At 69.9% G+C, this 454,119-nt stretch carries 456 protein-coding genes, 1 tRNA gene, 8 pseudogenes and 1 riboswitch (2 of these 466 only partly in view); of the genes and pseudogenes, 247 read left to right on the forward strand and 218 right to left on the reverse strand.

All coding sequences use genetic code 11. The features are described from left to right. Both EDD33_RS07590 and EDD33_RS07595 read right to left on the reverse strand, forming a co-directional pair. A protein-coding gene (locus EDD33_RS07590) for a catalase (RefSeq protein ID WP_123389806.1) crosses the window boundary here: on the reverse strand, positions 1-324 show its beginning. 1,224 nt of this gene lie to the left of the window's left edge; the window shows 324 of its 1,548 coding nt (coding positions 1-324); it begins with the start codon at positions 322-324; its stop codon lies beyond the left edge, outside the window. A 121-nt stretch (positions 325-445) separates the two neighbouring features. Then, the gene (locus EDD33_RS07595) at positions 446-973 is read right to left on the reverse strand and encodes a YbhB/YbcL family Raf kinase inhibitor-like protein (protein ID WP_123393161.1); all 528 of its coding nucleotides are present in this window, start codon (positions 971-973) and stop codon (positions 446-448) included. Positions 974-1,041: 68 nt separating this feature from the next. Between EDD33_RS07595 and cobA the strand changes: the two genes are divergently transcribed. Together cobA and EDD33_RS07605 are read left to right on the forward strand one after the other, a co-directional pair. Continuing rightward, complete coding sequence (cobA, locus tag EDD33_RS07600; RefSeq protein WP_246003421.1) at positions 1,042-2,340, forward strand: uroporphyrinogen-III C-methyltransferase; 1,299 nt, start codon at positions 1,042-1,044, stop codon at positions 2,338-2,340. Next, positions 2,341-3,150, forward strand: coding sequence for a TrmH family RNA methyltransferase (locus tag EDD33_RS07605; protein WP_123389810.1), 810 nt, complete (start codon positions 2,341-2,343; stop codon positions 3,148-3,150). It abuts the gene before it with no gap. A gap of 63 nt (positions 3,151-3,213) precedes the next feature. Here EDD33_RS07605 and EDD33_RS07610 read toward each other — a convergent pair whose 3' ends face one another. After that, entirely contained in the window at positions 3,214-4,188 is a 975-nt protein-coding gene (locus tag EDD33_RS07610) for a threonine ammonia-lyase (RefSeq protein ID WP_211332457.1), read from the reverse strand. An 84-nt stretch (positions 4,189-4,272) separates the two neighbouring features. On the opposite strand from EDD33_RS07610, the gene EDD33_RS07615 reads away from it, so the two are divergent. Then, positions 4,273-5,217, forward strand: coding sequence for a LysR family transcriptional regulator (locus EDD33_RS07615; protein ID WP_123389812.1), 945 nt, complete (start codon positions 4,273-4,275; stop codon positions 5,215-5,217). Here the strand turns inward: EDD33_RS07615 and def are convergent. After that, positions 5,166-5,786, reverse strand: coding sequence for a peptide deformylase (gene def / locus EDD33_RS07620; protein ID WP_123389813.1), 621 nt, complete (start codon positions 5,784-5,786; stop codon positions 5,166-5,168). The genes EDD33_RS07615 and def overlap by 52 nt on opposite strands. A 78-nt stretch (positions 5,787-5,864) precedes the next feature. Here def and EDD33_RS07625 point away from each other — a divergent pair, with 78 nt between their 5' ends. The 4 genes from EDD33_RS07625 to EDD33_RS07640 all read left to right on the forward strand — a co-directional run bounded on the left by EDD33_RS07625 (position 5,865) and on the right by EDD33_RS07640 (position 10,561). Next, positions 5,865-7,262, forward strand: coding sequence for an acyl-CoA dehydrogenase family protein (locus EDD33_RS07625; protein WP_123389815.1), 1,398 nt, complete (start codon positions 5,865-5,867; stop codon positions 7,260-7,262). A 67-nt stretch (positions 7,263-7,329) separates the two neighbouring features. Further along, on the forward strand, positions 7,330-8,544 hold the full coding sequence (locus EDD33_RS07630) for an acyl-CoA dehydrogenase family protein (protein WP_123389817.1): 1,215 nt from the start codon (positions 7,330-7,332) through the stop codon (positions 8,542-8,544). A gap of 35 nt (positions 8,545-8,579) precedes the next feature. After that, positions 8,580-9,215, forward strand: a complete 636-nt coding sequence (locus EDD33_RS07635; RefSeq protein WP_123389819.1) for a hypothetical protein — start codon at positions 8,580-8,582, stop codon at positions 9,213-9,215. After that, positions 9,212-10,561 (forward strand): DUF2252 domain-containing protein, encoded by a 1,350-nt coding sequence (locus tag EDD33_RS07640; RefSeq protein WP_246003422.1) that lies wholly within the window; start codon positions 9,212-9,214, stop codon positions 10,559-10,561. The genes EDD33_RS07635 and EDD33_RS07640 overlap by 4 nt, the downstream gene beginning before the upstream one ends. 18 nt (positions 10,562-10,579) lie before the next feature. On the opposite strand, the gene galK is transcribed toward EDD33_RS07640, so the two are convergent. Continuing rightward, the gene (galK, locus tag EDD33_RS07645) at positions 10,580-11,671 is read right to left on the reverse strand and encodes a galactokinase (RefSeq protein ID WP_123389821.1); all 1,092 of its coding nucleotides are present in this window, start codon (positions 11,669-11,671) and stop codon (positions 10,580-10,582) included. Between the two features lie 60 nt (positions 11,672-11,731). Here galK and EDD33_RS07650 point away from each other — a divergent pair, with 60 nt between their 5' ends. The 3 genes from EDD33_RS07650 (at position 11,732) to EDD33_RS07660 (ending at position 14,183) form a co-directional block, all read left to right on the forward strand. Next, entirely contained in the window at positions 11,732-13,174 is a 1,443-nt protein-coding gene (locus EDD33_RS07650) for a GuaB1 family IMP dehydrogenase-related protein (RefSeq protein ID WP_123393167.1), read from the forward strand. Between the two features lie 54 nt (positions 13,175-13,228). Then, positions 13,229-13,313 (forward strand) — tRNA-Leu (locus tag EDD33_RS07655). A 192-nt stretch (positions 13,314-13,505) separates the two neighbouring features. After that, the gene (locus tag EDD33_RS07660) at positions 13,506-14,183 is read left to right on the forward strand and encodes an AMIN-like domain-containing (lipo)protein (RefSeq protein WP_123389826.1); all 678 of its coding nucleotides are present in this window, start codon (positions 13,506-13,508) and stop codon (positions 14,181-14,183) included. Positions 14,184-14,192: 9 nt separating this feature from the next. Here the strand turns inward: EDD33_RS07660 and EDD33_RS07665 are convergent, their stop codons facing one another. Continuing rightward, a complete protein-coding gene (locus EDD33_RS07665; protein WP_211332458.1) occupies positions 14,193-14,855 on the reverse strand; it encodes a M23 family metallopeptidase in 663 nt (220 codons plus the stop codon). Between the two features lie 465 nt (positions 14,856-15,320). On the opposite strand from EDD33_RS07665, the gene EDD33_RS07670 reads away from it, so the two are divergent. After that, positions 15,321-15,683, forward strand: coding sequence for a hypothetical protein (locus EDD33_RS07670; protein ID WP_123389828.1), 363 nt, complete (start codon positions 15,321-15,323; stop codon positions 15,681-15,683). 25 nt (positions 15,684-15,708) lie between these two features. Further along, positions 15,709-17,037 (forward strand): M20/M25/M40 family metallo-hydrolase, encoded by a 1,329-nt coding sequence (locus EDD33_RS07675; protein ID WP_123389833.1) that lies wholly within the window; start codon positions 15,709-15,711, stop codon positions 17,035-17,037. Positions 17,038-17,143: 106 nt separating this feature from the next. Here the strand turns inward: EDD33_RS07675 and EDD33_RS07680 are convergent, their stop codons facing one another. Continuing rightward, positions 17,144-17,380: a DUF5703 family protein gene (locus EDD33_RS07680; RefSeq protein WP_425463843.1), complete on the reverse strand. Its 237-nt coding sequence runs from the start codon at positions 17,378-17,380 to the stop codon at positions 17,144-17,146. Continuing rightward, entirely contained in the window at positions 17,377-18,345 is a 969-nt protein-coding gene (locus tag EDD33_RS07685) for an aldo/keto reductase (RefSeq protein ID WP_123389834.1), read from the reverse strand. The genes EDD33_RS07680 and EDD33_RS07685 overlap by 4 nt, the downstream gene beginning before the upstream one ends. 93 nt (positions 18,346-18,438) lie before the next feature. On the opposite strand from EDD33_RS07685, the gene EDD33_RS07690 reads away from it, so the two are divergent. Next, entirely contained in the window at positions 18,439-19,263 is an 825-nt protein-coding gene (locus EDD33_RS07690; RefSeq protein ID WP_123389836.1) for an undecaprenyl-diphosphate phosphatase, read from the forward strand. 57 nt (positions 19,264-19,320) lie between these two features. On the opposite strand, the gene corA is transcribed toward EDD33_RS07690, so the two are convergent. Then, positions 19,321-20,295: a magnesium/cobalt transporter CorA gene (gene corA, locus EDD33_RS07695; RefSeq protein WP_123389838.1), complete on the reverse strand. Its 975-nt coding sequence runs from the start codon at positions 20,293-20,295 to the stop codon at positions 19,321-19,323. A 31-nt stretch (positions 20,296-20,326) separates the two neighbouring features. Between corA and EDD33_RS07700 the strand changes: the two genes are divergently transcribed. The 4 genes from EDD33_RS07700 to mshC are packed head-to-tail and all read left to right on the forward strand — an operon-like array spanning position 20,327 to position 23,746. Beyond that, positions 20,327-21,034 (forward strand): MSMEG_4193 family putative phosphomutase, encoded by a 708-nt coding sequence (locus tag EDD33_RS07700; RefSeq protein WP_123389840.1) that lies wholly within the window; start codon positions 20,327-20,329, stop codon positions 21,032-21,034. 9 nt (positions 21,035-21,043) lie between these two features. Continuing rightward, positions 21,044-21,634 carry a DUF3090 family protein gene (locus EDD33_RS07705; RefSeq protein ID WP_123389841.1) on the forward strand — a complete coding sequence of 197 codons (591 nt, stop codon included), beginning with the start codon at positions 21,044-21,046 and terminating at the stop codon, positions 21,632-21,634. A 22-nt stretch (positions 21,635-21,656) separates the two neighbouring features. Next, positions 21,657-22,460 (forward strand): SCO1664 family protein, encoded by an 804-nt coding sequence (locus EDD33_RS07710; protein WP_123389843.1) that lies wholly within the window; start codon positions 21,657-21,659, stop codon positions 22,458-22,460. 23 nt (positions 22,461-22,483) lie between these two features. Next, a complete protein-coding gene (gene mshC, locus EDD33_RS07715; protein WP_123389845.1) occupies positions 22,484-23,746 on the forward strand; it encodes a cysteine--1-D-myo-inosityl 2-amino-2-deoxy-alpha-D-glucopyranoside ligase in 1,263 nt (420 codons plus the stop codon). Positions 23,747-23,968: 222 nt separating this feature from the next. Here the strand turns inward: mshC and EDD33_RS07720 are convergent, their stop codons facing one another. Continuing rightward, on the reverse strand, positions 23,969-24,817 hold the full coding sequence (locus tag EDD33_RS07720) for a PAC2 family protein (protein ID WP_123389846.1): 849 nt from the start codon (positions 24,815-24,817) through the stop codon (positions 23,969-23,971). Between the two features lie 136 nt (positions 24,818-24,953). Between EDD33_RS07720 and metH the strand changes: the two genes are divergently transcribed. Together metH and EDD33_RS07730 are read left to right on the forward strand one after the other, a co-directional pair. After that, on the forward strand, positions 24,954-28,640 hold the full coding sequence (gene metH / locus EDD33_RS07725; RefSeq protein WP_246003652.1) for a methionine synthase: 3,687 nt from the start codon (positions 24,954-24,956) through the stop codon (positions 28,638-28,640). 43 nt (positions 28,641-28,683) lie between these two features. After that, a pseudogene (locus EDD33_RS07730) lies at positions 28,684-29,151 on the forward strand (HAD family hydrolase); the annotation flags it as partial. A 3-nt stretch (positions 29,152-29,154) separates the two neighbouring features. Here EDD33_RS07730 and EDD33_RS07735 read toward each other — a convergent pair. Continuing rightward, positions 29,155-30,150 (reverse strand): RecB family exonuclease, encoded by a 996-nt coding sequence (locus tag EDD33_RS07735; RefSeq protein ID WP_425463844.1) that lies wholly within the window; start codon positions 30,148-30,150, stop codon positions 29,155-29,157. A 55-nt stretch (positions 30,151-30,205) separates the two neighbouring features. Between EDD33_RS07735 and EDD33_RS07740 the strand changes: the two genes are divergently transcribed. From EDD33_RS07740 to EDD33_RS07810, 15 genes are all read left to right on the forward strand, one after another. After that, positions 30,206-31,339, forward strand: coding sequence for a site-2 protease family protein (locus EDD33_RS07740; protein WP_123389850.1), 1,134 nt, complete (start codon positions 30,206-30,208; stop codon positions 31,337-31,339). A 23-nt stretch (positions 31,340-31,362) separates the two neighbouring features. Continuing rightward, positions 31,363-32,343, forward strand: a complete 981-nt coding sequence (locus tag EDD33_RS07745) for a tRNA (adenine-N1)-methyltransferase (RefSeq protein ID WP_123393174.1) — start codon at positions 31,363-31,365, stop codon at positions 32,341-32,343. 102 nt (positions 32,344-32,445) lie between these two features. Next, on the forward strand, positions 32,446-34,188 hold the full coding sequence (gene arc, locus EDD33_RS07750) for a proteasome ATPase (RefSeq protein WP_123393175.1): 1,743 nt from the start codon (positions 32,446-32,448) through the stop codon (positions 34,186-34,188). 81 nt (positions 34,189-34,269) lie between these two features. After that, positions 34,270-35,778 carry a depupylase/deamidase Dop gene (dop, locus tag EDD33_RS07755; RefSeq protein ID WP_342773603.1) on the forward strand — a complete coding sequence of 503 codons (1,509 nt, stop codon included), beginning with the start codon at positions 34,270-34,272 and terminating at the stop codon, positions 35,776-35,778. Between the two features lie 71 nt (positions 35,779-35,849). Continuing rightward, positions 35,850-36,050 carry a ubiquitin-like protein Pup gene (locus EDD33_RS07760; RefSeq protein WP_056539985.1) on the forward strand — a complete coding sequence of 67 codons (201 nt, stop codon included), beginning with the start codon at positions 35,850-35,852 and terminating at the stop codon, positions 36,048-36,050. Positions 36,051-36,056: 6 nt separating this feature from the next. Continuing rightward, a complete protein-coding gene (prcB, locus tag EDD33_RS07765; protein ID WP_123389852.1) occupies positions 36,057-36,887 on the forward strand; it encodes a proteasome subunit beta in 831 nt (276 codons plus the stop codon). Positions 36,888-36,899: 12 nt separating this feature from the next. After that, on the forward strand, positions 36,900-37,733 hold the full coding sequence (gene prcA, locus EDD33_RS07770) for a proteasome subunit alpha (protein WP_123389853.1): 834 nt from the start codon (positions 36,900-36,902) through the stop codon (positions 37,731-37,733). Positions 37,734-37,767: 34 nt separating this feature from the next. Next, a complete protein-coding gene (gene pafA / locus EDD33_RS07775; RefSeq protein ID WP_123389855.1) occupies positions 37,768-39,129 on the forward strand; it encodes a Pup--protein ligase in 1,362 nt (453 codons plus the stop codon). Then, on the forward strand, positions 39,126-40,076 hold the full coding sequence (locus tag EDD33_RS07780) for an FKBP-type peptidyl-prolyl cis-trans isomerase (RefSeq protein ID WP_123389857.1): 951 nt from the start codon (positions 39,126-39,128) through the stop codon (positions 40,074-40,076). Before pafA ends, EDD33_RS07780 begins: the two co-directional genes overlap by 4 nt. A 10-nt stretch (positions 40,077-40,086) precedes the next feature. Beyond that, positions 40,087-41,058 (forward strand): helix-turn-helix transcriptional regulator, encoded by a 972-nt coding sequence (locus EDD33_RS07785; RefSeq protein ID WP_123389858.1) that lies wholly within the window; start codon positions 40,087-40,089, stop codon positions 41,056-41,058. Continuing rightward, positions 41,055-42,026: a helix-turn-helix transcriptional regulator gene (locus EDD33_RS07790; RefSeq protein ID WP_123389860.1), complete on the forward strand. Its 972-nt coding sequence runs from the start codon at positions 41,055-41,057 to the stop codon at positions 42,024-42,026. The genes EDD33_RS07785 and EDD33_RS07790 overlap by 4 nt, the downstream gene beginning before the upstream one ends. 96 nt (positions 42,027-42,122) lie before the next feature. Beyond that, positions 42,123-42,431, forward strand: a complete 309-nt coding sequence (locus EDD33_RS07795; RefSeq protein ID WP_246003424.1) for a twin-arginine translocase TatA/TatE family subunit — start codon at positions 42,123-42,125, stop codon at positions 42,429-42,431. Positions 42,432-42,444: 13 nt separating this feature from the next. Next, positions 42,445-43,284, forward strand: a complete 840-nt coding sequence (gene tatC, locus EDD33_RS07800; RefSeq protein WP_246003425.1) for a twin-arginine translocase subunit TatC — start codon at positions 42,445-42,447, stop codon at positions 43,282-43,284. Between the two features lie 45 nt (positions 43,285-43,329). Continuing rightward, on the forward strand, positions 43,330-44,208 hold the full coding sequence (locus EDD33_RS07805; RefSeq protein WP_123389862.1) for a diacylglycerol kinase: 879 nt from the start codon (positions 43,330-43,332) through the stop codon (positions 44,206-44,208). Next, on the forward strand, positions 44,205-47,045 hold the full coding sequence (locus EDD33_RS07810; protein WP_123389864.1) for a DEAD/DEAH box helicase: 2,841 nt from the start codon (positions 44,205-44,207) through the stop codon (positions 47,043-47,045). Before EDD33_RS07805 ends, EDD33_RS07810 begins: the two co-directional genes overlap by 4 nt. On the opposite strand, the gene EDD33_RS07815 is transcribed toward EDD33_RS07810, so the two are convergent. Continuing rightward, positions 47,042-47,983, reverse strand: a complete 942-nt coding sequence (locus tag EDD33_RS07815) for an NAD(P)/FAD-dependent oxidoreductase (protein WP_123393180.1) — start codon at positions 47,981-47,983, stop codon at positions 47,042-47,044. The two genes, EDD33_RS07810 and EDD33_RS07815, sit on opposite strands and share 4 nt — an antisense overlap. Positions 47,984-48,072: 89 nt before the next feature. Between EDD33_RS07815 and EDD33_RS07820 the strand changes: the two genes are divergently transcribed. Next, positions 48,073-48,666 carry a helix-turn-helix domain-containing protein gene (locus tag EDD33_RS07820; protein WP_123389866.1) on the forward strand — a complete coding sequence of 198 codons (594 nt, stop codon included), beginning with the start codon at positions 48,073-48,075 and terminating at the stop codon, positions 48,664-48,666. Between the two features lie 16 nt (positions 48,667-48,682). Here the strand turns inward: EDD33_RS07820 and EDD33_RS07825 are convergent, their stop codons facing one another. After that, a complete protein-coding gene (locus EDD33_RS07825) occupies positions 48,683-49,642 on the reverse strand; it encodes a 5'-3' exonuclease (RefSeq protein ID WP_246003426.1) in 960 nt (319 codons plus the stop codon). Positions 49,643-49,720: 78 nt separating this feature from the next. Here EDD33_RS07825 and EDD33_RS07830 point away from each other — a divergent pair, with 78 nt between their 5' ends. Further along, entirely contained in the window at positions 49,721-50,158 is a 438-nt protein-coding gene (locus tag EDD33_RS07830) for an Lrp/AsnC family transcriptional regulator (protein ID WP_123389868.1), read from the forward strand. On the opposite strand, the gene EDD33_RS07835 is transcribed toward EDD33_RS07830, so the two are convergent. Both EDD33_RS07835 and EDD33_RS07840 read right to left on the reverse strand, forming a co-directional pair. Beyond that, positions 50,155-50,634: a VOC family protein gene (locus EDD33_RS07835; protein ID WP_123389869.1), complete on the reverse strand. Its 480-nt coding sequence runs from the start codon at positions 50,632-50,634 to the stop codon at positions 50,155-50,157. The genes EDD33_RS07830 and EDD33_RS07835 overlap by 4 nt on opposite strands. Before the next feature lie 60 nt (positions 50,635-50,694). Continuing rightward, complete coding sequence (locus EDD33_RS07840) at positions 50,695-51,948, reverse strand: GAF domain-containing protein (protein ID WP_123389871.1); 1,254 nt, start codon at positions 51,946-51,948, stop codon at positions 50,695-50,697. A 110-nt stretch (positions 51,949-52,058) separates the two neighbouring features. Here EDD33_RS07840 and EDD33_RS07845 point away from each other — a divergent pair, with 110 nt between their 5' ends. Then, on the forward strand, positions 52,059-53,927 hold the full coding sequence (locus EDD33_RS07845) for an NAD(P)/FAD-dependent oxidoreductase (protein ID WP_123389873.1): 1,869 nt from the start codon (positions 52,059-52,061) through the stop codon (positions 53,925-53,927). Between the two features lie 113 nt (positions 53,928-54,040). Here the strand turns inward: EDD33_RS07845 and EDD33_RS07850 are convergent, their stop codons facing one another. Both EDD33_RS07850 and EDD33_RS07855 read right to left on the reverse strand, forming a co-directional pair. Beyond that, on the reverse strand, positions 54,041-54,766 hold the full coding sequence (locus tag EDD33_RS07850; protein ID WP_123389874.1) for a carbon-nitrogen hydrolase family protein: 726 nt from the start codon (positions 54,764-54,766) through the stop codon (positions 54,041-54,043). Between the two features lie 56 nt (positions 54,767-54,822). Further along, entirely contained in the window at positions 54,823-55,824 is a 1,002-nt protein-coding gene (locus tag EDD33_RS07855) for a DNA topoisomerase IB (RefSeq protein WP_123389876.1), read from the reverse strand. 31 nt (positions 55,825-55,855) lie between these two features. Between EDD33_RS07855 and EDD33_RS07860 the strand changes: the two genes are divergently transcribed. Continuing rightward, on the forward strand, positions 55,856-56,326 hold the full coding sequence (locus tag EDD33_RS07860) for an SRPBCC family protein (RefSeq protein ID WP_123389878.1): 471 nt from the start codon (positions 55,856-55,858) through the stop codon (positions 56,324-56,326). Between the two features lie 31 nt (positions 56,327-56,357). Here the strand turns inward: EDD33_RS07860 and EDD33_RS07865 are convergent, their stop codons facing one another. Beyond that, the gene (locus EDD33_RS07865; protein WP_123389880.1) at positions 56,358-57,758 is read right to left on the reverse strand and encodes a KamA family radical SAM protein; all 1,401 of its coding nucleotides are present in this window, start codon (positions 57,756-57,758) and stop codon (positions 56,358-56,360) included. Positions 57,759-57,859: 101 nt separating this feature from the next. Between EDD33_RS07865 and kdd the strand changes: the two genes are divergently transcribed. The 6 genes from kdd to EDD33_RS07895 all read left to right on the forward strand — a co-directional run bounded on the left by kdd (position 57,860) and on the right by EDD33_RS07895 (position 63,536). Next, positions 57,860-58,894 carry an L-erythro-3,5-diaminohexanoate dehydrogenase gene (kdd, locus tag EDD33_RS07870; RefSeq protein WP_123389881.1) on the forward strand — a complete coding sequence of 345 codons (1,035 nt, stop codon included), beginning with the start codon at positions 57,860-57,862 and terminating at the stop codon, positions 58,892-58,894. Further along, positions 58,894-60,483 (forward strand): lysine 5,6-aminomutase subunit alpha, encoded by a 1,590-nt coding sequence (kamD, locus tag EDD33_RS07875; RefSeq protein ID WP_123389882.1) that lies wholly within the window; start codon positions 58,894-58,896, stop codon positions 60,481-60,483. Before kdd ends, kamD begins: the two co-directional genes overlap by 1 nt. Further along, entirely contained in the window at positions 60,480-61,274 is a 795-nt protein-coding gene (gene kamE, locus EDD33_RS07880; protein WP_246003427.1) for a lysine 5,6-aminomutase subunit beta, read from the forward strand. The genes kamD and kamE overlap by 4 nt, the downstream gene beginning before the upstream one ends. Further along, positions 61,271-61,708, forward strand: coding sequence for a 3-aminobutyryl-CoA ammonia lyase (kal, locus tag EDD33_RS07885; protein ID WP_123389884.1), 438 nt, complete (start codon positions 61,271-61,273; stop codon positions 61,706-61,708). The genes kamE and kal overlap by 4 nt, the downstream gene beginning before the upstream one ends. 474 nt (positions 61,709-62,182) lie before the next feature. Continuing rightward, entirely contained in the window at positions 62,183-62,941 is a 759-nt protein-coding gene (locus tag EDD33_RS07890) for a polyprenol monophosphomannose synthase (RefSeq protein WP_123389886.1), read from the forward strand. A 7-nt stretch (positions 62,942-62,948) separates the two neighbouring features. Continuing rightward, positions 62,949-63,536, forward strand: a complete 588-nt coding sequence (locus EDD33_RS07895) for an FxsA family protein (protein ID WP_211332459.1) — start codon at positions 62,949-62,951, stop codon at positions 63,534-63,536. A gap of 32 nt (positions 63,537-63,568) precedes the next feature. On the opposite strand, the gene EDD33_RS07900 is transcribed toward EDD33_RS07895, so the two are convergent. The 4 genes from EDD33_RS07900 to EDD33_RS07915 form a co-directional block, all read right to left on the reverse strand. Next, positions 63,569-63,958: an RNA polymerase-binding protein RbpA gene (locus EDD33_RS07900; protein WP_056539052.1), complete on the reverse strand. Its 390-nt coding sequence runs from the start codon at positions 63,956-63,958 to the stop codon at positions 63,569-63,571. Positions 63,959-64,232: 274 nt separating this feature from the next. Further along, positions 64,233-65,615 (reverse strand): MFS transporter, encoded by a 1,383-nt coding sequence (locus EDD33_RS07905; RefSeq protein WP_123389887.1) that lies wholly within the window; start codon positions 65,613-65,615, stop codon positions 64,233-64,235. Continuing rightward, positions 65,612-66,430: a glycerophosphodiester phosphodiesterase family protein gene (locus EDD33_RS07910; protein ID WP_123389889.1), complete on the reverse strand. Its 819-nt coding sequence runs from the start codon at positions 66,428-66,430 to the stop codon at positions 65,612-65,614. Before EDD33_RS07910 ends, EDD33_RS07905 begins: the two co-directional genes overlap by 4 nt. Positions 66,431-66,499: 69 nt before the next feature. Continuing rightward, the gene (locus tag EDD33_RS07915) at positions 66,500-68,137 is read right to left on the reverse strand and encodes an ABC-F family ATP-binding cassette domain-containing protein (protein WP_123389891.1); all 1,638 of its coding nucleotides are present in this window, start codon (positions 68,135-68,137) and stop codon (positions 66,500-66,502) included. Between the two features lie 123 nt (positions 68,138-68,260). Between EDD33_RS07915 and EDD33_RS19910 the strand changes: the two genes are divergently transcribed. After that, entirely contained in the window at positions 68,261-68,398 is a 138-nt protein-coding gene (locus EDD33_RS19910) for a hypothetical protein (protein WP_170169727.1), read from the forward strand. A 6-nt stretch (positions 68,399-68,404) separates the two neighbouring features. Here the strand turns inward: EDD33_RS19910 and EDD33_RS07920 are convergent, their stop codons facing one another. Both EDD33_RS07920 and EDD33_RS07925 read right to left on the reverse strand, forming a co-directional pair. Then, complete coding sequence (locus tag EDD33_RS07920; protein ID WP_123389892.1) at positions 68,405-68,806, reverse strand: hypothetical protein; 402 nt, start codon at positions 68,804-68,806, stop codon at positions 68,405-68,407. Between the two features lie 335 nt (positions 68,807-69,141). Further along, the gene (locus EDD33_RS07925; RefSeq protein ID WP_123393183.1) at positions 69,142-70,668 is read right to left on the reverse strand and encodes a helix-turn-helix domain-containing protein; all 1,527 of its coding nucleotides are present in this window, start codon (positions 70,666-70,668) and stop codon (positions 69,142-69,144) included. A gap of 270 nt (positions 70,669-70,938) precedes the next feature. Here EDD33_RS07925 and EDD33_RS07930 point away from each other — a divergent pair, with 270 nt between their 5' ends. The 5 genes from EDD33_RS07930 to EDD33_RS07950 all read left to right on the forward strand — a co-directional run bounded on the left by EDD33_RS07930 (position 70,939) and on the right by EDD33_RS07950 (position 75,589). Continuing rightward, a complete protein-coding gene (locus tag EDD33_RS07930) occupies positions 70,939-71,994 on the forward strand; it encodes a TerC family protein (protein ID WP_246003429.1) in 1,056 nt (351 codons plus the stop codon). A gap of 25 nt (positions 71,995-72,019) precedes the next feature. Beyond that, positions 72,020-73,840, forward strand: coding sequence for an alkaline phosphatase D family protein (locus tag EDD33_RS07935; protein ID WP_123389894.1), 1,821 nt, complete (start codon positions 72,020-72,022; stop codon positions 73,838-73,840). A gap of 43 nt (positions 73,841-73,883) precedes the next feature. Then, positions 73,884-74,276, forward strand: a complete 393-nt coding sequence (locus tag EDD33_RS07940) for a DUF5709 domain-containing protein (RefSeq protein ID WP_246003430.1) — start codon at positions 73,884-73,886, stop codon at positions 74,274-74,276. Positions 74,277-74,372: 96 nt separating this feature from the next. After that, positions 74,373-74,663, forward strand: coding sequence for a YiaA/YiaB family inner membrane protein (locus EDD33_RS07945; protein ID WP_123389897.1), 291 nt, complete (start codon positions 74,373-74,375; stop codon positions 74,661-74,663). A gap of 44 nt (positions 74,664-74,707) precedes the next feature. Beyond that, on the forward strand, positions 74,708-75,589 hold the full coding sequence (locus EDD33_RS07950) for an aldo/keto reductase (RefSeq protein ID WP_123389899.1): 882 nt from the start codon (positions 74,708-74,710) through the stop codon (positions 75,587-75,589). A gap of 131 nt (positions 75,590-75,720) precedes the next feature. Here EDD33_RS07950 and EDD33_RS07955 read toward each other — a convergent pair whose 3' ends face one another. After that, complete coding sequence (locus tag EDD33_RS07955) at positions 75,721-76,803, reverse strand: alpha/beta fold hydrolase (protein ID WP_123389900.1); 1,083 nt, start codon at positions 76,801-76,803, stop codon at positions 75,721-75,723. A 181-nt stretch (positions 76,804-76,984) separates the two neighbouring features. Between EDD33_RS07955 and EDD33_RS07960 the strand changes: the two genes are divergently transcribed. The 3 genes from EDD33_RS07960 (at position 76,985) to EDD33_RS07970 (ending at position 78,944) form a co-directional block, all read left to right on the forward strand. Continuing rightward, positions 76,985-77,866, forward strand: coding sequence for an endonuclease/exonuclease/phosphatase family protein (locus EDD33_RS07960; RefSeq protein ID WP_123389902.1), 882 nt, complete (start codon positions 76,985-76,987; stop codon positions 77,864-77,866). Further along, positions 77,863-78,345 carry a GNAT family N-acetyltransferase gene (locus EDD33_RS07965; RefSeq protein WP_123389904.1) on the forward strand — a complete coding sequence of 161 codons (483 nt, stop codon included), beginning with the start codon at positions 77,863-77,865 and terminating at the stop codon, positions 78,343-78,345. Before EDD33_RS07960 ends, EDD33_RS07965 begins: the two co-directional genes overlap by 4 nt. 119 nt (positions 78,346-78,464) lie before the next feature. Next, positions 78,465-78,944 (forward strand): tetratricopeptide repeat protein, encoded by a 480-nt coding sequence (locus EDD33_RS07970; RefSeq protein WP_123389906.1) that lies wholly within the window; start codon positions 78,465-78,467, stop codon positions 78,942-78,944. A gap of 3 nt (positions 78,945-78,947) precedes the next feature. Here the strand turns inward: EDD33_RS07970 and EDD33_RS07975 are convergent, their stop codons facing one another. Both EDD33_RS07975 and EDD33_RS20280 read right to left on the reverse strand, forming a co-directional pair. Further along, on the reverse strand, positions 78,948-79,592 hold the full coding sequence (locus EDD33_RS07975; protein WP_123389907.1) for a hypothetical protein: 645 nt from the start codon (positions 79,590-79,592) through the stop codon (positions 78,948-78,950). Continuing rightward, a complete protein-coding gene (locus EDD33_RS20280; protein ID WP_211332461.1) occupies positions 79,589-80,035 on the reverse strand; it encodes a MarR family winged helix-turn-helix transcriptional regulator in 447 nt (148 codons plus the stop codon). The genes EDD33_RS07975 and EDD33_RS20280 overlap by 4 nt, the downstream gene beginning before the upstream one ends. A 160-nt stretch (positions 80,036-80,195) precedes the next feature. Between EDD33_RS20280 and EDD33_RS19915 the strand changes: the two genes are divergently transcribed. After that, positions 80,196-80,873, forward strand: a complete 678-nt coding sequence (locus EDD33_RS19915; RefSeq protein WP_170169728.1) for a hypothetical protein — start codon at positions 80,196-80,198, stop codon at positions 80,871-80,873. Here EDD33_RS19915 and EDD33_RS07990 read toward each other — a convergent pair. After that, positions 80,870-81,247, reverse strand: coding sequence for a DUF2695 domain-containing protein (locus EDD33_RS07990; protein ID WP_148076960.1), 378 nt, complete (start codon positions 81,245-81,247; stop codon positions 80,870-80,872). The genes EDD33_RS19915 and EDD33_RS07990 overlap by 4 nt on opposite strands. A gap of 151 nt (positions 81,248-81,398) precedes the next feature. Here EDD33_RS07990 and EDD33_RS07995 point away from each other — a divergent pair, with 151 nt between their 5' ends. From EDD33_RS07995 to EDD33_RS08015, 5 genes are read left to right on the forward strand one after another with little or no spacing between them, the layout of a single operon-like run. After that, positions 81,399-82,241, forward strand: coding sequence for a YhjD/YihY/BrkB family envelope integrity protein (locus EDD33_RS07995; RefSeq protein WP_211332462.1), 843 nt, complete (start codon positions 81,399-81,401; stop codon positions 82,239-82,241). Continuing rightward, the gene (locus tag EDD33_RS08000; RefSeq protein WP_123389913.1) at positions 82,238-82,939 is read left to right on the forward strand and encodes a monooxygenase; all 702 of its coding nucleotides are present in this window, start codon (positions 82,238-82,240) and stop codon (positions 82,937-82,939) included. The genes EDD33_RS07995 and EDD33_RS08000 overlap by 4 nt, the downstream gene beginning before the upstream one ends. Beyond that, a complete protein-coding gene (locus EDD33_RS08005) occupies positions 82,936-83,754 on the forward strand; it encodes a carotenoid biosynthesis protein (protein WP_211332463.1) in 819 nt (272 codons plus the stop codon). Before EDD33_RS08000 ends, EDD33_RS08005 begins: the two co-directional genes overlap by 4 nt. Then, the gene (locus EDD33_RS08010) at positions 83,751-84,875 is read left to right on the forward strand and encodes a glycosyltransferase family 2 protein (protein WP_211332464.1); all 1,125 of its coding nucleotides are present in this window, start codon (positions 83,751-83,753) and stop codon (positions 84,873-84,875) included. The genes EDD33_RS08005 and EDD33_RS08010 overlap by 4 nt, the downstream gene beginning before the upstream one ends. After that, entirely contained in the window at positions 84,872-86,377 is a 1,506-nt protein-coding gene (locus EDD33_RS08015; protein WP_123389914.1) for a phytoene desaturase family protein, read from the forward strand. The genes EDD33_RS08010 and EDD33_RS08015 overlap by 4 nt, the downstream gene beginning before the upstream one ends. Here the strand turns inward: EDD33_RS08015 and EDD33_RS08020 are convergent. After that, the gene (locus EDD33_RS08020) at positions 86,374-87,093 is read right to left on the reverse strand and encodes a CDP-alcohol phosphatidyltransferase family protein (RefSeq protein ID WP_123393187.1); all 720 of its coding nucleotides are present in this window, start codon (positions 87,091-87,093) and stop codon (positions 86,374-86,376) included. The genes EDD33_RS08015 and EDD33_RS08020 overlap by 4 nt on opposite strands. A 162-nt stretch (positions 87,094-87,255) precedes the next feature. Between EDD33_RS08020 and EDD33_RS08025 the strand changes: the two genes are divergently transcribed. Further along, positions 87,256-87,582, forward strand: a complete 327-nt coding sequence (locus tag EDD33_RS08025; RefSeq protein ID WP_123389916.1) for a hypothetical protein — start codon at positions 87,256-87,258, stop codon at positions 87,580-87,582. A 21-nt stretch (positions 87,583-87,603) separates the two neighbouring features. On the opposite strand, the gene rraA is transcribed toward EDD33_RS08025, so the two are convergent. Continuing rightward, positions 87,604-88,095, reverse strand: a complete 492-nt coding sequence (gene rraA / locus EDD33_RS08030; RefSeq protein WP_123389918.1) for a ribonuclease E activity regulator RraA — start codon at positions 88,093-88,095, stop codon at positions 87,604-87,606. 62 nt (positions 88,096-88,157) lie between these two features. On the opposite strand from rraA, the gene EDD33_RS08035 reads away from it, so the two are divergent. The 3 genes from EDD33_RS08035 to EDD33_RS08045 are packed head-to-tail and all read left to right on the forward strand — an operon-like array spanning position 88,158 to position 90,979. Then, on the forward strand, positions 88,158-88,634 hold the full coding sequence (locus tag EDD33_RS08035) for an MOSC domain-containing protein (RefSeq protein ID WP_211332465.1): 477 nt from the start codon (positions 88,158-88,160) through the stop codon (positions 88,632-88,634). Then, positions 88,631-89,701 (forward strand): hypothetical protein, encoded by a 1,071-nt coding sequence (locus tag EDD33_RS08040; protein ID WP_123389920.1) that lies wholly within the window; start codon positions 88,631-88,633, stop codon positions 89,699-89,701. The genes EDD33_RS08035 and EDD33_RS08040 overlap by 4 nt, the downstream gene beginning before the upstream one ends. Before the next feature lie 9 nt (positions 89,702-89,710). Further along, positions 89,711-90,979, forward strand: coding sequence for a competence/damage-inducible protein A (locus EDD33_RS08045; RefSeq protein WP_123389922.1), 1,269 nt, complete (start codon positions 89,711-89,713; stop codon positions 90,977-90,979). A 12-nt stretch (positions 90,980-90,991) separates the two neighbouring features. On the opposite strand, the gene EDD33_RS08050 is transcribed toward EDD33_RS08045, so the two are convergent. The 4 genes from EDD33_RS08050 to EDD33_RS08065 all read right to left on the reverse strand — a co-directional run bounded on the left by EDD33_RS08050 (position 90,992) and on the right by EDD33_RS08065 (position 94,008). Then, positions 90,992-91,321: a TraR/DksA family transcriptional regulator gene (locus EDD33_RS08050; RefSeq protein WP_123389924.1), complete on the reverse strand. Its 330-nt coding sequence runs from the start codon at positions 91,319-91,321 to the stop codon at positions 90,992-90,994. A gap of 30 nt (positions 91,322-91,351) precedes the next feature. Continuing rightward, positions 91,352-92,563 (reverse strand): formaldehyde dehydrogenase, glutathione-independent, encoded by a 1,212-nt coding sequence (fdhA, locus tag EDD33_RS08055; protein ID WP_123389926.1) that lies wholly within the window; start codon positions 92,561-92,563, stop codon positions 91,352-91,354. Between the two features lie 132 nt (positions 92,564-92,695). Next, entirely contained in the window at positions 92,696-93,412 is a 717-nt protein-coding gene (locus EDD33_RS08060; protein WP_123389928.1) for an ANTAR domain-containing protein, read from the reverse strand. Between the two features lie 197 nt (positions 93,413-93,609). Next, entirely contained in the window at positions 93,610-94,008 is a 399-nt protein-coding gene (locus tag EDD33_RS08065) for a hypothetical protein (RefSeq protein WP_211332466.1), read from the reverse strand. An 84-nt stretch (positions 94,009-94,092) separates the two neighbouring features. Between EDD33_RS08065 and EDD33_RS08070 the strand changes: the two genes are divergently transcribed. The 5 genes from EDD33_RS08070 (at position 94,093) to EDD33_RS08090 (ending at position 98,084) form a co-directional block, all read left to right on the forward strand. Then, positions 94,093-94,461 carry a hypothetical protein gene (locus EDD33_RS08070; protein ID WP_056539130.1) on the forward strand — a complete coding sequence of 123 codons (369 nt, stop codon included), beginning with the start codon at positions 94,093-94,095 and terminating at the stop codon, positions 94,459-94,461. Between the two features lie 137 nt (positions 94,462-94,598). After that, positions 94,599-95,453, forward strand: a complete 855-nt coding sequence (locus EDD33_RS08075; RefSeq protein WP_123389930.1) for an SDR family oxidoreductase — start codon at positions 94,599-94,601, stop codon at positions 95,451-95,453. Further along, positions 95,450-96,226 carry an SAM-dependent methyltransferase gene (locus EDD33_RS08080; RefSeq protein WP_123389931.1) on the forward strand — a complete coding sequence of 259 codons (777 nt, stop codon included), beginning with the start codon at positions 95,450-95,452 and terminating at the stop codon, positions 96,224-96,226. The genes EDD33_RS08075 and EDD33_RS08080 overlap by 4 nt, the downstream gene beginning before the upstream one ends. Before the next feature lie 81 nt (positions 96,227-96,307). Continuing rightward, positions 96,308-97,021, forward strand: coding sequence for a peptidylprolyl isomerase (locus EDD33_RS08085; protein WP_123389933.1), 714 nt, complete (start codon positions 96,308-96,310; stop codon positions 97,019-97,021). Between the two features lie 52 nt (positions 97,022-97,073). After that, positions 97,074-98,084 (forward strand): aldo/keto reductase family protein, encoded by a 1,011-nt coding sequence (locus EDD33_RS08090; RefSeq protein ID WP_123389935.1) that lies wholly within the window; start codon positions 97,074-97,076, stop codon positions 98,082-98,084. Positions 98,085-98,102: 18 nt separating this feature from the next. Here EDD33_RS08090 and EDD33_RS08095 read toward each other — a convergent pair whose 3' ends face one another. Next, positions 98,103-98,873 carry a hypothetical protein gene (locus EDD33_RS08095; protein ID WP_123389937.1) on the reverse strand — a complete coding sequence of 257 codons (771 nt, stop codon included), beginning with the start codon at positions 98,871-98,873 and terminating at the stop codon, positions 98,103-98,105. Between the two features lie 87 nt (positions 98,874-98,960). Between EDD33_RS08095 and EDD33_RS08100 the strand changes: the two genes are divergently transcribed. The 5 genes from EDD33_RS08100 to EDD33_RS08120 all read left to right on the forward strand — a co-directional run bounded on the left by EDD33_RS08100 (position 98,961) and on the right by EDD33_RS08120 (position 107,003). Further along, positions 98,961-99,797 (forward strand): formate dehydrogenase accessory sulfurtransferase FdhD, encoded by an 837-nt coding sequence (locus EDD33_RS08100; RefSeq protein ID WP_246003431.1) that lies wholly within the window; start codon positions 98,961-98,963, stop codon positions 99,795-99,797. Positions 99,798-99,867: 70 nt separating this feature from the next. Further along, positions 99,868-101,028 carry an exonuclease SbcCD subunit D gene (locus tag EDD33_RS08105; protein ID WP_123389939.1) on the forward strand — a complete coding sequence of 387 codons (1,161 nt, stop codon included), beginning with the start codon at positions 99,868-99,870 and terminating at the stop codon, positions 101,026-101,028. After that, positions 101,025-104,048: an AAA family ATPase gene (locus tag EDD33_RS08110; protein WP_123389940.1), complete on the forward strand. Its 3,024-nt coding sequence runs from the start codon at positions 101,025-101,027 to the stop codon at positions 104,046-104,048. Before EDD33_RS08105 ends, EDD33_RS08110 begins: the two co-directional genes overlap by 4 nt. Positions 104,049-104,112: 64 nt before the next feature. Further along, a complete protein-coding gene (locus EDD33_RS08115; protein ID WP_123393190.1) occupies positions 104,113-105,627 on the forward strand; it encodes a TldD/PmbA family protein in 1,515 nt (504 codons plus the stop codon). Beyond that, positions 105,627-107,003, forward strand: a complete 1,377-nt coding sequence (locus EDD33_RS08120) for a metallopeptidase TldD-related protein (protein WP_211332467.1) — start codon at positions 105,627-105,629, stop codon at positions 107,001-107,003. The genes EDD33_RS08115 and EDD33_RS08120 overlap by 1 nt, the downstream gene beginning before the upstream one ends. 19 nt (positions 107,004-107,022) lie before the next feature. On the opposite strand, the gene EDD33_RS08125 is transcribed toward EDD33_RS08120, so the two are convergent. From EDD33_RS08125 to EDD33_RS08195, 16 genes are all read right to left on the reverse strand, one after another. After that, positions 107,023-107,472 (reverse strand): DUF3817 domain-containing protein, encoded by a 450-nt coding sequence (locus tag EDD33_RS08125; RefSeq protein ID WP_123389942.1) that lies wholly within the window; start codon positions 107,470-107,472, stop codon positions 107,023-107,025. A 20-nt stretch (positions 107,473-107,492) separates the two neighbouring features. Then, positions 107,493-108,797 (reverse strand): serine hydrolase domain-containing protein, encoded by a 1,305-nt coding sequence (locus EDD33_RS08130; protein ID WP_170169729.1) that lies wholly within the window; start codon positions 108,795-108,797, stop codon positions 107,493-107,495. Next, positions 108,794-111,667, reverse strand: coding sequence for an aminomethyl-transferring glycine dehydrogenase (gcvP, locus tag EDD33_RS08135; RefSeq protein WP_123389945.1), 2,874 nt, complete (start codon positions 111,665-111,667; stop codon positions 108,794-108,796). The genes EDD33_RS08130 and gcvP overlap by 4 nt, the downstream gene beginning before the upstream one ends. An 88-nt stretch (positions 111,668-111,755) precedes the next feature. After that, positions 111,756-111,848, reverse strand: a riboswitch (glycine riboswitch). Positions 111,849-111,928: 80 nt separating this feature from the next. Next, positions 111,929-112,552: a MerR family transcriptional regulator gene (locus tag EDD33_RS08140; RefSeq protein WP_123389947.1), complete on the reverse strand. Its 624-nt coding sequence runs from the start codon at positions 112,550-112,552 to the stop codon at positions 111,929-111,931. Positions 112,553-112,774: 222 nt separating this feature from the next. Then, on the reverse strand, positions 112,775-113,248 hold the full coding sequence (locus EDD33_RS08145; protein WP_056539160.1) for a bifunctional nuclease family protein: 474 nt from the start codon (positions 113,246-113,248) through the stop codon (positions 112,775-112,777). Between the two features lie 25 nt (positions 113,249-113,273). Further along, positions 113,274-113,996, reverse strand: a complete 723-nt coding sequence (gene ftsR / locus EDD33_RS08150; protein WP_123389948.1) for a transcriptional regulator FtsR — start codon at positions 113,994-113,996, stop codon at positions 113,274-113,276. Positions 113,997-114,000: 4 nt separating this feature from the next. After that, on the reverse strand, positions 114,001-114,555 hold the full coding sequence (locus EDD33_RS08155) for a double zinc ribbon and FHA domain-containing protein (RefSeq protein WP_123389950.1): 555 nt from the start codon (positions 114,553-114,555) through the stop codon (positions 114,001-114,003). 232 nt (positions 114,556-114,787) lie between these two features. Further along, positions 114,788-115,171, reverse strand: a complete 384-nt coding sequence (gcvH, locus tag EDD33_RS08160) for a glycine cleavage system protein GcvH (RefSeq protein ID WP_123389953.1) — start codon at positions 115,169-115,171, stop codon at positions 114,788-114,790. A gap of 47 nt (positions 115,172-115,218) precedes the next feature. Continuing rightward, positions 115,219-115,995, reverse strand: coding sequence for a DUF881 domain-containing protein (locus tag EDD33_RS08165; RefSeq protein ID WP_123389955.1), 777 nt, complete (start codon positions 115,993-115,995; stop codon positions 115,219-115,221). Continuing rightward, a complete protein-coding gene (locus EDD33_RS08170) occupies positions 115,988-116,320 on the reverse strand; it encodes a small basic family protein (RefSeq protein ID WP_056539177.1) in 333 nt (110 codons plus the stop codon). The genes EDD33_RS08165 and EDD33_RS08170 overlap by 8 nt, the downstream gene beginning before the upstream one ends. Continuing rightward, entirely contained in the window at positions 116,317-117,222 is a 906-nt protein-coding gene (locus tag EDD33_RS08175; RefSeq protein ID WP_123389957.1) for a DUF881 domain-containing protein, read from the reverse strand. Before EDD33_RS08175 ends, EDD33_RS08170 begins: the two co-directional genes overlap by 4 nt. After that, positions 117,222-117,833: a cardiolipin synthase ClsA gene (clsA, locus tag EDD33_RS08180; protein ID WP_281274135.1), complete on the reverse strand. Its 612-nt coding sequence runs from the start codon at positions 117,831-117,833 to the stop codon at positions 117,222-117,224. The genes EDD33_RS08175 and clsA overlap by 1 nt, the downstream gene beginning before the upstream one ends. A 50-nt stretch (positions 117,834-117,883) precedes the next feature. Continuing rightward, a complete protein-coding gene (locus tag EDD33_RS20500) occupies positions 117,884-118,027 on the reverse strand; it encodes a hypothetical protein (protein ID WP_246003432.1) in 144 nt (47 codons plus the stop codon). Between the two features lie 166 nt (positions 118,028-118,193). Then, a complete protein-coding gene (locus EDD33_RS08185; protein ID WP_123389960.1) occupies positions 118,194-119,384 on the reverse strand; it encodes a 4-hydroxybenzoate 3-monooxygenase in 1,191 nt (396 codons plus the stop codon). Between the two features lie 104 nt (positions 119,385-119,488). Continuing rightward, on the reverse strand, positions 119,489-120,250 hold the full coding sequence (locus EDD33_RS08190; RefSeq protein WP_123389962.1) for an IclR family transcriptional regulator: 762 nt from the start codon (positions 120,248-120,250) through the stop codon (positions 119,489-119,491). A 39-nt stretch (positions 120,251-120,289) separates the two neighbouring features. Further along, on the reverse strand, positions 120,290-121,549 hold the full coding sequence (locus EDD33_RS08195) for an MFS transporter (protein WP_123389963.1): 1,260 nt from the start codon (positions 121,547-121,549) through the stop codon (positions 120,290-120,292). A 102-nt stretch (positions 121,550-121,651) separates the two neighbouring features. Here EDD33_RS08195 and pcaH point away from each other — a divergent pair, with 102 nt between their 5' ends. The 7 genes from pcaH to EDD33_RS08230 are packed head-to-tail and all read left to right on the forward strand — an operon-like array spanning position 121,652 to position 128,024. After that, positions 121,652-122,437, forward strand: a complete 786-nt coding sequence (pcaH, locus tag EDD33_RS08200) for a protocatechuate 3,4-dioxygenase subunit beta (protein WP_123389965.1) — start codon at positions 121,652-121,654, stop codon at positions 122,435-122,437. Further along, positions 122,434-123,006 (forward strand): protocatechuate 3,4-dioxygenase subunit alpha, encoded by a 573-nt coding sequence (pcaG, locus tag EDD33_RS08205; protein ID WP_123389967.1) that lies wholly within the window; start codon positions 122,434-122,436, stop codon positions 123,004-123,006. Before pcaH ends, pcaG begins: the two co-directional genes overlap by 4 nt. Next, positions 123,006-124,250: a lyase family protein gene (locus tag EDD33_RS08210; protein ID WP_123389968.1), complete on the forward strand. Its 1,245-nt coding sequence runs from the start codon at positions 123,006-123,008 to the stop codon at positions 124,248-124,250. The genes pcaG and EDD33_RS08210 overlap by 1 nt, the downstream gene beginning before the upstream one ends. Beyond that, the gene (pcaDC, locus tag EDD33_RS08215; protein WP_123389970.1) at positions 124,251-125,507 is read left to right on the forward strand and encodes a bifunctional 3-oxoadipate enol-lactonase/4-carboxymuconolactone decarboxylase PcaDC; all 1,257 of its coding nucleotides are present in this window, start codon (positions 124,251-124,253) and stop codon (positions 125,505-125,507) included. Further along, positions 125,504-126,703 (forward strand): thiolase family protein, encoded by a 1,200-nt coding sequence (locus EDD33_RS08220; RefSeq protein WP_123389972.1) that lies wholly within the window; start codon positions 125,504-125,506, stop codon positions 126,701-126,703. Before pcaDC ends, EDD33_RS08220 begins: the two co-directional genes overlap by 4 nt. Further along, positions 126,700-127,377 carry a 3-oxoacid CoA-transferase subunit A gene (locus tag EDD33_RS08225; protein ID WP_123389973.1) on the forward strand — a complete coding sequence of 226 codons (678 nt, stop codon included), beginning with the start codon at positions 126,700-126,702 and terminating at the stop codon, positions 127,375-127,377. Before EDD33_RS08220 ends, EDD33_RS08225 begins: the two co-directional genes overlap by 4 nt. A gap of 8 nt (positions 127,378-127,385) precedes the next feature. Then, complete coding sequence (locus EDD33_RS08230) at positions 127,386-128,024, forward strand: 3-oxoacid CoA-transferase subunit B (protein ID WP_211332468.1); 639 nt, start codon at positions 127,386-127,388, stop codon at positions 128,022-128,024. 83 nt (positions 128,025-128,107) lie between these two features. Here the strand turns inward: EDD33_RS08230 and EDD33_RS08235 are convergent, their stop codons facing one another. The 3 genes from EDD33_RS08235 to EDD33_RS08245 all read right to left on the reverse strand — a co-directional run bounded on the left by EDD33_RS08235 (position 128,108) and on the right by EDD33_RS08245 (position 132,310). Then, positions 128,108-128,971 carry an NAD(P)-dependent oxidoreductase gene (locus EDD33_RS08235; RefSeq protein ID WP_123389975.1) on the reverse strand — a complete coding sequence of 288 codons (864 nt, stop codon included), beginning with the start codon at positions 128,969-128,971 and terminating at the stop codon, positions 128,108-128,110. A 236-nt stretch (positions 128,972-129,207) separates the two neighbouring features. Further along, on the reverse strand, positions 129,208-130,209 hold the full coding sequence (gene fgd, locus EDD33_RS08240) for a glucose-6-phosphate dehydrogenase (coenzyme-F420) (RefSeq protein WP_123389976.1): 1,002 nt from the start codon (positions 130,207-130,209) through the stop codon (positions 129,208-129,210). 4 nt (positions 130,210-130,213) lie between these two features. After that, on the reverse strand, positions 130,214-132,310 hold the full coding sequence (locus EDD33_RS08245; protein ID WP_123389978.1) for a PAS domain-containing sensor histidine kinase: 2,097 nt from the start codon (positions 132,308-132,310) through the stop codon (positions 130,214-130,216). A 195-nt stretch (positions 132,311-132,505) separates the two neighbouring features. Here EDD33_RS08245 and EDD33_RS08250 point away from each other — a divergent pair, with 195 nt between their 5' ends. Then, the gene (locus EDD33_RS08250) at positions 132,506-132,796 is read left to right on the forward strand and encodes a DUF1330 domain-containing protein (protein ID WP_056539215.1); all 291 of its coding nucleotides are present in this window, start codon (positions 132,506-132,508) and stop codon (positions 132,794-132,796) included. 142 nt (positions 132,797-132,938) lie between these two features. On the opposite strand, the gene EDD33_RS08255 is transcribed toward EDD33_RS08250, so the two are convergent. Together EDD33_RS08255 and EDD33_RS08260 are read right to left on the reverse strand one after the other, a co-directional pair. Further along, positions 132,939-134,126, reverse strand: coding sequence for a cobalamin B12-binding domain-containing protein (locus EDD33_RS08255; protein WP_148076961.1), 1,188 nt, complete (start codon positions 134,124-134,126; stop codon positions 132,939-132,941). Positions 134,127-134,165: 39 nt separating this feature from the next. Beyond that, positions 134,166-135,011 carry an endonuclease/exonuclease/phosphatase family protein gene (locus EDD33_RS08260; protein ID WP_170169730.1) on the reverse strand — a complete coding sequence of 282 codons (846 nt, stop codon included), beginning with the start codon at positions 135,009-135,011 and terminating at the stop codon, positions 134,166-134,168. Between the two features lie 65 nt (positions 135,012-135,076). On the opposite strand from EDD33_RS08260, the gene EDD33_RS08265 reads away from it, so the two are divergent. Together EDD33_RS08265 and EDD33_RS08270 are read left to right on the forward strand one after the other, a co-directional pair. After that, on the forward strand, positions 135,077-136,045 hold the full coding sequence (locus EDD33_RS08265; protein ID WP_123389983.1) for a WcbI family polysaccharide biosynthesis putative acetyltransferase: 969 nt from the start codon (positions 135,077-135,079) through the stop codon (positions 136,043-136,045). Between the two features lie 51 nt (positions 136,046-136,096). Further along, positions 136,097-136,978, forward strand: a complete 882-nt coding sequence (locus EDD33_RS08270) for an ATP-grasp domain-containing protein (RefSeq protein WP_123389984.1) — start codon at positions 136,097-136,099, stop codon at positions 136,976-136,978. 21 nt (positions 136,979-136,999) lie between these two features. On the opposite strand, the gene EDD33_RS08275 is transcribed toward EDD33_RS08270, so the two are convergent. Next, positions 137,000-139,234 (reverse strand): SpoIIE family protein phosphatase, encoded by a 2,235-nt coding sequence (locus EDD33_RS08275; RefSeq protein ID WP_123389986.1) that lies wholly within the window; start codon positions 139,232-139,234, stop codon positions 137,000-137,002. A 190-nt stretch (positions 139,235-139,424) separates the two neighbouring features. On the opposite strand from EDD33_RS08275, the gene EDD33_RS08280 reads away from it, so the two are divergent. After that, positions 139,425-140,618, forward strand: a complete 1,194-nt coding sequence (locus EDD33_RS08280; protein WP_246003433.1) for an SPL family radical SAM protein — start codon at positions 139,425-139,427, stop codon at positions 140,616-140,618. A gap of 31 nt (positions 140,619-140,649) precedes the next feature. On the opposite strand, the gene EDD33_RS08285 is transcribed toward EDD33_RS08280, so the two are convergent. The 5 genes from EDD33_RS08285 to chvE form a co-directional block, all read right to left on the reverse strand. Then, the gene (locus EDD33_RS08285; RefSeq protein ID WP_148076962.1) at positions 140,650-142,452 is read right to left on the reverse strand and encodes a hypothetical protein; all 1,803 of its coding nucleotides are present in this window, start codon (positions 142,450-142,452) and stop codon (positions 140,650-140,652) included. 49 nt (positions 142,453-142,501) lie between these two features. Continuing rightward, entirely contained in the window at positions 142,502-143,614 is a 1,113-nt protein-coding gene (locus EDD33_RS08290; protein WP_211332469.1) for a LacI family DNA-binding transcriptional regulator, read from the reverse strand. Next, positions 143,611-144,885 carry a multiple monosaccharide ABC transporter permease gene (gene mmsB / locus EDD33_RS08295; RefSeq protein WP_123389990.1) on the reverse strand — a complete coding sequence of 425 codons (1,275 nt, stop codon included), beginning with the start codon at positions 144,883-144,885 and terminating at the stop codon, positions 143,611-143,613. Before mmsB ends, EDD33_RS08290 begins: the two co-directional genes overlap by 4 nt. Then, on the reverse strand, positions 144,882-146,468 hold the full coding sequence (gene mmsA, locus EDD33_RS08300; protein ID WP_123389991.1) for a multiple monosaccharide ABC transporter ATP-binding protein: 1,587 nt from the start codon (positions 146,466-146,468) through the stop codon (positions 144,882-144,884). Before mmsA ends, mmsB begins: the two co-directional genes overlap by 4 nt. A gap of 64 nt (positions 146,469-146,532) precedes the next feature. Next, entirely contained in the window at positions 146,533-147,606 is a 1,074-nt protein-coding gene (gene chvE / locus EDD33_RS08305) for a multiple monosaccharide ABC transporter substrate-binding protein (protein ID WP_123389998.1), read from the reverse strand. Between the two features lie 322 nt (positions 147,607-147,928). Here chvE and EDD33_RS08310 point away from each other — a divergent pair, with 322 nt between their 5' ends. Then, complete coding sequence (locus EDD33_RS08310; protein ID WP_123390000.1) at positions 147,929-149,401, forward strand: MFS transporter; 1,473 nt, start codon at positions 147,929-147,931, stop codon at positions 149,399-149,401. Positions 149,402-149,428: 27 nt separating this feature from the next. After that, positions 149,429-149,983 (forward strand): universal stress protein, encoded by a 555-nt coding sequence (locus EDD33_RS08315; protein WP_123390002.1) that lies wholly within the window; start codon positions 149,429-149,431, stop codon positions 149,981-149,983. Between the two features lie 5 nt (positions 149,984-149,988). Here EDD33_RS08315 and recQ read toward each other — a convergent pair whose 3' ends face one another. Next, positions 149,989-151,833, reverse strand: coding sequence for a DNA helicase RecQ (gene recQ / locus EDD33_RS08320; protein WP_123390004.1), 1,845 nt, complete (start codon positions 151,831-151,833; stop codon positions 149,989-149,991). 53 nt (positions 151,834-151,886) lie between these two features. Between recQ and EDD33_RS08325 the strand changes: the two genes are divergently transcribed. After that, the gene (locus EDD33_RS08325) at positions 151,887-153,110 is read left to right on the forward strand and encodes an FAD-binding domain-containing protein (RefSeq protein ID WP_123390006.1); all 1,224 of its coding nucleotides are present in this window, start codon (positions 151,887-151,889) and stop codon (positions 153,108-153,110) included. Positions 153,111-153,134: 24 nt separating this feature from the next. Here EDD33_RS08325 and EDD33_RS08330 read toward each other — a convergent pair whose 3' ends face one another. Continuing rightward, positions 153,135-154,697, reverse strand: coding sequence for an FAD-binding oxidoreductase (locus tag EDD33_RS08330; protein ID WP_123390008.1), 1,563 nt, complete (start codon positions 154,695-154,697; stop codon positions 153,135-153,137). Positions 154,698-154,714: 17 nt separating this feature from the next. Here EDD33_RS08330 and EDD33_RS08335 point away from each other — a divergent pair, with 17 nt between their 5' ends. Next, the gene (locus EDD33_RS08335; protein ID WP_123390010.1) at positions 154,715-155,296 is read left to right on the forward strand and encodes a TetR/AcrR family transcriptional regulator; all 582 of its coding nucleotides are present in this window, start codon (positions 154,715-154,717) and stop codon (positions 155,294-155,296) included. Then, a complete protein-coding gene (locus EDD33_RS08340) occupies positions 155,293-156,861 on the forward strand; it encodes a glycerol-3-phosphate dehydrogenase/oxidase (protein WP_123390012.1) in 1,569 nt (522 codons plus the stop codon). Before EDD33_RS08335 ends, EDD33_RS08340 begins: the two co-directional genes overlap by 4 nt. Here the strand turns inward: EDD33_RS08340 and EDD33_RS20285 are convergent. From EDD33_RS20285 to EDD33_RS08370, 5 genes are all read right to left on the reverse strand, one after another. Continuing rightward, positions 156,822-157,763 (reverse strand): helix-turn-helix domain-containing protein, encoded by a 942-nt coding sequence (locus EDD33_RS20285; protein ID WP_211332470.1) that lies wholly within the window; start codon positions 157,761-157,763, stop codon positions 156,822-156,824. The two genes, EDD33_RS08340 and EDD33_RS20285, sit on opposite strands and share 40 nt — an antisense overlap. Continuing rightward, on the reverse strand, positions 157,760-158,494 hold the full coding sequence (locus EDD33_RS08355) for a GAF and ANTAR domain-containing protein (RefSeq protein ID WP_123390013.1): 735 nt from the start codon (positions 158,492-158,494) through the stop codon (positions 157,760-157,762). Before EDD33_RS08355 ends, EDD33_RS20285 begins: the two co-directional genes overlap by 4 nt. A 158-nt stretch (positions 158,495-158,652) precedes the next feature. Then, on the reverse strand, positions 158,653-159,708 hold the full coding sequence (locus EDD33_RS08360) for an FAD-binding oxidoreductase (RefSeq protein WP_123390015.1): 1,056 nt from the start codon (positions 159,706-159,708) through the stop codon (positions 158,653-158,655). Beyond that, the gene (locus EDD33_RS08365; protein WP_123390017.1) at positions 159,705-160,976 is read right to left on the reverse strand and encodes an aromatic ring-hydroxylating oxygenase subunit alpha; all 1,272 of its coding nucleotides are present in this window, start codon (positions 160,974-160,976) and stop codon (positions 159,705-159,707) included. Before EDD33_RS08365 ends, EDD33_RS08360 begins: the two co-directional genes overlap by 4 nt. Positions 160,977-160,998: 22 nt before the next feature. Continuing rightward, complete coding sequence (locus tag EDD33_RS08370) at positions 160,999-163,035, reverse strand: oxidoreductase (protein WP_123390018.1); 2,037 nt, start codon at positions 163,033-163,035, stop codon at positions 160,999-161,001. 73 nt (positions 163,036-163,108) lie between these two features. Between EDD33_RS08370 and EDD33_RS08375 the strand changes: the two genes are divergently transcribed. Beyond that, a complete protein-coding gene (locus tag EDD33_RS08375) occupies positions 163,109-164,011 on the forward strand; it encodes a LysR family transcriptional regulator (RefSeq protein ID WP_123390020.1) in 903 nt (300 codons plus the stop codon). Here the strand turns inward: EDD33_RS08375 and EDD33_RS08380 are convergent. Both EDD33_RS08380 and EDD33_RS08385 read right to left on the reverse strand, forming a co-directional pair. Further along, the gene (locus EDD33_RS08380; protein WP_211332471.1) at positions 164,008-165,090 is read right to left on the reverse strand and encodes a zinc-binding dehydrogenase; all 1,083 of its coding nucleotides are present in this window, start codon (positions 165,088-165,090) and stop codon (positions 164,008-164,010) included. The genes EDD33_RS08375 and EDD33_RS08380 overlap by 4 nt on opposite strands. Positions 165,091-165,228: 138 nt before the next feature. After that, positions 165,229-165,690, reverse strand: coding sequence for an SRPBCC family protein (locus tag EDD33_RS08385; RefSeq protein ID WP_123390024.1), 462 nt, complete (start codon positions 165,688-165,690; stop codon positions 165,229-165,231). Between the two features lie 97 nt (positions 165,691-165,787). Here EDD33_RS08385 and EDD33_RS08390 point away from each other — a divergent pair, with 97 nt between their 5' ends. From EDD33_RS08390 to EDD33_RS08405, 4 genes are all read left to right on the forward strand, one after another. Then, positions 165,788-166,318: a hypothetical protein gene (locus tag EDD33_RS08390; protein WP_123390025.1), complete on the forward strand. Its 531-nt coding sequence runs from the start codon at positions 165,788-165,790 to the stop codon at positions 166,316-166,318. Between the two features lie 395 nt (positions 166,319-166,713). Then, positions 166,714-168,069 (forward strand): acyltransferase family protein, encoded by a 1,356-nt coding sequence (locus EDD33_RS08395; RefSeq protein ID WP_170169732.1) that lies wholly within the window; start codon positions 166,714-166,716, stop codon positions 168,067-168,069. Then, positions 168,066-169,055, forward strand: a complete 990-nt coding sequence (locus tag EDD33_RS08400; protein WP_148076963.1) for an Acg family FMN-binding oxidoreductase — start codon at positions 168,066-168,068, stop codon at positions 169,053-169,055. Before EDD33_RS08395 ends, EDD33_RS08400 begins: the two co-directional genes overlap by 4 nt. 55 nt (positions 169,056-169,110) lie before the next feature. Further along, on the forward strand, positions 169,111-169,422 hold the full coding sequence (locus tag EDD33_RS08405) for a hypothetical protein (RefSeq protein WP_123390032.1): 312 nt from the start codon (positions 169,111-169,113) through the stop codon (positions 169,420-169,422). 395 nt (positions 169,423-169,817) lie between these two features. Here the strand turns inward: EDD33_RS08405 and EDD33_RS08410 are convergent, their stop codons facing one another. Continuing rightward, entirely contained in the window at positions 169,818-170,759 is a 942-nt protein-coding gene (locus EDD33_RS08410; RefSeq protein ID WP_123390033.1) for a universal stress protein, read from the reverse strand. A 300-nt stretch (positions 170,760-171,059) separates the two neighbouring features. Here EDD33_RS08410 and EDD33_RS08415 point away from each other — a divergent pair, with 300 nt between their 5' ends. Further along, on the forward strand, positions 171,060-172,100 hold the full coding sequence (locus tag EDD33_RS08415) for an alcohol dehydrogenase catalytic domain-containing protein (protein WP_123390035.1): 1,041 nt from the start codon (positions 171,060-171,062) through the stop codon (positions 172,098-172,100). A gap of 22 nt (positions 172,101-172,122) precedes the next feature. Here EDD33_RS08415 and EDD33_RS08420 read toward each other — a convergent pair whose 3' ends face one another. Together EDD33_RS08420 and EDD33_RS19920 are read right to left on the reverse strand one after the other, a co-directional pair. Further along, positions 172,123-172,833 carry a hypothetical protein gene (locus EDD33_RS08420; RefSeq protein ID WP_148076964.1) on the reverse strand — a complete coding sequence of 237 codons (711 nt, stop codon included), beginning with the start codon at positions 172,831-172,833 and terminating at the stop codon, positions 172,123-172,125. Positions 172,834-172,844: 11 nt separating this feature from the next. Beyond that, entirely contained in the window at positions 172,845-173,048 is a 204-nt protein-coding gene (locus tag EDD33_RS19920; protein ID WP_170169733.1) for a hypothetical protein, read from the reverse strand. Between the two features lie 310 nt (positions 173,049-173,358). On the opposite strand from EDD33_RS19920, the gene EDD33_RS08425 reads away from it, so the two are divergent. Further along, positions 173,359-174,249: a universal stress protein gene (locus EDD33_RS08425; RefSeq protein ID WP_170169734.1), complete on the forward strand. Its 891-nt coding sequence runs from the start codon at positions 173,359-173,361 to the stop codon at positions 174,247-174,249. Positions 174,250-174,349: 100 nt separating this feature from the next. Here the strand turns inward: EDD33_RS08425 and EDD33_RS08430 are convergent, their stop codons facing one another. Together EDD33_RS08430 and EDD33_RS08435 are read right to left on the reverse strand one after the other, a co-directional pair. Further along, entirely contained in the window at positions 174,350-175,996 is a 1,647-nt protein-coding gene (locus EDD33_RS08430; RefSeq protein WP_123390040.1) for a sensor histidine kinase, read from the reverse strand. Then, on the reverse strand, positions 175,993-176,658 hold the full coding sequence (locus EDD33_RS08435; protein WP_123390042.1) for a response regulator: 666 nt from the start codon (positions 176,656-176,658) through the stop codon (positions 175,993-175,995). Before EDD33_RS08435 ends, EDD33_RS08430 begins: the two co-directional genes overlap by 4 nt. A gap of 139 nt (positions 176,659-176,797) precedes the next feature. On the opposite strand from EDD33_RS08435, the gene EDD33_RS20675 reads away from it, so the two are divergent. Both EDD33_RS20675 and EDD33_RS08440 read left to right on the forward strand, forming a co-directional pair. Next, positions 176,798-176,920 (forward strand): hypothetical protein, encoded by a 123-nt coding sequence (locus EDD33_RS20675; RefSeq protein WP_281274137.1) that lies wholly within the window; start codon positions 176,798-176,800, stop codon positions 176,918-176,920. Next, positions 176,917-177,888 carry an Acg family FMN-binding oxidoreductase gene (locus EDD33_RS08440; RefSeq protein WP_123390044.1) on the forward strand — a complete coding sequence of 324 codons (972 nt, stop codon included), beginning with the start codon at positions 176,917-176,919 and terminating at the stop codon, positions 177,886-177,888. Before EDD33_RS20675 ends, EDD33_RS08440 begins: the two co-directional genes overlap by 4 nt. Here EDD33_RS08440 and EDD33_RS08445 read toward each other — a convergent pair. Further along, positions 177,885-178,850, reverse strand: coding sequence for a universal stress protein (locus EDD33_RS08445; RefSeq protein ID WP_123390046.1), 966 nt, complete (start codon positions 178,848-178,850; stop codon positions 177,885-177,887). The two genes, EDD33_RS08440 and EDD33_RS08445, sit on opposite strands and share 4 nt — an antisense overlap. Before the next feature lie 28 nt (positions 178,851-178,878). Continuing rightward, the gene (locus EDD33_RS08450; RefSeq protein WP_123390048.1) at positions 178,879-179,796 is read right to left on the reverse strand and encodes a universal stress protein; all 918 of its coding nucleotides are present in this window, start codon (positions 179,794-179,796) and stop codon (positions 178,879-178,881) included. A 444-nt stretch (positions 179,797-180,240) separates the two neighbouring features. Here EDD33_RS08450 and EDD33_RS19925 point away from each other — a divergent pair, with 444 nt between their 5' ends. Further along, on the forward strand, positions 180,241-180,684 hold the full coding sequence (locus EDD33_RS19925) for a DUF308 domain-containing protein (RefSeq protein ID WP_170169735.1): 444 nt from the start codon (positions 180,241-180,243) through the stop codon (positions 180,682-180,684). On the opposite strand, the gene EDD33_RS08460 is transcribed toward EDD33_RS19925, so the two are convergent. Then, a complete protein-coding gene (locus tag EDD33_RS08460) occupies positions 180,656-181,060 on the reverse strand; it encodes a pyridoxamine 5'-phosphate oxidase family protein (protein ID WP_123390049.1) in 405 nt (134 codons plus the stop codon). The two genes, EDD33_RS19925 and EDD33_RS08460, sit on opposite strands and share 29 nt — an antisense overlap. Positions 181,061-181,369: 309 nt before the next feature. On the opposite strand from EDD33_RS08460, the gene EDD33_RS20290 reads away from it, so the two are divergent. From EDD33_RS20290 to EDD33_RS08495, 7 genes and pseudogenes are all read left to right on the forward strand, one after another. Further along, positions 181,370-182,362: a hypothetical protein gene (locus tag EDD33_RS20290; protein ID WP_211332472.1), complete on the forward strand. Its 993-nt coding sequence runs from the start codon at positions 181,370-181,372 to the stop codon at positions 182,360-182,362. Next, entirely contained in the window at positions 182,359-182,796 is a 438-nt protein-coding gene (locus EDD33_RS08470) for a pyridoxamine 5'-phosphate oxidase family protein (RefSeq protein WP_170169736.1), read from the forward strand. The genes EDD33_RS20290 and EDD33_RS08470 overlap by 4 nt, the downstream gene beginning before the upstream one ends. Positions 182,797-182,986: 190 nt before the next feature. Beyond that, on the forward strand, positions 182,987-183,880 hold the full coding sequence (locus EDD33_RS08475) for an ABC transporter ATP-binding protein (RefSeq protein ID WP_123390052.1): 894 nt from the start codon (positions 182,987-182,989) through the stop codon (positions 183,878-183,880). Next, a complete protein-coding gene (locus EDD33_RS08480; RefSeq protein ID WP_211332473.1) occupies positions 183,877-184,677 on the forward strand; it encodes an ABC transporter permease in 801 nt (266 codons plus the stop codon). The genes EDD33_RS08475 and EDD33_RS08480 overlap by 4 nt, the downstream gene beginning before the upstream one ends. A gap of 1 nt (position 184,678) precedes the next feature. Next, positions 184,679-185,203 carry a flavodoxin family protein gene (locus tag EDD33_RS08485; RefSeq protein WP_211332474.1) on the forward strand — a complete coding sequence of 175 codons (525 nt, stop codon included), beginning with the start codon at positions 184,679-184,681 and terminating at the stop codon, positions 185,201-185,203. 144 nt (positions 185,204-185,347) lie between these two features. Then, positions 185,348-185,548: pseudogene (locus EDD33_RS20805) on the forward strand (DUF6629 family protein); the annotation flags it as partial. Between the two features lie 153 nt (positions 185,549-185,701). Beyond that, entirely contained in the window at positions 185,702-186,292 is a 591-nt protein-coding gene (locus EDD33_RS08495) for a hypothetical protein (protein ID WP_148076965.1), read from the forward strand. A 62-nt stretch (positions 186,293-186,354) separates the two neighbouring features. Here EDD33_RS08495 and EDD33_RS08500 read toward each other — a convergent pair whose 3' ends face one another. Then, the gene (locus EDD33_RS08500; protein WP_170169737.1) at positions 186,355-187,005 is read right to left on the reverse strand and encodes a response regulator transcription factor; all 651 of its coding nucleotides are present in this window, start codon (positions 187,003-187,005) and stop codon (positions 186,355-186,357) included. 211 nt (positions 187,006-187,216) lie between these two features. Continuing rightward, positions 187,217-189,274, reverse strand: coding sequence for an ATP-binding protein (locus tag EDD33_RS08505; RefSeq protein WP_123390060.1), 2,058 nt, complete (start codon positions 189,272-189,274; stop codon positions 187,217-187,219). A gap of 392 nt (positions 189,275-189,666) precedes the next feature. Between EDD33_RS08505 and EDD33_RS19645 the strand changes: the two genes are divergently transcribed. Both EDD33_RS19645 and EDD33_RS08515 read left to right on the forward strand, forming a co-directional pair. Beyond that, complete coding sequence (locus EDD33_RS19645) at positions 189,667-189,873, forward strand: hypothetical protein (protein WP_148076966.1); 207 nt, start codon at positions 189,667-189,669, stop codon at positions 189,871-189,873. A gap of 801 nt (positions 189,874-190,674) precedes the next feature. Continuing rightward, positions 190,675-191,013: a VOC family protein gene (locus EDD33_RS08515; RefSeq protein ID WP_123390064.1), complete on the forward strand. Its 339-nt coding sequence runs from the start codon at positions 190,675-190,677 to the stop codon at positions 191,011-191,013. A gap of 710 nt (positions 191,014-191,723) precedes the next feature. On the opposite strand, the gene EDD33_RS08520 is transcribed toward EDD33_RS08515, so the two are convergent. Next, positions 191,724-192,866, reverse strand: coding sequence for a TDT family transporter (locus tag EDD33_RS08520; RefSeq protein ID WP_123390065.1), 1,143 nt, complete (start codon positions 192,864-192,866; stop codon positions 191,724-191,726). Positions 192,867-192,958: 92 nt separating this feature from the next. Here EDD33_RS08520 and EDD33_RS08525 point away from each other — a divergent pair, with 92 nt between their 5' ends. From EDD33_RS08525 to EDD33_RS08570, 9 genes are all read left to right on the forward strand, one after another. Next, positions 192,959-193,885, forward strand: coding sequence for a LysR family transcriptional regulator (locus EDD33_RS08525; protein WP_123390067.1), 927 nt, complete (start codon positions 192,959-192,961; stop codon positions 193,883-193,885). Between the two features lie 151 nt (positions 193,886-194,036). Beyond that, positions 194,037-194,597 (forward strand): uracil-DNA glycosylase, encoded by a 561-nt coding sequence (locus tag EDD33_RS08530; protein ID WP_123390069.1) that lies wholly within the window; start codon positions 194,037-194,039, stop codon positions 194,595-194,597. A 71-nt stretch (positions 194,598-194,668) separates the two neighbouring features. Next, positions 194,669-195,322, forward strand: a complete 654-nt coding sequence (locus EDD33_RS20295; RefSeq protein ID WP_211332476.1) for an alpha/beta fold hydrolase — start codon at positions 194,669-194,671, stop codon at positions 195,320-195,322. A 130-nt stretch (positions 195,323-195,452) separates the two neighbouring features. Continuing rightward, on the forward strand, positions 195,453-195,944 hold the full coding sequence (locus EDD33_RS08540) for a sigma-70 family RNA polymerase sigma factor (protein WP_281274138.1): 492 nt from the start codon (positions 195,453-195,455) through the stop codon (positions 195,942-195,944). Continuing rightward, complete coding sequence (locus EDD33_RS08545) at positions 195,941-196,594, forward strand: anti-sigma factor family protein (RefSeq protein ID WP_123390070.1); 654 nt, start codon at positions 195,941-195,943, stop codon at positions 196,592-196,594. The genes EDD33_RS08540 and EDD33_RS08545 overlap by 4 nt, the downstream gene beginning before the upstream one ends. A gap of 58 nt (positions 196,595-196,652) precedes the next feature. Beyond that, positions 196,653-197,345 (forward strand): hypothetical protein, encoded by a 693-nt coding sequence (locus tag EDD33_RS08550; RefSeq protein ID WP_123390072.1) that lies wholly within the window; start codon positions 196,653-196,655, stop codon positions 197,343-197,345. A 2,723-nt stretch (positions 197,346-200,068) separates the two neighbouring features. After that, the gene (locus tag EDD33_RS08560; RefSeq protein ID WP_148076967.1) at positions 200,069-200,614 is read left to right on the forward strand and encodes a hypothetical protein; all 546 of its coding nucleotides are present in this window, start codon (positions 200,069-200,071) and stop codon (positions 200,612-200,614) included. 24 nt (positions 200,615-200,638) lie between these two features. Next, a complete protein-coding gene (locus EDD33_RS08565) occupies positions 200,639-201,232 on the forward strand; it encodes a hypothetical protein (protein WP_123390077.1) in 594 nt (197 codons plus the stop codon). Between the two features lie 129 nt (positions 201,233-201,361). Then, positions 201,362-202,087, forward strand: a complete 726-nt coding sequence (locus tag EDD33_RS08570) for a class I SAM-dependent methyltransferase (protein ID WP_123393202.1) — start codon at positions 201,362-201,364, stop codon at positions 202,085-202,087. Positions 202,088-202,276: 189 nt separating this feature from the next. Here the strand turns inward: EDD33_RS08570 and EDD33_RS08575 are convergent, their stop codons facing one another. Next, complete coding sequence (locus EDD33_RS08575) at positions 202,277-202,741, reverse strand: NUDIX hydrolase (RefSeq protein WP_170169738.1); 465 nt, start codon at positions 202,739-202,741, stop codon at positions 202,277-202,279. Between the two features lie 15 nt (positions 202,742-202,756). Here EDD33_RS08575 and EDD33_RS08580 point away from each other — a divergent pair, with 15 nt between their 5' ends. The 8 genes and pseudogenes from EDD33_RS08580 to EDD33_RS19660 all read left to right on the forward strand — a co-directional run bounded on the left by EDD33_RS08580 (position 202,757) and on the right by EDD33_RS19660 (position 206,389). Further along, positions 202,757-203,317 carry a DUF1707 SHOCT-like domain-containing protein gene (locus tag EDD33_RS08580; protein ID WP_123393203.1) on the forward strand — a complete coding sequence of 187 codons (561 nt, stop codon included), beginning with the start codon at positions 202,757-202,759 and terminating at the stop codon, positions 203,315-203,317. Between the two features lie 143 nt (positions 203,318-203,460). Further along, entirely contained in the window at positions 203,461-203,739 is a 279-nt protein-coding gene (locus EDD33_RS19650; RefSeq protein ID WP_148076969.1) for a hypothetical protein, read from the forward strand. A gap of 86 nt (positions 203,740-203,825) precedes the next feature. After that, positions 203,826-204,173 (forward strand): hypothetical protein, encoded by a 348-nt coding sequence (locus tag EDD33_RS08590; RefSeq protein WP_123390082.1) that lies wholly within the window; start codon positions 203,826-203,828, stop codon positions 204,171-204,173. A gap of 78 nt (positions 204,174-204,251) precedes the next feature. Continuing rightward, a pseudogene (locus tag EDD33_RS20810) lies at positions 204,252-204,716 on the forward strand (helix-turn-helix domain-containing protein); the annotation flags it as partial. Between the two features lie 174 nt (positions 204,717-204,890). Next, positions 204,891-205,226, forward strand: a complete 336-nt coding sequence (locus tag EDD33_RS20505; RefSeq protein WP_246003434.1) for a hypothetical protein — start codon at positions 204,891-204,893, stop codon at positions 205,224-205,226. Between the two features lie 77 nt (positions 205,227-205,303). After that, a complete protein-coding gene (locus EDD33_RS08600) occupies positions 205,304-205,609 on the forward strand; it encodes a hypothetical protein (RefSeq protein ID WP_123390086.1) in 306 nt (101 codons plus the stop codon). A gap of 127 nt (positions 205,610-205,736) precedes the next feature. Continuing rightward, positions 205,737-206,042, forward strand: a complete 306-nt coding sequence (locus EDD33_RS19655; RefSeq protein WP_148076970.1) for a hypothetical protein — start codon at positions 205,737-205,739, stop codon at positions 206,040-206,042. A gap of 107 nt (positions 206,043-206,149) precedes the next feature. Beyond that, the gene (locus EDD33_RS19660) at positions 206,150-206,389 is read left to right on the forward strand and encodes a hypothetical protein (protein ID WP_148076971.1); all 240 of its coding nucleotides are present in this window, start codon (positions 206,150-206,152) and stop codon (positions 206,387-206,389) included. A 50-nt stretch (positions 206,390-206,439) separates the two neighbouring features. On the opposite strand, the gene EDD33_RS08605 is transcribed toward EDD33_RS19660, so the two are convergent. Continuing rightward, on the reverse strand, positions 206,440-206,859 hold the full coding sequence (locus EDD33_RS08605) for a hypothetical protein (RefSeq protein ID WP_148076972.1): 420 nt from the start codon (positions 206,857-206,859) through the stop codon (positions 206,440-206,442). A 263-nt stretch (positions 206,860-207,122) separates the two neighbouring features. Here EDD33_RS08605 and EDD33_RS08610 point away from each other — a divergent pair, with 263 nt between their 5' ends. After that, positions 207,123-207,407, forward strand: coding sequence for a hypothetical protein (locus EDD33_RS08610; RefSeq protein WP_123390090.1), 285 nt, complete (start codon positions 207,123-207,125; stop codon positions 207,405-207,407). Positions 207,408-207,500: 93 nt separating this feature from the next. Then, complete coding sequence (locus tag EDD33_RS08615) at positions 207,501-208,034, forward strand: hypothetical protein (RefSeq protein ID WP_148076973.1); 534 nt, start codon at positions 207,501-207,503, stop codon at positions 208,032-208,034. 418 nt (positions 208,035-208,452) lie between these two features. Here the strand turns inward: EDD33_RS08615 and EDD33_RS08620 are convergent, their stop codons facing one another. Continuing rightward, positions 208,453-208,887 (reverse strand): hypothetical protein, encoded by a 435-nt coding sequence (locus EDD33_RS08620; RefSeq protein WP_148076974.1) that lies wholly within the window; start codon positions 208,885-208,887, stop codon positions 208,453-208,455. A gap of 215 nt (positions 208,888-209,102) precedes the next feature. On the opposite strand from EDD33_RS08620, the gene EDD33_RS08625 reads away from it, so the two are divergent. From EDD33_RS08625 to EDD33_RS08635, 3 genes are all read left to right on the forward strand, one after another. Continuing rightward, positions 209,103-209,432 (forward strand): hypothetical protein, encoded by a 330-nt coding sequence (locus EDD33_RS08625; RefSeq protein WP_123390097.1) that lies wholly within the window; start codon positions 209,103-209,105, stop codon positions 209,430-209,432. Positions 209,433-209,497: 65 nt separating this feature from the next. Continuing rightward, positions 209,498-209,908 (forward strand): hypothetical protein, encoded by a 411-nt coding sequence (locus EDD33_RS08630; protein ID WP_148076975.1) that lies wholly within the window; start codon positions 209,498-209,500, stop codon positions 209,906-209,908. Positions 209,909-209,997: 89 nt separating this feature from the next. Then, on the forward strand, positions 209,998-210,330 hold the full coding sequence (locus EDD33_RS08635; RefSeq protein ID WP_148076976.1) for a hypothetical protein: 333 nt from the start codon (positions 209,998-210,000) through the stop codon (positions 210,328-210,330). A 261-nt stretch (positions 210,331-210,591) separates the two neighbouring features. Here EDD33_RS08635 and EDD33_RS20815 read toward each other — a convergent pair whose 3' ends face one another. Together EDD33_RS20815 and EDD33_RS08645 are read right to left on the reverse strand one after the other, a co-directional pair. Next, on the reverse strand, positions 210,592-210,921 hold the full coding sequence (locus EDD33_RS20815; protein ID WP_123390104.1) for a ribonuclease E inhibitor RraB: 330 nt from the start codon (positions 210,919-210,921) through the stop codon (positions 210,592-210,594). Between the two features lie 563 nt (positions 210,922-211,484). Then, positions 211,485-211,805 (reverse strand): hypothetical protein, encoded by a 321-nt coding sequence (locus EDD33_RS08645; protein ID WP_123390106.1) that lies wholly within the window; start codon positions 211,803-211,805, stop codon positions 211,485-211,487. Between the two features lie 289 nt (positions 211,806-212,094). Here EDD33_RS08645 and EDD33_RS19930 point away from each other — a divergent pair, with 289 nt between their 5' ends. The 6 genes from EDD33_RS19930 to EDD33_RS08675 all read left to right on the forward strand — a co-directional run bounded on the left by EDD33_RS19930 (position 212,095) and on the right by EDD33_RS08675 (position 217,111). After that, entirely contained in the window at positions 212,095-212,778 is a 684-nt protein-coding gene (locus EDD33_RS19930; RefSeq protein ID WP_170169740.1) for a hypothetical protein, read from the forward strand. 23 nt (positions 212,779-212,801) lie between these two features. Then, positions 212,802-213,338 carry an RNA polymerase sigma factor gene (locus EDD33_RS08650; RefSeq protein WP_211332477.1) on the forward strand — a complete coding sequence of 179 codons (537 nt, stop codon included), beginning with the start codon at positions 212,802-212,804 and terminating at the stop codon, positions 213,336-213,338. A 288-nt stretch (positions 213,339-213,626) separates the two neighbouring features. Beyond that, on the forward strand, positions 213,627-214,211 hold the full coding sequence (locus EDD33_RS08655; protein ID WP_123393204.1) for an RNA polymerase sigma factor: 585 nt from the start codon (positions 213,627-213,629) through the stop codon (positions 214,209-214,211). After that, the gene (locus EDD33_RS08660; RefSeq protein ID WP_123390111.1) at positions 214,204-215,040 is read left to right on the forward strand and encodes a hypothetical protein; all 837 of its coding nucleotides are present in this window, start codon (positions 214,204-214,206) and stop codon (positions 215,038-215,040) included. The genes EDD33_RS08655 and EDD33_RS08660 overlap by 8 nt, the downstream gene beginning before the upstream one ends. A 771-nt stretch (positions 215,041-215,811) precedes the next feature. Then, positions 215,812-216,471, forward strand: a complete 660-nt coding sequence (locus EDD33_RS08670; RefSeq protein ID WP_123390115.1) for a M15 family metallopeptidase — start codon at positions 215,812-215,814, stop codon at positions 216,469-216,471. A gap of 91 nt (positions 216,472-216,562) precedes the next feature. Further along, complete coding sequence (locus tag EDD33_RS08675) at positions 216,563-217,111, forward strand: GNAT family N-acetyltransferase (protein ID WP_123390118.1); 549 nt, start codon at positions 216,563-216,565, stop codon at positions 217,109-217,111. A 153-nt stretch (positions 217,112-217,264) separates the two neighbouring features. Here the strand turns inward: EDD33_RS08675 and EDD33_RS20820 are convergent, their stop codons facing one another. Together EDD33_RS20820 and EDD33_RS19665 are read right to left on the reverse strand one after the other, a co-directional pair. Next, on the reverse strand, positions 217,265-217,648 hold the full coding sequence (locus EDD33_RS20820; RefSeq protein ID WP_425463845.1) for a GNAT family N-acetyltransferase: 384 nt from the start codon (positions 217,646-217,648) through the stop codon (positions 217,265-217,267). Between the two features lie 12 nt (positions 217,649-217,660). Beyond that, positions 217,661-217,990 (reverse strand): hypothetical protein, encoded by a 330-nt coding sequence (locus EDD33_RS19665; RefSeq protein ID WP_148076977.1) that lies wholly within the window; start codon positions 217,988-217,990, stop codon positions 217,661-217,663. 373 nt (positions 217,991-218,363) lie between these two features. Between EDD33_RS19665 and EDD33_RS08685 the strand changes: the two genes are divergently transcribed. Continuing rightward, entirely contained in the window at positions 218,364-218,801 is a 438-nt protein-coding gene (locus tag EDD33_RS08685; protein ID WP_148076978.1) for a hypothetical protein, read from the forward strand. Positions 218,802-218,858: 57 nt separating this feature from the next. Here the strand turns inward: EDD33_RS08685 and EDD33_RS08690 are convergent, their stop codons facing one another. Then, the gene (locus EDD33_RS08690; protein WP_123390124.1) at positions 218,859-219,845 is read right to left on the reverse strand and encodes a hypothetical protein; all 987 of its coding nucleotides are present in this window, start codon (positions 219,843-219,845) and stop codon (positions 218,859-218,861) included. Between the two features lie 298 nt (positions 219,846-220,143). After that, entirely contained in the window at positions 220,144-221,256 is a 1,113-nt protein-coding gene (locus EDD33_RS08695) for a hypothetical protein (protein ID WP_123390127.1), read from the reverse strand. 507 nt (positions 221,257-221,763) lie between these two features. Between EDD33_RS08695 and EDD33_RS19670 the strand changes: the two genes are divergently transcribed. The 5 genes from EDD33_RS19670 to EDD33_RS08720 all read left to right on the forward strand — a co-directional run bounded on the left by EDD33_RS19670 (position 221,764) and on the right by EDD33_RS08720 (position 225,318). Then, positions 221,764-222,414 carry a hypothetical protein gene (locus EDD33_RS19670; RefSeq protein WP_148076979.1) on the forward strand — a complete coding sequence of 217 codons (651 nt, stop codon included), beginning with the start codon at positions 221,764-221,766 and terminating at the stop codon, positions 222,412-222,414. Next, positions 222,402-222,599, forward strand: a complete 198-nt coding sequence (locus EDD33_RS19675; RefSeq protein ID WP_148076980.1) for a hypothetical protein — start codon at positions 222,402-222,404, stop codon at positions 222,597-222,599. Before EDD33_RS19670 ends, EDD33_RS19675 begins: the two co-directional genes overlap by 13 nt. A gap of 109 nt (positions 222,600-222,708) precedes the next feature. After that, the gene (locus EDD33_RS08705; RefSeq protein ID WP_123390130.1) at positions 222,709-223,242 is read left to right on the forward strand and encodes a hypothetical protein; all 534 of its coding nucleotides are present in this window, start codon (positions 222,709-222,711) and stop codon (positions 223,240-223,242) included. 456 nt (positions 223,243-223,698) lie between these two features. Further along, positions 223,699-224,583, forward strand: a complete 885-nt coding sequence (locus EDD33_RS08715; protein ID WP_148076981.1) for a hypothetical protein — start codon at positions 223,699-223,701, stop codon at positions 224,581-224,583. Between the two features lie 204 nt (positions 224,584-224,787). Continuing rightward, positions 224,788-225,318: a hypothetical protein gene (locus tag EDD33_RS08720; protein WP_123390136.1), complete on the forward strand. Its 531-nt coding sequence runs from the start codon at positions 224,788-224,790 to the stop codon at positions 225,316-225,318. Between the two features lie 926 nt (positions 225,319-226,244). Here the strand turns inward: EDD33_RS08720 and EDD33_RS08725 are convergent. From EDD33_RS08725 to EDD33_RS08765, 9 genes are all read right to left on the reverse strand, one after another. Next, complete coding sequence (locus EDD33_RS08725; protein WP_211332479.1) at positions 226,245-226,931, reverse strand: DUF4396 domain-containing protein; 687 nt, start codon at positions 226,929-226,931, stop codon at positions 226,245-226,247. Between the two features lie 219 nt (positions 226,932-227,150). Further along, the gene (locus tag EDD33_RS08730; protein WP_148076982.1) at positions 227,151-227,675 is read right to left on the reverse strand and encodes a hypothetical protein; all 525 of its coding nucleotides are present in this window, start codon (positions 227,673-227,675) and stop codon (positions 227,151-227,153) included. A gap of 259 nt (positions 227,676-227,934) precedes the next feature. Beyond that, positions 227,935-228,120, reverse strand: coding sequence for a hypothetical protein (locus EDD33_RS08735; RefSeq protein ID WP_148076983.1), 186 nt, complete (start codon positions 228,118-228,120; stop codon positions 227,935-227,937). 85 nt (positions 228,121-228,205) lie between these two features. After that, the gene (locus EDD33_RS08740) at positions 228,206-229,807 is read right to left on the reverse strand and encodes a signal peptidase I (RefSeq protein WP_123390145.1); all 1,602 of its coding nucleotides are present in this window, start codon (positions 229,805-229,807) and stop codon (positions 228,206-228,208) included. Positions 229,808-229,869: 62 nt separating this feature from the next. Next, positions 229,870-230,484 (reverse strand): TasA family protein, encoded by a 615-nt coding sequence (locus EDD33_RS08745; RefSeq protein WP_123390147.1) that lies wholly within the window; start codon positions 230,482-230,484, stop codon positions 229,870-229,872. 612 nt (positions 230,485-231,096) lie between these two features. Next, a complete protein-coding gene (locus tag EDD33_RS08750; protein WP_123390149.1) occupies positions 231,097-231,318 on the reverse strand; it encodes a hypothetical protein in 222 nt (73 codons plus the stop codon). Beyond that, the gene (locus EDD33_RS08755) at positions 231,315-231,863 is read right to left on the reverse strand and encodes a hypothetical protein (RefSeq protein WP_148076984.1); all 549 of its coding nucleotides are present in this window, start codon (positions 231,861-231,863) and stop codon (positions 231,315-231,317) included. Before EDD33_RS08755 ends, EDD33_RS08750 begins: the two co-directional genes overlap by 4 nt. A 98-nt stretch (positions 231,864-231,961) precedes the next feature. After that, on the reverse strand, positions 231,962-232,885 hold the full coding sequence (locus EDD33_RS08760; RefSeq protein WP_123390153.1) for an ABC transporter ATP-binding protein: 924 nt from the start codon (positions 232,883-232,885) through the stop codon (positions 231,962-231,964). Then, a complete protein-coding gene (locus EDD33_RS08765) occupies positions 232,876-233,178 on the reverse strand; it encodes a carboxymuconolactone decarboxylase family protein (protein WP_246003435.1) in 303 nt (100 codons plus the stop codon). Before EDD33_RS08765 ends, EDD33_RS08760 begins: the two co-directional genes overlap by 10 nt. A 99-nt stretch (positions 233,179-233,277) precedes the next feature. Here EDD33_RS08765 and EDD33_RS20825 point away from each other — a divergent pair, with 99 nt between their 5' ends. Together EDD33_RS20825 and EDD33_RS20305 are read left to right on the forward strand one after the other, a co-directional pair. Next, entirely contained in the window at positions 233,278-233,745 is a 468-nt protein-coding gene (locus EDD33_RS20825) for a sigma factor (RefSeq protein ID WP_211332481.1), read from the forward strand. Positions 233,746-233,771: 26 nt separating this feature from the next. Continuing rightward, on the forward strand, positions 233,772-234,296 hold the full coding sequence (locus EDD33_RS20305; protein ID WP_211332482.1) for a sigma factor-like helix-turn-helix DNA-binding protein: 525 nt from the start codon (positions 233,772-233,774) through the stop codon (positions 234,294-234,296). 100 nt (positions 234,297-234,396) lie between these two features. On the opposite strand, the gene EDD33_RS08775 is transcribed toward EDD33_RS20305, so the two are convergent. Continuing rightward, on the reverse strand, positions 234,397-234,972 hold the full coding sequence (locus EDD33_RS08775; protein ID WP_123393205.1) for a helix-turn-helix domain-containing protein: 576 nt from the start codon (positions 234,970-234,972) through the stop codon (positions 234,397-234,399). Between the two features lie 226 nt (positions 234,973-235,198). On the opposite strand from EDD33_RS08775, the gene EDD33_RS08780 reads away from it, so the two are divergent. The 3 genes from EDD33_RS08780 (at position 235,199) to EDD33_RS08790 (ending at position 237,501) form a co-directional block, all read left to right on the forward strand. Next, positions 235,199-235,729, forward strand: coding sequence for an SAM-dependent methyltransferase (locus EDD33_RS08780; protein WP_123390155.1), 531 nt, complete (start codon positions 235,199-235,201; stop codon positions 235,727-235,729). Positions 235,730-235,782: 53 nt separating this feature from the next. Then, positions 235,783-236,310, forward strand: a complete 528-nt coding sequence (locus EDD33_RS08785) for a DinB family protein (protein ID WP_123390157.1) — start codon at positions 235,783-235,785, stop codon at positions 236,308-236,310. Between the two features lie 411 nt (positions 236,311-236,721). Beyond that, the gene (locus tag EDD33_RS08790; RefSeq protein WP_211332483.1) at positions 236,722-237,501 is read left to right on the forward strand and encodes an alpha/beta fold hydrolase; all 780 of its coding nucleotides are present in this window, start codon (positions 236,722-236,724) and stop codon (positions 237,499-237,501) included. Positions 237,502-237,731: 230 nt separating this feature from the next. Here the strand turns inward: EDD33_RS08790 and EDD33_RS08795 are convergent, their stop codons facing one another. The 6 genes and pseudogenes from EDD33_RS08795 to EDD33_RS20510 all read right to left on the reverse strand — a co-directional run. Beyond that, the gene (locus EDD33_RS08795) at positions 237,732-238,343 is read right to left on the reverse strand and encodes a TetR/AcrR family transcriptional regulator (protein WP_123390159.1); all 612 of its coding nucleotides are present in this window, start codon (positions 238,341-238,343) and stop codon (positions 237,732-237,734) included. Between the two features lie 774 nt (positions 238,344-239,117). Then, positions 239,118-240,035 (reverse strand): SDR family oxidoreductase, encoded by a 918-nt coding sequence (locus tag EDD33_RS08800; RefSeq protein ID WP_170169743.1) that lies wholly within the window; start codon positions 240,033-240,035, stop codon positions 239,118-239,120. 208 nt (positions 240,036-240,243) lie between these two features. Continuing rightward, complete coding sequence (locus tag EDD33_RS08805) at positions 240,244-241,614, reverse strand: MFS transporter (RefSeq protein WP_246003654.1); 1,371 nt, start codon at positions 241,612-241,614, stop codon at positions 240,244-240,246. Between the two features lie 337 nt (positions 241,615-241,951). After that, positions 241,952-243,490, reverse strand: a complete 1,539-nt coding sequence (locus tag EDD33_RS08810) for an aldehyde dehydrogenase family protein (RefSeq protein WP_123390166.1) — start codon at positions 243,488-243,490, stop codon at positions 241,952-241,954. Between the two features lie 123 nt (positions 243,491-243,613). After that, the gene (locus EDD33_RS08815; protein WP_123390168.1) at positions 243,614-244,186 is read right to left on the reverse strand and encodes a TetR/AcrR family transcriptional regulator; all 573 of its coding nucleotides are present in this window, start codon (positions 244,184-244,186) and stop codon (positions 243,614-243,616) included. A gap of 28 nt (positions 244,187-244,214) precedes the next feature. Continuing rightward, a pseudogene (locus tag EDD33_RS20510) lies at positions 244,215-244,481 on the reverse strand (recombinase family protein); the annotation flags it as partial. Between the two features lie 388 nt (positions 244,482-244,869). Here EDD33_RS20510 and EDD33_RS08825 point away from each other — a divergent pair. Together EDD33_RS08825 and EDD33_RS08830 are read left to right on the forward strand one after the other, a co-directional pair. Further along, entirely contained in the window at positions 244,870-245,097 is a 228-nt protein-coding gene (locus EDD33_RS08825) for a DUF2188 domain-containing protein (RefSeq protein WP_123393206.1), read from the forward strand. 644 nt (positions 245,098-245,741) lie between these two features. Next, positions 245,742-246,524: a helix-turn-helix transcriptional regulator gene (locus EDD33_RS08830; RefSeq protein ID WP_246003655.1), complete on the forward strand. Its 783-nt coding sequence runs from the start codon at positions 245,742-245,744 to the stop codon at positions 246,522-246,524. A 167-nt stretch (positions 246,525-246,691) separates the two neighbouring features. On the opposite strand, the gene EDD33_RS08835 is transcribed toward EDD33_RS08830, so the two are convergent. From EDD33_RS08835 to EDD33_RS08850, 3 genes are all read right to left on the reverse strand, one after another. Continuing rightward, positions 246,692-247,063: a hypothetical protein gene (locus tag EDD33_RS08835; protein WP_123390172.1), complete on the reverse strand. Its 372-nt coding sequence runs from the start codon at positions 247,061-247,063 to the stop codon at positions 246,692-246,694. Positions 247,064-247,916: 853 nt separating this feature from the next. Then, entirely contained in the window at positions 247,917-248,357 is a 441-nt protein-coding gene (locus tag EDD33_RS08845) for a hypothetical protein (RefSeq protein WP_148076986.1), read from the reverse strand. Positions 248,358-249,512: 1,155 nt separating this feature from the next. After that, complete coding sequence (locus tag EDD33_RS08850) at positions 249,513-250,379, reverse strand: sigma-70 family RNA polymerase sigma factor (RefSeq protein ID WP_123390177.1); 867 nt, start codon at positions 250,377-250,379, stop codon at positions 249,513-249,515. An 844-nt stretch (positions 250,380-251,223) separates the two neighbouring features. Between EDD33_RS08850 and EDD33_RS08855 the strand changes: the two genes are divergently transcribed. Continuing rightward, the gene (locus EDD33_RS08855; protein WP_123390179.1) at positions 251,224-252,282 is read left to right on the forward strand and encodes a Fic family protein; all 1,059 of its coding nucleotides are present in this window, start codon (positions 251,224-251,226) and stop codon (positions 252,280-252,282) included. Positions 252,283-254,524: 2,242 nt separating this feature from the next. Then, on the forward strand, positions 254,525-254,887 hold the full coding sequence (locus EDD33_RS20830) for a PAS domain-containing protein (protein WP_123390181.1): 363 nt from the start codon (positions 254,525-254,527) through the stop codon (positions 254,885-254,887). 139 nt (positions 254,888-255,026) lie between these two features. On the opposite strand, the gene EDD33_RS19935 is transcribed toward EDD33_RS20830, so the two are convergent. The 16 genes from EDD33_RS19935 to EDD33_RS08935 all read right to left on the reverse strand — a co-directional run bounded on the left by EDD33_RS19935 (position 255,027) and on the right by EDD33_RS08935 (position 266,203). Then, positions 255,027-255,179, reverse strand: a complete 153-nt coding sequence (locus tag EDD33_RS19935) for a hypothetical protein (protein ID WP_170169746.1) — start codon at positions 255,177-255,179, stop codon at positions 255,027-255,029. Between the two features lies 1 nt (position 255,180). Further along, positions 255,181-255,711, reverse strand: coding sequence for a hypothetical protein (locus EDD33_RS08865; RefSeq protein ID WP_123390183.1), 531 nt, complete (start codon positions 255,709-255,711; stop codon positions 255,181-255,183). Positions 255,712-255,715: 4 nt separating this feature from the next. Continuing rightward, positions 255,716-255,991, reverse strand: coding sequence for a SinR family protein (locus tag EDD33_RS08870; RefSeq protein WP_123390185.1), 276 nt, complete (start codon positions 255,989-255,991; stop codon positions 255,716-255,718). Between the two features lie 71 nt (positions 255,992-256,062). Then, positions 256,063-256,530, reverse strand: a complete 468-nt coding sequence (locus EDD33_RS08875; protein ID WP_123390187.1) for a hypothetical protein — start codon at positions 256,528-256,530, stop codon at positions 256,063-256,065. After that, the gene (locus EDD33_RS08880) at positions 256,530-257,486 is read right to left on the reverse strand and encodes a caspase family protein (protein ID WP_123390190.1); all 957 of its coding nucleotides are present in this window, start codon (positions 257,484-257,486) and stop codon (positions 256,530-256,532) included. Before EDD33_RS08880 ends, EDD33_RS08875 begins: the two co-directional genes overlap by 1 nt. After that, positions 257,483-257,866 carry a TIR domain-containing protein gene (locus tag EDD33_RS08885; protein WP_123390192.1) on the reverse strand — a complete coding sequence of 128 codons (384 nt, stop codon included), beginning with the start codon at positions 257,864-257,866 and terminating at the stop codon, positions 257,483-257,485. Before EDD33_RS08885 ends, EDD33_RS08880 begins: the two co-directional genes overlap by 4 nt. Positions 257,867-257,970: 104 nt before the next feature. Then, on the reverse strand, positions 257,971-258,366 hold the full coding sequence (locus EDD33_RS08890; RefSeq protein WP_123390194.1) for a TIR domain-containing protein: 396 nt from the start codon (positions 258,364-258,366) through the stop codon (positions 257,971-257,973). A 350-nt stretch (positions 258,367-258,716) separates the two neighbouring features. After that, on the reverse strand, positions 258,717-259,337 hold the full coding sequence (locus tag EDD33_RS08895; RefSeq protein ID WP_148076987.1) for a hypothetical protein: 621 nt from the start codon (positions 259,335-259,337) through the stop codon (positions 258,717-258,719). Positions 259,338-259,461: 124 nt separating this feature from the next. After that, the gene (locus tag EDD33_RS08900; RefSeq protein WP_123390198.1) at positions 259,462-260,607 is read right to left on the reverse strand and encodes a CHAT domain-containing protein; all 1,146 of its coding nucleotides are present in this window, start codon (positions 260,605-260,607) and stop codon (positions 259,462-259,464) included. Positions 260,608-260,612: 5 nt separating this feature from the next. Next, a complete protein-coding gene (locus EDD33_RS08905) occupies positions 260,613-260,852 on the reverse strand; it encodes a DUF2188 domain-containing protein (RefSeq protein ID WP_123390200.1) in 240 nt (79 codons plus the stop codon). Positions 260,853-260,869: 17 nt separating this feature from the next. Then, positions 260,870-262,237 carry a Dyp-type peroxidase gene (locus EDD33_RS08910; protein WP_123390203.1) on the reverse strand — a complete coding sequence of 456 codons (1,368 nt, stop codon included), beginning with the start codon at positions 262,235-262,237 and terminating at the stop codon, positions 260,870-260,872. A 409-nt stretch (positions 262,238-262,646) separates the two neighbouring features. Then, a complete protein-coding gene (locus tag EDD33_RS08915; RefSeq protein ID WP_123390205.1) occupies positions 262,647-263,153 on the reverse strand; it encodes an ImmA/IrrE family metallo-endopeptidase in 507 nt (168 codons plus the stop codon). Beyond that, complete coding sequence (locus EDD33_RS08920) at positions 263,150-263,530, reverse strand: helix-turn-helix transcriptional regulator (RefSeq protein WP_123390207.1); 381 nt, start codon at positions 263,528-263,530, stop codon at positions 263,150-263,152. The genes EDD33_RS08915 and EDD33_RS08920 overlap by 4 nt, the downstream gene beginning before the upstream one ends. A 261-nt stretch (positions 263,531-263,791) precedes the next feature. Further along, the gene (locus tag EDD33_RS20835) at positions 263,792-264,391 is read right to left on the reverse strand and encodes a nucleotidyltransferase domain-containing protein (RefSeq protein ID WP_123390209.1); all 600 of its coding nucleotides are present in this window, start codon (positions 264,389-264,391) and stop codon (positions 263,792-263,794) included. 59 nt (positions 264,392-264,450) lie between these two features. Continuing rightward, positions 264,451-265,311: an HIRAN domain-containing protein gene (locus tag EDD33_RS08930; RefSeq protein ID WP_246003656.1), complete on the reverse strand. Its 861-nt coding sequence runs from the start codon at positions 265,309-265,311 to the stop codon at positions 264,451-264,453. A 328-nt stretch (positions 265,312-265,639) separates the two neighbouring features. Continuing rightward, a complete protein-coding gene (locus tag EDD33_RS08935; protein WP_123393207.1) occupies positions 265,640-266,203 on the reverse strand; it encodes a GNAT family N-acetyltransferase in 564 nt (187 codons plus the stop codon). A 98-nt stretch (positions 266,204-266,301) separates the two neighbouring features. Here EDD33_RS08935 and EDD33_RS20840 point away from each other — a divergent pair, with 98 nt between their 5' ends. Then, entirely contained in the window at positions 266,302-266,775 is a 474-nt protein-coding gene (locus EDD33_RS20840; protein ID WP_211332485.1) for a GNAT family N-acetyltransferase, read from the forward strand. A gap of 432 nt (positions 266,776-267,207) precedes the next feature. Here EDD33_RS20840 and EDD33_RS08945 read toward each other — a convergent pair whose 3' ends face one another. From EDD33_RS08945 to EDD33_RS08960, 4 genes are all read right to left on the reverse strand, one after another. Then, the gene (locus EDD33_RS08945) at positions 267,208-267,762 is read right to left on the reverse strand and encodes a P-loop NTPase family protein (RefSeq protein ID WP_123390212.1); all 555 of its coding nucleotides are present in this window, start codon (positions 267,760-267,762) and stop codon (positions 267,208-267,210) included. A gap of 69 nt (positions 267,763-267,831) precedes the next feature. Further along, the gene (locus EDD33_RS08950) at positions 267,832-268,299 is read right to left on the reverse strand and encodes a hypothetical protein (RefSeq protein ID WP_123390214.1); all 468 of its coding nucleotides are present in this window, start codon (positions 268,297-268,299) and stop codon (positions 267,832-267,834) included. A gap of 232 nt (positions 268,300-268,531) precedes the next feature. Continuing rightward, positions 268,532-269,395: a PHP domain-containing protein gene (locus EDD33_RS08955; RefSeq protein WP_211332486.1), complete on the reverse strand. Its 864-nt coding sequence runs from the start codon at positions 269,393-269,395 to the stop codon at positions 268,532-268,534. A gap of 298 nt (positions 269,396-269,693) precedes the next feature. Continuing rightward, positions 269,694-270,254, reverse strand: coding sequence for a hypothetical protein (locus EDD33_RS08960; RefSeq protein ID WP_148076988.1), 561 nt, complete (start codon positions 270,252-270,254; stop codon positions 269,694-269,696). Between the two features lie 394 nt (positions 270,255-270,648). On the opposite strand from EDD33_RS08960, the gene EDD33_RS08965 reads away from it, so the two are divergent. Both EDD33_RS08965 and EDD33_RS08970 read left to right on the forward strand, forming a co-directional pair. Then, positions 270,649-270,990, forward strand: a complete 342-nt coding sequence (locus tag EDD33_RS08965; RefSeq protein WP_211332487.1) for a hypothetical protein — start codon at positions 270,649-270,651, stop codon at positions 270,988-270,990. Between the two features lie 245 nt (positions 270,991-271,235). Beyond that, a complete protein-coding gene (locus tag EDD33_RS08970) occupies positions 271,236-271,427 on the forward strand; it encodes a hypothetical protein (RefSeq protein ID WP_123390222.1) in 192 nt (63 codons plus the stop codon). Positions 271,428-271,482: 55 nt separating this feature from the next. Here the strand turns inward: EDD33_RS08970 and EDD33_RS19680 are convergent, their stop codons facing one another. The 3 genes from EDD33_RS19680 to EDD33_RS19685 form a co-directional block, all read right to left on the reverse strand. Beyond that, a complete protein-coding gene (locus tag EDD33_RS19680; protein ID WP_148076989.1) occupies positions 271,483-271,866 on the reverse strand; it encodes a hypothetical protein in 384 nt (127 codons plus the stop codon). A gap of 180 nt (positions 271,867-272,046) precedes the next feature. Further along, complete coding sequence (locus EDD33_RS08975) at positions 272,047-272,634, reverse strand: hypothetical protein (RefSeq protein ID WP_148076990.1); 588 nt, start codon at positions 272,632-272,634, stop codon at positions 272,047-272,049. A 198-nt stretch (positions 272,635-272,832) separates the two neighbouring features. Further along, the gene (locus EDD33_RS19685; RefSeq protein ID WP_148076991.1) at positions 272,833-273,219 is read right to left on the reverse strand and encodes a DUF6578 domain-containing protein; all 387 of its coding nucleotides are present in this window, start codon (positions 273,217-273,219) and stop codon (positions 272,833-272,835) included. Positions 273,220-273,694: 475 nt separating this feature from the next. Here EDD33_RS19685 and EDD33_RS08980 point away from each other — a divergent pair, with 475 nt between their 5' ends. Continuing rightward, positions 273,695-274,336, forward strand: coding sequence for a CPCC family cysteine-rich protein (locus EDD33_RS08980; protein ID WP_123390226.1), 642 nt, complete (start codon positions 273,695-273,697; stop codon positions 274,334-274,336). A 50-nt stretch (positions 274,337-274,386) separates the two neighbouring features. Here the strand turns inward: EDD33_RS08980 and EDD33_RS19690 are convergent, their stop codons facing one another. From EDD33_RS19690 to EDD33_RS08990, 3 genes are all read right to left on the reverse strand, one after another. After that, positions 274,387-274,893, reverse strand: a complete 507-nt coding sequence (locus EDD33_RS19690; RefSeq protein WP_148076992.1) for a hypothetical protein — start codon at positions 274,891-274,893, stop codon at positions 274,387-274,389. Positions 274,894-275,110: 217 nt separating this feature from the next. Continuing rightward, on the reverse strand, positions 275,111-275,788 hold the full coding sequence (locus EDD33_RS08985; RefSeq protein WP_211332488.1) for a hypothetical protein: 678 nt from the start codon (positions 275,786-275,788) through the stop codon (positions 275,111-275,113). 116 nt (positions 275,789-275,904) lie between these two features. Continuing rightward, a complete protein-coding gene (locus EDD33_RS08990) occupies positions 275,905-276,465 on the reverse strand; it encodes a hypothetical protein (RefSeq protein WP_148076993.1) in 561 nt (186 codons plus the stop codon). A 366-nt stretch (positions 276,466-276,831) separates the two neighbouring features. Here EDD33_RS08990 and EDD33_RS08995 point away from each other — a divergent pair, with 366 nt between their 5' ends. From EDD33_RS08995 to EDD33_RS19695, 5 genes are all read left to right on the forward strand, one after another. After that, on the forward strand, positions 276,832-277,167 hold the full coding sequence (locus EDD33_RS08995) for a hypothetical protein (protein WP_148076994.1): 336 nt from the start codon (positions 276,832-276,834) through the stop codon (positions 277,165-277,167). Positions 277,168-277,293: 126 nt separating this feature from the next. Further along, the gene (locus EDD33_RS20845; protein ID WP_425463860.1) at positions 277,294-277,809 is read left to right on the forward strand and encodes a GNAT family N-acetyltransferase; all 516 of its coding nucleotides are present in this window, start codon (positions 277,294-277,296) and stop codon (positions 277,807-277,809) included. Between the two features lie 150 nt (positions 277,810-277,959). Then, a complete protein-coding gene (locus tag EDD33_RS09005) occupies positions 277,960-278,295 on the forward strand; it encodes a histone-like nucleoid-structuring protein Lsr2 (protein WP_123390234.1) in 336 nt (111 codons plus the stop codon). Between the two features lie 585 nt (positions 278,296-278,880). Continuing rightward, positions 278,881-279,768 carry a DUF4184 family protein gene (locus tag EDD33_RS20850; protein ID WP_425463846.1) on the forward strand — a complete coding sequence of 296 codons (888 nt, stop codon included), beginning with the start codon at positions 278,881-278,883 and terminating at the stop codon, positions 279,766-279,768. A gap of 45 nt (positions 279,769-279,813) precedes the next feature. Further along, positions 279,814-280,188 carry a hypothetical protein gene (locus EDD33_RS19695; protein ID WP_148076995.1) on the forward strand — a complete coding sequence of 125 codons (375 nt, stop codon included), beginning with the start codon at positions 279,814-279,816 and terminating at the stop codon, positions 280,186-280,188. On the opposite strand, the gene EDD33_RS09015 is transcribed toward EDD33_RS19695, so the two are convergent. Both EDD33_RS09015 and EDD33_RS09020 read right to left on the reverse strand, forming a co-directional pair. After that, positions 280,185-280,889, reverse strand: coding sequence for a DUF6226 family protein (locus EDD33_RS09015; RefSeq protein ID WP_123390236.1), 705 nt, complete (start codon positions 280,887-280,889; stop codon positions 280,185-280,187). The genes EDD33_RS19695 and EDD33_RS09015 overlap by 4 nt on opposite strands. Positions 280,890-280,946: 57 nt before the next feature. Further along, positions 280,947-281,534, reverse strand: coding sequence for a PASTA domain-containing protein (locus EDD33_RS09020; RefSeq protein ID WP_123390238.1), 588 nt, complete (start codon positions 281,532-281,534; stop codon positions 280,947-280,949). 301 nt (positions 281,535-281,835) lie between these two features. Between EDD33_RS09020 and EDD33_RS09025 the strand changes: the two genes are divergently transcribed. The 4 genes from EDD33_RS09025 (at position 281,836) to EDD33_RS09040 (ending at position 284,612) form a co-directional block, all read left to right on the forward strand. After that, positions 281,836-282,513, forward strand: coding sequence for a hypothetical protein (locus tag EDD33_RS09025; protein WP_123390241.1), 678 nt, complete (start codon positions 281,836-281,838; stop codon positions 282,511-282,513). Between the two features lie 404 nt (positions 282,514-282,917). Further along, positions 282,918-283,196, forward strand: coding sequence for a DNA gyrase subunit A (locus EDD33_RS09030; protein WP_148076996.1), 279 nt, complete (start codon positions 282,918-282,920; stop codon positions 283,194-283,196). A gap of 274 nt (positions 283,197-283,470) precedes the next feature. Next, positions 283,471-284,145 carry a DUF1707 SHOCT-like domain-containing protein gene (locus EDD33_RS20855; RefSeq protein WP_425463861.1) on the forward strand — a complete coding sequence of 225 codons (675 nt, stop codon included), beginning with the start codon at positions 283,471-283,473 and terminating at the stop codon, positions 284,143-284,145. Next, a complete protein-coding gene (locus EDD33_RS09040) occupies positions 284,142-284,612 on the forward strand; it encodes a hypothetical protein (RefSeq protein ID WP_148076997.1) in 471 nt (156 codons plus the stop codon). Before EDD33_RS20855 ends, EDD33_RS09040 begins: the two co-directional genes overlap by 4 nt. A gap of 96 nt (positions 284,613-284,708) precedes the next feature. On the opposite strand, the gene EDD33_RS20680 is transcribed toward EDD33_RS09040, so the two are convergent. Next, positions 284,709-284,960: a helix-turn-helix domain-containing protein gene (locus EDD33_RS20680; protein ID WP_281274139.1), complete on the reverse strand. Its 252-nt coding sequence runs from the start codon at positions 284,958-284,960 to the stop codon at positions 284,709-284,711. Positions 284,961-285,360: 400 nt separating this feature from the next. Here EDD33_RS20680 and EDD33_RS19700 point away from each other — a divergent pair, with 400 nt between their 5' ends. The 6 genes from EDD33_RS19700 to EDD33_RS19705 all read left to right on the forward strand — a co-directional run bounded on the left by EDD33_RS19700 (position 285,361) and on the right by EDD33_RS19705 (position 290,300). After that, complete coding sequence (locus EDD33_RS19700) at positions 285,361-286,164, forward strand: hypothetical protein (protein WP_148076998.1); 804 nt, start codon at positions 285,361-285,363, stop codon at positions 286,162-286,164. A gap of 135 nt (positions 286,165-286,299) precedes the next feature. Beyond that, positions 286,300-286,743: a hypothetical protein gene (locus EDD33_RS09055; protein ID WP_148076999.1), complete on the forward strand. Its 444-nt coding sequence runs from the start codon at positions 286,300-286,302 to the stop codon at positions 286,741-286,743. Between the two features lie 2 nt (positions 286,744-286,745). Next, the gene (locus EDD33_RS09060) at positions 286,746-287,798 is read left to right on the forward strand and encodes a hypothetical protein (RefSeq protein WP_148077000.1); all 1,053 of its coding nucleotides are present in this window, start codon (positions 286,746-286,748) and stop codon (positions 287,796-287,798) included. Beyond that, positions 287,795-289,228, forward strand: a complete 1,434-nt coding sequence (locus EDD33_RS09065) for a lipase family protein (protein ID WP_123390260.1) — start codon at positions 287,795-287,797, stop codon at positions 289,226-289,228. Before EDD33_RS09060 ends, EDD33_RS09065 begins: the two co-directional genes overlap by 4 nt. A 16-nt stretch (positions 289,229-289,244) precedes the next feature. After that, on the forward strand, positions 289,245-289,682 hold the full coding sequence (locus EDD33_RS09070; RefSeq protein WP_123390262.1) for a hypothetical protein: 438 nt from the start codon (positions 289,245-289,247) through the stop codon (positions 289,680-289,682). A gap of 183 nt (positions 289,683-289,865) precedes the next feature. Next, entirely contained in the window at positions 289,866-290,300 is a 435-nt protein-coding gene (locus tag EDD33_RS19705) for a hypothetical protein (RefSeq protein ID WP_148077001.1), read from the forward strand. 629 nt (positions 290,301-290,929) lie between these two features. Here EDD33_RS19705 and EDD33_RS19940 read toward each other — a convergent pair. Both EDD33_RS19940 and EDD33_RS09085 read right to left on the reverse strand, forming a co-directional pair. Further along, a complete protein-coding gene (locus tag EDD33_RS19940; protein WP_170169748.1) occupies positions 290,930-291,094 on the reverse strand; it encodes a hypothetical protein in 165 nt (54 codons plus the stop codon). A 342-nt stretch (positions 291,095-291,436) separates the two neighbouring features. Further along, a complete protein-coding gene (locus EDD33_RS09085; RefSeq protein WP_123390266.1) occupies positions 291,437-292,234 on the reverse strand; it encodes a MafI2 family immunity protein in 798 nt (265 codons plus the stop codon). 1,190 nt (positions 292,235-293,424) lie between these two features. On the opposite strand from EDD33_RS09085, the gene EDD33_RS09090 reads away from it, so the two are divergent. The 8 genes from EDD33_RS09090 (at position 293,425) to EDD33_RS09125 (ending at position 300,993) form a co-directional block, all read left to right on the forward strand. Next, positions 293,425-294,066, forward strand: a complete 642-nt coding sequence (locus EDD33_RS09090; protein ID WP_148077002.1) for a hypothetical protein — start codon at positions 293,425-293,427, stop codon at positions 294,064-294,066. A 316-nt stretch (positions 294,067-294,382) separates the two neighbouring features. Further along, positions 294,383-295,384 carry an IS481 family transposase gene (locus EDD33_RS09095; RefSeq protein ID WP_123390269.1) on the forward strand — a complete coding sequence of 334 codons (1,002 nt, stop codon included), beginning with the start codon at positions 294,383-294,385 and terminating at the stop codon, positions 295,382-295,384. Between the two features lie 88 nt (positions 295,385-295,472). After that, positions 295,473-295,919, forward strand: a complete 447-nt coding sequence (locus EDD33_RS09100; RefSeq protein WP_148077003.1) for a hypothetical protein — start codon at positions 295,473-295,475, stop codon at positions 295,917-295,919. Further along, on the forward strand, positions 295,916-296,557 hold the full coding sequence (locus EDD33_RS09105) for a hypothetical protein (RefSeq protein ID WP_123390272.1): 642 nt from the start codon (positions 295,916-295,918) through the stop codon (positions 296,555-296,557). Before EDD33_RS09100 ends, EDD33_RS09105 begins: the two co-directional genes overlap by 4 nt. Then, positions 296,554-298,269 (forward strand): DDE-type integrase/transposase/recombinase, encoded by a 1,716-nt coding sequence (locus EDD33_RS09110; RefSeq protein WP_123390274.1) that lies wholly within the window; start codon positions 296,554-296,556, stop codon positions 298,267-298,269. The genes EDD33_RS09105 and EDD33_RS09110 overlap by 4 nt, the downstream gene beginning before the upstream one ends. Then, on the forward strand, positions 298,269-299,033 hold the full coding sequence (locus tag EDD33_RS09115) for an AAA family ATPase (RefSeq protein ID WP_148077004.1): 765 nt from the start codon (positions 298,269-298,271) through the stop codon (positions 299,031-299,033). Before EDD33_RS09110 ends, EDD33_RS09115 begins: the two co-directional genes overlap by 1 nt. After that, a complete protein-coding gene (locus EDD33_RS09120) occupies positions 299,030-300,304 on the forward strand; it encodes a hypothetical protein (RefSeq protein ID WP_123390277.1) in 1,275 nt (424 codons plus the stop codon). The genes EDD33_RS09115 and EDD33_RS09120 overlap by 4 nt, the downstream gene beginning before the upstream one ends. Then, the gene (locus tag EDD33_RS09125; RefSeq protein WP_123390279.1) at positions 300,301-300,993 is read left to right on the forward strand and encodes a helix-turn-helix domain-containing protein; all 693 of its coding nucleotides are present in this window, start codon (positions 300,301-300,303) and stop codon (positions 300,991-300,993) included. The genes EDD33_RS09120 and EDD33_RS09125 overlap by 4 nt, the downstream gene beginning before the upstream one ends. Positions 300,994-302,049: 1,056 nt before the next feature. Here EDD33_RS09125 and EDD33_RS09130 read toward each other — a convergent pair. Then, the gene (locus EDD33_RS09130; RefSeq protein ID WP_148077006.1) at positions 302,050-302,826 is read right to left on the reverse strand and encodes a hypothetical protein; all 777 of its coding nucleotides are present in this window, start codon (positions 302,824-302,826) and stop codon (positions 302,050-302,052) included. A gap of 1,122 nt (positions 302,827-303,948) precedes the next feature. Here EDD33_RS09130 and EDD33_RS09135 point away from each other — a divergent pair. Further along, positions 303,949-304,266: a response regulator transcription factor gene (locus EDD33_RS09135; RefSeq protein WP_246003438.1), complete on the forward strand. Its 318-nt coding sequence runs from the start codon at positions 303,949-303,951 to the stop codon at positions 304,264-304,266. A gap of 587 nt (positions 304,267-304,853) precedes the next feature. Here the strand turns inward: EDD33_RS09135 and EDD33_RS09140 are convergent. Beyond that, a complete protein-coding gene (locus tag EDD33_RS09140) occupies positions 304,854-305,744 on the reverse strand; it encodes an SDR family NAD(P)-dependent oxidoreductase (RefSeq protein ID WP_246003439.1) in 891 nt (296 codons plus the stop codon). Next, a complete protein-coding gene (locus tag EDD33_RS09145; protein WP_123390285.1) occupies positions 305,741-306,925 on the reverse strand; it encodes a zinc-dependent alcohol dehydrogenase in 1,185 nt (394 codons plus the stop codon). The genes EDD33_RS09140 and EDD33_RS09145 overlap by 4 nt, the downstream gene beginning before the upstream one ends. Positions 306,926-307,406: 481 nt before the next feature. On the opposite strand from EDD33_RS09145, the gene EDD33_RS09150 reads away from it, so the two are divergent. From EDD33_RS09150 to EDD33_RS20685, 4 genes are all read left to right on the forward strand, one after another. Then, positions 307,407-307,949 (forward strand): DJ-1/PfpI family protein, encoded by a 543-nt coding sequence (locus EDD33_RS09150; protein WP_170169749.1) that lies wholly within the window; start codon positions 307,407-307,409, stop codon positions 307,947-307,949. Positions 307,950-308,387: 438 nt separating this feature from the next. Further along, the gene (locus EDD33_RS09155; protein WP_148077007.1) at positions 308,388-310,463 is read left to right on the forward strand and encodes an ATP-binding protein; all 2,076 of its coding nucleotides are present in this window, start codon (positions 308,388-308,390) and stop codon (positions 310,461-310,463) included. Positions 310,464-310,927: 464 nt separating this feature from the next. Continuing rightward, complete coding sequence (locus EDD33_RS09160) at positions 310,928-311,326, forward strand: response regulator transcription factor (RefSeq protein ID WP_170169750.1); 399 nt, start codon at positions 310,928-310,930, stop codon at positions 311,324-311,326. Positions 311,327-311,795: 469 nt separating this feature from the next. Continuing rightward, entirely contained in the window at positions 311,796-312,479 is a 684-nt protein-coding gene (locus tag EDD33_RS20685) for a TetR/AcrR family transcriptional regulator (RefSeq protein ID WP_123390293.1), read from the forward strand. Between the two features lie 152 nt (positions 312,480-312,631). Here EDD33_RS20685 and EDD33_RS09170 read toward each other — a convergent pair whose 3' ends face one another. The 3 genes from EDD33_RS09170 to EDD33_RS09180 form a co-directional block, all read right to left on the reverse strand. Then, positions 312,632-313,045 carry a DUF1761 family protein gene (locus tag EDD33_RS09170; protein ID WP_123390295.1) on the reverse strand — a complete coding sequence of 138 codons (414 nt, stop codon included), beginning with the start codon at positions 313,043-313,045 and terminating at the stop codon, positions 312,632-312,634. Positions 313,046-313,150: 105 nt separating this feature from the next. Beyond that, positions 313,151-313,594 (reverse strand): VOC family protein, encoded by a 444-nt coding sequence (locus EDD33_RS09175; protein ID WP_123390297.1) that lies wholly within the window; start codon positions 313,592-313,594, stop codon positions 313,151-313,153. 621 nt (positions 313,595-314,215) lie between these two features. Then, the gene (locus tag EDD33_RS09180; protein ID WP_170169751.1) at positions 314,216-315,613 is read right to left on the reverse strand and encodes a wax ester/triacylglycerol synthase family O-acyltransferase; all 1,398 of its coding nucleotides are present in this window, start codon (positions 315,611-315,613) and stop codon (positions 314,216-314,218) included. A 273-nt stretch (positions 315,614-315,886) separates the two neighbouring features. On the opposite strand from EDD33_RS09180, the gene EDD33_RS20525 reads away from it, so the two are divergent. Then, positions 315,887-316,141 (forward strand): ANTAR domain-containing protein, encoded by a 255-nt coding sequence (locus tag EDD33_RS20525; protein ID WP_246003440.1) that lies wholly within the window; start codon positions 315,887-315,889, stop codon positions 316,139-316,141. Between the two features lie 66 nt (positions 316,142-316,207). On the opposite strand, the pseudogene EDD33_RS20860 reads toward EDD33_RS20525, so the two are convergent. The 3 genes and pseudogenes from EDD33_RS20860 to EDD33_RS09200 all read right to left on the reverse strand — a co-directional run. Further along, positions 316,208-316,735, reverse strand: a pseudogene (locus EDD33_RS20860) (hypothetical protein); the annotation flags it as partial. A gap of 258 nt (positions 316,736-316,993) precedes the next feature. After that, complete coding sequence (locus EDD33_RS09195) at positions 316,994-318,022, reverse strand: CU044_5270 family protein (RefSeq protein ID WP_148077008.1); 1,029 nt, start codon at positions 318,020-318,022, stop codon at positions 316,994-316,996. Further along, entirely contained in the window at positions 318,019-318,651 is a 633-nt protein-coding gene (locus EDD33_RS09200; RefSeq protein WP_123390306.1) for an RNA polymerase sigma factor, read from the reverse strand. Before EDD33_RS09200 ends, EDD33_RS09195 begins: the two co-directional genes overlap by 4 nt. 1,845 nt (positions 318,652-320,496) lie before the next feature. Between EDD33_RS09200 and EDD33_RS09205 the strand changes: the two genes are divergently transcribed. Further along, on the forward strand, positions 320,497-321,216 hold the full coding sequence (locus EDD33_RS09205; protein ID WP_123390308.1) for a GAF and ANTAR domain-containing protein: 720 nt from the start codon (positions 320,497-320,499) through the stop codon (positions 321,214-321,216). 1,525 nt (positions 321,217-322,741) lie between these two features. Then, the gene (locus EDD33_RS19715) at positions 322,742-322,969 is read left to right on the forward strand and encodes a hypothetical protein (protein WP_148077009.1); all 228 of its coding nucleotides are present in this window, start codon (positions 322,742-322,744) and stop codon (positions 322,967-322,969) included. Between the two features lie 694 nt (positions 322,970-323,663). Here EDD33_RS19715 and EDD33_RS09210 read toward each other — a convergent pair. From EDD33_RS09210 to EDD33_RS09225, 4 genes are all read right to left on the reverse strand, one after another. Further along, positions 323,664-324,395 (reverse strand): hypothetical protein, encoded by a 732-nt coding sequence (locus tag EDD33_RS09210; protein ID WP_123390309.1) that lies wholly within the window; start codon positions 324,393-324,395, stop codon positions 323,664-323,666. Next, positions 324,392-325,279, reverse strand: a complete 888-nt coding sequence (locus tag EDD33_RS09215) for a YsnF/AvaK domain-containing protein (protein ID WP_123390311.1) — start codon at positions 325,277-325,279, stop codon at positions 324,392-324,394. The genes EDD33_RS09210 and EDD33_RS09215 overlap by 4 nt, the downstream gene beginning before the upstream one ends. A gap of 56 nt (positions 325,280-325,335) precedes the next feature. Then, positions 325,336-326,172, reverse strand: a complete 837-nt coding sequence (locus EDD33_RS09220) for a mechanosensitive ion channel family protein (RefSeq protein WP_123390313.1) — start codon at positions 326,170-326,172, stop codon at positions 325,336-325,338. A gap of 797 nt (positions 326,173-326,969) precedes the next feature. Then, a complete protein-coding gene (locus EDD33_RS09225; protein ID WP_170169753.1) occupies positions 326,970-327,674 on the reverse strand; it encodes an NAD(P)-dependent oxidoreductase in 705 nt (234 codons plus the stop codon). Positions 327,675-327,968: 294 nt separating this feature from the next. Here EDD33_RS09225 and EDD33_RS09230 point away from each other — a divergent pair, with 294 nt between their 5' ends. Next, positions 327,969-328,463, forward strand: a complete 495-nt coding sequence (locus tag EDD33_RS09230; protein ID WP_170169754.1) for a MarR family winged helix-turn-helix transcriptional regulator — start codon at positions 327,969-327,971, stop codon at positions 328,461-328,463. Positions 328,464-328,641: 178 nt separating this feature from the next. Here the strand turns inward: EDD33_RS09230 and EDD33_RS09235 are convergent, their stop codons facing one another. After that, a complete protein-coding gene (locus EDD33_RS09235; RefSeq protein ID WP_123390318.1) occupies positions 328,642-329,499 on the reverse strand; it encodes an NAD(P)H-binding protein in 858 nt (285 codons plus the stop codon). An 85-nt stretch (positions 329,500-329,584) separates the two neighbouring features. Here EDD33_RS09235 and EDD33_RS09240 point away from each other — a divergent pair, with 85 nt between their 5' ends. Both EDD33_RS09240 and EDD33_RS20865 read left to right on the forward strand, forming a co-directional pair. After that, positions 329,585-330,310: a TetR/AcrR family transcriptional regulator gene (locus EDD33_RS09240; protein ID WP_123390320.1), complete on the forward strand. Its 726-nt coding sequence runs from the start codon at positions 329,585-329,587 to the stop codon at positions 330,308-330,310. Between the two features lie 195 nt (positions 330,311-330,505). After that, positions 330,506-331,195, forward strand: a complete 690-nt coding sequence (locus EDD33_RS20865) for a dimethylsulfonioproprionate lyase family protein (protein WP_425463862.1) — start codon at positions 330,506-330,508, stop codon at positions 331,193-331,195. A gap of 155 nt (positions 331,196-331,350) precedes the next feature. Here EDD33_RS20865 and EDD33_RS09250 read toward each other — a convergent pair whose 3' ends face one another. From EDD33_RS09250 to EDD33_RS09260, 3 genes are all read right to left on the reverse strand, one after another. Beyond that, on the reverse strand, positions 331,351-333,174 hold the full coding sequence (locus EDD33_RS09250) for a sensor histidine kinase (protein ID WP_170169755.1): 1,824 nt from the start codon (positions 333,172-333,174) through the stop codon (positions 331,351-331,353). A 263-nt stretch (positions 333,175-333,437) separates the two neighbouring features. After that, positions 333,438-335,915 carry an ATP-binding protein gene (locus tag EDD33_RS09255; RefSeq protein WP_123390325.1) on the reverse strand — a complete coding sequence of 826 codons (2,478 nt, stop codon included), beginning with the start codon at positions 335,913-335,915 and terminating at the stop codon, positions 333,438-333,440. 373 nt (positions 335,916-336,288) lie between these two features. Beyond that, positions 336,289-338,388 (reverse strand): MMPL family transporter, encoded by a 2,100-nt coding sequence (locus EDD33_RS09260; RefSeq protein ID WP_123390327.1) that lies wholly within the window; start codon positions 338,386-338,388, stop codon positions 336,289-336,291. Positions 338,389-339,806: 1,418 nt separating this feature from the next. Between EDD33_RS09260 and EDD33_RS09265 the strand changes: the two genes are divergently transcribed. Beyond that, entirely contained in the window at positions 339,807-340,946 is a 1,140-nt protein-coding gene (locus EDD33_RS09265) for a globin domain-containing protein (protein ID WP_342773654.1), read from the forward strand. A gap of 785 nt (positions 340,947-341,731) precedes the next feature. After that, a complete protein-coding gene (locus EDD33_RS09270) occupies positions 341,732-342,577 on the forward strand; it encodes a sigma-70 family RNA polymerase sigma factor (protein ID WP_123390330.1) in 846 nt (281 codons plus the stop codon). A 951-nt stretch (positions 342,578-343,528) separates the two neighbouring features. Here EDD33_RS09270 and EDD33_RS19720 read toward each other — a convergent pair. The 9 genes and pseudogenes from EDD33_RS19720 to EDD33_RS20875 form a co-directional block, all read right to left on the reverse strand. After that, a complete protein-coding gene (locus EDD33_RS19720) occupies positions 343,529-343,723 on the reverse strand; it encodes a hypothetical protein (protein WP_211332490.1) in 195 nt (64 codons plus the stop codon). Beyond that, positions 343,720-344,016 (reverse strand): annotated as a pseudogene (locus tag EDD33_RS09280) (PAS domain-containing protein); the annotation flags it as partial. The gene EDD33_RS19720 and the pseudogene EDD33_RS09280, both read right to left, overlap by 4 nt. Before the next feature lie 885 nt (positions 344,017-344,901). Next, on the reverse strand, positions 344,902-345,708 hold the full coding sequence (locus tag EDD33_RS09290; protein ID WP_211332491.1) for a hypothetical protein: 807 nt from the start codon (positions 345,706-345,708) through the stop codon (positions 344,902-344,904). Next, positions 345,705-345,845, reverse strand: a pseudogene (locus EDD33_RS09295) (DUF2382 domain-containing protein); the annotation flags it as partial. The pseudogene EDD33_RS09295 and the gene EDD33_RS09290, both read right to left, overlap by 4 nt. A 569-nt stretch (positions 345,846-346,414) precedes the next feature. Further along, positions 346,415-346,738 carry a hypothetical protein gene (locus EDD33_RS20925; RefSeq protein WP_123390340.1) on the reverse strand — a complete coding sequence of 108 codons (324 nt, stop codon included), beginning with the start codon at positions 346,736-346,738 and terminating at the stop codon, positions 346,415-346,417. Between the two features lie 585 nt (positions 346,739-347,323). Beyond that, on the reverse strand, positions 347,324-347,527 hold the full coding sequence (locus EDD33_RS19725; protein ID WP_148077012.1) for a hypothetical protein: 204 nt from the start codon (positions 347,525-347,527) through the stop codon (positions 347,324-347,326). A gap of 120 nt (positions 347,528-347,647) precedes the next feature. After that, the gene (locus tag EDD33_RS09305) at positions 347,648-348,064 is read right to left on the reverse strand and encodes a hypothetical protein (RefSeq protein ID WP_123390342.1); all 417 of its coding nucleotides are present in this window, start codon (positions 348,062-348,064) and stop codon (positions 347,648-347,650) included. Between the two features lie 115 nt (positions 348,065-348,179). Next, positions 348,180-348,389, reverse strand: coding sequence for a DUF5063 domain-containing protein (locus tag EDD33_RS20870; RefSeq protein WP_425463863.1), 210 nt, complete (start codon positions 348,387-348,389; stop codon positions 348,180-348,182). After that, positions 348,340-348,675 (reverse strand): annotated as a pseudogene (locus EDD33_RS20875) (DUF5063 domain-containing protein); the annotation flags it as partial. The gene EDD33_RS20870 and the pseudogene EDD33_RS20875, both read right to left, overlap by 50 nt. A 60-nt stretch (positions 348,676-348,735) precedes the next feature. On the opposite strand from EDD33_RS20875, the gene EDD33_RS09315 reads away from it, so the two are divergent. From EDD33_RS09315 to EDD33_RS19950, 5 genes are all read left to right on the forward strand, one after another. After that, positions 348,736-349,347, forward strand: coding sequence for a hypothetical protein (locus EDD33_RS09315; RefSeq protein WP_148077013.1), 612 nt, complete (start codon positions 348,736-348,738; stop codon positions 349,345-349,347). An 837-nt stretch (positions 349,348-350,184) separates the two neighbouring features. Then, positions 350,185-350,697, forward strand: coding sequence for a hypothetical protein (locus EDD33_RS09320; protein WP_148077014.1), 513 nt, complete (start codon positions 350,185-350,187; stop codon positions 350,695-350,697). Positions 350,698-350,944: 247 nt separating this feature from the next. Further along, entirely contained in the window at positions 350,945-351,520 is a 576-nt protein-coding gene (locus tag EDD33_RS09325) for a TlpA disulfide reductase family protein (RefSeq protein WP_123390349.1), read from the forward strand. After that, the gene (locus tag EDD33_RS09330) at positions 351,517-352,287 is read left to right on the forward strand and encodes a cytochrome c biogenesis CcdA family protein (protein ID WP_211332492.1); all 771 of its coding nucleotides are present in this window, start codon (positions 351,517-351,519) and stop codon (positions 352,285-352,287) included. The genes EDD33_RS09325 and EDD33_RS09330 overlap by 4 nt, the downstream gene beginning before the upstream one ends. Before the next feature lie 374 nt (positions 352,288-352,661). Then, positions 352,662-353,072, forward strand: coding sequence for a TlpA family protein disulfide reductase (locus tag EDD33_RS19950; RefSeq protein ID WP_170169757.1), 411 nt, complete (start codon positions 352,662-352,664; stop codon positions 353,070-353,072). Between the two features lie 686 nt (positions 353,073-353,758). Here the strand turns inward: EDD33_RS19950 and EDD33_RS09340 are convergent. Further along, on the reverse strand, positions 353,759-354,163 hold the full coding sequence (locus tag EDD33_RS09340) for a hypothetical protein (RefSeq protein WP_148077015.1): 405 nt from the start codon (positions 354,161-354,163) through the stop codon (positions 353,759-353,761). Positions 354,164-354,296: 133 nt separating this feature from the next. Between EDD33_RS09340 and EDD33_RS09345 the strand changes: the two genes are divergently transcribed. The 5 genes from EDD33_RS09345 to EDD33_RS09365 all read left to right on the forward strand — a co-directional run bounded on the left by EDD33_RS09345 (position 354,297) and on the right by EDD33_RS09365 (position 357,530). Beyond that, a complete protein-coding gene (locus tag EDD33_RS09345) occupies positions 354,297-354,770 on the forward strand; it encodes a DUF6584 family protein (RefSeq protein WP_123390352.1) in 474 nt (157 codons plus the stop codon). A gap of 240 nt (positions 354,771-355,010) precedes the next feature. Next, positions 355,011-355,448 (forward strand): hypothetical protein, encoded by a 438-nt coding sequence (locus EDD33_RS09350; RefSeq protein ID WP_123390354.1) that lies wholly within the window; start codon positions 355,011-355,013, stop codon positions 355,446-355,448. Positions 355,449-355,518: 70 nt separating this feature from the next. Next, positions 355,519-356,127, forward strand: coding sequence for a hypothetical protein (locus EDD33_RS19730; protein WP_148077016.1), 609 nt, complete (start codon positions 355,519-355,521; stop codon positions 356,125-356,127). 319 nt (positions 356,128-356,446) lie between these two features. Then, positions 356,447-356,725: a hypothetical protein gene (locus tag EDD33_RS09360; RefSeq protein ID WP_148077017.1), complete on the forward strand. Its 279-nt coding sequence runs from the start codon at positions 356,447-356,449 to the stop codon at positions 356,723-356,725. A gap of 145 nt (positions 356,726-356,870) precedes the next feature. Further along, positions 356,871-357,530 (forward strand): M15 family metallopeptidase, encoded by a 660-nt coding sequence (locus tag EDD33_RS09365; RefSeq protein ID WP_211332493.1) that lies wholly within the window; start codon positions 356,871-356,873, stop codon positions 357,528-357,530. Positions 357,531-357,662: 132 nt separating this feature from the next. Here EDD33_RS09365 and EDD33_RS09370 read toward each other — a convergent pair whose 3' ends face one another. Together EDD33_RS09370 and EDD33_RS19735 are read right to left on the reverse strand one after the other, a co-directional pair. Further along, positions 357,663-358,751 (reverse strand): protein kinase family protein, encoded by a 1,089-nt coding sequence (locus EDD33_RS09370; RefSeq protein WP_211332494.1) that lies wholly within the window; start codon positions 358,749-358,751, stop codon positions 357,663-357,665. 409 nt (positions 358,752-359,160) lie between these two features. Continuing rightward, on the reverse strand, positions 359,161-359,985 hold the full coding sequence (locus EDD33_RS19735) for a PASTA domain-containing protein (RefSeq protein ID WP_148077018.1): 825 nt from the start codon (positions 359,983-359,985) through the stop codon (positions 359,161-359,163). Between the two features lie 526 nt (positions 359,986-360,511). Between EDD33_RS19735 and EDD33_RS09380 the strand changes: the two genes are divergently transcribed. The 5 genes from EDD33_RS09380 to EDD33_RS09400 all read left to right on the forward strand — a co-directional run bounded on the left by EDD33_RS09380 (position 360,512) and on the right by EDD33_RS09400 (position 363,265). Next, on the forward strand, positions 360,512-360,694 hold the full coding sequence (locus tag EDD33_RS09380) for a hypothetical protein (RefSeq protein ID WP_123390363.1): 183 nt from the start codon (positions 360,512-360,514) through the stop codon (positions 360,692-360,694). A 211-nt stretch (positions 360,695-360,905) separates the two neighbouring features. After that, positions 360,906-361,448 (forward strand): acetate and sugar kinases/Hsc70/actin family protein, encoded by a 543-nt coding sequence (locus EDD33_RS09385; RefSeq protein WP_148077019.1) that lies wholly within the window; start codon positions 360,906-360,908, stop codon positions 361,446-361,448. A 24-nt stretch (positions 361,449-361,472) separates the two neighbouring features. After that, positions 361,473-362,093: a hypothetical protein gene (locus EDD33_RS09390; protein WP_123390366.1), complete on the forward strand. Its 621-nt coding sequence runs from the start codon at positions 361,473-361,475 to the stop codon at positions 362,091-362,093. Between the two features lie 78 nt (positions 362,094-362,171). Next, the gene (locus EDD33_RS09395; protein ID WP_123390368.1) at positions 362,172-362,714 is read left to right on the forward strand and encodes a GNAT family N-acetyltransferase; all 543 of its coding nucleotides are present in this window, start codon (positions 362,172-362,174) and stop codon (positions 362,712-362,714) included. Positions 362,715-362,821: 107 nt separating this feature from the next. Further along, entirely contained in the window at positions 362,822-363,265 is a 444-nt protein-coding gene (locus EDD33_RS09400; protein ID WP_123390370.1) for a DUF1707 SHOCT-like domain-containing protein, read from the forward strand. Between the two features lie 43 nt (positions 363,266-363,308). Here the strand turns inward: EDD33_RS09400 and EDD33_RS09405 are convergent, their stop codons facing one another. Next, complete coding sequence (locus EDD33_RS09405; RefSeq protein ID WP_246003441.1) at positions 363,309-363,767, reverse strand: GNAT family N-acetyltransferase; 459 nt, start codon at positions 363,765-363,767, stop codon at positions 363,309-363,311. Positions 363,768-363,873: 106 nt separating this feature from the next. Here EDD33_RS09405 and EDD33_RS19955 point away from each other — a divergent pair, with 106 nt between their 5' ends. Beyond that, positions 363,874-364,155 (forward strand): hypothetical protein, encoded by a 282-nt coding sequence (locus EDD33_RS19955; RefSeq protein ID WP_170169656.1) that lies wholly within the window; start codon positions 363,874-363,876, stop codon positions 364,153-364,155. An 80-nt stretch (positions 364,156-364,235) separates the two neighbouring features. Continuing rightward, the gene (locus EDD33_RS19740; RefSeq protein WP_148077020.1) at positions 364,236-364,520 is read left to right on the forward strand and encodes a hypothetical protein; all 285 of its coding nucleotides are present in this window, start codon (positions 364,236-364,238) and stop codon (positions 364,518-364,520) included. Here EDD33_RS19740 and EDD33_RS09415 read toward each other — a convergent pair. Next, positions 364,491-364,814 carry a WXG100 family type VII secretion target gene (locus EDD33_RS09415; protein ID WP_170169758.1) on the reverse strand — a complete coding sequence of 108 codons (324 nt, stop codon included), beginning with the start codon at positions 364,812-364,814 and terminating at the stop codon, positions 364,491-364,493. The two genes, EDD33_RS19740 and EDD33_RS09415, sit on opposite strands and share 30 nt — an antisense overlap. Before the next feature lie 144 nt (positions 364,815-364,958). Next, positions 364,959-365,693, reverse strand: coding sequence for an alpha/beta fold hydrolase (locus EDD33_RS09420; protein ID WP_246003660.1), 735 nt, complete (start codon positions 365,691-365,693; stop codon positions 364,959-364,961). Between the two features lie 286 nt (positions 365,694-365,979). Between EDD33_RS09420 and EDD33_RS19960 the strand changes: the two genes are divergently transcribed. Together EDD33_RS19960 and EDD33_RS09425 are read left to right on the forward strand one after the other, a co-directional pair. After that, positions 365,980-366,117, forward strand: a complete 138-nt coding sequence (locus tag EDD33_RS19960) for a hypothetical protein (RefSeq protein ID WP_170169760.1) — start codon at positions 365,980-365,982, stop codon at positions 366,115-366,117. Positions 366,118-366,250: 133 nt separating this feature from the next. After that, on the forward strand, positions 366,251-366,781 hold the full coding sequence (locus EDD33_RS09425; protein ID WP_123390377.1) for a hypothetical protein: 531 nt from the start codon (positions 366,251-366,253) through the stop codon (positions 366,779-366,781). Between the two features lie 127 nt (positions 366,782-366,908). On the opposite strand, the gene soxR is transcribed toward EDD33_RS09425, so the two are convergent. After that, positions 366,909-367,364, reverse strand: a complete 456-nt coding sequence (soxR, locus tag EDD33_RS09430) for a redox-sensitive transcriptional activator SoxR (RefSeq protein ID WP_123390379.1) — start codon at positions 367,362-367,364, stop codon at positions 366,909-366,911. Positions 367,365-367,418: 54 nt separating this feature from the next. Between soxR and EDD33_RS09435 the strand changes: the two genes are divergently transcribed. The 6 genes from EDD33_RS09435 to EDD33_RS09455 all read left to right on the forward strand — a co-directional run bounded on the left by EDD33_RS09435 (position 367,419) and on the right by EDD33_RS09455 (position 371,608). Then, positions 367,419-368,447, forward strand: coding sequence for a questin oxidase family protein (locus EDD33_RS09435; protein ID WP_123390381.1), 1,029 nt, complete (start codon positions 367,419-367,421; stop codon positions 368,445-368,447). 500 nt (positions 368,448-368,947) lie between these two features. Then, complete coding sequence (locus EDD33_RS09440) at positions 368,948-369,187, forward strand: hypothetical protein (protein WP_148077021.1); 240 nt, start codon at positions 368,948-368,950, stop codon at positions 369,185-369,187. Between the two features lie 68 nt (positions 369,188-369,255). Next, positions 369,256-370,011, forward strand: a complete 756-nt coding sequence (locus EDD33_RS19965) for a hypothetical protein (RefSeq protein WP_170169761.1) — start codon at positions 369,256-369,258, stop codon at positions 370,009-370,011. After that, positions 370,008-370,568 carry an RNA polymerase sigma factor gene (locus tag EDD33_RS20880; RefSeq protein WP_170169762.1) on the forward strand — a complete coding sequence of 187 codons (561 nt, stop codon included), beginning with the start codon at positions 370,008-370,010 and terminating at the stop codon, positions 370,566-370,568. Before EDD33_RS19965 ends, EDD33_RS20880 begins: the two co-directional genes overlap by 4 nt. Positions 370,569-370,984: 416 nt before the next feature. After that, complete coding sequence (locus EDD33_RS19970; RefSeq protein ID WP_170169763.1) at positions 370,985-371,149, forward strand: hypothetical protein; 165 nt, start codon at positions 370,985-370,987, stop codon at positions 371,147-371,149. A gap of 255 nt (positions 371,150-371,404) precedes the next feature. After that, positions 371,405-371,608, forward strand: a complete 204-nt coding sequence (locus EDD33_RS09455; protein WP_123390388.1) for a hypothetical protein — start codon at positions 371,405-371,407, stop codon at positions 371,606-371,608. Between the two features lie 740 nt (positions 371,609-372,348). Here EDD33_RS09455 and EDD33_RS19745 read toward each other — a convergent pair. The 3 genes from EDD33_RS19745 to EDD33_RS09465 form a co-directional block, all read right to left on the reverse strand. Then, positions 372,349-372,714, reverse strand: a complete 366-nt coding sequence (locus EDD33_RS19745; RefSeq protein WP_148077022.1) for a hypothetical protein — start codon at positions 372,712-372,714, stop codon at positions 372,349-372,351. Between the two features lie 703 nt (positions 372,715-373,417). Then, positions 373,418-373,807 carry a hypothetical protein gene (locus EDD33_RS19750; protein WP_148077023.1) on the reverse strand — a complete coding sequence of 130 codons (390 nt, stop codon included), beginning with the start codon at positions 373,805-373,807 and terminating at the stop codon, positions 373,418-373,420. Positions 373,808-373,961: 154 nt separating this feature from the next. After that, positions 373,962-374,411 carry a hypothetical protein gene (locus EDD33_RS09465; protein ID WP_123390392.1) on the reverse strand — a complete coding sequence of 150 codons (450 nt, stop codon included), beginning with the start codon at positions 374,409-374,411 and terminating at the stop codon, positions 373,962-373,964. 239 nt (positions 374,412-374,650) lie between these two features. Between EDD33_RS09465 and EDD33_RS09470 the strand changes: the two genes are divergently transcribed. Next, on the forward strand, positions 374,651-374,971 hold the full coding sequence (locus tag EDD33_RS09470; protein ID WP_148077024.1) for a hypothetical protein: 321 nt from the start codon (positions 374,651-374,653) through the stop codon (positions 374,969-374,971). 671 nt (positions 374,972-375,642) lie between these two features. After that, the gene (locus EDD33_RS09475; protein ID WP_148077025.1) at positions 375,643-376,101 is read left to right on the forward strand and encodes a hypothetical protein; all 459 of its coding nucleotides are present in this window, start codon (positions 375,643-375,645) and stop codon (positions 376,099-376,101) included. A 359-nt stretch (positions 376,102-376,460) separates the two neighbouring features. On the opposite strand, the gene EDD33_RS09480 is transcribed toward EDD33_RS09475, so the two are convergent. The 5 genes from EDD33_RS09480 to EDD33_RS09500 all read right to left on the reverse strand — a co-directional run bounded on the left by EDD33_RS09480 (position 376,461) and on the right by EDD33_RS09500 (position 380,828). Then, positions 376,461-376,877 (reverse strand): hypothetical protein, encoded by a 417-nt coding sequence (locus EDD33_RS09480; RefSeq protein ID WP_123390397.1) that lies wholly within the window; start codon positions 376,875-376,877, stop codon positions 376,461-376,463. A 720-nt stretch (positions 376,878-377,597) separates the two neighbouring features. After that, the gene (locus EDD33_RS09485; protein ID WP_211332495.1) at positions 377,598-378,014 is read right to left on the reverse strand and encodes a GNAT family N-acetyltransferase; all 417 of its coding nucleotides are present in this window, start codon (positions 378,012-378,014) and stop codon (positions 377,598-377,600) included. Positions 378,015-378,089: 75 nt separating this feature from the next. Next, positions 378,090-378,509 (reverse strand): hypothetical protein, encoded by a 420-nt coding sequence (locus EDD33_RS09490; protein ID WP_148077026.1) that lies wholly within the window; start codon positions 378,507-378,509, stop codon positions 378,090-378,092. Positions 378,510-379,233: 724 nt separating this feature from the next. Beyond that, positions 379,234-380,532 (reverse strand): hypothetical protein, encoded by a 1,299-nt coding sequence (locus EDD33_RS09495; RefSeq protein WP_123390402.1) that lies wholly within the window; start codon positions 380,530-380,532, stop codon positions 379,234-379,236. After that, positions 380,529-380,828, reverse strand: coding sequence for a hypothetical protein (locus tag EDD33_RS09500; RefSeq protein WP_123390404.1), 300 nt, complete (start codon positions 380,826-380,828; stop codon positions 380,529-380,531). The genes EDD33_RS09495 and EDD33_RS09500 overlap by 4 nt, the downstream gene beginning before the upstream one ends. Positions 380,829-381,423: 595 nt before the next feature. Between EDD33_RS09500 and mobF the strand changes: the two genes are divergently transcribed. After that, the gene (gene mobF / locus EDD33_RS09510) at positions 381,424-386,823 is read left to right on the forward strand and encodes a MobF family relaxase (protein ID WP_170169764.1); all 5,400 of its coding nucleotides are present in this window, start codon (positions 381,424-381,426) and stop codon (positions 386,821-386,823) included. Between the two features lie 139 nt (positions 386,824-386,962). After that, positions 386,963-387,790: a nuclease-related domain-containing protein gene (locus tag EDD33_RS09515; protein ID WP_170169765.1), complete on the forward strand. Its 828-nt coding sequence runs from the start codon at positions 386,963-386,965 to the stop codon at positions 387,788-387,790. Here the strand turns inward: EDD33_RS09515 and EDD33_RS09520 are convergent. After that, positions 387,787-388,092, reverse strand: coding sequence for a hypothetical protein (locus EDD33_RS09520; RefSeq protein WP_123390411.1), 306 nt, complete (start codon positions 388,090-388,092; stop codon positions 387,787-387,789). The genes EDD33_RS09515 and EDD33_RS09520 overlap by 4 nt on opposite strands. A gap of 202 nt (positions 388,093-388,294) precedes the next feature. Beyond that, complete coding sequence (locus tag EDD33_RS09525; protein WP_246003442.1) at positions 388,295-388,672, reverse strand: VOC family protein; 378 nt, start codon at positions 388,670-388,672, stop codon at positions 388,295-388,297. A 488-nt stretch (positions 388,673-389,160) separates the two neighbouring features. Here EDD33_RS09525 and EDD33_RS09530 point away from each other — a divergent pair, with 488 nt between their 5' ends. The 6 genes from EDD33_RS09530 to EDD33_RS09555 all read left to right on the forward strand — a co-directional run bounded on the left by EDD33_RS09530 (position 389,161) and on the right by EDD33_RS09555 (position 395,219). Beyond that, positions 389,161-390,120: an ABC transporter ATP-binding protein gene (locus EDD33_RS09530; protein WP_123390414.1), complete on the forward strand. Its 960-nt coding sequence runs from the start codon at positions 389,161-389,163 to the stop codon at positions 390,118-390,120. Then, positions 390,117-390,929 carry an ABC transporter permease gene (locus EDD33_RS09535; protein WP_246003443.1) on the forward strand — a complete coding sequence of 271 codons (813 nt, stop codon included), beginning with the start codon at positions 390,117-390,119 and terminating at the stop codon, positions 390,927-390,929. The genes EDD33_RS09530 and EDD33_RS09535 overlap by 4 nt, the downstream gene beginning before the upstream one ends. Further along, complete coding sequence (locus EDD33_RS09540; RefSeq protein ID WP_246003444.1) at positions 390,926-392,011, forward strand: sensor histidine kinase; 1,086 nt, start codon at positions 390,926-390,928, stop codon at positions 392,009-392,011. Before EDD33_RS09535 ends, EDD33_RS09540 begins: the two co-directional genes overlap by 4 nt. Continuing rightward, complete coding sequence (locus tag EDD33_RS09545) at positions 392,005-392,622, forward strand: response regulator transcription factor (protein ID WP_425463847.1); 618 nt, start codon at positions 392,005-392,007, stop codon at positions 392,620-392,622. Before EDD33_RS09540 ends, EDD33_RS09545 begins: the two co-directional genes overlap by 7 nt. Positions 392,623-393,106: 484 nt before the next feature. After that, a complete protein-coding gene (locus EDD33_RS09550; RefSeq protein ID WP_170169766.1) occupies positions 393,107-393,778 on the forward strand; it encodes an ANTAR domain-containing protein in 672 nt (223 codons plus the stop codon). Positions 393,779-394,286: 508 nt separating this feature from the next. Beyond that, positions 394,287-395,219 (forward strand): NAD-dependent epimerase/dehydratase family protein, encoded by a 933-nt coding sequence (locus tag EDD33_RS09555; protein ID WP_281274141.1) that lies wholly within the window; start codon positions 394,287-394,289, stop codon positions 395,217-395,219. A gap of 635 nt (positions 395,220-395,854) precedes the next feature. Here the strand turns inward: EDD33_RS09555 and EDD33_RS09560 are convergent. The 6 genes from EDD33_RS09560 to EDD33_RS09585 form a co-directional block, all read right to left on the reverse strand. After that, positions 395,855-396,310, reverse strand: a complete 456-nt coding sequence (locus tag EDD33_RS09560) for a hypothetical protein (RefSeq protein ID WP_148077027.1) — start codon at positions 396,308-396,310, stop codon at positions 395,855-395,857. 248 nt (positions 396,311-396,558) lie between these two features. After that, a complete protein-coding gene (locus tag EDD33_RS09565; protein ID WP_148077028.1) occupies positions 396,559-397,524 on the reverse strand; it encodes a hypothetical protein in 966 nt (321 codons plus the stop codon). Positions 397,525-398,320: 796 nt separating this feature from the next. After that, entirely contained in the window at positions 398,321-398,899 is a 579-nt protein-coding gene (locus tag EDD33_RS19755; RefSeq protein WP_148077029.1) for a hypothetical protein, read from the reverse strand. Between the two features lie 501 nt (positions 398,900-399,400). Next, positions 399,401-401,047, reverse strand: a complete 1,647-nt coding sequence (locus tag EDD33_RS09575; protein ID WP_123390427.1) for a S1 family peptidase — start codon at positions 401,045-401,047, stop codon at positions 399,401-399,403. 5 nt (positions 401,048-401,052) lie between these two features. Beyond that, on the reverse strand, positions 401,053-401,355 hold the full coding sequence (locus tag EDD33_RS09580) for a trypco2 family protein (RefSeq protein WP_123390428.1): 303 nt from the start codon (positions 401,353-401,355) through the stop codon (positions 401,053-401,055). Between the two features lie 447 nt (positions 401,356-401,802). Next, a complete protein-coding gene (locus EDD33_RS09585) occupies positions 401,803-402,573 on the reverse strand; it encodes a MerR family transcriptional regulator (RefSeq protein ID WP_123390430.1) in 771 nt (256 codons plus the stop codon). 55 nt (positions 402,574-402,628) lie between these two features. Between EDD33_RS09585 and EDD33_RS09590 the strand changes: the two genes are divergently transcribed. Then, the gene (locus EDD33_RS09590; RefSeq protein ID WP_123390432.1) at positions 402,629-404,275 is read left to right on the forward strand and encodes an amidohydrolase family protein; all 1,647 of its coding nucleotides are present in this window, start codon (positions 402,629-402,631) and stop codon (positions 404,273-404,275) included. A 27-nt stretch (positions 404,276-404,302) separates the two neighbouring features. On the opposite strand, the gene EDD33_RS09595 is transcribed toward EDD33_RS09590, so the two are convergent. Together EDD33_RS09595 and EDD33_RS09600 are read right to left on the reverse strand one after the other, a co-directional pair. Further along, on the reverse strand, positions 404,303-404,872 hold the full coding sequence (locus EDD33_RS09595; protein ID WP_123390433.1) for a GNAT family N-acetyltransferase: 570 nt from the start codon (positions 404,870-404,872) through the stop codon (positions 404,303-404,305). A gap of 234 nt (positions 404,873-405,106) precedes the next feature. Continuing rightward, the gene (locus EDD33_RS09600) at positions 405,107-405,649 is read right to left on the reverse strand and encodes a TetR/AcrR family transcriptional regulator (protein ID WP_123390435.1); all 543 of its coding nucleotides are present in this window, start codon (positions 405,647-405,649) and stop codon (positions 405,107-405,109) included. 55 nt (positions 405,650-405,704) lie between these two features. Between EDD33_RS09600 and EDD33_RS09605 the strand changes: the two genes are divergently transcribed. After that, entirely contained in the window at positions 405,705-406,529 is an 825-nt protein-coding gene (locus EDD33_RS09605) for an SDR family NAD(P)-dependent oxidoreductase (RefSeq protein WP_123390437.1), read from the forward strand. 263 nt (positions 406,530-406,792) lie between these two features. Here EDD33_RS09605 and EDD33_RS19975 read toward each other — a convergent pair whose 3' ends face one another. Then, entirely contained in the window at positions 406,793-407,305 is a 513-nt protein-coding gene (locus EDD33_RS19975; RefSeq protein WP_170169767.1) for a hypothetical protein, read from the reverse strand. Between the two features lie 186 nt (positions 407,306-407,491). Between EDD33_RS19975 and EDD33_RS09615 the strand changes: the two genes are divergently transcribed. Next, on the forward strand, positions 407,492-408,028 hold the full coding sequence (locus EDD33_RS09615; protein WP_123390438.1) for a hypothetical protein: 537 nt from the start codon (positions 407,492-407,494) through the stop codon (positions 408,026-408,028). 294 nt (positions 408,029-408,322) lie between these two features. On the opposite strand, the gene EDD33_RS09620 is transcribed toward EDD33_RS09615, so the two are convergent. Both EDD33_RS09620 and EDD33_RS09625 read right to left on the reverse strand, forming a co-directional pair. Continuing rightward, complete coding sequence (locus EDD33_RS09620) at positions 408,323-409,261, reverse strand: SDR family NAD(P)-dependent oxidoreductase (protein WP_123390440.1); 939 nt, start codon at positions 409,259-409,261, stop codon at positions 408,323-408,325. Further along, a complete protein-coding gene (locus EDD33_RS09625; protein ID WP_123390442.1) occupies positions 409,258-409,944 on the reverse strand; it encodes an NAD(P)H-binding protein in 687 nt (228 codons plus the stop codon). Before EDD33_RS09625 ends, EDD33_RS09620 begins: the two co-directional genes overlap by 4 nt. Before the next feature lie 11 nt (positions 409,945-409,955). Between EDD33_RS09625 and EDD33_RS09630 the strand changes: the two genes are divergently transcribed. Beyond that, on the forward strand, positions 409,956-410,531 hold the full coding sequence (locus tag EDD33_RS09630; RefSeq protein ID WP_148077030.1) for a TetR/AcrR family transcriptional regulator: 576 nt from the start codon (positions 409,956-409,958) through the stop codon (positions 410,529-410,531). A 57-nt stretch (positions 410,532-410,588) separates the two neighbouring features. Here EDD33_RS09630 and EDD33_RS09635 read toward each other — a convergent pair whose 3' ends face one another. Further along, positions 410,589-411,341, reverse strand: coding sequence for an SDR family oxidoreductase (locus tag EDD33_RS09635; RefSeq protein ID WP_123390446.1), 753 nt, complete (start codon positions 411,339-411,341; stop codon positions 410,589-410,591). A gap of 386 nt (positions 411,342-411,727) precedes the next feature. Further along, entirely contained in the window at positions 411,728-412,684 is a 957-nt protein-coding gene (locus EDD33_RS09640; RefSeq protein WP_170169769.1) for a helix-turn-helix transcriptional regulator, read from the reverse strand. 152 nt (positions 412,685-412,836) lie between these two features. Between EDD33_RS09640 and EDD33_RS09645 the strand changes: the two genes are divergently transcribed. Further along, positions 412,837-413,238: a RidA family protein gene (locus EDD33_RS09645; RefSeq protein WP_123390449.1), complete on the forward strand. Its 402-nt coding sequence runs from the start codon at positions 412,837-412,839 to the stop codon at positions 413,236-413,238. 153 nt (positions 413,239-413,391) lie between these two features. Here EDD33_RS09645 and EDD33_RS09650 read toward each other — a convergent pair whose 3' ends face one another. Further along, entirely contained in the window at positions 413,392-414,645 is a 1,254-nt protein-coding gene (locus EDD33_RS09650; protein WP_123390451.1) for a methyltransferase, read from the reverse strand. Between the two features lie 405 nt (positions 414,646-415,050). Here EDD33_RS09650 and EDD33_RS09655 point away from each other — a divergent pair, with 405 nt between their 5' ends. Continuing rightward, a complete protein-coding gene (locus tag EDD33_RS09655) occupies positions 415,051-415,554 on the forward strand; it encodes a toll/interleukin-1 receptor domain-containing protein (protein WP_211332496.1) in 504 nt (167 codons plus the stop codon). A gap of 334 nt (positions 415,555-415,888) precedes the next feature. On the opposite strand, the gene EDD33_RS09660 is transcribed toward EDD33_RS09655, so the two are convergent. The 3 genes from EDD33_RS09660 to EDD33_RS09670 are packed head-to-tail and all read right to left on the reverse strand — an operon-like array spanning position 415,889 to position 420,027. After that, positions 415,889-416,302, reverse strand: a complete 414-nt coding sequence (locus EDD33_RS09660; protein ID WP_123390453.1) for a VOC family protein — start codon at positions 416,300-416,302, stop codon at positions 415,889-415,891. A gap of 9 nt (positions 416,303-416,311) precedes the next feature. Next, the gene (locus tag EDD33_RS09665; protein ID WP_123390455.1) at positions 416,312-418,597 is read right to left on the reverse strand and encodes an ATP-binding cassette domain-containing protein; all 2,286 of its coding nucleotides are present in this window, start codon (positions 418,595-418,597) and stop codon (positions 416,312-416,314) included. Then, entirely contained in the window at positions 418,594-420,027 is a 1,434-nt protein-coding gene (locus tag EDD33_RS09670) for an MFS transporter (RefSeq protein ID WP_211332497.1), read from the reverse strand. Before EDD33_RS09670 ends, EDD33_RS09665 begins: the two co-directional genes overlap by 4 nt. Positions 420,028-420,175: 148 nt before the next feature. Between EDD33_RS09670 and EDD33_RS09675 the strand changes: the two genes are divergently transcribed. Next, positions 420,176-421,207 (forward strand): helix-turn-helix transcriptional regulator, encoded by a 1,032-nt coding sequence (locus EDD33_RS09675; protein ID WP_123390458.1) that lies wholly within the window; start codon positions 420,176-420,178, stop codon positions 421,205-421,207. A gap of 116 nt (positions 421,208-421,323) precedes the next feature. On the opposite strand, the gene EDD33_RS09680 is transcribed toward EDD33_RS09675, so the two are convergent. Further along, on the reverse strand, positions 421,324-421,938 hold the full coding sequence (locus EDD33_RS09680) for a recombinase family protein (RefSeq protein ID WP_010834964.1): 615 nt from the start codon (positions 421,936-421,938) through the stop codon (positions 421,324-421,326). A 164-nt stretch (positions 421,939-422,102) separates the two neighbouring features. Between EDD33_RS09680 and EDD33_RS09685 the strand changes: the two genes are divergently transcribed. Together EDD33_RS09685 and EDD33_RS09690 are read left to right on the forward strand one after the other, a co-directional pair. Further along, positions 422,103-422,336, forward strand: coding sequence for a ribbon-helix-helix protein, CopG family (locus EDD33_RS09685; RefSeq protein ID WP_010834965.1), 234 nt, complete (start codon positions 422,103-422,105; stop codon positions 422,334-422,336). Further along, complete coding sequence (locus EDD33_RS09690; RefSeq protein ID WP_010834966.1) at positions 422,333-422,575, forward strand: hypothetical protein; 243 nt, start codon at positions 422,333-422,335, stop codon at positions 422,573-422,575. The genes EDD33_RS09685 and EDD33_RS09690 overlap by 4 nt, the downstream gene beginning before the upstream one ends. A gap of 302 nt (positions 422,576-422,877) precedes the next feature. Here the strand turns inward: EDD33_RS09690 and EDD33_RS19760 are convergent, their stop codons facing one another. The 4 genes from EDD33_RS19760 to EDD33_RS09710 all read right to left on the reverse strand — a co-directional run bounded on the left by EDD33_RS19760 (position 422,878) and on the right by EDD33_RS09710 (position 425,945). Then, positions 422,878-423,357, reverse strand: a complete 480-nt coding sequence (locus tag EDD33_RS19760) for a hypothetical protein (protein WP_148077032.1) — start codon at positions 423,355-423,357, stop codon at positions 422,878-422,880. Between the two features lie 314 nt (positions 423,358-423,671). Then, on the reverse strand, positions 423,672-424,124 hold the full coding sequence (locus tag EDD33_RS09700; protein WP_123390462.1) for a GNAT family N-acetyltransferase: 453 nt from the start codon (positions 424,122-424,124) through the stop codon (positions 423,672-423,674). A 176-nt stretch (positions 424,125-424,300) separates the two neighbouring features. Beyond that, positions 424,301-424,519 (reverse strand): VOC family protein, encoded by a 219-nt coding sequence (locus tag EDD33_RS20885; RefSeq protein ID WP_211332675.1) that lies wholly within the window; start codon positions 424,517-424,519, stop codon positions 424,301-424,303. 172 nt (positions 424,520-424,691) lie between these two features. Further along, the gene (locus EDD33_RS09710; RefSeq protein WP_123390464.1) at positions 424,692-425,945 is read right to left on the reverse strand and encodes a methyltransferase; all 1,254 of its coding nucleotides are present in this window, start codon (positions 425,943-425,945) and stop codon (positions 424,692-424,694) included. Between the two features lie 257 nt (positions 425,946-426,202). On the opposite strand from EDD33_RS09710, the gene EDD33_RS09715 reads away from it, so the two are divergent. The 7 genes from EDD33_RS09715 (at position 426,203) to EDD33_RS09740 (ending at position 431,272) form a co-directional block, all read left to right on the forward strand. Further along, complete coding sequence (locus tag EDD33_RS09715; RefSeq protein WP_123390466.1) at positions 426,203-426,655, forward strand: MerR family transcriptional regulator; 453 nt, start codon at positions 426,203-426,205, stop codon at positions 426,653-426,655. Then, positions 426,582-427,058: a VOC family protein gene (locus tag EDD33_RS09720; RefSeq protein ID WP_170169770.1), complete on the forward strand. Its 477-nt coding sequence runs from the start codon at positions 426,582-426,584 to the stop codon at positions 427,056-427,058. The genes EDD33_RS09715 and EDD33_RS09720 overlap by 74 nt, the downstream gene beginning before the upstream one ends. Before the next feature lie 2 nt (positions 427,059-427,060). Next, the gene (locus EDD33_RS09725; RefSeq protein WP_211332498.1) at positions 427,061-427,966 is read left to right on the forward strand and encodes an arginase family protein; all 906 of its coding nucleotides are present in this window, start codon (positions 427,061-427,063) and stop codon (positions 427,964-427,966) included. A gap of 93 nt (positions 427,967-428,059) precedes the next feature. Continuing rightward, positions 428,060-428,884 carry an alpha/beta fold hydrolase gene (locus tag EDD33_RS09730; protein ID WP_123390469.1) on the forward strand — a complete coding sequence of 275 codons (825 nt, stop codon included), beginning with the start codon at positions 428,060-428,062 and terminating at the stop codon, positions 428,882-428,884. A 319-nt stretch (positions 428,885-429,203) separates the two neighbouring features. Further along, positions 429,204-429,983 (forward strand): hypothetical protein, encoded by a 780-nt coding sequence (locus EDD33_RS09735; protein WP_148077033.1) that lies wholly within the window; start codon positions 429,204-429,206, stop codon positions 429,981-429,983. Between the two features lie 894 nt (positions 429,984-430,877). Further along, on the forward strand, positions 430,878-431,036 hold the full coding sequence (locus EDD33_RS20890; RefSeq protein ID WP_425463848.1) for a DUF6994 family protein: 159 nt from the start codon (positions 430,878-430,880) through the stop codon (positions 431,034-431,036). 23 nt (positions 431,037-431,059) lie between these two features. After that, a complete protein-coding gene (locus tag EDD33_RS09740; RefSeq protein WP_123390472.1) occupies positions 431,060-431,272 on the forward strand; it encodes a hypothetical protein in 213 nt (70 codons plus the stop codon). A 211-nt stretch (positions 431,273-431,483) separates the two neighbouring features. Here the strand turns inward: EDD33_RS09740 and EDD33_RS09745 are convergent, their stop codons facing one another. The 4 genes from EDD33_RS09745 to EDD33_RS09760 form a co-directional block, all read right to left on the reverse strand. Next, positions 431,484-431,924 (reverse strand): hypothetical protein, encoded by a 441-nt coding sequence (locus EDD33_RS09745; RefSeq protein ID WP_123390474.1) that lies wholly within the window; start codon positions 431,922-431,924, stop codon positions 431,484-431,486. Between the two features lie 73 nt (positions 431,925-431,997). After that, positions 431,998-432,912, reverse strand: coding sequence for a tyrosine-type recombinase/integrase (locus EDD33_RS09750; protein ID WP_123390476.1), 915 nt, complete (start codon positions 432,910-432,912; stop codon positions 431,998-432,000). A 1,239-nt stretch (positions 432,913-434,151) separates the two neighbouring features. Beyond that, positions 434,152-434,919 carry a molybdate ABC transporter substrate-binding protein gene (gene modA / locus EDD33_RS09755; protein WP_246003662.1) on the reverse strand — a complete coding sequence of 256 codons (768 nt, stop codon included), beginning with the start codon at positions 434,917-434,919 and terminating at the stop codon, positions 434,152-434,154. Between the two features lie 160 nt (positions 434,920-435,079). Next, positions 435,080-435,691: a DUF1294 domain-containing protein gene (locus tag EDD33_RS09760; RefSeq protein ID WP_123390478.1), complete on the reverse strand. Its 612-nt coding sequence runs from the start codon at positions 435,689-435,691 to the stop codon at positions 435,080-435,082. 156 nt (positions 435,692-435,847) lie between these two features. Between EDD33_RS09760 and EDD33_RS09765 the strand changes: the two genes are divergently transcribed. Next, a complete protein-coding gene (locus EDD33_RS09765; protein ID WP_123390480.1) occupies positions 435,848-437,293 on the forward strand; it encodes a competence protein CoiA family protein in 1,446 nt (481 codons plus the stop codon). A gap of 193 nt (positions 437,294-437,486) precedes the next feature. Here the strand turns inward: EDD33_RS09765 and EDD33_RS09770 are convergent, their stop codons facing one another. Further along, positions 437,487-438,359 carry a tyrosine-type recombinase/integrase gene (locus EDD33_RS09770; RefSeq protein ID WP_170169772.1) on the reverse strand — a complete coding sequence of 291 codons (873 nt, stop codon included), beginning with the start codon at positions 438,357-438,359 and terminating at the stop codon, positions 437,487-437,489. Positions 438,360-438,876: 517 nt separating this feature from the next. Between EDD33_RS09770 and EDD33_RS09775 the strand changes: the two genes are divergently transcribed. Genes EDD33_RS09775 through EDD33_RS09790 form a run of 4 tightly spaced genes read left to right on the forward strand, consistent with a single transcriptional unit; the run spans position 438,877 to position 444,699 of the window. Then, entirely contained in the window at positions 438,877-440,487 is a 1,611-nt protein-coding gene (locus EDD33_RS09775; RefSeq protein WP_123390484.1) for an HAD family hydrolase, read from the forward strand. Further along, a complete protein-coding gene (locus EDD33_RS09780; protein ID WP_123390486.1) occupies positions 440,484-441,605 on the forward strand; it encodes a phosphoribosyltransferase-like protein in 1,122 nt (373 codons plus the stop codon). Before EDD33_RS09775 ends, EDD33_RS09780 begins: the two co-directional genes overlap by 4 nt. Continuing rightward, entirely contained in the window at positions 441,605-443,575 is a 1,971-nt protein-coding gene (locus EDD33_RS09785) for an ORC-CDC6 family AAA ATPase (protein ID WP_123390488.1), read from the forward strand. Before EDD33_RS09780 ends, EDD33_RS09785 begins: the two co-directional genes overlap by 1 nt. Beyond that, positions 443,572-444,699, forward strand: a complete 1,128-nt coding sequence (locus tag EDD33_RS09790) for a hypothetical protein (RefSeq protein ID WP_123390490.1) — start codon at positions 443,572-443,574, stop codon at positions 444,697-444,699. The genes EDD33_RS09785 and EDD33_RS09790 overlap by 4 nt, the downstream gene beginning before the upstream one ends. Here the strand turns inward: EDD33_RS09790 and EDD33_RS20895 are convergent. From EDD33_RS20895 to EDD33_RS09830, 7 genes are all read right to left on the reverse strand, one after another. Continuing rightward, complete coding sequence (locus EDD33_RS20895; RefSeq protein WP_123390492.1) at positions 444,668-445,690, reverse strand: PfkB family carbohydrate kinase; 1,023 nt, start codon at positions 445,688-445,690, stop codon at positions 444,668-444,670. The two genes, EDD33_RS09790 and EDD33_RS20895, sit on opposite strands and share 32 nt — an antisense overlap. 855 nt (positions 445,691-446,545) lie before the next feature. After that, positions 446,546-447,847 (reverse strand): type IV secretory system conjugative DNA transfer family protein, encoded by a 1,302-nt coding sequence (locus EDD33_RS09805; RefSeq protein ID WP_246003446.1) that lies wholly within the window; start codon positions 447,845-447,847, stop codon positions 446,546-446,548. Positions 447,848-447,918: 71 nt separating this feature from the next. Beyond that, on the reverse strand, positions 447,919-448,350 hold the full coding sequence (locus EDD33_RS09810; RefSeq protein ID WP_148077036.1) for a hypothetical protein: 432 nt from the start codon (positions 448,348-448,350) through the stop codon (positions 447,919-447,921). Positions 448,351-448,486: 136 nt separating this feature from the next. Next, a complete protein-coding gene (locus EDD33_RS09815) occupies positions 448,487-450,322 on the reverse strand; it encodes a M23 family metallopeptidase (RefSeq protein ID WP_211332499.1) in 1,836 nt (611 codons plus the stop codon). Then, positions 450,319-451,662 (reverse strand): ATP-binding protein, encoded by a 1,344-nt coding sequence (locus EDD33_RS09820; RefSeq protein ID WP_246003447.1) that lies wholly within the window; start codon positions 451,660-451,662, stop codon positions 450,319-450,321. Before EDD33_RS09820 ends, EDD33_RS09815 begins: the two co-directional genes overlap by 4 nt. A 167-nt stretch (positions 451,663-451,829) precedes the next feature. Beyond that, positions 451,830-453,353 carry an SCO6880 family protein gene (locus tag EDD33_RS09825; RefSeq protein ID WP_123390502.1) on the reverse strand — a complete coding sequence of 508 codons (1,524 nt, stop codon included), beginning with the start codon at positions 453,351-453,353 and terminating at the stop codon, positions 451,830-451,832. Then, positions 453,350-454,119 carry the end of a hypothetical protein gene (locus EDD33_RS09830; RefSeq protein ID WP_123390504.1) on the reverse strand. 781 nt of this gene lie beyond the right edge of the window, so 770 of the gene's 1,551 nt are visible here — the last part of the coding sequence; its start codon lies off the right edge, out of view; its stop codon occupies positions 453,350-453,352. Before EDD33_RS09830 ends, EDD33_RS09825 begins: the two co-directional genes overlap by 4 nt.

Below are 454,119 nucleotides of genomic sequence, written 5' to 3' on the forward strand. Positions count from 1 at the left end.
GGTGTCGGGGGAGCCCTGCTCGCCGGCGACGGTGGAGAAGCGGGCCAGCATGTCGGTGGTGACACCGGGCTGGAACAGCGCCGCCTTGGTGTACGCCGAGACGTCCTCGGTCGTCTCGAAGGTGCCGAACGCACCCGAGCCCTTGGCGTGGACGTTGCGCTCCGGGACGCGCTCACGGTTGAAGTGCGCCATCTGGTTGATGAAGTGGTGGTCGTTGAGCAGGATCGGGCCGGTGTCGCCGACGGTCAGCGAGTTCTTCTCGCTGGGTGCCGGGGCACCCGACTCGGTCGTGGAACCGCCATGGGGGCGGGTGGTGTCACTCATCGGGGTCCTCCAAGGACGGGCTGCGTCGAACGGTGAGAGGGGGTGGGCCGCGAGGGCCGCACTCCAGCCGGGTACCCCGAACCGGCAGGTCCGTTCAGCCGGACCCGCCGGTTCTCGGGGCTCAGTGCTGGTAGGTGCCGGTCAGGATCGCGCGGCCGGCGGTCTTGAAGGCCAGGTTGAAGCTGACCACCGCAGGGCTGGCGCCGGCGTCCACGCCGAGCTGCTCCTCGGTCACGGCGTGCACCACGAAGTAGTAGCGGTGGACCTGGTCGCCCTCGGGCGGGGCCGCCCCGGTGAAGGCCAGCGTGCCGACGTCGTTGCGGCACATGAAGGCGCCGCCCGGCAGGGACGCCCCCTCGGCGCCGGCGCCGGTGTCCAGCGAGGTGGTGTCGGCCGGGAGGTCGACGAGCACCCAGTGCCAGAAGCCCGACGGGGTCGGGGCGTCGGGGTCGAAGCAGGTCACGGTGAAGCTGCGGGTGCCCTCGGGGGCGCCGCTCCAGCTCAGCTGCGGCGAGGTGTCGCCGGCGGCGGCCACCTGGGCGTCGGCCAACGGCTGGCCGTCGGTCACGTCCTCGCTGGTGACGGTGAAGGAGGGCACGCTCGGGAGCAGCTCGTAGGGGTCGGGGTGCACGGGTCGGTCCAGGCTCATGGGCCCGAACATAGTCCGCACGGTGGCGGGGGTCGGGTCGAACGACGGGACGCCTCACAATGGTGTGCGTGAACGGCACCGTCACTCCTCCGACCAGCCCACCGGCCGACCGTCCGACGTACGCCGTGGGGCTGCGGCTCGCAGGCCGGCGCGTGCTCGTCGTCGGGGGCGGCAACGTCGCGCAGCGCCGGGTCCCGACGCTGATCGCGGCCGGGGCCGACGTCCGCCTGGTCTCGCCGGAGGTCACCCCGGCGATCGAGGGGCTCGTGGGGTCGGGGGAGATCACCTGGTCCGAGCGCGGTTTCGACGACGGCGATCTCGACGGGGCGTGGTACGTCCTGGCCGCCACCGACGACGCGGCCGTCAACGCCCGGGTCTGCGAGCTCGCCGAGGAGCAGCGGCTGTGGTGCGTGCGCGCCGACGACGCGGAGGAGGGCACCGCCTTCACCCCGGCCGTGGGCACCCACGACGGCGACCTCGTCGCCGTGATGGCCAGCACCGCGGCCGACCGCGACCCCCGCCACCACGCCGCCCTGCGCGACGAAATCGTCGCCGCGATGCGGCAGGGCGCCGTGGCCGCCCGCCACCACCGCGAGCGGGTGCCCGGGGTGGTGCTCGTCGGCGGCGGACCGGGCGACCCCGAGCTGGTCACCATCGCCGGTCGCAAGGCGCTGATGGACGCCGACGTCGTCGTCGCCGACCGACTGGCGCCGCGCGAGCTGCTGGCCGAGCTGCCCGCGAGCACCCGCATCGTCGACGTCGCCAAGCTGCCCCGCGGCCGCTCCGCCCTGCAGGAGGAGATCAACCGGGTCATCGTCGAGGAGGCCCTGGCAGGTCGCCGGGTGGCGCGCTTCAAGGGCGGCGACAACTTCGTCTTCGGCCGCGGCTACGAGGAGATCCAGGCCTGCGAGGCCGCCGGCGTACCGGTCACGGTGATCCCCGGCATCAGCAGCCCGATCGCGGTCCCCGCCATCGCGGGCATCCCGGTCACCCACCGCGGCGTCACCCACGAGTTCACCGTGGTCAGCGGCCACCTGCCCCCCGGCCACCCCGAGTCGCTCGTCAACTGGGAGGCGCTGGCCCGCCTCACCGGCACCGTCGTGCTGATGATGGCGGTGGAGAACGCCCCCCACATCGCGGCGGCGCTGCTCGAGGGGGGACGCCCCGCCGGCACCCCCGTGGCGGTGGTCTGCGACGGCTCGATGCCGACCGAGCGCACCGTGCTCTCGACGCTCGGCGGGCTCGCCGAGACGCTCACGGCCGAGCGGGTGCGCCCGCCGGCGATCATCGTGGTCGGCGACGTGGTCGCGGTGGCGCGGCCCCAGCACTTCGAGGGCCACCTGCTCCCGGGCACGCAGGACGCCTGAGTGGCCTCCTTCACCGAGGTCACGGACCCTGCCGACCCGGTGCTGGCCGACTACCGCCACCTGCGCGACGTACAGCTGCGCCAGTCGATCGAGGCCGAGCACGGGCTGTTCCTCGCCGAGGGCGAGAAGGTCGTGCGCCGTGCCGTGGAGGCCGGCTACGAGCCCCGGTCCTTCCTGATGGCACCGCGGTGGCTCGACGGCCTGGCCGACGTGCTGGAGCAGACCGACGCGCCCTGCTACGTCGCCCCGGAGGCGCTGACCGAGGAGGTCACCGGCTTCCACGTCCACCGCGGCGCGCTGGCCTCGCTGCACCGACGGCCACTGCCGAGCGTCGCCGAGGTCCTCGCCGGCGCCCGCACCGTGGCGGTGCTCGAGGACGTCACCGACCACACCAACGTCGGCGCGGTGCTCCGCAGCGCGGCCGCGCTCGGGATCGACGCGGTGCTGCTGGCCCCCCGGTGCGCCGACCCGCTCTACCGCCGCGCCGTCAAGGTCGCGATGGGGGCGGTGTTCAAGGTCCCGTGGACCCGCCTGCCCGACTGGTACGACGCCCTCCCGCAGCTGCACGACGCGGGGTTCACCACCGTGGCGCTGACGCTGGCCGACGACGCGGTCGAGCTCGAGGCGGCCGTCGCCGGGCTCGACCGGGTGGCGCTGGTGCTCGGCTCGGAGGGGCACGGCCTGTCGGCGCGCTGGCAGGAGGCGGCCGACGTCCGGGCCGTGGTGCCGATGCGGGCGGGCGTGGACTCCCTCAACGTCGCGGCCGCGGCCGCGGTGGCCTGCTACGTCACCGTCCGCCGATCGGGGTAGTCCGAGACGTTCGGCACCCCCAGAGACCTCCGGCGCGGTGCCGAACGTCTCGGACTACGCGGATCAGCCGCGCGCCAGGGAGGCCAGCTCCTCGAGGGAGGCGTTGCCGCCGCTGACGACGATCGCGGAGACGGCCGGGGCCGCGGGGCGGGCCAGGAGCGCCGCGAGCGACGCGGCGCCGGCGCCCTCGGCGAGGGTGTGGGCGTCGGTGGCCAGCACGCGGGCGGCGGCGTCGATCTGGTCGTCGGTGACCAGGACGAAGTCGTCGAGTCCGGCCGCCAGCACCGACTGCGGCAGCGCGTAGCCCGCGCAGGTCGCCAGCCCGGCGACGCGGGTGCGGCAGTCGGCGCTGACGAGCGAGCCGCTGCGCCAGGAGTCGTGGGCGGCCGGGGCGGCGGCGGACTGCACCCCGACGACGCGGCAGTCGGGCGCGAGCGCGTCACGGACCAGGCAGGCGCCGGCCGCGCTGGTGCCGCTGCCGATCGGCACGAACAGCACCTCGAGGTCGGGATGGACGCGGAACAGCTCGAGGTGCAGCGTGGCGTGGCCCAGCACGATCGCCGGGTCGTCGCCGGGGGAGACCCAGCGCAGCCCGTCGCGCTCGGCGAGCTCGCGGGCGTGGGCGGCCGAGGCGCCCAGGTCGGGGCCGTGGACGACCACCTCGGCGCCCAGCGCGGCCACCGCGTCGCGCTTGACGGCCGGGGCGGAGGTCGGCATCACGACGACCGCGCGGGTGCCGGCCAGCCGGGCGGCGTACGCCGTGGACTGGGCGTGGTTGCCGGTCGAGGCGGTGACCAGGCCGCGGCGTACCTCCGAGGGCGTCAGCGACGCGGCGAGGTTGACCCCACCGCGCACCTTGAAGGCGCCGGTCGGCTGCACGTTCTCGTGCTTGACCACCACGCGGCCGCCGACCCGTCGGTCCAGCACGGGGTAGGACCACGAGGGCGTGGCCGGCAGGTGGCGGGCGACCACCTCGGCGGCACGCAGGACACCGTCGAGGTCGAGCGTCGAGGGGGTCAGCAGCGGGGTCGGGGTCACCGGTCCAGTCTCGGCCGTCGGATACCGATCGGTCCAATAGACCTGATTACCGCGAATCATCGCTGGTGTCGATACGATGTCCCGGTGCTGGACGTACGCCGCCTCGAGGCGCTGCTCGCCGTGGCCCGGACCGGGTCGGTCTCCCGGGCGGCCGAGGAGCTGCACTACGGCCAGCCGACGGTCTCCCACCACCTGCGGCGCCTCGAGGCCGAGACCGGCGCGGTGCTGCTGCAGCGGGTCGGTCGCGGCGTCCGCCTCACCGCCGAGGGGCGGCGCCTCGCGGACCGTGCCGAGGAGCTGCTGGGGCTGCTGCAGCGTGCCGAGACCGAGCTGGCCGACGCCACCACGCTGCGTCACGGCCGGGTGCGGCTCGCCGCGTTCCCCTCGGCGACGGCGACGCTGGTGCCGCGGCTGCTGGCCGCGCTGGCCGACGAGGCGCCCGGGCTGGTGCTGGAGCTGACCGAGGCCGAGCCCCCGGAGGGGATCGCCATGCTGCGCACGGGCGAGGCCGACCTGGCGCTCGCCTTCAGCTACCCCGACCGCGAGGAGGACCCCCAGCTCACGGTCACCGAGCTCCTCGACGACCCGCTGTTCCTGGTCACCGACGCCGCGCGGGCGCCGGAGGGCGCCCTCCGCGACCTGGGGGCGTACGCCGCGGCGCGCTGGGTCACCGGCTGCGAGCGCTGCCGCAGCGAGCTGCTCGTGCTGTGCGAGGCGGCGGGCTTCGAGCCGGACGTGGTGTTCGCGACCGACGACTACGTCGCCGTGCAGGCCATGGTGGCCGCCGGGCTCGGGGTCAGCCTGCTGCCGGGGCTGGCGCTGCGGGCCCACCGCCACCCAGGGGTGGTGGTCACGCCCGTGCCGGACGCCCACCGCCGGATCCACGTGCTCGGCTACGGCCAGCCGCCGCTCCCGCCGGCCGTGGCCCGGGTGGTCGCCGTGCTGGCGGCCGTGGCCCGCGGATCGGCGAGGTCGGCTCAGTCCGCGTCGGACGCCGGCGAGGCCACGGCCGGCCAGCCCTCGGGGTAGTCGGCCGCCTCGGCCTCCATCTGCTTGCGCAGCCGCTTGCGCGCCTTGGCCGCCACCCGGTCGCCGAACACGGTGCCCAGCGTGTGGTCGGTCTCGTGCTGCAGGCAGCGCGCGAGCAGGCCGTCGCCCTCGTAGGAGACCTCCGTGCCGTCCAAGCCGGTGCCGGTCACCCGCGCCCAGTCGGGGCGGGGGCACTCGACGAACGCGCCGGGGTAGGACAGGCAGCCCTCGTCACCGTCGTCGAGCCGGCGGTCACGTCCCACCGGCAGGGCGACCTCGGGGTTGCACACCACGCCGCGGTGGATGACGCCGTCCTCGTCGGGGCAGTCGAAGACGAAGACCGCGAGGTCCACCCCGATCTGGCACGCGGCCAGCCCGACGCCGTCGGCGGCGTACATGGTGGCGGTCATGTCGGCCACGAGCCGCGCCAGGTCCTCGTCGTGGGCCGTGACGGGCCGCTGCCGCCGGTGCATCACGTCGGTGCCCCAGCGGGTGATCGGGCGGACGGTGCCGCCGGTCGGCAGCTCCGCCGACGTGGGGGCGACGGGGAGATCGCTGGTGTCACGCATGGGCGGGATCCTATGCGTGAGCCGCGACACGACAGGAAGGTGTGGCGCACTGTGTAACTCCTAGTTACATTGGGTGTCATGGCTTCCTCGAAGGACTCCGCGACCCACCGGACCACCGCCCGACTGCCGTGGACGCTGCTGCGCACCGGCGGCCGCCACGGCCTCGCCGAGGGGGAGACCCGCGACCCGATCGGCCTGGCCGTCGCCGCGCTCAACCGGCTCGCCTCCTCCGAGCTGCTCGACTCGCTCGGCCTGCGCAAGGCCAGCGAGCAGACCGTCTACCGCGTGACCAGCGCCGGCTTCCGCACCGCCGGCACGGTGGGCCGCCAGTTCGCCCGGGCCGGCAAGGCCACCCGCGGCCAGCGGGTGCCGGCCGCCGCCTCGACCGGCCAGTTCGACCTGACGCCGGGCGAGGACGAGCAGATGCTCGCCGACGTCGTGGCCGAGTTCGCCGAGGAGGTCGTCCGCCCGGCCGCCTCGGCGGCCAACGAGGAGTGCGCCGCACCCGAGGAGCTGCTCAAGGCGACCCTCGAGATCGGGCTGCCGATCCTGGGCGTGCCGGAGGAGCTCGGCGGCATCGCCACCGAGCGCTCGACCGTGGCCGGCGTGCTCGTCCACGAGGCGCTCGCCAAGGGCGACATGGGCCTGGCCGTCGCGGCCCTGGCTCCCGGTGCCGTGGCCACGGCGCTCTCGCTCTACGGCACCGACGAGCAGCAGGCGACCTACCTCCCGGCCTTCACCGGTGACGAGGTCCCGGCCGCCGCGCTGGCGCTGGCCGAGCCCACCGCCCTCTACGACGCCATGGCCCCCGCCACGACGGCCGAGCGCCGCGGCGGCAGGATCGTCCTCAACGGCGTCAAGTCCGGCGTCGTGCGCGGCGCCGACGCCGAGCTGTTCGTCCTCAGCGCCACCCTCGACGGCGAGGCGCGGCTGTTCCTCGTCGAGTCCCGCACCGAGGGCATCACCATCGAGTCCGACCCCTCCATGGGGCTGCGCGCCGCGAGCCTCTCGCGGCTGCTGCTCGACGACGTCGAGGTGGAGGAGATCGCCCTCCTCGGCGACGCGGCCGACCACGCCGCCTGCGTGCGCGCCTCCCGGCTGGCCTGGTGCGCCCTGGCCGTGGGCACCGCCCAGGCGGTGCTCGACTACGTCACCCCCTACGTCAAGGAGCGCCAGGCGTTCGGCGAGCCGATCGCCCACCGGCAGTCGGTGGCCTTCATGGTCGCCAACATCGCCATCGAGCTCCAGGGCATGCGGCTGGTCACCTGGCGCGCCGCGAGCCGGGTCGCGCAGGGCAGGACGGCCGAGCGCGAGGTGGCGCTCGCCCGCAAGCTCTGCACCGAGCACGGCATGCGCATCGGCCTGGACGGCGTCCAGCTGCTCGGTGGCCACGGCTTCGTCAAGGAGCACCCCGTCGAGCGGTGGTACCGCGACCTGCGTGCCATCGGCGTGATGGAAGGAGCGGTGCTGGTCTGAGGCCCCGCCGCCCCCGACCAGCCGACCGCCCCGCTCGCCGACCACCCCAGGACACCAGGAGAACCCCGTGATCAACCTCGAGACCCCCAAGAAGGTCCGCCCCCTCATCGACCAGGCCCACCAGGTCGCGATGAACATGCTCCGGCCGATCTCGCGCAAGTACGACGAGGGCGAGCACCAGTACCCCAAGGAGCTGGACATGCTGGCCGCGATGATCGACGGCATCAGCGAGTCCGGGGCCACCGGCGGCGCGGGTGCGGCCGGCGTACGACGCGACGAGAAGCCCCAGGAGAAGAAGGGCAACAAGAACGGCGCCAACCTGGCCTCCGTGCTCTCCGTCATGGAGATGTGCTGGGGCGACGTCGGCCTGCTGCTCTCGATGCCCCGCCAGGGGTTGGGCAACTCCGCCATCGCCTCGGTCGCGGACGACGAGCAGCAGGAGCGGTTCGCCGGCACCTGGGCCGCGATGGCCATCACCGAGCCCGGCGTCGGGTCCGACTCCGCCAACATCACCACCACGGCGGTCAAGGACGGCGACGAGTACGTCATCAACGGCGAGAAGATCTACGTCACCTCCGGCGAGCGCGCCGACAGCGTCGTGGTGTGGGCGACGCTCGACAAGTCGCTCGGCCGCGCCGCGATCAAGTCGTTCGTGGTGCAGAAGGGCACGCCGGGCATGCGGGTGGAGCGCCTCGAGCACAAGCTCGGCATCCGCGCGTCCGACACCGCGGTCATCATGTTCGAGGACTGCCGCGTCCCGGCCGCCAACCTGCTCGGCTCGCCCGAGGTGGACACCAAGCAGGGCTTCGCGGGCGCCATGGCGACCTTCGACAACACCCGCCCGCTGGTCGCCGCCATGGCCGTGGGCTGCGCCCGCGCCTCGCTCGACCTGACTCGCAGCATCCTGGCCGACGCCGGGGTCGAGGTCGACTACGACAAGCCGGTCTGGCTGCAGCCCGCTGCGGCGGCGACCTTCCTGCAGCTCGAGGCCGAGTGGGAGTCCGCCTACCTGCTGACGCTGGAGTCGGCGTGGATGGCCGACAACCGCAAGCCCAACTCCAAGGAGGCCTCGATGGCCAAGGCCAAGGCCGGCCGGATGGGCTCCGAGGTCACGCTGCGCTGCGTCGAGCTGGCCGGCACCCTGGGCTACTCCGAGGCCGAGCTGCTCGAGAAGTGGGGCCGCGACTCCAAGATCCTCGACATCTTCGAGGGCACCCAGCAGATCCAGCAGCTGATCGTGGCCCGCCGCGTGCTGGGTCTCACCTCCGCGCAGCTGAAGTAGCGACCGAGCAGCCCCCGACGGGGAACGGGAGCGGCATGAAGCTCTACGCCGACCTCCCGCTCCGTCGTGCCCGCCAGGTCGTGGGCGACGTCCTCGTCCTGGTGTGGGTGTGGGTCTGGATCCAGGTGGCGGGCTCGGTGCGCGACGCCACGCTGGAGCTGGCCGGGCCGGGGCGCCGCATCGACGCCTCCGCGACGGACCTCGCCGGTCGGCTGCGCGACGCCGGCGACACCGTCTCGGGCCTGCCGCTGGTGGGCGACGAGGTCCGCAGCCCCTTCGACGGTGCCGGGGGAGCGGCCGAGGGCATCGCGGGCGCGGGCCGTGACCAGGTCGCCGCGGTGGAGTCGCTCGCCCACTGGCTGGGGATCACCGTGGCGGTCGTGCCGATCCTGCTCGTGCTGCTGCTCTGGCTGCCCGGCCGGGTCCGCTTCGTACGCCGCGCCACCGCCGGGCAGCGGTTCCTCGACGCCCGCGCCGACCTCGACCTGTTCGCGCTGCGGGCGATGGCCCACCAGCCGCTGCACGTCCTCGCCCGCGTCGACGACGACCCCGCGGGGGCGTGGCGCCGCGGCGACGCCGACGTCGTCGACCGACTGGCCCGGCTCGAGCTGAGGTCGGTGGGGCTGAAACCGCCGGTCGGCGGGGCGAGGGGTGGCAGGGTGGACGCGTGACCGACGCCACCACCGACGCCCGCGCCGACGAGCCCTCGGACCCCCAGGCCCGCACCGACCTCATCGTCTCGGTGTTCAAGGACGCCTTCGCCCCGCTGATGAAGGCCGACCCCCAGGCGTTCCGCTTCAAGTACCGCAAGATGGCGGCCAGCCCGCACGCCTTCTACCGCGGCTCCGCCTGCCTGTTCTACGCCGACATGACCGGCGTGGACGACGAGTGGATCGACGAGCGCACCGGTGCGATCTGGATCCACGGCGACCTGCACGTGGAGAACTTCGGCACCTACCTCAACTCTGACGGCCGGCTCGTGTTCGACATCAACGACTTCGACGAGGCCTACATCGGCCACTACACGTGGGACCTGCGTCGGTTCGCCGCCAGCCTGGCCCTGATGGCGTGGCAGAAGGCGCTGCCGGCCGCCGACGTCGAGGCGCTCGTACGCCGCTTCCTGCGCGGCTACCTCTCCCAGGTCGACCACTACGCCTCCACCGCGGACGACGAGGACTTCGCGCTGCACCTGGCCAACACCGAGGGCCCGATCCTCAACGCCCTGCTGAGCGCCCGCGCCATCAAGCGGGCCGACCTGCTCGACGGCATGACCCACATCGAGGAGGGGGTGCGGGTGTTCACGCCCGACCACTCGATCCGGATGCTGCCCGACGCCGAGCGCGCGGCCGTCGAGGCGGCGTTCGCGGCGTACCTCGAGACGATCCCGGCCTCCAAGCGCTTCGACCGCTCGCTGTTCTACGACCTGCGCGACGCGGTGGGCAAGTCGGGCTTCGGCATCGGCAGCGCCGGGCTCCCGGCGTACAACCTGCTGGTGGAGGGCTACAGCCAGGCGCTCGACAACGACGTCGTGCTGTCGATGAAACAGGCCAACGTCCCCGCGCTGAGCCGGTTCCAGGACTCCGCGACCATCGAGGGCTACTTCGAGCACGAGGGCCACCGCACGGTGGTCAGCCAGCGTGCGCTGCAGGTGCACACCGATCCGTTGCTGGGTCACACCGAGATGGGCGGCACCGGCTACGTCGTCTCGGAGATCTCGCCCTACGAGGTCGACCTCGACTGGGACGACATCACCGAGCCCGACGACATCGCCGCCGTCGTGGAGCTGCTCGGCCGGGCGACGGCCAAGATCCACTGCGCCTCGGACGAGGACAGCGACCAGGACCTCGTCGACTTCCAGGTCGAGGAGGCCATCGTGGCCTCGTTGAAGGGCCGCCGGCGCGCGTTCGCCGACCACCTCGTGGAGTTCGCCGTGACCTACGCCGAGACGGTGCGCACCGACCACGCGCTGTTCGTCGATGCCTTCCGCAGCGGCCAGATCGGCGTCGCCGCGACCTGAGGCGTCGACCCGGGGTCCTCAGCGGACGTGGGCGCCGGGTCCGGGGGAGGCGTCGATGAAGTCCGGCGGGGTCCAGCCGCGGAGCACGAACGCATGGGTGAGCGCCGAGCGCACGGCGGTGAGCCGCTCGACCGGGACCAGCGCGATCGCGGAGCCGCCGAACCCGCCCCCGGTCATCCGGGCCCCGAGGGCACCGGCCTCGCGGGCCACCTCGACCGCGACGTCGAGCTCCTCGCAGGAGACCTCGTAGTCGTCGCGCAGCGAGGCGTGCGAGGCGTCCAGCAGCGGACCCAGCAGGTCCCAGCGGTCGGCGCGCAGCGCCTCCACGAAGGCGTCGACGCGACGGACCTCGGAGACGACGTGGCGGGCGCGGCGCAGCAGCGGCTCCTCGAGCCCGGCCTGCTCCAGCGCGGCGGGGGAGGCCTCGGCCAGGGTGGTCACCCCGAGGAGGCGCGCGGCCTCCCACGCCTGGTCGCGGCGCGCCTCGTAGCCGCCGTCGGTGAGCTCGTGGCTGACCCGGGTGTCGATCACCAGCACCCCGAGGTCGTGGGAGGCGGGGTCGAAGCGCACCTGCTCGCGGGCACCGCTGCCGAAGTCGAGCAGCAGCGCGTGGTGCTCCTCGGCGTGCACCGAGACCGCCTGGTCGAGGCCACCGGTCGGGGCCCCGACCGTCTCGGACTCCGCGCGGACGCTCGCCTGCTCCAGCTGCTCGGGGGTGCGGCCGAGGTCGAGCAATGCGTCCACGGCGTACGCCACGCTGCACTCCAGCGCCGCGGAGCTCGACAACCCGGCGCCGATGGGCACGTCGCTGCTGATGGCCACGTCGAGGCCCTGGGTGACGTCCAGCGCGAGCACCACGCCGGCGACGTACCTCACCCAGCCGGGGGCGTCGTCGAGGGCGTCGACCCGGCCCTCCCAGGCCTCGTCGCGGCTGGTGACACGCAACCGGTCGTCGTCGCGCCGCCCGACGCGGGCCGTGGTGGCCTGCCGCAGCGCGAACGGCAGGCAGCGACCGCCGTTGTAGTCGACGTGCTCGCCGATCAGGTTGACGCGGCCGGGGGCGACCCCCGTGGTCGTGGCGGACGGGGCGGCGGGCTCGTGGTCGGGCACCGGGTCACCCTAGGGCGGACCCCGGCGCGTGGTCGGGGGCGGCGCGTAGATTGCGTGACCGTGCGCTTCCTCGACGACCACCGCCCGCCGTACGACCTGACCTACGACGACGTCTTCATGGTGCCGGCCCGCTCCGCGGTCGCCAGCCGCTACGACGTCGACCTGGCCCAACGGCCCGGCGACGGGACCGGCACCACCGTGCCGCTCGTGGTCGCCAACATGACGGCCGTCGCGGGGCGCCGGATGGCCGAGACCGTGGCGCGGCGCGGCGGTCTCGTCGTCGTGCCCCAGGACGTCCCGCTCGACGTCGTGGCCGACGTGGTCGGCTGGGTCAAGGAGCGGCACACGGTCTTCGAGACCCCCATCGTGCTCGACCCGCACCACACCGTGAGCGACGCGCTGGCGTTGCTGCCCAAGCGCGCGCACCGGGCGGCGGTCGTGCTCGAGGGCGGTCGCCCCGTCGGCGTCGTGACCGAGGCCGACTGCCTCGGGGTCGACCGCTTCACCCAGGTCGCCGACGTGATGACCACCGACATGACGACGCTCGAGGCGACCATGGAGCCGCGGGAGGCCTTCGACGTCCTGCACGCCTCACGGCACCGGCTCGCCCCGGCCGTCGACGACGACGGCACGCTGGTCGGCATCCTGACCCGCACCGGCGCGCTGCGCTCGACGATCTACGCCCCGGCCGTCGACGCGCAGGGACGGCTGCGCATCGCGGCGGCGGTCGGCGTCAACGGCGACGTGGCCGGCAAGGCCGCGCGGCTGCTCGAGCTGGGCGTCGACACCCTCGTGGTCGACACCGCCCACGGCCACCAGGAGCGGATGCTCGAGGCGTTGCGCGCCGTGCGCGCGCTCGGCCCCGGCGTGCCGGTCGTGGCGGGCAACGTGGTCTCGGCCGACGGGGTCCGCGACCTCGTCGAGGCCGGGGCCGACATCGTCAAGGTCGGCGTCGGCCCCGGCGCCATGTGCACGACCCGGATGATGACCGGTGTGGGGCGCCCGCAGCTGAGCGCGGTGCTCGAGTGCGCCACGGCCGCTCGTGAGCTGGGCAAGCACGTGTGGGCCGACGGTGGTGTGCGCCACCCCCGTGACGTGGCGCTGGCCCTGGCCGCCGGCGCCTCGCAGGTGATGGTGGGCTCGTGGTTCGCGGGCACCCACGAGTCGCCCGGTGACCTCCACGTCGGCGCCGACGGCCGCGCCTACAAGGAGAGCTTCGGCATGGCCTCGGCCCGCGCCGTGGCCAACCGCACCTCGACCGAGACCGCGTTCGACCGTGCCCGCAAGGGTCTCTACGAGGAGGGCATCTCCTCCTCGCGGATGTTCCTCGACCCGGTCCGGCCGGGCGTGGAGGACCTCGTCGACGAGATCTGCTCGGGCGTCCGCTCCGCAGCGACCTACGCCGGGGCCCACGACCTCGCCGAGCTGCACGACCGCGCGGTGCTCGGCGTGCAGTCCGCTGCCGGCTTCGCCGAGGGCCGGCCGCTGCCCGGAGGCTGGTGAGGGGGTGCCCGATTGGTCGCCGGCCCCGGCACCTTGGTAGTGTTCCCCTCGCTCGTCCGGGTGGCGGAATAGGCAGACGCGCTAGCTTGAGGTGCTAGTCCCCGTATAGGGGGTGGGGGTTCAAGTCCCCCCTCGGACACACACAGAAGGGCCCCGCTCCGCGGGGCCCTTCGTCGTGCCACGGGTCGCTCTGTCAGCGGTGGGGCGCCTCCGGAGCACAACGACCGTGCTCACGGGAACGGGCGGGAACGAGGTACGACGGGGCGTCGCGACCGCCCGGCCCGGCTCGGTGCGCTAGTTTCCGCGGACCGGAACCCACTCGGAGGCACCCATGCGCAGGTCCACGGCAGCACCCGCCCTGATCGGCCTCGTGCTGCTCGTCGGGACCGCCGGCTGCGGCGGCGACGGGTCGCCGGCCTCGGAGCCGTCGGGCTCGTCCTCTCCCGGTGCGTCCGCCTCGGCATCGGACTCTGCCTCGGACTCCGCGTCCGACTCCCCGTCGGGGACGACCTCGCCGACGCCGTCCGGGACCTCCTCGACCTCGGGCGCCCCCGCGACCACCCCGTCCTTCCCGGCGGACGTCCGTCCCGACGAGGGCGGCCAGGGCGAGGGCAACGGGCTCGGGGTCACGAACGTGCGCGTCGGGCGGCAGGACGGCTTCGACCGCGTCGTCTTCGACCTCGGCGGCACCGGCACCCCCGGCTGGCGGGTGGCCTACGTCGCCCGGCCGGTCCAGGACGGGTCCGGCGAGCCGGTGCGGCTCCGGGGCTCGGCGTACCTCCAGGTCGACCTCCGCGGGATGGGGATGCCCTTCGACACCGGCGTCCCGGAGTTCGGCGACAGCAGCACCCGCGTCGACGGCACCGGCGGCATCGCCCAGGTCGCCCCCGGCTCGGTCTTCGAGGGACAGCAGCAGGCGTTCATCGGCCTCACCGGCTCCCGGCGTCCGTTCCGCGCCTTCGCGCTGACCGACCCCACCCGCGTCGTGGTCGACGTCCGCCGCGACTAGCCACCGCCGCTAGGCAGCAAGCCCCCGGTCGCGCAGCCACTGGTCGGGGTCGACCGGGGCGTCGCCCGTGGGGTGCACCTCGAGGTGGAGGTGGGGCCCGGTCACGTTGCCGGTGGAGCCGACCCGACCGATCGGGGTGCCGGGGCCGACGCGCTGGCCCGGCTCGGCGACGAAGGCGCTCTGGTGGCAGTACCAGAGCTCGGTGCCGTCGTCGAGGCGCACGACCGTCTTGTTGCCGAAGGCGCCGTCGGACTCGGCCGAGACCACCGTGCCGGGACCGATCGCGACCAGCGGTGTGCCCTCGGGTGCGGCGAAGTCGAGACCGGTGTGGCTGCTGGACCACAGCGAGCTGGAGGCACCGAACCGCCCGGTGAGGTGGTACGCCGCGACGGGGAGCTGCCACGGCGGGGGCTTCTCCTCCAGCTCGGTGCCGCCCACCACCCGGGCGGGCGGCACCAGCGCCGCCAGGCCGGCGGGGGAGAGGGCGGGCTCGCCGACGCGCGTGCGGTCGGCGGCGCGGAGGACGGCCTCGGTGCCGGCGTCGCGGCCGGCAGCGTCCTCGGTGGCGGCGACGGCGGAGCCGGGTGCGGCGAGGAGCAGCAGGGAGGGGATCGCCAACGGCAGCACGAACAGACGTCGTCGCGACCCGGGCATGACGGAGATCAGGGGCATGGTGAGGGGGTGACACCTCGAGGCGCCGCGGTGGACGGGTGGGCGGCCGAGTCCGCCTGCCGTGGTGGCCCGCGTGGTCGGGGCGCACCGCTGCTCGTGGGAGGAGTCCTGAGGTCGGGGTCACCGCGGCCCGCACGAGCAGGTGGGGCGCATCTCGGGCGCGCGGCTCTGGTCTGGTGCGACGCCGGCGCACGGGGCGTCCGGACCACCCGTACGGGTGCGTCGCCCGTCCAGTGAGACAGGTCGGGTCCGCAGGCGCAAACCGGGATGTCGGCCCCGTCACACGATCCGGAGCGGCCCACGCTCAGCGGGTGAGCAAGGTCACCGGAGCGCAGCGGGTCCCACCCGGGCTTTCCTTCCCGGGCCCCGGGGATGCAAACGTCGACACACCTGCGGGCTAGACAGGTGGAGGGCGCGCGCGTCGCAGGCTGGGCGTCGGTCCGGGTGCCGCTTAGCCTCGACCCCATGGACGACACGCACGCCCCGACCGTGGGGGCCGGCATCGGCAGCACCGCCCTCGGGCGGCTGCAGCTGCGCGTCCCCGACGACGGCGGCTTCGAGGACGTCGTCGTCGAGCGTCGGTGGCCCGACATGGTCGCCGCGCGGGCGTGGTGCGAGCGCACCATCGCGCGGTCGAGCGCCGGCACCACCGTGATGGAGGTGCAGGTCTTCGAGGAGTCGTGGCGGCACGCCAAGTCGTGGGAGACCACGAGGCACCGCCCGGTCGCCGAGGTGCTGCAGCTCGCCGTCGTCGCGGCCGACGGCTCGCTGCGCTGGGCCGAGCCCCGGTCGATGACGCCGCGCGCCGGCGCCCGTCACCTGCTCTGACCCCGCCTGGGGCACGATGGGGCGCATGACGACCCCCGCCTCGGACCCGAGTCCCGCGTCGACGTACGACCCCGCCGCCGAGGTCGTGGAGATCTGCCGCGACCTGATCCGGATGGACACCACCAACTACGGCGACGGCGAGGGGCCGGGGGAGCGCAAGGCCGCCGAGCACGTCGCCTCGCTGCTCGAGGACGTCGGCATCACCACCGAGCTGTGGGAGGCCGAGAGCGGCCGCACCAACGTGCTGGCCCGGTGGGGCGGCGACCAGGGGGAGCCGATGCTCCTGCACGGCCACCTGGACGTGGTGCCGGCGAACGCCGACGACTGGCAGGTCCACCCCTTCAGCGGCGAGGTCCAGGACGGCCAGGTCTGGGGCCGTGGCGCGGTGGACATGAAGGACTTCGACGCGATGCTGCTCTCCACCGTCCGGGCACGGGCCGCGGCGGGCCAGGTGCCCTCCCGGCCGCTGGTGCTCGCGTTCACCGCCGACGAGGAGGCCGGCGGCCACCTCGGGGCCGGTCCGCTCGTGGAGGCCAAGCGGGAGTGGTTCGAGGGCTGCACCTACGCCGTGGGCGAGGTCGGCGGGTTCTCCACCACCGTGCGCGGCCGCCGCCTCTACCTCGTCGAGGCCGCCGAGAAGGGGATGGCCTGGATGCGGCTCACCGCGACCGGCAACGCCGGCCACGGCTCGATGCGGCACCCCGACAACGCCGTCACCCACCTCGCCGAGGCGGTCGCCCGCATCGGCCGCCACCCGTGGCCGGTGACGCTGACCCCCACCATGCAGGTGCTGATGGCGGTCGTCGGCGAGCTCGCCGGGGTGGAGGCCACGCCCGAGAACGCCGAGGAGCTGGTCGAGGAGTTCGGGAGCGCGTCACGGATGCTCGCCGCGGTGCTGAAGCACACCACCAACCCGACGATGCTCGAGGCCGGCTACAAGGTCAACGTCGTGCCCGGCCAGGCCACCGCCCGCATCGACGGCCGCTTCCTGCCCGGCCACCAGGAGGACTTCGTCGCCACGCTCCACGAGCTGGCCGGTCCCCACGTCGAGGTCACCTTCGACAGCCTGCAGGCCGGCCTGGAGACGTCGTACGACGGATCGGTGGCCGAGGCGATGACCGCCTCCCTGCTCGAGGAGGACCCGGACGCCCTCGTGGCGCCCTACCTGATGAGCGGCGGCACCGACGCCAAGCACTTCACCAAGCTGGGCATGCGCGCCTACGGCTTCGCGCCGCTGCGCCTGCCCGAGGACCTCGACTTCACCGGGCTCTTCCACGGGGTCGACGAGCGGGTGCCGGTCGACGCGCTGGAGTTCGGGGCGCGGGTCTTCGACAGGTTTCTCGGCAAGCTCTGAGCCCCGGCACGCTCTGAGCCCTCGGCAAGCTCTGAGACCCTCGGCACGCCCTGAGGCCCTCGGCACGCTCCGGGCCCCCGACGGGTCGGACCGGCGGGCCCGCGCCTCAGACGAAGACGGTGCGCTGCCGGATGATCCGGCGGCGCAGCAGCACCCGGCGGGTGCCGTCGTGCTTGATCTGCACCCGATCCAGCTCCCAGCCGCCGTGCTCGGCACGCTCGACGAGCATCCGGGTGACGGCGGTGCGGGAGTGCTCGCGGGAGATCAGCAGCTTCTCGAACTCGTACTCCACGCCCGGGCGGAGCGCGCGGTGCTGCATCCGGCGGGCCTTGGCCGACGTCATCTGGTGGTCTCCTCCTCGGGTGTGGACGACACGTCCTCGAGCGCGGTGACGATCTCGGCGGGGAGGGTGCACTCCTCGACGCCGAGGGCGTCGCGCAGCTGGGCCGCGGTGCGGGCCCCCACCACCGGCGCCACGACGCCGGGGCGGTCCCGCACCCACGTCAACGCCACCTCCAGCGGAGTCCATCCCAGTCCGTCGGCCGCCTTGACGACGGCCTCGACCACGCGCGCCGAGCGCTCGTCGAGGTAGCGGCCCACGAAGCCGCCGAAGTGCGGCGAGGCGGCCCGGGAGTCCGCCGGGGTGCCGCCGCGGTACTTGCCCGTGAGCACCCCCCGGCCCAGCGGTGACCAGGGCAGCAGCCCCAGGCCCAGCGCCTGCGCCGCCGGCACGACCTCGGCCTCCACGGCGCGGTTGAGCAGGGAGTACTCCACCTGGTGGGCGGCCAGCACCGCCCGCCCCGGCACGGCACGCTGCCAGGTCGCGGCCTGGGCGGACTGCCACCCGGAGTAGTTGCTGATCCCGACGTACGCCGTCCGGCCGGTCGTCACGGCCAGGTCGAGCGCCGCGAGCGTCTCCTCCAGCGGCACCCGGTCGCTCCAGGTGTGCACCTGCCAGAGGTCGACGTGGTCCACGCCGAGCCGGGCCAGGGAGGCGTCGAGCGAGGCGAGCAGGTGGCGGCGGGAGACGTCGACGTAGCGCTCGCCGCGCCGACGGCCGACCCCGGCCTTGGTCGCGATGACCACGTCGTCGCGGGCCACCACGTCGCCGACCAGGCGGCCCAGCAGCCGCTCGGAGTCGCCGTCGGTGTAGCCGGCGGCGGTGTCGACCAGGGTCCCGCCGGCGCCGGTGAAGGCCGCGAGCTGCTCGCGGGCCTCGTGCTCGTCGGTGTCCCGGCCCCAGGTCATCGTCCCCAGGGCGAGCCGGGAGACCGAGAGCCCGGTCTGCCCGACGTACCGCGTCCGCATGCCCGCACGCTATCCAGGCCGCCCGCGCAGCCGGTCCGCGGCTCGCCGGGCGGGGTCGGGTGAGGTGCGGCTGGACGTTCCTAGACTGCTCCGGTGCTCGATCTCCTCAAGGCCGTCGTCCTGGGCCTCATCCAGGGACTCACCGAGTTCCTGCCCGTCTCCAGCAGCGCCCACCTCCGGATCTTCCCGGAGTGGTTCGGCTGGGGCGACCCCGGAGCCGCGTTCACCGCGGTGATCCAGATCGGCACCGAGCTGGCGGTGCTCATCTACTTCCGCAAGGACATCTGGCGCATCGCCAGCACCTGGGTGCGGTCGCTGTTCCGGCCCGAGTACCGCGGCCACGCCGACGCCCGGATGGGGTGGTACGTCATCGTCGGCTCGCTGCCGATCGTGCTGCTCGGCATCGCGCTCAAGGACGTGATCGAGCGCGACTTCCGCAACCTGTGGATCATCGCCGCCGCGCTGATCGTCATGGGCGTGATCCTCGGCGTCGCCGACCGGACCGCCACCCAGAGCCGCGAGCTCAAGCAGATCGGTCTCAAGCACGCGCTGCTGCTCGGCGGTGCGCAGGCGCTGGCGCTGGTGCCGGGGGTCTCGCGCTCCGGCGCGACGATCTCGATGGGGCTGTTCCTCGGCCTGACCCGTGAGGCGGCGACCCGGTTCGCGTTCCTGCTGGCCATCCCCGCGGTCGTCGGCGCCGGGCTGTTCGAGCTCAAGGAGATCCCCGACGGCGAGAACACCTACGGCTGGGGCCCCACCATCGTGGCGACCATCGTGTCCTTCGTCGTCGGGTACGCCGCGATCGCGTGGCTGCTGCGCTACGTCTCGACCCGGTCCTACGCGCCGTTCGTGGTCTACCGGATCGCGCTGGGCCTGCTCACCATGGGCCTGCTCGCCGCCGGGGTCCTCAGCGCCTGACCGCTGTCCGCCCCGGCCGCGCCGACCCCGGCCGCGCCGACCCCGGCCGCGCCGGGCTCACAGCCAGCCGGAGCGCTTGCTGATCAGGAACACGGTCAGCGAGCTCAGCAGCATCAGCCCGAGCGCCCACGGGTAGCCGTAGAGCCAGTGCAGCTCGGGCATGCGGTCGAAGTTCATGCCGTAGATGCCCGCCACCAGGGTGGGCGCCGCGATCAGGCCGATGGCGGCCGAGATGCGACGGGTGTCGTCGTTCTGCTGGATCGAGATCTGCGCCAGGTGCGCGTCGAAGGCCGTGGAGAGCAGCGAGTCGAGGGTGTCGATGGTGTCGGCCACCCGCGCGAGGTGGTCGGCGACGTCGCGGAAGTAGGGGCCGGCCTCGGTGTGGACGCCGTTGCCGGTGGCGAACCGGTTCATCGGCTCGCGCAGCGGCAGCACCGCCCGGCGCATCTCGGCGAGCTCGCGCTTGAGCACGTAGATCCGGGCGCTGTCGTTGGTGCGGGTGTCGGAGAACACCGACTCCTCGACCTCGTCGACGTCCTCCTGCAGCGAGTTGGCGACGTCCTCGTAGCGGTCGACCACGTCGTCGCAGACGGCGTACAGCACCGCGGAGGGGCCGTGGACCAGCACGTGGCTGTTGGCCTCGAGGCGGCGCCGTGCCTCGGTCAGCGACGCGCCCTCGCCGTGACGGACGGTGACGATGAAGCCGGGTCCGACGAACAGGCTGATCTCCCCGGTCTCGACGGCGTCCTGCGCGTCGACGTACCAGAGCGTCTTGAGCACGACGAACATCGAGTCGGCGTAGCGCTCGACCTTGGGTCGCTGGTGCGCCGAGAGCGCGTCCTCCACGGCCAGCTCGTGCAGGCCGTAGAGCTCCGCCACCCGGGCCAGCTCCTCGCCGGTCGGGTCGTGCAGCCCCACCCAGGTGAAGTCCTGAGGCTCCGAGACGCTGCCGCGCACGGCGGTCAGGTCGCCCGGCTCGCAGCCCAGCTCGACCCGCCTGCCGTCGCGGTAGAGGGCGTTGTCGACGATCACCCGAGCAAGATACGACGGCTACGCTCCGGGCATGGCAACGGTGATCCTGGCGCGTCACGGGCGGACGGCGGCGAACGCGACCGGGGTGCTCGCCGGACGCACGCCGGGGGTCCACCTCGACGACACCGGGAAGCAGCAGGCGCAGCGCGCGGCCGAGCGGCTCGCGGGCCTGACGTTCGCCGGCGTGGTGAGCAGCCCGCTGCAGCGGTGCCGCGAGACCGCCCGGCTGCTGGCGCCCGACCTCCGGCCGGTCACCGAGCAGCGGCTCTCGGAGTGCGACTACGGCGAGTGGACCGGCCGGGAGCTGAAGACGCTGGCCAAGGAGAAGCTCTGGCGCACCGTCCAGGCCCAGCCGTCGGCCGCGCGGTTCCCGGGCGGCGAGTCGCTGCAGGAGATGTCGGCGCGGGCCGTGGCCGCGGTCCGCGAGCGCGACGCGGCGTACGACGCGGAGGCCGGAGGCGACGCGGTCTGGCTGGCCGTCTCGCACGGCGACGTCATCAAGGCCGTGCTGGCCGACGCGCTCGGGATGCACCTGGACGCCTTCCAGCGCATCATGGTCGACCCGGCGAGTCTGTCGGTGGTGCGCTACACCCCCGAGCGGGCCTTCGTGGTGACGATGAACTCCAGCTCGGGCCCGCTGGGTCACCTGGCCCCGCCGCCAGGGCGTAAGCGGCGGCGCAGCTCGGACGCGGCGGTCGGCGGGGGAGCGGGCCCCGAGGCCGCTTCCGCGACGTCCTAGAGTCGAGCCATGCCCGTCGTCCACAGCTTCGACCCGCCCGACCGCTTCGTGCCGGGGACGGTCGGTGAGCCCGGGTCGCGCACGTTCTTCCTGCAGGCCCGGTCGGGCGCCCAGCTGACCTCGGTGTCGCTGGAGAAGCAGCAGGTGCAGATCCTCGGCGAGCGCATCGCCGAGCTGCTCGACGAGCTGATCGCGACCGCCGAGCCCCGCGACACGGTGCCCGCCGTGACCCCGGTGTCGATGATCGACAACGACCCGCTCGAGCAGCCCATCGAGGAGGAGTTCCGCGCCGGCACCATCACGCTGTCGTGGGACGCCGACGACGAGCGGGTGGTCGTCGAGGTCTTCCCGGTGGCCGAGGTCGAGATCGAGGTGCCGGTCGAGGCGGCCGAGCAGGAGCTGATCGACCTGCCCATCGAGGAGCCCGAGCCCGACGAGCTGCTGCTGGTGCGGATGACGGCCGCCATGGCCCGGGCGTTCGCCGCCCGCGCCGAGTCGGTCGTCGCCGCCGGTCGGGCCCCGTGCCCGCTGTGCGGTGGCCCGCTCGACCCCGAGGGGCACCTGTGCCCGCGGGCCAACGGCTACCGCCGCAGCGCCTGACCGCACCCGCATGGACCCCGCCATGGAACCCGCGCCCGGACCCGTCGCCGACGAGGCGCTGCTCGAGGCCGAGCTGCACGTGCAGGGCCGGATCATGCCGGCCTCCAACCAGACCTTCCTGGCCACGCTCGGAGAGGACGGTCCGCGGTGCGTCTACAAGCCCGTGTCCGGCGAGCGGCCGCTGTGGGACTTCCCGCACGGCACCCTGGCCGAGCGGGAGTACGCCGCCTGGGTGGTCTCGGACCACCTCGGCTGGGACGTCGTGCCGCCCACCGTGCTGCGTGAGGGACCCGTCGGCCGCGGCATGGTGCAGCTGTGGCGCGAGCCCGTGGCCGGTCCCGACGACGTGCCCGACACCGTCGACGTGGTCCCCGAGGGCATCGTGCCGCGCGGCTGGCTGCACGTCCTGGACGCCTCCGGCCCCCAGGACGAGCCGGTGATGCTGATCCACGAGGACACCGCGCCGCTGCGCCGGATGGCGGTCTTCGACGTCGTCACCAACAACACCGACCGCAAGGGCGGCCACGTCCTGGCCATGGCCGACGGGCACCGCCACGGCGTCGACCACGGCGTCTGCTTCCACCACGAGGACAAGCTCCGCACCGTGCTGTGGGGCTGGGCCGGCCAGGCGTTGACCGACGAGGAGCGCGACGGCGTCGAGGACGTCCTGCTCGGCCTCCACGGCGAGCTCCGGGAACGGCTCGAGGAGCTGCTCGCCGTCCACGAGGTCGACGCGGCCGCCCGCCGCTGCGAGCGGCTGCTGCGCGCCGGGAGCTTCCCGGTGCCGGCCGGAGGGTGGCCCTCCATCCCCTGGCCGCCGTTCTGAGCCGACCACATACCCTTCGGTCCATGCGTGCGTGGACCTCACCCGGACCGGGACAGCTGCCGGCGGGGGCCCGTGGCCCGGAGGTCGCGGTGCACGACAGTGCGACCGGCGGGCTGCGCCCGAGCGTCCCGGAGTCGGGGACGGCGCGGCTCTACGTCTGCGGCATCACGCCGTACGACGCGACGCACCTCGGCCACGCCGCGACCTACGTCGCCTTCGACCTGCTCCAGCGCGCCTGGCGCTCGGCGGGCCACGACGTGCGCTACGTGCAGAACGTCACCGACGTGGACGACCCGCTGCTCGAGCGGGCCACCGCGACCGGCGAGGACTGGACGGCGCTCGCCGAGCGCGAGACCGAGCTGTTCCGCACCGACATGGAGGCGCTGCGGGTGCTGCCGCCCGACGCCTACGTCGGTGCGGTGGAGGCGATCCCGCTCGTGCTCGAGATGGTGGAGCGGCTGCAGGGTCTCGGGGCGACCTACGAGGTCGACGTCGACGGGCCGGGGGAGGACCTCTACTTCCGCGTCACCGACGACCCGCGCTTCGGCACCGTGTCGGGCTGGTCGCGCGAGCAGATGCTGGAGGTCTTCGCCGAGCGCGGCGGCGACCCCGGGCGCCCGGGCAAGCAGGACCCCCTCGACTGCCTGCTGTGGCAGGCCGAGCGCGCCGGCGAGCCCGCGTGGGACAGCGCCCTGGGCCGCGGCCGACCCGGCTGGCACGTGGAGTGCTCGGCCATCGCCCGTCACCACCTCGACACCGCCACCCACGGTCCGATCGACGTGCAGGGCGGTGGCAGCGACCTCGTCTTCCCCCACCACGAGATGAGCGCCTCGGAGGCCCAGGTCGCCGACGGCGGCACCGCCTTCGCGCACGCCTACGTCCACGCCGGCATGGTCGGCCTGGACGGCGCGAAGATGTCGAAGTCCCAGGGCAACCTGGTGCTGGTCTCGAGGCTGCGCGAGTCGGGGCTGGACCCGATGGTGGTCCGGCTGCTGCTGCTCGGCCACCACTACCGCAGCGACTGGATGTGGGACGCCGCCGACGTCGACACGGCCCAGGCCCGGCTCGACGCCTGGCGCTCCGCGGCCTCCCAGTCGGCGGGCGCCCCGACCGGCCCGGTCGTCGAGGACGTCCTGGCCCGCCTGGCCGACGACCTCGACGCCCCCGCCGCCCTCGCGGTCGTCGACTCCTGGGCCGAGGCCACGCTGGCCGGCGAGGAGTCCGAGCCGGGCGCCGGCGAGGCGGTCAGGTCCCTGGTCGACGCGGCCCTCGGCGTACGCCTCTAGCCGCCGACCGGGCACTTCTGCTCACCCAGGACCCGCCGACCGGGCACTTCTGCTCACGCAGGACCCGCCGACCGGGCACTTCTGCTCACGCAGGAGACGCCGACCGGGCACTTCTGCCGACGTACGCCGGGGACCGGCCAGCACCACTGCCCGCTCGGCGGTGTGAGACCGCGCAGAACTGCCCGCTCGGCGGTGTGCGAGCGCGCAGAACTGCCCGGTCGGCTACTCGGGCTTGTCGCGCCGCTTGAGGTAGCGCTCGAACTCCCGGGCGATGGCCTCGCCGCTCGCCTCGGGGAGGTCGGCGGCGTCCTGGCTCTCCTCGAGGTTGCGGACGTACTCCGCGACGTCCTCGTCCTCCTCCGCGAGCTCGGCGACGCCGCGCTCCCAGGCGCGGGCGTCCTCGGGCAGGTCGCCGAGCGGGATGCCGGTCTCCAGCAGGTCCTCGACCTGGCTGAGCAGGGCGAGCGTGGCCTTGGGGCAGGGCGGCTGCGGGAGGTAGTGCGGCACCGCGGCCCAGAACGACACGGCCGCGATGTCCAGGCGCTGGCAGGCGTCCTGGAAGACGCCGACGATCCCGGTCGGCCCCTCGTACGTCGCCGGCTCGAGCTTCAGCCGGTCCTCGAGGTCCAGCTCCGTGGCCGTGCCGCTGACCTGGATCGGGCGGGTGTGGGGCGTCTCGGCCAGCAGCGCGCCGAGCGTGGCGACCAGGCCGACACCGAGGTCGTCGGCGGCCGCGAGCAGCTCGGCGCAGAACTGCCGCCACCGCATGTTGGGCTCGATGCCGCGCAGCAGCACCACGTCGCGGGCCGAGCCCGGCGGCCGGGCGACGTAGAGCTGGGTGGAGGGCCAGGTGATGTGGCGCATCCCCTCGTCGTTGGTGGCGATCAGGGGACGGTTGACCTGGAAGTCGTAGAACTCCTCGGGATCGATGACCGAGACCACCTGCGCGTCCCAGACCTCGATGAGGTGGTCGACGACGCCCGTGGCCGCGCCCGCGGCGTCGTTCCAGCCCTCGAAGGCGGCGATCAGCACGGGGTCCACCAGAGGCGGGACGGACTCGATCTCGATCATCGCCCAACCCTAGTGGGGGGCCTGCGGTGTCAGGATGCGACGCTGCGCCACGCCGGGTCGCGTCCCTCCGTACTCTTGTCAGGTGACACCCACGACGCACCACCGCCCGGACTGCACCGACGCGCTGACGACCGCGATGCGTGAGCGGATCCTGGTCATCGACGGCGCCATGGGCACCGCCATCCAGCGCGACCGCCCCGACGAGGCGGGCTACCGCGGCGAGCGCTTCGCCGACTGGCACCTCGACGTCCAGGGCAACAACGACCTGCTCAGCATCACCGCGCCCGAGATCGTCCGCGCGATCCACGAGGAGTACCTCGAGTCCGGCGCGGACCTCATCGAGACCAACACCTTCAACGCCAACGCGATCTCGCTCTCCGACTACGACATGTCCGAGCTGGCCTACGAGCTGTGCTTCGAGTCCGCCCGGCTCGCCCGCGAGGCCTGCGACGCGGTCACCGCACGCACCCCCGAGCGACCGCGCTACGTCGCCGGCGCGCTCGGTCCCACCAGCCGGACCGCCTCGATCAGCCCCGACGTCAACGACCCCGGCGCCCGCAACGTGACCTTCGAGCAGCTGGTCGCGGCGTACGTCGAGGCGACGCACGGCCTGCTCGACGGCGGCAGCGACGTGCTGGTGATCGAGACGATCTTCGACACCCTCAACGCCAAGGCCGCGATCTTCGCCGTCGAGACCGTCTTCGAGGAGCTCGGCCGTCGCTGGCCGGTCATCGTCTCGGGGACCATCACCGACGCCTCGGGCCGCACCCTGTCGGGCCAGACCACCGAGGCGTTCTGGAACTCGGTCCGCCACGCCCGCCCGATCCTGGTCGGCCTCAACTGCGCGCTGGGTGCGCGCGAGATGCGGCCGTTCCTGGCCGAGCTGTCCCGCGTGGCCGACACCTTCGTGCACGCCTACCCCAACGCCGGCCTGCCCAACGCCTTCGGGGAGTACGACGAGGCCGCCGCCGAGACCGCCGCGATCATCGAGGAGTTCGCCGAGGCCGGCCTTGTCAACCTGGTGGGCGGCTGCTGCGGCACCACCCCCGACCACATCGCCGCGATCGCGGGCGCCGTCGAGGGCAGGACCCCGCGGACCTGGGAGCCGGTCAAGCCGGCGATGCGCCTCTCCGGCCTGGAGCCGTTCACCGTCGACGCGGACTCGCTGTTCGTCAACGTCGGCGAGCGCACCAACATCACCGGGTCGGCGAAGTTCCGCAACCTGATCAAGGACAACGACTACGACGCCGCCCTGGCCGTCGCCGTCCAGCAGGTCGAGAACGGCGCACAGGTCATCGACGTCAACATGGACGAGGGCATGATCGACGGGGTCGCGGCGATGGACCGCTTCCTCAAGCTGGTCGCCAGCGAGCCCGACATCAGCCGGGTGCCGGTGATGGTCGACTCCTCCAAGTGGGAGGTCATCGAGACCGGCCTGCGCTGCGTGCAGGGCAAGGCGATCGTGAACTCCATCTCCATGAAGGAGGGGGAGGAGCCGTTCCGCGAGCACGCCCGGCTGTGCCGCAAGTACGGCGCCGCCGTCGTCGTGATGGCCTTCGACGAGGACGGCCAGGCCGCCGACCTCCAGAGCCGCAAGCGGATCTGTGCCCGTGCCTACAAGATCCTGGTCGAGGAGGAGGGCTTCCCGGCCGAGGACGTCATCTTCGACCCGAACGTCTTCGCCCTCGCGACCGGCATCGAGGAGCACGCGGCGTACGGCATCGACTTCATCGAGGCCACCCGCTGGATCAAGGAGAACCTCCCCGGGGCCAAGGTCTCGGGCGGCATCTCCAACGTGTCGTTCTCCTTCCGCGGCAACAACCCGGTCCGCGAGGCCATCCACGCGGTGTTCCTCTTCCACGCGATCCGCGCCGGTCTCGACATGGGCATCGTCAACGCGGGCGCCCTGGTGGTCTACGACCAGGTCGACGCCGAGCTGCGCACGCGCATCGAGGACGTCGTGCTCAACCGTCGGCCCGACGCCGCCGAGCGGCTGCTCGAGGTCGCCGAGGCCCACCGCGGCAGCGGCGAGCAGGCGGAGGCCGCGGTGCTGGAGTGGCGCTCGCTGCCGGTGGGGGAGCGGATCACCCACGCCCTGGTCAAGGGCATCGACGCCCACGTCACCGAGGACACCGAGGAGCTGCGGGCGGAGATCTCGGCCCGGGGCGGCCGCCCGATCGAGGTCATCGAGGGTCCGCTGATGGACGGCATGAACGTCGTCGGCGACCTCTTCGGCGCGGGCAAGATGTTCCTGCCCCAGGTGGTGAAGTCCGCGCGCGTGATGAAGAAGGCCGTGGCCTACCTGATCCCGTTCATCGAGGCCGAGAAGCAGCCGGGCGACGCGGAGACCAAGAAGGGCACCATCGTCATGGCGACGGTGAAGGGCGACGTCCACGACATCGGCAAGAACATCGTGGGCGTGGTGCTGCAGTGCAACAACTACGAGGTGATCGACCTCGGCGTGATGGTGCCGGCGCAGAAGATCCTCGACAAGGCCCGCGAGGTCGACGCCGACCTGATCGGGCTGTCCGGACTCATCACGCCCTCGCTGGACGAGATGGTCACCTTCGCCACCGAGATGCAGCGCCAGGGCTTCACCATCCCGCTGCTCATCGGCGGCGCCACCACCTCGCGCGCCCACACCGCGGTCAAGGTGACCCCGCGCTACGAGGGCCCCGTGCTGTGGGTCAAGGACGCCTCCCGCTCGGTGCCCGTCGCCGCGGCACTGCTCTCGGAGGACCGGCGGGGCAAGCTGCTCGCCGACACCGAGGCCGACTACGCCTCGCTGCGCGAGCGCCACGCCAACAAGCAGGACCGCAAGCTGGTCTCGATCGACACCGCCCGCGAGCGTCGTACGCCGGTGGAGTGGGACGGCTACGTCCCGCCCGCCCCCGCCATGACCGCCGACGGGGCGCCGCGCACGCGGGTCTTCGAGGACTACGACCTCGCCGAGCTGCGGGACTACATCGACTGGCAGCCGTTCTTCAACGCCTGGGAGATGAAGGGTCGCTTCCCCGACATCCTCAACAACCCCGCCACCGGCGAGGTCGCGCGCAAGCTCTACGACGACGCCCAGGAGATGCTCGACCGGATGATCGCGGAGAGGTGGGTGACTGCCAACGGGGTGGTCGGCTTCTTCCCGGCGGCCTCCGACGGCGACGACGTCGTGGTCTACGCCGACGACGCCCGCTCCGAGGTGCTGACCGTACTGCACCACCTGCGCCAGCAGGGCGAGCACCGCGAGGGCGTGCCCAACCGGTCCCTCGCCGACTACGTCGCCCCGCTGGGGAGCGGGCTGGCCGACCACGTCGGCGCCTTCGCCGTCACGGCCGGCCTGGGCAGCCAGGACCGGGTCGCGGCGTTCAAGGAGGAGCACGACGACTACAACGCGATCCTCCTCGAGTCGCTGGCCGACCGGTTGGCCGAGGCGTTCGCCGAGCGGATGCACGAGCGGGTCCGCACCGAGCTGTGGGGCTACGCGCCCGACGAGCAGCTCGACAACGACGCCCTGCTCAAGGAGCAGTACGCCGGCGTCCGCCCCGCCCCCGGCTACCCCGCCTGCCCCGAGCACACCGAGAAGCAGACGCTGTGGGAGCTGCTCGACGTCGAGAAGACGACCGGGATCACGCTGACCGAGTCGATGGCCATGTGGCCGGGCGCCGCGGTGAGCGGGTGGTACTTCTCGCACCCGCAGAGCCAGTACTTCGTGGTCGGTCGGCTCGGACGTGACCAGGTCGCGTCGTACGCCGAGCGCAAGGGCTGGTCGCTCGTGGAGGCCGAGAAGTGGCTCTCGGCCAACCTCGGCTACGACCCCGAGGACTAGCGCCGTGGCCCCGCCCTCCTTGCCGGCGGCCGTGCTGTGGGACATGGACGGCACCCTGGTCGACACCGAGCCCTACTGGATGCGGTGCGAGCACGCCCTGGCGGCGAAGTACGGCGGCCGCTGGTCCACCGAGGACGCCCTCGCCGTCGTCGGGGGCGACCTCGTGGACTCCGCGACCTACATGCGCGAGCACATGGGCATCGACCGGACGCCGGCCCAGATCGTGGAGGAGCTGCTCGACGGTGTCGTCGAGCTGGTCCAGCAGGAGGTGCCGTGGCGCCCGGGGGCACGCGAGCTCCTCGCCGACCTCGGGACGGCAGGCGTTCCCTGCGCGCTGGTGACGATGTCCTACCGCCGGTTCGCGGAGCCGGTCGTCGGCGCCCTCCCGGCCGGGTCGTTCGCCGCGCTCGTCCTCGGTGACGAGGTCAACCGCGGCAAGCCCCACCCCGAGCCCTACCTCCGGGGGGCCGAGCTGCTGGGCGTGGCCCCGGAGCGCACCGTCGCCATCGAGGACTCACCCACGGGCGCCGCCTCCGCCGAGGCTGCCGGGTGCCGGGTCCTGGTCGTGCCCCACCACGTGGACGTCCCCGACGGACCCCGCCGGGTGCGGCGCGACACCCTGGCCGGGCTGACCCCGGTAGACCTCGGCGCCCTGCTCGACGGCCACGTCGTCCGCTGAGGCGACCGGCAACGGGGGAGGGGTGCCGCCCCACGCGGGGCAGAGCTCCCGGAAGGAGCACCACGAGCAGGCGCGGCTGCGCTGCGGCTGCCAGTCCCCGCTCTCGCGGGCCTCGCGCACGGCCTCCCACACCGCCTGCACCAACCGCTCGGTGAACAGCAGGTCGGCCTCGTCGGGGGCGTAGGTCACCGTCTCGGCGGCAGCGAGGTAGACCAGCCGCAGCTCCCGCGGCACCACGCCGCGGCTGCGCCACAGCACCAGGGCGTAGAAGCGCAGCTGGAACAGCGCCCGGGCCTCGAAGCCGGGGGCGGGGGCCCGGCCGGTCTTGTAGTCGACGACCCGGAGCGCGCCGTCGGGCGCGACGTCGAGCCGGTCGACGAAGCCACGCAGCAGCAGCCGCGAGCCCAGCAGCGCCTCGACGTAGAGCTCGCGCTCGGCCGGCTCGAGCCGACGGGGGTCCTCCAGCTCGAAGTAGGCCCGCACCGCGGCACGGCACTGCTCGCGCCAGGCCTGCGCCGGCACCTCGGCCTCGTCGGGGAACAGCGTGGCCAGCTCGGGCTCGCCCTCGAGCACCGCCGACCACGCCGGGTCGACCAGCGCCAGGGCGGCCTCGGGGGTGCGCTGCTGCGCGGGGAGGTCGAACAGGTCCTCGAGCACCTTGTGCACCACGGTGCCGCGGACCGCCTCCGGTGAGGGCGCCTCGGGCAGCCGGTCCACGGTGCGGAAGCGGTAGAGCAGCGGACAGGTGCGGAAGTCGGCGGCGCGGCTGGGCGAGAGCGACCCCACGACGAGCTCGCCGTCGACGGGGGTCCCGATCCGCGTGGTGTCCACGGTGGCCACCGTAGGCGGCGGGTCCGACATCGGGGCGGCACGCTAGCGTTGGGGCGTGAGCGCCCCCTCGTCCCACCCTCCCGGCACGCTGCGGGTCGGGCGGGTCGCCGGTGTCGACGTGCTCGTCCGGTCGTCGTGGCTGATCGTCGCGCTCCTGATCTCGCTGCTCCTGGCCCCCCGGGTCGAGCAGGTCCAGCCCGGCCTGGGGGCGCTGAAGTACGTCGCCGGCCTGGCCTTCGCGGTGCTGCTCTACCTCTCGGTGCTGCTCCACGAGATCTCGCACGCCGTGGTGGCCCAGCGGTTCGGCCTGGGCGTCCGCTCGATCACGCTGCACTTCCTGGGCGGTGCCACCGAGATTGACTCCGAGTCGCGCACGCCCGTGCAGGAGTTCACGATCGCCGTGGTCGGCCCGCTGACCTCGATCGCGGTCGGGCTGGTGGCGCTCGTGGCCGCCCCGTTCACGCCCGAGGGGCTGCTGCGGCTGGCTGTCGAGGGCCTCGCCGGCGCCAACCTCGTCGTCGGGGTGCTCAACCTCGTCCCCGGACTGCCGCTCGACGGCGGTCGCGTGCTCCGCGCGCTGGTCTGGAAGGTCTCGGGCAACATGCACCGCGGCACCGTCGCCGCTGCCTGGGGCGGCCGGGTGGCTGCCTTGCTGGTGCTGCTGTGGCCGGCGCTGGCACGCGAGCTGCTCGGCATCCGGACCGACGTCCTCGACTACGTCATGGCCTTCATCATCGCGACCTTCCTGTGGTCGGGGTCGACCGCGTCGCTGGTCAGCGCACGGGTGCGCCGCCGCCTCCCCGCCCTGCAGGCCCGCCCGCTGGCCCGCCGCATGGTCGCCGTGCCCGACGACGTCACCGTCGCCGAGGCCGTGCGCCGCGCCCAGGAGGCGGGCGCCGGCGGCATCGTGGTCCACGACCGCGACCACCGGCTGTCCGCCGTGGTCAGCGAGAAGGCGCTCGGCGCGACCCCCGAGGAGCGCCGCCCCTGGGTGCCCGTCACCTCGGTGTCGCGGACCCTCGAGGCCGGTCTCGTGCTGCCCGTCGAGCTGGTCGGCGAGGACCTCGTCCGCGCCATGTCCCGCACCCCCGCCGAGGAGTACGTCCTCGTCGAGACCGGGGGAGATGTCTACGGCGTCCTGGCCACCGCCGACGTCGACCGTGCCTTCGAGGAGAGCGCCCGCACGTGACCCAGCAGACCCCGACCGATCCCATCCCGGCCCCCACCGCGGCCCCCGACCACGACTGGTCCGGCGTCCGTCGTGGCCCTCTCGCCCCCGGCGAGTGGGTGCGGCTCGTCGACGGCAAGGGCCGCCGCCACAACATCTGCCTCGAGGCCGGCAAGACCTTCCACACCAACAAGGGCGGCCTGCTCCACGACGACATGATCGGCCGCGACGAGGGCTTCACCCTGACCTCGACCAACGGCGGCCAGTACCTCGTCTTCCGCCCGCTGCTCAGCGAGTTCGTGGTCTCGATGCCCCGCGGCGCGGCCGTGGTCTACCCCAAGGACGCGGCCCAGATCGTGGCCATGGCCGACATCTTCCCCGGTGCCCACGTCGTCGAGGCGGGGGCCGGGTCGGGCGCCCTGACCTGCTCGCTGCTGCGTGCGGTCGGGCCGACCGGGCGGCTGAGCTCCTTCGAGCGGCGCGAGGAGTTCGCGGCCGTCGCCCAGCGCAACGTCCGCCAGTTCTTCGGCGCCCCCGAGGGCGTCGACCACCCCGCGTGGCAGCTCACGGTGGGCGACCTCGTCGAGGAGCTCGGCCGGCTCGAGGCCCCCGGCACCGTCGACCGCATCGTCCTCGACATGCTCGCGCCGTGGGAGTGCGTCGACGCGGTCGCCGAGGCGCTGGTGCCCGGCGGCATCGTCGTGGCGTACGTCGCGACCACCACCCAGCTCGGCCGGGTCGTGGAGACGCTCCGCGCGCACGGCGAGTTCACCGAGCCGCAGCCCTGGGAGACCCTGGTCCGCGACTGGCACGTCGAGGGGCTGGCGGTGCGCCCCGGCCACAAGATGAACGGCCACACCGGCTTCCTGGTCACCGCCCGCCGGATGGCCCGCGGCGAGAGCGCCCCGCAGAAGAAGCGGCGCCCGGCTCCCGGTGCCTACGGCGTCGACTACGACGGTCCCCGACCCTCGGGCCTCGACCCCACCCTCGTCGGGCCCGACCCGGAGTCGATCCCCGGCTCCTGAGTCACGACTCGGTATCCGTCCGGGGCAGGCGCGTCGTACCCCTTGTCGGCGCGCGGCGGCACAGTAGGGTCGAGATCCAGGACCCTCACGGAGGTGGTCGCGGTGCCCGAGCCGATCGATGGCAGCCCCAGCGCAGCCCAGCTGCGCAACCAGGTCGCGTTCCTCGAGGCCGAGGTGGTGGACCTCCGGCGCCGCCTGCACGACGCCCCCGGCAGCAGCCGCGCCCTCGACCAGCGGCTCCTCGACACCCAGCGCTCGCTGGCCGCGGTGACCTCGCAGAACGAGCGGCTCGCCCAGACGTTGCGCGAGGCACGCGACCAGATCCTCACCCTCAAGGAGGAGGTCGACCGGCTCGCCCAGCCGCCGACCGGGTTCGGCACCTTCCTGCAGCGCAACGACGACGACTCCGTCGACGTGTTCACCGGTGGTCGCAAGCTGCGCGTCACCGTCAGCCCCGGGGTCGAGCTCGACGAGCTCACCCGTGGCCAGGAGGTCATGCTCAACGAGGCCCTCAACGTCGTCGCCGCGCTCGAGTTCGAGCAGGTCGGCGAGGTCGTGATGTTCAAGGAGCTGCTCGCCGACGGCGAGCGCGTCCTGGTGATCGCCAACGCCGACGAGGAGCGTGTCGTGCGGCTGGCGCAGCCGCTGCGCGAGACCACGCTGCGCGCCGGTGACTCGCTGCTGCTCGACGGCAGGTCCGGCTACGTCTACGAGAAGGTGCCCAAGTCCGAGGTGGAGGAGCTCGTCCTCGAGGAGGTGCCCGACATCGACTACTCCGACATCGGCGGCCTGTTCGGGCAGATCGAGACCATCCGCGACGCGGTGGAGCTGCCCTACCTGCACCCCGACCTGTTCGTGGAGCACGAGCTCAAGCCGCCCAAGGGCGTGCTGCTCTACGGCCCCCCCGGCTGCGGCAAGACGCTGATCGCCAAGGCGGTCGCCAACAGCCTGGCCAAGAAGGTCGCGGCCAAGACGGGGCAGGAGGGCAAGTCCTACTTCCTCAACATCAAGGGCCCCGAGCTGCTCAACAAGTACGTCGGCGAGACCGAGCGCCACATCCGGCTGGTCTTCCAGCGGGCGCGCGAGAAGGCCTCCGAGGGCACGCCGGTGATCGTGTTCTTCGACGAGATGGACTCGCTGTTCCGCACCCGTGGCTCGGGTGTCTCCTCCGACGTGGAGAACACCATCGTCCCGCAGCTGCTCAGCGAGATCGACGGCGTCGAGCTGCTCGAGAACGTCCTGGTCATCGGCGCCTCCAACCGCGAGGACATGATCGACCCCGCGATCCTGCGGCCTGGGCGCCTCGACGTGAAGATCAAGATCGAGCGCCCCGACGCCGAGTCGGCCCGTGACATCTTCTCCAAGTACCTCACCGCGCGGCTGCCGCTGCACGCCGACGACCTCGCCGAGTTCTCCGGCGACCGCGACGCCTGCGTGGCCGGCATGATCCGGGCGACGGTCGAGCGGATGTACACCGAGACCGAGGAGAACCGCTTCCTCGAGGTGACCTACGCCAACGGCGACAAGGAGGTCCTCTACTTCAAGGACTTCAACTCCGGCGCGATGATCCAGAACATCGTCGACCGCGCCAAGAAGATGGCCATCAAGGACCTCCTCGACCTCGACCAGCGCGGCCTGCGCGTGCAGCACCTGCTGCAGGCCTGCGTCGACGAGTTCAAGGAGAACGAGGACCTGCCCAACACCACCAACCCCGACGACTGGGCACGGATCTCGGGCAAGAAGGGCGAGCGGATCGTGTTCATCCGCACGCTCATCACCGGCAAGCAGGGCACCGAGCCCGGCCGGTCCATCGACACGGTCAACAACACCGGCCAGTACCTCTGAGCCGCCGGGACGCCGCACTGCACCAGCTCACCCGCCCGGGGGGCCGCGGCGGGGTCCCGCCCTGCCCGTAGGCTCGACGACGTGAGCGTGCGCCGGGTCATGGGGACCGAGACCGAGTTCGGGATCTCGGTCCAGGGACATCCCCAGGCCAACCCCATGGTGGCCAGCACCCGGCTGGTCAACGCCTACGCCGGGGCGACGCTCACGGCCCGGCGGGCGCGCTGGGACTTCGAGGAGGAGTCGCCGCTGCGCGACGCGCGTGGCTTCGACATGTCGCGCGAGGTGGCCGATCCCAGCCAGCTCACCGACGAGGACCTCGGCCTGGCCAACATCATCCTGACCAACGGCGCCCGGCTCTACGTCGACCACGCCCACCCGGAGTACTCCTCGCCCGAGTGCACCAACCCGATGGACGGCGTGCTGTGGGACAAGGCGGGGGAGCTGGTGGCGCTGGACGCCGCTCGGTTCGCCTCCAACGGTGGCGAGGGCGACCTGCTGCTCTACAAGAACAACACCGACGGCAAGGGCGCCAGCTACGGCGCCCACGAGAACTACCTCGTCCGCCGCAGCACGCCCTTCGGCGACATCGTGCGCCACCTCACCCCGTTCTTCGTCAGCCGGCAGGTGCTGTGCGGCGCCGGACGCGTCGGCACCGGACAGGACGGCCGCGGCGAGGGCTTCCAGCTGAGCCAGCGTGCCGACTTCTTCGAGGTCGAGGTGGGTCTGGAGACCACGCTGAAGCGGCCCATCATCAACACCCGCGACGAGCCCCACGCGGACCCCGAGAAGTACCGCCGGCTCCACGTCATCCTCGGCGACGCCAACCTGGCCGAGACCTCGACCTACCTCAAGCTCGGCACCACCGCGATGGTGCTCTCCATGATCGAGGACCGGTTCGTCACCCCCGACCTGCGGGTCAGCCGGCCGGTGGCCTCGCTGAAGGCCGTCTCCCACGACCCCGGGCTGACCCACCTGCTCGAGGTGGGCGACGGGCGCCGGATGACCGCGGTGCAGCTGCAGTGGGAGTACCTCCACCTCGCCCACCGCTACGTCCAGGAGCGCCGCGGCGGCCAGCCCGACCAGCCCACCAAGGACCTGCTCGCCTGCTGGGAGCGGGTGCTCACCAGCTTGGAGCGCGACCCCTTCGAGCTCGCCGACGAGCTGGACTGGGTGGCCAAGCTCAAGCTGCTGCAGTCCTACCGCGACCGCGACGGCCTGGCCTGGTCGCACGCCAAGCTGCACCTGATCGACCTGCAGTACGCCGACCTGCGCCCCGAGAAGGGGCTCTACCACCGGCTGGTGCGGCTGGGCCGGATGAAGCGCCTGACCGACGACGCGCAGGTCGAGCGGGCGATGCACGAGCCGCCGCTGGACACCCGCGCCTACTTCCGGGGCCGCTGCCTGGCGCAGTACCCCGACGAGATCGCCGCCGCCTCGTGGGACTCGGTCATCTTCGACCTCGCGGGCCACGAGTCGCTCCAGCGCGTGCCCACGCTCGACCCGCTGCGGGGGAGCAAGGCCCACGTCGGGGCGCTGCTCGACGAGCACGACACGGCGCTCGGCCTGTTCGAGGCCCTCACCGCGAGGTGAGGTGGATAGGGTCGACCCACCCGCACGTCAGGCCCGCACGACAGGCACCGGACACCGACCAGGAGGTCGTCATGGCGCAGGAGCACAAGCAGCCCCGCAGGTCCCACGAGGAGGAGGAGCCGGTCGACGCGCCGGCCCCCGCCGAGAGCGCCACCGAGCGCAAGGACAAGCTCGACGACGACATCGACGCGATCCTCGAGGACATCGACGACGTGCTGGAGACCAACGCCGAGGACTTCGTGAAGTCCTTCATCCAGAAGGGCGGTCAGTGAGGCTCGATGACTGACGCCCGACTGCCCGACGCGTTCCTCACGCCCGGCACCTCCTCCTTCAGCGACTTCCTGGCCTCGGTCTCCCCGGACCTGCTGCCCTCGCGGCGGGTGCTGCCCCCCGGCGACGCCGCCGCGCTCGCGCCGCACGGCACCACGATCGTCGCGGCGACCTTCCCCGGTGGCGTCGTCATCGCCGGCGACCGTCGCGCGACCATGGGCAACGTCATCGCCCAGCGCGACATCGAGAAGGTCTTCCCGGCCGACGAGTACTCCGCGGTCGGGATCGCCGGCACCGCGGGCCTCGCGGTCGAGATGGTGCGGCTGTTCCAGACCGAGCTCGAGCACTACGAGAAGATCGAGGGCACCACGCTCTCGATGGACGGCAAGGCCAACCGGCTCTCGGCGCTGATCCGCAACAACCTCGGCATGGCGATGCAGGGCCTGGCCGTCGTCCCGCTCTTCGCCGGCTACGACCTGAGCCAGGAGATCGGGCGGATCTTCTCCTACGACGTCACCGGCGGCCGCTACGAGGAGACCGCGTTCCACTCGGTCGGCTCCGGCTCGGTCTTCGCCCGCGGGGCGCTGAAGAAGCTCTACCGCGACGACCTCGACCAGGGCGGCACCGTCACCGCGGTCGTCCAGGCGCTGTACGACGCCGCCGACGACGACTCCGCGACCGGGGGGCCCGACCTGTTCCGCAGGATCTTCCCGATCGTCAGCGTCATCACCGCCGAGGGCCACACCCGGCTCGGCCAGGACGAGGTGGCGGCCGTGGCCGACGCGGTCGTGGCCAGCCGGATGCAGCGCCCCGACGGCCCGTCCGCCCCCCTGACCTAGGAGAGCCCCCGCATGAGCATGCCGTTCTACGTCTCGCCCGAGCAGCTGATGAAGGACCGGGCGGACTTCGCGCGCAAGGGCATCGCGCGCGGCCGCTCGGTCGCGGTGGTGCGCTACACCGACGGGCTGCTGTTCGTCTCCGAGAACCCCTCGGCGGCACTGCACAAGGTGAGCGAGCTCTACGACCGCATCGCCTTCGCCGCGGTCGGCCGCTACAACGAGTTCGAGAACCTCCGCATCGCCGGGGTCCGGCTGGCCGACATGCGCGGCTACTCCTACGACCGGCGCGACGTCACCGGCCGGGGCCTGGCCAACGCCTACGCCCAGACCCTGGGCACGATCTTCTCCTCGGGCGGCGAGAAGCCCTACGAGATCGAGATCTTCGTGGCCGAGGTCGGCGACGGGGCCGCCGACGACCAGGTCTTCCGGCTCACCTTCGACGGCCAGGTCGTGGAGGAGAAGGACCACGCCGTGATGGGCGGGGCGGCCGACTCGGTCACCTCCTACCTGCGCGAGCGCTACCGCCTCGGGCTGTCGCGCGACGAGGCGCTGCGCCTCGCCGTGGCGGCGCTGGGCCACAACGACAGCGCCGACCGCACCATCCCGCCCGAGGACCTCGAGGTCGCGGTCCTCGACCGCACCCGCACCCAGGAGCGGAAGTTCAAGCGGCTGCTGCCCGCGGTGCTGCGCGACGTGCTGGGGCAGGGGCCGGGGGACATGCCGGGGGACGCGCCGGGGGCCACGCCGGGCGAGTCGCCGAGCGGTCCCGAGCCCACCGCACCCGCCGCGCCCGCCCGCACCGACCCGTCGGTCTCGCCCGGCGAGGAACCGCCCGTCGCGCCCTGACGCCAACTCCCCACCTCCCCTCTAGGGTGGGCACGTGGACCGGCGAATCTTCGGGATCGAGAACGAGTACGGCGTCACGTGCACGTTCAAGGGGCAGCGTCGCCTCTCGCCCGACGAGGTCGCCCGTTACCTGTTCCGCAAGGTGGTCAGCTGGGGCCGGTCGAGCAACGTCTTCCTGGCCAACGGGGCCCGGCTCTACCTCGACGTCGGCAGCCACCCGGAGTACGCCACGCCCGAGTGCGACGACATCGTCGACCTGGTGACCCACGACAAGGCCGGTGAGCGGGTCCTCGAGGGCCTGCTGGTCGACGCCGAGCAGCGGTTGCGCGACGAGGGCATCTCGGGCGACGTCTACCTGTTCAAGAACAACACCGACTCCGCCGGCAACTCCTACGGCTGCCACGAGAACTACCTGGTCAGCCGGCACGGTGAGTTCAGCCGCCTGGCCGACGTGCTGATCCCGTTCCTGGTGACGCGGCAGATCCTGGTCGGCGCCGGCAAGGTGACCCAGACGCCGCGGGGCGCGTCGTACTCCGTGAGCCAGCGGGCCGAGCACATCTGGGAGGGCGTCTCCAGCGCCACCACCCGCTCGCGCCCGATCATCAACACCCGTGACGAGCCCCACGCCGACGCCGAGCGGTTCCGGCGGCTCCACGTGATCGTGGGCGACTCCAACATGAGCGAGACCACGACGCTGCTCAAGGTGGCCTCCTGCGACCTGGTGCTGAGGATGATCGAGGAGGGCGTGGTGATGCGCGACCTCACCATGGAGAACCCCATCCGCGCGATCCGCGAGATCTCCCACGACATGACCGGCCGGCGCAAGGTCCGGCTGGCCAACGGCCGCGAGGCCAGCGTCCTGGACATCCAGGGGGAGTACCTCGCCCGGGTCCGCGACTTCGTCGACCGCCGCGAGCTGCGCACCCCGGTCATCGAGCAGGTCCTCGACCTGTGGGAGCGCGGCCTCAAGGCCGTCGACTCCGGTGACCTGTCGCTGGTCGACCGCGAGATCGACTGGGTCATCAAGTGGAAGCTGATCGAGCGCTACCGCGCGGCCCACGGGCTGCCGCTCGGCCACCCGCGGGTGGCCCAGCTCGACCTCGCCTACCACGACATCCACCGCGACCGCGGCCTCTACTACCTGCTGGAGAAGCGGGGTGCGGTCAAGCGCGTGACCGACGACCTCGCGATCTTCCGCGCCAAGTCGGTGCCGCCCCAGACCACCCGCGCCCGGCTGCGCGGGAGCTTCATCAAGAAGGCCCAGGAACGACGCCGTGACTTCACCGTCGACTGGGTGCACCTCAAGCTGAACGACCAGGCCCAGCGCACGGTGCTCTGCAAGGACCCCTTCCGGGCCCACGACGAGCGCGTCGAACGACTGATCGAGGGAATGTGACCCCTGCACGACGAGCCGCAGCGCTGCTGTGCGCCCTGACCCTGACCGTGAGCGCCTGCGGGAGCTCGGAGCAGAAGGAGGAGGAGGAGTCGACCGACCTGCGGTCGCAGGTCGACGTCTCCGGCGACTTCGGGAAGGCACCCGAGGTCGACTTCACCGCTCCCTTGGAGGTCGGTGAGAGCGCCAGCTGGACCACCGAGAAGGGGGACGGCGACCCCATCGGCCAGGCCTCCACCGCCGTGCTCCAGCTGACGCTGCTCGACGGCCGCACCGGCAAGAAGGCCATCAGCACCTTCGACAAGGGCCAGACGCCGCTCCAGGTCAGCCTCACCGAGCAGTTCCTGCCCTCGCTGGCCGAGGCGCTGGTCGGCGCTCGCGCCGGCAGCCGCGTGGTGGTCGCCTCCACGCCCGAGGACGCCTACGGCGCCGGGGGCTCGCCGCAGATCGGCATCAAGGGCGGCGACCCGGTCGTGATGGTGGCCGACGTGCTCGCCACCGACCCCACCGACGTGCTCGACGGCCCCACGGGCGACGAGGTCGAGCCGCCCGCCGGCAGCCCGACGCTGGTCGAGCGCGACGGCGTGCCCACCGGCTTCGAGGTGCCCGCGAAGGCCAAGAAGCCCACCGAGGTGCAGGTCGTGCCGCTCCGCGCGGGCACCGGCGACGCGGTCGAGGACCCCGACCGGGTCACCGTGAACTACCTCGGCGCGGTCTGGAAGGGCGAGAAGCCCTTCGACCAGTCCTACGACAAGGACCCGACGACGTTCTCGATCGGTCTCGGCGCGGTCATCACGTGCTGGGACGAGGGCCTGGTGGGCCAGAAGGAGGGCGCCCGCGTGATGCTGGTCTGCCCGCCCGACACGGCGTACGGCAACACCGCGCAGGGCGAGGACATCCCCGCCCGCTCGACGCTGGTCTTCGTCATCGACGTGCTCGGCGTGGGCTGACGCGACGACCATGGTGGCGGAGAAGGCCGAGCGGCTGCTCAACCTGGTGATCCTGCTGCTGGTGGCGCGCAACTACACCACCAAGGAGCAGATCCGGGCGCTCATGGAGCCCTACCGGACCAGCAGCAACGAGGCCTTCGACCGGATGTTCGAGCGCGACAAGGACGAGCTCCGCGCGCTGGGGATCCCGCTCGAGACCGGCTACGTCGACAAGTTCTTCGAGGACGAGCAGGGCTACCGCATCAAGCGCGACGCCTTCGAGCTGCCCGCCGTCGACTTCACCGCCGACGAGGTCGCGGTGCTGGGCCTGGCGGCCCGGGTCTGGCGCCACGCCGGCCTCGCGGCCGCGACCTCCGACGCCCTGGTCAAGCTCCAGGCCGCGGGGCTGCGCTTCGACCGCGAGCAGCTCGAGCAGGTGCAGCCCACCCTGGCCGCCGAGGAGCCGGCCTTCGAGGCGATGTGGCGGGCCACCTCCGAGCGCGTGCCGGTGCGCTTCGACCACCGCCGCGCCGGGGAGCAGGAGGTCCGGACACGCCACCTGCAGCCGTGGGGCGTCGTGACCGCCCAGGGGCGCTGGTACGTCGTGGGCCAGGACGTCGACCGGGGGGAGCCGCGGATGTTCCGGCTCAGCCGGATCTCCTCCGAGGTGGTCGCCGAGGGCGACCCCGGCAGCTACACCGTCCCCGACGGGGTCGACCTGCGCGCCCTGTCCGGCGCCCTGGTGCGCCCCCAGCCCGAGCACCGCGCGCGTGTCCTGGCCCGGGCGGGCGCCGCCGTCGGCCTGCGCCGCCGGGCCGAGGTCACCGCCACCGGGGTGACCGGCCCCGACGGGTCGCTCGGCTGGGACCAGCTCGAGGTGCCCTTCGGGTCCACCGACGACGTGGCCGGCGAGCTCCTCGGGTACGCCGACGCGGTCGTCGTCGAGGAGCCCGCCGAGCTGCGCCACCTGGTCCGTGAGCGGCTGCAGGGGCTGGCCTCGTGAGCAGCGCCCGTGACCAGGTCTCCCGGCTGCTGGCGCTGGTGCCCTACCTGCAGCGCCGCGACGACGTCTCGCTGGCCGAGGTGGCCTCCGACTTCGGGGTCACCGCCGAGCAGATCCGGCGCGACCTGCGGGTGCTGTGGATGTGCGGCCTGCCGGGGCTCACCCCCGACAAGATGATCGACGTCGACATGGAGGCGATCGAGGACGACCCCGAGGGGGTGGTCCGCATCGACAACGCCGACTTCCTCTCCCGCCCGGTCCGGCTGGGCAGCTCCGAGGCGGCCGCGCTGATCGTGGCGCTGCGGGCGCTGCGCGAGGGCAGCCCCGCCGCCTCCCACGACGCCGTCGACCGGGTGCTGGCCAAGCTCGAGGAAGCCACCACGGTGGGGGCCACCCCGCCGGCCGTGGCGGTGCACCTCGCGGACGACGGCCGCTCCGCCACGCACGCCAGGCTGCTGGAGGAGGCGATCGCCGGCGACCGGCAGGCCCGGCTGGGCTACTACGTGCCGACCCGCGACGAGACCACCGACCGGCTCGTCGACCCCATCGCCCTGCTGACCCGCGACGGTCACGACTACCTCGACGCGTGGTGCCGCACGGTCGACGACCGCCGGCTGTTCCGCCTCGACCGGGTCGAGTCGGTCGAGGTGGTGGACCAGCCGCGCGGGCACCGCCGGTTGCCCCCGCGCGACCTCTCGGGCAGCCTGTTCGAGCCCGGTCCCGGCGACCTGGAGGCGGTGCTGCACCTCGAGCGGCACGCCCGCTGGGTGGCCGACTACTACCCGGTCGACTCCGTCGAGGAGCTGGGGGAGGGACGGCTGGCCGTCCGGCTGCGGGTCAACGACCCGCGCTGGCTGGTGCGCCTGGCGCTGCGGCTCGGACCGGCCGCCCGGGTCGTGGAGCCCGCCGGGTTGCGCGAGGAGGTCCGTCGTACGGCGGCCTCGGCGCTGTCGCTCTACGACGCCTGAGCGCCTCCGCCAGGGGTCGACGCCCTCCTGACCTGCACAGCCGCCGTACGTCGGGTTGACGGCTCGCGTTCACCTTCGCGGCGTACAGTGAGGTTCATGAGTGCTGCTGTGGTGACCCCCATGATCGCCGGGCTCGGCCCGACCGAGCTGATCATCATCGTCGGGATCATCGTCCTGCTCTTCGGCGCCTCCAAGCTGCCGGAGCTCGCGCGCGGCAGCGGTCGTGCGCTGCGGATCTTCAAGGCCGAGACCAAGGGCCTGATGGACGACGACGACAAGACCGACGCCCAGCGCGAGATCGACGCCCGCGCCGCCGAGGCCGACGCGCGGCGCGACGCGGACTTCGACGCCCAGCACCCGGTGCGGCGCACCGACGACCCGGGCACCCCCGGGTCCCCCCGCTGACGCAGCCGCTGCGTTGTCCGTCGTCACCGGGGTCCTCGGCCTCTTCAGCGGCAAGCCCCGCAACCCCGTCGGGGAGGGCGGCCGGATGGCCCTCGCCGACCACTTCCGCGAGCTGCGCGCGCGGATCATGCGGGTCGCCCTCTACCTCGTCCTCGGCACGGTCGTCGCGCTGTTCTTCTACGACACGCTCTTCCAGCTGATCCTCGACCCCTACAACCAGGCCCGCGAGCTGCTGGGCCAGGAGACGCAGACGCAGGCCGTGATCAGCGGCGTCGGCACCCCGCTGCTGCTGCAGCTGAAGATCTGCGCCGTGGCGGGCGTGGTGGCCACCTCGCCGCTGTGGCTCTACGAGATCTGGGCCTTCATCGTCCCCGGCCTGCACTCGCAGGAGAAGCGCTGGACCCGGCTGTTCGCCGTGGTCGCGGGACCGCTGTTCATCGCGGGCGTGGCCATGGGCTACTACGTGCTGCCCAAGGGCATCGCCACGCTGATCGGGTTCACGCCCGACGGGCTGACCCAGCTGACCGACTTCGGCGACTTCTACAGCTTCATCACCCGGATGCTGCTGGTCTTCGGCATCGCCTTCGAGATCCCGCTGTTCGTGGTGCTGCTCAACCTGGCCGGCGTGGTCTCCGGTCGGGCGCTGGGGCGCCACCGGCCGTGGATCATCGTCGGCACCTTCGTCTTCGCCGCCGTCGCGACACCGTCCACCGACCCCTTCTCGATGCTGATGCTCGCCATCCCGATGCTGCTGCTGCTGCTCGTCTCGGAGGTGATCGCCCGCCTCATCGACCGACGTCGCGGCCGCTTCGCCCACGAGGAGTGGGACGACGACACCGCCTCGCCGCTGTAGCCGGCGTGAGCCTCCGGTGCTGCCCCTGCGACTAGGGTCGGACACGTGTCCCGCCGCATCGCCCTGCTCATCAACCCGAGCTCCGGACGCGGCCAGGGGATGCGGATCGCCGCCGAGGCCGTGCCCCGGCTGCGCGACGCGGGCCACGAGGTCGAGGACCTGCGCGGACGCGACGCCGACGAGGCCCGCGACCTCGTCCACGACTGCGTCGAGCGCGGGATCGACACCGTCGCGGTGGTGGGTGGGGACGGCATGGTCCACGTCGCGATCCAGGCCCTGGCGGGGTCGGGGACGCGGCTCGGGCTGCTCCCGGCGGGCACCGGCAACGACGTCGCCCGCTACCTCGACGTGCCCCGTGGTGACACCGCCGCCGCCGTCGACGTCGTGATCGGCGGCCGCGAGCGCACCATCGACCTGGCGCGGGCGGGAGCGACGTACTTCCTGACGGTGCTGGCCGCGGGCTTCGACGCCGTGGTCAACGAGCGCGCCAACCGGATGCGGCGGCCCCGCGGCCAGATGCGCTACAACCTCGCCACCCTGGCCGAGCTGCGGACGCTGCGCCCGATCGACTACGTGCTCGAGCTCGACGGCGAGGAGCAACGGCTCGCCGCCACCGTGGTGGCGGTCGGCAACGGACCGTCCTTCGGCGGCGGGCTGCGGATCACCGAGGGTGCCGAGCTCGACGACGGCCTGCTCGACGTCGTGGTCATCGAGCCGCTGAGCCGGCGCGAGCTGGTGCGGACCTACCCGAAGCTGTTCCGGGGCACCCACGTGCACCACCCGGGCTACCACCACCACCGGGTGCGCTCGGTGACGGTCGCGGCGGCCGGCATCACGGCGTACGCCGACGGCGAGCGGATCGGTCCGCTCCCGCTGACCGTGGACGTGGTCCCGGCGGCGTTGCGGGTACTGGTGGGCCGATGAGCAGCCGCCCCGACCGTCCCAGCGCCGCCGAGCGCTACTCCCGCTTCCGGGCCCACCAGGAGCACCCCATGCTGGCCGACTTCGCCTCCCGCCAGGCCTTCGCGCTCGACGACTTCCAGCTGCGGGCCTGCCGCGAGCTCGAGGACGGCCGCTCGGTCCTGGTGGCCGCGCCCACCGGGTCGGGCAAGACCATCGTCGGCGAGTTCGCGGTGCACCTGGCGCTGGAGTCGGGTCGCAAGGCGTTCTACACCACCCCGATCAAGGCGCTGTCGAACCAGAAGTTCCACGACCTCTCGATGCGCTACGGACCGGAGAACGTCGGCCTGCTCACCGGTGACAACAGCATCAACGGCGAGGCCCCGGTCGTCGTGATGACCACCGAGGTCCTCCGCAACATGCTGTACGCCGGTTCGCGGACCCTCGAGACGCTCGGGTTCGTCGTCATGGACGAGGTGCACTACCTCGCCGACCGGATCCGCGGCGCGGTGTGGGAGGAGGTGATCATCCACCTGCCCGAGTCGGTGGCGGTCGCCTCGCTGTCGGCCACCGTCAGCAACGCCGAGGAGTTCGGCGAGTGGCTGGGCACCGTGCGTGGCGAGACCACCACGATCGTCGAGGAGCGCCGGCCGGTGCCGCTCTACCAGCACGTCATCGCCGGGCGACGGATGTACGACCTGTTCGCCGACGAGGAGACCGCCGACCCCACCCGCGACCGACAACCCCGGGTCAACCCGCAGCTGGAGAAGCTGGCCCGCGACGACTGGGCCCGCGGCCGGATGAAGGACCGCCGTGCCCCGCGCGGCGGCAAGCGCCCGCAGTCGGGCGCGAACGGCGCCCGCGGCGCCTGGACCCCGACGCGCGCCCAGGTGGTGGAGCAGCTCGACCGGGCCGGTCTGCTGCCGGCGATCGTGTTCATCTTCAGCCGGATCGGCTGCGACGCCGCGGTGCAGCAGTGCCTCGAGGCCAACTTGCGGCTGACCAGCCCCGCCGAGCGCGAGGAGATCTACGCGTTCGTGGAGGAGCGTTGCGCCGACCTGCCCGACGAGGACCTGCAGGCCCTGGGCTACCACGAGTTCCTCGACGGCCTCACCCGCGGCATCGCCGCCCACCACGCGGGGATGCTGCCGAAGTTCAAGGAGTGCGTGGAGGAGCTGTTCCTGCGGGGGCTGTGCCGCGTGGTCTTCGCGACCGAGACCCTGGCGCTGGGCATCAACATGCCGGCCCGCTCGGTGGTCATCGAGAAGCTGTCGAAGTGGAACGGAGAGACCCACGCCGACCTGTCGCCGGGGGAGTACACCCAGCTGACCGGTCGCGCCGGACGCCGCGGCATCGACGTCGAGGGCCACGGCGTCGTGCTGTGGCAGCAGGGGCTCGACCCGTCTGCGGTCGCCGGTCTGGCCTCCACGCGCACCTATCCGCTGCGGTCGAGCTTCCGGCCGTCGTACAACATGGCGGTCAACCTGGTGCACCAGTTCGGCCGCGACCGGGCGCGCGAGCTGCTGGAGTCCTCCTTCGCGCAGTTCCAGGCCGACAAGGCCGTCGTCGGGCTCGCCCGCCAGCTGCGCAAGAGCGACGACGCGCTGGCGGGGTACGCCGACGCCGCCGCCTGCGACCGCGGCGACTTCATGGAGTACGCCGGGCTGCGCCACCAGCTCTCCGACACCGAGCGCGACCTCGCCAAGTCACGTCGCTTCGACCGCCGCCAGGAGGTGCTGGACTCCCTGGAGGCGCTGCGCCCCGGCGACGTCATCGAGGTGCCGAGCGGCCGGTTCGCCGGTCTCGCGGTCGTCATCGACCCCGGCACCCGCGCCGACCGCGACGGGCCGCGTCCCTACGTGCTGACCTCCGACCGGCACGCCCGTCGGCTCAGCCTGACCGACTTCGCGACCCCGGTCGGGTCGATCACGCGGTTGAAGATCCCGCGCAGCTTCAACGGTCGCAACCCGCAGTCGCGGCGCGACCTGGCCAACGCGCTCAAGGAGCGCACCCACGGGTTCGCGCCGCCCCCGCCGGGCCAGGACGGCAGGTCCGGCACCGGCTCGTCGCGCTCGGGCAACGGCCGCTCCAGCACCGGCCGCTCGGGCATGGAGGACAGCCGGATCGAGGACCTGCGTCGCCGGTTGCGGGCCCACCCCTGCCACGAGTGCCCCGACCGCGAGGACCACGCCCGGTGGGCCGAGCGGTGGTTCAAGCTCGAGCGCGACTCGGCCACGCTGCGCCGCCGGATCGAGCAGCGCACCAACACCATCGCCCGTCGCTTCGACCGCGTCTGCGAGGTGCTGGCGACGCTCGGCTACCTCGAGGGCGAGGGCACCGACCTGGCCGTGACCGAGCGCGGCCGCACCCTGATGCGGATCTACAACGAGATGGACCTGCTCACCGCCGAGTCGCTGCGCGCCGGGCTGTGGGACGGCCTCGACGCCTCCGAGCTGGCCGCCGTGCTCTCGACCCTGGTCTACGAGTCGCGCCGGCCCGACGACGCGGCCACCCCGCGGCTGCCCGCCTCCGGCCCGGTCCGCGAGGTGCTGGCCGAGATGGTCTCGACCTGGTCCGACCTCGATGCCTTGGAGCGCGAGCACCACCTCGACCAGCTGCACGAGCCCGACCTGGGCTTCGTGTGGGCGGCGTGGCGCTGGGCCGAGGGCGACGAGCTCGACGACATCCTGCGGGTCACCGACCTCTCCGCCGGCGACTTCGTGCGGTGGGTCAAGCAGCTGCTCGACCTCGCCGACCAGGTCGCCGACGCCGCCGGGTCCGGTGCGCTGCGGACGACCGCCCGCGAGGCCGCCGGCCGGCTGCGTCGCGGGGTCGTGGCCTACTCCTCGGTCAGCAGCTAGGCCGGGAGGAGCGCGGCGAGCTCCGCCTCGATCAGCTCGGCGTGGATCATGGCGCCGGCGGTGGTGCCGGCCGCACCGCTGGCGCCGACCTGGGCGGTCAGGTCCGCGACGTTGCCGGCCAGGAAGACGCCCTCGACGCTGGTGCGCCCGGTCGGGTCGGCCGGGTAGTGCTCACCCATGCCCGTCGGGTGGGCGACCGGGTCCAGACCGACGGCGTCGAGCACGGCCGAGCGCGCCACCATCCGCGGGGCCACCACCACGGCGTCGAGCGACAGCTGCGTCCCGTCCTCCAGCCGTACGCCGGACAGCCGACCCGGCTCGCCCTCCAGCGCCCTCACCCGCCCGGTCACCACCGTCACGCCGGCGGCCGCCAGCCGCGGCAGGTCGGCCTCGGCCGGCGGGACCTCGTGGGCGAGCAGCACCACCCGGTCGGAGAGGCGGCTGAACATGACCGCCTGGTGCACCGCCATCGGACCGGTGGCCAGCACGCCGATGCGCTGGTCGCGCACCTCCCAGCCGTGGCAGAACGGGCAGTGCAGCACCTGCTGGACCCACCGCTCGGCCAGGCCCGGCACGTCGGGCAGCTCGTCCACCAGGCCCGTCGTCACCAGCAGCCGACGCCCGGTCACGGCAGTCCCGTCCTCGAGCTCCACCTCGAAGCCGGCTGGGGTGCGACGGGCGCCGACGGCGCGGCCGCGGCGTACCTCCCCGCCGTAGGTCTCCAGGTCGGCCCGTCCCTGCGCCAGCAGCTCCAGGGGCGAGCCGCCCTCGCGTCCCAGGAGGTTGTGCACCCCGTCGGCCGGCGCGTTGCGCGGAGCGCCCGCGTCGACCACCAGCACCCGCCGGCGCGACCGCGCCAGGGCGATCGCCCCGCTCAGCCCGGCGGCACCCCCGCCGACCACCACCACGTCGTAGCCGTCGTCCTGCTGCGCTGCCATGTCGTCCTCCTCGTCGTCCGGTGCCACCACCGTGCGCGGGATGGCCGACGATCGGCAAGTCCTGTTGCCGGTATGGCAAGATCTCCACCATGGACGAGCTCGACACGGTGCTGGACTCCGTCGGACCCCGGCTGCGGGCGCTGCGGCTGGAGGCCGAGCTGACCCTCGCCGACCTGGCCACCACGACCGGCATCTCTGTCAGCACGCTGTCGCGGCTGGAGTCCGGTGGGCGCCGCCCCACGCTGGAGCTGCTGCTCCCGCTCGCCCGCGCCCACGGCCTGGCCCTGGACGACCTGGTCGGGGCCGACGGCGCCGCCGATCCACGGGTCCCGCAGCGCGCGGTCACCCGCGGGGGCATGACGATGGTGCCGCTGAGCCGGCGGGCGGGCGGGCTGCAGGCCTACAAGCTCACCATCCCCCCGGGGCGACGCCGCCGGCAGCCGGACCCGCAGACCCACGAGGGCTACGAGTGGCTCTACGTGCTCGACGGCCGGCTGCGGATGGTGCTGGGGGACCACGACGTGGTGCTCGAGCCGGGCGAGGTCGCGGAGTTCGACACCCGGCTGCCGCACTGGTTCGGCGGCGCGGACGAGCGGCGGGTCGAGTTCCTGTCGATCTTCGGGCGCGAGGGCGAGCGGATGCACACGCGGGCCCGCTCGACCGACCGTCGGCAGGACGACTGACGGCGTCGACCGCGGCTCAGGCGCGGGCGGCCAGCACCTCGCGCAGCCGCTCGACCGGGCTCGTCAGGCCCCACTGCTCCGCGATCGCCTCGAGCATCTCGGGATCGGCGGGGGAGGCGGGCAGAGCGAGGTCCGGGCCGCCGAGGTCGAGGTCGCGCACGACGGCGACCACACGGGGAGCGACCTCGAGGTAGTCCAGCGCGGCCGTGACCTTGCCGCGCGGTCCGGGGCCCATCTTGGCGTCGGGGTCGGCGCCCTCGGGGTCGGTGGCGGCGGCGAGGATCGCGTCGAGGTCCCCGAAGCGGCCGAGCAGCACGGCCGCGGTCTTGTCGCCGATGCCGGCCACGCCGGGCAGGCCGTCGGAGGAGTCGCCGCGCAGGGTGGCGAAGGCGGCGTACTGGGCGGCCTCGACGCCGTAGCGCTCGCGGACCCATGCCTCGTCGACCCGCTCGTGCCTGCCCACGCCCCGTGCGGTGTAGAGCACCCGCACCTCCTGCTCGTCGTCGACGAGCTGGAAGAGGTCGCGGTCGCCGGTCACGACGTCGACGGGCATCCCGGCCCCGGTCGCCAGCGTCCCGATGACGTCGTCGGCCTCGTGGTGGTCGGCACCCACGACCGCGATCCCGAAGGCCTGTAGCACGGCCTCGATGATCGGCACCTGCTTCTCCAGCGGGTCGGGCACCTCCTCGACGTCGGGGTCGGTCTGGCGCTCGGCGACCACGCGGTGGGCCTTGTAGGTGGGGATCAGGTCGACCCGCCACTGCGGTCGCCAGTCGTTGTCCCAGCAGCACGCCAGGTGGGTGGGCTCGTAGTCGGCCACCAGCCGGCTGATGAAGTCGAGCAGGCCGCGCACGGCGTTGACCGGTGTGCCGTCCGGCGCGGTCACCGAGTCGGGCACGCCGAAGAAGGCCCGGAAGTAGAGCGACGCGGTGTCGAGGAGCATCAGGCGCTGCGGAGCGGGCTGCGTGGCGGGCATGGGCGCAGCCTAGGGGCGACCGGGGACGGCGACCCGGTCCGGCGCTCCCGGGCCGGTCCGGCCGCTAGGGTCTCCCGCGTGGAGAACAAGGACCGGCAGATCCTGCGGCTGCTCGCCGACGACGGCCGGATGTCCTACACCGACCTCGGCCGGGCCACGGGCCTGTCGACCAGCGCCGTGCACCAGCGCGTCAAGCGGCTCGAGGAGCGCGGCCTGATCCTGGGGTACGGCGCGACGATCGACCACGCCGCCGCGGGCAAGCCGCTGACGGCGTTCGTCAGCATCACCCCGATCGACGTCTCGCGGCCCGACGACTACCCCGAGAAGCTCCGGGGCGTCGAGGAGATCGAGTCGTGCTGGTCGGTGGCCGGCGAGGAGTCCTACATCCTCAAGGTACGCGTGGCCACGCCCGCCGACCTCGAGGACCTGCTCGCCCGGGTGCGCGCCGCGGCCCACGTCTCGACGCGCACCACGATCGTGCTCTCGACGCCCTTCGAGAACCGCGCGACCCACTAGTCGCCCCGGACCGCGGCCTCGAGGTCGGCGATCGAGAACGGGACGCCGTCCAGCGTCATGAAGTAGGCCACCGCGCGCGGTGCCACCTCGGGGTCGCCCAGGTGGTCGTCGAGCGCGGCGGGGTAGACCTGCCAGGCGAAGCCGAAGCGGTCCGAGAGCCAGCCGCAGGGGCCCGCCTTGCCGCCGTCGGTCAGGCCGGCCCAGAGGCGGTCGATCTCGTCCTGGGTGTCGCACGGCACCGCCAGTGAGACCGCCTCGTTGGGCTCGAAGCGGGTGTCGCCGCCGTTGATGGCGGTGTAGGGCTGGCCCTGGAGCTCGAAGACGACGGCCATCGTCTGACCGGCCAGGTCGCCGGCCTCCTCGCCGTACGGCGTCGAGGAGACGATGCGGGAGTCGGGGAAGAGCGAGACCCAGTGGTCGACGGCCTCCTGGATCCGGCCGTCGTTGATCCACAGGTTGACGTTGACAGGTCGCATGGCGGGCTCCTCGGGGTGGTGGGGGTTCTCAGCGGGACAGACCGCAGCAGGACCCCGGACTCATCGGCGCGCCCCGGGCAGGCGGCGTACGACGGGCGCGCTGGACCCCGGCAGCGCCGGCGTGCCGTCGTCGGGCAACCGCAGCGTGGCCTCGACGCCGGGGGAGAGGCGGTAGGGGCCGGAGAGCACGACGCCCCCGAGCAGCCGTCGCAGCCGTGACAGCTCGGCACGCACCGTGACCACGCGGCTGGCGTCGTCGAAGAGGTCGGTGGCCAGGTCGGCGGCGGAGCGGCCGCCGGGCCCGGCGGTGAGCAGCGCCAGCAGGATCTCGGCGTGGCGCGGGGAGAGCCGGCGCGACCAGTCGCCGCTGGGGGAGGACACCTCGAGCAGCGGGGTGGCCCGCAGGTCGAGCACCAGGCGGCTGGTGCCGGCGGCGCCCCCGCCGAGCCGCAGCAGCCAGCCGCCGGCCAGCGGCTCGGCCACCGCCTCGCCCAGGGTCGGCAGCCACAGTCGTCCCCCGGCCAGGTCGTGGGGCAGCGCGACGCGTTCGGGCGCCCGGGAGCCGACGGCCGCGGCCAGGTGACCGAACCGGTCGACCGCCAGCACGTCGCCGCTCACCCCCGCCAGCACCGGCGCCGCGACGGCACGCAGCCGGTCGAGGTCGCTGCGGTGCTGCTCGACCACCTCGAGGCTGGTCATCCGCGCCGCGAGCTCCACCAGGGCCAGCTCGGCCGGGTGCATCCCGCGCGAGGGCCCGCTCACGTCGACCACGCCGAGCACGCGCCCCGACCAGGGGTCGCGGATCGGGGCCGCGGCGCAGCCCCAGCGGGTGTGGGACTCCACGAAGTGCTCGGGACCCTGGATGTGGACCCCCTCGCCGAGCACCAGGCAGGTGCCGATCGCATTGGTGCCGACGTTGCCCTCGGTCCAGGCGGAGCCGCCGACGAAGCCGAGGTCGTCCGCGGCACGGCGTACGCCCGAGGAGCCGGCTCGCCACAGCACGCGCCCCTCGGGGTCGGCCACCACCACCATCTGGCCCGCGTCGATGACCGAGGCCAGCGTCTGCGCCAGCCGGGGGACGTAGGCCGCGAGCCCGCTCTCGGCGCGTCGCCGCTCCAGCTCGGCGCCCCCGAGCGGGGCGATGTCCGGCGCGGAGCCGGGCTCGAGACCGCACGCGGCGACCCGGCGCCACGACGCCGCCACCGGACCGCGCGGAGCGGGGACCGGCCCAGGGCTCCCGCCCAGCGCTCCCTCGCGCAGGCGCTGGAGCCCCACCAGGTCGGCCCGCTCGGGACGGTCAGGACGCTGCCGCACGGGTCCTCCGAGGCGAGCCGGTCGGGTGGGTGCAACGTGCTGCAACCCTGTCGCCGGGGGGCTGCGGCCGTGTGTGCTCGGTCACACCAGCCTAGGCGAAGGAGACGTACATGACCCAGGCCCCCGAGCGGGAGACCACCGCGAGCGACCCCACCACCCGGCAGGACGAGCAGCCAGGGCCCCCCGGTGCGCAGGAGCGCACCGAGCGGTGGCTGGCCGCGTTCGAGGAGGCGCTCGCCGCGCGCGACGTGGAGCGGGCCGCGAGCCTGTTCGCGGCCGACAGCTACTGGCGTGACCTGGTCGCGTTCACCTGGAACCTCCACACCGCCGAGGGCCGGCAGGAGATCGGGGCCATGCTCGGCGACGTGCTGGACGGGGTCGACCCGAGCGGGTTCGGCACCGAGGAGCCGGCCGACGAGGCCGACGGCGTGGTCACCGCGTGGATCCGCTTCGAGACCGCCGTGGGCCGCGGTCGCGGTCTGGTGCGGCTGAAGCAGGAGGACGGCGAGGACCGGGCCTGGACGCTGCTGACCACCCTCTACGAGCTCAAGGGCCACGAGGAGCCGCGTGGCACCCACCGCCCGATGGGCGCCGAGCACGGCGCCAACAAGCAGCGCACCACCTGGAAGGAGCAGCGCCAGCAGGAGTCGGAGAGCCTGGGCAGCACGACCCAGCCCTACGTGCTCGTCGTCGGCGGCGGCCAGGGCGGCATCGCGCTGGGCGCACGGCTGCGCCAGCTCGGCGTGCCGAGCCTGGTGATCGACAAGTACCCGCGACCCGGCGACCAGTGGCGCGGCCGCTACAAGAGCCTGTGCCTGCACGACCCGGTCTGGTACGACCACCTGCCCTACCTGAAGTTCCCCGACAACTGGCCGGTCTTCGCCCCCAAGGACAAGATCGGCGACTGGCTGGAGTCCTACACGCGGATCATGGAGGTGCCGTACTGGTCGAGCACCACCGCGACCAGCGCCACCTGGTCCGCCGACGCGGGCGAGTGGACCGTCGAGGTCGAGCGCGAGGGCAAGCCGCTGACGCTGCGACCCACGCACCTCGTCTTCGCCACCGGCATGTCGGGCAAGGCCAACGTGCCGGAGATCCCCGGCGCCGAGACCTTCCGCGGCGACGTGCACCACTCCTCGGCCCACCCCGGCCCCGACGCGTACGCCGGGAAGAAGGCCGTCGTCATCGGCAGCAACAACTCCGCCTTCGACATCTGCGGCGCGCTGTGGGAGAACGACGTCGACGTCACGATGGTGCAGCGCTCCTCCACCCACATCGTCAAGAGCGACAGCCTGATGGAGTTCGGGCTCGGCGACCTCTACTCCGAGCGGGCGCTCGAGGCGGGGATGACCACCGAGAAGGCCGACATGGTCTTCGCCTCGCTGCCCTACCGGATCATGCACGAGTTCCAGATCCCGGCGTACGAGGCGATGGCGGAGAAGGACAAGGACTTCTACGACCGGCTCGAGGCCGCCGGCTTCCGCCACGACTGGGGTGACGACGGCTCGGGGCTGTTCATGAAGTACCTCCGCCGCGGCTCGGGCTACTACATCGACGTCGGCGCCGCCGAGCTCGTCGCGGACGGCCTGGTCAAGCTCGCCCACGGCCAGGTCACCCACCTGACCGAGGACGCCGTCGTGCTCGAGGACGGCACCGAGCTGCCCGCCGACGTCGTGGTGCTGGCCACCGGCTACGGCTCGATGAACGGCTGGGTGGCCGACCTCGTCGACGCCGAGACCGCCGACCGGCTCGGCAAGGTGTGGGGCCTGGGCTCGGACACCACCAAGGACCCCGGGCCCTGGGAGGGCGAGCAGCGCAACATGTGGAAGCCGACCCAGGTCGAGAACCTGTGGATGCACGGCGGCAACCTCCACCAGTCGCGCCACTACTCCCTCTACCTCGCGCTGCAGCTCAAGGCGCGCTTCGAGGAGATCCCCACCCCCGTCCACGGGTTGGCGGAGGTGCACCACACGGGGTGAGGGGGCGACCTCGTCCGGCGGCGGTCGGTGGCGGTCTCCCGAGGTCGCTCGGGAACCGTCGCTGTGCCGGAGCTGTGATCCCGGCGGAGCGTCGGTTTCTCCGGCGCAGCGGGTCAGCCGGCGCCGCGGCCGAGCCCGGCGAGCGTCGCCCGGGCGATCGCGCCCGGCTCGGCGTCGACCTCGTCGAGGACGGTGCCGTCGGCGGCGTGCACCCCCGAGTGGCCGGCGGTCGCGGGGTACGACGGACCGCCCGGCCCGGCGCAGCTCGCGAACACCACCGGGGCCCCGGTCGCCCGGGCGATGCGTACGGCGCGGGCCCGCTGCTCGTCGAGCTCGTCGGGCTGGTGCACCAGCCCGGCGACGTAGAGGTCGGGCCCGACGGCGGCGACGTCGCGCACGTGCGCGGCCACTCCGGTGTCCCTGCAGATGCCCAGGGCGACCCGGTGACCATCGACCACGGTGACCGCGGCGCCCGGACCCGGGGCGAAGCGCCGCGCCTCGGCCCCGCCGAGGTGGGTCTTGAGGTACGCCACGCCCACGCCGTCCGCGTCGACGCGCAGGGTGGCGACGTGCTCGACGCCGGCGGCCGTCCGCACCGGCGCCCCGACGAGCGCGACCGTGCCGACCCCGGCGCAGGCCTCGACGAGCGGGAGCAGCGCCGGGTCGTCCACGTCGACGGGGTCGGCCTCCAGGTCGTAGCCGGTCAGCGACAGCTCGGGGAACGCGACGAGGCGGGCGCCGGCACGGCGTACGGCCTCGGCGTGGGTGGCGACGTTGGCGCAGACGTCGCGCACGGCGACCGGAGGCTGGCAGGCGGCGACGGTCAGCGGGTCGAGCACTGCCCCATCATCGCCGTACGCCGGGCCGGGCCGCCGGCACACCACCCACCCCACCCCTACCGCAGCAGCTCCAGCACCGCCGCCTCGAGGGCGCGCTGCTTGGCGGCGGGGGAGCGGTGGCGCTTGCGCACCAGCTCGGGGTCGATGGTGGTGCCGTTCTCGTAGAGGTCGATGACGCGGGGGTCGATGTAGGAGCTCTTGGCGATGGTGGGGGTGTTGCCGAGGTACTCCGAGACCTCGAGCACCGCCGACTTGACGGCCCGCTGCCGCGACCTCCTGGTGTCGCCGGGCTCCTCGGAGGCGGCCAGGGAGGCTGCTGCCAGCACGGTGGCGTGCCAGGTGCGGAAGTCCTTGGCGGTGAGGTCCTCCAGCAGGCCGGAGAGGTAGGTGTTCACGGCCGTGCTGTCGAGGTCCTTCCAGGCCTTCTCGAGCTGGTAGGCGAGCAGCCGCTCGGTGCCGCCGCGTCGGCGACGGAGGCTGTCGAGGGCGTCGAGGATGTCGGGGTCGTCGATCTCGATGCTGTGCTCGATGCCGGACTTGCCCACGAACCGGAAGTGGAGCACGTCGCCCTGGCGCCGGACGTGGCGCTTCTCCAGCGTGGTGAGGCCGAAGGAGCCGTTGGTGTCGGCGTAGATGTCGCTCCCGACGCGGAAGTAGCCGAGGTCGAGCAGGCGTACGGCGACCGCGTCGGCCCGCTCCAGCGGCATCCCCTCCAGGCCGAGGTCGCGCGTGATCGCCCGCCGGGCGGCGGGCAGCTGCTCGGCCGCGCGCAGCACCCGGTCGAACTTGAGCTTGTCGCGCTTGACCCGCCAGTCGGGGTGGTACTGGTACTGCCGGCGGCCGGCGTCGTCGGTCCCGACGGCCTGGATGTGGCCCTGGGGCCACGGGCAGATCCAGACGTCCTTCCAGGCCGGGGGGATGGCCAGCGACTTCAGCCGCTGCACCTCCTCGGGGTCGGTGATCCGCACCCCGTCCTTGTCGAAGAAGGTCCAGCCCTTGCCCGCCCGGCGACGGGTCCCGCCGCGGGTGCTCGGGTAGACGGTGCGCAGACGTGGCATGGACCCTGTGTTCCCCCGCTAGCGTCGCCTCATGCCGCCCGTGACCTTCACCCAGAGCGCGACCTTCGCCACCTCGCCCGCCCGCGCCTTCGCGACCGTCCTCCCCGCGCCGCTGCCGGGCCTGTTCGACCGCCGGTACGTCGCCCTGCCACGCATCCGCGAGGTCCGTGACCAGGTCGGGGAATGGGCCGAGCCGGGCCAGACCCGCACCATCGTGCTCGCCGACGGGAGCAGGATGCACGAGCGGCTGGTCGGCGTCGAGGCGCCGGGCCACTTCGACTACGAGCTCAGCGGCCTGACCGGGCCGCTGGCACTCCTCGCGCGCCGGGTCGAGGGCCGCTGGGCGTTCGAGGCGGCCGGTGGCGGCACCCGCGTCACCTGGAGCTGGCAGGTGCACCCGCGCAGCCCGCTGGTGCGTCCGGCCGTGCTCGCGCTGCGCGTGATGTGGGCCGGCTACGCCCGGCTGGGGCTGCAGCGGGTCGGCCAGCTCCTGGCCGACTGACCCGCCGCCGACCGACCCGCCTCGGTGCGCCTCAGACCGACGCCCCCTGGCGGGTCCACCACGCCTGCCCCTCGGCGGGCAGGGTGTGGATCGGGTCGAAGTAGGAGTAGGTGCGGGTCAGTGCCTCGGGGTCCTCGGCCTCGATCGAGGTCCGGTAGTTCTTGGTCCACTCCGAGATGCCCCGGACCTGGTCGTAGGACGCGACCTGGTGGACCCAGCGCTTGCCCACGAACGGCACGTCGCACACGATCCGCGGCGTCGCGAAGCCGGGCAGGTAGCCCATGACGTGGTGCTGCAGCCGCTGCGCGTCCGCGACCGAGACCCGCCAGTGCTCCGAGGCCGGGATCATGTCGCACATGTAGAAGTAGTAGGGCAGGATCTGCGCGCCGTCGAGCAGCCGGAAGCACAGGTCGAGCAACGCGTGCGGGTCGGCGTTGACGCCGTCGAGCAGCACGCCCTGGTTGCGCACGTCGCGCACGCCGGCCTCGAACATCGCCCGCGTCGCGTCGGCGACCAGCGGGGTGACCGAGTTGGCGTGGTTGACGTGGGTGTGGATCGCCAGCGACACCCCGCGGGCGCGGGCCAGCGTGGCGACCCTCTCCATGCCCCGGCGTACGTCGTCCTGGAGCCAGTGCTGGGGCAGGCCCATCAGCGCCTTGGTGGCCAGCCGGATGTCGCGGACGTTGTCGACCGCGAGGACCTGGGTGAGGAACTCCTCGAGCCGCGCCCACGGCATGTTGGCGACGTCGCCGCCGGAGACGACCACGTCGCGCACCGACGGGGTGCGCCGGAGGTAGTCGAGCATCTCGGCGTGGCGGTCGACCGGCTTGCCGAGGAACTTCAGCTTCTCGACCGCCGGGGTGGAGTTGCCGACGAGGTCCATGCGGGTGCAGTGGCCGCAGTACTGCGGGCAGGTGGGCAGCAGCTCGGCCAGCACCTTGGTGGGGTAGCGGTGGGTCAGGCCCTCCACGGCCCACATGTCGTGCTCGTGCAGCGAGTCGCGGCTGGCGTGGGGGTGCGAGGGCCAGTCCGTGCGGCGGTCGGAGAACACCGGGATCATGTAGTGCCGCACCGGGTCGGCGTAGAAGGCCTCGGTCAACGACCCGGGCCCGGCCGGCTCGAGGTGCGGCGCCATCGTGTTCATCATCTGCGGCGGGACGAGCATCGACATCGTCGCCCGCTCGGCCTGGTCGCGCTCGAGGTCGGCGTAGAACCGCTCGTCCACGAGGTCGCCGAGCAGGGTCCGCAGCTGGCGCAGGTTCTTGACGCAGTGCGAGCGCTGCCACTGCGCGCTCTCCCACTCCGCCCGGGTGACGTCCCTCCAGCCCGGGAAGCGCGTCCAGTCGGGCTCGACGAGCTCCACGCGCTGGTAGGGGTAGGGCTGACCGGTCTGCTGCTCGACCAGGCTCGCGATCGACGTCGAGATGCTCATGCCAGGAAGTATGGACACGATCCTTTCGGTGTCGCAAACACATCGCCGTAAGATCTACTGTTTTCCTAGCGCGCGACAGGAAGGTGTGTGGAGTGGGACAGATGACGGGCGACCCGACCGGGCTGCACCGGGTGCTCGAGCCGGTCGGGGTGCTGCCGCAGGCGGCCACGCGGCTCGACACCGACCCGGTGCTGCGGCACGACGAGGTGCGGGTGCGGGTCGAGCGGCTCAACCTCGACGCCGCGTCCTTGCGCCAGCTGCACGAGAAGCACGGCGGCGACGGGGACGGCGTACGCCGTGAGGTGCTGGAGATCGTCCGCACCCGCGGCAAGATGCACAACCCCGTCACCGGCTCCGGCGGCATGCTCGTGGGCACCGTCGAGGAGGTCGCCGCGGGGTCACCGCTCGGGCTGCACGTCGGCGACCGGGTCGCCACCCTGGTCTCGCTGACGCTGACGCCGCTCGTCCTGACCGACGACCTGGCCGGCTGGGACGGGCTGGGGGAGCAGGTGCCCGCCGACGGGTACGCCGTGCTGTTCGGTCGCAGCATCGCCGCGCGGCTGCCCGAGGACCTGTCGCCCGAGCTGGCGCTGTCGGTGATGGACGTCTGCGGCGCCCCGGCGCTGGTGGAGCGGCACGTCGCGACGTACGACGCCCCGACGGTCGTCGTGGTCGGTGGGGCCGGGAAGTCCGGGTCGCTGTGCCTGGCGGCCGCCCGTCGTGCGGGCGCCTCCCGCGTCGTCGCCGTCGTGCCGCACGACGCCGAGGCCGCGCTGCTGCGCGAGGGCGGCGTGGGCGAGGGCCTGGCCGACGCGGTGGTGGTCTGCGACGCCCGCGACCCGGTCGCGCTGCGCGACGCGGTGAGCGCCGCCGGCGGCCCGGCCGAGGTCACCGTCGTCTGCGTCGACGTGCCCGGCTGCGAGGGCGGTGCGATCCTGGCCACCGCCGCCGGCGGCACGGTGGTGTTCTTCTCGATGGCGACGTCGTTCAGCGCGGCCGCGCTCGGAGCCGAGGGACTGGCCGCCGACGTCACCATGCTGGTCGGCAACGGCTACGTGCCCGGTCACGCCGACCTGGCGCTGGAGATCGTGCGCAGCACCCCCGCGGTGCGCGCCCTGTTCGAGAGGCGGTTCTGATGGCCCCCACCACGCTCCCGACCCACCGGCCCAAGCTCGACCTCGACCCGCGGACCGTGGCGCAGGCGCGGGCCCTCGCGGCGCGGGTGGGCGGCCCCATCGTCGACCTCGCCCGCCGCCACACCACGCTGTCGGTGGAGCGGGCCACGCTGCGCCTGGCCGGGCTGGGCGGCGCGGACCCCGACGGCGTGCCCTGGGTCAACCTGCTGGCCGACGCGGTGCGCGCCGACGTCGACCTGGCGCACGGCCTCGCGCTCCCCGTGTGGGACGCGCTGGCCCGGGGCGAGGCCGAGGACCCGCTCACCCTGGCCCAGAAGGCGGCGGCCGGCTCGGTGCGGTTCCGGCTGCCCGACGGCGACGCGGCGCGGACCGCCCGGTCGGGGGCCCGGGCCGCGGTCGGCGGCGGCATCGCGCGGATCGACCTACGCCGGGCGGAGCGCGAGCGGCTGATCAGCGAGATCGGCGACGCCCCCCGGCAGCCCTGGATCTACCTGATCGTCGCGACCGGCGACATCTACGAGGACATCCCGCAGGCGCAGCAGGCCGCCCGCGAGGGGGCCGACGTGATCGCGGTGATCCGCTCCACGGGCCAGTCGCTGCTCGACTACGTGCCCGAGGGTGCGACCCGCGACGGGTTCGCCGGCACCTACGCCACGCAGGAGAACTTCCGGCTGATGCGGGCGGCGCTCGACGAGACCGGTCGCGAGCTGGGCCGCTACATCAGGCTCACCAACTACGCCAGCGGCCTCTGCATGCCCGAGATCGCGGCGCTGGCGGGCCTGGAGCGGCTCGACATGATGCTGAACGACTCGATGTACGGCATCCTCTTCCGCGACATCAATCCGGTGCGCACCTTCGTGGACCAGCGCTTCAGCCGGCAGGTGCACGCCCGCGCCGGCATCATCATCAACACCGGCGAGGACAACTACCTCACCACCGCCGACGCGGTCGAGGCGGCGCACACCGTCACCACCAGCCAGCTGCTCAACGAGTACTTCGCCCACGAGGCCGGCCTCGAGGACTGGCAGCTCGGCCTGGGGCACGCGTTCGAGATCGACCCCGAGGTGCCGGACTCGTTCCGCCTCGAGCTCGCCCACGCGCTGCTGGCGCGCGAGCTGTTCCCCGACGCGCCGCTGAAGTGGATGCCGCCCACCCGGCACATGACCGGTGACGTCTTCCGCGGCTACCTGCTGGACGGCTTCTTCAACCTCGCCGGGGCGCTGACCGGGCAGGGCATCCTGCTCGTCGGGATGATGACCGAGGCGGTGGTGACGCCGTGGCTCTCCGACCGCGACCTCGCGCTGCAGAACGTCCGCTACGTCATGGACGCCGCCGGTCGGCTGGCCGAGGACTTCCACCCTGCCCCCGACGGCGTCATCGCCGAGCGGGCGCGGACGGTGCTGGGGGAGTCCATCGACCTGCTGACCCGCATCGCCGAGCGCGACCGGGGGCTGCTCGACGCCATCGCCGACGGCACCTTCGGGCTGATGAAGCGGCCCCCGGACGGCGGCCGCGGCCTGGACGGCGTGGCCGAGCACAGCGACGCCTACCACAACCCGGCGACCGAGATCCTCCAGGAGGACGCATGACCGACATGGTCTCGACGGGCTCGACCGGTGCGGTCGCCCCGACCGAGGAGAAGCGGCTGCTGCGGCCGTACGGCGACACCACCGGCGACGGGATGGTGCAGCTGTCCTTCACGCTGCCGATGCCGCACTCCAAGGTGGCCGAAGGGGCTGCGGCCCAGCTGGCCAACAAGATGGGCATGGACCCGGCGCTGGTCGTGCACGCGCGGCCGATGGGAGCGGCGTACACCTTCTTCGTCGTCTACGGCCGGGTCCACCACCTCGTCGACCCCAGCCAGGTCGAGGTGGTCGAGCGCGACTACGACCTGCTCACCCCGAAGGAGGTCAACGCCGCGGTCAAGGCCGGTCTGCGCCGTCGCCTGACCGTCGTCGGGGCGTGCATCGGGACCGACGCGCACACCGTCGGGATCGACGCGATCCTCAACATCAAGGGCTTCGCCGGCGAGAAGGGCCTGGAGTACTACCGCGAGCTCAAGGTGGTGAACCTCGGTGCGCAGGTCTCGGTCCCGCAGCTGGTCGAGCGGGCGGTGCAGGAACGGGCCGACGCGGTGCTGGTCTCCCAGGTGGTCACCCAGCGCGACGCCCACCTGCTCAACACCCGCGAGATGTCGGCGGCCTTCCGCGAGGCGTTCCCGCCGGCCCGGCGGCCGCTGCTGGTGGTCGGGGGCCCGCGCTTCGACGAGAAGATGGCCGCGGAGCTCGGGGTCGACCGCGTCTTCTCGCGCGGCACCACCCCGGGTGAGGTCGCGAGCTTCCTGGTGCACCGCCTGGTCCCGACGGCGGTGGCCTCGTGAGCGCCGGCGCGCAGGACCAGCGGGACCAGCGGGACCCGCGGCTGGGCACCGAGGCGGTGCACCGCCGCTACGTCTCGCACGCCGAGGCGCACTACGCCGGCGCGCTGGTCGACGGCGCCTGGGGCCTGGGGCTGTTCGGCGACGTCGCGACCGAGCTGTGCATCCACACCGATGGCGACGAGGGCCTCTTCGCCTCCTACGACGACGTCCAGTTCCGCAGCCCGGTGCGCGCCGGTGACGTCGTGGAGGCCCGCGGCAGGGTGACCCGGGTGGGCCGCCGGTCGCGGCGCATCGAGTTCACGCTCCTGGTCGTCGCGCGCGGGGAGGCCACGCCGGAGCGGGACTCCGCGGCCCGCGTGCTCGTGGAGCCGCTGGTGGCCACCACGGCGGTCGGCACGGTGGTCGTGCCGCCGCCTCCCGGGCCTCACGTCTAGACCGCCACGGCGTGTCCATCCCGACACGCCGGAGCGACCGAATAATCGGTGGAGATCTGTCGTATCCGGGTACGGCTGCCTGACCTGCGGTTTCGAGGCTCTGTGACTGGTCAGCCGCTGGTTGACAGTGCACGGTGCCCCCCGGCAGGGTCGTCGAAGTTTCTCCGGGCAGCACGTCCGCACCACACGAGCGACTGATGCATCCGAGGGCCATCTCGCCAAGATGGGCCGGAGGCTGCACATGGCGGGTCGACCGGCGTGGTGGTGGACGGGAGGACGCGGGGGGAGCGAGTCGACCAGTAGACAACGCTCGTGACGCTGGCACCCGGTCAGCGCGCGGACGGTCCGAAGGTCCTCGTCGTTCCCCCCGTCCTGCCCCTCCTGCAGCGGCGGCCGGGCGGCCGATAGGTTCGGCCGGTGAGCGCAGCACCCCGTGACGACCGCCCCGCCCCCCTCGGCCGGGGTCGGGTCGTCATGGTCGTGCCGACCTACGACGAGGCCGCCAACATCGTGCCGCTGCTGCAGCGGCTCCGGGCCGCGCAGCCCGGCGTCGACGTGCTCGTCGTCGACGACGGCTCACCCGACGGCACCGGCCGGCTCGCCGAGGAGTACGCCGCCGCGGACGCCGCCGTGAGCGTGCTGCACCGCACCGAGAAGCAGGGCCTGGGTGCGGCCTACCTCCACGGGTTCCGGGTGGCCCTGGAGCGCGGCTACGACGTGGTCGGCGAGATGGACGCCGACGGCTCGCACCAGCCCGAGCAGCTCGGGCGCCTGCTGGAGGCGCTGCCGGGCGCCGACCTCGTGATCGGGTCGCGGTGGGTGCCGGGCGGGTCGATCGTCAACTGGCCGCGTCACCGCGAGCTGCTCTCGCGCGGCGGCAACCTCTACACCCGCACCCTGCTCGGCATCGAGGTGCGCGACGCGACCGCCGGCTTCCGGTTGTTCCGCCGCTCGACGCTCGAGCGGATCCGCCTGGAGGAGACCGCCTCGCTGGGCTACGTCTTCCAGACCGACCTGGCCCACCGCACGCTGCGGGCGGGCCTGCGAGTGCGCGAGGTCCCGATCGAGTTCGTGGAGCGGGTGCGGGGCGAGTCGAAGATGAGCGGTGCGGTCGCGGCCGAGTCGCTGCGTCGCATCACGACCTGGGGCCTGGAGGAGCGCGGCCGACAGCTCCGCGCCGGCGTACGCCGCCTACGGGCACGCGCGGAACAGCGCCGGGGGACCGCACGTTAGGAGGGTCATGAGCGCCCCCACGCCCCCGGCCCGTCGACGCCGCTTCCCCTGGTGGCTGCTGGGGGTGGCCTTCGTCGTGGTGCCGCTGGTGGAGATCTGGACGATCATCCAGGTGGGCCAGGTCATCGGGGCCTGGTGGACCCTGGGTCTGCTGGTGCTGAGCGGCGTGGTCGGCTCCTGGCTGGTCAAGCGCGAGGGCGCCCGCACGATGCGCGCCTTCCGCGACGCGCTGTCCGCCGGTCGGATGCCGCACCGCGAGCTGGCCGACGGCATCCTGATCCTGGTGGGCGGCACCCTGATGCTGACTCCGGGGTTCGTCTCCGACGTGCTGGGGATCCTGATGATCCTCCCCGTCACCCGTCCGCTGGGACGCACCGTGCTCGCCGGCGCCATCAGCCGACGGCTGGTGGCCTCGGGTGGCCCCGGGCTCGCCGGTGGCGGCGCCGGCTTCGGGTTCGGGGCCGGCTTCGGCACGGGTGCGGGCACCGGCTCCGGCACGCGGCCGGGCTCCGCGGGGACGGGGTCGGCCGACGACCCCCGGACACGACGACGCCCCGGACCAGGTGACGTGGTCCGGGGCGAGGTCGTGGACTGAGCGCGGATCCCGGAGGGATCCCACGCCGGTCCTCAGGCCTTGGCGGCGCGCTTCTTGCGGGCGTTGGGCCGGTGCAGGTGTGCCGGACCGATCTGACCACCGCGGAGCAGGTCGATCCGCTCGGCCAGGATGTCCTCGAGCTCCTTCTCGGAGCGGCGCTCGAGCAGCATGTCCCAGTGGGTGCGGGCGGGCTTCTCGGCCTTGACCTCGGGCTCGATGCCGGAGGTGGCGCGGGCCTCGGCGCCGCAGCGCGGGCACTCCCACAGTGCCGGGATGTCGGCCTCGACGGACATCGTGATCTCGAAGTCGTGGCCCTGCGAGCAGAGGTAGCCCACCTGCTGCCGGGCGGCGAACTCGATGCCGCGCTCGTCCTCGAAGCTCTGGCCGCCCAGACGGGCTCCTCGCAGCGTGCGCTCTCCCACGTGTCCTTCAACGGTGTGCACTGCCGGGTCGCGGCGGTGGCTGACGATCTGTGCTCGGACGGCGCGCAACCGCTGCTGGGCGGCGCGTCAGGCCCGGATGGGCCGAGGTCCTCGATGCTCGGACGCCTGGGGCATCACGTCCGGCACAACGAACGACGTTGGACGAGCATTCCCCATCGGTCCCGGTTTCACACCATCCGCAGGCCCCGTAGCGGCACGGATCACGCGATCTGGCCCCCATGGACTAGGCCACCGGGGGCGACGGGTGGTCGGGTCAGATGGTGCTGGGCACCCGGTTGCCGGCCTCGCGGATCCCGCGTGCCGGGTCGAGGCGGAGCAGGAAGAACGCTCCCAGCACGAAGAAGACGATCAGCGCGAGGATCGCGGGACGGTATGACCCGGTCACCTGGAACACCACGCCGAATAGCAGCGTGCCGAACCACGAGGTGCCCCGCTCCGCGGCGTTGTAGAGGCTGAAGTAGGCGCCCTCGCGCCCCCGGGGGATGAGCAGGCTGAAGAACGAGCGGGACAGCGCTTGGGTGCCGCCCATCACCACGCCGATCGCGACCGCCACCGCGAGGAACAGGCCGATGTTGCCCGCGGGCAGGAGCAGCGCCGCGACCACGATCGCCATCCAGGCGAAGGTGCCCCACAGGATCAGCCGGTAGGCGCCGTGGCGCGCGGCGAGCCGACCGAAGAACAGCGCTCCACCGAAGGCGACGAACTGGATCAGCAGGATGGTCGCGATCAGCACCGAGGTCTCGAACCCGAGCTGCTTCTGGCCGTAGGTGGACGCGGCGTAGATGACGGTCTGGATGCCGTCGTTGTAGAAGACGTAGGCCAGCAGGAAGGTCAGCGTCATCGGGTAGGAGCGCATGTCCTTGAACGTGTCGACGAGCTGGCCGAAGCTGCGTCGCAGCACCCCGCCCTCGACCGGCACCACGTCGAGCGGCGCGTGGTCGCGCAGCCGGACGAACGGGATGATCGTGAACCCGGCCCACCACACCGCCGCGGAGAGCAGCGAGAGGCGCACCGCGGTCTCGGTGTCGAGGCCGAAGGTGCCCGGCAGCAGCACCAGCACCAGGTTGAGCAGCAGCAGCACGCCGCCCCCGAGGTAGCCGAAGGCCCAGCCGCGCGAGGAGACGTGGTCGCGCTCCTCCTCGGTGGAGATGTCGACCAGGATCGCGTAGTAGCTCACCATGGCGCAGCCGGCGAGCACGCTGCTCGCCACGACCGCCACCGCGCCCAGCTGCCAGTTGTCGCCCTCCATGAAGAACAGCAGCGAGGCGAACGCGGCGCCGGCCCAGGCGAAGAACGCCATGTGACGCTTCTTGTGGGCCGAGCGGTCCACCCACGCGCCCACCACCGGCAGCACGAAGGCCCCGGCGATGGTGGCGAAGCTGGTCAGGTAGCTCGGCAGCGATCCCGCGGCCAGGTCCAGCCCGAGCACGCTGACGGTGCGGCTGCAGGTCTCGTCGGCGTCGGTGCAGCCGGCGGCACGGCCGGCCACGGTGATCATGTAGGGACCGAAGAGCACGCTCAGCACGGTCGTGTAGTAGGCCGAGTTGGCCCAGTCGTACCAGTTCCACGCCCGCTGCTGGCGGCGCCGGTCGATCGGGGAGAGGTCGGCGATGCCGACCGGGGCGGGGCTGCTCATGCGGGGTCCCTCCAGGCGCCTCGGCGCCGCAGCACGTCCCGACAGACGTCGGTGCGGTCGGTGATCAGTCCGTCGACCCCGAGGTCGAGCAGCTCCTCCATCTCGGGCGCCTCGTCCACGGTCCAGACGTGCACCTGGGCGCCGGCGGCGTGCGCGCGGCGTACGAACCCCCGGGTGACGACCGGCACCGGACCGCGACGGTGGGGCACCTGCAGCGCCGCCACCCGGCCACGGGTGAGCAGCCGCGCCAGGCGACCCGAGACGGTGCCCGCGAAGACCGCCACCTCGGCCGGGGAGGCCGACGTGGCGACCCGGCCGTGGGTCAGCGCTCGGAAGCGGTCGAGACGGCGCTGGCCGAAGGAGCCGATGCAGACGCGGTCGTGGGCGCCCGTGTGCTCGATCAGCTCGACCAGGGGCCCGACGGCACCCGCGGACTTGAGGTCGATGTTGAAGCGGGCACCGGGCAGCTCCTCGAGGAGCTCGGCCATCCGGGGGACGGCGTGCTCGCCCCCGATGCGCGCCCGGGCGACCTGGTCGGCCCGCAGCCGGTCGAGCCGGCCGGTGCCGTCGGTGACCCGGTCGAGGACGGCGTCGTGGAAGGCCAGCAGGGTGCCGTCGCTGGTCGCGTGCACGTCGGTCTCGAGGTAGGTGTAGCCCAGCGCGGTGGCGTGGCGGAACGCGTGGAGGGAATTCTCGGCCCCCGGGATCTCGGGGTGGCCGACGCCGCCGCGGTGCGCCATCGCGATCACGGCGCCGCCCGCCCGGCCCTCGTCGAGGTAGGGGTACCCCGTGGGCGGCGGCAGGGGGTGGCTCACGGGGGAAGTATGGGCGGGCACCAGGTCATCGTGCCGCGTGCAACGCCGCCGGCACATCCGCCGGCGTACTCAGCCGACCGAGACCCGACCGGCCTCGACGTGCCAGCGCTCGTCGAGCCGCACCGTGTCGAGCAGCCGGCGGTCGTGGGTGACGAGCAGCATCGCCCCCTCGTAGGACTCCAGCGCCTGCTCGAGCTGCTCGATCGCCGGCAGGTCGAGGTGGTTGGTGGGCTCGTCGAGCACCAGCAGGTTGACGCCGCGGGCCTGCAGCAGCGCCATCGCCGCCCGGGTGCGCTCGCCGGGGGAGAGGCGGCCGACCGGGCTGGTGACCTGGTCGGCCTTCAGGCCGAACTTGGCGAGCAGTGTGCGGACCTCGGCGGGCGGCAGCTGCGGCAGCACCGCCTCGAAGGCCTCGCCCAGCGGGAGCAGCTCGTCCAGGCCGGTGCGGGCCTGGTCGATCTCGCCGGTCGCGACCGACGCGCCCAGGCTCGCGCGGCCGGTCGTGGGCTCCAGGCGACCGAGCAGCAGCCGGAGCAGCGTGGTCTTGCCGGCGCCGTTGGGGCCAGTGACGCCGATCCGCATCCCCGCGCCGACCTGGAGCGAGACCGGACCGAGGGTGAAGGTCCCGAGGGTGGCGGTCGCCGCGTCGAGGGTGGCCACGACCGAGCTGGAGCGGGCCGCCCGGCCGACGGTGAACTGCAGGACCCACTCCTTGCGCGGCTCCTCGACCTCCTCCATGCGGGCGATCCGCGACTCCATCTGGCGCACCTTCTGCGCCTGCTTCTCCGAGGACTCGACACTCGCCCTGCGACGGATCTTGTCGTTGTCGGGCGCCTTCTTGATCGCGTTGCGCACCCCCTGGGAGCTCCACTCGCGCTGCGTGCGGGCCCGCCCGACGAGGTCGGCCTTCTTGTCGGCGAACTCCTCGTAGGCCTCGCGGGCGTGACGTCGCGCGGTGGCCCGCTCTTCCAGGTAGGCGTCGTAGCCGCCGTCGTACACCGCGACCTGGTGCTGGGCGAGGTCCAGCTCGACCACGCGCGTCACCACCCGCGAGAGGAACTCGCGGTCGTGGGAGACGAGCACCACGCCCGACCGCAGGCCGTGCACGAACGCCTCGAGCCGTTCCAGGCCGGCGAGGTCGAGGTCGTTGGTCGGCTCGTCCAGCAGCACCAGGTCGAACCGGCTCAGCAGCAGCGCCGCCAGCGCCGCCCGCGCAGCCTGGCCGCCGGACAACGAGGTCATCAGCGCCTCCGGACCCACCTCGAGCCCGAGGTCGGCCAGCAGGGGCGGGATCCGCTCGTCGAGGTCGGCGGCACCGCTGGCCAGCCAGTGGTCCAGGGCCCGGGCGTAGGCGTCCTCGGCCTCGCGGGTGCCCTCGCCCAGCGCCTCGGCGGCACGCTCCATGGCCTCCGTCGCGGGGGCGGCGCCGGTGCGGCGGCCGACGTAGGCCGCGACGGTCTCGCCGGGCACCCGCTCGTGCTCCTGGGGCAGCCAGCCGACGAACGCGTCGGCCGGGGCGGTCGAGAGGCTGCCGCCGAGCGGCTCGAGGTCACCGGCCAGCATCCGCAGCAGCGTGGTCTTCCCGGCCCCGTTGGCCCCCACGACGCCGACGACGTCGCCCGGCGCCACGGTCAGGTCGAGGTGCTCGAACAGCGTGCGGTGCGCGTGGCCCCCGGCGAGGTCCTTGGCGACGAGGTGGGCACTCACCGGGCGAGCGTAGTGGGGGTGGTGCGGTGCGTCGTACGAGGTCGTCGTCCGGGCGACGAGGACGTATGACGCGTCACGGGTCCGCATCGGATCGGAGGCGCTGCGGTCGGGTACCGGCCCAGCATGAAGCTGATGCGCACCGCCGCCATGATCGGGATCGCCAAGAAGGTCTACGACGAGGCCCAGAAGCCGGAGAACCAGGCCAAGATCCAGGTTGCCGTCCAGCGGCTGCGTGACCGGAAGCAGCCGCGCCGCCACTGAGCCTCTTCAGGAGGGCGCAGCCTCGCCACCGGTGACGTCGGCCACCTTCTCCTGGCTGGTCCTGCTCCGGCAGGCGATGGCCCACCCGTTCCCGTACACGAAGAAGGCGTAGTCGGCCTTGCGACCCGTGATGGGGTTGATCACCTCTCCGGCGAGGTAGGCGTCGCGCGCCTGGTCATCCTCGAACTCACTGATCCGCAGCTTGCCGTACGCCGACTCACAGGCCCGCGTGTAGCTGGCGTGGCGGTCGGCCTGGCGGCCGGGGAAGACCGTGCCGCCGACGCACCGCGTCATGTCCGTGAGCTCCGCCTCGGAGAACCGGGGCTTGCTGCCGCACGCACCCAGCGCCAAGCACGCGAGGACCATCACCGCGACGCTGCCCGAGCGGCGATGCGTGATGTGCCACATGGGGTCATCGTTCCTGATCGAGGCTGCTGTGAGGCGGGAGTCCTGAGGGAGTCGGGTCGGCAGCACCGAGCTCCCAGGGCCGGGACGTCATACGAGGTGGTCGCTTGGACGGCCGGCTCGTATGACGTCCCACTGAGCGACGGACGAGGTGGTCGCTTGGACGACCAGGTCGTATGACGCGCCGGGGTCTCGACGGACCTGAGTGGCACCGGCGCCCGAACAACGATCAGTTCGGCCATCACGGGGTGAACCTCAGGCGGTCCGACGTCGTCGGGCGGGCGAACTGATCGTCGTTCGGGTCGCGCAGCGCGATGGTCTCGACCGGCCCGGGCGACCTACAGGTCGTGGAAGGTCTCGATCTGGGCGCCGAGCTCGTTGAGACGCTCGGCGAGGCCCTCGTAGCCACGGTGGATGACGTACGTCGAGCGCAGCACCGAGGTGCCCTTGCTCGCCAGCATGGCCAGCAGGATCACCACGGCCGGACGCAGCGCCGGGGGACAGACGACCTCGGTGCCCGACCAGCGGGTCGGTCCCTCGATCATCACGCGGTGGGGGTCCATCAGGGTGACCTTGCCGCCGAGCTTGTTGAGCTCGGTGAGGTAGATCGCGCGGTTCTCGTAGACCCAGTCGTGCAGCATCGTCTGGCCCTGCGCCACGGCCGCGATCACGGCGAAGAACGGCAGGTTGTCGATGTTGAGGCCCGGGAACGGCATCGGGTGGATCTTGTCGAGCGGCGCGTGCAGCACGGAGTGGTGGGTGGTGAGGTCGGCGAGGCGGGTGCGGCCGTTGGCCGCGACGTACTCCTCGGACAGGGTGTAGCGGAACCCCATCTCCTCCAGCACCGACAGCTCGATCTCGAGGAACTCGATCGGGACCCGCTTCACGGTGATCTCGGAGTCGGTGACGATGGCGGCGGCGAGCAGCGACATCGCTTCGATCGGGTCCTCGCTGGGGGAGTAGTCGACGTCCACGTCGATCTCGGTGCAGCCGGTGACGGTCAGCGTGGTGGTGCCGATGCCCTCGACGACGACGCCGAGCTTCTGCAGGTAGAAGCAGAGGTCCTGGACCATGTAGTTGGACGAGGCGTTGCGGATGACCGTGGTCGAGTCGCACAGCGCCGCGGCCATGAGGGCGTTCTCGGTGACGGTGTCGCCGCGCTCGGTGAGCACGATCGGGCGCCGCGGGGTGATGCCGGGGGAGACGGTGGCGTGGTAGCTGCCCTCGGTCGCCTTGACCTGCAGGCCGAAGGGCCGCAGCGCGGTCATGTGGGGCTCGACGGTGCGGGTGCCGAGCGAGCAGCCGCCGGCGTACGGCAGCTCGAAGTCGCTCATCCGGTGCATCAGCGGGCCGAGGAACATGATGATCGAGCGCGTGCGCCGGGCCGCGACCTCGTCGATCGAGGCCAGGTCGAGGTTGGCGGGCGGGATGATCTCGAGGTCGTTCTCGGCGTTGAGCCAGCGCGTCCTCACGCCGAGGCTGTCGAGCACCTCGAGCAGCCGGTTGACCTCCTCGATCCGCGCCACGCGGCGCAGCGTGGTGCGGCCCCGGTTGAGCAGCGCGGCGCACAGCAGCGCGACCCCGGCGTTCTTGGAGGTCTTGACCTCGATGGAGCCGCGGAGCGTGGTGGGGCCCTGGACCCGCAGGTGGGTGGGGCCCTGCCCGAGGTTCATCAGGGGCTGGTCGAGCGCCTCGCCGATGCGGGCGAGCATGTCGAGCGAGAGGTTCTGGTGGCCGCGCTCGATGCGGTTGACGGCGCTTTGGCTGGTGCCCAGCTCCTCCGCCAGCTGCTGCTGCGTCCAGCCGCGGTGCTTGCGGGCGTCGCGGATCAGGTTGCCGATGCGCTTCAGGTAGTCCTCAGTCACGCCCGGCACGCTATCTCAGATATGAGATAGGTCGGGCCACGCCGAGCGGGGGCGTGTCGGCGGGATCACGTCGCAGCTCCGGTCGGCGGTCGACCACGTCGCGGGCAGGGTGCCCGGTCGGCCGGTAGGATCACCGTCGAGGGGAGTACCCCACCAAGTCGCGCTCGGTCAGTACGGGACCACAGGTCCTCCGGCCGCGAGCCCGCCGGCAGCAGTCGGTCGGGTGGGGGAGACCTCAGGCCGTCACACCTGACCTGAGGAGATCCTCCTGTGCTGATCCCGCACGCCGCCGCATCCGGCGGCCTCGAGACCATCGGGACGCCCACGCTGTGGGCCGCCACCATCGGCGCCGTCGTCGCCCTGCTGGCGCTCGACTTCGTCCTCACCCGCAAGCCCCACGCCGTGTCCATGAAGGAGGCGGTCGGGTGGTCGGTGTTCTACGTCGCGCTGCCGCTCACCTTCGGCGCCTGGATCTGGTCGCAGTACGGCCAGGGCACCGGGGTGGAGTACCTCACCGGCTACCTCGTCGAGAAGTCGCTGAGCGTCGACAACCTGTTCGTCTTCATGCTGCTGCTGACCGCCTTCGCAGTGCCCAAGGAGCTGCAGCAGCGGGTGCTGCTCTACGGCATCATCGGCGCCCTGGTGCTGCGCGGCATCTTCATCGCGCTCGGCGCCGCCGCGCTCAACAGCTTCGACGCCGCCTTCCTCGTCTTCGGCGCGATCCTCCTGCTCACCGGCCTCAAGCTCCTCAAGGACGCCCTGAGCGACGAGGAGCACGAGATGGACGTCGACCAGATCAAGAGCGTCAGGTTCGTACGCCGGTTCATGCCGGTCACCACGGACTACGAGGGTCCCAAGATGCTCGGGCGCATCGACGGCAAGCGGGCGCTGACGCCGTTCGCGCTGGTCACCATCGCCGTGCTCGCCACCGACATCGTCTTCGCGGTCGACTCGGTGCCGGCCGTCTACGGCATCACCGGCGACCCCTACCTCGTCTTCGCCACCAACGCCTTCGCCCTGCTCGGCCTGCGGGCGCTCTACTTCGTCCTCGAGGCGGCGCTGAGCAAGCTGGTGCACCTCTCCTTCGGCCTCGCCGCGATCCTGTTCTTCATCGGCGCCAAGCTGGTCCTGCACTGGGGCCACCTGACCTGGCCCAGCGTCCCGGAGATCCCGACGGTGGCCTCGCTGTTCGTGATCGTGGGCATCCTGGCGATCACCACCGTGACGAGCCTGATGGCCTCCAAGAAGGCCGAGGCGCGGGCCGCGCAGGAGGGGCGGGACGGGTCCACCGACGACGCGTCGGAGGAGTCCAGCCTGTCGCGGTGACCGGCCACGGAGCAGGATGGTCGCCATGACTCCTGGGAGGGAGGAGGCGCGTCCTGACGCTGCCTCCGCACACGCGCCCGCCGGCGACCGGCAGCGGCCCGAGCTCGTGCTCGGGCCGCTGCTGCGGTTCGTCGACCACACCGAGGCCGCCGTCTGGGTGGAGACCGACCGTGCCTGCACCGTCCGCGTCACCGCTGGCGCGGCCGGGGGAGAGGCCCGCACGTTCGGCGTGCACGGCCACCACTACGCGCTCGTCGAGGTCGGCGGCCTCGAGCCCGGCACCGTCACGGCGTACGACGTGGAGCTGGTCGTCGACGGCGAGCCGACCCGCGTCTGGCCGCCGGAGCGCCACGTCGCGGTCGGTCCGACCGAGGACAGCGCGGCCGACGCGACCGAGCTCGACCTGCCGGCGTCGGTGATCAGCACGCTGCGGCCGGGCAAGCCGCCGCGGATCGCCTTCGGGTCCTGCCGCACCAGCGTCAGCCACGACCGTGCGGGCAACGCCACCCACGGCGTCGACGCGATGCGCGCCTACGCCCTGGCCATGGCCGGCCTGACCTCCGACGAGCAGCTGCGCTGGCCCGACCTGGTGGTCTTCCTCGGCGACCAGGTCTACGCCGACGAGACCACCGAGGCGATGCGGGAGTTCATCTCCTCGCGGCGCGACATCGACGAGCCGCCGGGCACCGAGCTGCAGGACTACGAGGAGTACGCCCACCTCTACCGGCTGGCGTGGAGCGACCCGGCCAACCGCTGGCTGCTCTCGACGCTGCCGAGCCTGATGATCTTCGACGACCACGACGTCCGCGACGACTGGAACACCTCCCACGCCTGGCGCCAGCAGATGGAGCAGACCGAGTGGTGGCACGGCCGCATCGTGGCCGGGCTCGCGTCGTACTGGGTCTACCAGCACGTCGGCAACCTCTCGGCCGAGGCCCGCGGCAAGGACGAGATCTGGCAGCACGTCACGGCGTACGGCGGGCCGGGGGAGCTCGACCTGAGCAGCGTCCTGGACGGCTTCGCCGAGCGCGTGGACGCCGAGCCGGAGACCTACCGGTGGAGCTATGCCCGCGACATCGAGGGCAGCCGCCTGGTCGTGGTCGACTCGCGCGCCGCGCGCGTGCTCGAGGCCGACGACCGGGCCCTGCTCGACGACGGCGAGCTGGCCTGGCTCGACGAGCAGCTGCAGGGCGACGTCGACCACCTGTTCGTCGGCACGTCGCTGCCCTGGCTGCTGCCGCCGGGCCTGCAGCACCTGGAGGCGTTCAGCGAGGCGCTGGCCGGCGGCGCCTGGGGCAGGCGCGGGGCGAAGGCGGGCGAGTGGGCCCGCCAGACCGTCGACCTCGAGCACTGGGGCGCCTTCCAGGAGACCTTCCGCAGCGTCGCCGAGATGGTCGTGCAGGTGGCGACGGGGGAGCGTGGCCGCGCTCCGCGCACGGTCACGTTCCTGTCCGGCGACGTGCACCACAGCTACGTCTCCGAGGTGACCCGCCTCGCCGACGGCGACACGCGGCGGCTGCAGAGCCGGGTGCTCCAGCTCGTGTGCTCGCCGATCCGCAACCCGCTGCCGCGCTCGATGAGGTACGCCACCGCGGTGCTGTCCTACGGGGTCGCGGGCGTGCTCGGCCGGCTGGCGAGCCGGTCGGCCCACGTCGAGGAGCCGCCGTTCCGCTGGGAGCGGCTGCGCGGTCCCTGGTTCGACAACAACCTCGCGGTGGCCGAGGTGACCGAGGAGGGGCTGCTGCTGTCGTGGTCCAAGGGCGAGGTCGACGGGGGCGACGAGCACCTGCCGGTGCTGACCCGCGTGTGCGACGTACGCCTGGACGCGCCGGCCGTCGCGCGCTGACACCCCGACGGCCCGGCTGTGGGGCTCGGCTAGGTTCGGGGGCATGAGTGGCATGAGCGAGGACCAGCTGCAACCCGAGGACTCCCTGGACGACCGCGGCACCGAGGACGTGCTCGACGAGGGCTACAGCCCGCCGGAGCGCGAGCCCGACCACCTCAAGCACCCCGAGGGCGGCGAGTCGCTCGAGGAGCGCCTCGACGACGAGGAGCCCGAGGTCTGGGAGGACGCCGAGACCGAGGCGCAGGCCGGTCCGGACGACATCGTCGACGGCGACGTCGGGGGAGAGGTCGGCGGCGAGCGCACCGGTCGGCTGATGGCTCCCGACGAGGGCGCTCACGCGGACGTCGACAAGGACCTGACCGCCGAGGACGAGGGCATCGACGGCGCCGGGGCCTCGGCCGAGGAAGCCGCGATGCACACGATCGACGACGTCTAGGCCCCCTCACGCACGACCCCGCGGGCGGGTACTCAGCATCGACCTGAGTACCCGCCCGCTCGTGCGCCCGGCTGCTGGCGCGGGAGGCTCCTGGACATGAGCCGATCCGTCAGCGCCCCGTCCACCACGACCGCCTTCTACGCCCAGTCGGGCATCGCCTTCGCCGTCGCCCTGGCCGCCGTCACCCTGGGGATCTGGAACCTGCCGGTCGGCGTGTGGGAGCGCTCGTTCCTCGCGGTCGGCACGCTCTTCCTGGTGACCGCCACGTTCACGCTCGCCAAGTGCGTGCGCGACGCCCAGGAGACCTCGCAGGTCGTGCACCGCCTCGACCAGGCGCGCGTGGACAAGATCCTCGCCGAGCACGACCCGTTCTCCGCCCCCGTCTGAGTCCTGCAGGTGTGGCCGCGCGCCCCGGGGGAACTGGACCTCTCGTGAAGACACGAGAGATCGGAAACGAGACCACCGGACGCATCCAGGTCGGTGCGATCGGGCTGGGCCTGATGACCTTCGACCAGTCCGGCGCGCAGCCGCGGCAGCAGCTCCTCGACACCGTCACCGCGGCGCTCGACGCGGGGGTGACGCTGTTCGACACCGCCGACGCCTACGGCTACGGCGACGACGGCTCCGACGCCCAGGGCCAGAACGAGCGGCTCGTCGCCGGGCTGCTCGACGAGCTCGGGGTGCGCGACCGGGTGCTGCTCGCCACCAAGGGCGGCCACGTCCGCGGCGAGGGTGGCTCCTGGGACACCGACTCCTCCCGCGACCACCTGGTCGGCGCCGTCGACGCGTCGCTGGGGCGGCTCGGGGTCGAGCAGATCGCGCTGTGGCAGCACCACCGGCCCGACCCCGACGTCGCCTACGACGAGGTCGTGGCCACGCTGAAGGAGATCGCGGACTCCGGCAAGGTCCGCATGGTCGGGCTCTCCAACGCCGACCCCGACCAGATCCGGCTGGCCCACTCGGTGCTGGGGGACCACCTCGTGAGCGTGCAGAACCAGTTCTCACCCAAGTTCCGCTCCAGCCGCCCCGAGATCCAGGTCTGCGAGGAGCTCGGCCTGGCCTTCCTGCCCTGGAGCCCGCTGGGTGGGCTGGCCGACGCCAAGGAGCTGGCCGAGAAGCACCCGGCCTTCGCCGAGATCGCCGACGCCCGCGGGGTCAGCGCCCAGCAGGTCGCGCTGGCGTGGGAGCTGGCGCAGTCCGACTGCGTCATCCCGATCCCGGGGGCCAAGCGGCCGTCGTCGGTCACCGACTCGGCCGCCGCGGCCGACCTCGAGCTGAGCGCCGAGGAGCTCGCCCGGCTCGACGCCGACTGACCAGGCTCAGCCGCGACCGAACACCTGCACCCAGGAGGAGCCGTAGCGGCTGCCCGGGACCACGGCCAGACCGACGCCGAGGTCCCGGGAGCCGCCGGCCATGAGGTTGCGGCAGTGCCCCTCGTGGGGGACTACCCCACGTCGGTGGCGAGCAGCTCGCGCAGGTGCTGGTCGACCTCGTCGAGGTAGGACGGCTCGAACCCGAACAGGCCGAAGTGGCCGGCGATGCTGTGCAGCACCCGCAGCTCGGCGCCGGGGGTGAGCTGCTGCTCGGCCTCGCAGTCGCGGGGCGGGAAGAACATGTCCTCGTCGATCGGCATCACGAACACCGTCGCGGTGATCCGCCCCAGGGCGGCCTCGAGGTCACCGCCGGTGTGGCGGGCGACGTCGCCGCGCTGCCACTTCCAGCCCATGCTCAGCAACGCGTTGGGGTCCATCATCCCGAACAGCAGCCGGGTGAAGTTCTGCTGGAACTCCTCGAAGGTCTCCCACCCGAGGCCCTCCACGACCGGCGGGATGCCCTTCCAGAAGCCGCTGCGCCAGAACTCCGTCGACAGGCCCATGATCGCCCAGATGTCGGCGTGGCGCGCCAGCCCGGCGGCCACGTCGGTGTGAGCGGCGTACTCCCCGCCGTTCCAGCCCGGGTCGGAGGTGATCGCGTCCATGAGCGTCTGCGTGAACAAGGTGTCGTGGGGCGTGTTCTGGGCGGTGCCCGCGATCGGCGCGGCCCGCAGGACCTTGTCGGGGTAGCGCACCGCCCACTCCCAGGTCTGCTGGGCGCCCATCGAGCCGCCGACCACCAGGGCGAGCCGCTCGATCCCGAAGTGCTCGCGCAGGAGCTGCTCCTGGGCACGGACGTCGTCGCCGATCCGGACGTGGGGGAACCTCGACATCGCGATCGACGGGTCGTCGGTGGTGTGGGGCGAGGTGGAGAGGCCGTTGCCGATCTGGTTGACCACGACGATGAAGTACTTCTCGGGGTCCAGCGCGCGGCCGGCGCCGAGGTAGACCTGCCACCAGGTGGCGTGGGTGCCGGAGAACCACGTCGGGACCAGGATCGCGTTGCCCCTGTCGGCGTCGAGCTCGCCGTACGTCGCGACGGCCAGCTGGAGGTCGTCGATGACGCCGCCCTCCTCGAGCTCGAAGCGACCGAGCCCGACGAGCTCGTAGTCACCCTGCATCTGAGCGGTGTAGAAGGGGTTCTCGAGCGGCACGTGAGCCTCCAGGGATGACGTGGCGTGACCCGTGCCACACCGGGATGCCAACCTACTCAGGTCTCCCTCGGACGGCACCTGTCCGGACGGCGGGGGAGCCGGGAGTCTCGGAACGGCGGTCAGGACGCCGGTCGGTGGCCTACGGTGATGTCCGATTCGCCCAGATCCCGAGGTGTCCCCCATGAGTCGTCCCACCGCCACCCGCCGCCGCCGCGGCACCACCCTGCTCGCGCTGGCCCTGGCCGGCGCCGTCGCGGGGGTGCTTCCCGCGGGGGCCCAGGCCGCCGACCGCGGCGACACCGCTGACGCCGCGGCGCCCCGCACCACGGCCAGCGGGACGCTGCGGGTGGCGCACGCCAACCTGAAGTTCAAGATGTCCGGGGCGCAGTTCGCCGCCGACCTGGCCCAGGTCGTCTCCTCGCGGCCCGACGTGGTCTCGCTCAACGAGGTCAGCCGTCGGACGCCGGCACAGCTCGCGACGCGCGGCTACGCCTCGTTCATGCCGCGCGAGAAGGGCAACGGCAACGCCGTGCTGTGGCGCACCGACCGCTTCACGCGGGTCGCGGGCGGCTATCGCGTGCTGGTCGAGAAGGGCCCGCTGAAGTACGACGCCAACCGCCTCGCGACCTGGGCGGTGCTGCGCTCCACCACGGGGGGAGAGGTCTCGCTGGTCTCGACCCACCACATGCAGAACCCCGCCAAGTTCGGACCCGACAAGCCGCTGCGTCAGCGGCTCTACGCCCAGGGCATGCAGCGCATCGACGCCCTGGTCACCGAGCTGTCCCGGCGTGGGCCGGTGTTCGTCGCCGGTGACTTCAACAGCCAGTTCCGCCACGACGACGCCTGGGGCCCGCGTCGGACCCTGGCGCCGGCCGGGCTGGTCTCGGCCATGGAGACCCGCGGCGTCGTGCCCACGCACGACGGAGGCGGCGTCATCGACTACGTCTTCGCCCCGCGGGCCACGACCACCGCGACGGCCCAGCGAGTGACCTCGCTGCGCAGCGACCACAAGCTCATCGTCAACGACTTCCGGTTCGCCGCCCCGACGACGCGCGGACGGTGATCCGGGGACGCCTCGAGGCCGACCTCGACCCGCTGGTCGAGGTCCTCGGCACGTTGCGCCTGCCGACCCCGGGAGCATCGGCCCGCGGACGTCGGGACTGGCTGGTGGCCGGCGAGGTCGAGCTCGCCTGGGTCTTCGACCAGGCGCCGGTCACGGTGGTGCCCACACGCCGGGTCGTCGGTCACGTCGAGGTCCACCGGCCGGCGCGCGCCACGGCGGCGGCGTACGTCGTCGACGGCGGGGCTCCCGACGACGACCTGCGGGAGATCGGCCGGTTGTTCGTGGCGCCCGGGCCGCACCACGACGGCATCGCCCGGTTCCTGCTGCGCGAGTCCGTGGCCCACGTGCGCCGGCTCGGCGCCAGCGTCGTGCTCGACCTGCGTGACAACGTGTCGTTGACGCGGTCGGTCGTCGAGCGGCACGGGTTCGTGCCCGCCGAGGCGCCAGGAGGGGTCGGGAGCCGCTACCGGCTCCCCTGAGGCGTCCCCATGTGTCGCCGATAAGCGACATTATGTCAACTACTGGGCACTCACCGCGGCTGCCGGCCCGGAATGTCCTCCCCCCGTCCTCTGTTGGCGGGAGCGAGAGGAGCACCACCATGGACCACGACCAGCAGCACCCCACGCCCGACGACCACGACGCGACCCCGGAGCTGCGCGTCCCGGCGCTCGTCTTCCCGGGACAGCTGGCCGACCCGGCGTCGGCCCACCGGCTGGCCTGGGACCTGCTGGAGCGGCGCGCCCCGCGGGAGGCGCTGGAGGTGCTGGACGCCGCGCTCGCCCAGGACGAGGACAACGTCGGCCTCCGCACCCTGCGGGCGTGGGCCTACCTGATCCAGGCACGCCTGGGCCACGCCGAGGCCGAGCTGCGCTGGCTGGTGGCGGCCGACCCCTCCGACGAGTGGGCCCGGCACGCGCTGGGACGCAGCCTGGAGCGGCAGTCGCGCTACGCCGACGCGCTGCCCCACCTGCGGCTGGCCGCCGCGATGACCGGTGACCCCGAGCACGAGACGGCCGTGCTGCGCGTGGAGCGGCGGCTCGCCGAGACCGGCGCCACGTCGTACGACGCGCTGCGCTGAGCCCTACCCGCGCTCGTGGGCGGCGGCCACGAAGCCGTCCGGGTCGTCGGCCCACAGCCGCACCCCGTCGACCTCGGCCGTACGCCGGCCCGGCAGCCGGACCGTGGTCGGCCGGTCGAGCACGACCTCGACGTTGGTCTCCTGGGAGACGGCCACGACCATCACCCTGCTCCCCTGGTCCTGCACCACCCGGGACGGCTTGTCGGCGTAGGACCGCTTGCGCCGGGTCACCCGCGCGACGACGTCGGCGGGCAGGTGCACGTCGAGCTCCAGGCCGTCGCGGACGGTGACGCCGGCGGGGCCGACGACGTGCGGCCGGACCCGGTGGCTGCACATGAGCCCGACCATCCACACCAGCCCCCAGATGCCGACGACGAGGAACGGGACCCGCACCCACGGCCAGCGGTGGACCAGCACGTCGACGACGACGAGCTCGACGGCGGAGACCACGACGAACGCGACCAGGAGCACGCGGGTGGGCGCGTCGTAGCGGAAGCCGCTCGCCCCCGGCGCGACGGCCGGACGGCGGAGCAGCACCCGCACGATGCTGTCGTACATCCGGACCTCGAGCACCAGCGCGCGCCAGGCCAGCCCCAGGACGCGCGCCCCCAGGCCGGTCGGTCGGCCCGAGGTCTCGACGGCGCTCACGACACCGCTCCCCTCTCGGTCTCGACCAGCTCCTGGAGCCGGGTCGCGACGGCGTCGAGGCCTCGCTCGAACGCGGCCCGGTCCTCCGGCGCGACGGCCTCGCGCAGCGCCGCCTCGGCCACGGCGTGCTCGACCTGCATCCGTGCCATCAGCTCGCCGGCGGTCGGCGTCAGCTCGAGCAGCACGGCCCGGCGGTCGGTCGGGTGCGGCGTGCGGACCACGTGGCCGCTCCCCTCCAGGGCGTCCACCAGCGCCGAGACGTTGCGGGCACTGACCTCGAGCGCCGCCGCGACCTGCTGCTGGGTCGACGGGCCGGTGGTCTGGAGCACCCACAGCACCGCGACGCGGGCCTCGGTGAGCGGCGTGCCGTCGAAGGCCCGGGCCATGTCCTGGCGCAGCAGGTGGGTCACCAGCAGCAGGGTGTCGAAGAGACCGCGGGACATGTCGTTACACTAGCACATAGTGAACACAGGTAACGGTTGTGTCTGGTCCTCCTGTGTGACCTCGACGGCGCAGCCGCGCCCGCCGAGACAGGCCCGCATCTCGCTGCGGGCGGCGCGCAGGTCTGCAAGGGTGCCTCCACCACCACACTCGGGAGCACAAATGGGCCTTCACCAGCAGCTGCGACGTCCGACGGCCCTCGGGCTCACCGCGGCCTTCCTCCTCGCCGTGACCGGGTGCGGCGGGGGCGAGGCCGGCGCCGAGGGTGCGGACGCCTCGGCCTCCTCGTCGCCCTCCTCGTCGCCGTCCACCGAACCGTCGTCCTCCGCGTCGTCCGGGTCCGGCCCCTCCGACGAGGACCTGGGAGCCGTGGTGGCCGCCGAGCCGGAAGACCTGGTCTGGGACGTCGGCACGGTGCCGGCGGACTGGCGGAAGATGTCCACCGAGACGGGCACCGCGCAGTGGCAGGTCGCCCCCGGGTGCCTGCTGACCCTCCAGCAGCCCGGCGGACTGCGCGAGACCACCCCCACCCAGGAGCAGATCGTCCGCGGCACCGTCGACCGCATCGCGCAGCAGTCCAAGGTGGGGGTCGAGCCGGGCACGGTGCGCCGCGCACAGTTCCCGGTGACGAGCAACGTCGAGGGCACCAGCCAGTCCGCCGCCGTCTCGGTGCTCGACTTCCGGGCTCCCAAGGGCGTGCAGGGGCGCGTCCTGGCCCACCGAGCAGGCGAGTTCGCCCTGATCCTGATCGCCGTCTGCGGGCGCGAGGCCTTCCCGCAGGCCGACAAGGCGGAGTTCGCACCGTTCGTGCGCCAGCTGACCATCAAGGCGACCTACTAGCCCGGCGTCACCGGGCGGCTGCCCGGCCGGACTCGCTGCCAGTGGCGGCACGGCCGGCCCGACGTACGACGCACCCCGGCGCAGGGCGGCATCCGGTCGGGCCGGGACAGCTCGTCGGTGTGCACGTCGCGCACCAGCTGCTCGCGCACGAGCGTCCAGCGCACCCCGGTCACCACGCAGTCGCACTCCCCCGCCGCGCTGAGCCGCCGGACGGCGCCGGTCGCCGGCGGGACCCGCACGTGCACGAACCGCTCCAGCCAGCGCGGGGTGCCGTCGCACCCGAGCCCGGCGACGGCCCGCGCCGCGAAGCACAGCACGCACTCCCCCTCCTGGGGGTCGAGCACGTGCTGCGCCCCGGGCCCGTCGTCAACCACGGCCCAGGTCTACCGGGGAGCACCGACAACGGGCCTCGACGGGCAGACGGCGAGGTGACGAGGTGGCCACGGTCACCCTCCCGGGTGGGTCCGCATCCTGGACGACCGGGTACAGGCCACGCATGTCAGCAGCCTGCGCCTCCCCTCTCGGGTGAGGGCCTCCTGGTCGGCGGAGCTGCGTGCCCTGGTCTCGGGGGTGCGCCGCGCGCTCTCGGGACGTGACCTCGCCGCCGCGTCCGCGACGCTGACCTACTTCTCCGGGATCGCCGTCGTGCCCTGGCTGCTGCTCGGCGTCTGGACGCAGACCTGGTGGTACGGCGACGCCGACGCCGCCACGCGGCTCTCCCGTCTCGACGTGCTGGTGCCGCCGGACATGGGCGGCCGCGCGCCGTACGACGCCCTGGTCACCGCCGGCACCGGGGTGGGCCTGATCGGTGCGCTGGTCCTGCTGTTCCCGGCCTCCTTCTACGGCGAGGGCGTACGCCGCGCCTGCCTCGCCGTCGAGCCGCGCGAGGACTCCTGGACCGGCTGGCGCGCCCGCCTCGCCATGACCGCGACCGTCGTGGCGGTGCCGGTCCTGGCCTGGGCCTGGTTCGCGGTCGGTGGTGCGCTGCGGCCGTTCGCCCCCGGTGCCGGCGGCGGTGGCGCGGCCGACCTGGTGCTCCGGGTCGTGCTGGGCTTCACCGCCACCTGGCTGGCGCTCGCCGTGGTCCTGACCTGGGTCTTCCGGGCCGTCGCGCCGGGCCGCCCGCGCTGGTGGGTGGCCCTGGTCGGCGGCCTGGCCACGGGCTCGTTCCTCGCCGGGTTCCTCCAGGGGTTCTGGCTGTTCCTGTCGATCCCGATCGACGTGGGCCTGCCGTTCGCCGGCCTCGGGGTCGTCGGCGGGGTCGTGGCCGTGGGGCTGTGGCTCTACGTCCTCCACGTCTTCCTGCTGGTCGGGTGGACCACCACGCGGGTGCTCGACGACCGGGTCGGACGGGCGGTGGCGTCGTGAGCGTCGTCGAGCTCCGCCTCTGGGGCACCGACCGCACCGGCCCCGCGCTGCTGCGGATGGCCACGGGCCGCCGCCGGCTCCGCGGCGTGCCGGGGCTGTCCTTCGCCAAGCTGCTCGGCACCGGCCACGGCCGCACCTTCACGCCGGGCGACGCCGACCCGCACCACTGGGGCCTGCTCAGCGTCTGGGACGACGGCACCGACCTCGACGCCACCCCGTCCGCGCACCGCGACGTGGTCGCGGCCTGGACGGCGGCGAGCCACGAGCAGCTGGTGGTGCGGATGCGGCCGCTGGCCAGCCGTGGCCGGTGGTCGGGCCGGGAGCCGTTCGCACCCGCCGGGGACGCCCCGGCGTACGACGGATCCGCGTACGACGGGCCGGTGGCGGTGCTGACGCGTGCCCGCCTGCGGCCGAGCCGGGCGGTGTCGTTCTGGCGCGCCGTACCTCCGGTCGTGCCCGACCTGCACGACGCCGCCGGCCTGCGGCTGGCGGTCGGCATCGGCGAGGCCCCGGTCGCGCTGCAGGGCACCTTCTCGCTGTGGGACTCCCCCGCCGACGTGGTCCGCTACGCCCACGGCAGCGCGGCCCACCGCGACGTGGTGCGGCGCACCCGCCCCGAGCGCTGGTACGCCGAGGAGCTGTTCGCCCGCCTCGCGGTGACCTCGGTGACCGGGACCCACCGGGGGGTGGCGCCGTGAGCGTCGTACGCCTGCATCCCGAGCGGCTCCACCTCCGCGCTCCGCGCCGCCGGCAGCTGCCGTGGCTGCTCGCCGGGCTCGGCATCCTGTCGCAGGTGATGTTCCCGCTCACCGGCGGCGGCACGCTGCCGCTGACGGTCGCGGCCGTGGTGTTCCTGGCCGGTGCGTCGGTCGCCCACGCCTGGGTGACCCGCGGCGGCGCCACGGCGGTGGCCCTGCTCGGCACCGCGGGCGGCCTCGGCCTGCTCGCGGAGGCGGTGGGGGTGAGCACCGGCTACCCGTTCGGCGGCTACGACTACACCGGCACGCTCGGCGCCGAGGTGCTGGGCGTCCCCGTGCTGGTGCCGCTCGCCTGGACGATGATGGCGTGGCCGGCGCTGGTGGTCGCGCGTGTCCTGGTGCCCTCGCCCCGAGGCCTGCCGGGCCGGCTGGCCACGGTCGCGGTCGCGGCCTGGGCGCTGACGGCCTGGGACGTCTTCCTCGACCCGCAGATGGTCGACGCGGGCCACTGGGCGTGGGACTCGCCCGTGCCGCACCTGCCGGGCGTCGAGGGGATCCCGCTGACCAACTTCGCCGGCTGGCTGCTCGTGGCGGCCGTGATCACCGGGGTGCTCGACCTGGTGCTGCCCCGCGACCGGCGACCGGCGCTGCGACGCGACGCGGTCCCGCTGACCGTCTACCTGTGGACCTACTTCTCCTCGGTGATGGCCAACGCCGTGTTCTTCGGCCGACCGACCGTGGCGCTCGTCGGCGCGCTGGTGATGGGTGTGGTCGCGGTCCCGCTGACCCGGCGGCTGCTGCGGGAGAGACGGTGACGCACGCCCTCGTGCGTGCCGGCACCGTCCTCTCGCTGGCCTCGCTCACCCTGACGGTCGACAACCTGCGCCGGCTGCGCGTACCGCTGGAGACGGCCCGCCCGAGCCCGGAGGCGCTCGCCGTGCTGCTGCCGGTGCGCGACGAGGTCGCGGTGGTGGAGCGGTGCGTCGAGCACCTGCTGGCCGCCGCGGGCCGCTGGCCCGGACCCGTGCGCCTGCTCGTCCTCGACGACGGCTCCACCGACGGCACCGCCGCGGTGCTCGCTCGCCTCGCGCGCACCCACGACGGGCTCGAGGTGCTGACCGGCGAGGCCCCTCCCCCGGGCTGGCTGGGCAAGCCGTGGGCGTGCCACCAGCTCGCCGAGCGGGCGCTGGCGGGCGACGCGCAGGTGCTCGCGTTCGTCGACGCCGACGTCACGGTGGAGCCGCACGCGCTGACCGCCTCGGTGGCGCTGCTGCGGGCCGCGGGCCTCGACCTGGTCTGCCCCTATCCGCGTCAGGACGCCCGCACCCCGACCGAGCGGCTGGTGCAGCCGCTGCTGCAGTGGTCGTGGGCCAGCACGCTGCCGCTCGCGGCCGCCGAGCGCTCGCGGCGTCCCTCGACCGCGGTCGCCAACGGCCAGCTGCTCGTCGTCGACGCCGGCGCCTACCGCCGGCTCGGCGGCCACGCCGCGGTGCGCGGCGAGGTGCTCGAGGACCTCGCGGTCGCGCGGGCCCTCAAGCGCGTCGGCGGCCGGGGCACCGTCGTCGACGGCACCGGTGTCGCGTCCTGTCGGATGTACGACGGCTGGCCGGCCCTGCGCCGCGGCTACACCAAGTCGCTGTGGGCGGCGTTCGGCTCCCCGACCGGCGCCGGGCTCGCCCAGGGCGCCCTGCTGCTGGCCCACGTCGTGCCCGCGGTGGCGGCGCTCGGCGGCTCCCGCGCCGGCCTCCTGGGGTACGCCGCGAGCGTCGCCTCCCGCGTGCTCGTCGCCCGTCGCACCGGCGGTCGCGCGTGGCCCGACGCCCTCGCCCACCCGGCCTCCGTGGCCACCCTCGCGGGCCTGACCGCCGACTCGTTCGCGGCCCGTCGCGGCGGCCGGCTGCGCTGGAAGGGCCGCGACGTCGAGGTGCGCCCGTGAGCCGCGTCGTCGTGGTCGGGGCCGGCGTCGGCGGCCTCGCCGCCGCCGTGCGGCTGGCCGCGCAGGGCCACGACGTCACCGTGCTGGAGCAGGCCGAGGAGGTCGGCGGCAAGCTCGGCACCCACGTCCACGACGGGTTCACCTTCGACACGGGGCCGTCCCTGCTGACGCTGCCGCACGTGCTGGAGGAGCTGTTCGCCGCGACCGGTGCGCCGCTCGAGGACCTCCTGCCCGTGCAGCGGCTCGACGTCGCCTGCCGCTACCGCTTCCCCGACGGCACCGAGGTCGACCTGCCCGGCGACGCCGGCGCCGTGCCGGCCGCGCTCGACGCCGCGCTCGGCCCCGGTCGCGGGGCGCAGTGGGCGGCGCTGATGGGGCGCGCCGGGCGGGTCTGGGACCTCACCCACGGGCCGTTCCTGGAGTCGCCCGTCGGTCCCGCCGACCTGCTGCGGCTCGCCCGCGACCCGCGCGACGTCGCCACCGTCGCACCCTGGCGGTCGCTGCGCGGGCTGGGCGCGACCTACCTCACCGACCCGCGGCTGCGGCTGCTGCTCGACCGCTACGCGACCTACACCGGGTCCGACCCGCGGCGCGCCCCGGCGGCGCTGCTGACGGTGCCGTGGGCCGAGCAGGCCTTCGGCTCGTGGTACGTCCCCGGCGGTCTGGGCCGGATCGCGGTCGCCCTGACCGACCGGCTCGAGCTGCTCGGCGGTCGGCTGCGCACGGGTGCCCGCGTCGCGGAGGTGCTGGTCACCGACGGCCGGGCGGGCGGCGTACGGCTGGAGGGCGGTCCCGGAGCAGCGGAGGTCGTCCCCGCCGACGTCGTGGTCGCCAACGCCGACGCGACGCGGCTCTACGGCGAGCTGCTGCCGGGACGGGCCGGTCGGCGCGGACGCCGCCGGCTGCGGCGTACGGCTCCCTCGCTCGCGGGCTTCGCGCTGCTGCTCGCCCTCGACGACGCGCCGCCCGACCAGCCGCACCACCGGGTGCTGTTCGCCGAGGACTACGACGCGGAGTTCGACGCCGTCTTCGGTCGGCACGGGCCGCCGCGGCCCGCGCACCGGCCGACGGTCTACGTCAGCGCGCCCGAGGACCCTGCGGTGGTGCCGCACCCCGGCGCCGGCGCGTGGTTCGTGCTGGTCAACGCGCCACGCCACGACCCGGCGGGCGGGGTCGACTGGGACACCCCCGGCCTGGCCGAGGAGCACGCCGAGCACGTGCTGGAGGTGATGGCCGACCGCGGCCTCGACGTCCGCGGCCGGGTCACCCACCGGACCGTGCTGACGCCCGCGGAGCTCGAGCGGCGGACGCTGACCGCCGGCGGCTCGATCTACGGCACGTCGAGCAACGGCGCCCGGGCGGCGTTCCTGCGGCCGGCCAACCGCTCCCCCGTGCCGGGCCTGTTCCTGGTGGGCGGGTCCTCGCACCCCGGCGGCGGGCTGCCGCTCGTGGTGATGTCGGCGCGGATCGTGGCCGACCTGGTCGGGCCGGCCGCGCCCTAGGCGACCAGCGCCCGGCGTACGGCCCGGACGAGCACCGCGAGCCCCACCAGCGCCAGCGCCAGCGAGATCGCGGCCAGCAGCGTCACCACGGCGGCCCCGTCGACCGCCGGCAGCAGGTCCACCCCGGCGGCGCGGGCTGCCAGCACGACGAGGTGCACCAGCACGGCCAGCACCGCCACGATCACCCGCGACGGCCGCTCCCACACCGTGACCGCACCGGGGCCGGTCATCCCGGCGACCTGGGCCGAGGACCGCACCGACTCCAGCAGCAGCGTCACGGCCCCGACCAGCGCGACCAGCCAGAGCGGGGCCCCGAGCACGACCAGCACGCCCAGGAGCAGCAGGTCGGAGACGCGGTCGGCGGCCGGGTCGAGCACCCGGCCCCACGCCGACGCCGCGCCGGTCTGCGCCGCCAGCGCGCCGTCGACCCCGTCGAGGACGGCGGCGAGGAGCACCGCGACCAGGGCCAGGGCCGGCCACGCGTCGGGCAGCGCGGCGAGCAGCGGCGCCAGCGTCGAGACCGCGACACCGGCCAGGGTGACCGCGTCGGGGCTCGTGCCGCGCCGGGCCAGCGGGCGGGCGCACCGGTGCACCAGCCGCACCCAGCCCGCGACCCAGACCGAGCCGCGGGGGTCCAGGCCGTCGTGCAGGCCCGACCAGAGGTCGTACGCCGCCTCGTCGTCGGCGCGCCCGTGGTGATCGCCGGTCCCGGTCATCGTCTGCTCCTCCGCGTCCGGGTCGGCAGCATCCATCCCCCGACGACGGGACGGGCGGGTCCCCGCCATCGTCGCGTCGCGGGGTGGCGATCGCCGGACGTGCCCGCGCTCCCGGCACTACCCTCCGCTCGACACGTCCGCAGCTCGCTCCCGGGGGGAACCTTGACCAGGTCCAAGAAGCTCGCCATCGCCGCCGTCCTCATCGTGCTGGGGGTGATCCTCATGGTGATGCCCACCCCGGGCGAGCCCGAGGTGGAGTGCGCCGACCCCGGTGGCCCGACGTCGGGCTTCACCGACGAGGACCAGGGTGGCTGCCCGATCTCGATCGAGAGCTTCCGGGAGTACACCGAGTGGAGCTCGGGGCCCCGCTGGGACAACATCGCCGGCCTGGTGCTCGTCGTCCTGGGCCTCGGCTACGGCGGCGTGGCCCTGATCCGCAAGCCCAAGCGGGCGACCGAGCCCGACCCGGCCGGGGACGCCCGGGTCTGAGCCTCGGTCGCACCGTGGCGGTCAGGAGCCCGGCAGCACCACGACGCCGTCGTCGTCGCTGACCAGCTCGGCGCCGGGCACGAAGTCGACGCCGCCGAAGGAGACCACGACGTCGCGCTCGCCGATCCCGTCCTTGGCGCTCTTGCGCGGGTTGGAGCCCAGCGCCTTGACGCCCAGGTCGAGCTCGCGCAGCGCGGCGACGTCGCGGACGGGGCCGTTGATGACCACGCCGCTCCAGCCGTGGGAGACCGCCGAGGCGGCGATCAGGTCACCCATCAGGGCGGTGTGCAGCGAGCCGCCGCCGTCGACGACGAGCACCCGGCCGTCCCCCGGCTCGTTGAGCGCCTGCTTGACCAGGGCGTTGTCCTGGTGGCACCGGACGGTGGCGATCGGGCCGCCGAAGACCGGGCGGCCGCCGTACTGCCGCAGCTGCAGGTCGCAGGACTGCAGTGCCTCGCCGTGCCGGTCCACCAGGTCGGCGGTCGCCTCGGGCGTCCTGTCGGTGTCGCTCATCGCTCCCACTCCCTGCCGCCTCGTGGACGGCTTCCTCATCGGTCCTGCCTAGTCTCGTCCGCGTGGACGCCCCCAGCATCCCCGACGACCCCCGGCCGACGGTGCTCGCCCTGCACGTCGCCCCCGAGCGGCACGCGCCGGTCCGGGCGGTGACCGAGGTCGTGGCCGAGGCCGGCGCGGGTCTGGTGGGCGACCGGTTCCACGGCACCCGGCACCGCCACGTGAGCCTGCAGTCGGCCACCGACCTCGACGCGGCCGCGGACGAGCTCGGCCGCCCGGTCGAGCCGGGCGGCACCCGGCGCAACGTGACGCTCTCGCACGGCGAGGTGCCGACCGAGCCGGGCGCGCGGGTGCGCATCGGCGACGTCGAGCTCGAAGTGGTGCGGCTCGCGGCCCCGTGCCGGCTGATGGAGGACTCGCTCGGTCCCGGCGGTCGTACGGCGCTGCGCCGCCGCGGCGGGTCGGTGCTGCGGGTGCTGCACGGCGGCACCATCCGCGTGGGCGACCCCGTCGACCTACCCGTCATGCTGGCCCGGTGACGGACCCGGAGACCGACCCCGCAGCCCTGGCCGACCGCCTGCTCGACGCCCAGGTGGCGTGGGCGCTGGGCGAGCTGACCGGAGAGCGCTTCGCCGCCGTCGTCGCCGAGGACGTCGACCGGGTGCTCGAGGTGGCGGCCACGCTGCGGCTGGGCGACGTCGTGGCGCACGACGACCTGGTCGCGGTGGCGCAGCGGCTCGCGCGCGACGTCGTCACCAGCCCGGTCGTGCTCGGTCTCACCGAGCCCGAGGCCGGCGAGGTGCACCGCACGCTGCTGGCGGAGGAGGCGACGCTCGGCGAGGTCGTCGACCGCGCCGACGTCGAGGCGCTGGTGCAGCGGGTGGTGGCGATGCACGACGTGCGCGACCGCGTCCTGGACGGGCTGGTGGAGAGTCCCGCCACCGCCCAGCTCACCGCGCGGCTGGTGAGCCGGATCGTCACCGACGTGCTCACCCAGCAGCGCTCGCGGGCCGAGAAGGTGCCCGGCGTCTCCTCGCTGCTCTCGCTCGGGAGTGGCGCGGTGTCCCGGGTGGGCAAGGTCGGCGTGGGCGACTACCAGCTCGACAAGCTGCTCGGCGACGCCGTGGGGGCGGGCGCGCAGTTCACCATGCGGCGCACGACCGCCATCGTGCGCGAGGTGGTCACCGACGCCGTCCTCCAGGAGGTGGCGCTGGAGCTGTTCGACCTCCAGGCCGGGACCCCGGTCGGCGAGCTGGTCGCCGTCGTCGAGGAGGAGGACGTGGTCGACCTCGCCACCCGGGGCCGGGCCGTCCTCGACGGGCTGCTGGACCGCGGGGCCGGCGCCGCCCTCGCCGACCGGCTCGTGGGCGCCACCGTTGCGCGCTTCCTGGACGAGCACGCCACCACCGACCTCGCCACCCTGCTCGACGACCTCGGGGTGGGGCGCGACCACCTCGTCGAGCTGGTCCGCACGCTGGCGCCGCCGGTGCTCGCCGCCGCCCGCGAGTCCGGGGTCCTGGAGCACGCGGTGCGCGAGCGGCTCGCGCCGTTCTGGTCGTCCGCCGAGGTCCGCGCGGTGCTCGGCGCCGCGGGGGGTCCTGCCTAGGATCGCGGCATGGTCGCGCGCGCAGGCATCGTCGTCACCGGCACCGAGGTCCTGACCGGGCGGGTGACCGACCGCAACGGTCCGTGGCTGGCCGAGGAGCTGCGTCGTCGCGGCGTCGACGTCGGCCAGGTCGTGGTCGTCGGCGACCGACCCGAGGACCTGCGCTCCGCGCTGGAGCTGCTGCTCGCGCGGCACGACCTGGTGCTGACAACCGGCGGCCTCGGCCCCACGGCCGACGACCTCACCGCCGAGGTCGTCGCCGAGGTCCAGGGCCGCACCCCGCGCCTGGTGCCCGAGCTGGAGACCGAGATCGCCGAGATCGTGGAGCGGCTCTCCGCCGGCCGGGGCTGGCGCCGCGACCCCGAGGCCACCGCCGCCGGGGTCCGCAAGCAGGCCATGGTGCCCGAGGGCGCCAGCGTGCTCGCCCCCGTCGGCACCGCCCCCGGCCTCGTGGTGCCGCCCGCGTCCGGCACCGGCGCCCCGGTCGTGGTGCTGCCCGGTCCCCCGCCGGAGCTGCAGGGGATGTGGCAGGACGCCCTCGCCGACGCCCACGTGCAGCGCGCGCTGGCCGGCCGCGAGGAGCTGCGGCAGAACACGGTCCGCCTCTGGGGCACACCGGAGTCCGAGCTCGCCGCGACCCTGCGCCGCCACGACGACGAGCTGGTCGGGCTCGAGGTCACCACCTGCCTGCGCCAGGGCGAGCTCGAGGTCGTCTCCCGCTACGCCCCCGCCGCCGCGCCCGCCCAGGAGGCGCTGCTGGCCGCGCTGCGCGCCGACTTCCCGGACACGCTGTTCTCGCCCGAGGGCGAGACGGTCGACGAGCTGGTCGCCACCGGGCTGCTCGACCGGGGCTGGACGATCGGCACGGCGGAGTCCTGCACGGCCGGGCTGCTGGCGGGTCGGCTCGCCGACCGGCCCGGCTCCTCGGCGTACCTCCTGGGTGGGCTGGTGACCTACGCCGACCACGTCAAGCACGACCTGCTCGACGTGCCCCAGGAGCTCCTGGACACCGTCGGCGCGGTCAGCGCCGAGGTCGCCCGCGCCATGGCCGACGGAGCCCGCGCCCGGCTCGGCACCGACGTCGGCGTGGGCATCACCGGCGTGGCCGGCCCCGGCGGCGGCACGCCGGACAAGCCGGTCGGCCTCGTCCACCTCTGCGTCACCACCGCCGACCGGGTGCTCCCCCTGCGCGTGCAGCTCGGCGGGGACCGGGCCGCCGTGCGCGAGCGCACCGTCGTCGTCGCCCTCCACCTGCTGCGCGAGCTGCTCGTGTCCTGAGGGGCCCGACGGTCAGGCGTGGGCGACGCAGCGGCGGGCGGTGGGGCGGGCCTGGAGGCGGGCGGGGGCGACCGGCTCGTCGCACACCTCGCAGCGGCCGTAGGCGCCGGCGTGGAGACGGGCCACGGCGGCGTCGACCTCGTCGAGGTGGTGCTCGGCCTGGCGCACGAGGGCCACCGTCTGCGAGCGCTCGAAGGCGATGGTGTGTCCCTCGGGGTCGTGCTCGTCGTCGGCGTTGGTGTCCCGGCTGGCGTCGACGACCCCGGCGAAGTCCTCGCGCAGCGCCGCCAGGCGGGCGAGCGTCTCCGCCCGCTCGGCGGCGAGGAGCTCACGGGGGTCCACGGGCGCGAGCCTACGGACCCCCGTGGGTCCTCAGGCGACCATGCCGTGCGGGTCGATGACGTACTTCGTCGCGGCGCCGGCGTCGAACTCCTGGTAGCCGCGGGGCGCGTCGTCGAGACCGATCGTCTGGGCGTTGACCGCCTTCGCGACGTGCGCCTTGTCGGCCAGGATGAGGTTCATCAGCTGGCGGTTGTACTTCTTCACCGGGCACTGACCGGTGACGAAGGCGTGCGACTTGGCCCAGCCGAGGCCGAGCTTGACCCCGATCTGGCCCTCCTTGGCGGCGTCGTCGACGGCCCCCGGGTCACCGGTGACGTAGAGGCCGGGGATGCCCAGCGAGGCGCCGGCGCGCGAGATCGTCATGATGTCGTTGAGCACGGTCGCGGGCGCCTCGGCGGCCCCCTCGCCGTGGCCGCGGGCCTCGAACCCGACCGCGTCGACGGCGGCGTCGACCTCCGGCTCGCCCAGGACCTGCTCGATGAGGTCGGTCAGGCTCGCGCCCTGGCTGAGGTCGACGGTCTCGCAGCCGAAGCTCTGCGCCTGGGTGAGGCGGTCGGCGTTCATGTCGCCGACGATGACCACGGACGCCCCCAGCAGCTGGGCGGCGTGGGCGGCGGCGAGGCCGACCGGGCCGGCTCCGGCGACGTAGACCGTGGAGCCGGTGGTCACGCCGGCGGTGTAGGCGCCGTGGTAGCCGGTCGGGAAGATGTCGGAGAGCATCGTCAGGTCGAGGATCTTCTCCAGCGCCTGGTCGCGGTCGGGGAAGCGGAGCAGGTTGAAGTCGGCGTACGGGATCAGGACGTACTCCGCCTGGCCACCCACCCAGCCCCCCATGTCGACGTAGCCGTACGCCGCGCCCGCGCGGGCCGGGTTGACGTTGAGGCAGATGCCGGTCTTGCCCTCGAAGCACATCCGGCAGCGGCCGCAGGCGATGTTGAACGGCACCGAGCAGATGTCGCCCTCCTTGACGAAGAGCACGTCGTCGCCCACCTCGACCACCTCGCCGGTGATCTCGTGGCCCAGCGACTGGCCCACCGGGGCCGTCGTACGACCTCGCACCATGTGCTGGTCGGACCCGCAGATGTTGGTGGTGACCAGCTTGAGGATCACCGCGTGCGGGGCGGCCTGCTTGATGCCGAAGTGGTCCGCGACCTCCTTGGGGATCTCCAGCTTGGGGTAGTCCACCGTCTCGACGGCGACCTCCCCGGGGCCCTTGTAGACGACCACACGGTTTCCGGACATGTGCACTTCCCATCTGCTCCCCGGCGAGCGGGAGCGGCAGGTCGGACGTGCGTGACGGACGTCACGCGACGTCCCCACACAAGCACCCCCACCCTGGGCCGACAAGGCCGGATCCGGCTGCCGGCAGGCGCACTAGTTGGCGACGCTGTCCTCGACGTCACCCGCGGTGAGGCCGGCCCCCGGCCCCACGACGTCGTCCGCCGGCCCGACCGGGGCCCGTGTCGCCGCGCGGCGGAGGCGACGGGCCACGGTCTCGACCAGCTCCATCATCGGCGGCACCTGACCGTCCCGGGGGGTGCCCGCCGTCATCGCGCGCGAGACGTGCTCGGCCAGGTCGTTGATCTTGACGTTGAAGCCGTTGGACTGCTTGCGCAGGATCGCGAACGCGGTGACCTCGTCGATGCGGTAGCTGGCCATCAGCGCGCCCTTGACCTGCTCGATGGCACGCCGGTGCCGCGTGGCGCCGTCGACGGCGTCACGCGTCACGGCGCGGACCTCGGCGGTGACGTCGATCGACCAGCCGTCGAGCGCCACGGGACGGCCGTCGTCGTCGTGCCGGACGTCGCCGAGGAAGGCGAACACCCGCTCGCCACGGGAGCGGGTCGTCAGCCGGGCCTGGCCCGACATGGCGACGCCCTCCTCGACGGACCGCTGCACCGTGGCACCGATGGACTCGCTGTCGTCGGGGTGCAGGTGCACGAGGACGTCGGCGACGTCGCCGTGCTCCCCCAGGTCGATGTCCCACATCGCCCGGAGGTCCGCGTCGAACGTCCACTGGCCGGTGCGGAAGTCGTAGGCCCACCGGCCGAACGCCTCGGGGGTCGCCCCGCCACTGTCCCTCGTGCTCACACGTGCCTCTCGTCCGCGGACCTCAGCTGCTGGGAGGCCGCACTTCCGGACCGATCAGCCCGCCGACACCGGTGGTGCGTGGGCTGCCCGCGACCGATTCTGCCCTGTGCCCGAGGGCCGAGGGAAGCAGGGGCCGGACCCGGGAGCCGGACCCGGACGACTCGTGGGCAAATGTCGCTTACGCCGTAAGGTCTCCGTCAGCCGGCGCGAGCCGCCGCGAGCGCGGCGGCGAGGGCGGTCGGGTCGGCCACCGTGAGGGTGACGCCCGGGTGGCGCAGCCGGCCGGTCGGCTCGATGCCGGGGACCGGGGTCGCCAGCTGCAGGCACAGCGCGCGGTCGCCGTTGGTGGCGAAGGTGATGCCGCGGTCGCTGAAGGACAGGTGGGGCGGGCCGACGGTCTTGAGGAACGCGAAGTCGCCGGTCTCCTCCCAGCCGGTGACGTTGGCGAGCGGCGTGCGCAGGGACCACGGGCCGAAGCGGACCTCGAGGCGCTCGTCGACCAGCCGGACCGACGTCGTGCGCGGGGTGATCCCGAGCGGGAGCGCGACGAGGCGGTAGGGGCGGGTGAAGGCGAAGTCGAAGCGGGTCGGGGTCACCTCCTCACCCTCGCAGGTGGCCCGCACGTCGACGCCACCCCGGCAGGTGAGCCGGGACGCCCAGGGGCTGCGTAGGTTCTGCCCATGAGGTACTCCAAGCTGCTCTCGTCCCTGACCGCGGCGTACGGCGCCTTCGCGCTCGCCAAGCCGCGCCACCTCGCGGACGGCATCGAGGCCCCGGCGCTGCAGGCTCCGGCGTACGACCGGATGGCCTACACCTACGCCGGGCGCGACCTGTCGATCTCCGGCGTGGCGCTCGCGTCGTCCAACCCCTCGGTGGTCACCGCGATGATGGTGCTGCGGATCCTGGGCGACCTCTCCGACGCCGCGATCCTGGCCACCGGCACCCACGACTCCAAGGTCCAGGGCAAGGTCCTGGGCGTGACGCTCGGCTGGGCCGCGCTCAACACGGCCGCGCTGGTCGCCGACCGTCGCGCGCTCCGCTCGCGCTAGCGCGTCCGCTCAGCGCTTGCGGGCCAGCAGCATCCGCACCAGGAACGCGACGACCAGCACGACGACGATGATCAGCAGGATTCTTCCCATGCCCGCATGCTAGGGCCCGGCGTCCCGGGCCCTCTAGCCTGCGGGTCGTGAGCCCCTCCTCGACCTCGCCCTCCCGGCCCACCTCGCTGGTCACCGGCGCCTCCTCCGGCATCGGGCTGGCCGTCGCCCGCCTGCTGGTCGAGCGCGGCCACCGCGTCGTCGGCACCAGCCGCGACCCGGACCGGCTGTCGGCGCAGGACCGGGTGCCGGGGGTGGAGTACCGCGCGCTCGACCTCGACGACCTCGACGCCGTCGGGCGCTTCGCCGCCGGGCTGCTCGCGGACGGCGTGGAGGTCGACGTGCTGGTCAACAACGCCGGCGAGTCGCAGTGCGGCGCCCTCGAGGAGCTCCCCCTGCCCGAGGTCGAGCACCTGTTCCGCGTCAACGTGCTGGGGCCGGTGCACCTCACCCAGCTGCTGGTGCCGGGCATGCGGGAGCGCGGCCGCGGGCGGGTGGTGATGGTCGGCTCGATGCTGGCGACCTTCCCGCTGGCCTACCGCTCCTCCTACGTGGCCACCAAGGCGGCCATCAAGGGGTTCGCCGAGGCGGCGCGCTTCGAGCTGAGCCCGCACGGCGTGTGGCTGACGACCGTCGAGCCCGGGTCGGTCGCGACCGGGATCAGCGGGCGTCGCACCGTCCACTCCCAGGAGTCCGGCCCGTACGCCGCCGGCCTGCGGCAGATGCTGCACCGGCTCGACGCCGCCGAGCGCGACGGGGTGTCCGCGGCGCGGGTGGCGGCCACGGTGCTGCGGGCCGTGGAGGCCGATCCACCGGCTCCGACGTACGCCGTGGGGAGCGGAGCGCCGGCCGTGCACGTGCTCAGGCGCGCGCTCCCCGGCTCCGTCGTCGAGCGCGTCGTGGCCCGTCGGTTCGGCCTCGGCCAGCACGGGGTGCGCGGGTGAGCGGCGAGCCCGTGCTGCCGCCGCTGTGGCAGGACCTGGAGTTCCTGAGCCCGGTCTCCGACGCCCGCGCCGACGACCTGGCGGCCTGGGTGGCCGCGGGACTGGTCGACGGCGGCACCGTCCTCGACGTCGGCTGCGGCTGGGCCGAGCTGCTGCTGCGCGTGCTCGAGGCGGCCCCGCGGGCGCGCGGCGTCGGGGTCGACCTCGACGCCGACCGGGTCGCGGAGGGCCGGAGCCGGGCCTCGGCGCGGGGGCTGGGTGACCGGGTCGACCTCGTCGCCGGCCCGGGCCGCGAGGTCGCCCCCGGACCGGTCGAGGCGCTGCTGGTGCTGGGGTCCAGCCAGGTCTGGGGCCCGGACGTCGAGGAGGGCCTGCCGCTGGACTACGCCGCCGCGCTGCGGGCCATGCGCGGGCACGTGGTCCCCGGCGCGCGGGTCCTCTACGCCGAGGCGGTGTGGTCGGCTCCCCCGACCCCCGCCGCGGTCGCACCGCTGTCGGGCCGCGACGACGAGTTCCTCGCCCCGGCCGCGCTGGCCGCCCTCGTCGCCGACCACGGCTTCTCGGTCCGGTCCGTCGAAGAGGCCGACCTCGAGGAGTGGGACGCCTTCGAGTCCGGCTTCGTCGCCCGGCAGGAGCGCTGGCTCGCCGCGCACCCCGCCGACCACCCGGGCGCCGTGGAGGTCGCCGCCGCGGCGCACTCCCAGCGCACGGCGTACGCCGAGGGCTACCGCGGCGTGCTCGGGTTCGCCTTCCTGCGGCTCGTCGCGGTCTGAGACCCGGCCGCCGGCCCGACCGACACGCCCCGCGGCGGGGCCTCACCGACCTCTCAGGCTCGCTGGCTAGCATCCGCGGCGATGACTTCCCCACGCCGCTCGCTCGCCGCCCTGTCCGCCCCCCTGCTCGTCGCGCTGGCCGTCCTGGCCGGGTGCGGGAGCGAGGAGACCACGACCCCCAGCTCGGCCGACCGGGGGCAGTGCTCCTACCCCGACTCCGCCTCCCCCGTGGAGACGAAGACGGTGGACAAGCCCCCGGCCGACCCGCCGGCCGACGAGCCCTCGCAGGTGACCATCGCCACCGACCGCGGTGACGTCAAGGTCAGCCTCGACCCCGACAAGGCGCCCTGCACGGTCAACTCGTTCCTGTCGCTGGCCGACCAGGGCTACTTCGACGACACGCCGTGCCACCGCCTCACCACCGGCGGCCTGAACGTGCTGCAGTGCGGCGACCCGAGCGGCACCGGCCAGGGGGGCCCGGGCTACTCCTTCGCCGACGAGCCGACCGAGGACGATCCCCGGCTGCAGCCCTGCCTCGGCCAGGTCGACCAGACGACCGGCACCGAGGTCTGCACCTACCCCGCCGGCACGCTCGCGATGGCCAACGCCGGGCCGGACACCAACGGGTCGCAGTTCTTCCTGGTCTACGCCGACTCGCCGCTGCCCGCGGCGTACACCCCCTTCGGCCGGATGAGCGCCGCCGGCGTCGAGGTCGTCAAGAAGGTCGCCGCCCAGGGCGTCGCCGCCGACGGGACGGCGCCGAAGCAGTCGGTGACGATCGAGTCGGTGGAGTAGCCCGTCGCCCGCGCGTGGTTCTGGGCGTGGGTCCGGTCGTAGGGTCGAGGTCATGGAATTCCGCTACCTCGGCCACTCCGGCCTGAAGATCTCCGAGATCACCTACGGCAACTGGCTCACCCACGGCTCCCAGGTCGAGAACGACGTCGCCACGCAGTGCGTGCGCGCCGCGCTCGACGAGGGCATCAGCACCTTCGACACCGCCGACGTCTACGCCAACACCGCCGCCGAGACGGTGCTCGGCGAGGCCCTCAAGGGCGAGCGCCGCGAGTCGCTCGAGATCTTCACCAAGGTCTACTTCCCGACCGGTCCCCGCGGCAAGAACGACACCGGGCTGTCCCGCAAGCACATCCTGGAGTCCATCGAGGGCTCGCTGACCCGCCTGCAGACCGACTACGTCGACCTCTACCAGGCCCACCGCTACGACACCGAGACGCCGCTCGAGGAGACGATGCAGGCGTTCGCCGACGTCGTCCGTCAGGGCAAGGCGCTCTACATCGGTGTCAGCGAGTGGACCGCCGAGCAGCTCCGCGAGGGCCACGCGCTGGCCAAGGAGCTGGGGGTCCAGCTGATCTCCTCGCAGCCGCAGTACTCCATGCTCTGGCGCGTCATCGAGGACGAGGTCGTGCCCACCAGCCGCGAGCTCGGCATCTCCCAGATCGTGTGGTCGCCCATCGCCCAGGGCGTGCTGACCGGGAAGTACAAGCCCGGCCAGGCCCCGCCCGAGGGCTCCCGCGCCGCCGACGAGAAGGGCGGCGCCGACATGATCAAGCGGTTCATGAACGACGACACCCTCACCCGGGTGCAGGACCTGCAGCCCGTCGCCGACGAGCTCGACCTGAGCATGGCGCAGCTGGCCGTCGCCTGGGTGCTGCAGAACGACAACGTCGCCGCCGCGCTGGTCGGGGCCTCGCGCCCCGAGCAGGTCACCGAGAACGTCCGTGCGGCCGGGGTGAGGATCCCCGCCGAGCTGATGACGCGCATCGACGAGGTCCTGGGCGACCTGCCCGAGACCGACGGCGCCAAGACGGCCGAGGGCATGCCCCAGCAGCGCCTGGCCTGATCGGCGACCGCCGGTCCGTCAGGACCGGCAGTCCGCCAGCACCTCGGCACGGGCCAGCTCCGGGAACCGCTTCCGGAGCTGGCCCGGCAGCACGTTGTCGGCGATCTCCTCGCTCCCGGTGCGCTCGGCACGACCGGCGGTGACGGCGTACGTCGTGCGACGCACGTCCCAGGTGAACATCACCCCGGCCGGCTCGTGGGCGACCGCCTCGGTCACCGCGATCCCGTCGCCGGTGCAGGTCACCGAGACCGGCGCGGGCGGGGTGTCGGTGGCCACGAACGGCACCACCGGGTTGCCGTCGGGGTCCACGAGCTCGGCGAGGGCGCCGTCGGCCGCGGCGTACACCCTCGTCCGGGTGCCGCCGCGCGGGTGCTGCTGCTCGGTGACGAGCAGGTCGGCGTCCGTGCCCGTCAGCCGTACGCCGAACCCGGCCGTCACCGGCAGGCCGTCGTCCACCGGGGCGACCAGGAAGCCGTCCGCCAGCTCGGCGAACACCGTGCTCGGGCAGCCCGCGGCGTCCGGAGCGGTCACCCGCACCTGGTCGGCGCCGCCGTCCCCGTCGAGGTCGGCGCGTGCCAGGGCGGTGGCGTCGCGGACCGCGCCGTCACGCGCGCCGCACTCCCCCACCCGCGGCGACGCGGTCGCGACGGAGGGCCGCGACGGTGACGGCGAGTCCGAGCCCGACGAGCCGGCCCCCGCGCCACCCGCGTCCTGCGCGGGTGACGAGCCGCAGCCCGCCAGCACGGCGAGGACGACGGCGGTGACGGTGGGGGCCAGGAGGTGCCTCATGACCGTGTGACGCACGTACCTCCCGCGTGGTTCCACCATGGGTCCACCGTAGGCGCCGCGCTTCGCGGGCCCCCATAGAGTCGGGGGGTGAGCATCCTGGGTCAGCGCCGCCGACGTCCCGGACCCTCGGTCCGCGACCGGGTCACCGAGTTCCGCGACGGCGCCCGGCTCGTCCACGAGGACCGCGTCGTCACCGAGGAGCCGCTCGAGCTGCGCGTGGGGTGGCCCGGGTCCCCGGCGCAGCGCGTCGCGGTGACGATGCGCACGCCCGGCCACGACTTCGAGCTCGCGGCCGGCTGGCTGGTGCACGAGGGCGTCACCGTGCCCGAGGAGGTCCGCGCCGTCCGCTACTGCACCGACGAGACGCTGGGCGACCTCGAGGAGTTCAACGTCGTCACCGTCGACCTCGCCACCGCGCCGCGCACGATGCCCGCGGCCCGCATGGTCTCCTCGGCCTGCGGCGTCTGCGGCACCGACACCGTGCAGGACGTGCTCTCGCGCGCCGAGGCGGTGCCGCCGGTCTCGCTGTCGGCCGCCACCGTGCTGGCCCTGCCCGACCGGCTCCGCGAGGAGCAGCCGGGCTTCGAGCGCACCGGCGGCATCCACGCCGCCGGGCTCTTCGAGGCCGACGGCACGGCCGTGGTCGTCCGCGAGGACGTCGGGCGCCACAACGCCGTGGACAAGGCCGTGGGCTCCCGGATCCTGGGCCGGGCCCCCGTGCCCCCGGTGCTGGTGCTGAGCGGGCGGATCGGCTTCGAGCTGGTGCAGAAGGCCGTCGTCTCCGGCGTCGGCGCCCTCGTCGCGGTGGGAGCGCCCACCTCGTTGGCGGTCTCGCTGGCCCGCGAGGCCGACCTCGTGCTCGTGGGCTTCACCCGCGGGCAGCGCTTCGTGGCGTACGCCGGCGCCGACCGCATCACCGACTGATCCGTCACCTCCCGCCCCCTCCCCGGCGTGGGGGCCGAGGGCTGTCGGTGCTCGCTCCTAGCGTGGAGCCATGCGACTGCTCCACACCTCCGACTGGCACCTCGGCCGGTCCTTCCACGGGGAGGGACTGATCGCCGCGCAGGCCGCGCACGTCGACCACCTCGTCGAGACGGTGGTCCAGCAGCGCGTCGACGCGGTCCTGGTGGCGGGCGACGTCTACGACCGCGCCCTCCCGTCCGTCGACGCCGTGGCGCTGGCCGACGAGGCCTTCCACCGCCTCGCCGCCACCGGCGCCCGGGTGGTGGTGACGAGCGGCAACCACGACTCCGCCCGGCGGCTCGGGTTCAACTCCCGGCTGGTCGACCTGGCGGGCGTCCACCTGCGCACCTCGCTGGACCGGGTCGGCGAGCCCGTGGTGCTGGAGGACGAGCACGGCCCCGTCGCCGTCCACGGCCTGCCCTACCTCGACCCCGACGTCGCCCGGGTGGCGTGGGACCTGCCGTCCCGGTCGCACGCCGCAGCGCTGGGCCACGCGCTGGGCCGGGTGCGCGCCGACCTGGCGACCCGCCCCCGCGGGACCCGCTCGGTGGTGCTGGCGCACGCGTTCGTGACGGGGGGCGAGCCCAGCGACAGCGAGCGCGACATCGCGGTGGGAGGCGTCTCCTCGGTGGCGGCCGAGCTGTTCTCCGACCTCGACTACGTCGCCCTGGGCCACCTCCACGGCCGGGCCACGCTGAGCGACTCGGTCCGCTACAGCGGGTCCCCGATCGCCTACTCCTTCTCCGAGGCCCGCCACCGCAAGGGCAGCTGGCTGGTCGACCTGGGGGCGAGCGGCGTGGAGGCGTGCGAGTTCGTCGACGCCCCGGTCGCGCGCTCCCTGGCGCGACTCTCCGGCACCATCGAGGACCTCCTGCTTGACCCCGCCCTGGCGGTGCACGAGGGGTCGTGGGTCCAGGCCACGCTGACCGACGCCCGCCGGCCGGTGCGGGCGATGGAGCGGCTGCGCGCCCGGTTCCCGCACGCCCTGGCGCTGCGCTTCGCGCCCGAGGGCGGTGAGCAGCCGGTCCAGCGCACGCCCGTGGAGGGACGGACCGGCCACGCGGTCGCGCTCGACTTCGTCGACCACGTCCGGGGCGAGGGCGCGAGCGCCGAGGAGTCCGCACTCCTGCGCGAGGCGTTCGAGTGCTGCGGCGGGGACCGTGACCTGGTCCGCGAGGCGGGTGCGTCGTGAGGCTCCACGAGCTCGAGGTGACCGCCTTCGGCCCGTTCGTGGACACGGTCGCCGTGGACTTCGACGCGCTCTCCGACGCGGGCCTGTTCCTGCTCACCGGCGCCACCGGGGCCGGCAAGACCAGCGTCCTCGACGCGGTCTGCTTCGGCCTCTACGGCGAGGTGCCCGGCGAGCGCCACAGCGCCCGTCACCTGCGCAGCGACCAGGCCGCGCCCGACACCGAGCCGCGGGTGGTGCTGCGCTTCAGCGTGGGGGGCCGCACCTTCCGCACCACCCGCTCCCCCGCGTGGGACCGGCCGCGGCGCCGTGGCGAGGGCACCCGACGGATCCAGGCCCACGTCGTGGCGGAGGAGCTGCGCGAGGGCACCTGGACGGCCCTGACCACCCGCCTCGACGAGGCCGGGCTGCTCGTGACCGACCTGCTGGGGATGACCGTCGCGCAGTTCACCCAGGTGGCGATGCTGCCGCAGGGCCGCTTCCAGGCCTTCCTGCGCGCCGGGTCCGCGGAGCGCCACGACGTCCTGCAGCGGCTCTTCCGCACCCGCCGCTTCGAGGACGTGGAGCGGTGGCTGGTGGAGCGGCGCAGCACGCTGCGGCGCGAGTCGACGCGGGGCCACGACGCGGTGCGCGACCTGCTCGGACGCGTCGAGGAGGCCACCGAGGTCGCCGTGCCCGACGACTGGGCCCTCGACGACCTCGAGACGCTGGCCGGGCTCGTCGAGGCCGGCCGGCTCGGGACCTGGCTGACCGAGGTGGGGGCCGGGCTGTCCGTGGCGGCCGAGGCCCAGGGTGAGCGGCTCGTCGCCGTCGACGCCACCGCCCGGGCCGCCCGCGACCTGCTCGACGTCGAGCGTTCGGCCGCGTCCCACCGGGCCCGCGCGGCCCGGGCCCAGCAGCAGCTGGCGGCGCTGGAGTCCGAGCGCCCCCGCGACGACAGCGACCGCGCCGCCCTCGCCGACCACCGCCGGGCCGAGCCGTTGCTGCCCCTGTTGCGCCGGGTCGGCGCGGCCGGCCGCGAGGCGGAGCGGACGACCCGGGCCGCGGAGCGGCACCGTGCGGCCGCGGTGGCGCTGCTCGGCGACCGCGCACCCGAGCCCACCCCCTCCCACCTCACGACGGCCGTGCACGAGTGGCGGGAGGCGGCCGCCGAGGCGCGGGCCCGTCTTCCCCAGGAGCAGGAGCTGCGGGCCGCGCGGGATCGTCTCGCCGACCTCTCCGCGCGGTGCGAGCGCACCCGCGCCGAGCACGCGCAGGCCCTGGTCCGTCTCGAGGAGGCCGAGCGCACCGCCGCCGCGCAGGAGGTCACCCGACGCGACCTCGAGGCCGCCGCCGCCTCCCTCGAGGTGGACGCGGCCACGGAGGCCGGCGCGGCGCGGGTCCTGGCCGCCGCCGAGGAGCACGACGAGGTCGCCGCCGAGCTCGCCGGAGCACGCGAGCGGCTGACCGCCGCCACGGCCACGGCACAGGACCTGCGCGAGCACTACCTCGACCTCCGCGAGCAGCGCATCTCCGGGATGGCGGCCGAGCTCGCCACGGGTCTCGCCGTCGGCTGCTCGTGCCCGGTCTGCGGCAGCGCCGAGCACCCCTCCCCCGCCCGTGCCACCACCACGGTCGGCCGCGGCGACGAGGAGGCTGCCCGCCAGACGCACGAGACGGCCGACTTCACCCGCCAGGCGCTGGCCGAGTCGGTCGCGACGCTGTCCGCGCGGCTGACCTCACTGGCCGCGACCAGCGGCGGCCGCTCGGTGGCGGCGTGCCGCGCCGACCTCGCCGACGCGACGTCCCGGCACCGCTCCAGCCGGACGGCCGCCCGGGGGCTGCGCTCGCTCGACGACGCCCGCGACGCCCGGCAGGCCTCGCTCACCCGGTCGACCGCCGAGGTCGCGTCGCTCGAGGTCCGCGTCGCGGAGCGCGACCGCGAGCACGACCAGGCCCGTGACCGGGTGCAGCACCTCGCGGCCGACCTCGACGACTGGCTGGGCCGGCACGACGCCGCCGGGTCCGACGTGGCCACCCTCGTCGACCGTCTCGAGGCCGGGGTGCGGACCCTCGTCGCCGCCACCACGGCCACCGAGGAGCACCACCGTGCTGCCGCGTCCCTCGACGCTGCCCGGGCCGAGGCCCGGGAGGCGGCGGCCGGGGCCGGCTTCGCCGACGGCGTCGCGGTGGGCGAGGCCCTGCTCCCCGAGGCGCGGGTGGCCGAGGTCGAGGAGCGGTGGCAGCGCCGGGAGCGGACCCGCGCCGAGGCCGAGGCGGTGCTGGCCGACGAGCAGGTCCGTGCCGCGGTCGCCACCCCGGCACGCGACGTGGTCGAGCTGCAGCGCGAGGTCGACCACGCCGAGCGGGTGCGTGACCACGTGGTGGCCGCCCGGCGTCACGCGCTCGGGCGCTGCGACCGGCTGGAGGAGCTCCGCACCTCGCTCGACCACGCGCTGGGGGCCTGGGAGCCCGTCCGGCGATCCCACCAGGTGACCGCCCGGCTGGCGTCGCTGGTCGAGGGGACGAGCCTGGACAACCGGTGGCGGATGCGGCTCTCGGCGTACGTCCTCTCCGAGCGGCTGCGGCAGGTCGTCGCCGCCGCCAACGAACGCCTCGCGGCGATGACCGACCAGCGGTTCACCCTGGAGCAGGTCGACGAGAAGGGCGCGGGCGAGCGTCGTGGCGGCCTGAGCCTGCGGGTGCGCGACGACTGGAGCGGCACGCGCCGTGACCCGGCGACCCTGTCGGGCGGCGAGACGTTCGTGGTCTCGCTCGCGCTCGCGCTCGGGCTGGCCGACACGGTCAGCCACGAGGCCGGCGGCACCGCGCTCGACACGCTGTTCATCGACGAGGGCTTCGGGTCGCTGGACGCCGAGACCCTCGACGGCGTCATGGACACCCTCGACCAGCTGCGCGACGGCGGCCGCGTCGTCGGACTGGTCAGCCACGTCGCCGAGCTGCGCACCCGGGTGCCCAGCCAGCTCGAGGTCTCCAAGGCCCGGCACGGCTCCTCGCTGCGGCCGGTCCTCGACCTCGGTTGATCCACCGCCGAGGTCGGGCCCCGCCCGGCCGACGCTGTCGGTCCGCCGCACTAGGGTGCTCGGCATGGCCGACGTCGACCCCAGCTTCCTCGCCCTGCCGCTCCAGCGGCTCGCCCAGGTGGCCCTCGGTCGGGCCCGTGACTTCGGCGTCACCCACGCCGACTTCCGGCTCGAGCGCAACCGGCTGCAGCACCTCTCGGTCCGCGACGGACAGCTCGAGGGCGCTCAGGACAGCGAGGACCTCGGCTTCGCGGTGAGGGTCCTGCTCGACGGGGCGTGGGGGTTCGCCTCGGGGGTGGGCCTGACCGACGACGAGGCCGTCCGGGTCGCGGAGACCGCCGTCACGGTCGCCCGGGTGGCGGCCAAGATGACGACCGTCCCGGTGCAGCTGGCGCCCGAGCCCGTCCACCGCGACGTCACCTGGGTCTCGGCCTACGACGTCAACCCGCTCGACGTGCCGCTGGCCGACAAGGTGGCGCTGCTCGGCGGCTGGACCCGTGAGCTCGTCGCCGGGGGGGCCGACCACGCCGCCGGCATGCTGCAGCAGGTCCAGGAGAACAAGTTCTACGCCGACCTCGCCGGGTCCTCCATCACCCAGCAGCGGGTCTGGCTGGAGCCGGTGCTGGAGGCCTACGCCTCCGACCCCGCGACCGGGGCCTTCGACTCGATGGCCTCGACCTGCCCGCCCTTCGGCGCCGGCTGGGAGGCGCTGACCGACGGCTCCTGGGACTTCGACACCGAGCGGGCCGAGCTGCCGGGCCTGCTGCGGGCCAAGCTCGCCGCACCGAGCGTCGAGCCGGGTCGCTACGACCTCGTCATCGACGCCAACAACCTGATGCTGACCATCCACGAGTCGGTGGGTCACGCCACCGAGCTCGACCGGGCGCTGGGCTACGAGGCCAGCTACGCCGGCACCTCCTTCGCCACCCCCGACCACCTCGGCACGCTGCAGTACGGCTCGCCCGCCATGCACGTGACCGGCGACCGCACCGCGCGCCGCGGCCTGGCCACCGTGGGCTTCGACGACGAGGGCGTCGAGGGCCAGTCGTGGGACATCGTGCGTGACGGGGTGCTGGTGGGCTACCAGCTCGACCGGTCGATGGCGCACACCTACGGCGCCGCGCTCAACGGTGGACGCTCCAACGGCTGCGCCTACGCCGACTCCCCCGGACACGTGCCGATCCAGCGGATGGCCAACGTGTCGCTGCAGCCCGACCCCGACGGCCCCGACACCGCGGGCCTGATCGGGCGGGTGGAGCGCGGCATCCACGTGGTCGGCCACAAGTCGTGGTCGATCGACATGCAGCGCTACAACTTCCAGTTCACCGGCCAGCGGTTCTACGCCATCGAGGACGGCGAGCTGAAGGGCCAGCTGCGCGACGTCGCCTACCAGGCGACCACCACCGACTTCTGGGGCTCCCTGGAGGCCGTCGGCGGACCGCAGACCTACGTGCTGGGCGGTGTCCTGAACTGCGGCAAGGCCCAGCCCGGCCAGTCCGCCCCGGTCAGCCACGGCACCCCGTCGGCGCTGTTCCGCGACGTCAACGTCCTCAACACCTCCGAGGAGGGCACGGCCTGATGACCGTCCGACCCCAGCAGCTCGTCGAGCACGCGCTCGAGACCAGCACCAGCGACGCCTGCGTGGTGATCGTCGAGGACTCCACCAGCGCCAACCTGCGGTGGGCCAACAACACGCTCACCACCAACGGGGTGATGCGCTCGACCGACGTCACCGTGGTCGCCTTCGCCGGTGGCGGCAACGCCTCGGTCAGCGGCACCGCCGCGACGACCGCCCAGGTCGCCGCGCTCGTCGAGGCCGCCGACCGCGCCGCCGCCCTCGCCGGCGAGGCCGAGGACCGCGCCGAGCTGGTGGCCGGCGCGGCCGCGGCCGACTTCGACGACGCCCCGGCCGAGACCTCGATCGCGGTCTTCGACGAGGTGGCGGGCCAGCTCGGCGAGGAGTTCCGACGGGCCGAGGCCGAGCAGCGCATCCTCTACGGCTTCGTCTTCCACGAGATGACCACGACCTACGTCGGGTCCTCCACCGGGCTGCGGCTGCGTCACGTGCAGCCCACCGGTCACTACGGCTGCACCGGCAAGGACGCCGCCCTCACCGCCAGCGCCTGGGTGGGCGGCGCCACCCGCGACTTCAGCGACGTCTCGGCCACCCGCATGGCCGAGGACCTCGCCACCCGGCTCGGCTGGGCGTCGCGTCGGCTCGACCTGCCCGCCGGCCGCTACGACACCGTGCTGCCGCCGACGGCGGTGGCCGACCTGATGATCGACGCCTACTGGAGCGCCGGGGCCCGCACCGCGGTCGACGGCCAGAGCGTGTTCTCCCGACCGGGCGGCGGCGCGCGCTTCGGCGAGCAGGTCGTGTCCCCCGGCGTGCGCCTCGCCTCCGACCCGACGTACGCTGGCCTCGAGTGCGCGCCGTTCGCGCTGGCCGGGGCGTCGTCGGACCGCACCAGCGTCTACGACAACGGTCTAGCGCTGGCCCCGACGGCGTGGCTCGACGACGGCCGGCTGACCGCGCTGCAGCAGACCCGTCGCACCGCGGCCGAGACCGGGCAGCCGGCCACCCCGCCGATCGACAACCTGGTGCTGGAGGTCGACGGCAGCACCGGCTCCGACCTCGACCTGGCCGCCGGGATGGACGACGGGCTGCTGCTGACCTGCCTGTGGTACATCCGCGAGGTCGACCCGCAGACGATGCTGCTCACCGGGCTGACCCGCGACGGCGTCTACAAGGTCGAGGGCGGCGAGATCGTCGGCGCGGTCAACAACTTCCGCTGGAACGAGAGCCCGGTCGACCTGCTGCGCCGGTTCAGCCACGCGGGCACCACCGTGCCGGCGTTCTCCCGGGAGTGGGGCGAGGACATGTTCTCCCGCACCGCGATGCCGGCGCTGCGGGTGCCCGACTTCAACATGAGCTCGGTCAGCCAGGCGCTCTGACGACCCGGCACGACCAGGCTCAGCCGACCCACTGCGTCGGCGGACCGACGGCCAGCAGGCCGCCGAAGACCAGCACGAGCCCGACGAGCACGACCACGCCCGCCACCACCGGCGCCCGCAGCGCGGCTGCGGCCACCCGCTCGACCCGCCCGTGCCACGGTTGCGTCCGCAGCCGCCACCGCGGTGCCAGCGTGCCGTCGACGTGGCGCTCGAACGGCACCGTGGCGTAGGGCACGAACGCCGCAGCCAGGCCCAGCGCGACCCGGCCGAGCGACCAGCGGGCGTCGACGCCGACCAGGACGGTGGTGACGCAGTAGGCCAGGAAGACGAACCCGTGCAGCCCGCCCCCGATCCTCACCCCCAGCTCGGTGACGTCGAGGACGTACTTGAGCACCATCCCCGCCAGCAGCAGGGTCCAGGTCACCGCCTCGGCCAGGGCCAGGGTGCGGAAGGTGCGGCGGGGCGTCATCGGGGCTCCTCGTCGGACGGTCAGGGACCGTCGGGGTAGGGGGTGCGGGTGTAGACGAAGGTCGCGCACGCGAGGTGGTCGGGCGTCCCGTCCTCGCGTCGTACGACGTGCAGGGTCTCGCCGTGGTGGTAGCCGGCCGTCCCCACCACCCGGTCGTCGTGCTGCTCGAACTGCTCGGCGAGCGCCAGGCCGCGGGCCAGGTCGCGCCACTCCAGCCGCTCGTCGTGCCAGCGCACCTCGTAGGCGGAGTTGCCCCAGTACCAGGTGCCGAGCAGCTCGGCGGCCCAGCGCGGCACCCGCTCGGCGGGCCGCCAGGGTGCGACGGGTCCCGGGGTGTGGTCGCCGAGCAGCGCCCGGGCCAGCTCGGGACCGGAGAACCCGGTGGTGGCGTTGGTCAGCGCTGCGACACCGGTGCGGTGCACCGGGTCGACGAGCAGCACCGCCTGGAACCCCGGCATCGAGCCGGTGTGGCCCGCCAGCACTCCCCCGGCGTAGGGGAAGGTGCGCACGCCCAGGCCGTAGTCGCTGGCCGGCGGCACCGGCTGCCGCATGGCACGCAGGGTGTCGGCGGCGAGCACGTCGGGGTGACCCTCGACGAGGAACCGGCCGAGGCGGGAGAGGTCGGCCAACGTGCTCCAGGCCTGGCCGGCCGGGGCCATCGCCCCGGTGTCGTGCGCGGGCTCGGGGGTCAGCGTGCCGGCGAGGTGGTGCACCGAGAGCCCGGGCGCGGCGTCCGCCTCGGGGGCGTACGACGTGCGCCGCATCCCCAACGGCACGAGGACCTGCTCCTCGACGAGCGCCCACCAGAGGCGGTCGTGCACCCGGACGAGCACCTCCCCGAGCAACCCGTAGCCCAGGTTGGAGTAGTGGTGGTGCTCACCGGGAGCGAACACCGCCGCGCTGCCGTCGTTGGCCGCGAGCAGCTGCTCGGCGGTGCCACCCGGCGACCGCTCCCACCACGGGCCGGCAGGCTCGCTCTGCATCCCGGCGGTGTGCGAGAGCAGCGCACGCAGCGACCGGTCGGCGTACGCCCCGGACTCGGGCACGAACCGGCCCAGCGGGTCGTCGAGCGAGAGCAGCCCGGCCTCGTGCGCCCGCACCACGAGCACGGCCGTGAGGGTCTTGGTGATCGACCCGATGCGGTACTGCCGGTCGACCGACGCGCCGTCACCGGCAGCGCCGGTCCACGCGGTCCAGGGCTCCTCGGAGCCGCCCAGCACCGCAGCCACCACGGTGGGCAGCCGGCGCTCGGCCTGGTAGCGGTCGAGCACCGCCTGGAAGTGGCCGGTCCGGACGTCCGGACCGGCCGCCTCCGCGCGCGTCACTCGAAGGCCTCCAGCGGCGGGCAGGAGCAGGCGAGGTTGCGGTCGCCGTAGGCCTGGTCGATCCGGCTCACCGGCGGCCAGTACTTGTCGGGGTCCGGGCCGGTCGGGAACAGCGCGACCTCGGCGGAGTACGCCCGGTCGCCCTCGGAGGCCAGGACCGCCGCCGCGGTGTGCGGCGCGCCGCGCAGCGGGGAGTCCTCGGGCGTCCACTCCCCCGCCTCGACCCGGGCGATCTCGCCCCGGATGGCGATCATGGCGTCGCAGAACCGGTCGAGCTCGGCGAGGTCCTCGCTCTCGGTCGGCTCGACCATCAGGGTGCCGGCGACCGGGAAGCTCATGGTCGGGGCGTGGAAGCCGTAGTCGACCAGCCGCTTGGCCACGTCGTCGATGGTGACGCCACTGGCCTTGGTGATGCCGCGGACGTCGAGGATGCACTCGTGCGCGACGTGGGAGTGGTGGCCGCGGTAGAGCACCGGGAAGTGGTCCTCGAGCCGCGAGGCGACGTAGTTGGCCGCCAGCACCGCCACCGCGGTGGCGTGGGTGAGCCCCTCGGCGCCCATCATCCGCACGTAGGCCCACGAGATCGGCAGGATCCCGGCCGAGCCGTACGGCGCGGCGCTGATCGGGCCGATGCCGTCGCGACGCTCGGCGACGGGGTGGGCCGGGTGGCTGGGCAGGTACGGCGCCAGGTGGGCGCGCACGCCGACCGGACCCACGCCCGGGCCGCCACCGCCGTGGGGGATGCAGAAGGTCTTGTGCAGGTTGAGGTGGGACACGTCGCCGCCGAACTCGCCCGGCTTGGCGTAGCCGAGGAGCGCGTTGAGGTTGGCACCGTCGACGTAGACCTGGCCGCCCGCCTCGTGCACGACCTCGCACAGCTCGGAGATGGTGTCCTCGTAGGCGCCGTGGGTCGAGGGGTAGGTGACCATGATCGCGGCCAGGTCGTCGCGGTGCGCCTCGCACTGCGCCCGGAGGTCGTCCATGTCGACCGCGCCGTCGGCGGCCGACTTCACCACGACCACCCGCATGCCGGCCATCACGGCCGAGGCCGCGTTGGTGCCGTGGGCCGAGGACGGGATCAGGCAGACGTCGCGCTCGCCGTGGCCGCCGGCCTGGTGGTAGCCGCGGATCGCCATCAGCCCGGCCAGCTCGCCCTGCGAGCCGGCGTTGGGCTGGATCGACACCTCGTCGTAGCCGGTGACGGCCGCGAGCCAGCCCTCGAGCTGGTCGATGAGGCGGTGGTAGCCGCGGGCGTCCTCGGCCGGTGCGAACGGGTGCAGGTCGGCGAACCCGGGCAGGCTCACCGGCTCCATCTCGGTGGTCGCGTTGAGCTTCATGGTGCACGAGCCCAGCGGGATCATGCCGCGGTCGAGCGCGTAGTCGCGGGCCGAGAGACGCCGCAGGTAGCGCAGCATCGAGGTCTCGGAGCGGTGGCTGTGGAACACCTCGTGGGTCAGGAAGTCGGTCTCGCGCAGCAGCGCGTGCGGGAGCGCGGTGCCCGGGGTGGCGTCGCCGACCGAGCCCGCTGCGTCGGTCGCGACCCCGAACGCGCCGAGCACGCGGTCGAGCACGGCCGCGTCGGTCACCTCGGAGGTCGAGAGCCCGACGTGGTCGGCGTCGACGTGACGCACGTGCACGCCCGCCTCGCGGGCGGCGGCCACGACCTCGGCGGCCCGGCCCGGCACCGTCGCCAGGACGGTGTCGAAGAACTCGGCGTGCACGACCTCGACGCCGCCCTCGCGCAGCGCGTCGGCCAGGGCCACGGCCTGGGCGTGGACCGACCGGGCGATCGAGCGCAGCCCGTCGGGACCGTGGTGCACGGCGTACATCGCGGCGACGACGGCGAGCAGCACCTGCGCCGTGCAGATGTTGGAGGTCGCCCGGTCGCGGCGGATGTGCTGCTCCCGGGTCTGCAGCGCCAGGCGGTACGCCGGCCGGCCGGCCGCGTCGACCGAGACGCCGACCAACCGCCCGGGCAGGTGGCGCTCCAGCCCCTCGCGCACGGCCATGAAGCCGGCGTGCGGGCCGCCGTAGAACAGCGGGACGCCGAAGCGCTGGGACGACCCGACGGCGACGTCGGCGCCGAGCTCGCCCGGCGACTCCAGCAGCGTCAGCGCCAGCAGGTCGGCGGCGACCACGGCCAGCGCGCCGCGCTCGTGGGCGGCCTCGATGACCGGCCGGGGGTCGAGCACGCGGCCCGAGGCGCCGGGGTACTGCACCAGCACCCCCGACAGCTCCCCGTCGGGCAGGCCCTGCGCCAGGTCGGCGACGACGACCTCGAGGTTCATCGCGGCGGCGCGGGTCTGCACCACGGCGATGGTCTGCGGCAGGGCGTCGGCGTCGACGACGAAGGGCCCGCTGGCCTTGCGGTCGGCGCGGCGCACGAGCGTCATCGCCTCGGCGGCGGCGGTGCCCTCGTCGAGCAGCGAGGCGTTGGACGTCTTCAGCCCGGTGAGGTCGGCCACCACGGTCTGGAAGTTGATCAGCGCCTCGAGCCGGCCCTGGCTGATCTCGGGCTGGTAGGGCGTGTAGGCGGTGTACCAGGAGGGGTCCTCCAGCACGTTGCGGCGTACGACGGGCGGTGTGACCGTGCCGTGGTAGCCCAGCCCGATCATCGGCACGAGCGGGTTGTTCTCGGCCGCGATCTCGCGCAGCTCGCGGGCCGTGTCGGCCTCGGAGGCAGCGGGCGGGAGGTCGAGCGCCCCGGCGCGGATGCGCGCGGGCACGGCGTCGTCCATCAGCGCCTCGAGGCTGCTGACGCCGAGCGCCTTGAGCATCTCGGTCAGCTGCTGGTCGTCGGGCCCGACGTGGCGCTCGGCGAAGGGCCGGGGACGCAGCAGGTCGGTGAGGGTCTCGCGGTGCTCTGACATCTCGCTCCAGTCGTGAGGCGGCTCATCGGGTGGTGGTGAGTGCGCCTCCCCCCAGTCGGGCCCCGGTCGATCGGGTCCCTCCTGGGTGCCAGCCCGTGCGGTCCTGGTGCCTGAGAGCTTGGTGGGAGGAGTTGCCCCTTCGGCGCCCCGGTGGACCCGGGGACTCTCCCGCACGGGATATGTCAGCAGCGCCAAAATACCAGGCCCCGACGCGCACTCGGTGCGCGTCGGGGCCTGGGCGGACGGGGTGGTGTCCGAAGGTCAGCCGGTCTGGCGGGCCTTGCGGCGCTGCGCGAGCTCGTCGGCGGCGGTGTCCTCGACGCTCTCCTCGGCGGCGGTGCGCTCCGAGGGCAGCTCGGCGAGCGAGCCCTCGATCTCGCGCCACACTCCCCCGATGGCGATGCCGAAGACGCCCTGGCCACCCTGCAGCAGGTCGATGACCTCGTCGTTGCTGGTGCACTCGTAGACGCTGGCGCCGTCGCTCATCAGGGTGACGCGGGTCAGGTCGTCGGTGCCGCGGGCGCGCAGGTGCGAGACCGCGGTGCGGATCTGCTGCAGCGAGATGCCGGCGTCGAGCAGCCGCTTGATGATCTTGAGGATCAGGATGTCGCGGAAGCTGTAGAGCCGCTGCGTGCCCGAGCCGGTGGCGCCGCGGACGGTGGGCTCGACGAGGCCGGTGCGGGCCCAGTAGTCGAGCTGGCGGTAGGTGATGCCGGCCGCGTTGCACGCGGTGGGGCCGCGGTAGCCGAGGTCCTTGTCGAGCGTGGAGACGTCGTCGTCGAAGAGGAGGCCCTGCTCGGTGGCGTCGAGCGCCGCCTCGAGGGCTGCCTGCTCGGCCTGCTGGTCGTGACCTGCGGTCGAACCGCCGTCTGACGTCGTGCCCACTGCTACCTCCGGAGTCCGGCTCCGCACGTCGTAGCTCCGGGGGGTGGGGCCGGCCGGTCGTCCGTCCCGGTGCGGGACAGGAGTTGCAGCCGTGGAGTTACAGCGAAGACAGTCCCGAAGGTAGACCTCGGCTCGAGGGTTGGTCAAAGACTCCGGCGGCGTGTCGGGAGCAAGTCTCAAGTTGAGGTTGAAGGTGAGACCTGGGTCCGGGAAGGCCGTGAGTCAGGCCTGGCCCTGCTCGAAGTCCTCGGGGGTGACGTGGTCGAGGAACTCGCGGAACTTCTCGACCTCGTCCTCCTGCTCGTCCGGCACCAGGATGCCGGCCTCGTCGAGCAGCTCCTCGGCGCACACGATCCGCGACCCGGTGCGCAGCGCCAGGGCGATCGAGTCGGACGGACGGGCCGAGACCTCGACACCGGAGGTGAGCACGAGGGTGGCGTAGAAGACGTTGTCCTGCATCTCGGTGATGCGGATCTCGTCGACCTCGTTGCCGGTCGCCTGGAGCACGTCGCGCAGCAGGTCGTGGGTCAGCGGCCGCGGCGGCACGACGCCCTGCTGGGCGAACGCGATCGCGGTGGCCTCCACCGCCCCGATCCAGATCGGGAGGTAGCGCTCGCCGTCGGTCTCCCTGAGCAGGACGATGGGTGTGTTGGACGGCATCTCGACCCTGACCCCGACTACCTCGACCTCGCGCACCAGGTCACCCTAGCGCCCGAGGTGGTCAGCGCAGGGAGCGGAGCCCGGCCTTGACCAGCGCCGCGTGGAAGCGGACCGAGAGCACCGCCAGCTCGTCCATCGTCTGGTGCGCACGACCCTCCGCGCCGGCCTCGCGGCTGCGGCGGATCGGGGAGACCACCTGCTCGACCAGGCCGATCTCGCGGTCGGCCGAGGTCTTGAAGGCGCGCAGGTGCCGCGGCTCCAGGCCGTACGCCGCCAGCTCGCCCGCGACCTTGGCGATCACCAGAGCGTCGGCGTCATAGTGCTTGGAGCCGGTGCGGGGCCTGACCAGGCCGAAGGTCTCGAGCTGGTCGAGCAGCTCCTCGGTGATGTCGGCGGTCTTGACCAGCTCGCGCCGGGAGATGCGTACGTCGTGCTGGTTGCCCAGCAGCGACTCCACGCCCGGCGCCGGGTTGGCCAGCAGGCCCACCGGGATGCTGGGCGAGCCGCCGGGGGCGGGAGGCTCCAGCCCGCGGTCGAGCGCGTCGAGGTGCTCGCGGATCACCTTGAGCGGCAGGTAGTGCTCGCGCTGCGCCCGGATGATATAGCGCAGCTTCTCCATGTCGTCGGTGGAGTACTTGCGGTAGCCCGAGGGCGTCCGCTCGGGCTCGACCAGGCCCTCGTTCTCCAGGTGCCGGATCTTCGACTCCTTGATGTCGACGTCCGGGAACTCCGCCTTGAGGTCGGCGACCGCCTGACCGATCGTGATGCGGGCCGTCTGCCGCACGGGGTCAGCCGACCCGGGTGTCGCCGGCGTCGCTGGCGAAGAAGATGAGCCGGAACTTGCCGATCCGGACCTCGTCGCCGTTCTGGAGCAGCGCGTCGTCGACCCGGTCGCCGTTGAGGTAGGTGCCGTTGAGGCTGCCCACGTCGTGCACCCGGAAGCCGTCGCCGGTCCGGCGGAACTCCACGTGGCGCCGCGAGACGGTGATGTCGTCGAGGAAGATCTCGCTCTCCGGGTGCCGACCGACGGTGGAGAGGTCGCGGTCGAGCAGGTAGCGCGACCCGGCCCCGGCGCCGCGCTGGACCACCAGCAGGGCGCTGCCCGCGGGGAGCGCGTCGACCGCAGCGGCGTCGGCCGGCGCCAGCGAGCCGCGCTCGTCGGCGTCGGGCTTGGGCGTCGGACCGCCGAAGGTGATCGTCTGCGTCGAGTCGTGCGCGACCGGCTCCGCTCCGGCGGGGCCGGAGGGGGCAGGCGCGGCAGCACCGGCCAGCGGCGTGCCGCACTGCGAGCAGAACCGCGCGTTGGAGGAGTTCTCGCTCCCGCACTGCGAGCAGAAGGGCATGTCGTCGGTCTCCAGTCCGTCGTGCTCGCCCGGGGCGAGCGTCCGTGGTCCTGCCAGGTGCCAGGTCTCGGCCCCCGTGACAACCCTGAAGCGTCACTGGAGGGTCAAGGTTGGGCCCAACCTACCAGCGCCGCCCGTGTCCGCCACCGCCCGCGGCGCGCCTCGAGAGACACGCCGGGGACCGGTCCGGACCAGGCTGGCCCAGGCCGGACGCAGGCCGGACGCGGGGCCGTCAGCCCTCGAGCGTCTCCTGGTAGGCGGCCGCGTCCATGAGGTCGGCCGCGCCGGTGTCGTCGGCGCGGATCTCGAACAGCCAGCCCTCGCCGTAGGGATCGGTGTTGACCAGCTCGGGGGTGGCGTCCAGCGCCTCGTTGCGGGCCACGACCTCGCCACCGAGCGGGGCGTAGACCTCACTGACCGACTTGGTGGACTCCAGCTCCCCCACCACCGCGCCGGCGGTGACGGTCTCGCCCACCTCGGGCAGCTGCACGAAGACGATGTCGCCGAGCGCGTCCTGGGCGTACTCGGTGATGCCGACGCGGACCGAGCCGTCGCTCTGGCCGGGCTCGCGGAGCCACTCGTGCTCGGAGGTGTACTTCAGGTCATCGGGGTACAACGCTGCTCCTCGGGAGGCGACGTGGGTGAGCCGTGTGACCCAGGACCCTACTGCCCGGGCACCGGCTCGGCGTAGCGGGGAGCGGCGGGACGCAGGGTCACGCTGACCTCGACCTCGTCGACCTTCTGGACCCGCACGCTGCCGCCGTCGTCCTCGACGTCGTCGATGAACCCGTCGGAGAAGCTGAGGGCCCCGGCGAGGGTGTCGGGGCTGCCGATCGCGTCGATGACGTACGGCGCACCGAGCACCACCCCGTCGACCCGGATCCCGGCGTCGTCGTCCTCGAAGCTGGTCTGCGCGACCACCCGGACCTGGTCGTTGATCTCGACGGCCTCGACCCCGGCGTTGCGCAGCTCCTCGATGCCGTCGAGGAGGTGGTTGAGGTTGAGCGTGCCGCGGGGGTCCTCGACGGTGATCCGGATGCCGGGCCCGGTCGCGGCCGTGGTGCCGGCCAGCACGCCGAGCGTGGCGATCTCGGTGCGGGCCTGCTCGACGGCGGCGCTGCGGCGCTCCGAGGAGCTGTTGAGCCGGTCGCGGGTCTCCTCCAACGAGGAGATGTCGCGCTCGGCCCGCCGCGAGGCGGCCTGGAGCCCGTTGAGGGCCTGCACCAGCTCGGCCTCGCGGAGGCCGTCGTAGTCGTCGTCCTGCCCGGCCACCCGCACCTGCGTGACCGCGGCGAAGCCGAGCAGACCCACGAGCACCCCCGCGATGGCCTGGCCGCGGCTGGGCCGGCGCAGCGAGCCGAGCAGCCGGTCGCGCCCGGTCTGCGGCCGGGCGGGCTGCTCGGTCCCGGACCGGGTGCGGCCGGGCTGCTCCTCAGGCATGGAAGAGGTGGCGCCGGATGGCGGCGACGTTGGAGAAGATCCGGATGCCGAGCACGACCACGACGCCGGTCGAGAGCTGGGCGCCGACGCCGAGCTGGTCGCCGAGGAAGACGATGACGGCCGCGATCAGCACGTTGCTGACGAACGAGATCACGAACACCTTGTCGTCGAAGATGCCGTCGAGGAAGGCACGGAAGGCGCCGAACACGGCGTCGAGCGCGGCCACCACGGCGATCGGCAGGTAGGGCTCGAAGGCCAGGGGTACGTCGGGGGTGAGCCACAGCCCGAGCAGGACCCCCACGACGAGTCCGAGGATCGCGATCACGGGGTTCCCTCCTGTCCGGCACGGTCACGCGCCTGCGCGACCTGGTCCACGTAGCGCAGCGTCACCTCGCTGGCGGGCAGCCGCAGGTCGTCCCGCGGCGTGATGGTCAGCTGCAGGCCCACCTGGCGCTCGAGGTCCAACCATGCCTGACCGCTCGTGGTCTCGGCGAACCGCGCGGGCAGCGTGTCGGGGTTGCCCACCACCTGCAGGACGTACGGCGCCCGCAGCGACCGCGCGTTGACGGTGATGGCACCCCCGGCGACCCGGATCGTGCTCAGGTTGGTCAACCGCTGGCCGTTGATCGCGATCGCCTCGGCCCCGGCCTCCCAGAAGCCGTTGACCAGCCGCTGCAGGTCGCTGTCGAGCACGGTGGTGCGGTCGGTGGTGCTGCCGGGCGCGTCGTCGGCGACCACCCGGACGCCCGGCCCGGTGACGGCGAGCGTGCCCGCACGCGCCCCGAGGGACTGGATCCGGTTGCGGATGCCGGTGGCGGACTCGTCGGAGGCGAGCTGGCGGGCCTGCAGCCGGTCGGTCTCGCGCTGCAGCGCGGCGAGCCGCACCCGCTCGGTCTCCAGCTGCTCACGGGCGCGGGAGACCTGGCCCGCGAGCTCGCGGCGGTCGCGGTCGTCGGCGGCGGCGCTGCGGGAGTTCTGCACCCCGGCGGCGACCACGAGCACCGCGACGCACGCGACGGCCACGGCGCCGAGGGGGCCGACGCGTCGGCGGCGCGCCGGGGTGTCGTCACCGCCCGCAGCGCGGGCGGCCCGGTCGCGCTCGGCGACGAAGGCGTAGTCCTCGTCGACGGCGTGCGCGGTGAGGTAGTCGAGCAGCCCCATGGTCGCCTGGGGCGGCAGCCGGGCGGGCTCGGCGGCGGGGGCGGGGTCGGGGCGTCGCTGTGACATCACGGCTCCGAGAGGCTGGGTGCCCGGCGGCCGCGGTCGGCCATCAGCAGCCGGACCTGCCAGGCGTAGAGCAGGCCCGCCCACCAGTACAGGCCCATCCCCCAGATCGCGAAGGCCCACCCGAAGACCAGGGACAGCGTGGCGACCGGACCCTCCCCGTCACCGAGGAACAGCAGCGGGAAGGCGTAGAGCAGCGCCGCGGTGGCGGCCTTGCCGAGGTAGTGCACCGGGAGCGCGGAGTAGCCCCGGGTGCGCAGGAACGGCACCAGGCACCACAGGAAGGCGTCGCGTGCGGGCAGGATGATCGCCACCCACCACGGGATGATGTCGCGGTAGAGCAGCCCCACGACCGCAGCCAGGATGTAGAGCCGGTCGGCGACGGGGTCGAGGATCTCGCCCAGCTTGGAGGTCTGGTCGAGCTTGCGGGCGAGGTAGCCGTCGAGCCAGTCCGAGAAGCCCGAGACCATGAGCACCACGAGGGCCCAGACGTCGGCCTCGGGACCGATGACCAGCCACAGGAACAGCGGGACGCCGGCCAGCCGCACCATGCTGATGATGTTCGGCAGCGTCCACACTGCCGAGGTGTGCGCGCCACTGGGCTGCCGGGCCACCGCGATGCCTCCTGACGGGTCGTCGGAGGTCACCCTAGCGACGGGGTCGTTCAGTTCAGGCAGCAGCCGCACCGCGGGCAGTGGGCGCGTCGTACGCCGCTCAGCTCCTGCCCGCAGCCGCAGACCAGCGGGCGCGCGTCGGCGGCGCCCGTGGTGGTGGTCGGCGCGTACAGCGCCATCTCGGTGGTGATCATCGTCGGTGCCCCTCGTCGGTTCCTTCCGCACCATGGAACGCCCGACATGTGGACCCGGCACGCGCAACACGCCGATCTAGTCCGAACGTGCTAGACGAAAGGACCGGGTGGTGTGGACCACCCGGTCCCGTCGGTCCCCGTGGTGGGACGGCGGGGCGCGGGGGGTTCAGCCGCGGGGCCAACCGGTGTAGCCCTCGGCGAGGTAGGTCGACCCGGCGGTCGAGGCCACCAGCGAGGTCAGCTCGCCCTCCTGCCGGCGTACGTCGAAGTCGCTGGCCTCGGGCAGCCGGTGCAGCATCGTGGTCATCCAGTAGGAGAAGTGCTGCGCCTTCCAGACCCGCTCCAGCGCGCGCTCGCCGTAGGCGTCGAGCAGCCCGAGGTCCTGCTTGCCCAGCGCCCGCTCGACCTCCTCGGCCAGCACCCGCACGTCGGCCAGGGCGAGGTTGAGCCCCTTGGCACCGGTCGGCGGGACGGTGTGCGCCGCGTCGCCGGCGAGCAGGAGGCGGCCGTGGCGCATCGGCTCCTGCACGAAGCTGCGGAAGGGCAGCACGGTCTTGGAGGTGATCGGCCCCTGGCGCAGGGTGTAGCCGTTGGCGCCGACCCGGGTCTGCAGCTCCTCCCAGATCCGGTCGTCGCTCCACTGCTCGACGTCCTCGTCGGCGTCGCACTGGAAGTACATCCGCTGCAGGGTCTCGGTGCGCTGGCTGATCAGCGCGAACCCGCGGTCGGAGTGGTTGTAGATCAGCTCCGGAGCGCTGGGCGGGGCCTCGGCCAGGATGCCGAACCAGGCGTAGGGGTACTCGCGGAAGAACTGCCGCCGCTCCCCCGCCGGCACCGACCCGCGGCAGACGCCGCGGGACCCGTCGGCCCCGACCAGCAGCTCGCAGCGCACCTCGTGGCCCACCCCGTCGGCGTCGGTGAACCGCAGCAGCGGCTCCTCGCCGGTGAGGTCGTGCACCGACACGTCGGTGACGCCGAAGCGGACGTCCCCGCCGTCGCGCTCCCGGGCGTCGGCGAGGTCGACGAAGACGTCGGTCTGGGGGTAGAGCTGCGCGGCCGCCCCGACCAGGGCCTCGAAGTCGATCCGGTGGCCGGCGCCGGCGAAGGCGAGCTCGATGCCGCCGTGGCGGTAGCCGTCGCGCAGCACCCGGTCGGAGACGCCGGTCTCCACCAGCATCCGCACGCTGTCCTGCTCGAGGATGCCGGCGCGGTGGGTCTGCTCGATCTCGCGGCGGGTCCGCACGTCGACGACGACCGACTCGATGCCGGACAGCGCGATCAGGTGGGACAGCATCAGGCCGGCGGGGCCTCCGCCGACGATGCCGACGCGGGTGCGGGTCAGCTGGGTCTGGGCCATGGGACCGAGCCTGCCGGGCCGGCGTGACCGCGACCACACCCCGCTTCCGCTCACCGGAACCCAGGTCGGGCCCCGGCCGTCCGGGCCGTCCGGGCCGTCCGGGCTCAGCCCGGGCCCGCGGCGGCGAGCGACCGACCGACGCCGTGGGCGGCCACCTGCAGCGCCGCCACCAGCCGCGGGGCGTCCGTGCGCAGGCTGGGCACGACGATGCCGAGCGCGGCCACCACCGCGCCACCGGCTCGCACCGGCACGGCGACCGAGCAGGCCCCCAGGCTCATCTCCTCGCTGGTGGTGGCGTGGTCCTCCTCCAGGACCCGCCGCAGCTGGCGCTGCAGGACGCCGGGCTGGCTCACGGTGTACGGCGTGATCCGGGTCAGCCCGGAGAGCACCTCCTGCTGCACGGCCGGCGGCGCGTGGGCGAGGAGCACCTTGCCGACCCCGGTCGCGTGCAGCGGCAGACGGGAGCCGATGGTGCTGACGACCGGCACCGAGGCGTTGCCGGAGAGGCGGTCGACGTAGAGCACCTGGACGCCGTCGCGGACCGCCAGGTGGACGGTGGCGTGGGTCGCGCCGTAGAGGTCGTGCAGGTGCGGCGAGGCGACGTCGCGCAGCCCGGTCTGCACGGGCGCGAGCATGCCGACGTCCCACAGCCGACGCCCGATGACGTAGTCCCCGGACGTGGTGCGCCGCAGCGCGCCCCAGGCGACGAGCTCGCCCACCAACCGGTGCGCGGTCGCCACCGGCAGCCCGGCCCGGGCGGCCAGGTCGGTCAGGGTCAGCCGTCGGTGGCGCTCGTCGAAGGCCCCCACCAGCGCCAGCGCACGGCCGGTGACGCTCGCCCCGGGCGTCGCGCTGTTCCCCGCCATGTCGGCCATCCTCCCACTGGGCGGAAGCCGGTGGGTCGCTCAGGCCGCGACGGCCTCCTCGCGACGGAGGTGAGCGGGGACGGTGGCCAGGGCGCCGACGGCGAGCAGGGCGGCGACAGCGAAGGCGTAGAAGCCCCACGGGTAGGCAATGCCGGCGGTGACCAGGGCGCCGCCGAGGAAGGGGCCCACGATGGCGCCGATGCGACCGACCCCGGCGGCCAGGCCGAGGGCGGTGCCGCGGATCTCCGGCGGGTAGAGGTGGCCCACGAAGGCGTAGACGAGCACCTGGGCGCTGAACACGAAGATGCCGGCCAGCAGCACCGCGCCGTACACCACGAGGGTGCTGTCCATCCGGATCGACAGCAGCGCGAGGAACACCGCGGCGAGGCCGAACCACAGCAGCACGGTGGGCTTGTTGCCGCGCGAGTCCGAGATGCCGCCGGCCACGAGGAGGCCGATCACGGCCCCGACGTTGAGCACGAGCAGCAGGCCGGTGCCGGCCTCGATGGAGTAGCCCGCCTCGCCCATGATCGTGGGCAGCCAGGTGTTGAGCCCGTAGACGAGCAGCAGGCCCATGAAGGACGCGACCCACAGCCCGATGCTCACCGCAAGGTAGCGGCCGCGGACGACGTCGCCGCTGCGGACCGCCACGGTGCCGCGCCCGGCGTCGCGGTCGGCCACGGCGCGCAGGTAGGTCTCGGACTCGGGGAGCTTGAGCCACATCACCGGCAGCGTCGCCAGGCCGAGCAGGCCGCCGACGACGAACATCGCGCGCCAGCCGAGCGGCTCGATGAGCACGAGGGCCAGCAGGGCGGTCAGCACGGCGCCGACGTGGTAGCCGGTCATCATCCGGGTGACGGCGGTGCCGCCGCGCCCCCGGGGAGCGTGCTCGGTCATGAAGGCCAGCGCGGTCGGCAGGCAGGCGCCGAGGCCCAGCCCGGCGAGGAAGCGCAGCGCGATGAACTGCGTGGTGTCCTGGGCGACCGCGATCGCCAGGGTGAGCACCGAGAACAGCGCGATGCACCCGATCAGCGTCACCCGGCGGCCCACCCGGTCGGTCAGCGGACCGACCGCGACGGCGCCGATCCCGACCCCGACCAGCCCCAGGGTGGAGGCGGCGGTGAGCGAGGAGGCGGTGAAGCCGAGGTCGCCGCTCGCCTTGAGGGTGGGGATGACCGCGCCGAGGACGACGAGGTCGAAGCCGTCGAGGGCGACGGCGATCCAGCAGAGCCAGACCGGCCAGAGGTCGCGCCCGGTGCTGGACGAGGACGCGGGGTCGTGGTGGGACGAGGCGCTCATGGGGTGACCGTGGCAGCCGGACGTGACGGCAGCCACATCACGATTCCGCCCAGCGGAAGGCGGGGGGCCGGCCCCGTCGGGCTCCTCCCCTACGTTGCAGGGGTGACGACCTCCACCACCGACACCGCACCGGACGCCGCCGCTGCCACCCAGGCCTCGATCGACGCCGAGATCGCCGGCATCCGCGAGGAGTACGACGCGGCGGGGCGCGAGGAGACGCGCCCCCGCCTCGACTACCCGCCCTACCGGTCGAGCCTGCTGCGCCACCCCACCAAGGACCTCCACCACGCCGACCCCGAGGGCGTCGAGCTCGTCGCCCCCGTCTTCGGCCACCGCGACGTCGGGACGACCGAGGCCGACCTGACCATCCAGCACGGCGGCGACCCGGTCGGCGAGCGGATGGTCGTCACCGGGCGCGTGCTCGACGCCGACGGCCGGCCGGTGCGCCACCAGCTCGTCGAGGTGTGGCAGGCCAACGCGGCCGGGCGCTACATTCACCAGCGCGACCAGCACCCCGCCCCGGTCGACCCCCACTTCACCGGGGTCGGGCGCTGCCTGACCGACGCCGAGGGCACCTACCGCTTCACCACCGTCAAGCCCGGTCCCTACCCGTGGAAGAACCACCGCAACGCCTGGCGCCCGGCGCACATCCACTTCTCGTTGTTCGGGACGGAGTTCACGCAGCGGATGATCACGCAGATGTACTTCCCCGGCGACCCGCTGTTCGCGCTCGACCCGATCTACCAGGCGATCGTCGACCCCCGCGCGCGCGAGCGGCTGGTCGCGGCGTACGACCACGACGTGACGCAGCACGAGTGGGCCACCGGCTACCGCTGGGACATCGTGCTCACCGGCACGCACCGCACCCCGATGGAGGCCGAGCAGTGAGCGACCCCACCTCCCCCCGGGTGGCGACACCCGGCCAGACCATCGGACCGTTCTTCGGCTACGCCCTGCCCGTCGAGGGCGGCGAACAGCTGGTCCCGGCACAGCACCCGGGCGCCGTACGCCTGCGCGGCACGGTGTACGACGGCCACGGCGACCCGGTCCCGGACGCGCTGGTCGAGATCTGGCAGGCCGACGCCGACGGTCGCACCCCGACCGCCGAGGGCTCGCTGCGGCGCGACCCGTTCGAGTTCACCGGCTTCGGCCGTACGCCGGTCGACCCGGCCGGCCGCTACACCTTCACCACCGTCGCGCCGGGTGCGACCGCCCCCGGCCGGGCCCCCTTCGTGGCGATGACGGTCTTCGCCCGCGGCCTGCTCGACCGGCTGCTGACCCGCGTCTACCTGCCGCTCGACGAGGCGGTGCTGGCCGCCGACCCGTTCCTGGCCGGTGTCCCGGAGGACCGGCGGCACACCCTGGTGGCGACGCGGGACGAGCACGGCTTCGTCTTCGACGTCCGGCTCCAGGGCGAGGACGAGACGGTGTTCCTGAGCCACGGGTCCCCCGCCTGATGGCGGACCTGCTGTGGCCCGGTGACGAGCGGGCGGGCGAGGTCTTCACCGACGCCGCCCTGCTGCACGGCCTGGTCGCGGTGGAGCAGGCGTGGCTCGACGTGCTCGTCGACCGCGGCATCGCCCCGTCCGCGGCCCGCCGCGACCTCACCTCGTTGGTCACCTCCGCCGACGTCACCCTGGTCGCCTCGCGCGCGGAGTCCAGCGGCAACCCGCTGGTGCCGCTGCTGACCCTGCTGCGCGAGCGGGGCGGCCGCCCCGTGGCCGACCCCGGCCGCTGGCTGCACCGGGGGCTCACCAGCCAGGACGTCGTCGACACCGCGCTCGTCCTCGGCGCCCGCGCCGCGACACGGGAGCTGCTGGGGTCGCTCGACCGCCAGGTCAGCGCGCTCGCGACGCTGGCCGAGCGGCACCGCGACGACCTCATGGCCGGACGCACCCTGACCCAGCACGCCGTCCCCCTCACCTTCGGGCTCAAGGCGGCCCAGTGGCTGCGCGGCGTGCTCGACGCCCGCGACGCCCTGCGCGGCCTGCGCTTCCCGGTGCAGGTCGGCGGCGCCGCAGGCACCCTGGCCGCGGTGGCCGAGATCGCGGGCGGTCCCGACGCCGCCCTGGCCACGGTCGCCGACGTCGCCCGGTCGCTCGGCCTGGAGCCGTCGCCGCCCTGGCACACCGTCCGCACCCCCTTCACGGCGTACGCCGACGCCCTGGTCCGCACCACCGACGCGCTGGGCCACGTCGCCAACGACGTGCTGGTGCTGGCCCGCCCCGAGGTCGGGGAGCTCGCCGAGCCGGCCGTCGCCGGGCGGGGCGGGTCCTCGACGATGCCGCAGAAGGCCAACCCCGTGCTCAGCGTGCTCGTGCGCCGCGCCGCGCTGGCCGCCCCGGCCCTGGGGGCCCAGCTCCACCTGGCCGCCGCCGAGGCGGTCGACGAGCGGCCCGACGGCGGCTGGCACACCGAGTGGGCGACGCTGGCCACGCTGTCGCGCCGCACGCTCGTCGCCGCCTCGCAGGCCGCCGAGCTGCTCGAGGGCCTCCACGTCGACACCGGCGCGATGAGCGCCCTGGTCGCGCAGCGGTCCTCCGCGCTGCTGGCCGAGCGCCGCAGCATGCGCGAGCTCACCGCGCCCCCCGTGGGCTCCACCCGGCCCCGGCCCGAGGACGACTTCGACCCGGCGCACTACCTGGGTGCCACCGCGAGCATCATCGACGGCGTGCTCGCCCGCGCCCGTGAGGAGAACTAGATGGACGCCCCCACCGTGACCGCCGCCCGGCTGACCGGCGCCGCCCACCGCGAGCGGCTCCCGCTGCTGGTGCTGGGTCCCTCGCTCGGCACCTCGGCGGCGACGCTGTGGACCGGCTGCGCCCGCGCCGGGTTGACCGAGGTCTTCGACGTGCTGGCCTGGGACCTCCCCGGCCACGGCTACAACCACTCCGTGCCCGAGCAGCCGTTCACGGTCGCCGACCTCGCCGCCGGCGTGCTCCGGGTCGTCGAGGACGTGCTGGAGCAGCGCGGCGAGCTGGGCGGCCACTTCGCCTACGCCGGTGACTCGGTCGGCGGCGCGGTCGGCCTGCAGCTGCTGCTCGACCACCCCGACCGGCTCACCGCGGCGGTGCTGCTCTGCACCGGGGCACAGATCGGCGAGCCCGCGATGTGGGAGGGCCGGGTGGGCCAGGTCAGCGTCTCCGGGACCGCCGTGATGGTGGCGGGGTCGGCCGAGCGCTGGTTCGCCCCGGGCTTCCTCGAGCGTTCCCCCGAGACCGGGTCGGCGCTGCTCCATGCCCTGGCCGAGGCCGACGATCGGGGGTACGCCCTGGTCTGCCAGGCGCTGGCCGGGTTCGACGTACGCCAGCGGCTGGCCGAGGTCACCGCGCCCGTCCTCGCGGTCGCCGGCGTCCACGACGTCGCCACGCCCCCGGCCAAGCTCCAGGAGATCGCCGGTGGCGTCCGCGACGGCCGCTACGTCGAGCTCGCCGACACCGCACACCTCGCCCCGGCCGAGCAGCCCGAGCGGGTCGCGGCCCTGATCCGCGAGCACGTCCTCGGCGAGCAGCCGGCCCCGCCGACCGACGCTGTCGACGACGGCGGCGACGACGGGCGCTACGCCGCCGGCATGGTCGTGCGCCGGGAGGTGCTCGGCGACGCCCACGTCGACCGCGCCACCGCGGCCACGAACGACTTCACGGCCGACTTCCAGCGCTTCATCACCGAGTACGCCTGGGGCGGGGTGTGGACCCGCCCGGGCCTGGACCGCCGCAGCCGCTCGATGATCACCCTCACCGCCCTGGTCGCCCGGGGTCACCACGAGGAGCTCGCGATGCACGTGCGGGCCGCGATCACCAACGGCCTCACCGTCGCCGAGATCCGCGAGGTGCTCCTGCAGAGCGCGATCTACTGCGGCGTCCCCGACGCCAACTCCGCCTTCCGCGTCGCGCAGCAGGTCCTCACCGACCTCGGCGTCGACACCACCGACCTGGCCCCCACCGGAGGAACCCGATGAGCACCCCCACCCACGCCTACGTCTACGACGCGGTCCGCACCCCGTTCGGCAAGTTCGGCGGCGCGTACGCCGGCACCCGGCCCGACGACCTCGCCGCCACCGTCCTGCGGGCGGTGCTCGACCGCTCCCCCGACCTCGACCCCGCGGCGGTCGACGAGGTCGTGCTCGGCAACGCCAACGGCGCCGGCGAGGAGAACCGCAACGTCGCCCGGATGGCCATCCTGCTGGCCGGGCTCCCGGTCTCGGTGCCGGGCGTGACCGTCAATCGGCTCTGCGGCTCCTCGCTCGACGCGGCCATGATCGGCTCCCGCCAGGTCGAGACCGGCGACGCCGAGGTCGTGCTGACCGGCGGCGTGGAGTCGATGACCCGGGCGCCCTGGGTGCTGCCCAAGCCCGGTCGCGCCTTCCCCGCCGGCAACCTCGAGGCCGTCTCGACCGCACTGGGCTGGCGGTTCGTCAACCCCGAGATGCCCGAGGAGTGGACGGTCTCGCTGGGCGAGGCCAACGAGCAGCTGGTCGAGCGGTTCGGCATCTCGCGCGAGCGGCAGGACGAGTTCGCCGTCTCCTCGCACCACCGCGCCCACCAGGCGTGGGAGGACGGCTTCTACGACGACCTCACCGTCGTGGTCGAGGGCAGCGACCTGCGCCGCGACGAGGGCGTGCGGGCGTCGGCGAGCGTCGACTCGCTGGCGAAGCTGCGCCCGTCGTTCCGCAAGGACGGCACCATCACCCCGGGCAACGCCTCCCCCCTCTCCGACGGGGCCTCCGCGGTGCTGCTCGGCAGCGAGGCCGCCGCCACCGGGCTCGGTCGCGACCCGCTCGCGCGGATCGCCGGCCGGGCCGCCCACGCCCTGGAGCCGCAGGCGTTCGGCTACGCCCCCGTCGAGGCGGCCGAGAAGGCGCTCGCCCGGGCCGGCATCGGTTGGGCCGACGTCGGCGCGGTCGAGCTCAACGAGGCCTTCGCGGTGCAGTCGCTGGCGTGCCTGGACGCCTGGAAGGTCGACCCCGAGATCGTCAACACCCGCGGCGGCGCCATCGCCGTGGGCCACCCGCTCGGTGCCTCCGGCGGCCGGATCCTCGGCACGCTGGCCAAGGTGCTGCGCGAGGAGGGTCGTCGCTGGGGCGTGGCCGCGATCTGCATCGGTGTCGGCCAGGGCCTGGCCGTGGTGCTGGAGAACCCCGGGGCGGCGTCGTGACCGACGTCCTCGAGGCGACCGACGCGCTCGCGGCCGCCGACGCCGCGGTGGCCGACGTGCCGGACGGTGCGACCGTGCTCATCGGTGGCTTCGGCGCGGCGGGCCAGCCGGTCGAGCTGATCGACGCCCTGCGCCGCCGCGGCGCCCGCGACCTGACCGTGGTCAACAACAACGCCGGCAACGGCGACACCGGGCTGGCCGCGCTGCTGGCCTCCGGCGCCGTGCGCAAGATGGTGTGCTCGTTCCCCCGCCAGAGCGACTCGTGGGTCTTCGACGACCTCTACCGCGCAGGGGAGATCGAGCTCGAGGTCGTGCCGCAGGGCAACCTCGCCGAGCGGATGCGCGCGGCCGGGGCCGGGATCGGCGCGTTCTTCTCCCCCACCGGTGTCGGCACGCCGCTGGCCGAGGGCAAGGAGGAGCGCACCATCGACGGTCGCCGCTACGTGCTCGAGCTGCCGATCCGAGGTGACTACGCCCTGGTCAAGGCCCACGTCGCCGACCGGGCGGGCAACCTCGTCTACCGCAAGACCGCGCGCAACTTCGGGCCGGTGATGGCCACCGCGGCCGCCACCACGGTCGTGCAGGTCAGCAAGGTCGTGGAGACCGGCGCGCTCGACCCGGAGGTCGTCGTGACCCCCGGCATCTATGTCGACCGGGTGGTGGTGACCCCGTGACCGATCCCGTGAGCACGTCCGAACCGCTGACCAAGGACCAGATCGCGGCGATGATCGCCGACGACATCCCGACCGGCGCGTTCGTCAACCTCGGCATCGGCCAGCCCACGCTGGTCGCCGACCACCTCGACCTCGAGCGCGGCGTGGTCCTGCACACCGAGAACGGCATGCTCGGCATGGGCCGGGCGGCGGTCGGCGACGAGGTCGACCCCGACCTGATCAACGCCGGCAAGATCCCCGTCGTGGAGACGCCGGGGGCGTCGTACTTCCACCACGCCGACTCCTTCGCGATGATGCGCGGCGGCCACCTCGACGTCTGCGTCCTCGGCGCCTTCCAGGTCGCGGTCAACGGCGACCTCGCCAACTGGCACACCGGCGCGCCCGACGCGATCCCGGCCGTCGGCGGCGCGATGGACCTCGCCATCGGCGCCAAGGACGTGTTCGTGATGATGACGCTCTTCGGCAAGGACGGTGCGTCCAAGCTGGTGCGCGAGTGCACCTACCCGCTCACCGGCGTCGCCTGCGTCAGCCGGGTCTACACCGACCACGGCGTCTTCGAGATCACGGCGGACGGCGTACGGCTGCGGCAGGCGTACGGCGCGACCCTCGAGGAGCTCGAGGGCCGCACCGGGTTGAGCCTGGCCTAGCGCGACCGGGCAGTTCTGCTCAGTCAGGGCCCGCCGACCGGGCAGTTCTGCTCAGCCAGGGTCCGCCGACCGGGCAGTTGTGCTCAGTGCGCGGCGTACGTCGCGGCCATGTCCTCGTCGCCGTGGCCGGCCTCGACCGCGCGGACGAGGTGGTCCCGGATGCCCGGGATGGCAGCGAGGTCGACCCCGGCGCCCTCGGCGGCGGCGAGGATCAGCTCGACGTCCTTGACCGCACCGGACAGCGCGAACGCCGGCTCGTAGCTGCCGGCGAGCATGGCCTTGCCCTTGACCTGGACGTACGGCGCGTCCATCGCCCCGCCGCTGACCGCCTCGAGGAACAGCGCCGGGTCGAGCCCGAGCTCGCGGGTCAGTGCGAGCGAGTCGGCGACGCCCTCGAGCACGGTGACGACCCAGGCGTTGGCGGCCAGCTTGAGCCGGCTGCCGCCGCCGGGCTCCTCGCCCACCCACACGGTGCGGCTGCCGATGGCGTCGAGCACGGGCGCCACGCGAGGGCGTACGTCGGACGGGCCGGCCGCCAGCACCACCAGCGCACCGTCCTCGGCCGGCTGCTTGGTGCCGAGCACCGGGGCGTCGACCAGGGTGACGCCGAGGTCGGCCGCCAGCGCCACGACGCGGTCGGAGCCGTCGACACCGATGGTGCTCTGCTGCACCCAGATCGTGTCCGGGCCGAGGTGGCCGCGGGCCCGCTCCATGGTCTCGAGCACGCTGTCCGCGTCGTACAGCATGGTAAGGACGACGTCCGCCCCCGCGACCGCCGAGGCGACGTCGTCGGCGACCTCGGCCACGTCGGCCAGCGGCTCCGCCTTGTCGCGGCTGCGGTTCCACACCGTGAGCGGCAGGCCGGCGGCGGCGAGGTTGCGCGCCATCCCGGCACCCATCGTGCCGGTGCCGAGCAGGGTGACGGACGGGGTGGTGCTGCTGGACATGGGGGTCCTCTCGGGCGGGTCGGGCGGTCAGGGGTCACGTACCCCGCGGCGCCCGGCACAACTGCCCGGTCGGCGTCCCCGGGACGAGCAGAAGTGCCCGGTCGGCGGCCCTGGGGCGAGCAGAGCTGCCCGGTCGGCGGCCCTGGGACGAGCAGAAGGGCCCGGTCGGCGGCCCCGGGGCGAGCAGAGCTGCCCGGTCGGCGCTGCCGGGACGAGCAGACGTGCCCGGTCGGGGGCTATAGGGCGCGGAGGCGGGGCAGCACATCGCGGCCGAAGTCGCGCAGGAAGGTCTCCTGGTCGTGGCCGGGGGCGTGGAAGACGAGGTGCTCGAAGCCGGCCTCGAGGTAGGGACGGACGTCCTCGACGACGGCGTCCGGGTCGGTCTCGACGATCCACCGCTGGGCGACCTGCTCGATCGGCAGCTCGTCGGCGACGCGGGCCATCTCGACCGGGTCGTCGACGCCGTGCTTCTGCTCGGGGGTCAGCGACAGCGGGGCCCAGAAGCGGCAGTTCTCCAGCGCCTGCTCGCGGGTGGCGGCGTAGGAGAGCTTGATCTCGATCGTGCGGTCGATGCTCGCCGGATCGCGGTCGCCCGCCTCGGCGCCGGCGAGGACGGCCGGGAGCAGCTTGTCGGTGTAGAGCTCCATCCCCTTGCCGCTGGTGCAGATGAAGCCGTCGCCGGCGCGGCCGGCGTACTTCGCCACGACGGGTCCGCCGGCGGCGACGTAGACGGGCACGCCGCCCTCGGGCCGGTCGTAGACCGTCGCGTCGACGGTGCGGTAGTAGTCGCCGTCGAAGCTGACCCGCTCCCCCGCCCACAGGGCGCGCATCAGCCGCACCGACTCGCGCAGCCGCGCGAAGCGCTCCTTGAACTCCGGCCACTCGGCACCCGAGACGGCCGTCTCGTTGAGCGCCTCGCCCGTGCCGACGCCGAGGACGACGCGGTCGGGGTAGAGCGAGCCCAGCGTGCCGAACGCCTGCGCCAGCACCGCGGGGTTGTAGCGGAACGTCGGGGTGAGGACCGAGGTGCCCATCACGATCCGCTCGGTGCGCTCGCCGAGCGCGGCCAGCAGCGAGAGAGCGAACGGGGCGTGGCCGTCGACGTGGCGCCACGGCTGGAAGTGGTCGGAGACCATGACGCTGTCGAGCCCCACCTCCTCGGCGAGGACACCGAGCTCCACGAGCTGACGGGGGTCGAACTGCTCCGCCGAGGCCTTGTAACCGATGCGCACGCTCACGCGGTCACTGTGCCAGAACCTCCCCCGTGGACGGCAGCGGCAGCCAGAGCCGGAGCCGGGTGCCGCCCTCGGGGCCGGCCCCGACCTCGAGGTCGCCCCCGGCCACCGTGGCGCGGTCACGCATGCCCGCCAGGCCGAGGTGCCCCGGACGCGACTCGTCGTGCCCGGGCGCGATGCCGCGGCCGTCGTCGAGGACGCTCACCGCGACCCCGTGCTCGTCGGTGCGCACCTCGACGTGCACGTGGGAGGCCTCGGCGTGCTTGCGCACGTTGACCAGGGCCTCCTTCGCCACGCGGTACGCCGTGACCCGGGTCGCCTCCGGCAGGGATGTGGCGCCGTGCCCGTCGACGGTCCAGCCCACCCCCACCTCCCCCAGGACGTAGGACGCGGCCTCCTCCAGCGCCGTCACCAGGTCCGTACGCCGGGCCGGCGACTCGAGGTCGAAGAGCAGGTGCCGCAACCGGCCGGTCGCCCCCGCCACGGTCTCCTGGACGGTCTCGAGCGAGCGGCGCTGGTCGTCGTCGAGGAGCTCGGCGAGCTGGCGCTCCAGCAGCCCGAGCCGCAGCTGCACCGCGGCCAGCGCCTGCACCGAGTCGTCGTGCACGTCGGCGGCGATCCGGGCCCGCTCGTCGTCCTGCACCTCGACCAGGCGGGTGAGCAGCTCCTGGCGCTCGTCGGCGAGCTGCTGCAGCCGCTGCTCCGCCTGGTCCATGTCGGTGACGTCGCGCTGGATGCTGCCGAGGGCGAACGCCGTGCCGGTGGCGGGGCTGCGCATCACGAAGCTGTGGCTGAGCACCGGCACCGGCGGCCGGCCCGCCTGGTGCCGCAGCCAGGTGCGCGACTCGAAGTGGCCGGAGGACCGCAGCTGCGGCATCGCCACCGACCGCGTCCGCTCGAGCTCCTCGTCGGGCCGGAACGCCTCGTAGCCCATCCCGCGCACGTCGGCGTCCGCGGAGATCCCGGTCAGCTCGCGCCCGGCCGGGTTGAGGTAGAGCAGCCGACCGTCGAGGCCTGCGATGGCGATGAAGTCGTCGGAGGCCTCCACCAGCGCCGCGAACCGCTGTCGCTCCAGGGCGCTGGAGCCCAGCATGGTGTCGGTCTCCTGCTGGTCCTCCCGCAGCGTCAGCAGGCCCCGGCCCATCGCCACCACGACGGCGCTCGTCAGCAGCACCTGGGCGACGGCCGACGGGCGGTCGTCGACGAGCCCGACGACCAGCAGCCCCACCAGCGAGAAGACGGCGAGCGCGGCGGTCCAGGCGATCCCGGGGGCGGTGATGGACCGCGTCAGCTGGTCCGGCTCCTCGGCCGCACCCGGCTCGGGACGCTCCTGCAGGGCGGCCGCGGAGGACCAGGGGGCGAGGCAGACGAGCGCGGTCCCGACGTACGCCAGGGCGGAGACGGGGGTCCCGGGACGCCACACCCCCTCGTTGACCATCAGCAGGTAGGTCACGTCGACCGCGGCCGAGACCACGATGCCACTCAGCAGCACCAGGTCGGGACGCTCCGCGCGGCAGCCGGCGGCCACCAGGGCGGCGACGAGGACGAGCGCCACGACGTCGAGCAGCGGGTAGGCGAGGTTGACGCCCACGGCGGCCGGCGGCGTGCCGGGGGCGTCGGCGGCGCGCAGCACCGGCACGACGACGGCCAGGGCCAGGCCCGCGGCCGCCAGCGCCCCGACGAGCCCGTCGAGCAGGAGGAGCCGGGAGAGCGCGAGCGCGCGACCGTGGCGGGCGCGCGAGGCGAGCGCCACCAGCAGCAGCAGCGCGCTGGTGATCCAGAACCCGTCGCTGACCGAGGGGTACGGGATCGGCTGCTGCGTGCGGACCACGCTGAAGAAGAGCAGGAAGGCGATGCTGCGGGCCGTCATCGCGGCCGCCACCAGTCCCCACAGCAGCCGGTCGCGGCGCACCAGCAGCGGACGCAGCACCACCAGGGCCGCCATCAGGACGTACGCCGTGCCCTGCAGCCAGCCGTCGACCGGCACCCAGAAGCCGGGCCGGGACCGCACACCCGGCACGGTGGTGACGGCGAAGACGACACCGACCAGGACGACGCCGGTGATCAGCACGCGCACTGCGAGGGGACGGCGTACGACGGACACGGGACCCCCCTCGTGATCGTGCCCGTCCCGCGCGCGACCGCCCGGGACGTCGGCCCACGATATACGTCCCGCGGCACGGCGCACCCGGCTCAGCCGCGCGCGCTCCCGGTGCGCCGAGCACGAGGACGAGCAGCCCCGGCCCGGTGAGCGGGCCCACCCGGTCCCGCTCCCGCCGCCGTCCGACAGGATGGCGGCATGACTGCCTACTGGATCAGCGTCTACCAGGAGATCACCGACGAGGCCAAGCTGGCGGCGTACGCCGAGCTGGCGGGGCCCGCCATCCGCGAGGCCGGCGGCCGCTTCATCGCCCGGGGCATGCCCGAGGAGGTCTACGAGGCCGGCCGGATGACCCGCACCGTGCTGGTGGAGTTCCCCTCCGTCGAGGTCGCCCGCGAGGCCCACGACAGCCCGGCCTACCAGGAGGCCCTGGCCGCCCTCGACGGCGGCGCCGTGCGCGACCTGCGGATCGTCCCCGGGGTGGAGTAGGGGACCTGGGTCGGCCCCTGCGCGCCGGCTGTTTCCCAAGGTCGCTGGGGACTCAGCCACTGCGCCGGAGCAACGATCCCGGCACTGCACCAGGCTCCCCGGCGCAGCGGGCTCTCGGTCCGCTCGACCGACGGCAGACCCCTCAGCCCCGCGGTGGTGCCAACCGGTCGATGAGCTCGTCGGCGGTGAGCTGCATCTGCGCGGCGAGGAGGTCGAGGGCGCCCTCCACGTTGCGCTCGTCGAACTCGTAGCGGCGCACCAGCTCGGCCAGCGCGCGCTCGCGGCGCGTGGCGCGGGACCCGTCGTCGTCGGTGGGAGGCGCCGCGGGGACGGCCCAGTCGCGGCACAGGGCGATCGCCTCGGCGGGGCCGGCAGCCCAGCCGTCGGCGCCCAGCGTCCGGGCCAGGTCGGGCTTGGCGTCGACGGCACGCCCACCGAGGACCACGCGTACGCCGCGGCACGCGGCGTCGGCGCGCAGCAGCGCGATCGTCTCCCGGGCGGGCGCCAGGCTGGCGGGCAGCGTCACCGACAGCGCGACCACCTGGGGTCGGACCGTGGCCACGAAGGCGACGAGGTCGGGCCCGGGCACGCCGGCGCCGAGGAACTCGGTCTCCCAGCCCTCGTTCTGCAGCAGCTCGCACAGCATCCGCAGGCCGAGGTCGTGCCCCTCCGAGCCGACGGCCGAGGCCACCAGGCGCGAGGTGACGCGGCCCGAGACCTGGTCGCCGGGGGTGGACACGAGCGCGAGGCAGGTCTGGGTGACCGCGCTGATGAAGTGCTCCTGGGCGATGGTGATCAGCCCCGCCTGCCACAGCCGGCCGACCTCGACCTGGGCGGGCTGGAGGATGCCGAGCGTGATCTCGGCGGCGCTGGCACCGCGGCGCAGCGCCTGCTCGACCACGCCGACCGCCGGGGTGCGGCGCAGCGTCAGCGCCGCCCGGAGGTAGGCCGCGGCTCCCGCGGGCAGGTCCGGCGTCGAGGCGGCAGGGGGGTCGGCGACCAGGTGGGCGACCTCGCCGTGCAGCAGGCGGACCCGGCTCGTCGCCGGTGGGGTGAGGTGGGGTCCGAGGGCGCTGACCACCGCGCGACGCACGTCCAGCGCCCCGAGGTCGAGACCGAGCCCGCGCAGCCGCGCGTCCTCCCAGCGCACCTGCTCGGCGAGCAGCTCCGGCGCCCCGAGCTCGAGCGCGGTGGTGAGCGCGTCCACGTGCAGCCCGACCAGCTCGAGCAGCTGCACGTCGGTGCCGCCCAGGCCGGCGGCGACGTCGCGGGCGAGGTCGGCACGCGGCACCGCCCGGATCTCGGCGACCGCTCCCGCCACTCCTGTCACACGGGCATCGTAGGCAGGTGGGTGGAGCCGTGCAGGGGTTCAGCCGAACCGCTGCTCGCCACCCGTGCGGTGCACCTCGGCGGCCACGCCGAGGTGGTCCGACCCGCCCAGGCGCGGGGTGCCCCGCTCGCGCAGCGCCAGCGGCGCCCCGCCGGCGTCGAGCAGCACGTGGTCGAGCCGCCGCCGCGGGTGGTGCGAGGGGTACGTCGGCGCCGACCCCGAGCCAGGCAGGCCGCTCACCCGACCCGGCGCCCGACCGGCGAGGTTGAGGTCACCCAGCAGCACCAGCGGGCGCGGCAGGTCGGCGGCCCACGCCAGCAGCGTGCGGAGCTGCCGGCGCGCCTGCCAGGGTGCGAAGGACAGGTGGGTGGTGACGACCGTGACCGGACCCGCCGGTCCGTCGACCTCGGCGGCGAGCGCGACGCGCGGCTCGTCGGGCACCCAGAGCACCCGCCGGCCGGCCCCCGGCGGGAGCGGCACCGGGATCCGCAGCCGCGACGGCGCCAGGTGCAGCTCGTGCGTGGCGCGCACGGTCAGCCGGGAGTGCAGCGCGACGCCGTACGACGGAGCCGCCGGGTCGGGTCCCGGGGCCGGGCGGACGCCGACGAGGGACCCGGGCTCCCCGTGCACGGCCGCTGCGAAGGTCGACGACCACGCCGTCCCGTCGGCCGCGAGGGCCGCTCCCAGCTCGCCGGTCTGGTCGGCCCCGCCGGAGCGCGGCAGCCGGTGGTCGACCTCCTGCACCGCCCACACGTCGGCGTCGATCCTGTGCTGGGCCTCGGCGACCGCGTCCGCCCACCGCGTGTGGTCGATCCGACCCCGTCGGTCGCGTCCGGACGCGGCGTTGGCCGTCACCACGCGCAGCACCGTCCCGTCACCGACCACCCCCGCATCCTCGCCGCCGCCCACCGGGCCGTCCGGGGCGGGGCGTCCCGGGACAGACTGGGTGCGTGACCACCACCTGGCCCGACGCCTCCCCTCCCCTGGTCCGTCGGCCCGCGGCCGAGGAGGAGCACTACCGCGACTTCCTGACCGGGCCGGGCGACGAGCGGCGCCCGGTGCTCGTGGTCACGGGCAACTGCCAGGCCGAGTCGCTGCGGCTGCTCCTCGACGGCGACGACGTGCGCACGGTGCGGCTCCCGCCGCTGCACGACGTGCGGCCCCACGAGGTCGAGCCGCTGCACCGCTGGCTCGCCCGCACCGACCTGCTCGTGGCCCAGCCCGTGCGCGCCGACTACCGCGGCCTGCCGCTGGGCACCGAGCAGCAGGTGGCCCGGCTACCGGGCACGGCCGTGGTCGCACCGGTGCCGATCGTCCGCTACGCCGGGCTGCACCCCTGGCACCTCGTGATGCACCCGCCGGGCCTCGCCGACCCCGAGCCGCCGGTCGTGGCCTACCACGACGTCCGGCTCGTGGCCGAGGCCGCGTGGCGCCGCGCCGGCGGCACCGCCCCGCAACCCGGGCCCACCGCACCGGCCCGGGTCCTGGCGGTCGCCGCCGCGTCGGTCGCCGAGCTGGCGCGACGGGAGGCCGCCGCGGGCGCGGTCCCGGTCAGCGACCTGCTGGAGCACCCCGCCGGCGACACCGTCCGCACCGTCAACCACCCGGGCAACCGGCTGCTCGAGCCGGTGGCGGCCCGGGTGCGGACCGCCCTCGGCCTGGAGCCACGGGCCACGACCGTCACCCGGCCGCTCCTCACCTCCGTCGTCGCTCCCCTGGAGCCGGCCGTGGTCGCGGCGCACGGGCTCGCCGACGAGCCCCGTCCCGACTGGCGCGTCGGCGGGACCCCGGTCACCGCCGCGGCCGTCGCCACGGCCCAGCTCGCGTGGTACGCCGCCCGCCCCGACGTCCTCGACCTGGCCCTCGCCCGCTCCGCCGAGGTGCGCGCGCTGCTGGGGCTGCCGGGCCCCGACGACTGAGCCACCCCCGGTGGCTCGCGCCCGTCGGTGGCACCTGGCACGCTGCGCTGCGTGATCGAGCGACTGGCGTGGGTGACGACACGGGGCGCGCGCGGCCGCGACGAGGACGAGCCGCTGGTGCTGCCGGCGCTGGCACGTGCCGGGGTCGCGGTCGACGTCGTCGACTGGGACGACCCGCACGTCGACTGGGCGGCCTACGACCGCGCCGTGCTGCGCTCGGCCTGGGACTACCCCGACCGCCTCGCGGAGTTCCTGCCGTGGCTCGACCGGGTGGCCGCGGCGACCGACCTGGTCAACCCGCCGGCCACGGTGCGGTGGAGCCTCGACAAGCACTACCTGCGCGACCTCGACGCGGCCGGGGTCCCGATCACGCCGACGACGTTCCTGCTCCCCGGCGAGCAGGCCGACCTGACCCACCTGGCCCAGGGCGACTTCGTGGTGAAGCCGGCCGTGGGCGCGGGCAGCCGCGACACCGCCACCTACGGCCCCGAGCACCACGACGTCGCGCTCGCCCACGTCGCCCGGCTGCACGCCGCGGACCGGGCGGTGCTGGTGCAGCCGTTCCTGGCCTCGGTGGCCACCGACGGCGAGTGGCCGCTGGTCTACCTGCAGGGGCACTTCAGCCACGCCGCCAGCAAGCGCGTGGCGGTGCCGCGGGCCGGCGCGGTCGAGGACCTGTTCGCCGAGGAGACCAACGCCCCGCACGACGCCGAGCCCGCCCAGGTGGCGGTGGGCGACGCCGCGATGGAGGTGGTGACCGGGCTGCTCGGCACCCCGGCCTACGCCCGCGTCGACGTCGTGCGCGACGACGACGGCGGCTGCTGCGTGCTCGAGGTCGAGCTCGTCGAGCCCTCCCTGTTCCTGCCGTACGCCGAGCCGGCCGCCGTCGACCGGCTCGTCGGCGCCCTGGTCGGAGGCCCGAGGAGTCGGTGACACCGCGTCGGCCGGACGGGGTCAGGCCCGGACGTCGGCCCAGACGGTCTTGCCCTCGCCGCGGGGCTCGACGCCCCACTCCGTCGACAGCGCCCCCACGACCAGCAGGCCGCGGCCGCCCGTCGCGTCGGAGTCGACCGCCCGCGGCCGCGGCACCTTGGACAGCGAGTCGGTCACCATCACCCGCACGGCGCCCTCGTGGCGGCGCAGCTCCAGCCGCGCCGGGCCCTCGGTGTGCACCAGCGCGTTCGTCACCAGCTCGGTGATCAGCAGCGACACGACGTCGTCGAGGTGCAGCAGGCCCCACCGGACCAGGGTGCGGCGGCCGAAGCCCCGGGCCGTGGCCACCTCGGGCACGGTCGCGACGTGCAGCTCCTCGCGCCGGTAGCTCGCGGCCGGGCCGGCGTACTCGCAGGCCAGCACGGCGACGTCGTCGCGCGCCCGCACCCCCACCCGGGCGAGCACGTCGTCGACGTCGTCCTCCAGGCGCTCCTGGCGGGCTGCGCTCGTCACGTCGCCGTCGCGGGCCGCGGCCGTGGTGCCGTCGCCGCTGCCGGTCGTGGCCACCTCGCGGAGCAGGGCGGCCACTCCCTCGTCGACGTCCTCGCCGGGCACCTCGACCAGCCCGTCGGTGTAGAGCAGCAGCCGGTCGCCCGCCCCGAGGTGGAGCTCGGTGGTGGGCCACTCCCACTCGGGCAGCACCCCGAGCGGGATGCCGCCGTCCCCCTCGACCTCGACGACCTCGCCGTCGGCGCGCCACAGCAGCGGCAGCGTGTGGCCTGCCCGCACCACCGTCACGTGGCCGGTGGCGGGCTCGATGCGCACCAGGCAGCAGGTGGCGATCGCGTCGGTGCGCAGCGTCTCCATCACCCGGTTGACGCGGGCCAGCGCGACGTGGGGCGGGTGGCTCTCGACCAGGTAGGCGTTGAGCGCCACGCGCAGCTGTCCCATCACCGCGGCCGCGCCGATGCTGTGGCCCTGGACGTCGCCGATCACGAGCACGACCGCCCCGTCGGGGGTGGCGATCACGTCGTACCAGTCACCGCCGACCTCGGCGTCGACCGCCGACGGCACGTAGCGCACCGCCACCGCCAGCGACTCCACGTCGGGCAGCGCCAGGGGCAGCAGCGAGCGCTGCAGCGTCTGCGAGACCGAGATGGCGTACGCCGCGCTGTCGCGCAGGGCGGCCTGGGCCGCGGCCTCGGAGTCGCGCAGCTCGACCTGCAGCAGCGCCAGGGAGAGCTGCTCCACCGCGCTGCGCAGCCAGTCGAGCTCGACGGCGTCGAAGACCCGCGGCTCGCGCCACGCCAGCGCCAGCACACCGAGCGTCCGCTCCCCCACCACGAGCGGGAGCAGCACCGAGGCCTCCATGCCCGTCACCGCCGCCCCGACCCGGGGGAAGCGGGCCGCCAGGTCGGCCACCGACTCGTGCACCAGGGGCCGCCGCTCGGCGGCGCACACGGCCACCGGGTTGTCGCCCTCCGCGGGGAACTCCGCGTGCTGGGGCCGCTGCGGCGCCTCGGTCGCCCCGCGAGCCGGGGCGACGCTGACGCCGGCCGCGGCGCGGTAGACCGACCCCTCGCGGAGGTAGACCCCGACGCGACTGGCCCCCAACGGACCGACCAGCGTGTCGACGACGGCGAGCAGGACCTGGTCCCGGTCGTCGGCCCGGGCCAGGCGCGAGGTGATCGTCTGCAGCAGGGCGAGCCGCTCGGCGGCCTGCTCGGCCTCCCGCCGCGCCAGCTGCTCCTGGGCGTAGGACCGGGCGTTCTCGACGGCCACCGCCGCCTGGGTCGCGACCAGCCGCACCACGTCCTCGCTGCGCTCGTCGAACGCGGCGACCTCGGGGTGGCCGAACAGGAGCGCGCCGATGACCTCGCCCGAGCGGGCCACGACCGGGGTGCCGAGGTAGCTGCGCAACGGCCGGCGGCCGCGGCGCACGGCGTCGGGCAGGTCGTCGCCGACGTCGTCCAGGCGCACCGTCTCCCGCCCCGCGAAGGTGGCGGAGAAGAGCTCGACCAGCCGGGGCACCGGCAGGTGCGCGAACTCCTGCGGGCCCACGCCCGAGGCGACCCGCAGCCCGCCGCGCGTCGCCCCGTCGTCGGAGGAGTGGTAGAAGAACGCGCCGAAACGGGCCGCGGAGAGCCGGGTGCCGGCGTCGGTCACCGACTGCAGCACGCGGTCGAGGTCGAGGTCGGAGGTGATGGCCTCGGTCATCTCGACGAAGACGTGGAGGTCGTCCAGGATCCGCTGCACCCTCGCCCCCACCCCGTGTCTCGCAGCGTCGGGCGCTCGCCCCCGCACGAGGAGCCTAGGTGCTGCCTTGCACCCGCGCGGCGTCCCGGGCCCACCACGCCGCGGGTGTGAGACACCCCCTCCCCCAGACCGCCACGAACCGGACACCCGGCTCGCCGACCGGACCCGACCGATCGGGTACGGGCGGGGCGTGAGCCCCACCGAGCAGCCGGACGTCGACCTGGACCGGCCCCTGGCCCCCGACGCCGAGCCCCGGCCCCACAGCGCCAGCGGCGAGGGCACCGCGGAGCGGGACCTCGCCGAGCTCGCTCCGCCCGCCCGGTCGGCCCGCCGCTGGACGCCGAAGCGGGTGGTGGTGACGCCGGCCGCCCTCGACGAGCCGCACGGCCAGCGGATCGTCGCCCGGGTCGAGGCGCTCGGCATCGAGGTCGAGCGGCTCACCGCCAACCGGCTGACCGGGGTCCGGGGCGAGACCGACCGCGAGACCTACGCCCGCGCCAAGTCCACCCTCGCCGTCGTGGTCAGCCCGCCGAGCAAGCGTCGGCTGCAGCCCATCTCCCCCAGCGCCGACTGGCGGGTCGACCTGGCCGAGGGCTGCCCGGCACACTGCCAGTACTGCTACCTCGCCGGCTCGCTGTCCGGCCCGCCGGTCACCCGGGTGTACGCCGACCTCGACGACATCCTGGCCAACCTCACGTCGTACGCCGGGACGGGCGAGGTGACCAGCCGGTCGGCGGCGCGCCGCCACGAGGGCACCACCTTCGAGGCCTCCTGCTACAGCGACCCGCTGGCGCTGGACCACCTGACCGGCAGCTGGCAGCGGGCGGTGGAGCACTTCGGCGCGTGGGACGCCCCGGTGCAGCTGCGGTGGACCACCAAGTTCGCCGACGTCGACCGGTTCGTCGCCCTGGACCACCGCGGCCGGACCCGGGTGCGGTTCAGCGTCAACTGCCTGCCGGTGACCCGCCGCTGGGAGGGCGGGACCAGCACGCTCGAGCAGCGCCTGGACGCCGTGCGCCGGCTCGCGCTGGCGGACTACCCGGTGGGGCTGACCATCGCCCCGATCATGCCGCTGGAGGACTGGCGCGACCACTACGGCGAGCTGCTCGAGCTGGTCGGCCGGGCGGTCGACGACGTGGCCGACCTCGACCTGACCGCCGAGCTGATCACCCACCGGTTCACCGCCGGCAGCAAGGAGGTGCTGACCGGGTGGTACCCCCGCACCACCCTGGAGATGGACGAGGCGCGCCGCTCGGTCAAGCGCGGCAAGTTCGGCACCACCAAGCACGTCTACCCGCGCGAGGTGATGGCCGAGCTCCGGGGGTGGTTCACCACCGCGCTCGCCGAACGGGTGCCGGCCTGCCGCGTCCTGTACTGGACCTGACCCCCGGGGCCCGGTCCCGGGACCCGACGGGTCAGCGGGTGCCGCGGACCGAGAAGCGCTTCACCCCGCCCACGACCCGGTCGGCGTCGGCCCGGGCCGTGCGCGCCCGGCGCGCCGCCCCGCGAGCGTCGAACTGCAGCGAGGCGACCACCTCGTCGTTGGCGGGCGCGGTGGTCAGGCTCCGCAGGAGCGCGGGGAAGGTCGCCGCCGAGGGGGCCGGGCCGTCCTCGTCGAAGAACTCCTCCTCGTCCTCGAAGAACTCCTCCGAGCCGTAGAGGTCCGACCCCCCGCCGCGGACGACCAGGACGCCGGTGCGGCCGGCGGTGCGGGTCGGCACGGTCACGCTGGTGCGGACCACGCGCGGCTCGCCCTCCCGCGAGGTGAGGGTGACGCGCAGCCGCAGGGTGCTGCCCTGCCTGAGGCCCTTGCCGCGGCTGGGCAGGGCGACCCACGACGTGCCGCGGCGGTACTGCACCGTGGCGACCCGGTAGGTCTCGTAGGTGTCCTCCACCGTGGTCGCGGCGTCGACGCCGGTGATCCGGACGACCTCGCCGGGGTTGTCCTGCAGCGCGAGCAGGTCCATGGCCAGGGCGGAGGCGGTGGTGGCGGAGATGTCGGCCGGGTCGGCGTAGCGGTTGGACCGGGTGTAGGTGAACGGCGACCCGTCCTTGCGGGTGCCCCTGACCGTCCACCGCGTGGACGCCTGCCCCCCGCCGACGCGGTCGAGCACGCGGTCCTGGGCGGCGACGGTGTTGCTGAACGCCAGCTCGGGGATGAGCGAGCCGACGGTGACGTGGGTGAGCGCCGTGCGCGCGTCGGCCCCCTGGGTGGCGGTGGTCCGCACGTCGTAGCGCGTGGGGAGCCCGCCGGCCCGCCCGCGGATGCCGGCCAGCCGGTCGCGGTCCACGGTGCCGACCGGCGCCCCGAGGTTGGCGACCTTGAACCCGCCGAAGACCGAGTCGTCCTGGATGTGGGTCGCGGTGGCTCCGTGCATGCTGAGCGTGCTGGCCCCGGTGAAGTTCATCGGGTGGCCGAAGCCCACCACCTCGCCGTCGCACACGGCGGTGGCGGTGCCGACGGCGGCCGCGGTCAGGGTGCCGTGGGCCATCGACGCGGCCAGGTTGCCGCCCGCCGTGACCGGGACCTGCTCCCCCGACGGCGCTCCGGCCGAGGTGTCCGCGAGGTGCACGCCCTGGCTGTTCAGGGCCGGTGCGAGGCTGCGGACCCGCTCGGCGCCGAGGCCCGAGAGACCGACGGGCACGCGCATCCGACGCATCGCGGTGGCGCCGGTGGCGGCCCCCGCCCGGGCGACCGAGCGCTGCAGGGAGGTGGTGAGCGGCGCGACGGTGCGCGGCGCCGAGGTCGCGGACCGCGACGGGGAGAACAGGCGGTACATCTCCTCGGCCGGGGTGACGCCGGCGACGGTCGACGGTCCGGTGCCCAGGCTGTAGGCGACGGCGCCGATGAGGCGGCCGTCGGCGGCGTACACCGGCGAGCCGGACATGCCGCTCCAGATGCCGGCGCGGTCCACGGCCGCGGAGTGCAGGTCGACCAGGACCATGTCGACGTCGGACGTGATGCCGTCCTCGAGGACGCCGAGCACGGTGCCGGCGAAGGCCTCGGGCGCGGTGCCGCTGGTGACCGTGCGCCCGGTGACGGCGTCGCCCCTGGTCAGCCCGGCGACGGGGAACGCGGCCGGGCACTCCTCCGGTGCCGCGACCGGATCGGCCTGCGCCGCGGGGCCGGAGAGTCCCACCCCGGCCAGCGCGGCGGACGCCGCGGCGCCCAGCGCCACCCACCTGGTCCACGTCCTGCGGTCCGGCGTCGTGGTCATGGGTCCCCCCGAGATGCGTGCCGGGCCCCGTGGTCCGGCGGTCTCGCGATCATCGATCAGGCACGGGCTCCGCGCACGCACCGACGGCGACGACGTGGCGGTGGACCAGTCCACCTGCCGACGGTGGCGGGGGCGCGGTGCTGCGGCGTACGACGACCTCGGGCGCCATCGCGGGGAGCCGGGCCATCGGGCTGCCCTCGACCTCGCTGCGCAGCGCGGCCACGACCCGGCGCCCGACCTCGTCGAAGTCGTGGCGCACGGTGGTGAGCGGCGGCACGAGGTACGCCGCCTCCGGGACGTCGTCGAACCCGACGACGCTGAGGTCCTCGGGCACCCGCCGACCACGCTCGCCGGCCGCACGGAGCACCCCGACGGCCATCTGGTCGTTGGCGACCACGACCGCGGTGGTCGCCGGATCGGCCAGCAGCCGGCGACCGGCGTGGAAGCCGCTGGCGGCGGTCCAGTCCCCCGCCTCCACCGGACCGGGGCCGAGCCCCCGCGCGTCGAGGGCCCCGGCCCACCCGTCGCGGCGCTGCCGGGCCTGGGTCGCCTCCAGCGGCCCGCTCACGTGGCCGACCACGACGTGGCCGAGGTCGAGCAGGTGCTCGGTGGCCCGACGAGACGCCAGCACCTGGTCGAGGCCGAGCCCGGGACGCCCCAGCGGCATCGCGCCGGCCACGACGACCACGGGCACCCCGGGCCGCTGCGCGAGGACGACCTCGGCCGTCGGGTCGTCGGCGGCCACCACCACGATGCCGTCCACGCCGCTGCTGAGCAGGTCGTCGAACGAGGCGGCGAGGAGGGCGGGCGTGATCGCGGGGAGGCTGCGGGTGAGCGTCTGGTAGCCCGCCTCGGCGACGCGCAGCTCCAGCGACTGCCGCACCCCCGCCGGTCCCCACAGCCCGGTGATGAGCGAGACGATCCCCACCGACCGCGACCGGTTGGTGGCCAGCCGGCGGGCGGCGAAGTTGGGGCGGTAGCCCAGCCGCCCGATCGCGTCCCGGACCCGGGTGCGGGTCTGCGCGCTGACGTGCGGGTGGTCGTTGACCACGCGGGAGACCGTCTGGTCCGAGACGCCGGCGGCCCGGGCGACGTCGGCCAGGGTGACCTCGCGCGGGCGCCGGGCGCCGGCGTTCCCGGGCGGGACGCCGGCCCGGCTCACGGCGTGCGCGCGGCCGACCCGCCCACCCGCTGCTTCTCCAGCTCCTCGGTCAGCTCGTCGGGGGGCGGCGGGGCGACGGAGGTGTCCTCGGCGCCGGCGCCGCCGCCGACCGAGGTGCGCTTCTTGTTCCACACGTCGAAGGCGACGGCGGCGAGCAGCACCAGCCCCTTGACCGCCTGCTGCCAGTCGATCGAGACGCCCATCAGCGACATGCCGTTGTTGAGCACGCCCATCACGAAGCCGCCGATGATCGCGCCGGCGACCGTCCCGACGCCGCCGGTGACCGCGGCGCCTCCGATGAAGGCGGCGGCGATCGCGTCGAGCTCGAAGTTGACGCCCGCCTTGGGGTTGGCGGCGGTCAGCCGGGCCGCGAACACCATGCCCGCGAGCGCCGCGAGCATGCCCATGTTGGTCATCACCAGGAAGTCGATGCGCTTGGTCCGCACACCCGACATCGTGGCCGCGTCGACGTTGCCGCCCACGGCGTAGACGTGGCGCCCGATGATCGTGCGCTGCATCACGAAGCCGTAGACCCCGATCAGCACCACCAGGATCAGGCCGACGACCGGGAGGCCGCGGTACTGCGCGAGCACGTAGCAGAGCCCGACGACCACGACCGCGATGGCGACCAGCTTGGCCAGGAACAGCGCCGGGGGCAGCACCTCGAGCTTGTAGTGCACCGCCGAGCGGCGCTTGCGCACCTCGAGCACGACCAGCCAGGCGGTCAGCAGCACGCCCAGGACGAGGGTGAGGTTGTGCAGGCCGGTGTCGGGGCCGACCTCGGGCAGGAAGCCGTTGCCCATCCGCTCGAAGCCCTGCGGCAGCCCGCCGACGGTCGCGCCCTGGAGCACGACCAGCGTCAGGCCGCGGAACAGCAGCATGCTGGCCAGCGTCACGATGAAGGCCGGGATCCCGACGTACGCCACCCAGAAGCCGTGCCAGGCACCGATGAGCGCTCCGACGCCGAGGCAGAGCACCACGGCGAGGAACCACGGCACGTCGTAGCGGGTCATCATGATCGCCGCCAGCGCGCCGACGAAGGCCGCCACCGACCCGACCGAGAGGTCGATGTGGCGGGCCACGATCACGAGCACCATGCCGATCGCGAGGATCAGGATGTAGGAGTTCTGGGTGATCAGGTTGGTCACGTTGAGCGGGCGCAGCAGCACGCCGTCGGTGGTGAACCAGAACAGCGTGACGATCGAGACCAGCGCGATGACCATGCCGTACTGGCGCAGGTTGCCGCGCAGGATGCGGGTGAGCGAGCTCATGGGGCTACTTCCTTCGAGGGCTCGCCCGGGCCGGTGCCCGTCGGAGCCAGGGTGGTGCCGGTCATGTGGCGCATGACCTGCTCGGCGTCGTACTCACCGGTGGGGCCGCGGCGCACCTCGCCGGTGAGGCGGCCCTCGGCGAGGGTGTAGATCCGGTCGCACAGCCCGAACAGCTCGGGCAGCTCCGAGGAGATGACCAGGACGGCCCGGCCCTGTGCGGCCAACGCGTGGATGACGGTGTAGATCTCGTACTTCGCCCCGACGTCGATGCCACGGGTGGGCTCGTCGAGGATCAGCACCTGCGGGTCGGTGTGCATCCACTTGCCCAGCACGACCTTCTGCTGGTTGCCGCCCGAGAGCGTCGCGACGCCCTGGTCGACCGAGGACGCCTTGATGTTCAGGGTGCGGCGGTAGTGCTCGGCGACCTCCACCTCCTTGCCCTCGTCCACCGTCAGCCCGCGGCGCAGGCTGCCGAGCGAGGCCGAGACCACGGAGCGCTTGATGTCGTCGAGCAGGTTGAGCCCGAGGCCCTTGCGGTCCTCGCTGACGTAGGCGATGCCGGCCGAGATCGCGTCCGGGACCGAGCGCAGCTCCAGCTCCTCGCCGTCCAGGAGCAGGGTGCCGGTGGTGCTGCTGCCGTAGGAGCGGCCGAAGACGCTGCGGGCCAGCTCGGTGCGACCCGAGCCCATCAGCCCAGCGATGCCCACGATCTCGCCCCGGCGCACGGTGAGGTCGGCGCCGCGGATCACGGCGCGGCTGCGGTCGAGCGGGTGGGCGACCGTCCAGTCGCGCAGCTCCAGGCGCACCTCCCCGACGTCGGGGGTGCGGTCGGGGAAGCGGTGGTCGAGGTCGCGCCCGACCATGCCGCGGATGATCCGGTCCTCGTCGACGCTGTCCTCGGCGACGCCCAGCGTCTCGATGGAGCGGCCGTCGCGGATGATCGTGATGTCGTCGGCCACGGCTGCGATCTCGCCCAGCTTGTGGCTGATCATGATGCAGGTGACGCCCTTGGACTGCAGGTCGCGCAGCAGGTCGAGCAGGTGCGCGGCGTCGTCGTCGTTGAGGGCGGCCGTCGGCTCGTCGAGGATGAGCAGGCGGACCCGCTTGGAGAGCGCCTTGGCGATCTCCACCAGCTGCTGCTTGCCGACGCCGAGGTGCTTGACCTGGGTCAGGGGGTTCTCCACCAGGCCGACCCGGGCGAGCAGCTCGACGGCCTCGCTGTGGGCGCGGTCCCAGGAGATGATCCCCCGGCGGCTGGTCTCGTTGCCGAGGAAGATGTTCTCGGCGATGGAGAGCTCGGGGATGAGGGCGAGCTCCTGGTGGATGATCACCACGCCCGCGGCCTCGGAGTCGCGGATGCCCTTGAAGGCCACCTCCTCGCCGTCGAGCAGGATGGTGCCGTCGTAGCTGCCGTGGGGGTAGACCCCGCTCAGCACCTTCATCAGCGTCGACTTGCCGGCGCCGTTCTCGCCGCAGATGGCGTGCACGGTGCCCCGCCCGACGCGCAGGTCGACGCGGTCGAGCGCCTTGACGCCGGGGAACTGCTTGGTGATGCCGCGCATCTCCAGGATCGGTGCGTCCATCCCGGGTCCTCTCCGGTCGGTGGGGCCGGTGGCCGGTCACAGGAGTGACCGGCCACCGGCGGGGTCACTTCAGCTCGTCGGCGGTGTAGTAGCCGGAGTCGACCAGCACCTTCGTCACGTCGTCCTTGGTGACGGGCTGGGGCTCGAGCAGGTAGGACGGGACGACCTTGTTGCCGTTGTCGTAGGTCTCGTCGTCGTTGGTCTCCGGCTCGTCGCCGGACTGGATCGACTTGACCATGTCCACGGTGACCTTCGCGAGCTCGCGGGTGTCCTTGAAGATCGTGGAGTACTGCTCGTCGGCCACGATGGACTTGACCGAGGCCAGCTCGGCGTCCTGGCCGGTCACCACGGGCAGCGGCTTGTCGCCCGAGCCGTAGCCGTTGGCCTTGAGCGCGGCGATGATGCCGAGCGAGAGGCCGTCGTACGGCGAGAGGACGCCCTGGACGTCCTTCTGCGTGTAGCTGCGGGTGAGGATGTCCTCCATGCGCTTCTGGGCGGTGGCGGGGTCCCAGCGCAGCGTGGCGGCCTGCTCGAAGTCGGTCTGGCCCGAGACGACCACCAGGTCGCCCGCGTCGATGGCCGGCTGCAGCTTGGACATCGCGCCCTTCCAGAAGAAGGTCGCGTTGTTGTCGTCGGGCGAGCCGGCGAACAGCTCGACGTTGTAGGGGCCCTTGCCGGACGCCTCGAGCCCCGCGAGCAGCGACTCGGCCTGCAGCACGCCGACCTGCTCGTTGTCGAAGGTCGTGTAGTAGTCGACGGCGTCGGTGTCGCGGATCAGCCGGTCGTAGGAGATGACGGGGATGTCGGAGTCGGCCGCGGTCTGCAGCACGTCGCCGAGGGCGGTGCCGTCGATCGCCGCGACGATGAGCACCTCGCTGCCCTTGGTCACCATGTTCTCGACCTGGGAGACCTGGGTGGGGATGTCGTCCTCGGCGTACTGCAGGTCGACCTGGTAGCCCGCGTCCTCGAGCTGCTTCTTGATGTTGTTGCCGTCCGCGATCCAGCGCTCGGAGGACTTGGTCGGCATGGCGACACCGACGGTGCCCTTGTCGCCGTCGCCGCTGCCACCGCCGCTCCCGCAGGCGGCGAGGGTGAGGCTGAGGGCGGCGACGGCCATCGTCGCGACTGTCTTGCGCATGGGTTCTCCTGATCGGGTGAGGGCACGACGCCGCGTCGGGCCGTGGGGTGGTGGCGCGTCCGACGGGCGGCTGATCAGGCCGCACCGTCGGCGCCGGTGCTCGCGCGGACACCACGGCCCGCGGGGTGGTGGGGCCGTCGGAGCGGTGTGATAGCGCTAACACGAGAGAGTGTGTTAGCGCTCACATCCGAAGTCAAGCACCCCCGTCGCGAAAAGTGGCGCGTCCTCTCCGCGATAGTTGTTTGTGACCACGGTCACCCGGGTAAGGAGGCGTCGTCACGCCCGGCCCGGGGCGCGATCCCCCGTGAGAGAGAACCTGCCCATGTCCAGTCACACGACCGCGCCCGAGCGGCCGATCAAGAGCCTGATCCCCTCCCGCATGCACGACATGCCGTGGTCGCGGTTCCACTGGATGGTCGTCTTCGGTCTGGGCACCGCCTGGATCCTCGACGGGCTCGAGGTGCAGATCGTGGCCGCCGGCGGCTTCGAGAAGTCGCTCAGCATGAGCGCGGCCGACGTCGGCCTCGCCGGCACGGTCTACCTCCTCGGCGAGGTGGTCGGCGCGCTGGTCTTCGGCCGGATGACCGACACCCTGGGCCGCAAGAAGATGTTCACGCTGACCCTCGCGGTCTACCTCGTCGGTGCCGCCCTGGCCGGTCTCGCCCCGACCATGGAGCTGTTCCTGGTCTGCCGCTTCATCTCCGGCATGGGCATCGGCGGCGAGTACTCCGCGGTCAACTCCGCGATCGACGAGCTGATCCCCGGCAAGCACCGCGGCCGGGTCGACCTCGCGATCAACGGCACCTACTGGCTCGGCGCGGCCCTGGGGGCGCTCGCCAGCTCGATCCTGCTGGACACCGATCGGTTCGCGGAGAACCTCGGCTGGCGGATCGCCTTCTTCATCGGCCCGGTCCTGGGTCTGGCGATCATCTACCTGCGGCGCCACATCCCCGAGAGCCCGCGCTGGATGCTGACGCACGGTCGCGCCGAGGAGGCGGAGCAGATCGTCTCCGGCATCGAGCAGTCGGTGCGCGACGGCGGCCGGGAGCTCCCCCACCACGACGACTCCGAGGCCCGCTGGATCAAGGCCGGCAAGGGGCTCACGGGCAAGCAGCTGAGCTACGTGTTCTTCAAGCTTTACCCCACCCGCACCGTGCTCGGGCTGTCGCTGATGATCACGCAGAGCTTCCTCTACAACGCCATCTTCTTCACCTACGCGCTGGTGCTGAAGAACTTCTACGACCTGAGCGCCTCGCAGGCCGCGCTGTTCTTCTTCCCCTTCGCGATCGGCAACCTGCTCGGTCCGCTCCTGCTGGGCCCGCTGTTCGACACCGTGGGCAGGCGCAAGATGATCGGCGGCTGCTACGCCGGCAGCGGCATCGTGCTGGGCATCTCGGCCTTCCTCTTCCAGGCCGACGCCCTCACCGCGGTCACCCACACGGCGTTCTGGTGCGTCGCGTTCTTCTTCGCCTCCGCCGGGGCCTCGGCCGGCTACCTCACCGTCTCCGAGACCTTCCCGCAGGAGGTGCGCGGCCAGGCAATCTCCTACTTCTTCTGCATCGCCCAGCTCTTCGGCGCCCTGGGCCCCGTCCTGTACGGCGCCCTGATCGGTGACGGCACCGACCGCACGCCGATGTTCTGGGGCTACCTGCTCGCGACCGGCGTGATGCTCTTCGGTGCGCTGGTCGCCGCCGTGTGGGGCGTCGACGCCGAGGGCAAGTCACTGGAGGAGATCGCGCCGCCCCTCACCGAGTTCGACGAGGACGGCAACCAGAAGACCCTCCTCCCGGTCTGAGCCACCACCCACCTACAGGAGCACGACATGGACGAGCAGCAGCAGCCCTACACCGTCGTCGTCGGCGTCAGCGCGACGTCGAAGTCACCCACGGCGCTGGTGTGGGCCCGGGCCCAGGCCGAGGCCAACGACGGGCGGCTCGTCGCCGTCCGCGTCTACCAGCCCACCCACGTCCCGGGCGCTCCGTCCGGCACCGCGTCGCGGATCCCCCACGACCCGGCCGCACTGCACGCCCAGCAGCAGACGGCGCTGGAGCGCGACGTCGCCGAGGTGCTCGGGGCCGACCACACGGCCGAGCTCCGGGTGGTGCGGGGCGGCAAGCGCCGCGGCCTCCTGGAGCAGGCGCAGGACGCGGACCTGCTGGTCATCGACGCCCCACGGACCGCGTCGATGTCGCCGTTGCTGGCGCACCGGATCGTGTACGCCGCCTCCTGCCCCGTCGTGGTGATGCCCCCGTCGATCTCGGGGGCGCCCGAGTCGGCGCTGTCGCGCTCGGCCAAGGCCGTCGGCCGCGCCGCCCTCCGCTCGGCCGGCACGAGCGGCCGGCCGGGCTACCGCCCTCCGGCGGGCCCGATCGACTAGGGACCTCAGCCGGCCAGCACCTCGAGCAGGGCGTCGCCCCACTTCTCCAGCTTGCCGGCGCCGATGCCGGAGATGCCGCCCAGCGCCGCCTTGTCGGCGGGCACCTCCGCGGCGACCTGGCGCAGCGTGGCGTCGTGGAAGACGACGTACGCCGGGAGCCCGGCCTCCTTGGCCGTGACCGCCCGCCAGCCGCGCAGCCGCTCGAAGCGGGCCTCGCCCGCGGCGTCGAGCGGGGTGGCGTCAGCCGCCGCGCGACTGCCGCCACCGGAGCGTCGGCGGGTCGCCCGGGGCGCCTCGGTGCGCAGCGGCACCTGCCGGCCGGCGCGGAGCACCTCGTCGGAGCCCGGCGTCAGCTCCAGCGTGCCGTAGCCGTCGGCGGAGACGGCCAGCAACCGCCGGGCGAGCAGCTGTCGCACCACGCCCCGCCAGCCGGCGGCGTCGAGCTCGGTGCCGATGCCGAAGACGGTGAGGTCGGTGTGGCCGAGCTGGGTCACGCGCGGCGTGGCGTTGCCCAGCAGGATGTCGACGACGTGGCCCGCGCCGTAGCGCTGGCCGCGCTGGTGCAGCCGCACCACGGCCGAGAGCACCTTCTGCGCGGCGACCGTGCCGTCCCAGGTCTGCGGCGGGGTGGTGCAGGTGTCGCAGTTGCCGCACGGGCCCGACTCCTGCCCGAAGTAGGCCAGCAGCTGGACGCGGCGGCACTCCACGGTCTCGCACAGCGCGAGCATCGCGTCGAGGTTCTGGCCCAGGCGCCGGCGGTGGGCGGCGTCGCCCTCGGAGGTGTCGATCATGCGCCGCTGCTGGACGACGTCGGCCAGCCCGTAGGCCAGCCACGCGGTGGCCGAAGCGCCGTCGCGGCCCGCCCGGCCGGTCTCCTGGTAGTAGCCCTCGACGGACTTGGGCAGGTCGAGGTGGGCCACGAACCGCACGTCGGGCTTGTCGATGCCCATGCCGAACGCGATGGTCGCGGTCATCACGAGGCCGGGCTCGCGCAGGAAGCGCGCCTGGTGCTCGGCGCGGACCGAGGCGTCGAGCCCCGCGTGGTAGGGCAGCGCGGTGATGCCGTTCTTGACCAGGAAGGCGGCAGTCTCCTCCACCGACCTGCGCGAGAGGCAGTAGACGATGCCGGCGTCGCCCGCGTGCTCGGTGCGCAGCAGCTCGAGCAGCTGGGCGCGCGGGTTGTCCTTGGGCACGATGCGGTACTCGATGTTGGGGCGGTCGAAGCCGGCCACGAAGGTCCGCGCCGCGCCCAGGTGCAGCCGCTCGACGATGTCGGCGGCCGTCGCCTGCGTCGCCGTCGCGGTCAGCGCGATCCGCGGGACGCCGGGCCACCGGTCGCCGAGCACGGCGAGCTGGAGGTAGTCGGGCCGGAAGTCGTGGCCCCACGAGGAGACGCAGTGCGCCTCGTCGATGGCGAAGAGCGCGATCTCGCCGCGGTCGAGCAGCTGGAGCGTCGAGGGCACCGAGAGCCGCTCGGGGGCGAGGTAGAGCAGGTCGAGCTCGCCGCCGACGTAGGCCGCCTCGACCCGGCGCCGCTCCTCGAGGTCCTGCGTGGAGTTGAGGTAGGCCGCCCGGACGCCGAGCGCGGCGAGGGCGTCGACCTGGTCCTGCATCAGCGCGATCAGCGGCGAGACCACCACGCCGGTGCCGGGACGGACCAGCGCCGGCACCTGGTAGCACAGCGACTTGCCGCCGCCGGTCGGCATCAGCACCAGGGCGTCTCCCCCGGCCACCACGGTGTCGATGACGGCCGCCTGCTCCCCGCGGAACTCGGGGTAGCCGAAGACGGTGCGCAGCGTCTCCAGCGGGCTGGTCGGGGCCGCAGCCGTCACGTCGCGCACGGGAGCCATCCTGCCCGACGCCACCGACCACCCCGTCGCGACCCGGCTGGCAGTCTGGGCGGGTGCCCTCCCTGCCCCCGCTGCCGGACGTCGACGACACCGGGGCGGTGGTGGCCTGGGTCTCCGAGCACCTCGGCGACCTGGCCCTGGAGGGACCCGACGGGATCCGTCCCGGCGGCCACCGGGGTGGCCAGGCCGCGGCCGACCTCGCGCTCGCGACCCTCGACGTGGCCGGCTACGCCCGGTCGCGGTCCACGGTGCTGCCCGAGTCGCGCCGCGGGGCGACCCGGCTCTCGCCGTACGTCCGGCACGGGCTGCTGAGCCTGCCCGAGGTCTGGGGCGCCGTGGGCGACGCCCCGTCCTCGGACCGTCGCCGCTACCGCGACGAGCTGATGTGGCAGGAGTTCGCGCGCCACCTCTACGCCGGCACCGGCGCGGCGCTGGCCGAGCCGCTGCGCTACCACCCGCCCCACCCGGCGAGCCCGCCCGCGTGGGAGGAGCAGATGGCCTGCACGTCGTGGCTGCGCGAGGAGCTCGAGGGCCAGGGCTGGCTGGTCAACCAGACCCGGATGTGGTGGGCCTCCCACTGGACCGTCCGGCACGGTCGCGACTGGCGCGAGGGCGAGGACGACTTCTTCCGCCACCTGCTCGACGGGTCGCGCGCCGCCAACCGGCTCGGCTGGCAGTGGACCGTCGGCTCCGGCACCGGCAAGCCCTACGGCTTCAGCCGGTGGCAGGTGGAGAAGCGCGCGCCGCAGCTGTGCCGCTCCTGCCCGCTGCGCGACGCCTGCCCGGTCCAGGGCTGGCCCGACGCCGAGCGCGGGCCGCGCGTCGAGGGCGCAGCGGCAGGCACCGCCGAGGGCCCCGGGGCCGGCCCCGACGCACCGTCCCGCTCCGGCGACCCGGCGGCGGTCTGGCTCACCGCGGAGTCGCTGGGCGACGCAGATCCGGCGCTGGCCGCGCACCCCGACCTCCCCGTCGTCTTCGTGTACGACGAGCCGCTGCTGCGCTCGCTGCGCCTGTCCGGCAAGCGCCTGGTGTTCCTGGCCGAGTGCCTCGCCGACCTGGCCGAGCGCCGCGAGGTCGACGTGCGCCGGGGGCGGGTGGGCGAGGAGCTGGCCGGCACCGCCGTCGCCGCGACCTTCGCCCCGGTGCCGGGCTTCACCCGTCGCTCGGCCGCGGTCGAGGTCGCCGACCTCCACCCGTGGCCGTGGCTGGTCCGTCCGGCCGGGCAGCGGCTCACCTCCTACAGCGCCTGGCGCAAGGGCGTGTCCCTCCGGGCGTGAGACGGATCAGCCGCCGGGTGGACCTCAGGGCACCATCACACCCGGGTTGAGGACGCCGGTGGGGTCGAGGGCCGCCTTGACCGCGCGCAGCACCGTCACGCCGACCGGGCCGACCTCGCGGGCCAGCCAGGGGCGGTGGTCGGTGCCCACGGCGTGGTGGTGGGTGATGGTGCCGCCCGCGGCGAGGACGGCGTCGCTGGCCGCAGCCTTGGCGGCGAGCCACCGACCCAGCGGGTCCTCGCCCTGCCGCGCCGCGACGGTGAAGTAGAGCGAGCACCCGGTCTCGTAGACGTGGGAGACGTGGCACAGCACGAGCGTCCCCTCACCCAGGCCGTCCTGGAGCGCCTCGGTCACCGCGTCGCGGAGCCGGTCGACCCCGCTCCAGAACGTCGCCGTCTCGAGGGTCTCGACCAGGACGCCGGCATCGAGCATCGAGTCCCGGAGGTAGGGCGCCGCGAAGCGCCCCTCGCGCCAGTGCCGGCCGCGCTTCTCGCCCAGCGGCGACCCACCCGCCGCGGCCAGCGCCTCGGCGACCTCGGCCCGCCGTCGCTCCACCGCGTCGCCCTCGTGGCCGACCACCATCAGGCACCCCGACACCCCCTCGCCGCCCACGTCGGACTGGCTGGCGAGGTTGAGCGCGGTCTCGGTCTCGTCGGAGAGCCGGACGATCGTCGGCAGCAGCTGGTGCTGCGCCAGGTGCCGCACCGCCTCCCGGCCGGCGGCGAAGGACTCGAACCGCCAGGCCTCGTGGACCTGCTCGGCCGGACGCGCACGGACCCGGACCGTGACCTCGGTGATCACGCCGAACGCCCCCTCCGAGCCCAGCAGCAGCTGCCGCAGGTCGGGGCCGGCCGCGCTGGCGGGGGCGGCCCCCGCGACGATCTCCCCGACCGGTGTGGCGGCCCGCAGACCCACCACCATCTGGTCGAAGCGTCCGAAGCCCGCGCTGTTCTGGCCGCTGCTGCGCGTCGCGGCGAAGCCACCGATGCTCGCGTGCTCGAAGGACTGCGGGAAGTGGCCGAGGGTGAGGCCGTGCTCGGCCAGCGCCGCCTCGGCCTCGGGGCCGCGCATCCCCGGCTGCAGGGTGGCGGTCATCGAGACCGGGTCGACCGCGAGCAGGCCGTCCAGCCGCGCGAGGTCGAGGCTGACCACGCCGGCGTACCCCTCACGGGTGGCGACGAGACCGCCGGTGACGGACGTGCCGCCACCGAACGGGACCACCGCGACGTGGTGCTCGCGCGCCCAGGCGAGCACCGCGACGACCTCGTCGTGGGACCCGGGGCGCACCACGGCGTCGGGGGCGTCGGACAGGTCGCCGGCGCGGGCGCGCAGCAGGTCGGGCGTCGACTTCCCCCGGGTCCGCGACCGGCGGGTGCCCTCGTCGGTGTGCACGTGGGCGGTCCCGACGGCTCCGGCCAGGGACGCCAGCAGCTCCTCCGCCAGGCCCGGCCCGGGCAGCACCACCCGGTCGACGGCCGGGGTCGGCACGGCCCCGAAGGCGGCGTCGACCAGGGCCTGGGTGGCCTCGGACAGGGGGCCGGCGAGGCGGGGGTCGCCCCAGCGCTGCGGGTGCATCTCTCGGGTCATGCGTTACATTGTGACACATGTCGTCTGTCAGTAACATCGACCGCGTGCTCGACGCCGCCCGCGAGGTCATCCTGACCGTCGGTCTGCGCCGCGCCACCCTGACCGACGTCGCCCGCCGGGCCGGGGTCTCGCGGATGACGGTCTACCGCGCCTTCCCCGACATGCAGGCGATCCTCGCCGAGCTGATGACCCGCGAGTGGGTCGCCGAGATCGACCCGGCGTCCGACGCCGTCGAGGCCGGCGGCGAGGGACCCGCGGACGTGCTCGCCCGCCGCTTCGCCGCCGCCGTCCGGGCGCTGCGCGAGAACCCGCTGTTCCGCCGCATCGTCGACGTCGACCCCGACCAGCTGCTCCCCTACCTGGTCGACCGTCGCGGCCGCTCCCAGGACCTGGTGCTCGACCTGGTGGCCGCGCGCATCTCCTCGGCCCAGGCCACCGGTGAGGTCCGGGACGGCGACCCGACGCTGCTGGCCCGGTCCCTGGTGCTCGCCGCGCACGGCTTCGCACTGTCGGCGCGCACCATGACCACCGACGGCGTGGCCGCGGCCGACCTCGACGCCGAGCTGGTGCAGCTCGTGCGTCGCTACCTCGCACCGTGACCGGCCCCGGCGCGCGTGGGCCCGCCCGGGTCCGGCCCGGACTGGCAGGCGCCCCCGACCGGGTCGACCTGCTCGTGGTCGGCCTCGGCGTGACCGGGGCCGGGGTCGCCCTCGACGCCGCGACGCGGGGGCTCACGGTCCTGGCGGTGGACGCCCACGACCTGGCCTTCGGCACCTCGCGCTGGTCGAGCAAGCTCGTCCACGGGGGGCTGCGCTACCTCGCGCACGGGCAGCTCGGCGTCGCCCGCGAGAGCGCCGTCGAGCGCGGGGTCCTGATGGAGACCACCGCGCCCCACCTCACCCGCTCCCTGCCGATGCTGCTGCCCCTGACCGGTGGGGTGTCGAGGCGGCAGGCCACGCTGGCGGCCGCCGGGCTCCGGGCCGGGGACGCCCTCCGGGCCGTCGCCGGCACGAGCGCGACGACCCTGCCCCGCACCCGCCGCGTCACGCGTGACCGGGCGCTGGACCTCGCCCCGGCGCTGCGGCGCTCAGGCCTGCGCGGCGCACTGCTGGGGTGGGACGGGCAGCTGGAGGACGACGCCCGGCTCGTCACCTGCCTCGCCCGCACCGCCGTCGCCCACGGCGCGGTCGTCCGGACCCGGGCCCGGGTGGTGTCGGCGACCGGCACCGGGGCGGTGCTGCGCGACGAGCGGAACGGCGAGGTCCACCGGGTGAGCGCCCGCGCCGTCGTGAACGCCACCGGCGTCTGGGCGGGTTCGGTGAGCCCGGAGGTCCGGCTCAAGCCCTCCCGCGGCACGCACCTGGTGCTGCGCTCCGCCACCCTGCCCGGCCTCGCCTCGGCCCTCACCGTGCCCGTGCCGGGCACGACCAGCCGCTTCGTGCTCGTCCTGCCCCAGCCCGACGGCACCGTCCACGTCGGGCTCACCGACGAGGAGACCGACGGCCCGCTCCCCGACGTGCCCGAGCCCAGCGAGGGCGAGGTCGACTTCCTGCTCGACGTGGTGAGCACCGTCCTGGAGGTGCCGGTGGGCCGCGCCGACGTCGTGGGGGCGTACGCCGGCCTGCGACCGCTGCTCGACGCCGACGGCGCCACCGCCGACCTGTCGCGCCGGCACGCGGTGCTGACCTCACCCACGGGCGTCGTGACCGTGGTGGGCGGCAAGCTCACCACCTACCGGCGGATGGCCGAGGACGCCGTGGACGCCGTGGGACTCGCCACCGCGCCGTGCCGCACCCGGACCCTCCCCCTGCTCGGGGCCGCGTCACGGGCAGACCTGGCGCGGCTCGACGCCCCGCCCCGGCTCGTGCGCCGCTTCGGCACCGAGGCCGCGTTTGTCCTCGCCGACGCCGTCGAGGTCACCGGTCTCGGGGAGGCCGAGCTGCTCGCCCCGGGACCCCAGGCGGTGACGCTGGCCGAGCTCGTCTTCGGGGTCACCCACGAGGGCGCGGCCGACGTCGACGACCTGCTGGACCGGCGTACGCGCGTGGGGCTGGTGCCCGAGGACCGGGCCCGCGCGCTGCCGATGGCCCAGCGGGCGCTCCTGCTCGCGCGCCGCGAGCAGGGTCAGGCCCCGCCCACCGGGGATCCCGGCCCGACCTCGTGAGGGGCGCGGCTGTCGCGTGGGGTCGGGCACGGACGCTCGGCGTGCAGCGCCGCGGCCGCCTCGCGCGCGGCCAGGGCCACACCCGCAGCGCGTGACTCGGTGCCCCGCCTGGTGCGGTCGGCGGCGGCGTTCGCGGTGACGAGCAGCTCGCGGGCCGCGCGGGCGCCCTCGTCGGCGTAGACCACCTCGGCGGCCGCCGTCGTGCGCGCCGTGCGGGCCGCGGTGTCGGCCACCGCGGCCGCCACCACCACGGCGGCGCGGGCCACGTCGCGGGTCGTCCGCTCGGCCGCGCTCCGCGCCTGGGCGGCCAGGACCCCCAGCCGCTCCCCGTCGGGGTCCTCGCCCGCGGCGACCCGGGCGTCGAGGGCCGCCCCCGCCGCAGCCGCGACCTGCGAGGCGGCGACGTCGGCCCGGACCCGGACCCGGGTGGCGGTGCGCAGCGCGTCTCGCGCGACGGTCCGGGCCGCCGCCTCGGCGGCGAACGCCCGGGCAGCGGCAGCCCGCTCGGCCGCCGCGGCGGCCCGCTCGGCGGCGTCCCGGGCCTCGGCGCGGAGCAGCTCCACGGCGAGGGCGGCGCCGCGGGCCTCCACCTCGAGGGCGACGGCCACGGCCTCGGCGACGACGGCCGCGGCCAGCGACTCGGTCGACGGCCACCAGGCCGTGGTGTCGGCGGGGTCCTGGCGGGCGTGGTCCTGGCGGGCGGGGTCCGGGCGCTCGTAGGCGCCGGAGCGGATCGCCATGACGTCGGAGCTGCGGAACCGGTGGTGCCCACCCGGCGTGCGGACGGAGGCGAGCCTGCCGGCCCTGACCCAACGGGCGACGGTCTTGCGGTCGACGTGGAGCAGGGCCGCCGCGGCACCCGGCGTCAGCAGCTCCGGGCCGAGCCGATCCCGATCCGTCATGACGGGCTCCCTCCACGTCCGGATTGCTCCACGCGGGGTCGCGTCGTCCGGGCCCGACGGTCGACCTCGCCGACCAGGTCGGTGGCGACCGCACGGACCTTGGTGTTGCCGTGCGACGACGTCCGCCACAGGAACGCCTCGGCCGCCTGCTCGGGGAGGTCATATCGCTCCATCAGGATGCCGATCGCCTGCCCGATCAGCTGCCGGCTGGCCACGGCCTGGTTGAGCGACTCGACCTGGCGCGCCGTGCCCAGGGCCAGCGACGCGTGGGTGGCGAAGAAGGCCGCCACGGCCACGTCCTCGACGCTGATGTCGTCGCTGGTGGTGGAGTAGAGGTTCAGGCCACCGATGGTGCCGTGGTCGTCGAGGTGGAGCCGCACCCCCAGCTGCGAGCGCAGCCCGAGCGCCAGCGCCCCGGGCAGGTAGCGGGGCCAGCGCTCGTCGCCCGCGATGCGCGGCGCGGGGACGACGTCGTCGCCGTCCATGCTCGCCACGCACGGCCCCTCGTGGAGGGAGTACTGCAGGTCGTCGAGCTCGAGCACCAGGGCACTCGTCGAGGCGCGCGTGACGATCCGTCCGTCCCTCTCCACGGTCGAGACCCCGATGTGGTCGAAGGTGGGGAGCGCCTCGACGGCGCTGCGCACGATCACCTCGAGGGTGTCGTCGACCGTGGCGGGACGGTGCATCTGCTGGGCGGCGTGCGCGATGGAGCGCGCCATGGTGGTGTCCACGAGGGACCCCGTCTCTGAACGTCGTGCCTCACGAAGGGGCGGGGACACAGAGAGGCGTTCGCGGACGAGGCCCTGCGATCCGTCCCGAGGGACCCGGATCGGGAACCGTCGGTACTCCTGGTCACCCTACGCGCACCCGGCTGCGGGACCCGACGACCTCAGGCGTCGAGCACGACGTCCTCGCAGGGGGTCGAGCAGCACAGCAGGGTCTTGCCCTGGGCGACCTCACGCGGGCGGATGCCGCCCTGGTGCTCCATCTCGACGCGTCCGGACAGGACCTGGGTCGTGCAGGTCCCGCAGACGCCCTCCTGGCACGACGACGGCAGCGTGATCCCGGCGGCGGCGGCCGCCGAGAGCAGCGGGGTGCCCTCGCCGCAGCGGAAGGACCGACCGCTGCGGCGCAGCTCCACGGCGTACGTCGTCCCGGTGGAGGTCCCGGCGACCGGCGCCGGCGCGTCCGCGAACGAGAACGACTCCTCGTGGCACCGCGCCGGGTCGGCCCCGGCCTCGGCCAGCAGGTCGCGCACGGCCGCCATGTAGGGCGCCGGTCCGCACGTGAGGACCTCGCGCTCGGCGAGGTCGGGGGCCGCGGCGCGCAGCTGCTCCAGGCAGACGCGCCCGCGCGGACCGGTCCACGTCTCGTCCGCGGCGTCGGTCTCGCACACGACCACCACCCGGACCCCGGGGTGCTCGGCCTCGATGGTGCGCAGCTCCTCGCGGAAGACGATGTCGGCCGGCGTCCGCGCGTGGTGCACCAGGACGACGTCGACGTCCGCTCGGTCGGCGTGGACGGTGCGCAGCATCGACATGAGCGGCGTGATGCCGCTGCCCGCGGTGAGGAAGAGGTAGCGCGCGGCGGGGTGGTGGGTGGTGCTGAACCGCCCCAGCGGCCCGTCGGCGAGCACGCTGTCACCCACCCGCAGGTGGTCGTGGAGCCAGTTCGACACCGGACCGCCCGGCACCCGCTTGACGGTGATCGTCAGCTCCTCGGCGCGCCGCGGCGAGGAGGAGATGGTGTAGCAGCGGCTGAGCGGCTCCCCGGCGACCGGCACGGTCAGCGTGAGGTGCTGCCCCGGCTCGAAGTCGTACGCCGCGGGCACGGCGGGCCGGAGCACGAAGCTGCGCACGTCGTGGGTGACGTCGACGACGCACGTGCACAGCAGGGGCCCCGCGGTGCCGGACCCGGTCTCGGGACGGCTGATGGTGGCGGTCATCGGGCCAGGTGCTCCTTCGTGCGATCGAGGTACCAGCTGGTGAAGGCGTCGACCTGGTACTCGCTGGCGGCGTACGGGCCGGGGAGGTAGGCCGGGCTGCTGACGCCCTGCTGGGCGCGGGCACAGAAGGCGCTGTCCTGCTCGTTGGTCTCGCGCCACACGTGGGTGAGGTGCTCGACGTCGTAGTCGACGCCCTCCTCGGCGTCCTCGTGCACCAGCCAGGTGGTGCGCACCAGCGTCCGGTCGGCCGAGATCGGCAGCACGCTGAACGTCACGGCGTGGTCGGCGAGGAAGTGGAACCACGCGTTGGGCTGGGTGTGCAGCGAGAGCCGGCCGAGCCGCGGGCTGTCGAGGTCGCCGAGCAGGCGCCTGCTCGCCGAGCGGCCGTCGAGGGTGTAGGACTCGCCGGCGCCGTCGAGCGCCTCGCGCTGCACCCGGAAGGCCGAGACCCGGTCCTGGAGGTCCTCCACCGCGCGGTAGGGCATCCCCCGCTCCTCGCAGGCCCGCTCCAGCTCGGCCTCGGCGCGCAGGTAGCGCTCGTGGGCGGGTCGCAGCCGCGCGGGGATCGCGTCCTCGGCGTACCCGTAGGTGGGGAAGAAGGTGCAGATCAGCTCGGGGTGGCCGCCCTCGCAGTGGTAGCACTCGCGGTTGTTCTCCATCACCAGCTTCCAGTTGGCCTCCTCGACCAGGTCGACCTGGGCGGCGACCTTGGTGCGGTGCAGCTGGTGCGGCAGGAGGTACGGCGCGACGACGGCGGCCACCTCGTCGAAGTCGGTCGGCGGCTCCGGAGCCAGGCAGACGAACACCAGTCCGGCGACCACCCGCAGGTGCACCGACCGCAGCCCGAAGCAGCTCTTGTCGAAGCCGGCCGGCTGGTCGCCCGCGTGCAGCAACGAGCCGTCGGAGGCGTAGGTCCAGCGGTGGTAGCCGCAGACGATGTTGCCGACCGAGCCGGCGCGCTCGTCGAGGATGCGGGCGCCGCGGTGCCGGCAGACGTTGTGGAAGGCCCGCACGACCTCGTCGTCGTCGCGGACCACGATCACCGACCAGCTGCCCACCTCGACGGTGAGGAAGTCGCCCGGCTCGCGCAGCTCGGCCTCGGTGGCGACGAAGAGCCAGGTGTGGGCCAGGACGCCCGCGACGTCGGCGTCGAAGACGGCGGGGCTGGTGTAGAAGGGCGAGGCCAGCGGCCGGCCGGGCTCGCGCGCGGCCACGAGGGCGGCCAGGTCGAGCCGGTCGGCCCCGGTGGCCGGGACGGTGGTGGTCATCGGGTGCTCCTCTCGGTGGGTCTCAGACGGCCGAGCAGAGCCGCAGCGCGTCGTACACCGCGGCGTGGATGTTGCGGCTGGTGACGGCGTCGCCGATGCGGAACAGCTGGAACGCCCCGGCCGCACCGGGGGCGACAGGCTGCGGGCGCACGCCCAGCAGGGCGGGGTGGTCGACGGCCCCGCGGTTGCTCGAGAGCGGCACCAGCTCGTGGTAGAGCTCGTCGTTGGGCAGCGTGCCGTGCTCGACGACGACGTGGTCGACGTGGCGCTCGACGACGACGTCGGTGTAGTCGCTGCCGAGCCGCGCGACGAGCCCACCCCCCTCCCGTCGTACGCCGACCAGCCGGCGCGCGAGCGTGAGGGTGACGTCGTGCTCGGCGAAGGCCCGGAGGTAGGCCGGGGAGTTCATGCTGCCGACGTCGGGGGCCAGCATCCGCTCGGGCGTGACCAGCTCGACGACCGCGCCCCGTGTGGCCAGCAGCTCGGTCGCGTCCAGGGCGGGCTCGGCGCCGTGGTCGTCGTAGACCAGCACCCGTCCCTGCGGGTGGACCGCGCCGGACATGACGTCCCAGGTGTCGAGCACGAGGTGCTCGCCCTCGCCGCCGAACGTCGGGTCGGGCAGGCCGCCCGTGGCCACCACCACGACGTCCGGCTCCTCGGCCAGGACCGTCGCGACGTCGGCCCAGGTGCCGCAGCGCAGGTCGACGCCGTGGTGCTTGGCCTCGGAGACGCGCCAGTCGACGATGCCGATCAGGTCGCGCCGTCGCACCGAGGCCGAGGCGAGCCGCACCTGGCCGCCCGGGTGGTCCGAGGCCTCCAGCAACACCACCTCGTGGCCCCGCTCGCCGAGCACGCGCGCCGCCTCCAGACCGGCCGGACCGGCGCCGACCACGACCGCCCGCCGACGCCGGGGGGCCGCCGGCTGCACGTGCAGCAGCGTCCGCTCGCGACCGGTGGCGGCGTTGTGGATGCACGTGGCCTCGCCGGACCGGTAGATCGCGTCCAGGCAGTAGTTGGCGCCGACGCAGGGCCGGATCCGGTCCTCCTCGCCGGCCGCGACCTTGGCGACCAGGTGGGGGTCGGCCATCTGCGGGCGGGTCATGCCCACCAGGTCGAGCAGGCCCTCGCGGATCGCGTGGCGGGCGGTGGCGACGTCGGAGATCCGTGCGGCGTGCATCACCGGGACGCTGGTGGCACGGCGGATCTCGCCGGCGAAGTCGAGGAAGGGGGCGCTCGGGGTGCCCATCGAGGGGATCACCCGGGCCAGGGTCGCGTCGCTGCCGATGCTCCCGCGGATCACGCTGAGGAAGTCGACGCCGTCGTCGACGTACAGGCCCAGGGCGCGCAGCGCCTCCTCGCGCCCGAGCCCGTCGGCCGCGTCCTCGTCCATCGACATCCGCAGCCCGATGACGAAGTCCGGCCCGACCGCCGCGCGCACCGCCTGCACGACGCGCCGCGGGAACGCCGTCCGCTCCTCGAAGCCGCCGCCGAACGGGTCCTGGTCACGGTTGGTCGCCGGTGAGTGGAAGGCGTCGAAGAGGTGACCGTAGGACTGCAGCTCGATGCCGTCGAGCCCCGCGTCCCGGCAGCGCTGGGCGGCGCTCGCGTAGTCGGCGACGATCCGGTCGAGGTCCCACGCCTCGGCGACCTTGGGGACGCTGCGGTGGGCGGGCTCGCGCAGCGGCGAGGGGTGGACCAGGGGCAGCCAGTCCCCCGTGAAGTTGCTGGTGCGCCGCCCCAGGTGGGTCACCTGGCACATCACCGCGGCGCCCGCCTCGTGGACGTCGTCGGCGAGGCGCCGCAGCCACGGCACGATCTCGTCGCGGTAGAGCAGCAGGTTGCCGAACGCCGGCGGGCTGTCCGGCGAGACCACGGCGGACCCGCCGATCATGGTCAGGCCGACCCCGCCGACGGCCTTCTCGCGGTGGTAGAGGCGGTAGCGGTCCTTGGGCATCCCGTCCTCGGCGTACGCCGGTTCGTGGGAGGTGCTGACCACGCGGTTGCGCAGCGTCACGTGCTTGAGCCGGAACGGCTGGAGCAGCGGGTCGTGGGACGGCACGGTGCCAGTCTGGGAGCCGACCGGGGCCGGCGACCAGGCCGGGAAACTGCACCGGTTCGTGCAGAATCCCTGCATGATCGATCGCCGCCTGCAGGTGCTCCGGATGGTAGCCGCGTGCGGCACCGTCACCGGCGCCGCCGAGGCGCTGCACTACACCCCCTCGGCGGTCTCCCAGCAGCTGCGGTCGCTGAGCAGGGACCTCGGGGTGGAGCTCGTGGTCCAGGACGGGCGCCGGATCCGGTTGACCCCGGCCGCCCGGGTCCTGGTCGAGCGTTCCGACGACCTGTTCTCGGCCTGGGAGGAGGTCCGCGGCGACGTGGGCGCCGCGGACACCGGCGGCGTCGGCACGCTCCGGCTGTGCGGGTTCTCCACCGCGGCGTCGTCGCTGCTGCCGCAGGTGGCCCTGGCCGTCCGCGCCGTCCGCCCCCGCAGCCGGGTGCGCATCATCGAGGCCGACCCCGAGGAGTGCTTCGACCTGCTGCTGGCCGACGAGGCCGACGTGGCGGTGGTGGTGGCCACCGCCGCCGTCCCGGCCAGCACCGACCCCCGCTTCGAGCAGCACCACCTGCTGGAGGACCCCCTGGACCTGCTCGTGGCCACGACGCACCGGCTGGCCGGCGCGGAGTCCGTCCACCTCGGCGACCTGGCGCAGGAGACCTGGATCATGGACCGACCCGGTCGGCCCTACCACCAGCTGCTGCAGGCCGCCTGCGTCGCGGCGGGCTTCTCCCCCGCCGCCGCCCACGTCGCGACCGAGTGGGACACCGGCGCGGCCCTGGTCGCCGCCGGCCTCGGGGTCTCCCTCGTCCCGCGCCTGGCCCACCTCCCCGCCGACCACGCCGTGGTCCGGATCCCGCTGCGCGGCGCCCCGGCGCCCTCGCGCCACATCCTCACCGGGGTGCGCCGCGGCAGCTCGCGGCAGCCGCTGATCGCGCTCGCGCTCGCCGAGCTGGCCGCACGCGCCCGGGCGCGCTAGGGAACCACCACGAGCTTGCCGACGTGTCGTCGCAGGGCCAGGTCGCGCTGCGCCTGCGCCACGTCCTCCAGGGCGTACGTCGCCGCGACCACCGGACGCACCCGGCCCGACCTCGCCATCGCCACCAACCGGTCGAAGATCGCGGGCGTGTGCATCGTGGAGCCCACCAGCGAGCGGTTCGCGAGGTAGAGCCGACGCACGTCGAGGTGGACCTCCCACCCGTCCAGGGCGCCGGCCACCACCCACCGCCCACCCGGTCGCAGCAGCTCCAGGCCCTCGGCGACGAGCGGCCCCGCCACGACGTCGACCACGGCGTCGACACCTCCGGGAGCCGCCACGGCCGCGTCCTGGACCACCCGCCCCCGGCTGCGGTCCACCACCACGTCGGCACCGGCCGCACGGACGTCGTCCGCCTTGGTGCCGCTGCACACCGCCACCACCCGTGCCCCGAGGGACCGCGCGAGCTGCACGGCCGCCAGGCCCACGCCACCCGAGGCACCCGTGACCAGGACCGTCGTGCCCTCGCGGACTCCCCCGCGCTCGACCATCCCCAGCGCCGTCCCGTAGGCGATCGGCAGGCAGGCCAGCTCCACGTCGCTGAGCGGCGACCCGTCGACCCGGTGTGCTCGCGTGGCCGGCACCACGACGTGCTCGGCGAAGCCGCCGTCCCGCTCGCTGCCGAGGACGTCGGCGGGGCGGGCGTCGTCCTCGGGACCGTCGTACTCCGCCGGGTCCACGAGGACCCGCGACCCCACCAGACCCTCGTCGGCCGGGTCGCCGACCGCGACGACCGTGCCCGCGACGTCACCCCCCTGGATGCGGGGGAAGTCCAGCGGCCCGAGCCAGCCCGCGGCCCCGTCCGAGCCGTAGGCGCCCTCGCGCGTCCAGATGTCGGTGTTGTTGCACCCCGCGGCCCCGACGCGCACGACGACCTCGCCCGGCCGCGGCCCCGGGACCGGGACGCGCCGCAGCTCGATCGCGTCCAGCCCCCCGTGGCGCGTCGTCACCATCGCGCGCATCGACGACGGGAGGGTGGACGGCGACGGCCGCCCGGGGGACACCGCGCCTGGTCCGGTCATGCCCGCAGCCTGGCAGGCGTGGGCCCCGGTCCGCACCAGGGCGACCGCCTCGGCCGGTGCCAGCGCCTGGGGCTCGACCCGCAGGTGGCGCTCGTCCGGTGGCTCGGCGCACGGCGCCGGGCGCGTGCCGGACGCAGCTCAGCGACCGACGGCCTCCTCGAGGCGTACCAGGGTGTCGTCGAGCTGCTGCTCGGTGACGAGGGGGAACCCGATCTTGTCGAGCAGGGCCTTGTCGGTCACGTGCGACCAGTCGTAGGTGTGACGCACGAGGGTCGCGTCCGAGCCCTGGGCCTCCAGCTCCCACATCCACTCCCACCCGGGGGGCTCCTGACCGGCGGGCGCCGTACGCCAGGCGAGCAGCTTGTTGGGGTCGAAGCCCGTCACGTGGTTCTCGGTCCGGTACTCCCCTCCCATGTGGTCGCCGGCCATGTTCATGGTGAACACCTCGCCCGATCCCTGGATCCGGTTCGACTTCTCCACCGACCGGACGAAACCCGAACCGTCGAGCTCCACGTGACGCTCGGGGTTGGAGAGCACCTCGAAGATCTGCGCGCTCGGGGCGTTGATGGTGCGTTCGACGACGATCTTGGTCTCTGACATGGGCCGACCCTTGCTCGCCGTTCACGGCGATTCAAGGCCGCATCGGGCAACGGTGAGGTGGCAGGGTGTCGGCCAGCACGAACGGGGAGGTGCGCGCATGTCGAGATCTCGCCTGGTCGACCTCGCCCACGACGTGCAGAGGCTGCCCTACCGGTGGCCGGCGCCGCCCGACGCTGCCAGCACGGAGCGTGCCGGCGCCGGCACGTGCGCCGGCAAGCACGCGCTGCTGGCTCAGCGCCTGGCCTCGGTGGGTCTCGTGAGTGGCCCGCTCGTCGTCGTGGGTCCGCTGGCACCTCCGATCTGGCCCGACCTGGTCGGAGAGGCGGACGGCCTCCTCGAGGTGCACGAGTGCCTCACCGTCGTCACGCCGTGGGCAGGCCCCGTGACCGTCGACGTCACCTGGCACCCTGCTGCCGTCGCGGCCGGGTTGCCAGGACTGGCGCCCGACTGGGACGGCTCGAGCGACACCCCGACAGCCGTCGCACCGGTCGGCCCTGGTCACGCCGTGGACCGCACGTCGCTGCGCGGCGCCAAGGAGAAGCTGCGCGAGCGCCTGTACAGCCGCGAGGAGAGGGCGCGTCGCGATCGCATCCTCCGCGAGATCGCGGCCCGCGCGCTCCGGCTCTGAGGCCGTCCGCCCGCACGCGGCACGCCCTGAGCCGCGTCTCCGCAGGCCGTGCGGGTGCACCGGTCGGGCCGGCAGGACGTGACCCTGCGACCCCGTGTCGAGTCCGGGCGGCGTCGGCTCCCCGCGGACCCGAGCCCGAGCCCGAGCCCGAGCCCACTGGACGATGACACGCGTGGTCAGCGTCTCAGCGAGACCGACGGCGTCGTGACCGGGCGATCCGGCCGGTGCCCGCGCGGAACACCGGCCCAGGGCACGAGGTCCGACCGTCGTCGTCCGGTCGCCCCCGTCGACGTGACCTTGGGCCCTGGCACGTCGACCCGGCACCCGGTGGGCTGGGCGGGCCGTCACACGGCGTCGCGTGGGAGGTGGGTGCCATCAGCTCGCCCCCAGGACGTGTGCCCTCCCGCAACCGCACCGTCGACCTGGTCCGTGTCGGCTCGATCCTGGTCGTCGTGGCCGGGCACTGGCTGATGCAGGGCCTGTGGGTGGACGAGACCCACCACCTGCACCGCCGTGGCCTCCTCGAGCTGGCGACCTGGACGCACCCCCTGACCTGGCTCCTGCAGGTGATGCCACTGGTCTTCCTCGTCGGCGGCTTCGCCAACGGCACGTCCTGGTCGTCCGCCCGCTCCCGGGGAGTCCCGTACGGCGCCTGGTTGGCCCACCGCGCCGCGCGCCTGACCCGGCCGATGGTGCAGCTGATCCTCGCGTGGGCGGGCGTCGTGGCCCTCGCGCCGGTCCTCTCGCTGCCGGCGGACTGGGTGCGCGTCGCCGCTCGTGCCGCGCTGGTGCCCACCTGGTTCCTGGCGGTCTACCTGGTCGTCGTCGCCCTCACCCCCCTCTGTCTCGCGGCGTGGGACCGCTGGCGATGGCGCTCCGTGCTCGGTCTCGCTGCCGGGGCCGCCGTGCTGGACCTCGTCGGCGTCGTCACCGGGCACACCTGGTGGAGCGCCCCCAACGTCGCGCTCGTCTGGCTCGGCTGCCACCAGCTGGGCCTGGCCTGGCGCGAGGGCCGCGTCCCACGGCCGCGGGTCCTGGCGCTGGCCCTCGCGGGATGCGCGGGCCTGCTGCTGGTGCTCGTCACCTGGGGCCCGTACGCCGTGTCGATGGTCGGCCTGCGCGGCTTCGGCACGGACAACACGGTGCCGCCCCACGTCACGCTGCTGCTCCTGGGCACGGCGCAGGCGTGCCTGGTCCTGCTCGCCGATCCCTGGCTCGACCGTGCCTGCTCGCACCCGTTGGTATGGGTCTGCGTGGTCGCCGTCGAGACGCGCGCCATGACCGTCTACCTGTGGCACATGACCGCCCTGGGCCTGGTGGCCGGCGCCTCCGTGGCCTCGGGCGGCCTCGGGCTGGGCCCGAGGCCGGACAGTGCGGCGTGGTGGTGGTCCCGGCCTGCCTGGATCCTCGCCCTCGCCGCGACTACCGCCGTGCTCGTGGCTGCCACCGGGCGGTGGGAGACCCCACTGCCACCGGCGACGACCCGACGGGTGGCACCGGCGCTGCCGTGGGCGGCCATCGTCGTGGCCAGTGCATGCCTGGGGCTGCTGGCACGGGAGGTGCCCACCGAGCGACCCTGGCTGGCGGCCGCGCTGCTGCTCGGTCCGGTGCTCGCCCACCAGGCCCTGCACGGCGCCGCGGGACGAGACCCGCGTGGACGCTCGCACCACCGGGACGGGTCGGGGGTCCTCGACCCACGGGACTCCGGTCCCTCCCCGAGAACCCCGCCGCGGTCCACGCTCGCACCATGAGCCCACCCACGTCGTCGGTGACGCACGAGCTGGTCCGCACAGCCTGCCTCGCACCCAGCGTCCACAACTCGCAACCGTGGTCCTGGCGGATCCCCGCCCCGGACGTCGTCGAGCTCTACGCCGACCGGTCACGTCAGCTCGCCGACACCGACCCCCTGGGTCGTGAGCTGCGGCTCAGCTGCGGTGCGGCACTGCACCACCTCACGGTGGCGGCTCGCGCGTTCGGGTTCGAGCCCCACGTCGAGGTGGTGCTGGAGGCAGACCGGTCCACCGATCTCCTGGCCCGGACGTCCCTGGTCCCGGCCCAGGCGACCGAGACCGACGTGACGCTGCTCGCAGCGCTCGAGAACCGGGTGACCGACCGTCGCGCCTTCACCGACTGGGAGGTGCCCCTCCCGCGGCTCGTGCACCTCGCGGACGAGACGACGCCCTGGGGTGCGCACGCGCGCGTCCTCCACGAGACGGGCGAGGTGCAGCGGACCGAGGCACTGCTGGAGGAGGCCCGACGCGGCCTCCTCACCGACACGACCCTGGGGGCGGAGCAGCAGGCGTGGCTCGACCGAGGCCCCCACGACGGCGTTCCGAGCGACAGCGCACGCCCGCGGCAGCGCGACGCCGACCCCGCCCGGCCCACCCGCTTCGACCGGTGGACCGTGCCTCCCCATGCGTCCTCACCGGGTGGAGCACCGGAGCCCGAGCAGGGCCGCCTGCTGGGTGTGTACACCGCCGCCGACGACCCGCTCGCCTGGTTGCGGTCGGGCATGGCCTTGAGTGCCGTGTGGCTCGAGGCGACGCGACAGGGTCTGGCTGTCGCACCGCAGACCCACGCGCTCGAGCAGCCCCGGCTGCGCTCGCAGCTGCGTCACGACGTCTTCGACGACCTCGGGTGGCCCCAGGTCGTGCTGCGGGTCGGATGGCCGCAGTCGCGTCACCACCTGCTCCCCCACACCCCCCGGCGCCCGCTGTCCGAGGTCGTGCGTGCCTGAGCCACCGGGCCAGAGGTCCCTGGTGAGCCCCGCGGCACGACGCCACAGTGGAGCGATGGCCGACCCCGTCCGTCGCGTCGCTCGCGATCCGGTGACGCGCGCCCGAGGGCACCGCGCCGCGCTGCGGGCCCTGGCCACCCGGCTGTCCGAGGAGTACGCCGACGTGGCCACGCCCGGCCGGGTCGTCGCGGCGGCCCACCGGGCCGACCGGGCGTGCCGCGCCTCGGGAGATGGCGGTCTCGCTGACGTCGAGGAGCGCCTGCGCACGCTCCTGGACGCGTTGCGGAGTCGACGGGACCTCCTCCCCCGGGTCCGTCTCCCCGCGCCCGTGGTGCCCCACCCGCGGCGCGCCACCCCGGACCCGTGAGCGCACCTGGTCCTGCGCCCTCGCGCACGCCCGTCGCTCCACCGGCCCGGTGGCCGACCTCCGTCGTGCTGCTCGTCCTGGTCGCCCAGGACCGCTCGGACCCGCTGGTCGGGCGCGAGCTGGCTGCGCATGCGCGGCACGACGGGCTCGTCGTACGGGCGCACCGCCGCCGCGAGGACGTCCCGGCGGGGCCGGTCGGTGTCGAGCACGGACGCAGACCCCCACGGCTCGAGGCGAGCGTCCCACGTCGCGGCGATCCGCGGGCTCGCGTCCGACACCGTCCCGGCGGCGCTCACCAGGGTCCGTCCCGCCACCCGACGACGAGACCCACCCCCGCGCGACGTAGGTGGGCCAGGCTGAAGTCCAGGAAGCCCGGGTCCACGGGCTTCTTCGGCTCAGGACGTGGCGGCCGGGGACGGAGCGTCACGCCGCTGCCCGCGCGTGCGACGACCGGGCACGCCCACGGGCACCACCATCACCGGCCACGACGCGTGCTCGACCACGTGCACCGACGTGGAGCCGGCACCCCGCGCCAGCTGCCGCGGGAGCGACCGCTGGTGACCGCCGACGACGACGAGATCGGGCTCGCCGTCCAGGGCCACCAGTGCCGCCCGCACGGACCCGGTCCTCACCTGCGTGCTGACGACCACGTCGGGGTAGGTCTGGGCGAGGCCTGCCACGGCCTCGGCCAGCGCGAGGCTCGCCTGCTCGCGACTCTCGTGCCGGCCCGCGACCAGCTCCTCGCGCGAGAGCGCGAAGGCTGCGTCCTCGACGCAGTGCACGACGGTCAGCGCACGGCCGGTCAGGTCCGCCTGTCGCCAGGCGGCCGCGAGGACCGGCTGTGACTCCTGCGCCGCGTCGGCCGCGACGACGATCCCGCCCGCGTGCCCGGCGGACGTGCCCGGGCGGTGGACCACGACGGGGCAGCTCGCGTGCTTGACGAGCGTGACTCCGACCGACCCGAGGACGAAGCTGCGCAGGGGGCCGCGCCCGTGCGTGCCCACGACGACCAGTGCGGCCTCCTCCGACCGTCGCAGGAGCGCCTGACCGGCGTTGTCCAGCTCGTAGTCGGTGTCCACCTCCACCCGAGGTGCGACCTGGGCGACCAGCGCGCGCCCCGCCTCGAGGATCGCGGTGCCCTCCCGTCGGAGCAGGGCCTGGACCTCGACCGAGCTGACGACCGATGCATCGCCGAACGCGGCGCTCACGCTCGCGGCGTGCACCAGGGTCAGGCGCCGGCCCTCGAGCGACGCCTGGCCCGCGGCCCAGCGCAGGGCGTGCGTGGCCGACTCCGACCCGTCCAGGCCGACGACGACCGGTCCTCGTTGCATGCTCATGGTTCCCCGTCCTCTCGCGCGGCGACGTCGCCACCTCCCGTCCAGGGTGCGGCGGAGACGGCGCGGACGGCAGGGCGTGGCGTCCTGACCCGTCGGGACGAACGGCTCTGCTGACGCCGGGTCGACCCGCACGACAGGTCGGGACCACGACCTCCGCGCCGGGCCGTGGCCGACCGGTGCGGCCCCGTCCCAGCCCCGCGCCACGGCCCTAGGTCGACCTGGGCGAGGACGTTCGCCCCCTCCCGGCTGCTCCGGGAGCGCCCAGGGTGGGAGCCAGCAACACCCCACGAGGAGGCCACCATGCACGCGCTCGTCTACCACGGTGCCGGACGACACAGCTGGGACGAGGTCCCCGACCCGTCCCTCCAGGACGACACCGACGTCATCGTCGGCATCGACGCCGTCACGATCTGCGGCACCGACCTGCACGTCCTGCGCGGCGACCTCCCCGAGGTCGCGCCCGGCCGCGTGCTGGGGCACGAGGCCGTGGGCACGGTCGAGGAGGTCGGACCGGCCGTCCGCCAGGTCAGGCCGGGCGACCGGGTGCTGGTGTCGTGCATCTCGGCCTGCGGCAGCTGCCGTGCCTGCCGCCGCGCGCGCTACGGGCAGTGCAGCGGGGGTGGCGGCTGGCGACTGGGTCACACCCTCGACGGCGTGCAGGCGGAGTACGCCCGGGTGCCGTTCGCGGACTGGTCCACCTACCGGTTGCCGCGGTCGGTGGACGACGAGAGCGCCGTGCTGCTGGCGGACGTCCTGCCGACCGCCTACGAGGTGGGCGTGCTGAACGGCCACGTGGGGCCCGGTGACGTCGTCGTGGTGGTGGGCGCCGGCCCCATCGGCCTCGCCACGGTCGTGACGGCGCGACTGTTCTCCCCCGGTCGCATCGTCGTGGTCGACCCCGCCGCACCACGTCGGGACGCGGCCGCTGCCCTCGGGGCCGACGTCGTCGTGGGCGACGAGCCCGACTCCGTCCAGGAGCTGGTGGCCAGCCTCACCGACGGCGAGGGCGCTGACGTCGTCGTCGAGGCGGTCGGCGCACCCGAGAGCTTCGAGCTGTGCACGCGGCTCGTGCGCGCCGGTGGCCGGGTCGCCAACGTCGGGGTCCACGGCGCCCCCGCGTCGTTGCACCTGGAGTCGCTGTGGGGCAGCGACCTCACCATCACCACCGGCCTCGTCGACACCGGCACCATCCCCACCCTGCTGCGCCTGGTCGCCGACGGACGGCTCGACCCCACGTCCCTGGTGACGCACCGATTCGGCCTGACCGAGATCGGACGTGCGTACGACGTGTTCGCCCGTCCCGCCGAGACCGGGGCCGTCAAGGTCGTGCTGAGCCGCTGAGTGGGCTGGCCCCGCGGGGGCATCACTGCCGGGGGTCGCTCCCCTGCTCGCCCACCCTCTCGTGGACGAAGCGTCCGAGCGCGTCCGCGTCGCCCGACGCCAACCACCGCTGCACCCCGGTCGGGTCACGGCGCTCGAGCTCGTCCAGGCACGCCCGCCGCAGGTCGAGCAGCAGGTCGAGGGTCGTGGGCTCCGTGCGCCGGCCCAGCTCACGCGACGTGGCCAGCCACAGCCGCACCAGGCGACGGGTCGTGCACCCGGACAGCTGCCCGGGGCCACGCGGCAGCGGTCGCGCGTCGTCCGCCTCGGCCGACCGCCAGGACCGGGCGCGGACGATCTGGTGCAGCGAGGGTGCCGACCCGCTCGGCCGCTGCGTGCGCAGGTGCCGGCGGAGCCGCTCCCACGACGGCGGAGTCGTGAGCACGACCAGGGCCCACGGCGCCAGCGTCCACGGTCCCAGCAGCTCGACCGACCCTGCCAGCAGGGGGACGGCTGCGGCGACGAGCAGCGCCGGCACCACGGTGCGGTGGGGATCCCGTCCTGTCGCGTACGCCACGATCACGGCGTTCAGGCCGACGAGGGCCCAGGCGGTCAGGAAGGTCGCCAGGACCAGCGCCGCGCCCAGGGTGATCGATCCGAGCGTCCCTGCGGCCACCAGTCCGACGACCCAGGCCCACCACCACACCCGGAGCAGCGCCACGGCGGCACGCGCCGACCACCGGGACCGCGGCACCCCCGGGCCGCTCACGGGACCGTGGGGGCCGGTTCCGCGACCGCAGCCGTGGGACGGACGTGGCCGGAGGCCTGCCACGGCAGCGTGGGGCCGGCCGACGCGGCGCCCCCCTCCGGCGACACGTCCACGCTGACGTGGTCGCGCGTGATGGTGCCCTGCGACTGGATGGGCATCGTGACGACGAGCACGAGGCTCGACCAGATGGCGACGGGCATGGCGCGCACTCCTCAGGACGGTGGGCCGGACGTGGCCGGAAGCCGGCCGCGATCGGTGTCCCGGGAACCGGGCGTCTCGGCGCGTCCGGTGACCACCTCGATGGTCACGATCCCGGCGTTCTCACCCATGTCGGTCCCCCTGCCGCCGCGTGGGGCCACCTGCTCATCAGACCGACCGTCACGGCCGTGCCGACAGGGCCGAGGGGCCTGGCGGCGCGGGGCTCAGGTCCCTGCTCCGGCCCCACGCACCAGGCCAGGCTGGGGCCCGAGGTCGCGTGGGCGACCCTGCGGGCAGGACCGAGGAGGAACCGTGCACACCACACCGGGGACCATCGTGGTCGGCGTCGACGGCTCGGAGCACGCCGACCGGGCGGCCCGCTGGGCGGCCGAGCAGGCGGCCGCCGAGCACCGGACGGTGACGCTCGTGCACACCGTGAGCGCCGTGACACCGACCTACCTCGACGCCGCCCTCGCCGACCCCCGCACGGCACGCTCGAGGTTGCAGGCCGGCGGCGAACAGGTGCTCGACGCTGCCGCCGCGGTCGTGGACGCGGCAGCACCGGGTCTCGAGGTCCGCCGGGTGTTCGAGCTCGTGGACACCCGCCAAGGTCTGCTGCAGCTGTCCGAGGACGCCGCCATGGTGGTCGTCGGCTCCCGTGGCCGGGGGCCGTTGCGGTCGCTGCTCCTGGGCTCGGTGTCGGCGGCCCTGGTCCGGCACGCGAGCTGTCCGGTCACCGTGGTGCGTCCCGAGCGCGGCGGGACGCCGCGCCACGGTGTCGTGGTGGGGCTGGACGGCTCGGCGGAGTCCCTCCCGGTGCTCGAGCACGCCTACCGCCAGGCGTCGCTCCACGCCCATCGACTCACGATCCTCCACTGCAGGTGGGACGTCGCACCGGGCACCGCAACTGCCTACCTCGTCCCGGACGACCTGGCCCTGGCCGACGACGAGCCCGAGGGCCTCGGTCTCGCCGAGGCGACGGCCGGAATGGCCGAGAAGTACCCCGACATGCGGGCCCGTGCGCGGCTGGGACAGGGGCGGGCGGAGGACGTGCTGGCCCACCTCTCGCACAGCATGGACCTCGTCGTGGTCGGCACCCACCACCACGGCCGCGGCCACCGCGCCCTGGTCGGCTCGGTGTCCGCCGCGGTCGTCGAGCACGCCTGGTGTCCCGTCACCGTCGTCCCCATGGCGGGGTCCTAGAGGTGGGCACGCATACCGGGCCGTGGCTCGGGATCCTCGCGCCGTACGCCCTGGGAGGTCCGGCGCCCAGCACGTTCCTGCGACCCGCGGTCCAGGCCTGCTAGCGGAGTGGGACCGACCAGGTCACCACGGTGCCCTGGGGGGACGACTCCACGCGGCACGAGCCGCCGAGCTGGGCCGCACGCTCGCGCATGTTGCCGAGCCCGCTCTCGGACGCGGTGGCCGGGATGCCCGTGCCGGTGTCGGAGACGACCAGGTCGAGCTGCTCGCCGGCCGTCACCTCCACGCTGATGCTCCTCGCCCCGGAGTGCCGCACCGCGTTCGACAGCGCCTCGGACAGCACGGCGAGCAGGTGGGGCGCCAGCTGGTGGTCCACGACGGTGCGCAGCGGACCGGTCAGCATCAGCCGCGGCCGGAACTGCAACGTCGTCGCGGCCCGGTCCACCAGCCCGGTGATCTCGGTCTGGATGTCCCCCGCGCCCTGCCCGGCGCCCAGGTCGAAGATCGAGCGACGGATGTCACCGATGGTGGCGTCGAGGTCCCTGATGGCCTGCTCCAACCGTTCCCTGACACGGGGAGACCCGGCCAACGGCACCACGCTCTGCAGGCTGAGACCCACCGCGAAGAGACGCTGGATGACCAGGTCGTGAAGGTCGCGTCCGATGCGGTCCCGGTCCTCGAAGAGGCTCAGCCGCTGGTGGGCCTCCCGTGCCCGCAGCACGGTCATCGCCAGCGCGGCCTGCTCGGCGAAGCCCTCCGGGAGCCGCGGGTCGACGATCCGGAACAGGTGCTGGTGCTCCGGCGACCAGGCCAGCGCCAGCGCGCCCTCGACGTGCCGCCCCGAGCGCAGTGGCACCACGACCGCAGGACCCAGGACCGGCCACCCCGGCAGGTCGCCGGGCACGAGCGCCCGTGGGTCGCGGCGGACGTCGACGACGGTGATCGACTCACCGCCCCGCACCACCGTGGCCGTCAACGACTGCTCCAGCGGCAGCCGACGCAGGTCCTCCGGAGAGACGCGGGGACCACTCACCGCCCTGACCTCCAGCGAGCCGTCGGTGTCGACGACGACCCAGGCGACGTCGGCGGCCGCGGCGGCGCGGGCCCGGTCGGCGATCACCTGCAGCGAGTCGGACCCGGCGGCGTCGGCACCCGAGAGCACGGCGGTGACCTCGGCGGTCGCCGCCAACCAGTTCTCGCGACGTCCGGCCTCCTCGTAGAGCCGTGCGTTCTCGATGGCGACACCCGCGGCGGAGGCCAGGGCGACCACCACGTCCTCGTCCAGGTCGTCGAAGTCGCCGCCCCCGGACTTCTCGGTCAGGTAGAGGTTGCCGAACACCCGGTCGCGCGTCCGCACCGGGACACCGAGGAAGGAGTGCATCGGCGGGTGGCCGGCCGGGAACCCGAAGGACTCCGGGTGCGCGCCGAGGTCGTGCAGCCGCAACGGCTCGGGTCGGTCGATGAGGAGCCCGAGGATGCCGTGCCCGGTGGGGAGGTGCCCGATCTCGACGACCTGCGACTCCGCCATGCCGCGGTGGATGAACGTGCGCAGGCCCTGCCGGGGCGGGGTGTCCAGGACCCCGAGCGCGGTGTACCGCGCCCCGGTCAGCTCGCGTGCGATCTCCACGATGCGGGCCAGCACGCCGTCCAGCGTGAGGTCGGCCGACATGGAGACCACGGCACTGAGCAGCAGCCGCAGCCGGGCCCGCTCCTCCCCGGGGGCGTGCTCGTCCGGGGCCGGGCTCACCGCTGCGGGTGCTTGAGCGAGAAGATCGCCGCCTGGGTGCGGCTCTCGAGCCCCAGCTTGGCCAGCATCGACGACACGTAGTTCTTCACCGTCTTCTCGGCGAGGAACATGGCCTCGGCCATCTGACGGTTCGTCATGCCCTCGCCGATGAGCCCGAGGATGCGCAGCTCCTGCTCGGTCAGCTGCTCCAGCGCCGGGTCGGACCGGGGCCCCTCGCGCAGCCGTTCCAGCACCTGGGCGGTGACCGCGGGGTCGAGCATCGACTGCCCGGCTGCCACCCGTCGTACGGTGTCGAGGAGGTCGTTGCCGCCGACCTGCTTGAGGATGTAGCCCGCCGCGCCGGCCATGATGGCGGCGAACAGCGCGTCGTCGTCGTCGTACGAGGTCAGGATCAGTGCCTTGATCTCGGGGTTGCGCGACCGGATCTCGCGGCACACGTCGATCCCCGAACCGTCCGGCAGCCGGGCGTCGAGGATCGCCACGTGGGGCCGGGTCGCCGGTATCCGACGCTGCGCCTCGGCCGCGAGGCCGGACTCCCCCACGACGACGATGTCGTCCGTGCTCTCCAGCAGGTCCCGGATCCCGCGTCGGACGATCTCGTGGTCGTCGAGCAGGTACACGCGCACTGGATCCGCGCTGCCGGGGGTGGACGCGTCAGCCATGGTGCGAATCTAGTCCTCCCCGGCCGTGGTGGCGATGGCCCCGGACCTCGGCCTCCAGGACCTTCGACCCTGCTCGGGCGACGCGGCGAATACGACCCTGGGGCTCGGAGACGCACCGACACCGGCAGGGGTGGGGACCATGCGCGCGGAGGAGGTGGCGGGCACGCTCACCGCCCTGCTGGACCCCGTCCGCGCGGGCGGGCACGACGTCGTCATGGCCCGGCCCGAGGTCGCCGGGCTGCTGCTCGGCGGAGTGCCGTGACCGCGCCCGCCGTGGAACAGCTGCGGCGGGTGGTCGAGCTGGCGTGCCGGGCCCCCAGCGTGCACAACAGCCAGCCGTGGCGGTGGCGTGCCCACGACGGAGGCTCCCTCGAGCTGTGGGCCGATCGCTCACGACAGCTGACCATCGCCGATCCGCAGGGGCGCGATCTGGCCCTCAGCTGCGGCGCCGCCATCCACCACGCCGTCACGTGCGGTCCGGCCCTGGGCCTGTGGGGCCGCGTCGAGCTCGCGCCCGACCCCTCCCGGACCGACCTGCTGGCCCGGCTCGGCTTCGAGGTGGGAGTCGTCGCTGCCGACGCAGCGGACCGGCTGCTGACCCTCGAACGGCGGTCCACCGACCGGCGTCGCTTCACCCGCTGGCCCGTCCCGCGGCCGCGGCTGCTGGAGCTGGCGGCCGCGGCGGTGCCGTGGGGTGCCTCGGCGGTCCCCGTCACCGCGTCGGGCGAGCGAGCCCGCGCCGAGGTGCTCGTGCTGCGCGCCCAGGAGGAGCAGGCTCGGGATCCGGCGCTGGTGGAGGAGCAGCGGGGGTGGCTGGACCACGGCCGGGCCGACGGCATCGTCGGCCGGGTCGCCGCACCGACGCGCAGCCCGCGTCCCGAGCTCCCCCACCGCTCCCGGTCCGACACCACGGACCTCGTGCCCCGGCTGCTGGACGGCACGGACGGGCTGCTCGTGCTGTGCACGGCGAGTGACGACCAGCTCCACTGGCTACGCGCCGGCGCCGCCTTGAGCGCGGTGTGGTTCGGGGCCACGCGGAGCGGTCTGTCCCTGGTGCCCCTCAGCCAGGTCGTGGAGGTCGCGACGACCCGACGCGACCTCCGGCGCGAGGTCCTGTCCGGCGCGGCGCACCCGCAGCTGCTGCTGCGCGTCGGCTGGCAGGAGATCGGACGCGCCACGATGCCGCGCACTCCACGCCGACCTCTGCACGAGGTGCTCGACTGGCTCTAGGTCGCCCGACGCCCGGGACCATGGCCCCCGCGCGACGACGGCGTCGTCCCGAGCGGCCGCGGGACGGCCGCGTCCCGTCCCACCGGGTCCACGACCACGACCGGGCAGCTCGCGTGGTTCAGCACCGCCCGGGTCACCGGTCCCAGGTGCGAGCCCCACGGCAGCGTCGGCTCGTGCCGGCCCACCACGACGCGTCCCACGTCGTGCGACTGGGCCACCAGGACGTCCGCCGGCCGACCGTGGACCACCACCACCTCGTGCGGAACCTGCTCGAACTCCGCCACCAGGTCGGCGAAGCCGTGTCGCAGCTGCGCGGCGAGCGCCGACGACTGCGCGCGCTCCACCTGGCTGCCGAACGCGTCGACGTCGAAGGCCGGTGACCAGAACCACGCCTGCACCAGTCGGACGCGTCCTCCGACGAGCCGGGCCTGCTCGAAGGCGTGCCGCACCACCTGGGCCGAGCTGACCGGGTCCTCCACCCCGACCACGACCACGTCGCTCGGGGCGGGGTCCTCACCCCACCCGTCCGGTACGGCGACCACCGGGGCGTGGGCCCGGGAGGCGACTCCGTTGGTGACCGAGAGGGTCGGGACCGCGTGGGTCCGTCCCATCCGGTGGTGCTGCAGCACCACGAGGGCGGCGTGCTCGCTCACCCCCACCAGGGCACCGACCACCGGGCCGTGCGCGATCTCGGTGCTGACCGTCGCCGTGGCGTCGAGGAGCTCGGTGACGCGGCGTCCGCACTCGTGGAGGAACTCGGCCCCGATGCGTCGCCACTCGCCCTCCACCAGGTGCACGTCCACGTCGCCGGTCGGGCCTACCCACAGCGGCCCCACCGCCACGGCGAGGTGCACCCCGCACCCTCGACGCCGGGCCTCCGCGGCGGCCAGCTCGAGCGAGGCCGTGCAGTCCTCACCCGGGCTGACGCACACCAGCACCTTGTGCGGCTCGATGTCCATCATCGTCGTCTCCCTCGTCCCGCGGTCACTCCTACCGGAGCAGCGCCCCGTCGTGCTCCAGCTGCAGCTGCTGGACGCCGGGCGACTCGTCGGCCTGGGGCTCGATCTCGACGGGGCAGGCGCTGTGGCGCAGCAGTGCCCGTGCGGTGCTGCCGATGTGGCCGACGGGGAAGGCCCGCGGACGACGGGCCAGCAGCACGAGGTCGGACTCGTGCGTGGCGTCGCAGAGCACCCGGGCCGGCTGCCCGTGCACCACCCGGACCTCGAGCTCGACGTGCGGGTGCTGGTCCAGGAGCGGTGCCACCTCGAGCCCGATCGCGTCCCGGGCGCGGCTCTCCCACTCCGAGGTGTCGGCCCGGTCCAGCACCAGGTCGTCGTAGACCCGTCCGAGCTCCCAGGCGTGGAGCACCAGCAAGCGGTCGCCACGCTGGGAGGCCAGCTCGAAACCCCGCCGCAGCAGCCGGTGCGAGTGCTCGGTGGACTTGATCCCCACCAGCACCTGGCCCCGCGGGGCCGGGGCCACGTGGTCGGCCGACACGGCCACCACCGGGCAGCTCGCGCGCGCCGCGACCGCGGTGACCGTGGTGCCGGTCAGGATCCGGTCGAGGCTCGGTCCCCGTTCGTGCCCCAGCACCAGCAGCGCGGCCTCGCGTCCGGTGTCGACCAGTCTCTGGATGCGCGGCCCCGCCAGCAGCGACGTCGTCACCACGTCCTCCCGCAGCACCTCCAGCGCGGTGGCCCGGGCCTGGGTGAGCAGGGTCTCCCCCGCGTCGTCGAGGTCGAGCGGGACCAGGGGTGCCATCGGGCTGATGGGGACGTAGGAGGGCACCACGTGCACCAGCCGCAGTCGGGCACCGTCTCGGTGGGCCTCCCGGGCGGCCCACCGCACCGCGGCGTTGCTGCCCACGGACCAGTCGACCCCCACGACGTACGTCGGGTCAGTGCTCATCTCGAAGTCCTCTCGCTGGGTGAGGTCTCCACGCTCGTGTCCGGTCGGGGCGGGGGCCAGGGCCCGTCGTCACCGCGGGGTGGGACGTTGGGCCCCGTCTCCCCCCGTCATGAGGGCGTCGGACCGCCGGCCGGTCGAGCGAGACGTGGCCGTGCGTGGTCGCTCCTGGCTCGCGCCCGCCTGCAGCCACCGGGGCAGGGGCGCCCGCTACGACCACGGAGGACGTTGTTCCCTGCCCGGCGCGGCCGGTGGGTCCTAGCCTCGCGTGCAGGGGGCGGGGGTGCGCCTCCACTGCTCTCGGCCGAACTCCTGTGGGGGCGACATGTCACACGACTGGTACACGACGAGCGCGGCCGGGCTCCTGGTGCGGGGCGTGGTGGCCATGGCCTTCGGCGTCGTCGTCATGGTCTCGCCGGTGACCTCCGGCCTGACGTTCGTGATGTTGTGGGCTTCTGGGTCCTCGTGGACGCCGTGGGTGCGCTGGTCCAGTCGGTGCGGCCCGGCACGACCGGCCGGATCTGGTTCGGGCTGCTCGGTGGCCTCGGTCTCGTCGCCGCGGTGCTGGCGATCGTGACGCCGGCGATGACCGCGGTGGCCGCGACCTGGGCCGTCGGGGTCTGGTTGGCGTTCCGCGGAGGCGTGGAGCTGTTCGGCGCCGTCGGTGCCACCGTCGACACGTCGCGGTGGTTGCTCGTCGTCAGTGGCGGCATCTCGGTTCTGGTGGGCGTGCTGCTGGCGGCGAACCCGGGCCGCGCAGCCATCGCGCTCGCCACGTGGTTCGGCGTCGCCCTGCTGGTGTGGGGTGTCATCCACCTGGGTCTCGCCCACGTCGTGCACCGACATGCCCGAGACCGGACGGTCACGACCGGGCGAACCGTCGACCGGTGAGGCTGGTCGGCTCGATCTGCACGACGTTGTACCGGGGGGTCTCGGGCCGGTCCCAGGGCAGGGTCAGCAGGTCGTCCACCAGGTGGGCCTCGTCCTCGGGGAGCAGCCGGGCGGTCCCGCGGACGACCACGCTCGTGGCGAGCCGATCGTCGTGGCTGTCCACCTCCAGGGCGACGGCCGATCCCATCACCACCCCCAGCAGCTTGGTGCCCTCCTCGGTGAGGAAGTAGAGGTGGCCGCCACGGATGGTGAAGGTGATCGGCAGGATGTGGATCTCGTCGACCACGGCGAAGGCCAGCCGCCCGACGTCGGCGACGCGCAGCTCCTCCCAGCACTCGGTCTGGCTCAGCTCCTCGACGACGGACGTCTCGCTCATGGTGTCCTCCTCTTTCCCGGCTCCACCTCACCGCGCCCCCGACCGCACGGTCAGGGACGTGGGTCACCACTCACCGGGACCTCCGTCGCCGTGGGAGAGGGTCCAGCCGGGCCCGTCCCGCTCAGCTGGTGCTCGAGGTGGTGCAGGACGCGGCCCCCCGGTGGCCGTGCCGAGGCGCAGATCAGGATGCGCGGCCGCGACCGGGCGTCGAGCCCTCCCCGGTCGGGTCCCGACGGGTGACGACCTTGGTCCCTACAGCCGGGCAGACCGCTCGCGCAGGATCGCAGGGACCACCACCGAGGAGGGCCCATGACCGCGACGACCTGTCCCGTCCACGTCGACGCCGAGCTCGACGCGGGTCTCAGCCGCTGGCTGTGGCTGGTCACGTGGCTGCTCGTGATCCCGCACCACGTCGTCCTCGCCTTCCTGTGGCTGGCCTCCGCGGTGCGCAGCGTGGTGGCGTCGGAGCAGGGCGGTCACGAACCGGGGTACGGCACCACCTCCACGCCGCCACCGCCGCGGGGCGGGCCCGCCACGGCGCCGCTGCCGCCACGGCCCCACGACTCCGGCTGGACCGCCGGCCGCGTCGTGTCGCTGACCCTCGGGGCGCTCCTGGTGGCCTCGGCCGTGGGACTGGGGCTGCCTGCCGGTGCTCTGGCTGCGGCCGACCTCGGGGGCCGCGACGACGAGGGGTTCGTGACGAGCGACGAGCAGCCGATCACGACCCCGACGTACGCCCTGGTGTCCTCCAACCTGGAGCTGCACGCAGACGCACCCCCGACGCTCACCCCGTCGGCACTGCTGGGTGACACCCGGCTGAGCGTCGACCCGGCGGGGGCGCGGCCGCTGTTCGTCGGCATCGCCCCCACCGCCGCCGCCGAGGACTACCTGCGCGACGTCGAGCGGGACGTGCTCACCGACGTCCGGGCGGGCGAACCCGTGCTGCTGCGACGGGGGGATGCGGCGCCCACGTCGCCACCGGGAGAGGTGGGGATCTGGGCAGCACGCAGCTCGGGCCTCGGGGAGCAGAGCCTCACCTGGACCCCCGAGGAAGGCGACTGGACGGTGGTCGTGATGAACGCCGACGGCAGCGCCGGTGTCGACGTCCAGGCCGCGGCCGGCGCCGAGGTCCCGGCCCTGGGACGCCTGGTGTGGAGCCTCCTGGCGGTGGCACTGCTGGTGCTCCTGGCCGGCGTCGCCCTGGTGGCTGCGGCACTGCGGGGCGTGTCCCGGTACGACGTCCGCACCCGCGACCGCACGGCCACGGGCACGGGCGCGGGCGCAGGCGCAGGCACGCTGTGACCGGCGACGAGCACGAGCTCACCAGCTCGCAGTGCCGCGAGCTGCTGGCCGGTGGGGTCTTGGGACGGGTGGCCTTCTGCACCGGGGACGGGCCCCGGATCCTGCCGGTCAACTACACCGTGGTCGACGACGCGGTGGTGTTCCGCACCTCGGCCTACGGAGCCCTCGCCGCGCACGACTGGAGGTCGCCGCTGGCCTTCGAGGTGGACGCGGTCGACCACGTGGCCCAGGTCGGGTGGAGCGTGCTGGCCATCGGCGCCGGTGAGCGCGTCGCCGACGCCGACGTGCTCGAGCGGATCCGGATCGCGGGCGACCCCCGACCGTGGCCCACGGGCTCACGGCCCCTCTACGTCCGCCTGGAGTGGCGCGAGCTCACCGGAAGGGTCGTCGGTGCCGAGGACGACGTGCTGCCGCCCCGTCGCGGACAGGACTGACGGGCCCCGGTCGACCCGAGGTCGGCGGTCCGGCCGTGAGGGGACCTTCGGCCCGGGACAGGCCCAGCACGTGGTGCGCACCCTGGACGCAGGACCGATCCCTGGAGGACACGTGCCCACCCCCGCGTCTGCCGTACGTCGACACGACCCCGCCCACGCTCGAGGTCAGGCGGAGGTCGCGCCGGCCCCGGTGGCCGAGCCCGCACTCGTGACCATCGGGCTGACCAAGCGGTTCCGTGGCACCTCGGCGCTGGACGGCGTCGACCTCGAGGTGCCCACCGGGGTGGTGTTCGGCTACCTCGGACCCAACGGAGCCGGGAAGACCACCACGATCCGCATCCTCGCCGGCCTGGCGCGACCCACCGCGGGCACCGCCCGCGTGTTCGGGCACGACGTGGTCTCGGACCGCGAGGCCGCGCAGCGCGAGCTCGGCTACCTGCCCGGCGACTTCGTGGGGTATCCCGAGCTCACCGGCCGCGAGCACCTCACCTACCTCGCCCGCGTGCGTGGCGGAGTGTCCTGGCGACGTGTCCGGCGTCTCGCCGAGCGCCTGGGACTCGACCTGGACAAGCGGCTGGGCGCGATGTCGCACGGCAACCGGCAGAAGGTCGGGCTGGTCCAGGCGTTCATGCACGAGCCCCGGCTGCTGGTCCTCGACGAGCCGACGGCGGGCCTGGACCCCCTGGTGCGACGCGAGTTCCTCGGGCTCGTGCGCGAGGCACGCCAGGACGGGGGCACGGTCTTCCTGTCCTCCCACGTGCTCAGCGAGGTCGAGGCCGTGGCCGACCGGGTCGCGATCCTCGGGTCGGGCCGGGTCCTGGTCACGGGCTCGGTCGAGGAGCTCCGGCGCCGCGCGAGGCGGAGCATCGACCTGGTCTTCGTCGGGCCGCCGCCGCTCGCCGCCCTGCGGGACGCAGCAGGAGTCCACGACCTGCGCAGCACGGGGCGTACGGCGCACCTGACGCTGGAGGGCTCGGCCGCGGCCCTGATGTCCGCCGCTGCCCCCTACGGCATCGAGAACGTCGTCAGCCACGAGCCCGACCTGGAGGACGTCTTCCTCGACCTGTACGCCGGGAGGCCGTGACCGTGCTGCGCAACGTCTTCACCAAGGCCCTGCGCGACCAGCGCTGGGCGCTGCTCGGCTGGGGCACCGGTCTGGTGCTCCTGGTGCTGGCCGAGTCGTCGGTGTGGCCCACCATCCGGGACATGCCCGACCTCGACCGCCTGCTCGAGGGATACCCCCGTGCCCTGGAGGAGCTGTTCGACCTCTCCGCGATGACGACGGCCACCGGATTCATGAACGCCGAGCTGTTCACGCTCGTGCTGCCGATGCTGTTCATCATCTTCGGCGTCACCCGGGGTGCCCGCATGGTCGCCGGCGAGGAGGAGGCAGGCACGCTCGGCCCGCTGCTCGTGACGCGCCTGTCCCCCCGCTCCCTGCTGCTCCAGAAGGCAGCCGCCCTCGTGGTGGCCGTGGTGGCTCTCGGCCTGGTGCTCCTGTCCAGCACCTGGGCGTCCTCGACCTTCTTCGACCTCGGCCTCTCCGTCCCTGACATCGCGTCCGGCACGCTGGCGGTGGTCCTGCTCGGCACGGAGTTCGGGCTCCTCGCCCTCGCCGTGGGCGCAGCGAGCGGTCGGCGCGCCCTCGCCCTGGGCGTGGCGGGCTCGCTCGCGCTGGCCAGCTACCTCCTGTACGCCCTCGGCCTCCTCGTCGACGCCCTCGAGCCGTGGCGGATGATCTCCCCCTTCGCGCAGGCGCTCTCCCAGGGTCCGTTGGGCGCCGGGGTGCCGCCCTCCTTCGCCTGGCTGCTGCTCGGGGCCGCGGTCGTGGTGGCAGCGTCGCTGCCGGTCTTCACCCGGCGCGACGTGCGGGGGGCGTGACGTGGCCACCGCCACCGACGCGCTCGTCGTGGTCGAGTCGATGTGGGGCCACACCCGGGCGGTCGCCGAGGCCGTGGCCCGCGGGCTGAGGTCGGCCGGGCCCGTGCTCGACGTCGGCGACGCCCCGGTCCAGCTGCCCGACGGCACCGTGCTGCTGGTGGTGGGCGGACCCACCCATGCGTTCTCGATGAGCCGGCGGTCGACCCGCCACGAGGCCGCCGCCCGCGGTGCTCCGGAGGTCCGGGAAGCCACGGGCATCCGTGAGTGGCTCGACGGCCTCGTCCCCACGGCAGGTCTCCGGGTCGCCACGTTCGACACCCGCGTGGACAGGGTGCGGCGCCTCCCGGGATCGGCTGCGCGATCGGCCGGGAGACGGGTCCGGCACCGGGGGCTGGGGCGCGTGATGTCGACCGAGAGCTTCTACGTCGCCGACGTCGGCGGGCCGTTGCTCCCCGGCGAGCTCGCGCGTGCCACCACGTGGGGAGCCCGGCTCGCGATGCAGGTCGCCGGTCCTGAGACCCCCTAGTCACGCCCGCGGCGCCGGAGCGCCGCGCGGCAGGTGTCGCGCAGGTCGGCCAGTCGTTCTCGCCGCCTGGGGTCGGTCTCCTCGTCGCGCCCCGTGCGCCGGACACCGGACACCGGGCGCCCGAGCGTCAGCCACGTCCCGGAGGTGACAGCCAGGTGCCTCTCCCCCGAGGCCGACCTGGTGGTGGCAGCGGTCCTGCCGCCCGTCGCCGTCCATTCCCTGCGCGAGGTCCGAGACCCGCAGGAGCTCCCGTTCGCGGCTCTGCCACTGGTCTTCGCGGCGCACCAGCTCGAGGAGGCGCTGGTCTGGCGGGGCGCCGAGGCGACGGGTGGGGCGCCGTGCTCCTCCTGGGCCACGACGCCCGGACCTCGGTGCTGGTGCTCGTGCGTGCGCAGCGCCGGGGAGAGGGGGGATCGGGGGCGGACCACCTCGGATCGGCTCCCGGGGCTGCGGAGTGTCAGGCCCCTGAGCCGCCCGACCCTGTCGCACAGTGGGGCGATGTCTCGTCCCGGTTCCCCGTCGGCCCCGCTGCTCGCGCGTGGCGTGCAGCGACCCTGGGACCCGCGCGTGTGGGGGACCGTCGTCGGTGCCGTCGGCGGTTCGGTGTTCGTGTGGGCCAACCGGTCCGACCTCCCCTCCCCGTGGCCGGACCTGACCATGGTCGCCTGGACGGCCGCGCTCGTGGCCTACCTGTACTGGGTGTTCGTACGGCCTCGTCCCTTCCGGCCGGTCGCCGACCTCCCCCGTCGAGCCGGGACGGTCTACCTCCTCAGCGTCGTCGGCATGCTGCTGCTCATCCGGGTCGGGAGCGCCGTGCTGGGGCACCTCGACCACGCCGAGCTGCGGCCGCCGGTCATCGTCGCCGCGGTCGGAGCACACTTCCTCCCCTTCGCCCGGGCCTTCCGGACCCCGGTGTTCTGGACGCTCGGCTGGGTCATGGTGGCCATCGGCGCGGTGGGCGTGGTCGGCGGCTGGTTCGGCGGGACGAGCACCGCAGCGGCGGTGACCGTCGTCGCCGGGATCGTGATGCTGGCGGTCATCACCCGTGACGCCGCCACGGGCGGGGGCACCGCCCACCAGGACGGCTGAGGTGCAGGGAGCCTGCCCACCGTGGCACCAGGTCGCGCGGCGCCTGCGCACCGGGTCCGACGTCAGAACAGGAAGCCTTCCCGGCGCGCTCTGCTCACCAGGTCGAGCTTGGAGTGGGCGCCCAGCTTCACCCGCAACGAGGCGACCTGGTTGCCGATCGTGAAGGGGCTCAGTCCCAGGCGCTCGGCGATCGCCGGGTTGGTCAGGCCCTCCGCGACCAGGGCCAGGACCTCCGACTCCCGGGCCGTGAGGGCCACACCCGAGGTCGGCCCGACCACGGGGCTCGGCACGTCGGACCGCACGGCGTGCAGCACCTCCCCCAGGCCAGCCGTCTTCCGCACGTAGGCGTGCACCCCGGCGCGCAGCGCGCGTTGCTCGACGACCGCGTCGTCGTGGCTGGTGAGCATGACGATGCGCGCCTCGGGAACGAGCTGACGGACCTCCGGGAGGGAGGCGATCGCGTCGCCGTCGGGCAGCTGGCGATCCAGCACCAGCACGTCCGGAGACCATGCCGCCAGCTCCGCGAGCGCACCGCCCAACGTGCCCGCAGACCCCACGACGCACAGCCCGGGTTGGGCACCGAGGACGGCGCTGACGCTGTCGACGAAGAGCTGGTGGTCGTCGACGATGACGACCCGCACGCAGTCACCGACGCCGCTCCCGCCGTCGGGGCGGCCCAGCACGGTCACGGCCTCGGCAGAGCTGGTCGGCATGGCACATCGTCCAACGGCGCGAGCGTCGGCCGACAGGCTCGTTCGTACTAGGCCGGTCTGACGCATCCGATCCCTTGTCGTGCCGCGTCGCGCAGGTCAGCCTTGGCACGGGCACGAGACGCATCGGTGGCCCGAGACGCGGTCGTGGTGGGTGCGAGCCCCCTGTTCGAGGACCCACCACGACCGCGGTCTGTCACGGGGCTGCGACTCCTCATGCGCCTGCCGCTCCTCGGTGCCGTCCAGGTGCCACGGCCCGGACGACGTCGGGAAGGCCGACGCGCATGATCGTGCCCCCCGTGGCGGTGTTCTCCACGGCGCTGATGGTGCCGCCGTGCCTCTCCACCACCCGGGCGCAGATCGCGAGCCCCAGCCCCGTTCCCGGGACCGCAGCGTCGGTCGGGGCACGGAAGAACGTCTCGAACACCCTCCCTCGCAGCGACGGGTCGATGCCGAGACCGTTGTCGGCCACCTCCAGCACGACCTGCCCGCCGTCCTCGTCGGCGTCTCGCTGACGACGGACCTCCACCCGCGGCTCGACGCCCGGCGCGACGTACTTGGCCGCGTTGCTCAGCAGGTTGGTGAACAGCTGGCGGAGCAGCGTCTCGTCACCGCACACCCGACCCAGGTCGCCGTACGACACCCACGGCGTGGGACCCACCGCCGGGCCGACGACCTCGACCACGTCATCGAGGAGCCGCACCAGGTCGACCTCCACCGGCTCGAGGGGCTGGTCGCCGGCCCGTGCGTAGTCCAGCAGCTCCTCGATGAGGGTCATCGCCCGCTCGGCGGAGGAGTAGACCCGCAGCAGGCTCTGTCGTGGGAGCGTGGCGTCGGCGGGGAGGTCGTCGAGCTGGTCGTCGACGATCTCGGCCCAGCTCATGGTCGCGGCGATGGGGTTGCGCAGGTCGTGCGCGACCATGCCGGTGAACCCCTCCAGGTCGCGCAGGTAGGCGTGCTCCTCGGTGACGTCGCGCATGCTCACCACCGCCAGTCGACGGGTGCCGCCCACGGCGCCGGCCGTGTCCTCGACCTGGAGGGGCGAGGCGTTCACGGACAGCACCGTCCGCCGACCGCTCCCAGGCTCCTGCCGCAGCAGGATGCGGTTCTCCACCACGACGCCCGACAACGCCTCGGTGACCGGGCGGCGCCCCTCGTCCAGGGCCGCCCCGTCCAGCTCGCGCAGCCCGTACGCGTCGGCGCTGCGCAGGGTCTCCTGCCCGTCGGGTTCCCCCGGACCACCCATGCGACGTGCGGCTGCGTTCCGGATGAGCAGCCTTCCCTGGTCGTCGACCACCACGAGCCCGTCCACCATCACGTCCAGGACGGTGTCGAGCACGGACTTCTGCCGTCGCGTCTCCTGCTCCGACGCGAGCGCCCGCTCGAGCAGCACGTGGCGATCCTTCAGGCCGGCCGCCAGCAGCTGGGTCAGCGCACTGTTCAGCAGCACGAACAGCTGGACGAGGAGCGCCCGGTGCCCCTGGTCGAGAACAGCGCCGAACGGCCCCAGCCCCAGCAGGCTGGCCACTGCCACGAGGACCCCGACGAGGAAGCTGTGGGCGGCTGCCACCACCGGGCTGAAGCGACTGCCGACCCACACCGAGGTCGTCACCACGACGAACGACAGCGGCAGCTGACCACGCGTGCCGAACACCCACTGCGCGACCAGCACCGTGGCGATCGCTGCGGCGGCGTACTCCGCGCCCGCCCAGGGCCGGACCCGGGTCGTGAGCAGGTCGGGAAGCCGTCGCCCGCTCCGCCGGGCGGCCAGCACCGCCATCACCAACGTGACCACCATGAACGTGGCGCACGCGTTTCGCACCACCCACGAGACCCCCAGCACGAGCGAGAGCTCCGCCCCGTCGGCCACCGCACCCGCCACCCCGACCGCAGCCCCCAGGGGAGCCGAGACCACCGCACCCAGCGCCACCCACAGCACGCCCCACGTGGCGGTGACGTCCTTCGTGGCCCGATGGGCGACCAGCGCGTAGGCCACGCCCTGGGTCACGTTCGCCAGGCCGAGCAGCACCGACCCGACCAGCCCCACCCCCAGCAGGGCCTGGCCCCCGGCCGCCAGGACGAACAGCACGCCGACGTGGGGCCACCACCGACCACCCTCGCGGGCCCAGACCATCCACAGGGCCACCACACCAGCAGCAGGCCAGAACAACGCGAGTCCCGTCTCGGGCAGCAACCACTGCCGTCCCACGACCAGGGCGGCGGCGAAGGCGATCGCCCACCCCGTGCTTGCGACCCATCGGTGCTGCGACATACCTGCAGCCTCCTCGCTCTGACCGCGCCTGCGTAGACATGCCGAGCAGATAGTGCATCCGTACCTCTCCCCGCCCGTCCGGGGAGGCGGGGCGACCAGGAGTCCCCGCGAGGAGACTGGCTGTGCGCCGACATGGTCTGCGTCCCCGCGACCAGCAACGCCGGAGACGTACGTCGTCCAGATGGTCGGTGTCGTGCAGAACGCCCCTGACCTGCATCTGTGCCGGTCAGGGGCGGTGCAACGGTCGGGCTGACAGGATGTGGACCTGCGACCCCGTGGCCAGCAGCTCTGTGAGCCGCAACTCGCCGGGGCCACCTTGGAGGTTCTGCACCAGTAGGTGTTGAAGCTGCTGGACCGGGGTGCGGTCTGGGTCCTCCGAGACACCTCCCCGCTTGTCACCCACCGCGTTCAGTGCCTGGGAGGCCCACACCAGCACCGCGTACCGGCAGCGGCGTACCGCCCGCCCCAGCTCTTCGCGTTCCACCCTGGCCGTCGTCTCCGGCCGCATGTACATCGCCGAGCCCGCCCTCGCTGCGGACGTCTCCGACGTGCTCCGAGAGCCCGCCGACAGCACCCACGACGAGGCGCGGCCGCGCTGAGCCACGACCGCACATGACGGCGTGCGCGTCAGGTGGCCCAGGTGGGAGGCAGCGAGTACATGGTGAATCAGGCGTCATCTGGGGGTGGGGGTCACGTTGCAGAACGCCCCCGACCTGCATCTCTGCAGGTCGGGGGCGGTGCATCGGTCGGGCTGACAGGATTTGAACCTGCGACCCCTTGTCCAGATCGCGCTCTCGGATAGAGTCGTGCGAAGTTTGCGGTCTAGCGCGCTGACCTGCAACAACACGTCCTCTGGACGTGCGCAGGGTTTGCTGCGAAGGGCTGCGACGTGAGGGCTTTGAGCGATTAAACGGCGAATAACCGCGTCACGCCAGCGTCACCTCAACCTGGCGTCCACCCGGGCGAACCGCCCTACCGATCAGACCACCTGCCCGCTTTCGAGCAGGACCTGAACTCCCTGGATCATGGCAAGTCCTCGTGTGGGCCTCGGGAGAGACGGACATGCCCCGGTTTCCTTGTCGATCAGCTGCCCTTCAGATCCGACAAGGCCTCTGGTGGGTGGCCCACGGGTACGAGTGCGAACGGAAGCCAGGTGCCAGTTCGAGCTTCGTTTTGCGCGTTCCAGAAGCAGCCCCGGGCGGCGATCCTGGCGGAAAGCGCCCCGGGCGCGAGGACCCAGGATCGACTCGTGTCCAGAGCTGGTCGAGCGCTGTCCCGCCGCCTGTTCCAATCCCCGGACGGCCTTCAGTGTGACAGGTGACGGAACCTGCGCACCCGGCGGAAACTCGACACTCGGATAGCACCGGGGCCACCTGCCGCACCTACTTGCCGTCGTACTCGTGCCTTCCGAAGGCTCGTTCGCACAGACCCGCGACTTCTTCTCCACGCTCCTAGAGACGCCTCCTTCCTGGGAGGCCGACGGGTTCGTCGCCTTCCACGCGCCGGACGGCTCCAGTCTCGAGCTGCTTGCATCGCGCTTCGTTCCGGAGTACGGCTTGAACCAGGGGGTGGCTTTTGGCTTCCTTGTTGACGACCTCGCTGGCGCATCATCTGACGTCCAGAACGCCGGCGGAACGCTAGTGGGGGAACCCGTCCGCACAGACGACCTGCACTACCGCCACTTCCGCGGCCCGGATGGGCGCACTTACGGACTCGTCCAGCGGCTGACTGCCGACTGACTAGGCGTCGGACGTAAAGTGTCGGTGGGTCGGACTCCCCTGCTGACCCAGACTGCGGGGAAGTACTTGGCGTAGGCGTCTCACCGACCCCTACTCAACGCCCACAAGAGTCGGTTCGAGGCGACCAGGCCGATTGGCGGGCCCCACAAGGCGCAAGGGTCAGATGGTGAGAACTTTCCTTACTCCGTCAAGGCACCGGCTCCGCCGGTGCCGCGCCCGGACTGCGGGCGGCGCTAGCGCGCCGTCCTCGCCGGCCGCATGCCGCTCCCCGTACAGACGTGAAGAGCCTCTCCCCCACTCGCGACAGACGACAACCCCCGGATCGAGACCCGAGGGCTGCCGAAAGGACGAATTGTGTTGTCTCAGGCGGTGACAGCGCTTCCCCGCCGCTGGTCAGAATCACTTGGACTCCTTCACCGTCGTCTGCGGGTTCGCCTTGCCGTACTTCGACGTGACATAGGGACCCGAGATCGCGCTGCGGTGCTTGCCACCGCCGGCTCTTCGGCTCCTGGGTCGACACCTGGCTCACATGGGTATTTCCCCCCTCGCCCTCTAGACACTCCTGCTGTGGGAACTGCCATCGTTGCGTCACTTCAGAGTCTCGACTGGACCCGGCACGCGACATCGCCGGTCGCGGGCGATTCGACCGCTCGGACATGTCATCACACCCCAGGAAGCGTCGGCAGCGCTGGCGACATCGCCGAAACGAGTCATGCAGGAGTGCGCAATAGGTGGCCGGAGAACACGCCAAGCCCAGTACGCACCGTCACCACGCCCCACGCAACCAAGAGCCCGATGTAGAAGACAACTGCGGCGGTCACCAGGAAGTGCGCACCCGTGATGGCGGCCAGGCCTGACGTTCCGGTGACGACCGTGCCAACTGGGAAGGTGAAGGACCACCAGGTCAGCGAGAACGGCATCCCTGCGCGCACGGTGCGGATCGTGATGGCGATCGCAAGCGCCAGCCACAGCATGGCGAACCCCCACATGGGTGCGCCGTAGACGAGTCCCATGGCCTCGAACGCGCGCCCGTACGGCGCGGGGTAGACGCCGGTGGCTGTCGCCCCCAGAGTGTGCGCGGCGGTGATCGACTGGCCGAGCGGGCCGAGCACGATCCACAGCGTGGGCACCGCAGCAGCGGCCCCGACCTTGTGGTGCACCAGCCGGGTCCAGATCATCGCGATCACGACCAGGCTGGCCACGATGGTCAGGCCGAACATCATCGTGCAGGCCAGCTGCATGGTGAGCTGCCACTGACCGGCGGGCAGGTGGGGCAGCAGCAGCGGGCCGGTGGCCGCGCTCACCATGGGCGGCACGATCGGCATCAGCCAACCACCGAAGGCGGCATCCGGCTTCACCTCGTGGGTGGTGAAGGCCTTGTAGGGCACGGCGACCGCTGTCCAGAGACCGAGCAGGGTGCCCGCGGTCCAGAGCACGAAGTCCATACCGATCGCTGTCCCCTGACCGACCAGCGGCTGACCGACCAGCAGGGCACCTGCACCGACAGTCATCAGCGCCATCGCCGGGGCGCCGTAGAAGTGCGACATCGCCGGGTTGTCGAGGTGGCCCCGCGCGGCGCGAGGGTGCTGCGTCCAGTGAACGATCGTCGCAGTACTGATGACGGCGAGCAGGAGCACGTCGAGCACCCACACAGTCCGTGCGAACAGCAGCAGACCGGGGACCTTGACGGGCAACGTCGCGGCCGCGTTCGCGACGATGCCCGTGCCCATCACCGAGGCAAACCAGTTCGGGCCGATGAACCCGAACGCGGGCTGTCCCTCGAGAGCAGACAGGAAAGGACGACGGTCCGCGGGGCGCTCGGTGGTGCTGATGCGGGCTTGAAGAATGCTCATGACCAAAGTCTGCGAGCCCCGAGGGTGGGTCAGTAGCCCCCGCCGAGTTGTGCATGCACAACCAGAGCTTGTGACTGCCGTAGGTTGGGCCCGTGTCCTCTCCCCACCTCCCTGACCTCGATGCGCTACGGCTGCTGGTGGGCATCGCCCGGCACGGCAGCATCGGTGCCGCGGCACGCACCAACGGCATCAGCCAGCAGGCCGCGTCCGAACGAGTGCGGGCGATGGAGGCCCAGACCGGACTGACCCTCGTGCGACGCGGCGCACGTGGATCGCAACTCACCGAGGCCGGCGTGGTCGTCACCGAGTGGGCGGCGCGGCTGCTCGACCTGGCCGACGAGGTAGACATCGCGATCGAAGGTCTGCGCGGCGACGTCAGCCGCGAGCTCGTGGTGTGGGCCAGCATGACGATCGCGGAGAGTCTGATCCCCCGCTGGCTGGTGCAATTGCGCCAACGACAGCTTGGCGAGGGCTACCGGGCCACGGCAGTGAGTCTCAATGCGTCCAACAGCCGCGACGTAGTCGAGGCCGTGCGCGAAGGAACAGCCCACGTGGGCTTCGTCGAAGGAGTCGAGGCGCCGGTCGGGGTGCGGTCGGTGACGGTCGCCCAGGACGAACTCTTCCTGGTCACCGCGGCCGGCACACCGTTGAGTCGGAGGCGCACTCCCCTGACGCCCGACGAGGTGGCACACCTTGCGCTGACCAGTCGCGAAGAAGGCTCAGGCACCCGCGAGGTGCTCGAGATCGCCCTGGCCAAGCATGGCTTGGAGGTCGGCGACCCGGAGGTGGAGCTCACCACTGCGACCGCCATCCGTGAAGCGGTCCTGGCCGGCAGCGCGCCAGCGTTCCTCAGCCGGCGCGTCGTCGCGCGCGACGTGGACTCCGGGAACTTGACCGTCGTGGCAGTCATGGAACTCGACCTGCGACGGTACTTCCGCGCCATCTGGGTAGGAACCAAGAACCCGCCGGCAGGGTCCGTGCGTGACCTCGTCGCAATCGCGCGTGCCACTGAGCGCTGACCACCAGAGTGCCCACACCGCCTGATGTCCCACGAAATGAGGTCCGAAGATCACGGACGAGCCGAGCTTGCGCTCGCGGGCCGGAGTTGACCCCGGGCCGCCTGCCCCTGCCAGCAAACGAGCACGCGTCCACGACGACCCGGTCGGCCGCTTGAACGAGCTCGCCGATCAGTGGCGGCTTGAAGGTCCGAGCACTTCCAGGTTCGTGCCCTGGTTCGACCCCGACGGGGCAGGAACCAGGGCCCAGGTCCTGCTTCTCATGGAGGCGCCCGGCCCAAGAACGGTCGCCGCGGGCGACCTCGGCTTCAGCTCGCTCGACAACGACGATCCCACCACCCGACAAGTCCACCGGGCACTGACCGCGTCCAAGCTCGACCCAGCACACTGCCTGCGGTGGAACGTCGTTCCCTGGGCTCTGACCGGACTCGACGGTCGGCGCCGCAGCCCCCGGGTCGATGACCTGGAAGACGCCCGGCCCGCCTTGAGCGCGCTGCTCGCCGAACTCATCGACCTCCGTGTCGTGGTGCCCTTCGGGCACGCGGCGCTTGAGGGCTGGATGAGGTACCTCACGCTCGCCCGCCACCCGGTCGTCGTCCCCACCCTGGCCGTTCCCCATCCCTCACCCGCCAACGGACACCGGCGCCAGGAAGCCGTCCAACGCACCACCACCGCGCTTGACCGAGCAGCCGATCTCTGCCGGCGAGCGGCCTGACATGTGTGCGCAATCAAGTGCCGTTGACCTCTTGTATGCAGCTCGGCCCCAAGCGACATAACGTCGTGCCCATGCTCGGAACCCTCAGGCAAGGCGCGTTGGCACTCGTCGTCGTCTTGGCCCTCGACGGTTGCGGAGGATCGCCTGAGACGACCAGCGACACCTCGACTGACCACTCCTCAGGGCAGACGATCTCGGTCGCCGGCGCCTCGGCTCAGAGATGGGGCGAAGGAGACTATGGAGTCGTTCTCGCACACGGCGCTGCCTTCGACGCAGCCAGCTGGGAGACGCAGGCCGTCGCGATCGCCAACCAGGGAGCGAGCGTGATCGCTGTCGAGGACGTCGACACGGAGACCATTGGCGGCGCCGTGAAGCAGCTACAGGACGAAGGACTCGCCAACGTCGCGCTCGTCGGAGCCAGCGCTGGGGCCGACACCATCCTCGATCTTGCGAGCCAGGACCCAGAGCTGGCTGATCAGCTGATCCTGCTGTCGCCGAACGCAACGGTCGAGGGGCTCGGGGAGGAGCCAAAGCTCTTCGTGGCCAGCAAGGACGAGCCCGTGGCCCACGTCTCGACGGAGCTGGCCGCCTCCTCCCCCGGTGAGGAGAACGTGGTGATGATCCTCCCGGGATCGGCCCACGCGCAGAACATCTTCGCCACCGACCAGGCCGGTCCGGTCCTCGACGCGATGCTTCAGCGCCTCAAGCGCTTCGCTGGCCCGTGAGCTCGCACGGAGCCGTGGTGCGCGGCGCGACCTGGTGAACCGATCCCGAAAGCGCGTCGTACCCAGGCTCGTGAGATCGCTACGCCCGGGCTCGCGGGCACCCGGTAGGACGGCCGAGGCCGACGAGCGGGTGCTGACCGAGCTCTACCTACGGCACGGGACGGCCCTGATGACCTTCGTGCTGCGCCTGGTCGATGACCGGGGCCGCGCCGAGGACGTCGTGCAAGAAACGATGCTCCGCGGCTGGCGCAACCTGGACAAGATCGATCCGTCCCGTGGTGAGCCGCGGGCCTACCTGTTCGCGGTGGCCCGCAACCTGGTCATCGATTTGTGGCGCGCTGACGCGCGCCGCCCACGACTCATCGGCGAAGACGACGCCTCGGCAGCCCAGTCGGTCGGTGATCGTGCAGACGCGGTCGTCGACGCCTTCGTCGTCGAGCAGGCGCTGGACCGGCTCTCACCCGAACACCGGGCCGTGGTCGACGAGCTCTACTACCGCGGCGCCACGGTCACCGAGGCCGCCAGCACCCTCGGACTGCGCCCCGGCACCGTGAAGTCACGGTCGTACTACGCGATCCGCATCCTGCGGACCGCGTTCGAAGAGATGGGAGTCGAGCGATGAACGAGCACGAGGAGGACCACACTCACACCCGGCTGCGCGAGCTGCTGGGCCCCTACGTCCTGGGCGGTCTCGACGCCGACGACCGGGCTCGGCTCAAGGCCCATCTCCCGACCTGTGCCGCGTGCCGCGACGAGCTCGCGACGTACGCCGGGCTGCCGGCGCTGCTGCGGGACGGGGCGCCGGCATCAGCACACCGCGAAACTTCCGATGCTGCCTTGGGGGACGCGGTCGGAGCCCTGAGGACCCGCCGTCGACGTCGCCGGCTCCAGCTGACCGCGGCCGCCGCGGTCGCGCTGGTCGCCGGAGCGGGTGTCGGCACGGCGCTGGTACTCGGTCCTGACACACCGGTCGGAACGACTCTCGCGCTGGGCGCACCGGCGGGTGTGAGCGCCACCGGTGCGACCTCTTTGAGCGCCAAGCCCTGGGGCACGTCGGTCGAGCTCGACCTGCGGGGGCTCCCACAAGACGAGCAGTTCATCGCCTGGCTGGTCTCACCCGAGGGAGAGCGCCAGCAGGTCGCCACCTGGGGATCGACCGGCAACGGCGAGGCGCACGTGACCGGGGCGGCGGCATTCGTCACGCGCGACGTGGCCCAGGTGCGAGTCACCGACTCCGACGGTGATCTCGTGCTCTCCACCACTACCCGGTGAACCGATCCGCCGGCGACGGCGTACCCATGCGTGACATCCGACGAAAAAGGAACCCACCATGAAGAAGATGACCACCGCCCTCACCGCCCTCACCGTGACCGCGGCGCTCGGCGGCACCTACGCCGCCACCGCCGGCAGCGCCTCCGCCGCCCCTGGGCCTGGGCACCGCGACCGCCACCACGCGACCAAGTCCGTGGACGTCGAGATCCTCGCCCCCGCACGCGGCGACAACGCCGGCATCGCCGGAGCCGGATGGTTCGTCGACCTCGACATCGACTTCCACGACACCACCCTGGCAGGCACCGGCTTCACCGCCAACCAGTTGACCGGGCCGGCCGCGCACAACAACACCGCTCCCTTCCCCGGTAGCTTCTCGACCGGTGCCGACGACCGGATGCCCGGCCTGGTCGTGCTCACCAGCACCACCAACAGCACCCTGCCCGGCTTCTCCGGGCCCGGAACCAACCTGGCCAACCTGTTCAACCTCACCGGCGTCACCGACCGCTCCAGGAACGACGTCGAGATCTGGGACACCTGGATCGTCGGCGCCCCGATCGCCGGCAAGGACGTCACCACCAGGCTGACCGTCGCCGTCATCGACGACCTGAACCACGACGGCATCTACAACGACGCACCCGCCGTCGTCACCGACCAGAACGCCGACGGACGCATCGACCGCCGCGACCTGGAAGCCATCGGCGTCGCCTCCAAGGTCGAGACCGTCGACTTCCGCATCAACGGCGCGTCCTGAAGGGGAATCCGAACGCGCGTCCCTCGTCGCGCACCACTCCTCACTTCGTGTGACCTGCCGGTCGAACGGGTCAACCTCGACGCCGTCGCACCTAGGCTGAGACGGGGGCAGGCAGACTCGAGGAATGCTGACACCCCGCTTGGAGCCAGGATGACTGCCCTGTCCGTCGCAGGCGCCATCCGCACTTGGGCATGATCACCTCCGTCGTCACCGGAGCAGTGGCCGGCGTCGCCATGGGTTTGTGCTGCAGCAAAGACACGACGGCACACCCTGGGCCGAGCGTGTGCGGCGTCGGGCCCGGGCAGTGCGCTCGAGCGCGAGCGGCCAGAGTCGCATCACCAATGCCGAGCTGACGCAGATCGCACAGGGGTGAATAAGTGCGTCATCTGGGGGGGTGGGGGTCAAATTGCAGAACGCCCCTGACCTACATCTCTGCAGGTCAGGGGCGGTGCATCGGTCGGGCTGACAGGATTTGAACCTGCGACCCCTTGTCCATCTCACCAGCCCAGTACTTCTTTGCTGCGATGGGCTTCGTTTGGCTCTGACCTGCGAAAAGACCTCGCGGCCAGCCAGTTTCCTTTGGCCTCACGGGCCGGCCTCTGCTGGTTTTGGACCCAATTAGTGGTGAATAAGTGCGGCACGACACAAGGGCCCCCGGCACTCGGTCGTGCCGCCCTGACTTTGTTGGTCTTCGACGCTAGACCCACGCCCGGTAGCGAGCCACCGGTCCCGCGTAAGTCTTGCCGCTCATCGACTTCAGACAGTCATCTCGCGGCCCGTTTACACCCGCAATTCTTCCCATGCACATGTCACGTGCCCATGCGGCAGACCAGGCCACCCTGATGGGGCGAAGTACCGTGGGGCTTCGCTGGATGGCCCATCTACGCGGCGCCGACCCAAGGGGGCACCGCCACAAGAAGCCTCAGCGGCGCGTCAGTCGTAGCGGGTGAACGTGGTGGGGGTGCTGTCGAGGTTTCCGTCCAGGGTGTCGAACTGGACGACGGTCGACTCCCCATTGGCGCGTGTGATTTGCACGACCGACTCGAAAGACTCCGGGCTGCCATCGGCTTGAACCCAGACCCGTCCGCCTTTGAAAGCACGCACACGCCGACTCGCTCGGTGAGTGGTGCGTCGACCAGGCTGGCCGAGAAGGTCGCCCAGTCCCTGTCGGGGACTTCCAGGACCCATTTTTTCACGCGGGCTAGCGGGACGACGGTGGCCCGGTCGACGTTGATGTTGGAACGCGGCGTTCGCTGGACACCGTTCAAACAGACCTCCTCGGGCGCGTCTAGCGATGCCATCGACGGCTTGCTGTTCGGTTCACTATTCGAAGCAGAGGAGCATGCGCCGAGGAGCAGAGAGCTGACCATCATGTAGGCGATGGGCACACCAACTGTACGAAGCGCTTCTCTCGCGAGTCCGCCACCGTTCATGCGGACGCGGTGACAGTTCGTGTGCGTTGGCAGGCGAGATGCTTGGGGTCGTCTGTCACCGGATGATTGCGTGCCCACTGGACGTGGCACCGGTGGCCGCTAGGTCTTGTTCTGATTGCACGGCACAAACCTGCGAAGTCTGAGTGGCCGGTCGTGGCCCAGCCACATGTCGATGCTGTTGCTGGAGAATTCCGGGGAGGTCGTCCCGCTCACGGACCGCGAACCGAACCCCGGAATCGGCCGACAGGACCACTGTCAGGTTCGAGGCCAACACCGGCTCCACTGCAGCAAAGGCACGACGGCACACCCAGGGCCGAGCGTGCGCGGCGTCGGGCCTGCAGTGCTCGCGAGCGCGAGCGGCCAGAATCGCATCATCAACCCCGAGCGGAGGCAGCTCGCCCACGAAGACTTCTTCAGGATCCCAGGAGCAGTCACGTCCGCGCCCAGCTTCCGATGCGTGGACGTCCTGCTCGTACACGACGACCCCACGCTCAACACGAGCTCGACCAGCGATACCAGCCCGGCGTCGTCCACGTTGCCTCAGCACTGCAGCCCGACCGATGTAAGTGTCTCGCGTCGTTGAAGCTGGGTCGGCGTCATGGTCGGCGCGATGATGCCGTAAGAGATCTCTGGCGCGACCTCCGTAGCTGAGACTAGTTGTGTCTCTGCACGACCTTGCTGCACCCTGGCGTCATCGGATCGATCGGGCAGCAAACCCGCCTGTTTCCGTGGAAGGCTGACCGAGTGAGCGATGATCGGAATCTCGTTGCGGCGGAAGGCGTAGCTCCAGATGGGGAACCGTGGATGCTCCTGTACGCACCTGAAGGTGAATTGGGGCACCCTCACCACTTGGTTCTCTTCGTGCGCGGGCGCGAGCACGAAAGCAGGTCCGGGTTCGACATCCCCGGATCAACTGAGATCGGCTTCGGCGCTGGGCTCAAGCCTGGGGTGGGAAACTACTACCTGTACGGACTCACCACCTCCCGGATCCGAACGATTCGCGCAGAGAGTCAAGACGTCACCCGCCAGTCCCAGGCGGCCACCCTGGCCTGTTCGGACGCGTCAACGGAAGGCGGGGATTCGCTGCGAGTCTTCGTCCTAGTCCGGCCCGCCGTCGAGGACGTAACAGCCCTCGTAGGTCTAGATCAAGCAGGACACCAAGTGCAGCGGATACACCTCACGGCTCCACCAGAACGGTCATAGCGAACAAAAGCGCCGCGATACAGCACGGTCGGGCCCCTCGCTCTTTTGGGCGGCGGCAGGCGCCGCCAGGTGCGTATGGTTGAGCTTGTGAACCCGTCCCGACGCCGCGGCAGCAGGATCGGTCAGGCCCTCGTCAAGACCGCACCGGAGGGCACGGTCGTCCGGCTCGAGATACGGGTCGAGCGTGGCCACGAAGCCGGCCCGCAGGTTCGGCTGCTCCTCAACGGCAAGGACCCGCTCGGCAGGAGACACTTCATCACAGGCAACCATCCACGGGACCTGTTCGAGACCGGTGCCCTGCTGCCGACCGACCCGCCTCGCCGAGTCGCGCTGTACGGATGCGGGTGCGGCATCTTCGGCTGCTCCGCCCTCACAGGGCTCATCAGCCGCACCGGCGACCAGATCACGTGGAGCGACTTCTACGACTTCCACGCCGGCGAGTACGACGGACCGTTCCACGAAGACTCGACGTGGCCCGACCCCGTTCACGACCCGGACGCAGACGAAGACCTCCTGCCGACCCAGCTGAACCTGCCCAGCATCACCTTCGACGCCGAGCAGTACCTCGACGTCGTCCACGACGCGACCCAGGGATGGTCACAGGAGTGCGGGCGCCGCAGCGAGTGGACGTAGACCGTCGCCGGTCACACTGAGCACATGAGTGTCCTGCGACCCGCCGCCGACACCACCCCGGCCGGCTGGATCCTCGCCGCCGCACGGACCGGCGACGCGCCGACCGTGCTGCGCTACGGCCCACCCGGGTTCGACACCTACCTGCGCCTCCCAGTCGACGGCAACGTCGTCTTCGACATGGGGCCCGGTGCCGGGGTCCACCCGATGGAGGCCCGGCTCCAGGTGCTCGCAGCGCACACCACCACCCCCGATATCGCCTACGTCGGGGTGTGGCACGGGCACGGGTTCGCCAACGGACCCGACCCAGTCGCACCGGTCGTGCCCCTGCCGAACGCGTGGATGTACCTGTTCACCGGCCCCGTGACAGCGACGCGGTACGCCCAACAGACCGTGTGGTCCTTTCCCGACGGCACGCCGGACGCCGGCATTGCCGCCGAGCCGGACCTGGTGTGGCCGGACGACCACTCGTGGTGCCTGGCGTGTGAGGTCGATGAGGAGATCGAGTTCAGCATCGGCTGCTCTGCGGCGGTCGCCGCGGCCCTCGAGGCAGTCCTGCCCGGGCGGGCACGCCGCGTTGCCTACGGCGAGGACGCGCCACGGGAGCGCGCCCGCCGGTAGCCACGAGACCATGCGCACGTTCCAGCACTCCAGCTGGCCACAGCGGCACCCCCGACAGCAGGCGTACATGCCACTAACCCCGTCGCGTTGCACGGTCGGGCCAGCCGACCGCTCGACTACCGTGCGGTGATGCCCGACGCCATCTACGAAGACCCGCGCCTGGCCGCGCTGTACGACACCTTCGACGGCGAGCGCGACGACCTGGCGGCCTACGTGGACCTGGCCCGCGAGCTGGAGGCTCGCGACGTCGTCGACCTGGGATGTGGCACCGGCGCGCTGGCGCTGCTCCTCGCCGCTTCGGGGTGTCGTGTGGTCGGGGTCGACCCGGCTGCCGCGTCCCTGGAAGTGGCGCGCACGAAGCCGGGCGCGGGACAGGTGAGATGGGTCCTCGGTGACGCCTCGACTCTGCCGCACGACCGGGCGGACCTGGTGACGATGACCGGCAACGTCGCCCAGGTCTTCCTCACCGAGACCGACTGGCACGCCACCCTCCGCGGCGCGCACGCAGCGTTGCGGCCAGGCGGTCACCTCGTCTTCGAGACGAGACGCCCCGACCGCCGAGCTTGGGAGGACTGGGCCGCGGACACCTCCCCGAGGACCCTGGTGGTGCCCGGAGTCGGACAGGTGGAGCACCGCCGGCAGGTTCTCGACGTGGACCTCCCATTCGTACGGTTCCAGCACCAGTACCGGATCGGCTCAGACGGCGCCGTGCTCTCGTCTGACTCGACGCTGCGGTTCTGGCGCGACGACGAGATCCTCGGAAGCCTCGACGCGAACGGCTACGAGGTCGTCGAGGTCCGCGACGCACCGGACCGCCCCGGCCGGGAGTGGATCTACGTCGCCCACCGCAGGTAGGTCCCACGCTGCGTAGCGCGGGCACCCTTCCAGGCGAGGGGCAACGTCGAGTACCTGTCACGCAACGAGGGCACCCGCCCCCGCCTGCAGGATCGACCGCGCCGTGCGCCAAAGTCGCCCTGCCCAACCCGATCAGGCTCATTCGAGCGGGTGCAGACCTCTGCACGGCGGCAGCAAAGACGTCATGGCTCACCACATGCCGCGCAACGCGGCCTGGGCCACACGGAGCAGGTCCAGGAGGTCGACGGGGAAGAAGAGAACATCGGCCGACTCCAGGTCTGCCGGTGACCACCACCGCCAGCCAGTCACCGACGCTCGTTCGAGGGCCGTCCAACCATCCGACGTGGGCGACGCACCGTCCACCCGGGCCGCGAAGTAGTGCTCCACCTGATCGGTCACGACACCGTGGCTGCGAAACGTCGTCTCCGCGGTCCGCAGTGGCCCCAGCAGGTTCGTCAACTCGAAACCGGTCTCCTCGCGCACCTCCCGCAACGCAGCCGCCCGCAACGACTCTCCGTCCCGCACGCCACCCCCAGGCGTCAACCACCATCGAGGAGCGGCCGCGTCGGACAGGTCCAACCCCTCGAACAGCAACGTCTCGCCGGCCGCGTTCAACAGCAGCACCCGGGCCACCGTCCGCTGCACGTTCGACATCCCACGACCGTACGCATGCGGCTCGCCGACGTACGTATCCAGGCACCCGCCCGGCACCCGGGGTGTCGCATCGACCGCGCACGACACGCGCAACGCCTCACCGGCCGCCAGGCCACCGAGTGCCACCATCGGCAGATGAGCACGCCCCTGGACGCAGCAGCCCTCAGCGCGCTGTCCGAACGCGTAGGCGACACCGAACGCGACACCGTCATCGCCGACCTCAACGGCCACCACGCCCACGGGCGCCTGACCGCCGACGAGCTCGACCGACGCCAGTCGCTCGCGTTGAGCGCCGTCACCAGGTACGACCTGCTTCAACTCACCTCCGACCTGCCCCAGACCCGCACGCCTTCGCGAGCCGGAACCGCCGGACTCGCTGCACCGCAGGCCGTCGCGGTCGCACGCCGGGTCGGCATCGCTGCGGTGACCGCATCACCGGTCCTCGGGGCAGCGTGGTGGCTGGGAAACGTGTACGAGTACGGCACCGGCGTCGAGGTCGGGTTCACCGCCACCGTCGTCGGTGGCGTCATCGGGTACGCCACCCACGCCGTCCGCGACCGCATGCGCCGCCGGTAGTCGCGCGCCGGCTGTGCAGGAACCGGCTAGGAACGACCGGTCCCCATACAGGTCCGCAAGCGCCACCGGTGGGGTCAGCCGCACGGGCCAGCAGACTTGGTCAGAGCACTGCCACGAGGCCTCACGAACGGCACAATGACCTCGTGCCCACCCTCAAGCCCCGGTCACGCCATCCACAGGGCCCCGGACGGCGCCTCGAGGACGGCACCGGGCCGCAGGCCCGCCGGCCCGACCGCGTCGCCCGGTTGTGCCTGGGCCTCGCCATCATCGGAGCCCTCATCGGTCTCGTCGGATTCGTGGCGCTCAACGAGAGCCAGGCGCTGACCCTCAGCCGCATTGTCACTGGTGCCGCACTCCTCATCTGGCTTGTCACCAAAGTCGTTCGCCGACGGCGATCCGCCGCTGCGGACCAGCCCCGATGACACGGCCGGCGAACGGTTCGACGGTGACGCCCCAAACCGCCTACCTCGACGTACGGGCACTCCCATGGCGCCCCCGAGCACGCGTCATGAAAGCCAACACGCTCCGCGACCTCGACCCGACCGACGTCTCCGAAGACATCGCCGGGTTCCTCATCGGCCTCGCGGTCTGGGTCGTCATCATCATCACCGCGCCCATCCTCGTGCTCGTCCTCGCCGCCGCCCTCCTCTCGATCGAGCTCCCCATCGTCATCGCGGTCGCAGTCCTCCTCACCGCAGCCCGCTTCTGCGGGCTCATCCCGTGGTCGGTTGTCGTCCTCGACCCACACACCGGCACCGAAACCCACGAGCGCTACCGGAACCTGCTCCGCGCCGTAGCCCGCATCCGCGGCGTCAACCACAACCGGCACGTCGACGTCCGCTGGGCCTGGGCCTAACCCACCGAACCCGACACCCCAGACCCAGACCCAGCCGCAGTCGTTTCGCCCCAACCAGCGCCGGGCACCCTGCACGCCGTGGCACCCGAACACACCGGAAGCGACGACGCCGCCGACACCCCCGGCAGCCCCGACAGCACCGACGACGTCGAGCCGACCGAGCTGATCACCCACGCCCAAGCCGCCGCCCTACTCGGCTGCCACACCTCCAGCGTCTCCAAGTTCATCCGCAGCGGCCGACTAACCTCCACCGGCGTACGCGGACCAGGGACCGGCACCCTCCACCTCGACCAAGTCCTCGCACTACGCGAAGAACGCCTCCGCGCCGAAGCCGAACGACGCTTCCGCTACGACCGCGTCGACCCACAACGACGCACACCGCCACCCGAACTCGGCGACCACGAATGGCTCAGCGTCGCCCAAACCGCAGCCAGACTCGGCGTCACCGAACAGGCCGTACGCGCCCGCGCAGACCGCGGGACCATCCCGCACACCCGACACGGGAAACGCATCTGGATCCGGGCCGACCACCTTCAGCAATGGGCCGCCGCCCGCGCCACCACCAGCGCAGACGACCTACCCGCCCCCACGCCCAACCAAGCCCTCACCGGCGCCCACCCCCAGCCAAACCACCCGGGACCTACACCACCCCGCTCACACGATGGGGACCACCCGACCCCGCCAGGGACCGCCAACAGACCTGACACGATGCCCAACATGAGCAGCACTAGCTGGGACAAGACCGCAAGCCTGTACGACGGGCCCCGCGCAGTCGGTGGACGACTCCACGTCACACCCGACCAGCGCCTTCAGTTCCGTCCCCACGGCTTCGACCGCGCCCTCGGCGGCCGCACCCTCGACATCGGCCTGGACACCACCACCCGACTCAGCCGGACCAAACGCACCTGGTTCGCACCCCGCCGCCACGTGCTCGTCGAAACAGCCGACGGGACCCGCGCCCGGCCCCTCGTCAACGGCGCCGCCGACCTCATCGAACGCCTCGCCGGCGCCGCCCGCACCGCAGGCGCCAACCCCGACGTGGACAACCACTAGCAACCCCCAGGCCCGCGCACCTGGCCAGAACCCGCAGACCGCCGACGCAGGGGCGCGACCCGTGGAACACTCACAACGTGCCCAGCCGCCACGCCCACCACCGCCCCGCCCGCGCGCAGGACACAAACAACTCCCCCAAGAACAGGCGCCAGAAGTTCGCCGCCACGCTGCGCGGCAACCCCACGCTGCTACCCCGGGCCCTGCTCCAGTTTGCCCTCTCGCTGAGCGTCATCGCCGCCGTCCTGTGGATCTTCGGAGCCCCCGAGAAGTTCCAGCACTACAGCTACCTCGCCGGCACGTGGATGGCGTTCTGGTTCTTGGGCGAGATCGAGCGGCGGACGCAACCCGAACCTCCGTCCGAGCCCGCACCTCCGTCGACCTGACCGCCTGAGCGCACGGCGAGGCGACCTTGCCGACTGACGCGCTACCTCGCGCACGACCGGGCATGCACCGCATCCGGATCGGCGAGCCTGAACTCGTACAGAGAACAGCACGACCTGGAGTGGTGCGATGCCGCCCCGACGTCGACGTGCCGGATACCGCCCAGGGCAGCTGTCACCAGAGCTACGTGCCGCCATCGCCGCCGAAGCCGATCAGCTCGGGCAGATCACTGAGCCGCTCGAGCTCATCGACGCGGTCGGCGACGTGTACGCCGCCCTCGACACCGCACTCGAACCGGTCGCGCTGCCGCGGCTGCGCGCGGTCGCGGAACTGCGACGCCAAGGCTGGTCCTACGACCGGCTCGCCGAGGCGACCAAGCTGTCGAAGACCCGGGTCGCGCAACTCGCCCGCGAGGCTGTCGCACGCGGCCTTTAACCGGGGTATGTCCCTGATGCCGGAAAGCGCGCTACTGGGACGGCCCCGGTCAGCCTGGCCAGGTGAGGCAGTCGCCTCGGTCGACGCGTTTGGTCGATAGTGGGGCCATGAACCCCCCTGGTCCTCCTCGTGTCGTCGCCTCTGGAAATGACACCGATGCCGAGGCTTCGCTCACATGCGAGGCGCGAGTGCTGATCTCATGTGGGCTGGTCGTCCTGTTCAGCGGCCTGTTCCTCGCGGTCTTCAGCGACGGCCAACTCGGTCTGTTCCTGGGCATGGCCGTGGCGGCCGCTGGTGCACTGATGGCGCTACCGCGCATGGTGGCTGCGGCTATCTCACGCCGCTGAAGACCGGGGCTTCCGGTGGCCACCCGAGGGGTTTCGCTGCGGCGTCGTCCCTAGAGACCGCCCCCGGCGGCGCGCATCCGCTGCTCGTTGCGGGTGCCCCTCCAGCGCCGGACCTTGAACCACCACGCGACGTACAGGGCCGCCGGTACGTCGACCGCGAGAGCCCACAACCAGGTGCGGTCGTTATCGCTATACAGCTCACCGGCAACACCCACCGCCTGGGTGCGGACCTCGTCCCCGGCCCGGCCGATGCCTTCGTCGTACTCGGCTTCGTCGTCGTAGACGCTCCCGTCGTCGCTGATGAAGACCCCGACCCAGTGGCAGCCGCCGCGGCCGCTGCAGTCCTCCTCGACGGCCGTGAACGTGCCCCACGCGCCCTCGTTGCGTGACGCGTCCAAGAACGTCGAGAACCCGAAGATCGTGACGACCAGCAGGCCAGCGGCGGGGACGAACAGCCCCCATGTGTCCATGAGCCTCTCCGACGGCGCCTGCAGCGACTGCCACCAGCGCCACAACGCCCGCGCCCTGGCTCGGGTGCCGCGCCCAGTCCCTTCCTCCGGCGAGGGCGAGCGCTGGACGTGAGACACGGACGACATCGTGCCTGACCCGCGAGCCGGCAGCAGTGATCTTGGCTCGAATGTGACGCGGCCGGTGCTGTCGCGGTCCGCGTTCTACAACCCGTCTCCACACCAGAGCATCCGCCCGGCACTGCCCCACGTGGTTGGCTGCAGACATGGACCGTGAGCAGGCCGACGCGCACCAGCAGGACCTCGAGAGGCTCGAGATCTTCGACGCCCTGGTAGCTGCCGGGGCCCGAAGGGATGAGGTGCTCCAGCTCGTGAGCCAAGCTCCCGACCCCGACGCGGCCGTACAAGCCATCCAAGACCTTCTGCACATCGCCGAGGTCCCCGCCGCCGCAGTCATCGACCTGCAGATCCGACATCTGACCATCAGCGGGCGCGAACGAGTCCTAGCGTCCCGCGACGAGCTCCGTGCGCAAATCGAGGGCCGACGCTGAGCGACACGGGCCCGTCGACGCGATGAGCTCCCTCCAGGGCAGTGGCGGGGTCGTCGGACTGCCCCTATGTGACGGCACCGCACAATGAGCGCCATGGGGAACCCAGACGACGTGCGGCCGACACCCGCAGCCGAGCTCGAGGTCCTGCTCGAGCAGTGGGTCCTTGACGACGGGAACTACCCGCAGTTCAAGGCCCGCCGGACCAAGCGGTTCGCGCTCCAGCTCGACCTAGCGGACTCACACCGGCTCCGCCCCACACCTCATGAGCCCATAGGGGCTTGTCGAACCGGTGGCGTGGCCACCTACGAGATCACCGCCGACGTCGTCCACCACACAGCGGTCGAAGGCCTCGCCGAGGACGACCACGCCGTGGTCCTCGACTTCGGGCCACGTGCGTACTACTCGGGCCACGACCCAGCCATCGCCCGGCTGCGTGTCGGCGACCGGGTCGCGTTCAAGGCCACGCTGCTCGTCGACCCCTACGACTACGTCGAGATGTTGGCGCCCCTGGAGGGCTTCCCGGCCCTCGTCCACACGTGGTCCGTCGACCGGCTCCAAGCCGACCATCCGGCCGGCTCCAGAGACGGTTGGCAGGACCAGCCGCGCACGTCCGAGAACAGACGCTAGCCGTACCTCGACACGACGTACCTCCTCACGTGCACCGACACCGGCGAAGCTCCCACCCGCCAACGCCGACGCTGACCCGTCTCAGGTCCGCCTCAGCCGAGCACGGTTCCACAGATCGGCGTCCTCCGTGGCCTCGTGACAACCTGCGGCGCAAGTCTCATCTCACCGCCGCGCTTATAGCCACCGCTTCGAGCCCGCTCGCCTCACCGCACCCAGATGGCCCACCACGCCCTCCTGCCTGGACTCCGACTGGGTTCTCGCCGCTACGCCCCTGACCAAGTGCCAAATCCGAGCGCAGACGCGCCTGTGGCTCGCGGACGCGGCATCTACATCTCCGAGATGGACCTGGGAACCGTGCAGTGGGAGCGGCCGCGCAGGAACGTGACGCGACGGTCCGTCGGCGGCATCGGCGTCGGAGTCACCGCGGTAGTCGCAGGTCCAGGCTGATCCCGTAGTCGTGCGCCTTCTCGTTCACGACGCGCTGCAGGTGCTCGGGGTGCGCTACGACCTGGTCGAGGACCAGAACAAGGCGTCCTACGTCTGCCGTCGCCGCGATGGACTCGACGTCGTCGACCTCAGCGAGACGGGCACGCCCGAGCGTGACCTGCAGGTGCCGGATCAGGTGGTCCAGCACGTCGGGCTCATGGCGGACGAGCTCAAGGTCGCCACTCTCGATCAGTGGTCGAAAGCGGGTCTCGACCGACGCCGGAAGCGGCCCGCGCCACACCACGACCATCGTGTTCGCCTCGGTGGCGTACACCTGCTTGGTGTGGCCCTGGAATTCGTGCGACAACAAGTTCTCGAACTCGCCCCAGAACCTGTCGGGCCAAGACTCGTCCTGCCGCTGCTCCATGGCCGCCACCGTAGAACGACCCGCTCCCTTGAGTCTGGACAAGCCCGAACCGGTGCGCGCCCGGCCGTGGAACCATGCGCTATGACCACTGGTGACCGAAGGGCAGGCCGCGTTCCTGACCGTCACCACAGCCTTGGCCATGACCGTGTGGTCTCGGGTCCGGGCACCGAATTGCTCACACGGTGGGGATGAGCGCTTCACGTCGAGCCGGACGGGTGGGACTCGTCGTAGAGCTGACGGTGTTCCTAGCGGCCGCGGCGTCGTTCCTGCTGTTGCGCTTCGTGCGGGTGCCCGAGGTGGTCACCGTGGTGCTGTCGCTGGTCTCTCTTCCGGGCATGGCGACTGAGATGTTCCTGCGGTTGACGCTGGGTGCGACCGGCATCTCGACAGTTCTGCCCTATGGGGTTGTCGATGCCCTCGTGTTCGGGGCGCCGGCGTGCCTGCAGGGCCTCACCTACGCAGCCCCCCTCCACGTGCTGCGACGTCTTCGCAGCACCTCCCTCGCACATCCCGCGACATCCCCGGAGCACACGCCAGCCGGCTGAGGTTCTACGACGTGGGTCCGATCGAACCCCGTTGCCGCTGCGGCACGGCTGGCACCATGCGACACGTGACCCAGCCGCCCACCACACAGGCCACTCCTCCGGCTTCCAGCGCGGAGTCGGCCAGGCCGACTCGCACAGCGGTACTCGCCGTGCTCCTGGCCGCCGCGGTCCTTGCCGTGGTCGTGGTGGCGCTCAGCCCCCTGGTCGACTCCGTCATGGTCGGTGACCGGGAGGAGCAGCACGACGTCGCCTTCGGTGCCCCGTTCCCGTGGGTGCGACAGGACCAGCGTGACCTAGAGCCGCCATTGCCGGCGAAGCTGCGTCTGGCCTCACCGCAGGAGCACCCAACCGGCACGTCGCCAGCAGTGTTCGTCGTCGACGTGGCTGCTGCGTTCACCGTGTTCGCGGCCGCCGGCAGCGCGCTGCTGGTGGCGGTCGCATGCGGGAGGCGCACGCGACCGGGGCAGATCTCGTGACGTCCGGCGGCCGCTCGCCCACGGACACCGCCGCGGTAGGCGACCAGGGCGACCGGGGCGACCCGGCCACCGGAGACAAGGCTCCTGCGGTGCGGCGCCTGGTGTGGGTCTCGGGTGCGTTCTTGGTGCTCCAGGTGTTGGCGACGAGCTATAGGCAGAGTGCAGGCACTGCCAGCTGGGAGACTCTATGGCTTGCCATCATCGCCGTCATGCTGTGGATGACCTACCGACGTCAGAGCCGCGTCGCATGGGCATTCGTCGTGTTCTTCGCCGTCTGTGGAGCGCTGCTGTACGGCACCGGCACCCCCACGCACCTCGACGACCCCAGATATCCCGTCGCCGCGGTCGCCTACCTGGGTCAAGCGTGGCCCCTACTCACCGGCACCGTCCGACGACACGTCCGAGACCGACCGCGCCGCTGAGCGCTCCGAGCGCGCCTGTTCGCGGGACACCGTGCGCCGAGGAAGCCGTTGCGGCGCCCGGGAACCATCCGACGCGAGTACCCGACGTCATGACCGCCCTGAGCCCGAAGGTCAGCGGGTCCCGGCAGCAGGACGGGACGTACCGACCTTGCGGGTGCCGTTCATCGCGACACGAACCTTCGAATCGTCGCGCACAGCCTCGCAAGCACCTTGACGCGCTCGGCGTGGGGATCACAACGATCCTGGGCTGGCTCAGGCAGTTCATCTTGACGCCTCGGAACCCGTCGCACCAGCGGCCCGCCCACGTTCACGATGCATGGCTCCGCGCCAGCGGCTACGCCTCGATGAGGAGTCCCCCCCCCCGTCGTAGGTGCCTCGATGTTGCTCAACCACCTCAACGACTGCCCGGGTGAACGCTGCAGCGGACTGGGGGTCTGTTGGGACCACGTGGCAGAACTCCAAGGCCGACCCGAACAGCCGCTTACGTGCCGTGACGTCAAAACCCAGCTCACTGAGCCGGGCCGCCGCGGAAGCCGCGTCGGACTTGCTGCGGAACGTCGCGGCGTGGTCGACCGCACGGGGGGACCTCATCGTGGTCGCCCAGTGCCAGACGCTGGCTCACCAGTTCCGCCGTCAGGCGCAGCTGACGGTCCAGGTCACTCACCGCGACAGCATGTCACTCGGGCTGTGCAAGAGGTCGGGCAACAGAGCTACCCCGCGAGCGGTGGAACAATGCACGCTTGCGGCCATGGACACAGCGTCACCATCCAGCCCTCCCGCGAGACGCCACTACGTCTTCGCGGTGCGAGGCGAGCTCCCCGTCCCCGAGCACGGTTGGACGATCGCCGTGCACAGCGCTGGGTGCAACGACAATGACAGCGGCTGTCAACAGACACCCGACTGTCCCCAAGCTCGTACAGCGTTCCTGCATGCCGCCCTCGTTGACTCGGCGGCGCCCCAGGAACTCCTCCAGCATCGTCGTCGGCAGCACTACCAGGTACGCAGCAGACGGGGTCGCGACCGATCGACCGCCGCGGGCGCTGGTGCCCGCTCGTGCCCGTCGGCGCACGCTAGTTCGGCCGCTGACCGCCCATGTCCAAGTCAAGACACTCCGTAGACGGCGATGTCAGGGCGAACCGCCGGCAGCGCCTCCGCTATCCGCGGCGAGACCGGACCAGCACGGCTGCCGTCATCATGACGAGGACTAGCGTTGCGGCCGCACCCACGACCGAGGAGACGTCCTGCGCGACGCGCACCCCGTGCGGTACCTCGGCGACCGCGTCGGCAGCCTCGAAGCCCTCACCCCAGAAGAACCAGAAGACGGCGAATGCGACCGCCACCGACGCGGTCAGGACGACGACCGGCACCACCACGCCACGCCGGCGCGTCGTTGTCAGCACGATCGCGCAGCACGTCAACGCGACTACCGGGCCAGCGACCGCACCGACGAGGAAGGTCACGTCGAGAAACCCCATGCGCCGGACAGTACCGACCGGACCCGACCCACCATCGACTAAGCGCTCGACGCACCTCGAACACCTCGGCGCCCTCGCCGCCCTCAAATCGAACCCAGGGAAGCAGACCGGTGACCGACACCCAGCCCACGTCACCGGGCGGGCCACCGGCAAGTCCCCGGGATTGGATGTAACGCGCGAACACGTCTAGATGACAGCATCTTGTAGAGGAGGAGCCGTGGCGCCTACGGACGACAACGTGAGCTGGTGGCAGCCCTGCAGCAACGCCGTCCGAGAGGCCGCCCCCGCCGTGCCCGCCTTCCACCCTGGCGAGGAGGCGGCGCTTTGGCGCGAGATCACCGCGACCGCCGTCGCGGCCCCCCAGTCTCGATGGGCCCGCTGGCGGCCCGTCGCGGCCGGCGTCGTTGCGGCCGTGGCCCTCGGTGGCGCAGGCGCGGCAACGGCGAGTGTCATTAGCGCACACACCGGCCGCGGACCGGTCGACACCGAGGACGTCGAGCTGGGTGGGCCCGGTGAGCGACTCGACCCCGCCGCCCCGGACTTCGCCGCAGTCCTAGACACGACCACCGCCGACATCGCGTTCCCCTCGGTGCAGGCGCGTACCCGCGCCCTCGCGTGGGAGACCGACGACCTGTCTTCGGACCCCGAGCCCTCACTCGTGTCAGCTGGCGCAGTACGCCTATGGACCTCAGGTCACGCCCTGTGCGCGTGGAGCAACACCTGGGCCGTCGCCCTTCGCGACGGGGACGACGATGCGGCCAAACGCTCCGCAGCCGTCATCCTGAGCGCCCGCACCTGGCCACCGATCCGCGACACCGACCCAGACCTGGCGAACCAGTCCGAGTTCGCGTGGCTCCCCGACCTCGAACGAGCCGTACGCGACCGCGACCCATCGGCGGCAAAGGATGCGCTCAGCACCGACGGGTCGTGCCTGCCCGGACTCGCACCCCAGCTCGGTCTGGGTCCCCGGTGAAACAGACCGCGACCCGTTCCGACGTGGAGGAGCTCTACCGACGCCACGCCGGTGAGCTCCGTGGCTACCTGCACCGCCGAGGCGGCCCGCCTGGCGCCGACCTCCTCGCAGACGTGTTCGTCATCGCGCTCCAGCGGATCGACGACCTGCCCGAGCCAGCCATGAGACGGGCCTGGTTGTTCGGCACCGCCCGGCGCCTGCTCCTGGCCTCGCAGCGCGAAAGCAGGCAACGCCACGAAGCCGAACACCAACACGCCAGATCCGACGGCCCACAGGTGCACAACCTGGTCGACGACCGACCCGACAAGCACCTGACAGTCCGGCAGGCGCTCGAGTCGCTGCGCGAACCGGATCGAGAACTCATCAGGCTCACCGAGTGGGAGCAGCTCGGCGTCAGTGAGGCCGCCATGGTCCTCGGATTGCGCCCCGGCACAGCCCGGGTGCGGCTACACCGGGCACGCCGCACCCTCGCTAGCCACCCGGCTCTCCGGGCGCTGCTCGCATCACGCACCGACAACCCTGAGTTGGAACGCGACGACTCGCAACAAGTCCAGACCTGACGCAGGGCCGCGGCGGCTCCACCAGCGCACGGGCACGGCGCCGGGACGCGAACGAGCCGTGCACTGTCCCAGTGTGGCCGAGTTCGTCGCCGACGAGGCACGCGAGGACCTGATCATCCCGCAGCTCCTGCAGCCGCCGCGGCAGCCGAGCGCTACTCAGAAAGCACGCTCCCGTGTCCCGGCCGCCTGAGGCCATAGATGGCGGACAGGTGAGCCGCGTGATGAGTACTGTGCGGTCGAGCCGGCCCTCGTGAACCCTTCGGCCCACTTCGGACAACTACCAGTGTGATGACGGACCATCAGGACCTCAGCGACGCGGAGCTTTTCGCCGCGTCTGTGGCCACTCCGCGGCTGTTCGGGGCGGTCTTTGACAGGCACGCACCCGAGATCCTGCGCTACCTGACTCGCCGCGTTGGCCCCCAGGACGCGGAGGACCTGCTCAGTCAGACATTTCTCGTGGCGTTGGAGAAACGGGCGAGCTTTGATCAGGGCGCGGAGACGGCCCGTCCGTGGTTGTACGGAATCGCAAGCAACGTGCTCCTACGTCGTCAGCGCGACGAGGTCCGGTTCCTGCGGGCGCTTGCACGGGTGTCGGGCGAACCGGACGAAGCGAACTTCGAGGAGGCCGCCGCACAACGCGTTGACGCGCGGTCCGAGTCCGCGGCCCTGGCCGCCGGCCTGGCTTCCCTCTCGCCCGGGGATCGCAACGTGCTCCTGCTCGTGGTGTGGGCCGACCTCTCGCACCAGCAGATCTCGCGCGCTCTCGGCATCCCGGTCGGGACCGTGAAGTCCCGTACGCACCGAGCGCGTCAGCAGCTGCGGCGCCACCTAGAACCCTCCACCAGGCTGGAAAGGACACCCCGACATGGATGAGCTGGCTCTGCTCGAACGGTTCCGGTCTGACGTCGAGATCGACGCGACCGCCCTGATCCGCGCACGGCGCCGCGTCGTGCGACGTGCACTCGTCAACGCACCCGGCAGACGCCGTAGGTACCTGTTGGTCACCGCTGCTGCCGCAGCGCTGGCCGTCGCCGTGACTCTTGTAGGCGCCGTCGGCAACGGCCCGACCGCGACACCCGCAGCAGCTGCGGTCCTTGCACGCGCCGCCGATTCGGCCAGCAGCGGCCGAGAGCCCGCGCCGGGCCAGTACCTTCACGTGCGCAAGGTGACCACGCGCTGGTACGACGACGGTCGAGAGACCACGGTCCAGGAACGGTGGATCCCCGGCGATGGAGGCGAGCCGCGCACCTACCGAGACTTTGAAGGAGACGTCTACCAGGATGCCTCCCCGGTCCCCGCCATCTACAGCCGACGTGGTCTGTCGACCGAGGCGCTGCTCACTTGGCTGCGGCGCCCCAGTGGTGACCTGCGTGGTGACGACGCTGCTTACGAACGCGTGGGGGAAGTCCTCGCCTCAGATCTCGCGCCAGTGGATTTTCAGGCCGGCCTGTTCGACGCCATGCAACACCTCGAAGGCGTCACCGTCGTCGACCAGGACGCGCGCTTCGACGCAGCGGCCGCCGTCATCATCGGTCGCGGCGGGCCGCTCGAAACCCAATTCGCATTCGACGAGACCTCCGGTCAGTTCATCGGCATGCAGGGTGTCGGAGACCCGGAGAACGGGACCCCGCTTTCGTACAAGACCTCGAGGACTACGGACGTAGTCAACGGTCTCCCGCGACGTGCCGGAGGAGACCGGTGACCCCAGGGTGGGCGGCACGGGGGTCGGAGGTCTCGCGGCGTCCCAGCTTCGGCCCACTGGTAGCTGGCACCACTCCCCCGGCGCAGCCCCACGGATCCGGCGTCAACCGAGCTCAGGGTCGTTCTCATCGAGTGCACCGACGCTGGTTGGCCCCGGTCGCCGTCGCTATCGTTGCGGCCTCGCTGGCGCTCAGTGGGGGCGCGACGACTGCTGCCGCTCGACTCGGCGTGCCGCCGTTCCAGACCCTGGAGGGAGGTGTCGCGCGAACCAGTCCTGGCATTCCGGTGACCTACCAGGACCCCGAGGGGCGTCAGGTGGCGTGTCTGGCGTTCATCGAGCACCGGAACCTGGACGCCCAACAGCGAGCTGCGCTTCGTGGCGTGGCGAGGGATGCGCGCTGGGACGGTTTCGCCGAGCAAGTTCTAGCAGGGCGGGTGTCCCGGGCGGCCTCGCCCGAGGCCCAACACGAGCAGCTCATCGAGGCGCTCGACCACGAGCTCTGGTCGTCGTCTCGTGTCGCCGTACCTTCGATGGTGTACATGTCGGAGTCCGACGGCCCAGTATTCAGCGGGTGGTCCTACTCGTGCGACCCCTCGTAGGGGACTGGGCCGTGTCATGACCCCGGCCCTCGAGCCAGCTCGTCCCCTTCACCTCTGTTGCGCACTCGCAGGTCCTTGCGGCACACGAACGTGTCGTGGGGCTTGATCGTGGCGGGAGGCCGTGGCTCGCGGCACCTCAGCGGCCGTGTGCACTTGTGCGAGGGTGGCGCGCATGTTTGACGCGTCTCAGGTCGTGCTCATGGGCGACCCGAGAGTGACCGGCATCGCCGTGGCCGACGACGGTTCCGGCCTGGTCCCTGCGCCACCGGCAGTCGGTCTCCACGGCCGCAAAGCGGACCCCGCTGGTGTGTTCCGGTTGATGCGTCGCCCGGTCGCGGATCGACTCGGTACCGCAGCCGCGTCACTTCCAGACGGTATACACCTGTGCCTGGTCGAGGCGTATCGGCCACCGGAACGCCAAGAGCTGTACTTCACCACCTATCGAGACAAGCTCCGCGCAGCCGATCCGACTCATGACGATGAGACTCTGAACCGGCTGGCGAGCAGGTTCGTCGCCCCGCCGGCGTTCGCGCCGCACGTCGCGGGCGCCGCAGTCGACGTCACCCTCGTCGACAACGCCGGCGTCGAGCTGGACCTGGGGTGCCCGGTCGATGCGAACCCGGAGGTCAGCGGCGGCACCTGTTACACCCACCACCCCGGTGTGACCGGGCACGCCGGCGCCCATCGCAAGGTGCTGATCGAGGCAATGACAGCGGCCGGGTTCGTGAACTACCCGACCGAGTGGTGGCACTGGTCGCACGGCGACCGCTACTGGGCATTCGTCACCGGCCGCGACGTCGCCGTGCATGGTCCGATGCACTCTGGTGCCTGAGCCGGCCCACGACCCGACTCCTCACCCCGACACAACCGCACCCTCCGACTTCTCGGCATGCGGGTCCGCCTGCATCCGTAGGCTCCCCGGCATGGCGGACCTTGACGGCGTGCCCTGGCCACCTGCCCCTATCCGGACACCGCGACTGCTCCTGCGCAGACCGGCCGCCTCCGACCGAGACGGCGTCATCGAGCTGCTCTGCTCCGAAGCGGCGACGCGGTACCTGGGCGGACCCCAGTCGCGTGCAGACCTGTCGCTCACGCTCCCCCAAGGCCCTACCGGCAGACCAGGCGTGTTCACCATCGAGGCGAACAGGCAATTCGTCGGAACAGTCTCATTCGACCGCCGCGATGCGAGTCGCCCAGGACACGTCCGCGCCAGCGGGCTCGAGATCGAGGTCAGCTACGCCGTCCTGCCCGACGAATTGGGCAACGGCTACGGCGCGGAGGCTCTCGCGGGCGCCCTGGGCTGGGTCGCGCAGGTAATGCCGCGGGAGCCTGTGGTGCTGTGCACCCAGACCGCGAACCGTGCCTCGATGCGGGTTGCGGAGCAGGCGGGGTTCCTCGAGGTCGCGCGATTCGAAGAATTCGACGCCGAGCAATGGTTCGGTGTCCGTCAACCTGAAGGAGCTACGGCGTGAGAGCCGCCGACCCGGACAGCCAGCCCGCCGGCGGTGCAACATGCGCAGTCCTCATCGCCGGCCAGGCCGCCAGGTGCCACCACTCACGACCGCACCAGCCGCCTGCGGACAGGCACCGGTTCTGGCCGGAGTCGGCTCTAAGCGACCCGACCCCTATTGGTGCAACAGCGAGCGTGTCCACGCCACCTCCTGGCCCAGCTGGCCAGTGCGGACGAACAGCCGGACCTGGTGCGTCTCGCCGAGAGCCTCAGCCCAATGTTCAGTGTTGCTGGGCTCGAAGCCCAGCTTCTCCCAGAACGGGCCCGAGCGTCGCGAGAACAGCCACGCGCGAGACGCACCGGCAGCTGCCGCCTGCGCCAGCGGGAGGGTAGCCAGCTGCGACTCCAACCCTCCTCTGCGCCGTCCTGTTGCCACCGCGACACTTCGCACCAACGCGTGGTGCCTGTCGCGGCTGAGCTCGAACCCGGTGCTCCCGCAGATGACGCCGGCGGCATCGCGTTGGACCCATCTGAGACCGACCCGACCACCCTCAGGCACGCACCACCAGGCCTATCCCCTCGGGCCGCGGAGCTCAGCCTGAAGCAGACCACCGGCCTGGTAAGTCGCGTGCGCGTTGCTCCAGCTCAGGTGTGTGTGATGTGGACGTGCCCGATTACGGGCGACGCGGTCCTGCCAGGTCAGGACCAGTAGAGGTCCGGCAACCGGTACGCAGAGCAGCATGATGAGGCCGATCACTCCATGCGGCAACGTCACCTTGCCTCGGAGCAGTTGGACGAGCACCACCACGACGAGGGCGACGTCGAGCATTGCCAGGCAGTTGACAAGCACCTCGGTGAGGCTGGGACTCAGGGGGTCGGGCACTACGGCCTGGTCGAGCATGCGCAAAGCTTCCTGTGATCATGAGGTTCTCGGAGGGACGATACGTGGCGGGTGACTTCGCGGGGCGGGAACATTTCGCGTCAGTGGGTGCGCGCCCGCATCACACCGTGATGCTTGAGTGCGGCGAGGCACTGAGGCGTTCACAGTTGTCGTGGGAGCGGCTCGCAAGGTCTAAGTCGTCGGTCTGAGAACGCGCAGTTCCGCCTCTCCGGTCCGGGCACCGGGGTCACCGGGGTCACCGGGGTCACGGATGCGGACCTCGAGAACCACGTCGGCGTAGCGCACCGACTCTGGTCTCAGGCGAGGAGGTTGCCACTCGCGTGTGAGCCCCGAGAACCGCCGCGGCAACCGCCGGCGCGGGCACAATGCAGTCGTGACCCAGACCCGGCTCCCAGCGGGCACCCGGCGGCGCTCGCCGCGACGGGTGTGGGTTGAGCTAGCGGCCGGTGCGGGTGCGTTGGTCGTCGGAGCCTTCATCTGGTCCGCCCCTCGCGGCGACGTGGCCACGCCCGGGCCGGAGGCGACGCCGGAGCAGGTCGTCCGTGCGTACATCGACGCGGTCAACGCGCGCGACTTCGAGACCGCCAACACGATCGACGCGCGCCCCGGAGACCTGGGCCGGTTCAGCCGGCCGATGAAGACCCACGATGTCGAGATGGGCCAGACCCTGACCGAGAACGGCCGACCGCACGTGCTCTTCACCGCTGACTTCGACGGCGGTGACGGAACCGTCGAGGACGGGGTGTGGGGGTACTACCTCGAACGCGGACGCGATGGGTTGTGGCACATCATCGACGCCGGGGTTGCCTGAGCGGGAGCTGGCGGGCCGGCCGCTGCGACGGGCCACGAGGACGTCCGCTGCCTTTGCTCACTCGGGTCGTGACTGCGGGTCGAACGTGCCGGCCCGAATCTCGGCGACCAGGTCGCCCGCCTCGAGTTGGCCTTCCTGCCAGTCGCCCATGAAACCCCACACGGGCCGTTCGCGCTTCTTGCCCACACGGAACACGGTCAGCTGGCAGCGTTCGGCGGTGCCCGGCCGCTGCACACGCACGAGGACCGCGTTGACGGCGCGCCAGAACACATTCGCGCCCGGTCCACCGTTCGCGGGGCCGATCAGGATCGGTGTGGACACGGCGACCGTCTTGAGGCCCTGGATGTGGAACCACCTACCGCCAGGGTCCTGGACCCACCGGTCGAACTGCGTCTCGCCGTCGAAGTCGAGGTGGTCTTGTCCTCCACCCGGCTCGCCCATGGGTCGACGGTGCCGCACTCGCGACGGGGCCGCGCGCGGAACGGGCTGGCCTCTGGTCTGAGATGCAGCGCTGCCCGTGCGCTGGTCTGGCTCCCAGCAAGACGTCTGCCCCACGAGGTCGAGGGACGCGGTGCCCGTGACCCGGTCGACACCGGCGAGCAGGTCCAAGGCGCCAGGGTTCAGGGGCCGGCCGTCCATGGTGAACGCCAAGGCCTGGTAGGGCTGTAGCCGCAACACGATTCGCTCGGTCGCCTCCGGACACACGAACGGGCCGAAAGCGCCGGCTGTCACCGGCCCACCAGCGGACTCTTCACGCTCTTCGGGCACGCTGCCCGGCACTTGATCGAGCGTCGTCGCCCAGATGGTCTCCAGGGACCTGGGACGAAGTTCGACCACGGCGTCGACGTACAGGTGCGACTCCTGCTCCGACAGCCCGGGCCGGACCTCGTAGGTCACCGAAAGCACGGGCTCTCCGCGGTGACCTTCGATGTGACCCGTGATCCTGGAATAGGGCCTGTCATCGGATCGACCGTCGTTGCGGACACCGGTGATCAGGAACCGGTGACCGGGCAAGATCTCACCGCAGTCCAGGCGTAGGTCCACGCGTGCTCCCTGAGAGTCGAAGAAGAGTAGATCCGAAAGGGTCGGTCGGCCGCAGCCGCAGCAGCGTTAGCGACCATGATGCGCCGCCGGCCCACACACCATCGCTCCCGTCTCCTGGTCAGCGCGTCAGGGGCCGGGCAGACGTCGATGAGTACCGCGGAGACGTACTCAGGGCGCGCGTGTGCAGGCGTGCTCTGCTTCCCCGACCAGAACCTCGCACCGTGTGCCCCACCGCGTTACCTCGTGCAGGCGCGGCGTCATCGTTCGGTTCCCGCCAGGGGGTGTCAGCCTCACCTATTCATCGTGTCCCGAAGTCGGCGTGGTCGGCGATGGCCAGCTGGTAGTTCCAGTAGGTCTCCATGTCGGCTGCCCACTCCGCGGGTAGCCCCGCGTGCTCGAGGGTGATCGTCGTCCACGCCTGACCTTCGGCATCCCTGGTCTGGGTCAGCGTCGTGGTCACCATTGTTGGCGCAGCATGCGCCCGAGTGATCCGCGGATCGTTGACCCGTACGTTCGCATGGCCGCGCAGCCACACCCACTCGCGTACCGCGCGTTGCGGTTTCGCCACCTCCAGGAAGGTGGTCTGCACGGCGCCGTATCGGCCCGTCAGTTGGTCTGGGTGCTTGTGGGCGTACGACCAGTTCGGTGCACCGAGCTCGTAGTCCGTCCGCGCCGAGTCCGAGAAGCTCCAGCTGGGACCGTCGACGTACACGTGACTCCAGCTGGTCAGGTAGGAACACGACAAGAACAGCCTCCGTCTGGTGCCCCTGATCGTGCGCTTCACCACCACCGTGGTGACCCGTCCGGACAACACCCTCGACCCGGGCGCGCCGTCTACGTCACGACCGATGCGTCCCGCGGCCGCCAGCCCCGCCGCCTCCCCGGGTACGACGAGCGGCGGCGTGGGGTGCAACTGCTCAAGGGCGTACAGGCTGCGAAGTCGGAGAACACTCGGGGCTTGCGGTGGGGCGGACCACACTGCGACCTCGTACCACTCCACCACTTCGTCGGTGTGCGTCGGAAACCTTTCTTCATCGTCACGCGGCAGGTGACTGCGGCCCTGCGCGCTGACTCGGAGCCGGTACTCCCCCGGCTCGGCCACGAGGGTGACGGACGGATCGCCGTCGATGAGCTCGCTCACCTGGAGCGGGGTGCTGACGGTGATACTCAGCTCGACCACGTCCTCCCACCGCGGACCCGGCTCCCCGGGAGCGCGCGCCAGGACACGGGTGACCACGTCGTACGGACCCCACTGGTCGCCCGTGTGAATCAGCAGGTCGTGCGAACCCTCGATGCGTGAGACCAGCGTCGTGCCCGCGAGCTCGTCGGCCCCCGGCAACACGGCAACGTCTCGTATCACCAGGGCGGCGTCCTGCCCGTCGATCACGCCGTGCTCGTCACGCTCGGTCATCGCTCCCCCACGACATGAGCCTAGGACGCTGACGGCAGTTCTATCTGCCCTTCGCCGACCGTTCCCAGCCGAAACAAGGGTCGAACCGATGCGGTCCGATGACCTCAGGAACCCTTCTGGTGTCCATCCCCCTGTGTCGATGTGACCGCTCCCCGAGACCCCGGTCTGATTCCCTGGCGCCTCCTGCGGGACACGCCAATGGGGAGCCATCCCCCACGTGCGGGGTATCTGCCCAACGACGCGGCCACTCGTGCCCGTCCCACCTCGGAGCTACCGATGCGCCTCACCACCACCTCGCCACCTGCCTGAATCACCGCGGCGCTCGGCCTCGGACTGGGTCCCCTGCCGGCCCAGGCAGAGTCGCGCACCGTCACCGACCCGGCCGGCGACGTCCGCCGCTTCGTCCTCAGCGAGGACGAGGAATGGGAGCAGACTCCCGTCGACGAGGCCAGCGACACCCCCGACGGCGACGTCGTCAGCGCCACCTACCTGCACACCAAGCGGCGCATGCTGCTGTCCATCAGCTACGCCGCCCTGCCCAGGACCGACGCCCTCCGCGCCTGGAGCCTCCGCCTGCAGGGCCGCAACGGACAGCAGCGGCTCCTCGAGGCCTACACCGGCATGGGAGCCGGGCTCCCGGTCGAGATGAGCCGCCTCAACAACGGCAAGTGCGTGTGTCGCGGAGAGATCAAGCGGCACGTCTTCTACCGGAGCAAGCGCATCGAGATCAGCTTCCCCGCCACTGCCTCGGAGCCCCGCTGCATTCCGTGTCGCCCATGTCGGTGTCTGCCTGGAGTTCGACGACTCGGCCGAGGACGCCCGCATCTACTACGACGACGCGCAGTGCAACGGCGGCTCGCTCGACCAGGTCTTCCGCAGGTTCTCGCCCTGGGTCTGGCGCAACTAGCGACGCAGCACCAGGCCGAGAGGGGTGGACGCACGGCACAGGAACTGATCAAGCTCCTGACAGTCATGGAGTCCACCGACCACGGTCCACAGCTGTGTTGGACCGTCATGCAGTCGAACCCACCCCAGGGCCGCAGGCCCGACATCAGCATCTGGAACTGGTCCGACGTCACCGGCCACGACTCCGAGGACGGAACCACCTGGGGCGACTTCACCGTCGGGGCACGTACGCCGACGGGGTGTTCACCCTGACCCGCCCCCCAACCCCGGAACCCCTGAACTGGCTGCAGCGCGACGCCTACGGCACCCGTTCGGCCGAGGTGGCCGCCCGCGGTGCTCACCCTTCAGAGGCGATCCCCTGGATCGCCCGCGTATCGCCGCCCGGCGGCTGGCCCGTCGTCGACGCCGCAACCACCACGCAGGAAACTCTCGAATAGACGATGGAGACAGCTCCGACGCTCCTCGGGATCGTGGACGCCCGTATCCAGCACCCGACTGTTGCGCGCTTGGGCAACGATCACCGTCGCAGGTCCGTAGGCTCGCGACATGGCTGACGTGGTGTTGGGACGGGCCGGGAGCCCGGTGCTGGTCGACCTCAACGTGTGTGCAAAGACGGGGCGCCGGACCAGCGACCGCGTGGAGCGTCGCGGTAGCACGATGCCGGCATGGGTCACCCTCTTGCTCCTCTTCACTGTCGTCGGGTTCTTGTTGGCGGGTGCGATGACATCTCGGTCTTACCGCGTCACGCTGCCCTTGGAGCATGCGGTCCACGACCGTTGGAGACGCAACCGGCGACTGGCGTGGGCAGTGAGCCTGGTCGGCGCTGGCGCGTTCGTTTGGGCAGAGTCGGGCGGGACCGCGGCAGATGGGCTGTGGGGCGGAGTGGGACTCGCGCTCTTCCTCGCGGGACTAGTTGGCGGCACGGTGAACTCCACGATGAACAACGTGGGTTTTCGTATGACTCGCCAGGATGACCTGGTCCTCACTCGAGCACACGACAACTTCGCTCGGGCAGTGGCCGCGGCGACGGTCGAGGCGATGCCGCCGGCAGACCGGATGGACCAGCGGAGGCCGGGTTGATCCGTTCGCCGGCAGCCTGCGCGCGGTCGCAGAGGCTGGGCACACCCAGAGCGCTAGTCAGAACCAGTGGACCATGTCCCTGGCGAACCGCAGGAGCCTTGGCAGCCAGGTTGCCTGACGCTGCCACTCGAGCTCGACAGCAAGGGAAGTCGCCGACACGCCTGGTTCACCGTCCGGGCTCGTAGCCGGCTCGAGGTGCCCGGTGGGGATCGTCAAGCCGATGCGCAGAAGGGCAACGCGAAGCCGAATGGCGGCCTCAGCCTGGCTCACCCACTCATCATGTTGAACCGACACCGGCGCGTTCTGCCACCGGTTCATTGCGCTCGGGTAGCCGCGCTTTCTCGCAGCCATCGCTCCGGATCACCGCTCTCCTAGAAGCCCCCTTCACCATAGGAGGGTCCGCGACTCGTGGCGGGCCGGACGGGAACGTGTTCCCGCGCGTGAAAAGCGCGGTCCTTGTGGGGATCCTCCAGCGACTGGCACGAAGGCCGGCTCGCGGCTGACAACCTGACCGCCGATATCCGCGCCGGCAACGTCGACCCGGACACACGGACCGAGCAGGCACGACAGCAAGAGTTCCTCGATAAGGATGTTCCGGCGCAGCGCCGTTATTGCCAATACGGTCATCGGGTGGGGGTTGCCGAGGACGCCAGTGACGACGACTTGTACGCGTGGTTCATCGAACAGTTGGAGGGGGTCGCCAGCGAGACCGGACCGGGTGTGATCGAGATCGACTGGCGCCCGGCCTGGGGCCCAGCGCGAAAGGTGTTGTTGTTCCTCACTCGGGAGCAGCTGCGGTCGGTGGCCTGGGCGGAGTACGACTACTTCGACGACTCCCACGACCAGGTCGTGCCGCGGACCACGACGCCGGTCAGAACCGGGATGGCGCAGTTCAGCCTCGAGGCCGAGGAGGTGATCGCGACCCTCGAGGAGTCCGAGTCGTGGGTGTTCTTCGACCAGGGTCGCCTGGTGCCGTCGATCAGGCCGGAGTGGCCGCCCGTCCCGGCGTTCCTAGACGGGGTCCTCGTCACTGAACACACCCAGTCGGTGGCCGGGCGTGAGGAGTGGGGAACTGTCGACTTCTTCTTCGAGGAGTTCAGCGACGCGGCGGACCTTCGCCGGTTCCGCCGGTGGCTGCAGCGCCGTACGACCCGTCGATGGCCCCTGGTGCGTCAGCGCTTCGTGCTCGAGGAGCTCCAAGCGGTCGTCACGTCCTCACAGACCCACGTCGTCATCGGTAGCGACGGGTCTGATCACGACAACTGGGAAGACGTCACCGTTCCCGTCGCGGAGGTCTGGCACCTGTGCGACGTCCTCGAGGATCGCGGGACCCTGCTGTGAGGACACCTGCCCCCCGGGGCCCGTTCCCCGACCCGGCGCACTCACGGTCCGCTCTTGCGAGCAGCTAGTGGAGAGCGGTGGACCGTGCCCTCCGCCGACAGCAGACGCGTGGACGCCACGCAAGACTCTTAGGGAGGCGGAGGTACGCCGGAGGGAGACTGCCCACCGGCATCCCAACCAGACCGACCCGAGAGCGATGGGCCCGTGGCACAAGACCTGATCGGCTCCGGCACGGTCCTAGAGTCCCCCGAGCACGGTCCACAACTGTGCTGGGCCGTGATGCAGTCAAACCCGCCCCAGGGTCGCGGGCCCGACATCACGAATTGGGACTGGTCCAAGGTCACCGGCCACGAATCGGTGGACGGAACCACCTGGGGCGACTTAACCGTCGTGGGCACCTACGCCGCTGGCGCCCTCACCCTGACCCGACCCCCGACCCGGGAGCCACTCGAGTCGCTACAACGCAGGCCGGACGGCGCCCCGCCGCTTGACCGGGCCGGACACCGCGCGTGGGGCACCCCCTCGACCGCAGCAGACCAACGGCGCGTCACCAACGATGAGTTGCAGCGCATCGCCCGGGAGGTGTTCGCCGTGCCCGGCGCAGTCATGTCCGCCCCCGGCTTCCGGTGCGTAGACCTCCTGGTCGCCCATGACGACGGGACCCTGCAACGCGAACTCGACCAGCGGTACCAGCCCGGCATCGTCCGCGTCACCTCAGCCCTTCAAACCTACTGAGATCAATGACGCTGCTAGTCGCCCTCATCGGCACCCTGTCCGTTACCGGGCCCCATACTCCCGCGACCGTCAGGCGTCGCGAATCTCGTTCAGACGGACGGACTCCAAGCCCGGCGACGGCGTAGTTGAGGTCATCCCCCGGGCGAGCTTGGTCGGCACGCTGACCGCATGGTCACGCGTCCCGACATACGAGCGTTGCGTGTTCGGCCGCAGCGAACTCGCGGGACGGCGCGGACTAAGGCTCACAAGTAGTGGGCTGCGATGCGTAGGCATCGACGCTGTCCAGCCACGCACAAGAAGATTTGACCTCGAGACCCGCGGTCCCAGACGCCGAGTGGACGTCGACCCGGAGTTCGGCATATCTGCAGGTCAAAGGCCTGCGACCGTTCTCGGCGTCCGCCAGGACCGGGAAGACCCGACGCAATTGATGGTGAATAAGTGCGTCACCAGGGCGAAACAGTTCAAATCCCAACCCGCCCCTGACCTGCGTTTCCGCAGGTCAGGGGCCGTTTCTCGGTCGGGCTGACAGGATTTGAACCTGCGACCCCTTTCCATTCCGGGGGCTTCGACGGGCCTTGTCCTTCTTTGGCCGTGAGAGCTCTGACCTGCGCGAACACTCCCCCGGCCTGGGGTTTGGATCGCGGCGCTGGCCAATATCTTTGTGGACTTGAGACCGATTAATCGGTGAATAAGTGCGGCAGACTTCAGGCTGCGACGCGCCGGGCGTTTCGGGCGCTCACCGAGACCGCTCAGGTGCTGGTCGAGAACCACGCCGTGGTGCTCTCCCTCGCCGGCGTGGCCATCGCGGCGCTCATCAGCCACCGGTCCTGGGACTACTGGTCCTCGCTGGCCATCTGAGGGCCAGGCCAAGCGCCGCGCCCGGTGTCGTCGTGAGGTAGCAACGACGACACCGGGAGGTGGACGCCTCAGGCGGGGACGACCGACTGGTTTCGGCTCATCAGCCACTTCACCGCCGGGTAGCCCGTCACGAGCCCAACGATGACGCCCACCTGCATCAGGAACCAGAAGGTTCCCTCGGTGACCGCGGGCATCATGTTGTTGAAGTGCAACACCAGCATCCAGCCGACCATCCCGATGTCGAAAGCGACCACGGTGACGACTGCTGCGAGCACGGCCGCACCGACCGTGAGACCGCGTTGGGCAGGCGCGCGTCCAGCACGGCTGGCGGCTCGCTCGTAGACGGCGAGCATCGCGATGGCCAGGACGGCGATGGCCAAGATCATGGGCCACATCGACATCCCGGCGATGGTCCAGCCGACTGCGACGACGAACGGCACTGCGATGAGGTGAGCGACCGCGGACGCGCCGCCGCCGGGGAGCACCGCGACCGCTGCGCTGGTCGCCGTACTGCTGGCCGTGGTGGGGTGGAGGGCTGCGTGGTGCGTCGATGTTCGCCCCAGGCGCAGATAGGCCGGGATGGCGAACGGGCCGAGGTACAGCGCGGAGGTGACCCACACCAGCTCGGTGGTGGTGCTGCGGTGACACCGACCGAGCAGGTAGATGTCGGCTGCGATCAGGGCGACGCTGAGCAGGGACGCGGCGATGTAGATCCAGGCGACCGGGGTGAGCCAGTCGGGGAGGGCGGAACCCATGGGCATGTTCATGACGTGGTTGGTCCTTCGTGACGATGACGGTGTCAGTCCAGCGGCCCGCATCTCGCCCCAGCCGTGGAGGTGACTGTGGGGCGTCTGTGCGGTCGCCGTGTGACGTTTTTGGACGGCATCGGCGCACGAGGTGTGCGCCGGCCGGGCAGCGGGGGCCCCGGGGCGCGCTGCAGGGGCAGGCTCAGAGGCAGCGCTCTGAGCGACCTGTCAGACCCTGAACACGCACAGTGAGACGGGCGACGGGGTCAGCCACGGTGTACGTGGTCGCCCTCGACGACGCCGCGGTCCGGGACGGGGTGTCCGCGCGAGCAGCCCGATCAGGGTGTTGCGAGGCGACGCCATGAGAAGAGCCGCGAGACCGGTCAGGAAGAACCCGGCAGCGGCCGTGCACACGACGGTGGCGGTGATGCCCGCGCACATGTCATCGCACATCGAAGTCATCTGCGGCGTCGCTTCTGCAGCCGACGGCGCCCCGCCAGTGCCTGCAGCGACGGGTGACGCCGCCGCCGAGGACCCTGTCGAGAACCCCGTCGCGGGCCCTGTCGAGGACCTTGCCACGGGCACCCCGCTCATCCCGGCCATCCCGCTGGCGCTGTTCATGCCGCTCATGCCGCTCATGCCGGAGGACAGGGCGACGGCCAACACGGCGCACGTGAGACCGAGGGCCAGCGCGAGCGCCGCGCACATCACGATCCGAGCCAGGCGGGCGCTCGTAGCGGCGGGCGTGGTCACCTGCACAGGATACCGGGCCCCAACCCACGCCCACGCGACTTCGAGCGAGGCTCCCCCACGTCAGCCGAGTCACCTCGCAGGTCCCGAGGACGAGGTCTCCAGAGGGATGACTGCATACCCCCAAGAGGTACCTTCAAAGATATGGGACAGCCACGCCCGCGGCCAGCCGAGGTGGGCTCGCATCGGTGCAACGCGATCCCGGAGTCGGTGTGGTGTAGTTCGCGCTCGCGACACCGGTCGTGCTGTGGAGCAGGTGGCGTCAGCTGTCGATCGCGCCTGGATCCACCGCCGAGTCGCGGGCGGGCGTCGGTTCTGATCGCAACACCGACAGACCGTGGGACTCCCTCAGCTCGTCGGCGCCCACGATGATGTCGCGGTTCTGCTCGCTCAAGAGTCGCCGCCGCAGGTTGAGGGCTTGCGTCGACGTCACGTCGTACCGGGCCATCAGCAGGCCTCTCGCCTGCCCGTTCTGCACTTTGTGGGTCGAAATTTCACGCGGCGCACACGGCCCGTTGCGCGAGTCTGTCTGATTAGGGCGTATGACCTGCGTCGTAGTGCGCCTTGACGCGTGCCGCGCTCAGGGTCGTGGGATAGACGGCGAGTTCGGCGAGGTTGCCGTCGTAGTAGGCGTCGGGCGCACCGGTCCAGCTGGGGAGGTTCTCAGCACCGGCGCGCCAGTATCCGTTGAAAGACTGGAGGTTACCCGTGGCCGTAACCGTCTGCTGCACGCCGTCGACGTAGAGTCGCATACCGTTGGTGCCGGTGACGTAAGTGCCGACGAGGTGGTGCCACGCCCCGTCGTTCAATGCTGCGTTGCTGACCACTGTTGTCCGTGCGCTCCCGACCCCGAGGTAGACGCGGCCGTTGGCCCCGACGTACAGCTGGCGATCGATCGTGCTCGAGGCGTTCTGGCCGGTCGCGTTGCCGAAACCCAAGATTCGGCCGCCAGTGCTCGTCGTGGTCTTGATCCAGGCTTCGAGGCTGAACCGGGCTGGGCCCGCGACCTGAGCGTTGCCGTTGATGACGGCGGAGCTCAGCGACAGTGAGCGCTCCTGGGCCTCGGAGTCCAGCGCACCGGGTTGCCCCCAGGCGTAGGACCCAGACAGGGTGCCGTCGTTGTTGGCCGTGGTCTCGTCGTCCACCACGGTGCCGCTGGTCTCGTCGAGGCGCCAGAAGAACGATGGCGAGTCAGCTAGTACCGCAGTGCGGTAGGGGCGAAAGTCCGCGGCGGTGGCAAAGGCGCTGTTGCCGTTCGTTGTCGGCTCGAGGAAGGCGGCATAGGTCGTCTCAACGGTCAGTGTCGTTGCGACCAGTGCGCCCAAACTGGCAACGGCGATGCGGAGCACCCGCGGATGTCGCTCGATCATGAATCGCAGCGAGCTCGACAGCTGAAATCCCCCTAGGGCGGGTGCACGCAGGCGATCCCGGCGGGCGGCGGCGGCCGGGTCGAGGATGGTGAGGCCGGCGTCCCCGTCGGAGTCGTCGGCGTCGTCGGGACCGGTGCCGGAGTCGCCGGAGTCGCCGGGGTCGCCGGGGTCGTCGGTGTCGTCGGTCTCCGCGGCGTCGTCGGCGGTGAGCCGCAGCGGCGTGGTGGCCGCGAGGCCGAGGAGGAGCAGGACCGTCACGGCGATGCCGACGGGGGCGAGCTGCCCCTGGGCCAGCCAGGTGACGGGGAGGCCGACGTGGGGCACCCGGATCGCGGCGACCCCGAGGACGTCGTCGGGGTCGACGGGCGTGGAGTCGGCGGCCTCGTTGGCGTCGCCGCGGGTGACGAGCTTCCCGTCCTCGTCCCGCTGCTGGAAGCGGTGGGTCCGGGTCTTCTCGGGGTGGTCGGGGTCGGTCACGGTCATGATCCGGCCCTCGGTCAGGGTGGTGGGGTCGATCGGGCGGTCCACGACCACGTCGCCGACGTGGATGCGGGGCTCCATCGAGCCGGACATGATCACGCGGGGCGACCAGCCCAGGGCCGCCGGGAGCACGGACCAGACGACCAGGCAGAGCACGACCGCCAGGGCGGCGCGCGAGCCGGCGACCAGCAGCAGCCTCGACCAGCCGGGCTCCCCGGCCGGCGCCGCGGTGGCGGACGCCGGACCGGAGGCCGGTCGCTGCTGAGGGAGGTGGATCGCGCTCATGGTTCGCTTCCTTGACTGCTTTCCTGGGACCCGAGATCGGTGGCGGTCCGAACAGCCGGGGATCAGCTGTTCTGGGCCTCCCAGGTGAGGCCGATCGAGGCGGCACCGGACTGGTAGGTGTTGTTGGCGGTGGAGCTGAGCGTGTAGGTCACGCGGTAGCTCTTGGTCTCGCTGTTCCCGGCGGTGACGCCCGCCGGGGCCCAGGTGCCGGCGCCGGAGGCGAAGTCGGTCTTGCCCGAGGCGAAGGACGACAGCGAGCCGTTGAAGACGGTCGCGGCCGGCGCGGTGTCGGCGACGAAGCCGGCGCAGGCGGCGTTAGTGGCGCCGGCGCCCTCCTCGACCTTGAGGGTGATGACGTCACCGAGGCTCTTGGTCGAGGTGAAGCCGGTGCCGTAGAGCTTCACGGCCGAGGCCAGCGTGCCGGTCGAGGTGACCGTGATGCAGCGGGCGCCGGTCGCGCCGGGCTTGAGGTTGGTGGCGTTGAACAGCGCGGTGTCGGCGTCGTTGTCGGCGAGCTTGACCGAGCCGGTGGTCCAGTTGCTGGTCGGGTTCGACGTGGTGTCGGAGAACGCGGCGTACGTCGACTGCCAGACCAGCGCGCCGCTGGCGATGACCGCCACCGGGACGGAGGCGGCGGCGACGAGGCGCTTGTTGCGAAGAGCGGAGCGGACGGACATCAGGATTCCCCCTCAGGAACGTGACCCACGGTGTTGCGGGCCGGTGACAAGAGAGTGACGGGTGAACGACCGCCAGATCTACCTGAAGTGGTACATCAAGCCCATAGACGCTATAAGCGTTTATAAGGGACTAGACCGGCATCCCAAGTTCCGCAGCCTCACTCAACTAATTTGCACAACTACCTGAACAGGCCGTTGATACCTGGTTTACTTCTTCGGCTGCTCGGACGACCACGGGTCGTCCGGTCGCCTGACCGCGGGGAGCTCGGTCTACTGCGGGCCGAACCGGGCGTCTTCGGCGGCCTCGGAGTCATTCAACGCTGTCGCTCCGATGAGAACCTCGGGCCCTGCGCCCGACCTCGGGCCTACGCCGCACCTCCCACTCCCACTTCCCGCCTAGCGCCTGGCGCCTGGCGACAAGTTCGCCCGCACGAGCGACGTCGTCCGCATGACACAAGACTCACCGCGTCGCTACCGGCAACACACAGGTCGCTACGTGGGGCCGTCCCTATGCGCGCACCCCGCGCAACCAGCGTCACAGGGGTCGTGATCGGTTCATGAGACGCATCCAAGCCGCCGACGGAGCGGGGCGTCAGGGCCCGGCGGGCGGCGTCAGGTGAGGTCTCGCCGGGTGAAGGACAGGTAGGTGCAGGCGGCGGCGCCGGCGGTGTAGACGCACAGGGTGGCCAGAGCGCGGGTGCCACTGATTTCGCTGAGCACGCCAGGTGTGACGCCGACCGCGGCCGGCTGGGCAACGGCACCGATGAGGGAGCCAGCAGCGGTGCCCGGGAGAAGATTGGTGAGGAGTCCGAGCGCAGGGAGAATCAGCGTCACCCCGCGGAGCAAATTCTCGATGACCAGGGTCCAGATGAGGGCCAGTCCCGTCGGAAGGCCGGTACTGCGGCGAGGACGCCCGAGGCACAGCCTAGGAGGAGCCACGTCTCGAGGACGACGAAGCCAGCCGCCGCGCGTTGCAGCAGCGCCGTCGCGGTTGGTGGGGTGGTCGGGAGGCCCTCGATGTGGGCGATGGCCAGCGACGTGGCAAGCGACTGGGCCATCACCACGACGACGAGGGCCGCGGTGAGTGTGGTCGCCGCGGCGAGAGCGCCACCAATGAGCGCGCGTCGTGGGACGCCCTGGGTGGCAACTGTCTTCCAGTGGTCCCAGCCGTAACGGCTCCCCGTTGCGAGAACCCCGACGACGGTCATCATCGCGCCGCCGAACAGGGGCATGGCCTGGACGGCGACGTCCGGCGAGCGGCTCGGCGACATCTCTGACGCCAAGAGGTAGCGGGCGGTGCCCTCTGCCCCAGGAAGGTCGACCGACCCGGTGCGGAAGCTCAAATAGGGGAAGGCGTACGCGAAGAGGAGCTGCAGCACGAACCAGGAACCGACGACCGTCCAGATGGCCGGCCATCCCCGCAGCAGTCGAAGCTCGGCGGCCCAGACCCGAATCGTTGCCCCGCCCGGTCGTCTGCTCATCGCGTCGGGCACAGCGTCCGACGCAACTCGTCGTAGACCGTCCGCAGGTTCCGGCGCGCCGGACCCACCTCCCACACGTCGACGCCTGCCTCCCCGAGCGACTGCACGAGCCACGGCGCGGACGACTCATCCGCGGCGTCGACGAACAGGCCCCGCTCGTCACGCCCCTGCTTCAGCACCACCGCGGGATGCGTCCTGCCCAGCACGCGCGCTACCCGTCCGTGCGGACTCGCGCGGAGGCGGACCCGCGCAGGGCCAAGGATGTCGGCCAGCGACCCGTCGGCGACCAGACGGCCCCCCAAGACGATCCCGACGTGGGTGCAGCATTCCTCCACGTCGGCCAGGGCGTGGCTGGACACCACGACGGTGACGTTGGCGCGGCCCAATTGCCCGATCAGCGCCGTCATCTCCTCGACGCCGGTCGGAACGAGGCCGTTGGAGGGCTCGTCGAGCACCAGGACGGCAGGCTCGCTTAGCAACGCGGCGGCCACTCCGAGGCGCTGCTTCATACCGAGGGAGTACGTGCGGTACCGGTCGTCGGCCCGGTCGAGCAACACAACCTGGCCCAGGGACCGCTCGACAGAGCCGGCGTCGACCCCCCGAACCCGAGCCAGGTGACGCAGATTTTCGCGCCCGGTGAGATGGGGGACGAACCCGGGGGTCTCAATGAGCGCACCTAGCCCCGCCGGCGTGCGGCGGGCGCTCACCGGACGCCCGCCGACTTCGACGCGCCCCGACGTTGGCTCGACCAGGCCGCACATCATGCGCAACAGAGTGGTCTTGCCGGCACCATTGGGCCCGACCAACCCATAGACGCTTCCCCTGTGCACCTGCAGGTCGACACCGCGAACGGCATGGCGCCCGCCAAAGGTCTTCGTAACGCCGTACAGGGTGACCGCAGGGTCGTCGGCTACCCCCACGTGGCGCCCGCGGGCTCCCGCACCGTGGCGTTCACGCGGTTGAAGAAGTTGGTCAGCGCGATCATCGTGACGACGGCGCCAAGTTGCACGTCCTCGAGGTGGGCCGCGGCAGCTTCCCAGATCTCGTCGGTCACAGCATCGGCCCGGTCCGCCATGCGGGTCGCGGCCTCGGCGAGCGCCAAGACGCTGCGCTCAGTTTCGCTGAACAGCCCGGACTCACGCCACGCCACCACCTGATGTAGGCGCTCGTCGGTCTCGCCGTGCTTCTTCGCCGATCCGACACCGGCGGACACGCAGGCGCTGCAGCCGTTGACCTGGCTAACCCGAAGATGCACCAGCTCCGCAGGCCGGCGTCCACGCCGGTCGCGTACATCGCGCCGTAGATACCTTGGATGGCCGGAACCACGCCCGGCAGGAGCGTGGCTGGGTTCTTCATCCGTGCTGTCATCGTCACTCCTCTGTTACCTGTCGGCCTTTCGGCCCGTCACCTGGTCGACGGAGCCCTCGGCAGAAAGGTGACACCGGTGGACACCGGAAAGGACGGCCCCAGCGGGGCCCACCTACACGAAGACCTGGCACGCGTCTTCGGCAAAGAGCGTTTGCGCCTGACAACGATTGCGAGCCGGCTAGTCGGGATCCACGACGAAGCGGAGGACGCGGTGCAGGAGGCCAGGCTGCGACTGCAACGCGTTGACCCCGCAAGCGTTGACAACGCTCCCGCCTGGCTGACGACCGTCGTCAGCCGCATCTGCCTGACCTGCTGCGGGCACGCTCGGCTGCGAGGACGCGCGAGGAGGCCTGGGAGTCCATGCGGGTCGTGCCCGAGCAGGCTGCCGCTCCGCAAAACGAGGCCGAACTAGCAGACTCCGTAGGCCTAGCCAGGCTCGTGGTGCTCGACAGCCTGTCCCCCGCCGAGCGGGTGGCGCTGGTACTGCACGACGTTTTCGCTCTCCCGTTCAGCGAGGTTGGGTCGGTCCTTGGACGCTCAACCGATGCCACCAAGATGCTCGCCAGCCGAGCAAGGCGCAAGGTCCGCGGCCACGACGGGGTGGCGGACGACCAGCATCTCCGACGACGGGTCGTCGACGCATTCCGTGCCGCGGCCCGTGACGGAGACATTGACGCCTTGCTCCGCGTACTGGACCCCGAGGTGCAGCTGCGCGTCGACTCTCCCGCCGGCCGGGTGCAGGTCGAGGGCGCCGAGGAGGTTGCGCGACGCGCGTCCTACTTCGCCGCGCGCTCGGGCCCGACCACCGACGTCGTCGTCGCCGGCCGCAGCGGAGTCCTGGCCCGCGACCACCAGGGCGCGGCCGTATCCCTCCTGGTCTTCGATGTCGAGGGCCAGCAGATCATCACCATCGACGCCCTGACCGACCCCAGCACCCTCACGCACATGAGTCTGCCGTTGTAACGCGACGCCCCGGTCAACCGCCCTGGCAGCGGCCTTGCGTCGTCCACCTCCGACCAACCGGGCAACGGCGTCTCACCTCAGCGCGATTCACGAGGAGCCGCTACCTGGACCGGGCTCGCACGTGTGCCCGTTCGCCCTGGCGGCCGAACAGGATGAGCAGCTCGACCGGGAGGCCGTCGGCGCTGCCGAGGGCGTGAGGCAGGCGGGTGTCGAACTCGGCAACCTCGCCCGGTGCGATCTCGAGGTCCTGGTCACCCAGGACGAGCCGCAGCTTGCCGTTGAGGACGTAGAGCCACTCGAATCCTTCGTGGGTCTTTCGGGTGGGGTCCGGAGGCATGCTTCCGCTGGGGATGATCATCTTGTAGGCCTGCAACCCGCCCGCCCGGCGGGTCAACGGGATGAAGGTCATGCCGTGCCTGGTCATGGGCTTGAGGTGCACCCGAGGGTCGCCGGTACGTGGCGCCCCCACAAGGTCATCGAGCGGGACGCCGTAAGCGCTGGCCAGGGGTAGCAGCAGTTGCAGATTGGCTTGTCGTTGACCGCTCTCTAGCCGCGAAAGCGTGCTCTCAGAGATTCCTGTCGTCTCGGCTAGGTCGGCCAGGGTGATCCTGCGATGTTGTCGTAACGCCCGCAGGCGAGGCCCGACCGCGTCCAACACGCCTTCGATGTCGTCCATGGCCGCCATCTTGCCAAAGGCGCAAGATTTCGTGCGTTTCGTGCCGACCCGCGGGAAGGATGGACTCCACAGTCCATCCGAAGAAGGACGACCGAGATGACACCTAGACCTGCTCACGACGCCGACGCACCGGACAGCGATGTGGCCCACTTTTGGGAGGCCCACTACGAGGCGCGACCGGCGATATCGCAGGCGCGAGCCAACCCGATCCTGGCCGGAGTCGTTGATGCTCTTAACCCCCGGTTCCGCACTCGACCTGGGATGCGGTGCCGGTGGGGACGCGCTGTGGATGGCGGAGCGAGGCTGGCGGGTGACCGCTGTCGATATCTCAACGACGGCAGTCCATCGAGTCGCTGAGCGCGCCCGAACCATGGGTCTGGCCGACCGACTCACCACGATGTGCCTTGACCTAACCCGCAACTTCCCCAGCGGCAGCTTCGATCTGGTCTGCGCGGTGTACCTGCACAGCCCCGGTGCGTCGCCCCGCCAACGGCTCCTGCGCGCCGCCGCGCAAGCGGTGCTTCCAGGAGGCCGGCTGCTGGTCGTCGATCACGGGTCAGTGGCTCCCTGGTCGTGGGACCAGAACCCCGCTGCGTCCTTCCCCAAGCCACAGGAGGTCGCAGCCGACCTCGACCTGCACCCCTCGACCTGGATCGTCGAACGAGCAGACACCCCGACTCGACGCGCCACTGGGCCAGGTGGGCAGGACGCCGAGGTCATCGACCACGTCCTGACCTTGCGGCGCAGCTCCACCTAACCCGAGTACCTCGATCTCATCCACGACATCCGTTTCCCACAGGAGTACGAGCAATGACCAAGAAGGCGACAGTCACGAAGAAGCCCCCGGCCAGGCAGCCAAAGAAGCGTCGCCGCGACGCACCGCCGCCCTCGACCGGCAACGGCGAAAAGGACGTCCTGCTGGGCTTCCTGAACTACCTACGCGCCTCCATCGCGGCCAAGGTCGAGGGCACACCGGAGCCGGACGTGCGCACTCCCGGTGTGCCCTCCGGGACCAACCTGATTGGGCTGATCCACCACGTCACCCACGTCGAGCGGTACATGTTCCTCGGCGAGAACGTCACCGACTGGCCCGCCACGTTCCACGTCGCCGACGACGTCACTGTCGACGACGTCCTGGCCGCCTACCGTGCCGCGGTCGACGAAGCGAACGACGTCATCGCCGACTCCGGCCTCGACGAACCCACCCGACGTCCGACCCCGCGCAAGAAGGCACCGTCGATGAGGTGGGCGCTGGCCCACATGATCGAGGAGACCGGCCGCCACGCCGGCCACGCCGACATCCTCCGCGAACTCATCGACGGTCAAACCGGCCGCTGATCAAGACCCGACCCCAAGCCCGGTCATCGGGGGCGCAGGTCAAGGAACCGACCCACTGCCCCCGTCTCGAAGGGAACACCACATGTCGACCCGGCACCACCCCAAGCAGCCAGCGTTGGCCAGCACCAAGCCGTACGCGAAACCGGCCTCGATCGCGGCGGTTGTGACCGCCTTGCTCGTCGGTCTCCTCGCTGCCTGTGGCCCCTCGCAAGGGCCGCAGTCGACCTCCCCGACTTCCTCCGGTACCCCGGTCTCTGTAGCCGGCTCGGGTTCGGCTGCACGGGTGAGCGCGGGTCACGCGGCCGCCACCGCAGAGGACCAGGACTTCAACCGACGCTTCCAGCACAAGTTCGCCCGGGTCAACGGCGTGCGGATGCACTACGTGACCGGGGGCAGGGCCCACCGCTGGTTTTGCTGCACGGGTGGCCCCAGTCGTGGTTCGAGTGGCGCGGGACCATGCCGGCGCTAGCGAAGAAGTTCACCGTCTACGCCGTGGATCTGCCTGGGCTCGGCGACAGCCAAGGGGCACCCCCCTCCTACGAAAAGGCGACCCTGGCCCGGTACCTGCACGGCCTGCTGCGCGATCGCCTCGGACTCAGGAAGATCAACCTCGCCGCACACGACCTAGGCGCCGGTGTCGGCTTTCAGTACGCCGCACAGTTCCCCGAGCACGTCAGGCGGTACGCCCACCTCGACTACCCGCTGCCCGGCCCGGCGTTGAGCGCCGAGAAGTACCGGACCTTCAGCTGGCACCTGGCCTTTCACGAGCAGGAGAAGATCCCCGAGTTCCTCGTCGAGGACGACGTGCGCCGCTACCTCACCGAGTTCTACAAGCAGGTCGCCTACGGCGGCACCGCCTTCGGAGGACCCCGTGCCGCGTCACCGTTCAACCGCGCCCAGATCCGGGAGTTCGCCCGCACCTACCGCCGTCCGGAGGTTCTCACCGGTGGCTTCGAGCTGTACCGGACCCTCGACGAGGACGAGATCGACAACAAACGCGCCGGCCGGGTCCGCGTGCCCACCATGTTGATGGCCGCCAAAGGCGGGCTGGCCTCGATGCGAGCCACGACCAAGCCCCTGCTCACCAACATCCTGCGAGCGGTGGAGGTCCCCCGCTCCGGTCACTGGCTCCCCGAGGAGAATCCGCGCTTCGTGACCACAAGGTTTCTTCGCTTCTTCGGTCGTTCATGACCACCCGCACTAGATGGCAGCCCCAGCCAGACCAGCCAGACCAGCGAGACCAGCGAGACCAGCGAGACCAGCGAACGAGAGGTTGTCAGCATGAGCGCCAATGAGCAGACCTACGACACGGTGGTGATCGGCGGCTCTGCCGCTGGCCTGGGCGGTGCGCTGGCGCTGGCCCGCTCATGCGCGTCCGACCCGCAACCCGGTTGAGGGACGCACGTGAGCGCTAGTCGGTTCTAGCGCGAGTCGGCACGAGCTTGCGCTTTCGACCCGGAAGCGTCCAGGTCGTCCAACACGGAGCGAAGGACAGCGAGCGTGTCGTGCAAAAGCTCGGATAGGGGGGCTGGCTTGTCCTCGTCGAGCCAGCGACCGATGGCCACGCTGAAGACGGTCGCGGTGACGTGAGCGACGAGGGTCGCCCTCAACTCATCGAGCCCGCGCTGTCGAAACCCGTGGCTGATGGCCTCAGACAGCGCTGACATCTTGCGCAGCTCGCGTTCGCGCAAACTCTCATCGGCGTGGATAACGGCGCGACGAGTCCGGAAGTGTTCGATGTCGCCACCGAACTGTTCGCTAGCCACGGTGTCGAGTCCCCCGGCGATGACCGCGATGGGGCTCAGTTCGGGCGGAGCCTCGGCGATGATCCGGCGCGCTAACGCTGGCAGTGAGTCGCCGCTGTCGAAGAGAACCTCACGCTTGTCGGCAAAGTGACGAAAGAACGTGCGCGTTGTCAGACCGGCACGTGCGGTGATCTCCGGCACCGTTGTGGACGCAAACCCCTGCTCGACAAACAGCTCGAGGGCAGCGTCGGCGAGGCGTTCCCGCGCGTTTGGCTGCCAGCGGCTCATGCCGTCACCCTAGGTGATGACATGTCATGTCAGCAGGTGTGTGCCTAGCGCGCCACGCTGTCGCCGATGGCAGGGTGCGGCCCGACCGCAAGCAGTGCGTGGTCGCCTCGCTGGGATTGATGCACCTCATCCGTTCTCGCCGTCCAAGGAGCCCGAAAATCAAGGAGCGCACCTGCCTGGCGAGGCGCGGGCAGAGCGAAGTTCGCCCGCCTCGAGCCGCGCGAGGAGTAGGCGTATCCGGTCGGGCGCGGAACAGATCGATGCCCCCATGACCCCAATTCCAGGTGAGCTTCGGTCGCCGCCCTCGGCCGGTTTCGTGAACTGTGACTTACGGGGCGCGGGCCGCGGAACAGGTTGTTGATGTGTGCACTGACGAAGGCATCGTCGAGGGGCTGGTCGGAGAGGAGCAGGCGGTGATGGCATGCCCGCCACAGCTGGTCCGACCGCGACGTCCAGTTCGGCCGTGAGCTGCCCCCTGGGTCTGAGCCATCTCGGGACGCTCTACCGCGAGCGCTCTGCGGGGACCTGAGTAGCGCTCGCGATAGGCCTCCATGAGTCTGGGGGTCGGACTGAGCAGGTCCGATCAGCTCAGCGAGCGATACTCCGGCCCACCTGGGTCGAGGTGAGCAGCGTGGCGAAGGCATGAAGTTGGGTGCGCAGATCCGCCTCGATGTCGCCGGTGTCGGGGAACCTGAGCGTCTGCCCGACTCTGTGAAGTACCCGTCCGCCACAAGCGTGCCGGCCGAGGGCCACAGCTTGTAGATGGTCGGTCCCTCATCTCAGCGCGTGTTCGATCGCCTGGCGGTAGGTCTGGGGCGTGCGCGAGAGAATCAGACGGATAGGTTTCGGATCACCGGACATGTCGACCTGCAGGCTGTCGACCAGGCCCGTCATGGCGCCCCGCGGCATCGAGGTCGCGCGCTCGATCAGTGGCGCCGCGGACCGGAGCAGACGGCCCGGAAGGTGGACCTTGACCGGGCGCCGGCGGCCAAGGCGTTCCGCGGCGACATCGATCATCTCGCCGATGGTCATGACGTCGTCGGAGCCCACGTCGTAGTGATGGCCGAAGGATCGGGGATCGTCGAGCACACCGGCCAGGTAGTAGGCCATGTCGTCGACGGCGATGGTGCGGAACCGCTGCGTACCGCGTCCCAGAACGATGGCAGCCCGTCCCCGCGCTCCGCGCGCAACGGCGTCGAAGCCGGTCCCTCCCCGCCCGATAATCATGCCCGGCCGGATGACCGTGACATCCAACCCGGTGGCGAACAGACGCTGCTCGATCTGCGCTCTGCCGCACACCCAGGCACTACGCGCGTCAGTCGCGACGCCGATGGAGGTGACGTACATCAACCGGCGGATACCGACATCACGGCACCCATTGATGACGTTCTGAATGCCCGCCGTCTCCACGTCCATGAAATTCTGACCTGACGAGCTGTGCGCTTGGGGTGACAAAGTGTGGATGCAGATGTAGACGGCCTGGACCGACTCCAGGGCGGTCGCGACCGCCGCTGGGTCCAGGATGTCGCCGGTGGTGACCTCACAACCTGCGTCAGCTAACTCTTGGACGCGGGTTGCGTCGCGGGCCAGGCAATGGACCGTCCGACCCTCAGTGAGCAGCTGCCGAACGAGATGCCCTCCCACCAATCCCGAGGCTCCGATGACCAGGACTTTCTCGATGCTGTGAGGCACAGCCACTCCTACTGATCAAACGCGGTAGCGGGCCAGTGAGGACACCGCGTGTCATCACGTTACCTGAAGACATGACATGTCATCAATGCGCGTGGAGTTTCGTCGCTGGGAGAAGTTCGCTTGCGGACCCTCACCGGACCGTGACCAGTGCGGGATCGTCTCGCGGGGCATGCGGGTGCGGGGCCGGGTCGAGCGTATTGGGGTCGCGTCAGTGACTCACCGAGGGGTCGCGGGGGATCAGAGCGCCGCAAATGACAGCACCGCAGAACAAGATCGCTCCGGCGACGGCGAATGCGACCGTATATCCGTGAATGGTGGCCGTGTCTGACGCGGGCACCGTGGCGGTAGCGGTGATTGTGCCCGCGATGCTGGACAGCAGGGCGGCGCCGAGGGAGCCACCGAGCTGCTGGGTGGCGTTCATGGTGGCCGAGGCGATGCCGACGTCGGCCGAGTCCACGCCGTGGGTGGCCAGGTTGAAGGCGGTTGGCACCGCGCATCCCATGCCAATGCCCATCAGTAGGACCTGTCCGAGGATATCGGCGGCGTAGTTGGCACCGGCATCGAGCTGGGTGAGCCAGGCCAAGGAGAGCGCGCCGCAGATCAGTCCAAGGGCGATTACGGGCGCGGGACCGGTGCGGGGCAGGAGTCGGTCGGCGAGCAGGTGGGCACTGGCGAGGTTGCCCACGATTAGTGGGAGGAACGCCAGACCGGTGAGGGCGGCAGACAGGCCGAGCTGTTGCTGCAGCACGAAGCTGAGGAACAGCACCATGGGAAGCATGCCGACGATCATCGCGAACGCGGCCAGGAAGGCGCCGCCGCGGCGACGGTCCAAGACAACCCGCAGCGGAAGCAGAGGCGAGGCAACCCGGCGCTGGATCTGGACGAAGAGGCCGAGTACGAGCACCCCGGCTCCGAGCGGCGCGAGCACCTGCGGGTCACGGAGCTCGTGTCCCTCGGCATTGGATAGACCGAGGACAAGCAGGAACAGCCCCGCCACGACCGTGATCGAACCGGGCAGGTCGAGCGCCGGACGGCGCTCGGCGTCTAGGCGCGGCAGGACCGCGGTCCCGCCCGCAACTGCGAAGGCGCATAGGGGCAGGTTGATGAGCAGGCACCAGCGCCAGCTGGCGTACTCGGCGATTACTCCGCCAAGGACCATGCCGAGGGCGAAGCCGGTGACAGCGAGCCCGGCGAACACTCCGAAGGCTCTAGCCCGGTCGCGCCCGGCCGAAAAGATGCTGGAGAGTAGCGACAGGGCCGATGGTGCGAGTAGCGCGGCGAAGGCGCCCTGGAAGGTGCGGGCGGTGATAAGCGTCGCGAAACCGGGAGCCAGGCCACCCAGGGTGGAGGCGGCAGCGAACCCAAGGGCGCCGACGAGGAAGGCGCGTCGGCGTCCGATCATGTCGCTGACCCGACCACCGAGGAGGAGCAGGCTGCCGAAGGCCAGGGCGTAAGACGTCACGACCCAGGTCCGCTGAGAGTCGGCGAAGCCTAAGTCGCTTTGGGCGGAGGGGAGGGCGATGTTGACGATGGACGTGTCCAGGGTGGCCATCATCTCGGCCACGCCGAGCACCACCATCACAGCCCACGCCTTCCCAGACGTCGGGGGGGCTGACCTCGGTCGTGGTGTTGGTCGGAGAGCCTTGTGCATCATGGTGTGTCGTGGTCATGGAGAACTCCTGTGGGCAGGCGTGAAGGGGCGCGCGAAAGTGCACGCGTGACTGCGAAGGACTTTGTCGAGCGGCGGTCATGGCCGGCGTGGTGGGCAACAAGGCACTGCGAAGGGCGCCGCTCAGGTCGCAGAGGAGGTGTGGCCGGCCGGGCGACTCGGCCGGCCGCCCACAGAGCAGATGTCGGCCGCCTGGGCACGGCGGCAGTGTGCCGCCCAGCGGTGTCCCCGCGATGCCTACCGTCGCCTAGAGGGCGATGAGGACGGCCTTGGACTGGGTGTAGGCGTCGAGGACCTCCAGGCCGCCTTCGCGGCCGACACCGGACTGCTTGTAGCCGCCGAACGGCAGGGCCATGTTGGCCTGCTCCCCCCAGGTGTTGACCCACACGGTGCCGGCCTGGATCGCTGCGGCCATCTGGTGGGCGGTCGTGAGGTTCGTGGTCCACACCGAGGCGGCGAGGCCGTACTGCGTGTCGTTGGCCTGAGCGATCGCGTCGTCGATGTCGGTGAAGCTGGTCACGACGCCAACGGGTCCGAAGATCTCCTCACGCACGACCGTCATGTCACGGGTGACGTCGTCGATCAGAGTCGGGGTGAAGAAGAAGCCCTGGTTGCCGTAGCGGGTGCCGCCCGTGACCACGCGTGCGCCCTCTGCGACAGCGCCGTCGACATAAGACTGCACGCGGTCGAAGTGTGCCTTGGTTGCCAGCGCACCCACCGGCGAGCCCGGCATGAACGGGTCCAGGGGCGCGAACGCCTCGACGGCCTGGGCCAGCAGCGTCGTGAACTCTTCGCGGACCTCCTCTTGGACCAACACCCGGGATCCGGCGACGCAGGCCTGACCGGCATTGCCCAGGAATGCCACGGCCGCGCCACGAGCAGCTGCCTCGAGGTCGGCGTCGGCGAACACCACGGTCGGGGATTTCCCACCCAGCTCGAGGGTGACGTTCTTGAGCGTTCCGGCGGCTACCTGCTGCACGTGCTTGCCGATGGCGGTCGAGCCCGTGTAGGCGATCTTGGCGACGCCCGGGTGCGCGACGAGCGCCTCGCCCGCCTCGGCACCGAGACCGGTGACGACATTGATGACCCCGGCGGGCAGGTCGGTCGACTCCAACAGCTCGGCGAGCCGCAGGGTGCTCAACGATGCGGTCTCGGCGGGCTTGAGTACTACCGTGTTCCCAGTGGCCAGGGCCGGAGCGAGCTTGCTCGGCAGTTGGGCCATGGGGCCGTTCCAGCCCCAGATGATCCCGACGACACCGAGCGGCTCCTTGCGCGTGTACCCGAGCCGGTCGTGCGCGGTGGGCACCGTGGTCCCGAACAGCTTGGTAGGCCAGCCCGCGTAGTAGCGGAAGATTTCAGCGGACTCAGCCAGCATCTGGTCACTGATCATCCTCGGCACCCCCATGTTCACGGAATCAAGGATCGCGAGCTCCTCGGCGTTGACCTCGATCAGGTCGGCGATCTGACTCAGCACGCGACCGCGGCCATCGGCACTCATCCGCGCCCAGGCCGGGTCGAGCAAGGCCTGTCGGGCCGCGACGACGGCAGAGTCGACGTCCTGCGCCGTGCCGCGCGGCACGCAAGGCAGTGCACCCTCTGTGGCCGGGTCGATGTTCGGCAGCGTCTCACCGCTCGCGGCAGGGACCCGCTGTCCGGCGATGTGCATCAGGTGCAGCTCGGCGTCGAGGAACGTCGGCAGGTTCCGGCGGGCGTCCAGGTTGATCTCCGGAAGCGTCCCGCCGGGGGTCTTGCGGGCGGCCGGGGTGGTCTTGAGGTCCAACGTCATGGCTCTGTCCTTTCCTGCAATGGTCCCACCCGAAACCGGATAGGTTGTCCACTACCGTAACGGACAGGCTGTCCGCTTTCAACAGTAAGCACGTCTCACCGCTACGGTCGGCCGTGTGACCCATCAACTCCGGACGCGAAGGCCGTCGATGAAGACCTGGACAAGAGTCGTTGAGGAGGCTGGGTCCTCGCCCACCTGACCGAGCGCGGCGATGGCGTCCAGGACCTGTCGGATGGAGACATCCACGCGAACCTCACCGTTGTTCTGAGCCGCAAGAAGCAGCGGCTCCCCGGCACGGACGACCAAGGCGCGACTACCAGTCACCACCGCATCCCCATCATCGGACCCACCACGGCCGGGCTCGCCGCGGAGCAGGGAGATCAAGGGACCCTTGCGACCTCCGACTGCATGAAAGGTTGAGAGCCAGTTCAGCAATCGCTCGCCGGGAGAGTCACCCTCAACGGTGATCGTTGCCGCGCAGATGTCCTCAATCTCGGTGCGATACAGCTCGGTCAGCAGCTCCAGGCGGCCGGGGAAGTTGCGGTAGAGGGTCGCCATTCCCACTCCTGCGCGCCGCGCCACCTCAGCCATTGATGGCTCCTCAGGCTCGCGGAACGCCTCTTGCGCGACCTCGATGATCCGCGTCCGGTTACGATTCGCATCCTTTCGGGTTCGTACCCCAGCGCTCTGCGTCATGCAAGTAGAATACCGGACAACCTATCCGTTATGACTGGACGCGCGCAGACGCCCTTCCAGCACCGTCGATAGCGCGGCTGAGCCGACATTCCGGAGCCAATTTTCTCGCAGCCAATGCTTGCAGTAAGCGACCGACCGCATCGGTGGGGTCATAGACCGACCCGCCCAGGCTCAAGCTGATGTGTCGCGTGGTGAGCTCGTGCCCGATCGCCCGGGCGTCCGACAGGGCCCGGGCTAAGCGGTCGAGCTTGGTCACTACCAGGGTGTCTGTCGCGCGGTAGGTCGCGAGTGCCTTGAGAGCCCGGGACGTTTCCGATTCGTACCAGTCACGCCGACATCGATGTAGATCCGCTCGGCCTCAAAGCCGAGGCCGAGGATGGCGGCGCAGTGGGCGGTGAGGTTTCGTGATCGGTGGAGTGTCGGGCGTACCCGACCAGCAGGGCGCTCATTGCGACCTCCAAGGAGTGGCTCGGTTGTTCCACGGGAGGCAGCCGACTCGAGCATCAGCCAGCTCCCGAGTAGATCAGCAGGCGCTCACGACTTGGCGCCCGCAACGGCCATGGGCGGGCAGAAGGGGGTCATCACGTGCGGCGCGACCAGCGAGATCACTCCGCCGGGCCGCATCGGCTGAGATGCTGGTGGCGTTGGTCCCCTCACCTGAGGGGCGCAGAAAGGGAGTTGTGATGGCCGACAAGAAGAACGTTCATACGGTGCCGACTGAAGATGGATGGGCTAACCGCCGCGAGGGTGGGAAGCGCGCTGCAAGCACGCACGACACCAAGGCCGAGGCGCAGGCGGCCGGTCGCGCGGCGGCGAAGAAGGATGGCGTCGAGCACCTGATTCACAAGAAGGACGGCACAATCGGAGGCCGCAACTCCTACGGGAACGACCCTCACCCGCCCAAGGGCTGAGCGAAAGGTCACGTTGGCCAGCCAACACTGCCAACTGCCACGACAGGACCGTTGATCACCCCTTTCGTGGAGCGCGACCGACCCACAGCGAAATCCTCTTCCGGCGATTGGGGCCGGCGCCCGCTCTGCGGAGGGCGGTCGACTTGAGAAGCGCTCGGTTGCGAGCTGCATCGCAGCCTGCCCTCACCTTTCAGTCGACTCAGTCCAGAGCGTCACCGGTGAGTTGGGCGACGAGGCCTTCCTCGGCGAGAAATCGTCGCCGCTGAAGATCTGGCGGGCGGCATCTCGGGGTACGTCTCGGTTGTTGCCTGGCCTTCGTCGGCCGGCTGGCCCAGCTGAAGAAGCAGGGCTGAGCGACGGTCCAGGGAGCAGCAGACACGCGAGGCAGCACCTGACTGAGAGACACGTGGGTCCGCGCCGCGCGGCGGACCCCGGAGACTAAGACAAGATCGCTGAGCGCCAGGTCCGCCCTTTGACCCTAAGCGGTACGTCGACTCAAGATCATGGGAAGAGCGAATCGACGCCGGCCCGTGCGGGGTTCGGGGAAGTTGCACGGACTGCACCGAATCACCATGGACCACGTGGCACCGAAAGCGGGTCGCATATCTGACCCCCAGACCACCACGATGATGAGACCATTGGTGATGTTCTCAGTCGCGGACGGACATGCGGTCACCGAAGGCCCCGAAATTCTGCGGCTGCGGCAGAAGGCCAGCCATGTCGCAGCTCTCATCGACGCTCCACGTAGCCGGGCGTCAGGTTGCGGCGCCACCGTGAAGCCCCTGATCGGTTGGGTGGACATCGTCGCTGAACTCCGCCGCCTCCAGCCGCTCGCCACCCATACCGTCCGGGTCTTGCAGCCCCACTACAGCTACGACCCAGAAGAGCCCGGCATCGACCTGGTCCGCCAGGCTCAGGCGCGCGAGGTTGACCTGCGTCTCATCACCACCCCCACGACGTTGACTACCCATCCTCTGCTGACCTCTATCTTTCCCCGCACCCTGATCGGTCCCGTACTCATGCGGGCAGTGATCGTCGATGCTCGAGCAGCGGTGATTGGCGTCGACCCTGACGCGGCCGGCAACCGGGTGGCCATGAGCACACACTCGCCACATGTCGTCGCGGCGCTCCTGGACCTCTGGCGAGCCACGGTGCCGCACTGCCGTACCGCGCTCGCGCCTAACGAGGCGCCCCCGCTGACAGCACGGCAACTTCAGGTCGCGCGGCTCATCTGCCTTGGCCACATGGATCAAGAGATTGCCCGCACCCTCGCAACGTCGCTGCGAACCGTGGAACGCGAGATCGGCGCCATCTACACCGCGTTGGGCACACGCAGCCGCACCAAAGCCGTACTGCTGATGCGCGGCCGCGGCGTCAACGGCGGCGCCAACGTCATTGAAAAACAGCCGAGGACCAGGCGGGGCTAATCAGCGTCAGCTGGTAGACATCGCGCGAATCCTGGTGGAAACGACGGATCTCTCTGGACCTCGTCTACACATCGCACCATTCGTGCAAGACGTGATGATGCATCAGTTGGGTGCGGACCTCATAGCGGCCCGGGACGGTGAGGAGCATTAGCTGCGACCCTCGTCGATCAGCCGGAACACGCTGACCCCCAGGAGCCGCGCGCTACAAGCGCAAGTCGGCCAGCGGGTCGGCGCTCCAGCAAGATCGCCTCACCCACCACCAGCCTGCGCACCGTGTCGAACGCCGCCCCGACATCCCAACGCTCCAGCGCCACCGCCTCCGCCGGGCTCAGCAGCTCCCGCATCACCAACAGCGCCGGGGCACTCCACTCCTCAAGGCACGCAGGAGCCAGAAGGACGCGGTCAGTGTGGACGTCGGTCACCCGCGTGAACCCGGACCCGGTGCCACCGAGAAGTTGAAACCTTCCACGCAGGCGTCCAGCCACCGCCATCGTCTCCCCGGCACTGATCCGGGTGACGTCGATACGCTCGTTGTTCATACCCCTAGCGTCGGAACCGAGACATCGTGAACGAGCGCCGCCAGGCGCCAGACGCCGGACGGAAACTGACACTCGAAGCCCGGATGCGTTGGACCTCGTAAATGAGCCGTTCCACCAAACTGCGCCTACGAGCGTCGGGCGCGCCTCATCCTCGCAAGATCGAAAGCGCACTCCCGCTCAGCAACCTCGTCCGACTCCTCCGCCGACAACCACGAGACAGCGAGGACCCTGCGGTCAGCGTCCTCATCATCCTTGACCCACCGGCCCTGGCTCCACCCCCGAACAGTTGCATCAAGCTCGGCGCCCTCGGTGGGCCAGTCATCGTCGGGTCCGCCGTTGAGCATGAGGTACACGTTCGCCGTCTGAACCGGATGGCCCCATCGGCTCCACCACAGGAACCCGCCGACCTTCACCGACCACGCCGGACCTCACGGTGCCGATGCTCGCTGGTCAGGAGCACCACCTCACGGCGTAGCGGTTTCGCTGTCCCTACGCGGGTGGTTGGCGTAGGTTCAACGGCGGCTCCGGGGAAGTTTGCTGCTTCCCCGGAGCACCAACTTGTTCCAGTCCCGCAGCGTGGCGCAGGCCGGGACAGCCGTGTCCTCAACTCGATCACAGAACCAGCGCCGCGCTTCGTCTCATCGGCCATCGGCCATCGGCCATCGGCCATCCCCGAGGGAGCTAGCGCGTTCGGGTGCCTCGCCTCCACACAGGAGTCGTGACTACTGCGACGCTTCCCGGTGGAGCGTATGGGTCGAAGGCTCCGCAGACTCGTCCCTCCACGTTGGGTCTGCGGATATCTCCATCCTCTCGCCAGCCCAGTCGCCACCCACAGAGATGGCCCGTGACAGCGTCAGGCGTGGCGCCGGGCGGTGCGTTGCGCACGGACGACCGCAGCAACCTTGGCCGGCAACGCGATCTCAACGGATCCGGAGATGCAGCGTGACACCAAGCGGCCTAGTGAGGACCCGCACTCGCCTTTCAGTATGACGCCAGCGGCGCCGGCATCTAGTAGCAAGGCGGCTTGTGCGGAGGTACAACTGGTGCAGTGTGCGATCATGACGGGCGCGCGGCCAGATGCAGCCTCCAGTTGCAGCAAAGCAGTGCTTACCTGCTCGCCGTAGTCTGACGCTCCGCGAACCCCCAGGACGAGCGCGTCAATGCGCTGGCCGGAGAGGTCACTGACCAGGTCAGTCATCCCAGAGGTGACAGATGCTACGAGTAGGTTGGCCTCTGCGGTGAGCACGTCGAGAATTGCAGCGGCGAGCTCGGCGTTTCGTTCGATGATGGCCACGGTCGCTACTGAGTCCATTACCTGCCGCCCCTCGTTAGCTCGCCGTGCCGCGTCATGCTGGCCGACAAGGTCCCATCACAGCACGACGCCATGTCGGTGTCCTAGAACTACCGATGGGTCGCGCTACCGAGTGACCCGGGTTGACTGCGCGCTTCATTACTCTCCGCCCTCAGCGGTAGGCGGCGCCCCAAAGTCGGTACGTCGCCGTGGCGGTCCGTGTGCAAGCCGCAAACCGGCACCCACCGTCGCCGCGCCCTAGTGGTCCCATGACCTCACTACTCATCACCCCGGCAGTCCGCCCAGAGATGATGAGGTGCCTCCATCGTGACTCACTCGAACTCCCGACCAAGACACCCTTGACCTCAACACATTGTGGAATTTAATGTAGAGGTCGCGGCGCGAGGAAGGGCTGCACCGACGCCTCGAAGCCGGGATCAGGACCACACCTTCTCGGCGACGGCTCCGATGTCGTTCCCGTCTCGCTCCCGTGGCTGAGTCGCCCGCACCTCTCCCCCGTTGTGCGGGCGACTCTCCACGGATATGCATTCTTGCCGAACCAGTCGCCACAGCGGGGCCGCCGCGCTAGATGTCAGCGGTTTTAGCGAGCGAGAACCGGATGACAGTGGGGTGCCTGCAGAACGCAGTCGCGGATGGTCTGTAATTGATCATTTGCCCCAGGGCGTCTCCTGGGCGTCGGCAACGGCGTCTCATGCCCCGATGCTCCGTCCGTGTTCTGGAGCAGTAGATGCGTCAGCACCGCGACTGGTGTAGACGACTACAGGTGGTCGCGCCACGCCGCTGGAGGGACCCTGCCGCTGACGATCGCGCGGCGGGGGTCGCGGCCCGACTCGCGATCTTGTCCTACGGCCCAAAGCGGCGCCCACGCGTGTCCGTGTTCTGCACGAGCTGGGGTCAGGACCTGCGTGCGTGCCCTAGGAGGTTCTGGTCGAACGTGTCCTCGTATAGCGCGTGTGTTTGATCCCGGATGGGCTCACCGCACTAGCCGTCGTCATACCCGTGCACTCCTGAGAATGGCACATCGGTGCTACGGACGTCCTCTTAGCCGTGCTTGCGTAAAACGGCGATGGCATCGTCGCGGACGCCCTCAAGTAGGTCAAAAATCCTAATACAGAAGAGGTTGGGGCGCCGTCGCCTCTAGGCCGACATCGGATGCGTCACGCTGCTACGGCGGTCATGTCGCTGCGGAGGCATCGCATGGGCGCCATCAGTCATTCCTCGGCGCAGGTCCCGAAGGATGCGAGCCAACCGACGCGAGATCTGCATCTGGGTTACCCCGATGTCTTTCGCAATCTCGCTCTGGGTCAACCCCTGAAAGAATCTCAGTTCGATGACGCGCCGGTCGCGCTCCCCCAACCGCCGCACCAAGGGACCCAACGCAGTTCGTGCCTCAACGGCAGCTTGTTGCGTATCGTGAACGGCCAACGTTTCACCCACAGTAGTGTCGCTATCAGTCCCAATTGGCAGGTCGAGCGATGCGGGTGAGAAGCAGCCCCGCGCAGTTAGTGCCTGCTCGATGTCGGTGACGTCCACGTTTAGGGCGTCCGCAAGGTGGATCGGGCGTGGTGAATGTCCAAGCTCGGCGCTCAAGTTGCTCTCCACTGACGCAATCGCACGCTGCAGTTCTTGCGTTCGACGAGGGGGACGGACCATCCACCCGTGGTCACGAAAGTAGCGCTTGATCTCCCCGCGAATGGTGGGGGCTGCAAACGAGAAAAAGTCGAAACCGGCATTGACATCGAATCGCTGCACAGCCTTGACAAGCGCAAGCCGCGCAACGGCGGCGAGGTCGTCGTAGTCGATACCACGTCTGCGGTACCGCGAGGCCAGCGACTCGGCAGCCGCAACATTGAGCACGACGATGTCGTCAAGGAACGACCGAGCCTGTCGAGCGTCTGAGGCGCTGGCCGCAAGACGGAACAGTTCGGCCGTGCGCTGCGCTCGTCGCGCCCGGGTCTCAGCACTGCCCGGAGAGGGCGTCGATCGCAACTCGTGAGAGGTCATGAGGGATCCCAGGGATGGGGTGTGTCGGGCTATCGCCGGCGGCTACAGCGAAGTTTTGAGTAGCGCTCATCTGCCACGTCGGGGAAATTGACCACACTTGCGGCCCACCGCTGAGGTGCCCACGTGGGGATCGCGACAACTGAACACTGCGTTGAGCATACGTCAACAGTTGTGCCGTGAATCTCAACAAGCGCTCGGCGTGTTCGCGAGTCTTCGCCTGAGAGCGACTACATGCGAGGCGTGGAAGATCTAGCCCCGACCTACCCGAAGCTCAGCTGCACGCGCGACGGCCCGCCGGCAGGTTCGGGCTAACTACAGAAGGGTCTGACCTGCGCTTTCGGGAGAGGTCGAGGCCACCCGTCACGCGCCAGAGCGTTCCCCGTCACGTTTGCCTTGACGTCGAGAGAGTTGCCGGTTTTCGCAGGCCAGAGGCGTCGGGGCCCTCCGTTCGGCTGCGGGAGGGCGTCCTCGCTGAGCGCGCGGGTCACCCGGCGGGCGCGGCGGGACTCGCTCCAGCAACGTTCACGGGGTGCGGGGAACCCACGTCCCATCGTCGAACATGTCGAGCAGCGCGGCGCCGAACCGTCTGGTGAACCGATCTGTGCTCAACTTGCGCGCAGCTCCTCGGGGGTGCGCGCGAGCCTGACTAGCGACCGGGCGCACTGGGGCGTCTGCCACGTCTCAGAAGTCGCCGTCGCTGTAGCCGTCAGCTGGAGCCCTGCTCGCCAACACCTCGCCGCGGCGAGCAGAGTGGCTGGTTGCGCGGCAACTACCCCACAACACTGTCTAAACTAGGTAATCGAGCCGTTGATTGGTGTGTTTAGAGGATGATTGGGGTAGTTCTGTGGAGTCGTTCGTCGACCTTGACCGCTGCCTGGGCAGCGTGCCCGGCGCCGTGGTGACCAAGCTCGCTCGCGTCGACGTCGGCCGCGGTCGCGAAGAGCTGTTCCGCAACCAGCTGCCCGCGCTGCTGACCGAACTGGCCAACCGCGCTCGAGTCGCCAGCATCACCGCGTCCTCAGCCCTCGAGGGCATCGTGGTCTCCGACCAGTCCCGAGCAGCAGTCATCATCAGCGGCAAGGCGGCCGTGCTGCGCACCCGCAGCGAACAGGAACTCGCCGGCTACCGTGCGGCGCTGGACTACCTCTTCGGCAACGAATGGCGCCCGCTCAACGTCGGCCTTCTCCTTCACCTGCACCGCGAGCTCTTCGCGAACACCAAGTCGTCCGGCGGACACTTCAAGGACACCGACAACCTCGTCGTCGACCGGTCCCCGGACGGCACCGTCGACGTTCGGTTCGTCCCCGTGCCGGCATCTCGCACCAAGTACTACACCGCCGAGCTCGTCGACCGGTATCGAGACGCCCTGACGACTGGCGACCACCACCCGGTCCTGCTCATCGGTCTCTTCGTCCTGGACCTCCTCACCATCCACCCCTTCGAGGACGGCAACGGGCGCGTCGTCCGAGCGCTCACCAACGCGCTGCTGGACGACACCGGGTACACGGTCGGGAAGTACGTCTCCCTCGAACAGCTCATCGCCGAGACCGCAGACACCTACTACGCGGCCCTGCTCGGGTCCACACACGGGTGGCACGAACGCACCAACGACCCGTGGCCATGGCTGTCCTACTTTGTCGACGTCCTCTCTCGCGCCTACGAACGGTTCGAGCAAGGCACCGCAGCGCAGCGTTCAACTGGCACGAAACAAGACCGGGTCCGCGAGTACGTAACCCAGCACGCGCCGCAGATCTTCAAGATCGGTGACATCCGAGCCGCGCTGCCCGGCGTCAGCGACCCCACCATCAGGCTCGCCCTGGACCAGCTCAAGCGCGAAGGGTCTGCCCGCCCCGAAGGCACCGGAAGAGCAGCCGCCTGGGTCAAGACCCGCCGCGACCAGTAGCCCCCTCCCGTCCGCCCCGCTGCTCGACGTGCGCGTGACCGGAGGTGCCGCACGAGCACTGCCCTCAGGTGGTCGCCCGCCTGCTGGAAGCTGCACAATTCGGCGTCACCGGGCACGCGCCCGCGCCCGCGCCCGCGCCCGCGCCAGACGCGACACCATCCCGCCCTCACGGACCCGCGCGAAGGCGGGTCCATGCGTCCAGGGCACCAGGCCGGGCACCCAGCGCGAACGGCCCTCAGGAAGCCTCTGGCGCGCCCCAGAACCGGAGCCAAAAAACCCTGCGAAACACCGAAGTCCCGGCCCAGGAACCTGGGCCGGGACTTCTGTGGTCGGTATCCACGACTTCTGTGGCTACCTCGGTTCGCCTGCGGTGGGAGTTGAGGGCTTCTGCGCCTTGCCGCGTCAGGACTCGACTCGTCAACCCGTGCGGGTCTTAGTCAGCCGAATCAGTGCCTTTGCACGCATCGGCACGTGGTTGCATCGGCGAGGCTGCTACCAGGGTCCTTCGGCTTCGAGGTCCAGCAGTCTCCCGGTCTCAGTCATCCGGCGAACTTCGCCCGAGCTCACCCCGTCGGCATCCTCTATCCGCGCCTCTATTGCTGCGAACTCGGCGGCCTGAGCGAACAAGGCGTCACTGTCGCCGACGGGTACGCCAGGGCTGGTCATACGTCCACGGGAGAAGCCAATTCGAATCCAGCCTCCAAGATCGCCGCAGTAGGCAACAGTCAACTGCATGACCCCGCCGTTACGTTCCACTAGGTGAATTCTTCGTTGTCGCGGTCCGCCCACGCAGTGCTGCAGTAAGTCCATGACGTCGGCTTGATTGAGACCCAGGCCGCTGAGACCATCAAGCGTACGAATCAGAAGCAGATCTTTCCCTGACCCGGGTTGGCGAACTTGTAGGTAGGCGCGGTACTCATTGCCGACATCATTGAACGCGTGACGCGCTACTGTCGATTTCCGCCGTTCTCCCTGCGGGGACACTCTCTTATCGGCAAGTCTCACCCGGTGTTCAGGCGTGAAATGCTCCGCTTCGGCCGTAGAGGGTTCGCGTAACCACGATTGGTTGCTCTGGCGGATTTGCGTCTGGGTCGATGCCCATCGAGCCATGGGGTCCACGCGGGGGGATCAGTAGGGGAAGGGTGTGAGGACACCGAGAGTCCTTCGTGTGCAAGTGGAATGGACGCGGCAACTCTGCCGGGTGTTGCGACGTCCGATCCTGGCAGGACGCGGCCTCTCGCGGAGGCGAATCGCCCACCCGAGCTCACCGGTGGCGGCCATCCGCGAGATGCGCAGCCAACGTGTGCCCAAGGCTGATGTTCCAAAGGCTTGTGCGGATCCAATCCGAATCGAGTAGTCGCGACGAACGGCGTGTCTCGGACCCGGAGCTTTGGGTGGCTCCGGGTCCGGGTGGTGGGCCGACGCGCGGGATGCGCCGCGTCGACTCTGCGGCGAAGCCCGCGTGAGCGCTAGCTGCGACAGCCCCTGTAAGCGCATTGTTTCCAAGAGCATGGCTGCGGAAGTTGGTGGCCGTCCTCGGTCCGGAACGGTGGCTGAGGGGATAGAAGTGTCAATGTCAGAGGTGCCACCATTGCGGCTGCGAGACCCGTCGCGCGGACAGCCGAGATCGCACTGGCGTCAGGCCAAGACGAGGTCGGTCGGACCGTCTAGGTCACACACGAGATGCTCCCGACGAGATTCAGACGGTCGTCCTTGACGATGTTCGGGCGTAGTCCCCCTGCCGCCCCCATGCACTGAAATTGCTGTCCCGGACGTCGTGCAGTACTCGACGGGAAGCCGTGCCAAGTGCGCGTCGAGGGCGTCGAGAGCACGCCCTAGCGACGCACGTGCTTACAGATGAGCGAGCCCGGCCGCGTCAGCGCCTCGAAGTGGCTGATGAACAGCGCGGCAGAAGTTCGGACTCCGCGCGCCCTGGCGCTACGAACCAGCATGTGGAGCAGCAGGTCGGTCCGCACCGGCTCGAACACGCAGACCGCAGCGGTCTCGGTGGCGAGGACAAGGTCCGTCGGGATGTCGCTGAATGCTGCGTCTGGCTACGCCGAACACTCGACAGCGCGGTACGTCAACCCGGTACCCCAAGCGCTACCGACCCGGCCACCCGAAGTGGTGACACACTCGTCCTGTCGGTCGTGGATGCCCATCGCGTCATGGTGCGTCTCTGCGGCCCGTGTACAGATTCGACTCCGAGGATCACCTCCGACAAAGGAACAGACGTCCAACTATGAGTTCCGCAGGCGGATCGGCCGGAGGAGACGACCGTGCGCCGCCTCTGCTGGGTCGATACACCTACCACCCGTCTCAGGACCGCTGGTGGTGGTCAGAGGGGATGTTTGCGATCCACGGGCTCGAGCCCGGCGAGAAAGCCCCAGACACCCAGTTCATCCTGTCTCACATTCACCCCGACGATCTCGCCCTTGCCTGGCAGTCGCGCGAGGACGCCTTGACGTCAGGCACACCGTTCACCTTCCCGCACCGCATCATCCGCCCGTCCGGTGCGCTGCGGACCGTGATCGCAGCTGGCCAGTGTCGAATGTCATCCAAACGTCACTCCAAGTGTCACCGGGGCGTCAAAACGCTTGCCTAACCTCGGTTTTCACGCGTCGGTGCAATCGGGGGGCCCCTGTGTGTGCACCTAGTCTCATGGGTCGCTACGGCATCTCCCTCAGTCGGCAAACCTGATCGCTCGCCTGGCTATGAGCCGACGGGCCTCAGGACGACCAGGGTCACTCGGCTGCTTCTTCGTTGCCCGCGATGGGCTTCCAGTCGCCGCCCTCGCGCACCTTGTCGTACTTGGGTGGGTCCAGGTGGAACTCGTCGGTGTCTTCGTCCGGGCGCTCCGTAGCCGGGGTATTGGGCTCGTCGGGTTTCTCGCTCATGTCACCTCCCCTGCTGCTGGATCAGTATTGCGAACAGAAGGACGCTGATGAACACGACTGTGGCTGCCAACGCCCATGTTGCCCAACCGAACCACCATGAGCGGTTGTCGGCGGCGTTCTTGGCGGTGTCGATCGGGGATTCCTGCTGGAGATCGGTAGCGCTGAGGAAGGTCTCGGTGATGTTGCGTTGGTAGTCGTCGCTCGCTGGGTTGGTGTCGTCGTTGTACTTCTGCCACCACTGGCGAAGTTGATGACTGTTCGCAACTGTCACTTCGATGGTTCTGAGGGCTCGTATGCAGCAGAAGGCTGTGGCGAAGAGCGCGGCGACGGTGAGGGCCAGGACGAGCCATATGAAGGCGTTGGGGTTTATGCCGGGAAGCCGTGTCCCTTGAAGCAGGAGCGCGAGGGTGACTCCGGTGAAGCCGAGGAGGGCTGTCGCTCGGGCGGTGGTGCTTTCGCTGCGACGGTTGTGCCATTCGATGAGCCACTTGGCTTGGTCGGTGAAAACGTTGGTGTCGTCGGGTTCCGTCACGGGTTTAGCCCCAGGTCTCCTTGAGCCACTTGCTACCTGAGGTGTTGAACCCGGTCCATGCGCGCGCGTCGCTTGTGACGTCGATGACGAGTATTTCGTCGTCGCTGCCCACGATCTTCTTGAGGTCGTCGCGGATGTTTGAGGTGGTTCGGTTGGTCTTGACGAGCCAGGTTGAGTCAAGGTGGTGCCACCACGCGCCGTAACTCTTGATTTTCTCGATGAGTTCGTCGTAGTTCTGGCCGGGTGAGTTGAGGTCGTATGCAATGAGTTTGGTGGACACCTGGGGGATCTCGGCTTTCCGTCTCGCTCAGTTGGTTGTTGCGTCGAACCGGTTGTTGACCATCTCCTGTGTTACCTGCGCGTTCCGTCGGGCCAGATGATCAGAACTGGGGTTTCTTGCGACTGGGCGTAACGCACTACGTCGGCTGTGCCTCCGAGGCCCTTCGCGTCTTCGCCGTCCCATACGGCAAAGACGATATCGACATCGTCGACGACCTGCTTCCCCGCAGCCAAGAAGGCCTCTTCGGACGGTTCAGCGAACTTCAACTTGGTCGTGCGGGTGGTCTGCGCCAGAAGCAGGCGGTACTGGGTGCCGCCGTCGTCGAACGTCGCCTCGTAATCGTCGCAGGGGATGACCGCTTCGATGGTTCCTCCGGCGGCGAGGACGTGACGGGCGAAGAGTTGGTCTGCACCGGCGGCGAGGCTGGTGACGCCGATCAGTGGCTGCGGGGCCGCTGCGAGTTGGGCTTGCAGTTTGGCCTCGACGAACGTCCATGCTTCGGCTGGTGCCTGCTGGTGTCCCGTGATTCCGATCTTCATCAGAGACGCGCCTGTGAGGCGAGTCGGTGGTACCGCCGCCCCAGCGGGGTGAGGCGGCATCCCGTGCGGTTCATGGCGGCCCAGTACATGTGCTCTTCTCCGACCGGCTCGACCAGTTTCACGTGTGAACACTTCTGGAGTTGTTTGAAGATCGCCTCGTTGGTCTCGTTGCGCGGCTCTTCCGTGTCCTCGTAACTGGGGTCGAGGGGGTAGACGTCGAAGGGGTCTGGGAACCAGTTGGAAAGTTCGCGCAGGGTGCTGGGGCTGACCGGTGGCGTGCACCGCCTAAGTGGTTTCAGGCTGTCGAGGTTCGCCTTGAACGTGGGGCGTTGCTCCCAGGCTCCGAATGCTTCGGACAGGTAGGCGTATGCGCCAGCCACGGTTACTTCACCGGTGATCTCGGCTGCTCCTCCTTCAAGAGCGCCTTCGAGGTAGGTGGAAAACTGTCCCCGGCCTTCTGCTGTCTCGGCTGAGGTTTCAGAGACCCGACTCGACGTGAGCATGGACAGGCCCTGACGGATAGCCGCACCGCGCGCGATCATGGGGACTCGGCCAGCGCCGCCGGAGAAGCAGCAGTCGAGGATGACCACGATCTGCTGGACCGGTGAGCCTTCGATGCGGCTGAGGATCTCGGTGAAGCGCAAGCCCGGCGTGTATTCAGTCGCGTCGCTGGTCATCAGCGTGACGTCCTCGTCGGCCTCCTCACCGTGTCCGGCGAAGTAGAGGACCGCTTGGTCGGCGGGGCTGGACAGGAGGTGCCCGACTGCTTTCACGAGGTCGTCGCGCGACACGTATCCCCCGTCAGCGCCTGCTGTCAGGGTTACCGTCTCGAAGTTCGGTGCGGCGTCATCGTCGCGATGGAAGAGTGGCGACAGCGCCTGCACATCGTTGACGCACCCTTCGAGGTCCTCGATCTGGTCATAGGAGTCGATACCTACGAGAAGGGCCCGCTTCATCCGAGTCCGTCGATGAAGGTCCGGATGTTGTCCCACGTCCAGGACTTGCAGGGCGCACTGCCCATCTGGGTGGGCTTGGTGCGGTGGTCGCCCATCCAGATGCCCAGGAGGGGGACGCCCTCATCCACGGCACACTCAATCTCCCACAGTTGACCCGTCGCCTGGGCGGTGTCCTTACTGATCAGTGCGATGACACCGTCCGAACGCAGGATGCGCGTGCGGACCTTCTTCTTCCACTCCGTCTCGTACGGCTCCTTGACGGACATATCAACGTACTCGAACGGGCTGCTGGTGTTCAGGCTCTGGCCGCGTAGCAGATCCCGGCTCGCGGTGTCTTCGGTCGCGAACGCGATGAAGATGGTCTTCTTTTCGGCTGCCATGCGCTGATCCTCCGAGATGCTCGGGATTGGTTGGGTCGCTGCTTAGTTCATCGCTGGGGTTGTGCAGGCGCATGCGCGACGCCTGTCCGCTGCGTCTTGCTCATCTAGGTGCACTGGTCGACCATCGCGGCGACGTTCTCCCACGTCCAGGCGACGACGTTGTTGCGTCCGAGCCCGGTGGGCAGGGTGGACGTTGTCCCTGCCCCGTTGACGTACACCCCGAAGCAGGGCACAGCGACGCGCTTCGCCATGGCGATCTCTTTCGCCACGCCAGTCGCGGTGCTCATGTTCTTTCCGACAAGCACGATGAGCATGTGGCACTTGCTGATCTTCTCTTCGATCAGCGCTTCCCACTGCGCCTGCGGCAGAGAGGTCTTCGATGACCAGTCCTGTGCGGCGAAAGGGGTGGGTGAGTCGGTTTTCGCCTGCCCCGCGAACAGGATTTTGGGCGCGAGGTCGTGGTCGAAGTCAAAACTCAGAAAGGCCCGAGGCAAGGCCATGGGTCGCTCCTTAATCTTCGGGTGTGTTGGTTCTGGGACTGTAGGTGAGCCCACCGACAGTTCTCACTGTCTCAATCGGCTGCCGAAGGGCGATTTCGACGGGTGCGGCGTTGGGGGCGTGGCGCACGGGCTGAGTAGCGTCGCGCTCACCACCGGATGTGGTGTGGTCCGGTTGACCGGGCATGCGGGCTCCCTAGCGGTGTATCGGCGCTGGGGAAGGTGACGCCTGACGGTCGAGCCGACTGCGCGGCTCGACCTTCATTGCCAAACACCCGATGTGTCTCGGCCCGCCGACACGCCCGTGGGTCCAGTTTTCTTCGCGCCAGTCTCGGGATGCGGTCGGCGGGCAGTCATGGTCGCTGTTCCTGGGTGCCGGTGAATCGATGGAGGAACAGGTCGAGCCTGCTGATTAGCCCGTGACGGACGTCGTAGTCGCGTCGCGCCTTCACGTGGAGCCAGGGGTCGAACTTCAAGGGGACCTTGTTCGCCCGTTCCATGGCTGCTGGGTGGTCGTGCCACTCGGCGAGCCAGTCGCGGATGTAGGCGACGTATTCGACCGCATGTTGGTGCCAGATCACGTCGTGCTCTTCGAGGGGGTAGTCGACGCCGGTCTCGTTCACGTCCGAGATTCCAGCGAGGCCGAAGCGGGTTCCGAGAGCGAAGCGGAGACTGCGCCGAATGTGCTGGGCCTCGTCAGGGAGTCGACGCGAATGCCTGTCCCAGGTCTGTCCCCAGGTGGTCAGGGTTTCGGACAGTCGTCGCTGGTGGAGCGGGACGGCTGCGTCTGCGTCACCCGCCCGTTCGAGGTCCTGCGCCAGCCGCGTGAGGGCTTCTCCGAGTGCGGTGGCTGCTTCTCGCTTGAGGAGGCGTTGGTCGTCGTTCGACCCTCGGGCCCGGGTGAATTGGTGGGTGCCGTAGACGCCACCGCCCGCGACGATGAGCGCAACGGCGGTACTGATGGGTTCAGGCAACGACTCGTCCTCTCCTATGTCAGACGCAGTGTGCCGGTCCGCACCGACAGTCATCGGAGGCGACGACGGATACGGCCCCGGTTGCTGTGGGCTGGCGGCGGTTGCAGGTGATGGGTCTGTCGAATCAAGCCTGGTCGGTAGGCGGGAGGACCAGCCGCACCGTTGCTGCGTCGATGCCGGGTGCGGTTACGAGGGTGGGCAGGTCGTGGTCGGCGAGGCCGTTCATTTCCATGTCGACGCGCGCGACGGCGAGGGCGCTTTCGATGGTTTGGCCGTCTGCGATGGATCGGTAGAACCGGGTGGCGAAGGTGATGGCGTCGGGGTCGCCTACAGAGGCGGCCATGCCGATGGCGATGGGGACGCCGGACAGGAGCGCTTCGAGGTTGGTGGCGGATTCGCAGGCGTTGAGAACGACCAGTGATGGCTGGTGGTCGGGTGCGGTGACGGCGCGCATGAAGAGGTCGATGGGGATGGCGCGGCCCTGGCCGCCTTCGAGGCTGCCGTCGTCGAAGACCAGGACGTCTTCGTTGGCGTGGCCGGAGAAGTGGACGACGTGGGGCTGGAAGGAGGTCAGGTAGTTCAGGAGGTCGTCGGCGGTGACGTCGGGTGCGTACTCGATGTCGACCAGGTCCCTGTGTAGCGCAGCGACGACGGCGTTCTTGACGCGGCGGATCTCCTGGGAGACGCGCAGGTCTCCGTCGGGGGTTGCGGTCGCGTAGAGGATTCGGAGGTTCTCCTGCTGGGGCGGTCGCAACGCGTCGATCTGCGCGGTCAGGCGTTCCTCAGTCTGGCTGATGCGTGTGTCGGTGGCGTGCTGCTCGGCGCGTCGCTGCTGCTCGGCGCGGATCCGCTCCTGCTGCCGGGCGCGCTCGTCGGTCTTGCGCTGGGCCTCACGCTTGCGGTCTTCCTGCTGACGGGCACGCTGTGCCTTGTCGGCGTCGCGCTTGTCGCTGGCGGCTTCACGCTTCAACGCTTCGGTGAGCGTCTTGCTGTGCCGTGCCTCTTCCTTGCTGAGGTCGGCGCGCTTCTTGGCCAGGGCAGCGATCTTCTTGCCTTCGGCGATCGCAGCGTTGCGTGCCTGGTCCGCCTGCCGGTCGTACATACGAGTGTTGGCGGGGCTGGTGGCCTTCGCGGCGCGGCTGGCCTTGTCTGCAGCCTCGGCCTCCTTGGTGGCCTTCTTCTGCTCAGCGGCACCGAGGTCCTGGTCGACCTTGGAGCGCTTAGTGACCACCTCGGCGATCTTCTGTCGTGCCTGGACCGATGTCGTCATGGGGGTCAGCCCTTGCTGCTTCGGGGGTCGTTGCCGGGGGCGATGGTGTCCTGGGCTCGGATCTGTCCGTTGTTGCCGCGCACTGCGAGTTCGCCGCCGCCGTCGTTGGCGAGGATGTTGCGGCCTCGTGCGATGGCGTCGCGCTGCGTGGGTTCGACGGCGCTGGCGCGGGAGGCTCCGGGCTTGCGGACCTCGTAGTTGCCGTCGTCGCGTCGCTGGACGGTGCGTCGGTTAGGGGTGGTCATGGGTGGTGGTCTCCTGTTCAGCCGTAGGGGTTGGCGTCGGGCTTGAGGGTGTTGGTGATGCGTTCGATGCGGTTGGGCTGGTCGATGGTGATGGTGAGGTCGCCGACGGCCTGGAACCGGTCGGGGGTGGTCTCGCGGATGATGACGGTGGTGCCGACCGGGACCTCGGGGAGGACGGCGTGGCCTGCCGGGTTGGTGGTGACCGGGTCGCCGATCTGGGTGCCGTTCTGGTCATGGAGGGTGAACTGGATACCGCCCACCTCGGCGTTGGTCGGGTTGCCGAACGCGTCGACGGCGATCTTGCGGACGTGGACGCGGCCCTTCTTCAAGGTCTTGGGCGGCTTCGGGGTGTCGAAGTAGCCAGCGCCCGGGTGACGGTTGTCGTCCGGGACGACAACGAACAGCCCGGCTCGCTTGAAGATGAGCAGTTGCCGTTCCACCAGAGCGTCTCGGCCCGTGTTGGTCTGGGGGAAGTTGTGGTTGAGCATCCACCTGTTCAAGACGACGTCGAAGTCGTCGAGGGTGGCCTGGTAACTGACGAACTGCAGACCAAACTTGAGGACGCCGCCCTCTTCCTCGACGTAGGGCACTCCGCGACGGAAGATCCCGGTCTGGTCGTGAAGTGTGCCGCGCGGACCGGTCTTGCGGAGGTGGCTGGTCTGGGGCGGGTTCGAGGGGTCGCCGAACTCGGCTTCGGTCTTGGGGTCGGTTCCAGGGGCCAGGTCGAGCCGTGAGCCGTCGTCGGTGCGGCGGCCCATGATCTGTTCCTGGGTGGGCTGGTCGAGGCCGTGGAACGCGTCCAGGTTCTGCTCGATCTTGAGGTAGGCGAGGTAGCAGCCGCCCGCGAGCCAGTCGGGCTCTTCGGGGAGGCGGTCGTGGTCGATGGTGGTGGTCTTACGGCGCTCGTCGCGGGTGAGGTTGCGCAGACCGTCGAGGTGGCCGAAGGCTTCCCGGTCGTCGTTGCGGGCGTATCCGTGCTCGATGTCGATGCTGGTGACGGTGGGGCGGGTCGCCCAGAGTCCCTTCAGCAGGTCGGCCAGCCGCGCCTCGGAGGTGTAGGTGACGTGCAGGGCGACGTCAGCGGACAGGGCCTCGGCTTCGCCGGGGAGCGTGGGGGGCGCGGTCAGGCCGTGGGGGTTGTTGGCCGCGTACTGGGGGAAGCGGTTGAAGAACCGGGAACCGAACGCGATGACGGTCGAGGCGTAGGCGGCGTCGCGGCCCTGGTGGTCTTCGCTGGCGTCGATGAGGGCGCTGAGGCGGGTGAGCCAGTCCTTCACGATCGTCTCGTCGAGGCCGTCGGCGAGGGTGACGAAGATGAGCGACGCTTCGGCTCGCGGGTCGCGGTGGACGTCGTTGGGGAGGACCCCGAGGTCACGTGTGGGCATTGCAGGACTCCTGTTCTGCCCGACCGTGGTTGTCGAGGCGTTTACAACGGTGCGGCAGATGTCTACGAAGTGTCAAGCACGTCTGACGCTTGTTTGCCTGACGCCTGTCCAGGACTCATACGCCGTCGGCCCTTCTTCAACGTCCGCGCAACGACGCGACCTCAGACGACGGGCTGGGTGCCGGGGCGGTCGACGGTACGAGGCCGAGAATCGTCCAGTGCGTCAGCGGCGAATGGACGACGTGAGGTGGGCGCAACTAGGGAGCAGACGACTGAGCAGGGCAGCGTGGCGCTGCCCAGACCTTATGACGCATACGACGGATGCGCCGCTCACGGTGGGGCGCGTATGCACGGCGCTCAGCCCAGTCGGCACCGATCCCTCGCCTCGTGCTCGTGGGACGGCGAGCAGATCAGGTGGTTATGCCAAGGTTCATGAGCCGGTAGCCCATGGCCTCAGTGCTTACTTCAAAGATGCGCCCTAACTTGCGTTGCAATTCCTCAGGCGTCGTTGCTTGGGTCGCCTGCACTGCCTTGCGTACTGCGTCCTCAGGCATGAGGAGGGCCGCTGCGAATCGGTTGGCTTCGATCTCTTCGCGGTTTGTGGCGGTAGCGGAAGTACTGTCTCGAAGGTTGTAGCGAATTGACGAGTCGACAATGAGCGGGCGTCCGCGATGAAGCACCAGATGGCCGAGTTCGTGCGCAAGCGTGAACCGCTTGCGTTTGTCGACCTGACGCTTGTTCAAGCCAACCGTCAGCGCCCCATGGTCGCGTATCAACATGCCTGACACGTCCTTGCCCATGGTGGTCTCGACGACCGCGACTTCGAGTTGCCGAGCAAGTTCGTACACGTCCACCGGTGGACCAGACACCCCATGGGTCTCCAGCAGTTCTCTAGCGGCGCTGTCGACGCGGGTCATCGTCGGATCACCGCTGCCTTGCGTTGCTTCGCAGCCGCACGACGGACGTTGTCGAGCGCGGATGAGTAGTTGGTGTTCGTGGCGTCAGCGACCGCCTCTGGCGTGAGCACATCGCTCGGCAGTACGTCGGCGAGGTCGCAATCCAGCGCTCCGCAGATGAGCAGCAGTCGGTAGAGCCCGGGGGTCTGCTCGCCACGCTCAATGTTCGCTATCGAGCCGCGAGTCATGCCCGCTTGCGCAGCAACCTGGTCTTGGGTGAGTCCTGCCGATTGACGGTGCTCGCGCACGTTCTCGCCGAGCCTGCGGTTGAAGAGAAGTTCCTCTCCGCTGCGTGTTGGCACGTGGCGTCGGGCCGCGTCAATCTGCCTGTCGCTCATGTCTGCATGCTAATCACCCTTCGGTCGTTCATGTACCAGCGGGAGGCCACGCCACGCCCAATTGCTTCCCCGTCAGGCGGGTTGCGGTAGCCGCTCCGCTCAGAATCAGGCTGACGTACAAGCATCCCCGCCGGGATGGCGACAACAGAGACGTCCGTTCACCTCCCCGATGAACTTGGCCTGCGCCAGGGTGCATCAGGGGACGACCTCGCAGCGGCATGCGCGACTGCGCATGTGAACCACCTCGTGTGTCTCAATACGTCAAAGCGAGGCTAGCCAGGGATGAGCCCCCGATGTCGATGCGAGGGATCGTCGTAGCCAACGGCGTTGTGACGGGTTCAGGTGGGTCACGGCGGCTTGGAAGTCGGCCTCATCTTTGGGGCGCGGATCGCGGCTCTTGTAGAGCAGTTGAACGTCTGGGCTTAGCACCCGTCGTTCCGTGTTGGAGGCTGGGCCGTCTAGTTCGGGGACGGGGCGACGGATGCGCTGGTCGCGCCTGTAGACCCACTCACCGTTCTTGGTGTCGTCCACCATGACTTGCATCGACCAGGGTGACGACGGCGACCGTCGGCACCAGATGTCGTGGACCGTTCTCGGGAGGCGCTGCTCGACGGGCCATGGTCGTAAGGAACCAGCAGGGTCGCCCACGTGCAGGTCCCACCCCGCGAGGTGATCGCGTAAAGAGGCAACGTCCTCTCGCAAGACGAGTACATCAATGTCCTCGTGTCTGCGGGTCTGATGACCCACATGCAGATCGAGCGCCCACCCACCGGCAATCCACCACCGGCAAGGCAACCCACCCATCACGTCGACTACTTGATCGGGCGTGAGCGGCTCCCAGGCCCCCAACGCATCGTTCATACCGCCATCATCACAGGCGTCACAGACGGGTCAGCACGCCCAATAGGGGCCGTGGCCGCCTACCTACTACGCGTGAGGTGGTCGTAGAGCGCCCGCTCGCACACCAGCACATGGGGCGTTACGTCGTCGCTACCTGCGCCCGACCCTCGCGTACTCACGGCCACGAGGTCCGCTCCTCCGTCAACAAGGGGCGCGAGCCGTTTCGCTTGGCCCGTAGGTACGTAGCCCGCCTTGTTGCGATCCCGCTCGGCGTACACGGCTAGGGCATTGGCGTCGTGGGGGTTGTCGGGCTCTCTCCTTAAACGAAGGAGCGCGCCCGGCGTGAATCGACCCGATCTTGTCGCCGCCTCGTTGTACCCCGTCCCCCTCAGCACGAATGAGTAGATCCCTGCCCTGTATGCCGTGCGGCTCCTGGGGTTCACCCACCCGAGCGGAGTCACTACCAGCAGCCGATCCCGGACCCGCTCAAGCCGGGCGTCGGGAAGCCCGCCAGCGCCTGGGGCCAGAGCGCGAGCCTCATCCTCAGGGCTCAGATACTCCACACGGGCCACGTGTCCGACGCTCTTAGCCCTGTCGATCTGCTGCGCCGCAGTCCATGGTTCGCGGGGGCCGCGTCGCTCTAAGTGCTCCGCAACTCGTCGGATATCGCTCGGTGACCGACCCTGCAGCCGGTAGGCCGCGAGCCGCTTCTCCCATTCGTCCGCGCCCATCCAGGACGGACCGCCGTTAGAACCAAGAGCGGTCAGTGGCGGGACAGGCCCACGTTCAGGTGGGCGCGGGTCGTCGTCCACTCCGCCCTCGCGCAGCATCTCGGCGTTCCTTCGCGCGTCTTTTGTCTCAATCTCGGGAAGCATTCGCGCGGCTTCGGCCTCTATCGCAGGAAGCATGCGAGCGGCTTCCGCCTCTATCTGCCGCATCATGTCCGACACGGCCCGATCAGCCTCGAACTGAGACCTCTCCGCCAACTTCGCAGCGGGCGGGCGCGGCAAGGCGGTAGGCGGCGTATACGGCCCCGGTGGTGGGGGTCGCGGTGAACGACGCAGCAAGACTGCACCCAGAATGAGTGCGATCAGCAGCCCGAGCAACGGCACCCACATGGGCGGAACTTAGTCCTTCCGACCCTTGCCGGACAGCGGGTCGCCGCGTTTCCGGACGGGCCACGCCCGCGATCAGCGGGACTCCACATCTTGGACCGCTACACGGCAAGTGTGAATCGACCCTGCGTTACCAGGTGGCCGACAGATCCTGTTACCCCCGCCGACCTGAGCCGGGGGACGTCGATCTGGACCAGATGCCGAACCACTGCTCAGCGTCCCACTGCTCGAAGCGTTCCACCTCGACGAACCCCAAGGCTGCGGCCAGACGCATCGAGGGCTCGTTCGCGCTTTGCGTGCACAGCACTACCGATTCGCCGGGAACCTCGTCAGCGAACCACTCCAGGACCGCAGCGCTTGCCTCTTTGGCGTACCCGTGTCCCCACGCCTTGCTGAGGAAGAGGTAGCCAAGCCAGGGAGCCCCGGAATCGTCCGCCACGTGCCCGCGCCGCTCCGCGTCGCGTCGATCGAGCGTCACCGTGCCGATCATCGCCCCGCCCAGTTCGACAACGAAGAAGCCGGGACGTCGCCCCGGAATCTCCGGGACCGATTCCTCCAACACATCGCGGGGTTGAGCACCGCCAATGAACTGGCCCACCTGCGGCGAGGCGAACAGTTCGATGACTGCCGCGCGGTCCCGAGCCTCCGATGCTCGAAGCACGAGCCGCTCAGTCTCGATAGGCGCAGGGGGCCGAACAGCCGGTCCGAGTTCAACCATGACTGACACCCTAAGACGACGCCTACATCCGTCGACGACCTGCACTTTGGGCACCGGAACTGACGTCGCCTGAGCGTCGACTTCGATAACTTGCATGTATGGCGGGCCTGAGCGACGTGGAATGGCCACCGGCCCCAATTCGCACTGAACGTCTCCTCGTGCGACCCACGGCTGCATCCGATTTGGACGGCTATGTCGAACTCCTGTGTTCTGAGCAGTTGCGGCGCTACCTCGGCGGCCCGTTGAGCCGTGACGATCTTGGGGACCTGCCGCAGGTTCCTGGGAATCGGCCCGGAGTGTTCGCCGTCCAAGCGGACGACGATTTCGCTGGGATCGTCACCCTCGATCGACGCGACCCGGCACGCCCCGGCCACATCTCGCCCGCAGGCAACGAACTCGAAGTCAGTTACACGTTCCTCCCGGTCCACTGGGGTCACGGATACGCAACAGAAGCAGTAGCAGGCGTTCTCGGGTGGGCTTCACGGGCTCTTCCTGAAGAGCCCGTCGTGCTGTGCACCCAAATCAGCGAACGAAGCCTCGGTGCGGCTGGCCGCTCGCCTGGGGTTCGTTGAGACCGAACGGTTCGTTGAGTTCGACGCGGAACAATGGTTCGGAGTCAGAGGGGCCTGACACCGGCGGCTGTCAGTAACCACTGGACCCCTACCGGTGTGGAAGTTGCTTATGGAGCCAACCGCGCCGGGCCGCCATCGGATCGGACGGGACACAACTTCGCGGACGCTGCGACGTGCAGCGGTTTCCCGAGATCGCGAGAACAACGTCTTCGTCTTGCTCGCGAGTGACATTGGGCCGGGGATTGCTCTGTATCGCACGATGCCCTCGCGGCGTGTCGGCGCTGGGGAAGGTGACGCCTAAGGGTCGGGCCGACTGCGCTGCTCGACCTCCACAGCCACACACCGGATGCATCTCGGGCTACTGACACGACCGCAGGTCCAGTTTTGTCCGCACGCGTCTCGGGACGTGGTCGGCGGGCCGTCGGGCCGGGGTCAGCGGTCGCGTTTGACGTTCGAGGCGATCTGCGCGATCAGCCGGTCGACGTCGCGACGGGTCCGCAGTCGGTGGAATGTGAGGTTGGCCCACTCAGGGTCTCTCATGGCTTGGGCGTACCGGTGTTGTGTGCGCCCATAGGCGGTCCAGGCCCACCAAAGAATGGAGTCTTCGCCGCGCCAGAACATGAGGCCGCGCCAACTTTCGCGATTGCCGTTCCACAGTTCCTGTCGTGTAGCGGCTCGTCGGATGATGCGGCTGATGGATTGCGTGATGGCGCGCCAGCGCGGCGGGCTGACCCAGATGACGGTGTCGGCCTTGTCCCAGACCAGGGGCCCGATCTTGCTCCAGTAGTTGCCATCTATGACCCACCCATCGGCGGCTGTGGCGGCTTCGACACGCACCTTGAAGTCTCCGGGTGTTGCAGGGGTCCAGTCGGGTCCCCAGTGCAGGGCGTCTAACTCGATGTGCGGGACTGCGAGTGCTGCGGCGACCCGGCTAGCGACGACCGTTTTACCGGAACCGGAACTCCCGACCACCGAGACACGCTTCACGGCTCACCTCCCTTGGGACTAAATCGGGACCATCACAGCCGACGAGCGCACTTGGCCGAAAGATGATCGTCAGTGTCGGTCGCGCCGTGCGGCAGGGGCCTCCCGGAGGGGCAACACCGGTACTGGGTGGACTTCTACTTCCAGTCGGCGTCGCTCTTCTTCGTCGAGGCGCACCACAACGGCTGTGCCTTCATCGCTGAGAGACACGATCGGTAGGACACGGTTTTCGGACCAGACGCTGGCGTCGAGGGCATAGCCAGCGAAGGTGGTGAAGGCGTGCCACACGTCGTCGTGTGCTCGCCGGATCATCCCAGTCGCTTGGTAGGACTCGGTGTCGACTGGCTTCCCGGTCGCGGTCATCAAGGCTTTGGCAGCCTCGCGCCCCCTGACCGGCCATGCGTTCTGGTTGCTCCACGGGATGTCGGACTCGAACTCCACAACTGTCTTCTCCAGCGCGCGCAGGACAAGTTGGCACACCTCAGCACGGTCGTCGGCTGACAGTCCGTTGGTATCAACTACGTAGTAGGAGAACGTCACAGGCTCAGCATCCCCTCATCGCGAATCGTCAACTTCTTTCCGTCGCCGTGAACGTGGGACGTGATGACACGTGCGTCGAAACACCACTCCCCGACCACCTCCACTTGGCCCACCGTAGGAGTCGCTGACGCGGCGACGGGGCTTGCGACGCTATGGTCTGCGGATTGCCGTGTCGTGGTGGCGTTTCCTGCAGCGCCGCAGGGTTGGTGACGGGTTCGTCGTAGCCGTCGGGTCAGGTGCGTCGCCAGACGCCGAGGGGGTCTGGCCCCGGGCGGAACCCGGCGGCCTGAGCCGTGCGGACTGCTTCGACGAACCCGTGGGCGAGCGACTCCGGATCGTGGGCGTCGCTGGCGAACGTGATCGCTTGGCCGCCTTCCTGGTGCCACCAGAGCAATATCTGGGGATGCAAAGGCACCTTGGTGTTCAACTCCAACACCTTGTCGGCACTGGCCAGAACTCGCAGAACGTGTCGGTACTGGTCTTCGAAGTTCAAAGGGTCGTAGGGGCGGTCGTGCCCTGGCCAGTAGCGGACCGGGTAGTCGATGTGTGCGAGTACCTCGAAGTTGTCAAATTGCTCTACGAGGCGCACCGTCTCATCCAGGTAGTCGCGCACGACTTGGTCCGGTGTGTGGTCGGCAAAGGACGATGAGACCTCCTCGAAGCCGGAGCCGGTGGCACGACGAGCGGAGTGCACGGACGCAAGTACGCGTTCGAACTCCCCCGCTTGCAGAAGTGAGGACGACCGTTCGGAGTGCCAATGCGGTTCGCTGAGTTCGACACCCGAGTAGATACGCAGGCCGGGGTAGCGTTCTCTGCACCGCTCCAGGCTTGCGTTGTATCCCTGCAAGTCGATTGGGGGCGGCACCAAGACGCCTCCGGTTACGAAGCGATCCCAGGCCGGAGGTCTCTGCGCATCTTGAGGGGTCACCCAGCCGGTCATGTCTGCGTGCTCGGTGAAAGCGACTGACGGCAAGCCCAGTTCGATGGCGCGAGCACACGTGCGTTCCATAGACCCGTAAGGCGCATCCCAGGACCACTCGGTGTGGACGTGGCTGTCCGGCGGCAACATCCTCGGATGCTCGTCAGGTCCACCCATGGGATGCATCCTTGCTCACGATGGCGTCCTACCCTCAAGGCTGCCCTGATGCCGCGAACGGTTTGATAGTTAGCGAGGCGTCAACGGGGTTTCCGTCAACTGCGAACCTTGAGCGGACCCGCATCAAGGCTGGCCTGATGAACTAATTCGTCCGGCCAGCAATGTGTTAACGAGGGTTCAATCTTCGCTGATGCGCAACCGTCGCTGGCTGCCGCACCATGCGTCGATCTCACGAACCCGGCCTAGAGCCTTGGTGACGCGGTTCGGCTGAACTGGCGACGCGACCCGCGCGGCCTAGTTAAAAGTGGGCCCCTCGGCATAGCCGGTTCAGCGTCGTCGTGGCGTAGGCCAGAATCTCGTCACTGAACCCTTGAAGTCCGAGGCGGATTTGGTGGTCCGCGTAAACGCGTCGAAGGTCGATGAAGTACGCGCCGTCGTCGTCGTCGCGAACGACGCGGGCCCGCCCAGCCCAGCCCCGGTCTATCAGTTGGTCAGCGATGGCTTCCATGGCTCGCTGTGCGGCGGGGGTGGGCGACAGGGACGCTTTCGAACCGAGGTCAACGTCGGACAGGGCGGGGCCGCTCAGTTCCCAGTCCTGGTCGGCCTCCGGCTCGAAGACCTCCCCGCTGTCTACGGCGCATCCGGAGGCGCTGGCTGGTCGTGGGGAGCGCGTGTTGGTCGGGTCCTTCACGGCGTTGAGGTCGTCCACGGCCACCGAGAGCCGCTTGAGATTGAGGGCCACGCCCTTCTTGTCCGCGACGATCTGGGTGTGGTCACTACCGAACGGTGTGAAGCCGCACCCAGTCACGAGGACGCACATCGCAGCAAGCGCCGATGCTGTCCGCAGAGTCGTCCTCACGACGAGATCGTGGCATGAGACCTCGACAGGACGACCCAGAATGCCCAGGGCGGCGCGGCACACGGCACTGGAAAGGCATTCGCCTCGCAGTGCCTGCTACCTAGCCGAAAGAAGGCACTGCGGAGACGGCATGGTCGTCCGGCGCGCGGCCACCACACCGGCTCGACCGGGTGGATAGGGAGATGGGTAACTTTGCGAAACCCTCGAACCTGGCCGGACGTCATGTTGGGGGGTGGAGGCCATGTTCCCGGTGGTCGGCTCCGTCTTGCATAGGTGTCGTCCGACACTCCGCGCTCGCAATTAGTACGTCCGAACCGGGGCGGCACCATCGTGCGAACATGGCGACGTGTTCGTCAGGTACGAATCGCCTACAGCCGGGCCACGGGGTGTGAGCGTGGGCATCTTCGCTCTGGCTAACGGACTTGCCCAGGATGGCCGTCTGTCGCCTGCAGAGCACATCGAGTGGCGAGCGGGGAACGACTGGTACGAGGCCGCGTTCACCGATCCCACGACAGTCGATCCGTCCATTTACGACCGGGCGATCAACCCGACGGCGACTGCCTGGTTCAAGGTGTCCGCCACACATCTGACCGACCGGCTTCAGCGCTACCTCGACATTTTGCAGACCCACGGTGTCGCCTGCGTTCGAGTCGAGTCCGTCAACCCCGGTCGCATCATCTACGAGGACACTGACCAGGTCGTGGTCGTCACCGATACTGCGCAGGTCGTCGACTAGGGGGACCCTCAAGCCTCACCGTCCGCCGCCCCTCCGTTCCGGGGGACAGCACCCCGGCAATTCGCTCTCCGGTGAACCCAGGGATGAAGTCCTTGTCGTCCCTGTTCCGGTCAAGTTGACGCCCTCGAATGGAGACTCCCGCGCGTGATCTCCAACGAGGCCGTGAAGGTCACTGTCGAGCCTCTGGGGCCCTGCCCGAACCACCCCTACGCTTAGGTGCCACACCAGTCCGAAGGGGGCACCACATGACCGTTTTCTGGATCATCGTCGCCGTGACCTGCGTCGGACTCGTCTTCCTCGCCGTGCGTGAGCGACGCGCCGGACGCCGGGTCTCCCCCGACGCGATTCAGCAGCGGCGCGACGACACGTTCCGGATGCGCACCGGGGCCGACTACTACCAGAGCAGCATGCCGAAGAAGGACCCCAACCGACGCTGACGCAGAACGGGCTGCGCGGGCATGCAGTCGGTGAGCCGGTGCGTCAGGCTCTGGCTCACGCCGAGTTTGGTTTGACCGTGATGAAGGCTTCGATGGGGTTGCCGCCAAGCGCGACCATCACCAGGGCGGCGTCGAGGCTCGCCTGGTCGACTGGGTCGCTTGGCCAGCAATGTCTCATCCAGCCGTTGAAGACGGCCAACCCGCTATATCGACGTATGCGATGCCCGGGAAAAAAGTCGACCCAGCCCGTTGACGCTTTCGGGGTGAGTCCCGGCAGGTGCCCGGAGAACATCTCGCCCCTATCAAATGACACGGCGGCAAACTGCTTGGAACGCGTCGGTTTGCACGACGCGCATCTCGTGCGTATCAGGTCAGGCGCGGTTTGGAGGTCCGAGATGATGGTGCACCCATTGATGCGCCACTCCCCCACCCGGCTCACGGCCCCTACCGTAGAGGTGGACACTCGGCGGCGCAGCGCACGAACACACTGGTGCCTGCGCGAGGGGTCAATCAGGGCGCGTTGGGGGCGCTGTTTCGCAGCCGGTGATAGGCACCGCCGTGGGCGGCCTTCTCGGTACGTACGCGCGTTGCTCTCAAGGAGCGGGCGACATCCGGGGCGTTACCGACGGTTCCGCTCCCATGGCGCGTCTTCGCCATAAGCCACCCGGCGCACTAGGTCAGGTAGGGCGGCTTCTAGCGCCTCGGCTGCGGTGTTTGAGCACCCGATGGAGAACTCGATCTCTTCGTCGACTTCGCATGCGAGGCACCAGGCGTGGTCTGCGGGCCACACCAGGTCTGGCTCGACGTCGTGACTGGTGTCTGGTTTGCCGATGGCGTCCGCCCAGATGGTCTGTGCTGCGTAGCGCATGGCCGACACGGGACCGGCGTAGAGGAACATGAGCGCGTTCGGGAGGGGCACGCGTGGCGCGTCCGGCTCGGGGCCGAGGTTGTATCCCTCCCACATGGCCACGTAGGCGTTGTCGGGGGTGTTGGTGTGACCCGTCAGCACATGAAGCGCGGTCGCCATGGCGTTGACGTTGGCGGCTGGCCCGAGGCCGATTGGTCCCACCGGGTCGATGGGAAGTCGCAGGTAGGTGTCGAACCCGGGCGGGCCGTACCGAAGAACGGTCGGCCCGTCACCTGCCCTGGCTGCATCCAGTAGCCAATCGGCGGGTGTGGCGTCAGCGGCAGGACGCAGGATTGGCACGCGGCCCAGTGTGTCGGACTGACGAGTCACGACCTGGACGTGCAGTTCCGCGCGCCCCAGAGGTTGTCTGGCGGGCCCCACCGTTATCGAGCAAGACCAAGCAGGCTGCCTGGCCCCGCTGGCAGCCGTTCCGGCGACGCGACACCAACTCTCAGGCGAACGGGGAGTCGGGCCGAAACGCGTACGGTGTCCCGGCAACTAATGGTGGACGTCAATGTCGACCAGGTAACCCTCGAATGACAGACCACGGCGTTCGGCCTCGGGATACCAGCCGTCAGCCTTCCCAACATCGACTATCCGTGCACTCCCCGGGATTGGGATTGGCACTTCAGAGTCATCCGGGGAGGGCGCATATTTGATGCTCATGGCGCGGATGCGTCTCACTGTGGCCGAAGTGACCGGAGCACCGTCGGGTGCATCATGATGGTCCTCTTGACGGTCGACCTGGGCTGCCAGTTCTTTGCCTATTGCAGGCACTAACCAGTCGACGTCTGGATGTTCGTGGAGATTCCAAGTGACATCGCGGCCAGCCCGGAACTTCTTCCCGCAGCACTGCATCTGCCACGCCTCGACCCATACGAGCATGCACGACGGTACATCGTGGCAGTCGTCGTAGAGATGAATCCTTCGGAGCCGCGCGCACGTCGCGACCGGCGAATGCTGTGACGCCGGGGTGCGGGCGTGGGTGCGGGTGCGGGTGGCACCTGAGCACATCGTGGTCACCACGGCGGGTGGAACGGCGGCTAACCCCCGTATTGACTGGTGCCACCGGATCGACGGCAAGCCGCAGTTCACTACCGAACCAGAGTGGGCGGTACCGAGGAACAGTCGGTCGGTCACCAAACCCGGCCTACATCTAGGCCCGGTTGACGAGTGGGGCGTCGAGGCAGGACGCAGGGCTGGGCACGCGGTCATTGCGGCAAAGGACGCCACGACCGCCCGACGGGCAGGCCGCGCATAGAGGGAGGTTGTGACATTGGAGGTCGGGTCGCGCCCCTGCTGCGAGGCCATCCGCCAAAGTCTCTTCTGACCACGGTCGCGAGGCATCAGACTCGACTGCATGTACGCGTGTCCCTGCTGTGGCTATAAGACGCTGCCGGGCAGCGGCGAGTACGACCTGTGTCCGGTGTGCTGGTGGGAAGACGAAGGCGGCATCGAGCCGTGGGAGTTCAGTGGACCAAACGGTCAGACGCTGGTCGAGGCTCAGCAGGCGTTTCTCGCGGAGACGCTTGCCTATCGTCGTCGCCCGGGGAAGGTTCGGGCCCCGAAGAGGCGAGAGGCGCGCGACCCAGACTGGTCGCCCCTCGAACTGACGGATGAGTTGTGGGCGCGGGCACGTCGAGCAGCGGCGGACCAACGACTCCGTTGGGAGGAAGAGGATCGCCGGTACGACCAGGAGGTTGCGGACGATCCGGAGGGGCCGTTCAAGGAGTACAACGCCGGAGTGCGGCTCATCGCGACCAACGCTGCGTCGAAGACCCACCGGCAGGTGAAGCAGGAGTTGACGGACCTAGTTAATGAGCACGACGTGGGACTCCCGGCGGCCTTCGTCGACCTGCAATCGCGGCTCATCATCGACGACCACTTCTACCGTCGCCACCCGTTCCACGCCGCCTGGTGGATGCTGCGGTTCGCTCGCCCCGGCTCGGTCCAGCAGCATTGGGCGATGCTTCGAACCGGGCATGTCAATCTCGCTGGCTGAACCTGCTCAGACGAGTCAGCAACGAGACCTGCTGTATGACTATCGAGTCTTCAGTCGTTGCCGTAGCGGGCGAACGTGGTGGGTGTGCTGTCGAGGTTGTCTTCCAGTGTGCTGAGGTTGACCACGGTCGACTCCCCGTTGGCGCGGGTGATGGTCACGAGCGACTCGTATGACTCTGGGCTGCCTTCGGGTTTGAAGCCTGACCCGTCCTTCTTGGTGAGGACGCAGATCGCGACTCGCTCGGTGGGTGGTGCGTCGACGAGGCTGGCCGAGAATGTGGCCCAGTCTCTTTCGGGGACTTCTAAGACCCATCTCTTGACTCGGGCTAGCGGGACGACGGTGGCCCGGTCGACGTTGATGTTGGAGCGTGGGGTTCGTCGGGCCCCGTGCAGGCACATTTCGTCGGGCGCGTCGAGCGAGGCGATCGTGGGTTCGCTGTTGGGTTCGTCAGTCGAGGCTGAGGAGCATCCGCCGAGAAGCAGAGGGCTTGCGATCAGGAGGGAAAGAGGCAGAGCGACCACGCGGAGTGCCTCGCTCGCCAGCCCGTCCCCGTCCATGCGGCCATCGTGACAGTTCGTGGGCGCTGGCAGGGAAGGTCGTTGAGGTCGCTGTCGTCAGGTGCTGTAGACCCACCGGATGCGGCATAGGTGGCCGCGCTGTTCTGACTAACCGCACCGCACCGCACAGCACCGCACCGCACCGCACTGGGCATTCACCGGCCACAGCGGAGACTGCTGAGCCCGGCGCGTCTCTGACCCTCACCCAGGCAATCGGTTACTGGCTGGCTGCGGTCTCGTAGGCCTTGGCTTGGGCCTTGAGGAGGGTGGTGACTTCGTCGGCGTTCGCGTTCATGAGCCCTCCCCCGCCCGTGTTGATGAGGGTGGGTCCAACGAGCGCGAAGTTTTGGAGGAGCACGGTGTCGTCGGCGGTGATCTTGATGCCGACGGCTCCGTCGCCGACCTTGGGGGCCGACATGGGCGAGTAGGTCAGTTGGGTGCCTTGGTAGGTCTCGCCGGTGCAGGTTTCCAGGGCATCAGTGAGCGCGGTGAACGCAGCCTTGGCCTCATCGGCGTTCGCGTACTGGCGCAGGCCTACACGGAGCAGTTCGGCGGACAGGCCGCCGCCCTTGGTGAAGTCGCGAGAGACGTAGTTCTTCTCGGTGAAGGGCTGCTCGTAGTCGCAGAACGTCTTGTTGGTGGCCCGGTTGGGGTCGGGTGGGTCTTGGGCGTAGCCGGGCGGCAGATCCTGCACCCCGAGAAGGGCCTTGGTGAGGGCCGGTTTGCCGAGGACCCGAAACTCGGGGGCGGCTGGCTTAGTGGGTTCGGCCTTCGTGGTGGTGTCACCACTTGCGGAGCCGTCGGCCCTGTCGGGCGTTTCGCTGCCGCCCCCGCAACCGCTCAGACAGAGGGCTGCGGCGATGAGAGAGGTGGTCGTCCGAGATAGGCGCATCACGTTGTGACCTTTACACGTAGTTGAGCACGGCGGGCGCTCCATACCGCGTCCGTGAGATGGAGGCCTCGCGGGCGGCCACGTCGGAGATCTCGAACTTTGACTGGAAACTGTTCGCGTCAGAGGCGCGGTGGCCCATCGGACCAGTCGGCGGCGAGCAACCTGTTGATGAGTTCCTCGTACTGGGCGCGGTCGAAGGTCAGACGAAGCAGTTCGATCGGCTGCGCCGTTTGGTGAAAGGGCTCGTAGGTCACCTGCAACCCGACGTCCTGCCACTCGACGGTTCCGGCGGTCACCTCGACACGGGTGCTCACCGCACCGCAATCAAGGTCTCCGCACTCGCACGAGAGCAGCACGACCCGGCCATCTTCGAAAGCCGACCCAGTGAATGCGTAAGGGGTGCCGCGCAGGCGAAGGAGGCGGTGGATGCGGCTGCGATCGAAGCGTGGGACAAAGACGGGTAGTGGCATCTCGTCCCCGCGCAAGCGGCGGAGGTTTCCGACCCGGAGCGCATCGGCATCTGCGCGCCCAGCGTCGAGCAGGGTGCTCCCCCAAACTGGGTGGAGGGTTTGCAGCAAGTCACCGTCTACCGTCCAGTCCAACCGTGGGTCCTTGGCCCAAGGCTGCGGGCGTTCATAGCGTCGCTCGGTGTTTACGGGTTGAACCCCCAGCAGGTGCACAGTCGCAGAGTAGGCGGCTTCGCTGAGTGAGCAACCTTCAGCGCGACGTCATGCGACGGCTCATCGCAGCGCTCTTAGGCCGGTCATCCGGAATTGCGACGCCTATTGTCGGCGATGCCCTGTTCTGCCGCGCAAGGCTTTGAGACGAAGTGTCGTAGCGGTGTGGAGACCCGGCGTATTCCTATCTGCTTGCCGACAGTCGATAGCGGGCAACGGTTAGACCTGAGGACACGGTGGATGACGCATCGTGGCCTCGACGCCACCAACGACTGCGTCAGGTTGTCAACGTCCAGGCCCACAGCCATAGGAGTTCACAATTTCACCGATGCGGCCCGAACTACCGGGGGCTGCCAATAACCTCAGGTCGTGCGTGTTTCATCGGCGACCTGCGGGCTATTCGTGACGTTGACGTTGGCCGCGCTGTCAGCGTGCGGCTGGCCGGGCGCGGGTCGAGTCCCTCTCGAAGATGAGAAAGCGTTCCTCGATGCGGCTCGCGAGAAGGTTCAGAGCGCACGCGAGTACGGCAATGGCGACCTTGTGGAGATGGCCGAGCGGGTTTGTTACATGGCCGCTGTCCCTCAGGGCGCACGCCTGATCGGCGATGAGTATGGCGGCATCGCAACCAGGGACCGTGAACTCCTCGCCTACATCTCCCTCACGGAGGGCTGCCCCATAGCCGGAGGAACGACAGACAGATTATGAAGGTCTAGAAGCGTCAGGACGTGACGGCCCTAGCCAGTTTTTTTGAGGGCGTCGCGTGCTGGCCAGAGCGGTCAGTCCAGTAGGAGGCGGGGGCGTACTGTCCACGTCGTGTCTTTTCTTGGACCAGTGTCCTGGCCACCCGCGCCCATCCGGACTGAAAGTCTTACGGTCAGGCCACCTAGGGCTGAAGACCGGACCGGCTTCATTGAGTTGCTGTGCTCAGATGAGGTCCGCGAGTACCTCGGCGGGCCCCTTCTGCGTGGCGACGTAGAACGCGACTTACCTGCCACGCCAGGGAATCTCCCTGGCATTTTCGCTATCGAGGCGGACGGACAGTTCGTCGGCAGCGTGACACTGGACCGACGTGACCCCGAACGTCCCGGCCATCTCTCGGAAGGCGGCAACGAGGTTGAGGTCAGTTACACCCTCCTTCCCGCTTACTGGGGAAGGGGTTATGCGACCGAGGCCGTCGGAGGCGTCCTGGAGTGGGCAGAGCGTGCCCTCCCCGGCGAACCTGTCCTGTTGTGCACCCAGTTGGCAAACGCTGCTTCGATGCGTTTGGCCGCTCGGCTCGGCTTCGTCCAGCAAAACCGGTTTTCGGAGTTTGACGCTGAGCAGTGGTTGGGGGTCTACAGACCCTAGACAGCGCGCACCCGTCACACCGGCGTTTCCTAATTGGCTCAGGCTTTCTCGGGCTGGCGGTGGGCGTGGGCATCGGCGGGAATTGCCAGACACAACTACAGTGGCGGATGTCCGCCACCACGAGTACGAACGACTTCATAGGAGAGCCACATGGCACAGAGGACGGTAGTCACGCTTGTCGACGACCTCGACGGAACCGAGATCGACGACGGAGAGGGTGAGACCGTGACATTTGCGCTGGACGGCCAGACCTACACGATCGACCTCACCAGCAGTAATGCGGAGAAGTTGCGGAGCGCCCTACAGGCTTACGTTGCAGCGGGAACGCGGCTCTCGGGCGGACGGCGTGGGAGCCGCCCTACCAGCGCCTCTTCCGGGCCGAAGGCCAGCGAAGTGCGCGCGTGGGCAACAGCGCAAGGGATCGACGTTCCCGCACGCGGTCGTATTCCGCAGCAGGTCAAAGACCAGTACGAAGCCGCGCAGTAGCGCCGCTCTGCGGGTCTTCACCACGATGGCCGTTCGGGACTGGGCCTCGAAGCCGATCAGTGACCCGCCGCAACGCGCGAGACCATCAGCACGAGCCGAAGCGACAGGCGCAGCAGTCGAAGGGACGAGCGTGGCGAAGGATGGCCGGTCCTGAACGGCCCCCACGGCACGGGAGTTCTTGTGTGTGGCGACGACGGGTTCTTGATGCAGGCCATTGTCGAGGGCGTCCTCGAAGTCGGCGACGCATTCCTGAGCCTGCGAGAAGGCGAGGCCTTGACACCCCTCGCGGTGCCGCCAGGCACGACCATCGGCGAAGACGCGGTCCGAGCGCCCCTTCTCCGCATAGGGCACCGCGAGTACGGCCTTGGCGACCGTGTTTCCGGTAGCGGTGGTCACGTTCGGGGCAGTGCATCCACCCTGCCCAGCGGTGTGGGGCTCACATCCAGCGATGTAGTAATCGCTTGGCAAGCCACCCACTAGTCATCTCAGACGCCCAAGGCCCAGCAGGATCCGGCTCGATGGTCTTGAACTCGCTCACAGAGCGCTGGTGGCAGAGGATGGGCACGTTCACCCGTCAATACCTAGATGGGATCCCTTAGCCCGGTGCCGATCACTCTGGCTCACCCCGCAGCCGTGCTCCCCTTGCGCTGGTTACACCTGCCTTTGGCTGCGATGGTGTTCGGCTCGATGGTTCCGGATGTGCCTCTGTTCATGGGGTGGGCAAGCGGCTACGCGCTGTCTCACAGCCTGCCGGGTGTCATCACGGTGAACTTGATGGTGGCTCTGGCCGGACTTTGCGTTTGGAACGCGTTCGTGCGCGACGCGCTAGTCGACATGGCCCCAAACCCGGTCCGGATGCGCCTCGCCCCACGGCACCGCCTCACCTGTCGACAGTGGCTAGTGGCCCCGGCAGCAGCCGTGGTCGGCTCCCTCACCCACCTGGCATGGGATGCGTTCACCCACCCGGGCCGCTGGGGGGTGACCCACGTAGCGTGGCTTCGAGCCGATCTCGGCCCGCTGCCAGGGTTCAAGTGGGCGCAATACGCCTCCGGCGTCATAGGCATGTGTGTTGTTCTCTGGGCGGTATTGCCGACCTGCGCTCCCGTCCTGCCGGGCTGCCCCTGCGTAGCCGCGCAGTTCCTGCACCGGTCTTACCCATCGTGGTCGCTGCTGCCGGGGCCTACGGTCTGGTTGCGGGACTATCCCGATCCACCGATGGCCTCCATGCCATTGTTTTCAACGGTGTCGTGCAAGGCATCATCGCCACATCTGCGGGCCTGCTCTTGGCGTGTGGAGCCTGGATGCTGTCAGCGCGACGACCCCAAGAGCGCCCTTGAGCCGCACAGCGACGCACGCTTTTCCCGGATATCGCTGTCGTGCGATCGACGCGGCGCTGGACACCTCGCCCTTCGGAGTTCGGCACTTAACGGGTGCATCGAGCGCTCCCCCTGTGCCGCACACCCTGCTCGTTGAAGGTTGGGACGCGTCGAGGCAAGCAACCACACTTATGGTCACGCCATGGCCGAGGTAGATCCCGACGACGACCAGCGCACTCGCTACGTGGTCTGGCACTATCGCTACGACCCCTTGCGTCGACAACGGCGGAACGTGATTGTCGCCGCCTACGACGACCGGGATGAGTTCGAAGATCGGGTCCAAGAACTGTCGCGTTCTCTGCGCGATAGAAAGGCAGCCGGTGAGGCTGAGCCGGGTGAAAACATCGGCGGCGATGTCCGGACGCCAGGGCACGCAGAGCGAGCGCAGAACACGCGTCTGCTGCAGCGCGCGATTGGCCATGGCGTCTGGACACCCCATTGGGATCGAGACAGCCCTCCAGACGGGGTCCATATCGTGTCCGTCGGTGTCGACCCGTCAGACTCGGGCAACAACTAGGATGGCGAGGCGGTTCCGTAAGAGAGCCAGGTTTCACCGGCCCAATGCTGGGACGCGTTCGAGGCGGGCTGCAGCAGCGCCTCGGGGTCCTCACGGCGACCGCCTCCCGATGACATCCAGCCATCCAGGGTTCGGGTGACTCGCATGCCGCCCGCTCTGGCGTGAACGACACCGCCTCGGGCGACGGTGAGGAACCAGCCGTCGAGGACTTCGAGCAGGTCTTCTGACCCTGAGTCGCAGTGGTCACAGCCGCAGTCCGGCACGGTGTCCAGGAACACCGGGCGGTTGTCGTGGTCGCCCGGTTGCGCGATGCCGACATCGACGCCGAACAAATCCCCGTCGACCTTCGTGTAAGCGACCAACAGAGGCAAACCTTGGTCTTGCGTCGGTGTGATGCGGCGGACCCGGGCGACCTGCTCGGCTTTGCGATTAGCGTCGACCCACGTTGTCGCGGCCACGTCGACGGTTGTGGCGGTTCCCCGGCGTTCGAGGACCTCGACCCAGGCGTCGACGCGTGCATGGAGGATCCGGTACTTGCCGGGATCCAGGCAGCGCGAGTAGGTCTCGTCGGGTGGCTCTTCGTCAGCGTAGGGGTTGGGCCACCCCGGGGTGCCTGCACCAGTTCGCCTGAACGCATCATCGACGTCAGCAACCAGTTCGTCGAACCATGGCGAACGTTCTTCGCAGTCGACGTCGTCCATTGTCGAAGCGTTCCACCGTCACCTCACGGCGACAAACACTTAACCGTCCGGGTCGATCTACTGCGCCGGATCCGTCGACGCCCCCGACAGAGTCACCGTGACCGAGCCACCGGTTGCTATGGGGCTCCCGGGGCCAGGTTCGATCTCAAGCAGACTGCCCTCCGGCAGGCTGGCATAGGAGCCGGAGTCGCTCTCCCCCACCTCCGCGACCTCGGTCGCGACCTCAAGTCCCGCGCGCTCGATCGCTCGGATCAGAGCATCAGCCGTCTTGGGCTCGGCACCGAATCCGGGTGTCAACCCATCGGCGGTCTTGAGCGGCACTGTGATCACCTCAGCAGGCAGACGACGAAGCGAGTCCCGGATCGTCTCGTAATGACCGTCACTGTCCTCGTTGATCGTGACCGCAAAGACAACCCCGAGCGAGGGCACAGCGAAGATCCTGCGACACACGCCCTCGAACCAGTATTCGCAGCCGGGCCGCTCCACGACCGGTACGCCGTCGATCTCACCAGCGGGCTCCATTGCGGCAACCAACTTCTCGCCGTAACCGCTCCTTGCATCAAGGAGAGCGAGGGCCGAGACCTCATCGACGGCTGCCTTGTCGGCGTCAACGCAGTCGTAGGTCGCCCCTGTGTCGAAGTACACGGTGTCCTCGATAGGCGCACCACAACGCGTGTCACCGGTCGTCCACCAGTCTGGGACCGCGACGACGACCCCTTGAGACCCCACCCAGCGCGTGCCGTCGGGCGGCTCGCCAATGGGCGAACGATCCCCCTCTCCTCTGGCGAAGTTGCATGCGCTGAGCAACGCTGCCAAGAGAACGGCGCAAGCGACGGCGATTGGTCTCATGTGCCTTGGACGTGTGCTGACGCGTTCTGGTTCCACACCGATAAGTTTGGATTCTCCAGAGCGAAAAGGTCGATCAACGCGAGGAGCAGGCACGAACATGAACGACCACCACGTCCTCACCATCCGTATCGACTCCTCCAAGCCCAATTACCCTAAGGTCCGTCTACTCATTGACGGATCCGACCTACTGGCCACCACCGGCAACGACGAGGGCAACGACCCGGCTGACATCCTCGATACGGGGGCACTGATACCGACAAAGCCGTCGCGACGGATTGCGTTGTACGGCTGCGGGTGCGGCATCTTCGGCTGCGCCAACGTCGCGATGCTCGTCCATCGCGTCGGCGACACCGTGCAGTGGTCTGACGCGCAATCGCTCACCGGCGCGTATGAGGCTGCGTTACCTAACGACGGGGATGAAGAGCCTGACCCGGCGGTCGATTACGACCTGCCCTCGCAACCACTGGCCGTCCCCCTGCTCACGTTCTCTGCATCCCAGTACAACGACGAGGTAGCCCGCGCCATGGCTGACCGCACCTGGGAGACCCATCTGCGAGCCGTGATGCGGCACCTGCTAGCGCTCAAACCGGAATGGATGATGCACGCGACCGGGCCCGCCACATTCACACTCGACTACCCGCAGGGCAGGAGGTGGGGATTAACCGAATTGGAGGTTCCCTCCGGCGAACCGGCGTACCTAGCGCAGGCTCTAGTTGACCTCTTCGATCAGGGCGTCCGCCCCGGCCAAATCATTCAGGAAGCGCTCTGGCAATAATCGCCGTGGGGCTGTAAGTAATGGTTTTCGCTTTCTGCAGTTGAAGGCACAAGTTTGCCAAGTGCGACGTGCGGGCCCCGGCATCTGCCAGTAACGTGCTGGGCTAGATGACGTGTCGGCGACCAGCGTCTATCTCGTTCCCATAAATGCTGGCCGTGCTTGCAGCGTGGGGTTGGTCTCGCGCCGGTCACGTTCCTGTTGAGGACGGCAGCGAGGCTGGGCACGCGACCGACTGCTAACGCGGTCAGGCCCAAAAGGAACGCACAGCAACTAACGCTGTACGTCCGCCAATGGCCGGACCCTCCGCTCGGTCTACCTGGGCCGCAGGAAGCCCGCCCTTGCGGGGTGGTGTCCGGCAAGGGGTTCGTATCGTCTGATGTAGGCACTAGCGTGCCCTTGTGGCGATGGCAAGCAACGACGACGGTGAGCAGATCTGGGCGAAGCAAGAGCGTCTCACTCTGCTCGATGCTCTCATCGCGGCCACCTCACGCAGAGACGAAGTATTCGCAGTGCTCAGCAGATCTGAAGACCCTGAACGTGCCGTATCCGAACTACGGCAACTGCTGAGCATCGAGGAGATTCCCGCCCGGGCGATCGTCGATCTGCAGTTGCGTCGTTTCACTAGTGGTGAGCGACAGAAGTTGGCCGACATGCGTGCGGAACTGCTGTCCGAGTTAGACTAGGAATAGCCCGTCGCGACGTCATTTGCCTACTGGGCCAATTGCCCTCGCTCAGCAGCGAATCTGAGTTCGATACGACCCTCCCCGCGTCGATCGCCCACCGTTGATGTTCGTCGCACGCGAGTCCACGGGCATCGACGTTCCCGGGCGGGAACATGCCGTCTCCCGCAAACGCGGCCATGTCACGCCCCTCAACCCTGGGTCCGCCTCATACTGGCTGGCACCTACAGGGACGAGAACCATGAGTGACGCCACCCAGCCAAGCCCGGGTCGATCCATGCGCGCCAATAGCGCGGATCGGGACCGTTGCACTGCGGTGTTGGCCGAGGGATACGCAGCCGGATTCTTAGACGACCGGACCTTCGAGGCCCGGCTCGACCGCGCGTTGACCGTCATGACGCGCGCCGAGTTGGCCGCCTTGGTGGCGGACTTGCCTGTGCGACCTATTAAGCAAGTCCAAACGAGGAAGACCACATCGCGCGGTGGTCGACCCGGCGGCCTGACCAGACGGGCATGGGTGGCAACTGGGGGTCTCGCTGTAGCGCTGACTGTCGCCGGAGGCCTGATCCAAACGGGTGCGCCTCCTGAGGCTGCGGCGCGGCAGGTGTGCCTCGCGACAGGTGTTGCTGTGCCCGAGAACGAGACGTGCCCAGAGCCCACGCGCGCACAGAAGTCGCTGCAGACGTTAGTCGACCGGGCCGACGCGGCAGCCGAGCAGGCCTCAGCGGCTGCCGAAGGGGCGACGGAAGGCTCGCGCTTGCGTGATCTCGCGCGTGAAGCAGACACTGCTTCGGGCCAGGCACGTAGTGTCCAAGCCCAGGCACAGGAGGCTTGGGCGGGCGGAGATCCCAACGCGGATGAGGTAGTGGCGACCGCCGTGATGCGCGCCAAGAACGCAACGAAGGTAGCGACCCGAGCCGCTATCGAGGCGGGCCAGGAAGCAGCGCAGTGAGACAGACCCGGGAAGGCGTGCCGCCGAACAAGACTCCGTCACGCAGCCGTTGCCGAGCGTTGCTGACCGGCGGTGTTGCGGCACTGATTGCCGTCGTGGCTTTCGCGGGCGCGTGGAACACGGATGGGCTGGTCAGTGTCGTCCTCAGCATTGGGTTCTTCGCAGCCGTCGCAACAGTCGGGGGTGCGGGTCAAGAACTCTTCGTCTTCCGCGAGCCGCTCGCAAACGCAGAAACCCGGGAGCGCCGCACCAAGTTGTACGCGCTGTCGTTCCTGATCGTGTTCTCCACCGTCAGCGCAACGTGGCTCGCGTGGGTGGTCAACAGTCCGAGCGGCGGCTGCATCGACTGTGACTCGGCTGGTGGCCGCGTCCTTTTCTGGGCCATCCTGGTTGGTGGTTGGGGAATGGCATTGGTCTGCGTTCGCGAGATCATCGTGCTGCGCAGAAGCGCTCACTCCAAGCCCTGACAACTCGCAGTTCGCCGAGGCGACGCTGCGGCGCGGTCGGCATTCAGTGCCGTGACGCGGTCGCGAGCGCTGGGCGCGCGCTAATCCGTCGCCCGATCAGACGGTCGATTGCAACAGCACGACCATGTTGGTGTCGAGCGCGCCAGCGACCGCGTGGAGGGTGCCGAGGGTGGGGTTGGCGGTTCCGGCTTCGAGCCGCCGGATCATCTGAACAGAGACGCCCGCTGCGGAGGCGGTGGCCTCTTGCGTCATCGCTGCGTTCTCGCGAGTCGCGCGCAGGGTGGTAGCGAGTCGCTGGGCGATGGCGGGAGGCAGGGGCCTGTGGGCCGAAGCCTTCCGGTTGGGCACCTCGCGAGACTCCCGTCAGAACCGCCGCCAGACGAGAACATAAAAGTTCCTGTGACTCGGGACGGCGTGTGGCGGCACGCATATATGTTCTGTACGTTCGGCGGCGGTTCACCGCTCCTGTGGTGGACCTGTCAACCAGGTTCCCCCGCAGCCAGCGTGGGATTCGACCGTTTGCAGGCGCAGCCCTAACTGCGCCTGCATCCACACCGGAGCCCACTTGATCCCCCACCCGTTCAGACAGTCCCACAGTCCCCGGAACCGCGCCCGCAGCACCGCTGCGGTTGCGGCTCTGGCCCTCAGTGTCAGCCTCACTGCTTGCTCCGCCGGGTCGGAGCGGTCGGCCAGCGATGCTGACGGGGAGGCGGCCCGGTCCAGTCGTAGTCAGACCGAACTGGTCACCTTGCAGGCGGAGTTCCAGGAGACCGTCGACCGGCCCGCCAAGCCGCTCACCACAAACCTGGGCCTCAAGGCACCTGCTGGGTTCGCTCAAGCCGACGTCGACGCCCTTGCACAACGAGCCATCTCTGTACTGCGTCGCTCGACTGCGCCGACACTGAGCAAAATGGCCCCCGATGAGGCGGTCGACTACGTCTACGCCCAGCAGCCTGCGCCCACCCGCTTCGACTTCGAACGCGACGCGATCGCCGGAACTCAGGGCCGCCCATGGCAGTGGCTCGCAGCATCCCGCTTCCCCGAGACGCCATGTAGAGCCAAGGCTATTCGCGTCGCCGCCAACGTGAAGAAATACAACGGGCGGCTCGACGACGGCACACCCGCGCCCTACCTGACGGTGATCGTTGAAGCGCACCTGGTCCAACAAGTGCCCATCCCGAACCGAGAGACCGATGCAGACGAACCAGGAGACACAGACCCGGCGACCGTTCCGATCGTCTCTTACCGAGCAGTCCTGGCCTCCGGCTTCCGTCCCCGGGGCGGCCCAGGCTTCTGGCCATCGGTGCGAACCCGGACCTCACCATTCGGCAACGACGGTTGCTCACTCGACGAAGACACCGCACTGCTTGTGCCGAGCACCGACCCCGACGTCCTCCGCGAAGACCTCGCCAACCTCAAGTCCACCCTGAGAAACCCTAGAGTCAGCGCAACCGACTTCACAGCCGACACCTCCGCCGCCCAGAAGAAGGAGGCGCGTCGCGAGTACGAGCAGTACCGCGATGAGCATTGTGGCGGTGAGCCAGACAACTGACAGTCGCTGCGTTCTCGTTCGCACTACGTGAGGCGACGGCGTGGACGGGTTTCCGCCATTAGCCCCGCCGGGGGTTTGACCTTGACATTCTGAGCGAACAATCAGGTCAAATCGGTGAGCGTTCGGGGGGCGCGCATGTACGGGGACACCGCAGTCATCCGTCGTCTTGCGGGACAGATGCGCGAGCAGGCGGCAGACCTGCGCATCGAGGCCGACCGCCTGGTCGGGTCGGTCGATGCGGTGGCCTGGAACGGTGGTGCCGCCGAGGCGATGCGCGGCGCGATGCGGGACTTCGCTGTCCGTCTTCGGGCTGCTGCCAACGAGCATGACGATGCTGCAGAGGCGCTGGATGCGCATGCTGCTGAGGTGGACCGGCTCAAAGCGTTGATCGCGGCGATCGAGGCGCGGACACGGAGCATGATCGCGGAGGCCAAGGATCGGATCGCTTCTGCCGCCAACGCTGTCGCGAACGGACTTCGAGCACTTGCGTCGGACTCATTCGACGACGTGCTCGCCAGGTTCCAGCCGCCTCCGTCAGGCCACAAGGCGTGGCTCAACGACGACGTGCCGGGGGCCTGACCGTGAGCATCATCAACCTGACGGACGAAGCCGCCGGAACCGATGGATCGGCATCACGAGACGAGGTGCAGTTCAGGGTCGCGCTGACACTGACCGAATTGAAGTTCCTCGCAGACCAAGTGGGGCTACGTCTGCCATTCGGGGCAGAAGCGCGCCCGGTCTCGGCGATGGAGGCCAGGCTCAGTCGACTCGGGGGCAGAGGCACCGGTGGTGCAAACGGCGACGACGCTGCCGACGTGATGGCGGCGCTGCCAGACGCGCGCACATCACTCTCCACGCGAGGCCTCATCACGGACACGTCGAACGAGCCCGACGGCGGCGACGGTACTGACACGTCGGTCGTCCTAGCCCCTGCGCTCGTGCAAATCTTGGCGCTCCTGGCTCTGCCCGAGATCGCCGTCGACATGGACGTGACCTACGACCAGGACGGGGCTCCGGTGCGGCTTCGGGTCTACCACCACGCCGCCGGTGACCAGGTCGCCACGCTCGCCTCCGCCAACGGCATCGTCTGGGAGACCGCGCTCATCGAGAGCGCTGATTGGTCGCGAGAGTTGGCGAGGGTTGCGACCCCTCCCGGCGGCGACCCTGCTGCGTCCGATGACGTCGCCGCCGGTGTCAGCCTGCCGTTCCCACTCTTGACGGTCGGGTGCGAGTTGATCGAGACCGGGAGACGCGACCTGCTTCCCTCACTCCTCGACACGCATGACGGACAGGTCCGTCGCGACGGACGCGACCTCACCGTCGAGGAGACGACGCAGGTACTCGATGCCGTGGCGGCCTCACATGGGCGGCTACGGGCACTCATCACCCGGCCCGCGCAACCTGAACCCGAAACGACCGAGACCAAAGGTGGTTCAGACGCCGGACCCCAGCCAAGGGCGACGGAACCCAACAGCCCTCGGGCAGGGGTCGTCTCGTGGGTTCTCCTCGCGAACGGCTGGCGTGCATTGCGGCCACGGGGCAACAACAAGGACCCACGGGTCCTGATCACCGCCGAGACACCCGAGTCACTCACCACCGACATCTCCCGGGTCGTCGCAGAGGTGCTGCCATGAGCGACACAACAACACCACCGATCGTTTCCATCACCGGCGGCAGTGACGGCACCGAGGCCGAGTACGGCCAGATGGTGGCCTTGTCGCACCGCTTCGAGAGCGTCGCCGGGGACCTCATGTCGAGGTCGACGCTCGGCGCGACCGTCATGGGAAACGGGGATCTCATGGAGTCCGCCGTCCTAGCACCCCATACCTTTGCTGCCGCCCAAGCCGCGATCGTCCTCGCGACCACCGGACCCTCGGGGCTCACCGTCCAAGCGGGGTTCCTCGAAGTCTCCGCGATCACGATGCGGAACATGGTCTCCGCCTATACCGGCGTCGACGCACTCCAACGCGCCGCGTTCGAAGCGTTCGACTACGGCACCGGTTTCGCGCTGGGGGCGACACCCATTGCCCTCCCTTTCGCGTTGGCCGCGTACGCCCGAATGACTCCCGAGCAACGTGCCAATCTGCCCGGCACTTTGCAGCAGTGGGCAGAGGACAACCCCGGCATGGTTCAGCACCTCATCAACGGCTCCGGAGGTCTCGTCGACGGCCTCCAAGCATCAACCGGCGCGCTCCTCACACCAGCGCTTGGGCCGTTCGGCGGGAGGGCACTGTGGGGCAGCCTCGGCATCGACCCTTTCAACCCGACAACCGGCGCAGCCGCCGCCGACCTCGCCGGGCTCTACCGAGACGGCGAACCGACGGTCGGAGCGTTCACCCAAGACGACAGTGCCTTGTCAAAGACTCCCCCGGGCGGCGTGGCCGACCTGATGGCCAACCTCGACGAGGTCAACGCGGGCGAGGACGGGCTAATCCGCGTCCAGCAGGTGGGAGCAGCAGGTCGGTACATCGTCTACATCCCCGGCACCGATGACATGGCCACCCTCCCCGGCCAGTCCGACGAGACCATCCGCGACATGGGTGCCAACCTCAAACTGATGGGCGGAGACCAGACGGCCTACGGACGGGGCATCATCGAAGCCATCAACCGGTCGACACCGGAGGGTTCACAGGTCACGCTCGTGGGCCACTCGCAAGGCGGCATGACGGCAGCCGAGATCGCCTCGGTCAACGGTTCCGACGGCTCTCAACACTTCAAGGTCGACCATGTTGTCACCGCCGGATCGCCGACCTCACAGGTCGAGTCGCTTCCCAGTCACGTGTCGATGCTGTCGCTAGAGAACTCCGGAGACGTCATCCCGCTCACGGACGGCGAACCGAACCCGGAATCCGCCAATAGGACCACTGTCAGGTTCGACGCCAACACCGGCTCCATCGCAGGTAACCACCGCATCGAACAGTACGTTCAAGGCGGACAAGCAATCGACGCTTACGCCGACACCCACCACGAGGGCAGCCTCCCGAACGAGATCAACTCGCTCGGCGACTACCTCGGGTACCGCGAGGCCAGCAGCCAGTCCGTCATCATCGAGCGCAAGCCCTAACCGAGGAGCACACCCCGTGAAGCGGTTGCCCACCCTGATCGCCCTCGTCGCGATAGTCGCCGCCCTGGCTGGATGCGCCACCCTGCCCTCAGGTGACTCGAAGAACAACGAGGACAAGGGATGCGGCGACTGTGCAGCCGAGGTCGACGCGCTCAAAACCACAGTTGAGCAGATGCCAGACGTGAACAAGGTCGGCCAGTTCGCCTACAACTCAGACACCAACGCCGGATCCGGACCCGGCCTGAGAACCGACATCGACCTCGCGAAGGGAGACTCCGAGGCCACCGCCGACGCCGTCATCAAGGCAGCCTGGGAAAGCCGGATCACGCCGCTGGAGCAGGTTGTCGTCGTCACCACCCAGGGCGGAGGCGGCGCTGAACGCTACGCCGCCACCTTCTACGGCAACGACCTCGAAAGGTACGAGAAAGAGTGGGGCCCGCGCCCAGTCAAGTAGCCGCGTCGCAACGACGAACAGCCCCACCTGCTGCAGCAAACCCGAAACCGGCTCGCACTCACTGGCTGGCTGACACCCACGACTTCGGGGTTCGCTCGCACCCACCCCTAGGTTTGCAACTGGTCGCAGGACTCTGCGCTCGGCGATCAGTCACTCACCGCAGATGACTCGGACGGGACTCCAGTGAAGCGAACCGCCTGGGCCCTCGCCGTGCCGACCGCACTCTTCGCCCTGTCCGGTTGCACACTGCCGGGTGCCGCCAGCGACCCGAAGAACGAACCCCCTTCGTGCGGCCAATGCCAATCCCAAGTCGCCAACCTCAAGGCCCAGGTTGAGGAGATGCCCGCCGTCTCGAAGGTGGGGCAGTTCCGCTACAACTCCGACACCAACGCCGGTGGCGGCCCCAGCCTGAACATCGACCTCGCTGTGGCGGGAGGCGACGCGGAAGCGACGGCGGACAAGGTCTTCGAGGCTGCATGGAAGAGCCGCGTCACGCCTCTTGAAACCGTGGTCGTGAACACGGGTGGACCCGGGTCCGTCGAGACCTCCGACGCGCGGTTCTACGGCAAGTTCCTCGACGAGTACGAGACCAGGTGGGGTCCGCGCCCCGTCAAGTAGGCGCGTCGCGCGCACGCAGGGCGGCGGCTGGGTCGCTTGACCTCATGACGTGCCGGGCCCGGGCGACCATCCTGATGTGATCAGCCCGGAACACGTAACCCTCTGCGCTCATGAGGTGCGGCAGCCGGTCCTCAACAGCAAGCCGCTGCACGTAGACAGTCGTGACACCCAGCAGTACCGCCACGTCACGGGTAAACATCCACTCCCCCGGTGGCAAATCCCGAACGACGCGCTCACGAGCGAGGCGTCGCGCGTTCGCGACGCTGTGTGAGCGAGTGCCGCTGGAAGTCGAGCGACCCGCGCGCAACGACGCAGCGTCCGGTCGCATCCCAGGGACGTCAGACACGGCTCCCATATGCCCGCCGAGGCAGGCCCAAAACTCGACACCCGACCCTACGACGAACGCGGACAAGCAAGGGATTGCCGCCGTTCCCCGACAGCGAGAGCGCGCTGGCTGCGGACGCCCGGCCTGCGGCTGATTCCTGCGCCTTGGCGGAGGTCGTGCCGTGTGGGACGCGCTGCGATGCAGAGATCTGCAGCGAATCCGACGCCTATCCTGGCGGAACTGAGATGGGTGGAACCGCCGGTCGTGGCGTGGTTGGCCTGGTCGGCGGTCGGGAGCGCGCTAGTTAGGCGGTGCGACGACGCGCGGAGCCGTTCTTGCGCTCTTGCGCCATCTCGGCGGCGACTTCCTTGCGAGCCCGGTCGCGCGCTTGACCGAAGTAGGTCTTGGGGTCAGCCAGTGCCCGGGCGATCCGGTCATCACGGCGAGGCTTGTTCAACTTCTGCGCCATGATGCAGGTCTCCTCGGACTGGGTGGGGGCTGTCGCACTACTGTGCCACGCCGGTTGCGGCGACTCTACGGATCAACGGTGGCAACCCGGTGTCAGTGGAGGCAGAGTCAGTGCCTGAATCGAGTACGAATGCAATACGTATTCCAATGCATCCGGAGAAGCATTTGCAATTTCACCGATCCGCCGTCGACATGATGTTGGAGACGCTCAGCGACGCCCTTCGGCACCGGACCCCGCCAGACAACGTGCATGAAACCAAGAGTATCTTCGCTATTTCGGTTAGTTGCCCGAGCCAATTTTGGCTTAACCATTCGCTACTTTCAGGCCCCGGATTTAGGTGGCTTATTCGTTGACGTCCTCGAATTCGCGTCGTCGGAAAACGGTGGTTTCGCCGTCTCTGACCACTAGTGGTGTCTTGATAGGGCTGGTGACCGCTTCGAACTCAACATCGGTGTCGTCAAGGTAGGCGGCAACGACTTCGGCAGCAGCCTCCTGGGTTAACTCCCGTTCGCGGTCCGTGATGGGACCGGCGTAGGTGAACTCGCCGTGCAACGCGGACCCGTCTCCGGCGAGCCGGACCGTGACTTGGCGAAGGTCGCTGGTGACAACACCCCACAGGCTGCGGTTCACCTCCAGGACGGCGTCGTTCAGGCTGATACTCGGCAAGGTGGTACCTGAGGGTTGCGACGACCTCTGGGGCGAGGTTGCGGACCTGCCGGTCAGCCGCGATATGAGGCTGGCGGTCATGCGTCGCGCGTGGTGTCGTAATCGCGTCGGAAGGTTTGCAGGAGCAGCGTGGTCGGGTTGCTTGGCAGGCTTGTCGTACCGCTGGACGGCGAGGTGCTGGATGGCTCGGAGCAGTCCGGTGAGGTGCTCAATCTCGTGGGTCAGGACGACTTCGGTGTCGTCGTCTCGTGACTCGTTGAGGAAATCGCGGATGGTGTCGGCGTCATCCGAGACTTGCCCGACCCCCGAGACCTTAGGGACTACGTCCAGCGAGAAGGCCTCCTCCACCGAGACATGCCAGTAGTAGTCGACGGAGAGCCGCAGTTCCTCGCCGAGTTCAGCCTCAACAACGTCCAGCATTCTTGAGACCGCATCCCGCAGTTCGGAGACGGTGATGTCGGGCGCGCTGTCCATCCGGGGAGCGTATCGACGCTCAACACCCGTCGGGTCCACTAAGTCCGTCGTTGCCGTGTTCCGCAGAGCATCTGACGGACGCCCGCGCGTGGCACCGCTCAGAGGTTGTCGCCGCAGGCTTTTGAGATGGGTTGCTGACGTCGGGCCTCTACCGCCTGCTCCCCCCCCCGGGGCGGCGGGGCTTGTGCTCACGCGTCTGGCGAGTTCTGAACCTGCTCTCGCAGTTGGTGTCGCACGCGGTCGGAAGCCCTCATCACGTCCTTGGTGGCTAAGAGCATGTCGTCGACGTCCTTTTTTCGCACGTTCCTGACTTGCTTGAAGGACAGGGCGAGGGCCATGACGCGACCTAAGTCGTCGATGGCCTTGAAGAGTGAGTCAAGGTCAGTAGTGCTCAGGTCAGTGCCTGGCGCAGAGGTCTCCCGGGCAGCGGGGTGCGAGTTGACGAACCGGTCCCGTGCGGGCTTGCACGCTTCACAGGTTTGACGACGTGGCATGAGAACTGTTTGGCAGAACGGACACCACCGGTCCTGACGAGCGGAGCGACGCTGTAGGCCTCTCCCTTGCCCGTGAGCCGGTTCAGTCAAGTCGTAGGGCTCGAACGGCTTAGGACGCCTCTCGCGCGGCAGATTCACTGCCTGCGTCGCGGTGTATTTCCGTCCGGGCTGCAGAGTCACTTTTGGCGCTTTCCGTCTCTGGAGTTCGCTGGGGTTTCTGAAGTTGGCAGAAGTTACCCGGAAGGTCCCGGGAAGTTTGGGCTTCACCTGCGTCAGCCGTCGACGACCCAAGTCACGTCTCTGACCTGCGGTTTCGCGTCCCCCAAACACGTCTCGACACCATGTATATCAACCGCGCGGCAACGTTTCCGGGAAGTTCGCGGAAGGTTGCTGAACTTGGCGGCCACGGACGCCACGGCTCCAGAGTCCTCGTTGTCAGGCACCCCGCCAGACACCGAGAACGCTAGGAGATTCACCCTCATGTCTAACCGCCCGATTTCTGCTCTTGCCGCCACCGGAACGTCCGCCTACGCTCCCACCCACGTCGCACCTTCGTGCGACGTCGTCGTCGGAAGCGAGCCCGGTCATGTCGTACAGACCCAGCCCCACAAGGGGACCGCTGCACTACGTCTGACGGCTATGGCTATGGCCTCTCAGCGTGCGGCCTTCCCCGCATCCCGAGAGGAGATCCTCGCTGTGAAGACCGCCCAGGTCGTCGCCGAAGACATCGTCGAGTCCGCCTACGAGGCCATGACGGTGGACGGGGACGAGTTCGACCCCGCCTCATTCATCCTGACCGCCGCCCGCGACGCCGCCAGCGTGCTGGCCGAGGTCCTTGCGCCTCTCAGCCAGGCGAGCCGGGCCATGGTGGTCGACCTGGCCGTTGAGCCGACCCGCAACGCTAGGTGGCTCGACTCGCTCCTCGGCGGCATCGCCACCATCCTTCACGCGTTCGCCCAGCGGTTCACCCTGGGCGACGGGACATGGGCCTGCGTGCGGAACTACGGCTGCGCCTACCTGGAGTCCCGGGTCGTGGCCTGGCAGGCAGCAGACGGTCATACCCAACTGCACCTGCTCGACACAGACGTCCCGACGCCCGATGACCTCGCCAGGACTGACGAGGTGCGCGACATCTTCGCGGCCATGGCCCGCGTCTTCGGGTCTGCGACTCTGACGCTCTACCCGGCCCGCTGCCCCGCGCAGGCGCGCCTCTACGTCGCCCATGACAAGTGGCACCTCCTCTCGAAGCAGGGGGAAGACAGCGGCTACAACGACGTCCCGGTCCTCGACGCCCGTAGGGACGAGATGGACGAGATGGACGAGGACGACGCGGCATGAGTGCGCTCATCGGCCCCGCATGGGGCAGACCCTGCGCGCATCGCTCTGCGCTGCGCCAGGTCTGACGAGCCACGACCGTCGCTCGCCACCTCTTAGACGAAGAAGCAGAAATCATGACCATCACCCACCGTGCTGACGCACGCTCCAACACCGTCCACCCGTCGCCGTTCAGGCTGGGCGCAGGCACCCCTAGCTGTGATGACCAGGCACGTTGGTCAAGGACGTGTGAGGACACGGTCTGATGTCGTGGATGAGTGAAGACCTCCCGGTGTGGAGTGGAGCTACCTAGGAACCGCTCCACGACCAGGAGGTCTTCGTGTCTCACGCTACCCATGCCAATGCTGCTCTGACGCCACGTGCCCGGCTGCGATTGGCGCGTCTGATCGTCGAGCACGGTTGGCCGCCGGCGCGGGCAGCCGAGCGGTACGACGTGTCGTGGAAGACCGCGAGGAAGTGGGCTGAGCGCTATCGGGCCGAAGGGCCGGCCGGGATGAGCGATCGGTCCTCGGCCCCGCATCGTCAGCCAAACCGGACCCCGGCACCGGTGGTGCGCAAGATCGTGCACCTTCGGTGGAAGCAGCGGCTCGGGCCGGTCGAGATCGGTGACCGGCTCGCGATGCCGTCCTCGACGGTTCACGCGGTCCTGGTGCGGTGCCGGATCAACCGGCTCACCCACATCGACCGCGCCACCGGTGAGCCGATCCGACGCTACGAGCACGAGCGACCAGGCGACCTGCTGCACGTTGACGTCAAGAAGCTCGGCAAGGTCCCCGACGGCGGCGGCTGGCGCTACGTCGGACGTCAGCAGGGCGAGAAGAACCGCGCTGCGACGCCTGGGAAGCCGCGCAACAAGTACCGCGGCCCGCTGATCGGGACCTGCTACCTGCATACGGTGATCGATGACCACTCCCGCGTCGCCTACGTCGAGGCCCACGACGATGAGACCAAGGAAACGGCCACCCAAGTGCTGCGCAACGCAGTCGCCTGGTTCGCCGAACGCGGTGTCATCGTGCAACGGGTCCTCAGCGACAACGGCAGCTGCTACAAGTCCCACCTGTGGCGCGACACCTGCGCCGAGCTGGGGATCACGCCGAAGAAGACCCGGCCTTACCGGCCCCAGACCAACGGCAAGATAGAGCGCTTCCACCGCACCCTGGCCGAAGGGTGGGCGTTCAAGAAGTTCTACAACTCAGAATCCGCCAGACTCGCCGCCCTGCCAGGCTGGGTCCACGAGTACAACCACCACAGGCCCCACTCGGCCATCGGGAAACGCTCACCCATCAGCAGGTTGGACAACCTGGCTGGGCATCACACCTAGCCTGCGTCGCGTCTACTCCCCCTGTGAACTTCTCGGGTTCGAGGAGTTGCTCGTCGCCGCCCTGCGGGGATACGCCGCAGCCATCGCAATGCAGTCTCACCGCGACGACCCGTTCGCCTACGCAGACCGGGTCGCCGACCTGACCCGGCCCGAGGCCGGAGACTCCCCCACCGTCTGGACGTCGCGGCTGCCTGCGCTGCTGCACCAGTACGCCGACCACATCCCCTCAGCAGAATGTGACTTCGTAGGAGTCGCCCCCGGAGACCACCCCTGCTGGGAGGACGCGCAGGGTCGTGTCGTAATCGACGTGCTGACCACCCTGACCATGACCGAACTCGCCCCCGGTGAGAGCGAGCACCAGGTCCACGTCACGTCACGCAGCGGCAGGCACCAGTTCGGTGACCGTTTTTTCGGCGTGCGTCACATCGTGCTCGACGCCCCCTACGAGGGGTCGTGGTGTCCAGCAGACGGCGACCCTGAGCCGCTGTTCCTGTGCGACCTCAACGACGCGGCGGTCAGGGGTGGGTTCGCGTGAGCGCCGCTAGCAAGTCGCGTGCCGCGTTCGCTGCGGCAGGTCTGCCCGTCCCCATCTACAAGGGCCCTGCCCCGGCGACGGTCGACCACACCGTGTGGGACACCCGCATCGGTGTGCTCACTCACCGGGTCATCGGAGAGGTGGCCCCACACGCTCAGAACATCCCGGACGTGACCGGGACGGTCATGGCCGACCTGGTGCGCAGCACCGTCGCGCGGGTAGTCGCTGACCGGACCCTGGGCAGGTTGGACCGGGCACGCATCCGTGTGACCGGTCTGACCGTCCAGTACGTCCGCGAGTACCTGCCCCCACTTGGGGTGGATTTCCTCGGCACGGAACTGGCCGCCGGTGGGGGCCGGGTCGACCTGGCCTGGTACCACCCTGCGGTCGGGGTGTGGTTCGACGAGTTGAAGACCTGGCGGCACGCCCGGGCAGGTCTCGACACCGAAACCTGGGTTCAGGTTCGCCGCTACCTCGACGCGGGCAAGACGACGTTCGGTGACGCGTTCGTCGGCGTCCGGCTGCTCACCCTGGGCAACCGCCGTGCCTGCATCACCATCACCAGTAACGGGTTGATTGAGGACCTGCACACCTCCCCGCTCGCGCCAGCGCGGCTCCACCTGAGGGGTGTCGCATGACCGGCTCGCGCACCCTCAAGCGTCGCGAACCGGCCACGGTGACGGACGACAACACCGCCCTAAAGCGGCTGTCGATGTCGGACAAGCACGCCGTGGTTCAGCAGGTCCGTCGTCTTGGCGCGGGCCAGCGGGCCCTCGGCTCACACGTCAAGGTGGTCGCCGGTCGGCACGGCATCTCACCGAAGACGGTGTACCGGTGGATGAACGACCCCCGCTTCGCCACCGACACCACCCCCAGCCCGTCGACTCGCGGACGGTTCGAGGTGACCACCAACCACCTGGCGGTGCTCGCGCACGAGCAGTGCATCTACACCGCCTGGTTGACGATGCACGAGGCCGGGCTCATCGACTGCTCGTACAGGACGTTCACGCGAGCCCTTCAGGAGCGGACCGACCCCGCTCTGGTGGCTGCTGCGCTGCACGGGTTCAAGGGGTTGGTCAACAACCGCCTGTACTTGAAGTGGAACCCCCCGCACCGGTGCCATACGCACCACGTCGACCACACCGAATTTGACCTGTGGGTGTGGCCCAGCCACAAGCACCGGTCTCCCGTTCGTCCCCATGTGACGGTCATCGTCGACGGGTACTCCTCCCTCATTCACGCGGTGCCGTGGGTCGGGGACATCAACGGCGACATGGTTGCCGCTGCCCTGGCCGACGCGGCGGTCGAGCACGACTACATGGGCACCCCTGTGGGCGGGCAGCCTGAGCAGGTCGTCCTGGACAACGCGGCGGCACACTTCGGCCCCTCGATGCGCGACGGCATCGAACGGGTCGGGTGGATTCCCGCTCCGACCGCCTCGTACTCGTCGTGGCAGAACGGCAAGGCCGAGCGTTCCATCGGGCTCCTCAACGAACGGCTCTCGAACCGTGCGCCAGGGGCCACCAAGTCCGGCACCACCCGTACCGGCGCACCCCGCAACGTCGCGAAACTGCCCAAGGACGTGCAGCCGGGCGACGTGTGGGGGTGGAAGGCGTTCCAGCACGCACTGCAAGAGACCGTCGACGAAATCAACACCTCGATTCCGGTCCGGCGGCTCGGTGGGCTGACCCGGCTGCAGGCGTACGCCGCCGACACCACAGAACGTCGCCCCATGAAGGACTCCGAGGCGCGCATCGCGATGATGACGTCCGGGCACATCACCTACACGGCGTCCAAGAACGGCATCCACTTCCAAGGCGTCGACTACGTCGGCTCGAAACTGCAGTTCGGGAAGAAGTACCTCATCAGGTACCTGCCCACGCAGCGCGAGTTCATCGAAGTGATGGACCTCCACGACGAGCACGTGCAGCGCGCCTACGACCCGCACCGGATGCCCAAGAAGGTCTCGGACGCGTTCCACACGGAGCGGGCGCGCCAGGAACGGGACGCCCAAGCCATCGAGTTCGGTGTGCAGGCCCACCGTCGTCACCTGGCGGCGGTCGACAACGCCAACGTGGGCTACGGCGAAGACACCGACCCTGGCCCGACCAAGGCCGTCGACTCAGTCGACCGGTCACACGGCGACCGAGCCGTCCCCAAGACCAGCCGCCGGAAAGCAGCGAAATTGCCCCGCATCCCGGCCACCCCGCAACCCAAGGACACCGTCACCTCCAGCGCCCGCTCCCGCCTCGAACGGGCCTACGGCCAGGGGCTCAACGGCCCCACCGCCACAGCCGACAACGACACCCCACCCACCCCCACCGACCACAGCAAGGAGCCCCAGCGGTGATGCCCAACCCTGACCAGCCACTCTCACTAGGCCTCGAAACCGAACTAGCCGAAACCGAGTTCTTCCGCGACGGAGTCCTAAAAGCACGCGGGGTCCTCAACGTCAACGGCATCCTCGCCATCGACGGCGTACCGGGAACGGGCAAGACCACCTGCGCCCGCTACGTCGCCCAAACCTGCGAACGCCCGGCAGCGCTGGTGCGGATGAGCCACCGTCCCGCACCCCTGGAACTACTGCGCCGCACCCACCTCGCGGTCACCGGAAGGCGGCCCGGGAAGCGCGACACCCGGTTCCAGTTGCAGAACGACCTGCTGGAGTTCCTCTGCGACTGGAACGGCGTCCTCATCGTCGACGAGTTGCAGAACTCCGAAGCCAACGCCATGCGCGAACTCACCTGGCTCTACGAAGAAGCCGACCACGACTTCGGTCTCATCGTCGTCGGCACCGACGTGCTCAACGCCGTCCTGAAGTATCCCCAGTTGCACAGCCGCATCATGGGCGACCACACCTTCGGCACCCTGCGCGGAACCGACCTCATCACCGCCGTCCGCTCCCTCGACCGCCGGTTCGCCGACGCCCACACAAGCGCGCTGGCCGACCACAACGAAGCGTCCTGCGCCGGGCTTCTCCGCCGCTGGGTGCACACCGTGCGGTGGCTCAACTCGTTCAACATCACCGACACGGTCACCGCCGACGACCTCGCCGACGTACGAGGCATGCTGCCCGCCCTAGCCGACGACGACTACTACGAGGACGTCGCATGACGCTGACCCTGACCCCGCTCCCCGCGAACGTTTCAGCCAGGTCGCTCCTGCCCAACACCGACCCCGCCACCGGCATCGTCACCGCCACAGGGCGACCCACACGCCACGCCTGGGCGATAGGGCAAACCATCCTCGCCGCCATGGGCATCCGGCTCGACCTCACCGGGTCCGGACGCAGGCACGGCCAGAACCTCGAACTGCTCCAAGCCTGGCTCGACGCATACCGCGTCCGTGTCCTCGTCATCCGGCACGCCACCAACATCCACGACTACAACCTGCTCAACGACCTCGTCCACGTCACCGCCGCGACCGGCACCGACCTCGCCCTCACCTGCGACGACACCGGAGGGTCCCAACTCGCCGACTGGGTCGACTTGCGCGGAGGCAGCATCGACCCCGACTTCGCGCCGCTACAAGCACGCCTCGCCGCAGTCACCCGCCCCAGCCTGGGCCCCGGCGTCGATAACGCAGCCGACACCCTGGGCACCGGGCAGCCTGACGATTCGGACGCCGACTTCCCCGTCTTCCTGCCCCGCGTCGACTTCTACGCCTTCCGCGCCCGCTGCCGCGACCTCCTCACCCCCGCGCAACACCAACAGGTCGACGACCACTACAGGACCGTCTTCAAGGCCGTCGCCGACGACCCCTTCGCCACCAACGAAGAAGCCACCACCAGGTTCAGCGAACTCGTCGCCGCCACCTCCCACGTCGGCAAAGCCCTCGTGACGGCACGCGCCGCACAAGCCGCCATGTTCACCCACGGCATCCTGTTCAAGGTCAACCTCGACTACTTCCTTAACGCCATCAACGACGTCGAAAACCGACGCCTCACCCCAGCCGAAGTCCGCGCGCTCCGCGCCTACCGCACACCCTGGCGAGCCGCCGCAGTCATCCTCCGAGACGCCGACCTCACCCGCGACCACGTCACCGCACTCACCGTTGCCCACGTCACCCCCGACGGTGACCTGACCGGCGTCCGCCACGCCCCGATGCACCCCGGCGCCCGCGTCTACCTGCGCGCCCAGCGCACGTTCCGGCTCATCCAGGGCGCAGAACCCGGCTCACCCCTGCTGACCGAATCCAACCGCTCCATCGTCCAAGCACAACGCCGCGCCGCAGTCGACCTCAACCTGCCCAACGTCAAGAACCACGAGCCCTCTAACACCACACGCTCCGACCGCTGGCAACAGAACCTTGGCGTCGCGCTCCTCCCCCTCCGAACCGCCCACATACCCGACCCCGCAACCACCAAAACCGGAGCACCCCAATGACCAGCAACCGCGTCCGCTACGCCAACGGCAACAGGGTCCGCGACCGCCTCCTCGAAATGCGCATCAGCGTACGAGAACTCGCCCGCCGCAGCGGCACCAGCGAAACCACCGTCCGCGCCATCCTGCACCGCAACGAAATCAGCGGCAGCACCCAACTCGCAGACATCTACCGCATGCTCGACACCCTCAGCCTCGACCCAGGTGACCTGCTCGACCCGACCACACCTGACGAACCCGACGACACACCAACCGACGACACGCAAACACTCGCCGCGCTGCTCGCAACCGAAAAGACGATGCACGCCCCAGAGCGACTCGCCACCGCGCTCGGCTGGACCCTCGACCGCCTCTACATCACCCTTACCGACCTCGACGCACACCTGCGCGCCGTAGGCCTGCGCATCCACCGAAATAGAATGGGCATCACCATCCGCCCCGCCGACGACCGCGCCCAGCAGGCATCACAACGCCTCGCCCACCTCCACGACCACGAAGATGGCATTCACCAAGGCACGGCCCGCGTCCTCTACACCGTCTACACCGGCACTATGTCCGCCCGCGAAACCCGCAAGGACCAGCAGTTCCACCTAGGAGCGCTCAAGAACCGGGGAGCCATCACCTTCGGCACCGGAAGCGGCAACCGCTTCACGCTCACCGACGACACCGCCTACGCCTTCGACGTTGACTAGCCGTCGTACACCGCCCGGGTTAGGAATGTGGGCACCGGTCACGCCACCACCTTCCGACCACCTCAACGTCGGGAACAGGAGCAGGTGTTGGCGGGAGACTGGCGTCCTCCCCCGCACTCCTGGCCTATTCACCAGGTCGCATTCACCGCCGGAGCGCGCCTCTCAACCATCTGTGGGTTCTGTGCACTCCTGTGCGCCTACGACGCGAGAAACGGCCCTCCCGACTGCGTCGGCGTCGCACGTCGCGTGGAGGAGCCTGGTCCGCCACAGCCTCAACGGCTCGGTCAAGTGCCTCTCGGGCGGCATGGATGGCATCGACCATCTGCTCACCCTCATCGGGCATCAATTGCCGCTCGCCTCGAAGCCGCCAGACAGATACCTCGGCCATCGTCATTTGAGCGCTGGCTCCTCGAAGTAGGCCCATCTGCTGTTGTTCACTGGCACCGGTGATGCGCCGGATGAGCCAATCTGTCTTGACGCGGACCCGTGCGTAATCGCCGGTGGCGGCAGCAACCCGCGTCTTCTGCTCTTCGCGAGCCTCAAGGAGACGGTGCGGGTCAGCCGAACTATTCCGGGCAGACACCAACACCTCGATACGTACAGCCTCGACAAGTCGTTGCTCGGGGTCTGGAAGTTCGAAAGCAACTATCTCGCCAAGTTGCCGCACGTCCTTTTCCCAGCGGTCCTCAAACCGCTTTTGTGACTCGACCCTCGGCACAACACGCAATTGAACAAAAGAGGTCGCCGCCAGCGTTCCCCCGGCAGTCAGGACGTATGGAAGGACCTCTTGCAACATGCGTGAAGTCTTCCTGCTGCCACCGACAGTCTGGCCGCCGGGCGCAGGTAGGCGCAGTCGCGGCAGGGAGATGCACTTCCGGGACCACGGCCAAGACCACCAAGCCGACGCAGTCGGAGTCAGACACCCATCCGACCCGAGACACCGCCGGAGCGATGTTCACCGTCGCAGTGAGCCTCGCCCGACGACACCGCCTGGAGCGACCGTTACCCCCTACACACGACTCACGCCTCACCGCCCGCCCGAGGCGGCGACACCGCTCATCGCCAGTTGAAGTTGCCCCCACGCCCCCACGCCCCGAACTGCTGAGTCAACGCCCGCTCACGAGAGGCGCGCACATCCATAGGCGGGTACAAAAACTGCGCCTTGTACTCGTCCCGAGAGATCAACCGCAGCGCATACTTCTCCCGCAAATCGTCCGCGCGAACCGCCTGCCGCCGCCCCTCCGCCATAGCCGTCTCCAGCGCCCGCCGTTCACGGTCATACCCGGGGTTGCCCGGCACCCCGGCGCACTGCGCCTCCAACGACTGCAACCCCGAGTCACCTTGCACCATCACCAGCCTGACCCGAGCGTCGTGCAAATCATTCTCGGCCTCCGCCAACTCGCGCGCGTGACCGCGCCCGAGTGCGGCCTCAGCCCGCCGCCACGCGTACGCCTGCTCCGCAGCACCCAACATCTCGACCTGCGTAGCCCATAAATGACCTTGTCCCCTGTGCGGCACCCGCCCCTCGAACCCTGTCTCGCGCCCCGTCAGCCACAAGTCCGACTTCGCGAACGCCTTCGCAGCCAAGGTTGGGAACTCCGAAGCGGCCTTTGCCTCTTCCGCCGTCATGGCACCGCTCCGCACCTCGCCCAAGATGAACGCCGCGCGGTCCCGAAGCCTCTGTCCCTCCGTCAATGCCACCCGCAACGCCACCGACTCATCCGGGTCGTCAACGAAGAATTCCTCCTCTTCCGCGAGCGCCTCGCGGAGCCGGTCAGACAACTCCCTACGCCCGTCAGGAGTTGACGCGAACTGAGCCATCGCATCGGCCACCCCGCACTCCGCCCGCAACACCCGACGCTGCACCGCCACCCTCAGGCAACCGCGCTCCGTCAGCGGCGACGACTCAGCCAACGCGACCGCGTCGTCAACTCGTTCCCACGCCCTATCCAGCGACACGCGCGCATGCGCCACACACCGCTGACCACCCTCACTTCGAGCACGACACATACCCGTCACACCGTCCCTTCGACTCAGGACGGCACTAACGGATGCGACGGCTTCCCAGGCCCGGGAAGCCGGTCAGCCCAGAACCAACACATCTGATACCAGGCCTCTGTCGAAGCGGAGTTCAGTCAGACTGACCAGACAGCGGCCACCCTGATCCGAGTCGCACTTGACGTGCAGCGACTGCCGTATCGCTGGCCCGCGCCGCCCGATGCGGCGAGCACCGAGATCGCCGGTGCAGGCACATGCGCGGGCAAGCATGCACTGCTCGCCGAGCGCCTCGAAGAAGTAGGCCTAGCCAGCGCTCCACTGCTTGTAGTGGGCCCGCTCGCGCCCCCTATATGGCAAGACCTCGCTGGCGAGGCCGAAGAACTGATGGAAGTGCACAAATGCCTCACGGCCCTCACCCCGTGGGCCGGGCCGCTCATCGTGGACGTCACTTGGCATCCACCCGCCGTCGCCGCTGGACTACCTGGCATGCCCAATCCTTGGGACGGGAGCAGTAACATCCCCACCGCCATCACGGCCACCGGGCCTGGGTATGCAATCGATCGCACCAGGCTTCGCGAATACAAAAGAGAAGTTGCGGGACAGGATGTACACCCGACAGCAACGCGAACGCCGCGACCGCATCCTTACCGAAATTGCAATACGAGCCACCACGTTCTAAGCCGCGCACGTGAGTCCAACCCGCCTCAGAAAACGCATAACCATTCCGGTCTGCGGCGACGCGAACGCTCACACTTGCCGGGGGATGTAGCCCCTGTCGAAGACGACAGCAGGGCGGGAACCACTAGTGTTCCCGCCCTGCTGTCACTCACCACTCTTCGACTTGTCGCAAACTGGCGTCATTCCGTCTCAGTCTGATGGCAAAACGTCTCAGTTACGTGGCAAACCTGTCGCACTTCGGTGTCACTTGACAGCCAGCTCGAGCGAGACGAGCACAACGTGCCCGTCCTGACCGGTTACCTGATCGACCTCACCGATCGTGAGGGCGAGCGGTGGCACCAGCTCAGCGTGTCTTCGGCCGGCGATGGCCCGACACAAGTCGCTTGGAGCAGCGAACACGGTCTGTCACCGCGGGAAACGCAAGTGCTCCTGCTCATAGCGCAGGGGTACTCCAATGAGGGAATCGCCCGTCACCTGTTCCTCAGCATCAACTCCGTCAAGACCTACGTCCGAACCGCCTACTACAAGATCGGTGCGCAGCGCCGGGTTCAAGCAGCGCTGTGGGTGCATCAGCACATCACGTCATCGGTGCCGTGAGCAGCACGCAAGACGATCAGGAGTGGGTGGGCCAGCTAACTTCGAGATTCTCACGCGCACCAGTGCCCCTCAACAACGCCCTCTTCGCGACGTGTCGAGTGGTTCACCGAGTCATGCTCGGTCCGCCTCCCAGCTTTGGAGTCTGTGAGAGGCGGCGACATCTCTGGCTGAGTTTCAATCGGGCCACGGAGCGCTGGTGGTCGGCCCGTCAGCCGCCGGTGCTGTGCCTACAGCCGCCGGTCGTGTCAGCGGATAGCGTCTAGGGCGTTCTCGACTTCGACGATGTGAAATACGCAAGTCCAGCGCGTTGTCCCGCGTTTGCAGTTGAACTCAGCACCGATGGTCTCAGCGCCACCTCCATCCCCCTGCGACGAAACCCAAGTAGCGCGCCCGCCGTGACACCCGCTCACAGTGACGGTAGACGGGCCGAGGTGCGTCGTACGCCGGCTCAGGTCGGCATCGCTCCGGCTGCTCACGCTCGTCGGTGTGGACGTCGCGCACCAGCTGGTCACAAGTAGCTCGACCTGCCTCGCCATGACCGCGCTCGACGGTACTAACCCGCATCCAGACCGGTGGGCAGCCTAAAGTCAGCGGAGCTGTCCCCACACGTGGGGCCAGCGGCCGCGAACGGCCTCGTGCTCGGGTACCGGCTCGAGCACGTTGCCTGCCCCGGGGGCGGCGTCCTTCCCGTCGAGGCCCATCCGAGCCATCAGCGGCGTCACCAGGGCGTCGAAGACACCGGGCAGCAGCCGGAAGCCGGCGACCATGGCCGGGTTGCCGCCTCCTACGTTCTTGTCGCGACGCGGCTCGTCGAGGGCCGCGATGCACGCCTCGGCGACCTTCTCGGGGGTGGTGACGGGCGGCGGCGGGTTGCCGTGGTGGCCGATCCAGGTCGCCGCGAGGTCGTAGATCGGGGTGTCGACGCCGCCCGGGGACACCAGGGAGACCTCGACCCCGGGCAGGCTGCGGGCCTCGATCTGCAGGGCCCGTGCCAGGCCGGCGACGCCCCACTTGCTGGTGGCGTACGGCGACATCCACGGCGTTGAGATCTTGCCGAGCACCGACCCCAGCAGCACCAGCGACCCGCCGCGGCGCTCCTCGAAGTGCCGCAGGGCCGCCCGGGCGACGTTGGCCGTGCCGACCAGGTTGGTGCGCAGCACGCCCTCGAAGACCTCGGGAGGCACGTCCTGGAACCGGCCGTACGCCGCGACGCCGGCCGCGTGGACGACGCCGTCCAGCCCGTCGTGCGCCGACACGGCCGCCGCGAACGTCGCCGCCACCGCCTCGTGGTCGCCGACGTCGGTCGGGAGCACCAGCGTGTCCCGCGCGCCGCGGGCGTCGCACTCGCGGGCGACCTCCTCAAGCACCCCCTGCGACCGCGAGACCAGGACCAGGCGGGCCCCCTCGCCGGCGAGGCGGTGGGCGGTGGCTCGGCCGATCCCCGAGGAGGCGCCGGTGACCAGGACGCGATGCTTCACGGCTTCAGCACCACCTTGATGCAGCCGTCCTGCTTCTTCTGGAAGATGTCGTAGCCGTGCGGTGCCTGCTCCAGCGGCAGGTGGTGGGTGGTCAGGTCGAGCGTGCCGAGCGGGTCGGAGTCGTCGAGGACCGCAGGCATGATGTCGTCGATCCAGCGCTTCACGTGGCACTGGCCGAAATGCATCGTGATGCCCCGGTCGAACATCTCCATCATCGGCATCGGGTCCACCTCCCCGCCGTACACGCCGCTGACCGACACGGTGCCGCCGCGGCGTACTCCCTTGATGGCGGAGTGCAGCGCGCCCAGGCGGTCGAGCGCCATCTTGTCGGCCATGGGAGCGGCCACCGCGTCCGGCAGCGCGCCGACGATGCCGTGCGCCAGCTTGCCGAACGGGGAGTCGTGCGCCTCCATGCCGACCGCCTCGACCACGCCGTCGGGACCACGCCCGTCGACGAGCTCGATCAGAGCGGCTCCAACGTCGTCGATGTCGGTGTTGTCGAGCGTCTCGATGCCGTGGCGCTGGGCCATGGCGAGCCGCTCGGGCACCCGGTCGATGCCGATGACCCGGGAGGCGCCCAGGTGCTTGGCGATACGGGTCGCGAACTGGCCCACCGGGCCGAGCCCGAACACCGCGACGGTGCTGCCCTCCTGCACGTCGGCCCACTTCACCGCCTGCCAGGCCGTCGGGATGATGTCGGAGAGGAACAGGAACCGCTCGTCGGGCTCATCGGAGGGCACCGGGATCGGACCGAACTGCGCCTGCGGGACCCGGAGGTACTCCGCCTGCCCGCCGGGCACCGCACCGTAGAGGTCGGTGTAGCCGAACAGCGTCGCGCCCTTGCCGGTCTTCCGGTTCTGCGTCGTCTCGCACTGCGCCATCAGGCCGCGGGTGCACATCCAGCAGTGACCGCAGGAGATGTTGAACGGCACCACCACCCGGTCTCCGGGCTTGATGTGGGTGACCTCGGACCCGACCTCCTCCACGATGCCCATCGGCTCGTGGCCGAGGACGTCACCGGTGTGCAGGAACGGGCCGAGCACCTCCATCAGGTGCAGGTCGGAACCGCAGATCGCCGACGAGGTCACCCTGACGATCGCGTCGGTCGGCTGCTCGATCCGCGGGTCCGGGACGTCGTCCACCCGCAGGTCGCGCTTGCCGTGGAAGGTGAGAGCTCGCATCAGGGGGCCTCCGTGTCGTGGGCTCCTTCTGTTCCCGATGCTCGTCTGGCTACTCGACGCGCCCGCACATTGCCCAAGCCCGTTCACGGCCCCGAGCCACGCCGCGCGGGTGCGACTCGGCGCGAAACCTTCTGCAGCCTCTTCGGGCAAGTCTGTGGGTCCGGAACAACGTGGTGTACGCCGCCCACCCCACTGTCGGACGCTGGCGACCGCGGCGCAATGCCGCGGGTGCAGTTGCCGGACTGTATTGGAATCCGGACGTGGCGGGCGTGCTGGTCGGCGTTCATTCAGTGGATGCACTTAGCCCTATGCAGTCGTCGGCGGACGGCGCGACATCTCTCATCGGTAGTTCAGTTGGCTGGGATAGCGAGCTCGAGCCCACGCGGTGCTCGGGCCAGAACGTTGGGCGTGCACTACCTTCAATGCGTCTGCCCCGAGCCCGAGCGCAGAAGTTGGACTACTGCCACTTTCAGGAGCCTGCGTGGACCTGTTCCTCGCCCGACGGACCATTGGGTTCGTCACCGCCCAGGACGGCGTGGATGACGCTGAGCTCACCGGCACACTTCAGGCAACCCAGTCCGCAGGAGCAAGGACCGTGCTCATCGCCCCTCAGTTCGGCCGCGTCCGCACGGTGCGTGACGGCGACCATGCCAACACCTACACGGTGGACCTGACTCTTTCATCCTGCGAGTGCCAACAACTGGATGCGCTCGTGCTGCCTGATGGAGCCGAGAACTCGAAGGCCCTGCGCGAGGACTCGCGCACAGCAGGCTTCGTCGGAGACTTCGCACGCACTGGCCGCCCCCTGGGAGCGTTCGGCTACGCCATCTGGTCGCTGCTTGACGCGGACCTCCTCAAGGGCCGCCATGCCACTTCCCACCCGGCGATACGGGACGAGGTCGAACGCGCTGGCGCTCACTGGCACAACCGACGTGTCGTGGTGGACGACCCCATCATCACTAGCCGAGCTGCCAGCGACGTCGACGCCTTTAACTTGCAGCTCCTGGCACTTCTAGATCGTTAGGCGAAACCGACGGGGCGCTACGCACAGGGTCAGGTCGCCGTGACATGGGGCCGGCCCCGCAGCTTGTTCGCTACGGGACCGGTGGAACCGGGCGCCACCCGGTTACGCCCGCCGGCGCCCACCGGGATGAAGAATTTTGGGGCGGGTCGCAGCGGGGTTGGCTCGCCAAGTTTCCCTGACGAGGTGGATGGTCCGGCGGTGTCGACTTCTGGCAGCCATTGCCGCTGTGAGCTGCGTCATACCGCGCGCCCTCCAGGGTCGGTCAGGTGCGGTTGCCCAGGGCGCACGATGTGCCCCGCGTGCGCTCGGGACACCTTGCTGACCGCCGGGACCCTCCTCCTGCGGTCGCCGCTTGAGCGGTAGTCCTCAATCGCGCCTTTGGGCCACGAAGGTCGCCGTTTTGCTCCACCATCCCTATGGCTCTGGTAGATATGAGTGGTGAAGCCTGGAATCAGGGTGCGTGATTCCAGTCGGCTGCGGGCTGCTGGCCGGTCAGTTGGCTTCTTCCTCGCCTCATTCGGCGCAAGCTATGTGGGCGCACTGACCTTCTATGAGCCCGCCCAGATCAGTCTTATCTGGCCCCTGAGCGGTGTGGCTCTGGTCTGGCTGATGACCGCCACTCCACGGCAGGTTGTGCCAGACCTCCTCCTCCTCGGCTTAGCCGCCGCACTGTCAGTGCAGCTAGCAATTGGCGGTCGGGATCTCGCTCTTGTCGGCGCAGCGTTGGCGGTTGCTCCCACACTCGCCATGCTTGCGGTGCTCCGGCGGGCGGGACATTGGCCCCGCCGATCCATGAGCGAGCCCGTACTGCAAACACTCCAGGACCTGGTCCCGTTCGGTGGCGCGCTTGTGGTGGGCGGGCTAACGACGGCCCTGTTGCGCGCTTCCGGGCTCGGACTTCTAGAACCTTCTGGGCTGGCCAACGCTGTCCTGACCTCTGTGCGTTTTGTTGCCTGGACCTTCACCATCGGCACCTTGGTCGCAATCTGGGTCGACCGCCCGCACCAACGGACAGCCCCTATCTCGACCCGGCGCCGCGTGCGTCTGCTGGAGTGGATGCTTACCACCCTGGGAGCCGTGTGGGCTGTCTGGCTCAGCTTTGTATCAGAGGACCGCCTGCCGGCCATCTACCCGTTGTTCTTGGTCGTTGTCTGGGCCTCCTTGAGGACCAGCCTGCGCGTCGCAGTCAGTTTGAGTGCTCTGATCGGCCTTGCCGGCGTGGTCTTGACACTCGCTCGCATCGGACCGTTCGCGGCCGTGACTGAACCGCGGACGGGGGCGGTCCTGGCACAAGGTTTCGTCGTCTGCATGGTCTTGGTGGCTCTGGTGCTCTCGTTGTCCCTACGCGATCGACATTCAGCTCTCGCTCAAGCGGAACGGGAAGGTGACATCGCCCGTGACCGAGCTGCACTGTTGGACGCCGTACTGACGAACATCGAGGAGGGCATCCTCGTTGTTCAGGACGACGACCAGATCATGTTGGGCAACGCAGCAAGTCAGCACCTACTCCCCCATCTGTTAGACGCAAGTGCATTCAAGTTGCCAGATGCGCACAGCCCGCACACCCTCACTTCTGCCGACGGCAACCCACTCAATTACGACTCGTTGCCGACTCGACTGGTGCTCACGAACCGATATGACGGCGCCCGCGATGTCGGCGTGCGACGCAACGGCAAACTGACACGAACTCTTGAGGTGAAGGCGACCAACTTGCCAACACATTCGTCTGACGACCATGCACGCGCCGTTGTCACTCTGCGCGACGTAACTACGGAACGAGAAGAGCGCTCCGAACTGGAGGCGTTCGCTGGAGTGGTCGCTCACGACCTCGCGAACCCGCTGACAATCATCGTCGGCTGGTCGGAAGCGCTGCTGGAGCTGTCTGACGATTCAGCTTCGCTCGACGCCACCCAGTTGCGTGAGTTGGCTGGCCGCCTACTCGGTGCGTCTTCACACATGCAGATGTTCATCAACGACTTGCTGGCCTACACGCTTAGCCGGCACGACGTTTTGCAGTCCACCACCGTGGACCTGTCTGAGATGTGTCGCAGCATCTCGTCGCTACGCGACGTTGCCAGCCACGTAGACATCGGTGCCGGGATACAAGTCCACGGTGACGCCGCGCTGTTGCGGCAACTCCTCGACAACTTGCTCGCAAACGCGATGAAGTACACCGTTCCCGGCTCCACGCCGCAGGTGAGCGTCACGGCCGCAGGGGATCACCAGCAGGTGACCGTCTCCATCCAGGACAACGGCATCGGCATCAGCGCAGAGGAACAAGACCGCGTTTTCGATGACTTCTTTCGGGCCAGCACGGTCCGTAGCACTTACAGGGGAACAGGCCTCGGCCTAGCCATTTGTAAGCGCGTCGTGAGCCGTCATGGCGGTGAGATCTGGGTGGATCATTCAGTGACAGCACCGGAACCGAACCACGGCACACGGGTCTGCTTCACGATCCCCACGGGACCTAGGCAGGAGCATGTGCTGCCGGCGGCGGGCCTCCCGGTGGTGTAGTCGGGCTGCTGCCCTCAAAATTGAGTAGGGAAAGGCGGGTTGTGAACTTGCCTCACCGAGTCGACCAAGGAGCAGGTGAGGCAGCCAGCCGCTGCGTCTGCAGAACATCAGAGTGGCTGCAGGTCGCGGCCACGTAGGTGCTCAAAGCGAGAACCACGAGGGCGCGTAGGGCTAGACCACATCGGCGGCATAACCACGCCAAATGCACAGCAGCCCCGGGCGCCCGTACCGTCTGTGGCGTGCAAATTCGACAACTACTCGTGCGCGTTGGCACGCACCAGCGAAGTGCTGGGGATGGCCCTAGGCCGGGCGCCATCACTCTTGGAGACGGTTCACTCACAGCGCGCCGCACAACGTGGACCGCGACGCATCGTTCTTGGCAGCCAAAGCCAGCCCAGCAACGAACTCCCGCCTCGACCGACAACCCACCCGACGTTGAGTCAGACATGCAGACAACTGCCGCAATGCCCACCGTCGAGCCCTCGGTGGGTTCGCGCACAGTGCTCATAGTCGACGACGTCGAGGAGTCACGCGACCTGCTCATGTGGCAACTGGAGCGCGACTCGCAACTGCATGTGATCGGTCAGGCCGCCGACGGTCAGGAGGCGGTAGCTCGCGCCGCCGAACTTCAACCAGACCTGGTCGTTCTCGACCTGAACATGCCCAGACGCGACGGGCTGACGACCATTCCACAGTTGTACAACGTGGCGCCCCGCACCCGAGTCGTAGTCCTAACCAGCTACAACTCTCAGGAAGCCTTGCACGCGGCCGCCGATCTCGGAGCAGTGAAGTGCCTTCTCAAAGGCATGCGCCGCGCCGACTTGCTCAGTGCCCTTCACCGGGCACTAGGGCTAGCTGACTGAGGCACTTGAACTCAAGGCGCCCGGCAGACGTCGTGGCCCCGAATTGACGCCACTGACGACTCAGTTGCCGGTGTCGTTCACCAGGAACTGGATGGTCGCGCGCCCATCGAGAGATGCGAGTTAAAGCCACGTCATTACCGTGATCCTGCGGTGCTGTGCACCTCATCGACCCGCTTCAACTTCGGCAACGGACGGCCGAGGAGGCAGTTCTGGGCGTCGACCCACGCGTCAGGCGCCGACAGCGGGGCAGGGTTCGTCAACACCCCTCTCGGTACTCAACAATGGACTCAGGAACGGCCGACAGGTAGGTCGCCGCTACCTCACCGAACCGACGGAATGGGCTTGAGACATCTCGGGGGGAGGGGATACCAAAGACGGTTCGACGCCGGCCGCCCCGATGCATGATATAGAACTTGCGCGTACCGGATGTGCCGAGTACCGTAATGGCCCTGATCGTCGGAAGGACACGATGGCCGCCAAGCGAGCGCCGGACCAGGTCGAGAGTGCGCTGGGTGGGGAGGGTGCCGGGGGCGCCGAGGCATCCGTCCCGACCAGGGTCGGTCGCAAGCGGGACCACTCGCGTGATGTGGCCATCTTGGAGGCCACGCTTGATGTACTCGCCGAGGTCGGCTACGCAGGCCTCACGATCGACCTCGTCGCGTCCCGGGCAAAGGCTGGCAAGGGGGCCGTCTACCGTCGTTGGTCCTCGAAAGAGGAGATGGTCCTCGAGGCTGTTGCACGAACGCGGCCCGGCGAGGTGTCGAAGGAAGAGTTGCCCGACACCGGGACGCTTCGCGGTGATCTCCTCGCACTGTTCAAGCCCCAACCGCGCGAGGAGACCGAGAGGCGGATGAAGGTGATGGCCGCACTGGCCTCCATGGTCCTCATGCATCCAGACTTCGACGCAGCGGTTAATGACACGATGGTGGCGTCGTGGGCTGATTCCTACCGCGTCTTGATGCGACGCGCCGCCCAACGCGGTGAGATCTCAACCAGCGCTGACATCGACACCATTGCCGACGTCATTCCGTCGGTTGCCGCATACCGTGCCCTGATTCAGCGACGAGCGTTCGAGAGCGATTTCCTGACGACGTGGATCGACGGAGTGATTCTTCCAGCCCTGATGCATGGAGCGGTCGCGACCGAAGACTGAAGGTGTCGCGTGCTCACTGACTTCCACACGGCGACGGAGGTGTGGGGTGCCGGCCACCAGTGGACCAACACGCTTCTTGCGTAGTTATCTAGGTCGAGCGCGCAAAAGCCCGCAAGGCCAGTCCGAGCCGGACGGGCCTTGCGGGCGTGCGCTTACCCGACCAGCACGAGGCTCGCGCCGGTGAGCAGACTGCCGATGAAGAAGTACGGCGCGTTGATCAGTGCGTAGAACACGGGGCGCGCGAAGACCGGGTTGATTGAGATCTGGAAGACCATGGCGATCAGGTAGCCAGCTCCAACGATGGCCCCGAACAACAGCCCATCTGCGAGCTCATTGATCTCGAGGGCGCTGATGAGGACAGCGCTGGTCGCGACGGTGGCGAGATTGCACACGAGCGGGCCGGCGATGAACAGTGGACCGGCGCCGGGAGGGGCATCGTCTGGTCGACCGACAGCGGAGTTGTACACCTTGCCGATAACCACGGTGAAGTAGAGGCCGGCGAGGATGGTGAGGGCTACCAAGGCGACGACTACGCCCCACCAGTTGACTGACACGTCTGTGAACATGAGCTGCTCTCATTCTCTGAGCGAGTTAGGCCGTACGTTTACCGGGAGCGGTCGACGAGACGCCGCCGCGTGCCGGCTCGGGTGGTGCTGTTGGTGCGTGATCGGCTAGTACTGCGCCTGCAGGTCGAGGACCCAGACCACTCCGAAGCGGTCGGTGAGCATCCCGTAGAGCGGCGCACCCCAGGGAGCGGGCCCGAGGTCGGCCTGGATCGTGGCACCGTCGGTGAGCCCGTTCCAGTAGGCCGTGAGCTCGTCTGCAGATTCGGCGTCGCCTCGCACGGAGACGTAGACGGGCTTGTCGCCGCGGTCGTAGGACAGTGCAGAGGGAACGTCGTAGACCATGACGTGGAACCCGTTGTCAGCGAGGACCTGTCCCCACATGACCTGATCGGCCTCCTCGGCGGTGGCCAAACCACCGTTGCTCTGCACGTTGTGGGCGTCGCCGAAGGTGATGGCGGCGACCTCGCCGCCGAAGACGGACTGGTAGAAGTCCAGCGCGGCGCGAGCGTTGCCTCGGAAGTTGAGGTGGGCGGTGGTCGTGATGGGCATGGCGGAGCTCCTTCGTGATGGGGGGTGAGCCCGCTGCACGAGCGAAAGCTCAACGTCCCGATGTGGCGCGGATCCTTTGCTGTCCGCACCACTGACGGTACTACCTAGTTCCGGAACGTTCAATAGCCGGAACGCGAAAGCTCTGCCTGCTTCTGGTGCACCCGGTTGCCCGCAGTCGCGGCGCGCTGAGGCTCGCGAGCCTCGCGATTGCTGGCCCCGTCGCCGCTCGGCACGCGCCGTGGAGGCCTCGTGCCCCGCCACCCGAGCGCCGAGTCGTCCGTGACAGCAGATAGCTGCGAGGTGGGGTGTAGCCAGAATCAGCCGGGGCGCTCTGCGTTTCGCGTTCTGACGTCTGCACGCTTACGCGCACGCCGGCGGCGGACTTCTCCTGCGCCCCGAACTGGCGGCACGCGCGTTGCGCTTCTACGGTCGAGTCAGCATCTGGTCAGGCATGCCACCGACTCGCGCTGCCGGGCCGCGTCAGCGATGACGCTCCGCACTCCCTCAAGGTCTGCCTGAGGTGTGACCATCGGCGCCGTCCACCCAGCGACTCCAAGTCGGAGGGGAATCCCCGTCTAGAAGCGCTGAGTGGGTATCTCAGACACTAGACCGCGGCGAGCTTTAAGAGGCGCTGTCTTGCAGGCGGCCGCGCACGGCCTCATCTTTTGGTGTAGCCAGAACACTGGACAGGTCAGTTATCTCCTGTCGAAAGGCTTCAAGAACAACTAACGGGTCGGGTACCACTGCGGCGTCAGTCTTGAGCCCGATTGTCACCATGCCGTCGTAGGTGAAGATGCAAGTTCCGAGGGTCTGTGTTGCTGACCCCGGCACCCAGCCGAGCAGTCCGGTTACACGCGTCCCTGCCAAGTAGCGGGGCTCGCGTGGCCCGGGAACGTTGGTGGTGACGCCGGTCGCCTTGCCCGCGAAGAAGGTGACGAAAGCGTTGCTGACATTCCGCCCCAACCGTCCGATTCCGGAAATGATCGCGAATGTTATGACGGGCTCGGGAGAACGTTTGATTTTGTCCATGCGCCGCTTCGTTTCCGCCAGACGTTCGGCGGCGCCTGCGACTCCCGACGGCAGCAGCAGGAGGACGACGGCAAAACGGTTTCCCAATTCGGGAGGTGGAGGAAGGTGCAACGGGCGGAGGCTGACCGGAATCATCGTCGGCAAGTCAACAGCGTGAGCACCGCGCTCGACCTGGTAGCGCCTGACGGCCCCGGCCAGCGCAGAGACCAAGACGTCGTTGACGGTCGCATCCGAGGCCTTGGCGATGTCTTTGATGAGCTGCAGTTCAACCGGCTCGGACCACACGGCTTGCTTCTGGGCGCCCACAGGACCTTCGAGTGGCGACGGCGGGTTGCGAGTCAGCATGAGCTTGGCAACGACGCCGACCGCACGTAACGCCGTCCGGACTGTTGCTGCACACGCTCGGAGGCCGGCGGATCGTGCAACGCCCCGCGCCTGAGACCCGACCCTCTCTCCTGTGTCGGCACCAGGGGCTCGACCGCCCGCCGGCGCATGCGCGTCACGGGCATCTTCACCGGTGGCGGCAGACGTCTCGGTGAGCGAGATCAAGACCTGCGTTAGTGCGATGCCGTCCGCAAGGGCGTGGTGCAGTCGTACGTAGATGGCGGCACCCTCATCGAGACCGGTCACCAAGTGAACTTCCCAGAGCGGGCGGTCGCGCGGCAGCGGCGTGGCCATGAATGAGCTGACGTACGTCTGGAGCGCGGCGGCGTCGCCCGGTGCAGGCAGCCGCACCTCGCGCACGTGTCGCTCGAGGTCCAAGTCGGGAACATCGTGCCAACAAGACCTTGACCATGGGTTATGACCCTTGACCGGGATTCGGGAGAACACGGGGTAGATGCCAATGAGTCGCTCGCGGAGCAGGCGATCGAATGCCACCCGGTCGATCGGACCTTCGAGGAACATCACGCATTCGATGACCATGAGGTTGCGGACTCGGTCCATGTCCAGCCAGATCGCGTCGACGGGCTTGACGCGATTGTGTCTCACCATGTGAGCCTGTCACCGCGGTCCAACTTCGGCTTACGGCCACTGCGCGTGCGCGCGCGCGGCATGCTCTTGTCGGTGCGCCCGGTCCGCGGTGGTGACGCGGCACAAGAGGACTTCTTGTGAGTGCTCGGGACCTGCTCCGTCTTGGCTTACGTTGTAAGATGCGAACTCGTGAGAGCCACTTCTGACGACGCAGACGGAGTCAACCCAGTTAGGCATGAGTTCGCGCCTCGCACGATCCAGGACGAGCCGCGTCACCTTTTGGAAGCCGCGTTGAACAAGGTCCACCATCTGGAAGTTGCTCTGGAGCGCCGCACCGTGATCGGTCAAGCCACCGGTATCGCCATGGAGCGTTACCAACTGACCCCCGAGGTGGCGATGGCTGTGCTGCGCAGATTGTCACAGGCGACGAACCACAAACTTCATGACATTGCGACGGATCTCGTCGGCACGTCCATACTCCCTCCTGGTGCCGCCGAGGCCTGCGAGCAAGCCGGGACCGATGTGGCCAGTTCCGCTGACCCGTGAGCCGATTCGCACAAAGTCAGTAGGCCTTAACTTCAGCGTCATCCCGATGACTTCGGCCTGCGTGAACCACTTCTCACCAGTCCAGTAACGGTGGAGCCGAGCGTCCCTGGGGTCGCGGTACCACCCCGGCTCGCGCCTCTCATCGGACCCAGGCTCGCGCATCGCTCGGACACTCTCACCCGCCGTACCGCACCCGAAAGAGCTCGTCTCACGCTCGGTTACGCGCACGACGCCGCCTGAGTGCAGCGCGGACACGGCCAGGCGGTGGTGGGAAACCGCCACCCGTCGGGCATTGTGCCCATGTGTCCTCAGACATTCGCGTCTTCGATGCCGACCTTCGGCCGAGCATTGAGGTGCATGTAGGCCCAACGTGGCGCCTGGGTGAGCTGCGCGCCTGGATCCGGCGAGGTAGCGGGTGGTGGGCACATGTGGACTACGTCGTGGCCGGCGACCACGCCGTGACAACGACGGTTCCCGAGTACCGTGTGCGATCCAGTGACCCTCGAGGCCGCCCTCCGGGGCCGGAGCACGTCGAGGGCACGACACGGGACTAGCCGTATGAAACCCCCTGACGCCAAAGCGACGGCTCCCCATCCGCGCTTACCACCCCCGCAGGCGTGCCACGGGGCGTCCCTGATCGGTGTTGGCACCTGGAGTATGAGAATGCGGGAGCCAGCGAATGCGGAACGAATAGCCCAGGTCATGAATCTGCGTGGATGACGAATCGCCCTGGTTGGCATTACTGATTCGACCCGCCCCTTCACGAGGGTGTGACGGCGGTACGCGGCGCCGTTTCGCCACCCTTGCTCGGCGCTGGCGAGCGCTCGAAGGTTTTGGGTCGAACGCCGGACGCTAGGCAGGGGCAGATCCGGGTCGGTCCGGTCTAACCCCCAGGGCATCGACGACCCCTCTGGTTATCACTGCTGTGGCGCCGAATAGGACGTCGCTCCCCGAGTCTGATGAGGCCCCCGGCGCGTACCAGCGCGTACCGAGCGGCGACGGGGATCCGGGCTGGAAGACCAGTTCGGTGACAAAGCCTGTGCGTTCGTCGGTTCGCGCAATCCCGAACCCGGGCCGTCCCATGGCGTCTTGCGTCCGGTCGACACGCTCGACGCCGGCGATCTTCGTGAGTGACTGTAGGAGCGCGCCTGCCAATTCGGGCGGAACCATGCCTTCGCTCATCACATCGCCGATGCGCTCAAACGTGTACTGGTCGACGCTCTGGCCTGAGCCCACCTGCTGGCGGCTCCCCAGCTCGTCGAGGATGCGATCAGGGTCGGCAGGAAGCGAGGCGATCCATTGGTACGTCGGCCGGTCGGGCCCGGCCGGTACGACGTAGCCGCTGCTGATTGGCCAGTCCTGTCCCCATTCGCGGATCAGCCCCGAGTTCGAGGACCTGGACGACTGTGACAGCCATACCTCGCGTTCATGCGGTCGTGACACGTCGAGCCTGCCGCCGAGGGTGCCTTCGTTGGTGATGACAGCGCTGCGGACATAAACGAACTGGTCGTCGGCAACAGCAGGTGTGTGGACATTGGACGCGGCGACGGTGAGTGCATCCAACGCGCTTACCGCGGCGGCATCTGCGCGGACCGGTAGCGAGGGAGAGGCATTGTTGGGTGGAGGTGCGGTGAGCGCTAGGCCTGCCAACGACGCGACAGCTATGACGCAAGCAGCAACGGTGAGTGCGGGCCCGAAGCTGGCTGCAAGCCTTCGCGTGCGCATGACAGTCGATCTTTCGACCTGGGTGATGTGAGCGTGGTGGCTTCGTTCTAGGCGCGTACGACGACCGAGTGTGAGGCTGCGGGGCGTTGGCGTCGGGGCGAGTTCGTGGAGCTCGGTGATGAGCGCGAGGTCGTGTGCGTCGCGGTTGTTGCTCATGTAGAGACCTCCTGGATGGGCGGGGGAACAAGATTGAGAGTTCGCGCCTGCTCCGAGTCGTTGAGGTCGTCGCCGACGAGGGCACGAAGTCGGCGACGCGTGCGCGAGAGTCGTGACCGCACCGTCCCAGGAGGCACACCTAGGGCGTTCGCGACCTCGCCGATGCTCAGACCTGACCAGACACACAGGACGAGCACCTCGAGCTCGTGCGTCTTGAGCAGACTCAGGGCTGCTTGTGTGCGCCTCAATTGGGCCGAGCTGTCGACACGCGTGGCGACTTCTTCAGCAAGATCTGGGCCCGCTTCGACGAACCGGTGTGCGTATCGGGAGACGAACGCTTGCTGGCGACGGCGGCCACGAGTCGCGTTCAGTGCCTGTCGAGCAGCGATGGCCAGCAACCATGGCAAGAGTGGCTCGTCATGATCAGCGATGGTTGCTCGCCGGCGCCATGCGATGAGAAAGGTGTCGGCGGTCACATCTTCGGCCAGTGAAACATCCCCGCATAATGTCGCCGCGACGCGGTGCACTGTGTCTACGTGTGACTGGAAGAGCTGTGTGTGAGCTTGCACCTCTCCTGCCCGCAGCCGTTGACGCAGCGACCGCCAAGCGACGTCGTTGTCTTCATCCACACTCGTAACTGTCCGGCACGGGACGAGCGTTGCGGTTACCGGCTGACCGGCCGAGGCAGAGTGGCCGCATCGAGGCCCGCCCTCATATCAGCGACGTCACCAGTCGCACTCCTGGTTTGCGAGTTTCCGGGACTCGCCCGCGGGCACCTACGCGACGGCCGAACCCCAAGGCCGGTGCCCTGGTCCTCCTCGAACCCACCGGCCCTAGTTCCACTGCCTCACAGTTGGTGTGACCTCGGAACCCGCGTGGACTATCCAGTGGGCTCGTCGAGCAGGAGGCAGACGGCAGTCGTCTGGCGAGGTTCGCCTCACAGGCTCCGCTACGGAACCGTGCTGACCTTTTGCCGGTACGCGGGTGACTGCCACATGACTCGACGTACCCGGTGGGACCTGCCCGGATGTCGCGGCACCCCGATGCCGCAGGTCGAACCCCTTCACGGGTGACGCGGGTGGAGGTCGCGGGCCGCCTCGATCGTGCACCGACCCACCTGGATGCCGTGGTGCCGTCACCGCCCACCTCCGCTGGCCCCAGTTGCCCAGACGTGTCTCGCAGAGGGGTCGTTTGTGGCCGGAGTGCCTCGCCCAGAGTCACAGTGTCCGTGTCAGAAGCACTGCCACGATGAGCTGCGCTTGTCCGCGCGAGAGGCCAGAGGCGGAACTGGGACACCCTTCGCGCCTTGCGCAGGTGACCTGAGGCTGCACACGGGCGTTCCCCGTTGCCCTACGGGGTTCGGACCTCGTCCTTCCACGGGTAGTCCTGGGCCAGCGGCCACCGGTCGTACTGGTCACCCACGACCTTTGGGACCCGTTTTGGTGGGTAGCTGGCGAAACCAGGCTGTGGGGGCTGGCCGTTGGTCTCGCAGTAGGCACCGGTCGGGTTGTCCAATGCGTACACCGGATACTGGCCTTGGGAACACATACGTTCTGGTCCGAATAGACACCCGGCCAGGGCGGGGACACCGATGACGACTGACAAGGCGGCAGGAAAGATGTGAGAACGTTTCATGTCCACTACCGTGCCCGCGGCGACATGATTTGGCTTCGGTCTTTGTACTCAGTTTCGAGGCGCACCTACTTAGGAGGCCAACCCCTCCGTACTTCCTGTTTCGGGGCGACCTCACGTTTGCGCCTGGAGCAGGATTTGTAACGCCCCTGGGGTTCGCGTGGCGACCAGAGGTCAAGCGGAGCCGAAGTTACTTCCGTCGCGCAATCAGCGACCACGTCGACGTTATAGCTGCGTCCTGGCCTTGAAGTTTCGTACCGACGTCCGACTGTCGGCGACGTGCTGCGGCGGGTGGGACGTGGGAGCATCGGCACCCTTTCAGCTATCCGCATCGGGCGTCCAGCCGGCGGCGTCTGGACTGCCCGGCCGGAGTGGGCGGTCGTCGGATGTGCGGAGAACGACGGTTGCTGACCCCCATGCCCCCTTACGATTTCGGTGAGGTGCGCCTTGGGTGGCGACCCGGACCTGTCCGAGTAATAGCCGCCTCGACGACGCGCTCTGGCGCTATGCGGGTGCGGGTGCGGGTGCGGGTGCGGGTGCGGGTGACCGATGTGCGTGCTCAGAAGCTGTTCGCGGCGGCCGGCGCGCGGCGCTACGCCTACAACCGCGGCGCTGGCCCGGATCGTGGCCAACCACGCCCAGTTCCGGGTGGGACCCGCCGTTGCTGGGGGTGGTGCGGGTGCAGCTGCTGTGTAGATAGGACGTCTTCGTGAGGCGTAGTGTCACGTGTAAAACCGAGGGTGTTCGACGCTGTAACCTTCGGGACGGATCGCAGGGCGTCTTGCGACGAACCGTCTCTGTGTCCCCGCCGCTTCGGGAGGCATGACACAGGAAAGGTTCACATGGACACCGAGATCGCTCGTGCGGTTGCGCACGCCGCGAACCAGATGCACCGTGCGGCAGGGGTCGATGACACGTTGGAGGTCATCGTCCGCAGCGCTGCTGAGGCGCTGCCGACGTTCGACCACATCGGCGTCTCCACCGTCGAGAAGGACGGGCAGATCGTCACGCGGGCGTCGACGAGCGCGCTGGTCCTTGAGCTGGACGACTTGCAGTACACGCTGCACGAGGGGCCTTGCGTCAGCAGTATGGACGGCGATGACGTCGTGCCCGCTCCGCACATCGAGACCGACCATCGTTGGCCGAGCTACTTGCCCGGTGCCCTACGTATGGGCCTGAGATCCCAGTTGGGTGTCAGGTTGCACCTCGACGACCGGGGCACCATCGGTGGCCTGAACTTGTACTCGACGACTAGCAGCGAGATCGCCGCAGGTGACGTCCTGGTCGCGGCGTTCTTCGCGACCCACGCGTCGCTTGCCCTGGGGAAGGCCCGTCACGTGGAGACACTGAATGACGCCGTCGCGACGCGGCAGCTGGTGGGGCAGGCCATCGGCATCCTGATGGAGCGCTACGACATTGACGATCAGGCTGCTCAGGCGTTCTTGTGGCGCGGTTCTTCGCACACGAACACGAAGGTGCGTGACATGGCCGCCTCGCTCGTAGCCGAGGTCAACACGCGTCGTGGCGCGCCGCCGGCGGACGGCCCGGACGCTGCTGGCTGAACCTCCGGGCCTAGACAGACGTGTCGGTCCTGTCAGGCCGGTTCCCGCCCTGCTTGGGGCTCATGCGCTGCCCGGTGCGGTTGGCACCTGCACAGTCGCCAGGACCTGGGGCCGTGGGTGGCTCCGGGGCTTGCTTGGCGTGTGGCGCGGGAGCCCGCCGGTGGAACTGGCGACGAGGGGTGACGAAGGCCGCAGGCAGTGGGTACCGGACAGAACCGGTCAGGTTCCGGGTCGGCGTTCGGGTTAGCCGCGTGCTGCGTGTGCGGCCCAGGCGTCCCTCCACGGTTCGGGGCCTGGCCGGGGCGGTAACAGTCGTCACCGGCACAGCAGCGCGGCGGCCGACGCGCCTCGTTTGCCGTTTGGAACCCTCGACGGCGGGCAGTGGTTCACCCGCTGCGGCAGGTGGTGACCACTCCTGAGCACGATGGGCCGGTTGCTGTGTTCTTGCGCGGCGAAACGACCGCGGTCAGGAGTGATTCTCCAGCGACGTGCTCGGCGGTTAGGTCCGGGCCCGGCGGACGAAGAATTGTTGTTGACGTTGCGGATGCGACATACGGCGTAGAGCAGGACGCGGTAACGCTCGTGGGTCTTCGTGCCGGTGTGCGGGTCGAGGCCGACGACCGGCCACCCGATGACGCCGCAGGCGGCGATGAGGAGGACCGCGCAGGCGATGGCGACGAGAAGCTCGCCTAAAGGAGCTGCCAGGCATGTAGGACACAGTGGTGAGGACGGCGTCGTTGGATACCACCAGCGCGACCGACGGCGAGGTTGCCGCGGGCCGCCGTAGGGCATGTACGACACGGTCATCCCACACGGCGACCCGCGCCGACCCACGCACCGCTCAGATGCCTGCTTCCCGCGTCCGGGCACAATGGGATTCCTGGACAACCCCGACCGTTCCGCAAGGTCCGGCCCGGCACCGAACGGGACGTCTAGGCGACGGGCGTGGCTTCTAAGGGCGCTCACTGATCGACAATTTCGCCTCCGGCGGACTTCTTCTCGTACTAGCCGCCTTCCCCTTCTCGGGCGCGTGGATGCTCGCAATCGTCTTCGCTACGTACCTGGCCGCCGGCGGCATGTTCTTCGCCGGCGTCTACGGTCGCAACAACCTCGCCCTGCAGTTCGGCGGCCCTGCCTGGCGTCCAGGGGAGCTACGCGCGTGGTCCGTCGTGGGACGGGTGGTGGGCGCGCTTCGACTAACTCATGCCTGGGGTCCGGTCGGTCACGATGGGCTTGGCGGGCCGGGTGCCGTTCTGGGACCCCCGTGGGCAGCCGCCGGTGGTCGTTGACTAACGCGGGCGGCACGCCTCTGGGGTCACCTTGGCGACTAGGTGCTCATATGGACGACGGGCAGTACGCCTCGGTTTCGCGGTTGAGGTCGCATCGTCCGCTCGTTCGCACCCCAGCCAGCGGACGACTCTGCCATTAGCCCTGCCGGCCACAGTCCGCACCCAGCGGCTGCCGACACAGTGGCACGCTCCTCCGTCGGCTTCCCCGTTCACTTCGGCTCGCTATTTTGCCGACCATGCCCCGGATCTTGGTCGAAGTTCGCGACGGTCGCATTGGCCGCGACCCGGCGCTGGTCACGGGGGAAGGTGGCGAAGTCCTGCACCGGTTCGAGACCAATGTGCCGGTCGACGTCGGCGACCGCATGATGCTCCCTGACGAGACGGAGGTCGAGGTCATCGGGGTCCATGAGCACATCGGCACCACGTGGGCCCAGGTCGTCATGGTCGGCAACATCTGGGACTGACCGGCGCCGGAGCAGGGCGACGGCCCCGAGGACCGGTCCGCGACAAGCGCCTAGGGCCGCTGGGCGACTCCAGCGCCTACTCTCGGCGTGAGATCAGGTCGAGAACCGAGGGTGCTCCGCACCGGAATCGGGTCAACGACCCCGGGCGGACTACGTCTAGCCTTTCCCCTGCTGATCCCTTGCGTGCGCTACCCCATAGCTCGATGGGCATCGGCCCATGCGCGAATTCCGCCGAGGTAACCAGCAGCATCTGTCACCTCTCGACTGACTGACCTATCTCAAGCCAATATCTTCGGGCGCCGCACGTGGTGCTGACCCAGAGTTGCGTCGACACCGGCCTTGTGGCCGCGGAGCCCGGCCGCTATTCGATCGTGTCCGCGGGTGGCGCGTCGCACACGCGGCTCCACGGGACCCATTCCCAGGCGAGGAACTGCTACGCCCCTTGCCGGCCTGAGGTGACCACGCGGGCTCATGTGGCCAAAGTTCTCTTCGCCAAAGGCCGGGCTCGTGGGACACCCGTCTGACCGGGCGGGTCCTGCCGACGCTGCGCGCCCATCGGGCGGGCTTGTCGTTCCCGTCGGCGCGGCCCTCAGCCGAGTGCCGTCGACCGGGTTGAGGCGGATGACAGTTGCGCAGCGAGAGCCGCAGACCTGACGGTCTGCGGCTCTCGCTGTGTTCCAGGTCGTGCGTCAGGTCAGCGACCCAGCCCGGTCTTGTCGACCTTGCGGTGGAACCGCATGCCGGCCAGGCCACCCACGATCGCGCCCAGGAGCGTGGCCGCGAGGACCGCGACCAGGGCGATGATGCCGCCGGTGGTGAGGTCGCCCTCGCTGACCGGGATGCGCGGGAAGCTGTTGAGCTGCGAGAGCACGTTGTACTTCGCTCCGAACACGGCCCCCAGCACGGCCACCACGATCGCGACCACGATGGCCCAGACCCACACGGCGATGCCCTGCTTGATGCCGTCAAAGCGCGCCATGCGGGCGGCCACGTAGCCACCGCAGTAGTACGCCACGAACAGCACGACCAGCAGGACGATGCCGCTGACGATACCGATCGTGTCCGCCGAAGCCTTCGCGCTGCTGGCGCTCGTAGCTCCAGTGGAGAGCCCGACGGCAGCACCGGCGGCCGTCGCGATGGCCGTGAGCAGCACGCCCACGCCGACGGCGGTCAGGAAGCCGAAGAACGCCGACCCGATCTTGACGCCGCCGTGCTCGGCCTTCTCGCGAGCGACCACCTCGCGGCGGTCGGGGGGCGCGACGCCACGGTCGTGGTCGTCACGGCCGCGGTGGTCACGGTCACCACGGTCGCGGTCGCCACGGTCGTGGTCGTCACGACCCGGGTGGCCGGGGTCCCTGTCGGCGCCGAGGGCGTGTGCCCCGTCGTCGGAGGAGCGGCCCGTCGTAGCGCGGTTGCTGTCCCTCATCGACGCTCACCGGTGCTGCCCGGGGTGCCGTCGGTGTCGGCGTCAATCTGCTCCTTGCGGACCTGCTCGGTGACCGTCTCGTCCTCGGTGACGGTGTCCTTGCCGACGCGCACGCGCTCGACGGGGACCGTCTCCTTGTCCACGACGACGCGCTCCTGCTTCAGCTCGACCTCGTGCTCCTCCTCGGTCAGGTCACCACCGGACACGGCGTCGCCACGGTTGGCGTCGGTGATCGGCTCGCGCTCGATCCGGACCTCCTCGTGGCTCACCGGCACGGTCTTGGTCACGTTCTCGGTCACGACGTACTTGCGCAGCCGTGCCTTGCCCGCGGTCTCGGTCTGCGTGCCGACCTCGACGCGCTCCTCGGAGCGGGTCATGGCATCGTCGGTGTTCGGGCCCGAGGTGTCGCGCCCCTCGCCGCGGGTGTGGTCCTCACGGTCGAGGTGGCCGCGGTCCGCATCGCCCACCGCACCGGCGGTGCCGGTCGAGCGGGTGGTGTCGGTGTCGTGGCCGGTGTCGTGGCCGGTGTCGTGACCGGCCGAGCGGCCGGAGTCGTCGCCGACGCTGGAGACGCCGTAGTAGGAGAACAGCTCCTGCTCCTGCGCCACCTCGAGGTGACCGTTCTCGTCGTCGACACGCGGGGCGTCCTTGACCTTGTCCTTGGTGTGGGGCACGACGATGTCGTCACCCTGGACCTCGGCGCCGGCCAGCGGCACGAAGCTCTCCGCGCCGCCGAACAGGCCGGTCTTGACGGTGACCCACTCGGGGCGGCCCGACTCGTCGTCGAGGAACACCTGCGAGATGGAGCCGATCTTGGAGCCGTCCTGGCTGTTGACGTTGCCCTTGCCGTTCAGGAGGCTCTGGGCCTGGTCGGTGCTGATCATGTCGTTCTCCCTTGTGTGTGTGGTGCGGTGCGGATGGGTGGTGCCGGTGGTGCAGGTCAGTACCGGGGACGCCCGTCGGCGTCGTCGGCCGGACCGTCGTACTGGTCGTAGGTCTCGGTGGGGGCGGCGTCGACGTAGCCCGCCGACGAGGACCCGCCGCTGGTGCCGCGGTCGGAGACCTGGTCGCGTGCCTGCCGGGCCTGCTCGCGCACGCTCGGCGCGGAGGCGGCGTGCTCGCGGATGCGGGGCGCCTCGTCCTCGGCGTTGGTGAGGTAGCGCTCCCAGCGGTGCTGCATGGGCTTGATGAGGCCGCCACCGGCGCCGACGATGATCACGCCGGACACGGTGGCGAGGATCGCGACCAGCACCGGGGTGGTGACGGTGGTGGCGACGCCGACCTGGTCGAGCGCGGCGACGATGCCGAGGAACAGGATGAAGACGCTCGCGGCGTTGCCGAGGAACTTCCCGTAGGACAGCCCGCCGAGCGTGTTGTCGATCAGGCCCTTGACCGCGGCGGCGACCGCAGCGGCGACGACCACGATGACGATGGCGACGACGAGGCTGGGCAGGAACGAGATGATGCTGGTCAGCAGGTCGGAGACCGGATTGGGACCGAAGACCCCGAACGCCATCTGGAGCACGAACAGCACCAGCGCGTAGTAGACGATCTTGGCGACGATGTCGCTGGCGTCGAGCTTCGACTCGGCCAGGGCGCGCTTGATGCCGCCGCGCTCGACGGCACGGTCGAAGCCGACCTTCTCGAGCAGGCCGGAGATGGCCTTGGAGAGCAACTTGGCCACGATCAGGCCAATAATGAGAATGAGCAGAAATGCGACTAGTTTCGGGACAAACTCGGCAATTGTGCTGAGACCATCGTTCAGTGCTGACTTCATAGGTCGTGCTCCTCGCTCATCGGGGGGCTGCCTCGCAATAATTGAGCCGTACCATGGCCGTGGCCCGAAAGAATTGGCGGCTTCCCGCGCTCGAGCGTCCCCTGACCCAGGCCTGGTAAACGGCAAGAAAACTGCAAGGCGTTCAGTCGGGTACTCCCGCCGGTGCCCGAAGCCATACGGCATAAACCGCGATGAGGAATTTGACCTTGGGTGGGCACGTCGACCCGTCGCGCGAAACTTCCTACGCTGAGGTCCGGGTCGCCGAGCTCAGCGCCACGGCACCACCCGACCTGGCACTCAGCAGCTGTCGCTGGGTGGGTGTGGGCGCAAGACTGGCCTTGGAGTTCTGCTGTGTGCGCAGTGAACGATCTGGGGATCGACTAGGCGCACTGGAGGCCTGATGCCCGCATCGTGGGTAGCCGCCGGAGCCATGTGACCTGCAGAAACAGCGTGCGATTGCTCGCATCCCGAGTGGGCGATCCTACGTACCTCGTTGCCGGGAGTGGTCGACTTAGGACCGGTCTCTTCGCCACGTGGAGCAGAGCGGGGGCAGAACGTTTCGCCGCGTTCACGAACGAACCAGTCGATGACGCGCCCGTTCTACCGGTCCGCGTCGTCGCTAGCCAGGTAGCGATGCGACGCTCGGACCTCCCCCGTGGGTGGAGCTGTTTCATCAAGCAGCTCGGCGGTCCGTCGGTTGTCGACGCGACCTCGCGTACCGGGGCGGCAAGGCTGAGGGTTTGCCAACTCGCGAAACGCCCGTTTTCCCATCGCCGCCGTGGCCCCGGCTGACAAAGTTACGACTTGCCAAAAGCCTCTCGAAAAAAGGAGCCCGGCGAAGGCGTCGACGAGCGCGTGATGATCTCGATCACCGATCGTGGATGGCGGGGCGTGGTCGCCTCCAGGATCAGAGCCTCGGCTAAGTCGGCCCGTGAGGTGACGCGGTTTCCAGGCAGTCGTCGCATCGAGATCTCGTAGTCGTCGGTGGGCTCGCTCAGGTTGAACAGACCACCTGGGCGCACGATCGTCCAGTTCACCGTGCTGGCGCGCACTAGCGACTCCATGCGTTCCATGTCGTCGTACAGGGTTCGCCCCAGAACGTTGCGCAGCAGCGGCTCGAGGACCTTGGTGCCGAACAGGGACGCGCCGGGTGGGGGCTTCTCAGTCGAGAGTGTGGTGGAGGTGACGCAGACCAGACGCTCGACATGACTGCTGACCATTGCGCCGAGGATATGAGTGATACCTGCGGAGTAGACCGTGATGGGCTTTCTGCTGAACGGCACGCCGTAGGTCGAGATGACCGCCTCGGGCTGGGTGTCGAGCACCGCGCCGACGCCGTCGACATCGGTGACGTCAGCGGCTAGCACGACTAACTTGCGGTCCCTGATTGGATAGTGGTCGGGTTTGCGCGTCACCGCTGTGACGCGGTGGCCGGCGGCGAGAGCTTGCAAAACGACGAGACGGCCGGTCGGGCCGTTAGCGCCGAAAACTGCGAGATGCATGGCTATATCTCCTGCTGGTGTTGCTAGGTGTGTCGCTAGTCGCGGAGCGACGCCGCGCGGCGCTGTACACACGCCGCGCGCTCGCCACGGGGACGACCTTTGAGTGACGGGTCGCGTCACGACGTGTTTTTTGTACCCCCGGCACCACCGGCGGGCACCGTGCACGTTCGGACGCATGCCGCACCTTCGGTCTCGGATGTGTGTTGCCTTGTACGGCCAGTCGTGGACACCCGATACCCTTCGATGAGCAAGCTGATGAACGGTTCGCTATCTTGATCATGGAGAGTACTGCTCGTGACTGACGCTCACAACATCCGGCTGGAACTGGTGCGGCTTACACAGCAGCTGATCGTCGACGGCAATAAGGTCGTTCAGGCTTTCGCGACTCGGCACGGCCTACACCCCACCGACGTGGAAGCACTGGCGCTAGTCCGAGTTGCCCAGGACCGCGGCAAACCCTTGACCGCAGGAGCGCTGGCCACTGACTTGGGGTTGACCTCAGGCGCCATCACCGCCCTGGTCGATCGGCTCGAACGCACCGGGCACATCAGTCGCGTGCGCGACAACGCCGACCGTCGCAAGGTGTTCTTGCATTACTCCATCGCAGGACTTGCGCTGGCTGACGAGTTCTTCGTGCCGCTGCTGGAGCGCAGCGTAGGGAGCTTGGACGAGTTCACCGACGAGGAGCTTGCGATAGCGCATCGGTTTCTAACGGTGACCGGCGTCGCGATGACCACCCACCGTGGCTCGCTTGTCGGCCACTCCTCGTCGCCGACGACGCCGAACTGAGGCGCGGCGAGGTTTCCCACTGGTGCAGCGGCCGACGCCCCCAACCTCATTTTGCTCGTTGAGGTGATCTCCTGGAGGGGTCGCCTCGGTTCTCTTCCAGACCTAGTTCTGGCGGTCGGGCTTGGGACCGCGTCCGCGTTATTCTCCCGCCCCATGGACGCGGTTCACGGTTCTCAATTCATCCCTGAGACGGTTGGGCCAGGACCTCGCTCGCACTTACCGGATCCCGACCCAGAAGACGCCCCATGGCTGGGTCCGTACCAGCGAAGAAGCCGCCCGCGGCGGCGAGGTAGATGCCGAGGGTGAACCGCGCAACAGTCTCCGGCCGGCCCGCGGCCACCTGCGCAGCCACCCAGGCCTCAGGGTCCACCACCTCGCACGTGATGGTCCGACCCGACAGCTCGGACGCGACCACCGCCATCTGGGTGAAAGTCGGGGCCTCGCCGCCGGTCAGCGTCACAGGTCCGTCGAAGCCGCCGTCAGCGAGTACGACGGCTGCGGCTGCCTGCGCGGCGTCATCGCGGCTAGTCCATGAAACGGGGCCGTCGGCCGGAACGGTGACGACGCCTGTTTCCTGCCAGGGGCCCATCAGCCACGCCAGGCTGTGCGCATAGAACCCGTTGCGCAGCGCCGTCCACGCTAGCCCGGAGTCCTTGAGCAGCTGCTCGGTCTCGGCGTGGACTCGCGCTGGGGCGAATGGGCTCGCGAGGGCCGCGCCCTGGTGGCTGGTGTAGAGCACGCGGCCGACCCCGACCGACGTCGCCGCTTCTACCGCGTGGCGGTGCAGCTGCACCGTGTCGGCGCCAGGATCGTTGGAGGACACCAGCAGCAGCTGGTCGGACCCCTCGAAGGCCGCATGTAGGGACGCGGGGTCCGCATAGTCACCGCGGCGTACGACGACACCACGATCGGCGAGAGGGCGGACCCGATCGGGATCGCGCACCACGACAGTGAGGTCGTTGGGGTCCAGCTCCAGCAGCAGGTGTTCGACGGTGGCGCCGTTGAGGGCGCCGGTGGCTCCGGTGACGGTGATCATGACGTGTCCGTTCGTTATCGATGAGAGCATCTTTGTGGTATCAGCATTACTACCATCGGTAACAAACAGACGCTAACGTTGGTACATGCCTTCTCGGACAACCACTTCGTCGGACGTTCGGTCGCGCATCATCGACGCAGCCGCACGGTTGCTCAGCGAGGGCCCCGACGCGGTCACCACGCGCCGGGTGGCCGAGCACGCTGGAGTGCAGGCGCCGGCGATTTACCGCCTCTTCGGCGACAAGGATGGCCTGCTGGACGCCGTAGCCGAGTACGTACTCGCGACCTATGTCGCATCGAAAGCCTCGGTGGTGGAGTCGGCCGCGGTCCAGGACGTCGACCCACTTGGGGACCTCCGGGCCGGGTGGGACGCCCAGATCCACTTCGGGCTGACCAACCCTGCCGTTTTCCGCCTGCTGAGCGACCCCGACCGCGGACCAAGCTCACCGGCGGCCGAGGCTGGCCGCCGCGTGCTGGCCGCACGCATTCGCCGGCTGGCCGAGGCGGGCCGGCTGCGCGTCAGCGAGCGGCGAGCCACCGACCTCGTCCACACCGCTGGTACGGGTGCGGTACTTACGCTGCTGGCGACGCCGCCCGAGGAGCGCGACCCCGGTTTGGCCGACGCGATGCTTGAGGCAGTGCTGACTCAGGTGCTTACTGACGCGCCGGCGGCCGATGACAGCGGGGTCATGGCCACAACGGTGAATTTCCGGGCGCTGGTGCCGCGCCTGGATGCGCTAAGCCAGCCCGAGCGGAGGCTGCTCCTCGAGTGGCTCGACCGCGTCCTCGAGACTGGTGCCACGACCGGCTGAGCACACTGGCCCGGTCTTGTGAGGACACCGGCACTACGCCGGGCTCACGCGTCGGTCCGTCGAGGCCTAGGGTGGCGCCCGGACGCGGCGAAACGAAGGCACCGGCCTTTTGCCATGACCCAAGGAGCCGACATCGGGCGCGCGGGCGACAAACGACGGATCCGCAAAGCTACGGCGGGTGGGGGTGCTCATCGCATGGTGGTAGAGCGGACGGGGACTGCAGACGACATCGTGACCGTAGCGAGCTTTGTGCGGGATCAATTGTTAGCTGCAGGGTTCGCCACCCAGGCGCAAGCGCTGGAGGGGCTCGACGTACAGAGCGTGGCGAGGACGGAGCCGGTTGCCGGTTTGCCGGTCCTCTCCCATCTACAGGACGCCGTCGAGCTAGCCCGTCAAGTACTACCTGAGAGCGTTGGTCGCGCACTGGCGTGCTCCGCGGGTAATGCAACGTGGACGCAGACCGAGGCCTACCTGCGCGAGCCGCCTAGCCCCACGTTTGTTGCGGGGTACGCGCACGCAACTCTCGCTGGTCCACCGGACCTGGCTTCTGAGACTGTCGAGAAACAGCCGGCTGTCGACGTGCTGACTCGCGGTGTCCCCGTAGCCCTGGGGCTACTTCTGCTGGCGCCGGGCCTGCGCTATCCGCACCATCAGCATCCCGCTGACGAGCTCTATGTGCCGCTATCCCGGGCCAAGTGGTCGCATGGCCAGACCGAGCCGTTCGACGAGCAGCCTGTAGGGGTGCCTCTGCACCACCGTCCCGGTCAAGCACACGCCATGGCCACAGGTCAGACCCCGTTGCTCGCCATGTACGTGTGGACCGGAGCCGTCACAGTTTCCGCCTCTTGGTGCCGATCCACGCCGCCGGTGGGCCCGCAGTCCTGATGCTGGCTGCCATCGCAGTGGGGCAGCATGACCTCGGGCTGGCACACACGATCCGCGACGCCGCGCTGACCCCGTCCTCACCAACGCACCCGTCAACGCCGGGGGTCAGGCTGCTGAGCGTTGAGGGGCGCGGTTTCGTTCGCTCCCGGGCACAGTCACCTAGTGACCCAGGCGGCAGGGGTGAGGGCCGAGCCCGGGAGATAAACCTGAACCGTTGTGCCCCGCCCCAGCGCGCTATCAACACGCAGTGTCCCCCCGTGCCGGGCGACGATGCGATGCACGATAGCGAGCCCGAGGCCTGTACCCGGTTGAGCCAGAGCCTCGGGGTTGGTCGATCGAAAGAACTCGGTGAACAGCAGTTCTTGATCAGCCTCAGAGACGCCGATCCCATCGTCAGCACACGTGAATATGACGTCATCCCCGTCTTCACCAAGCTCAAGGTGCACTGATCCCCCATCGCGGGTGTACTTGATCGCGTTGCTCACCAAGTTCGCCAGTACTCGACGCAGTCCCTCTGAATCCCCTCGGACGGGTCGGGTCTCGGTTCCGGCCGGAATGTGCAGCGTGATCTTCCGTTGCTCTGCGTGAAGTTTGGCGTCTGCGACAACATCGACGAGCAGCACCCTTAGCTGCACCTGTGTGGTCGAGGCGAGCGGCGACTTGTCACCGTCCTCCACGTGGCTGAACTCCAAGAGGTCGTCAACGATCCCGGTCAACCGTTCGGCGCCGCGCTGCAGCGCGCCTAGCGATGTTGCGGCGGCTTCTCGAAGGCCAGGCACGGACTCGAGCAGTTCGACATGGCCAACGATCACGCCGAGCGGGTTCTTCAGTTCATGCGAAACCGTGGCAAGGAGTTCACGTCGGTATTGGTCGAGACGCTGAAGTTCGGCAACCAGCTGTTGCTCTCGCGCGTGAGTCCTGACATTGAGCAGAGCTCGACCCAGATCACGCCCGACCCCGAGGGCAGCCGCGCTCTCATGTTCTGTCCAGCGATCTTCGCGCCCATCTCGGACCACGACGAGGACACCGAGGGCGTCGAGCCCGGCACCGAGAGGAATGAGCAGCAACTCGTCAGCACCCTGGTCACCCAGGAACGTCGTCAGGTCCCCCACATGCTGTGACTCGAACTGATCGTCTCCCCATAGCCTGCCGGGTTCGACAATGACAACTGAATGGGTTCGCCAGGCCCGGCGGGTCGCGGCCTCGATTGCTGGCCACAGTGCAGTGGGCAGTCCCATGACCGGGTCGACGGGTCCCAGCTTTTCATGCACCAGATCAAAGATGTGCATGGTGACTGATCGAGCGCGGAACCCGGCCGTCAGCTCGGGTTGTGCGGTGGCGACCAGATCGGGAAACGTAAGGCACGATTCGGCTTCCCGCACGATGTTGCGGGCAGTGGCATCGAGCCTTGATTGCCTGCTCAACTCCTCGCGTTCGATCATGGCCAACGCAGCTTGCAACGACGGTTGGAGGTGCTCGGCGATAGCCAGGAGCACGTCGGCCGGTGGTCTGCGGCCAGTCACTGGCTCGTCGAGGTGGAACAGTCCCCGGGTTCGGCCCGATGGGTCGATCAGGGGGGCCACGAACATGTCGAGCGGCTGCCAGACCTGCGGGTCTCGCGATTCGGCAAGGACAGGAACGTATCCATACCCGCGGACGGCAGCAGCGAGATCGGCGTCCATATGGTCTTGCTGGAGATACACGAAGCTGCCGCACCGCCACCCCTCGTCGAGGACCCTACTGACGTGGGTCATCGAGAAGCTGTTGCCCACCTCGGCGGTTTCCTCGTGACCCCCTGTGAAGGTGACGAGCTCGAGGAGACCATCGCGGCGCAACACTTCGATCGCGCAGACATCGAATCCTGATCGCGTGCGTGCGTCCTCAGCTAGTGCTCGCAACTGCGAGCGCACAGCCGGGCCGCCCCAGCTGTTCGCGCGCGCCGTCGCAGCAGGCAGGGCTACCTCGAGGTGGTCATCCACCGCGCTCCCCACCCTTGACCCAAGCAGTTCTCGACCCACGCTCAGAGTCGCGACGACCGACTGCATCGTTAGCCATTTCTGTACCCGGAGCCAGGTCAGTGACACGGCTGCGCCGCGTCAAAGACATGCTCGGCGATGACACAGCAGCTCCACGATCAGGACGGGGGTCGACCCGGCGCCCTCGCGGGGCGATGTTGGGTTCCGTGCCGTGCTCGACGCGCCGTCTGCCGTTCGTGTTGCCCGCTCACTACGGTGCATTCGCGTCATCTCGTCACGACCTCTGACCTTGGCGCTGAACTGATGGTGTGCAGGTGTGCGTCCGGCGTGCGCGGGGGCGCACCCAACTTGACCGGCCTGATCGACCCGACCTGACCGTCACGTGAGGAAGGAGCGGGCGGCAACGCGTCGGTGAAGCGTGGCAACGTGACGGTGACGGTGGTTCCCACCTTGGGCTCGGAGGACATCTCGATCTGTCCGCCGTGCAGAGTCACGATGCCCTTGACGATGGTCAAGCCGAGTCCCGTGCCTTGGATCGCGTTTTCTGTCGCCGTCGTGGAACGGAAGAACCTCGTGAACAAGTGCGCCTGCTCGACGAGCGGGATGCCCAGACCGCTGTCGCGCACGACGATCTGTCGCAGCTCTGAATCGTCGTGGAGGAACACGTCGATGACGCCGCCGTCGGGGGTGAACTTCACTGCGTTCGTCAGCAGATTGAGCAGCATGCGTTCCAGCTGCCTCGCGTCGGCACGGTGGTGCACCGGCTCGCTGGGCACGTGGTAGCGCACCAGGAGCTCACGGCCTACGAGCAAGGCCGCGAGCGAATCCCCTGCGTCGCCGACAACCGCACGCAGGTCGGTCTCGGCGATGTCGAGCTTCATGGTGGAGGCTTCGATGTTGGACAGAGTGAGCAGGTCCTCGACAAGGAGCAGCAACCTCCGCGAATTGCGGTCGACGCGCCCCAGGACCTCGAGCTGATCTTGGGTCAGTTCGCCGTAGGCACCGTCTTCAAGCACCTCGGTGTATCCCATGATGCTGGTGATCGGCGTCCGGAGTTCGTGGCTTACGGTGGCTACGAAGTCGCCCTTGGTGCGCTCCAGTTCTCGCAGCTGCTCTACAGCGTTTCGCTCATGCTCCAATGTGGCCAGGAGCGCCCGGTGGGCGGACTCGCGTTCGGTCACGTCCTCAGCGGTCGCGAGGTAGCCGCAGAAGACCCCCGAAGCGTTCGGGATCGCTGTCAGGGTCATCCGGATGGTCCGTTCGTCGCCACTGGGCCGACGGACCTGCCACAGCCGGCTGCGAACACCAAGCCCCACCATGGCGCCGGCGATCTCAGCGAACGTGGCCGGTGCGTGGACCGCGGCACCGTGTCGGTGCAGTTCTTCTTGGCCGAACAGGTCGTCAGGCGCCCGACCGACGACGTCTTGGGCGCTGCGCCCAAGGATCTTCTCGGCACCCGGGTTGAACAAGGTGACCTTGCCGTTGGCGTCGGTGGCGATGACGGCGGTACCTGTCGCAGCGTCGACGAGCGACTCCAACGTGTCGCGCTCTTGATCTGCCCTATCAACCGCTCGCCGCTGTTGGGTCACCATGACTGACAACGGCAGCAGGATCAGCCCACAGTCGAGAAGGAACAGCTGCAACACACCCAGGGCGAGTTCGGGGGCGATGTCGAGCATGTCCACGGCAGCGTGGACCGGTCCCAGCCCCGAAGCCGTGAACACCGTGCCGATGACCCCCACCACGGTGAGGACGATCGTGGACTCGCGCAAGCTTCCTCGGAAGGCGTGCCAGGTGAACATGGGCATGACTGCGAAAATGAGCTGGGGAGCTCCCGTTGGCACGAAGACGACGATGGTCGTGACGACTGTGATGACGAGCTGGACCGCTCGCTCTCCCGTCGTGGCCAGGGCCCGGTGGGAGACCGTCTCCAGAAACAACGGAAGCAGAATCATGATCGCTGCTGCGTGAGCGCCTGCCGACGCCAAGACGCTCAGGCCAGCGTGGCCACGACCGAGCAAAAGGTCGGTGAGGCCGTATCCGGCTCCGGCCACAAGTGATCCGGCAGCGATAGCCCCGATCATTCGCGACACGTCGCCTTGGTCCATCAACGCCACCCGCTGAGCGGTGCGTCTGCCGACCAAGACGTGACGAACCACCCACACACTCGCCACGCTGCTCACACCGAACCCGAAGGCTGCGGCAGCGTCGTAACCGTGCAGCAGATGCGCGGCCACCATGAGGAGAAGCGTGAGGGCAAGTACACCGGGTCGGCGACGCGCGGGCGAGGTCAGGTACAGGCCGCTAGCCAGACCGGCAGCCGGCCAGACCGTCGGTGCCCCGGATGCGCCACCCACGGTCAACAACCCGAGCCACGCTGCTACAAAGATGCCGACCAGGAGCGCTGCCAGGCGAACCCGGGACCGCATACTTCGAGATGACACCACGGTGTGCGGCTCGGTCTTGAAGGAATTTATGGCCGCGAACATCTTGCCCCCACATCGTTTTTCATGACACCGATCCGGTTGAGTATGTGCGCCGATACGACCCGTTGCGTCCGATTTGACCGAAATAGATCTGACCTCGGTTGGGCTTGGCCTAGCTCCTGTCGCCGGACGGTGCGTCGTGCCGCGAGGATCAGACTGCGGTTCGACCAAGAGTGACCCGGGCTCAGCCGCGGCGTTCGCACCCCGCGTTGCGCGTGAGCGATAAGGCACCACACCTGTACCTGCACCTCGCGTCATTCAGGCCAGCGCCGTCGTTCTGCACCAGTGGTGCGTTTAGGCCTGGTGCTGGCTCGACGAAATCTGCGCTGGCGGACGAGGGGCTCTCGCAGGTTCCCGAACCCACCTCTGACGTCTCAGCGGGGTGCTTCAACGACGTCCTTCGCCGCCACAGGGGGGTCGAGGGGACCGGGCCCGTTGGGAGTGACTGAGCGTGGCTAAGACCGTTCGCGTCGCGGTGCGCCCCGAACAGCGCGGCAAGCGCCCGCTACCTGCGCCTGGCATCCGCCCGGACCGGGACTGGCGCGCTCACTTCTACCCCACCCCGTCGGGTCGAGTGCCCAGTTAGACCAGGCATCTCCTCGAGGGGTCGGGCGCGGCAGCGGGCCGCGAACTAGCGCGGCGACAGTGGTGAAGGCTCGACGCGCAGCACGCGGGCGATCCCGGATGGCAGCCACCAGTTCCATCGGCCGAACAGGCTGACCAACGCAGGTACGAGCAGGGCACGAACGACGGTGGCGTCGATGAGAATTCCCACGCCAAGGGCTGTTCCGAGCACCTTGATGTCAGTGCCGGGTGCCGAAGCCAGGGCGGCGAAGGCGAAGAAAAGGATCAGGGCCGCCGAGGTGACGAGTCGACCGGTGCGCCCAAGACCAGTGATGACTGCCGCCGCGGTGTCTCCCGTGTTGTCGTACTCCTCGCGCATGCGCGCCAGGATGAACACTTCGTAGTCCATCGACAGACCGAACAGGAAGGCGAAGATCAGCACAGGTAGCCAGAAGGTGATTGCGCCGGTGCCTGAGGTGCTGAAGATGAGGTCCGAGCCGTGCCCCTCTTGCCAGAAGAAGACTACGGCCCCGAAGACCGCCGCAAGCGAGATCAGGTTGAGCAGAACGGCCTTGATCGGCAACAGGATGGACCGGAAGGTCCTGACAAGGAGCAAGAACGTGATCACGGCGATCAGTCCCAGCACGTAGGGGAACTTGTCGTAGACAGCCGTGAAGTAGTCCTCCACCGTCGCTCCGGCGCCGGTGACGAGAACTTCACCTTCGACTGCCTCCTGCACCGCCGAGCGGACGCCGTCGACCACCTCGTTGCCAGAGCTGTCCACGGTCTCGCGCGTGGGCACCACCTCGACAACGGCGAGCGCCGCGGTGGCCGGACCGACTGCGGCCAGGCGTACGCCGTCAACCGACGCAGCGGCCTGCGCTGCCGCTGGAGCCGACGCCGCCGGAACGAGCACCACTATCGGGGTCAGAACACCGCTCTGCACTCCCGAGGTCTCGAGCTTCTGCAGAGTGTCAAACGGGGCCCCGCTGCGGGCGAGTGAATCGATGCCTGAGGTTCCGATCTTCAACCCGAAAACTGGCAGCACGAGAAGCACCAAGATCACTAGCGCAGCCCCGGTAGCCACCCACCGGCGACGCACGATGGCGCGTGCCCAGGCGCTCCAGCCCCGTGAGGCCACCCCCTCTTTTCGGATTCTGGGGTAGTCGATGCGGGGCCCGATCTTGGAGAGCAGTGCTGGCAGCAGGGTGAGTACGACCGCGACACTGACCAGTGGGATGAGCATTCCGCCGAAACCCATGCTGCGCAAGAAAGGCACCGGCACCACCAGGAGGGCGACGAGGCTGATCGCAACAGTCACACCGGAGGCGAGCACTGCGTGGCCGGCGGTCTTCATCGCCACCACGACTGCCTCGTCGTTCTCGCGGCCGTGAGCCCGTTCCTCACGCCATCGCGACACAACGAGCAGGGAGTAGTCGATCGCCACACCGAGCCCGATCAGCGAGATCAGGAACTGCACCACGAAGCTGACGTCACTGAAGGTCGTCAGGCCGAGCACCATCAGGAACGTCGTCAAGATTGACACGGCCGCGATCAGCAACGGCAGAAACGCCAAGAAGGACGCGAACACGAACAGCAGCACCAGCAGCGCCCCTGCGGCGCCGAACAAGGTCTCGGCCAGGACGCTCGGGCCTTCGGTTTCGCCACCAGCGGAAAGCATTCCGTAGGAGGTCACGCCGCTGTCAAACCCAGCGCGACTGGCCGCATCGGTGAGGGCGGGGGCAAGCTTCGCCTCCACTCCGGGCCCGAAGCCGGCTGGCAGCGGACCCTGAACGAGCGCGAAGGTAGTGCGCCCATCCTCGGAAACGAATCCCTCGTCTCCCGTAGTGGCGTAGTTGACCATTCGCACACCGGGGGCTGCCGCTGCCGCAGCATCGAACACGGCTGTGATCGCCTCCGAGCTCTCGGTTACCGTCTCCCCTTCCGGAACGGTGACGACGGCGACGTAGGTGTCGAACGAACTGATGCCGTAGGTCTGCATGAGTTGCTTCTCCGCGGTGTCGCCGGGCTGTCCCGGCAGCGAGAAGTCGAAGGTCAGTCGGTCGCTGAGTTGTCCAGCGGCGAACCCCCCGCACAGGAACATGATCAGCCAGAAGATGCTGACGATGAGTCGGTGACGCATGACGGTTCGTGCCAGACGCTCCACGAGGACTCCTCTGGATGCGTCCCGGACCCATCGTGGGGCAGAACGACGCACCCGTTGAAACTTAGCGCCACGGTGTCTTGCCCGTAAGGCTCACCAGGTTTCCTTCATGTGAAGTCTTACCCGGCTCGGGTGGGGGGGCAGGCGACGCCTCGTGCCTGCTGGATGCGGTGTTGCCCAAGCCTGACTCAGATGCGTCCGAGCCAGAAAGACATCGCTGCGCCTCACGGCACTCTCTCGTGGACTCCCCCACACTGGTGGATGCAGTCAGACGAGCGTCGCGGACGGTGCCAGAGATGCCCTCGGAGGTAACGAACGCCCTGACCAAGCTTAACCACACCGAGCAGCTCTGTGCCCAGCAGGAGATTGTCCGCGCCACCAGCCGCGAAGATTGCATGCGCTGTTTCGCCGGCCAATCGCCAGCGTACGCACTTCTGGTCACAAGCGCACCAATACACGCACCCAGTGGCACAGCCGAGCTGTACCCCTCGCCCGCGGTACTACAGAAATTCTGCCAAAGACCAGCCTTAGTGTCGACGCAACTAGCGACTATGCAACCGATTCCCGTTCCTTTTCGATGCGAGGCAAGGTCGGCGATCTCCTTCTGCGACCGGCGCAGGCGCTGGCGCTCGCGCTGGCGCTGATAGACATCACCAGCTAAGCACGGCAGGCACCATCCGGGCCCCTGAGGTGGTACCCGGCGCCAGCCCCACGACGACGAGCCGTAAACCGCTCGGGGCAGCCGTCACTAAAACTGCACGCCGCGGTCGGCACCGCCACCCAACAGCTTGACCGGGTCACCGAACCGCTCAGGGTCATCGACGCAGACATATTCGCGGCCCTGGACGCCGCTCTTGAACCTGTAGCGCGGCCGCGACTGAATGCAATCACGCAACCACGACGCCCAGGTTGGTCCTACGACCGGCCCGCCAAGGCGACCAGGGTGTTGAAGCCCCGGGGTCAGGCAGCTCGCCCGCGAAACACTTGTCCACGTCCGGGACCTTGCGCGAACGGGACGAGTACTGCTCCTTAGCGCTCCGACATGCGACGTAACACCCTCGCTCCTGGACTGATGGAAGCCCGTTCTTGCAAGTCTTTGCCGGCGTTCTGCCAAATAAACGGTGAATAAGTGCGACAGGTTCCGGCCGGTGGTTGACCGACCCGCGCTCCCGCAGATGGGCCCTCAATGATGGCACGTCCCGGGACCTTCATCGGCGGAGGGGCGTTCGCCTCTCCGCATCCGGGCCGTGTCCTGGTTGTGTGTTGACGGTGGCTCCGCCTCACCGGCCGGAGCCTCTACCACTCCCCCGACACGTCACGGAGACCCTTTGCTGTCCACCAGATCAGCCGCCGTCGTCAAGGCCACGCTGCCCCTCGTCGGGGCGGAGATCGAGAACATCGCACGGGTGTTCTACCGACACATGTTCGCCGCACGCCCCGACTTGGAGCGTGACCTTTTCAATCGCGGCAACCAGGCCCAGGGCGACCAGCAGAGTGCGCTCGCGGGTGCGATTGCGGTGTACGCCACCCTCCTGGTGGCCGACGACGGTCGCGACCCGGTCGAGGTGCTGGCCCGCATCGCCCACAAGCACGCCTCGCTCGGCATCACCGAGGACCAGTACCTCATCGTTCACGAGCACCTGCTCGTCGCGATCGGCGAGGTGCTCGGAGACGCGGTCACGCCCGAGGTCGCCGCCGCGTGGGACGAGGTCTACTGGCACATGGCCGGAGCTCTGGTCACTATCGAGAATCGCCTGTACGCCGACGCCGGAGTCGCGCACGCTGACGTGTGGCGCACCCTGGTCCTAAGACGTTGTCGTCAGGAGTCCCCGGACACCGTGTCGTTCATGCCCGGCGCCGCTGACCACAGCGTCCTGCCACCGGCACGCCCGGGTCAGTACGTCTCGGTCCAGGTGACGCTGCCCGACGGCGCCCGCCAGATCCGCCAGATCCGCCAGTACAGCCTCACCGGCTCCACCGACCCCCAAGAATGGGGGATCCGTGTCAAGGCCGCCCCGCCGGGTCGCGCGGTCGACGGCACCACGACTCCAGCTGGGCAGGTCTCGAACGTCTTGCACGACAACCTCATCGAAGGCCGTCGAATCAGGGCATCGATGCCCTTCGGCGAGCTGGTCCTGGAGGACTCCGACCGGCCGCTGGTGCTGATCTCGGCGGGGATCGGCGCGACCCCGATCTTCAGGCTTCTACGCTACCTGGCCGGGGCCGGCTCGGCCCGCGACGCGCTGGTGCTGCACGCCGTCCGCTCCCCGGCGCAGCACGCCCACCGTCGGGAGTTGAAGGAGCTCGTGGCAGCGATGCCGACGGCGTCCCTGCACCGGTGGTACAAGGACCTCGGCGTCCGCCCGACCCGCGACGCGCTCCAGGCTGGGAGGGTCGACCTCGCGGCGGTGGAGCTCCACACCGACGCCCAGGTCTACCTGTGCGGACCCCTGCCCTTCATGGAGGCCGTACGCGCCAGCCTGATCAACGACCACCACGTCGTCGAGGCCGACGTCCACTACGAGGTCTTCGGGCCCGACACATGGCTGGCATCAGCCTGAGCCGATGCCAGGTCGCGATGGCGGAACGCTCCTCCCTCACCGGAAGGGCTGCAGCGGGCCGTTACGAGCCGGTCCGTCCGCGTTCACTTTCGCCACCACGCGACGGCCTAGTGCGCACCGCCACTGCCTACGCCAGATGGCTCCCCCAGCTCGCGGAGCGACGAAGGACCGTCCCAGCGGTTGGATGACGCCAGGGCGGCCGTGACGCCGGACACCTATAGCCATCTGTGGCCCGCTCGAGGATCGAACGAGCGCACCGTCGCCGACGTCCCGGACGGCTTACGGACCGTGGGCTGGTCAGTCTCCTCGACTTACAGGTCGCAGCGAATGCGGACGGGCTGGCTCCACGGCCGGGGACAGACCCCGCGGAACTGACAAGCGTCGATCTCGTTGGCGCTGACGGGTTGACCCGGCAGCTCGGAGTTGAGCGACGTTTGGCCGAGGAGGGCCCCGCCCGTTCGTTCTGCGGGCTCTAGGCGAACTCCGGGCGGGCCAGATGGAGCACCCGGCGGACGGGCGCTGGTAGCTGCGAAAGCCGCGGCCAGCCCCCGGCCGGTGGGGGGCTGGGTCAGCCGCCCCTGCCAAGTCGCATGTTCACCTGAACAGGTGAAAGGGCGAGCAGACATTGCTTCCACCGTGGCTTACGATGTAAGTTCATCGTGCGCGGCGGGCCGCCGATCTCAATCACCGGCCCGCGTGGGCGGCTAGGAAGCAACAACCCGGCGCATCATCCCCTGTGCTGCAGAAGCCGGCCTCCAGGACCTTTCTTTCGAGAGGCACCGTGCATGCCGACCCACCTTCGAGTCCCCCGTACGCCCACCCGTCGTGTTGCACCGGCCCGGGCGGTCACGCAGGAGCGTCTCGATCGCGCGGATCTGACACGGCGACTCTTCGAGCGCCGCGAGAGCGCAGCGGAAGAAACGGTCCGCCGCGACCTGCTTGAGCAGATCGTCGAGCTCCACCTAGACGTGGCCTCCAGCATTGCCTCTCGCTACCGCTCCAGAGGTGTGGACGCCGACGACCTCGACCAGGTCGCATCCTTGGGGTTGTTCAAGGCTGTGCAGCGCTTCGACGTGCATGCAGGACCCGAGTTCATGTCTTTCGCGCTCCCGACCATCCGGGGAGAGATTCAACGCTACTTCCGGGACCACGGCTGGATGGTGCGCCCGCCGCGTCGCATCCAAGAGCTTCAACAGAGTCTGCGGAGCGCGCAGACCGATCTTGAACGGCTGTTCGGTCGCTCCCCCCGCCCCGGCGAGCTCGCCGCGCACCTGGACGTCAGCACCGAGGACGTCGTTGAAGCGGTCAGCGCCCGTGGTTGCTTCTCGCCCAGCTCCCTGGACCTGCTCACCTCGAGCGACGACACCCCGACTCTCTACGAATTCCTCAGCGTCGACGATCCCGGGCAACCGGCCGTCGAGGCACGCGTCGTCCTCGGCCCCCTGGTCCGCGAGCTCAGCGAGCGCGACCGCCACGTGCTGAGCCTGCGGTTCTTCTCCGGGTGGCCCCAGAGCGAGATCGCTACCCATATCGGAGGGACGCAGGTGCAGGTTTCGCGCCTCCTGGAACGTATCTTGCGCGACCTCCGGCGCGGACTTGGGGAAGAACCGGACCGGGTCCTCTCAACGTGACGACGTGTTTCGACCTGACCCGATCGCCAACCGCACGCCTCGAGCACGGCGCAGCCCCCGACCATGTCGCCATCCTGACCAAGGCGAGCGAGAGACAGGTGTACCGATGCCCCGATACCGACGGCTGTGGTCTGCAGTGGCCGGGTTCGTCCTCGCGCTGTCGTGCGCCGGGGCCGGCGTAGCCGGGCCCATCGTCTGGTACGCCTTCCTGTTCGTCACGGGTGCATGCGCCGCGGCCCTCCTCAATGCCCCCTCACCTCTCCCTGGGCACCGCCACCGGAATAGCCACGCCACGCATGCGCACGTCGCCGGAGTCGGCACCGCTCGCGTTGCCGCTTGGTCCGGCGCCCTGCTGGTGGCCGTGGCCGCGTCCATGCGCCTCTCGCCCTGGCTCACGGTTGCCTTGGGGCTCGTGACGTGTGCGACCCACCCGGCCGTGGCGTCGTACCTACTGGCTCACCACCGGCGACCCACGCGCGTCGAACACCTGACGCGACGCCGCCCACCCACGACCACTGCGAAGGTCACGAGCCCGGCGGAGACGCCGGCGTCGTTGGTCGACCCCCACCACCCGGATGACTCTCCGGACGTCGACCGTCTCGATACCCTCGTGGATGCGGTGTACCTGGAGTACCTAACGAATGCTGAGCTGTGCCTCGCCTGGCGTCAGAGCTACACGTGGCTGCAACGGGCCGAGACAACGGGCCAGCGCAGTCGGGTCGTCGCCTGTCGCGAGCGCTATCTGACGGAGCTGTGCCGGAGGGACGCCGCGGGCGTCGAGGCCTGGCTCCGAGGCGGTGGACGGGCCGCGTCAGGACCCGACAAGTCGATGGGCACCTGAGCCGCAACGGCCCTGAACAGCAGAGGGGTGGCCGTCCTGGCGCGACCTCGGAACGCCCGCGTCGGGACGCGCGCGGGGTGGGTAGAAGTCTAGAGGCCTGCCCGTCGCGATCAGTGGTCGCGCGGCGACGTCGGGCTCCCGACGGGGGTTGAGGCGGTCAGCGGATCGCGGAGGTTGGCCCGCCCGTTCTGCAGCGGTTGTTCGCTGGCAACCAGCTCTACAAGGCCACGGGCGATCGCGTTCAGCTTGACGTTCCTGAACGACGATGCGGTCCGCAGGATCGCAAAAGGCATCGTCGGCTTCACACCCCGGCCGCCGCCATCACGATCCCCTTGGCCTGCTCGATCACCAGCCGGGTCCGCGCGATGGCCTGTAGCGCGGCGTCCACCTCCTGCTGGGTCTCCTCCCGCCGTACCTGGGTCAGGTCGACGAAGAACCCTGTCACCTGCACCACCTCGCCCCGATGGTCCTTCACCCCACGACCGACCGACAACACGCTGTGGACGCGGCTTTTCGCGTCCACGATGCGGTGGTAGCAACTGAAGGGGTCACCCGTGCTGACGGCCTCCTCCAGCATGTCGATGGTCCGCGCGGCATCCTCGGGATGCTTGTGCTTGGATCATCGGCCCAGCGCTGCCTCGACCGCGCCCGGCTCATAGCCGTGCAGGGAGTAGAGCTCGTCGGACCAGGTCCAACGCTCCTGCCGTTGAGTGCCAGAGCACTCAAGGTATTTCCTCTCGTCCAGGGGCAGCTCAGCGGTCCGGGGAAGTCGGACCGGGCCGAAGGCTGTCGTGGTCTGCGATGGACCGGCGGGTCATCGGCGTGACTCGTCGAAGATGGTAGTCACGTGTCGCTCCGGGTGTGAGCCCACGAGGAGGCACCTCACCAAGAACGCACGCGCGGCCTGGCGACTACCGCAGCACGCACCTCGACTGCGGCTGGTGGGTCTCAGCTGACCCCGCCGCCCCGGCCGTCGTGACCAGTTGACGTACTCCTGACCGGGCCCGGCGGGCTGCCGTGTCTTCTCGACGTGCTCGTCGTGGAGGATGTCGCGGAATTGCAGGAAGCTGTAAAAGATCATCGCGCCCGCCACCACCGCCGAGACCATGAGTGACGTCCCGGTGCCCCACCCCCCGGGCAGCCACCAACGCGACGCCAACGGCCGCCACGATGGCGGTGCGGGTTGCAGCCCCCACAGCACCCCGGCGGCCGCCAGCGCGAGGACGGCCGTAGCCGACATCAGGATCCGTGGCCACGAGGAGACGCCGTCCGCCGCGGTGTGCGACGCAGCCATCTTGACCGGCTCGAGGCGCCGGTCGCGGAATCACTGGTGGTGGGGGCATCTCGGCGAGGCCCGGCGTCACGGCTATGGCCACCTCACCGCTCGCCCCTCCGCCGCCGCGTCGGTCGGTGCGACGTGCGCATGAGAGCCGCAGACCACGTGGTCTGCGGCTCTCGTGCGGTTGCGGGTCAGGCGGGTCTATCAGCGACCCAGCCCGGTCTTGTCGACCTTGCGGTGGAACCGCATGCCGGCCAGGCCACCCACGATCGCGCCCAGGAGCGTGGCCGCGAGGACCGCGACCAGGGCGATGATGCCGCCGGTGGTGAGGTCGCCCTCGCTGACCGGGATGCGCGGGAAGCTGTTGAGCTGCGAGAGCACGTTGTACTTCGCTCCGAACACGGCCCCCAGCACGGCCACCACGATCGCGACCACGATGGCCCAGACCCACACGGCGATGCCCTGCTTGATGCCGTCAAAGCGCGCCATGCGGGCGGCCACGTAGCCACCGCAGTAGTACGCCACGAACAGCACGACCAGCAGGACGATGCCGCTGACGATACCGATCGTGTCCGCCGAAGCCTTCGCGCTGCTGGCGCTCGTAGCTCCAGTGGAGAGCCCGACGGCAGCACCGGCGGCCGTCGCGATGGCCGTGAGCAGCACGCCCACGCCGACGGCGGTCAGGAAGCCGAAGAACGCCGACCCGATCTTGACGCCGCCGTGCTCGGCCTTCTCGCGAGCGACCACCTCGCGGCGGTCGGGGGGCGCGACGCCACGGTCGTGGTCGTCACGGCCGCGGTAGTCACGGTCACCACGGTCGCGGTCGCCACGGTCGCGGTCGCCACGGTCGCGGTCGCCACGGTCGCGGTCGCCACGGTCGCGGTCGCCACGGTCGCGGTCGCCACGGTCGTGGTCGTCACGACCCGGGTGGCCGGGGTCCCGGTCGGCGCCGAGGGCGTGTGCCCCGTCGTCGGACGAGCGGCCCGTCGTACCGCGGTTGCCGTCCCTCATCGACGCTCACCGGTGCTGCCCGGGGTGCCGTCGGTGTCGGCGTCAATCTGCTCCTTGCGGACCTGCTCGGTGACCGTCTCGTCCTCGGTGACCGTCTCCTTGCCGACGCGCACGCGCTCGACCGGCACGGTCTCCTTGTCGACGACCTGAGTTGGACATCAGTTGGACATGCCTGCTCAGAGAGCCAGAAAGGTGTCCGGAAAATGACGATGGGCCCCGCAGTGCGGGGCCCATCTGTGGTGTCCGAGGGGGACTTGAACACCCTGAACCACCACAGATTCCCCGCCTGAGGGCGACGAAATAGCCGCTATCTTGTGACTACCTCCGACATCCAAGGGATCCCCGGGGTGCTGCCGGGACCTCCAGGGGACCACAGGTGGGACATGGAATCCAGGCTGAGCGGCGTCCGACCGGGGGTTCACGCACTGCCGGGTAGCGCGTGCTGCAACCTCGACAGACCCCACGCTAGTTGTCGTCAACCTTTGCCGATAAGGGCGAGTCGGTGGTCAGCGGCAATCAACCCACCGAGCGGTGTACGACCGCGACGCACGCGCGGCCCCAACTCTGCACAGGGCAGCACCAACCGGCTACGACCCGAGACGTGGCCACCGAGCGCCACCAAATCGTCACTGAGTAGCACCGTGCGGCCGGTTGATGTTGAAGGTGCGGTTCACATGGTCAGGTGCGGCGTCCGGGGGTGTGGGGCCTACCGGCGCGCCCAGGGACGCCAGATCTGTTGGAACGGAGGACCCGGGCTGGCCGGGGACCAGGTCGAACCGCCGTCGGTGTAGAACCAGCCTTCCTCGAAGGCCAGGCCTGAAACGGACGCGTCCTCGTTCTCCCTGCGGAACTCTGCGAATCCGCGAGTTGCGGCCCACACCGCGGACTCCGCCTGCTGGACGAAGTCGTCTACGTCAGAGTCCGAGGGCGGCGCCACAGCACACTCGTCGCAGCAAGGAACCCGCTCGGAACCCACCTCACCGAACTTCAGCGTCACGCCGGTGCCGGTGAAGAACTCGTGACGGATCACGACGAGCGTCGCAGCTTGAGGTGAGCGGGGTTGTACGGCAAACGACATGACCGGCGTGGGGTTGGGAAACCTGAGGTCCCCATCGGCAGGACGCTGCAGTTCCTCGGTAGTGGCCTCCCGAACCTGGCAGACAAAGCGGTTTTCAAGTCGTTCAGCGGTTCTCGACCCAGCCCGCGAGAGTGGTGGTCGCTGCACGTACCTGCGCTTCGAATCCCGTCTCAGACATCTCGGCAATCTTCTCCCCGGGGTTGCGTGGGTGGCGACCGGGCCTCCGGAGGCGGGTGCCATCCCCACCGCAAGCTCCGCTCCGTGCTTGTGAGCTGCGGTCGGTGACACGCCACCCGGCCACGCAGACTCGGTCGACGAGCTCGCGGAACCAGCGGCAGTCGCCGGCATCAACGGCACCGGCTAGTCAGCGGCCTCCGGGCTGGGCGTTGCTGAGCTGCAAAACCTGCACCCGGACATGTCGAACGGTTCACCGCTGCCAACCAAGCACACCTGGACGCGACGCGGGGCCGCTGCTCGCATGCCGGGGAGGTCGCGGAGGCCGTTCCGGTCCTCGAGCGCGGGCGATACCTACACCCGTCACACCTCAAAAGCCCGCTGGTCGGTGCCGAGGTGACGTCCGTGCCGAAGGACCGGAAATCGGACGTGGCCCGTGTAGAAACCCATGGGGTGGAACTCGCCACTACTGGCGAGGAAGTGGACCGCCTCCTCCACCGCGGATGCGAACAGTTCGTCGATCTCGTCCTGAACGCCCATCGGGGTCACGTTGCGCCGGGAGTCCACAGCGGCAGCCTGACACGGCCGCGATCCGGTGCGCGATCATTTCTCGGCGCTCCCGGAGTTGACGCCGCGGGCACTGTCGCGAGTGCACTCCCCGCGTCGCGACGTACGTCCGAGCGGGTGCTATCCCGTGTGGTCGACGTCAAAGATGCGGATCAGCTCGTCGCGCCTACACGACGAGGGCACGGTCATCCGTTCGATTGCCGACAGGCCCGTGTACTTGCCGAAGGACACGTCGTCTCCCAGGTGCAGCTCGGTCGTCCGCTGGCCGTCCTCGGTGACCTCCAACCACGGAGCAGGGCCCTCCACACCGACGCGAGTCGCCTGCGGCCACAACACCGTGCGCACTGTCCCGTCTGTGCCAAGAACCCCGATACACCCCGACGAGTCCAGGACGATGGTGCCCCCGTCGGCGTCGTGGAAGGCGCTGGGTTGGGGATAGTGCCGCCCCTGCACGAGCACCCGGCCCTCACCCATGCTGACGACGTCGGTGCGCATCACCGTCCACACCGACGCTGCGGCGACCAGCGCGACCGCCATGACAGTGATGGCGAGCAGGGTCGGCGTCGAGCGTGCCCGTGTCCGCCTCGTCGGGACCTGGCCACGATCCACTCGCCGGGGCCGACTCGGCGAGACATCGGCCGTACGGCGGTCCTCAGTCATGACGCGCCGCGTGCAGGGCTCGGATGGCCTCGATCGCATGGACACCCCAGTGACTCTTGAACGTGAAGCGCCACTCCCACACCACATCGGCCATAGGCGCGCCCGAAGCAAGGATCTGCAAGCCGCCTCTCAGGTCCGCGCCAGATGTCAGCCAGGTCGTCCGCGACCCACCAATACACGACCTCGGGAGGCTCCGGAGCAGCCTGGACCGCGATCGTCGTCCAGTACCCGTAGGCCTCGGTCCCCAGGACGTCGTTGATCGCCGCGAACCGCTCGGACCACGCGTCGTGACCCGTGTCCCAGGCCTCGACGTCCGTCCGCGGTTCAAGGGCCGGCAGCTCGGCCGCCCCGAGCAGTAACCGTGGGAGCAGCGACAGCATCCGACCGATCAAGTCCTCGGCTCCGTGCTCGTGCACGTGATCGATGACCTGGCAGCACGACTCGGCCGTCTCGCGGAAGACTTCGACGGGGTCCGGAGCACAGCGCACTCATGGATCGTGCAGCACGGTCGACCCGTGCGGCCTCGCCCGCCGCCCTAGCGTGGCCACATGACGTTCGAAGAGCTGCAGGCGGTTGCCACGACGGTAACCGTGCCCGGTGCGCCGCTCACCCTGAAACTGGGCTGGCACCACGACGCGCCAGGCGAGGAGCAGCGGGTCAGCTGGACATTCGACGACCCGTTCAGCGAGGACGGCGAGGTGCTTGTGGGCACCACCGCCGTGCGCGGGAGCCACGAGGAGGTCTGGCGTCAGGTGCAGCTCGACTCAGCCTGGGTCTTCGTGCTGCACGTTGACGGCGACTGGGTGCCCGGCGTCCCCGTCGTGCGGCGTCGGTGGGGAGCGGACGAGGCCTGGGCGGCGCTACTGCGCCACCTCGGCAGCAACGGAGGCGAGGTGGTGGTGGACGGCGACCAGGTCCGCGGCCGCCACCTGACCCTGCGCGGGGTCACGCCCGAGTCGCTCGCGGCCCTCCTCAACGACGTGACCGACGTGGAACCACTCGAGGCCGAGGACCCCGACTGGGGCGTCGTCCCGGCCGGGGAGATCGAGGGCGACGACCTGCCCACGTGGCTCCGCGACGAGCTGGACTTCGGCTTCGGCGACGTAGCGGCACTCAGGTTGGCCCACGGTCGTCTGCAGCCGGACCCACTGCAGCCCTAGCCGAACCGGCCGATGCGACAGCCACTCCCCCATCTCGCGTGGTGGGTGGACGGGGGTCAGCCTCCACCCGCTGCGTCGGCGTCGTTTCCGGCCAACTACGTAGTGGTGGCGCCCGCACGTTAGGTGCTGCATTGCACCCACGCCCGCAGTCCGCCTGCCGAGCTCGGGGACCATGGCTGGCTCACCCCGGACCAGTCAGACGGCGGCTCAGGATCACGGGCACCTCAAGGCCGGGTTCTGCACAGCTCGCAGGCCAATCCCCCACGTGCGGCGCGTTGAGCGCATCTGGATACGCCCCGACCGCCTCGAGGCGTGGATGCGACCCCAAGAGGTCGCTGAACCAAGACGACCTGCCGCGAGCCCTAGAGTCAGTACGTGGCGGCCCTCGACCCTGCGGTGACACCGACTGAGAACCTGCTGTCGGCCGTCTCCAAGCCCCGAGATGCGAACGACCTGCTGGCGAAGCCCGCACAGGCCGAGCGCGCGATGTGGCTGTGCTGTTGCTACCAGGATGAAGACACACCGACCTGGGTTCTGTTCCAGACCCTCGACGGTGGGTTGACCTGGTGCCGACTGCCGGACAGGACGATGAGGACGAACTCGTTAAGGACCTGGTGTGCGATGCCCTGCATGTGCAGCGGGTCGGATGCGGGTGCGGAGCGCGTCCGGCGACCTCCTCGATCAGCCTCGGGAGAAGGGCAAGTCGCGGTGCCATTTCGGCAGTGCGGTTCGCCGGTCCCGGCGCACACTGGACCGGCAGCGCCGGCTGGCGCTCCCAATGTGACGAAAGCGTGGCGGACCCTACCGGGCCGAGACGCCAGAAGCGGGGTGGGTGTGATGTCGGGTGAGCTCATCGCTTCGTGCACCGTGCTGGAGTCGCCGGGTCGCAGGCCGCAGCTGTGCCTTGGGGCAGTGCTGTCGTCGCGCCCACCGCAAGGAGGCGGGCCGGAGGTCGCGAACTGGGACTGGTCGGAGGTGCCGCAGAAGCAGACGGCTAGAGGCTCGACGTGGGGCGAGTACACGGTTGTCGGCACCTACAGCGAAGGCGTGTTCACGCTGACCCGCCCGCCGGTGCCGCTGGGGCCCCAGGTTCTCGAGGAGGAGGAGGAGGAGGTGCCGTGGACGGCCAGCTCAGTCCCGAAGCCGTCGGGCTACGACATCGCTGAACTCCACCGCATCGCCCGCACGGTCGTCGAGCTTCCGGGCGCGCTGCTCGCGGGGCCTGAGGACGGTTACGTGGAGCTGCTGGTCGTCTACGACGACGGCACGCTCCAGCGCGAGCTCGACGAGCGGTATCCGGGCGGCGCGGTCCGCGTGTTCTCGGTGTTGCAGCCGTACCAGCCGACCTGAGCGTCCGCGTCGCTTCGAGCCGTGTGGGTGGCCCGACTCCGGGCGGTGGCGGCGTTCACCGCGCCCGCGCGACGACCGCCGCGGCGACTAGCACCGTCGGGGTAGACGTTGGTGACGACCGCTGCGCCGGAGGCGATGAGCTCGTTGCCGTTGCGCCGTTTCACCCGCGCCGGCGAGAGTTGCGTCGGCAGTTCTCGTCTCTCTCGCGGGCTCCGGCCCCAGTCGGGTCGCGGTCTACCATCGCGGGGTGAGCACGCGTGCATCTCGTTGGTCGCGGGTCGCGTCGTGCGCCGCGGCTCTGATACTCGTGAGCGCGTGCACCGGGTCGCCATCGACCGGCGACAAGGGGTATGTCGACGCCGACGACGGGATCACCCGCCTCGACGCCGCCGCTCGCCCGCAGGCCGGTGACGTCTCTGGGGAGACGCTCGAGGGCCAGCCGCTCTCACTCGACGACTACCGCGGCCGTGTCGTCGTCATCAACGTGTGGGGCTCCTGGTGCGCTGACTGCCGCGCCGAAGCCCCCCTGCTGCAGGACGCGGCCCGCGATCTGGCAGGCGATGACGTCGCGTTCGTCGGCATCAACACCCGCGACTCGGGCCAGGCGCAAGCTCTGGCGTTCCAGCGCCGCTACGACGTGTCCTACCCCTCGCTGTTCGACCCCTCGGGCCGCACCCTGCTCGCCTTCCGCGGAAGGGTGAACCCTGCCGCCATCCCCAGCACGGTCATCCTCGACGAGCAGGGCAAGGTGGCGGCGACCATCATCGGCGAGGTCAGGGGCCGCCGCACTCTGGCTGGTCTCATCGAGGACGTTCGCTCGTGACGGTGCTAGCACTCGGTGACTGGTTCCGCGATCAGGCGTTCTCGGGCTCTCTGGTGTTGGCGGCTCCGGTGGCCGCCGTCGCCGGCCTGGTCTCGTTCTTCTCCCCCTGTGTGGTTCCGCTGCTGCCCGGCTATCTGTCCTATGCCACCGGCATGTGCGGCGCCGACCTCGCCGACCTCTCCGAGGGCCGGCGCGGGCGCATGCTGACCGGGGCCAGCCTGTTCGTCCTTGGGTTCTCGTTCGTCTTCGTGTCGTTCGGCGCGATCTTCGGTGGCCTCGGGGACTTCTTGTTCGACTACCAACGCCCCATCACGCTCGGGCTGGGTGCGCTGACCATCGTGCTCGGCCTGGTCTTCCTGGGCGCGCTGCCCTTGTTCCAGCGCGACGTTCGCGTGCACCGGGTCCCGGCCGTGGGGCTGGCCGCGGCGCCTCTGCTTGGTGTCCTGTTCGGCCTCGGCTGGACCCCATGCATCGGTCCGACCCTGATGGCAGTGCTGTCGCTGTCGGCGCAGGAGGCCACAGCTGGCCGTGGAGCTCTCCTCACATCTTTCTACTGCCTGGGCCTGGGGGTGCCGTTCATCCTCGCGGCCTTGGCGTACCGGCGCATGCTCGGCACTGTCGGGTGGGTCCGACGGCACCAGCGAAGCGTCACCGCCATCGGCGGCGCGATGCTTGTTGCCGTGGGTGTGCTGCTCATGACGGGGTTGTGGCCCGAACTCGTAGATGCAATGCGCACCCTGCTTCCGGTGGTCACCGCACCGGTCTAGCCGTCCCGGCTTTGGCGCGAAGGCGACTGACGCGGGAGCGACGGCGCGCGTCGGGTCTGGTCCACGCCCTCCCATCGGCGCCCGGAACCAGCCCGCCCGCTGACGGACTCGCGAGACATGATGTGACCGTGCTTGGCCTCACTCCGTCTTCAACTGCGAGAGCTTCTGCTCGTCTGCCGTCCGTGCGTCGACCCCGAACGCGAGGGTCAGCGGTCGGCGCCGGGGTTTCCTGTCGACGACGCCAGAGCCTCGTCGTCGTCTTCCTACTGGTTGCTGCCGGTGCCCTCCAGAGTTGCTCACCGGCGGAGCGGACATCCACACCACCAGACGGACAGGCCCCCGTGCTCGGGTGGCGCACGGTCAGTCCTGTTCCCGTGCCCGAACTCGCATCAACGACGCGAGCGAGGCTCCGCGACGAACGCCTTCCGCCGAACGAGACCCGGGCGACGGCACCCACCCTGATCAACATCTGGGCCGGATGGTGCGGACCATGCGTCGATGAGCTGCCGCTGCTTCAGCGCGTCGCCGAGCGCGGCGAAGTCAGGATTGTGGGTGTCAGCCGCGACGTTCGTGAAGCGGTGGCACGGGACTCTCTACGCACAGCCGGGGTGACCTACGCCAACTGGTTCGACCCCGATGGCCAGTTCACCCGTGCTGCCCAGTCGGTCATCCCTGCCAACGGAGTACCAGCAACAGCGTTGGTCGTGGACGAACAGATCGTGGCGGTGCATCTGGGGCCGTTCGAGTCCATGAAGGACGTTGCCGCCTACCGGCGGTTCGACTAAACCCGTGCCCGACGAGTGCTCCCGCGCCCGACATCCCTTCGCCGCGCGGCGGATGTCATCTGAGCTGGCAGACGACCTTGGTCCAGGCCGTGTGTCCTGCGGTGACGCGGACAGGTCGAGGTGCTTCGCATACTGCGCCGTCGAGCTGGTGCTCGGGGCTGGTCGCTGTGACCAGGTAGACACCCGGTTCCAGGTCGGCACGGAACCGTCCTGCCTCGGACGCGGTAGTGGTCGTCTTGCCGGCGCTGCGGAACATGACTGCCCCGCCTGCGTGTGAACGCGCAGAGTCCGCTGCGGGGCCTCTAACGAAGACGACCTTGCCGATGATCGAGCCCGCGACAGATCCAGTCGCCGGATCCTCGCCTGCGCCGCTCAGAGCGGCCGAGGCCTGGTCGGGCCGCTGTGCGCTGCACCCGGTGAGGACCGCGGCGGCAACGAGTGCATGCAGCGGCATCAGGGCCAGTGGTCTCAAGCGGGCACCCGGGCGCACATCGGCAGGATCCCTCAACAGGGGCCGAGAGCGGAAGGCGTCGCGCTCCCGACCCGGTCGCTACCGGGTTCTGTCGCGCTCGCCGATACGGGTGCCGTGGCTGAGGGTCTCGGGGTCACAGCCCTTCCCATTCGGGTAGCGCTTGTCGAACTCGAACGACTCGCGGCGCTGCACGACCTGTGCGCCGGTGCCCGACTCACCTGTGACCCTCAGGCGCGTTGCGGCGTCGGCGTCCCAGTCCTCCTCGAGAGAACTCAGGGCGACGGTGTACGTGTCGGCGTCGAGGGTGACGGCCGGGCTGGATGGAGAGGTAGGGCCCGCTCGGGGTGGCGGTCGGGAACGTGATGTCGCCGCACACCTCGGCCTGACACAGCTCGACGTGGAGCGTGGTCAGATCGGCGCGCACCTCGGGTGCGACGTCGAGCGCGATGAGGTCGATGCCGCCGACCTGGGTGCACGCCTGGCCCTGACCGGCGCAGCCCGACATGAGCACGACGGCGAGCAGTGCACCGACAAACGTTGGGGCGGCGGGGCGTCCGCCGAGCGGCACGGTCGGCATGGTTGGCCGCCGCTGCTGGCGCATTCGGAGCCGGGGGGTCACGACGTCATGGTGCCCGAGGTTGGTTGCGGGCAATCGACCATGAGATGGCCAGCCAACCGGTCGGATCCTGCCCGCGGTCGCCCAACCCGGAAGAGTCGCGCGAGATGCCGGCGCGGGTGCGACGATGCGGCGCGTGAGCGACGCCCTGGACCGTGCACGCGCCGACCTCGTAGACGGTCGCGCGTGGAAGGCACGCGACCGGCTCACCGGTCTGCTCACCAGGATCGACGACGAGGTGCTCAACCTGCTCGCTCAGGCGAATTGCGAGATGGGTGACCTGTCCGCGGCCGGTGGCCTGTGGTTCGTCACCGGCCGCAACGACGAACGGTCGCGCGAGGCGGTCGCGGCGTGGCGCGAGCGGCACGGGAACGCGCAAGCGCGCCGGCGGAGCCTGCCCAGGCCGGTGCGGACGACGCCGCCCTCACCTCAGGTCCGCGAGCTCCGGCGGGCCGCGATGGAGCACCCGACGACCGGGGCGGACGGCTTGGACGCGGCGGAGAAGGCTTCCTGCAGCGGGTGCAGCCTCCTGGCCGCGACGATGGTGGTCTTGGTCGTGGTCTTGGCCACCATCGGCGGCGTCACCGTGGTCAACTCGCTGACCGGCTGACCGGCTGACCGGACGACCGGCTGGCTGCCAGCACCGGACCCGCCGAGTCATGCACGGCGGCGTGCAGGCCACTACACTCAAACCGCTGTCGCCGGCCTCTGACAAAGGCACGCGGTGACTAGCGGCGGTAGAGCCGTCGAGCGTCGCGGACCTCTGGTGCCGCACCTCGGTGCGCACGTTGATGGCGCGCGATGCGTGTAGGACGAGTGACCCGGCAGCGGCCTCGGGCACCATCGCGACATGAACTCAGCCCAGACCTCTGGCGATGCAACCGCGACGCAGCAACGCCTGTGCGACCTCTCCGAGCCGGGGACGGTCTCGGCGCTCCTTGCTGGCGCAACTGCGAGCACGCTGGGGTTCCTGTTCTGGCTGGTCGTGCTGCTGGGAAACTGGGCCGAGCCTGGATGCACCCTCCCGGAACCCATCGAGGACAACGCGGCGTACTGCGCCATCAACGGCGACGACTACGTACGCGCGCTACCTGCCGCCGCGGTCACCCTGATGTGCGTCGCCTTCACCGTCTGGGTGTGCGTGCGTGTCGTGCGCCGGACCCGTGCGCATGGCGGCTCGGTGCGTGGGGTCCTCTGGCGGGTCGCGCTCCTGGTCGGGGGGCCCGTGGTCGCGATCTTCGTGATGCTGGCCGTCGCGGCCGCACCGCTGCTACGCGAAAGCATCTAGGTCACAGCACGCGCGGGTTCGCGGTGCCGACACTGCCCCCAGCCCACCCTGGATCTGAATACGAGCACCGATGTCCGTCGCACCGGCGTGGCGGCAACCTGGAGGTGTGATGGAACGCGACCACACCTGGGCCGCCACGACGTCGAGCCCGTTCAGGTGGGGTTGGCCCCTGCTGGTGCTAGCTGCGGCAGCCATGTGGGCCGCCTCTGGGTGTGCGGTCGCGCCGCTCTCGGACCCGGCCGAGTCGGGGCGGCTCGGGCTCACGATCAACGAAGCAGGAGAGCCCGTGTTCGTGTTGCACGTGTGCTCGCTGCCGATCAACACGATCAGCGCGGCCGCGATACCCGACGACGAGATGGCCGCTTGGCCGATCACCGACTACATCGCCAACCGGTCGCTGGAGGCCGGCATCCACGAGATCAACCCGGCCCGGCCGCCGTCGGGATGGCAGATCGGACGCATCCAGCGCTTCGACGACCCCGCCCAGCTGTACGCACTCGACGCGGCCGACCCCGGCAGCACCGGGTTCGTCTCGGGCTTGCGTCCCACGGGCGCCCAGGTCGCGGCGCTGCGCCTCGGTCAGGTGCTCATCGGCATCGATGGTGAGACCGGCGCACGCTCAGTCACCCGCAGCGCGTTCGAGGCCGAAGCCTGCGACGACCCCAGCCGGCGTCTCTGACTCCGGCCCAAAGAGCCGGAGTTCCACGCGTCGGGGTACAGAGGTCTACGCGGTCGGCGGCATCTGGCCGACCGAACCCCGGCCGACGCGGGCGACGCTCGCCGCCCCGTCGCGGCCCTGGACGCTCCGGGCGCCGTGATGGTGCTGTGCCGCGAGGTCGCCTCGAGCACACCCGAGCGCCGCAGATCCTTCCTCGCCCACGGTGCCACCGGGCTCCTGACAGGCGACCGGTCGCCCACCTGACGCTCGGTGTCTCGTCCGCTGCCGGAGGAGGGCGAGTGAGTGTGCGGCGGCGGGCAGGTGGGGCACCATCTCGGTCATGGACGACACGACGCGAGCTCCAGAGTTGCGGCGGTCTGCGTCGGCAGCAGCTGCGGCGGTGCTGGTCGTGGGCATGGCTGGCGGCGTGCTGTTGATGCTCGCCGAGCTGGTGGCAGCCGCGCCGCTCGCAGCGGCGGGCGTCGCCCTTGTCGTGGTGTCGTGCGTGGGCGCTGCGGGGTTGACGGTGCGGGACTCGCGCCGATCCGGGCGGTCGGTTCCGCGTGCGTTCGGCGACTCGGTGCGCGCGTTCGGGCGCTGGTTCGTGTTTCTCGCCTAAGGCCACGGCACGGCGGCCGCAGCGGGGCCGTTCGATGTTCGCCGTGGAAGGTAGCGACGACGAGCCGGGGCATGGTCTGCGACCACGCCAATCGCAGGGGTCTGCATGTGGCTGGTCTGAGCGGGTGCGTGCGAACATGCTGCCCGTGTTCGACGAGTCTCGGATCGTGCTCATGGGTGACCCGCGCGTCACCGGCATCGCGGTCCGCGACGACGGCTCCGACCTCGTCCCCGCACCCCCAGGTGTGCGCCTCGCCGCCCGCAAGGCCGACCCGGCGGGCGCGTTCCGGCTACTCCGGCGTCCGGTAGCCGACAGGCTCGAGTTCGCAGCCGCCGCGCTCCCGGCAGGGCTGCATTTACGTCTGGTCGAGGCGTACCGGCCGCCGGAACGCCAGGAGCTGTACTTCACCACCTACCGCGAAAAGCTTCGCGCGGCCGACCCCACGCACGGTGAGGAGACCTTGGACCGGCTGGCGAGCAGGTTCGTCGCTCCGCCGGCGTTCGCGCCGCACGTCGCGGGTGCTGCGGTCGACGTCACGCTCGTTGACGACGCCGGCGTCGAGCTGGACCTCGGGTGCCCGGTCGATGCGAACCCTGAAGTCAGCGGCGGCACCTGCTACACCTACCACCCCGCCGTGACCGGGCCTGCGGCCGCGCACCGCCGGGTGTTGATCGAGGCGATGACGGCGGCTGGGTTCGTGAACTATCCGACCGAGTGGTGGCACTGGTCGCACGGCGACCGGTACTGGGCCTTCGTCACGGGCCACGACCATGCGACCCACGGCCCGCCAGAGACGGGTCTCTGAGACGGCGCTCATGGCCGACGTTGGCGCTAGGGTGCCTCCGGGTAGGCGGGAGTCAGGTAAGCCCGGGCAGCAGAAGTAGTCACATGTGCCAGCGTCGAGCGTTGTGCTGAGCCTCGACGGCACCCCCGGGCGTTAGGCGCCTAGGCCACCATCGAGGCTCTGCTCCAGGCGACGTACCGCCTGGTGCGGGTACGGCGTTGCTCGGCTGATCCCCTGGAACCGGCGGTAGAAGTCTCCGAGGACCGCGGCGATGGGGCCGTGGCGTAGCAGAATATTCTCCAGCCTCGGTGGCGTCCCGTCTGGGAGCGTCCCCTGAGCGCATGAACGCACCAGCTCTGCGCGTTCTTGTGGTCCGCACCCGAACAGCTCTACGAGCAACCAGTTGACCAGGTGCGTCGCGGCGTAGCACCTGTCGTAGCTAGCGTGGTCGTCGAAGAAGGCGGACTCCGCAGGCGAGAGAGCGAAGTTCGAGGAGATGGCAAGGCCGTAGTCGGCGAAGAACAGCCGCCGCCCGTCGGTGAGGATGTTCTCGAAGTGGGCGTCGAAGTGCAGCAACCCGCGTGAGTTCATGAACGAGATGCCGCTGCTCAGTTCGCGTTCCACCATGTCCACAGCCCTAGCCGCGGCGACCGGGTCTGCGCCGACCTGGACGCCGAGCCAGTCGTGGAGGTTCTGCGGGATGTACTCCAGAAAGAGCACGAGGCCCGTCGTAGAACGATCCAGTCCCTCGAGCCGTCGGCGGATCGCCGGACCTCCTCCCCAGTACGCGACCGCATGTTCCACGTCGGCCAGTTCCTCAGGAGGAGGTCGACCCGGGTCCGAGAGCACGCGCCAGTGGTGCAGCAAAGGAAACCCCTCATGGACCCCCGTGGTCACCCACTCGGTCGTCAATACATGTACGGCCAGTTCGCGCCAGGCGCCGAAACCGGGGGCGCCGATGCGGCCGAGGCCGTATTGGCAGAAGTTCGGCAGGTTGAACAAGTTCGCGGTCGAGCGCATGTTGCCGGTCTGTAGCTCGAGGTCGGTGAGGCGCACGTGCTTCACGAAGACCGGGTGCCCTTCCAGCCGCGCCAACGCGGTAGCGCCGCCGATGCCACCGCCCAGCGGTGCGGCCCCAGCAAGCAGTTCACCGAGGGCCGCGTCGCTGCGGGACTTCAACGACTTCGAGACTGTTCTGTGCGCCTGCAAGCGGGCGCCGAGTGACAGGTGCGGTTCGTTCAACTCTGCCTCCTGCGATGCGTCCGACTGCACGATGCGACAGTTGCAGCCGCGGTGGTTGCGGCACCGGCTGCTGCTCGCACGATGCCATAGGTTCACGACGTCAAGGTGCCCGAGCGCGGCCGCTTGCATTCGAGGGGTACCAAGCGCCACCCCTCTCCGTCCGGATACCGCCACCCCGCTCCCAGCCAGTCCACCAAGGTCGCGTCTAGCAGCGATGCATCCACGGTGCCGCGTCGTGGAGCTGGTCGCACGGTGACCGGAACCGCCGTCCGTCACCGGCCGACGGTGTCGTACACAGTCCGGTCCGGCCGGGAAGCTGAGCGGGCACTCCGACACACCACGGGGGTGCGGGCGCCGTTCCCGGACAGCCCCGAGCTGTGGACATCTCCGGTCGCGCTACGGTCGGGTCTCACATGACGTCGAGGGTGACAGTGCTTCCGGCCGGCACGACGGTCCCGGGTTCGGGCTCGATGTTGACGGCACCGCCGAAACAGCTCGCTGTCGGCGGGCACGTGAGCCGGTTGATCTTCACCGACAGCCCGAGTGCTGTCAGCGCCGCGCGCAGCTTTGTCGCCGCATGGTCCGGAGTCCGGTACGGGACAGCCACCCGGTCCTCAGCCAACACCCTCAGCGACCCCCGGATCGCATCGACCTGCCTCAGTGGGGCGCCGTAGCCTCGGCGGCCAGCCTGGGGGCCATGCGGGATGGACACGCTGAAGTAAGCGTCGAGGTCGGGGACCCCGAAGCTCTGACCGCACACCACGGGGTCTCCGGTCGAGCAGGTCGCTGGGGTGGCGACGAGCCGGTGCCCGCCGACCTGACCGGCCGGTTCCAGACCGGCGAAGTCGATGGTTTCACCTGTGCTGACCGCGACTGCCGGTGCTGTGCGGCCTCGGCCGACGCAGGCTTGCGCAACGCGGTGCCAGCCGTCGTCACGGCGGACGCCGTTGCACCTCGCCTCGCCGTCTTCCCAGCCGTCCGGAACAGCGACAGCGACACGGCCGACACCGACCAGGCGGGTGCCCGCGGCAGGCTTTCCAACATCACCGCCGTCGACGAAGGCTCGCCCAGTTGGCGACGGTCCGGGTCCCGCGTCGGCGGCTTCTGTAGTGCTCAGGGTCGCCACGGCGACGAACCCGCCGCCCACGACGAGCACCACAGCCGCGACCCCGGCCGCGACCCCGGTGGCGACGTGGCGCTGCCGCCGCGTGGTGCGCCGTTGGATGCCGCCCATCCGTGCCCCCTCTCGCCTCTGGGTTCTCGCAGGTTAGACGCAGCCGTTCCGCCTTCGGTTCCAGATCCTCTTCGGTCAGCACGTCCCGGCGGGCACAACGGTGTCGAGCGGGACCGTCCCGCAGCGCGGCCTTGGTTCGCCACCGTGACGCGCGCAGGGCCTGCACCATCACGAACAGGCGTTCCCCAAGCGCGATGAGACCTACTGTGAGCGCCGTGAAGCGCAGCCGTACCCGAAGCCGCGACGGTGCCGTCACGGCAGCGACGGTCGTGCTGGCTGCGCTCCTGAGTGGCTGCGTCGGGTCCGGCTACGGGGCGAGCTTCGACTACCCGAGCCCGCCGCCGGTCCCGACCGAAACCCGCGTCGTCGTCGAAGACACCGGCGCGGACGACGACGACCCGATCCGGCCCGCGTCCTCGTCCTCGACACCCAGCCGGTCGCTGACGGCGTGCTCGAGGACTTCTACCGTGACGCCTACCCCAGGTCAGACGGTTGGGCGCCTGCACAGCGGCCGCACGGGGCCGGCATGTGCCTCGTGAACCGGACCGACGACGAGTTCACGCAGGTGCTCGAGGTGTACCCCCACGCCGGCTACCAGGTCGCGGGCAAGCCGGGACGCCGTCTGGTCGTCCTGAGCCGCACCGAGCAGGCACCCGAGCACCCGTGCGGACACGCACTGGCGTGGGTCGACCGCACCCTGCTCCGCTGACTGGTGCAAAGCTGCGACCGGTTGCCCGGTGCATCCAGTCGCTGGCGGCCGGGTGCGAGAGGGTCGGGTGCGCGTGTGAGCTCTCTACGAAGGGCGCTGAGCCTCGCACAAAGCGAGTCGCGTCGGCGGCAGAAGCAGCGCAACACAGCCCGGTCAGGACCGTCGCTGTTCGGGCGTGGCCGGGCGCTCCCAGATGCGTACGGTTGAGCTCGTGAACTCCTCCACACGCCGCGGCAGAAGGATCCGTCAGGCCCTCGACAAGACCGCACCCGAGGGCACGGCCGCCCGGGTCGAGATACGGGTCGAGCATGGCCACGAAGCCGGCCCACAGGTCCGGCTGCTCATCAACGGCAAGGACCTGCTCGGCGAAGATCACTCCACCGGCAACCATCCGCGGGACCTGTTCGAGACCGGCGCCCTGCTGCCGACCGACCCGCCTCGCCGAGTCGCGCTGTACGGATGCGGGTGCGGCACCTTCGGCTGCAGCGCCCTGACCGCGCTCATCAGCCGCACCGGCGACCAGATTACCTGGAGCGACTTCTACGACTTCCACGCCGGCGAGTACGACGGACCGTTTCACGAGGACTCGACATGGCCCGACCCCGTTCACGACCCTGACGCCGACGAAGACCTGCTACCGACCCAGATGGACCTACCCAGCGTCACCTTCGAGGCCGATCAGTACCTCGAAGGAGTCCACGACGCGACGCGGGAATGGTCACAGGCCTACGGGCGCCGCAGCGACTGGGCATAGACCTTGCCCGGTCACACTGAGCACATGAGCGTCCTGCGTCCCGCCGCCGACACCACCCCTGCCGACTGGATCCTCGACACCACACTGGCCGGCGACGCACCGACTGTGCTGCGCTACGGCCCACCCGGGTTCGACGCCTACCTACGCCTAACGGTCAACGGAAATGTCCCCACCGCCATGGGGCCCGGTGCCAAGGCCCACCCGATGGAAGCCGCGCTCCAAGTGCTCGCAGCGCACACCGTGACCCCCGACGTCGCCTACGCCGGCGTCTGGCACGGGTACGGGTTCGACAACAGCCCCGCCCCGTCGGTGCCGGTGGTGCCGTTCCCGAACGCGTGGATGTACCTGTACACCGGCCCCGTCTCGACGATGCGTTACGCCCAACAGAGCGTGTGGTCCTTCCCCGACGGCACGCCGGACGCCGGCATCGACGCCGAACCAGACCTGGTGTGGCCGGCCGACTACGCGTGGTGCCTGGCGTGCGAGGTCGACGAGGAGATCGAGTTCTCGATCGGCTGCTCGAACACCGCAGCAGCAGCACTCGAGGAGGCGCTTCCCGGGCGGGTGCATCGCGTGACCTACGGTCAGGACGCTCCGTGGGAGCGTGACCGAACCCCCGCACCCGACGGCGACTCAACCACCTGACCGGCTGACCCAGTTCAGGCTGTGCCCGCGGCCGCGAGGCGCTCACCAGGGAGCACGCGCCGGCCGTAGGCTCCCGCAATGGCGGACCTGAACGGCGTGCCCTGGCCACCTGACCCGATCCAGACGACGAGGTTGCTCCTGCGCACCCCCGTTGCCGCCGACCGCGACGGTGTCATCGAGCTCCTCTGCTCACCCGTAGCGACGCGATACCTCGCAGGACCTCAGTCGCGCACGGACGTCGAACGCACCATGCCCAGCACCCCCAGCGGCAGAGTTGGCGTGTTCACCGTCGAGGCGAACGGGCGCTTCGTCGGAACGGTCTCGTTCGACCGTCGCGATGCAAGCCGCCCCGGACATGTGCGCACCGGCGGGCTCGAGGTCGAGGTCAGCTACGCCATAGTCCCCGACGAATGGGGCCACGGCTACGCCGCCGAGGCAGTCACCGCCGCCCTGGACTGGGTCGAGGGAGCCCTCCCGGGCGAACCTGTCGTGCTGTGCACGCAGACCGCGAACCTAGCCTCGATGCGGGTCGCCGAACGCGTGGGGTTCGTCGAGGTCGGGCGGTTCGAGGAGTTCGACGCCACGCAATGGCTCGGCGTCCATCGACCTGAGAGAACCTGAGCGCGAGAGCCGGCGCCCGCCGCCGCCCGCCGCAGCCGGCCCGCAGGCTGGTGCGACACGCGCAACGCCTCACCCGCCGCCGGGCCACCGAGTGCCACCATCGGCAGATGAGCAGGCCCCTGGACGCAGCAGCCCTCAGCGCGCTGTCTGAGCGCGTAGGCGACGTCGAACGCGACACCGTCATCGCCGACCTCAACGGCCACCACGCCCACGGGCGCCTGACCGCCGACGAGCTCGACCGGCGCCAGTCGCTCGCACTGAGCGCCGTCACCAGGTACGACCTGCTCCAGCTCACCTCCGATCTGCCGCAGACCCGCACCCCTTCCCGAGGCGGCGCCCCCGCCGGGGCGGCAGCACCGCAGGTAGCTGCGGTCGCACGCCGAGTCAGCATCGCCGCGGTAACCGCGTCACCGGTACTCGGGGCAGCGCTGTTTCTCGGGAACCTCACGCAGTACGACACCGGCGTCGAGGTCGGGTTCACCGCCACCGTCGTCGGCGGCGCCATCGGGTACGCCACCCACGCCGTCCGCGACCGCATCCGCCGCCAATAGCCGCGAGTCGGCTGCGCAAGGAAGCTGGGAGCGACCCGGCCCCCTACAGGTGCGCCAACGAACGTGCCCACGCCACCTCACGGTCCAGCTGGCCAGTGCGGGTGAACAGCCGAACCTGGTGCGTCTCACCCAGGGCCCCTGTCAGAAGCTCGGTGGTGGTCAGCTCGAAGCCCAGTTGCTGCCAGAACGCGCCCGAGCGCCGCGAGAACAGCCATGCGCGAGACGCGCCGGCGCCGGCCGCCTGCGCCATCGCGAACCTCGCCAGCTGCGACCCGACACCCGAACCGCGCAGCCCCGGCGCCACCGCGACGCTCCTCACCAGCGCATGCCGGCGGTCGCGGCTCAGCTCGAATCCGGTACTCCCACAGACGCCACCCTCCGCGTCACGCTCCACCCACAGGTGAAGACCCGGCGCATCAAGACCCGCCAACGTGAGATCGGCAACCCCCAAGAACACCTCGACCTCGGCGGAGTCCGAGGCACGCAGCCGACGCAACGACACCCACCCATCATCTGCCCCACTTAGCCAGCTCCGCGACCGAACCCCGCCCGACCGAACCGTCCAAACCGCACTGCCAGAGAACAACGACGGCGGCACAATGACAGATGTGCCCACCCCCGAACCACGGCCGCGACACCCGCCCGGCCCCGGACACCCCATCGCCGACGCACCCGAACCGCCCCCGGCGAAGGGGCCCGACCTGATCGCCCGACTCTGCCTCGGACTGGCCCTCGCCGGACCCCTCATCGGCCTCGTCGGGTTCGTCGCGCTCAACGAAAGCCAGGCGCTGACGCTGAGCCGCGTCGTCACCGGTGCCGCACTCCTGCTCTGGCTCGCCACCAAGGTCGTCCGCCGCCGACGACTCACCGCCGCGGACCCACCACGATGACAGCGAACCGACCCACCGCGACGCACCAGACTGCCTACCTCGACGTGCGTGCGCTCCCATGGCGCCCCCGAGCACGCGTCATGAAAGCCGACACGCTCCGCGACCTCGACCCGACCGACGTCTCCGAAGACATCGCCGGGCTCCTCATCGGCCTCGCGGTCTGGCTCGTCATCATCATCACCGCACCCATCCTCGTGCTCGTCCTCGCCGCGATCTGGTGCTCCAAGTCGGCGGTTAGCTGCTCGAGCTCGGTCTCGGTCGCCTGCACGTCCGCGATGACCGCGTCGAGTTCGGCGAGGTCGACCGCGAACAGTCCGTCGTCGGTCATCGCCCACTCACCCCAACCTGTCGATCAGCTTGGCTGAGACCGTGTTCAGATGCTGCTGAGAGGAGTCGTCGGCAGCGACGTAGTCACGCTGCGTGGCCTCGAGGAGTTCGCGCATCGACCGCAGACCGGTCAGGACCTCGCCCGCGGCGTTCTTCCACTCATCCCAGCCGTCCACAAACGCGTTAGCCGCGACCCCCGACCAACCACCGGCCAAGAACCCGGACACGCGGCGGCCGATGTTCGTGCGGTCGGTCTGAAGGCGGTCCGCAGCGGCATCGACGTCGGCCTTGGCTTTGTCGAGTGCCGCGTAGGTGAGGTTGAACTGCTGCACGTCATCCCCTCCGAGATCCGGATCACGATGCCGTTGTTCTTCCCGGACACCGCACCCGCTAATCCTGTTCGCCGGGCAGTGGCCACCTTCCGCCACGGGCAGCGAACACCGTGTGCGCCGACGTGCCGCCCCAGGGCATTGACGTCAGGCGTCGAGGCCGTCGGACCAGTCGTCGAACGCGGACATGAACTCCTCGAAGAATCCGTACCAGACGCTGTGTCCAGCCCCGCGGACAGCTCGGGTTGAAAGCCCGTGCATTCGCAGAGCCTGCAGCTCCTCATCTGACACGTGGTCGCTGGGGTCGGCGTGGATCAGCAACGACGGGACCGATACGTCCGGTGGTCCAACAGACCAGTGCGGCGTCTGCACATTTACCGCCACTGCCGTGCCCACGTCGAACCGCCGAGCCGCCTCCGCCTCCACCTGCCAGTCCATCGGCTTCCACCACGGCCGGGTCCTGCTCAGCCACTCCACGGTCCGCGTTCGCTTCATGTCCTCAAACGCTGCGCGAAGCGACGCCGCGTCAAGTCCGCCGCCTGAAGGAGCCGTGCGCTGAAACCCGACGTCCACGTACACCGCCCGACGAGGCGCGAGAGCCTCGCGCCCCACCGCGGCAACCAGGGCACCGAGGGAGTGTCCAAGCACCAGCTCCGGTGCATGCGGCACCGACGCGATCACAGCATCCGCGAGCGCATGCAGGCCGCCCTCGAGGCACGGGCCGGACAACCCGTGCCCGGGTAGGTCGACCGCTACGGCCCGGTAACCGCGCTCGGCGAGTGCGGGGCCGACCTCCCAGAACTGGCGCGATTCCCCGAACATGCCGTGGAGCAACACCGCCACCTGATCTCCCGAACCCCACGAGCGGGTGTGCAGGCGCATGCTCACAACCCGACTGTGACGGACGCACGCCGGATACGAAACCCTGGGCGCGCGACCAACTCGGTGCTCCATCCCTCATTCCCGCTCCAGACGGAACGGGCTCGCCGCCATCCCGAGGGCCACGCACGCGAACACCGCTGCGGCCGCCTACAACGTGCTCACCAGACCAGCGCTGTCCGCGACCCACCCGGCAACGGGCGCCACGACCACCGTCACCGCCCGGTTCAGCGACCGCACCGGGGTCGTGGCCTCGACCGCATCGCCGGTGCTCGCGACCGGCTGATGGATGGGCTACCTGAATCAGTACGCCCAAGGCGTCGAGGTCGGGTTCGCCGCCATCGCCACCGCCGCCGCCACCGTCGTCGGCGGCGTCGTCGGGTACCTCACCCACGCCGTCAGCGGCTGGCTCCGACGCCGCCACTAGGACCCGCGAACTCCCGTCCACCAGGACACGACCCAGTCCGTCCGGTCACGCCCCGGGCACACGCTCCTACCGACCCGCCGACAGCGTGCCCAGCCCAGGGCTGCCCAGCGCCGGCGGGTGCGACAGTGACCCGATGACACCCACAAGCCTGATCGACCTCGCCCTGGAGGTGCAACGCCTGCCGTACCGGTGGCCGGCGCCACCAGACGCGGCCAGCACCGAGCGGGCCGGCGCAGGCACATGCGCGGGCAAGCACGCCCTCCTCGCGCAACGCCTCGACGCGCTCGGCATCTCCAGCGTCCCGCTGCTCGTCGTCGGCCCGCTCGCACCACCCCTGTGGCCCGATCTCGTCGCCGCAGCCGGCGGTCTGGTGGAGGTTCACGAGTGCCTCACCGTCCTCACCAGCTGGGCAGGCCCGCTGATCGTTGACGTGACCTGGCACCCGGCCGCGGTCGCCGCCGGACTCCCCGGCCTCGACCCCGACTGGGACGGGCACAGCGACACCCCCACTGCGGTCACGCCCCACGGCCCCGGGTGGGCTGTCGACCGTCTTCATCTGCGCGAACGGAAGGAGCGGCTTCGCGGCAGGTTGTACGGGGACGGCCAGCGGGAACGTCGCGACCAGATCCTGGCCGAGATCGCGCGCCGAGCCAGCGAGCTCTGAGACCTACGCGTCTCGGTCTCGTTGTTGGGCGCAGCGGTCTGCGCAACACCTTGGTGCGCTGCGCACACGCGCCGACTGGCCGGTGCAGGGGCGGCCGATGTGCGCCCGGCGTCTGCACTTCCCCAGCTCACCGGGTCCAACGAACTGCACCCGCACCCATGCCGGCAAGCTCGTCATCCAGGTTGTACAACTCGCACGAGACCAAGGACAAGCAGCCGCAGCCAATACAGCCGTCGAGCGAGTCCCGAAGCCGGTGCAACCGGTCAAGCCGCGCATCGAGGTCGGTGCGCCACCGCTGGGCCAGCCGCGCCCAGTCAGCCTTGGTGGGCGTTCGTCCCTCCGGTAGGGACGTGAGCGCCTCGGCGATGTCACTCAAGGCGATGCCGACGCTGCTGGAGACACGGATGAACGCGACGCGTCGTAAGACGTCGCGGTGGTATCGGCGCTGGTTACCCGCGGTACGCGTGCTGGCGATGAGGCCTTCACGCTCGTAGAAGTGGAGGGTCGAGACGTTGACCCCGGCACGCTCAGCGACTTGCCCGGGCGTCAGATCGCGACGCCGAAGATTCTCGTGCGACAACATCCTGCTTCGCACCTCCCTTGACCTGAACCTTGGTTGAGGTTATCCCATGGTCGCATGACCTACGACGCCCTAGATGAGGCCTACGACCGCCTCGTGTCAACGGGCCCGGAGTTCGACGGCTGGCTGAGCAACCACGGGCCGATGGCCGCGGAGGTACTCGCGCGACACGGGCACCAGGACCGACTACCGTCCTGGCTCGACAACTACTGCCGACGTCTTGAGACGGCACCGAGTTCGTTCGGGACGATCAACGACTGGCGTGAAGCACTGGGGGACGCCCGCAGGCTCGGTGACTGGCTCACCTTCTTCACCGCCGAGCTGCGTGACCGGACCTGGCTCGAAGTGCTGCACAGCTGGTGGCCACGTTTGGTTCCAGGGATAGCTGCCGGGGCGACCCATGGCGTCATACGGGTCGGGCACGCCGTCCGAGTCCTGCGCGAGGAGGGCCGCACCGACGCACGGGTGGCCGAGCTCGCCCAGGCTCTGGGCTACTGGGCAGCCCGCTGGCAGCCAGTCCCCAGCGCCACCGGCCCCGCAGGGCACTTACGCGCAGACGCAGCGGTGGCGTCACTGCCGAGAGTCCTGCACCAGGCCGGTGGCATCAGTGCGAGGCTGGCCCAGCTGGAGCACGTCGACGGCTGGGACTCCGCACAGCGAGCCCTCGCGCCCTCCGAGGACTGGGACCGGTTCCTACGTGATGTCGTGAGCGCTGCCGTGGTGCGGTACGCGACGCACGCCCACGGCGATCCGGTGATGCTCGTCCACGCCGCAACCGCACCGAACGCGGTCCGACGGGCACTGCCGTCCTTGCCGCCCGACCTGTGGACGTCGAGCGCGTCAGCGGCCTGGTCGGCCTCCGCCGCTGTCCACGCGGCCTACGCCCCATCCACCCCAGCCACCGCCGCCGCGCCGGCTTCGCTGGAGCGGGCCACGTCAGCCGAGGTTTTCGACCGGGCCGCCGAGCACGGCGACGAGCACGTCATCAAGCTCGCTGACACCGCACTGGAGGTCCACACCTGGACCGGAGACCAACGAGCCCTCGCCGCGGTCGTCCGCGCGGTGCAGCTCATCGAACCGCTGTGAGAAGGTTCCGTCCGCCCTGCGGCAGGTCGTCCAGGAACGGACTGGCTCGCACGTGGCTTCTGCTGACAGCCCGACCCCAGCCCAACCCGAGCCTAGCCAGGGTGGAACGAGCCCGACACGACGTTGATGGCCCGTCCGTCGCGGGACGGCGTGCTCGAACACCACCCCCGGCGACTCGCACTGACAACGTCTGCGGCGCGGTTCCGACACTGGTTGCAAGCGAGCAGGTGCTCGACTTCGGACGGCAGCATGGACCCATCGTGCCGCCGCAGATATCCCACTTCTCGAGCTCGAGGCCCTCGCGAAGAACAGGCAGCACGAGGGCGCCGAAGCCGAGAACGGTTCACAGTCCGAGGGGTACGCACCGAGTTCCGTACCTCCCGGCGGCACCACCGCCGTCGCTCGGGTTCTGCGAAAGTGGGCCTGTGGTCGGCGAAGTGGTCTTGTACAAGCGGTGGGTCCTGCGTCCGGGGGTCCGGCTCGACGATGTAGTCGGCCTGGTGCGAACCCGCGTCGTGCCGCGGTACCGCGACCTATCGCCGCACGCCGTCATCGAGCTGCACGCGGTCGACGAGAGCACGGTGCTGGCCGTGCAGCGGTGGCGCAGCCGCGGCGACCTGGACACCGCGTTCTCCTCCGACCGCTTCCAGGCGTGGTGGGCCGGCTACATGCCGACGCTGCGAGCGTGGGACGAGCTCGTGGTGTTCGACGTCGAGTGGGAAGCCGAAGTGCTGGGCTGAGGCGCTGTCGCGGCTCCGGGTGTAACGCGCGAACACCTCTAGGTGCCAGCATGTTGCGAGGAGGAGCCGTGGAATCCGAGACCGACCCCGACGCCGCCTGGTGGGGGCCGTACAGCCAAGCTGTTCGCCGAGCTGCGCCTCCCACCGTCGACATCGACTCCCACGCGCAGGCGGAGCTCTGGCTCCAGATCGACGCAGCCGTCTTACGACCGAAGGCCCAGCGGTTCGGCTGGAGGACGGTTGCGGCCGGTGTCGTCGCGGCCCTCACCCTCGGTGGCGTAGGGACAGCGGCCGCGGCCGTGTGGAGCGCACACACCGGCCGGCAGGCAGCCGACGCCGAGGGCATCGAGCTCGGCGGGCCCGGTGAGCGGCTCGACCCCGCCGCACCCGACTTCGCCACCGTCCTCGAGACCACTACTGCCGACATCAGGTTCCCCGACCAGCAATCCCGGGACCGCGCCCTGGCGTGGGAGACCGACGACCTCTCCTCCGACCCCCAACCGGCGCTCGTATCGACCGGCGCAGTGCGGCTGTGGACCTCTGGGCACGCGCTGTGCGCCTGGAGCAACACCTGGGCCGCGGCCCTGCGCCGCAACGACGACCTAGGGGCGTCGCGTGCGGCCGCCGTCATCCTGGGCGCTCGCACCTGGTCTTCGATCCGTGACACCGACCCGGACCTCTCAGGTGAGTCCGAGTTCGCGTGGCTGCCCCGCCTCGAACGAGCCGTGCGCACCAGCGACCCCAACGCCGCAAGAACCGCCCTGGTCGCCAACAGCTCGTGTCTACCTGGCCTCGCCCCCGAGCTCGGACTGGGACCCTCGTGAGCCAACCGGCGACCCGCGCGGACGTTGAACAGCTGTACCGGCAACACGCCGGCGAGCTGCACGGATACCTGCAACGCAGAGGCGGAGCAGCCGGCGCTGACCTGCTCGGTGACGTACTCGTCGTCGCTCTCCAACGCCTTGCCGACCTCCCCGAACCCACCCTGCGCCGAGCCTGGCTGTTCGGCACGGCCCGGCGCCTCCTCCTGGCCTCGCACCGCACGAGCAGGCGACGCGGCGACGCGGAGGCCCAGCACGCTCGAGCCCAGGTGTCCACGGCGCTGGGTCCGGACGAGCGACCCAACCGGCACGCAGCCGTGCGTCAAGCGCTGGAGTCACTGCGCGAACCCGACAGGGAGCTCATCCGACTCACTGAGTGGGAACAGCTCACCATCCACGAGGCCGCCCTCGTCCTCGGGATACGCCCAGGCACAGCCCGGGTCCGGATTCACCGGGCACGCCGCGCCCTCGCTGCACACCCCCTACTGAAGCAACTCGCCGCCCACCCCACGGTCGACCCCCGACCGGACCCCGTCGGCCCGCCCGGTGTCCCACCCTGATCCCCGCGGCAACTTCAGCCTCAGCCACCACCAGACACGACCCGGGCTTGGCCCGAACACGACCCGCAGACACCGACGCCCCGACCGCTGTACATTCCACCACGATGCCGGCCTCCTACGCTGCCCAACGCACCGTGGGAAACCACAGGTACGGCATACCCGAGAAGGGCCTCGAGATGGCGCGAAGCCACGACCCAGCATCCGAAGACGCGACTACCGCGCCCGGAGACAGGTGGTCCACGCCAACACGGGCGTCGGCCGCCATCGTTGCAGCACTGCTCCTGGTCGGCGCCATCGCCGGGTACGTGCTCGCAGGCGCGACCTCGGGCCAACACGAGGACGTCGTTGCGTGCCTCTCAGCGCCCGGCGCCATCTCCTGTGGCCCCGTCGACTCTCCCGGAGACGCGGAGTACGGCGTGCCTCTCGACGTCGCATGGACCCAGGACGGGGCGTTCCACGAGGGTGGTCGGCCGGCGTGCCTGCCGCCGACAGGGCGCGGGACCGTCACGGTGCGCGTCACCTGGGCCGAGGTCGAGGTGGGCGGTCGAACCAGCAAGCAAGTGCTGGGCGTCTACTGCTGACGGGTCCTGCTACTGCGGCCACGGGGTCGCGCCCTCGTCCAGATAGCGGGTCAGTTGGAACCGGTCCTGGCACCGTGACGTCCTATGAGCATGCAGAGACGTCTGTGGTTGAGTGCCGCCGTCGCGACCTGTGCGCTTTCTGCTTCCTGCTCAAGCACCAACGGGGACGTCTCCAGTGGTAGTAGCGACAACGAATGCACGAGCCGATACGACCTGGTTGCGACCGCGAGCACTCTCGGCAGTCTCAACCGGTCGATGTTGGCGAACACCGACTGGGGCCAAGTTGCGTCGCTGCGGACTCAGGCGCTGGGTGACGCAGCGGACAACGAACAGAGCGACGAAGACGTCGTCCGCGTAGTGGATTTGCTGGATCGCAAGGATCGACGGTTGATCCAGGTCGATGTGTGGCGCGCGGACGCAGGGTGGCTCGCCGGGGTATGGCGTCAGTGCACCGGCTGACAGGTCTGGGTCCCGGGGCCCAATGTCTGTCCATATGACGATGGGCCCCGCAGTGCGGGGCCCATCTGTTGTGTCCGAGGGGGGACTTCAACACCCTGGACGACCACAGATTCCCCGCCTGAGGGCGACGATATAAGCGCAATCTCCTGGTTACCTCCGACATTCGAGGGATCCCCCGGGCTCTGTTGGAACCTCCAGGGGACCACGGGTAGGACATGGGATCCAAGCCCCGCCGCGTCCGACCGGGGGTCCAGTGGCATGCAAGAACCAGCCGAGAGCAGTGGTGGCCTTACCGGGTGGTTGTCCGAGTGCGTAGAGGAAGACCGTACGGCTCTGCGTCTGCCTGCTAGGTAGCTCGGCCAGGGACGTTGACCAATACAGAGCTCGTCTTCTCGTGCCCCGAGGCTTGATCGAAGAGTAGCTGCGGTGCGTGCGAATACTGCGATAGCGGCGCCTACGCGCTGGAGGCCCTCAGATAGTGACCGTCCGAACGACGTGCGTTGCGTTTCGTATCAGCCTGGGGATCCCGAGCGGCTCATTCCACGATGAGGAGGGGTATTCCGACGCTGACCTCGATGTCGGTGGCGAGGCTGCCGTCGGGCAACAGGTCACCCGCCACCGACCGAATCTGGACGGGCGTGCCAGCGAGGACTCCCTGCCAGTGTCGATCTGTGACGCGGTACGTCGCGATGCGCTGGCCGATGACGGCTCGAACTCCGGGCGTGAGGAAGGGAAGGCCGTTACGGCCCCGACCCCCCACACCAACGGTGGATCGGTCGTTGGCGCTGCTCAGCACGGTGAAGTGGGCGGCGACGATCTGGTTGCGGTGCTCGTCGAAGCGGACCGTCTGCCTGTCCGACGCTCGGGAGCAGGAAATGGCCGGGTTCGCGGGTGGTGCCGCCGATCTGTTCGTCTGCCTCGGCTCGTCCGGCCGCCTTGGCGGCGCGAAGCTCCTCGACACGGGCTGTGAGGTACTGGTCGTACTCATTGCGGCGGTCGAAAGCCTTCAGGGTGACGTTGCGCCGTTCGTGGCGATCGGGGTCGTAGCGGTAATGCCATACGACGTAGCGCTTGATGGTGTCGTCGTCGGCGTCGACATCGGGCATGTGCGCAGGATAAACGCCATCGCGTGGTCCATTCGCCCGCGTTCTGCAGAAGCTCCGACCGCCCCTCGGGTTGCACCGGCTCGGCAGCGGGCGTCGGCTGCGTCTCGGCTACGCCTCGACGAGGAGCGCGCCCCACCCGTCGTAGACCCCACCGTGTTGCTCAACGATGGGCACCGCCCGCCGGGTGAACGCTGCGGCCGACTCGTGGTCGACCGCAACCGCGCGAGAACTCCAACGTCGTCCTGAGCAACCTCTTGCGAGCCATGACCCGTAAGCCCATCTCGCCAAGCTGCCCAGCGGCGGCCGCTGCGTCTTGCTTTCTCCGGAACGTTGCAACATGGTCGACCACCCGAGGCACCTCAGCGCGGTCGCCCAGTTCAACGCGCTTTCGGACCAACTCCGCGGTGAGCTGCAACTGCCTGTCGAGATCGCTCATCGCGACATTCATTCACCCGATTGGCGCCACCCCGAGCCGCCGGCACCTCGTAGCAAGGTGTTCCTCACCCAAGACGCGGTGCCCACGTCGTGGGCGGCATACCCGTACGAGCAGCGAGAGCGGGGCAGTCGCGTGGGTACCCCCGACGGGGTGGTCGACCTTCGCATGCACCCGTCCGTGGCCTTGTGTCTGCGACAAGGGCTTGAACCGCGATCCAGCCCCCTACGCCGGATGAGACGCGCGTGCCAAGCACGTACTGCACGCCGATTAGCCCGATCCTGCGGACGAGCGCGGCGCTGGCGTCAACCGCTCGCTTCGAGCAAACGCCCCCATCGCGAGCAATGCCCACCCGACAAAAATACCGGCGAAGGCCAGGATCGGATTGGAGTCCGGGTCGGATAGCACCAGCACCTGGTAGGCAGTCGCCAATGACCCGCCGACAATTCCGCACCACATGAACCCCCGATCCGTTGCTTGTCTGGTTACAAGCACATTCGCGCTCACGGTGGCGGCACCGATGCTGCCAACAAGGGCAAGCACGATTGCGAGCGTCTCAGCCGGACTCCACACGAAGTTGCCTACAGCGTTCACGGCAAGACCAAGCACGTAGATAACTACGAATAGAAGCGCGGGTCTTTTGCGTTTCAAGATCGACATCGAACCCCCTCTATTCTCAGATGTAGGTGTTCACCACGGCCGCAAGAGACCGATTGTCCGCACCGTTCTCAAACCGTTTTTCCCTTGCATTCGGGTAGGAGGGAGAATTGCGTGCGGGGCTCACCACGCGCGGCGCGGCGCGGCGCGGACTGCATCACCGCCCCTGATGCTCAGAGGCCTGCAGGACCGATTGAGCGCCAGCCCCCCGTCCGCAAGCGAAGGCCCCCGACGCCAGCAGGACGGCGTAGTTGGCGCACAACAGGTCGGAGGCTGTGGACCCGACGGCCGGGTCGAGAGCCGGGAACATGCTCAAGAACGCGTAGCCGGTGCCGGCGACCAGCAACACCGTTGCGGACACCGATATGGCCCCCAGAACGGCACTATGCAGCCGCATCGGGCGAAAGGTGTGGACGCCGAACCCCGACAGCGCGCCGACCGCAACGGCCACGACGACTGTTCGGGACAAGAACGACAGGTGGTCCGCCGACGTGGGGAAGTCGTTGAACGCATACGTCCAGAAGAAGATAAATGGGGTGGACACCGCCAACGCGAGAACGGTCACCACGGCAACGAAGTACACGTCCTCACGGGCGTGCTCTCGCATCGGGCGGGGCTCCGCTGCAACTCCAAAAATCACGCTCCAAGCATGCCGTGGCGACGGCGTGACCGCATGGGTACTCGTACTCAACGTCAGAGTCGGCGGCAGGCACTGACGCGCGGGCGGACAGGCCTGCGCGCGCACGACTGTCCAACGGGAGGAACGTGGTGGGTTCGACGCCTGTCGTACTTCGTTGCAACTCGGAAACCGGCCATCTCGGGGGCTCGGCCGAATAGGGTGCATGCATGTTTAAGGGACCGCGCCTCCGTGTGTGCTTGGCCGTTTGCGGCGCGATCATGTTCGCGGGATGCGGCTCGGAGTCCGTGTCGCTGGAGGACGAGACGACGTACCTCAAGGCTATTCGCACCGACGTCCCCAGTTCGGAAGCCTACGACGACAGCGACCTCGTCGAGATGGGCGAAAAGGTCTGCGCCGACATGGCGACTGGACCAGGCGTGCGTCTTCTCAAGGTCGAGTACGCCGACATCACAGCAGACGACCGCGAGAAGCTCGCGTACTTCGCTCTGACCGAAGGTTGTCCGGAGTGGAGCGGTTCTGGCGATTAGGTGCTCGCGGCCGACGTTCGCGCAGGTGACCGCGCGCCGCATGCGTCCCACCCGATGTCGACAGCGAGTGCCGTCACGCTCCAAACTCCGCGCACACTGTCAAGTCGTCCGATTGCGACTCCCTACATGCCGCCTGTCGCTGCCTCCGGCGAGACCGACTCGACGTTTTCGGCAAGACGCGCATGCTCGAATCTTTCAAGCAGCTCCTTGTCGTCTCTGGCTCGGCGGCGGGAGGTGCGTGGTCCTTGGGACTGGTAACGGGACTCGGCGAGGGAAGCCGCGCGCCAGGTGTCACCGCGAAGTCGTGTCCCTCGCTCGCCGGCGGGACTGCGCCGCCGCTACCGGGCACCCGGCCGCATGACCCGACCGTTCGGTCCTCGACTCGCAGAGCCCGGACCGTTTGGCCACGCGGGGAACCGTCTCGTGCGGGCGTGCGTCGGACCGGAGTACGCCACCACCCCGCAGGAGGAGCGTCCGTGCCAGCCCATCCTCGACGGCGCCTAACAGTCGTTGTGGTCGCCCTCTTGGTGGGCGCGGTGGGCGCGTGCGGCAGTGGTCCCCCGGCGACACCGACACCGGACGGGCCGCCCGGGGCGTACGTCGGCGCACGCACCCTCGTCCCGGCGGCGACCGAAGACAACCGCTTCTACGACGGCGACCTACGTGCGGTGGTGAGCCTCGCCGACGCGGTGGTGCTGGGCGAGGTCCTCGACCAGGAAAGGCGGACCGCGCAGGGGTCCGAAGAGGACGGCGGCGACGTCACATCGTGGATCACCCGACTACGTGTACGCGAGGTCCTCTGGCAGCGGCCCGGCACGCCAGAGCCACCGGACACGGTGGTCGGCACCGACCTCTTCCACCGCCCGTTGTCGGGCTACCTCCTGGTGCCCCTCGTGCGCGAACGCATCTGGTTCCCGCTCACGTCCAGCAGCTACGTCTCCGTGGTCGACACCCCCGAAAAGCCCGACACTGACCTCAACCCGGGGTGGGCTGGAGAGCTGACTGGAACACGTGTGGACCACCTCGGCGGGCGCCTGCGGCGTACGACGCCCTGGCCCGGCGCCACCCCCGACGCTTCTCTCCAGGACAGGGTCGACGCGGTGACCGCGGGGCTCTACCCCGAGGAGTAAGCCCGTGCGCCTGCCTACCGCGACCCGACCGGCTACCCCGCCCCGGCAATGGTGTGCACGCTTACCCAATTACGCGGAAAACCTGGGATACGCGCTACGACGAGAGAACGGCCGGGTCGGGCGGTGCACGGGGCGATGACTCCGGCCCGGGAGCCGACTGATTCGGGCGCCATGCTCAGCATTGAGCCGGGCCCGCGCGCGCCCGCACCGGGTTCAATCAGATCGCGCTGCCCTGGGCGGGCTCCTGGGGGCCGTGGTCGAGCCGCTCGCTGCTCCCGTGACCGTCACCTGGCTGGGCTGCGTAGGTGAAGTGGTCACCGCGCCGCGCTGTGACGTGGGCAGCGGCCTGACAAGGGTCGCTAGCGCGCAATCCACCGGCGATCGTCGAGATGCAACCGCAGCTGCACCCGTCGGCGTCCCAAAATGGTGCGTCGTGGCTCTACCGATCCTTCGCCCCGGAGGAAGGCTGCGATGAGTCGGACGACTTCGCGAACCTCTCCCTCGGCGTACCCGTCGTCTCGGATCTCGTAGTCGTCTGCCTGCAGGATCTGCAGGTCGGGTTTCCGCTCGATGAAGAAGTGCACGGCCAGCGTCTCGTCTGTGAGTGCGAGCCCGGCTGTGCGGACGGGGAACTCGCGACTCGTGTACGTCACCCGGGCGTCGGTCACATCGTCATTGCGGTCGAGCTCAAATGCGCCCTCGGCGCCGATCTCCTGCGCGGACACGTGCAGAACCGGCTTTTCAGCTCCCTTGAGGTGCAGGTGACCCTCATCCATCGGTGCTGTCACCTTGGCAGCTGGAACTCCGGGCCAGACGGCGCTTCAGATCGAGGTTGATACTCACGCCCTCCAGGATGCCCAGAGGCCGCCCGCCGACACACGAAACGCGCGGCGCGGCGAGGCTGGGACGAGACAGCACCCGTCTACCTACATGCGGTGCCGGATAGGGCAGTGACCGGTCTCGAAGGACTGCTGCGTCCTCGCCACCCGCAAGCGCAGGCACGCTACGGGAGCGTGGCCTCGGTGGGCCAAGTAACCCAGACGGACGCCGAGATGGTGGCTCAGGTGTCGCGGGTGGGTGAGGCGTCGTGGTCGTGGCCGCCCGCCCGGGTGCAATTACCGGTTTCGGGCCGCGTCGGTGGTTTCAGGCAACCCGCTGCTGGGGCTGGCGTTCATCGCATTCAAGGAGTGGTGATACGGCGCCTGCGCAAACCCGGAGTGCCTCATGGGACGTAAAGGCGATTGCGTGGACGGCGGCCAGGGTGGGTGCCGTGGTGCTCCTTGTGGCGGGTGCGGCGTTCGCGCTCTTCTCGACGCCGGTCGAGCACGTCGAGGACACCTCCTCGGGCAGGGGTGCGCACCGTCCGGCTGACGGGTGGAATGGACCGCGGCGCAGGGCGTGTTTGTCCTTTACGGCCCAATACTTCGAGGTCACCGGGTCCGGCGTGGGGTGTCACCGGGCCCTCGGGCTGCTGCTGTGCAGGGCTCTACGGGTCATCAGGTTGTTTCTCCCGCAACCATGGCCTTGGAACACAACACGTCGGGGAACGGGATGTAGCCCAGGCGTTGCCAGAACGCCAGACCTGAGCCGTTGGCTGGCATCACGAGCAGGTTGACTCGAAGTGCTCCACGTGACGTCAGCGAGCGCTCGATGTCGGCGACCAGGGCGGTCCCTAGGCCATCACGCCGGTGGTCGGGATGCACGGCAAGACGGTGGATCCATCCCCGTCGACCGTCGAACGTTCCCAGCACTCCCCCGACGATGCCGCCCTGGCCGTCCTCGGCGACGAGCAAGGTGCTGGACGCTTGGTTTAATGTGACCCGCAGTTCGTCTTCGGTGAGCGAGGTGCGCCCGGTAGCCCGCCACAGGTCGTGCAGGGCGGAGAGGTCGGACCAACCGAATGCGCGGATCACGGACCGCACCTTAAATGTTCGGGGACGACACCGCACGCCGTGCTTCTGCACGCCCCCACCGCCCTGCTGTTCTCGCTACCTCAGGTGACGGGCCCGTCGCAGCCCGGCGAGGTCGTAGTTTAGGTCGCGTTGAGCGACAACATCAGATTCGTGGGCCGAGAGCCACGTGGCGTCGTAGACCCGATGTCCCGTGGCGTCGTCGTCCTCGACCCACTGACCACGGGCCCACTGCGCGATACACGCCTCGAGCTCCTGGGCCTCCAGGAACCACTCCAGCTCCTCGCCGCCCAGGAACAGGTCGACGATGGCCGTCTGAGAGGGGTCGCCCCACCGCTTCCACCACAGGTGCCCGCTGAGCTGGCGCCAGTACAGGACTGCTTGCACGACCGCGTGCCCGACCGGGTCTGCGGTGCCGGGGACATGAAGCACCGCAACGCGCAGGTCGAAGTCCTGCACCGGGTGGTAGGGCTCGACACCGTTGGGAACTCGTGGCACGTCACCATCGTGCCCGTCACTGGCCCTCGGCCACCGCTCCGCGTTGCGGTGCGGCTTCCTCAGAGCTCACCTGCACGGCGCGCGACCTCGCTAAGGACCTCGGCGCGCCGTGCCAGCTAGTGCGGGCCGTACAGCTTGTCGCGCAGCGCCTACTTGCGTTCCCGCAGATGGGCACGGTCGACCGCGTACCCGGGGACGGTGGCCGTGACGGCCGTCGGGGTATCGCTGCAACCGTCCCAATCGGGGGCAAGGCCGGGAAGCCCGGCGGCGACCGCGGCCGGGCGCCAGGTGACGAGGGCGAGCCGTCGCCGTCCGGTCGCCAGGGCGTCACGGCGACGACGAGCGGGCCCGCCCAACTGGTGAGGACGGTGAGGCACTCGTGGACCTCGACCAGGGCGTCGGCCGCGGCGACGAGGTCGGGCCACGGGGGTGGTTCGAGCGGGCCGACGAGGAGCAACGGGACGCTGGGGACGCCGACCGCGTCGAGGCGTTGCGCGCAGAGGCGTGCTTGCCCGCGCACGTGCCGGCGTCAGCGTTCTCGGTGCTCGCCGCGTCCGGCGGCGCCGGTCACCGGTACGGCGGGCGCTGCACCTCCCGGGCGAGGTCGACCATGCTGGCGGGCGTCATCAGATCTGCGATGGGCCGGCCATCGGCGAGCACTAGCCAGAGCGGCGCGAACCGGGATCCGCCGCGACAGGTGCGCCGGGGGATCAGAGCCCGCCCGTCAGCGATGAGGACCGGGACGAGGCTGCAGGGACAGGACCTGGCCAAGCTCGCTTCGGTCGAACCCCGATGTCGCATCTGTTCCGACCGCCGCCGGCGGCCGCAGCCGCTCGCGCACCAGCGGCAAGATGGTGTTGCGTGGCTGAGTGTCGGCTGGCATGTACCGCACGCGGGCCTGTCGGACGCCCGCGACCTGAGTGGTTCCCAGCCTGGGCACGGTGACGCCGACGAAGTAGTCGCGGTTCGTCATCCCGGCCTCGATCAAGACAGAGATGCGCGCGTCCGTGGCAGAAAAGAGGCGGCGAAGAGCATCGAGGCGGCCGGCCTGCGGACCAGTGGCTGGTTCGGCAGCATCCAACGCGGCCAACACGCGGTGTCCCTCCATGACAGCTCCCTCGCCCGCACCTAGCGTCCCCGCCAGGTTGCGGCAATCGGACAACAGCTGTCGGTAGACCGCAGATCGTTCGAGGAACGCAGCAGCAAGGTCGGGCTCAGACGCGCCAGCCAGACGCCCGGCGTCCTGTGAAGCCAGTGCCTGCAGCCTCATCACCCGACGCAGGTTCAAGGCCGTTGGCAGCTGGGTGAGTTCTAGGATCAGGTTGTGCTGCGCCAGCAGTGCAAGAGCGACGCCGCGCTCGCCGCCTGGGAGCAGACGTTCGGCACGCTTCCGGTGCCCGAGGCGGTCCACCCCGCGAGCTTCGCGCGAGGTTCGCAACGTGTCGGCCACCTCAGACGCGACCCGCGCCAGCTGGTTGTGATGAGCCATGGCTTTCCAGCCAGGGATCAACGCGTACCTGGTGTCCAGCACGGCCAGGGCACGGACAACCTGCGCGGCATCTCGGACCACCGTCCGGTTCTCAGCCTCAGACAGCCGCCCGCGGTTCACACCCGCAGGGAAGTCATGCTCGCCCAGCGCCGCCGCTCTGGCAGCGGACTGCCACCGCGTCACCAGCTCGAACTCGTGCGGGGTGGCGAGCAGCTCCACCAACCGCAGATCACCGGGACCTGCCCTGACGACCTCGCCCAGGAGGCATCCCAGCTGCTCTTCCGGAGTCCGACGGGATGGTGCGCGTGCGGGACGGGTCTTGTCACCGGTCGCGTGCAAGGCCTGGGAGCACCACACCAGCACCGCGTGCCGGTAGCGACGTATCACCCGACCCAGCTGTTCGCGCTGCTCGCGTGTGGTCGACTCTGGAACCGAGTAGGTCCCGCGGCCACCAATGCGTTGCTGGACTCGATGGTGACGGAGCAGGGCGACCAGCTCGTCATGGATGGCGCCGGCATTCTCGCCGTACGTCACGGCTGGGTGTCCTGACGGTGGGCCTCCTCCAACATCGCGAGGCACAGCTCGATCTCCATGGCGTCCACGCCATGAGCTGCGAGGTTGCTGACCGCGGTGCACGCGATCGTGTACAGCACCCGGGGGTCTCGCGTCGGCACCGCCGTGGTCGGCGGCACCCGGCCGCCGTGCAGCCAATCGACCTGCAGCAGAACTCGCTCGTACTCCAGGGACGAGTCCAGGGTGCTGGCGCGGTCTGCGAGCGCACCCAAGTACGTCCGCGCCTCGGCCAACAGCACCGCGTGGGCCAGCATCATCGGTCGACTCCTCCCTCAGCCCGGGAACTCGTCACCGGGCGCAGCTCAGGGTCCGACGCGGCCCCGGAGCCCGCAGTGGCCGTCGGCTGTCCTGTGGACGAGGCGGCCGCCACCAGCCGGCGTGCGGTCGCCCTGGTCAACCCGACCGCCGCGGCCGCGGAACCCAGCCCTGTCCCCTGCGCCGCGAGCCGCACCAGCGCCGCGCCCGCGCGCTCGTCAGCAACCTGGGCTCGCCGGAGAGCCGCCTCCCCCGACCGCAGCCAGCGCCGGACCTCCCGCACCGCTCGATTCCGACGCGCCGCCCCACCGGCCGCCACCTCATCGACCTGGGCCTGCCGCGACACCAGGCGACTCGCCCGGGTCGCGGCCTCGCGGCGTCTGGCACCAACCGCTCGCCCTGCTGTCACACCCATCGATGACTCCGATCGCTCGCACCGTCATCACCACAGGCCCCGACACCTGTCCGCCACGGACACCCCGACCGCCCCGAACCGGTCTCACCACCGACAGACCGAGAAGTGCCACACACCTCATGCACCGCGTGAGCGGTCCTGGTGTCTCGGCGGCCACGAAGGTGCCGCCTGACGTGGGGGTGATGGGGCTGCACAAGTTGACCGCGGGCGACGGATACGCCTACTTGACTCGCCAGGTCGCTGCTCACGACGCGACTGAGAAGGGCCACCGCAGCCTCGGCGACTACTACGACGAGCGGGGCGAGTCGCCTGGTCAGTGGCACGGCAGCGGACTCACCGAACTCGGCCTCGCCCCGGGGCAGCAAGTCAGCGCCGAACAGATGCGATCGCTCTTCGGCGAGGGCCGCCACCCCGATGCACTGGCTCTTGAAGCCAGGACCGCCGAAGCCGGGGCCGACGCCCCTGCATCGCACGCCGCCGGCGCGCTGGGCCGACCGTTCCAGGTCTTCGCAGCAGCATCGCGGTTCAACACCGAGGTCGCGCGGGCGTTCTCCGACCACAACCGCGACCACGGTCAGTCCTGGAACACCGCCCTACCCGCCGAGGCCCGGGCCGAGATCCGGACCCGGGTGGGCACCCGGCTGTTCACCGAGGAGCATGACCGGCCACCCCTGGACGCCCGCGAGCTGTCCGGGTTCATAGCCCGCGCCTCCCGGCACGCGACCACTGCGGTCGCCGGCTACGACTTGACCTTCTCCCCCGTGAAGTCCGTCTCCACGCTCTGGGCCCTGGCTGCTCCGCCGGTCGCCGCCCAGGTCCGTGCCGCGCACGACGCCGCCGTGGCCGACACGCTGCGGTGGCTCGAGCACGAGGCCGTCTTCACCCGGCTCGGGCGCGGTGGCGTCCGCCAGGTGCCCACACGCGGTCTCATTGCCGCGACCTTCACCCACCGCGACAGCCGCGCCGGCGACCCCGACCTCCACACCCACGTCGCGATCAGCAACAAAGTGCAGGTCGTCGCCGACCTTCTGTCGCCGACCGGCGAGGCACGGTGGCTCGCCCTTGACGGCCGGATGCTCTACCAGGCCAACGTCGCCGCCTCCGAGCGCTACAACACCCGCCTCGAGGCCGAGCTCACCACCCGACTCGGTGTCCGGTTCGCCGACTCCCCGACCACGCCGGACGACCGGCGGCCCGTCCGGGAAATCGACGGCATCAACACCGTCCTGACCGGCTGGTGGTCACGGCGTCGTCGCGCCATCGACGTCCGCCGCGCCCAGCTGGCCAGCGACTTCCAGGCCCGACACGGTCGACCACCCACTGCCGTCGAGGCCATCGGCCTCGCTCAGCAAGCCACGCTCGAGACCCGCGCCGCCAAGCACGCGCCGCGCAGCGAGCGAGACCAGCGCACCACCTGGCGGAACGAGGCCGACCACGTCCTCGGCGGTCCCGCCGAGGTCGACCACATGCTCGCCCGCGTCCTGCGAACACGACCACGACCGGCTACGCCCGACCACGCGTGGACGACCGAGGCAGCGGCGGCCGTCATCGAGGCAGTCGAGAGCCGCCGCGCCACCTGGCAGGTCTGGCACCTCCGCGCCGAGGCCGAACGCCAAGCCCGCGCCGCCAACCTGCCCCGAACCGACCTCGACATGCTCGTTGACGACGTCGTCGACCAAGCACTCGCCTCGTCAGTCCGTCTCGGCGTACCCGACCCCGTTCCAGAACCCGCGACACTGCAACGCCCCGACGGCAGCAGCATGTACGACGTCCACGGCTCGACCCGCTACACCTCCGCCCGCATCCTCGCCGCAGAGCAGCAGATTCTCGCCACCGCCGAGCGACGGGGCCGGCGCGCCGTCACCGACGTCCGGGTCGAGATCGCACTCGCCGCCTCCGCAGCAGACGGGGTGACCCTCAACGACGCCCAGGCGGCGATGGTCCGCGAACTCGCCACCTCAGGGGCGCTGCTGCAGCTCGCCCTGGCGCCCGCCGGCACCGGCAAGACCACCGCGATGCGCACCCTGACCCACGCCTGGTCACAAGTCGGCGGCACGGTCGTCGGCCTTGCACCGTCCGCCCAAGCCGCCCACGAACTCCGCAGCGCCATCGACCCGGCCGGCGGCCACCACAACGACACCCTGGCCAAGCTGACCTGGACTATCACCCACCAGGCCCCCGCCCTGTGGCCACCGTGGATCCACGACATCGGGCCCGACACCATGGTCGTCCTGGACGAGGCCGGCCAGGCCGCCACCACCGACCTTGCCTCTGCCATCGCTTACGTCACCGGACGCGGCGGTGTCGTCAGGCTGATCGGCGACGACCAGCAGCTGGCCGCCGTGTCGGCCGGCGGCGTGCTGCGCGACCTCCAGCGGACTCACGGCGCCGTCACCCTTTCCCAGGTACGCCGTTTCGACGACCCCGCCGAGGCTGCCGCCACCCTCGCCCTTCGCGACGGAGACACCAGCTCCCTCGGGTTCTACGCCGACCACGACCGCATTCACGTCGGCGACCGCGGCGCCGCCACCGACCAGGCGTACGCCGCCTGGACCAGTGACCGCGCCGCCGGACTCGACACCGTCCTCCTCGCCCCCACCCGCGACCTCGTCGCACAGCTCAACGGCCGCGCCCGCGACGACCGACTCACCTCAGGCCCATCGCTCGAGCACATCGACGAGGTGGTGCTGGGCGACGGCAACCACGCCTCGGTCGGCGACGTCATCGTGACCCGACGCAATGACCGCACCCTGGCTCTGTCCGCCACGGACTGGGTCACCAACGGCGACCGCTGGACCGTCACCGCCGTGCACCCCGACCACAGCATCACCGCCCGACACCACGGCCTCGCCCGGCACCGGCGCCTGCCCGCCGACTACGTGGCCCAACACGTCCAGCTCGGCTACGCCACCACCGTCCACGGCGCCCAGGGCATGACCACCGACACCACCCACGCCGTCGTCACCGGCGACGAAGCCCGCCAGCTGCTCTACGTCGCCCTCACCCGAGGCCGACGGGCGAACCACCTCTACCTCGCCACCGGCCACGACGGCGACCCCCACAGCGCCGTCCACCCCGAGACGCTGCGACCACTCACCGCCCTCGACGTCCTGACCCAGGTCATCGAACGCGACGGCACACAGGAGTCCGCCACCACCACCCGACACCAGGCCACATCCCCTGCGGCGTTCCTTCGCGACGCCGTCGCCCGCTACCGAGACGCCCTCCACCACGCCGCCGAGCAGGTGCTCACACCGACCGTCCTCACGGCGCTCGACGGGCAACTTGAGGCGCTGCACCCCGGGATCACGGACCGCCCCGCCTACCCCGCACTCCGCAGTCGCATCGCTCTACTCTCCCTCGACCACCGGGACCCCATCGAGACTGTCGCCGCCTCCCTGGCCATCGAACCCGCCGACCGCGCCCAGGATCCCGAGGCCGTGGTGGAATCGCGGCTTGCGAACGACTCATTCGCTGTCAGAGATGAGGTCCCGCTCCCCTGGCTCGACCACATCCCTCAGACCCTCGCCGCAGATCCCACCTGGGGCACCTACCTCGCCGCCCGCACCGCGCGCATTACCAACCTCGCCACCGCCGTCCGCGAACAGACCCACTCCTGGACGCCCACCACCGCACCCCGTTGGGCAACCCCTCTGACCGACCCCGAGCACCCCGACCTCCTCGCCGATCTGGCCGTCTGGCGAGCTGCCCACAACATCCCCGACACAGTGCCACGCCCCACCGGTCCCCTGCAGCAGTCAGCTCGATCACTGGAGCACCAACGACACCTCGACCGTCGTGTCCGCTGCGCCCACCCCGGAGCACGCGACCACCGTCACGACATCGACGCAGAGCTGCCCGCCGCGGTCACGATGGGTGTGGGTCGGAGCGCGCTCGTCGAACGCCTGTCTCGGCTCCAAGCCGTGGGCGTCCCCGTGCCCGACCTGCTCGACACAGTCACCCGCGACACACGCCCGTTGCCAGACGACTGCGCGGCCGACGCGCTGTGGTGGCGCATCGTCCGCCACCTCGGACCGGCTGCACTTCAGGCCAGCGGCGACAATGCGCGGACCTTGCGCCCTGACTGGGCCCCCGCCCTCGTCTCGGCACTAGGCGACGAGATCGCACAACGTGTAATGGACGACCCGAACTGGCCAGCGCTGGTCGCCGCCATCGGAGCCCGCCCCAGCGACTGGACCGCAGACGCACTCATCACCGCCGTCACCCACACCACCGGACCAATGCTCCCGGCCGAAGAGCTGTGCGCCGCCCTCGTCTGGCGAACCGCTCTCATGACCGACCCGCCCGACGACCTCGAGGACGCGGAGCCACCCGAACCACCCCAGCCCAACCCCGAACTGCCGGCAGCTGATGTGAGCATGACCGTGCCCGCGTGTGCGACCCCGGTCGAGCGAGTCGTTCAGCTGAACAGCTGGGCGATGGACCATTTCGAGGACCTCTACCCGCGCTCGTGGGCACCCGGCTACATGCTTCAGAGGCTCGGTACCGACCTCTTCGAGGAGACCCGCTTCCGGGTCGGCTACGCGCCACCCGGTCCCACCCACCTCGTCCGGCACCTCACCAGCAGAGGTGCAACCGTGGCGGAACTCCTGGACGCAGGACTCACGCGGCGACGCGACGACGGGCGGATCACCGACGTGTTCCGCGACCGTCTCGTCTTCCCGATCTACTCCCACAACCAACTGCTCGGCTTCGTCGCACGTCGCAACCCGACCAAGGACGACACCTCCTACGCCGGCCCGAAGTACCTCAACACCAGAGCGACTCGCGCCTTCAGCAAGGGCAGGGTCCTCTTTGGCATGGACGAGGCCACTCGGTCTCTCGACGCCGGAGCGGTACCCGTGCTCGTCGAAGGACCGCTTGACGCCATCGCCATCACCACCACGTCACCACGTCACATCGGTGTCGCGCCCCTCGGTACGGCGTTCACGGAACGTCAAGCGCAGAGCCTCCGCCCATACTTTCGACGAGACCGCACCCGCATCGTTGTAGCCACCGACGGAGACAGAGCCGGGTGGCTCGCCGCCCGAAAAGCATTCTGGCAACTCGCCGCCCTCGGCGCCGATCCTCGACACCTCCGGCTCGGCGCCGGCCTCGACCCCGCGGCAATGGCTGCGACGAGCCGATCGGCCCTGTTGGAAGCGTTGGCGCAAGAGTCTTCGAGCCTCGGGTTTGCCCTACTCGACGACCTCGTCCAGACGAGCGAACTCCCAGACGTCGCCTCAAGACTGTGGCTGTCTCGAAGCGCAGCTCCCATCATCGCGGCGACGCCACCTGAGGGATGGCCAGACCTGATCAGCTCCTGTGAAGCGCGGGCACAGCTACCACCCGGTGTCCTACCGATGGAAGTCCTGGAGGCCGCAGAATCCTGGGACCAGGACCCGACTGGCACAGCACGTCGCCAGCTCCGCCGCCTAGCGGCCGAGCAGCCGACACCGCCGCCCGAACGCAATCAGGGTGCGTCCAACATCCCCCTCGGACACCTATCACCCGACCAGGCTCGCTCCGTTGAGTCGGCCGCCGACCTCCATCGATGTGCGCGCCCGGTGCCGCGCCCCTGAGCCAAGGGGTGTCGCTGCCTGCCCGGGGCGGTGTGACGCGGCCCAAGCGTCGTTTGGCGTTCCGCCCTGTTGCCGAATGAGCGCGGTGATCTCCCCAGTTTCCAGCACTCTGAGGCGGGCCACGGGTGATGCTTTAGCTATGTCACAGGGGGAGGCGGGCGGCAGCGCGCAGGCCAAGTTCCGAGCGCTCACACGAGCCTGGCGCAAACGGAAGCGCAAGGTGTTCGCGGTGGTCACTGTGGTCTGCGGATCCATCTTCATCTTTTCGTGGATCGCAGCACATGTATGGCCGTTCTGGACGTTCATGTTCGGGCTCTGGGCCGGGGCGTCGATGTGCTTCTGGATGACGGCTCGAACCTCGCCCCCAGCTTGGATCGAGCAGTGGCAACAAGGCGCATTTGGTGAGCAGGCAACCGGCAAGCAGCTCAAAGAACTGGAACGCGAGGGCTGGGTGGTGCTACACGACCTGCCTCGAGGCGACGGCAATGTCGACCACGTGCTGATCGGACCTGGCGGGGTGTTCGTGCTCGACACCAAACGAATCGATGGCCGCGTGATCGTGGAGGACGGGATCGTGACAGTCAGGCGAATCGATGACCCAGAGCTGCGCTACGAACATCGGGGCACTGGCCATCTCCTGCGCCTGGCGAGCGAGACCCACCACCGGGTACTGGCGGCCAGTCGGATCAACGTATGGGTGACCCCAGTGATGGTCTGGTGGGCTGACTTCCCGCAGCGAGTGATCTCCGGGCGATGCACTCACGTTCAAGGTGAAGACCTCGTCCAGTGGCTTCGAGACCGCCCGGCGCAGCTCGCGCCTTCGCGGCTCGAGCAGGTAGCCAATGCGGTCCGCACTGCATGGCCTTCACTCGCCGCCGAACGATCAGCGCCTGACGCCTGGGCGATCGCGGTGGAATGGTCCTACACCTTGATGGCCGGGCGCCCCGTCGCCGGTCGTTCGTCTTAGTTCTCGCGGCCGAGGGTGTACTGCACCCCGAAGTGGTCAGCAATCGCGGCGGTCGTTTCGCAACCCCACGTCGCGCTTCGGGTGATCGGGACCCGGTCCATTCCCGAGTCGCACTCTCCGTCGCCGGTGCCGCAATCTCGATGAAGAGCAAGGATCCTCCGCGCGAGCTGATCGTCGATCGCGTTGAACCGGCGCATGGCATCTACCCATCGGGGCACCGGGGCGGGGTTGGTGTGAACCTCGTGTACAACGTCCGTTTGCAACCGCTCGCTGGCTTCGGCGTCGTACTCGTATCGCGGCATCCCGTAACGCTAGGGCTGAAGCGGCGACACGTCTTGAGTATTCGCCGGGAGGCTCGCGGGTCGCGGAAGGGGTCCGACAGGCGGCGGTAAGACACGGACGCTCTGCGTCTGGCGACGGATCGTCGCGCGGGCTGTGATCAGGGTCGGATCGTCATGCGGGGCATCACCACAGTCGGATCGTCACGCGAGGCGGCTGGATACCTCACGCGACGCAGAATTCGTTGCCCTCCGGGTCCAGCATGACGATGTGTCCGAGCGCGTCCCCGTAATGCTCCTCGCGGACGAGAGTCGCGCCGATAGCCACGAGCTCAGGCACCTTGCTGCGAATCAGCCGTTCGCGTTCCGCCATGTCCCACGGACCTTCACCGGCGACCCGGATATCGATGTGGAGCCTGTTCTTGGCGGACTTCCCTTCCGGGACACGGAGCCAACCGATGACCGGCCCTCGACCCTCAGGGTCGACGATCGATGCGCCATCAGGATCCTCGTAGCCGGGCTCCGGGACATACGCGAGAGCCGCAGACCAGAAGGCCGCCAGCCGGTGAGGGTCGGTGGCATCCCCGCCCAGGGTCCAATGCATAGCCATTGTCGCAGGCTATGGGGTGGCGCGGACGAGACATCCCGGCCGGTCTGGACGTCGCCGCCAGCCAGACCTGCCGCTGGCAGCCCCCACGAGCGCGCTGGCGGTCACGATCGCGACCGCCTCGATGGGGTCTGGGTCTGGGGCGTGATCACGCCGGCGCGGCGACCAAGGCGCTGGATGTGGGCGCGGTCGTCGACCTCGACGGCAACAACAGGCAAGTGAAGCGGACTCAGCGGCCAGGCCGAGGCCCGGGATCTCTCGCCATCATCGACGGAGCCGCACGGGGCGAAGGACTCAGTGCACCCCGTTCGCAGCACCAACGGACTGGGTGCCAGCGTCCCAGGTCGGTGTTCAAGCGAGGCCATGCTTGCCAGCAGGGTGTCAATCAGAGGCTCCTGGGGACGTCGAGGGCATGACAGGTGTCATCCTCAGGTCGTGACAGCGGGAGCATCCTCCCGGCCTGCGGGTGGAGCAAGGTGGTCCTCATGAGCGTCCCCGCTGTCCTGCTGCAGGATCTCCGCAAGACCTTTGCCGCGTCGGGCGGGACCGTCACCGCGGTCGACGGCGTAGACGTGGAGATCGGGGCCGGCGAGGTCGTCGCCCTGCTCGGGCCGAACGGCGCCGGCAAGACCACGACCCTGGACGTGGTGCTGGGGCTGGCGGCCCCGACGAGCGGCCACGCCGAGGTGCTCGGTCTGCCGCCGCGCCAGGCCGTGTTGGACGGGCGGGTCGCCGCGGTCCTGCAGACCGGTGGCCTGCTCCGCGACCTGACCGTGAGCGAGACCGTCGAGCTGGTGGCCTCGACGTATGCCCGCCCCGCCCCCGTCGCCGAGGTCATGGCCCGGGCGGGCGTGGCCGACCTCGCCGGCCGGCTGGTGTCGCGGTGCAGCGGCGGGGAGCAGCAACGGCTCCGCTTCGCCCTCGCCCTGCTGCCCGACCCCGAGCTGCTGGTGCTGGACGAGCCCACGGCCGGGATGGACGTCACCGGGCGACGCGAGTTCTGGGCCACCATGCACGCCGACAGCGGCCGCGGTCGCACGGTCGTCTTCGCCACGCACTACCTCGAGGAGGCCGACGACTTCGCCGACCGGATCGTCCTCGTCGCGGCCGGCCGGGTCGTCGCCGACGGGCCCACCGCGGAGATCCGGGCCATGGCCACGGGTCGGGTCGTGCACGCCGACCTCCCACCCGGCCTGGACGCAGTCGCGGCCGCGGACGTCGTACGACGTCTGGAGCGGTTGCCCGGGGTCGGCAGCGCGCGGTTGCAGGCCGGGAGGCTCGAGGTGCGCAGCGCCGACTCCGACCTCGTGGCGCGGGTGCTGCTGACCGAGCTCGGGGGGCGCAACCTCGAGGTCGCCACGGGCAGCCTCGAGGACGCCTTCGTGCAGCTCACTGCGTCCACGCCAGCCACCTCGGCCACCGCAGCACCGGAGGCAGCTCGATGACGACCACCACCACCACCACCACCACCACGACCCCACGGGCCGCCGGGCTGCTCAACCCGACCTTGCTGCGGCTGGAGCTGCGGCGGCTCTCCCGCGACCGCGCCACCATCTTCTTCACCGCGGTGCTCCCCGGCTTCTTCTACCTGATCTTCGGCGCAACGCAGCAGTACGCCGACGAGAGCGTCGGCAACGGCAACGTGGCCATGCTGATCATGGTGTCCATGGCGGCGTACGGCGCGGTCACGGCGACCGTGTCGATCGGTGGCGCGGCCGCCGTCGAGCGGATGCAGGGCTGGGGGCGTCAGCTGGGGCTGACCCCGCTCCGCGACGCGACGTACGTAGTCACCAAGGCGGTGGTCGCCGTGCTCGTGGCCGGGCTGCCGATCGCGCTCGTGTTCGCCCTCGGTGCGATCACGGGTGCTCGGGCTCCCTGGTGGGCCTGGGGCGGCGCGGCCCTGGTGATCCTGCTCGGCGCTTCCGTCTTCGCCCTCTACGGCCTCTGCTTCGGGCTGGCGTTCCGGTCAGAGGCGGCGCTGAGCGCGGCGAGCGGGAGCATCGTCGTGCTGGGGTTCCTCGGCAACATCTTCGTCCCGCTCTCGGGGACCATGCTCGACGTGGCGCGCTGGACGCCTCTGTACGGCTACGTCACGCTGGCGCGCTACCCCGTCACCGAGGGCGTGCTGCTCAGCAACGACGGGGCCACGACCACCGAGCCGCTGTGGATCGCGGTCGCCAACGTGACGCTATGGTCCCTGCTGCTCGCGACGGTGGCGACCTCGCTGGTCCACCGCGGGCGGTCCCGGCAGTGAGCACGGAGGTTGCTCCGCGCGACCCCTGGGAGCGGTTCGGCTGGTTGATGTGGTCGGGCTGGGTGGTGTTCCTGGTCTTCCCGGTGGTGGCGGCACTGCAGGCGGACCGCGGGTGGGCGCCCCGGCTGCTGGCCGTGGCCCTGGTCCTGGGCTTCGCCGCGGCGTACGTCGGGGAGGTGCTGCGGCTCACCTCTGACCGGCACTGGCGGCGGTCCGTCCCCGAGCCGGTCGTCGTGCTGGTGCTCCTCTTCGCCCTGGCCGCGGCCACCGTCCCGACCATCGGCGCGGCTGCACTGTCGTTCGTGCCGTTCCTGCAGTCCTTCGGCGTCTTCGGGCTGCCGCGGCCGCTGTGCTGGATCTACGCCGGGGCACTCCTGGCCGCCACCGCGCTAGCGACCGTTCTGTGGCTGGGACCCGAGGACCTGTCGCTGCTATTCATCCTGGTCGGCGTCACCGCGGCGGCCGTGGCCGGTCGGCTGCTGGGCGAGCACGGCCAGGCCTACGAGTCGGCGGTGCGGGGCCAGGACCTGGCGACCGAGCGGGAACGGCTGGCCCGCGACGTGCACGACGTGCTGGGCCACAGCCTGACCGTCGTCATCGTCAAGGCCGAGCTGGCCGCCCGCCTCGTCGAGGCCGACCCCGCACGGGCACGGGAGGAGCTGGCCGACATCCAGCGGCTGAGTCGCGAGGCGCTGGGCGAGATCCGGGCCACCGTGGGCGGGCTTCGAGCGGCTCGACTCTCCACCGAGATCGAGCACGCCCGGGAGGCCCTGCTCGGTGCCGGAATGGTGCCCGACCTGCCGACCGACGAGCGGGTGCTCGACCCGCGCTACCGCGTGGTGCTGGGCTGGGTGCTGCGGGAGGCGGTCACCAACGTCGTGCGCCACAGCCGCGCCGACCGCTGCAGCGCATGGTTGACCGAGAGCTCCCTCGTCGTCGAGGACGACGGCCGGGGCCTCGGTGACACGCCGGAGGGCAACGGCCTCCGGGGGCTGCGCGAGCGCGTCCACGGAGCAGGCGGACACTTCACCGTCGGGCCCGGACAGGACGGGCGGGGCACCCGTCTGGAGGCGTCGTGGTGAGCACCCCGATCCGGTTGCTCCTCGCCGACGACCAAGCCCTGGTACGCCACGCCCTGGCCGCGCTGCTCGACCTGGAGACCGACCTGGAGGTCGTCGCCCAGGTCGGCCGGGGCGACGAGGTCTTCGCAGCGGTGCGGGAGCACGACCCGGACGTCTGCCTGCTCGACGTCGAGATGCCCGGGCGCGACGGCATCGCCGCCTGTGCCGAGGTCACGGCCGCCCGCCCCACCACTCGGGTGCTGATGGTGACGACGTTCGGCCGCCCGGGCTACCTGCGCCGTGCCCTGGACGCGGGTGCGGCCGGGTTCGTCGTCAAGGACATCCCCGCCCCACAGCTCGTCGAGGCCGTACGTCGCGTTCACGCGGGACTGCGGGTGGTCGACCCCACGCTCGCCACCGAGTCGTTGCTGGGTGGGCCCAGCCCACTGACCGGGCGCGAGGCGGAGGTGCTGCGCCTCGCGCTCGAGGGCGCCCCGGTCGCGGGCATCGCCGCCCGGCTGCACCTCTCCCCGGGCACTGTGCGCAACCACCTGTCCGCCGCGATCGGCAAGACCGGCACCCGCACCCGGGTGGAAGCCGCCCGAGCAGCCCTGGACCGCGGCTGGATCTGAGCGGCCGTACGACGGACGGACATCTCAGGCGCCTCAACGGGTAACCCGGCCCGCCTGCCCGCCTGCCCGCCTGCCCGCCTGCCCGGACGCCGCCGGTCGGTCTCCCGGGGCGTCTCTCCCGCGCGCCGCGCCCGCCGCTCGAAGGTTGCGGCGTCCTCGCCACAGGTCGAGGAGTAAGAGCCGGTGGTGGCGCGACGGCGGCGCCACCGAGGGCAAGGCTGCGACGGCCACCACCACCAGAGATGCGCAGCGAGGACGTCCTGCCCTTCTTCATGATGGGGTTCCTGGCGCGGGTCTCCAGCAAGCTGAGTAGTTCGCCGCAGGCGGCCAGGTGGTGCGACAATGACAGCGACAGTTGGTTCGTTGTGGAGCCTCTGTCATTGAGCGGGCGCTGAAGCCCCTGGGAGTTCGCATGGCCCTAAACGACACGCACCCTGACGAAGGATCCTCGGCGCACCAAGGAACCGCAGGTTGGGCCCCGTTCATGACGGACCTCGAACAGCGCTGCGCAGGACTGGGCGCGACCGGCCTGTCTCTCGGTCTGGTCAGTGGCGGGCGGGTGCACACCTTCGACAGGGGGTTTTCTGAGCGCACGTGCGCCATGTTTGCCACCGTCTCGCTGGACACGGCCTTGCCGGGACCAGCAACCATGCGCTCCGCGCAGCCGCAATTCTTCGAGGATGCGGCAATGACACTGGCCCGCTACCCACGGGCCGCGGGCATATTGGCAGGCACTGATCTCGGTGCCGCGGCCTGCCTACCGTTGATCCGGACAAGTGAGCCGATAGTGATGGGGTATCTGGCGCTGCACTATGAAGGGGCGCGTCATTTCGACGCCGCTCAGAAAGCGAAGCTGTGGATTGCAATGACGGCCACTTCGAAAGCCGTGGAACGCCTGCTCGTCCAGGCCGGGAACCGACCCGCTGACGCCCAGCGTGGAGCATCTGTCGGGGGGCTGCGTTTTGAGCTTGCCGGCCTGCGTGAGGCGATGGAGACCGGCGCCGACATTGAGCAAGCGAAGGCCATGTTGATCGAGCGTTTCGGCTTGAACGCCGACCAATCCTGGAATGTGCTACGTCGGATCTCGAATGGCAACAATCGCAAGGTGAAGAGCATCGCACGTGACCTTTGTGGGACGGATCGGCGTGGCGGGTGAATCGGTCAAGAACCGGCTGGAGTAGTTGTTTGGTAAGCGCAAGAAGCCTGTAGGCCTCGGTTGCGGGAGTCCATACTGCGAGCCGCTCTGCCGACTGCCAGACCGGGGCGTGGGCCAAGGCTCCGTCGCGCAGCGACGCGAGGCGGCGTGGCGGGTCGGATTGTCGTGCGGGAAGGCCGTCGCGATGGATGGGCTGCGTCGGTCAGCCGTGAACGTGGCGTCAGCGACGGGTTGTCTTCACGCCGAGACCCTGGCAAGCCGCGGACGCCATCGGTTCGTGCCCGCCGAGGCTGCGGATGCAGGGCTGGCTGGGTGCCAATCAGCGGATGCCGCCGATTCGCCCGACGTCAAGAACCGAACCAGGCATGCTTTCAGGCTCTAGGGCACGTCCGTGCGATCCTGCTCGTGTGCGCCTGAGACTGACGTTGATTTCTCTACAGATGGGCGCGTTCCGGCCAGCGCCTGGTCAGTTCGCTGGACGAGTTAGGGCCAGCAATTGAGGGTTTTCTTGGCCGGGGCGACTGGAGCCATCGGTCGCCCATTGGTGGCACAGCTGTTACAGGCCGGCCACGAGGTGGTCGGCACGAGCCGATCACCAGCACGCGCAGAGACGCTGAGAAGCACCGGGGCCGAAGCGGTGGTCCTCGACGCTTTCGACTCCGCCGCGCTCCGCGCAGCCGTGCTCACGGCTGCCCCAGACGTGGTCGTCCATCAACTGACATCGCTGGGCGGCACGCTCAAACCACGCAGATACGACGAGTGGATCGCGACCACCAACCGGCTCCGCACCGAGGTCACACCGATCCTCCTCGATGCGGCGTACGAGGCAGGCGCACATCGGGCCATCGTGCAGTCGGTGAGCTTCATGCTTGCCTTCGAGGGTCCACCCGTCGGTGACGAGACGAGCCCGGACGCCCGCCACGAACCGCCGCCGTTCGGTCCGGTCGTGCAAGCGAACCTGGCAATGGAGTCTGCAGTCACGGCCCACGCTGGCCTCGAGGGGCTCGTACTGCGCTACGGATACTTCTACGGCCCGGGCACCAGCATCGGCCGCGGTGGCCAGCAGTACGAGGACCTGCGGCGACGACGGCTACCCATCGTCGGCACGGGCGCAGGCCTCTTCTCGCTCGTCCATGTCGACGACGCTGCAGCCGCGACCGTCCAAGCCTTGGACCACGGAACCCGGGGCGTCTACAACATCGTCGACGACGAGCCCGCCCCGAAGCGCGAATGGATGCCCGCCCTGGCGGCAGCAGCCGGCGGAAAATCACCGCATCACGTCCCCACCTGGCTCGCCCGCCTCGCGGCCGGTAACTTCCTGCCCAAGATGGCCGAGCACCAACGAGGCTCCTCAAGCTTCAAGGCGCGTACCGAACTCGACTGGGCGCCGCGCTACCCAAGCTGGCGGGACGGTTTCACCGCCCCTGGTGCACTCGGCTGATAGCAAGTTGACCGACCCCCGTCAGACGGCTCGAGGTTCTTACCAAGACACCTCCAGCCAACTGGTGGCGAGGTGGTCCGAGCGGTGAGCTCCCCAGCATCGGTGGCCAAGCGGGCAAGCCGCCATCGCAAGTGAGCCCTCAGATGGGCATGTTCGGGCGAAACGGCTTTCGCCAGAGGCGGCGGAGTGACGTCGTCGGGCGATCGTCGCCGACCGCAGGGATGTGCTTCGTGGCGTCAAGAACGTCGCAGGGTCCACCGGCGCGGTTTCAGCTCTCTCCAACCGCGCACGGCGAGCAGGAAGGCACAAAGCACCGTGCCAACCGCTGCTAGCGCCATGAAGCCCGCGAGCACCATCCAGCCCTCTGACGTCGAGGCGTTCGCCGGAGCGTCCGGGTCGTAGCGCAGTGACGCAGTAGCCAATCCACCGTCTTGCGGGCACCGGTCTCGCACGAGCCCGACGTACCTGAAGCGGGGCCGCTCGAGAGGGAACGTCACGGTGGCGCCCTTGCAGACAAGTGCCCCGTACCGATCGCGGATGGTGTCACCCGAGTCGAGGACTTGTCCGGTCGTCGTCGCCGTACGGGCGCGGGCCTCGTTCACGCCGAATGCTGTTGCCCCGAACCCGACGAGCTCTCAGACGAAGAGCACCACCAGCGCTAGCAGCGGTATCCGGGGCAGTGCGCCGGACCAACGGCTGAGGCCCGGTGAACCGTGCGGCTCCGTCGGCTGGCCCGGCGTACCTGAGTCAGGATCATGCGCGCCCGCCCATCTGCGGTCTCCGTGGCGTGCTTCCTCGGTCGACGTGTTCCTTGGACCCAGCACGTCGTCCAGGACAGCGGGCCAGTCGGCGTGACCAACGTCCGCCGCGACGAGAAGGTCCCGCCAGTCCTCGTGGGCCAGGCGGATCATCCCCTCGACCTTTGCCCAGTCACCTCCGGACCGGATCACGATCGCAGCCTGGGTCCGCTCCGGATCCTGGCCGCCGACGACAGAGGCAGGGAGGTCGTCCAGTGCAGAGAACACGCGCTCAGCATCGACCTCGGAAAACTCGCGCCGGACCCATCGAGCAACTCGGGGGCTGAGGTCCATGTGGCCATCTTCGCTGGTCGGCTAGACAGATCGGCACTCGGACGTCGGCTCCGCCTGAGCCTCCTGTGTGATCTCCAACTGCCGCGCTGAGATGGACCGTGGAAGCTGAACGTCCAGCCCGGCGACGTCTCGTGCAACAGGCGGCGAAGTGACGCAGCTGAGGACAATGTCGATCGATCCCCGTGCCCACGCCCGCGTACGCGACAGGAGATCTGCCGTCCAACGTCGATGGCCCAGTGGGACGATGGTTAGTCAGCCATCAGATAGTCGACGCACGATTCGCAGATAGCTGCCCCGCAGGCATAACCGCATCGCTCGCATCGTTCAATGTGAGCCCCTTGCTCGAACAGCCCACAGGTGAAACACGCCATGTAGTCGTTGCCCTTGCGGCCAGCGGTTACTGAGCGGACCACCTCGACTCCCTCGACGAGTGCAGCATCACCGCCTGCGACGCAGTCGATTATCGGCCAGTCCCCACCATCTTTGAAGGTCAGGTAGGAAGAGATCCCGAGCGACTCTTCGACGTACTCATCCGCACCTTCCTCACCTGAGACGCTCCAGAAGCAGAACTTGCAGACGGGCGGCCCTTCAGCTCCCTCACACAGAGCCGACTGGGAACAACGTGGACAGTTCAACGCCCACTCGAGTACGGAGAGCTCGGGCTCGAGCGCACCCATCCGCTCGCTGACGAGCGCTGAAATCTTTGAGGCGGCGACAGCGACATCAGCCATCACGTTGTCGATGGCGTGAACATCCGACGCAGAGGCTCCGGGACGGATGTGAGTGCCCAGAAACCACCAGGCGAAGTCGAACCCACGGCCGAGGAGGGGAGCTGCTGATGCAGGTGCCACACCGATCATGGCGAAGTGTGCAATCCGGTTGCGAAGCATGCGAACCGCGTCGACGTCCTTCTCGCGCTGCACCGAAACCGCGATGCCCAGGACGTCACGGAGCCGCTTGATTGCTGACATCGGATCAACTGTCTGCAAGTCGCCACTGTCGTACTTAGCCTGGGTGGCGCCGTCGCTCTTCACGGCTACCAACGTCCAGTGCTCTCTGATCAGGCCGGCCTTAATCAGTACTTCGATAGCACTGAATAAGTGGAGGGTCGCGTCTTTGACGTCCGGCGGTGTCTGACCAAGATCAGCGACGGCTCGTTCCAAGAAGTCGAGTCCGTTGAGCACAACCTCGGAGTCGGTGTGCGTTGGGGCCATGCCGTCAGTGTCCCCGACGCGCGAGCCCGCTTCTAGTTTGACGCCGCCGAGCATTGGGGGTTTCAGCCAGCGAGAGCGGTCCGCGGAGCGCTCGGGCGCATCCCAACCCAGCCCTCACGCCGGCAGGCGGCGATATGCCGCACCTTGCGGCGTGCAGTTACCTGAGTCGCATCCGGGCAGCTACCCGACCCACGCCTGTTCGCGGACCGCCGTGTTCAGCCGCGCGATGTCTCGAGCCAACTCCGCTTCACGCTCCCGTCCGCGTCGCAGTTGGTGAACCGTAATAGACGCGGACCAACCCCACCCTTTCCGCCAGCCAATGGTAATGAAGCCGATCGGCAAGATGACCCAGCCCAGAGTGCAGGACAGGAGTCCAACGGTTTGCGCCGCTGAGGCGGGCTGTATCGCCACTGTGATGGCACTGAGCACGAGAGTTACTTCACCCAAACTAAAGATAAAGACCGTCGCGCTGCGATCAAACAGGTGGTTATGGAATTCTACATTCAAGACGTATAGCAACGCCGCTAGATGTATGGCAGCCACGGCCCAGCCGACTAGCGTCGCGAGGGCGAATGTCGTAGCGGTCGCCAAGCGCAACTCCGACGGAGCGGCTGCAAATTGGAGACCTACCAGAGTGACCGCGGGAATAGCGCCGACGACACAGACAAAACCCACTACGGGCCCAATAAAGTGGTTGGAATCGGGCCTGGTCTCATACCTGCTGAGTACAGTCCGGCACCTGATGTAACTGCGCTTACGGTCCGCCAGTTGTATCACCGACTTCCCGTCCCACTCGCTACAGGAAGCGATCAGGATGGCCGTCAGCGCGGCGACGGCAAACGCCAGGATCCCTTGCAGGAAGTCGTGGCGCTTGGTCGCCCCGAGCAAGGCGAGACCGGCAAGAAAGATAGAGGTGACCGCTACCGCGGTAGCTACGTTGAGGCAGTTGCTCGCCCACACTATGTTGCGCGCTGGCGCGGCTCGCCGAACCGCCCACCACCAGCGCGACCGTGAGCGTTGCGACCAGCGCCAGGAGCGCAAGGTTGACGGCCACGATCTCTTGGGCGGACAAGCCGATGCTGCCGCCAATCAGCTGCCTGAACTCTAAGGCATTGGTGTACTGCGGGTAGAGCAGCAGCGCCAGTGAGGCCAGGAACAGGAGCGCGGGAGTAATGGAATAGACAAGCCGCCCTCGAACCTCCGCAGTTACCTCGGCCACTTGAGAGTCAATCAGTTCGATCTCCGCTAGGGGCGCGTGCAATGTTCTTTCAGCCACGGCGGGTGTCTGCGAAGCGGCACGGTCGGTTGGTCGGCGGTGCCAGACCAGGGCACCGATACCGACGGCGACAGCGATGTCATAGAAGCGGCGGGGCAAGACGTCCTCCTAATAGCAAGAACGGGAACGGTCGGTGACGCGTAGCCGAAGAAGCGCCGTTAAACCTACGTCGACATGGCACCGCTTGCGGTCACGACGTGACGTTCACGCGCGTGCACACTTGCTCGAGTCGGCCGCACGAAGCGGGCGCCCGGCCAGCATCGACCCCCGTCGTCGAACCGAACGTCACGCCAGTGTCCTCGACAGACGCCCATCTACGAATCCCCGTTCCCACCCTCCTGACCCGCGATACGGGACGGTCGCTCGACCGGAGACAGGACGGTAGGGGCGAACACCGACGGGCCACCCTCTACTGCTCGCTATCTGCGAGTCTGAGGTTCGAGGTCAATCTCGTCGATCCCCAAGCATTCAGCTCTACGGGTCGAAGATCGGATGACACGCCGCGTTGCGGCACCGGGCCCCTTCGCGGCGGTAAGACTGGCTTCGTCGAGCGCGAATGAGGTTCCCGCTACCGCACGGTGATGGATCGATGATGGCGTGTCAGGGTTTGGAGACCAGCATTTGCGGAAGACGCAGCTGACCCACAGCCGTCGGCACCAGGTAGCGGACGCTGTCCCCATCCCATCGCGTCATGCCCTCGCGGAGTAGTGCATTCACCAGGTCGTTGAAGCGGCCCTGGATCTCCCCAGTGGCTTGCGTGTAGTCGGGGCTCCTGATGTCCACCTGTCCGACTGTCACCAGGAGCTCGAGCACCGAAGCCTCGAACGAGCCCGGCGCTATCGCCAGGTGGGACAACGATGGCGTGATGTGCGCCAGGAGTTCGGTGTGGTTGGCAAACCCCAGAAGGCGGAGTCGGTGTGACCAGAACGGGTCGGATGGGTCGAAGCGCCCATACGCCTGATTCGCAAGTGTCTGCTGCACGACGTAAGCGCCGTGGTAGGTGTGCTTCGCTTCCTTGCGGTCCTCCGCGGAAAGGCGGTCGTCTGCGTCGCGCAGCCGCCGGCTGCTCTCGTTGAGCGCCCATGCGATGCTCCGACGCAGCGCGGGCAGACCCCTCGCGGCCAACGTCACGAGCGAATGCGGCTGCGCGACATTGACAGCGTGTTCGACCAGGTCAGCGGTGCTTGCGGCGAGCCGGCCGGCGCGGTCGTTCTCCGGGGGCGGCCCACCTCTCCGCGCCTCGTTGAGGAGCCACATCGCGATCTCGTACAACGCGGCGACCTCCAGACCGGAGGGGGCTGTGACCATGAATGGTCGGCTCACCGACTCCGACGCTTCGTCGGTGTCCCGGGACGTCTCCACGGTGAGGGTGCCTGTGCCACCGAGGTGGGCTACGTCCCGCGGAGCACACGTCAGCACCTCAACGGGCCGCACCGGGGTGATCTCCTCCGGACGGGTCCTGTCGACCGCGGTCGCTCGCCAGAAGAGTCGGTCCCAGCCGTCCGAACGCAATTCGAAGTCGGTGACTGAGAAAAGCGGCACAGCATCCGGTCCGTGCAGTTCGAGGCGGGTCCGGCGCGCGCGGGTGCCGGTTATGGTCCAGTCCCGGTCTACCACTACTCCCAAGTCCTGCAGAAGCTCAGGGAACCCGGGTTGGTCAAGAAGCAACTGCAACGGGCGTGCCTCAACCGAATCCGGCCGACTTACGTCCACGTGTCGCCGCTGCACTCCGACAAGGCGGTCCAGGCAGAACACCGCGGCGCCCGACATGCCCTTCCAGTCCGACCGCCCCAACAGGTGGCTTGCCCCGGTGCGGTCTGGCTGCAGGACTAGGTTGCTGTCCGGCGACGTGTCGCTCGGATCGATGAGGCCATGGACCATCCGGCCGCCGTCCCGCACCCCGCCGTCCGGGCCGGCTTCCGCGCCCCAGAGCGGCCACCCATACATCCGAAAGGGCAGTCGTTCCGGGTACAGCGAATCGACGACCCCAACAGTCACGGGTTCGACCTCGACCGGTGTTCGGGGAATAAGGATCGCGATGTCGGCGTCGGGCCACGACAGGGTGGCTGCAAGGTCGAACTCGACCGTGCTGCCGTCCCACCGGGTGCCAATCCAGTCCGTCTGAGTAAGCACGTGTGCGCAGGTGATCACCGCGGTGGGGGCGATGAGATATCCGCTCGCGCGTAGGACGCCGTCCTCTAGGAGGGCTACCGCCCTCGCCGCCGTGTGTTGGACGGTCGGTGCCATCAGCGTCAGCGACCGGTGAGGGTGGCGCCGCCGCCCTTGGGCCGCGGGGTCAGCGGGACTGTCAACGTATGGGTCACCGTGTCAGTCGCGCTCAGGCCGCCCCGAGCGTCGACCACCCAGAACTTCACCCCACCCGAGCCCTCTTTGGAGCGTTCGGCCGTAAGCGTCAGTTGAAGTTGAATCTCGCCGACCTCGAACTGCAGGTCCCGCTCGGCGCCCACGGCGATAGCCTCCGCCAACTCCCGGCGCAATGACTCAATGGACTCGGCCAAGCCGAGTCGACGCTCCTCATCGTTCTCCACCGTCATTGGGTCACGGTAGCCCTTCGGTGTGCTGCCCGATAGCGCAGTTGGCTGCCTGAACGGCACCAGACACCCCAGAATTGACGCACCAAACTTCCGGGCGCGGTCACCTCCTCGGTGACTGGCTACTGGAACTGGTTCCTCATTGAGCCTGATTGAAATGCAGCCAGGCTCAGCGGCATTCAGGTCGACGGCTGCCACTCGTTCCGCGACTCGCTCCAACAGCCCTGATTTCCGATTCGGCCGAGGAGTCCGAGGGGCGCGGTCTACGTAGGCCCGCAACGACGCCGAGGGCACGCGCCTCTCTCGGGGATGCTCAGCACGTCCCCGACCACATCCTGGCGTTGTGGGCGTTAAGGCGCGCTGACAGGCGGCGGAAGGACGCAGGTTTGACGGGTTCCCGTAGCGGCATCCGTGAGTGGGGACGGTGGTGGCTGCGGTGAGTGCCAGTCGTCATCCTGGGCGGTGTCCTAGCCGAAGCACGGAGTAGGCCTTGATGGCTGCTGAAAGCCAAGGCGGGAGCTGCGGATCGACCTCGGCGACCATGGCGTGCTGGTCGGGGCTGTCGATGAGGAGGTCCCCGAGCGCGTAGTACGCGGCGGGATCGGCCGGCCACAGCGCAACGACACCCTCGTGGTGTTCGACGACGAGGTCGAGTGCCTCATCATCACTGGGCGCGACACCGCGACTACGCGCGTACGACATCCGGGTCAACAACTCTCGGCCCTCGGCTGCGGCCCGCTCGTGGTCCTCCCGTTCCCATCGGGCCGTGACCTGTTCGGCGGCGTCGAAGTGGTTCTCGACGGCAGGCCCATACCGCTCGATGAGGTCTCGCCGCAGGCGGGACCGGCCTTCGGCCAGCCCGGTGAAGAACTCCTCGTCGGTGGCCGGCTGCTCTCCGGTGAGGTCGGCCATCGTGCGGTCGACGGTGTCGATGATCCGATCCAGCCGCGCCCGCTCGTTAAGCAGCTGTTCGCGGTGACGTTGCAGCGCGGCTAGCTCGGCTGTCTCGCCGTCGAGGATCTCTGCGACATCCGAGAGAGGTATCCGCAGCTCGCGAAGCAGCAGGATCCGTTGCAACCTCAGCAGCTGCTGGCGCTCGTACCACCGATAACCGTTGGCCGAGACCCTCGCTGGCGTGAGCAGGCCCAGGTCGTCGTAGTGCCGCAGGGTCCGGGCAGAAACACCGGCCAGCCGGGCGACCTCGCTGATCGAGTGCTCCACCCGGCAACCCTATCGACTGGACCTTCTCGTTACGTCAACTTCTATCGTCACCGGCATGACCGTCCACCAGCCGTTCACCGTCACCGCCGCTCGCCTGTTCGATGGGAGCGAGGTACTGGCGGCCACGCACCTACGGGTCGCCGAGGGACGCATCGACGCGATCGGCGGCTCGGAGATCATCGGTCACGACGACGCTCTGATCAGCGGGGGCACGCTGCTTCCCGGCCTCATCGACGCCCACGTCCACCTGCTGCCCGGCTGCACCCAGTTGGCCGCCACCTTCGGTGTCACGACCGTGATCGACCAGTTCAGCAAGCCCGACGTCATCGACTCGGAGCGGGCCGCCATCGCTGCAGCTCTCGCGGGCGCAGGACCTGCGAGAGCGGATCTGCGCACCTCGAGCATCGGCGCCACGGCTCCCAACGGCCATCCCACGATGGCCTACGCCCCCATCCCCTACGTGACCGGTCCCGGTGACGCACCGCGATTCGTCGAGGCACGGATCGCTGAGGGGGCGACCCATCTGAAGGTGATCTACGACGACGGCTCGGGCGCGATGCTCAACATCGCCTCCCTCGACCCGGCCACGATCGAAGCACTGGTGATTGCGGCGCACCGTCACGGCCTGCCCGTCGTGGCGCATGTCTCCACAGCGGCCGGGGCGGTCACGGTCGCGCGCTGCGGGGTCGATGTCTTGGCCCATGTTCCGTTCGAACGAATGAGGGAGGCAGAAGTCCGTGACGTCGCGCAGACGGGGGTCGCGCTGATCGCGACACTGTCCCTGGTCGATGGATTCCCCAACGCCGACGGCGGCATGCCGCTGCTGGGCGAACCGGGACTGGCTGCCCGCCTGAGTCCGCGTTGGCGCCGGGTCCTGGATGGGCAGTCACGGAGGTGGATGCCACCCCCACCGGACGGTGCTGCGGCCCGCGAGAACACCCTTGCCCTGTTCCAGTCCGGGGTGCGTGTGCTCGCCGGCACCGATGCTCCCAATCCCGGCCTGGTCTTTGGCGCGAGCCTGCACCGTGAGCTGCAGCACCTGGTGGACGCTGGGCTGCCTCCCACCGAGGCGTTGCGCGCAGCGACCGCAACCCCTGCAGACGTATTCGAGATGCCGGACCGTGGCCGGCTGCGTATCGGCTCACGCGCCGACATAGTCCTCGTCAACGGCGACCCCACCGCAGACATCACCGCCACCCAGCACCTACGCACCATCTGGGTCGCCGGACGCGACCCGGCACCCGAGACCTACTCCGGCAGCACCGCCGAACGCGAGGCCATCACCGCGCTCCGCGAGACCACGAACAAGATCGTTGCCGCCATCCAGGACTCCTGGCCCGACTTCCCCACACCCGAGGACGTCCACCGCGACGACGGCGAACTCCTCGGACGACTAATCCCGACCTCCGGCGGATGGCAGGCCACAACCACGTTCGGAGCCGCACTTGGCGCCATCACCACCCGCGACGAAGCGTTCGACACCGTCCTCGGCCAGGGACTCGCTGCCCTCGCTGAGACCTGGTGGGTGCAGCCACTCGACGCCCGCAACTGGCATGAGGCCACCCTGGTGGAGGTCGAACCCGACCGGCTTCGCCTGCGCTGGAAAGACCCCATGGTCGACCAACCGCCCTCCGGGCAGTGGTACCACCGAGACGACATCAATCTCTCCCGCACCAGACCCGACGAACCCAACGGGTCGTAGCTCGCGTCTGTCCCGGACGGGCAACGCTCAACGAGCAGGGATGGATCTGGAGGTGTCAGGTCGATCGGGGTGCGCGAGCGCGTATTCAGCCTCTCCTTGCTCCCAGCCGGTAATCGGATGGTCCCACTCCTGCACATTGGTTCCGACGTGCACAAGGCCAACCTTCTGGAGCACATGACGCGAGGCGTGGTTCACCATCATCGTGCTGGCGACGACGCGAGTGACACCTGGCGCCGAAAGGGCTTGCGCAGCCATCCTTTGCGCTCCTTCGGTTGCCAGCCCGCGTCCCCACGCGGCGCGACGAAGGCGGTAGCCGATGGAGCTCGTGTCGTGGTTGTCCACGAACGAGCTTGCTCCCCACCAGCCGACGAATTGCTCTTCTTCGTAGCCAGCCCAGTAGCCGGGGCCTCGGGCGGCATCTGTTCGTAGCGAGAGACGTTCGGCCCACTCTTCAGCGGTCTCCGCGGCGCTGGCGGGTCTCCCGAGGATGTGCATCATGACGGCTGTGTCGCGGTTGAGGTCCACCATGAGCGGTAGGTCGTCCTCGGTAACCGGCCGCAGGCTGAGTCGGGCCGTCGTGAGAATGGGAAGCGGCACAGGTTGGATTGTGCCGGACAAGTTCGCGCCTGATCATGTCCAATCCGCGACGCGGCGTACGACGTGCCGCCCCGCTCGATCGGTCTTGTGCTTTACCCGTCCGGCGCGCCACTCCCTCACGGATGGGGCCTCGATGTCGATCGGCTTGCGGGATTGCTCGACCAACCGTTGAGACACGGTTGGGAATGATCGCGTCCCCATCGGCTGGAGGCTTCTATCGAGAGGGCGAGTCCGTCAGCGCGCTTCGAAGGCGCGGAGGGTGCGAGCCACATGTGCCGTCACCCAAGCGGCGGTGAATGGTCGCGTTCGTAGAAGCCAGCGGTGGAGCACAGCGCCGTAGAGCAGCTCGACGGCCTCCTGCGGGTCAGCGATGCCTCCGCGAGCTAACCGGGCGGTGACTGCGTTGAGCTGAGGGCCGAGAAGACGGGTCGACATCTCGGAAGCGAGCCGATCGTCGCTCTGGATCTCCGTCGCGATCGCGCGGAGCAACTTGTCCATGGGCGGGTTGGTCATCTCTTCAACCGTGGCCAGCATCAAGACCTCAAGATCAGCAGCAAGGTCACCGGTCTCTGGAATTTCGACTTCCGCGCCTCCGCTTCGCTCAAGCAACGCGTCGAAGAGGACAGCGGACTTCGAGGGCCACGATCGGTAGAGCGTTTGCTTGCTCACCCGGGCCTGGTAGGCAATGCCCTCCATCGTTAACTGTCCATAGCCGTTGTCGACAACAAGCTGTAACACGGCCGCATGCACGCGAGTACGTGTGCTGTCGCGGGCCATGTCGCCATGCTGGTGCAAACGAGACGGTCCGTCCAGTTTCAGTTATGGTGAGCCAATGAACTCGAATCAGACCTGGCTAGTCACCGGCGCAAACCGTGGGCTTGGGAGAGCGTTGGCAGAGGCAGCCTTGGATGCCGGTCACTCGGTGCTCGCCACCGTGCGGGGCGCCCACAACCTCGCCGAGCACGAGCGCCTGGTGGTGCACCAGCTCGACGTGCGCGAACACGACCAAGCCCGAGAAGTTGTGGCCCGGGCCGTCGCCCAGTTCGGATGCTTGGACGTGTTGGTCAACAACGCTGGCTACGGCCTCATTGGTGCGATCGAGGAAGTCGACGAGCGCGAGGCTCGGGAGATCGTGGACACCGATTTGTTCGGTGCGTTGTGGCTCAGCCAGGCAGCGGTCTCGGTCATGCGCGAACAGGGCGCCGGCGACATCGTTCAAATATCCACCGTTGGAGCGGTCGGGACTATGCCCACGATGGGGCTCTACAACGCCGCAAAGTGGGCGCTCGAGGGGTTCAGTGAGGCTCTCGCGGCGGAGGTTCGAGACTTCGGCGTACGTGTGACGCTGGCAGAGTTGGGGGAAATCAACACAGAGTGGGCCACGACCAGCATGCGGTTCAGCGCCCCACACCCGGCCTACGACGAACTCAGAAGCAGTCTCTTCGGGACCCCCGAGGTGCCATGGCCTGCCGACGGGACCGGTGGCGGTACTTCGCCACGCGACGCAGCAGCCGCAATCCTGGCCCACGTTGCCGACTCGACCGACACGAGGTTGCGACTCCTGGTGGGCGACGACGCACCTGCACAGGTATTCGCAGCACTGGAGAACAAGCGCCTCGACTACGAGGTCGACCCACGTTTCGCCGCGCTCCACTGAACTGAAGGATCGGCTACTGGGACGCCAACCTCCGTTGGGTCCCCGCCTACCCGTGCAGCAGTTCCCGCCGTCACGGTGATGAGTCGTCTGCGTGGTCGTAGCGCAGAGTCCGGATCGGGGACACGAAGAGGGTCACGCCATCAGCGGAGAAGATGGCTGCGGCGCAAACCGGTGCGAAGCGGCTGCTCCTCTGGACGGCGAGGAGGCCCAAGGGTGCCGCAATCACTACACGGCAACACGAAGTCACGGAACGCAGAACAGTCTCAGCCAGGGGTCCCCGCGGCGACGAGGTCGAGGGCGGTCATCCAGAACGGCTGTGCGCCCGTCCCGAAGGACGCCGCAAGGGCGTAACCGAGGGCAGCGTCGGACGGTCGGAGGTCGGCGCGCTGCTCCCACTCTGCGAAACGATGGTCGTCCAGCCAGAAGAGTTCGCCGAGAGGCCGCCCATCGCGTGTCAGACGGCTGCCTGAGAACGAGTTGGGCTGCAGCCGATAGCGCGAACCCGCATGCGTGATGTCGATTCGGTAGGACCGCCGACTCAACCGACCACCTGCCGGCGCCAACCGCACCGGCTGACCGTCGAGCGTCATTGTGAGGTCGTCCGAGCGCCGAGTCCCCACGGGAACGGTCTCACTGAGGGTCGACCCCTCCACGCGTTCGATTCTGACCAGCGGCACGTTTTCACCCTCAAGGACGACACTCCGCTGGGGCTCCACCGTCACCATCATTGATCCGTATCGGTGGTCGGTTATCGATACGTGCTGGTCGAAACTCACTCTCGTCCATCCTCCGCTTGATGTCGATGAGTCCCTCAACGGTTCGTGTCGGGTGACGTGCGGTAGATGATTGCGTATCGAGCGGCGGGACTCGCTCCGCCGATGCAAACGCAGCCCTCGCCGCTGAGACGAAAGTACTCAAGCGCCTCGCTGCCTGGTGGGCCTGCGCCGCCGTACTGTCGCGACGTGGACGCCTCCGAACCCAACCTCGACCAGTACTTGGAGCGCGTCGCCGGCATTGACCGATCTGACCGCAGCAGTCACCTCGCCCGGGCCGCCATCCTCGAACAGGCCACGATCCTCGACTACGCCCTCAACGAACTGATTGCTCTGCCGCTCGCCGTCGACCAGGCGGCCGCGAACTTGCTGGCCTTCGACATCTTCGCCCGAATCCCCAATGACGTTCGAGTCGGCATGCTCGAGACCCTTATGAAAGACCACGACCTCGAAGACTCCTGGCCGTTCGTGATACCGGTGCTGCGTAAGGTTTTCGGCTTGCGCAACCGGCTCGCACACGGCTTCGTCGAGAGGGTCGCTAACGACCGCATCCAGATCACCTCCTACAACCGGGGCAAGGAGTCGTCGGTCGAGTACTCGCCTCAGGAGCTCGGATGGCTCGTGTGGCAATCCCAAGTGGTGCGCACAGAGCTTCAGGACATGTGGGTGCGGCTACTGCCTGAAGACGACGACTGGTTCGTGGTGTGGAACGGTGCGGCCTGGTAGCTGTCGGAAGCACGCTCATCGGCATGCCCGGACGTTCCGTAAGCCGAACGGCTACTGGCACGCTCCGCGAGCCGATCCCGTACTGGCACGCTCCGCGAGCCGATCCCGTACTGGCACGCTCCGCGAGCCGATCCCGTACTGGCACGCTCCGCGAGCCGATCCCCCATCGGTGACGAACCGGGCATCACGGTTTGGCACCCTCTGAGGCCAATCTGCGCCCGTGGGCCGTTCCCTCCTTGGCACAGACTCGCGGCAGGCGGGGACCCCCGGACGCCGGCCGATGCGGTGGCGCCTTCACCGTCCGAAGTGAGCGTCGCTGAGGCCGAGCAGCTGTTGCTGAACTGTGGGGTCGTAGGCGACTGGGGGCGTGGTCGTGGGCATGTCTCGGTTGTAGTAGCGGCCGGTGACGCCTTCGAGCGCGGGATCGGTGGCAAGGCGCAGTGCGGCGTGGGCTCCTTGCTCGGGGGTGAGCATGCTACGGCGGATCAGCGCACTGAAGGGCTTGAGCAGGGCTGGGACGAGGTCGTCGATGATGTCGGTGGCCACGATGCCGGGGTGCACGGCGTTGACGGTGACTCCCTCGGGAGCCAGTCGTTCGGCCAGGGCGTGGCCGGCGGTGACGCTCATCAGCTTGGCGCGTGCGTAGGCCTCAAAGGCCTTGAACCCCGCCGCGGGGTTGAGCTGGGACAGGGTGCTGACGCCGTCCAGATCCAGGGTCGCCGGTCGGGCCGGGCCGAGCAGCTTGAGCTGGCGGGTGTCGTTGAGGGTGTCGCTGGCGACGTTGACCACCCGGGCGTGGCCGCGGCGGAGCTGCCCTGCCAGCGCCGTGGTCAGGCCGTACCCGGCGAGGTAGTCCAGGGCGATGTGCATCTCGACGCCGTCGGGCGAGAGCTGGCGGTCGCGGAAGTGGGCGCCGGCGTTGTTGACCACCAGGTGCACCTGGTGGTGGCGCTCGGCGATGGTCGCGGCGGCGTTCAGGACATCGCTACGTCGGGTCATGTCGGCGGCGATCACCTCCAAGGCGCCCTCAACCCCTTGTGCTCGGATGCGCCGACCCAGCGCGTCGGCCCGCGCTGGTGTGCGCGCGAGGATGACCACGTGGGCTCCGGCGCGGGCCAGTTCCAAGGCGATGACTGAGCCCATGCCGCCGGTAGCGCCGGTGAGTACTGCGACCCGTCCCGACAGGTTGACGTTCACCGCCGGTGCGGCCACGGGAACCTCCAGCGCGCTCATCGGGTGATCCGGGGGTGGGCGCGGGTGTAACGGGGAACCTCGGCCTCATCGAGCAGGAAGTCGGCCAGATCGGCGCGTCCGATGGAGCTCCACAGCCGGACCGAGGTGTCGGTGCCGGTGGCGTACTTCCCGTTCGCGGCGTGCTCGGACAGCTTCGGGGGACGCACGATCGTCCAGTCCAGGCCGGAGGCGGTGATCAACGGCTCCATGGACTCCTTGTCGCGCATCCTGTCAGCGACACCGGCCCAGACCGCCTTGGAGTACAGCGAGGAGTCATGCGTCTCCAGCACCCCGTGGGCGCTGACCACGATGAGCCGCTTCACGCCAGCGGCGGCCATCGCGGGCACAGTGGAACGCATCGCCTCAGTACAGACGCTGGTGGGGCCCTTCTCTGCTCCGCCGAGGGTGCTGATCACAGCGTCAACCCCAGCCAGGGCAGCCCCCAGACCGGCCGCGTCGGCCAGGTCGGCCCACAGATGCTCGCGTAGTCCCGGTGCAGGAGCCAGGGAACCGGGGCGGCGCACCAGTGCCACCACTCGATGCCCCCGCGCGAGCGCGTTGGTCACCACGTGCCTGCCCGTGGCGCCGGTCGCGCCCAGGACCGCCAAGGCCAGCCTGTTCGAGGCATCATGTCTCATAGTGGCAGGTTTGCACAATGAATAAGATGGGTCAAGGTGTCTCATAGACTGGGGTGGTGCCCCCTGACACTGACCCCCGAACCACGCGCAGCCGTAAGGCGATCACGGCCGCCACCCGACGCCTGCTCCTCGAACACGGCCCCGCGGCGGTCACCCACGTGCGTGTCGCCGAGGCCTCCGGGGTGGGGCGGGCGACCGTCTACCGGCACTGGCCCCGCAGCGATCAGCTGCTGGCCGAGGCCATGGCCGCCGTCCCGATGCCGTTCTTCGACACTCCCCCGGACCGTGGTACGCCCACCGTGGAGTGGGTGCGTGCTGAGCTGACGTCCCTGGCCCGCCAGCTGGGCCTGCCTGACGTGCGCGCGGTGACCACCACCCTGGCCAACGCCGCCTTGTGGGACATGGGCATGGACGCCCGCCGATCCGGCTTCGCCCACCTGCTCGCCCAGCGCCTGAGCAGCGCCTTGCACGTAGCACAGGAGCGCGGCGAGGTGACATTGTCGTCTACGGGCGACCACGCCGCGGCCTTGGCCATCGGGCCTCTGTACTACCGCGCCACCATCGAGCACGCCCCCATCGACGAGCACCTCATCCAAGCCGCCATCGACGCCCTCGGCACCTGGCACATCTGACCCAGGTGAAGTCACCGATCCCGTTGTGGAACCCGGCGTCGACACACCCACGGGTGATCAGGCGGGGGCGCCGGCCTCGATCCACTCCTCGAAGCTGCGGCCGGCCAGGATGGCGTCGGGGCCAGCGAGTGCGGCCCCCCGCCGGGCCGCGCGCCCCGACCTGCCCGGCAGCACGAGCGGTAGCACGAGGCGGTGCGCGCCGCGTGCCCGAAAGGTGCGCCGGCAGGCCGTCGTCATCGCCAACCGCTGTGGCCCACCCAGGTCCACCGTCCGCCCCTCGTCCTGGCCATCGATCAGCCGGAGCAAGTGCTCGACCACCGTCTCTACATCGACCGGCTGCACCGGTTGCCGTAAACACAGCCGCACAGGTCCGAGCCCGAGCGTCCCGGCGAGTTGGGCCGGGAAGGTGTGGAACTGCGTCGCGCGCAGGATCGTGGCAGGCACGGCACCAGCGCGGGTCTCGCGCTTCTGTGCCAGCTTGCCCGCGTAGTGACCCACCCCCGGCATCGCGTCGATGCCAACGATCGAGAGAGTGACCAGGCGGTGTACGCCGGCTTCAGCCGCGGCCAGCTGCAGGGTGCGGGCAACGGCGGCGAAGAACTCGACGCAGACCCGCCTCACTTGCGAAGTGGTCGAGGTGCAGTCGAGCACCGCCTGCACACCGTCCAAGACCCCGACAAGACCCTCCCCGGTCACGAGGTCGACACCGCTGGACCGGCTGAGGACCACCGCCTCGTCGCCCCGTGCCTGCAACCGGGAGACCACCCGGGAGCCCACCTGTCCGGTTCCACCGGCCACCGCCACGCGCATGTCGCCATCTTCCAGAGGCTCAAGGACGCCGGCAAGGATGCAGGCGGCGCGGCCTCGCGTCGAACGACGATCCGGCGTTGCTGGCTCCGAGCCCGAGGCCCTGTTCAGCGGCTCACAGAACGGCACAGGCAGGGAATTGGCAGCAGTGTCGCGAGCCAATCCCCCTGTGGGACAACAGTGGACGGACCCGACCACCGTGCCTATGTCGCCGTGGCGGGATCCCGTACTGGCTCGCGGAGCGTGCCAGTACGGGATCCCGCACCGGGGCGCTCCGCGAGCTCATCGGCTTGTGGTCACGCTCCACGTGACGATGGGCTCGCGGAGCGACCCGGTGACCGATCCATGTACGAGAGCAGGGGGCGTGTCGAGTCGACCTGCAGTTGCAATCACGGGCTCGCACCGTAGAGGGTGGCGAGCCGGACCATGGTGTCGGCCACGGCTTGGCGGAGCTCGGGCGGGTCCAGGACCTCGACTTCTGCACCGAGTCGTAGGAGATGGCGGGCGGCGTTGTCGAGGCGGTCGAATCGCAGGCTCAGTCGAGCCCATCCGTGCTCGTCGCGTACGACGTCCGCAGGCAGTGGCAGCTCGGGTCGGGTCACCTTGTCGAGCAGCTGGAGCAACGGCTCGGCCGCTGGAGCGATACGCACAGTCACGAAGTAATCCGGGATCGACTCGAGGAACGTCTCGCGGAGCTGAGTCCAGGTCGCGGCAAGGTTGAATTCGACCGGCCGGTCGAAGCGGTGGACGAGCGCCTCGACGTTGTCGATGCGTGAAAGGCGGAAGAGTCGGAAGGGGCGTTCGTCACTGTGTCGCGTCCGTCCGAGGAGGTACCAGGTGTAGCCCTTCAGGATCAGTCCGAGCGGCTGGACCTCGAGATCCTTCCCGCGGTAGGTGAGTCTGACCTCGCGGGACTCCCAGACCGCCTGGGCGATGTCAGCCAGCGCCGAGGGGTCGTCCGGTGGGGCGATCCAGTGGGTCGGCTCCACCAGCAACCGGTCACGCACGACACGCGCTGCGGTCTCTGATCTCCTCTCCATCGCCGGCAAGAGGGTGCGGTCGGCGACGGCTGTGTCGAACCCGAGTTGGGCGGCGATCGCCGGCACAGCGGCGAAGAGCACACCGCGCGCCTCGGCGGTGTCGAGTCGCGGCAGCCCAGCGATCCGATAGGAAGGATCGATCCGGATCCCGCCGTTTCGCCCGACCTCGGTGTAGACCGGAACGCCCGCGCCGCTCAGCGCCTCCACGTCGCGGTAGATGGTGCGCACCGAGACTTCGAGCGCCTCTGCCAGCTCGGTCGCTGAGGCGCCGCCCCTGATCTGCAGTCGAACCAGCAGCTCGACCAACCGACTCGCACGCACGTTGAGAAGACTAGCCATGAACGCTGACACGCTCTGTCAGGGTTCCTGCCCCACGATGAGCCTCAACAGCCCGCTGGGCCGTCCAGGCTCCAGCGAACCGGGCACGAAACGCGCCCATTATACGAGAGGTCACCCACATGTCCCACACCATCGTCAATCCCGATGGATTGCACGATCCAGCCCCGTTCGGTTACAGCCACACTGTGGCCATCCCTTCCGGCACGGAACTCATCCTCGTCGCGGGTCAATATGGATCGGACTTGAACGGCACGGTCGTCTCGGCCGACTTTGGCGAGCAGGTGCGGAAGGCGTTCGGCAACCTCGGCGTTGCCCTGGCGGCCCACGGGCTCGACCTCAGCGATGTCGTACAGCTCAGGACGTACGTCGTGAATCTTGACTTCGACAAGCTCGGTGCGATTGGCCAGGCCGTAGGCAGTGGCTGCGGGGACACCCCACCCACGCAGACCGTCATCGGAGTGGCCGGGCTGGCCATGCCGGACATCCTGTTCGAGGTCGAGGCCGTCGCCGCACGCGCTTAGCTAGCGCGTTGCACTGGGCGGGTGCGGCATCGAGCGACGCCGAACTCGCCCAGGTCACCAACAGCCCATCCCGTTTGTCCATCCCTGATCGACATTGTTCGGATCCGTGGCGGCGTCGCGGACCGATCGTGTTTCGGTGAGTCCTCTTCGTCCTTAGCTGGTCGCCACGGCCTTGAAGAAGGTGTAGCAGAAGACACCATCGGCCTCGGTGGTGCGGAGCAGGTGCTCAATGCCTTCGTCGAAGCGGTGGGGCTCGATGAGCCCGGCCGAGAGTGCCGCCTGGCGCACGCCCTGGATCATGGCGGTGAAGGTCTTGCGGGTGAATCCATCGACGAGTCCGGGCCGGCTGGCATCGACGTACACCTGGCGCGGCGACACCGCGACGTTCTGGTAGCCGGCGGCGTCCAGCAGCGGGTAGAGGCGGCGGCCGATGAGGGCGTCACCGCCGGCGAGGCGTTGCAGAGTCACCTGACAGGCGATGGCATCGCGTGCGGCTTGGCTGTCGGGGTGGAAGTAAGTCGAGCCGTGGTCGCCCTCGATCACGGTGATTGTTCCGCCTGATTTGAGCATGGACCGGAGGTTCATCAGGGCGGCTGGGGGGTCTGCGAGGTGCTCGAGCAGGAAACAGACGAAGACGTGGTCAAAGCTCCCGGCCGACAGCGGCCCCTCCCCAGCCGGCAGGTCGAGGACATCTGCTTGCAGGAAGGTGATGTCGTCCAGGCCGGCGGCTGTCGTTCTTCTGCGGGCTTCGTCGAGTGACGTCGTGGAGATGTCGAGGCAGGTAATCGCTGCGCCGGGGGACTTCTCGGCCAGAGTGACGGTCTGGGCGCCCACGCCGCATCCGACCTCGAGGACCGAGACTCCCGGCGGGTAACCGGTGTCGCTGTGGAGCAGGTCGATCAGTGAGCCGGCCTGATCGGTCAGCCGCTGGTTCTCGAGGCTGTGATAGCCGTGGACATACTGCTCGAACATCGTCATGGATTCGATCACTCTCATCAGCGCGTGAGCCTGCCGGTCACTGGTGTCGTTGGTGGTGTCTCCTGGTGCGGCGTCCTCCAGGGAGCCCAGAACGGCCGCGAGCCGGTCGCGTAGCAGAGTGCGTCTACGTAGGTCGTGGTCCAGGTCGTGGAGGTGGTTCCGCAAGGTCTCGACGGGATCGGGGTCTTGCTCGTCAAGCAGAGCAGCGACCCGGGTCAGGCTGATCCCCGTCCGCCGCAGCGCCAGCGCCCGGTACAGCCGCGTCACCTGGTCCGGCCCATACCGTCGGTGCCCACTCGCTGAGCGGTCGGCGCTCACCAACCCCTTGTCCTCCCAGTGGCGCAGCATCCGCACCGACAACCCGCTTGACTGCGCAAGCTGCCCGACCGTCCAGGACGCCGGCCGCGTCTTGTCCTTCTGGGCGTCCATGCTCAGAACCGTAGAACCTCACACCGTGTGAGGATCAACTCCGCGTCTTCTCAACTCCGCGTCTTCTGTACGTGCAACTGACAGGAAGCCCGTCCCCTTAGTCGAACCCCGATCGGAACGACCCTCGCTGCCGTGTCGGAGGTCGCCACTAGCATTGGCCCCATGTCTCAGTGCACTGCGCCCGTACTGGGCCACATCAGGGGCGGCGGCGCCGACTGCCCAGTTCACGGACGCGGCGGAGGGTACGGCTACGCGCCACCGCGGTCGTACCCGTCCTACCCAGCACCGACCGCGCCTGTGCGTAGGAGCGGGAGCCTGTCGAGCAGCAGCGGGGGCGGGGGACGTCGCACCGCCCGGCCGGCCTGGCAGCCGAGCACGTCGACTGTCTCGTACACGCCGCAGCAGGTGCGCGACCTCGAGCCCGTCCGCGCGGCGGCCGTGGTCCGAACTCAGGAGCACGACGTGTTCCTCTGCCACGCCTGGCCCGACCGCCAGGATGACGCGAAGGATGCCTACGACTTGCTCGTCGGGGAGGGCGTCTCGGTGTGGTTCAGCGAGGTGAGCCTTCGGCCCGGCACGGACATGCGAGTGGCTATCGAACGGGGGCTCGTGAGTTCGCGCATGGGGATCGTCCTGGTGACGCCCGCGATGCTCGACAAACTACGCACCGACCGAAGCGTCGCGAACGCTGAGCTCAGCGCTCTGTTGCGCCGCAACCTGCTGGTGCCGGTCATGCACGGGGTGACGTTCGAGGAGCTTGACCAGGTGAGCCCCACGCTCGCGTCACGTGGTGGATTCAACACGGCGGAGGAGTCTATGGGGGACATCGTCGTGAAAGTCGCCGAGCTCGTCGGAACGCTCGCCGATGAAGAGGCAGACGGGCTCAGCATGAAGTCGGCCGACACATAGCGCCGGATAGGAAAAGGCACTACGCCTCGAAGCGGTCTCGATACCCGATCGAGCTGTGGCGGGGTCCGGGTCGTTCGTGACGGCTTGGTAGAGACGGTTACGGAAGGAGGTCGAGTAGCCGCCGAGGAAGAATGTCCACCCGTCGTGAGTTCGATGGAGGTCCCCGGCGCCGACACCGAGAAGCCCCTTCGGCATCGGACCGGTCACCATGTCCCACAGCACACGAGCTGAACGCAACTGCATCCAAGAAATCTACCGCGCTCAGCGGTGGGTGGCTCGTCAGGATTCTGCCAATCCCTTGTCGTGACCCGATTCTGTGCTGTCTTGCGACGGGTCAGCCGGGGTGGTGACAGACGGCTTCGAGGTTGATGCCGTGAGGGTCGCGGACGAAACCCCCGTAGTAGTCGGGGTGGTATTCGGGGTGGACGGCGGGTGCGTGGAGCGAGGTGGCGCCGGCGGTGAGGGCGCTGTCATAGAAGATGTGCACGGCTTCGCGGTTGTCGACGTAGAACGCGAGGTGCATGTTGGTGCCGACGGTGCCGGAGTCGACGAGCCAGAAGTAGGGCTTGAGGTCGGGCCAGCCGAAGCCTGTCATCGCGGGGAGCTGCTGCTCGTGGTCGGCCGGGATCTGGAGCATCTTGGTGATGCCGATGGAGGCGAGGACCGGCTCGTAGAACGCGAGGGCGTTCTTGAGGTCGGGGACGGCGATGTTGAGGTGGTCGATGCGAGATCCAGTGGGATCGGTCATGAGTTTCTCCTAGTTGGTGTCTTGGGTGGTCGGTGTCTGGTGGGTGTGCTTGAGTGCACGGCCGGTGTGGGTGGTGGCGGACATCAGGTCGCAAGGGGTGCCTTGGAAGACGATGTCGCCGCCGTTCTGGCCGGCGTCGGGGCCTAGATCGATGACCCAGTCGGCTCGAGCGATGAGGTCGCGGTTGTGTTCGGCGACGATGACGGTGGTGCCGTCATCGATGAGTTCGTCGAGCAGGTCGACCAGAGTGTCGATGTCGGCGGGGTGCAGTCCGTTGGTGGGTTCGTCGAGGACGTAGATCGGGGCGGTTCGGCCCATCTCGATGGCCAGTCGGAGTCGCTGCCGTTCCCCTCCGGAGAGCTGGGAGAGGGGTTGGCCGAGGGTGAGGTAGCCCAAGCCGACCCGGTGCAGCCGGTCAAGCGTGGTGATGATCGCCGCGACGTCGGTGAAGAGGTCGCGGGCCTGGTCGATGCTGAGGTCGAGGACATCGGCGATGGTGTGCCCGTCCAGGGTGTGGGTGAGCACGTCGGCTGTGAACCTGCGGCCCTCGCAGGTCTGGCATCGGGTGGTGAGGGTCTCCCCGGTGGGGGTGGTGGTGAAGGTGACTCCCAGGCCGGTGCAGTCCTGGCATCCACCGGTGGAGTTGGGGCTGAACAGCGTGGGGCTGACGTGGTTGGCGGTGGCGAACTGCTTGCGGATGTGGTCCATGACGCCGCTGTAGGTCGCCGGGGTAGAGCGGCGCGAGCCACGGATCGGGGTCTGGTCGAGGTGCGCGATCTCCTCGGTGCGGGGCAGTGAGTCGAGCAGCGAGGTCTTGCCGGCGCCGGCGACCCCGGTGACGGCCACCAGCACGCCGAGGGGAATGTCGAGGCTCAGTCCGCGCAGGTTGTTGCGGGTGGTGTGCTCGACGCGGATCTGCCCGATTGGGGTCCTGACGTTCTCCCTGAGGGACCGGGTCCGGTTCAGGTGCTGGGCGGTCACCGTGTCGGCACGCATCAGCTGGGCCGGGGTTCCGGCGAACACGATCTCGCCGCCGCGGTGTCCGGCACCGGGTCCGAGGTCGACGATGTGGTCGGCTGCGGCGATGACGTCGGGGTGGTGCTCGACGACCAGGACATGGTTCCCGCGGTCGCGGAGACGGCAGAGGAGCTCGATAAGTCGGGCGGTGTCGTGAGGGTGCAGCCCGGCGGTGGGTTCGTCGAAGACGTAGGTGAGCTCGCACAGTGGTGAGTCCAGATGGGTGACGGTCCGGATCCGTTGGGCCTCGCCACCGGACAGTGTCGCGGTGGGTCGGTCCAGACGGAGGTAGCCGAGTCCCAGGCGTTCCATGTTGGCCCCGATCGAGACCAGCTGTTGCATCACGGGCCGGGTGGACGGGGGGAGGTCGAGCCGGGTCAGCCAGGCGCCGAGCTCCACGGCGGACATGGCGGTGACGTCGGCGATGCTCATGCCGGCGATGTGGCAGCCGCGAGCGGCGTTGTTGAGGCGGCTGCCGCCGCAGGCCGCGCAGTCCTGCACCCGCGCGCATCGCTGCAGGGCGTCACGTATCCGGGCTGGGAGGGCATCGAGACTCCTGCTCAGGTAGAGGCGTCGGATCTTGGTCAACACCCCCTCGTAGGCCATCGGGTAGGACCCGGTCTCGACGTTGGGTCCGGTGCCGGTGAGCAGCATCGCGAGGTCGGCGGCGGTGTAGTCCTGGACGGGCCGGTCGTTGGCGAAGTGGCCTGAGCGCGCGTAGACCTTCCAGAACAGCGAGTCGACGGCGAAGTTGGGGAAGGTGATGGCTCCCTGGTTCAGGGAGCGGGACCGGTCGATGATCAGGTCGAGGTCGAGGTCGGCCTGCTCGCCAGAGCCGGAGCACTCGGGGCACATCCCTGCCGGGTCGTTGAACGAGAGTGCCTGCGGGCCCGCGACGGCGGGCGTGCCGTGGTGGGCGAACAGCGAACGTAGACGTGGGGTGGCGTCGGTGGCGGTGCCCACGGTCGAGCGGCTGTTGCCGATCATCGGCGCCTGGTTCACCACGATGGCCGCTGTGAGGTGTTCGAGGTGGACGACGTCAGGTCGTGGTGGTTGCGGGACGAGGTTCTGTACCGATGCCGGGAAGGTCGCGGCCAGGAGCCGTTGTGACTCCGCGGCCACGGTGTCGAAGGCCAGCGAGGACTTGCCCGACCCGGACACGCCGGTGAAGACCACCAGCGAGCGTTTCGGGATGTCGAGGTCGATTCCCTTGAGGTTGTTCGTGCGGGCGCCGCGGACCCGGATGAGACGGTCCTGAGCGGCTGATCGAAGCGTCATGATGACGCCTCCTCGACTGGCTGAGCCGCCGTCGGGGCCTCTGCGGGCGCCGCCGTTCTCGGGAGGAGCAGCATCAGCGCCGCGGCCAGGAGGTAGAGACCGATCTCCCATGGCATCACGCGGGCCAGGGCGTCTGAGAATGCCTGCAGCCGGTCGGCGTCCGGTGCCGGGTCGTCGAGGCTGGTGAAGAAGATCGTGCCGAGCGCGGCGATCCCGACCGCGGCGCCGATCTGGTTGACCGTGGACAGCACGCCGCCGGCAGCGCCCGCGTCGCTGCCCGGCACCCCGGCCAGCACCACGTTGACCAGGATGGGTGCGGCCAGGCCGAGGCCGAGGCCGCCAACGAACAGGGCCAGGGCGAGCATCCAGTAGCCCGGGTCGGTCCCGTCCTTGACCAGGACCCAGACCAGCGCCTGGGACGCGGCCAGCACCAGCGCGCCGGTGACCAACAGTGCGCGGCCGGCCTTGGCGGCCAGCGCCACCCCGACGCCGGAGGTGATGATGGAGCCGACGGCGTAGGGCAGCATCACCAGCCCGGTTTCCCATGCGGTACGCCCGGTGCCGGACTGCAGGTACAGCGACAGGGTCAAGAAGAACGCACCGATCGCGCCGAAGAAGACCATCGCGGCCAACAACCCCGCGGTGAAGCTGCGCACCCGCAGCAGAGCCGGGTCCAGCACCGGTTGCGCACCGCGGTCGCGTACTCGGCGCTCGTAGCCCATGAACAGCGCGAACACCACGACGCCGCCGGCCATCATCGCAAAGCCCCACCAGGGCCAGCCCCAGTCGCGCCCCTGGACCAGCGGCAACAACACGAGCACCACCGCGAGCGTGGCCAGGCCGGCGCCGAGCACGTCCAGGGCGCTGCGGCGGGCCTCAGCGGACTCCGGCAGCGCCCGCGCCCCCAGCAGGAGCGCGACCACGCACACCGGCACGTTGACCCAGAAGATGGTGCGCCACCCCAGCCCGAACACGTCCGCATCGACCAGCAGGCCGCCAAGCAGCGGACCGGCGACCGCCGCCAGCCCCTGTACGGCACCGAACGCGCCGTAGGCCTTGGCCATCTCCTTGGGGTGGAAGGAGGACCTGATGATCCCGAACACCTGCGGCACCATCACCCCGCCCGCCAGTCCCTGGACCACCCGAGTCGCGATCAGCACGCCCGGACCGGTGGCCAGCGCACACGCGGCCGAGGCCAACGCGAAGACCGCCAACGACGCGAGGAACACGCGGCGGCGGCCATAGTCGTCGCCGATCCGGCCGCCGGTGATCAGACCCGAGCCCAGCGCCAGCGTGTAGGCGGCCAGCATCCACTGCAGCTGGGCCTGGCTCGCGCCCAGATCGGTTGCAATCGCCGGCGCGGCCACCACGACGATGGTCGCGTCCAATAGGTCCATGAAGGAGGCGAAGAGCACGACGAGCAGCGCCACGCCGGCTACCCGCCCCGTCAGAGCCGCGCCCGGCACACCGGGAGGAGCGTGAGTTGTCGTTGGTTCTTGATTCGAAGAAGTGGTCATGGACCGACCGTGACAGCAGTAGCGGTCACCGAATGACCGCAACCTGAATCAGAATGGCGCTATGGCCGCTACATCAGCTCGGGCACTCGAACTCCTGTCCCTCCTCGTCGCCCGCGACGGCTGGACCGGATCCGAGCTCGCGAGACGCCTCGACGTCAGCGTCCGAACCTTGCGCCGCGACATTGAGACGCTACGAGCACTCGGCTACCCGGTAGCCGCGATGAAGGGACCCGAGGGCGGCTACCGCCTCGCACCCGGCACCAAACTCCCACCCCTGCAGTTCGACGACGAACAGGCCATCGCACTCGCGGTCGCCCTGCAGACCGCGCCCGCCACCGTCTCCGGTCACACCGACGCCGCCGCCCGCGCGCTGACCACCGTCAAACAAGTGATGCCGGCCCACCTACAAGCAGAGGTCGACGCCCTATACCTGACCGCGATCCGCAACTACTGGGCCTTCGGCGCCCCACCGGTCGAACCGGCCACGCTCAAGGCCGTCGGCAACGCCGTCCGCGCCAGTCACCGACTGCGTTTTGACTACCTCACCCAGACCGGACACCGTCCACACCCCGCCGACCGGGACTTCGAACCCCCACTCGAGGTCGAACCACACCACCTCGTCCTGTGGGCCGGTCGCTGGTACCTGGTCGCCTACCAGACACGCGATGCCGGGTGGGGCATCTACCGCGTCGACCGGATACACCCCCGCAGTCCCACCGGGGCGCCCTTCACGCGCCGCGAACTACCCGCTGGCAACGTCGCTGACTACGTCATGTCCTCCCACGACCGAGGAGACACACTGGCCCCCTGGCCATGCCTGGGCACTGTGCTCATCGACCTACCCGCCGACATCGTGGCGCGCTGGGCACCCAGCGGCGCCGTCGTCGAGTACCTCACTGCCACGTCCTGCCGGTTCACCCTCGGGGCATGGTCCTGGGCCGGCGTCGCCGGCCTCCTCGCCACCTTCGACGCCGACTTCACCATCCTCGACCCACCCGAACTCACACACGCCTGCCAACAACTCGCCATCCGCTACCACGCGGCCACAGGCAGAGGACCGAGGAGCGAAGAGTCCACCATCCCGCGGCGGTGACGGATGTCCGCAAGAGGAACCGCTATCGGACGAGGTCCTCGGTGGTTGGCTTCTGGGGTGCGTCGCTCGCCAGCGTCCCGCGTGGGTGTCGGTTGCGGGACGCCAGCGAGATGCTGTCAGCGTCTTGTGGAGGCGTCGACGAGTTCTGCCTTCGCCGCCAGGCGTTGGCGCTGGATGGCGCGATAGACGGTGGAGCGGCCGACACCGAATAGCTCGGCGACCTCAAGGGTGCTGTATTCGCCGCTGTGGACCAGGGAAACCAGGTGTGCCTCTTGCTTCCGGCTGAGTTTGGGCTGCTTGCCCTTCAGCCGACCTTTGGCCTTGGCGACCTTCATGCCCTCGACGGTGCGGAGCCGGATCAGGTCGGACTCGAACTCCGCAACCATGGCCAGGACGTTGAAGAGCAGCCGTCCGACGGCATCGGTGGGGTCGTAGACCGACCCGCCCAGGCTCAGGCTGATCTGTCGAGAGGTGAGTTCGTCCGCGATCGCTCGGGCGTCTGGAAGCGACCGGGCAAGGCGGTCAAGCTTGGTCACCACAAGGGTGTCACCGGCACGGCAGGCCGCGAGTGCCTCGCGGAGCCCGGGCCGTTCTCGGTTGGTGCCCGTCAGGCCGTGGTCGACATAGATGCGCTCGGCCTCAACACCGAGGCCGAGCAGAGCGTCGCGTTGGGCAGTGAGGTCTTGTGCATCGGTGGAGCATCGGGCGTACCCGACAAGTAGTGCGCTCATGGCGCACCTCCCAAAGGTTTGGCCCGGCCACGCCACGGGATGTGGTCGGCTCGGGCATCAGGCTGAACCCGATACCACCAGCGACTGCCTTTCTTTCCCGATCCGCAAGTACCGTCACTTACCGCCGCTTCCCCCGATCCGTTTTTCGTAATACGATTTTGGCCATGGTCAGCGAAGAGCAGATCCAGCAATGGGCGGACGAGGCCGAAGCTGGCTACGGCGTCGACGAGATGAAGCGCCGCGGACGCGGTCGGCCCGGGCGTGGCTCCGAGCCGATGCAGGTCGTTGCAGTACGCCTCACAGCGGACGAGCTCGCTGCGGTCGACGCAATTGCCGAGCGAGAGCACATCACGAGATCCGAAGCGATCCGCAGGGCGCTGGCCGGCTCTGCGGCGTGAGGATCCACGACAGCGCACTCAGACACGGGGTACTCCCAGAGGACGCAGTTCAGGCAGCCGACTGGCCGCTCTGGGTCGAACCGATTGATGACGAGGACTGGCCGCACCGCGAACTACGACTCGGCTTCGACACTCAAGCCCGCCTGCTCGAGACCGTCGTCCTCCTCTTCGAGAGCGGCGACGAGATGGTCATCCACGCCATGCCGGCCCGCAAGCAGTACTGGGATCTCCTGCCCTGAACCGGACGACTCACGCCCCGTAAGCGGGCTGGATACGCGGAACGTGACCAGAACGGGATCGTCACGCGGAGCGTGACCAGAACGGGATCGTCACGCGGAGCGTGACCAGAACGGGATCGTCACGCGGAGCGTGACCAGAACGGGATCGTCACGCGGAGCGTGACCAGAACGGGATCGTCACGCGGAGCGTGACCAGAACGGGATCGTCACGCGGAGCGTGACCAGAACGGGATCGTCACCCGGAGGGTGACCAGACGGGGATCGGCTTGTGGAGCGTGACCACAAGGGCGCGATGAGCAGGTTCACTCGATGGCGTCCCACAGGCCGTTCTCGGTGAACAGTTTGTCGACCTCGTCCAGTTCGACATCGGCGTCTCGTGCGTTCGCGGTGGCGGGGCCCGCGACCCACCAGTCTGCGCCAAGAAGTCCCGCGGACAAGTACGCGCGGGTACCGGGCCCCCGAGGGACGTAGGCGGGGCGCGCCTGCGCTAGCACCTCGCCGTGAGCAGGCTCCCAGAGCCTGATGGCTTCCGGCCCGTCTTCCAGAACGACGCCGTCATACCAACGCCACAGCACGGTCTCAGTGCCGTCGGACGCGGCGGTCATGGCCACTAGATTGCCGGGTTGCACTCGCTCGGTCCGCGGTGCGGGAAACATTGACGCGAATCGGGCGGTGATGAGCCGTCCGTCGCGAAGTACTTCGCATTCATCTTCTCGAACGCGTATCACGACGGCACAGCGGATCACTCGGTCAGCGGGGTCGTGCTCGGTGAAGTCATTCATGAGGGCACCTCTCAAAGGGAGGCGCCACCTGCTGCTGCACTCGGTCAGTCAGCCTCAGGAGGCGCGGAAACCAGAATGGACACGGGTGACGCACCTCCTCTCGCTCGGGCAGCAAGACTGCCACAGCTCCAGCCTGCGCGCCATGAACCGAACGCTAACGGCATGTCCTGCCTCACGGACCGTCGCCGAAGGGATCGGCACGCGGGGTGTCGCAGCGGGATCCCGCACCGGGTCGCTCCGCCAGCCCATTCCGCGGGACGACGCGCAGGTCGCTGGCACCAGCGGGGCTGCAACCGGGCGCCTACCTTCTGGGGTTAGCTGCCGGTGCCGTGGGGAAGGTCTATCTGGTACCTGATGAACCCGGGGCTGACGGCGACCTTGTCGTACAGCCGCCTAGCCGTGGAATTGCTTTCGTGGGTAAGCCAGTAGACCCGGCTGCACCCGGCCGTAGATGCCCAAGCGGCCACCGCGGAGATCAGCGCAGCGCCGACGCCTTGACCCCTCGCGTCCGGCGCGGAGAACAGATCCTGGAGATAGCAGACGTCCGGCGCGGACGTGCTCGGGTGGGTCAAGAAGTGCGTGATTCCAACAAGCCGACCGTCGACTGTTGCCCCACGTGCGTGCATCCGATCGCCAGCCTGGAATTCGCGCCAGGCCCGCTCATACACCTCGTCCGGCTCATCGCGCCCATAGAAGTCCATGTACGCGCGGAACAGTGCCTCCCAGCTGCTCCGGTCCGATGGGTGAAGCAACCCGACTTCCACCATGCGCTGCGCCTTTCGTCCTGGCCGTGAGCCGCCCTTGGTGCGCAGAAACTACCACCGAGGATGGTCACCCTCGCGTGAGGATCGTGTTGGGACGACGACAGGATTGCGCCGAGCTACTCGGGCACAGACACGAGACAGAAAGGGATGTCCCGCGGGGTCGGCGTAGCCCCGCCAGGCTAAGAACCAGGGCCTACAACAACGGCCAGCGGACGAGCACCGGCCCTTTCCACTGCGAGGCTGGCGTCGTGTAGATCGTCGACGCGAAGGTCGAAGTGTGCATGTTGGTTTCCGTGCTCCCTCGGCCACGAGGGTGGCCGGCAGTCAGCAACAAGATGAAAGGAGAAGCGGGCCGACGGGCTCTCATCGAGGAGTCCGCCAGTCGGAATTGCCCTCAGGCTCGGACAGGCCGAGGACCTCCTGCCAGAAGCGCGCCAGTTGCTCGGCGTCGTGGCACTCCAAGATCAACTACGTCAGCCGGCCCACCGTCATTCCTTTAACCTATGCCGAGCTCTCTCCTTGCGGTGCTCACCGCGTGACGATCGTGTTTCGGTGCGGTCGTCAAAGTTCTTAGTTGCTCGCCACGGCCTTGAAGAAGGTGTAGCAGAAGACGCCATCGTCCTTGGTGGTGCGGAGCAGGTGCTCGATGCCTTCGTCGAAGCGGTGGGGCTCGATGAGCCCGGCGGAGAGTGCGGCCTGACGGACGCCCTGGATCATGGCGGTGAAGGTCTTGCGGGTGAATCCATCGACGAGTCCGGGCCGGCTGGCATCGACGTACACCTGGCGCGGGGAGACCGCGACGTCCTGGTAGCCGGCGGCGTGCAGCAGTGGATAGAGGCGGCGGCCGATGAGGGCGTCACCGCCGGCAAGGTGCTGCAGAGTGACCTGACAAGCGATGGCCTCGCGTGCGGCTTGGCTGTCGGGGTGGAAGTACGTCGAGCCGTGGTCGCCCTCGATGACCGTCATCGTTCCGCCTGGTTTGAGCATGGCCCGGAGGTTCATCAGGGCCGTTGAGGGGTCGGCGAGGTGCTCGAGCAGGAAGCAGACGAAGACGTGGTCGAAGCTCCCGGCCGACAGAGGACCCTCCCCGGCCGGCAGATCGAGGACGTCTGCTTGCAGGAAGGTGATGTCGTGCATGCCCGCGTCTGCGGTGCGTCGGCGCGCTTCGTCGAGCGACGACGCCGAGAGGTCGATGCAGGTGAGTGCTACACCGGGCGACTTCTGAGCCAGGGTGACGGTCTGAGCACCGATGCCGCATCCGACCTCGAGGACAGAGACTCCCGGCGGGTAGCCGGTGTCGTTGTGGAGCAGGTCAATCAGTGAGCCGGCCTGATCGGTCAGTCGCTGGTTCTCCACGCTGTGGTAGCCGTGGACGTACTGCTCAAACATGGTCATGGATTCGATCACTCTCATCAGCGCGTGAGCCTGCCGGTCAGTGGTGGCATCGGTGGTGTCGCCGGGTACGGCATCCTCCAGTGAGCCCACGAGGGCTGCCAGCCGGTCGCGTAACAGACTGCGTCGACGTAGGTCGCGGTCCAGGTCCTGGAGGTGGGCCCGAAAAGTCTCGACAGGATCGGGGTCTTGCTCGTCAAGCAACGCAGCGACCCGGCCCAGACTGATCCCTGTCCGCCGCAGCGCCAGCGCCCGGTACAGCCTTGTTACCTGGTCCGACCCGTACCGTCGGTGCCCGTTTGCTGAGCGGTCGGCGCTCACCAACCCCCTGTCCTCCCAGTGGCGCAGCACCCGCACCGACAGCCCGCTCGCTTTCGCAAGCTGCCCGATCGTCCAGGACGACGACCGCGTCCTGGGCTTCTCGGCATCCATACTCAGAACCGTAGAACCTCACACAGTGTGAGGATCAAGTCCCCGTCACCTCTAGGCGCAACTACCCAGAACCGGTGACATTGGTCGTACGGCCCCCGCCAACCTCGTTGCAGCCGTCTCGCCGAATGAGAGCGCTGTTGCCCAGAACGGGATGGGCTCGCGGAGCGACCCGGTGACCGATCCGGTACCGGGTCAGAACGGTTGCGATAGTGCGGCCGACGGGAAGTCTTGGGTAGCAGTGGGCGTTAGATGCCATCGTGAGAATCGGCGAACTGGCAGAACGGTCGGGCGTCAGCGCCCGGTCGCTGCGCTACTACGAGCAGCACGGGCTTCTCTCCCCCCGCCGCAACCGCGCCGGGCACCGGACCTACGTTGCCTCGGACGTCGACAGGGTCGTCGAGATTCAGGAGTTGTTCGCGGCCGGGTTCTGCAGCGCGGGCGTCCGCGAGGTCCTGCCAGGTGTGCTCGACCCCGCCTCGGGTGACCTGGCGAGGCTGGGTGCCCGCATGCAGGAGGCACGCATCAGGCTCCAGCGGGAGCTGCGCGAAGTGGAGCGGGAGCTCGAGGTGCTCGCAGGGGTGCAGGAACGGCTCGGACTTGCCCCTGACACGCATGTGAGGCCACAGACTGGCTCGCATGACGACGTCAGCCCCGACCCCAAGTCCCCCACGCCAGCTCCGACTGATCATCGAAACCGACGACTTCGATGAGGCCGTGCGGTTCTACCGTGACGTCCTCGGCATGCCTGAGCAGCCCGCGTTCGCCACCACCGGCGAGGACCGCGTTTCGATCCTTCACGCAGGCACGGCGACCGTCGAAGTGGCCACACCGCAGCACGTCCGGACCATCGACAACATCGAAGGCGCGCCACACGCAGGCGGCCCGACGCTGCGCCTGGCCTTGGAGGTGGACAACACCGAAGCGACGCTCGCGGCGACCGACGGCGCTGGAGCCACGCGCATCGCGGAGCCTGTCGAAACGCCCTTCCGCACGATCAACGCGCGAGTCCAGGGGCCGGCCGGCTGGCAGGTGACCTTCTTCCAGGAGCTCGAGTCACTGGATCAGCGATCAGCGCGTGACGGATTCACCACTGACGACCGACGTGCACGATGACGGTGATCGGCCTGCTGTCCGCCCCGACCAACCTGGGCCTCCGCCCGCCGGAGGCCCACGGCGTTCCGGGCACGTCGAAGGCGCCTGGAGCGCTGCGAGAGGCTGGTCTCCACATGCGACTCGCAGCACGCGGCGCAGTCGACGACGGTGTCATACTCGCAGGCCGCTACGTCGACGACCACGTCCCGGGCTCGCGGCGGATCCGGAACCAGGAAGCAATCCTCGACCACGCCCGCCGGCTCGCGAGGCGGCTCGACCGCATACTGGAGACCGGACATGCACCGCTCGTCCTCGGCGGCGACTGCAGCCTCCTAGTCGGCACCGGACTCGCGCTGCGCCGACGCGGCCGGCACGGCGTCGTCCACATCGACGGCCACACCGACTTCCGTCACCCGGGCAACGACGACGCCTGCGCGAGCCTGGCGGGCGAGGACCTCGCCGCACTCGTTGGTTTGCACTGGCCCGCCGTGTCGGGCCTTGACGGGCTCGCGCCATACGTCGACGCTGCTGACGTCGTACACATCGGATGCCGAAGCGACGACGAACACCTTGGCGAGGTGCGCCGCATCCTCGGCGACACCATCACCGCGGACGACGTGCTCCGCGACGCCGGCAATGCGGCCAAACGGGCACAATCGGTCGTGGATCGCGCGGACCTCGCCGGCTATTGGCTGCACGTCGATGTCGACGTACTCGATCCGTTCTACCTTGCAGCCGTCGACAGCCCGACTCCCGGCGGGCTGTCGCCAGACGACCTCGTGGGCCTCCTGGCCGCGCTCGCCCCAGCGGCGCTCGGCGCCCAGATCACCGTGTTCGACCCCGACCTCGACCCGGACGGCACCCAGGCCAAGATGCTGGGCGATATCATCGTCGCCGGGCTCAGCGATCTCGGCTCCTGGCGAGCATGACGGCTTACGTGGAGCCTGACAGTCCAGGGTCGTCGCGTGGAACCAGCACCGACGCGGCGATCGGCCGCGGGTGCTGGCTGTAAAGATGGCGCGATGCTGACGGAGACTTTCACCTGGCAAGACGGTTCGCAGGTTCGGTGGTCGCGACAGGGTTCTGGCCCGGCGCTGGTGTTTTGCCACGGCACGCCTTGGTCCTCGACGTTATGGGCACCCATCGCTGACGCCTTAAGCGCCGACTTCACCGTCTACCTGTGGGACATGCTCGGCTACGGCACCTCCACGATGGCCAGCGGGCAGGATGTCTCGCTGGCCACGCAGGGAAGGCTGCTCGCTGCCTTGCTTGCGTACTGGGAACTCGACCAACCGGACGTGATCGCGCACGACTACGGCGGCGCGGTGTCGCTGCGCGCTCACCTATTGCACGGCGCCAAATATCGCTCCCTGGCCCTAGTCGACGTCGTTGCCTTGGCGCCATGGGGCTCGGAGTTCTTCAGACTCGTTGCCGACAACGCAGACGTGTTTGCCCAGGTTCCGGCCCCCCTGCACGAGGCACTGGTTCGCACCTACATCGGCGGCGCGGCCCACAATCCTCTTAGTGTCGAACAGTTGAGCACGCTCGTCACCCCCTGGCTCGGCGCAAAGGGGCAACCCGCGTTCTACCGGCAGATCGCGCAGGCCGACCAGCGCTACACAGACGAGATAGAGACGCTATACGCGACGCTAGAACTTCCCGTGTTGATAGCTTGGGGAGCGGAAGACGCCTGGATTCCCGTGGACCGCGCCCATCGGCTCGCTGAACTCATCCCCAGCACCGAATTTCACGTGGTCCCCAGGGCCGGGCACCTGATCCAGCTCGATGCACCTGAGCACCTGACCGCGCTATTGCAGCGGTGGTTACTCGCGAAATCGTCCCATTAGTAGAACGTCATACGGACACTTCGTGGGCCGTGAGCCGGCCGTCGCACGGGTGGTTCCACCAGGCCCGTCCGCGATGCTTATCGGGACTGGCATGGCTTATGGCTCGGGCTGCACCACCTCGCGGCGCAGCCGCGTCCCGCAGGCGGCGATGTGACGCGCTCTGGCGAGGCGCGTGCGCCGTGGCAGACGGGCTCAACCCATCCCGGTATGCGCTCGACCCGCTCAGGGTTAGGTGGGCCCTCAGAGCAGCTGAATCGGGGTCGGACAACTACGTCGGCGTGTGACGATTGGCGCAACATGGGCTCTAGAGTTCGGCACTGTGACTGAGAACTTCCTCAACCAAGACGAGCGCGCGAGGACTTACCTCGGCGTGGAAAACACTGCCATTACGAAGCTCGCTCTTGCTGTTGCTGTTCTCGTCATCGGCATCTTTGTCTGGGCGCTCGCGGACGCCGTTTCAGCTCCGCTTGATACAACGGCTTCCGTTCTCGCCGTGCTGGGTTTCCTGCTCACTGGCGGCGCCCTAGCGGTAGCGATGCTGGTGTTTCAGGTGCAGCGCCAGGACAGCCGAGACCAGGCGATCGTGACGTCGGTGCAGTTGGCTGGTCTCCGGGATCAACTTGCAGAGATGGCACATGCGCACTCATCCGCGGAGATTGAGGCCGATCTTGCCGCCATTGCAGAATCGCCGGATGACGCCGACCAGGGGGACCAGGAAGACGTAGACAGCACTGAGGCACCAAGCGAGACGCTGCTGTTGGCGAAGACATTGCGAGCACTCGGGGTCTCTGACGAGAAGCTTGCTGGGATTGAGCCATTCCGGGGCTCCGATATACCTCTTCGCCCTCTGTCCATCTTGCGAAGCGGACTCGCCAGCAACCCGTCATACGCTCGAGTAGTTGAGGGAGACCCAGACCAAATCAAGCCAAGAGACCTCGCTGCTTACCGCAGGACCGGGGTCAGAGGGCCGAGCACGTGGTTCCTGGTCGTCCCAACGGCCCCGGGACGCGGGCGAGGGGCGGACGCGCGACGGGGAAGGTCAGTTTGGAAGGTCTCGCTACTGACCGACCAGATTGAGCGGCTGGACGAGCCCTCCTGACGCCGACCGGCTTACGGGCTCCGAAGGGTGTCTAACTCAGGCTTGCGCCGTCCAGCAACAGTAGACCGACAGGCGGCGGTAAGACGCCCCTTGTCGTCGTGCCGGATCCTGGCATACCCCGGACACTCAATCGAGCGCCCATCGTGCGTGCTCGAACCGAACTGGCGGCGCGCCCGCGGGCTGCTGACCCGTGGTTACTGACCCAGTGCCGTCCATCCAAGCTCGGCGCCCGCTTGATCGAAGAGCCGGACTCGGGGCGCTCGGTGGCCCAGCCACACGACGACGGGTCTTCGATGCCACGGGATCGAGACAGGACGTCTGTCACGTCCCACGTCGATCGCGCCGACGTGCTCGCACACAGCCACCGAGGCATAGCCGATCCACCTGCTTCCCACCCGCCCGCCATTCCAAGAGCTACCGCCACCGCCGGTCGAGTAAGCGTGCTCGCGCGACGGGTCGCAGCGCGGGGTCCAGAGCAGTTCGTCATAGGGGAAGCAACAACCGCTGCCACCACCGAGCATGCGCCAGACCCCGTCCTTTCGCGCGAGTACGTGCGAATCCCATTGTGCGCCACCATGGACACGGCACAGGAACTCCGTGACCGCGATATCGCCGTCCACGTCGACCGCAATTGGTTGATAACGGCGACGCCGGCTCAGGCGTGCCGGCTCGTCTGACACCCCGCCCTCGATCAGTCGGAGTGACTCCGCGAGATGGTCGTACATCTCTCGCACAGTAGGGCACACGAACCGCCGCGCGGTCGCTTTGGCGGCGGGATGGCTCGCGTAGCGAACGGTCGCGCGGGGACGTCATGCAAGCCGATTCTCATGCGAGGCAACATGCCGTCCATCTAGGCCCTCTTCCTGACGTCCCCGATCTGGGGGTCATGACCGAATGTCGATCGACACCGCCTTCGATGTCAGGACCGACGCCGGTGGCAGGGACCCGGACTCCTACAGTCCGACGCTTCGCGATTACCACCAGATCCTCTGGACCAAGCCGCTGCCGAGAGGAGTCCGGGATCACGGTTGGGAACGTCCCGTTTGCGGCTAGGGCGACGGCTTACCCTTCACGGCATGCGGAACCGAGCCGGCGCCTGGAACCTGCTGTTCAGGTCATTGGCGTTCTCGGCGTTCATGGTCATCCTCTTGGCCGCACTGGGGTTCGGCATGGGTACCGTCGAACTGATGATCTGGCTTGCCGCGGTCGTCGTCGGTGTCATCCTGATCGTCCGGCGGTACCGCGACGCGGATCCGGGAATGCCGACAGCGCCAAGAGGCAACCGGTAACTAGTTGTGCGGCATCGCTCACGGATAGACGCCCTCTGCATGGACATCGCGCTGGTGCCGCTCGCGCTGGCCTTCGAGACCGTCGGTGAGGCCCAGCTCAAGGCCTACCTGGCTGGTCGCGACTGACGGCTGGTCTCCGCCGATGGGCACCGGAATGAACAAGTGGCCAACCGGTCCGGCCTGCCAGCGTCGTGCTCAGCAGGTCCGCGCCTCAGTCCAGGGGGAGTTCGACCGCTCGCTCGAGCCGGCGCACCCAATAGCGAACGGCTGCGAGTTGCTTGTCCAGGAAGGCGTCATCGATCCACACGGTCTCGATGGCGCCAGGTTCCTGCACACGTAATTTCACCAGCTTGACGTCACCTGATCGCGTTGTGCCCGGTCGTGCATGGAGGACCGTGTTTCTGCGTCTCGCGACGTCGAGCAGCGCCCTGACAGAGGTGGCAACGAAGTGCTGGACGTTCGGACGGCTCGACAGTTCCGGCAGCACGCCCTGGAGCGTGCGGGCGATGGCGCCGGTCGGGAGCCCGTGCAAGGTGACGGCGTCGATGGACGTGCTCGCTAATCGAATGTCGTCAATGATCAGCCACTCGACACGAGACACCTGGTAAGCGAGTTCGCCGATCTTGAATAGGTACTCGCGCGAGGGGTCCACCCCGACAGTTTGCTTCGCGAAACCCTCACGAGGCGCGGTTAGGCGGAAGTCGACGGAGGAGCAGCCGATAGTTCTACACGCCAGCCACGTAGGCGGTGAGGAAGTGGACGCCGTGACGGTCGAGGTTGCCTCGGGCGCGGTCGTAGTGCTCGGTGGTACGTGGGTCGGCATGGCGGGCCAGGATCTGGGCGTCCCGCAACGGGACGCCTGCGTCGAGGGCGTTGGTGATTGCTGCGTGCCTCAGCGAGTGGGGGCTTATGTGTCGCGGGATGCCGGCTGCCTTCGCGACCCGCAGCACCATCCGATAGACGTCACGGCGATCGATCGGCGCACCAGACATGGGCCGCCGCACCAGAGGTCCGCTGGTGCGTTCGCCGCGACAGGCCTCGAGTACCCGCAGTACCGGGACCGTGAGCGGCATCGTGGCGGGCTTGTCGCCCTTGCCGACCAGGTGCAGGACGCGGTGGCCGCGCAGGGTCTCGGCGTAGTCCTCGATGCGGACCGAGGCTGCTTCTGAGGCTCGGAGGGCGTTGATGCCCAGCAGGTAGGCGAGGGCGCCGTGGTGGACGGTGATGGTTTGGGCGATCTGGAGGAACCGGATGAGCTCGAGTCGGTCTAGGCCCTGGGTCCTGGACTCGTCGTGGTGGACCTTGGGCAGTCGGGCATACACCGCCGGGTCGGCAGGGATGAGGCCATCGATGTGGGCGAAACGGAAGAACCCGCGGACGCCGTGCATCATCGTGTTGGTCGAGGACGCCATCAAGCCGGCCTCGCCCAGGCTGCGGATGTAGAGCTCGACGTGGGCTCGCTGGATGCCGATCAAGGGGTCCAGGCCGTTGGTCTCGCACCACTGGAACCAGCGGCGTAGTTGGTAGGAGTAGAGCTCGTGAGTGTGGCCGGCGTACCTGGCCAGGAACGAGACCGCAGCCAGCTGTGCAGTCGTCATGGACATGGGCTGGAACGGCAGGAGCCGCGTGGTGTTCGACATGGGGGCACCTCATGCGACGACCCAGCGCGAGGCCTGGCCGCGCTCGCCGCCGACACGACGAGGCACTCGAAGTTCGGACGCTACCGCTGGCGCCTACCTTCGGCAGGCGGCGGTGTGACACAACTCCGCAGCAGGGGCATCGAATTCGTGGACGTCAGGGCGCGCTGCTCTACACGGACGGTCAGTGGCGGGGACCTACGGATCGGTGACGTCGTAAGCCCGCGAGCGCGTGTCGACGGCTAGGGACCATGTGGCATCCTTCGGCGCTCGGATCTCAATGCCGGTGCGACCTGACACTTCAGCGGCGTTCTTGAAAGCGAACGAGCCTCCGCCGACCGGGCGGCCGCAGCCGATGGCTCCGGATCTGTTGGCCAGGGCCACCGAGACAAAGCCCTTGTCTCCGCTGCATTCGATGCGAACTCGCACGTACCGAGCATTTGCGTCCAGTTGGACCTCATCCTGACGGCTCGTGCCAGCTTGACGAGAGGCCGTGAAAACTCGTGTGTCGGCGGTGTCACGAGAGAAGCCCTGGGTGGGCCGTGAGGATGACTCCGAGCACCCTCCGACTAGCAGGAAGAAGGCGCACAACGCAGGCGCGACTCGAGCCCTCGGCGGGTGCACTCTCACGACGCCGAGTATGCAGCGAGGCCGGCGGTTCGCGCATCTGAACAGCAGGCCCTGCACATCGGCGCTGCCAGGAACCACACGTGCGTCACGCCGCCGAACGTGCCTGATGGCAACCCGTGTCAAACCAACGAGCTGAGTACCCCCGCGCACCCGATATGCCGCGCACGACGCACGTGGTCAGACCGTGCGCGTCGCTGCCCATGTGGGCTGCCAGCAGAGTGCTAGACGATCCATTTGCGCTACGGGTCGCGCACGTGCGCGGGGCACGAGGCATCTGCCTCACCGCTAGGTTCTGATCAGGGCGACGGTATGGCTGACACGCGGCGGGAGGACACCCGCATCGCAAACATGTGCGGATGGTTGTGCGGTGCCATGGATACGGTCGGTACGTGGACCACGTCGCATCTCTCATCGCCGCGACCCCGTCGCTCGATCGGCCCGTGCTGCACGAAGCGATAGTCGCACTGACTTGGCCCGCTCATCGGCGGATCATGCTTCCGGCACGCGGCGGTGTGACGCGGGATCGACTCAACGCAGGGGCCTGGAGATCAATGGCAACGCGTCTCACGCAAGTGGCGTGACCGCCGAGTCGTACTCCGGTCGGGGGTCTCGTCAACCCGTCTCTTGTGGGGCTCCGAAACCGGCTGTCCGCAACAAGGTCCTGCTGGCTGGGGACGTCACGATCTGCACGAAGTCGCGTGCCAGTCGCGCGTGGTCTGAGTCCTTGACGGTGGCGATGCCGTACGACGACCCAATCGCGAAACGAGGCGGGATCTCCACTGTTTCGACGGGCTGGCGCGATGCCAGGACGTCAGTGGCGTAGACGATGCCAGCGTCCGCGGCCCCTCCCGCAACCTGGTCCAGGACGTCCTGCTCGTCGTAGGCGCGCGTTGGCTTCACGGTGAGGCGCAGTAGGCCAAACGCGTCCCTGGCCAGGTCGCCGCACGCATCGTGCTGACCGCGAGGGCAGACAGCGACGTCCAAGTCTTCGCGCACGAGGCTGGCGGGTCCAGTGATCGTGCGCGGGTTTCCGCGAGGTACGACGATCACGGCGCGGTTGGTGATGAAGAAGGTTGGTGTGTCGATGTCCGCCAGGGCCTCGAGGCGGTCCATTGACTGTGGCGTGGACGCTACGAAGACGTCGGCTGACTCGCCTTGCTCTAGTTGCCGAGCCAGCGAGGCGCCGCGTCCGAACCGGAACTCCACGTGGGTCCCCGGGTGGTCTTGTTCGAACTGTCCGGCCATGGTTGTGAGAGTTGCGGCCATCGAGGGAACTGCAAAGACTCGAACCACGGTGGTGTCTGGCTTCGTCAGACTGCACGACGAGGTCAGCGCGGCCGAGACGGTCGCGAACACGATCGCGGCAGCCCGGGCCTTCATCACGCTTCCAGCCTGGCAGAACCCGCGGCCAACGTCCGCGCATCGCACCATCTGGTCTATGTGTCACGCCCTCGCGCCCACGCGCGAGGCACTGGGTATCCGCCTCCCCCCTAGGCCGAGAGGCGTCGGCGTGGCTGACACGCGGCTGAATGACCGCCTGTCAGGGCAGCGGCAGAGGCGCCTCAAGCACAAACCATGCGAGTGCCACGCAGTTCGCGACGACCGTGAACCAGAAGATAGTACGGAACGGTTGCTTGGTCGTCTTGTGTCGAAAGACCATCCGCGCGACCAGCGCACCCGGCCAACCCCCGATGAGGGCGATCGTGTGAAGAGTGGACTCCGGCGTGCGCCACCTGCCCTGTTCCGCGGCGGTTTTATCAGCGCCGTACATCAGCAACGCAACTCCACTGAAAAGACCGTAAGCAGCTAACAGCGTGACGGGCAGCGCGTCCAGCATCAGAAGACCCACGAGGAGGATGAAGAACAGGAGCGCGATAGCGATCGCCAGGGGTAGCTTGCTGAACCCGACACGTCTGGCTGATTCAGCACCCAGGTATCGCACCTCCGATGCGCGCGCCCGGTTGCGCTCGTCTCGCAGCTCGGCATAAGTGACTTCGCAACCGGTGACGGGCCGTCGGCCACGCGGGAACACACTTACGTGCGCGAACACCCGCGAGCCTCCAGCAGCCGGCTCGATGAAGCCGAAGCCCCGGTCGTCGTTCCATTCGGCCAGGACCCCTTGCCGGCGCCCGACGGTGTCATCTGAAGTCACGTCGTCGGCTCCTTGGCTCCCATATCGCTAGGCTGAACATTCAGGGGCGCGTTAGGGGTGGCTACCTACATCCACGCCGTGAGTACCGGCTGATGGGCATCATGCGACGGTTGATGTCGCCGCGGGTCAAAATCAGAGAAACGGTCGCACGCGGCGGTGGAACGCGAGTTCGACGTTGCCGGCTTCGTTGATCGTCTCCAAGACGACGGGGTTCTACCCGACACTTGCTCCATGGTCGCCCAGCCACATCCTGCGGACCTACTTGCCGCATTTCAGAACGGCGAACGCCGTTTGGTTTACGCGCGCTACCGCGACTCGCCGAACGCCCCCGCATACTTCCTTGTCAATGGGACTGCCGGTGACCCGGCTCTCAGGAAGTGGGTCGCGGAGAACCTAGAGTGTTTGATCTCCGATTGCCCCGACCCGCGTCTCTCCCTCGTACATAGGAGCCGCTCCGGCCGCAGGGACGGCTTCGCACACCGGTCGGGTTCCGGGAGTCACGCCAGCGAGGGTCTGTTCCACCAGCAAGCCAAAGCAATGTTGATCGCATGGGTCGATCGCCAGTACCCGCACATCAACGCGGTTCCCGAGATGCCGACACCCTTACGTGAGCGTCGCGCCGATGTGATGTTGACCTGGCCAGACGGGCGACGCGCTGCGGTTGAGGTCCAGTACGCGGCCTTGACCGTGGCCGCCTGGGAGAGACGGCACGAGTCGTACCTTGCCGAGGGCGTCACCCCCATCTGGCTTCTTGGTCATTCCGGCCCGTACCTACGGAGTGCTCGTCCTCGCTCGTACGAGCTGCCCGAGTCGGTGGCCGGGCAGGTACAGGTTCAGGCCCTTCACGAGGCGATGACAGAGGCGGGTGCGCCAGTCTTGTGGGTGAACCCGCTTGACCAATCGATCGCGACCCCGTGGGTCTGTACTCAAGTAGCAGGCAGAAAGCTCGCGGTATCCGTGTCCCCAGGCGGCGACCGCCGCGCTCATATCCGCGTCGACCCCCTGGACGCCTGTCGCCTGGACCCGACCCGCGGGCTGATTAGCCCGGCGATGGACCACCTAGCAAGACTTCGTGCTGCCTTCGCCGACCGGCTCGCTCAGGACGCAACCAGGCCGCTTCCCCCGCCAGCGTCACCGCGCGTAAATGCAGAACTGATATCAACCGATAATGCTCAGAGAGAGAAAATCCTGGCGCAACACGAGGTCTGGTTGGCCTCTGACGTGCGGGCTCAGTTTGTCAGGATGTTTGGAGAGATCCCCGAACTTTTTTCCAAGACGCACGCCGAACAAGACCAGATCGAGGCGTATCCAGAGATGTGGCGATGCATCTTGTACCAGGCGTTGATCCATGGGAGGCGCCTCCAATACCTGACTTACGACGACTGCTTCGCGGTGCTCGACTCCCACGGCATCGACCAGGGCCCGACACGACGCACCGCCATCCACAGCTTCCTCCGGCACCTGGAGGAGCAGGGCATCTTGTACATGCCTAGATACGGCGGAGGCGCCGTCCGCATCATGGTTCTCAGACCCCTTCGCACGCTGGCCGAAGGTGCAGACGTGTTGCACACCGACGGCTCGGCGCCTATGACATCCAGCTGACAGTTAGCGCCACTTGAATTTCGAACCACACTGTCCCGAGGGCCAACGAGTGCCACTGCCTAAAGGGCTCTTACCTCGAGTTGAGAGCCCGTGGGCGTGGAGGTATGCGCATCCAATTTGCTGGCGGCCGCCCGTGCGTCGGACGAATACCCCTCAGCTTGTGGCACCCGGGCGGTGCAGGTCGCTGCCCATATCAGACGCTAGCGACGTAGGCGGTGAGGAAGTGGACGCCATGACGATCAAGGTTGCCTCGGGCGCGGTCATAGTGCTCGGTGGTGCGGGGGTCGGCATGGCGGGCCAGGATCTGGACGTCCCGTAACGGGACGCCTGCGTCGAGGGCATTGGTAATCGCCGCATCCCTCAACGAGTGCGGGCTGATGTGTCGCGGGATCCCGGCCGCCTTCGCGACCCGCCGCACCATCCGATAGACGTCCCGGCGGTCGATCGGCGCACCGGACACGGGTCGCCGCACCAGTGGTCCGCTGGTGCGTTCGCCGCGACAGGCCTCGAGTACGCGTAGGACCGGGACCGTGAGAGGCATGGTGGCGGGCTTGTCGCCCTTGCCGACCAGGTGCAGGACGCGGTGGCCGCGCAGGGTCTCGGCGTAGTCCTCGATCCGGACTGAGGCTGCTTCTGAGGCTCGGAGGGCGTTGATGCCCAGCAGGTAGGCCAGGGCGCCGTGGTGGACGGTGACGGTTTGGGCGATCTGGAGGAACCGGATCAGTTCGAGCCGGTCCAGGCCCTGGGTCCTGGACTCGTCGTGGTGAACCTTCGGAAGTCGGGCGTACACCGCCGGGTCGGCAGGGATGAGGCCGTCGATGTGGGCGAACCGGAAGAACCCACGGACGCCGTGCATCATCGTGTTGGTCGAGGACGCCATCAGTCCAGCGTCGCCCAGGCTGCGGATGTAGAGCTCGACGTGCGCGCGCTGGATCCCGATCAGCGGGTCCAGGCCATTGGTCTCGCACCACTGGAACCAGCGGCGCAGTTGGTAAGAGTAGAGCTCGTGGGTGTGTCCGGCGTACCTGGCCAGGAACGAGACCGCAGCCAGCTGCGCGGTCGTCATAGAAAGGGGCTGGAACGGCAGGATCCGCGTTGGGTTGAACATGGAGCACCTCACGCGACGAACCAGCGCGGGGCCCGACCGCGCCCGCCGCCGACACGACGAGGCACTCGAAGTCAGGACGCTACCCCGAGTGCCTCCTCCGGCAGGCGGCGGACGACGCACGTAAGCGACAGCAACCCTCCTATAGGCCGAGTGTCCGTGACGTCTGGTAGGACTTGCCGGGGATTAGGCGACTCGAAGGTTGAGGATCTTGGGACGACGGTACGCAGATGAGTTGCAAGAGTTGCAAGAAACCTACCGGGCCGTCACGTCGCTCGAAGCGGAGGCACTAGCAGAAGTTAGTCTCGTTCAATCCGAGTTTCGGCGGCGGAGTGCCTACTTCGTCGGGAGTGGCGGAGCACTGGCGATGGCGCAGTTGGCCGCTCGCGTTCACGGGTCTAGCAGCTCGTATCCGTCGTGCGCCATTACCCCGTTGTCGTTGGCAGTCGGTGATGGGCTTCGCCCGACGAACTCAACGGTGGGCTTGTTCAGTGCGCGGGCGCGACACCCCGACGTGCGCCTGGCTGCTCGGGCGGCCCGTGCCGGGCCTGGTAACCGGGTAATCCTGCTAACGCAGCTCCCCGCCGCGGAGGTAACCCCCGAGCTTGCCGCGGTCGTCGATGAGATCGTGACCTTGCCGCGAACGGTAAAGGATGGGTTCTTGGCAACCAACAGCATCTTGGCGATGGGGAGTGCGTGGTTGAAGGCTGCCGGGCTGGACCTGCCCGACAGGCTGCCGATGCTCTATGCGCCGATGCCTCCATGGCCCGAGGAAGCCCTGCGTGCCCTGGTCCTCTACGGGCCCGATCAGCTTGCGGCCGCCTATGACTTGGAGGCACGTCTCTCTGAGACCGGGCTTGTCGACGTGCAGTTGGCCGACCTCCGGAACATGGCACACGGTCGTCACGTCGGCTTATTGAATCGAGCGACGTCGACGGTTCTTGTCACGCTGGGCGACCCCGGTGTGCAGCCCTTAGTCGACAAGACGGTCGCAGTGCTTCCGGCGTCGCTAAAGGTGGTGGACCTGTCCACTACGATTCCGGGGCCTATCGGAGTTCTTGACACCCTCGTCGGTTGTATGCGGCTCACCGGGGAGATCGGGGTGTCTCGCGGCGCGGATCCTGGTCAACCGCGGGTGAGCCCCTCTGGACGGAAGCTCTACCACTTACCGTGGGCGCGCCTCGCTTCGAGTCCCGATGGCTCGCGCCCGGCACGTGTCAAGGCGACCGCGGCCGGGATGGTCGACAGGAGTCAAGATGACCTCGACGCCTGGGTGGAGGCTTGGCATAGGTGGCGACAGTCCGTTTCCGGACGTCCAGTCTCGGCGGTTGTGCTCGACTACGATGGCACGTGCGTCCCCACCAAGAGTCGGACGAGGCCTCCAGCGCTGGAAGTTCAACAGGAAATCCACCGGCTGCTGGACCATGGCGTTCGGATCGCCTTCGCCTCAGGGCGAGGCCCATCGGTCATTGAAGAGTTGCGCCGATGGATTCCAAAATCGTTCTGGGACGACGTGGTCGTCGGGATCTACAACGGCGGGCTCCTAAATCCGCTCGCCGCAGATGTTGAGCGCGGCGCCGCACCGGAAGAAGACCTGGCAGCGGCGGCCGATCTCCTCCGCGAGGGGCTCGTCGGGCACGGATGGGAACTGTCGGCCCGGCGCTGGCAGGTCACAGTGCAACGAGTCGGAACGGAGATCGCTGACGCAGGCGCAGCAGTGGCCGCCATCCTCGAGCCGACGCTGGGCGCGCGGTTGAAAGTTGTCGAGAGCGGTCACAGCGTCGACATCGTGTCGCGCGCCACCAGCAAGCGCGCGGTGGTCGATCATCTCGACGTGAAGGTCGGAGAGGTCCTTCTCATCGGCGACCAAGGCGAGGTCGGTGGAAACGATTTCGAACTGCTCTCATACTCAGACCTCTCGCTGTCGGTCGATCGAGTGTCAGCAGACCGGAGTCGATGCTGGAACCTGTCTGAGGACGGAACCGCTGGGCCAGCTCTCTTGGCAAAGTATCTTGGGGCTGTCCAACTGCGCGGGCGGGCGGGCGCCCGGTTTTCTTGGAAGCAGCCAGCGGTGAGGAGGACAAGGTGAAGACCTCGCTTGCCAATCAACTATTGGGCAAACTCGTCGACCTGGACGAAGCAGCCGAAGCCGACCTCGTCCCGAAGTTGACCACCATGGCAGAACTTAAATGGGACACCTACGAAGGGTTCCGGGCCGGCCAGCGCTTTATGGAAAGCCTTGCGCGGTGGCTACAAGGTTTCAATCAAGCGACTCGCAAACGATGGCTCGACTTCCTCCTCACCCGACTCGTCTTCATCAGCGCCGCGGAAGTCGACCACCTCATCGCCGTGGCATATCCGGACGTCATCAGGCCGGCCATCCTTGACCGGATCGCTGTGGCCAGTGGCATTGCATGGCACCGCAAGGCTCAACTCATGAGCACGCCCGCCTTCAAAGTCGAGCAGCGCCGCATCCTTGTCTTTGCCCTCTCCGACGGCGCCCGCCTTGACGTCCTTAGGCGCAACTCCGACCTATCTCACGAGCAGTTCATCCCCCAGCCCGCGGTTCCCCCTACCCGACGTTCGGAGCTCAGTAAGAAACTTGTCGAGGCCCTGAAAGTTCACGGTGGCGAGGCAGACGACCTCACCTTCAACCACGTCCTCCTGGTCGATGACTTCTACGGCAGCGGGACCAGTCTCATCGACTATGTCGATAACGGGGATGGAAGCGTTTCTCGTAGTGGCAAGATCGAGAAGTTCCTCACCGACGCCGTCGCGCTCACAGTCTCTGAGAACGAAAGCCCCCCGGTACTCCACGAGGGCTACACCGCCACCATTTTGGTCTATATGGCGAGCGCACGGGCTAAGCGCCACATAGAAGACGCACTCATTAAGACGGGGCTAGCCAATCGTTGGAGGCTGGAGGTGGTCCAGGTCTTTGACGACAGCTGCGAGGTCACCGACGCCGACCTGCTAGCGGACTGCGACACCTTCTGGGACCCAGTCCTGGAGGACGAACACAAGAAGCGCGCCGCACGCGGCTACAAGGATTGCGCGCTCCCCATCGTCCTGCACCACAACGCTCCGAACAACAGCGTCAGCCCACTTTGGGCGGACAGCACTGGCCGACGCCGCGAGGGCTACACCAGCAAAGAACGACGAGCTTTGTTCCCCCGTTACGAACGCCATCACTCGGATCGCCCCTGATGGCCCGCCCGAACCCGTTCCGAACCCGGCACAGCGAGGCCGCATCCCGCAATCTCGCACTCTTCACGGCCACCTTTGCCCCCGAGGTGCTGCACGCTCTTCCGGCGCCACCGTTCGATCAATTCTACGTGCTGCGTAGCGCCCCGGGTGCGGGTAAGACCAGCCTAATGAAGTGCCTAACCGCCCGAACGCTCAGCTACATCCATCAACATCGCTCCAAGTCCGGCAGCCTCGTCTCATTCCTAACCGACTTCGGGGTGCTAGACGCCAACGGCCCGCTAGTCATCGGGGTGCTGGAGAATCTCGACCAGAACTACGCCGGTCTTCTCGACGTGGCCGAGGACGCTGACCTGCAGCGTCGGCTGCTGTTCAAGTTGCTCGACGCTCGCGTCATCCAAGGCTTGGTCCGAGCCTGTCTGGAATTCGCGGGGCGGGCCCCAGACGAGGATCCCGGCCTGGTCCAGTTCCACCCGCAGACCCCGGACTCGACGCGGGCGTTCATGCGGCTCGGCGGGACCAGCGGCGCGGAGCTCGTCGCGGCCGCGGAGGCTGCTGAGGACGAACTGCTTGACCTATTTGACCAAATTATCGCAACGTCAGCAGAGATGCCGATCGGGCACAGCAGACTGCACACGCTGACCGCCCTGTCCGCCGCCAAGATTGAGGTGGCAGGCGTGCCCGTGTTGGCTAGCACGCTGATCATGTTCGACGACGCTCACGCCCTCGCCGAGGAGCAGCGGACGGCTCTTCTGGGGGCATTGCGAAGCCGATCCCACACCGTGGGGCGGTGGATGGCGACCCGAAACGTGGCTCTCGAGGACGACGAGCTTTTCGGCGCTGGCGACGAGGGCCGCGACTTCGACGTGATCGAGCTTGAGGCCCTGGCACGGGATCGCACCAACAGCGCCGCAGCTCTGAACCGACTCACGGGCCAGACGCTCACCCCCAGCCGCTTCCGCAAGGTGCTGCTCGACATCGCTGACAAGCGCGCCTCATCAACGCTCGACCGAATGCTCACCGATGACACTTCGCTTACGAACCTGCTCGGAGTCGAGCCCGACGCTGCTCTGGATTTTGCCTCCGAGGATCCCTTCACCAAGGTCCGGACCCGGATTGCTGACAAGGGCGGACACGACCCTCGATATGCCGCCTGGCTTGCGGAGACCGACCAGCTCGACGGACGCGACGGCCTAGCTCGCTTGTGCGAGGTCGATGTGCTGATCGAACGCGACCGAAGTCGAGCCCAACAGGAGCTCTTCGACGACTTCCCGCTTCCTGCCGACCAGCTAGTAGCCCGCGGCAGCAGCTCCCTGCGCGAAGCCGCATACCTGCGCGCAGCGATTGATTACGACATCCCCTACTACGTCGGCGCAGAAATTTACGCCCGTCTCGGAAGCGCAAACATTGAGCAGTTCCTTGAGTTATGCGGCGATTTGATGGCCCGCCTACAGACGCAGGATGCAACAGGGCGTGAGTTGGTGTTGACCCCGGCGATCCAGGACAAGATTGCCAGAGATGCGAGTCGAAACTATTATCTAAGCCTCCCGCAGTTGCCGTACGGCAATTACATCCAGAGGCTTGTAGATGGAATTGCGCGCATCAGTAGGGAAGAGGCCGCCAAGCCCCGGATCCCGTATCCCCCCGGCGTCACCGGAACTGCACTCCTGATGTCGGACCGAGCGAAACTCCGCGAACCAGCCAGCCTGAAGCTGCCAGAAATGGCGGCACTCTATTCCGGACTCAAGTCCGCAATAGCTCACAACGTGGTCTGGATCGAGCTCAATTACCGTGTCAAGAACGCCGACTACATGGTCATTTATCTCAACCGATTGCTGTGCCCTACGTTCGGAATGCCCCTGGGGCTGGGAGCCTTCCGCGAACGCAAGCTAAGTCAGATGGCAGGCTGGATGATCGAACCACCTCGCCGCTACGGCGAGGCCGCCGACCCACGACAGGGGACGCTCATATGACTGAGACTGCCGCTCCCTCACCGTCCTTGTTCTGGGACAACCCGATGATGGCGACCGATGGCACACCCAACGGCGCGGCCGTCGTGGACGAACTGCTCACCGCGGCCAGCCGCGACAACGACCGCACCTTGTTCGTACTCTCAGCTGGGTTCGACCCCCGGTCGACCGCGGGGCTTGCGCGTTTCATCGACTCCACCGGGTCAGCCCCCCACGTGTTGGCGATCAATCCGCAACCAGGGAGTGAGGCGTCGGGTGACGAGCTCGCTGCCCGGCGCGCCGTCAACGAGGCGGCGATCGTCGGCCTGGCCACCCGCACCCGCCACGATTGGGGCTACCCAGCCGTACACGACGAGGCGAGTGCAGGTCGGCAGCTTGCGCGAGATCTCACAGCACCGGGCGCCCTCAAGGACATCGACACCGTGATGTTCGACCTTTCCGCGTTTCCGACGACATTGGCCTTCCCGATGCTCAACGCGCTGCTTCAGCGAACTGGGACAGCCGGATTCCCGACCGAACTGTTGGTTCTTGTAACGCAGAACCCGCAGCTAGACGGGGACATCACCGAGGACGGCCTCGGCGCAGCCCACCAACTTCCTGGTTTCGGCAAACGCAGTCAGCGGGCACGGTCGATCGCCGTCCGGGTGTGGGCGCCGGTCCTGGGACGGGGAGCCGGGCCAGCAATGAAGAAGATCGCAGACGTCCTGGATCCCCAGGAGGTGTGCCCTGTGCTGCCGTTCCCTGCGCGCGATCCCCGGATCGCCGACCAGCTCCTCCTGGAGCATCGCGACCTGATCAGGGACCGGTTCGAGGTGCAGCCCACAAGCTTCATCTACGCCGCGGAAACTAATCCGTTCGACCTCTATCGAACCCTGGTCAAGTTCGACATCGATTACCAGCACATTCTCGGTCCCATCGGCGGCGCCGACGTCACGCTCAGCAGTCACGGCAGCAAGCTGCTCTCGATCGGTGCGCTACTCGCGGCATATGAGCGGAAACTACAGGTGCTCGCAGTTCGTGCCACCCGGCGAACCCTTAACCGCGCGCACTGGGAACCCGAGGCTCGTGACGCCGATCAGCTGGCGTGTGTCTGGCTCAAGGGCGAACCCTACGACCTGCCACAGTAGATTGGCGTCTGCCGCAAGCAACACAGCCTTCATTCCCAAGCGTCACAGTGTCAACCTCGGGTTGCATGGCAGCGCCGCGTTCCGGGTTAGTACTCCAAGAACCGAGCCCACGCGAATCCAACAGCGCGCGGGCCTCGCCCCAAGACAGGGTGCTATTCATGCCGCGTGCCCCTAAGAACGAACACGAAAGCGCAGCCAAGGACTGTCCCAGGCGCAGGCCGTCACTAATGTTGCGATGGGTCAACCGCTGATCCGCGGTCAAATGAGCCAAGAGCCCGGCAGTAACCCAGTCACCGGCACCTGCAGAATCGCTCACCCGCGCCCTGCGAGCACGCCGAGCGTGCCACGCGCCGTGACCAGTTCGGAACTCGAGCCCGTTCGCGCCGCGGGTTCGCACCTGAACCTGCTGCTCCGGCGTATTGCTCAGGAGCGATCCGAGCGAATCTACGCGGTCCTCGCTGACTTTGAGTATGTCCGCCAGGCCAATTGCTTCAGCCGTCAAGCCACGTCGGCCAGGTCCGTTCGGCTCAAACATCACAATGCCGCCCTGTCTCTTGACCCTGACCATCAGATCTAGCGACGCCTTGCTCGCGCGGTCGACGAAGAGCATTTCGGGAGCCATGGCCGCCGCCTCCTCTGCCTGCTCGCGAGTTGCCGGTCGATGAGAAGCAAACTTGTATTTGCAAGCCGGGCAACTGAATAGATACTGTGGCCCCGATTCCGTCAGCCGCTGAATCAATATCGGCGTCTCGACGTCTGCGCTGCGATGTACATGACTGGTATTAACCCCCGCGTATGAAAGGTCTGCTCGCAGAGCTTCGCCCGCGGCATCACTCCCAATACGGGCCAATAATCCTGAGGTGTGCCCAAGCCAAGCCAAATTCGCGGCGACGTTGCCTGCAGTCCCGCCCGCGTTCCGGCCCACAACACGGGTCGTCGTTATAACGTCCAGAACCAAGTATCCGACGCTGAGTACAGTCACCCGCGACATCTCTCGGACCGACACCTTCGACGCCCCTTGGGTCGCAGTAGGCTGAGCTGGAGCGTGATCCGCCGGGTGGAACTGCAGTGACGTCACGGCTCGAACTCTAACGGGCGGATCCGACAAGTGGCGTCTTGGGCAGGCCCGCTTGCACCTTGGACGATGCCGTAAGTAGTTCGCCCGGCTCGGAGCTCGGGACCGCTACAACGTCGCCTCGACGACCGGTTGCTGACAATCGCCGGTCGGGATGCAACGAGGCTGCGGGATGCCGCGTCATTGTGGGCGGGGTGCAGCAGCTTCACTTCAAGCGACCGAGTCGAACTCCGCGTTAGCTCTCAGCGTCGGCGACTCGTCGGCTCCGGCGGTCGCTCTCGTGCTGGCGCTCGTGCATGAGAGCGTGGCGACTCGTGCCGGGGTGCGCTTGGTGTCGACCGGGAGGGCAGCCCGTCGGCCCAACCCGCCGCGCGGATCGGTCGAGAAGGGCGGGGAGGGTGTACTTGTGCCAGTCCTCGAGTGGGTGCGGCGTGACGGCGTACGACGCCTCCCATCGCGCGCAGGCTGCTGGCGCGAGCTCGTGGACGATGTGCGGGTGCTGCATCCAGCAAATGGGGATCATCTGATCCACCCGCCACGTGTGCTCGGTGTTGACCCACTCGACGACTTCGTCGAGCCACAGGTAGATAAGGCTTCTCAGGTCGCCGGAGCACGAACCGGGGTCCCACGGCCTCGGCAGGGTCGCCAGTCTCTGGAGCTCGGCGTGCGACTCGGGCGGCTGCACGGCAGCCAGGCGCAGCTCGTCAAGCATGGCAACCAAGACGGGTGACGGCACTGGGAACGGAGCTGCAAGCAATCCCGTCGGCCGCTTCATACTGTAGTCCTCCCGGCGGTCCGGCTGCGCTCTCGCGCTCTGCGTTGCAGGTCGAGGAGCACCCGGCCTCGCCGGCCGTCGATGCAGCGCTGTAGCCGCGCCACCACGGGGCGAGCGCTCTCAGCGACGACGAGTGCCTGACCATCAGGCAGCCGTCGCAGCTCCTCGGGCCGGAGAACCGCGACGTCTTCTCCGTAGGTGCTGCTCCCCCAGGTGCCGCTCTGGCGTGTGTAGCTGCGGCGGGTGACGCGGGTGGTGCCGAGGAGGTCGGAGAGCTCTTTGTAGAACGCGATGTCTTTGCCGCCGCCGAAGACGACGAGGTTGTTGGTGAGGCCGAACATGGCGCGGGCTTCGTCTTCGCCGTAGCAGATGACGAGCTGTCGCCAGGTCTGGGCGGCGTAGATGAAGGAAAGGCCCAGGGCGCGTTCGTTGGCCATGCGGGTGCGCAGGGTGGGCAGCGGTGTGGTGGAGGGCAGTTCGTCGAGGCAGGCCAGCAGGGGCGGACAGAGTCGTCCATGGGTTGAGGTCATGGCCAGGGTGAGTGCGGTGTCGAGTGCGTGCTCGGCCACGGCTGTCATGAGTGGTGAGGTTGAGGCGTAGGGGTCGTCTCGGCCCAGGAGGTAGAGAGTGCCCCGTCGTCGGATGAGGTCAACCAGGTCGGTCGCAGGGCGTCCACGGCTGGGGGTGCAGCGGCGCCGGATCGACTGCTGGAAGAAGAGCGCCATGGACTGTTGCACAGTGGTGATGGTGTTACCCGCGGTGCGGTCATCTCCGTGGAGCGCTCCGCGCAGCAGACCATCCCAGAACGGTGCGGCATCGGGGTGGGTACGGAGCACCTCCTCGGGCTGTACCGCGTTGTGCGGATCGGCGAGCCAACCCAGCACGTCCTGGACGGTGGCGTCAGCGAGGGCGGCTGCGTGAAGGTAGGCCTGCAGTACCTTGGCGCCCTCGGCGGCGTAGAACCGGGCGGCGTCGTCGCCGGCGCCGCGGTTGACGGCGCCGCGGACGGTGCCTGCGGTGAAGGCCTTGGCACGCCGCTCGGCGAGCATGGGGTCGCGACATCCGGCGACGGGGTCCCAGACCAGCGCGGGCACGCCGGGTGCGAGGTCGAACGGGTCGAGCGCCGCTACGGGCCGATTGTTCTCGGCGCGGCGGTCGATGGTCAGGAAGAGGTCGTCAGGTTTGGTCAGCGTTACGAGCGCAGCACCTGGTGCGCCCAGCAGGGCGGGGGTCAGCAGGTCGAGGGTCTTGCCTGATCCTTGTGGCCCGTAGACGCCCGTGGTCCGGTCGTAGGGCACCCATAGCTGGACCCGCGGCAGCGAGCCGGCCCGTCCCAGGTGCCACCCGGCGGCGGGCCTATCCGCCCGCCTCACTCCCGCGTTCCTCTCGGGTTCCGGCGGCGGCCGAACAGGTCGGGGCGGATCACTCGCGCTCTACGACGCAGCGCGGCCGGGCCGAGCGTGGCGGCGATCTCGGCTCGGCCGGCCAGACCGCGCCCTGCCGTCGACAGACCGAGGGCTCGCGCGCCCACCGTTGCGAGTACGAGAAGGACGCCGGTCCCGATCAGCCACACGCTGAGTGCGCTGGCGTAGGTCAGCGTCGTCGGTGGTGGTGACCGCAGTCCGACGCCGGGGTCTCCGTTCGCCAACCCGACGAGGCTGTCCAAGACCTGCCCCTCGGGCCACTGGAACCCCTGTCCCACGGCGCAGAGAGCAAGGCCCTGCCCGAGGGGTAGCGACAGTGCGGAACCCAGCCCCCACAGCGCGGCGACCATCGCGAATGGCTCCCAGGTCAGCGGCACCGAGTCGACCCGCGTGGAGTCAGGGCGCACTGGAAGGGACCTCGATCGTGGTGACACGCACACCTCTGCAGGTCGCGCCCACAGCTCCTCGAGGACACTATTGGTCCGTCTCCGCGGCGCGAACCCCGTCGCGTGGTCAGTCTCGAGGCGAGAGCACCACACCGAGGGCCGGATGGTCCGACAGTCCGCGAGCGATTCGGTTGCTGCCGACCTCGGCCAGACCCCGTGTGGCGACGAGATCGACACCGACTGATCGGACCTTGAGACCGTGCTGGGCTAGCAGCGGCGCCCAGGCGAACGGACGGTCGGAGTGCCGGTTGAGGTTCATGTCTCCGGCCAGGGTGAGGGTTGGGGCTGCGCGGTAGCGGTCTAGCAGCCGACCTAGGTTCTGCACGCTGGCGGCGTACTCGCGGGAGCGGGGTGCGCCGACCCTGAGGTGGCGGACGCCGGCGTTGAGGTGGGTCTGAATGTGTACGTGCCGGCCGATTCTGGGGACGTCGAGTTGTACGACCAGGGCCCAGCGGTCGTGTCCGAACTTGTCCCCCGGCACGGCCGCTGACAGCGGCACTACCTCGGTCGCGAGGACCCGGACGCCGGGGGCGACAAGAAGCGAGTTCTGTCGCCGGCCCGGCGACCCGGTTCCGGCGTTGACCAGCGTGTAGCCAGCGGGGACGGTTCCTCTTGTGCGCCAGCTGCGGGCGAGGCGGTGGGTCTCGTTCAGTCCGAGCAGCGTGGGCCGTGCTAGGAGTGCTCGGTCGACGGCGGCCTGGCGGTTCTTGACGTTGTACTGCATCAGCGACAGCTGGGCGCCGGCTCTGCCCGGGGACTGGCCAGGCAGGTGGCGTCCGACGTCCTGCTTCAGCCAGGTCGTGGGGTTGGTGTTGTCGGGGCCGTAGATGCTGCCGCCCTTGGTGTGGACCTCGAAGTGCAGGTGGCAGCCGGTGGCGTTGCCCTCCTGGCCCACCTCGCCGACACGTTGGCCGACGGTCACCCTCTGGCCGTCGGCGACGTCGACCACGCGCATGTGGGCGTACCAGGTCGTGAGGCGGCCGGGGCCGGTGCTGATGCGGAGCAGCTGGGGCCCGGCCCAGGGTTGGGTGCGGTCGATCCGTGCGGTGCCGGCGTGGGCGGCGAGCACGGGGGTGCCGCAAGCGACGCTGAAGTCGGTGCCGGTGTGCCAGCTGCTCCAGTGGCTGCCGCGGCCGCCCCAGTTGCGGCGGTCGCTGCCGACGACGCGGGCTGGCACGGGCCACCCCACCGGTCCCCCGCTGACGGCGGCGGCTGCGTCGTCGGCGCAGTCAGTGTCGTAGGCCGCAGCCGCGAGCTCGCTGCTGCCCCCGATCTGCTCGAGGATGCGTCCGGCGGTGTCGGCATCGTCGGCGTAGGCATCGGGATAGGCGGATCGCTGCACCCGTTGGGCCGCCACCGTCAGCGGCAGGTCCCGCCAGCCGCGCAACTGGAGCAGGGCCCGGTAGAACTTGCGGGCGGCGGTAGCCGGTGTCATGAGCTCGGTCAGGCTGCCCCACCAGGGCCACTGCTGCTGGAACACCCCGACGGAGCCGTGGTCGGTGCCAACGGCGTCGTGCGGCAGCCGGAGCGAGCGCGCGAGACCGAGCTGGTCGGGCGCCAGGTCGCCGCCCCGGCCGTCGTTGGCGTAGTTCTTGAAGCCGCTCTCCTGCCGCGCGACAGCCAGCGCCACGACGATGCCCCGCGGCGGCACCCGCATCGCCTGTCCCACCGCGACGACGATCGAGGCTCGCTGCCACTGCGTGGTCGTGAGGCCCAACGAGCCAGGCGGCAGAGCTGCCCGGCCAGCCTGCGTCACTACGGCGGATTGCCCTAGCGCGATCTTGGCGTTCGTGCGGCATCGGTCAGTCATACCGGCGAGAGTGATACCGAGACCGAGCATCAGTGCGGGGCCCAGCAGGAAGAGGGCGAGGGCAGGCGCCCAGAGGACTGCGGTTCGCCTCATGGCGGGTCCGCGGCCGGAGTGGCGATGGCGTCGTTGGTGTAGGTGAGGCGGCGTTCGAGCGGGGTGAGGATGGTCTGCACCTTGTAGCGCCGGTCGCCGACCATCCACAGGGCGCGGCCTTTGTCCTGCATGGCCCATCCGGTGACGATGTCGCGGTGCATCGGGGTGAGGCCGAGGAGGTGTCCGAGCTCGGCAGCGACTTCGTGGTCCTGGCCCATCAGGATGCGGATGTCGGCGAGGTGGAGCAGGTCCTTGGCAATCTGGGCGGCCTGGCTGCCCTGGTCGCCGGCCGAGAGCGGGTCGGAGGGCTTGTGGTAGGTCACGACCTGGATGTCGCCGTCGTTGCGGGACAGCCGCAGGTTGGAGTCGAGCGTCTTGACGGCCTCGACGCCGAGCCGGGTCTGCATCCAGGCCTCGTCACGCAGCACGATGCGCTGGTCGCCGGGCGTGGCCATCTCCCGCATCCCCTGGCCCCAGGAGTTCAGGCACATCAGCGCGATGCCGACGGCGGCTTCGTTGCCACTGGCATGCAGCGCGCTCAGCGACAGGGTCTGGATCGGGGCGCGCCAGTTGGGTTCGAAGGTCGACTTGGTGTCGAAGAGGCCCTCGAGCTCGCCCTCGCACAACGAACCGAGCGCGTCCCGAAGGCCGCGGGTGCTGTCGAGGAAGTCCCGGCGCGAGTCGTAGCGGCACTCGCTGACCAAATTTTCTGTGGGTGTGTTTAGGGCCGCCCACACGGTGGGGATCGTGATCTCGCTCAGGACGGTTTGACCGGTCGTCCAGCCGGTCAGGTCGCGCAGCACACGGTTCACGACGCGGCTCTCGGTCGGTGTGAACGGGACGGCCTGGGACCCGACGAGACCGCGGATGAGGGCGTGCCACCGGTTGAACAGGACGGCGCCGCGGCGTGCGGTCTCGGCACGGTCCAGCGTCTGCCAGTCCTGGGCGAGTGGGCCGTGGTCGAGGGGGTTGATGCGTCCGGGCATGCCGGGTCCGATCTGGTACGGGGTGACGCCGAGGGCTCGGGAGATGTCCTCGTACTCGTCCTTGACGTCGCCGAGGACCAGCGATCGGTAGCCGAAGCGGATCATGCGCAGCATGAGGGCCTTGACTAGGGCGGACTTGCCGCGGCCGGGTTTGCCGAAGACGAACACGTTGGGGTTGGTGACCTGGATGGTGTCGTCGTTGACCCAGCCGAGCGGGTCGCAGTAGAACGAGCCGCCCGACAGCGTGTTGAACCCCATGGGTGCGCCGGTGGGGGGCGGGTCGTCGCCGGCAATGAGCGGCCACAGCACCGGGGTCTGCTCCGAGGTCATCGAGTACCCGGCCAACGGTGGCATCGTGGGTGCCCAGCCGTGACCCGCGCGGCGTACTCCCCCCGGCTTGACCACACGCGGGAACAACCGTTCTGGACCTGGCTCCGGTGTGGGGGCAGGCTGTCGGGGCAGGTCGGTGCCGAAGTCCGCGAGCAGGGTGTCGACGCTTCGGGCTGAGTCGGGTCGCCGTCTCATCGGTCGCGGCGTTGTCGGGGCACGCCGATGCCGAGTGGGATGGTCGCTGCCGCGAAAGCAGCGTCGTGCGCTCCGTCGAGCGGCAGTGGGCTGAACCCGCACAGCCGGACGGTGGCGTCGAGCCGTCGGCCGTAGTCCTGGCTGCCCCAGGACGCGGGCACGGTGACCGAGAGGACCGATGACACTCGGACCAGCGACCGGCCCGCGGCCAGCTTTTCGTCGGTCTCGCGGACCTGGTCGCTGGCGCGTCGGTCACGGGCGCGCTCGACCCGTCCGACCTTGTGGCGCATCTCCGCAGCCATCGCCGCCGACATCTCGGCCCGCCCGGTCGAGCGGTCGGCGCTGCGTTGCCCCACCGGCCGGTAGAACACCGTGATCGCGCGGCGCTCCCCCATCTCGGATGGCACCAGCGCCCGCGCGAGGGCGCCCAACACGGCGCCGTTGCGGGGCAGCAAGATGCTGGTCGACACCGACAGCCACTCGCCGTGGCGGTACGACCGAAGGCTCGTCGACGCGGTGGTCGGGCCGGCGGCAGCCACCGGCACCCCGGTCGCGACGCCGGTCGCGACGCCGTCGCGGTCGCGTTGGAGGGAGGCGTCGGCCAGGGCCGCGGCATCGCCCGGCTCGAAGCCCGTCCTGATGACGGTCGCCAGGTCAGCGGCGCCCAGCCACGCCACCTCGGTGCAGCCGATGACCCCGACCAACCGGGCCTCCACCTCCGCCAGGAGGCCGTGCAGGATGCGGGCGCGGCCGGTCACCCCACGGCCGGCTCGGCGGGCATCTCGAGCGATCGTGTCCTCCCGAACAACGACGGTCACGAACGCCTCGGTGCGAACGGCAGCGCCGCTGATGGCAGCGTCGAGCTGGTGGTGGATCTCGGCGCTGAGCTCAGGTTCGGTGACACGGGCGTGCTGTCGGACCCAGGCCGCGCGGCGGGTGCCGTCATCGGGCACGGTGCGGACCTGCAGGGCGATCAGGCTGATCTGGCCCGCCGCGGAGGCGGCCTCAACGAGCTCCGCGAGCCCTGATCCCATCAGGCGGCGATCGAGGGTGTCGCTCATTCCGACCCCAGGGTGGGTGATCCGGGCCGTCGCGGCCCAGGTCCTCGCGGATCGGTCCTGGATGAGTGCGGGCCGGGTCAGCTGTCCTGAGAACGGTGGGCCGTCGTGGATCCTCACGCCGGCCAGGACGCCGGGCAGGTCGGCCTCTCTCGGGTCGTCGACGTCGCCGACGGCGGCGCGGGACTGCCATCGGCTCCAGCCAAGAGCTCGTGCGACGAGGTGGCGCACGAGCACGCCGATCCACTGTGCAGCGGACCACCCTCGCACTGGGATGCAGATCAGGGCCGAGGACACGCCCCACAGCGGGAGCAGCCCGAAGAGTGCCTTCCACTCCCCGACCGCCATGGCCAGCCAGGCCGGGATCGCCGACCCGACGACCAGGAACAGCTGCGGGCCCGTGAGGCCGAAGAACCAGCCCTGCCTGTCACGGGCTGCCGAGGCTCCGTAGACGGTGCTCATGCGATGAACGCCCCATCAGCAGCTCCGCCAGCTGCCTCGCCGTCGCCGCCACCATCGGCCACCGGTCCCGCACCGGGGTGGTGGTCGATGTGAGCTGGGTCGTGCGCCACCCCGGCCCCAGGGTCGGAGTCGTGCCCGTGGTGCCCGCTGCCGTGCTCGCCCACTGCGCCACCGTGGGCGTCCCAGCCGTGACCGACCCGGGTGCGCGGCGCGCCGGTGCCGCCGCTGCGGCGCCGCGGTTGAGGTGTGGTGTCGTAGTAGCCCTGGTGGCCGACCCCGGCCTGGCCCATGACATCGACGGTCATCGAGGCGCCGCTTGCGGCGACGCTGCCGGCCTTGTCCATCGCTCCCCCGACCGCCTTGCCTGCTGCGCCGAAGGCATGGGTGAGCGTGGACCCGAACCGGCTCGCGGTCTCGGCGTCCGCCGAGTCCTCGCTCGACGATCTGCCGTCCGCCACAGACTGAGTGGCGGCGCCCGAGCCCTGGTCGGCGCCCGCTCGGCGACCAGACAGCAGACCGGATACCCCGCCGTTGGCAGCCATCGTCGACCTGAACGAGGCCCCGGACGCGGTGCCCGGGTCGACGAACGCCAAGAGCCGGAACAACGCCATCGGGCAGAAGCAGGCCACGAGCAGAATGACGCACCCGACCACCGCCATGCCCACGTTCCCTGCACTGCTGCCGGACTGTTGAGCAGTGTCGGCTACGGCACCGAGCTGGGCCGCCGCCTGGCTGCCGCCCGAGGCGAGCGCACCGCTGGCCTGGG

This window comes from Nocardioides aurantiacus, assembly GCF_003752505.1.
Lineage (GTDB): Bacteria > Actinomycetota > Actinomycetes > Propionibacteriales > Nocardioidaceae > Marmoricola > Marmoricola aurantiacus.

Bases quoted from the DNA above. Each gene is read 5' to 3' on its own strand.
- EDD33_RS07595 (WP_123393161.1), bottom strand. From the start codon at position 973: ATGAGCCTGGACCGACCCGTGCACCCCGACCCCTACGAGCTGCTCCCG.
- def (WP_123389813.1), bottom strand. From the start codon at position 5,786: ATGCGTGACACCAGCGATCTCCCCGTCGCCCCCACGTCGGCGGAGCTG.
- EDD33_RS07625 (WP_123389815.1), top strand. From the start codon at position 5,865: ATGGCTTCCTCGAAGGACTCCGCGACCCACCGGACCACCGCCCGACTG.
- EDD33_RS07635 (WP_123389819.1), top strand. From the start codon at position 8,580: ATGAAGCTCTACGCCGACCTCCCGCTCCGTCGTGCCCGCCAGGTCGTG.
- EDD33_RS07660 (WP_123389826.1), top strand. From the start codon at position 13,506: ATGCGCAGGTCCACGGCAGCACCCGCCCTGATCGGCCTCGTGCTGCTC.
- EDD33_RS07665 (WP_211332458.1), bottom strand. From the start codon at position 14,855: ATGCCCCTGATCTCCGTCATGCCCGGGTCGCGACGACGTCTGTTCGTG.
- EDD33_RS07670 (WP_123389828.1), top strand. From the start codon at position 15,321: ATGGACGACACGCACGCCCCGACCGTGGGGGCCGGCATCGGCAGCACC.
- EDD33_RS07675 (WP_123389833.1), top strand. From the start codon at position 15,709: ATGACGACCCCCGCCTCGGACCCGAGTCCCGCGTCGACGTACGACCCC.
- EDD33_RS07680 (WP_425463843.1), bottom strand. From the start codon at position 17,380: ATGACGTCGGCCAAGGCCCGCCGGATGCAGCACCGCGCGCTCCGCCCG.
- EDD33_RS07685 (WP_123389834.1), bottom strand. From the start codon at position 18,345: ATGCGGACGCGGTACGTCGGGCAGACCGGGCTCTCGGTCTCCCGGCTC.
- EDD33_RS07700 (WP_123389840.1), top strand. From the start codon at position 20,327: ATGGCAACGGTGATCCTGGCGCGTCACGGGCGGACGGCGGCGAACGCG.
- EDD33_RS07705 (WP_123389841.1), top strand. From the start codon at position 21,044: ATGCCCGTCGTCCACAGCTTCGACCCGCCCGACCGCTTCGTGCCGGGG.
- EDD33_RS07710 (WP_123389843.1), top strand. From the start codon at position 21,657: ATGGAACCCGCGCCCGGACCCGTCGCCGACGAGGCGCTGCTCGAGGCC.
- mshC (WP_123389845.1), top strand. From the start codon at position 22,484: ATGCGTGCGTGGACCTCACCCGGACCGGGACAGCTGCCGGCGGGGGCC.
- EDD33_RS07720 (WP_123389846.1), bottom strand. From the start codon at position 24,817: ATGATCGAGATCGAGTCCGTCCCGCCTCTGGTGGACCCCGTGCTGATC.
- metH (WP_246003652.1), top strand. From the start codon at position 24,954: ATGCGTGAGCGGATCCTGGTCATCGACGGCGCCATGGGCACCGCCATC.
- EDD33_RS07760 (WP_056539985.1), top strand. From the start codon at position 35,850: ATGGCGCAGGAGCACAAGCAGCCCCGCAGGTCCCACGAGGAGGAGGAG.
- prcB (WP_123389852.1), top strand. From the start codon at position 36,057: ATGACTGACGCCCGACTGCCCGACGCGTTCCTCACGCCCGGCACCTCC.
- prcA (WP_123389853.1), top strand. From the start codon at position 36,900: ATGAGCATGCCGTTCTACGTCTCGCCCGAGCAGCTGATGAAGGACCGG.
- EDD33_RS07785 (WP_123389858.1), top strand. From the start codon at position 40,087: ATGGTGGCGGAGAAGGCCGAGCGGCTGCTCAACCTGGTGATCCTGCTG.
- EDD33_RS07795 (WP_246003424.1), top strand. From the start codon at position 42,123: ATGAGTGCTGCTGTGGTGACCCCCATGATCGCCGGGCTCGGCCCGACC.
- EDD33_RS07810 (WP_123389864.1), top strand. From the start codon at position 44,205: ATGAGCAGCCGCCCCGACCGTCCCAGCGCCGCCGAGCGCTACTCCCGC.
- EDD33_RS07815 (WP_123393180.1), bottom strand. From the start codon at position 47,983: ATGGCAGCGCAGCAGGACGACGGCTACGACGTGGTGGTGGTCGGCGGG.
- EDD33_RS07820 (WP_123389866.1), top strand. From the start codon at position 48,073: ATGGACGAGCTCGACACGGTGCTGGACTCCGTCGGACCCCGGCTGCGG.
- EDD33_RS07825 (WP_246003426.1), bottom strand. From the start codon at position 49,642: ATGCCCGCCACGCAGCCCGCTCCGCAGCGCCTGATGCTCCTCGACACC.
- EDD33_RS07835 (WP_123389869.1), bottom strand. From the start codon at position 50,634: ATGCGACCTGTCAACGTCAACCTGTGGATCAACGACGGCCGGATCCAG.
- EDD33_RS07845 (WP_123389873.1), top strand. From the start codon at position 52,059: ATGACCCAGGCCCCCGAGCGGGAGACCACCGCGAGCGACCCCACCACC.
- EDD33_RS07855 (WP_123389876.1), bottom strand. From the start codon at position 55,824: ATGCCACGTCTGCGCACCGTCTACCCGAGCACCCGCGGCGGGACCCGT.
- EDD33_RS07860 (WP_123389878.1), top strand. From the start codon at position 55,856: ATGCCGCCCGTGACCTTCACCCAGAGCGCGACCTTCGCCACCTCGCCC.
- EDD33_RS07865 (WP_123389880.1), bottom strand. From the start codon at position 57,758: ATGAGCATCTCGACGTCGATCGCGAGCCTGGTCGAGCAGCAGACCGGT.
- kdd (WP_123389881.1), top strand. From the start codon at position 57,860: ATGACGGGCGACCCGACCGGGCTGCACCGGGTGCTCGAGCCGGTCGGG.
- kamD (WP_123389882.1), top strand. From the start codon at position 58,894: ATGGCCCCCACCACGCTCCCGACCCACCGGCCCAAGCTCGACCTCGAC.
- kamE (WP_246003427.1), top strand. From the start codon at position 60,480: ATGACCGACATGGTCTCGACGGGCTCGACCGGTGCGGTCGCCCCGACC.
- EDD33_RS07890 (WP_123389886.1), top strand. From the start codon at position 62,183: ATGGTCGTGCCGACCTACGACGAGGCCGCCAACATCGTGCCGCTGCTG.
- EDD33_RS07895 (WP_211332459.1), top strand. From the start codon at position 62,949: ATGAGCGCCCCCACGCCCCCGGCCCGTCGACGCCGCTTCCCCTGGTGG.
- EDD33_RS07905 (WP_123389887.1), bottom strand. From the start codon at position 65,615: ATGAGCAGCCCCGCCCCGGTCGGCATCGCCGACCTCTCCCCGATCGAC.
- EDD33_RS19910 (WP_170169727.1), top strand. From the start codon at position 68,261: ATGAAGCTGATGCGCACCGCCGCCATGATCGGGATCGCCAAGAAGGTC.
- EDD33_RS07920 (WP_123389892.1), bottom strand. From the start codon at position 68,806: ATGTGGCACATCACGCATCGCCGCTCGGGCAGCGTCGCGGTGATGGTC.
- EDD33_RS07935 (WP_123389894.1), top strand. From the start codon at position 72,020: ATGACTCCTGGGAGGGAGGAGGCGCGTCCTGACGCTGCCTCCGCACAC.
- EDD33_RS07940 (WP_246003430.1), top strand. From the start codon at position 73,884: ATGAGTGGCATGAGCGAGGACCAGCTGCAACCCGAGGACTCCCTGGAC.
- EDD33_RS07945 (WP_123389897.1), top strand. From the start codon at position 74,373: ATGAGCCGATCCGTCAGCGCCCCGTCCACCACGACCGCCTTCTACGCC.
- EDD33_RS07960 (WP_123389902.1), top strand. From the start codon at position 76,985: ATGAGTCGTCCCACCGCCACCCGCCGCCGCCGCGGCACCACCCTGCTC.
- EDD33_RS07970 (WP_123389906.1), top strand. From the start codon at position 78,465: ATGGACCACGACCAGCAGCACCCCACGCCCGACGACCACGACGCGACC.
- EDD33_RS20280 (WP_211332461.1), bottom strand. From the start codon at position 80,035: ATGTCCCGCGGTCTCTTCGACACCCTGCTGCTGGTGACCCACCTGCTG.
- EDD33_RS19915 (WP_170169728.1), top strand. From the start codon at position 80,196: ATGGGCCTTCACCAGCAGCTGCGACGTCCGACGGCCCTCGGGCTCACC.
- EDD33_RS08020 (WP_123393187.1), bottom strand. From the start codon at position 87,093: ATGACCGGGACCGGCGATCACCACGGGCGCGCCGACGACGAGGCGGCG.
- rraA (WP_123389918.1), bottom strand. From the start codon at position 88,095: ATGAGCGACACCGACAGGACGCCCGAGGCGACCGCCGACCTGGTGGAC.
- EDD33_RS08045 (WP_123389922.1), top strand. From the start codon at position 89,711: ATGGTCGCGCGCGCAGGCATCGTCGTCACCGGCACCGAGGTCCTGACC.
- fdhA (WP_123389926.1), bottom strand. From the start codon at position 92,563: ATGTCCGGAAACCGTGTGGTCGTCTACAAGGGCCCCGGGGAGGTCGCC.
- EDD33_RS08070 (WP_056539130.1), top strand. From the start codon at position 94,093: ATGAGGTACTCCAAGCTGCTCTCGTCCCTGACCGCGGCGTACGGCGCC.
- EDD33_RS08085 (WP_123389933.1), top strand. From the start codon at position 96,308: ATGACTTCCCCACGCCGCTCGCTCGCCGCCCTGTCCGCCCCCCTGCTC.
- EDD33_RS08090 (WP_123389935.1), top strand. From the start codon at position 97,074: ATGGAATTCCGCTACCTCGGCCACTCCGGCCTGAAGATCTCCGAGATC.
- EDD33_RS08095 (WP_123389937.1), bottom strand. From the start codon at position 98,873: ATGAGGCACCTCCTGGCCCCCACCGTCACCGCCGTCGTCCTCGCCGTG.
- EDD33_RS08105 (WP_123389939.1), top strand. From the start codon at position 99,868: ATGCGACTGCTCCACACCTCCGACTGGCACCTCGGCCGGTCCTTCCAC.
- EDD33_RS08115 (WP_123393190.1), top strand. From the start codon at position 104,113: ATGGCCGACGTCGACCCCAGCTTCCTCGCCCTGCCGCTCCAGCGGCTC.
- EDD33_RS08120 (WP_211332467.1), top strand. From the start codon at position 105,627: ATGACCGTCCGACCCCAGCAGCTCGTCGAGCACGCGCTCGAGACCAGC.
- EDD33_RS08125 (WP_123389942.1), bottom strand. From the start codon at position 107,472: ATGACGCCCCGCCGCACCTTCCGCACCCTGGCCCTGGCCGAGGCGGTG.
- gcvP (WP_123389945.1), bottom strand. From the start codon at position 111,667: ATGTCAGAGCACCGCGAGACCCTCACCGACCTGCTGCGTCCCCGGCCC.
- EDD33_RS08155 (WP_123389950.1), bottom strand. From the start codon at position 114,555: ATGCCCTTCTGCTCGCAGTGCGGGAGCGAGAACTCCTCCAACGCGCGG.
- EDD33_RS08165 (WP_123389955.1), bottom strand. From the start codon at position 115,995: ATGCCTGAGGAGCAGCCCGGCCGCACCCGGTCCGGGACCGAGCAGCCC.
- EDD33_RS08175 (WP_123389957.1), bottom strand. From the start codon at position 117,222: ATGTCACAGCGACGCCCCGACCCCGCCCCCGCCGCCGAGCCCGCCCGG.
- EDD33_RS20500 (WP_246003432.1), bottom strand. From the start codon at position 118,027: ATGATCACCACCGAGATGGCGCTGTACGCGCCGACCACCACCACGGGC.
- EDD33_RS08185 (WP_123389960.1), bottom strand. From the start codon at position 119,384: ATGGCCCAGACCCAGCTGACCCGCACCCGCGTCGGCATCGTCGGCGGA.
- EDD33_RS08190 (WP_123389962.1), bottom strand. From the start codon at position 120,250: ATGGCGGGGAACAGCGCGACGCCCGGGGCGAGCGTCACCGGCCGTGCG.
- EDD33_RS08195 (WP_123389963.1), bottom strand. From the start codon at position 121,549: ATGAGCGCCTCGTCCCACCACGACCCCGCGTCCTCGTCCAGCACCGGG.
- EDD33_RS08210 (WP_123389968.1), top strand. From the start codon at position 123,006: ATGGCGGACCTGCTGTGGCCCGGTGACGAGCGGGCGGGCGAGGTCTTC.
- pcaDC (WP_123389970.1), top strand. From the start codon at position 124,251: ATGGACGCCCCCACCGTGACCGCCGCCCGGCTGACCGGCGCCGCCCAC.
- EDD33_RS08220 (WP_123389972.1), top strand. From the start codon at position 125,504: ATGAGCACCCCCACCCACGCCTACGTCTACGACGCGGTCCGCACCCCG.
- EDD33_RS08235 (WP_123389975.1), bottom strand. From the start codon at position 128,971: ATGTCCAGCAGCACCACCCCGTCCGTCACCCTGCTCGGCACCGGCACG.
- EDD33_RS08250 (WP_056539215.1), top strand. From the start codon at position 132,506: ATGACTGCCTACTGGATCAGCGTCTACCAGGAGATCACCGACGAGGCC.
- EDD33_RS08285 (WP_148076962.1), bottom strand. From the start codon at position 142,452: ATGACCACGACGCCGGACCGCAGGACGTGGACCAGGTGGGTGGCGCTG.
- mmsB (WP_123389990.1), bottom strand. From the start codon at position 144,885: ATGAGCTCGCTCACCCGCATCCTGCGCGGCAACCTGCGCCAGTACGGC.
- mmsA (WP_123389991.1), bottom strand. From the start codon at position 146,468: ATGGACGCACCGATCCTGGAGATGCGCGGCATCACCAAGCAGTTCCCC.
- chvE (WP_123389998.1), bottom strand. From the start codon at position 147,606: ATGCGCAAGACAGTCGCGACGATGGCCGTCGCCGCCCTCAGCCTCACC.
- EDD33_RS08310 (WP_123390000.1), top strand. From the start codon at position 147,929: ATGTCCAGTCACACGACCGCGCCCGAGCGGCCGATCAAGAGCCTGATC.
- EDD33_RS08315 (WP_123390002.1), top strand. From the start codon at position 149,429: ATGGACGAGCAGCAGCAGCCCTACACCGTCGTCGTCGGCGTCAGCGCG.
- recQ (WP_123390004.1), bottom strand. From the start codon at position 151,833: ATGGCTCCCGTGCGCGACGTGACGGCTGCGGCCCCGACCAGCCCGCTG.
- EDD33_RS08330 (WP_123390008.1), bottom strand. From the start codon at position 154,697: ATGACCCGAGAGATGCACCCGCAGCGCTGGGGCGACCCCCGCCTCGCC.
- EDD33_RS08335 (WP_123390010.1), top strand. From the start codon at position 154,715: ATGTCGTCTGTCAGTAACATCGACCGCGTGCTCGACGCCGCCCGCGAG.
- EDD33_RS20285 (WP_211332470.1), bottom strand. From the start codon at position 157,763: ATGACGGATCGGGATCGGCTCGGCCCGGAGCTGCTGACGCCGGGTGCC.
- EDD33_RS08360 (WP_123390015.1), bottom strand. From the start codon at position 159,708: ATGACCGCCACCATCAGCCGTCCCGAGACCGGGTCCGGCACCGCGGGG.
- EDD33_RS08365 (WP_123390017.1), bottom strand. From the start codon at position 160,976: ATGACCACCACCGTCCCGGCCACCGGGGCCGACCGGCTCGACCTGGCC.
- EDD33_RS08375 (WP_123390020.1), top strand. From the start codon at position 163,109: ATGATCGATCGCCGCCTGCAGGTGCTCCGGATGGTAGCCGCGTGCGGC.
- EDD33_RS08380 (WP_211332471.1), bottom strand. From the start codon at position 165,090: ATGACCGGACCAGGCGCGGTGTCCCCCGGGCGGCCGTCGCCGTCCACC.
- EDD33_RS08385 (WP_123390024.1), bottom strand. From the start codon at position 165,690: ATGTCAGAGACCAAGATCGTCGTCGAACGCACCATCAACGCCCCGAGC.
- EDD33_RS08390 (WP_123390025.1), top strand. From the start codon at position 165,788: ATGTCGAGATCTCGCCTGGTCGACCTCGCCCACGACGTGCAGAGGCTG.
- EDD33_RS08400 (WP_148076963.1), top strand. From the start codon at position 168,066: ATGAGCCCACCCACGTCGTCGGTGACGCACGAGCTGGTCCGCACAGCC.
- EDD33_RS08405 (WP_123390032.1), top strand. From the start codon at position 169,111: ATGGCCGACCCCGTCCGTCGCGTCGCTCGCGATCCGGTGACGCGCGCC.
- EDD33_RS08410 (WP_123390033.1), bottom strand. From the start codon at position 170,759: ATGAGCATGCAACGAGGACCGGTCGTCGTCGGCCTGGACGGGTCGGAG.
- EDD33_RS08415 (WP_123390035.1), top strand. From the start codon at position 171,060: ATGCACGCGCTCGTCTACCACGGTGCCGGACGACACAGCTGGGACGAG.
- EDD33_RS19920 (WP_170169733.1), bottom strand. From the start codon at position 173,048: ATGCCCGTCGCCATCTGGTCGAGCCTCGTGCTCGTCGTCACGATGCCC.
- EDD33_RS08435 (WP_123390042.1), bottom strand. From the start codon at position 176,658: ATGGCTGACGCGTCCACCCCCGGCAGCGCGGATCCAGTGCGCGTGTAC.
- EDD33_RS20675 (WP_281274137.1), top strand. From the start codon at position 176,798: ATGCGCGCGGAGGAGGTGGCGGGCACGCTCACCGCCCTGCTGGACCCC.
- EDD33_RS08445 (WP_123390046.1), bottom strand. From the start codon at position 178,850: ATGATGGACATCGAGCCGCACAAGGTGCTGGTGTGCGTCAGCCCGGGT.
- EDD33_RS08450 (WP_123390048.1), bottom strand. From the start codon at position 179,796: ATGAGCACTGACCCGACGTACGTCGTGGGGGTCGACTGGTCCGTGGGC.
- EDD33_RS08460 (WP_123390049.1), bottom strand. From the start codon at position 181,060: ATGAGCGAGACGTCCGTCGTCGAGGAGCTGAGCCAGACCGAGTGCTGG.
- EDD33_RS20290 (WP_211332472.1), top strand. From the start codon at position 181,370: ATGACCGCGACGACCTGTCCCGTCCACGTCGACGCCGAGCTCGACGCG.
- EDD33_RS08495 (WP_148076965.1), top strand. From the start codon at position 185,702: ATGTCTCGTCCCGGTTCCCCGTCGGCCCCGCTGCTCGCGCGTGGCGTG.
- EDD33_RS08500 (WP_170169737.1), bottom strand. From the start codon at position 187,005: ATGCCGACCAGCTCTGCCGAGGCCGTGACCGTGCTGGGCCGCCCCGAC.
- EDD33_RS08505 (WP_123390060.1), bottom strand. From the start codon at position 189,274: ATGTCGCAGCACCGATGGGTCGCAAGCACGGGGTGGGCGATCGCCTTC.
- EDD33_RS08520 (WP_123390065.1), bottom strand. From the start codon at position 192,866: ATGAGCATTCTTCAAGCCCGCATCAGCACCACCGAGCGCCCCGCGGAC.
- EDD33_RS20295 (WP_211332476.1), top strand. From the start codon at position 194,669: ATGCTCGGAACCCTCAGGCAAGGCGCGTTGGCACTCGTCGTCGTCTTG.
- EDD33_RS08545 (WP_123390070.1), top strand. From the start codon at position 195,941: ATGAACGAGCACGAGGAGGACCACACTCACACCCGGCTGCGCGAGCTG.
- EDD33_RS08550 (WP_123390072.1), top strand. From the start codon at position 196,653: ATGAAGAAGATGACCACCGCCCTCACCGCCCTCACCGTGACCGCGGCG.
- EDD33_RS08565 (WP_123390077.1), top strand. From the start codon at position 200,639: ATGAGTGTCCTGCGACCCGCCGCCGACACCACCCCGGCCGGCTGGATC.
- EDD33_RS08570 (WP_123393202.1), top strand. From the start codon at position 201,362: ATGCCCGACGCCATCTACGAAGACCCGCGCCTGGCCGCGCTGTACGAC.
- EDD33_RS08575 (WP_170169738.1), bottom strand. From the start codon at position 202,741: ATGTCGAACGTGCAGCGGACGGTGGCCCGGGTGCTGCTGTTGAACGCG.
- EDD33_RS08580 (WP_123393203.1), top strand. From the start codon at position 202,757: ATGCGGCTCGCCGACGTACGTATCCAGGCACCCGCCCGGCACCCGGGG.
- EDD33_RS08590 (WP_123390082.1), top strand. From the start codon at position 203,826: ATGAAAGCCAACACGCTCCGCGACCTCGACCCGACCGACGTCTCCGAA.
- EDD33_RS20505 (WP_246003434.1), top strand. From the start codon at position 204,891: ATGAGCAGCACTAGCTGGGACAAGACCGCAAGCCTGTACGACGGGCCC.
- EDD33_RS19655 (WP_148076970.1), top strand. From the start codon at position 205,737: ATGCCGCCCCGACGTCGACGTGCCGGATACCGCCCAGGGCAGCTGTCA.
- EDD33_RS19660 (WP_148076971.1), top strand. From the start codon at position 206,150: ATGAACCCCCCTGGTCCTCCTCGTGTCGTCGCCTCTGGAAATGACACC.
- EDD33_RS08605 (WP_148076972.1), bottom strand. From the start codon at position 206,859: ATGGACACATGGGGGCTGTTCGTCCCCGCCGCTGGCCTGCTGGTCGTC.
- EDD33_RS08610 (WP_123390090.1), top strand. From the start codon at position 207,123: ATGGACCGTGAGCAGGCCGACGCGCACCAGCAGGACCTCGAGAGGCTC.
- EDD33_RS08615 (WP_148076973.1), top strand. From the start codon at position 207,501: ATGGGGAACCCAGACGACGTGCGGCCGACACCCGCAGCCGAGCTCGAG.
- EDD33_RS08620 (WP_148076974.1), bottom strand. From the start codon at position 208,887: ATGGAGCAGCGGCAGGACGAGTCTTGGCCCGACAGGTTCTGGGGCGAG.
- EDD33_RS20815 (WP_123390104.1), bottom strand. From the start codon at position 210,921: ATGAGGTCCCCCCGTGCGGTCGACCACGCCGCGACGTTCCGCAGCAAG.
- EDD33_RS08645 (WP_123390106.1), bottom strand. From the start codon at position 211,805: ATGGGGTTTCTCGACGTGACCTTCCTCGTCGGTGCGGTCGCTGGCCCG.
- EDD33_RS08655 (WP_123393204.1), top strand. From the start codon at position 213,627: ATGACGGACCATCAGGACCTCAGCGACGCGGAGCTTTTCGCCGCGTCT.
- EDD33_RS08660 (WP_123390111.1), top strand. From the start codon at position 214,204: ATGGATGAGCTGGCTCTGCTCGAACGGTTCCGGTCTGACGTCGAGATC.
- EDD33_RS08670 (WP_123390115.1), top strand. From the start codon at position 215,812: ATGTTTGACGCGTCTCAGGTCGTGCTCATGGGCGACCCGAGAGTGACC.
- EDD33_RS08675 (WP_123390118.1), top strand. From the start codon at position 216,563: ATGGCGGACCTTGACGGCGTGCCCTGGCCACCTGCCCCTATCCGGACA.
- EDD33_RS19665 (WP_148076977.1), bottom strand. From the start codon at position 217,990: ATGCTCGACCAGGCCGTAGTGCCCGACCCCCTGAGTCCCAGCCTCACC.
- EDD33_RS08695 (WP_123390127.1), bottom strand. From the start codon at position 221,256: ATGACCGAGCGTGACGAGCACGGCGTGATCGACGGGCAGGACGCCGCC.
- EDD33_RS19670 (WP_148076979.1), top strand. From the start codon at position 221,764: ATGCTGCTGTCCATCAGCTACGCCGCCCTGCCCAGGACCGACGCCCTC.
- EDD33_RS08705 (WP_123390130.1), top strand. From the start codon at position 222,709: ATGGCTGACGTGGTGTTGGGACGGGCCGGGAGCCCGGTGCTGGTCGAC.
- EDD33_RS08725 (WP_211332479.1), bottom strand. From the start codon at position 226,931: ATGGGTTCCGCCCTCCCCGACTGGCTCACCCCGGTCGCCTGGATCTAC.
- EDD33_RS08735 (WP_148076983.1), bottom strand. From the start codon at position 228,120: ATGGCCCGGTACGACGTGACGTCGACGCAAGCCCTCAACCTGCGGCGG.
- EDD33_RS08740 (WP_123390145.1), bottom strand. From the start codon at position 229,807: ATGAGCGCGATCCACCTCCCTCAGCAGCGACCGGCCTCCGGTCCGGCG.
- EDD33_RS08745 (WP_123390147.1), bottom strand. From the start codon at position 230,484: ATGTCCGTCCGCTCCGCTCTTCGCAACAAGCGCCTCGTCGCCGCCGCC.
- EDD33_RS20825 (WP_211332481.1), top strand. From the start codon at position 233,278: ATGGCCGGAACCACGCCCGGCAGGAGCGTGGCTGGGTTCTTCATCCGT.
- EDD33_RS08775 (WP_123393205.1), bottom strand. From the start codon at position 234,972: ATGGACGACATCGAAGGCGTGTTGGACGCGGTCGGGCCTCGCCTGCGG.
- EDD33_RS08780 (WP_123390155.1), top strand. From the start codon at position 235,199: ATGCTCTTAACCCCCGGTTCCGCACTCGACCTGGGATGCGGTGCCGGT.
- EDD33_RS08785 (WP_123390157.1), top strand. From the start codon at position 235,783: ATGACCAAGAAGGCGACAGTCACGAAGAAGCCCCCGGCCAGGCAGCCA.
- EDD33_RS08795 (WP_123390159.1), bottom strand. From the start codon at position 238,343: ATGAGCCGCTGGCAGCCAAACGCGCGGGAACGCCTCGCCGACGCTGCC.
- EDD33_RS08805 (WP_246003654.1), bottom strand. From the start codon at position 241,614: ATGGTGGTGCTCGGCGTGGCCGAGATGATGGCCACCCTGGACACGTCC.
- EDD33_RS08810 (WP_123390166.1), bottom strand. From the start codon at position 243,490: ATGACGTTGGACCTCAAGACCACCCCGGCCGCCCGCAAGACCCCCGGC.
- EDD33_RS08815 (WP_123390168.1), bottom strand. From the start codon at position 244,186: ATGACGCAGAGCGCTGGGGTACGAACCCGAAAGGATGCGAATCGTAAC.
- EDD33_RS08825 (WP_123393206.1), top strand. From the start codon at position 244,870: ATGGCCGACAAGAAGAACGTTCATACGGTGCCGACTGAAGATGGATGG.
- EDD33_RS08830 (WP_246003655.1), top strand. From the start codon at position 245,742: ATGTTCTCAGTCGCGGACGGACATGCGGTCACCGAAGGCCCCGAAATT.
- EDD33_RS08835 (WP_123390172.1), bottom strand. From the start codon at position 247,063: ATGAACAACGAGCGTATCGACGTCACCCGGATCAGTGCCGGGGAGACG.
- EDD33_RS08850 (WP_123390177.1), bottom strand. From the start codon at position 250,379: ATGACCTCTCACGAGTTGCGATCGACGCCCTCTCCGGGCAGTGCTGAG.
- EDD33_RS20830 (WP_123390181.1), top strand. From the start codon at position 254,525: ATGAGTTCCGCAGGCGGATCGGCCGGAGGAGACGACCGTGCGCCGCCT.
- EDD33_RS19935 (WP_170169746.1), bottom strand. From the start codon at position 255,179: ATGAGCGAGAAACCCGACGAGCCCAATACCCCGGCTACGGAGCGCCCG.
- EDD33_RS08875 (WP_123390187.1), bottom strand. From the start codon at position 256,530: ATGAAGATCGGAATCACGGGACACCAGCAGGCACCAGCCGAAGCATGG.
- EDD33_RS08880 (WP_123390190.1), bottom strand. From the start codon at position 257,486: ATGAAGCGGGCCCTTCTCGTAGGTATCGACTCCTATGACCAGATCGAG.
- EDD33_RS08885 (WP_123390192.1), bottom strand. From the start codon at position 257,866: ATGGCAGCCGAAAAGAAGACCATCTTCATCGCGTTCGCGACCGAAGAC.
- EDD33_RS08890 (WP_123390194.1), bottom strand. From the start codon at position 258,366: ATGGCCTTGCCTCGGGCCTTTCTGAGTTTTGACTTCGACCACGACCTC.
- EDD33_RS08900 (WP_123390198.1), bottom strand. From the start codon at position 260,607: ATGACGACATCGGTCCAGGCACGACAGAAGATCGCCGAGGTGGTCACT.
- EDD33_RS08905 (WP_123390200.1), bottom strand. From the start codon at position 260,852: ATGACCACCCCTAACCGACGCACCGTCCAGCGACGCGACGACGGCAAC.
- EDD33_RS08910 (WP_123390203.1), bottom strand. From the start codon at position 262,237: ATGCCCACACGTGACCTCGGGGTCCTCCCCAACGACGTCCACCGCGAC.
- EDD33_RS08915 (WP_123390205.1), bottom strand. From the start codon at position 263,153: ATGACCCGCGTCGACAGCGCCGCTAGAGAACTGCTGGAGACCCATGGG.
- EDD33_RS08920 (WP_123390207.1), bottom strand. From the start codon at position 263,530: ATGAGCGACAGGCAGATTGACGCGGCCCGACGCCACGTGCCAACACGC.
- EDD33_RS20835 (WP_123390209.1), bottom strand. From the start codon at position 264,391: ATGAACGATGCGTTGGGGGCCTGGGAGCCGCTCACGCCCGATCAAGTA.
- EDD33_RS08930 (WP_246003656.1), bottom strand. From the start codon at position 265,311: ATGATGCGGCAGATAGAGGCGGAAGCCGCTCGCATGCTTCCTGCGATA.
- EDD33_RS08935 (WP_123393207.1), bottom strand. From the start codon at position 266,203: ATGGTTGAACTCGGACCGGCTGTTCGGCCCCCTGCGCCTATCGAGACT.
- EDD33_RS20840 (WP_211332485.1), top strand. From the start codon at position 266,302: ATGGCGGGCCTGAGCGACGTGGAATGGCCACCGGCCCCAATTCGCACT.
- EDD33_RS08955 (WP_211332486.1), bottom strand. From the start codon at position 269,395: ATGGGTGGACCTGACGAGCATCCGAGGATGTTGCCGCCGGACAGCCAC.
- EDD33_RS08970 (WP_123390222.1), top strand. From the start codon at position 271,236: ATGACCGTTTTCTGGATCATCGTCGCCGTGACCTGCGTCGGACTCGTC.
- EDD33_RS19685 (WP_148076991.1), bottom strand. From the start codon at position 273,219: ATGCTCGTATGGGTCGAGGCGTGGCAGATGCAGTGCTGCGGGAAGAAG.
- EDD33_RS08980 (WP_123390226.1), top strand. From the start codon at position 273,695: ATGTACGCGTGTCCCTGCTGTGGCTATAAGACGCTGCCGGGCAGCGGC.
- EDD33_RS19690 (WP_148076992.1), bottom strand. From the start codon at position 274,893: ATGGACGGGGACGGGCTGGCGAGCGAGGCACTCCGCGTGGTCGCTCTG.
- EDD33_RS09005 (WP_123390234.1), top strand. From the start codon at position 277,960: ATGGCACAGAGGACGGTAGTCACGCTTGTCGACGACCTCGACGGAACC.
- EDD33_RS20850 (WP_425463846.1), top strand. From the start codon at position 278,881: ATGGGATCCCTTAGCCCGGTGCCGATCACTCTGGCTCACCCCGCAGCC.
- EDD33_RS19695 (WP_148076995.1), top strand. From the start codon at position 279,814: ATGGCCGAGGTAGATCCCGACGACGACCAGCGCACTCGCTACGTGGTC.
- EDD33_RS09015 (WP_123390236.1), bottom strand. From the start codon at position 280,889: ATGGACGACGTCGACTGCGAAGAACGTTCGCCATGGTTCGACGAACTG.
- EDD33_RS09025 (WP_123390241.1), top strand. From the start codon at position 281,836: ATGAACGACCACCACGTCCTCACCATCCGTATCGACTCCTCCAAGCCC.
- EDD33_RS09030 (WP_148076996.1), top strand. From the start codon at position 282,918: ATGGCAAGCAACGACGACGGTGAGCAGATCTGGGCGAAGCAAGAGCGT.
- EDD33_RS20855 (WP_425463861.1), top strand. From the start codon at position 283,471: ATGCGCGCCAATAGCGCGGATCGGGACCGTTGCACTGCGGTGTTGGCC.
- EDD33_RS09055 (WP_148076999.1), top strand. From the start codon at position 286,300: ATGTACGGGGACACCGCAGTCATCCGTCGTCTTGCGGGACAGATGCGC.
- EDD33_RS09065 (WP_123390260.1), top strand. From the start codon at position 287,795: ATGAGCGACACAACAACACCACCGATCGTTTCCATCACCGGCGGCAGT.
- EDD33_RS19940 (WP_170169748.1), bottom strand. From the start codon at position 291,094: ATGGCGCAGAAGTTGAACAAGCCTCGCCGTGATGACCGGATCGCCCGG.
- EDD33_RS09085 (WP_123390266.1), bottom strand. From the start codon at position 292,234: ATGGACAGCGCGCCCGACATCACCGTCTCCGAACTGCGGGATGCGGTC.
- EDD33_RS09100 (WP_148077003.1), top strand. From the start codon at position 295,473: ATGCAGTCTCACCGCGACGACCCGTTCGCCTACGCAGACCGGGTCGCC.
- EDD33_RS09110 (WP_123390274.1), top strand. From the start codon at position 296,554: ATGACCGGCTCGCGCACCCTCAAGCGTCGCGAACCGGCCACGGTGACG.
- EDD33_RS09115 (WP_148077004.1), top strand. From the start codon at position 298,269: ATGCCCAACCCTGACCAGCCACTCTCACTAGGCCTCGAAACCGAACTA.
- EDD33_RS09120 (WP_123390277.1), top strand. From the start codon at position 299,030: ATGACGCTGACCCTGACCCCGCTCCCCGCGAACGTTTCAGCCAGGTCG.
- EDD33_RS09125 (WP_123390279.1), top strand. From the start codon at position 300,301: ATGACCAGCAACCGCGTCCGCTACGCCAACGGCAACAGGGTCCGCGAC.
- EDD33_RS09145 (WP_123390285.1), bottom strand. From the start codon at position 306,925: ATGCGAGCTCTCACCTTCCACGGCAAGCGCGACCTGCGGGTGGACGAC.
- EDD33_RS09160 (WP_170169750.1), top strand. From the start codon at position 310,928: ATGCCCACCGTCGAGCCCTCGGTGGGTTCGCGCACAGTGCTCATAGTC.
- EDD33_RS20685 (WP_123390293.1), top strand. From the start codon at position 311,796: ATGGCCGCCAAGCGAGCGCCGGACCAGGTCGAGAGTGCGCTGGGTGGG.
- EDD33_RS09170 (WP_123390295.1), bottom strand. From the start codon at position 313,045: ATGTTCACAGACGTGTCAGTCAACTGGTGGGGCGTAGTCGTCGCCTTG.
- EDD33_RS09175 (WP_123390297.1), bottom strand. From the start codon at position 313,594: ATGCCCATCACGACCACCGCCCACCTCAACTTCCGAGGCAACGCTCGC.
- EDD33_RS09195 (WP_148077008.1), bottom strand. From the start codon at position 318,022: ATGAGCAACAACCGCGACGCACACGACCTCGCGCTCATCACCGAGCTC.
- EDD33_RS09205 (WP_123390308.1), top strand. From the start codon at position 320,497: ATGGACACCGAGATCGCTCGTGCGGTTGCGCACGCCGCGAACCAGATG.
- EDD33_RS19715 (WP_148077009.1), top strand. From the start codon at position 322,742: ATGCCCCGGATCTTGGTCGAAGTTCGCGACGGTCGCATTGGCCGCGAC.
- EDD33_RS09210 (WP_123390309.1), bottom strand. From the start codon at position 324,395: ATGAGGGACAGCAACCGCGCTACGACGGGCCGCTCCTCCGACGACGGG.
- EDD33_RS09215 (WP_123390311.1), bottom strand. From the start codon at position 325,279: ATGATCAGCACCGACCAGGCCCAGAGCCTCCTGAACGGCAAGGGCAAC.
- EDD33_RS09220 (WP_123390313.1), bottom strand. From the start codon at position 326,172: ATGAAGTCAGCACTGAACGATGGTCTCAGCACAATTGCCGAGTTTGTC.
- EDD33_RS09225 (WP_170169753.1), bottom strand. From the start codon at position 327,674: ATGCATCTCGCAGTTTTCGGCGCTAACGGCCCGACCGGCCGTCTCGTC.
- EDD33_RS09235 (WP_123390318.1), bottom strand. From the start codon at position 329,499: ATGATCACCGTCACCGGAGCCACCGGCGCCCTCAACGGCGCCACCGTC.
- EDD33_RS09240 (WP_123390320.1), top strand. From the start codon at position 329,585: ATGCCTTCTCGGACAACCACTTCGTCGGACGTTCGGTCGCGCATCATC.
- EDD33_RS20865 (WP_425463862.1), top strand. From the start codon at position 330,506: ATGGTGGTAGAGCGGACGGGGACTGCAGACGACATCGTGACCGTAGCG.
- EDD33_RS09255 (WP_123390325.1), bottom strand. From the start codon at position 335,915: ATGACGCGAGGTGCAGGTACAGGTGTGGTGCCTTATCGCTCACGCGCA.
- EDD33_RS09265 (WP_342773654.1), top strand. From the start codon at position 339,807: ATGTTCGCCGCACGCCCCGACTTGGAGCGTGACCTTTTCAATCGCGGC.
- EDD33_RS09270 (WP_123390330.1), top strand. From the start codon at position 341,732: ATGCCGACCCACCTTCGAGTCCCCCGTACGCCCACCCGTCGTGTTGCA.
- EDD33_RS09290 (WP_211332491.1), bottom strand. From the start codon at position 345,708: ATGAGGGACGGCAACCGCGGTACGACGGGCCGCTCGTCCGACGACGGG.
- EDD33_RS09305 (WP_123390342.1), bottom strand. From the start codon at position 348,064: ATGGCGGTCGCGCTGGTCGCCGCAGCGTCGGTGTGGACGGTGATGCGC.
- EDD33_RS09315 (WP_148077013.1), top strand. From the start codon at position 348,736: ATGACGTTCGAAGAGCTGCAGGCGGTTGCCACGACGGTAACCGTGCCC.
- EDD33_RS09320 (WP_148077014.1), top strand. From the start codon at position 350,185: ATGTCGGGTGAGCTCATCGCTTCGTGCACCGTGCTGGAGTCGCCGGGT.
- EDD33_RS09350 (WP_123390354.1), top strand. From the start codon at position 355,011: ATGAACTCAGCCCAGACCTCTGGCGATGCAACCGCGACGCAGCAACGC.
- EDD33_RS19730 (WP_148077016.1), top strand. From the start codon at position 355,519: ATGTCCGTCGCACCGGCGTGGCGGCAACCTGGAGGTGTGATGGAACGC.
- EDD33_RS09360 (WP_148077017.1), top strand. From the start codon at position 356,447: ATGGACGACACGACGCGAGCTCCAGAGTTGCGGCGGTCTGCGTCGGCA.
- EDD33_RS19735 (WP_148077018.1), bottom strand. From the start codon at position 359,985: ATGGGCGGCATCCAACGGCGCACCACGCGGCGGCAGCGCCACGTCGCC.
- EDD33_RS09380 (WP_123390363.1), top strand. From the start codon at position 360,512: ATGTGCCTCGTGAACCGGACCGACGACGAGTTCACGCAGGTGCTCGAG.
- EDD33_RS09390 (WP_123390366.1), top strand. From the start codon at position 361,473: ATGAGCGTCCTGCGTCCCGCCGCCGACACCACCCCTGCCGACTGGATC.
- EDD33_RS09395 (WP_123390368.1), top strand. From the start codon at position 362,172: ATGGCGGACCTGAACGGCGTGCCCTGGCCACCTGACCCGATCCAGACG.
- EDD33_RS09400 (WP_123390370.1), top strand. From the start codon at position 362,822: ATGAGCAGGCCCCTGGACGCAGCAGCCCTCAGCGCGCTGTCTGAGCGC.
- EDD33_RS19740 (WP_148077020.1), top strand. From the start codon at position 364,236: ATGAAAGCCGACACGCTCCGCGACCTCGACCCGACCGACGTCTCCGAA.
- EDD33_RS09420 (WP_246003660.1), bottom strand. From the start codon at position 365,693: ATGCGCCTGCACACCCGCTCGTGGGGTTCGGGAGATCAGGTGGCGGTG.
- EDD33_RS19960 (WP_170169760.1), top strand. From the start codon at position 365,980: ATGGGCTACCTGAATCAGTACGCCCAAGGCGTCGAGGTCGGGTTCGCC.
- EDD33_RS09425 (WP_123390377.1), top strand. From the start codon at position 366,251: ATGACACCCACAAGCCTGATCGACCTCGCCCTGGAGGTGCAACGCCTG.
- soxR (WP_123390379.1), bottom strand. From the start codon at position 367,364: ATGTTGTCGCACGAGAATCTTCGGCGTCGCGATCTGACGCCCGGGCAA.
- EDD33_RS09435 (WP_123390381.1), top strand. From the start codon at position 367,419: ATGACCTACGACGCCCTAGATGAGGCCTACGACCGCCTCGTGTCAACG.
- EDD33_RS09455 (WP_123390388.1), top strand. From the start codon at position 371,405: ATGTTGGCGAACACCGACTGGGGCCAAGTTGCGTCGCTGCGGACTCAG.
- EDD33_RS19745 (WP_148077022.1), bottom strand. From the start codon at position 372,714: ATGCCCGATGTCGACGCCGACGACGACACCATCAAGCGCTACGTCGTA.
- EDD33_RS19750 (WP_148077023.1), bottom strand. From the start codon at position 373,807: ATGTCGATCTTGAAACGCAAAAGACCCGCGCTTCTATTCGTAGTTATC.
- EDD33_RS09465 (WP_123390392.1), bottom strand. From the start codon at position 374,411: ATGCGAGAGCACGCCCGTGAGGACGTGTACTTCGTTGCCGTGGTGACC.
- EDD33_RS09470 (WP_148077024.1), top strand. From the start codon at position 374,651: ATGTTTAAGGGACCGCGCCTCCGTGTGTGCTTGGCCGTTTGCGGCGCG.
- EDD33_RS09480 (WP_123390397.1), bottom strand. From the start codon at position 376,877: ATGGATGAGGGTCACCTGCACCTCAAGGGAGCTGAAAAGCCGGTTCTG.
- EDD33_RS09500 (WP_123390404.1), bottom strand. From the start codon at position 380,828: ATGATGCTGGCCCACGCGGTGCTGTTGGCCGAGGCGCGGACGTACTTG.
- mobF (WP_170169764.1), top strand. From the start codon at position 381,424: ATGGGGCTGCACAAGTTGACCGCGGGCGACGGATACGCCTACTTGACT.
- EDD33_RS09515 (WP_170169765.1), top strand. From the start codon at position 386,963: ATGTCACAGGGGGAGGCGGGCGGCAGCGCGCAGGCCAAGTTCCGAGCG.
- EDD33_RS09520 (WP_123390411.1), bottom strand. From the start codon at position 388,092: ATGCCGCGATACGAGTACGACGCCGAAGCCAGCGAGCGGTTGCAAACG.
- EDD33_RS09525 (WP_246003442.1), bottom strand. From the start codon at position 388,672: ATGCATTGGACCCTGGGCGGGGATGCCACCGACCCTCACCGGCTGGCG.
- EDD33_RS09530 (WP_123390414.1), top strand. From the start codon at position 389,161: ATGAGCGTCCCCGCTGTCCTGCTGCAGGATCTCCGCAAGACCTTTGCC.
- EDD33_RS09535 (WP_246003443.1), top strand. From the start codon at position 390,117: ATGACGACCACCACCACCACCACCACCACCACGACCCCACGGGCCGCC.
- EDD33_RS09550 (WP_170169766.1), top strand. From the start codon at position 393,107: ATGACGGACCTCGAACAGCGCTGCGCAGGACTGGGCGCGACCGGCCTG.
- EDD33_RS09560 (WP_148077027.1), bottom strand. From the start codon at position 396,310: ATGGACCTCAGCCCCCGAGTTGCTCGATGGGTCCGGCGCGAGTTTTCC.
- EDD33_RS09565 (WP_148077028.1), bottom strand. From the start codon at position 397,524: ATGGCCCCAACGCACACCGACTCCGAGGTTGTGCTCAACGGACTCGAC.
- EDD33_RS09575 (WP_123390427.1), bottom strand. From the start codon at position 401,047: ATGGCACCGACCGTCCAACACACGGCGGCGAGGGCGGTAGCCCTCCTA.
- EDD33_RS09580 (WP_123390428.1), bottom strand. From the start codon at position 401,355: ATGACGGTGGAGAACGATGAGGAGCGTCGACTCGGCTTGGCCGAGTCC.
- EDD33_RS09590 (WP_123390432.1), top strand. From the start codon at position 402,629: ATGACCGTCCACCAGCCGTTCACCGTCACCGCCGCTCGCCTGTTCGAT.
- EDD33_RS09600 (WP_123390435.1), bottom strand. From the start codon at position 405,649: ATGGCCCGCGACAGCACACGTACTCGCGTGCATGCGGCCGTGTTACAG.
- EDD33_RS09605 (WP_123390437.1), top strand. From the start codon at position 405,705: ATGAACTCGAATCAGACCTGGCTAGTCACCGGCGCAAACCGTGGGCTT.
- EDD33_RS09620 (WP_123390440.1), bottom strand. From the start codon at position 409,261: ATGAGCGCGCTGGAGGTTCCCGTGGCCGCACCGGCGGTGAACGTCAAC.
- EDD33_RS09625 (WP_123390442.1), bottom strand. From the start codon at position 409,944: ATGAGACACCTTGACCCATCTTATTCATTGTGCAAACCTGCCACTATG.
- EDD33_RS09635 (WP_123390446.1), bottom strand. From the start codon at position 411,341: ATGCGCGTGGCGGTGGCCGGTGGAACCGGACAGGTGGGCTCCCGGGTG.
- EDD33_RS09645 (WP_123390449.1), top strand. From the start codon at position 412,837: ATGTCCCACACCATCGTCAATCCCGATGGATTGCACGATCCAGCCCCG.
- EDD33_RS09650 (WP_123390451.1), bottom strand. From the start codon at position 414,645: ATGGACGCCCAGAAGGACAAGACGCGGCCGGCGTCCTGGACGGTCGGG.
- EDD33_RS09660 (WP_123390453.1), bottom strand. From the start codon at position 416,302: ATGACCGATCCCACTGGATCTCGCATCGACCACCTCAACATCGCCGTC.
- EDD33_RS09665 (WP_123390455.1), bottom strand. From the start codon at position 418,597: ATGACGCTTCGATCAGCCGCTCAGGACCGTCTCATCCGGGTCCGCGGC.
- EDD33_RS09675 (WP_123390458.1), top strand. From the start codon at position 420,176: ATGGCCGCTACATCAGCTCGGGCACTCGAACTCCTGTCCCTCCTCGTC.
- EDD33_RS09680 (WP_010834964.1), bottom strand. From the start codon at position 421,938: ATGAGCGCACTACTTGTCGGGTACGCCCGATGCTCCACCGATGCACAA.
- EDD33_RS09685 (WP_010834965.1), top strand. From the start codon at position 422,103: ATGGTCAGCGAAGAGCAGATCCAGCAATGGGCGGACGAGGCCGAAGCT.
- EDD33_RS19760 (WP_148077032.1), bottom strand. From the start codon at position 423,357: ATGAATGACTTCACCGAGCACGACCCCGCTGACCGAGTGATCCGCTGT.
- EDD33_RS09700 (WP_123390462.1), bottom strand. From the start codon at position 424,124: ATGGTGGAAGTCGGGTTGCTTCACCCATCGGACCGGAGCAGCTGGGAG.
- EDD33_RS09710 (WP_123390464.1), bottom strand. From the start codon at position 425,945: ATGGATGCCGAGAAGCCCAGGACGCGGTCGTCGTCCTGGACGATCGGG.
- EDD33_RS09720 (WP_170169770.1), top strand. From the start codon at position 426,582: ATGACGACGTCAGCCCCGACCCCAAGTCCCCCACGCCAGCTCCGACTG.
- EDD33_RS09730 (WP_123390469.1), top strand. From the start codon at position 428,060: ATGCTGACGGAGACTTTCACCTGGCAAGACGGTTCGCAGGTTCGGTGG.
- EDD33_RS20890 (WP_425463848.1), top strand. From the start codon at position 430,878: ATGTCGATCGACACCGCCTTCGATGTCAGGACCGACGCCGGTGGCAGG.
- EDD33_RS09740 (WP_123390472.1), top strand. From the start codon at position 431,060: ATGCGGAACCGAGCCGGCGCCTGGAACCTGCTGTTCAGGTCATTGGCG.
- EDD33_RS09750 (WP_123390476.1), bottom strand. From the start codon at position 432,912: ATGTCGAACACCACGCGGCTCCTGCCGTTCCAGCCCATGTCCATGACG.
- modA (WP_246003662.1), bottom strand. From the start codon at position 434,919: ATGAAGGCCCGGGCTGCCGCGATCGTGTTCGCGACCGTCTCGGCCGCG.
- EDD33_RS09770 (WP_170169772.1), bottom strand. From the start codon at position 438,359: ATGACGACCGCGCAGCTGGCTGCGGTCTCGTTCCTGGCCAGGTACGCC.
- EDD33_RS09785 (WP_123390488.1), top strand. From the start codon at position 441,605: ATGGCCCGCCCGAACCCGTTCCGAACCCGGCACAGCGAGGCCGCATCC.
- EDD33_RS09790 (WP_123390490.1), top strand. From the start codon at position 443,572: ATGACTGAGACTGCCGCTCCCTCACCGTCCTTGTTCTGGGACAACCCG.
- EDD33_RS20895 (WP_123390492.1), bottom strand. From the start codon at position 445,690: ATGTCGCGGGTGACTGTACTCAGCGTCGGATACTTGGTTCTGGACGTT.
- EDD33_RS09815 (WP_211332499.1), bottom strand. From the start codon at position 450,322: ATGAGGCGAACCGCAGTCCTCTGGGCGCCTGCCCTCGCCCTCTTCCTG.
- EDD33_RS09820 (WP_246003447.1), bottom strand. From the start codon at position 451,662: ATGCCACCGTTGGCCGGGTACTCGATGACCTCGGAGCAGACCCCGGTG.
- EDD33_RS09825 (WP_123390502.1), bottom strand. From the start codon at position 453,353: ATGAGCACCGTCTACGGAGCCTCGGCAGCCCGTGACAGGCAGGGCTGG.